General features: G+C 56.7%; 324 protein-coding genes, 3 tRNA genes, 1 pseudogene and 2 riboswitches. Of the genes and pseudogenes, 158 read left to right on the plus strand and 170 right to left on the minus strand.

Going from position 1 to position 358,506, the window contains the following annotated elements:
* Nucleotides 1-295: 295 nt before the first annotated feature.
* Entirely contained in the window at nt 296-817 is a 522-nt protein-coding gene (locus tag ABLQ08_RS05775) for an invasion associated locus B family protein (RefSeq protein WP_352940522.1), read from the plus strand.
* A 59-nt stretch (nt 818-876) separates the two neighbouring features.
* On the opposite strand, the gene ABLQ08_RS05780 is transcribed toward ABLQ08_RS05775, so the two are convergent.
* The 3 genes from ABLQ08_RS05780 to tldD all read right to left on the minus strand — a co-directional run bounded on the left by ABLQ08_RS05780 (nt 877) and on the right by tldD (nt 5,001).
* Nucleotides 877-2,673, minus strand: coding sequence for a monovalent cation:proton antiporter-2 (CPA2) family protein (locus ABLQ08_RS05780; RefSeq protein WP_352940165.1), 1,797 nt, complete (start codon nt 2,671-2,673; stop codon nt 877-879).
* Between the two features lie 265 nt (nt 2,674-2,938).
* On the minus strand, nt 2,939-3,553 hold the full coding sequence (locus tag ABLQ08_RS05785) for an HAD family hydrolase (protein ID WP_352940166.1): 615 nt from the start codon (nt 3,551-3,553) through the stop codon (nt 2,939-2,941).
* A gap of 23 nt (nt 3,554-3,576) precedes the next feature.
* Nucleotides 3,577-5,001 (minus strand): metalloprotease TldD, encoded by a 1,425-nt coding sequence (gene tldD / locus ABLQ08_RS05790; protein ID WP_352940167.1) that lies wholly within the window; start codon nt 4,999-5,001, stop codon nt 3,577-3,579.
* A gap of 504 nt (nt 5,002-5,505) precedes the next feature.
* Between tldD and ABLQ08_RS05795 the strand changes: the two genes are divergently transcribed.
* A complete protein-coding gene (locus ABLQ08_RS05795) occupies nt 5,506-5,733 on the plus strand; it encodes a hypothetical protein (RefSeq protein ID WP_352940168.1) in 228 nt (75 codons plus the stop codon).
* A 102-nt stretch (nt 5,734-5,835) separates the two neighbouring features.
* Entirely contained in the window at nt 5,836-6,048 is a 213-nt protein-coding gene (locus ABLQ08_RS05800) for a DUF2093 domain-containing protein (protein ID WP_352940169.1), read from the plus strand.
* 31 nt (nt 6,049-6,079) lie between these two features.
* Here the strand turns inward: ABLQ08_RS05800 and lpxK are convergent, their stop codons facing one another.
* From lpxK to ABLQ08_RS05830, 6 genes are read right to left on the minus strand one after another with little or no spacing between them, the layout of a single operon-like run.
* Nucleotides 6,080-7,102: a tetraacyldisaccharide 4'-kinase gene (lpxK, locus tag ABLQ08_RS05805; protein WP_352940170.1), complete on the minus strand. Its 1,023-nt coding sequence runs from the start codon at nt 7,100-7,102 to the stop codon at nt 6,080-6,082.
* Complete coding sequence (locus ABLQ08_RS05810) at nt 7,086-8,405, minus strand: 3-deoxy-D-manno-octulosonic acid transferase (RefSeq protein ID WP_352940171.1); 1,320 nt, start codon at nt 8,403-8,405, stop codon at nt 7,086-7,088. The genes lpxK and ABLQ08_RS05810 overlap by 17 nt, the downstream gene beginning before the upstream one ends.
* Entirely contained in the window at nt 8,398-9,096 is a 699-nt protein-coding gene (locus ABLQ08_RS05815) for a lysophospholipid acyltransferase family protein (protein ID WP_352940172.1), read from the minus strand. Before ABLQ08_RS05815 ends, ABLQ08_RS05810 begins: the two co-directional genes overlap by 8 nt.
* Before the next feature lie 29 nt (nt 9,097-9,125).
* Nucleotides 9,126-9,365, minus strand: a complete 240-nt coding sequence (locus tag ABLQ08_RS05820; protein ID WP_352940173.1) for a DUF4170 domain-containing protein — start codon at nt 9,363-9,365, stop codon at nt 9,126-9,128.
* 37 nt (nt 9,366-9,402) lie between these two features.
* Nucleotides 9,403-10,215 carry a 3'(2'),5'-bisphosphate nucleotidase CysQ gene (locus ABLQ08_RS05825; protein WP_352940174.1) on the minus strand — a complete coding sequence of 271 codons (813 nt, stop codon included), beginning with the start codon at nt 10,213-10,215 and terminating at the stop codon, nt 9,403-9,405.
* Nucleotides 10,202-11,545, minus strand: a complete 1,344-nt coding sequence (locus ABLQ08_RS05830) for a TldD/PmbA family protein (RefSeq protein WP_352940175.1) — start codon at nt 11,543-11,545, stop codon at nt 10,202-10,204. The genes ABLQ08_RS05825 and ABLQ08_RS05830 overlap by 14 nt, the downstream gene beginning before the upstream one ends.
* Before the next feature lie 294 nt (nt 11,546-11,839).
* Here ABLQ08_RS05830 and ABLQ08_RS05835 point away from each other — a divergent pair, with 294 nt between their 5' ends.
* Complete coding sequence (locus ABLQ08_RS05835; protein ID WP_352940176.1) at nt 11,840-12,430, plus strand: DUF6101 family protein; 591 nt, start codon at nt 11,840-11,842, stop codon at nt 12,428-12,430.
* Between the two features lie 122 nt (nt 12,431-12,552).
* A complete protein-coding gene (locus tag ABLQ08_RS05840; protein WP_352940177.1) occupies nt 12,553-13,734 on the plus strand; it encodes a GGDEF domain-containing protein in 1,182 nt (393 codons plus the stop codon).
* 30 nt (nt 13,735-13,764) lie between these two features.
* Here ABLQ08_RS05840 and ubiA read toward each other — a convergent pair whose 3' ends face one another.
* The gene (gene ubiA / locus ABLQ08_RS05845; RefSeq protein WP_352940178.1) at nt 13,765-14,706 is read right to left on the minus strand and encodes a 4-hydroxybenzoate octaprenyltransferase; all 942 of its coding nucleotides are present in this window, start codon (nt 14,704-14,706) and stop codon (nt 13,765-13,767) included.
* A gap of 134 nt (nt 14,707-14,840) precedes the next feature.
* On the opposite strand from ubiA, the gene ABLQ08_RS05850 reads away from it, so the two are divergent.
* The 7 genes from ABLQ08_RS05850 to ABLQ08_RS05880 all read left to right on the plus strand — a co-directional run bounded on the left by ABLQ08_RS05850 (nt 14,841) and on the right by ABLQ08_RS05880 (nt 24,033).
* Entirely contained in the window at nt 14,841-15,611 is a 771-nt protein-coding gene (locus ABLQ08_RS05850) for a PEBP family protein (RefSeq protein WP_352940179.1), read from the plus strand.
* Between the two features lie 200 nt (nt 15,612-15,811).
* A complete protein-coding gene (gene purD / locus ABLQ08_RS05855) occupies nt 15,812-17,089 on the plus strand; it encodes a phosphoribosylamine--glycine ligase (RefSeq protein WP_352940180.1) in 1,278 nt (425 codons plus the stop codon).
* An 82-nt stretch (nt 17,090-17,171) separates the two neighbouring features.
* A complete protein-coding gene (locus tag ABLQ08_RS05860) occupies nt 17,172-18,077 on the plus strand; it encodes an alpha/beta fold hydrolase (RefSeq protein WP_352940181.1) in 906 nt (301 codons plus the stop codon).
* Nucleotides 18,078-18,403: 326 nt separating this feature from the next.
* A complete protein-coding gene (locus ABLQ08_RS05865; protein WP_352940182.1) occupies nt 18,404-21,535 on the plus strand; it encodes a sensor domain-containing protein in 3,132 nt (1,043 codons plus the stop codon).
* Nucleotides 21,536-21,656: 121 nt separating this feature from the next.
* Complete coding sequence (locus tag ABLQ08_RS05870; RefSeq protein ID WP_352940183.1) at nt 21,657-22,511, plus strand: patatin-like phospholipase family protein; 855 nt, start codon at nt 21,657-21,659, stop codon at nt 22,509-22,511.
* Nucleotides 22,512-22,626: 115 nt separating this feature from the next.
* Entirely contained in the window at nt 22,627-22,968 is a 342-nt protein-coding gene (locus ABLQ08_RS05875) for a hypothetical protein (protein WP_352940184.1), read from the plus strand.
* A 207-nt stretch (nt 22,969-23,175) separates the two neighbouring features.
* Nucleotides 23,176-24,033 (plus strand): MBL fold metallo-hydrolase, encoded by an 858-nt coding sequence (locus ABLQ08_RS05880; RefSeq protein WP_352940185.1) that lies wholly within the window; start codon nt 23,176-23,178, stop codon nt 24,031-24,033.
* A gap of 11 nt (nt 24,034-24,044) precedes the next feature.
* Here the strand turns inward: ABLQ08_RS05880 and rsmD are convergent, their stop codons facing one another.
* Together rsmD and ABLQ08_RS05890 are read right to left on the minus strand one after the other, a co-directional pair.
* Nucleotides 24,045-24,608: a 16S rRNA (guanine(966)-N(2))-methyltransferase RsmD gene (rsmD, locus tag ABLQ08_RS05885; protein WP_352940186.1), complete on the minus strand. Its 564-nt coding sequence runs from the start codon at nt 24,606-24,608 to the stop codon at nt 24,045-24,047.
* Nucleotides 24,605-25,960 carry a pseudouridine synthase gene (locus ABLQ08_RS05890; RefSeq protein ID WP_417714891.1) on the minus strand — a complete coding sequence of 452 codons (1,356 nt, stop codon included), beginning with the start codon at nt 25,958-25,960 and terminating at the stop codon, nt 24,605-24,607. The genes rsmD and ABLQ08_RS05890 overlap by 4 nt, the downstream gene beginning before the upstream one ends.
* Before the next feature lie 191 nt (nt 25,961-26,151).
* On the opposite strand from ABLQ08_RS05890, the gene ABLQ08_RS05895 reads away from it, so the two are divergent.
* Together ABLQ08_RS05895 and ABLQ08_RS05900 are read left to right on the plus strand one after the other, a co-directional pair.
* On the plus strand, nt 26,152-26,604 hold the full coding sequence (locus ABLQ08_RS05895; protein ID WP_352940187.1) for a nucleoside deaminase: 453 nt from the start codon (nt 26,152-26,154) through the stop codon (nt 26,602-26,604).
* A 191-nt stretch (nt 26,605-26,795) separates the two neighbouring features.
* Entirely contained in the window at nt 26,796-27,983 is a 1,188-nt protein-coding gene (locus ABLQ08_RS05900) for a porin (protein WP_352940188.1), read from the plus strand.
* Between the two features lie 88 nt (nt 27,984-28,071).
* Here ABLQ08_RS05900 and ABLQ08_RS05905 read toward each other — a convergent pair whose 3' ends face one another.
* Both ABLQ08_RS05905 and mutL read right to left on the minus strand, forming a co-directional pair.
* Nucleotides 28,072-28,959, minus strand: a complete 888-nt coding sequence (locus tag ABLQ08_RS05905) for an alpha/beta hydrolase (protein ID WP_352940189.1) — start codon at nt 28,957-28,959, stop codon at nt 28,072-28,074.
* A 68-nt stretch (nt 28,960-29,027) separates the two neighbouring features.
* Complete coding sequence (mutL, locus tag ABLQ08_RS05910) at nt 29,028-30,920, minus strand: DNA mismatch repair endonuclease MutL (RefSeq protein WP_352940190.1); 1,893 nt, start codon at nt 30,918-30,920, stop codon at nt 29,028-29,030.
* Nucleotides 30,921-31,033: 113 nt separating this feature from the next.
* Between mutL and ABLQ08_RS05915 the strand changes: the two genes are divergently transcribed.
* Nucleotides 31,034-31,909 carry a TIGR01459 family HAD-type hydrolase gene (locus ABLQ08_RS05915; protein ID WP_352940191.1) on the plus strand — a complete coding sequence of 292 codons (876 nt, stop codon included), beginning with the start codon at nt 31,034-31,036 and terminating at the stop codon, nt 31,907-31,909.
* Nucleotides 31,910-31,968: 59 nt separating this feature from the next.
* On the opposite strand, the gene ABLQ08_RS05920 is transcribed toward ABLQ08_RS05915, so the two are convergent.
* Both ABLQ08_RS05920 and ABLQ08_RS05925 read right to left on the minus strand, forming a co-directional pair.
* Nucleotides 31,969-32,643: a protein phosphatase CheZ gene (locus tag ABLQ08_RS05920; protein WP_352940192.1), complete on the minus strand. Its 675-nt coding sequence runs from the start codon at nt 32,641-32,643 to the stop codon at nt 31,969-31,971.
* Nucleotides 32,644-32,829: 186 nt separating this feature from the next.
* A complete protein-coding gene (locus tag ABLQ08_RS05925; protein ID WP_297587525.1) occupies nt 32,830-33,213 on the minus strand; it encodes a response regulator in 384 nt (127 codons plus the stop codon).
* A 249-nt stretch (nt 33,214-33,462) separates the two neighbouring features.
* Between ABLQ08_RS05925 and ABLQ08_RS05930 the strand changes: the two genes are divergently transcribed.
* The 3 genes from ABLQ08_RS05930 to ABLQ08_RS05940 all read left to right on the plus strand — a co-directional run bounded on the left by ABLQ08_RS05930 (nt 33,463) and on the right by ABLQ08_RS05940 (nt 36,015).
* Complete coding sequence (locus tag ABLQ08_RS05930; protein WP_352940193.1) at nt 33,463-33,909, plus strand: MaoC family dehydratase; 447 nt, start codon at nt 33,463-33,465, stop codon at nt 33,907-33,909.
* A gap of 166 nt (nt 33,910-34,075) precedes the next feature.
* Nucleotides 34,076-35,074, plus strand: coding sequence for a bifunctional riboflavin kinase/FAD synthetase (locus ABLQ08_RS05935; RefSeq protein ID WP_352940194.1), 999 nt, complete (start codon nt 34,076-34,078; stop codon nt 35,072-35,074).
* Entirely contained in the window at nt 35,071-36,015 is a 945-nt protein-coding gene (locus ABLQ08_RS05940; RefSeq protein ID WP_352940195.1) for a DMT family transporter, read from the plus strand. Before ABLQ08_RS05935 ends, ABLQ08_RS05940 begins: the two co-directional genes overlap by 4 nt.
* Here the strand turns inward: ABLQ08_RS05940 and ABLQ08_RS05945 are convergent.
* The 3 genes from ABLQ08_RS05945 to ABLQ08_RS05955 all read right to left on the minus strand — a co-directional run bounded on the left by ABLQ08_RS05945 (nt 35,988) and on the right by ABLQ08_RS05955 (nt 38,411).
* Nucleotides 35,988-36,206: a hypothetical protein gene (locus tag ABLQ08_RS05945; RefSeq protein WP_352940196.1), complete on the minus strand. Its 219-nt coding sequence runs from the start codon at nt 36,204-36,206 to the stop codon at nt 35,988-35,990. The genes ABLQ08_RS05940 and ABLQ08_RS05945 overlap by 28 nt on opposite strands.
* On the minus strand, nt 36,203-36,784 hold the full coding sequence (locus ABLQ08_RS05950) for a glycosyltransferase family 87 protein (RefSeq protein ID WP_352940197.1): 582 nt from the start codon (nt 36,782-36,784) through the stop codon (nt 36,203-36,205). The genes ABLQ08_RS05945 and ABLQ08_RS05950 overlap by 4 nt, the downstream gene beginning before the upstream one ends.
* Nucleotides 36,785-37,205: 421 nt before the next feature.
* On the minus strand, nt 37,206-38,411 hold the full coding sequence (locus ABLQ08_RS05955) for a glycosyltransferase family 87 protein (RefSeq protein ID WP_352940198.1): 1,206 nt from the start codon (nt 38,409-38,411) through the stop codon (nt 37,206-37,208).
* Between the two features lie 335 nt (nt 38,412-38,746).
* Between ABLQ08_RS05955 and ileS the strand changes: the two genes are divergently transcribed.
* The 5 genes from ileS (at nt 38,747) to ABLQ08_RS05980 (ending at nt 45,964) form a co-directional block, all read left to right on the plus strand.
* Nucleotides 38,747-41,707: an isoleucine--tRNA ligase gene (gene ileS, locus ABLQ08_RS05960; protein WP_352940199.1), complete on the plus strand. Its 2,961-nt coding sequence runs from the start codon at nt 38,747-38,749 to the stop codon at nt 41,705-41,707.
* 21 nt (nt 41,708-41,728) lie between these two features.
* Nucleotides 41,729-42,265, plus strand: a complete 537-nt coding sequence (lspA, locus tag ABLQ08_RS05965) for a signal peptidase II (protein WP_352940200.1) — start codon at nt 41,729-41,731, stop codon at nt 42,263-42,265.
* A 75-nt stretch (nt 42,266-42,340) separates the two neighbouring features.
* Nucleotides 42,341-43,042, plus strand: coding sequence for a hypothetical protein (locus tag ABLQ08_RS05970; protein WP_352940201.1), 702 nt, complete (start codon nt 42,341-42,343; stop codon nt 43,040-43,042).
* 270 nt (nt 43,043-43,312) lie between these two features.
* Nucleotides 43,313-44,635, plus strand: a complete 1,323-nt coding sequence (locus tag ABLQ08_RS05975) for a M16 family metallopeptidase (RefSeq protein ID WP_417714899.1) — start codon at nt 43,313-43,315, stop codon at nt 44,633-44,635.
* A gap of 3 nt (nt 44,636-44,638) precedes the next feature.
* A complete protein-coding gene (locus ABLQ08_RS05980; RefSeq protein ID WP_352940203.1) occupies nt 44,639-45,964 on the plus strand; it encodes a M16 family metallopeptidase in 1,326 nt (441 codons plus the stop codon).
* 211 nt (nt 45,965-46,175) lie between these two features.
* On the opposite strand, the gene ABLQ08_RS05985 is transcribed toward ABLQ08_RS05980, so the two are convergent.
* Nucleotides 46,176-47,732 (minus strand): EAL domain-containing protein, encoded by a 1,557-nt coding sequence (locus tag ABLQ08_RS05985; RefSeq protein WP_352940204.1) that lies wholly within the window; start codon nt 47,730-47,732, stop codon nt 46,176-46,178.
* Between the two features lie 360 nt (nt 47,733-48,092).
* Between ABLQ08_RS05985 and ABLQ08_RS05990 the strand changes: the two genes are divergently transcribed.
* The 3 genes from ABLQ08_RS05990 (at nt 48,093) to ABLQ08_RS06000 (ending at nt 51,253) form a co-directional block, all read left to right on the plus strand.
* Nucleotides 48,093-48,929: a hypothetical protein gene (locus ABLQ08_RS05990; RefSeq protein ID WP_352940205.1), complete on the plus strand. Its 837-nt coding sequence runs from the start codon at nt 48,093-48,095 to the stop codon at nt 48,927-48,929.
* 148 nt (nt 48,930-49,077) lie between these two features.
* The gene (locus ABLQ08_RS05995) at nt 49,078-50,568 is read left to right on the plus strand and encodes a sigma-54-dependent transcriptional regulator (RefSeq protein ID WP_352940206.1); all 1,491 of its coding nucleotides are present in this window, start codon (nt 49,078-49,080) and stop codon (nt 50,566-50,568) included.
* 109 nt (nt 50,569-50,677) lie between these two features.
* Nucleotides 50,678-51,253, plus strand: a complete 576-nt coding sequence (locus tag ABLQ08_RS06000; RefSeq protein ID WP_352940207.1) for a hypothetical protein — start codon at nt 50,678-50,680, stop codon at nt 51,251-51,253.
* Between the two features lie 117 nt (nt 51,254-51,370).
* Here ABLQ08_RS06000 and ABLQ08_RS06005 read toward each other — a convergent pair whose 3' ends face one another.
* On the minus strand, nt 51,371-51,970 hold the full coding sequence (locus ABLQ08_RS06005; RefSeq protein WP_352940208.1) for an HD domain-containing protein: 600 nt from the start codon (nt 51,968-51,970) through the stop codon (nt 51,371-51,373).
* Between the two features lie 94 nt (nt 51,971-52,064).
* Here ABLQ08_RS06005 and ABLQ08_RS06010 point away from each other — a divergent pair, with 94 nt between their 5' ends.
* From ABLQ08_RS06010 to ABLQ08_RS06035, 6 genes are all read left to right on the plus strand, one after another.
* Nucleotides 52,065-52,913 carry a LysR family transcriptional regulator gene (locus ABLQ08_RS06010; RefSeq protein WP_352940209.1) on the plus strand — a complete coding sequence of 283 codons (849 nt, stop codon included), beginning with the start codon at nt 52,065-52,067 and terminating at the stop codon, nt 52,911-52,913.
* A gap of 242 nt (nt 52,914-53,155) precedes the next feature.
* Nucleotides 53,156-53,443 carry a co-chaperone GroES gene (groES, locus tag ABLQ08_RS06015; RefSeq protein WP_094074079.1) on the plus strand — a complete coding sequence of 96 codons (288 nt, stop codon included), beginning with the start codon at nt 53,156-53,158 and terminating at the stop codon, nt 53,441-53,443.
* Between the two features lie 54 nt (nt 53,444-53,497).
* A complete protein-coding gene (gene groL / locus ABLQ08_RS06020) occupies nt 53,498-55,141 on the plus strand; it encodes a chaperonin GroEL (RefSeq protein WP_352940210.1) in 1,644 nt (547 codons plus the stop codon).
* Between the two features lie 251 nt (nt 55,142-55,392).
* A riboswitch (TPP riboswitch) is annotated at nt 55,393-55,500 on the plus strand.
* 32 nt (nt 55,501-55,532) lie between these two features.
* A complete protein-coding gene (gene thiB / locus ABLQ08_RS06025; protein ID WP_352940211.1) occupies nt 55,533-56,513 on the plus strand; it encodes a thiamine ABC transporter substrate binding subunit in 981 nt (326 codons plus the stop codon).
* Nucleotides 56,489-58,036, plus strand: a complete 1,548-nt coding sequence (locus tag ABLQ08_RS06030) for a thiamine/thiamine pyrophosphate ABC transporter permease ThiP (RefSeq protein WP_352940212.1) — start codon at nt 56,489-56,491, stop codon at nt 58,034-58,036. Before thiB ends, ABLQ08_RS06030 begins: the two co-directional genes overlap by 25 nt.
* On the plus strand, nt 58,023-58,715 hold the full coding sequence (locus tag ABLQ08_RS06035) for an ATP-binding cassette domain-containing protein (RefSeq protein ID WP_352940213.1): 693 nt from the start codon (nt 58,023-58,025) through the stop codon (nt 58,713-58,715). Before ABLQ08_RS06030 ends, ABLQ08_RS06035 begins: the two co-directional genes overlap by 14 nt.
* Before the next feature lie 69 nt (nt 58,716-58,784).
* Here the strand turns inward: ABLQ08_RS06035 and ABLQ08_RS06040 are convergent, their stop codons facing one another.
* On the minus strand, nt 58,785-59,240 hold the full coding sequence (locus ABLQ08_RS06040) for a DUF3995 domain-containing protein (protein ID WP_352940214.1): 456 nt from the start codon (nt 59,238-59,240) through the stop codon (nt 58,785-58,787).
* A gap of 82 nt (nt 59,241-59,322) precedes the next feature.
* On the opposite strand from ABLQ08_RS06040, the gene ABLQ08_RS06045 reads away from it, so the two are divergent.
* Nucleotides 59,323-59,904 carry a TetR/AcrR family transcriptional regulator gene (locus ABLQ08_RS06045; RefSeq protein WP_352940215.1) on the plus strand — a complete coding sequence of 194 codons (582 nt, stop codon included), beginning with the start codon at nt 59,323-59,325 and terminating at the stop codon, nt 59,902-59,904.
* A gap of 68 nt (nt 59,905-59,972) precedes the next feature.
* On the opposite strand, the gene ABLQ08_RS06050 is transcribed toward ABLQ08_RS06045, so the two are convergent.
* Nucleotides 59,973-60,677 carry a glutathione S-transferase N-terminal domain-containing protein gene (locus tag ABLQ08_RS06050; protein ID WP_352940216.1) on the minus strand — a complete coding sequence of 235 codons (705 nt, stop codon included), beginning with the start codon at nt 60,675-60,677 and terminating at the stop codon, nt 59,973-59,975.
* A gap of 197 nt (nt 60,678-60,874) precedes the next feature.
* Between ABLQ08_RS06050 and ABLQ08_RS06055 the strand changes: the two genes are divergently transcribed.
* Together ABLQ08_RS06055 and ABLQ08_RS06060 are read left to right on the plus strand one after the other, a co-directional pair.
* Nucleotides 60,875-61,087, plus strand: coding sequence for a SlyX family protein (locus ABLQ08_RS06055; protein ID WP_352940217.1), 213 nt, complete (start codon nt 60,875-60,877; stop codon nt 61,085-61,087).
* Nucleotides 61,088-61,259: 172 nt separating this feature from the next.
* Nucleotides 61,260-61,384, plus strand: a riboswitch (SAM-I-IV-variant riboswitch).
* Nucleotides 61,385-61,425: 41 nt separating this feature from the next.
* Nucleotides 61,426-61,734, plus strand: coding sequence for a hypothetical protein (locus tag ABLQ08_RS06060; protein WP_352940218.1), 309 nt, complete (start codon nt 61,426-61,428; stop codon nt 61,732-61,734).
* A gap of 4 nt (nt 61,735-61,738) precedes the next feature.
* Here the strand turns inward: ABLQ08_RS06060 and yciA are convergent, their stop codons facing one another.
* The 3 genes from yciA to ABLQ08_RS06075 all read right to left on the minus strand — a co-directional run bounded on the left by yciA (nt 61,739) and on the right by ABLQ08_RS06075 (nt 63,023).
* Nucleotides 61,739-62,125, minus strand: a complete 387-nt coding sequence (gene yciA / locus ABLQ08_RS06065) for an acyl-CoA thioester hydrolase YciA (RefSeq protein WP_352940219.1) — start codon at nt 62,123-62,125, stop codon at nt 61,739-61,741.
* 182 nt (nt 62,126-62,307) lie between these two features.
* Nucleotides 62,308-62,529, minus strand: coding sequence for a hypothetical protein (locus ABLQ08_RS06070; protein ID WP_352940220.1), 222 nt, complete (start codon nt 62,527-62,529; stop codon nt 62,308-62,310).
* A complete protein-coding gene (locus ABLQ08_RS06075) occupies nt 62,523-63,023 on the minus strand; it encodes a group III truncated hemoglobin (RefSeq protein WP_352940221.1) in 501 nt (166 codons plus the stop codon). The genes ABLQ08_RS06070 and ABLQ08_RS06075 overlap by 7 nt, the downstream gene beginning before the upstream one ends.
* A 97-nt stretch (nt 63,024-63,120) precedes the next feature.
* On the opposite strand from ABLQ08_RS06075, the gene ABLQ08_RS06080 reads away from it, so the two are divergent.
* Nucleotides 63,121-63,552: an RrF2 family transcriptional regulator gene (locus ABLQ08_RS06080; RefSeq protein WP_352940222.1), complete on the plus strand. Its 432-nt coding sequence runs from the start codon at nt 63,121-63,123 to the stop codon at nt 63,550-63,552.
* Here the strand turns inward: ABLQ08_RS06080 and ABLQ08_RS06085 are convergent.
* The 4 genes from ABLQ08_RS06085 to ABLQ08_RS06100 form a co-directional block, all read right to left on the minus strand.
* A complete protein-coding gene (locus ABLQ08_RS06085; protein ID WP_352940223.1) occupies nt 63,549-64,238 on the minus strand; it encodes a Crp/Fnr family transcriptional regulator in 690 nt (229 codons plus the stop codon). The two genes, ABLQ08_RS06080 and ABLQ08_RS06085, sit on opposite strands and share 4 nt — an antisense overlap.
* A gap of 232 nt (nt 64,239-64,470) precedes the next feature.
* Complete coding sequence (locus tag ABLQ08_RS06090; protein ID WP_352940224.1) at nt 64,471-65,268, minus strand: ChbG/HpnK family deacetylase; 798 nt, start codon at nt 65,266-65,268, stop codon at nt 64,471-64,473.
* 106 nt (nt 65,269-65,374) lie between these two features.
* On the minus strand, nt 65,375-66,874 hold the full coding sequence (locus ABLQ08_RS06095) for an ArnT family glycosyltransferase (protein ID WP_352940225.1): 1,500 nt from the start codon (nt 66,872-66,874) through the stop codon (nt 65,375-65,377).
* A 10-nt stretch (nt 66,875-66,884) separates the two neighbouring features.
* Nucleotides 66,885-67,997, minus strand: a complete 1,113-nt coding sequence (locus ABLQ08_RS06100; protein WP_352940523.1) for a glycosyltransferase family 2 protein — start codon at nt 67,995-67,997, stop codon at nt 66,885-66,887.
* 456 nt (nt 67,998-68,453) lie between these two features.
* Here ABLQ08_RS06100 and hisS point away from each other — a divergent pair, with 456 nt between their 5' ends.
* From hisS to hisG, 3 genes are read left to right on the plus strand one after another with little or no spacing between them, the layout of a single operon-like run.
* Nucleotides 68,454-69,920: a histidine--tRNA ligase gene (hisS, locus tag ABLQ08_RS06105; protein ID WP_352940226.1), complete on the plus strand. Its 1,467-nt coding sequence runs from the start codon at nt 68,454-68,456 to the stop codon at nt 69,918-69,920.
* 3 nt (nt 69,921-69,923) lie between these two features.
* The gene (locus ABLQ08_RS06110; RefSeq protein ID WP_352940227.1) at nt 69,924-71,084 is read left to right on the plus strand and encodes an ATP phosphoribosyltransferase regulatory subunit; all 1,161 of its coding nucleotides are present in this window, start codon (nt 69,924-69,926) and stop codon (nt 71,082-71,084) included.
* Nucleotides 71,081-72,049, plus strand: a complete 969-nt coding sequence (gene hisG, locus ABLQ08_RS06115) for an ATP phosphoribosyltransferase (protein WP_352940228.1) — start codon at nt 71,081-71,083, stop codon at nt 72,047-72,049. The genes ABLQ08_RS06110 and hisG overlap by 4 nt, the downstream gene beginning before the upstream one ends.
* 12 nt (nt 72,050-72,061) lie before the next feature.
* Here hisG and ABLQ08_RS06120 read toward each other — a convergent pair whose 3' ends face one another.
* A complete protein-coding gene (locus ABLQ08_RS06120) occupies nt 72,062-72,364 on the minus strand; it encodes an AzlD domain-containing protein (protein WP_352940229.1) in 303 nt (100 codons plus the stop codon).
* The gene (locus tag ABLQ08_RS06125; RefSeq protein WP_352940230.1) at nt 72,354-73,037 is read right to left on the minus strand and encodes an AzlC family ABC transporter permease; all 684 of its coding nucleotides are present in this window, start codon (nt 73,035-73,037) and stop codon (nt 72,354-72,356) included. The genes ABLQ08_RS06120 and ABLQ08_RS06125 overlap by 11 nt, the downstream gene beginning before the upstream one ends.
* Before the next feature lie 87 nt (nt 73,038-73,124).
* Here ABLQ08_RS06125 and ABLQ08_RS06130 point away from each other — a divergent pair, with 87 nt between their 5' ends.
* Nucleotides 73,125-73,664, plus strand: a complete 540-nt coding sequence (locus ABLQ08_RS06130; RefSeq protein ID WP_352940231.1) for a CGNR zinc finger domain-containing protein — start codon at nt 73,125-73,127, stop codon at nt 73,662-73,664.
* A 16-nt stretch (nt 73,665-73,680) separates the two neighbouring features.
* On the opposite strand, the gene ABLQ08_RS06135 is transcribed toward ABLQ08_RS06130, so the two are convergent.
* Nucleotides 73,681-74,361, minus strand: coding sequence for a DNA-3-methyladenine glycosylase I (locus ABLQ08_RS06135; RefSeq protein ID WP_352940232.1), 681 nt, complete (start codon nt 74,359-74,361; stop codon nt 73,681-73,683).
* A gap of 307 nt (nt 74,362-74,668) precedes the next feature.
* Nucleotides 74,669-75,376: a protein phosphatase CheZ gene (locus tag ABLQ08_RS06140; RefSeq protein ID WP_352940233.1), complete on the minus strand. Its 708-nt coding sequence runs from the start codon at nt 75,374-75,376 to the stop codon at nt 74,669-74,671.
* A 297-nt stretch (nt 75,377-75,673) separates the two neighbouring features.
* Between ABLQ08_RS06140 and ABLQ08_RS06145 the strand changes: the two genes are divergently transcribed.
* The 3 genes from ABLQ08_RS06145 to clcA all read left to right on the plus strand — a co-directional run bounded on the left by ABLQ08_RS06145 (nt 75,674) and on the right by clcA (nt 78,912).
* Entirely contained in the window at nt 75,674-76,387 is a 714-nt protein-coding gene (locus ABLQ08_RS06145; protein WP_352940234.1) for a DUF2927 domain-containing protein, read from the plus strand.
* A 250-nt stretch (nt 76,388-76,637) separates the two neighbouring features.
* The gene (locus tag ABLQ08_RS06150; protein ID WP_417714892.1) at nt 76,638-77,384 is read left to right on the plus strand and encodes a L,D-transpeptidase; all 747 of its coding nucleotides are present in this window, start codon (nt 76,638-76,640) and stop codon (nt 77,382-77,384) included.
* A gap of 172 nt (nt 77,385-77,556) precedes the next feature.
* Nucleotides 77,557-78,912 carry a H(+)/Cl(-) exchange transporter ClcA gene (gene clcA, locus ABLQ08_RS06155; protein WP_352940235.1) on the plus strand — a complete coding sequence of 452 codons (1,356 nt, stop codon included), beginning with the start codon at nt 77,557-77,559 and terminating at the stop codon, nt 78,910-78,912.
* A 57-nt stretch (nt 78,913-78,969) separates the two neighbouring features.
* On the opposite strand, the gene glcF is transcribed toward clcA, so the two are convergent.
* The 4 genes from glcF to ABLQ08_RS06175 form a co-directional block, all read right to left on the minus strand.
* Nucleotides 78,970-80,307, minus strand: coding sequence for a glycolate oxidase subunit GlcF (gene glcF, locus ABLQ08_RS06160; protein WP_352940236.1), 1,338 nt, complete (start codon nt 80,305-80,307; stop codon nt 78,970-78,972).
* Nucleotides 80,308-80,667: 360 nt separating this feature from the next.
* On the minus strand, nt 80,668-81,027 hold the full coding sequence (locus ABLQ08_RS06165) for a DUF4870 family protein (RefSeq protein WP_352940237.1): 360 nt from the start codon (nt 81,025-81,027) through the stop codon (nt 80,668-80,670).
* Between the two features lie 47 nt (nt 81,028-81,074).
* Nucleotides 81,075-82,265: a glycolate oxidase subunit GlcE gene (gene glcE / locus ABLQ08_RS06170; protein ID WP_352940238.1), complete on the minus strand. Its 1,191-nt coding sequence runs from the start codon at nt 82,263-82,265 to the stop codon at nt 81,075-81,077.
* 12 nt (nt 82,266-82,277) lie between these two features.
* Nucleotides 82,278-83,774 carry an FAD-linked oxidase C-terminal domain-containing protein gene (locus tag ABLQ08_RS06175; RefSeq protein ID WP_352940239.1) on the minus strand — a complete coding sequence of 499 codons (1,497 nt, stop codon included), beginning with the start codon at nt 83,772-83,774 and terminating at the stop codon, nt 82,278-82,280.
* 149 nt (nt 83,775-83,923) lie between these two features.
* Between ABLQ08_RS06175 and ABLQ08_RS06180 the strand changes: the two genes are divergently transcribed.
* A complete protein-coding gene (locus ABLQ08_RS06180; RefSeq protein ID WP_352940240.1) occupies nt 83,924-84,868 on the plus strand; it encodes a LysR family transcriptional regulator in 945 nt (314 codons plus the stop codon).
* 140 nt (nt 84,869-85,008) lie between these two features.
* The gene (locus tag ABLQ08_RS06185) at nt 85,009-85,404 is read left to right on the plus strand and encodes a cytochrome c family protein (RefSeq protein ID WP_352940241.1); all 396 of its coding nucleotides are present in this window, start codon (nt 85,009-85,011) and stop codon (nt 85,402-85,404) included.
* Nucleotides 85,405-85,456: 52 nt separating this feature from the next.
* Here ABLQ08_RS06185 and ABLQ08_RS06190 read toward each other — a convergent pair whose 3' ends face one another.
* Nucleotides 85,457-86,755, minus strand: coding sequence for a DUF3422 family protein (locus ABLQ08_RS06190; protein ID WP_352940242.1), 1,299 nt, complete (start codon nt 86,753-86,755; stop codon nt 85,457-85,459).
* A gap of 194 nt (nt 86,756-86,949) precedes the next feature.
* Between ABLQ08_RS06190 and ABLQ08_RS06195 the strand changes: the two genes are divergently transcribed.
* Nucleotides 86,950-87,726: a FadR/GntR family transcriptional regulator gene (locus tag ABLQ08_RS06195; protein WP_352940243.1), complete on the plus strand. Its 777-nt coding sequence runs from the start codon at nt 86,950-86,952 to the stop codon at nt 87,724-87,726.
* 20 nt (nt 87,727-87,746) lie between these two features.
* Complete coding sequence (locus tag ABLQ08_RS06200) at nt 87,747-88,883, plus strand: alpha-hydroxy acid oxidase (protein ID WP_352940244.1); 1,137 nt, start codon at nt 87,747-87,749, stop codon at nt 88,881-88,883.
* Nucleotides 88,884-88,893: 10 nt separating this feature from the next.
* Here ABLQ08_RS06200 and ABLQ08_RS06205 read toward each other — a convergent pair whose 3' ends face one another.
* The gene (locus tag ABLQ08_RS06205; RefSeq protein WP_352940245.1) at nt 88,894-89,742 is read right to left on the minus strand and encodes a helix-turn-helix transcriptional regulator; all 849 of its coding nucleotides are present in this window, start codon (nt 89,740-89,742) and stop codon (nt 88,894-88,896) included.
* 127 nt (nt 89,743-89,869) lie between these two features.
* Between ABLQ08_RS06205 and ABLQ08_RS06210 the strand changes: the two genes are divergently transcribed.
* Complete coding sequence (locus tag ABLQ08_RS06210) at nt 89,870-90,847, plus strand: threonine dehydratase (RefSeq protein WP_417714900.1); 978 nt, start codon at nt 89,870-89,872, stop codon at nt 90,845-90,847.
* A 43-nt stretch (nt 90,848-90,890) separates the two neighbouring features.
* Here the strand turns inward: ABLQ08_RS06210 and ABLQ08_RS06215 are convergent, their stop codons facing one another.
* Nucleotides 90,891-91,589, minus strand: coding sequence for a type 1 glutamine amidotransferase (locus ABLQ08_RS06215; RefSeq protein ID WP_352940247.1), 699 nt, complete (start codon nt 91,587-91,589; stop codon nt 90,891-90,893).
* A gap of 170 nt (nt 91,590-91,759) precedes the next feature.
* On the opposite strand from ABLQ08_RS06215, the gene ABLQ08_RS06220 reads away from it, so the two are divergent.
* A complete protein-coding gene (locus ABLQ08_RS06220) occupies nt 91,760-92,677 on the plus strand; it encodes a DMT family transporter (protein ID WP_352940248.1) in 918 nt (305 codons plus the stop codon).
* Between the two features lie 44 nt (nt 92,678-92,721).
* On the opposite strand, the gene ABLQ08_RS06225 is transcribed toward ABLQ08_RS06220, so the two are convergent.
* Entirely contained in the window at nt 92,722-93,612 is an 891-nt protein-coding gene (locus ABLQ08_RS06225; protein WP_352940249.1) for a LysR substrate-binding domain-containing protein, read from the minus strand.
* A 168-nt stretch (nt 93,613-93,780) separates the two neighbouring features.
* Nucleotides 93,781-94,656: a LysR substrate-binding domain-containing protein gene (locus ABLQ08_RS06230; RefSeq protein WP_352940250.1), complete on the minus strand. Its 876-nt coding sequence runs from the start codon at nt 94,654-94,656 to the stop codon at nt 93,781-93,783.
* A 265-nt stretch (nt 94,657-94,921) separates the two neighbouring features.
* On the opposite strand from ABLQ08_RS06230, the gene ABLQ08_RS06235 reads away from it, so the two are divergent.
* Nucleotides 94,922-95,242, plus strand: a complete 321-nt coding sequence (locus tag ABLQ08_RS06235) for a DUF1127 domain-containing protein (RefSeq protein ID WP_352940251.1) — start codon at nt 94,922-94,924, stop codon at nt 95,240-95,242.
* Nucleotides 95,243-95,339: 97 nt separating this feature from the next.
* On the opposite strand, the gene ABLQ08_RS06240 is transcribed toward ABLQ08_RS06235, so the two are convergent.
* Nucleotides 95,340-95,729 carry a MerR family transcriptional regulator gene (locus tag ABLQ08_RS06240; protein ID WP_352940252.1) on the minus strand — a complete coding sequence of 130 codons (390 nt, stop codon included), beginning with the start codon at nt 95,727-95,729 and terminating at the stop codon, nt 95,340-95,342.
* Nucleotides 95,730-95,866: 137 nt separating this feature from the next.
* On the opposite strand from ABLQ08_RS06240, the gene ABLQ08_RS06245 reads away from it, so the two are divergent.
* The gene (locus tag ABLQ08_RS06245) at nt 95,867-96,190 is read left to right on the plus strand and encodes a hypothetical protein (protein ID WP_352940253.1); all 324 of its coding nucleotides are present in this window, start codon (nt 95,867-95,869) and stop codon (nt 96,188-96,190) included.
* A 2-nt stretch (nt 96,191-96,192) separates the two neighbouring features.
* Nucleotides 96,193-96,411, plus strand: coding sequence for a GDCCVxC domain-containing (seleno)protein (locus ABLQ08_RS06250; RefSeq protein ID WP_352940254.1), 219 nt, complete (start codon nt 96,193-96,195; stop codon nt 96,409-96,411).
* 38 nt (nt 96,412-96,449) lie between these two features.
* Here the strand turns inward: ABLQ08_RS06250 and ABLQ08_RS06255 are convergent, their stop codons facing one another.
* From ABLQ08_RS06255 to ABLQ08_RS06270, 4 genes are all read right to left on the minus strand, one after another.
* On the minus strand, nt 96,450-97,217 hold the full coding sequence (locus ABLQ08_RS06255; protein ID WP_352940255.1) for a DUF937 domain-containing protein: 768 nt from the start codon (nt 97,215-97,217) through the stop codon (nt 96,450-96,452).
* 166 nt (nt 97,218-97,383) lie between these two features.
* Nucleotides 97,384-98,757, minus strand: coding sequence for a glutamate--cysteine ligase (locus ABLQ08_RS06260; protein WP_352940256.1), 1,374 nt, complete (start codon nt 98,755-98,757; stop codon nt 97,384-97,386).
* Between the two features lie 157 nt (nt 98,758-98,914).
* Nucleotides 98,915-100,666: an adenylate/guanylate cyclase domain-containing protein gene (locus tag ABLQ08_RS06265; protein WP_352940257.1), complete on the minus strand. Its 1,752-nt coding sequence runs from the start codon at nt 100,664-100,666 to the stop codon at nt 98,915-98,917.
* A 3-nt stretch (nt 100,667-100,669) separates the two neighbouring features.
* The gene (locus ABLQ08_RS06270; protein ID WP_352940258.1) at nt 100,670-101,428 is read right to left on the minus strand and encodes a 16S rRNA (uracil(1498)-N(3))-methyltransferase; all 759 of its coding nucleotides are present in this window, start codon (nt 101,426-101,428) and stop codon (nt 100,670-100,672) included.
* Nucleotides 101,429-101,649: 221 nt separating this feature from the next.
* On the opposite strand from ABLQ08_RS06270, the gene ABLQ08_RS06275 reads away from it, so the two are divergent.
* The 3 genes from ABLQ08_RS06275 to ABLQ08_RS06285 all read left to right on the plus strand — a co-directional run bounded on the left by ABLQ08_RS06275 (nt 101,650) and on the right by ABLQ08_RS06285 (nt 105,672).
* Nucleotides 101,650-103,353 carry a SulP family inorganic anion transporter gene (locus tag ABLQ08_RS06275; protein ID WP_352940259.1) on the plus strand — a complete coding sequence of 568 codons (1,704 nt, stop codon included), beginning with the start codon at nt 101,650-101,652 and terminating at the stop codon, nt 103,351-103,353.
* 49 nt (nt 103,354-103,402) lie between these two features.
* A complete protein-coding gene (gene xseA / locus ABLQ08_RS06280; RefSeq protein WP_352940260.1) occupies nt 103,403-104,974 on the plus strand; it encodes an exodeoxyribonuclease VII large subunit in 1,572 nt (523 codons plus the stop codon).
* A gap of 110 nt (nt 104,975-105,084) precedes the next feature.
* The gene (locus ABLQ08_RS06285) at nt 105,085-105,672 is read left to right on the plus strand and encodes a DUF805 domain-containing protein (RefSeq protein ID WP_352940261.1); all 588 of its coding nucleotides are present in this window, start codon (nt 105,085-105,087) and stop codon (nt 105,670-105,672) included.
* Between the two features lie 98 nt (nt 105,673-105,770).
* Here the strand turns inward: ABLQ08_RS06285 and ABLQ08_RS06290 are convergent, their stop codons facing one another.
* The 5 genes from ABLQ08_RS06290 to ABLQ08_RS06310 form a co-directional block, all read right to left on the minus strand.
* A complete protein-coding gene (locus ABLQ08_RS06290; RefSeq protein ID WP_352940262.1) occupies nt 105,771-107,141 on the minus strand; it encodes a TRAP transporter large permease in 1,371 nt (456 codons plus the stop codon).
* Nucleotides 107,138-107,782, minus strand: a complete 645-nt coding sequence (locus ABLQ08_RS06295; protein ID WP_352940263.1) for a TRAP transporter small permease subunit — start codon at nt 107,780-107,782, stop codon at nt 107,138-107,140. The genes ABLQ08_RS06290 and ABLQ08_RS06295 overlap by 4 nt, the downstream gene beginning before the upstream one ends.
* Before the next feature lie 86 nt (nt 107,783-107,868).
* Nucleotides 107,869-108,885 (minus strand): C4-dicarboxylate TRAP transporter substrate-binding protein, encoded by a 1,017-nt coding sequence (locus ABLQ08_RS06300; protein ID WP_352940264.1) that lies wholly within the window; start codon nt 108,883-108,885, stop codon nt 107,869-107,871.
* 235 nt (nt 108,886-109,120) lie between these two features.
* Nucleotides 109,121-110,518, minus strand: a complete 1,398-nt coding sequence (locus ABLQ08_RS06305) for a sigma-54-dependent transcriptional regulator (RefSeq protein WP_352940265.1) — start codon at nt 110,516-110,518, stop codon at nt 109,121-109,123.
* Nucleotides 110,515-112,368: a sensor histidine kinase gene (locus tag ABLQ08_RS06310; protein ID WP_352940266.1), complete on the minus strand. Its 1,854-nt coding sequence runs from the start codon at nt 112,366-112,368 to the stop codon at nt 110,515-110,517. Before ABLQ08_RS06310 ends, ABLQ08_RS06305 begins: the two co-directional genes overlap by 4 nt.
* A 294-nt stretch (nt 112,369-112,662) precedes the next feature.
* Between ABLQ08_RS06310 and ABLQ08_RS06315 the strand changes: the two genes are divergently transcribed.
* The 3 genes from ABLQ08_RS06315 (at nt 112,663) to ABLQ08_RS06325 (ending at nt 117,960) form a co-directional block, all read left to right on the plus strand.
* Nucleotides 112,663-113,496 carry a universal stress protein gene (locus ABLQ08_RS06315; protein ID WP_352940267.1) on the plus strand — a complete coding sequence of 278 codons (834 nt, stop codon included), beginning with the start codon at nt 112,663-112,665 and terminating at the stop codon, nt 113,494-113,496.
* A 114-nt stretch (nt 113,497-113,610) separates the two neighbouring features.
* Nucleotides 113,611-116,346 carry a bifunctional acetate--CoA ligase family protein/GNAT family N-acetyltransferase gene (locus ABLQ08_RS06320; RefSeq protein ID WP_352940268.1) on the plus strand — a complete coding sequence of 912 codons (2,736 nt, stop codon included), beginning with the start codon at nt 113,611-113,613 and terminating at the stop codon, nt 116,344-116,346.
* A gap of 84 nt (nt 116,347-116,430) precedes the next feature.
* The gene (locus ABLQ08_RS06325) at nt 116,431-117,960 is read left to right on the plus strand and encodes an MFS transporter (RefSeq protein WP_352940269.1); all 1,530 of its coding nucleotides are present in this window, start codon (nt 116,431-116,433) and stop codon (nt 117,958-117,960) included.
* A gap of 38 nt (nt 117,961-117,998) precedes the next feature.
* On the opposite strand, the gene ABLQ08_RS06330 is transcribed toward ABLQ08_RS06325, so the two are convergent.
* Both ABLQ08_RS06330 and ABLQ08_RS06335 read right to left on the minus strand, forming a co-directional pair.
* Entirely contained in the window at nt 117,999-119,666 is a 1,668-nt protein-coding gene (locus ABLQ08_RS06330; RefSeq protein ID WP_352940270.1) for a thiamine pyrophosphate-binding protein, read from the minus strand.
* 250 nt (nt 119,667-119,916) lie between these two features.
* Nucleotides 119,917-120,297: a hypothetical protein gene (locus ABLQ08_RS06335; protein WP_352940271.1), complete on the minus strand. Its 381-nt coding sequence runs from the start codon at nt 120,295-120,297 to the stop codon at nt 119,917-119,919.
* Between the two features lie 127 nt (nt 120,298-120,424).
* On the opposite strand from ABLQ08_RS06335, the gene ABLQ08_RS06340 reads away from it, so the two are divergent.
* Nucleotides 120,425-121,975 (plus strand): AAA family ATPase, encoded by a 1,551-nt coding sequence (locus ABLQ08_RS06340; RefSeq protein ID WP_352940272.1) that lies wholly within the window; start codon nt 120,425-120,427, stop codon nt 121,973-121,975.
* Here the strand turns inward: ABLQ08_RS06340 and ABLQ08_RS06345 are convergent.
* The 3 genes from ABLQ08_RS06345 to ABLQ08_RS06355 form a co-directional block, all read right to left on the minus strand.
* Nucleotides 121,972-122,292, minus strand: a complete 321-nt coding sequence (locus tag ABLQ08_RS06345) for an AzlD family protein (protein WP_352940273.1) — start codon at nt 122,290-122,292, stop codon at nt 121,972-121,974. The two genes, ABLQ08_RS06340 and ABLQ08_RS06345, sit on opposite strands and share 4 nt — an antisense overlap.
* Entirely contained in the window at nt 122,285-122,971 is a 687-nt protein-coding gene (locus ABLQ08_RS06350; RefSeq protein ID WP_352940274.1) for an AzlC family ABC transporter permease, read from the minus strand. The genes ABLQ08_RS06345 and ABLQ08_RS06350 overlap by 8 nt, the downstream gene beginning before the upstream one ends.
* 128 nt (nt 122,972-123,099) lie before the next feature.
* On the minus strand, nt 123,100-123,936 hold the full coding sequence (locus ABLQ08_RS06355; protein ID WP_352940275.1) for a sulfite exporter TauE/SafE family protein: 837 nt from the start codon (nt 123,934-123,936) through the stop codon (nt 123,100-123,102).
* A gap of 256 nt (nt 123,937-124,192) precedes the next feature.
* On the opposite strand from ABLQ08_RS06355, the gene ABLQ08_RS06360 reads away from it, so the two are divergent.
* On the plus strand, nt 124,193-124,759 hold the full coding sequence (locus ABLQ08_RS06360; protein WP_352940276.1) for a DUF3291 domain-containing protein: 567 nt from the start codon (nt 124,193-124,195) through the stop codon (nt 124,757-124,759).
* 17 nt (nt 124,760-124,776) lie between these two features.
* Here ABLQ08_RS06360 and ABLQ08_RS06365 read toward each other — a convergent pair whose 3' ends face one another.
* The 4 genes from ABLQ08_RS06365 to ABLQ08_RS06380 all read right to left on the minus strand — a co-directional run bounded on the left by ABLQ08_RS06365 (nt 124,777) and on the right by ABLQ08_RS06380 (nt 126,989).
* Nucleotides 124,777-125,262, minus strand: coding sequence for a hypothetical protein (locus ABLQ08_RS06365; RefSeq protein ID WP_352940277.1), 486 nt, complete (start codon nt 125,260-125,262; stop codon nt 124,777-124,779).
* A 153-nt stretch (nt 125,263-125,415) separates the two neighbouring features.
* A tRNA-His gene (locus ABLQ08_RS06370) sits at nt 125,416-125,492 on the minus strand.
* Between the two features lie 192 nt (nt 125,493-125,684).
* Nucleotides 125,685-126,200, minus strand: coding sequence for a phasin (locus tag ABLQ08_RS06375; protein WP_352940278.1), 516 nt, complete (start codon nt 126,198-126,200; stop codon nt 125,685-125,687).
* A 402-nt stretch (nt 126,201-126,602) separates the two neighbouring features.
* Complete coding sequence (locus ABLQ08_RS06380; RefSeq protein ID WP_352940279.1) at nt 126,603-126,989, minus strand: phasin; 387 nt, start codon at nt 126,987-126,989, stop codon at nt 126,603-126,605.
* Nucleotides 126,990-127,408: 419 nt separating this feature from the next.
* Here ABLQ08_RS06380 and ABLQ08_RS06385 point away from each other — a divergent pair, with 419 nt between their 5' ends.
* The 4 genes from ABLQ08_RS06385 to ftsH all read left to right on the plus strand — a co-directional run bounded on the left by ABLQ08_RS06385 (nt 127,409) and on the right by ftsH (nt 137,024).
* On the plus strand, nt 127,409-131,860 hold the full coding sequence (locus tag ABLQ08_RS06385; RefSeq protein WP_352940280.1) for an ATP-binding protein: 4,452 nt from the start codon (nt 127,409-127,411) through the stop codon (nt 131,858-131,860).
* A 411-nt stretch (nt 131,861-132,271) separates the two neighbouring features.
* On the plus strand, nt 132,272-133,315 hold the full coding sequence (locus ABLQ08_RS06390) for a Fe(3+) ABC transporter substrate-binding protein (protein WP_352940281.1): 1,044 nt from the start codon (nt 132,272-132,274) through the stop codon (nt 133,313-133,315).
* A gap of 113 nt (nt 133,316-133,428) precedes the next feature.
* On the plus strand, nt 133,429-135,117 hold the full coding sequence (locus ABLQ08_RS06395) for an ABC transporter permease (protein ID WP_352940282.1): 1,689 nt from the start codon (nt 133,429-133,431) through the stop codon (nt 135,115-135,117).
* An 80-nt stretch (nt 135,118-135,197) separates the two neighbouring features.
* Nucleotides 135,198-137,024 (plus strand): ATP-dependent zinc metalloprotease FtsH, encoded by a 1,827-nt coding sequence (ftsH, locus tag ABLQ08_RS06400; protein WP_352940283.1) that lies wholly within the window; start codon nt 135,198-135,200, stop codon nt 137,022-137,024.
* Nucleotides 137,025-137,054: 30 nt separating this feature from the next.
* On the opposite strand, the gene ABLQ08_RS06405 is transcribed toward ftsH, so the two are convergent.
* The 3 genes from ABLQ08_RS06405 to ABLQ08_RS06415 form a co-directional block, all read right to left on the minus strand.
* Nucleotides 137,055-139,268, minus strand: a complete 2,214-nt coding sequence (locus tag ABLQ08_RS06405) for a putative bifunctional diguanylate cyclase/phosphodiesterase (RefSeq protein ID WP_352940284.1) — start codon at nt 139,266-139,268, stop codon at nt 137,055-137,057.
* A gap of 396 nt (nt 139,269-139,664) precedes the next feature.
* Nucleotides 139,665-140,291: a CoA transferase subunit B gene (locus ABLQ08_RS06410; protein ID WP_352940285.1), complete on the minus strand. Its 627-nt coding sequence runs from the start codon at nt 140,289-140,291 to the stop codon at nt 139,665-139,667.
* Nucleotides 140,292-140,303: 12 nt separating this feature from the next.
* Nucleotides 140,304-140,999: a CoA transferase subunit A gene (locus ABLQ08_RS06415; RefSeq protein ID WP_352940286.1), complete on the minus strand. Its 696-nt coding sequence runs from the start codon at nt 140,997-140,999 to the stop codon at nt 140,304-140,306.
* 304 nt (nt 141,000-141,303) lie between these two features.
* Between ABLQ08_RS06415 and ABLQ08_RS06420 the strand changes: the two genes are divergently transcribed.
* Nucleotides 141,304-141,549: a DUF6460 domain-containing protein gene (locus tag ABLQ08_RS06420; protein WP_352940287.1), complete on the plus strand. Its 246-nt coding sequence runs from the start codon at nt 141,304-141,306 to the stop codon at nt 141,547-141,549.
* Between the two features lie 8 nt (nt 141,550-141,557).
* Here ABLQ08_RS06420 and ABLQ08_RS06425 read toward each other — a convergent pair whose 3' ends face one another.
* From ABLQ08_RS06425 to ABLQ08_RS06445, 5 genes are all read right to left on the minus strand, one after another.
* A complete protein-coding gene (locus ABLQ08_RS06425; RefSeq protein ID WP_352940288.1) occupies nt 141,558-142,382 on the minus strand; it encodes an ABC transporter permease in 825 nt (274 codons plus the stop codon).
* Nucleotides 142,379-143,305, minus strand: a complete 927-nt coding sequence (locus ABLQ08_RS06430; protein WP_352940289.1) for an ABC transporter permease subunit — start codon at nt 143,303-143,305, stop codon at nt 142,379-142,381. The genes ABLQ08_RS06425 and ABLQ08_RS06430 overlap by 4 nt, the downstream gene beginning before the upstream one ends.
* A gap of 5 nt (nt 143,306-143,310) precedes the next feature.
* Nucleotides 143,311-144,468 (minus strand): ABC transporter ATP-binding protein, encoded by a 1,158-nt coding sequence (locus tag ABLQ08_RS06435; protein WP_352940290.1) that lies wholly within the window; start codon nt 144,466-144,468, stop codon nt 143,311-143,313.
* 78 nt (nt 144,469-144,546) lie between these two features.
* On the minus strand, nt 144,547-145,641 hold the full coding sequence (locus ABLQ08_RS06440; protein ID WP_352940291.1) for a polyamine ABC transporter substrate-binding protein: 1,095 nt from the start codon (nt 145,639-145,641) through the stop codon (nt 144,547-144,549).
* 153 nt (nt 145,642-145,794) lie between these two features.
* Nucleotides 145,795-147,183: a glutamine synthetase family protein gene (locus ABLQ08_RS06445; protein ID WP_352940292.1), complete on the minus strand. Its 1,389-nt coding sequence runs from the start codon at nt 147,181-147,183 to the stop codon at nt 145,795-145,797.
* A gap of 154 nt (nt 147,184-147,337) precedes the next feature.
* On the opposite strand from ABLQ08_RS06445, the gene ABLQ08_RS06450 reads away from it, so the two are divergent.
* From ABLQ08_RS06450 to ABLQ08_RS06495, 10 genes are all read left to right on the plus strand, one after another.
* Nucleotides 147,338-148,045 (plus strand): GntR family transcriptional regulator, encoded by a 708-nt coding sequence (locus ABLQ08_RS06450; RefSeq protein ID WP_352940293.1) that lies wholly within the window; start codon nt 147,338-147,340, stop codon nt 148,043-148,045.
* Nucleotides 148,046-148,212: 167 nt separating this feature from the next.
* Nucleotides 148,213-149,619 carry a glutamine synthetase family protein gene (locus ABLQ08_RS06455; RefSeq protein ID WP_352940294.1) on the plus strand — a complete coding sequence of 469 codons (1,407 nt, stop codon included), beginning with the start codon at nt 148,213-148,215 and terminating at the stop codon, nt 149,617-149,619.
* A 27-nt stretch (nt 149,620-149,646) separates the two neighbouring features.
* Entirely contained in the window at nt 149,647-151,041 is a 1,395-nt protein-coding gene (locus ABLQ08_RS06460; RefSeq protein WP_352940295.1) for an aspartate aminotransferase family protein, read from the plus strand.
* Between the two features lie 284 nt (nt 151,042-151,325).
* Entirely contained in the window at nt 151,326-151,718 is a 393-nt protein-coding gene (locus ABLQ08_RS06465; protein ID WP_352940296.1) for a YciI family protein, read from the plus strand.
* Nucleotides 151,687-152,961 carry an RNA polymerase sigma factor gene (locus tag ABLQ08_RS06470; RefSeq protein WP_352940297.1) on the plus strand — a complete coding sequence of 425 codons (1,275 nt, stop codon included), beginning with the start codon at nt 151,687-151,689 and terminating at the stop codon, nt 152,959-152,961. Before ABLQ08_RS06465 ends, ABLQ08_RS06470 begins: the two co-directional genes overlap by 32 nt.
* A 122-nt stretch (nt 152,962-153,083) precedes the next feature.
* Nucleotides 153,084-153,284 carry a hypothetical protein gene (locus ABLQ08_RS06475; RefSeq protein WP_352940298.1) on the plus strand — a complete coding sequence of 67 codons (201 nt, stop codon included), beginning with the start codon at nt 153,084-153,086 and terminating at the stop codon, nt 153,282-153,284.
* Nucleotides 153,285-153,464: 180 nt separating this feature from the next.
* Nucleotides 153,465-153,848: a VOC family protein gene (locus tag ABLQ08_RS06480; RefSeq protein ID WP_352940299.1), complete on the plus strand. Its 384-nt coding sequence runs from the start codon at nt 153,465-153,467 to the stop codon at nt 153,846-153,848.
* A gap of 57 nt (nt 153,849-153,905) precedes the next feature.
* Nucleotides 153,906-154,313: an MAPEG family protein gene (locus ABLQ08_RS06485; RefSeq protein WP_352940300.1), complete on the plus strand. Its 408-nt coding sequence runs from the start codon at nt 153,906-153,908 to the stop codon at nt 154,311-154,313.
* 410 nt (nt 154,314-154,723) lie between these two features.
* On the plus strand, nt 154,724-155,185 hold the full coding sequence (locus ABLQ08_RS06490) for a (2Fe-2S)-binding protein (RefSeq protein WP_352940301.1): 462 nt from the start codon (nt 154,724-154,726) through the stop codon (nt 155,183-155,185).
* 3 nt (nt 155,186-155,188) lie between these two features.
* The gene (locus ABLQ08_RS06495; RefSeq protein ID WP_352940302.1) at nt 155,189-157,429 is read left to right on the plus strand and encodes a xanthine dehydrogenase family protein molybdopterin-binding subunit; all 2,241 of its coding nucleotides are present in this window, start codon (nt 155,189-155,191) and stop codon (nt 157,427-157,429) included.
* 135 nt (nt 157,430-157,564) lie between these two features.
* Here the strand turns inward: ABLQ08_RS06495 and ABLQ08_RS06500 are convergent, their stop codons facing one another.
* The 5 genes from ABLQ08_RS06500 to cysG form a co-directional block, all read right to left on the minus strand.
* Nucleotides 157,565-158,098 carry a DUF934 domain-containing protein gene (locus tag ABLQ08_RS06500; RefSeq protein ID WP_352940303.1) on the minus strand — a complete coding sequence of 178 codons (534 nt, stop codon included), beginning with the start codon at nt 158,096-158,098 and terminating at the stop codon, nt 157,565-157,567.
* A gap of 33 nt (nt 158,099-158,131) precedes the next feature.
* On the minus strand, nt 158,132-158,893 hold the full coding sequence (locus ABLQ08_RS06505; RefSeq protein WP_352940304.1) for a phosphoadenylyl-sulfate reductase: 762 nt from the start codon (nt 158,891-158,893) through the stop codon (nt 158,132-158,134).
* Nucleotides 158,880-160,538: a nitrite/sulfite reductase gene (locus ABLQ08_RS06510; RefSeq protein ID WP_352940305.1), complete on the minus strand. Its 1,659-nt coding sequence runs from the start codon at nt 160,536-160,538 to the stop codon at nt 158,880-158,882. The genes ABLQ08_RS06505 and ABLQ08_RS06510 overlap by 14 nt, the downstream gene beginning before the upstream one ends.
* A gap of 73 nt (nt 160,539-160,611) precedes the next feature.
* Nucleotides 160,612-160,911 (minus strand): DUF2849 domain-containing protein, encoded by a 300-nt coding sequence (locus ABLQ08_RS06515; protein ID WP_352940306.1) that lies wholly within the window; start codon nt 160,909-160,911, stop codon nt 160,612-160,614.
* A gap of 21 nt (nt 160,912-160,932) precedes the next feature.
* On the minus strand, nt 160,933-162,396 hold the full coding sequence (cysG, locus tag ABLQ08_RS06520) for a siroheme synthase CysG (RefSeq protein ID WP_352940307.1): 1,464 nt from the start codon (nt 162,394-162,396) through the stop codon (nt 160,933-160,935).
* Nucleotides 162,397-162,674: 278 nt separating this feature from the next.
* Between cysG and ABLQ08_RS06525 the strand changes: the two genes are divergently transcribed.
* Nucleotides 162,675-163,175 (plus strand): invasion associated locus B family protein, encoded by a 501-nt coding sequence (locus ABLQ08_RS06525; protein WP_352940308.1) that lies wholly within the window; start codon nt 162,675-162,677, stop codon nt 163,173-163,175.
* Nucleotides 163,176-163,303: 128 nt separating this feature from the next.
* Nucleotides 163,304-164,395, plus strand: a complete 1,092-nt coding sequence (locus tag ABLQ08_RS06530) for a hypothetical protein (protein ID WP_352940309.1) — start codon at nt 163,304-163,306, stop codon at nt 164,393-164,395.
* Between the two features lie 447 nt (nt 164,396-164,842).
* On the opposite strand, the gene ABLQ08_RS06535 is transcribed toward ABLQ08_RS06530, so the two are convergent.
* On the minus strand, nt 164,843-166,009 hold the full coding sequence (locus ABLQ08_RS06535; protein WP_352940310.1) for an acetyl-CoA acetyltransferase: 1,167 nt from the start codon (nt 166,007-166,009) through the stop codon (nt 164,843-164,845).
* Nucleotides 166,010-166,565: 556 nt separating this feature from the next.
* Here ABLQ08_RS06535 and ABLQ08_RS06540 point away from each other — a divergent pair.
* Nucleotides 166,566-168,236: an alpha-glucosidase gene (locus ABLQ08_RS06540; protein WP_352940311.1), complete on the plus strand. Its 1,671-nt coding sequence runs from the start codon at nt 166,566-166,568 to the stop codon at nt 168,234-168,236.
* 84 nt (nt 168,237-168,320) lie between these two features.
* A complete protein-coding gene (locus ABLQ08_RS06545; RefSeq protein ID WP_352940312.1) occupies nt 168,321-169,109 on the plus strand; it encodes a glycosyltransferase family 2 protein in 789 nt (262 codons plus the stop codon).
* On the opposite strand, the gene ABLQ08_RS06550 is transcribed toward ABLQ08_RS06545, so the two are convergent.
* Nucleotides 169,106-170,308 (minus strand): HD domain-containing phosphohydrolase, encoded by a 1,203-nt coding sequence (locus tag ABLQ08_RS06550; RefSeq protein ID WP_352940313.1) that lies wholly within the window; start codon nt 170,306-170,308, stop codon nt 169,106-169,108. The genes ABLQ08_RS06545 and ABLQ08_RS06550 overlap by 4 nt on opposite strands.
* Nucleotides 170,309-170,496: 188 nt before the next feature.
* Between ABLQ08_RS06550 and ABLQ08_RS06555 the strand changes: the two genes are divergently transcribed.
* Together ABLQ08_RS06555 and ABLQ08_RS06560 are read left to right on the plus strand one after the other, a co-directional pair.
* On the plus strand, nt 170,497-171,720 hold the full coding sequence (locus tag ABLQ08_RS06555; protein WP_352940314.1) for a TIGR03862 family flavoprotein: 1,224 nt from the start codon (nt 170,497-170,499) through the stop codon (nt 171,718-171,720).
* Complete coding sequence (locus ABLQ08_RS06560; protein ID WP_352940315.1) at nt 171,717-172,178, plus strand: YaiI/YqxD family protein; 462 nt, start codon at nt 171,717-171,719, stop codon at nt 172,176-172,178. Before ABLQ08_RS06555 ends, ABLQ08_RS06560 begins: the two co-directional genes overlap by 4 nt.
* Before the next feature lie 175 nt (nt 172,179-172,353).
* Here ABLQ08_RS06560 and ABLQ08_RS06565 read toward each other — a convergent pair whose 3' ends face one another.
* On the minus strand, nt 172,354-172,701 hold the full coding sequence (locus ABLQ08_RS06565; RefSeq protein ID WP_352940316.1) for a BA14K family protein: 348 nt from the start codon (nt 172,699-172,701) through the stop codon (nt 172,354-172,356).
* 559 nt (nt 172,702-173,260) lie between these two features.
* Here ABLQ08_RS06565 and ABLQ08_RS06570 point away from each other — a divergent pair.
* Nucleotides 173,261-173,473, plus strand: coding sequence for a cold-shock protein (locus tag ABLQ08_RS06570; RefSeq protein ID WP_141188395.1), 213 nt, complete (start codon nt 173,261-173,263; stop codon nt 173,471-173,473).
* Nucleotides 173,474-173,594: 121 nt separating this feature from the next.
* On the opposite strand, the gene choV is transcribed toward ABLQ08_RS06570, so the two are convergent.
* The 3 genes from choV to ABLQ08_RS06585 all read right to left on the minus strand — a co-directional run bounded on the left by choV (nt 173,595) and on the right by ABLQ08_RS06585 (nt 176,502).
* Nucleotides 173,595-174,638 carry a choline ABC transporter ATP-binding protein gene (gene choV, locus ABLQ08_RS06575; RefSeq protein WP_352940317.1) on the minus strand — a complete coding sequence of 348 codons (1,044 nt, stop codon included), beginning with the start codon at nt 174,636-174,638 and terminating at the stop codon, nt 173,595-173,597.
* Nucleotides 174,635-175,477: a choline ABC transporter permease subunit gene (gene choW / locus ABLQ08_RS06580; protein WP_352940318.1), complete on the minus strand. Its 843-nt coding sequence runs from the start codon at nt 175,475-175,477 to the stop codon at nt 174,635-174,637. The genes choV and choW overlap by 4 nt, the downstream gene beginning before the upstream one ends.
* Nucleotides 175,478-175,557: 80 nt before the next feature.
* The gene (locus ABLQ08_RS06585; protein ID WP_352940319.1) at nt 175,558-176,502 is read right to left on the minus strand and encodes a choline ABC transporter substrate-binding protein; all 945 of its coding nucleotides are present in this window, start codon (nt 176,500-176,502) and stop codon (nt 175,558-175,560) included.
* A gap of 198 nt (nt 176,503-176,700) precedes the next feature.
* On the opposite strand from ABLQ08_RS06585, the gene betI reads away from it, so the two are divergent.
* The 4 genes from betI to ABLQ08_RS06605 all read left to right on the plus strand — a co-directional run bounded on the left by betI (nt 176,701) and on the right by ABLQ08_RS06605 (nt 181,917).
* A complete protein-coding gene (gene betI / locus ABLQ08_RS06590) occupies nt 176,701-177,303 on the plus strand; it encodes a transcriptional regulator BetI (protein WP_352940320.1) in 603 nt (200 codons plus the stop codon).
* Between the two features lie 18 nt (nt 177,304-177,321).
* Complete coding sequence (gene betA, locus ABLQ08_RS06595; RefSeq protein ID WP_352940321.1) at nt 177,322-178,980, plus strand: choline dehydrogenase; 1,659 nt, start codon at nt 177,322-177,324, stop codon at nt 178,978-178,980.
* Between the two features lie 47 nt (nt 178,981-179,027).
* Nucleotides 179,028-180,491, plus strand: a complete 1,464-nt coding sequence (gene betB, locus ABLQ08_RS06600) for a betaine-aldehyde dehydrogenase (RefSeq protein WP_352940322.1) — start codon at nt 179,028-179,030, stop codon at nt 180,489-180,491.
* 142 nt (nt 180,492-180,633) lie between these two features.
* Entirely contained in the window at nt 180,634-181,917 is a 1,284-nt protein-coding gene (locus ABLQ08_RS06605) for an adenylate/guanylate cyclase domain-containing protein (protein WP_352940323.1), read from the plus strand.
* Nucleotides 181,918-182,006: 89 nt separating this feature from the next.
* Here the strand turns inward: ABLQ08_RS06605 and hemP are convergent, their stop codons facing one another.
* The 4 genes from hemP to ABLQ08_RS06625 all read right to left on the minus strand — a co-directional run bounded on the left by hemP (nt 182,007) and on the right by ABLQ08_RS06625 (nt 185,593).
* Nucleotides 182,007-182,219 (minus strand): hemin uptake protein HemP, encoded by a 213-nt coding sequence (gene hemP / locus ABLQ08_RS06610; RefSeq protein WP_352940324.1) that lies wholly within the window; start codon nt 182,217-182,219, stop codon nt 182,007-182,009.
* Nucleotides 182,220-182,597: 378 nt separating this feature from the next.
* Nucleotides 182,598-183,062, minus strand: coding sequence for an iron-responsive transcriptional regulator RirA (rirA, locus tag ABLQ08_RS06615; RefSeq protein ID WP_352940325.1), 465 nt, complete (start codon nt 183,060-183,062; stop codon nt 182,598-182,600).
* A gap of 170 nt (nt 183,063-183,232) precedes the next feature.
* Nucleotides 183,233-184,291, minus strand: coding sequence for a LacI family DNA-binding transcriptional regulator (locus ABLQ08_RS06620; RefSeq protein WP_352940326.1), 1,059 nt, complete (start codon nt 184,289-184,291; stop codon nt 183,233-183,235).
* Between the two features lie 123 nt (nt 184,292-184,414).
* Nucleotides 184,415-185,593: an NAD(P)/FAD-dependent oxidoreductase gene (locus tag ABLQ08_RS06625; protein ID WP_352940327.1), complete on the minus strand. Its 1,179-nt coding sequence runs from the start codon at nt 185,591-185,593 to the stop codon at nt 184,415-184,417.
* Between the two features lie 150 nt (nt 185,594-185,743).
* On the opposite strand from ABLQ08_RS06625, the gene ABLQ08_RS06630 reads away from it, so the two are divergent.
* Nucleotides 185,744-186,406 carry a non-canonical purine NTP pyrophosphatase gene (locus tag ABLQ08_RS06630; protein WP_352940328.1) on the plus strand — a complete coding sequence of 221 codons (663 nt, stop codon included), beginning with the start codon at nt 185,744-185,746 and terminating at the stop codon, nt 186,404-186,406.
* Between the two features lie 315 nt (nt 186,407-186,721).
* Here the strand turns inward: ABLQ08_RS06630 and ABLQ08_RS06635 are convergent, their stop codons facing one another.
* The 6 genes from ABLQ08_RS06635 to kynB form a co-directional block, all read right to left on the minus strand.
* Entirely contained in the window at nt 186,722-187,927 is a 1,206-nt protein-coding gene (locus ABLQ08_RS06635) for an ABC transporter substrate-binding protein (protein ID WP_352940329.1), read from the minus strand.
* 96 nt (nt 187,928-188,023) lie between these two features.
* Nucleotides 188,024-188,986 (minus strand): branched-chain amino acid ABC transporter permease, encoded by a 963-nt coding sequence (locus tag ABLQ08_RS06640; RefSeq protein WP_352940330.1) that lies wholly within the window; start codon nt 188,984-188,986, stop codon nt 188,024-188,026.
* Between the two features lie 12 nt (nt 188,987-188,998).
* Complete coding sequence (locus ABLQ08_RS06645) at nt 188,999-189,871, minus strand: branched-chain amino acid ABC transporter permease (protein ID WP_352940331.1); 873 nt, start codon at nt 189,869-189,871, stop codon at nt 188,999-189,001.
* A gap of 5 nt (nt 189,872-189,876) precedes the next feature.
* Nucleotides 189,877-190,584, minus strand: coding sequence for an ABC transporter ATP-binding protein (locus ABLQ08_RS06650; protein WP_352940332.1), 708 nt, complete (start codon nt 190,582-190,584; stop codon nt 189,877-189,879).
* The gene (locus ABLQ08_RS06655) at nt 190,581-191,351 is read right to left on the minus strand and encodes an ABC transporter ATP-binding protein (protein ID WP_352940333.1); all 771 of its coding nucleotides are present in this window, start codon (nt 191,349-191,351) and stop codon (nt 190,581-190,583) included. Before ABLQ08_RS06655 ends, ABLQ08_RS06650 begins: the two co-directional genes overlap by 4 nt.
* 74 nt (nt 191,352-191,425) lie before the next feature.
* Nucleotides 191,426-192,052, minus strand: a complete 627-nt coding sequence (gene kynB, locus ABLQ08_RS06660; protein WP_352940334.1) for an arylformamidase — start codon at nt 192,050-192,052, stop codon at nt 191,426-191,428.
* Nucleotides 192,053-192,397: 345 nt separating this feature from the next.
* Here kynB and ABLQ08_RS06665 point away from each other — a divergent pair, with 345 nt between their 5' ends.
* The gene (locus ABLQ08_RS06665) at nt 192,398-194,452 is read left to right on the plus strand and encodes a putative bifunctional diguanylate cyclase/phosphodiesterase (protein ID WP_352940335.1); all 2,055 of its coding nucleotides are present in this window, start codon (nt 192,398-192,400) and stop codon (nt 194,450-194,452) included.
* On the opposite strand, the gene kynU is transcribed toward ABLQ08_RS06665, so the two are convergent.
* On the minus strand, nt 194,445-195,665 hold the full coding sequence (gene kynU, locus ABLQ08_RS06670) for a kynureninase (protein WP_352940336.1): 1,221 nt from the start codon (nt 195,663-195,665) through the stop codon (nt 194,445-194,447). The genes ABLQ08_RS06665 and kynU overlap by 8 nt on opposite strands.
* Nucleotides 195,666-195,918: 253 nt before the next feature.
* Between kynU and ABLQ08_RS06675 the strand changes: the two genes are divergently transcribed.
* The 4 genes from ABLQ08_RS06675 to ABLQ08_RS06690 all read left to right on the plus strand — a co-directional run bounded on the left by ABLQ08_RS06675 (nt 195,919) and on the right by ABLQ08_RS06690 (nt 201,520).
* Nucleotides 195,919-197,313, plus strand: a complete 1,395-nt coding sequence (locus ABLQ08_RS06675) for an L-serine ammonia-lyase (RefSeq protein WP_352940337.1) — start codon at nt 195,919-195,921, stop codon at nt 197,311-197,313.
* Nucleotides 197,314-197,429: 116 nt separating this feature from the next.
* On the plus strand, nt 197,430-199,139 hold the full coding sequence (aspT, locus tag ABLQ08_RS06680) for an aspartate-alanine antiporter (protein WP_352940338.1): 1,710 nt from the start codon (nt 197,430-197,432) through the stop codon (nt 199,137-199,139).
* A gap of 18 nt (nt 199,140-199,157) precedes the next feature.
* Entirely contained in the window at nt 199,158-200,753 is a 1,596-nt protein-coding gene (locus ABLQ08_RS06685) for a bifunctional aspartate transaminase/aspartate 4-decarboxylase (protein WP_352940339.1), read from the plus strand.
* Nucleotides 200,754-201,103: 350 nt separating this feature from the next.
* A complete protein-coding gene (locus tag ABLQ08_RS06690; RefSeq protein WP_352940340.1) occupies nt 201,104-201,520 on the plus strand; it encodes an MAPEG family protein in 417 nt (138 codons plus the stop codon).
* On the opposite strand, the gene ABLQ08_RS06695 is transcribed toward ABLQ08_RS06690, so the two are convergent.
* The 7 genes from ABLQ08_RS06695 to ABLQ08_RS06725 form a co-directional block, all read right to left on the minus strand.
* The gene (locus ABLQ08_RS06695; RefSeq protein WP_352940341.1) at nt 201,521-202,138 is read right to left on the minus strand and encodes a GntR family transcriptional regulator; all 618 of its coding nucleotides are present in this window, start codon (nt 202,136-202,138) and stop codon (nt 201,521-201,523) included.
* Between the two features lie 104 nt (nt 202,139-202,242).
* A complete protein-coding gene (locus ABLQ08_RS06700) occupies nt 202,243-203,250 on the minus strand; it encodes a YncE family protein (RefSeq protein ID WP_352940342.1) in 1,008 nt (335 codons plus the stop codon).
* 299 nt (nt 203,251-203,549) lie between these two features.
* Nucleotides 203,550-204,635, minus strand: a complete 1,086-nt coding sequence (locus ABLQ08_RS06705; protein ID WP_352940343.1) for an anhydro-N-acetylmuramic acid kinase — start codon at nt 204,633-204,635, stop codon at nt 203,550-203,552.
* Entirely contained in the window at nt 204,632-205,984 is a 1,353-nt protein-coding gene (locus ABLQ08_RS06710; RefSeq protein WP_352940344.1) for an aspartate aminotransferase family protein, read from the minus strand. Before ABLQ08_RS06710 ends, ABLQ08_RS06705 begins: the two co-directional genes overlap by 4 nt.
* Before the next feature lie 460 nt (nt 205,985-206,444).
* On the minus strand, nt 206,445-206,951 hold the full coding sequence (locus tag ABLQ08_RS06715; RefSeq protein ID WP_352940345.1) for a hypothetical protein: 507 nt from the start codon (nt 206,949-206,951) through the stop codon (nt 206,445-206,447).
* A 72-nt stretch (nt 206,952-207,023) separates the two neighbouring features.
* Nucleotides 207,024-208,757 carry an amidohydrolase gene (locus tag ABLQ08_RS06720; RefSeq protein ID WP_352940346.1) on the minus strand — a complete coding sequence of 578 codons (1,734 nt, stop codon included), beginning with the start codon at nt 208,755-208,757 and terminating at the stop codon, nt 207,024-207,026.
* A 306-nt stretch (nt 208,758-209,063) separates the two neighbouring features.
* Entirely contained in the window at nt 209,064-210,035 is a 972-nt protein-coding gene (locus tag ABLQ08_RS06725; RefSeq protein ID WP_352940347.1) for a LysR family transcriptional regulator, read from the minus strand.
* 131 nt (nt 210,036-210,166) lie between these two features.
* Between ABLQ08_RS06725 and ABLQ08_RS06730 the strand changes: the two genes are divergently transcribed.
* From ABLQ08_RS06730 to ABLQ08_RS06745, 4 genes are all read left to right on the plus strand, one after another.
* Entirely contained in the window at nt 210,167-211,177 is a 1,011-nt protein-coding gene (locus tag ABLQ08_RS06730) for a TAXI family TRAP transporter solute-binding subunit (protein ID WP_352940348.1), read from the plus strand.
* An 83-nt stretch (nt 211,178-211,260) separates the two neighbouring features.
* The gene (locus ABLQ08_RS06735) at nt 211,261-213,474 is read left to right on the plus strand and encodes a TRAP transporter permease (RefSeq protein ID WP_352940349.1); all 2,214 of its coding nucleotides are present in this window, start codon (nt 211,261-211,263) and stop codon (nt 213,472-213,474) included.
* Nucleotides 213,475-213,478: 4 nt separating this feature from the next.
* Nucleotides 213,479-214,729, plus strand: a complete 1,251-nt coding sequence (locus ABLQ08_RS06740; protein ID WP_352940350.1) for an NAD(P)/FAD-dependent oxidoreductase — start codon at nt 213,479-213,481, stop codon at nt 214,727-214,729.
* 18 nt (nt 214,730-214,747) lie between these two features.
* Nucleotides 214,748-215,467, plus strand: coding sequence for an aspartate/glutamate racemase family protein (locus tag ABLQ08_RS06745; protein ID WP_352940351.1), 720 nt, complete (start codon nt 214,748-214,750; stop codon nt 215,465-215,467).
* Nucleotides 215,468-215,492: 25 nt separating this feature from the next.
* Here the strand turns inward: ABLQ08_RS06745 and ABLQ08_RS06750 are convergent, their stop codons facing one another.
* The gene (locus ABLQ08_RS06750) at nt 215,493-218,159 is read right to left on the minus strand and encodes an AsmA-like C-terminal region-containing protein (RefSeq protein ID WP_352940352.1); all 2,667 of its coding nucleotides are present in this window, start codon (nt 218,157-218,159) and stop codon (nt 215,493-215,495) included.
* A gap of 467 nt (nt 218,160-218,626) precedes the next feature.
* Here ABLQ08_RS06750 and ABLQ08_RS06755 point away from each other — a divergent pair, with 467 nt between their 5' ends.
* Complete coding sequence (locus tag ABLQ08_RS06755) at nt 218,627-218,836, plus strand: cold-shock protein (protein WP_352940353.1); 210 nt, start codon at nt 218,627-218,629, stop codon at nt 218,834-218,836.
* Between the two features lie 174 nt (nt 218,837-219,010).
* A complete protein-coding gene (locus ABLQ08_RS06760) occupies nt 219,011-220,036 on the plus strand; it encodes a fatty acid desaturase (RefSeq protein ID WP_352940354.1) in 1,026 nt (341 codons plus the stop codon).
* Nucleotides 220,037-220,096: 60 nt separating this feature from the next.
* Here ABLQ08_RS06760 and ABLQ08_RS06765 read toward each other — a convergent pair whose 3' ends face one another.
* Nucleotides 220,097-221,611, minus strand: coding sequence for an alpha/beta fold hydrolase (locus ABLQ08_RS06765; protein WP_352940355.1), 1,515 nt, complete (start codon nt 221,609-221,611; stop codon nt 220,097-220,099).
* A gap of 20 nt (nt 221,612-221,631) precedes the next feature.
* Complete coding sequence (locus ABLQ08_RS06770; RefSeq protein ID WP_352940356.1) at nt 221,632-222,135, minus strand: hypothetical protein; 504 nt, start codon at nt 222,133-222,135, stop codon at nt 221,632-221,634.
* Nucleotides 222,136-222,366: 231 nt separating this feature from the next.
* On the opposite strand from ABLQ08_RS06770, the gene ABLQ08_RS06775 reads away from it, so the two are divergent.
* Complete coding sequence (locus tag ABLQ08_RS06775; RefSeq protein ID WP_352940357.1) at nt 222,367-222,639, plus strand: hypothetical protein; 273 nt, start codon at nt 222,367-222,369, stop codon at nt 222,637-222,639.
* Nucleotides 222,640-222,867: 228 nt separating this feature from the next.
* Here the strand turns inward: ABLQ08_RS06775 and ABLQ08_RS06780 are convergent, their stop codons facing one another.
* A complete protein-coding gene (locus ABLQ08_RS06780) occupies nt 222,868-223,812 on the minus strand; it encodes an alpha/beta fold hydrolase (RefSeq protein WP_352940358.1) in 945 nt (314 codons plus the stop codon).
* 187 nt (nt 223,813-223,999) lie between these two features.
* Between ABLQ08_RS06780 and ABLQ08_RS06785 the strand changes: the two genes are divergently transcribed.
* The gene (locus tag ABLQ08_RS06785; RefSeq protein ID WP_352940359.1) at nt 224,000-224,719 is read left to right on the plus strand and encodes a helix-turn-helix transcriptional regulator; all 720 of its coding nucleotides are present in this window, start codon (nt 224,000-224,002) and stop codon (nt 224,717-224,719) included.
* A 225-nt stretch (nt 224,720-224,944) separates the two neighbouring features.
* Here ABLQ08_RS06785 and ABLQ08_RS06790 read toward each other — a convergent pair.
* The 4 genes from ABLQ08_RS06790 to ABLQ08_RS06805 all read right to left on the minus strand — a co-directional run bounded on the left by ABLQ08_RS06790 (nt 224,945) and on the right by ABLQ08_RS06805 (nt 229,091).
* Nucleotides 224,945-225,021: transfer RNA gene (locus ABLQ08_RS06790), tRNA-Arg, on the minus strand.
* A gap of 233 nt (nt 225,022-225,254) precedes the next feature.
* The gene (locus ABLQ08_RS06795; protein WP_352940360.1) at nt 225,255-226,724 is read right to left on the minus strand and encodes a sensor histidine kinase; all 1,470 of its coding nucleotides are present in this window, start codon (nt 226,722-226,724) and stop codon (nt 225,255-225,257) included.
* Between the two features lie 54 nt (nt 226,725-226,778).
* Nucleotides 226,779-228,209 carry a dihydrolipoyl dehydrogenase family protein gene (locus tag ABLQ08_RS06800; RefSeq protein WP_352940361.1) on the minus strand — a complete coding sequence of 477 codons (1,431 nt, stop codon included), beginning with the start codon at nt 228,207-228,209 and terminating at the stop codon, nt 226,779-226,781.
* Between the two features lie 57 nt (nt 228,210-228,266).
* Entirely contained in the window at nt 228,267-229,091 is an 825-nt protein-coding gene (locus ABLQ08_RS06805) for a TVP38/TMEM64 family protein (RefSeq protein WP_352940362.1), read from the minus strand.
* A 322-nt stretch (nt 229,092-229,413) separates the two neighbouring features.
* On the opposite strand from ABLQ08_RS06805, the gene rpmH reads away from it, so the two are divergent.
* The 8 genes from rpmH to ABLQ08_RS06845 all read left to right on the plus strand — a co-directional run bounded on the left by rpmH (nt 229,414) and on the right by ABLQ08_RS06845 (nt 236,101).
* Nucleotides 229,414-229,548, plus strand: coding sequence for a 50S ribosomal protein L34 (gene rpmH / locus ABLQ08_RS06810; RefSeq protein WP_006934271.1), 135 nt, complete (start codon nt 229,414-229,416; stop codon nt 229,546-229,548).
* Nucleotides 229,549-229,607: 59 nt separating this feature from the next.
* Nucleotides 229,608-230,009, plus strand: a complete 402-nt coding sequence (rnpA, locus tag ABLQ08_RS06815; RefSeq protein ID WP_352940363.1) for a ribonuclease P protein component — start codon at nt 229,608-229,610, stop codon at nt 230,007-230,009.
* A 9-nt stretch (nt 230,010-230,018) separates the two neighbouring features.
* Nucleotides 230,019-231,848, plus strand: a complete 1,830-nt coding sequence (gene yidC, locus ABLQ08_RS06820) for a membrane protein insertase YidC (RefSeq protein WP_417714901.1) — start codon at nt 230,019-230,021, stop codon at nt 231,846-231,848.
* A gap of 237 nt (nt 231,849-232,085) precedes the next feature.
* A complete protein-coding gene (locus ABLQ08_RS06825; RefSeq protein ID WP_352940365.1) occupies nt 232,086-232,766 on the plus strand; it encodes a CatB-related O-acetyltransferase in 681 nt (226 codons plus the stop codon).
* A gap of 10 nt (nt 232,767-232,776) precedes the next feature.
* On the plus strand, nt 232,777-233,424 hold the full coding sequence (gene yihA / locus ABLQ08_RS06830; RefSeq protein ID WP_352940366.1) for a ribosome biogenesis GTP-binding protein YihA/YsxC: 648 nt from the start codon (nt 232,777-232,779) through the stop codon (nt 233,422-233,424).
* Between the two features lie 96 nt (nt 233,425-233,520).
* Nucleotides 233,521-234,408, plus strand: a complete 888-nt coding sequence (argB, locus tag ABLQ08_RS06835) for an acetylglutamate kinase (protein ID WP_352940367.1) — start codon at nt 233,521-233,523, stop codon at nt 234,406-234,408.
* Nucleotides 234,405-235,148 (plus strand): pyrimidine 5'-nucleotidase, encoded by a 744-nt coding sequence (locus ABLQ08_RS06840; protein WP_352940368.1) that lies wholly within the window; start codon nt 234,405-234,407, stop codon nt 235,146-235,148. Before argB ends, ABLQ08_RS06840 begins: the two co-directional genes overlap by 4 nt.
* 74 nt (nt 235,149-235,222) lie before the next feature.
* Nucleotides 235,223-236,101, plus strand: coding sequence for a LysR substrate-binding domain-containing protein (locus ABLQ08_RS06845; protein WP_352940369.1), 879 nt, complete (start codon nt 235,223-235,225; stop codon nt 236,099-236,101).
* 102 nt (nt 236,102-236,203) lie between these two features.
* Here the strand turns inward: ABLQ08_RS06845 and ABLQ08_RS06850 are convergent, their stop codons facing one another.
* The gene (locus ABLQ08_RS06850) at nt 236,204-236,605 is read right to left on the minus strand and encodes a nuclear transport factor 2 family protein (RefSeq protein WP_352940370.1); all 402 of its coding nucleotides are present in this window, start codon (nt 236,603-236,605) and stop codon (nt 236,204-236,206) included.
* 356 nt (nt 236,606-236,961) lie between these two features.
* On the opposite strand from ABLQ08_RS06850, the gene ABLQ08_RS06855 reads away from it, so the two are divergent.
* Nucleotides 236,962-237,351, plus strand: a complete 390-nt coding sequence (locus ABLQ08_RS06855; protein WP_352940371.1) for a DUF1348 family protein — start codon at nt 236,962-236,964, stop codon at nt 237,349-237,351.
* 134 nt (nt 237,352-237,485) lie between these two features.
* The gene (locus tag ABLQ08_RS06860; protein ID WP_352940372.1) at nt 237,486-238,394 is read left to right on the plus strand and encodes a PhzF family isomerase; all 909 of its coding nucleotides are present in this window, start codon (nt 237,486-237,488) and stop codon (nt 238,392-238,394) included.
* A 17-nt stretch (nt 238,395-238,411) separates the two neighbouring features.
* Here ABLQ08_RS06860 and ABLQ08_RS06865 read toward each other — a convergent pair whose 3' ends face one another.
* The gene (locus ABLQ08_RS06865; RefSeq protein ID WP_352940373.1) at nt 238,412-238,882 is read right to left on the minus strand and encodes a DM13 domain-containing protein; all 471 of its coding nucleotides are present in this window, start codon (nt 238,880-238,882) and stop codon (nt 238,412-238,414) included.
* Between the two features lie 186 nt (nt 238,883-239,068).
* On the minus strand, nt 239,069-239,974 hold the full coding sequence (locus ABLQ08_RS06870; protein WP_352940374.1) for an EamA family transporter: 906 nt from the start codon (nt 239,972-239,974) through the stop codon (nt 239,069-239,071).
* Between the two features lie 263 nt (nt 239,975-240,237).
* Here ABLQ08_RS06870 and dapD point away from each other — a divergent pair, with 263 nt between their 5' ends.
* Nucleotides 240,238-241,089 (plus strand): 2,3,4,5-tetrahydropyridine-2,6-dicarboxylate N-succinyltransferase, encoded by an 852-nt coding sequence (gene dapD / locus ABLQ08_RS06875; RefSeq protein WP_352940375.1) that lies wholly within the window; start codon nt 240,238-240,240, stop codon nt 241,087-241,089.
* 51 nt (nt 241,090-241,140) lie between these two features.
* Here dapD and ABLQ08_RS06880 read toward each other — a convergent pair whose 3' ends face one another.
* From ABLQ08_RS06880 to ABLQ08_RS06890, 3 genes are all read right to left on the minus strand, one after another.
* Entirely contained in the window at nt 241,141-241,692 is a 552-nt protein-coding gene (locus ABLQ08_RS06880; protein WP_352940376.1) for a hypothetical protein, read from the minus strand.
* A 74-nt stretch (nt 241,693-241,766) separates the two neighbouring features.
* Nucleotides 241,767-242,933, minus strand: a complete 1,167-nt coding sequence (gene dapE / locus ABLQ08_RS06885; RefSeq protein ID WP_352940377.1) for a succinyl-diaminopimelate desuccinylase — start codon at nt 242,931-242,933, stop codon at nt 241,767-241,769.
* Nucleotides 242,934-242,984: 51 nt separating this feature from the next.
* Nucleotides 242,985-243,410 carry a DUF805 domain-containing protein gene (locus ABLQ08_RS06890; protein ID WP_352940378.1) on the minus strand — a complete coding sequence of 142 codons (426 nt, stop codon included), beginning with the start codon at nt 243,408-243,410 and terminating at the stop codon, nt 242,985-242,987.
* Nucleotides 243,411-243,636: 226 nt separating this feature from the next.
* Between ABLQ08_RS06890 and ABLQ08_RS06895 the strand changes: the two genes are divergently transcribed.
* From ABLQ08_RS06895 to ABLQ08_RS06905, 3 genes are all read left to right on the plus strand, one after another.
* Nucleotides 243,637-245,889 carry a mechanosensitive ion channel family protein gene (locus ABLQ08_RS06895; protein WP_352940379.1) on the plus strand — a complete coding sequence of 751 codons (2,253 nt, stop codon included), beginning with the start codon at nt 243,637-243,639 and terminating at the stop codon, nt 245,887-245,889.
* 299 nt (nt 245,890-246,188) lie between these two features.
* Entirely contained in the window at nt 246,189-247,019 is an 831-nt protein-coding gene (locus tag ABLQ08_RS06900; protein ID WP_352940380.1) for a DUF2189 domain-containing protein, read from the plus strand.
* A gap of 303 nt (nt 247,020-247,322) precedes the next feature.
* On the plus strand, nt 247,323-247,883 hold the full coding sequence (locus ABLQ08_RS06905; RefSeq protein ID WP_352940381.1) for a TetR/AcrR family transcriptional regulator: 561 nt from the start codon (nt 247,323-247,325) through the stop codon (nt 247,881-247,883).
* 161 nt (nt 247,884-248,044) lie between these two features.
* On the opposite strand, the gene ABLQ08_RS06910 is transcribed toward ABLQ08_RS06905, so the two are convergent.
* The 6 genes from ABLQ08_RS06910 to def all read right to left on the minus strand — a co-directional run bounded on the left by ABLQ08_RS06910 (nt 248,045) and on the right by def (nt 253,821).
* A complete protein-coding gene (locus ABLQ08_RS06910) occupies nt 248,045-249,181 on the minus strand; it encodes a porin (protein ID WP_352940382.1) in 1,137 nt (378 codons plus the stop codon).
* A 1,038-nt stretch (nt 249,182-250,219) separates the two neighbouring features.
* Entirely contained in the window at nt 250,220-251,041 is an 822-nt protein-coding gene (gene truA / locus ABLQ08_RS06915; RefSeq protein WP_352940383.1) for a tRNA pseudouridine(38-40) synthase TruA, read from the minus strand.
* A gap of 1 nt (nt 251,042) precedes the next feature.
* Nucleotides 251,043-251,582 carry a GNAT family N-acetyltransferase gene (locus ABLQ08_RS06920; RefSeq protein WP_352940384.1) on the minus strand — a complete coding sequence of 180 codons (540 nt, stop codon included), beginning with the start codon at nt 251,580-251,582 and terminating at the stop codon, nt 251,043-251,045.
* A 20-nt stretch (nt 251,583-251,602) separates the two neighbouring features.
* Nucleotides 251,603-252,541, minus strand: a complete 939-nt coding sequence (gene fmt, locus ABLQ08_RS06925; RefSeq protein ID WP_352940385.1) for a methionyl-tRNA formyltransferase — start codon at nt 252,539-252,541, stop codon at nt 251,603-251,605.
* 103 nt (nt 252,542-252,644) lie between these two features.
* Nucleotides 252,645-253,277 carry a MarC family protein gene (locus ABLQ08_RS06930; RefSeq protein WP_352940386.1) on the minus strand — a complete coding sequence of 211 codons (633 nt, stop codon included), beginning with the start codon at nt 253,275-253,277 and terminating at the stop codon, nt 252,645-252,647.
* A 28-nt stretch (nt 253,278-253,305) separates the two neighbouring features.
* The gene (def, locus tag ABLQ08_RS06935) at nt 253,306-253,821 is read right to left on the minus strand and encodes a peptide deformylase (protein WP_352940387.1); all 516 of its coding nucleotides are present in this window, start codon (nt 253,819-253,821) and stop codon (nt 253,306-253,308) included.
* A gap of 125 nt (nt 253,822-253,946) precedes the next feature.
* Here def and ABLQ08_RS06940 point away from each other — a divergent pair, with 125 nt between their 5' ends.
* Nucleotides 253,947-255,134 carry a DNA recombination protein RmuC gene (locus ABLQ08_RS06940; protein ID WP_352940388.1) on the plus strand — a complete coding sequence of 396 codons (1,188 nt, stop codon included), beginning with the start codon at nt 253,947-253,949 and terminating at the stop codon, nt 255,132-255,134.
* Here the strand turns inward: ABLQ08_RS06940 and ABLQ08_RS06945 are convergent.
* The 3 genes from ABLQ08_RS06945 to ABLQ08_RS06955 are packed head-to-tail and all read right to left on the minus strand — an operon-like array spanning nt 255,131 to nt 257,842.
* Nucleotides 255,131-256,009: a C40 family peptidase gene (locus ABLQ08_RS06945; RefSeq protein ID WP_352940389.1), complete on the minus strand. Its 879-nt coding sequence runs from the start codon at nt 256,007-256,009 to the stop codon at nt 255,131-255,133. The two genes, ABLQ08_RS06940 and ABLQ08_RS06945, sit on opposite strands and share 4 nt — an antisense overlap.
* A 30-nt stretch (nt 256,010-256,039) precedes the next feature.
* Nucleotides 256,040-256,390 (minus strand): MarR family transcriptional regulator, encoded by a 351-nt coding sequence (locus tag ABLQ08_RS06950; protein ID WP_352940390.1) that lies wholly within the window; start codon nt 256,388-256,390, stop codon nt 256,040-256,042.
* 60 nt (nt 256,391-256,450) lie between these two features.
* Nucleotides 256,451-257,842 carry a leucyl aminopeptidase family protein gene (locus ABLQ08_RS06955; protein WP_352940391.1) on the minus strand — a complete coding sequence of 464 codons (1,392 nt, stop codon included), beginning with the start codon at nt 257,840-257,842 and terminating at the stop codon, nt 256,451-256,453.
* 184 nt (nt 257,843-258,026) lie between these two features.
* On the opposite strand from ABLQ08_RS06955, the gene ABLQ08_RS06960 reads away from it, so the two are divergent.
* Nucleotides 258,027-258,803, plus strand: coding sequence for a tetratricopeptide repeat protein (locus tag ABLQ08_RS06960; protein WP_352940392.1), 777 nt, complete (start codon nt 258,027-258,029; stop codon nt 258,801-258,803).
* A gap of 115 nt (nt 258,804-258,918) precedes the next feature.
* On the opposite strand, the gene ABLQ08_RS06965 is transcribed toward ABLQ08_RS06960, so the two are convergent.
* The 9 genes from ABLQ08_RS06965 to ABLQ08_RS07005 all read right to left on the minus strand — a co-directional run bounded on the left by ABLQ08_RS06965 (nt 258,919) and on the right by ABLQ08_RS07005 (nt 267,823).
* On the minus strand, nt 258,919-259,899 hold the full coding sequence (locus ABLQ08_RS06965; protein WP_352940393.1) for a type II secretion system F family protein: 981 nt from the start codon (nt 259,897-259,899) through the stop codon (nt 258,919-258,921).
* Nucleotides 259,900-259,910: 11 nt separating this feature from the next.
* Nucleotides 259,911-260,930 carry a type II secretion system F family protein gene (locus ABLQ08_RS06970; protein WP_352940394.1) on the minus strand — a complete coding sequence of 340 codons (1,020 nt, stop codon included), beginning with the start codon at nt 260,928-260,930 and terminating at the stop codon, nt 259,911-259,913.
* Nucleotides 260,931-260,950: 20 nt separating this feature from the next.
* Nucleotides 260,951-262,441 carry a CpaF family protein gene (locus ABLQ08_RS06975; protein WP_352940395.1) on the minus strand — a complete coding sequence of 497 codons (1,491 nt, stop codon included), beginning with the start codon at nt 262,439-262,441 and terminating at the stop codon, nt 260,951-260,953.
* Nucleotides 262,442-262,471: 30 nt separating this feature from the next.
* Nucleotides 262,472-263,776, minus strand: a complete 1,305-nt coding sequence (locus tag ABLQ08_RS06980; protein ID WP_352940396.1) for an AAA family ATPase — start codon at nt 263,774-263,776, stop codon at nt 262,472-262,474.
* 8 nt (nt 263,777-263,784) lie between these two features.
* Nucleotides 263,785-264,501, minus strand: coding sequence for a CpaD family pilus assembly protein (locus ABLQ08_RS06985; RefSeq protein ID WP_352940397.1), 717 nt, complete (start codon nt 264,499-264,501; stop codon nt 263,785-263,787).
* A gap of 10 nt (nt 264,502-264,511) precedes the next feature.
* Nucleotides 264,512-265,963, minus strand: coding sequence for a type II and III secretion system protein family protein (locus ABLQ08_RS06990; RefSeq protein ID WP_352940398.1), 1,452 nt, complete (start codon nt 265,961-265,963; stop codon nt 264,512-264,514).
* The gene (gene cpaB, locus ABLQ08_RS06995; RefSeq protein ID WP_352940399.1) at nt 265,960-266,727 is read right to left on the minus strand and encodes a Flp pilus assembly protein CpaB; all 768 of its coding nucleotides are present in this window, start codon (nt 266,725-266,727) and stop codon (nt 265,960-265,962) included. Before cpaB ends, ABLQ08_RS06990 begins: the two co-directional genes overlap by 4 nt.
* Before the next feature lie 255 nt (nt 266,728-266,982).
* Nucleotides 266,983-267,489 carry an A24 family peptidase gene (locus ABLQ08_RS07000; protein WP_352940400.1) on the minus strand — a complete coding sequence of 169 codons (507 nt, stop codon included), beginning with the start codon at nt 267,487-267,489 and terminating at the stop codon, nt 266,983-266,985.
* Nucleotides 267,490-267,640: 151 nt separating this feature from the next.
* Nucleotides 267,641-267,823, minus strand: coding sequence for a Flp family type IVb pilin (locus ABLQ08_RS07005; protein ID WP_352940401.1), 183 nt, complete (start codon nt 267,821-267,823; stop codon nt 267,641-267,643).
* 486 nt (nt 267,824-268,309) lie between these two features.
* Between ABLQ08_RS07005 and ABLQ08_RS07010 the strand changes: the two genes are divergently transcribed.
* The 5 genes from ABLQ08_RS07010 (at nt 268,310) to ABLQ08_RS07030 (ending at nt 272,696) form a co-directional block, all read left to right on the plus strand.
* Nucleotides 268,310-268,777: a pilus assembly protein N-terminal domain-containing protein gene (locus ABLQ08_RS07010; protein ID WP_352940402.1), complete on the plus strand. Its 468-nt coding sequence runs from the start codon at nt 268,310-268,312 to the stop codon at nt 268,775-268,777.
* A gap of 27 nt (nt 268,778-268,804) precedes the next feature.
* Complete coding sequence (locus tag ABLQ08_RS07015) at nt 268,805-269,362, plus strand: TadE/TadG family type IV pilus assembly protein (protein ID WP_352940403.1); 558 nt, start codon at nt 268,805-268,807, stop codon at nt 269,360-269,362.
* 16 nt (nt 269,363-269,378) lie between these two features.
* Nucleotides 269,379-269,981: a TadE/TadG family type IV pilus assembly protein gene (locus ABLQ08_RS07020; protein ID WP_352940404.1), complete on the plus strand. Its 603-nt coding sequence runs from the start codon at nt 269,379-269,381 to the stop codon at nt 269,979-269,981.
* Between the two features lie 121 nt (nt 269,982-270,102).
* Complete coding sequence (locus ABLQ08_RS07025; protein WP_352940405.1) at nt 270,103-271,515, plus strand: bifunctional enoyl-CoA hydratase/phosphate acetyltransferase; 1,413 nt, start codon at nt 270,103-270,105, stop codon at nt 271,513-271,515.
* A 2-nt stretch (nt 271,516-271,517) separates the two neighbouring features.
* Nucleotides 271,518-272,696 carry an acetate/propionate family kinase gene (locus tag ABLQ08_RS07030; protein ID WP_352940406.1) on the plus strand — a complete coding sequence of 393 codons (1,179 nt, stop codon included), beginning with the start codon at nt 271,518-271,520 and terminating at the stop codon, nt 272,694-272,696.
* Nucleotides 272,697-272,710: 14 nt separating this feature from the next.
* Here the strand turns inward: ABLQ08_RS07030 and ABLQ08_RS07035 are convergent, their stop codons facing one another.
* The gene (locus ABLQ08_RS07035; RefSeq protein WP_352940407.1) at nt 272,711-273,655 is read right to left on the minus strand and encodes a PhnD/SsuA/transferrin family substrate-binding protein; all 945 of its coding nucleotides are present in this window, start codon (nt 273,653-273,655) and stop codon (nt 272,711-272,713) included.
* 83 nt (nt 273,656-273,738) lie between these two features.
* Between ABLQ08_RS07035 and ABLQ08_RS07040 the strand changes: the two genes are divergently transcribed.
* Complete coding sequence (locus ABLQ08_RS07040) at nt 273,739-274,359, plus strand: HAD family hydrolase (protein WP_352940408.1); 621 nt, start codon at nt 273,739-273,741, stop codon at nt 274,357-274,359.
* On the opposite strand, the gene ABLQ08_RS07045 is transcribed toward ABLQ08_RS07040, so the two are convergent.
* From ABLQ08_RS07045 to ABLQ08_RS07135, 19 genes are all read right to left on the minus strand, one after another.
* Entirely contained in the window at nt 274,356-275,384 is a 1,029-nt protein-coding gene (locus ABLQ08_RS07045; RefSeq protein ID WP_352940409.1) for a histone deacetylase family protein, read from the minus strand. The two genes, ABLQ08_RS07040 and ABLQ08_RS07045, sit on opposite strands and share 4 nt — an antisense overlap.
* Nucleotides 275,385-275,435: 51 nt before the next feature.
* Complete coding sequence (locus tag ABLQ08_RS07050; protein WP_352940410.1) at nt 275,436-276,434, minus strand: aldose epimerase family protein; 999 nt, start codon at nt 276,432-276,434, stop codon at nt 275,436-275,438.
* 96 nt (nt 276,435-276,530) lie between these two features.
* Nucleotides 276,531-278,030, minus strand: coding sequence for a phosphomannomutase/phosphoglucomutase (locus tag ABLQ08_RS07055; protein ID WP_352940411.1), 1,500 nt, complete (start codon nt 278,028-278,030; stop codon nt 276,531-276,533).
* A 68-nt stretch (nt 278,031-278,098) separates the two neighbouring features.
* Nucleotides 278,099-278,506, minus strand: a complete 408-nt coding sequence (locus ABLQ08_RS07060; protein ID WP_352940412.1) for a retropepsin-like aspartic protease family protein — start codon at nt 278,504-278,506, stop codon at nt 278,099-278,101.
* Nucleotides 278,507-278,685: 179 nt separating this feature from the next.
* Entirely contained in the window at nt 278,686-279,585 is a 900-nt protein-coding gene (locus tag ABLQ08_RS07065; protein WP_352940413.1) for a ribokinase, read from the minus strand.
* A 102-nt stretch (nt 279,586-279,687) separates the two neighbouring features.
* A complete protein-coding gene (gene upp, locus ABLQ08_RS07070; protein WP_352940414.1) occupies nt 279,688-280,317 on the minus strand; it encodes a uracil phosphoribosyltransferase in 630 nt (209 codons plus the stop codon).
* A gap of 68 nt (nt 280,318-280,385) precedes the next feature.
* The gene (locus ABLQ08_RS07075) at nt 280,386-281,627 is read right to left on the minus strand and encodes a DUF1688 family protein (protein WP_352940415.1); all 1,242 of its coding nucleotides are present in this window, start codon (nt 281,625-281,627) and stop codon (nt 280,386-280,388) included.
* Nucleotides 281,628-281,639: 12 nt separating this feature from the next.
* Nucleotides 281,640-282,647: an adenosine deaminase gene (locus tag ABLQ08_RS07080; protein ID WP_352940416.1), complete on the minus strand. Its 1,008-nt coding sequence runs from the start codon at nt 282,645-282,647 to the stop codon at nt 281,640-281,642.
* A gap of 151 nt (nt 282,648-282,798) precedes the next feature.
* Entirely contained in the window at nt 282,799-284,019 is a 1,221-nt protein-coding gene (locus tag ABLQ08_RS07085; RefSeq protein ID WP_352940417.1) for a phosphopentomutase, read from the minus strand.
* Nucleotides 284,020-284,107: 88 nt separating this feature from the next.
* Nucleotides 284,108-285,424 carry a thymidine phosphorylase gene (gene deoA / locus ABLQ08_RS07090; RefSeq protein ID WP_352940418.1) on the minus strand — a complete coding sequence of 439 codons (1,317 nt, stop codon included), beginning with the start codon at nt 285,422-285,424 and terminating at the stop codon, nt 284,108-284,110.
* A gap of 2 nt (nt 285,425-285,426) precedes the next feature.
* On the minus strand, nt 285,427-286,203 hold the full coding sequence (gene deoC, locus ABLQ08_RS07095; RefSeq protein WP_352940419.1) for a deoxyribose-phosphate aldolase: 777 nt from the start codon (nt 286,201-286,203) through the stop codon (nt 285,427-285,429).
* Nucleotides 286,200-287,009, minus strand: a complete 810-nt coding sequence (locus ABLQ08_RS07100) for a purine-nucleoside phosphorylase (RefSeq protein ID WP_352940420.1) — start codon at nt 287,007-287,009, stop codon at nt 286,200-286,202. Before ABLQ08_RS07100 ends, deoC begins: the two co-directional genes overlap by 4 nt.
* Nucleotides 287,010-287,015: 6 nt before the next feature.
* Nucleotides 287,016-287,414, minus strand: coding sequence for a cytidine deaminase (locus ABLQ08_RS07105; protein WP_352940421.1), 399 nt, complete (start codon nt 287,412-287,414; stop codon nt 287,016-287,018).
* On the minus strand, nt 287,411-288,379 hold the full coding sequence (locus ABLQ08_RS07110; protein WP_352940422.1) for an ABC transporter permease: 969 nt from the start codon (nt 288,377-288,379) through the stop codon (nt 287,411-287,413). Before ABLQ08_RS07110 ends, ABLQ08_RS07105 begins: the two co-directional genes overlap by 4 nt.
* A 2-nt stretch (nt 288,380-288,381) precedes the next feature.
* Nucleotides 288,382-289,488, minus strand: a complete 1,107-nt coding sequence (locus tag ABLQ08_RS07115; RefSeq protein ID WP_352940423.1) for an ABC transporter permease — start codon at nt 289,486-289,488, stop codon at nt 288,382-288,384.
* On the minus strand, nt 289,485-291,038 hold the full coding sequence (locus tag ABLQ08_RS07120) for an ABC transporter ATP-binding protein (protein WP_352940424.1): 1,554 nt from the start codon (nt 291,036-291,038) through the stop codon (nt 289,485-289,487). Before ABLQ08_RS07120 ends, ABLQ08_RS07115 begins: the two co-directional genes overlap by 4 nt.
* 69 nt (nt 291,039-291,107) lie before the next feature.
* Nucleotides 291,108-292,103: a BMP family lipoprotein gene (locus tag ABLQ08_RS07125; protein WP_352940425.1), complete on the minus strand. Its 996-nt coding sequence runs from the start codon at nt 292,101-292,103 to the stop codon at nt 291,108-291,110.
* Between the two features lie 85 nt (nt 292,104-292,188).
* Entirely contained in the window at nt 292,189-293,190 is a 1,002-nt protein-coding gene (locus tag ABLQ08_RS07130; RefSeq protein ID WP_352940426.1) for a BMP family lipoprotein, read from the minus strand.
* Nucleotides 293,191-293,258: 68 nt separating this feature from the next.
* Nucleotides 293,259-294,242, minus strand: coding sequence for a sugar-binding transcriptional regulator (locus tag ABLQ08_RS07135; protein ID WP_352940427.1), 984 nt, complete (start codon nt 294,240-294,242; stop codon nt 293,259-293,261).
* Nucleotides 294,243-294,798: 556 nt separating this feature from the next.
* Here ABLQ08_RS07135 and ABLQ08_RS07140 point away from each other — a divergent pair.
* The 8 genes from ABLQ08_RS07140 (at nt 294,799) to ABLQ08_RS07175 (ending at nt 304,825) form a co-directional block, all read left to right on the plus strand.
* Nucleotides 294,799-295,650: a DUF1194 domain-containing protein gene (locus ABLQ08_RS07140; RefSeq protein ID WP_352940428.1), complete on the plus strand. Its 852-nt coding sequence runs from the start codon at nt 294,799-294,801 to the stop codon at nt 295,648-295,650.
* Between the two features lie 190 nt (nt 295,651-295,840).
* On the plus strand, nt 295,841-296,272 hold the full coding sequence (locus tag ABLQ08_RS07145; protein ID WP_352940429.1) for a methylglyoxal synthase: 432 nt from the start codon (nt 295,841-295,843) through the stop codon (nt 296,270-296,272).
* Nucleotides 296,269-297,309, plus strand: coding sequence for a glucokinase (glk, locus tag ABLQ08_RS07150; protein WP_352940430.1), 1,041 nt, complete (start codon nt 296,269-296,271; stop codon nt 297,307-297,309). The genes ABLQ08_RS07145 and glk overlap by 4 nt, the downstream gene beginning before the upstream one ends.
* An 11-nt stretch (nt 297,310-297,320) precedes the next feature.
* Nucleotides 297,321-299,792: an ATP-dependent helicase HrpB gene (gene hrpB, locus ABLQ08_RS07155; RefSeq protein WP_352940431.1), complete on the plus strand. Its 2,472-nt coding sequence runs from the start codon at nt 297,321-297,323 to the stop codon at nt 299,790-299,792.
* Between the two features lie 102 nt (nt 299,793-299,894).
* Entirely contained in the window at nt 299,895-300,779 is an 885-nt protein-coding gene (locus ABLQ08_RS07160) for a hypothetical protein (RefSeq protein WP_352940432.1), read from the plus strand.
* Between the two features lie 402 nt (nt 300,780-301,181).
* Nucleotides 301,182-302,417: an ABC transporter substrate-binding protein gene (locus tag ABLQ08_RS07165; RefSeq protein ID WP_352940433.1), complete on the plus strand. Its 1,236-nt coding sequence runs from the start codon at nt 301,182-301,184 to the stop codon at nt 302,415-302,417.
* Nucleotides 302,418-302,432: 15 nt separating this feature from the next.
* A complete protein-coding gene (locus tag ABLQ08_RS07170; RefSeq protein ID WP_352940525.1) occupies nt 302,433-304,124 on the plus strand; it encodes an ABC transporter permease in 1,692 nt (563 codons plus the stop codon).
* An 8-nt stretch (nt 304,125-304,132) separates the two neighbouring features.
* Nucleotides 304,133-304,825, plus strand: coding sequence for an ATP-binding cassette domain-containing protein (locus tag ABLQ08_RS07175; RefSeq protein ID WP_352940434.1), 693 nt, complete (start codon nt 304,133-304,135; stop codon nt 304,823-304,825).
* 27 nt (nt 304,826-304,852) lie between these two features.
* On the opposite strand, the gene bfr is transcribed toward ABLQ08_RS07175, so the two are convergent.
* A complete protein-coding gene (bfr, locus tag ABLQ08_RS07180) occupies nt 304,853-305,338 on the minus strand; it encodes a bacterioferritin (protein WP_352940435.1) in 486 nt (161 codons plus the stop codon).
* Nucleotides 305,339-305,352: 14 nt separating this feature from the next.
* Nucleotides 305,353-305,595: a (2Fe-2S)-binding protein gene (locus ABLQ08_RS07185; RefSeq protein WP_352940436.1), complete on the minus strand. Its 243-nt coding sequence runs from the start codon at nt 305,593-305,595 to the stop codon at nt 305,353-305,355.
* A 155-nt stretch (nt 305,596-305,750) separates the two neighbouring features.
* Here ABLQ08_RS07185 and ABLQ08_RS07190 point away from each other — a divergent pair, with 155 nt between their 5' ends.
* The 3 genes from ABLQ08_RS07190 to ABLQ08_RS07200 all read left to right on the plus strand — a co-directional run bounded on the left by ABLQ08_RS07190 (nt 305,751) and on the right by ABLQ08_RS07200 (nt 310,237).
* A complete protein-coding gene (locus ABLQ08_RS07190; protein ID WP_352940437.1) occupies nt 305,751-306,509 on the plus strand; it encodes an SDR family NAD(P)-dependent oxidoreductase in 759 nt (252 codons plus the stop codon).
* 196 nt (nt 306,510-306,705) lie between these two features.
* Nucleotides 306,706-309,141, plus strand: coding sequence for a methyl-accepting chemotaxis protein (locus ABLQ08_RS07195; RefSeq protein ID WP_352940438.1), 2,436 nt, complete (start codon nt 306,706-306,708; stop codon nt 309,139-309,141).
* A gap of 142 nt (nt 309,142-309,283) precedes the next feature.
* Nucleotides 309,284-310,237 (plus strand): class I SAM-dependent methyltransferase, encoded by a 954-nt coding sequence (locus tag ABLQ08_RS07200; protein ID WP_352940439.1) that lies wholly within the window; start codon nt 309,284-309,286, stop codon nt 310,235-310,237.
* A 22-nt stretch (nt 310,238-310,259) separates the two neighbouring features.
* Here the strand turns inward: ABLQ08_RS07200 and ABLQ08_RS07205 are convergent, their stop codons facing one another.
* Nucleotides 310,260-313,433 (minus strand): efflux RND transporter permease subunit, encoded by a 3,174-nt coding sequence (locus ABLQ08_RS07205; protein ID WP_352940440.1) that lies wholly within the window; start codon nt 313,431-313,433, stop codon nt 310,260-310,262.
* Between the two features lie 3 nt (nt 313,434-313,436).
* Nucleotides 313,437-314,636 carry an efflux RND transporter periplasmic adaptor subunit gene (locus tag ABLQ08_RS07210; RefSeq protein ID WP_352940441.1) on the minus strand — a complete coding sequence of 400 codons (1,200 nt, stop codon included), beginning with the start codon at nt 314,634-314,636 and terminating at the stop codon, nt 313,437-313,439.
* A 156-nt stretch (nt 314,637-314,792) separates the two neighbouring features.
* Between ABLQ08_RS07210 and ABLQ08_RS07215 the strand changes: the two genes are divergently transcribed.
* The 3 genes from ABLQ08_RS07215 to ABLQ08_RS07225 all read left to right on the plus strand — a co-directional run bounded on the left by ABLQ08_RS07215 (nt 314,793) and on the right by ABLQ08_RS07225 (nt 317,230).
* The gene (locus ABLQ08_RS07215) at nt 314,793-315,407 is read left to right on the plus strand and encodes a TetR/AcrR family transcriptional regulator (RefSeq protein ID WP_352940442.1); all 615 of its coding nucleotides are present in this window, start codon (nt 314,793-314,795) and stop codon (nt 315,405-315,407) included.
* Between the two features lie 109 nt (nt 315,408-315,516).
* On the plus strand, nt 315,517-316,356 hold the full coding sequence (locus ABLQ08_RS07220) for a TrmH family RNA methyltransferase (RefSeq protein ID WP_352940443.1): 840 nt from the start codon (nt 315,517-315,519) through the stop codon (nt 316,354-316,356).
* 4 nt (nt 316,357-316,360) lie between these two features.
* On the plus strand, nt 316,361-317,230 hold the full coding sequence (locus tag ABLQ08_RS07225; RefSeq protein ID WP_352940444.1) for an SDR family oxidoreductase: 870 nt from the start codon (nt 316,361-316,363) through the stop codon (nt 317,228-317,230).
* Nucleotides 317,231-317,300: 70 nt separating this feature from the next.
* Here ABLQ08_RS07225 and ABLQ08_RS07230 read toward each other — a convergent pair whose 3' ends face one another.
* On the minus strand, nt 317,301-318,209 hold the full coding sequence (locus ABLQ08_RS07230) for a LysR family transcriptional regulator (protein WP_352940445.1): 909 nt from the start codon (nt 318,207-318,209) through the stop codon (nt 317,301-317,303).
* 122 nt (nt 318,210-318,331) lie between these two features.
* On the opposite strand from ABLQ08_RS07230, the gene ABLQ08_RS07235 reads away from it, so the two are divergent.
* The gene (locus tag ABLQ08_RS07235; RefSeq protein WP_352940446.1) at nt 318,332-319,252 is read left to right on the plus strand and encodes a tyrosine-protein phosphatase; all 921 of its coding nucleotides are present in this window, start codon (nt 318,332-318,334) and stop codon (nt 319,250-319,252) included.
* A gap of 154 nt (nt 319,253-319,406) precedes the next feature.
* Here ABLQ08_RS07235 and ABLQ08_RS07240 read toward each other — a convergent pair whose 3' ends face one another.
* Nucleotides 319,407-319,874, minus strand: coding sequence for a PACE efflux transporter (locus tag ABLQ08_RS07240; protein ID WP_352940447.1), 468 nt, complete (start codon nt 319,872-319,874; stop codon nt 319,407-319,409).
* A 295-nt stretch (nt 319,875-320,169) separates the two neighbouring features.
* Between ABLQ08_RS07240 and ABLQ08_RS07245 the strand changes: the two genes are divergently transcribed.
* The 9 genes from ABLQ08_RS07245 to ABLQ08_RS07285 all read left to right on the plus strand — a co-directional run bounded on the left by ABLQ08_RS07245 (nt 320,170) and on the right by ABLQ08_RS07285 (nt 330,258).
* Complete coding sequence (locus tag ABLQ08_RS07245; protein WP_352940448.1) at nt 320,170-321,360, plus strand: helix-turn-helix transcriptional regulator; 1,191 nt, start codon at nt 320,170-320,172, stop codon at nt 321,358-321,360.
* Nucleotides 321,361-321,535: 175 nt separating this feature from the next.
* Nucleotides 321,536-323,341: an adenylate/guanylate cyclase domain-containing protein gene (locus tag ABLQ08_RS07250; RefSeq protein ID WP_352940449.1), complete on the plus strand. Its 1,806-nt coding sequence runs from the start codon at nt 321,536-321,538 to the stop codon at nt 323,339-323,341.
* Nucleotides 323,342-323,506: 165 nt separating this feature from the next.
* Nucleotides 323,507-323,965 carry a YtoQ family protein gene (locus ABLQ08_RS07255; RefSeq protein ID WP_352940450.1) on the plus strand — a complete coding sequence of 153 codons (459 nt, stop codon included), beginning with the start codon at nt 323,507-323,509 and terminating at the stop codon, nt 323,963-323,965.
* Between the two features lie 287 nt (nt 323,966-324,252).
* A complete protein-coding gene (locus ABLQ08_RS07260; protein WP_352940451.1) occupies nt 324,253-324,453 on the plus strand; it encodes a cold-shock protein in 201 nt (66 codons plus the stop codon).
* 64 nt (nt 324,454-324,517) lie between these two features.
* Nucleotides 324,518-325,831: a tetratricopeptide repeat protein gene (locus ABLQ08_RS07265; RefSeq protein WP_352940452.1), complete on the plus strand. Its 1,314-nt coding sequence runs from the start codon at nt 324,518-324,520 to the stop codon at nt 325,829-325,831.
* 101 nt (nt 325,832-325,932) lie between these two features.
* Nucleotides 325,933-327,534, plus strand: coding sequence for a B12-binding domain-containing radical SAM protein (locus ABLQ08_RS07270; RefSeq protein ID WP_352940453.1), 1,602 nt, complete (start codon nt 325,933-325,935; stop codon nt 327,532-327,534).
* A gap of 64 nt (nt 327,535-327,598) precedes the next feature.
* The gene (locus ABLQ08_RS07275) at nt 327,599-328,864 is read left to right on the plus strand and encodes a TCR/Tet family MFS transporter (RefSeq protein WP_352940454.1); all 1,266 of its coding nucleotides are present in this window, start codon (nt 327,599-327,601) and stop codon (nt 328,862-328,864) included.
* Between the two features lie 4 nt (nt 328,865-328,868).
* Nucleotides 328,869-329,546 (plus strand): alpha/beta hydrolase, encoded by a 678-nt coding sequence (locus tag ABLQ08_RS07280; RefSeq protein ID WP_352940455.1) that lies wholly within the window; start codon nt 328,869-328,871, stop codon nt 329,544-329,546.
* A gap of 106 nt (nt 329,547-329,652) precedes the next feature.
* Nucleotides 329,653-330,258: a hypothetical protein gene (locus ABLQ08_RS07285; RefSeq protein WP_352940456.1), complete on the plus strand. Its 606-nt coding sequence runs from the start codon at nt 329,653-329,655 to the stop codon at nt 330,256-330,258.
* 72 nt (nt 330,259-330,330) lie between these two features.
* Here the strand turns inward: ABLQ08_RS07285 and ABLQ08_RS07290 are convergent, their stop codons facing one another.
* Nucleotides 330,331-331,374, minus strand: a complete 1,044-nt coding sequence (locus ABLQ08_RS07290; RefSeq protein ID WP_352940457.1) for a M42 family metallopeptidase — start codon at nt 331,372-331,374, stop codon at nt 330,331-330,333.
* A 313-nt stretch (nt 331,375-331,687) separates the two neighbouring features.
* Between ABLQ08_RS07290 and ABLQ08_RS07295 the strand changes: the two genes are divergently transcribed.
* Both ABLQ08_RS07295 and mepA read left to right on the plus strand, forming a co-directional pair.
* Nucleotides 331,688-332,773, plus strand: coding sequence for a patatin-like phospholipase family protein (locus ABLQ08_RS07295; RefSeq protein ID WP_352940458.1), 1,086 nt, complete (start codon nt 331,688-331,690; stop codon nt 332,771-332,773).
* 70 nt (nt 332,774-332,843) lie between these two features.
* On the plus strand, nt 332,844-333,944 hold the full coding sequence (gene mepA, locus ABLQ08_RS07300; protein ID WP_352940459.1) for a penicillin-insensitive murein endopeptidase: 1,101 nt from the start codon (nt 332,844-332,846) through the stop codon (nt 333,942-333,944).
* A gap of 22 nt (nt 333,945-333,966) precedes the next feature.
* Here mepA and ABLQ08_RS07305 read toward each other — a convergent pair whose 3' ends face one another.
* Nucleotides 333,967-334,482: a GNAT family N-acetyltransferase gene (locus ABLQ08_RS07305; RefSeq protein WP_352940460.1), complete on the minus strand. Its 516-nt coding sequence runs from the start codon at nt 334,480-334,482 to the stop codon at nt 333,967-333,969.
* Nucleotides 334,483-334,718: 236 nt separating this feature from the next.
* Between ABLQ08_RS07305 and lepA the strand changes: the two genes are divergently transcribed.
* The gene (gene lepA, locus ABLQ08_RS07310) at nt 334,719-336,524 is read left to right on the plus strand and encodes a translation elongation factor 4 (protein WP_352940461.1); all 1,806 of its coding nucleotides are present in this window, start codon (nt 334,719-334,721) and stop codon (nt 336,522-336,524) included.
* A gap of 304 nt (nt 336,525-336,828) precedes the next feature.
* On the opposite strand, the gene ABLQ08_RS07315 is transcribed toward lepA, so the two are convergent.
* Nucleotides 336,829-337,428 carry a short chain dehydrogenase gene (locus tag ABLQ08_RS07315; protein ID WP_352940462.1) on the minus strand — a complete coding sequence of 200 codons (600 nt, stop codon included), beginning with the start codon at nt 337,426-337,428 and terminating at the stop codon, nt 336,829-336,831.
* Complete coding sequence (locus ABLQ08_RS07320; RefSeq protein WP_352940463.1) at nt 337,425-337,787, minus strand: MerR family transcriptional regulator; 363 nt, start codon at nt 337,785-337,787, stop codon at nt 337,425-337,427. Before ABLQ08_RS07320 ends, ABLQ08_RS07315 begins: the two co-directional genes overlap by 4 nt.
* On the opposite strand from ABLQ08_RS07320, the gene ABLQ08_RS07325 reads away from it, so the two are divergent.
* Complete coding sequence (locus tag ABLQ08_RS07325) at nt 337,786-338,604, plus strand: DUF6058 family natural product biosynthesis protein (RefSeq protein WP_352940464.1); 819 nt, start codon at nt 337,786-337,788, stop codon at nt 338,602-338,604. The two genes, ABLQ08_RS07320 and ABLQ08_RS07325, sit on opposite strands and share 2 nt — an antisense overlap.
* 139 nt (nt 338,605-338,743) lie before the next feature.
* Here ABLQ08_RS07325 and ABLQ08_RS07330 read toward each other — a convergent pair whose 3' ends face one another.
* Nucleotides 338,744-338,881, minus strand: a complete 138-nt coding sequence (locus tag ABLQ08_RS07330) for a hypothetical protein (RefSeq protein ID WP_352940465.1) — start codon at nt 338,879-338,881, stop codon at nt 338,744-338,746.
* 134 nt (nt 338,882-339,015) lie between these two features.
* Here ABLQ08_RS07330 and ABLQ08_RS07335 point away from each other — a divergent pair, with 134 nt between their 5' ends.
* From ABLQ08_RS07335 to pheT, 4 genes are all read left to right on the plus strand, one after another.
* Complete coding sequence (locus ABLQ08_RS07335; RefSeq protein ID WP_352940466.1) at nt 339,016-339,933, plus strand: LysR substrate-binding domain-containing protein; 918 nt, start codon at nt 339,016-339,018, stop codon at nt 339,931-339,933.
* A gap of 596 nt (nt 339,934-340,529) precedes the next feature.
* Complete coding sequence (gene pheS / locus ABLQ08_RS07340; protein ID WP_352940467.1) at nt 340,530-341,612, plus strand: phenylalanine--tRNA ligase subunit alpha; 1,083 nt, start codon at nt 340,530-340,532, stop codon at nt 341,610-341,612.
* A gap of 30 nt (nt 341,613-341,642) precedes the next feature.
* Entirely contained in the window at nt 341,643-342,296 is a 654-nt protein-coding gene (locus ABLQ08_RS07345; RefSeq protein ID WP_352940468.1) for a phenylalanyl-tRNA synthetase subunit alpha, read from the plus strand.
* A gap of 63 nt (nt 342,297-342,359) precedes the next feature.
* Complete coding sequence (pheT, locus tag ABLQ08_RS07350; protein WP_352940469.1) at nt 342,360-344,777, plus strand: phenylalanine--tRNA ligase subunit beta; 2,418 nt, start codon at nt 342,360-342,362, stop codon at nt 344,775-344,777.
* A gap of 47 nt (nt 344,778-344,824) precedes the next feature.
* Here the strand turns inward: pheT and ABLQ08_RS07355 are convergent, their stop codons facing one another.
* Nucleotides 344,825-345,157, minus strand: coding sequence for a hypothetical protein (locus ABLQ08_RS07355; protein ID WP_352940470.1), 333 nt, complete (start codon nt 345,155-345,157; stop codon nt 344,825-344,827).
* Between the two features lie 618 nt (nt 345,158-345,775).
* Between ABLQ08_RS07355 and ABLQ08_RS07360 the strand changes: the two genes are divergently transcribed.
* The gene (locus tag ABLQ08_RS07360; RefSeq protein WP_352940471.1) at nt 345,776-346,426 is read left to right on the plus strand and encodes a nucleotidyltransferase family protein; all 651 of its coding nucleotides are present in this window, start codon (nt 345,776-345,778) and stop codon (nt 346,424-346,426) included.
* A gap of 135 nt (nt 346,427-346,561) precedes the next feature.
* Here ABLQ08_RS07360 and ABLQ08_RS07365 read toward each other — a convergent pair whose 3' ends face one another.
* A complete protein-coding gene (locus tag ABLQ08_RS07365) occupies nt 346,562-347,428 on the minus strand; it encodes an MBL fold metallo-hydrolase (protein ID WP_352940472.1) in 867 nt (288 codons plus the stop codon).
* A gap of 97 nt (nt 347,429-347,525) precedes the next feature.
* Between ABLQ08_RS07365 and ABLQ08_RS07370 the strand changes: the two genes are divergently transcribed.
* On the plus strand, nt 347,526-348,152 hold the full coding sequence (locus ABLQ08_RS07370) for a TetR/AcrR family transcriptional regulator (protein WP_352940473.1): 627 nt from the start codon (nt 347,526-347,528) through the stop codon (nt 348,150-348,152).
* An 89-nt stretch (nt 348,153-348,241) separates the two neighbouring features.
* Here ABLQ08_RS07370 and pabB read toward each other — a convergent pair whose 3' ends face one another.
* The 5 genes from pabB to ABLQ08_RS07395 all read right to left on the minus strand — a co-directional run bounded on the left by pabB (nt 348,242) and on the right by ABLQ08_RS07395 (nt 353,629).
* Nucleotides 348,242-350,098, minus strand: a complete 1,857-nt coding sequence (pabB, locus tag ABLQ08_RS07375; protein WP_352940474.1) for an aminodeoxychorismate synthase component I — start codon at nt 350,096-350,098, stop codon at nt 348,242-348,244.
* A gap of 189 nt (nt 350,099-350,287) precedes the next feature.
* Nucleotides 350,288-351,778 (minus strand): methyl-accepting chemotaxis protein, encoded by a 1,491-nt coding sequence (locus ABLQ08_RS07380; protein ID WP_352940475.1) that lies wholly within the window; start codon nt 351,776-351,778, stop codon nt 350,288-350,290.
* A complete protein-coding gene (locus ABLQ08_RS07385) occupies nt 351,775-352,098 on the minus strand; it encodes a hypothetical protein (protein WP_352940476.1) in 324 nt (107 codons plus the stop codon). Before ABLQ08_RS07385 ends, ABLQ08_RS07380 begins: the two co-directional genes overlap by 4 nt.
* A gap of 245 nt (nt 352,099-352,343) precedes the next feature.
* Complete coding sequence (gene msrA / locus ABLQ08_RS07390; protein ID WP_352940477.1) at nt 352,344-353,000, minus strand: peptide-methionine (S)-S-oxide reductase MsrA; 657 nt, start codon at nt 352,998-353,000, stop codon at nt 352,344-352,346.
* Nucleotides 353,001-353,182: 182 nt separating this feature from the next.
* On the minus strand, nt 353,183-353,629 hold the full coding sequence (locus tag ABLQ08_RS07395) for a hypothetical protein (RefSeq protein WP_352940478.1): 447 nt from the start codon (nt 353,627-353,629) through the stop codon (nt 353,183-353,185).
* 463 nt (nt 353,630-354,092) lie between these two features.
* On the opposite strand from ABLQ08_RS07395, the gene ABLQ08_RS07400 reads away from it, so the two are divergent.
* A tRNA-Ser gene (locus ABLQ08_RS07400) sits at nt 354,093-354,182 on the plus strand.
* A gap of 541 nt (nt 354,183-354,723) precedes the next feature.
* Here the strand turns inward: ABLQ08_RS07400 and ABLQ08_RS32655 are convergent.
* Nucleotides 354,724-354,935: pseudogene (locus tag ABLQ08_RS32655) on the minus strand (ferritin-like domain-containing protein); the annotation flags it as partial.
* Between the two features lie 1,306 nt (nt 354,936-356,241).
* Between ABLQ08_RS32655 and ABLQ08_RS07405 the strand changes: the two are divergent.
* The coding region (locus ABLQ08_RS07405) for a M10 family metallopeptidase C-terminal domain-containing protein (protein WP_352940479.1) at nt 356,242-358,506 on the plus strand (2,265 nt) is incomplete at its 3' end.

Consider the following 358,506-nt stretch of genomic DNA (forward strand, 5'->3'; position numbering starts at 1 on the left):
GCCAAGCTGCAACGGTATTTCCAACTTTTCACAGGCCCTGAACGGCATATTGAGCTTGATAGAAGTCAAAGACAGGCGGATTTTCGACAAAAAACCGGGCTAATCGACGGCGTTCACGTCTCGGCAGACTGGAATCACGCGCCGTCATGCGGCAATGTCTGGCCGGGACAACACCATGATTCGCACAGTGAGCCATAGTTTTTATACTGGACAGGCTGCTGCTGTGGGATCCGACAACGATTGACCGGAGGTTTTCTTGTCAACCCAATTGCCGAATGCCTCAACCGCCCGCCGGATGGGACGCTTCAAATTCTCCCTTGCCAGAATCGCCGCTCTTGCCGGCATCGCCTTTGGCACCCTTGTACAGGGCAACCTTCCGGCTCTGGCTCAAGGTGAAGTGCGCTCTACTCACGGTGACTGGCAGATGCGCTGTGACACGCCTCCGGGCGCCTCCGGCGAGCAATGCGCCCTGATCCAGAATGTTACGGCTTCGGACCGGGAAAATGTCGGCCTGTCGGTTATCATCCTGAAGACAGCCGACAAACAGGCTCGCATTCTCAGAGTCCTGGCCCCGCTCGGCGTTCTTCTTCCCTCCGGCCTCGGTCTTCGTGTCGACAATGCCGATATCGGCCGCGCGGGCTTCGTCCGCTGCCTGCCGAACGGATGCATTGCTGAAGTGATCCTGGAAGAAGACCTTCTGAGCAAATTGAAGGCAGGTGCACAGGCCACATTCATCATCTTCCAGACGCCTGAAGAAGGAATTGGCATTCCGATTTCGCTCAACGGCTTTTCCTCGGGCTTTGACTCACTGCCTTAAGAAAGCTGAAATGACAAAGAAAAAAGGCGCCGGAAACGGCGTCTTTCTTGTTGGTTGCCTTATTCGACCTGCGCATCCTTCTGATGACCTTCAGACTGTTTCTTGCGCTGAGCGACGTGCCGAACACGTTCCGTACCAGAAGCGGCACCTCCTGCCTCAAGCTGCGAGGCCAATCGCTCCTCATCACGATAACGGACATCCTCCTCGATCTGATCAATCCGATCGAGCGGCGTACCGAGTGCCTCAAGGGCCGCGCGTCCGAACACGACACTGGATTCAAAAGTTTCTCGGATCTGAAAATCGACCCCCCTCCTGGTCAGGTCGAGCACGTGAGCGCGATCAGTAGCCCGGCAGAAAATCAAGGTGTCCGGGAAACCGTCGCGGATGAGATCGATCGCCTTGGCCATAACCTTGTCGTTCTCGATGCACATGGCGACCAGCGCGGCCTTTCCCGCACCTGCAGCTGCCAGAACATCAGCTCGTGTCGCATCTCCGTAATAGACCTTGTAGCCTTGCTTTCGCGCATAGGCGATCCTGTCCGGACGGTTGTCGATAGCTGTGATTTCATGCCCTTCGGAGGTCAGAATCTGTGCCACGACCATCCCAAACCGGCCAAAACCAATGACCAGAACCGTCGGGTTCGCTTCCTCGAATGTCTCGATCGAGGGATTTTCAACGCCACGCTCTTTCATTCTGGTGGCAATTCTGTCCAACCCGAGACAGGCGAGCGGCGTGAGCAGCATCGTCAGGATGACAATCGCGTTGAGCAGGTTGGCCGTCTGGTAGTCGAGCAAGCTGTTGCTGACAGCTGCGGTGAACAGGACGAAGGCAAACTCCCCACCCTGAGGAAGGGTCACGGCAATGCGCAGTGCGTCTGAGTTCGAAGAGCCGGTGCCGCGCGAAAGCCCCCAAAGAAAGACACCTTTCACCCCCATCACCGTTGCGACGCCAATTGCCACGATCAACCAGTTGCCCATGACAAGGGACACGTCGAGCGACATGCCGACAGCTACAAAGAACAGGCCCATCAGGAGCGATCGGAACGGCTCGATATCGGCTTCCAGCGTGTGCCGGAAACTGGATTCTGCCAGCAGTACGCCTGCCAGGAACGCGCCGAGAGCCATGGAGAGACCGACTGAATGCATGATCCCTGCACTACCGAGTGCAACAAGCAGCGCCGCAGTCAGCATGACTTCGCGTGCCCGGCTTGCCGCCAGGAACAGGAATATCGGCGAGATCAAATATCGCCCGGTGAGAATAACGGCAGCAACAGCAGCCGAGACCAGCAGGATTTCGTTTGCGATTTCCCCAGCTGTTGACGGCCCCTCGCCGGGAGCAAGAATGGCCACCATCGCCAGAAGCGGGACGATCGCAATGTCCTGAAGAAGCAGGATGCCGAAGGCTCTTTGACCATAGGCGGAAGACAATTGTCCGCGTTCCTGCAGGATCTGCAGCGCGAATGCGGTCGACGACAAGGCAAGGCCAAATCCGGCGACCAGTGCCGTGGAGTTCCCAAGTCCAGCGAAACGGCCAATCGAGTAGAGACTGACCCCCGTGAATATGACCTGAGCGGTTCCGAGACCGAAGATGTCCCGTTTCATTCGCCAGAGCTTTTGCGGATCGAGTTCAAGTCCGATCACGAACAGCAGAAGAACAACCCCGAGTTCCGCAACATGCAGAACATCTTCTCCTGACCCCAGAAGCTGCAGGCCATGTGGTCCGATTGCCGCACCGGCAGCGAGATACCCGACCACCGAGCCGAGCCCCAGCCGTTTTGCGATCGGAACAGCCACAACGGTGGCTGCTAGAAACACAATCGATTCAGCAAAAAACGGAGGTGCGCCCTCTGCGGCCATTCTCTCTCCTCTGTTGCACAGCCATTCAACCGGCCCCACGCCCGGCAGGCTCATCATGAACTGATTCTATTTTACCAAACCTTACGAAGCTGGCGTGCGACACTTCCACCGCTACTGCAACTATTTAGGCCGATTTGCTGCAATTTTGCGCGATTGGGTCAAAGGACCACCGTACTATTGACGATAGCCTGGGATGTCTGGCGTCTTTGGCTGAAATTCCGGTCGGTCCGGTCACAAAAATCAACCAGGTCCAGAATGCGGGAAATCAAAGCAGGTCGTGTTTCTTCAAGTAGGATCTGAAGGTCTCGGTGTCGGTAAAAACGTGCCCGGAAAGCCCGGCTTCTTCGGCTCCTGCGACATTTTCCGCACGGTCGTCGATGAAGGCACTCGCCGAGGTCGGGTAACCGTACTTTTCGCAGATCAGCCGATAGATATCCGGGTCCGGCTTGCGCACCTTGAACTCAGCCGACACGTGCGCTTTCTCTCCGAAAATCTCGATCATTTCAGGAGCGCAAACAGGCAATGATGCCTTCAGCATCATGCCGTTGTTCGTCAGCATCGCGACATCCGCTTTCTGCTTGAGACGCCGGACAAGATCGAGAACGTCTGGCCTTGCCCGCATCATGCGGCGCCGGATATCGGCCCAGGTATCGAAATCAATAGGATAGCCAAGCAACCTTCCATATTGGGCGAGATATCCTTCCGCCGTATCGGGATTGCCTGCTTCAGCCTCGTTTTCATGAGGCCCGCCCCACACCGCTTCGTCAATTTCCGCAGCTGGTCGACCTGTCAGGTCTTGCAGCAGTTGAAGCCGGACCTGATGCTCATAATCATAGAGCACCTGATCCATGTCGAAGATAACGAACTTGATGTCCGGCATCGCCATCCCCCAGGGTAATCTGCCTAGACGGCAGTCCCTCCGACCGTCATTTCGTTGATGCGCATGGATGGCTGGCCGACGCCGACAGGAACGCCCTGCCCCTGCTTCCCACAGGTGCCCATGCCCGGGTCGAGCTTCATGTCATTACCGATCATGGTCACCCGGGTCAGCGCATCCGGGCCATTACCAATCAGCATGGCACCTTTTACCGGTGCACCGACCTTGCCGTTTTCGATCCGGTAAGCCTCGGTGCAGGAGAACACGAATTTGCCCGAGGTGATATCGACCTGTCCGCCACCGAAGGAAACGGCGTAGATACCGTCTTTCACTGAAGAGAGGATCTCTTCAGGATCTTTGTCACCGGCCATCATGACCGTGTTGGTCATACGCGGCATCGGAATATGCGCATAAGACTGGCGGCGACCGTTCCCGGTCGGCTCCATGCCCATGAGGCGCGCATTCTGCCGGTCCTGCATATAGCCGGTCAAAATCCCGTCCTCGATGAGGACTGTCCGGCTTGCCGGAGTGCCCTCGTCATCAACCGTCAGCGACCCGCGACGATCGGGAATGGTGCCATCGTCGACAATCGTGACACCCGGTGAAGCCACACGTTCGCCCATCAGCCCGGCAAATGCCGACGTCTTCTTGCGGTTGAAATCACCTTCCAGGCCATGACCTACTGCTTCATGGAGCAGAATGCCGGGCCAACCGGATCCGAGGACCACATCAAAAGCCCCGGCCGGTGCAGGTACTGCATCCAGATTGACAAGAGCCTGACGAAGGGCCTCGTCGACCCCGCCCTGCCAGTTTTCCGTGGTGATGAACCGTTCAAACCCTTCCCTGCCACCGCATCCGAACATGCCGCTTTCCTGGCGGTCGTCATTGCCTGCAACAACGGAAATGCTCAAGCGGACCATCGGACGGACGTCGCGGACAAGGTGACCGTCGGCACGCAGGATTTCGACAACCTGCCAGGATCCTGCAAGAGAGGCGGAAACCTGACGAACGCGCGGGTCCTTGGCCCTGGCATATGCGTCGATTTCCTGAAGAAGCTTCACCTTTTCCTCAAAGCTCGGACCACCCAGCGGATTGGCATCGGTATAAAGCGAAAGGTTGGTGCGGGACGGTGCGGCGGCATAGCTGCCCGAATAGCCTTTCTTGACTGCACTCACAGCCTCCGCGGCCCGTTTCAATGCGCCTTCGGAAATGTCGCCGGCATGCGCATATCCGGCTGCCTCACCCGCTACAGCCCGAAGTCCGAAACCCTGGGCCGTATCGTAGTTGGCGCCTTTCAAACGGCCATTGTCGAAGACAAGTCCTTCCGACTGGCGGTATTCGACAAACAGCTCTCCGTCGTCAGCCCCTGACAAAGCCTCTTGGGTGATCCGCTTGGCGGCCTCCAATCCGAGACCGGAGGATTCAATGAGATCGGTTGTGGAAAGGGTCATCTACTTGTCCTGCATGTGCCCCGATGGATAGAGGCTCGATTTTGCTGCCGGTGTCGGCGGCGATTTCGCTCAATATATCCTCAACATAGGCTTTTTGCCGGGTTTTTCACCTTAAAAGCTGGAAATTCCACTTGTGAAAAATTTAACCTGAATATATTACTCAACTTTAAGATATTCCTGTCTGTTGTCAGCAGGGCCTGACCAAGGGCCTGGCCAGCTTCTCTTCCCGAAATGATCGAACAATGCCGCGTTCAGCCGCGGCAAAGAAGGATTTGTGCGCATGTGCCAGTCACAGGATCCGGCTGCCGGTACCACCTTGTCATCCTTTCACGCAATGGCAGCCAGGCGCGGAGACGGTCTCCATCCTCTATTTCTGCAAGCCTTTGCAAAGTCGGGATCTGTGTCGGGTCCTCCGGCGCCCTCGGAACAGACCGACGACAATGTGGTCGTGGTGGATTTTCAAAATCCTGCTGAAAGCACCGGCCGAAAACGTGAACAATCAAGATGAAATCTGTCCTTGTTGCAATGCATCTGGTGGCCTGTCAGCCGGATCTGCTGATTTGTGAAGACGTGTCGGCATCCGCGAAACGTTGGGCGGATATCGAAACCTGCCGCCAGGATCGGGAAACCGAAATATATCGTGTAAAACAGGGACTTCCGGATTGGGCGGTCGTCATGTCGCGCTGTCGTTATCTCATAGGAAGGGACAGGCGCTCATCGCCGATGTTCTGAAAACTTCTCCGGCACCATCACGCAATGACTTGCCCGGCAGGCGCAATCTGCCGTAAAAGACAGTTTCGGAACAACAACGACAACTCATCAAATCCGGTGACCATGAACCGCTACGAAAATCCGCGAATTCCCAGCGAAGCCCGTGTCCGCTATCTGGACGGCGATTATCAGGTGGAAACGCCGGGTACTTTCGTGCGTTGTGCCGTTACCGGCACGGCGATACCTCTTGATGAGCTGAAATACTGGTCGGTCGAACGCCAGGAAGCCTATGTCGATGCCAAGGCTTCAATGAAACGCTATCTGGAAACCCGCTGAGATTCTCCGGAACCGCTTGGAACTTTCGGTTTCAGGTGGTGGATCTCAGCTTGCGTATCTTCTCCCTGATCAAGGCGACAAGGCGATCCTCATCGTCAATATCCATGCGCACGTCCAGGGTTGCCGTGCTGGACGTGATCCAGCGAAAAAGCTCGCCATCGGATGTGGACAGGCGAGCCATGTCCTTGGAAGTCGTTACCAGCTGTAGATCGGCGTTCTCAGCTTCAGTCAGCAGAGCCTGAACATCTTTTTCAGAGTACTGGTGGTGATCGGCAAATTCGCGCGTTTTCGCGATCTCGTATCCGAATTCCTTGAGAGAACTAAAGAATTTCTGTGGGCGACCTATTCCGGCAAATGCATACAGCTTACGTTCCTCCAGCTCTTCATTCGGCTGCGGACGCAAATGCGCATGCAGGACCGGGAGACCGCGCCGGCCCGCGAGATGAACAGCGTCTTCCGCCTCGTTGCCGTCGCCAACGAGCACGAGGCAATCCGTCTTGAGGATCTGTTGTTTGGCAGGTGCTCTCAACGGTCCTGCCGGAAAACACATTCCGTTGCCAAAACCGACAGCACAGTCAACCAGAACTATGCTCAGGTCCTTCTCAAGGGCAGGATTCTGAAAGCCGTCATCCATCAGAAGAACATCGATGTCATGCAGTTCCGCGAATTTCGCTCCAGCCGGCCGGTCAGCCGAAACAATCGTAGGTCCGTGGCGTGCCAGCAGCAGTGCTTCGTCGCCAACCTGGCGCGCTGTATGCATGTTGGAGACAACCAGCAACGGTCCCTTGCTTCGACCGCCATACCCCCTCAACAAGAAGCCGGGCTTGCGCCCCTCTTCCCGCAGGCGATGTGCCAGCTCGATGGCAAAGGGTGTCTTTCCCGTTCCGCCGACAACAAAATTGCCAATGCAGATTATCGGAAGCTTGCTGCTGCCTTTCGCGGCGGACAACATTCTGCGCCCGGAAATCTGGCCGTAAAGCCACCCGGCCGGTGACAACGCCATGGCCGTACCGGACAATCCTTTCTTCCACCAGAAGTCAGGAGCCTTGCTCATTGGGCGCCTCCGGCATCCGATCCCTGTCTTCGACTGTCAGATAAGGTTGTAACAACTGCAGAGTTTTTTCCAGTGCGCCTCGGTTTCCTTCCACCAGAGCCCTGGCTTTGGCCGATTGATCCGTTACGCGTTCAGGGTCTTCAAGCAGTCTGGCTATGGCCTTCGCAAGATCGTCAGGATCTTCAAGTCTGGTGGCGGCCCCACTGCTGAAGAAGTCCTTGTAAACCGCCCGGGCATTGGCGACTTTCGGCCCTGTAACCAATGCCGAACCCGACAAGGCTGCCTCAACGGGATTGTGGCCGCCAACATCGCTGAACGAGCCGGCCAGGAAGGTTACCGGCGCCAATCGGTAGTAAATCCCCATCTCGCCCAGCGTGTCGCCCAGATATACGTCGGTCCCGGCCTGAATGTCGTCACCGGCTGCGCGGGAGGCCACATGCAATCCCCGCTGTTCGACAAGCTCCCTGATTTCCCCGGCGCGCGCCGGATGCCTTGGAACCAGAACCAGAAGCAGCCCCGGGAATTCTCTTCTCAGGATTTCATGGGCCCTGAGCGCTATTTCTTCTTCCCCAGGATGAGTAAGTGCTGCCAACCAGACCGGGTGGCTGCCAATCTGGCTCTTCACGGCAGACAAGGCGATCTCGTCGGCAACCGGCTTCTCCGCGTCGAACTTCAGATTGCCGGGCGTTTCCACATTCCGGCATCCAAGTTGTCGGAAACGGGCCGCATCTGCTTCACTTTGCGCAAGAACCAGGTCCAGGCAGTTGAAAAGATAACGGGACACATTTGCCAGCCGGGACCAATTCCGGTGAGACCCATCCGACAATCGTCCGTTCAGAAGCACGAACGGAATCTTGCGGCTGCGAATATCATCGAACAGGCAGGGCCAGATTTCCGATTCCACGACCATTGCCAGATCCGGTTTCCAGTGGTCGAGGAACCGGCCAAGAGGTCCTGGAGCGTCATAGGGAACGAACTGGTGGGTCGCTCCTTCCGGCAGACGACTGGCGGCAAGTTCAGCTGAAGTCACCGTTACCGTTGTCAAAAGGATTTTGTTACCGTCGCGGGCCAACGCATCGACGACGGGAAGGATCGACATGGTTTCGCCGACGCTTGCTGCGTGGATCCAGACCAGATGTCCTGAGGGACGCGCCAATGCCGAATGACCGAAGCGTTCGCCCCTTCGCGAGGCGATTTCCTTGCCTTTCCGGCTTCGTGACCAGAACAGTATGTTGAAAACCGGCGTGAGGGCCCGGGCAAGCCCCCTGTAAATACTGATCAGAAATGGCCGCCGGTCAGCCATCCGCCCTGCCGACCAATTCATAGGCCCGCTTCGTTGCGGTGTTCAGACCATCTTCAACCTGCTGCCGGTAAGCCTCCAGAGCTTCTTCTTCCGTTTCTTCCGGTACCCAGATCAGGTCACCGACAGCAATGCTGCCACGGCCGAAGGGCAGGTTCACGCTGGCCTTGTCCCAGCTGTTGAGCTCGATGCTGCGACTGGTGGCAACGGCTACCGGGAGAATCGGACGGCCCGAGTGTTTGGCCAGCTGGACGATGCCGACGCCTGACTTTCGTGCCGGTCCCTTGGGAACATCCGCCGTCATCGCGACGCTCTCACCGTCTCTCAATGTCTTGAGTGCCTCGATGAAGCCCCGCATTCCCCCACGTTTCTTGATCTGGCGCGCATTTCTGCCACCGGACGCACGAATGAGTCCCAGGCCGAGTTTACGTGCCGCGATCGCATTGACCTCACCATCTGCCGATCGGGAAATCATGACTTTGGCAGGCCAGTGCTTCGGCTTGGCAAATGGAACCATGAAATGCTGGCCGTGCCACATGGCCACGATGACCGGCAAATCCCTTTCCCTCTCATCATGAACACCCGAAGGTTCCACCACGAAACGGTTGGTGAAATACACCAGTTTCAAATAGCCGGCGAGCACAGTGCCCACTGCGGATAAAACCCAGGGCTGGCGGCCAAGGCGTTTGATCATTTTTCTTGTAGCCTGAAAAGTTTCGTTGCCTAGGCGGCCGTTTCCGGGTCAAGCAGCCGATGCATGTGCACAATGAAATAACGCATATGCGCGTTGTCGACCGTTGCTTGCGCCTTGGCCTTCCAAGCCTTGTAGGCTTCCGCGTAGTTCGGATAAATGCCGACAATATCGAGTGCATCCAGATCCCGGAACGTCAATCCTTCCGGAGACTCCAGTTCGCCACCAAAAACAAGGTGGAGAAGCTGTTTCTGGGCGTCGGTTTCACTCATGAGTATCCTCACTCTCTATCGATACAAAGCCGGCCATTTACCTGATCAGGTCGTCAAGCACGGCGCGCGCAGGCCCGATCAATTGCACAGAGGCGGCGACCAGGGCCGGATGTCCAGTGCGGGCTCGATTGTAGATCAGGTTCCGGCCGGACAGATCAGTCAATTCGCCGCCCGCTTCCTGCACCAAAAGATCCGCGGCTGCAAGATCCCAATCGCTGGGCCCGCCCCGTGCCGTTCCCACGTCGATGCGCCCGGCCGCGACCATGGTCAGCCGATACGCCAGCGAACGAAGGATTTCCGTTCCCTCGAACCCGGCGGCGATGACATCCTTGTTTGCCACAATTGAATGCGGTCCCGTTAGAGTTGCCCCAACGACCCTCGCGTGAGACGAGACGGCAATTCGTTTCCCGTTGAGCCAGGCGCCACCACCGGACAAGGCAACAAACATTTCCTCCCGGCGGGGACAAAAAACCGCACCTGCAACGGGCCGGCCCTTTTCCACAACGGCGACCGAGACTGTCCACTCATCGCCCCCTGCCAGGAATGCGCGGGTCCCATCGATAGGATCAACGATAAAGACACGCCGGCACTTCAGGCGCGCACGGTCATCAGCTGTTTCTTCCGAAAGCCAGCCATAGCCCGGTCGAGCCGTTCGCAACTTGTCGGCAAGGAACCGGTCGACCGCCAGATCCGCTTCCGAGACAGGAGATCCCCTGCCCTTGAACCAGGTTTCCGGATCCCGGCCAAAATATTCAAGCGCAAGTGCTCCGGCTTCCCGCGCCGAGGCTTCCAGCAATTGCAGGTCCTGCTTCAGATCCTCACCTGGAGCGTCCTTCTCAACTTCCCGCAAGCGCCATTCCTTCGATCAGGACAGAGGGAGTTGCGGAAGAGTAGCGGTTGTCGAGATCACTTCCCGGTACAAGCCTCTTGAACATGTCGTTCAGGTTTCCGGCAATGGTGATTTCACTGACCGGTTCAACAATTTTTCCGTTTTCAAACCAGAAGCCCGCTGCACCCCGGGAGTAGTCGCCGGTGATGCCATTCACGCCATGACCGATCAGATCGGTCACAAGCAATCCGTTGCCTGCTTCCGCCATCATCTCTTCAAGGGACTTTTCGCCCGGCATCAGGGTAATGTTGGTTGCACCCGGTGTTGTGCCGCTGCCACTGCGATGCGCGCGCCCATTAGGAGTCAATCCCAACTCACGCGCGGAAGCACCATCCAGGAACCAGTGTTGCAGGACCCCGTCTTCAATCATGTTGAGAACATCAGCCTTTGTGCCTTCTCCGTCGAATGGACGGGTGGCCGCTCCGCGTCTCTTGAATGGGTCGTCAACGACCTGAATGCCGGGAGAGAATATCGCCTCGCCCATTCTGTCTTTCAGAAAACTGGTCTTGCGGGCGATCGATGCACCGTTGATGGCACCGGTCAGATGGCCAAGTATGCTGCGTGCCGCGCGAGATTCATAAATGACATTGGCGGTCCGGGTAGACAATTTCTGCGGATTGAGCCGGCGCACCGCGCGCTCGCCGGCCCGGCGGCCGATTGCCGACGGATCTTCGAGGTCTTCAAAATAGGTACGGCTGTCGAAGTCGTAATCCCGTTCCATCTGTGTGCCCTCGCCGGCAACCGCGGTCATGGACGTGCCATAACGCGAGGACAGGTAAGATCCCTGGAAGCCGTGGCTCGTTGCAAGAACAATTCCGGCAAGGCGCCAGGAGGCACCTGCACCGCCGGACTTGCTAACACCATCCACTGCCAGACCGGCCTCTTCAACCGCCAATGCCATGTCGGTCAGGCTTTCGGCAGTCATCTCTTTTGTGTCAAGAAGTTCCAATTCAGGCAATTTCTTGACGAGTAGCGCCTCGTCCGCCAGGCCCGCAAAGGGATCTTCCGGCGCGACCTTCGCCATGGCAACTGCGCGTTCGGCCAGGCCATCGGCATCATCAAGCTGGTTGGCGGATACCGCAGCCGTTCGCTTGCCGACAAAGACCCGAAGCGTCACGTCGTCTCCTTCGGCGCGCTCGGTCTCCTCGACCTTGCCTTCCCTGACATCCACGCCAAGAGAAACGCCAGTGACTGCAATGGCATCGCAGGCATCGGCACCGGCTTTTCGCGCTGCTTCAACGAGCCGGGCCGCGCGCGACTGCAATTCGCTTTGATCAATCAGTTCAGACATGTGTACCGCCTTGAAAGGTCTGTTGAGCAGTTGTTTACGCCCAGCGCCGGTCAGCTGCAACCGCCTGACTGGATTTGGTGACAGACAGTTTTAATGCAAGACCAGCGAAACCGGACGACAAGTGTCGTATCCCTCTTTTCGCCACACTCCTGAACAGTGCGTTACCCGCTTGCTTACACTCCAGTAACCCTCTTTAAAATCACAGTTTTTTAACTGTATCTCTTAAGTGGTTCACGACTTTTCTCCGCTACCTTGAAAGGCATCAAGAGACCAAAAGGTCCGACGGAGAGTCAATTGAGACGTCAAACAGAAATACAGGAGCAGATGGCAACCGGGACGGGCACCCATTCGATGCCTCACCCCGGTTGCCTGCCGGTCAATTTCGAGCAACGACTCGAGTCCAGACCCGGCACCCCTTCTCTTCCTGCAGATATTTTTCTCGACCGCGACAAGGCAGTGATCAAACGCCGGGTGGCAGGCGTGCCCGTCACCGTTGTCGTTCCGGCAAGTGGCTTTGACGGGGTCATGGTCAGGATCGTTCCGGGAGACGCTCCGGGTGAAATTGTTGCCGCACTTATCCTGAAACATCCGGACAGTGCGCTTTCGATCACGCTGGCGGAAACCGAAAAATCCGACGATCTTGCCGTGCTTTGGAGCCGGTGGGCGCAAACTCTCAACCTGCCCATGCTCGTGTGCGACCTTGGCGGCAAAGTCAAACCGATCGAAGCATTCAGCGCTGTTCCTGCGTCAAAGCCTGCGCCTCGCCGGAAACTGCGGCTTCTGACAGGCCGCCGCCCCAGGTTTTTGAACAAGCGCGTTTCGGGAATTCGTACTTGCGACCTGATTTGTCACGCAAACGAGCGCGAGATCATCGCCCGAACCTGATTTCTGCAGGATAATCAGGCGGGTTTACCCTCTAAACAGACTTTTAACCTAAATTTTCTTTCCTGAGCTCAAGTGTCCAGGCGGTCGAACTCCGCCCTTCTGCCGGGAAGGAACTCCAATACATGATCACCGTGGCTGCCTTGGCATGTGTCGGCGCCGTTGTGCTTCTGCTGGTCTGGCTGGCCATGTTCAGGCATTTCGAGACCAGCGCGACAGCGATGATGTCCTGGGTCCTGTGCTTTGGGCTTTGCGGAATCGGCATCCTGCTCATCGCCTTTCGCGGTATTGTTCCGCTCCCATTGAGCATTGCCGGAGGCAATGTGAGCCTTTTTCTGGGATTGGGCCTCTACGGATTTGCGCTCTCGCAAACGTTGTCGGGCCAGGCACGGCTGTTCCCTGTCTTCCTCGCCCCGGCCATCTGGCTTGCGTTGTGCTTTGTTCCGGTCGTTTACGGGCACTACAGCACCCGTGCGGCGTCAGCCAATCTGGTGGTTGCCGCCATCATCTTCCAGATCGCCTACGCAAGCGTGTACAGCAATCGGGATCGACTGTTCATTCCCTATTTCATCACGGCCATAGCGACACTTTACGGCGTCACTCATGTCGTCTTTTCGGTCATGATCTACAACGCCAACATCGACACGATCCAGGAGGCTCTGTCCCACAACGTCTTTGCCACCTTTTACTTTGTCAGTACGTTGATGTTCTGTATCGTCTTGATGCTTTCCTTCGGACTGATTTTCGAAGTTGAACTGCACCATTTCCGGCAAAGAGCCCTGACCGACGATCTGACGGGACTGCTGAGCCGCAAGGCCTTTTTCAAACAGGCAGCAGCCTCCCCGACCGACCAGAACGCCCTGGTGATGATCGATATCGATCACTTCAAGTCAATCAACGACACTCATGGGCACATCTTCGGTGACACGGTCCTTGCCGTTTTCGGCGACACGTGCCGGAAGGTCCTGCCAACACATGCGGTCGTCTCCCGATTGGGTGGTGAGGAGTTTGCGATCTACCTGGCCGACGCTCCGCCCAAACAGGCGGATGTGCTCCTGGACAGGATCCGCGACCGGTTCATCAGAGAAACCTCCAGCATGACGAAATCCGGCAATCCCGTCACGTTCAGCGCCGGTGTGTTCTCATATCGGGGTAATGAGATTCCAGTGGAGAGAGCTCTTCTTGCAGCAGATAAACTGCTCTACGCAGCCAAGCAGGATGGCCGTGACCGGATCCGGTCCTGCCACACCGGCACTATCGGTTCCGCCGGTCAGGCAGATGCGGGATCCGAATTTGCTCCTGCCTGATCTCGGAAGCCGGGCATACGTTGCAGCCCGCTAACCGGACACCAAAGCATCCAGAACAAATCCTGCAAAAAGGATCCAGCCGTAGGCAGTGTTGGACCGGAACAGCTTGAGACATTGGTCGCCGTCATCAATGTCCAGGACAATTACCTGCCAGCCCAGGTGAATGATGCCCAGAAAGATCCCCGCAAAGGCGGCCGGGCCGGCATCTGCCAACGTGGCCGAGATCGTGAACAGGATCGTGGCCGCGCTGTAGAGCAGGATGAGCGCCGGTTTCGTGCGATCGCCAAACAGGCGCGCGGTCGATTTGACCCCGACCAGCGCATCGTCTTCCTTGTCCTGATGCGCGTAGATCGTGTCGTAGCCGATGGTCCAGCAGATCCCGCCGACATAAAGAAGGATCGGCGACCAGGACAGCGAACCGAATTCGGCTGCCCACCCCATGAGAGCGCCCCAGGAAAAGGCAAATCCCAGAAACAGCTGCGGCCAGTTGGTGAAGCGCTTCATGAATGGGTAGATGGCAACCGGTACAAGTGAGACGATGCCCAGAACAATGGTAAAGGTGTTGAACTGCAGCAGAACCGCCAGGCCGACCAATGCCTGCAGCACCAGAAAGACTTTCGCCTGGAATTTCGTCACCTGACCAGCAGGAATGGGCCTGGAACGTGTCCGCTCAACCTTGGAGTCGATATCGACATCCACAAGATCGTTGTAAGTACATCCCGCCCCGCGCATTGCCACCGCGCCAATGAAGAACAGAACAAGGTGCCAGGGATTCGGCCAACTGTTACCTGCAGCGATGGCCGCCAAGGCTGCGGACCACCAACATGGCCATAACAAGAGCCACCAGCCGATGGGCCTTTCCCAGCGGGCCAATCGGGCATAGGGGCGCAAACTGGCCGGCAGCCGAGTGTCGACCCAATGCCGCTTGACCGCATCAGCAACCGGTCCTGTATCCTTGGTGGAAAAAAACATCTAACTGCCTGCCCGAACCTTGTCCAGGCGCTCCTGCGTCGCCTCTTTCGTGGTTGTTCTACCGACAATTAAGATGAATTTCATCCTGCAAATGGCCATAGTGCCGATGCCTCGGGCCAGGACAGGAGCAAATAGTGAGTTTCTCCCCAAAACACGTAACTGCAGTTCTTCTCGCAATTGCCATGGGATTTTCAGCCGCACCGGCAGCTTCCTTCGCCCAAAAACCGCCGCCTTCGCCAGACGGTAAAGCCCCGCCGCCGCCGCCCGGCGGCAAAGGCCCGGACCTGAATGAAAGCAAGATCGACTCAAAGGGCGCACACGCCGTTCTCGGTGAAGTCTGGGTCGACAACTGGTTCAAGCTTTACATCAACGGAAAGCCGTTGATTGAAGATAGCATCTCAATCAGAACGGAGCGTTCCTTCAATGCCGAACGATTTGAATTCAAAACAGACTACCCAATGACCATAGCCTTCGAGTTTCGTGATTTCATGCAGGATGAAACGGGACTCGAGTACATTGGAACACGGCGTCAACAGATGGGAGATGGCGGTGCGATCGCTCAGTTCAGGGACCTCACAAGCGGTGATCTTCTGACGGCCTCCGGCTCAGATTGGCGATGCATTACAGTGCAGACCGCCCCAGCAGACAATTCTTGCGAACGCGAACGAAATCCTGACGTTTCAATGGCCAATTGCTCGCAAACCAGGACAGAGGTTCCGGACGACTGGATGGCGCCATCCTTCGATGACAGCTCCTGGCCAAAGGCAAGCGTTCACAGCGCACGCGACGTCCGCCCCAAAGACGGATTTGACCGGATATCCTGGGACAAGTCCGCCAAACTGATCTGGGGACCGGATCTTCAGAAGGACAATATCGTTTATTGCCGCGCGGTGGTCAGCGGATAGCAAAGCCGCAAAAAAACTGGCAACGGACCTGAAATCTCTCATTTCGTCCGCTTTTCCAGCCGCAATACAGGCTCTGGCAGGCTTCCTTCGATTGCGACCAGGAGATCGCCGTGATAGACCGCGCGGCATCATGGCTTGCTTGCGGACATGGCCGGAAGCCGGCTGCATTGCGTCAACTTTCTTCAAGAGACTGGCAATTCATGAATCTCCTCCTAATCGGATCCGGTGGCCGCGAACACGCACTCGCCTGGGCTTTGGCGAAATCTCCGAATTTGAGCAAGCTCTATGCCGCACCCGGCAACGCGGGAATCGCAAAAGTTGCCGAACTCTGCGACCTGGATGTTGCGAATCATGAGGCCGTGATCGCGTTCTGCCGCTCCAACAACATTGATCTGGTGGTGGTCGGCCCGGAAGCTCCACTGGTTGCCGGTCTGGTTGATGACCTGAATGCGGCCGGAATCAAGGCTTTCGGCCCGACAAGAGCGGCCGCACAGCTGGAAGGCTCAAAGGCCTTTACCAAAGGTGTTTGCGATGAAGCCAACATTCCAACGGCAGGCTATGGCCGGTTCGACAACAAGGACGACGCACTCGGCTATGTTCGGGAGAAAGGCGCCCCGATCGTCGTCAAGGCCGACGGCTTGGCCGCAGGCAAGGGCGTTGTCGTTGCGTTGACGCAAGCAGAAGCCGAAGACGCCGTCACCGCCTGTTTCGAAGGATCTTTCGGTGAAGCGGGTGCCGAAGTCGTCATCGAAGAGTTTCTTGAAGGCGAAGAGGCCAGCTTCTTCGTGCTCTCCGATGGAAAGAATGCGCTTCCACTCGCGACCGCCCAGGATCACAAACGGGCATTCGACGGTGACGAAGGCCCCAATACCGGAGGCATGGGCGCCTACTCGCCTGCACCGGTCATGACCGACGCTCTGGTTGCCGACGTCATGAAGAGGATCATCGAACCGACGATCGAAACGCTCGCAAGGCGGGGCACTCCGTTCCAGGGTGTTCTTTATGCCGGTCTGATGATCACCAAAGACGGACCGAAACTGATTGAATACAACACACGCTTTGGCGACCCGGAGTGCCAGGTCCTCGTAATGCGTCTGGAGAGCGATCTTCTGGACCTTCTGCAGGCAAGCGTGAAAGGCACCCTGGATCAAGTGTCCGCTTCGTGGCGGCCGGAAGCAGCCCTTACTGTGGTCATGGCCGCAGATGGTTATCCTGGAAGCTATGAAAAGGGAAGCGAAATCAAAGGACTGGACCCACTTAGCTCTGAAGGACTGGAAGTTTTTCACGCCGGAACGAAGGGCGACAATGAACGGGTTCTGGCGAATGGTGGACGTGTTCTCAATGTCACCGCGCTTGGTGACAATGTCGGTGAAGCAAGAGCGGCCGCGTATGAGGCTGTTGCAAAAATCGATTGGCCGGAAGGTTTTTGCCGAAGCGACATCGGCTGGAGGGCAATCGCACGAGAGAGTGAAAGCTGATCCCTTCTTTCGGCCAATTGGGAACGCCCCTCCAATTTGCTAACCAGCTGTTCTGGGAACCTGAACTGTTCGGGAGGCGAGAATGAAAGAGGCTAAGCCGGATCTTTACCCGGGGTTTGACAGCTTGACGGTGGACACCGGGGACGTCCAGCTGTTCTGCCGAACAGGCGGAACCGGTCCCGCGCTTCTGTTGTTGCACGGCTATCCGCAATCCAACGAGATCTGGCATAAGATTGCTCCGAGGCTTGCAAATCATTTCACGCTGATAATTCCGGACCTGCCAGGATATGGCAGGTCTTCTGTTCCACCATTGAGTTCAGACCACCTGGCTTACTCAAAGAGAGCCATGGCGCGAAACATGGTCGAACTGATGCGGCAGCTGGGACACAACAGATTTTATGTTGCAGGTCATGATCGTGGTGGACGGGTCGGATATCGCATGGCATTCGACCATCCCGAAACAGTAAAACGGCTCGCGGTTCTGGATATCTTGCCGACCTCCGACTATTGGGACAGGTTGGACCGGACATTCGGCCTGAAGATTTATCACTGGTTGTTTCTTGCCCAGCCGGCCCCTTACCCCGAAATGCTCATCTCTGCTTCGCCGATCGATTTTCTGGAGCACACGCTGTCAAGCTGGACGGGCAACAAGAATCTGAACTGCTTTTCGGAGGGAGCCCTGGCCCATAACCGCGACTGGTTCTGCGACCGAGACCGGATTGCGGCAACGTGCGAGGACTATCGTGCCGGTGCGACCGTCGACTATGAGCATGACAAAGCCGATCGTGACGCCGGAAACAGGATCAAGGCTCCCGTGCTCGCCCTATGGGGCGACAAAGGCATTGCAAGCAGCGTGGACGACCCGCTGGCGATCTGGCGCAACTGGTGCTCTGACGTGAGCGGCAAGTCTCTGGAGTGTGGCCATTTTCTGCCTGAAGAAGCTCCAGATGACACGTGCAATGCGTTGCTGGATTTCTTTGCGTCCTGAAAAATCTACTTTTGAAGTATTCTTAATTTCAACCGATGCACCCGGTCCGAATTCTTGGAAATCATCAAGATCAGCTGTTCTTCCCCAGTCTGATCGGCCCTTAATCTTAATGCTCTTTAAGAAACCGATTCAACACAATTTAAGAAATTCAAGTTATTGAGAAAATTGGCAAAGAGCGGTTAGCAGTCGATTTCCACTTTCGAGTGTCAAAACATGGACAATCAACCCTTCTTGCCGGTCAGAAAGCAGCGTCGGCTGTCGGGGCATGGGTGCAAAGTGTGGGCAAGAAAAATCTAGGAGATAAAGGCGGTCTGAGGAGAGGCAAATTGCGCCTCACCAGTCTTGACGCTTTCCTGGACCGCGCCCTCAACCGCTGGCGTGCCGACGACACTCAGTTCGAAAAACCGCTTCGTATGGTTTTTCTGTCATTCCTGTGTCTGACAGTGTTTGTTCTTACCGTCCAGAACATTGTCTCCGAATACCGAAACCTGAACGAGCCGCAAAACCTGATTGCCGCTACTGCCGAGCGTTTGCTGATGCAGCAGAGTGCTCTCGGCTCCGAAACGCTCGACCAGGTCGCTGACAACATAAGCGAAAATGCAACGTTGCAGAGCGCCATACGACGGGGAGATCTTTCAAAAATCAGAAAGGTTGCCGACGGTGTATTTGCCAAGAAGTCCGGAGCCCTCGATATTTCCGAGTTCGCGATCTATTCCGCGAACCAGAACCTGCTCTACAGGGCGAAGGGCGCGACCGTCTCCAGCCTGTCCGATCCGGCCCATCAGGAAGATTTGCCTGCCAGTCTTTTCAGCAAGTCCAATGGCATTGAACTCGACGAGAATAACAAGGTCGTTCTCAGCGTCTTGCGGCCCTGGTTTGCGGAAGGGCAACTTCTCGGATATCTGAAACTTTCGATCGATATCGAGCGATCTCTTGCGCTGGCAAGTTCCGCGGTAAACGCCCAGATCGTCAAGATTTGCGAAATCACCGACACCGGCGCTCTGAATTCCGGAGCCAGCAGGTACAAGGTGATCGGCGAACTGGGACCCGCCGGCTTCAAGTTCGATGCGCTTAATGCAAAAACCGCGGGCATAGAGGAACTAAACCGGTTCTACCTGCAGAACGGCAAAGTCTTCATGATCCGGGACCTGCCGATCCTGGCCGGCAAGAGAGACCAGCAAATCAAGCTGGTTCTGGTCAAAGACATATCCGAAAATGTCTGGGCCTTTTTGCAAGGTACGTTGTTTTCGCTGATTGCCGGTTTTGGATTGGCGTCCCTGTCCTGGCTTGTCATCCGGCGCCTTCTGGCCAGACTTCAGTCCTCCGTCCAGCTGCAACGTGAGCGGTTGGAAGCGGAAGTAGTCGAATATACAAACAAGCTGGAGCACAACGCAGTTCAGCTGCTTGAAGCACAGCGCATTGCAAGCGTCGGCAGCTGGGAACGCGACATAGAGACGAACGAGGTGCACTGTACTGAAGAGTACTTCCGCATCATGAACATTTCGCCTGATCTTACTTCGGCGGAAATCATTGAGAAAGTTTACGAGCGGATACCTGCGCACGAACTTCAGGCGACCAAGATGATGGTTCGCAATGCCGTTGAGAGCTGCGGAGAGTTTGATTTCGAGCATTCCCTCATGCTGGACAAGGAGACGCTTAGGTTCTTGCACGTGCGCGGCTACGTGCTGCCCGGACCGGAAGGCAAAGCCCGGAAAGTCATCGGCACGATCCATGACATTACCGATCGCGTCAAGGCGGAGCAACAGAGCAAGCTGTTGGCCAATATCCTGGAATCGTCCCTAAACGAGATCTACATCCTGAACGCCGAAACCTTTCAGATCGAGTACGCAAACAAATGCGCACTCAAGAACCTCGGCTACGATATCGACGAGCTCAAGTCACAGCGCATCTGGGACATCAATCCTGTTTATGACCAGGACAAGGTACAGCGGAACGTCAAGCCGTTGCTGAGCGGCAAGAGGGACAGCCTCACGGTTGAAAGCCTTCATCGGCGCAAGGATGGCAGCGAATATCCAGTCGATCTGCAGGTCCAGCTGTTGAAAGATCACGATCGCAATCTCTTTGTCGCCATCGCCAATGATGTGTCGGAACGTGTGCAACGGGAGACGGAAACCCGCGAAGCCAAGGTACGAGCCGAACGTCTTGCCTATTTCGATCCGCTCACCAAGCTTTCCAATCGCGCTGGTTGTCAGCGGGATGCCAAGGAGCGCTTTGCACGTGCGGAAAAACCGGCATTCCTCGTTCATGTCGACATGGACAATTTCAAGCGGGTCAACGACACGCTCGGACACCTTGCGGGTGACCATTGCCTTGAAGAAACAGGCCGTAGGCTCCGGGAAGTGTCTCGTGGCCTCGGCACCCCTTATCGCTGGGGCGGCGATGAGTTTGTCATCATCGCGGACAGCAATCACTCCGACCCGAACGAGTTATGCGAGCGAGCGCGGCGGCTCATGCGCATGCCGATGGAGTTCAGCGGAAATCGCTTCTGGCCAACTGTGAGCATGGGTATTGCACTGTGCCCGGAGGACGCCGAAGACTTTGATACCTTGCTGGTGAATGCCGATCTGGCACTCTACCAATCCAAGGAAAACGGCAAGGACCGTCTGACGTTCTACAAGCCGGACATGAAGGCCGACAGCGAGACGGAAGCCCAGGTCGAGCGCGAGCTTAACCAGGCGATCAAGAACGATCAGTTCTTCCTTGTCTTCCAACCGCAGGTGAACCTTCGCTCACAGACGGTCACCGGCATCGAAGCGCTCATTCGATGGGATCACCCGGAAAAAGGCATCATCGCTCCCGGTGACTTCCTGCCGATCGTTGAAAAATCCAATCTCGCACCGCTCATCGGCGAACTCGTCATCGACAAATCGCTGGCTGCCGCCCGGAGTTGGCTGGATGCCGGCCTTGAATTCGGCCGCGTCTCGGTGAACATTTCACCTTCGCATCTTGCCTCCGGAATGCTGGTCGAGCATTTCAAGGCGGGTATGCAAAAATACGAAATAGACCCGGACAGAATTACTGCGGAAGTTCTGGAATCGGTGTTTCTGAACGACACTCCTGCCGGTCATCTGACCACACTCAGAGAGCTCTTCGAGCTTGGCGTTCATATCGAGCTGGACGACTTCGGCACCGGATATGCCTCCTTGACCCACGTTGCGGACCTTCCGATCAACGGGCTGAAAATCGACCGTTCCTTTACCAGGCAAATGCTCGACGATCCCAAGAAGGAAGCCGTGGTCAATCAACTCATTCATCTGGCTCGCTCGCTCAACATCGGCGTTGTGTGCGAAGGCGTCGAGACCGAAGCGCAATATGACCGCTTACGCATGATGGGTGACTTCTCCATTCAGGGGTATCTGATTTCGAAGCCGATGACATTTGAGCAGGCAACGGAATGGATGTCCGAGTCCGCCGATGATCTCTATTTTGTCATTTAGGCAGACCGGCTGAACTTCTTCCGACGGTAGAATGCCCCCTTCCGCGTCACCCTGACGCTTGGCAAAAGGCTATTCGCCCCCCATCTGCCAGAATGTGTATGTCAATCGGGATGCAACTCAGATGACTTCTGGTCCTACTTCATCGCCACGTATCGGATTGGCTCTCGGTGGTGGCGGCGCGCGGGGACTTGCGCATATTCCGGTTCTCGAAGCACTGGATGATCTCGGCTTGAGACCGACGAAAATCGCCGGAACTTCCATCGGCGCGATATTGGGAGCTGCCTACGCCAGTGGCCGCAGCGGCCAGGACATCCGTGAGATTGTTCTGGAAATCTTTGCCGACAACAACAGCGTTCTTTCAAGACTGTGGCAGCTCCGGCCGAAGCGATTTGCCGACATGTTCCGCTCAGGCCCTGTTCAATTCGATCCGCTGCGCGTTCTGGAAGTTTTCATTTCGGAATACCTGCCGGACAGGTTCGAGGATCTGGAAATCCCCTTGCGATTGCTGGCAACCGATTTTTATGGCTGCCAGGAGGTGGATTTCGAGTCCGGCCCGTTGCTTCCGGCCATTGCTGCTTCCATTGCCATCCCGGCACTTTTCCGTCCGGTCCGCCACGGCGATCGGTTCCTGATCGATGGTGGTGTCGTCAATCCACTTCCCTTTGACGGCCTTCGCGATTGTTGTGACATCGTCATCGCCGTCGATGTTGTCGGCGTTCCCGTACCGCGCAAGGAGCGGGAAGACATCAACATGCTGGATTCCCTGTTTGGTTCATCCCAGATCCTCATGCAGACGATTACAACCCAGAAGCTCAAAATCGATCAGCCGGACATTCTGGTCCGTCCTCCTCACGATACGATCCGGGTCCTTGATTTCATGAAGGCAGAACGGATCCTGGACCAGGCCGAGCCTTTGAGGGCATCGACCAAAGAACAGCTGGCTGCAGTTCTCGAGAAAACCAAGGAACTTACTTAATTTCAGCATGGGCACTTTTGACTATGCCGCCCTTGTTTATTTCACACTTTCTCGAACTTAATAATGCATTAATAAAATCGCTAAATACTTTTCCTTGATTTTAAGGAGAAGACCGATGGGGCTATCGGATCCAACAGACTCAGAAACCTGTCCTGTTTCGGATAATCATCTTGAACGGCTGTTGAGCGCCACCTGCAATGCCGTGTCAGACGTGAGCGGTCAGTTGAGCGAGAACCAGCGCGCGGCGCTGGCGGTTTATTGCTACAAGCGTTCCCACTTGCGCCGGCTCGGACTTTCCCTTGCCGCGCTTTGCACGCCACAAAGCCTGTCGATGGAAGCCGGTTATGCCGGTGAGCTGATACATGCCCAGGCCATGCGGGCCGGCAATTCGACCGACGGCACCTCGGACAATCTGACCAAAGGAGGCAAGGCCCCCGTCAGCCTTCACCTGGTTTAGACAATTCATCCCGGGGCTGGTTCTTCCTCCCACCCGCCCCCACCTCTGGCAACCGCCTTCGCAGATCCACTGCGCGAGCCGGTTGCCGTTTTCTTTGCTGAAACGATCCAGCGCTGCATTCACTTGCAGGAAACGCAGAAGCCGCTTGCCGTGGATGCTCATCCCCCTACACTTAACATCATGCGACGAGAACAGGGATCGGGCGCCATGGATCGAGATGTTTTGGCAATGCGACGTTTCTTCAAACCGATCCTTCGGATCGGACCTCTAGCGATTGCAGTCATTTGGGTCGCGATCCTGTCCGTTTTCGCTCCTCCGGCATTCGCCATCTGTCAGCTTGTCGCCGATGCTCCTCATAAGACGGCACCAGGTGCAGCGCGTGTCTGGCAAGCGTCCCTCGCAGCAGGTGAAGTCCAGATCCGTTATATCGGGCACTCGACGTTTGAACTCGAAACACCCAAGGGCGTGCGCATCGCAACTGATTACAACGACAGCGTCCGTCCGTTCCTGCCTCCGACGGTCGCAACCATGAACGGTGCACATAGCACGCACTTTTCAATGAACCCCGACCCGGAAATCGAGCATCTGCTGTATGGCTGGAACCCGCAAGGCGGCCCTATCGATCACGAACTGACAGTTGAAGACGTCCACATCCGAAACATTCAGACCAACATCCGTGGTTGGGATGGCGAGACCCGCAGATTGGGCAACTCCATTTTCATCTTCGAAGTGGGTGACCTGTGCATTGCCCATCTGGGGCACCTTCACCATCGGCTTACCCAGGAAGACCTGACCCGACTTGGCCAGATTGATGTCGTATTCGCAGCGATCGACAATTCAACGACCCTGCGCCTGGACAGTCTCATGGATGTCCTCGACAGCATCGGTCCGGCACTGGTTATTCCAATGCACTTTCACTTCTCCGGCGCCTTACAGGCTTTTCTGGGACGCGCGAGCGAAGCCGGATACGAGATCGTGCAGGCGGAAACACCGAAACTGGTGGTCAGCCGGTCCAGCCTGCCGCTCAAGAAGACTGCTTACATCATGATGCCTGGCGGCGCGTAGCTGCCGCCGGATTAACCGGCAGATCCGTATCTGAAGAAAACCACCTGACTATCGCCAGCATGACGCCGGTCGAGTTCCTCAAACCCGTCAGGCACTTCGATTTCAGAAGAGGCGCGTTCTTCCAGAATGCAGATTGCTCCGGGTTTCAGCCACTCGCCCGATGCAGCGGACGACAGCGCCTTTTCACCTAACCCCTTGCCATAGGGAGGATCGGCAAACACCAGATCGAATGCCTCAATCGTTCCTGACGCTCCAAGGCGGGTTGCATCCCTGCGAAAGATTTTCGCCGCGCCGTTCAAGCCGAGCGTTTCCATGTTACGCCTGATGACGCCACGAGCTTCCGCACCTTCTTCGATAAAAGTGCAGTGACGCGCCCCGCGACTGATCGCTTCAAAGCCCAGCGCACCTGTACCGGCGAACAGATCCAGCACCCGAAGGCCGTCCAGATCGACATCCAGACCATGCGCGAGAATGTTGAAAATCGTCTCGCGCAGCCGATCGCTTGTCGGCCGTGTTCCCTGCGACTTCGGAGTGGCCAAAGCCGCCCCCTTGAAGCGTCCGGCAACAATTCTCACGAACGATCACCGCCGCGAGGACCACGACCGCCCTTTGGCGGACCGTCACGACCTTTTCGGTCGCGCCCATTACGGTTTTCCTGCTGCTTGTCGTCCATCAGGCCGTCTTCGCCCCAGATCCGGCGTTTCCGCGGTGCAGGGGCTTCCTCGCTGTAGTCCTTGCGCAACCTGGGTTCGGAAGTCATCCGGAACTGGGAACGCGGCGAGACCTTTTCCCGTCTGGGACCTGCGTTCTTGCGCTTGCTCTTCTTCTCATCCGTGCGGTCGGACTTGGCCGCCTTGCGCCGGTCGGTTTCCGACTTTCCTTCCCGAGCCGTCAGCCACTTGCCCTGGCCGCCTTCCCGGTTGCCCGGCTTGCTACCGCGTTTCGAGGTGGAAGTTTTCTTTTCTTCCTCCTGCTTGGGCTGGTGGAAGATCGGGGCATCAAAATCCGCACCGGCCTCTTCCGCAAGGGCTTCGCCAAGCTGATCGCGCAGAACCCGGCCGCGGATTTCGCGAACGTCATTTTCCGGCAGATCCATGAGCTGGAACGGGCCATAGGAAACTCGGATCAGTCGGTTCACCGCCAGGCCCAGGTGCTCCAGGACACGCTTGACTTCACGGTTCTTGCCTTCACGCAGGCCAACCGTCATCCAAACGTTGCCACCCTGCTCCTTGTCGAGCGTTGCTTCGATCGCACCGTAAAGAACGCCTTCGATGGCGACACCTTCCTTCAGCCCGTCGAGATCTGCCTGGGTTACTTTACCAAAGGCACGTACCCGGTAACGGCGCAACCAGCCGGTGGAAGGCAGCTCAAGCACACGTGCCAGTCCGCCGTCATTGGTGAGCAGCAACAGGCCTTCGGTGTTGATGTCCAGCCGTCCGACCGTGAGAACGCGGGGCAATTCGTCCGGTAATCTATCGAAAACCGTCGGCCTTCCTTCCGGGTCCTTGTTGGTGGTCACCAGACCGCGCGGCTTGTGATAGAGCCACAGCCGCGTGCGTTCACGGGTCGGCAAAGGCTTGCCATCGACCAGAACCTTGTCGTTCGGCGTCACGGTGATCGCAGGCGTCGTCAACACCTTGCCGTTCAGTTCCACCCGACCGTTCTCCACCCATGTTTCGGCTTCCCGGCGGGAACACAGTCCGGCGCGCGCCATCACCTTGGCGATCCGCTCACCGCGATCGGCCGTATCGTCGGAAGCACGCGCAGCAGAAACTGAAGCAGCCTTCTGGACAGATTTCTCTGCAGTCTTCGGATCTGCCCTGCGGGCGCCCTTGGGTGCCGCGCGTCGTTTGTCCGTTGCGCGATTGTCGCCTCTCCGGTCTCTTGAGGGACCGGGGCGCTTGGAGGGTGTTTTTCGTGTCGTCATGAGCGCGTCATAGCAGAGCCTGACCGTTTCGGGAATCGCTTGTTGCCACCATTTTCTGCAAAGGCGCCCATTTGTGAATGCATAGCTGTCGATTAGCGTCTATTTTGCCCGCCGAAGAATGGACTGCATCGTTTGCGGTGACAACACGGATCAAACTTATCAACGTACTGAAATCAATGACCTTGCCACCTATGGATAAGACCCGGACATCGTTCATGGACCTCGCCCTCGAGGAAGCCGAAAAGGCTGCCGAGCGTGGCGAGGTTCCTGTGGGTGCTGTTCTGGTGAAAGAAGGCGAAGTGCTGGCGCGCGACGGCAACAGAACTCTGGAATTGAATGATCCAACCGCCCATGCGGAAATCCTGGTGGTGCGAACAGCTTGCGAAAAACTCGGTTCTCAACGTCTTCCGGACTGCGATCTTTACGTGACCCTGGAACCTTGCCCGATGTGCACCGCGGCCATTTCCTTCGCTCGCATCCGGCGGCTTTATTATGGGGCAGGCGATGAAAAAGGCGGTGCGGTGGACCACGGTGTCCGGTTCTTCGGTCAATCGACCTGTCATCACGCACCCGAAGTCTACTCCGGTTTCGGCGAGAGCCGCGCCGCGCAGATGCTGAAATCCTTTTTCCAGGCGAAGCGATAGACCTGTTCAGCCCGGAGAGAACAAGCTGTCCGAACAGGCCGCAGCATCCGGAAAAATACTGCGTGGCACAAACGCAACATAGGGCGCGAATTGCACCGCGCGAGCAATTTTAGATTGTTTTGGATATCCAAATTGGCGGCGAACACCTGCATATTGATCAAGGGGGTAATTGCGCATTTTCGGAGTATCAAATGACTCGTTTTGCTGTTCTCGGGGCACTTGCCGGTCTCGTCGTCGCCGCCAACCCGGCTCAGGCCGCTGACTTGCCGGTAGCGCCTGAGCCCGTCGATTACGTTCGCATCTGCGACGCCTATGGCGCGCGTTTCTATTACATTCCAGGCACAGAGACCTGCCTGCGCGTAGGTGGCCGGGTACGGACCGAATTCCGCGTTCGCAATTTCGGCGATGCGCCGAACGCCTGGGGCGACCGTGACACCGACGGCTACCAGTGGCGGGCCCGCGGATATCTTTACCTAGATGCACGCACAGCGACCGAATTCGGCACACTGCGCAGCTTCATCGAGATGTATGGCACTGCGACAAATGACGACAACACGTCATTCACCATGGACAAGGCCTACATCCAGTGGGGTGGATTGCTGGCAGGCCGTAACAGCTCGAACTTCGATTTCTTCACCGGCTACTCCTACAACGCCCAAATCGAGAGCTACAGCGACGCGACCCTCGAGCAGGCAGCGTACACATTTGCATTCGGCAACGGTTTCAATGCAACGATTGCCGTTGAAGACCGCTCGGGCCGTGAAACAAGCCTCGGTCTCAACAACGGGACACAGCCATATGGCGGCACCCGCATGCCGGACTTTGTCGCAGCGCTCGGTGTGAACCAGGGTTGGGGTGAAGCCCAGGTCATGGGCGCCATCCACCAGGTCTATCCGAATGCAACCTATAACGGCATCACCGGCGGTTCCGAGGACGAACTTGGCTGGGCAATCGGCGGCGGTGTCGAATTCCTTTTCGGCGGGCTTGCCAATGGTGGCAGTGTTGCCTTGCAGGCAGTCTACACGGACGGTGCAAGCGCCTACGGTTCCACCGGCTGGGACAGCCGCATCACCGATGCCGTGTGGAACGGAAGCAGCACCAAGACAACCAAGACCTGGAACGTCTTCGGTGGCATCAATCTCGGTCTTACCAGCACGATCGAAGCCAATATCGAAGGTGGCTATCACAATGTTGATGGCGGCACGAGCGCATACGACTTCACTCAGTGGGATGCGACCGGCAACATCGTTTGGGAACCTGTCTCCGGCTTCATCATGGGACCGGAACTGCAGTACCGGAGCGTCGATTTCAACAGCACCTCCGGTTTGAGCGACACGTCCGAGATCTACGGCACTTTCCGCCTCCAGCGCACATTCTGATTGAGGCGCACCTCAAAAACGAAAAGTCCCGGGTTATCCACTCCGGGGCTTTTTTGCTTCTGAAACGCCGTTGGCTCTATAGCGGAGGTCAGGACGCCGGACTATCCGCGCCTGTTTCATTCCATTTCTTCAGCACCGCCTGCCAAAGACCGTTCGTCCAGAGGTCACTGTGTCCTACCCCTTCAACGATCAGAAGTTCCTTGGGGTCTGGCGCGCGCTCGAACAGCCGGCGTCCATGTTCGACGGGGATGACCCGGTCGGCCGTGCCGTGAATGATCAAAACCGGTGCGTTCACATCACCAATGCGCTCACGGGTCGGCATCTGGTCTTTCATGAGCAAGTTGACCGGTAACCAGGGATACTGCTCAAAGGCCATATCGACCAGAGCAGTATATGGCGCTTCAAGCACCAGCAGATTCGCGTCGGGGCGCTGCGCTGCAACCGCGGTGGCAATACCGGTTCCCAGGCTTTCTCCGTGAACAATGACCGGCCCACCCACAGCCGTGACCTTGTCGAAATGCTCCAGTGCATCGGAAATTATCGCAGCTTCGGACGGGCTGCCTTCGCTGCCGGCATAGCCGCGGTGGCTTGGTGCATAGAGGCCGAAACCGCTGTCGAGGATCTGCTTGAATCTCTTCCAACGCGTTGAGACATTGCCCGAATTACCGTGAAAATAGAGCACTGTCGGTGCACCGGCTTGTGCCGGCTGTGCCGTCCAGACGGTTATGCTGGTGCCATCCGCCATCTTGACGGTTTCGACCGCGACGTTTTCCAGTCCTTTTTCCTCAGGCGCCGCCAACTCGCCGCTCGGGACGAAAACGAAGCCGCGCTGGTTGAGATACATGTAGGACGCGGCCAGGACATAGAAGACGGCGACCACCGCAACGAGACTGAAGAGGAACTTCCTTGTCCGGGGCCAGAACCCCTTGGAACCGTTTGCCGTGGTGCCCCTGTTTCCTGTTTCGGTCTCGGCCATTCCGCGCTCCCTACGTTCTTATCTGGCTCTTGTTACGAACAACATACCGCCGCCGATCAACCAATGGATCACTTGCGGCCAAACAGCTTTTCAATGTCCGACAGTTTCAGTTCCACCCAGGTGGGCCTGCCGTGATTGCACTGGCCTGAAAGCGGCGTTGCTTCCATGTCGCGGAGCAGCGCATCCATTTCTTCAGGTCGCATGCGCCGGCCAGCACGAACGGAGCCATGACATGCCATCGTGGCGGCAACATGATCGAGCTTTTCCTTGAGGCCGTCCGCCGTGTCCCATTCGGCCAGCTCATCCGCCAGGTTTCGAACCATGCCCTGAATGTCCATGTCCCCCAGGATTGCAGGCGTCTCCCTGACAGCAATTGCACCGGGACCAAAGGCCTCAAGGCTCAATCCAACCTTTTCAAGATCCTCTGCTCTGTCGGCCAGACGAGATGCGTCTTCCTCCGGCAGTTCCACGATTTCAGGGATCAGGAGAATTTGCCGGGAAACGTCCTTTTTGGCCAAAGCCTCCTTCAAACGCTCATAGACCAGGCGCTCGTGTGCAGCGTGTTGATCGACGATGACAACGCCATCGTCGGTCTGGGAAATGATGTAGGTCTCATGCACCTGAGCGCGGGCAGCTCCCAGCGGCAACTGCGTCTTTTCAGCTTCGACCGGTACGTCATTTGCCCTTGCATCCGCGGACGGCACCGCAAGGTTCGCAAGACCGGATTGGCCCTGAAATGCCGGTTGTGGCTGCTCGGAGAACCCCGCTGCGTGGGTGGGCGCAGGATCCAGCGGCCGAAACGCGTCCGCCTTCCACTGCGGTCCCGGATCCGGGTGCCGGTAGGCCGGTGCGCTCCCGGCCCCGTTCCCCGGACCGGCATAGCCACCTGATGAGGCACCTTGGAAACCGGTGCCCTGAGCCCGAATGGCATCCAGCGCTACCGCTGCATTGGACGTTGACGACCTGTGCCCTGCCTGTACCAGAGCATGCTTTATCGCCCCGACAAGAAGCCCGCGCACCAGTTGAGCATCCCTGAAACGAACATCGGCCTTGGCCGGGTGCACGTTCACATCTACCTGAGCAGGGTCGAGATCGATAAACAACACCACGACCGGATGCCGATCCCGGGCAAGTACATCAGCATAGGCGCCCCGCAGTCCGGAGAGAAGCAGCTTGTCCTTGACCGGACGACCATTCACAAAGAAGAACTGATGCTGCGCATTGCCGCGATGATGCGTCGGCAGCCCTGCAAACCCGGTCAATCCGACACCTTCTCGCTCCGCATCGATTTCCATTGCGTTGTCGACGAAATCCTGTCCCAGGATCTGCGCGATCCGCGCAAGATGCGGCTCACTGCCGCGCGCGGCCGGCCAGCTTTGCGCCTGACGGTCTGCGCCGGACAACGAAAGTCCGATTTGCGGATAGGCGAGCGCGATCCGTTTGACGATCTCGGTGATCGCTGACGCTTCCGCCCGATCTGATTTCAGAAACTTCAGGCGCGCGGGCGTGGCGAAGAACAGGTCCCTCACCTCCACCTGGGTTCCCCTGGTTCTGGCCGCCGGAACAATCGGCTGTTCCCTGCCGCCTTCGACAGCGATTGCCCAGGCGTGATCCTCTTCGGCGTGCCGCGTCTGGATCGCCAGCCGTGCAACGGATCCGATCGATGGCAGTGCCTCGCCGCGAAACCCAAGCGTACGAATGTCGAACAGATCGTCGTCGGAGATCTTCGACGTACAGTGACGGCGGATCGCAAGACGCAAGTCGTCCTGGCGCATACCCGCACCGTCGTCTGCAACACGCATCAAAGTCTTGCCGCCTGCGGCGGTGACGATTTCGATATTCGTCGCACCGGCATCGACGGCATTTTCGACCAGTTCCTTGATCACGCTGGCCGGTCTTTCGATAACCTCGCCGGCCGCGATCTGATTGATCACCTGTTCGCCAAGTTGCCTGACTTGCATGAAACTTCCTCTACTCGGTTTCCCACCGCGACCTCTTCCTATATGGTCCGCGCCGAGTTTGTCTCGATTCTTTCCAGAGCTTACCAGACCCTTTGTTATCCGAGTGACCCGACATGACCGTTTCTGCACCGCTTCTTGTTGATGGGCTGCACGCCCTGGCCCCCTCATACAAGGGCATTTTGTGTGATGTCTGGGGAGTGCTGCACAATGGCGTTGCCGCATTTGAAGATGCCCACAAGGCATTGAGAGCCTATCGTGAGGAATCAGGGGGCAAGGTTGTCCTGATCACCAATGCACCGCGTCCGGCGAAGCAGGTTGGTGAAATGCTCTCCGATATGGGCGTGCCGACGGAAGCTTACGACTACATCGTCACGTCCGGTGATGTGACACGCGAAGTTCTGGTCGCACAGGGCAGCAAGACAATCCTGCATATCGGCCCCAATCGGGACCAGCCGCTCTACTGGGATCTGGAAGCCACTTTCACGACAGACGACGAGATTTCCGAAGCGATCAGCTGTACCGGTCTGGTGGATGACGAGACCGAAACGCCTGACGACTACAGAGACCGTCTGCAGAAGCTTGCCGACCGCAAACTGCCGATGATCTGCGCCAATCCCGATATTGTTGTGGAGCGGGGAGACCGCCTCGTCTGGTGCGCAGGTGCTCTGGCCCGTCTCTACGAGGATCTCGGTGGCGAAGTGACAATCCTCGGCAAACCTCATTCACCGATTTACAAGGTCGCGATGAAACGGCTGGAAGGACTTGTTGGCGAGGAGATCACCAAGGAAGACGTTCTGGCGATCGGCGACGGTCTGCCCACCGATGTCCGCGGCGCCGTTGCTCAGGATATCGATGTCCTGTTCATCACCGCCGGAATTCATGCTTCCGACTTCGGTCCGAGCGATGCGCCAGAAGAACACCTCATTCGCCGTCGCCTGACAGAAGAAGGCCTGCGCGCCCGCGCCGCCCTGCCAAGGCTCTGGTGGTAACCCGGACAACAAAAAAGGCTGCCATCCGGCAGCCTTTTTTCTGACTTCCGTCAGGAATTTCAATCAAACAGCTTGTCGATATCCGCTTGAGCATCGCCAAGCAGAGCGTCGATATCGTCCTGAGAGACACCTTCACCCGTGTGTTGCGGTCCGTGCAGGATGAGTTCGCGCTTGCGCCGCTCTTCTTCGTTCTCTTCAAGCGCCGCATCGAGTTCCTCGGGAATACGCAGGTGCTCGATAAAGGATGAAACGCGCTCGTCGATGTAACGCAGCGTCGAAACGACTTTTGAAATGCGCTGCCCCGTGATGTCCTGAAACGTACAGGCTTCGAAGATTCCGATCATCTTGTTGCTGACCAGTTCCTGGTAGGCTTCAGTATCACTGGTGTCAGCCCCCATGATCTCTTCGGCCGCTTCCATGATCGTATTCGTGGCTTCTTCCGTTGCCTCGACAATCGCATCCAGCTCACGCCCGGCATCCGGGATCTTGTTGCCGGTCATGTCATTGGCGCGCAACTGGGAGATTTCCTCCTTCATGCGCGTGATTTCCTTGGCGATCGAAGTCAATTCTTCGGTCACCGCCGGCTGAACGGTTGACAGGAAATCATACATCGATCCGGACATGACCTCCGCCAGATGCATCACATCCGTCAGAGAAACTTCACCGTCGCGGTTTTTGTTTTCTTCCAGGAAATCGATAACGCGAGCAACGTTTTCCTGTTTCATATTGGCCATCAGGTCTAGCCTCTCCATACTGAAAGCACCTCCGATGTGCGGAACTGTTGAACAGACACCGCAATTACTTTCCGGATACACCCAGACTGACCCGGCCAGCCTGCATGGCAAAACCGTGCCGATCAAGAAAGTCCGCCTCGCGCCGGCGGAGAAGCGCTGGTCGCGTTCTCCGCCGAGTGCAAGAATTTAGTCGGAGAAGACTGCCTCAATCTTGCCTTTCAACGTCTGAGCGTTGAACGGCTTCACGATGTAGTTGTTCACGCCTGCTTTTTTGGCAGCGATGACGTTTTCGGTCTTGGATTCCGCCGTCACCATGATGAAAGGCGTTTTGCTGAGACCGGAATCGGCGCGAACCTGCTTGAGAAGTTCGTAACCGGTCATCGGCTCCATATTCCAGTCGGAAATTACCAGGCCGTAGCGGCGCTGTTTCATTTTTTCCAATGCTTCGGTGCCGTCCGCGGCGTCGTCGATGTCTTCGAAGCCAAGCTGTTTCAGCAAGTTCCGAATGATGCGAATCATCGTCTTGTAGTCATCGACCACGAGGACCGGCATCTGAAGATCAAGGGCCATAGTCTACTCCATACTGTCAATTTGCGTGGCCCCTGGCCGTGGGCCGGTGGATACGCGATATGACCTTGAAGGAGAGCGACACATTACGTGTCCTCACCTCCCCACACTCAAAGCAATTTACCCGCGCCCCCTGAAAAGACCGTTAATAGCAAGCACTTTTTTGTTCGCCCAAAGCACAATTGCCAGAAAACCTTGCGAGGCCTAGCGTCTCACAGAGTCTAAAAAAGATGACCCTAGGCGGAATTCGCAATGCTCGAACTGCAAAAACTGTGTTTTGAAGATCTGAAAACCGGAATGAGCGAAGAACTCGTGAAGCATGTCAGCTCTTCTGATGTGGTCGGGTTTGCGGAAGTTTCCGGTGACCGGAATCCGATTCATCTATCCGAACACTTTGCCGCCCGTACACCGTTCAAGACCCGGATTGCACACGGACTGTATACCGCCAGCCTGATCTCTGCCGTTCTGGGAACCCGTCTTCCCGGACCGGGGGCGATCTATCTTTCCCAGACGCTCAACTTCAAGGCGCCTGTGAAAATCGGCGATGATGTCAAGGTGATCGTCACCGTTGAAGAGCTCATGGAGCGCGGCAATCGAGCGAGACTTTCCTGTATCTGCAGTGTTGAAGACACGGTGGTGCTCGAGGGCGAAGCTCTGGTCAAGGTGCCGAGCCGGGACGAAGACAGATCCGGGCTCTAGCGGCGCCGGAACCGAACTTGGAATTATCCTTGAAAACCCGAACTTGACCTTTGTGGTTCTTGACGGCAGGTTCCACGCCAGCGGGCGAATTCTCCTTGACGCGAATTCGCCCTCTTGACGTCTTTCCCGAGCCGCACCGGCCGCCAGTTTCGCGAAGGTTTGTTATATGGGTCCGTCTCAACCCACCAAGTTTTCGGTCATCGAGAACCTGAGTTCTTTTCCGGAAGAGCTGAAGGGCGGCATTGTCGCAATCGGGAATTTCGACGGCGTGCATCGCGGCCACAGAGCCGTGCTGGATGCCGCACTGGGACTGGGGCACGGCACCCATCATCCAGTCTATGCGATGAGCTTCGAACCGCACCCGCGCACAGTATTTAATCCTTCCCGGCCGGTTTACCGGCTGACGCCTCCTGCACTGAAGGTCGAGATGCTGGAGGTTTGCGGACTGGACGGTGCGCTGATCCTTCCCTTCACCAAGGAATTTGCCGGCATAGAAGCCAATGCCTTTGTTCAGGACATTCTGATCGACACGCTCGGTATTTCACACGCGGTGACCGGATACGACTTTCATTTCGGCAGGGCTCGCCAGGGCACGCCGGATTATCTGCGCGCAGCGGGTGCCAACCACGGTTTTGGCGTGACCATCGTCCAGCGGGAAGAGGATGAGGGAGCCGAAGTCATTTCCTCAACCCGAATTCGCGACGGCCTTGCCAGTGGCGATATTCCGCACGCCAATTCCTTGCTTGGATATCGCTGGTTCTTCGATGCGGAAGTTCAGCACGGCGACAAACGCGGCCGCGATCTGGGCTATCCGACGGCGAACCTCAGTCTTGACGAAAACTGCCCGCTTCGTCACGGCATCTACGCCGTGAAGGTGAAAACCGGGGATGGCTGGCATGACGGTGTCGCCAGTTATGGCCGCCGCCCGACTTTCGACAACGGAGCAGCACAGTTCGAGGTTCATCTTTTCGATTTTTCCGGTGACCTTTACGGACAGACGCTCAGAGTACATCTGATCGCCTATCTTCGCGGTGAAGAAAAATTCAACTCCGTTGACGAGCTGGTTGCACAGATGGACAAGGACAGCGCGGAAGCAAAAGCAGCTCTCGCCTCCTTGCAGCCCCTGTCGGAAATCGATTTGAAACTCCTGGATCTAGCCGCGTGACCCGGACGACCGCATCAGCCTCCATCGAACAGAACCCGCTTCTGGCCATTCTGCTGATGACCCTGGCGATGCTGATCGTCCCGGTGATGGACATCATTGCAAAGTATCTTTCGGCGGAGCTGCCTGCGTTGGAGATAACTTTCGGCCGGTTTTTCTTCCAGTTTCTCATCTGCCTTGTCCTGGCATTGGCCAGCGGCAGGCTCACTCGGCTGAGGGGAAAGCAACCGCTCATCAACTACCTTCGCGGCATCCTTCTTGCACTGGCATCGCTCAGCTTCTTCACAGCCGTGAAGTACATGTCGGTGGCAACCGCAATCTCAATCTTCTTTGTCGAACCGATGATCCTGACCATTCTCGCCGCGCTTCTGCTGAAGGAGCAAGTTGGTATCCGGCGGGTCGGCGCGATTGTCGTCGGGCTCCTGGGTGCCATCATCATCTTGCGGCCCAACATTGCCGAAATCGGATGGGTCAGCCTGCTGCCGGTTTGCACCGCAGTGCTGTTTTCCTTTTACCTCGTCATCAACCGGCTTTACCCGGTTACAGACGATCTGCTGACAATACAGTTCAGCGCCGGTCTGTCCGCCTCGTTGCTGCTTGGCGGAGCACTGTTATTCGGTGCGTTTTTCCAAGTCCAAGATATGGAATTTGTCCGGCCAACCAGTTCCCAGACAGGCCTGCTCTTCATGATCGGCCTGATTTCGTTCGCTGCGCACGGATTGGTCGTTGCCGCGTTTCAGCGAGGAACGGCGAGCCTCCTGGCGCCACTGCAATATGTCGAAATCGTCAGCGCAACACTGTTCGGATATCTCGTCTTTTCGGATTTCCCGGACGGGCCGACCTGGATCGGTATTGCACTCATTATCGGCAGCGGACTCTACATTGCCCATCGGGAACGGAAGAAGAAATTCGACGATCAGATCGACACGGTTCCCGAAATCTGATCAACGCCGCTTGACGAGCGCTCCCTGCCGACATCACGCACAAGGCGACGCAGTCCGAGCCAAAGGACGGCCAACGGTAACAGCGGAGCGATGGGAATTCCCAACCAGATGGCAATCGGGCTGGTTGACGCCGACAAGATAATCACGGCCGCGAGCGCGATTTTCTCATAGGGCAGAAAGCCGTCTTTCAAGCCTTCCGGACCAGAAACGCAAACGGCACGACCAGAAACGTCAGGTCGTAAGACAACGCAAAAGGCGTGACCAGAAGAGTTGCACCGGCCAGTACGTGCGCTCGGACAGCCATGCCATCGGTCCGGCGCCAGGCAATCCAGACACAGACAAGCGCAACAAGACAGACGACAAGTCGAACACGGAGTGCCGGCGTATGACCAAGGCCCATCTGACGGAAGCTCGCGTAAATGGAGACCGTCTTGGCCCATTCGACACCGCCAAGCTCCATCACCATTGTGGCGACCGGCGCCTGCGGCCAGAACACCTGCCAAACGCCGACGCCGAGCATGCCCGCGCTCAAACCTGCAAAAGCCAGCGTGGTGACGGAAGCGCTCAGGAATGTCTTCCAATTGAGACTTGCGATCAGGGCAATCGGCACCAGAACACCCAATTGCGGTTTGATCGTCAGAATCCCAAGCGCGATCCCCGCCCAGATCAACCGATTTCGTTCCACACCAACCAGAAACAACGCATAAAGCGCAGCTGTCAGGGCAGCGTTCCGACCGTGAAAAGCGTTGTTGGCACAAGAACAAGACACGCAGCCGCAGCCAGCTCCCCGTGATCAAGCGACAGAACACACACAGCAATCCGGTGGTCAGGCCGACAAATGCCGCGCAAGCCATCTTGTAAGGCAGCAGGGCAAAGATGCCTTGAATGAGCTGAAAAGTGGGCGGGAAAAAGAAGCCGAAAACCGCATCTGAGCCTGACAACTTGTGCTGAATGGCCGAGAATTCACTTGGAATACAGGCAAGCTCCGGACTGCACGGCGCGCGACCAAAGTCCTTGGTTCGAGCTCATGTCGACTTCGTCTTGAAGCCGGTCTTGCTGAGTTTCTATCATCCGGAGTTGCGATCCTGCACCGTTTTGCCGCCTTTAGCGCAGAATGCCTCAAGATTATCCATGTTCGGTTACCTTGAACCTATCCTGATCCGACCGAGGTCTTCAGCCGACACTTTAGATTACGCGGCAGGAAGCGCAGCTGGATGAGGCCGGGTATCTTCCTGACGGCTCAGCACGAGCCCGACCCAGAAGAAGATTGCAGGAGCAATCCATCCAATCGGAATGGACGTCACCTCGCCAAAGTATCGCGAGCAAATCGAAACCAGAAGCGCCACCGCAGTGAGCGTCCACATCCAGGAAGCTGTTTGCCTGCCACCCGTCAGGCGAATGGCGAAGGAAAGCGCGACAGCGAGAGCTGCAAGATCGTAGGAGAGAACGAAGGGCGTCACCAGATAACCTCCGGCAACAAGCACGATCGCCTTGGCTTCCACCGGTGCCTTGCCGTGCCAGACCCTGCACACGACGATCAACACCCCAAGACCAACCAGCCCCTGAACAAGGTATGCTGCAGCAATTGGCAGACCAACGAGGCGTGCTGCTGAGAAGACCGACACCATTTTGTAAAACTCTACCTGCCCCTTGCTCATCACCTCGCGGGCAAACGTTGTCTGATCAAGAAATGCACTCCAGGTATCGGTTCCGAACGCAATCCAGCTTATGAGCGCAAAGAGCACCGTGGTCGCGGCGGCAGAGAGAAAGGTTCGATAGTACCCGCCTGCAAGCAGCGCAAAGGGAATGAGAACACCCATTTGAGGTTTGATGGTCAGGAGACCGATAAAGACACCTGCAAGTATCATTCGCTGTTGAGCAATGGCCGCTAGACCGCCACCGAGCAATGCGGCGCACAAGAGTGCGCTCTGACCATGAAACAGAGAATTGAAAGTGGCAGGTAGCGCCGCAATCACCAGAAATCCGTGCCAGTTGCCCGTGATGCGTGAGCAGGCAAACCCTGACATCGAGAGGCTAACCACTTGGAACACCACGAAGGCCAACATCGCGCTCATGGCGCCGAGGGGCAGGATCAGGAAAAGAAAAGTTGGCGGATAGAAAAACGCGAAGAACTGCCCTTCGCCCAGATAGGCTTCCTGAATATTTGAAAACCGGTCTATGAGGTAAGGAATTTCGGGTACACCTGACAAGGCCTCGCGTGCAGCCACCCAGAAACTCAGGAAATCACTTCGGATGATGTTGTCTGCGGTCGTAACCTGGCCGGATACGCCATAGAGATAGACCAGAATGATGAGATAGGTTGCGATTGCCATCCAGGCTGCCGGCAGAAGTCGGTCCCGGTTCGCCCAGCGCCCGTCTCGCAATACCTCAATCATGACTGGCTCCATGTCCTGTTCAGACAGGATATCTAACCGTGAGGCTTTAAAATTCTCCTACAGCCAGTATCTGAGGGTGTGGGGCTCAATATGCCCCTTTATTCGTTTCCCAAGTACTGCTATGTCCCTTGCCATGCAAAATCAGGTACTCATATTCATCGGCGCGGTGATGATCGCAATTTCGCGAATTACTAGCCCGGCCTTCGGCTGACGCGAACGACGCGGCGCCAGGGACCGGGATCTTCCTGTTTGAAATTGCCACCTGGCGACAGGCTGGCAGACACCCTGAAATATGAAAGCGGGCACGCCGCCCGAACGACCGGATCGACTTTACGATGACCGAGACATCTAAACGCGACTATTCCGAAACGCTCAACCTGCCGCAGACCGAGTTTCCCATGCGCGCCGGGCTCCCGAAGAAGGAGCCGGAAATCCTGGCCCGATGGGAGAAACTCGGGATCTACGAGAAACTGCGCGAACAGGGGAAGGATCGCAGAAAATTCGTGCTGCATGACGGCCCTCCCTACGCCAACGGCAACATCCATATCGGCCACGCCCTGAACAAAACGCTCAAGGACATCGTCACCCGCTCCATGCAGATGATGGGCTTTGAAAGCAACTATGTGCCGGGTTGGGACTGTCACGGCCTGCCGATCGAGTGGAAGATCGAGGAGCAGTATCGCGCCAAGGGCAAGAACAAGGACGAGGTTCCGATCAATGAGTTCCGCAAGGAATGCCGTGACTTTGCCGAGCACTGGATCGACGTTCAACGCAAGGAATTCAAGCGTCTCGGCATCGAAGGCGACTGGGACAATCCATACCTGACCATGCGCTTCGAAAGCGAAGCGGTCATCGCCCAGGAATTGATGAAATTCGCCATGTCCGGCCAGCTTTATCGCGGTTCCAAGCCGGTCATGTGGTCGGTTGTCGAAAAGACTGCCCTGGCAGAGGCTGAGATCGAATATCAGGACCACAAGTCCGACATGATCTGGGTAAAGTTCCCGGTCGTGACTGCTGGCGGCAGCGATCATGAGGCCGTTGAGCAATTGCTCGATGCATCCGTTGTTATCTGGACGACCACCCCTTGGACAATCCCCGGAAACCGCGCTGTTTGCTTCTCGTCCCGGATCGAATACAGCCTCTATGAGGTCACCCAGGAAGGCCTGCCGGACGACAACTGGGTGCAGCAGGGCGACATGCTCATCCTTGCAGATGCTCTTTCAGGCGACGTTTTCAAGAATGCCCGTATCACCGAGTTCAAGCGTGTGCGTGCCGTCTCTTCCGACGAGCTGGCAACGCTGACCCTTGCACACCCGCTCGCGGATCTCGACCTCGGCGGCTACGAATTCGATGTGCCGCTGCTTGATGGCGACCATGTGACCGATGACGCCGGTACCGGTTTCGTCCACACCGCACCCGGTCACGGTGCTGACGACTTTGAGATCTGGACGGAAAGACGCGCCGAGCTGGAAGAGCGTGGCATCAACACCGCGATTCCATTCACCGTCGCCGATGATGGCTTCTACACCAAAGACGCGCCCGGCTTTGAAGGCAGTGAAGTCATCACGCACAAGGGTGAAAAGGGCAAGGCCAACAAAGCTGTCATCGAGAAGTTGAAGGAAAGCGGCAATCTGATCGGGCTCGGTCGCCTGACCCATTCCTATCCGCATTCCTGGCGCTCGAAGAAACCGGTGATCTTCCGCAACACGCCGCAATGGTTCGTCTACATGGACAAAACCCTGGACGGCGAAGGCGACACGCTGCGCACCCGCGCGCTCAATGCCATCGACGAAACCCGTTTCGTGCCGGGCAGTGGTCAGAACCGGTTGCGTTCGATGATCGAAAACCGTCCGGACTGGGTTCTGTCCCGTCAGCGTGCCTGGGGCGTTCCGATCACTGTGTTCATCAACAAGGAGACTGCGGAAATCCTCAAGGATGAAGCCGTCAACCAGCGGATCTACGACGCGTTCGTCGCCGAAGGCGCCGATGCCTGGTATGCGGAAGGTGCGAAGGAACGTTTCCTCGGCGACGACCATTCATCCGAAGACTGGGACATGGTCACGGACATTCTGGATGTCTGGTTCGATTCCGGATCGACCCATGCTTTCGTCATGGAAAAGCGGGACGACCTGAATCCGAAACGCAACGGCAACGGCGGCGACGACTACGTGCTCTATCTTGAAGGTTCGGACCAGCACCGCGGCTGGTTCCACTCTTCCCTTCTTGAAAGCTGCGGTACGCGTGGCCGGGCCCCCTATGACGCGGTTCTGACCCATGGCTTCACCATGGCCGAAGACGGACGGAAAATGTCCAAATCGCTTGGCAACCAAGTGTTCCCTCAGGACATCATCAAGCAGTACGGCGCCGACATCCTGCGTCTGTGGGTCGCGTCCACCGACTATTGGGAAGACCAGCGTCTTGGTCAGGAAATCATCAAGACCAATGTGGACAGCTATCGCAAGCTGCGCAATACGCTGCGCTGGATGCTTGGTTCGCTTGCCCATGCATCCGGTGAAGAAGTTGCAGTGGCCGACATGCCGGAGCTGGAGCGCCTGATGCTGCATCGTTTGGCCGAGCTCGATGTCATGGTTCGTGAAGCCTATTGGGAATTCGACTACAAGAAGATCTTCCATCAGCTCTTCACCTTCATGACCGTGGAGCTGTCCGCGTTCTATTTCGACATTCGCAAGGATGCTCTTTACTGCGACGCGGCTTCGTCAAACCGACGCAAGGCGTCTCTGTTTGTCATCGACAAGCTGTTCAACTGCCTTGTCAGCTGGATGGCACCGATGCTGCCCTTCACCATGGATGAGACTTGGGTAGCCCGTTACGGCGAAGAAACCTCGGTTCACCTGCAGCAGTTCCCGGATGTGCCGGCAGACTGGAAGGACGATGCGCTTGCGGCCAAATGGGCCAAGATCAAGACCGTCCGCCGCGTCATCACCGGAGCTCTTGAAATCGAACGCCGGGAAAAACGGATCGGGTCTTCGCTGGAAGCTCACCCGGTCGTGCATGTCACCGATCCTGAGCTGATGTCGGCACTGGACGGACAGGACATGGCCGATATCGCGATCACCAGCCAGCTGACACTTTCGGCAGAAGCTGCCCCTGAAGGTGCCTTCACGCTGGACGACACCAAAGGTGTCGCCGTGGTTCCGGCTCTTGCTGAAGGACAGAAATGTGCCCGCTCCTGGAAGATCCTGCCTGAGGTCGGCACGGATGCAGAATATCCGGACGTGACCCTTCGCGATGCCGCGGCTCTGCGCGAGTGGGATGCTACCCACATTGCTGCGTAGTCTCGAAATCGGTTCACGATCATGAGCAATCAGAGCAGTTCCGCTGAACCGCAATCAAAACGGCCCCTCCTCTGGGGCCGTTTCAGTCCTCTCGTTCTTTTGATCGTCCTTATCGGCGTTGCCCTCGACCAGGGGACCAAGATCTGGCTCGTTCATAGCTTCGACCTTGCCAATAACGGTCCGGTTTCCGTTCTTCCGGTCCTGGATCTGGTTCTGGTCTGGAATAGGGGCATTTCCTACGGACTGTTTCAGCAGAACAGCGACGTTGGACGCTGGTTGCTGGCAGGTCTGACGATTGCCGTCACCATCGGCGTCTGGATCTGGTCCGCAAGGTGCCAGTCCAGACTTGTGGCGCTGTCTCTCGCCCTTGTCATCGGCGGAGCAGTCGGCAATGGCATCGACCGCGTGTTTCTCGGAGCGGTCGTGGACTTCGTCTATTTTCACGCCGGAAACTTCTCTTGGTACGTCTTCAACCTTGCAGATGTGTGGATCGTTGCGGGAGTCGCCGGTCTCCTGTATGACAGTTTCCGAAATGGTCCTAATTCAGCCGCAAAATAGCGGTTTAAGGCTGGGCTGACGGATTGCGGGTGGCGATTCGCCTGCATTTTCAGATAAGAAATTGAGGAGTCTGCTGTGGTGCGGACGATTGTTGGCTGGGTAAAGAATTCTGCGGTACTGGCTCTCGTTGCCGGTCTCGCTGCCTGTCAGGCCGCTGACGGAACAAGCCAGGCACCGGATGTTGCTCTGGTTGATTCTGTGATGAAGGGCCTTGGCGCGGTTGATCCCAACGAAAAGCCGATCGACTACAAGCCTCGTGCACCTCTGGCCATGCCATCGGAGCCCGAGAAACTTCCCGAGCCTGAAACAAATCTTGCTGGCGCCAATTCCGAGAACTGGCCGCAACAGCAGGAAAATCCACAATACAGAGAGTTGAAGGCGCTCTATGCCGGGTCCGGCCGCATGCAAAGCGAGCCGCTGACACCCGAACAGATGCGCGGATTCAAGATTACCGGCGTGACCGATGCTCGCGACCCGCTTGCAGAGCGCAGGGACAACGAGATCACCGAAGGGGCTACACTGACCCGAGCCGAACAGCAGGCTGAATGGGAGCGGCTGCAAAAACTGAAAGCACAGCAAGCCGGGCTTGACGAGAACGGCCTTGCAAGCCGCCGTTATCTGACCGAACCGCCCTCTGGCTACAGCACACCTTCGCCGGATGCACCGATGCCGGATACGATTTCGAAGGCGAAGCGTACGCCGACCAACCACGACGTTTATGATTCTAAGCCACTCGACCCAAGGTGTCTCGAAGGTCAGTCAGCGTATTGTAACTAGTGAACCGGCGGCTTGGCCGTCCATGACAAAAAAGTAATGAGACCTTCGGGCCCGGCTTCCTATATGGAAGATTAGGTCCGGAGGTCTTTTGCGTTTCAAGACCAGAAGCGGGAGTTGCACGTGAACCCACCCAAGAAACTGTGTCATCCATTTGCCCCATTCAAATTCAGGCGTGCCGCCGGTTTATGGCTTCTGCCTGTTCTTCTTCTCAGTACAACCTCCCTGCTGCCTCCAGACCGGGCAAGTGCGGAGGCCGTTGCCGCAAGCGACATGGTGATCGCGCCCAATCTTGAGAGTTTTACGCTCGGAAACGGACTACAGGTCGTTGTTATTCCGGACCGTCGGGCACCGGTGGTCACTCACATGATCTGGTACAAGGTCGGCTCGGCAGACGAACCGGAAGGCCAGTCCGGCGTTGCCCACTTTCTTGAGCACCTGATGTTCAAGGGCACAAGCACCTACCCGGACGGCGCTTTTTCCAAAATGGTCGCTGAGCGCGGCGGACAGGAAAACGCTTTCACAAGCGCCGACTACACGGCGTATTTTCAGCGTGTCGCCAAGGAACATCTTCCATTGATGATGAAACTTGAGGCCGACCGAATGGAAAACCTGGTCCTCACCGACGAGATCGTGGCCCCGGAACGGGACGTTGTGCTCGAGGAAAGGCGCATGCGCGTTGATAGTGAGCCCGGCTCCAGGCTGCGTGAGGCTCTGAATGCCATCACCTTTGTCAATCACCCCTACGGTTCGCCGGTCATAGGCTGGCAGAGCGAGATCGAGGCGCTCAACAAGGATTCGGCAATTGCGTTCTACGACCGCTTCTATACTCCCAACAATGCGGTCGTTGTCATTGCCGGTGACGTCGATGTAGAGGCCGTGCGCAAACTTGCTGCCGAAACCTATGGCAAGATCGCAAGACGGGCGGAGCCCGGTGAACGCATCAGACCGGCCGAACCACCGCTGGCAGGGGAGCGCCGCATCGCCGTTTCCGACCCGCGTGTGCGCCAGGAAACGGTTTCAAAGACCTGGATTGTCCCAAGCCAATCGACAGGCGCGGGCCGCACACCTGAAGCTCTGGACGTGCTGGCCTATATTCTTGGCGAAGGGCCATCGAGCCGTCTGCACAAGTCTCTCGTTCTGGATCGCGAAGCAGCAATCAGCGCAGGTGCATATTATCAGGGAGGCGCGCTGGATAATGGCAGGTTCGGGCTCTATGCCGCCCCCCGCCCCGGTTACACGCTGGAGGACATGGAGCGGTTGATCACCATTGAACTCAGGAAGTTGCTTGATGCCGGCGTCAGCCAGGAGGAAGTGGACCGCGCCCAGAACAGCATGATTGCAAGCGCGATCTATGCTCAGGACAGTCAATCCGGTCTGGCCCGCCTTTTTGGCGGAGCGCTGACGACTGGGCAGTCGATAGAAAATGTTCAGAGCTGGCCTGCGCAAGTTAATGCCGTGACGCCTGAAGACGTGCTCGAAGTTGCCCGCTCCTATCTGACCGGGTTTCCCGTGACGGGTGAACTGCGGATCGAAGTACCATCCGATCCGGCCGCAACCCTGACAGAAACCTCCGAGCTCAAGGACAAGTCCTGACCCATGGCGCAAAAAACCATTTTCAGGGAGTTTCTTCCCGTTATCCTCCTCGCGTTTGTCGCTTTTCTCGGCTTCGCCCGTCTGGCTCAGGCAGTGGAGATTCAAAAGGTTGTCAGCCCCGGCGGCATCGAGGCATGGCTCGTGGAAGACCATACGGTGCCGATCATTGCCATGAATTTTTCCTTTGAAGGCGGATCCGCACAGGACCCGGCAGGAAAAGAAGGCGTGACCCGTCTGCTGGCGGCAACTCTTGATGAAGGAGCAGGAGACCTGAAATCAGAGGATTTTCAGGCACGACTGGAGGAGCTTGCAGTGGGCATCGGCTTCAGCACGGGAAAGGACCGGTTCTACGGCAGCATGCGCACCCTCACCTCGACACTGCCACAGGCAGGTGACCTTCTGGCAATTGCCGTAAACGAACCACGCTTTGACGAGACGCCGGTCGAGCGCATGAAAACGCAACTGTCGACGCAGGCAAGGCGCAATCAAAGCAGTCCTGATGCCATTGCCGGGAGATCCCTGGCAAACGCGATGTTCGGTTCTCATCCCTATGCCCGCCCCACGATCGGGACAGAGCAAACCTTGAACGGGCTGGGTGCCAGCGATCTTCGCTCGCAATATGAGAAGATTGTCACCAGGTCGGATCTGACCATTGGTGTCGTTGGCGCAATCGATGCCGAGACACTCAAACCGCTGCTGGACAAGGTGTTCGCGACACTTCCGGAAGAAGGCGCCCTTGTTGCGGTTTCCGACCTTGCTCCGGAGTTCGGCGAGGATATTCACCAGGAACTTGCGGTGCCGCAGACGACCATTCTCCTTGGCCTTCCCGGCATCACGCGGGATGATCCAGATTACCAGGCTGCCTACGTGATGAACCACATTTTGGGCGGAGGCAGCTTCACATCATGGATGTACGAGGAAGTACGTGAAAAGCGTGGTCTTTCCTATGGCGCCAGTACTTCGCTTTCTCCGTACCAGCACACCGGTCTGCTGATCGGTTCTGCCTCTACAAAGGCCGACAGGGCTGGCGAAACCATCAAGGTCATGCTGGACCAGTTTGAACGCATGGCAACGGAAGGTCCGTCTGCAGACGAGCTCAAGTCAGCCAAGCAGTTCATCACAGGTTCCTATCCACTGCGCTTCGACAGTTCCGGCAAGATCGCCCGTCAGCTGGTTGCCTTGCAGAACGCCGATCTCGGCATCGATTATTTCGATCGCCGGAACAGTGAAATAGAAGCTGTTACCCTTGAAGATGTGCAGCGTGTCGCCAAGAGACTGCTGGCAGAGAAAGTGCCGACAATTGTCACGGTCGGCCCGAAGCAAGGCTGAGCAGCAAACACACCAAATGATTGAAGAAGGCGATGGGAGAGATCCATCGCCTTTTTTGTTCCAGGCTGCTATCTGCCGCAGACAAGACACAAAGGCCTTCTTCGACCGTCAGCTCCGAGAGGTATTTCAGGTCTGCCCTCAGAAAAGACCTGACCAATTGAACTGAAGGTAGGTGTTTGAGTTCAGGGGAGACGCCCCACTGGAAACGGCGTCAGCCAGCCGCTGTTCTTCGGGGGCCCGGTGCCGGAGCTCCTTGCAGGACCTCCGCCCTTACAGGCCGTGGCGGTGAGAACAGGTTGCCCTGCGCCAGCTTGACGTCATAGTCGAGCAGTTCCAGAACCTGGGACTCGGTCTCGACATGATCGGTAATCAGCTCCATGCCATAGCGATGCAGAAGATCACCAAAATCAGACGGATGAATATGGCCATGATTGGCCTCTCTGCGTCCGATCAGGTAGTCCGCGTGTAGCTTGCCATACTTGAACCCGCGTCCGGCCAGGGAATTGAAGTCCATCTTCATGTCGGAGATTCGGTCGATCGAGAAGCGGAAGCCAACGTCATAAAGGGCGCTCAGACTTTCCAGTTCCATCGCCCCCATCTCGGCGACATCACTCTGCGAGAACTCAAAGACAAGAACATCCGCGAAATTCTGGTTTGCTTTCACGAACTCGAGGAAGCCCGGGAAGAAAGTTTCATCCACCAGTGACAGCGAAGAAATGTTGCAGAACAGAACAGCATTGCGATTGCGCGACGTCAGGCGCCGGATGACCTGGATCGAACGGAACAGAAGCAGGTTGTCGATCCTGGCAATCTGGCCGGACTGGACCGCTTCAGCAAGGAAAGCTGCGGCCTCTACGGCATTGCCGTTTGCGTCCCGCAGCCGGGTAAAGGCTTCGTAGTACTTCACCTGTCGCTGGGGCAGCGTCACGATCGGCTGAAGGTGAAGTTCAACCCGGTTGGCGTTAAGCGCGGACGTGATCAATTCCCGCATCGCCATGTTCGGCTGCGGTCTTTCCGGTTGCAGGACCGGTCTTTCGTCATGCGGAAAACCTGCCGCCATCGGACGCTCAGGCCTGACTTCCGGCGCAGAAGGCTGACGGACTTCAGGTGCGAAAGAAGCCTCGCCCGGATGCTGGTGTGTGTTCACACCGTATCGATTGTCCCAGGCGTCACCTTGTTGACCCGCTCCGGCTGCACCGGGATGCGCAGCCGCAGGAGGTGCGGCGGCATTTTGATATCCATGGGCCTGGTGACCCGGTGCCTGTGCCGCCGGAGACTGGGAGGCTCCGAAATTCTGCGTTGCAGGACGGGGCGGTTGGCTGTCCGCAGCATAGCCGGGCAACTGAGGTTGCGCCTGAGGTTGTGGTGGCAAACCTTGCATTTGCGGCGGCGGTGCAAGCGCCTGCTGATCCTCGACGCGCGTCTCCAAATCGGACATCGCTTCGGCCATCTGTTTCACCAGGGTTCCCAGAACCTCGACTTCAGCGAACAGGGGATCGATTTCTGCCCGGGTCCGGCGAGGCATGGTGTGTTCCATCCCGGTCAGCCGAACTTCCAGATTGCCGACATCCTCATCGAGATCGGCCATCCGATCTTCCAACCGGTCGACGGCTTCACTGACAGCCCCGCGATCGCGAGCTCGGCCAATCAGCAGATGGATGAGAATCATGGTGCACATCAGTGCGAGGGACAGGGAAACAGCCTCACCGAAAGGGCGGCCGAACTGAAAGATGAGCACGGTCGCGGACGACAGCGCTATCACGGCCATGCATATTGCTACAAAAACGGTCCCTGTACGGCCCATGGTCTCTGAATGTTCCGACCCGAATCAAAAGTTATCGGTTAATCATGCCTTAAGAAACAGCAGCCTCCGAATCCACAACCGGCCTTCAGGCGATGAATCCGCCACTTGTCCCCGGTTATGCGTCCTTCGTCGCATTATTTCTCTCGTCTGGACCCGTTCGGATCTCACATCGGGGAACGAAAGACAATTTCGCAATTCGATACTCCACAGCCTTGCCGTCCCGTTCCTTTTTCGGCTTTGCATACATCCATGACTTCGCTAAACTTCCCATAGGGAAATTTGTCGTGGCGCATTTGTTCAGGTTACCTCTGAGAGGGGACTGGTATGTATGTTGCCGAACGCTCATCCCGAAGACCTTTGCCTCACAGCGCAAAGACTCAAAAGCCGGATACTCAAGCCACTTCCTGGAATTCACAGCATGATGTCGACGAACCGGAAACGAATTCCCGTTCGCAGTTGAACCAGGCACTTGATCTTCCTGTTTCTCCGGATCTGATCAAGTCTGCTTTGAAGAACGCACTGGCCAGCTCCGAGTTTCAATCGGCCCCTCAGTTGCGTTCTTTTCTTGGCTTCGTTGTCCATGCGACGTTGAGCAATAGCCAGGAGAAGATAAAAGGCTACACGATTGCGGTGGAGGCACTTGGCCGCTCGGAAGATTTCAATCCGGTTACAGATCCGATCGTGAGAGTTGAGGCCGCTCGGTTAAGACGGCGCCTCGACACATACTACGCCGGGTCAGGTGCAGGTGATCCGGTGCGTATTGCAATCCCCAAAGGGAGCTATGCACCACAGTTCAGTCGGCAGAACACTGCTCTTGCACGTGGGACATCAGCTCCTGATAACAGGAACGCGAAGTTCGAACTCGATCCGGAAAATTTGCTGCAGGAAAATGTCCCTTCGCTACCCTTGCCCATGTTTGCACCGGGAAGAGACGAAGTGCCGTTTTTGAGCGGCCTTTCGTCTGATCTCCCGGAGTTTGACCAATTCAAGACCTCCTCCCCCAACGCTTTTGCCGCATCCGCGAAAGCGGACCGGGCTGGCACACTTTTCAGCCGAGTGACTGACATGCAACGCCTGCCTCAACTTCACTTGCCCTTGCCTTTCGTAATCATTTTAGCCTTGGGTTGTTTTGTGGTTGGATATCTTGCCGGGATACTATGAAAATGCTGCCCTCTCCTCGAACCAACTCTTTCAAAACTGCAATTTGCGTCATCTGACAACGGTTTGTTTACCCTGTTCGGGAATTATCAATTCGAAGAATCTTTCGATTTTCGAATGATCCGGCTCGAGCGATGGGAGTTACCCAGCAATGGGGAGTAACGAGGGCAACGCATTGCCTGTAATTGTACGTGTTCTGGACGCATCTGCTTCCGAGGCTGCCCGTACATCCGCTGTCTGCGCCAAATTGTCGGCATCTTGTTCAGACCCGATCCTGTACACGGATTCCAGTTCCTGCCTGCAGGACCTGGCAGACAAATCCACTGACATTCTCATCATCGATCTGGAAACAATTGGCGGCGACGAGGCCCTGGAAGCCTACGCCGTTCGGTGTCCAAAATCCGTTATTATTGCTGTTTCGGCAAAAGGATCGGTATCGCGTGCGGTCAGCGCTATGCGCTCGGGCGCACATGATTTCCTCACGAAACCGTTCTCCCTTGATGCACTGGCCTCCAAGATCTCTTTCCAGCTGCAGCAACGCCGTCCGGTATCCGCGCCAGCAGCTTCTACGGTAAGCGAAACGCCAAAAAGCGAGCCAATTGCGGAAAAGACGCTCTTGCAAGCCGCGGCAACATCGCCTTCAAGAGAAGCGGCCGGCTTGAGCCGTCTCGTCGGCATCTCTTCGCAGATGCGCGAGATTCACGATCAGATCACCCGCATGGCGCCATCACAGGCCCCGGTGTTCATTACAGGCGAGTCAGGCACCGGCAAGGAACTGTGCGCGAATGCTGTTCACGATCTCTCCGAACGGCAACCGAACAAGTTCATCACGCTCAATTGCGCCGCCATACCGCGCGATCTCATTGAAAGTGAGATTTTCGGATACGTCAGAGGCGCATTCACCGGGGCCGCCGACAACAGGGCAGGAGCGGCCGAGCAAGCCGATGGTGGAACCCTGTTTCTGGACGAGATAGGCGAAATGGACCTGATGCTGCAAAGCAAACTTCTCAGGTTCCTGCAGACCGGTACCTTTCAGCGCCTGGGCGACACACAGACACGCAAAGTGGATGCCCGCATCATCTGTGCCACCAACAGAAATCCGCTGAACGAAATTTCCGCGGGCCGTTTCCGGGAAGACCTTTACTATCGCCTTCACGTCCTGCCGATACATCTTCATCCCTTGCGGGAACGGCGTGACGACATTCTGCCGCTCGCACAGACGTTTCTCGATCGCTACACACGCGAAGAGCGCCGTGGTTTCAAGGGCTTTGACGCAGATGCGGAAGCCCGGATCGTTTCCTATTCCTGGCCCGGCAACGTCCGCCAACTGGAAAACACGATCCGCCAGATTGTTGTCATGAATGACGGGGCTGCCGTTACCTACGACATGCTCCCCATGGTCATCCGGGATCAAAGCGCTCGCCCAAATGCCGTGATCGACCTGTCGCGTGAACGTTCCCGCATGGCGCCTCCAAGCCGGCCGTTCGGCGCAATCGAACCCTTGTGGGCTCAGGAACGGCGCATCATTGAAGATGCCCTGGACGCATTTGACGGAAACATCGCCATGGCGGCCGCGGCGCTGGAAATCAGCCCGTCGACAATCTACCGGAAACGCCAATCCTGGACGGCACGCAGCCTTTAACCGGCTACCGTTTACCGCATTGCACACATTTTCTTGTCTATTGCGAAAAGTCGGTCTATATCGGCGAAATCGCTAAAAAACGACAAGATTAAAGGGCGTGCGGGGAAAAATGACATTGCTGACCGAAAGACATGCACCTCGGCGGATAGCATCCGCCGTTCTCATAATCATGGGGACGTTTGCGGGGACGCTTTCATCGCATGCCCAATCCGCGACAAATTCGGCTCCTTCCGAAGCTTTTGCGCAGGCGCAGGCCGCCTTTAACGAGGCATGGGAGGCTTCCGGCCTGGCATTTTCGATAGCGACTTTCACCGAAAACGGCGGCGCTGCCTACGGACAATATACGCCCCGCACCAGTTCTGTCTTCTCAAATGGCGAAGCACTTTCGATCTATGCCGAGCCTGTGGGTTACGGTTATCGCGAGAATAATGCCGATTACGCCTTCGAACTCACGGCAAGTTACAGACTGCTCAACAAGTCCGGTCAAGTACTGGCCGAGCAAGACAACTTTGCTGTCTTTGCCGGCAATGGCCGCTCCAAGCAACGAGAGCTCGCAGCGGCGCTGACCTTTCAGTTCAGCGGATTGCCGGCAGGTGAATATCAGCTTGAAACCAGCTTCACCGACGAAGTGAAGGAAACCAAAGCCGACTTTACCCTGCCCTTCGAGATTTCCGAAGCAAATTAGAAACTGCCTTCAGGACCAAGGCAGGACGCTGCCCCCTTTGACGGAAATGCAGTTACTGAACACGAAGTTCAAGCCCGCTTGTGCGGGCTTTTTGCGTTTTCAGGCCTCCACACGCCTTCAGGCGGTGGCGGTTTCTTCAGCGGTTTCCAGAAGTTCCAGGTGCCCATCCGTCCTGGACAGCACCCTGCGAAGCATCGGCTCGAAGAACTCCAGCGGCTTTGTAGGATAATCGGGATCAAAAGCCTTCTGGTCGTATTCGTGACAGAAGTACCTGCAGTCTTCCCAGTAGGGACTGTCCCGGTATTTCTCCCGAGCATGACGGTCGCCGCCAAGAAAGTGATTGTAATAATACCCCTGGAAAACACAGTGGTGTGTCAGGATCCAGTGGCACTTCTCACTGACATACGGTTTCATCATCGCAGCAGCCAGTTCGCCGTGATTGTAGGGGGACAGGATATCTCCGACATCGTGCACAAGAGCCGCCACGACGATCTCTTCCTCGGCGCCATCTTCATAGGCACGGGTCGCTGCCTGAAGGCTGTGTTGGTAGCGGTTTACCGGATAAGGCGTCCAGTCTTCATCCAGCGATCGGATTGCTTCCAGAATGCGATCGGGTAGCGCCGCATTGTAAGCGTCTTCGTAATCCATGACCGCGAGGAAATCTTCCTTGCTCGCGTTTTCGAAGCTGGTCCAAGTCGGTTGATGCTTGTTGTCCATTGCGTCCTCCCTGTGAAAGGCGGGAACATACTTGTCACCAACTGGAATGAAAAATGAATTGATTGCATCGGTGTGATGTGAAAAACCTTTCGGCATGCAAATTGAAGCAATTGAAGCCTTTCTTGCCGTCCTTGAGACCGGCGGCTTTCACGCGGCGGCCCGCAGGCTTGGTGTCACCCAGACAACAGTCAGCGCCCGGGTTCGCTCGCTGGAAGATGCCGTCGGCAAGCGAGTGTTCGAACGCGGCGGCGGCGGGACGGTTCTTTCGGAGTTCGGCCAGGAGTTCCGTCCATTCGCCGAGGAAATGATTTCACTCTGGCAAATCGCCTCTACGGAACTTGCCAACCGGGTGTCAAACCGGATCTCGCTGAGGATCGGCGCGCAACTCAGCATCTGGGATCCGCTTCTTGTCGACCTTACGATCCATCTGGAGAAAACATACGGCAAGCTGGTTTTCGCGCTGAATTTCGATCACATCACGGATGTGAGCGAAGCGGTCGCAAGCCACATGCTGGACGTTGCCCTCACCCATGAGAAGCCTACAGAGCCGAAGGTTTCCTTTCTGGAACTTCCTCCAGAGAAGCTGGTCTGCGTCGAGGTGCAGGCTACCGAGGCATTCCCGGGCGATCCGCTCTTCATCAATCTGGATCTCGGGAGACAATATCAGCATCATGTCGAAGCCGTTACCGACCCGTCTTTCAAGCAAAATCTTTTCCTGGGCAATTGCCTTATGGGCCTTCGCTACTTGTTGAAACGCGGCGGACGCGGTCTCTTCCCGTATTTCCTTCTGGAAGAATACCTGGCCAGCGGTCAATTGCGACTGATCGGGAAAGACATCTATCCGCTTCCATGCTATCTGGTCCACCGGTCGGATTCCCCATCCGCGGATCAGCTGTCTGAGGTAGAATCCTGCCTTGCTGCCCTGAGAGCGAAAACGGGTTAATTTCGCCCTAACATCGCCGTATTTACCAAGCTAGAGACGACAAGCGTTCGCAGACATTAAATTCTCCTCATAAAGCATTGACAACCAGAGCACGGCTACATAAATCGATGGCGCTGTTAGCACTCGCCTTGAGGGAGTGCTAAGAAGCTGCGGGAGGGATCTCTCCCGTGCAAGTCAACCCATTTATCATGTCTCGCGCGCTGCCAATTGCGTGGGGCGCGCTCATGAGAGGAAACAGTCTTATGGCATTTCGTCCACTGCACGACCGTGTCGTAGTTCGCCGCGTCGACTCTGAAGAGAAGACCGCCGGTGGCATCATCATTCCGGACACCGCTAAGGAAAAGCCGCAGGAAGGCGAGATCATCGCTGTCGGCACCGGCGCTCGCAAAGACAACGGCGAGATCGTAGCTCTCGACGTCAAAGCAGGCGACCGCGTCCTGTTCGGCAAGTGGTCCGGCACCGAAGTCAAAATCGACGGTGAAGACCTCCTGATCATGAAGGAATCCGACATCATGGGCGTGATCGCTTAAATCAGCGAACCGCTTCTGATCTCAACATCATTCCAATTTAAGTGAGACGACTACATGTCTGCTAAAGAAGTAAAATTCTCCTCCGACGCCCGTGAGCGCATGCTCAAAGGCGTGGACACCCTCGCAAACGCTGTCAAGGTAACCCTCGGCCCGAAAGGCCGTAACGTTGTTCTCGACAAGGCCTTCGGCGCACCGCGCATCACCAAGGACGGTGTTTCCGTTGCCAAGGAAATCGAACTGGAAGACAAGTTCGAAAACATGGGCGCCCAGATGGTGCGCGAAGTGGCTTCCAAGACCAACGACATCGCTGGCGACGGCACCACCACTGCTACCGTTCTGGCTCAGGCTATCGTCAAGGAAGGCGCAAAAGCTGTTGCTGCCGGCATGAACCCGATGGACCTGAAGCGCGGCGTTGATCTTGCTGCTGCTGAAGCTGTGAAGTCTCTGGAAGCTGCTTCCAAGACCATCACCACTTCTGAAGAAGTTGCTCAGGTCGGCACCATTTCCGCTAACGGCGACGAGCAGGTCGGCAAAGACATTGCCGAAGCCATGCAGAAAGTCGGCAACGAAGGCGTGATCACCGTCGAAGAAGCCAAGTCTCTGGAAACCGAGCTGGAAGTCGTTGAAGGCATGCAGTTCGACCGCGGCTACCTGTCTCCGTACTTCGTCACCAACGCTGACAAGATGCTTGCTGACCTGGAAAAGCCGTTCATCCTGCTGCACGAGAAGAAACTCTCCAACCTGCAGGCTATGCTGCCGATCCTGGAATCTGTCGTTCAGTCTTCCCGTCCGCTGCTCATCATCGCTGAAGATGTTGAAGGCGAAGCACTGGCAACTCTCGTTGTCAACAAGCTGCGCGGCGGCCTGAAAATCGCTGCTGTCAAGGCTCCGGGCTTCGGCGATCGCCGTAAGGCAATGCTCGAAGACATCGCTATCCTGACCGGCGGCACTGTGATCTCTGAAGATCTCGGCATCAAGCTGGAAAACGTGACCCTCGACATGCTCGGCACCGCTGAGAAGGTGTCCATCACCAAGGAAACCACCACCATTGTTGACGGTGCCGGTTCCAAGGAAGACATCGACGGCCGCGTTGGTCAGATCAAGGCTCAGATCGAAGAAACCACTTCCGATTACGACCGCGAGAAGCTCCAGGAGCGCCTGGCCAAGCTCGCTGGCGGTGTTGCAGTTATCCGCGTTGGCGGTGCGACCGAAATCGAAGTGAAAGAGAAAAAAGACCGCGTTGACGATGCTCTGAACGCAACCCGTGCTGCCGTTGAAGAAGGCATCGTACCGGGTGGCGGCACCGCTCTGCTGCGTGCGAAGAAAGCTGTCTCCGCTCTGTCTTCCGACAACTCCGACATCGAAGCCGGCATCAAGATCGTTCTGCGCGCTCTGGAAGCTCCGATCCGTCAGATCGTCGAAAACGCTGGCGTCGAAGGCTCCATCGTTGTTGGCAAGATCCAGGAAAACGACGACGACACCTTCGGCTTCAACGCTCAGACCGAAGACTTCGTCAACATGATCGAAGCCGGCATCATCGACCCGACCAAAGTTGTTCGTACTGCTCTGCAGGACGCAGCTTCCGTCGCTGGTCTGCTGATCACCACCGAAGCCATGGTTGCTGAGCTGCCGAAGAAAGAAGCAGCACCGGCAATGCCGGGTGGCGACATGGGCGGTATGGGCGGCATGGGCTTCTAAGAAGTCCAAAGCTCAAAGCTTTACGGAAAGGGCGGTCTTCGGACCGCCCTTTTTGCGTTTGCAGCCACCCGTCACTTCAGTCTGTGCCGAATTGCGGCACCAGGGGTGGCATGGGCTTTCAATGAGGATTGATCGAATGCACCTGCGTTCGCCCGAGAAACCTTCATCGGATGCACTGGTGTAAGGCCATCACAATCTTTATCCAGCTAACCGTAATCCTGTTGTGCTCAGACGCATTTCCAGATAATCACGGCCTTACCTCGGGGTGCGTGAGGAATTCGCGCTGAGATGCCGTTCTGGCAAACCCGTTGAACCTGAACCGGCTAGAACCGGCGGAGGGAAAGGTAGCGGTTTCATCCATCCTTGCCCTCTCGCCGCAATGGAGGATGACATGAAACATCTGCTCTTTGCTGCGGGACTATTGTGCGCAACATCGGCGATTGCCGCCGACAAACCCCAGCTGACCGTCTACACTTATGACAGCTTCGTTTCCGACTGGGGCCCCGGCCCGCAGGTGAAGGAAGCTTTCGAAGCCGTCTGCAATTGCGAGCTGAACCTCGTCGGCATCGAAGATGGCGCAGCTCTTCTGTCGCGCATCCGGCTGGAGGGGGAGAATTCCGACGCGGATATCGTGCTTGGTCTGGACACCAACCTGATTGCCGCTGCAAAGGAAACCGGCCTCTTCGCGCCCCATTCCGTACGCACCGAATATGCGCTGCCGATTGAGTGGAACGACGAAACCTTCGTGCCTTACGACTGGGGTTACTTCGCTTTCGTGCACAACAAGGACGCCGAGGCACCCGGCAACTTCCGCGAACTGGCAGAGAGCGATACCAAGATCCTCATTCAGGATCCACGCTCGTCGACACCGGGACTGGGCCTTCTGCTGTGGGTCAAGGCAGTTTATGGCGACGAAGCTTCGGCAATCTGGGAAGGTCTTTCGGACAATATCGTCACTGTCACCAAGGGCTGGTCGGAAGCATATGGACTGTTTCTCGAAGGGGAAGCGGACATGGTGCTCAGCTACACCACCTCACCGGCCTATCACCTGATTGCCGAAGACGACGCCAGCAAGGCTGCTGCCGCCTTTGACGAAGGTCACTACATGCAGGTCGAAGTTGCTGCGAAAATGGCGGGCACGGATCAGCCGGAACTGGCCGATCAGTTTCTGGAGTTCATGACTTCCGACGTGTTCCAATCCATCATTCCGACCACGAACTGGATGTATCCTGCAATTACTCCGGAGGGCGGACTGCCAAAAGGCTTCGAAACCCTGCACACTCCGGAAAAATCCCTACTCTTGGGCGCTGATGAAGCCGCCAAAGTGCGGGAAGAAGCGTTGGCGGAATGGCTGGGCGCACTCAGCCAGTAAATCCGTTCCCGGGGATCGCGTCGGCGGCTGTCGTCGCCGCGCTGATTCTGGGCACGCTGGCCGCAATTGCGCTGCGCGCTGAAGCCGGGCAAGGATTTGGTCCGGCTGACTGGGCAGCGCTGCGCTTTACGCTTACGCAGGCGGTGCTTTCCGCCCTGATCAGCGCCGGATTGGCAATCCCGGTTGCCCGTGCGCTGGCAAGGCGGCGGTTTCCGGGCCGAAGCGTGTTGATCGCCCTTCTCGGGGCTCCCTTCATCCTTCCCGTCATCGTGGCCATAATCGGCCTCCTCCAGGTCTTCGGACGCGCGGGGTGGATTTCCGACGCGTTTGGCCTCTTCGGCCTGCCACCTATCCGCATTTACGGATTGCATGGCGTTGTCCTTGCGCATGTCTTTTTTAATCTGCCTTTGGCCACTCGCCTGATTCTGCAAGGCTGGCAGGAGGTTCCTTCGGAACGATTTCGTCTCGCGGCCCAGTTGGGTTGTGACGAGCGTTCAATGTTCCGGCTGATCGAGTTGCCGATGCTGGCGCGGATCCTTCCCGGCGTTCTGGCTGTGATTTTTGCCATTTGCCTGACGAGCTTTGCAGTTGCGCTAACCCTGGGCGGCGGCCCCCGTGCCACGACGATCGAACTGGCGATCTATCAGGCCTTCACGTATGACTTCGACCTCAGCCGGGCAGCGATGCTGTCGGCGCTGCAGCTGGTCCTGACAACGGCAGCAGCATACGCCGCACTCAAACTCTCGCGGGGGGACGGCTTTGGTGCCGGACTTGACCGGGCCATTCGCCGCTGGGATGGCGGGAAGCCGATTGTCGACACGATTTGGATCGCGATTGCCTCAGTCTTTCTTCTTCTGCCGCTGATGTCGGTGGTGATCTCTGGCCTTGTCGGCCTTGCCTCGTTACCGGTGGTCGTGGTTCAGGCAGCAATGACCTCGCTGGCGGTAGCAGCCCTGAGCACTTTTGTCCTGTTGTTGATGGCACTTCCCATGGCGGCGACCATCGCTACCGGGCGATACGGCTTCGTGGACGTCAGCGGTATCCTCGGGCTTGCCGCCTCGCCGTTGGTCATCGGCACTGGTTTGTTCATTGTGCTTCGGCCTCTGGTCGATCCGACCTCACTTGCTCTGCCCGTCACTGCGCTGGTGAATGCGGTGATGGCGCTGCCTTTCGCCCTTCGTATCCTTGTCCCGGCTGCCCGCGATGTCGTCCAGCGGCATGGCCGGTTGGCTCTTTCTCTCAACATGGAAGGCAGAGTGTTCTTTTCCCGAATACTGATCCCCCGCATGCGCCCCCAGATCGGTTTTGCCGCCGGGTTGGCTGCTGCTCTTTCAATGGGCGATCTCGGCGTCATAACCTTTTTTGCAAATGCCGAGACTGCAACTTTGCCGCTGCAGATTTACCGACTGATGGGGGCTTACCAGATGCAGGCGGCTGCCGGCGGTGCATTGCTGCTTCTCGTGTTATCAATGACGGTTTTCTGGCTCCTGGATCGCGGAGGACGTTGGCATGCTGAAGCTTGACGAATGCAGTATTGCCAATGGCGGTTTCACCCTGAATGCCGACTTTGTGATTGAGGCCGGGAGCCGTGTCGCGATCATTGGCCCTTCGGGAGCAGGCAAATCGACACTGCTGGAAACGATTGCCGGTTTCCGTGACCTCACTCGCGGCCAAGTCCTTTGGAAACAGATAGATCTCACATCCCTTTCCCCGGGCAAGCGTCCGATTGCCATGCTCTTTCAGGATGGGAATCTTTTCCCTCATCTGACAGCAGAACAGAATGTCGCGCTTGGACTACGGCCCAACGGAAAACTGTCCAAGGACGAGCGGAACCAGGTGCAGGCCGCCCTGGCACGCGTCGGTCTGCACGGCATGGCGACACGCAAACCTTCGGAGCTTTCCGGCGGGCAGCAAAGCCGTGCGGCTCTTGCCCGCGTTCTGGTGCAGAAGCGGGAACTGTTATTGCTGGACGAGCCCTTTGCCGCCCTGGGTCCTGCCCTGAAGACTGAAATGCTGGATCTGGTTTCAGACCTTGCACTCGAAACCGGCACGACGCTCTTGATGGTTAGTCATGCTCCCGAAGATGCGCGCCGGATTGCGGATCAGACGGTGCTGGTCGCCGAGGGCATCGCGCACGCGCCTGTGCCGACTTCCGAGCTGTTCGAAAGTCCACCTCCGGCCTTGCGCGAATACCTGGGTTGAAATTCGTTTTACGGTCAGAACGTGATGACGCGAATTTGCGAACCGTCTCACAGAAACAAGTCGGCTCCCTCAGGAAAACACCAGGAACATGAAACCTGCCCCCAAAACCAGGCACAGTGGCGCGTAATATCGCCTGTCCAGCGTTCTGAAAGGCTCTTCGGCCTGCATGTGGGCGAAATATGGCGTATAGCTCAAAATTCCTCTTCCCAAAAAGATCAACCCAATACCGGCTAGCGACAAACTCAACATTGTCGGAAGCAGTCCGGACGGCAAAACTGTCGCGACCGGATAGGTCAGAATACCTGCAGACAGAAGCGGCAAGATTGCAGCAATCGCAATAAGTCCAGCGACCACAACGGTTAAAGTCCTGCCGGGCATTTGCCTCATGCCCTTTGCCCCGACCACCATACGCACAAGGGTTGCTTCGTCCCGCGCCGGCCAAAGTCCTCCAAAGCCCCAATAGAGATGCAAAGCCGAAATCCCGGCCAAAACAAGAAAGAGAACACTTGCAACTGACGTGACCACTTGAACCTCCGATCAAAACCATACGGCACCGTATGTTGACTTGCTTGCGCCTGTCAATACGCCACCGTATGGTCGCAAAATCATGCAGGAACAAAAGACACGCTTGACGTCACAAGACTGGATCCAGGCAGCATTCAGAGCCCTATGCGCGGGCGGCCCTCAAGCGATCAAAGCCGAGGCGATTGCCCGTGAGCTGAAAGTCAGCAAGGGGTCGTTCTACTGGCATTTCAAGGATGTACCCGCCCTGAAACTTCAGATGCTTGAGCACTGGCAGCGCAAGGCAACCGAAGCGATCATTCAACTGGTCGACAATTCCGGCGAAAACTCAGCCGGAAGACTTTACCTTCTGGTGGAAGTGGCAACGAATACCGACACGTATGCCTATGGCGGTGTGAACGTAGAGGCTGCAATCCGGGACTGGGGCCGATACGATGAGCACGCCTTTGAAGCCGTCAAGACGGTCGACGAAAAGAGATTGAACTATGTGACGGAGCTCTTTTCAAACTGCGGCATTCCCGAACCGCAATGCCGAAGCTTTTCAAGGCTGCTTTACGGCAGCCTGATCGGCCTGGAAGCGCTGAGTGGGCGCACAAAAGCAGACCGCCAACACGATCTCCTCCAACTCTTGGACTTGCTGCTTGGCGGCAATAAAGTGGCCAGATAGCACTGTGCTTTCTTTAATTGCCGTGAGAAAAGCGACGATCCGCCGCCTTTCCCTCAAAAACCCTTGCGCTAGACCCGCGCCGGAATGTTGATTGCTTTCTCGCTGGCCGGCCGGTTCACGCAGGTGTCCACCCAGCGAACGACATTCCTGAAATTCTGGTATCCGACAACTTCGGCCGCCTCGTAGAAGCCGTTGATGTTTCGCGCCCAGGGCCAGCAGGTGATGTCGGCGATCGAGTATTCGTTGCCAACGATAAACCCCTGCCCTTCCAGCTGCCTGTCCAGAACACCAAGCAGACGGATGACTTCGTCGCGGTAACGCTCGAACGGGCGGCGATCCTCATACTCCTTGCCGGCAAATTTATGGAAGAAACCCAGCTGGCCCGTCATCGGCCCCAAACCACCCATCTGCCACATGACCCATTGGATAGCCTCGTACTTGGCGGCCGGATTTTCCGGCAGCAACTTGCCGGACTTTTCGGCAAGGTAAAGCAGAATGGCGCCGGACTCCCACAGGGTCAGAGGTTTCCCATCAGGCCCGTTCGGGTCGATAATCGCCGGAATCTTGTTGTTCGGGTTGAGTGAAAGAAACTCGGGAGAATGCTGATCACTACTGCCGAAATCCACGAGGTGGGGCTCATAGGGAAGACCGGTTTCCTCCAGCATGGCCGACACCTTGATGCCGTTCGGTGTCGGCAGGGAATAAAGCTGGATCCGGTCCGGATATTGGGCCGGCCATTTGCGGGTAATCTGGAAATCGGACAAGGCGGTCATGAATTTCTCTCGTTGAAGTGATTTTCCCCGGATACGAATATCGGGTTTCCGGGTTTCATATAAGGCATTTGCCACTGATTTGAACCATCGGCAAGATACGATGAATGGATTTGTTCTTTTGTGATAATCCGCCTATACGTGCGCTTCACCGTTCCGGGTGTGAACCGCATTATCAAACTACAAGAGGGAAGCCGGAAATGGCCAATGAACATGAGGCCCGGATTGAAAAGCTCGAAATCGACCTGGCTCATGCAGCCCATACGATCGATGAACTCAGCGGTGTCGTCGTTGAACAGGGAAAACAGATTGACCGGCTGACGCGAGCACTCAATAACATGACGGATCAGGTGGAAGAACTGATGGAAAACGTTCTGCCGGGTCACCAGATCGAAAAACCGCCGCACTACTGACGCGCTATTTTCGGTCTGCAATTGAGGAGCAGCCAGCGGCGGTTCCGCCGAAACGGCAGCGGCCTGAAGGGAACCGCCCTGCCAGCTGTCTGCCGACAAAGGAATTTCCATCATGAACAGATCTGTCGCATACAGACAGACTTGCCAAGGTCGGAAGGACATGGCATAAGCCAGCCATCATCAAGAGAAGGGCTGGCGCCCTCGCCAACCTGCCAGACCGGGCAAGGTGGTTTCCGCAACAGGGATGCGGTCGGTTTGATCCTCGTTAGAGGCTAATCGGCAACGAAGCGGTTGATTTTCATGCGCCAGTCCTCCTCGGGCAACCGATGGAGGATTTTTTGTCTAAACAGCCATTTGCCGGAATTGCGGCCGATCTGATCGAAGACCATCTGGCGGCGGAAGTCGAAATTGCCGGATCGGAGATCTGGCAGCAAGCTGCCGAGGATTGTGTCCTGGCGCGGATCAAATGTCTGCGCCTCATCGGCGGTCTGCCGCGTCACAAGTCCCCCCTTCACCCGGATGAACGCATCGAGCGCCTGAAAGCGCTGCTTCACCTGTGGGCCAAGGGCTGCACCTGTGCCGTGGACGAAGACCTCTTTGCGGATATCCTCAACCGGCACAGGCCTCAACCGGCATTTTCCAGCTGAACGGTCAGTCCTTCTTGGGGACCTGACGTGGTTTGCCGTCGTCGTCGACCGCGACCATGGTGAAAATCGCCTCGGTCACTTTTTCGCGTTCGCCATACCGATGGCGCAACGCCCAGGCTTCAAGCTTGATTTCCATGGAAGAATTGCCGACACGAACAACGTCGCTGTAGACGCAGAGCACGTCACCCACCTGAACGGGCCGGATGAACTTCATCTTGTCGACCGCAATAGTCACGACGCGTCCTTCGGCTCGCTGTCCTGCCTTGATGCCGCCCGCCAGGTCCATCTGGGACAGAACCCATCCCCCGAAGATATCGCCATTGGCATTGGTGTCGGCAGGCATTGCCATCGTGCGCAATGTCAGTTCACCGCTCGGTTCGTCGTCGCTCACGCCTCAACTCCCTCAATTTCAGTTGAGACCAGAGTAACGTGAGTGGACAAGAGCACAAGGGTAGCTGTTCAGACGATGAGCATCAGGATCAGCATGATCCACAGGGGGAGCGGTGCGGCAATCCAGATCAGCAGAATCGGCAACCCGCGCGGCAACAATTTCGACATCGACATTTTCCATTCCTAACTGAATGACGGCAATTCGGCGACCGTCAGGACCACCAGAGCGAGCATGCCGGTGACGAAGGCAAGTTTCGCACTGCCGATAAGCGTGCGCCCGGCAACATCAAGCTTCGGCAACGGCATTTTGCGCGAGTCCAGATACATGGACATCAACATGATCGAAAACACGGTGAACCAGACAGCCACGAGTGCCTCTGCTACAAGCACTACTCCGACTAACATGATCCGCTCCAGTGCGTTTCGCGGGAGGACAGTTCCGGGGGCGGCTCCGCACCGGCAATTCCGAATGTCGCAAGCCAGAGGCTTTGCGCGATGCGTTCGGCAACCGCAATGATCTCGTCGGCAAGTTCGGGAACGAACAGCTCGCGGACAACCGGACGAAAGACGCTCAACCATTCGGCATAATCGGAGCTTACCAGCTCCTTCTGCTTCAGATGGGCCGGCACCGGCTTGCCCTTGTAGGCGCCGTTTTTCAGCAACACGGCCTGCCAGAAGGTTTCCATTTTCGGCAGATGTTCCTGCCACTTGCCTTCAAGACGGCGTTCGAAAATTTCTCCAAGCCGCGGATGCTGACGGACACAGCCGTAGAACGTGTGCACCAGCACGTGGATCGATTGTTCGTCGACGTTTTCATACCGCTGCAGACGATCACCGGCTTCGGGCACGACACGCCTTTGCAGTTTGTATCGGTTCGAAGCGGAATTACGGGCTTCCATCGCCGCCTCCAAAACATTCATTTAAGATGCATCTTTTAAATGACACAGACACGCGCTAAAATCAACATCTAATATGAATGTTTTATAGGACCCTGCTATGCGCCTCAGTCAGGCCAGCGATTTTGCGTTGAGAATTCTGATGGCCACGGCTCAATCGGACGCACCGCAAACCGTCGACAAATTGAGCGAGCAACTCGGGCTGGCCAAGTCCCATGTGATGAAGATCGTCGCACATTTGGCCAGAGGCGGTTATCTGGAAACGACGCGCGGACGCGGCGGCGGCATACGTCTGGCCAGATCACCGGACAGCATCCGCCTGGGTGAAGTCGTCAAACTGATAGAACCCGATCTCGGCGTGGTTGCCTGCCTGAAACCCCAGCCGGCAATATGCGCGTTTCTGCCCCGTTGCGCCCTGAAAGGCGCGATGGCCCGGGCCGCAGAAGCCTTTCTCGACAGCCTAAACTCGGAAACGCTGGCGTCGATCCTAGCAGGAACCCAGGTGGCTTCCCTGCTCGAAGAAGCGGACTAAAGCGTCGATGCCTGTTCCAGGAAGTCGATCTGTTCAAGACAATAGTAGCCGGAAATCCGGCTGATCGTGCCGGAGCGCTTCCAGTCATTGAGCACTCGGCTGACGTTTTCGCGGGCGGCACCTGCCATGTTGGCAATATCAGCCTGGCTGAGTTTGTAATGAATCAGAACACGACCATCATCAAGCGGCTTGCCGAAGGTCTCGGAAAGCTGGAGCAGAGTTTGCGCCACACGGCCAGGGAGCGGCAGGAAAGAACGCGCGGCAAGGACGTCGTTTGCATGCCGCAACCGCTTTCCGACGATAGACAGCATATGACGATAGACAGCAGGATGTTCGTCGGCAAAACGTTCAAATGCAGCCTTGTCGATAAAAGCAAGGTGGGCTTCTTTCAACGCGCTGACCGTGGCAGATCGTGGCCGCCCATCGAGCAAGGCGAGTTCTCCGACCAGATCGCCAGGTCCCAGCACCGCCAGTAGCTGTTCATCACCTTCCACCGACAGAAGCGACACTTTCAAAGACCCTTCCAGAACCGCATAACAGCCGTTTCCGGGATCGCCATTTTCAAAGAGGATTGTACCGGCAGCAATTTTCATAGACCTGGCAAGGCGGGACAAACCCACCGCCAATTCCGATTCAAGCCCTTCAAGAGAAAAGCTGTTCTTCAAAAAGTCTCTAATTTCCGTCACGCCTGACCCCTGCCTGTACTTATGCCGACACCAATTTTTTTTGCCCAAGCGCAATCCTGTGATTTCCATCACGTGCAATCAAGCAAAATATCCCTATATCAAAGGACATGGAAGCGGGGTCGCCCCTCCCCCCTTCTTGACCTCCACGAAAAACGGCTCTGTTCCCCGCAGGGCCGTTTTTTCGTTGTACCGGCATTCAATGCACAAAACCGCAGGCTGCCGGTCATCAAATCTAGTTCAAAAAAACATCCTTTTTGTCCAACGTCCGGAAAAACCGGTCGCTCGACAGAACTTCATACTGGCATTCGCGAATGGCAATTTTCTTGCGCGGCTCATTCCGCCGCAGCCGGTCGTCAGCCTGGCCCGGGATCGCTGCTACGAAGCTCCGGTCGCTCATGCCGTCAAAGTGATTGTGCAACAGCCGGTGCAGTTCTTCAGCGTCGCTTATCTCCGGCAGAGGCTCTGCCTTGGGGAGCATTTGCAGTTGATACGACTTCGCCAGTCTTGCAAGTCGTAGCGTCTTGAGACCGGAGCGGATCGGCGACACGACCAGTGGCGGATTGTCGAAATCCGAGCTTTGCACCGCCTTGAAGACGAGACGGGCCAGCGAGGAGCGTTCAAGCAAACCTTCCCGCACAGCAATGAAATCCGGCTGGCGCTTCATCAGCACGCTGTATCTCGCCAATTGAGCCTGCGCTTCCTCGAACAACAGTTCGTCGGGCAACAGCCGAAAGAAGGCCCGTCTTTGGAGCTTTTCCCTCGTCATCATGCGATCGCCGTAGACTTCCTGCATACGGGCGCTGACGGGAGATACGCGGTCGCCACTGAAAGCCAGCGTCACGCCGAAGAGCACCTGATCGCCGACCTTTTCTGACAATTCCTGAAGCGGTCGGAACTCTCTTGGCCACAATTCCGTTGCCACCAGCGCTCCCAGCGCGCTCAAACGGCCACGTTCGGCCAGGTCCCGCAAAGCGCGATCGACCCCGAAAGCGAGACCATAATCAAGAGCTCCAAGTGTAATGCGCTTCATGAATTTCCGCGGGCGGACCAGATGCTGAAAGTACTTTCTCTTCCCTGCGGCATTCGCAGAGACTTTGCAAGTATGTTGTTCGCGTTTGCTGAAGGATCCTGCCAGTTCACCTGACTTCCATCGGCTCGAATACCGGCCCGATTGGACCTTCGATCCGATAGACGACGAGATCCTCCAGCCGAACACCGTCCACCTTGCGCTCCAGCTCTCCAAGCTCTTTAACGCTCGAGAAGGATTTCTTGAGATCGCCTTCCTTGTTGCGGCGCTTTTCCGTGACGTAGAGACCCGGCTTGCCGAACAGGTTCATGTCCGGTTCCGGCGCCATGATATAGCGAATTCGTTCGGTAAGCTGGACGACCGGCACCGTATCTTTCAGGAGGTAATCGATCTGGCCATTCAACCCGTAACTGGTCGTCGCAACATAAGCTGCGCCTTCTTTCGTCACGAACGCCCGAACCGCCTCACCAATCTCTGGCCAGCCCCGCAGCTGGAAAGTCGGGTCCTTGCGGGCAAACTGACCAGTTACCGGCGACACGGCATGGATTTGCACCACCACCGCGATCAGGACGCCGAGACCAACGCCTCCGGCAGCGAGTCGTTTCCAGAAGGCCTGATCAGCACGTAGTCCGGCCACAAAGACTGCAGCGGCGATCGCGAATGCCGGAAACAGCGGGGCGGGCCAATTGGCCTGAACCCGCGAATGCAGGGAATGATAAAGAAGGTAAAGTATGAAAGGCAACGCAGTCAGGATCAGCAAGGATGCAGCGTTTTCCCTCTTGCGGAAGGCTCCGAACAACGTCACAGCACCAAGACCTGCGAGGATTGCAATCAGCGGGTTGAGAAGGCCGATCAGGGCCCCAAGGAACTCGAAGATGTACTTTGCCGTGTAACCACCGCTTCCGGCCCTGCCGAACTGCTTGTAAAAGCTCACCCACTCGTGAGCATGGTTCCAGTAAAGGACCGGCAAAAAGCAGATGACCGCAATCGCTCCTCCGGCCCAGAGCTGCCAGGTTGTCCACCATCGGCGTGAACCGGGCACCCAGAGGAGCCAGAGTACAATCCCCGCCCCCAGGAAGAGCACCGAGTATTTCGCGAGCAGGCCGCACCCCGCCATCAGGCCGACCATCAGCCACCAGTTGGCGTTCCGTGAACGGGAGAGTTCGGCAAGCGCCCACAGGCTGAGCCCCCAGAAAAATACGGAAGGGGCGTCAGGTGTTGCCAGTATGCCGCCGATCCCGACCAGCAGACTGGAGTTGAAAAAAAGCACCGCCCAACCGGCGACCCGTTCGTCAAACAATATGGAAGCGGTTCGCCAGAGGGCGAGCGTACCGATCAGACCGGTCAATATCACCAGAAAGCGGACCGCAAAAACGGTATCGCCAAAAATCGCCTGCCCCGCCGCGATCCACCAGCCGATCATCGGCGGATGGTCATAATAGCTCAACGCCGGAAACAGGCCCCATATCCGGTAGTAGGCTTCATCCTCGACAAAATGCGCGTTGGCGGCGGCATATATCTTCAGGATCGTCAGCAATCCGACGATCACCATCAGCCCTGCCGGACGCAAGAAGAACGGCAAGGCTGGTGCCTGTGTTCCGGGGTTCACGGTTCAGCCTTTATGACTTCCGCCAGGTCAATGCGGAGCTTGCGGCATAGTTCCACACTGCACCCATGATCGCACCGGCGGTACCTGCGAACCACCAATAGGCCGGATCCGCATACATCAGGTTTGCTACGCCGACATTTGCCAGAACCCCGACGGAACACACCGCATAGAATGTCAGAAGTCCGACAAGCGCCTGGGTACCGCGCAACCTCCGATCCCTGTAGGTCAGCTGGTTGTTGAGGAAGAAGTTCGACGTCATGGCGACGAACGAGGCCCCGGTCTGCGCAATGTTGAACTCAATGTCGCCCAACAGGAAAATTCGCAAGGCCGCCAGATGCACCACAAGGCCGCTGGCCCCGACGAGACCGAACATCAGGAAACGGACGGACACGACGTCGCCGAAATACTTGGCCAGAAGCAGGCCGAAGTAATCGAGCGTTACGAGCGTATCCAGCTTGCTTTCGCCGTGCTGGCGCTCGCGAAACGTGAAGGGAAGTTCCTTGATCTTCAAAGAACCGTTGGCACTTGAAACCAGGTCAAGAAGGATCTTGAAGCCCTGGGGCGAGAGCTTCGGAGCCAACGCTTCCGCTTTTTCCCGCCGGACCATGAAAAACCCGCTCATCGGGTCCTTCAAGGTCACATTCAGAAGTTTTTGCGCAAGACCATTCGCGATATTGGATCCCCAGGCACGAATGGAAGACAGCCCTTCGCCAACAGTGCCACCATCTACCTTGCGGCTTGCGACCACGAGATCGGTGTCGTCGGACTTCAGCTCGGCCAGCATTTTCGGCAACAGTGTTTCGTCATGCTGAAGGTCGGCATCCATCACTGCAACGTAAGGTGCGGATGATGCCAGGATGCCTTCGATGCAGGCACCTGACAGACCACGGCGCCCGATGCGGCGAATAACCCGGATGCGCGGGTCGCGCTGAGCGATCTCGCGCGCAACTTCCGTGGTGCCATCAGGAGAATTGTCGTCGACGACGATCGCTTCCCAGTCGATGCCCCGCAATGCTTCGTCCAGCAGGCCGACCAGGATCGGGATGTTGGATGCTTCGTTGAAGCTCGGCAGGATCACGCTAAGTTCAGCAGATTTCCTTGCCGCAACCTGCGGCGCGGACATGACTTCCGCTCCGGCATTGCTGTCCGCCACACCCACTGCACTACTCATCTTCAACCTTCATTCGCCTGGCTTTACCCGGCATTTCTCTGCAAGGCAGGCCCCAATCCCTTTAGAAACCGCGCGGAACATAGCTTGCCAGAGGTTAAATACAAGAAAAGACCCACGAGATTTTCGCCAATCAATCGCAGGTTTCGCATTTATGGCTGCGCCGTTCGCACCGCCAAGTCTCCGCCTGTCCGCAGCTCCTTTTAACGTCAACTGTGATGCAAACAAGGCATTCGTCCGGCTTTCTTCTGATTGTCCGGCCATAACGGTGCCAAACAGGACCTTCTCACCCGCTTGTGAACCTTGCCCTCAAGACCTGTTTCGTCTAGGACAACCGCAACAATCTAAGCGCCGGTTGCCGGTCTGTCGCGACTGCAACTGGTGGAGAACTCGCCAGGATCCAAGGACCTCATGGCCAAAAAACCGAACAAACTGAAGGCCCGGCTGCCGCGGGGCTTTGTCGACCGTTCTGCCGAAGACATCCGTGCAACAGACGAGATGATCGGCAAGATCCGTGCGGTCTATGAACAATACGGCTTCGATCCGATCGAAACGCCCGCGTTCGAATACACCGATTGCCTGGGCAAGTTCCTGCCCGACACGGATCGGCCGAATGCCGGTGTCTTTTCCGTGCAGGACGATGACGAACAGTGGATGAGCCTGCGCTACGACCTGACGGCACCGCTCGCACGTCATGTTTCGGAGAACATCAACGAGATCCAGCTCCCCTACCGCACCTATCGCGCGGGCTGGGTTTTCCGGAACGAAAAGCCGGGGCCCGGCCGGTTCCGCCAGTTCATGCAATTTGACGCCGACACAGTCGGGGCGCCGGGCGTTCAGGCCGATGCTGAAATGTGCATGATGATGGCCGACACCATGGAAGCCCTTGGCATTCCGCGCGGCCAATATGTCATTCGCGTCAACAACCGCAAGGTTCTGGACGGTGTTCTGGAATCCGTCGGACTGGGCGGCGAAGAACATGGTGAGCGTCGCCTGACAGTTCTGCGCGCAATGGACAAGCTCGACAAGTTCGGCATTGAAGGCGTGCGCCTCCTGCTCGGCGAAGGCCGGAAGGACGAAAGCGGCGACTTCACAAAAGGTGCAGAGCTGGACGAGACCGCGATCGACAGCATTATCGCTTTTGTCTCTGGCACAGGCTCCCTGGAAAATGACGGCATCACCGAATTGAACACGATGGCGGCCATTTTTGAATCCTGCGGTTACGGCGATGACCGGATCAAGATTGATCCGTCCGTCGTTCGCGGCCTGGAATACTACACGGGCCCTGTCTACGAAGCAGAACTCCTGTTCGACGTCACCAATGAAAAGGGTGAAGTGGTCCAGTTCGGCTCCGTTGGCGGCGGCGGCCGTTACGACGGCCTGGTCAAACGCTTCACCGGGCGCGACGTTCCGGCAACCGGTTTTTCCATCGGCGTTTCGCGTCTGATGACTGCGCTGAAGAACCTTGGCAAGCTGAGCACTTCCGACGTGGTTGCACCGGTTCTCGTTACGGTGATGGATGGCGATGTTGCCGCGCTCGGCCGCTACCAGAAAATGGTCCAGGACCTGCGCTCGGCCGGGATCCGCGCCGAGATGTACCAGGGCAACTGGAAGAAGTTCGGCAATCAGCTGAAATATGCCGACCGGCGCGGATGCCCGGTGGCCATTATTCAGGGTTCCGATGAGCGCGAAGCCGGAGAGCTGCAGATCAAGGACCTGATCGAAGGCAAGCGTCTTTCGGAAGAGATCACCGACAATATTACCTGGCGCGAAAGCCGCCCGGCGCAGGTCACGGTAAAAGAAGCTGACCTGATCGAAACCGTACGTGGCATTCTTGACGGTCAAGCCGACGACCGCAGGCGCCAGAACGAGGGCTGAAACATGATATCGGCGGTAGAAACACCCGGACTGGACCCGGCAAAGATCGATGCGGTACTGGACCTGTTCAAGTCGGCGGGCCATAGCCACGTCAATCCGCCGATCCTGCAACCGGCCGACGTGTTTCTTGATCTGACCGGAGAAGATATTCGCCGCCGCCTGTTCCTGACCAGCGGCACCGATGGCGTGGATCTTTGCCTTCGCCCGGACTTCACCATCCCCGTCTGCCGTCATCACCTGGCGTTCCAGAAGGCAACTCTGCCGGCGGCCTATTGTTACAACGGGCCGGTGTTCCGGCAGCGTCCGGACGGTCTTGGCGAAATTCCGCAACTCGGTGCCGAAAGCCTTGGGCGCAGTGACATCGCCGAAGCGGATGCGGACGTTCTTGCCCTTTCCGTCAATGCGCTCGAAACGTTCGGCGTTTCCTCCAACACCATCCGCATTGGTGACGAGACCCTGTTTGCGGCGGTGTTGACCGGGCTTGATCTGCCCAGTGTCTGGCGTCGGCGCCTGCGTGACCTCTTCGGAGAGACCGACAAGCTTTCAGCTGCGATCGGTAGAATGGCCGGGGGCTCGTCTTCTGACGATGAAAGCCGGGACGTCCGCCTGGGTTTCCTCTCTGCGCTCGAAGGTGCCGACCCGACTGCGGCACATGCAGTTGTCGAAGATCTTCTTTCCATTGCGGGCATTGCCGCGGTTGGCGGGCGGACACCAAGCGAAATCGCCGACCGGTTTTTGGAACAGGCTGCGCTCGCAAGCGGTGCACACGGGCACGACAAGGCTGCCGAAACACTGACCGCCTATCTCTCGCTGAAAGCAGACGGTGCGAATGCGACGGACGCGTTGAACAGCTTTGCCCGGAAATACCGGCTCGATCTTGAAGCGCCCATCGCAGCTTTCGAACAGCGGCTGGCAGCCATCGAGAACAAGGGTATCGACCGGACCAGATTGACGTTCGCAGCAGAGTTCGGACGCCGTCTGGATTACTATTCCGGGTTCGTCTTTGAAATTCATGCAGCTTCGGACGCGGTCGAAGGACCGCTGGTCGGGGGTGGCCGCTACGACAAGCTGCTCACCCTTCTGGGTGCGGCGCAGAAAGTGCCGTCCATCGGATTTTCCATGTGGCTGGACAGGATTGCCGCGAGTATCGAGGCCAACTCATGAGCAAACTCATTATCGCCATTCCTTCCAAGGGCCGCCTTCAGGAAAACACCCATGCCTTTTTCGGGCGGGCTGGTCTGAAGGTTCTCCAACCCGGTGGCGCCCGCAACTATCGCGGTGCGATCAAGGGATTGCACAATGCGGAGATCGCGTTCCTTTCGGCATCGGAGATTGCGCGCGCTCTTTCCGAGGGCTCCGTTCACTTCGGAATCACCGGACTCGACCTGGTGCACGAAAACATCACCGATCCGGAGAATGTGGTCCACATCGTCACTCCGCTTGGATTTGGACCGGCAGATGTAATTGTTGCCGTCCCCAAAGCATGGATCGACGTCGAAACCATGGCCGACCTGAGCGATGTCGCTTCGGATTTCCGCAACCGCCATGGCCGCAGGCTCCGCGTCGCGACCAAATACGTCAATCTGACCCGTGCCTTTTTCGCCAGGCACGGGATTGCCGACTACCGGATCGTGGAGAGTGCCGGAGCAACCGAGGGTGCGCCCGCCGCAGGGTCCGCGGAGCTCATTGTCGACATCACCACAACGGGTTCCACGTTGCATGCCAACAACCTGAAGATCCTGTCCGATGGTGTGATGCTGAAAAGCCAGGCCAATCTTGTCGCTTCACTCAATGCCGACTGGTCCGACACCAGCCTGGCCGCAGCCCGGGATATCCTTGACCGGGTCGCAGCAGAAGAAGCGGCCCGGGATGTCAAGCTGATCAAGGCAGTGGTCGATGACCGGACTCAGGCTTTGAGAGCGGTCAGCAGGGTTGGTGCGATGCAGCGCTTCTCGGAAGCCAACGACGATCATCGCGTCAATGTTCTGTGCCCGAAAGATGCGGTTGCCGATTGCGCCAAGCTGCTCATCGAAGAAGGCGCGGATACGGTAACGGTTGAGACGCTGGATTACGTCTTTTCCAGGGAAAATCCGCTGTTCGCACCGCTCAAGGAAAAGGTCGGCGGTTAGAAGGTCCCCGCTCTAAAGCAATCTTGAGATCAGGGCCGCGCATGCCATTCCCGCAAGCATGGCCCAGATCACGCTTCTCGTTACCAGCATCGCGGCAATCGCAGCGGCGACGGCCAGGGCAGTTCTCAGATCCGATTGCGCAAGCAAAGACGCAACAAGCGCAGCGATGACCGACGCCGACAGCCCCTCCAGAAACAGGTCGGTGCTGCGTGTGGTTCTGACGCGGGACATGAGGACTGCGCCCGCGATCCGCGTGGCAAAGGCCGCAGCTGCCATGATCAGAACCGCAATCAGAAACGTGCCGTTACTCAGCATGCAGCCACGCTGAAACAGCGCCTCCGGCGAGTGCGGCCAGAATGATGTTCCACCCCGTCGGCAGGACCGGCAACGTGAGAACCGCAATCCCCATGGCGACAAGGACCGGGACAAGCAATCTTGTCCTGGACTGCACCTGACCGGCGACCGTTGCTGCAAAAAAACAGATCATGACGACGCTGAACCCATATGCGTCCGTATCGCCAAGAATGTTGCCACCAAATGCTCCAACAGCCGTGCTGGCAACCCAGGTAACCCACAACATGACCCCACCGCCGAACAGCCTGCCAAGATCATCCTGTCCACCTTGGAGATCCGGCAATGCGTCGGCAAAGTTTGCGTCGCTCAACGTGGCCAGTACGAGGAAACGCTTGGATTTCGGCAGTCGATTGACCCATGTTGAGAGGGCTGCGCTCATGACGATGTGCCGGCTGCTCAAAGCCAGGACGACCAGGGCCAGGGAAACGAAAGCGACAGGTTCAGTCAAGAAATCCAGTGCCGCAAATTGAGCTGTTGCGGTAAAGACGAATGCGCTTGCAAGCGTGGCTTGTACCGGGTCCAGCCCCGCCTCAATCGCCGCGATCCCGAACGCGGTGCCAAAAGGAATGACAAACAGACTCACCGGGATCAACCGGCGCATGCCCAGCAATATTCCATGCAACGTCAGACGCATTCACCCGGAACTCCAAATACCTAACCCTTATTCAGGTTAGATATTCTTTAACTTGATTGTCAACCGCTACAACGGTTAGAAATTCACATGGCTTACGCAAATGGACATCCGGTCAGGTTGATCGGCGGACGACTGGCCCTTGATTTCGTCAACACGGCAGACTGGTCAAAAGACGGCAAGGTCATCCATGAAAAGATCGAGACGCCTGAGGACCTCAATATCTGGCTGGACACCCTGGAACTCGGCCCCGCGATGCTGCCGGAAGATGTGAATCATCTGCACCGTTTTCGAGCGGACATCCGGTCACTGTTGCAGGGCGGGCAAAACACGGCTGCGCTCGCGCCTGCCAGGCAAATTAACCCGGCAGGATTGGATCGGGGCCAGGCAGTCGTAACCGGGCAGCCGCTGGAAGCCCTGATCGCGATCTCCGCCATGTCGATCCTGATGGACAAGAGAGAACTGGAGCGCCTGAAAATGTGTCCGGCGCAAGACTGTGGTTGGCTGTTCATCGATGAAACCAGGAACAGCCGCCGCCGATGGTGCAGCATGGAGACTTGCGGCAACCGCGCCAAGGCAAACCGGCACTATGCCCGCCAGAAAACGACACAGAACGTAAAAAGTGGATAGCTGGCTGTGGCCTGCCTCAAAGAGGAACAGGCCGCGTGAATTCTGTCCGGGCCTGTTCGACAGGCTCGCGGCAGCAACAGCCCTCCAGATGATCGTTCACCATACCCATGGATTGCATGAAGGCATAGACCGTGGTCGGGCCGACAAAGCTCCATCCCCTTTTCTTCAGGTCCTTTGACAAAGCCGTGCTTTCCGCAGTCTTGCCAAGCGATCTGGCTGTTTCAAAGTCGAGTTTCTCAGGACGGTTATCAGGCAATGGTTCAAAGGACCAGAAGTAAGCCGCGAGCGATCCGTATTCGGCCTTCAACTCAAGCGCCCTCTTGGCATTGTTGATGGTCGACTCGATCTTCTTGCGGTGGCGCACGATTCCGCTGTCATTGAGACACCGCTCGACGTCCGCTTCGGTGAACCTGGCAACCTTCTGGAACTCAAAATTGGCAAAAGCAGCCCGGAAGCTCTCCCGTTTGCGAAGGATCGTCAGCCAGGAAAGACCCGACTGGAAACCTTCAAGACAGATTTTCTCAAACAGCCGCCTGTCCTCGTCAACCGGCCAGCCCCATTCGGTGTCGTGATATTTTTCATAATCTTCCAGACCACCGTGCCACCAGCAACGCTGCTTGCCGTCATCCCCTTCAAGCAACCCGGTTACCGGATCCCGTTCCCGCTTCACGCCTTGTTCCGATTGCTGTTCAGCCATACCCACACCAGATATTCACTATTTGTTCTCATGTTTATCGAGGAAGTATCAAAGGCACAAGTGCAATTTGCTGAAAGAACAAGAGCAACCGATTGAAACGCTTCCCGGCAAGACTTGGCAGGTATCGGAACGGGTCTCCATTCGGAATGTTGCAAAGACGGAAGGAGTGGGCTGCTTTCCCGAGCTCTACTGTGCCGTAACGCTGATGATCGGGTATCTCCTAGTGCAGGGTTGATGCTCCCCGCGTCACCCACATACAAAAAACCCGGCCTGTGGCCGGGTTCCTTTCGACTGAACACAAAGTGGTTCAGGCAAACAGGGCGTCGATGTCATCCTGTGTGGCAACATCAATGTCGCTTTCCAGCGCCGGGCCATTGAGGAGGGCCGCGTCGCCTTCCTTGTATTCGCGTTCTTCGACTTCGATTTCCTTGAAGGTTTCGATCCCGCCCCAGATGTCCATCATCTGGATGATGCGGTCTTCAACGAAACGCAGCGTCGAAACGACTTTAGTGATGCGCTGACCCGTCAGATCCTGGAAGTTACAGGCTTCGAAGATCTGAACGACCTTGTCCTGAATGTCGCCGGCCAATTCAGCATCCTGGTCCTTGAGCCGCGCGGACAGGGTGTTTGCCGTCTCGTCGATAAATTCGGCGGCCGACAGGATCGATTCGGTCGCCCCTTCCGTTCCATCAACAACCGCGTCGAGCTCGTTGGTGACGCGAGTCATCTCCTCGCCTTCGGCACCGGTCGTGTGATGAAGGGTCGCGATTTCCTTTTTGGTCTGGGCGATCGCCTCGTAGATCGCATCCAACTCGACCTTGAGCTTGGCAGCCTCTGACAGCTCCTTGCGAAACTCGGCCATGAATTTCTCGCTCATGGCTTCCGGGTCGATCGCGTTTTGCTGCTGATCCGAACCGTTGTTGATCAGCGACCTTAAACTTGAAATTTCTGCCAGGACTTCCTGGTGGCGGCGTTCTTCTGCAAAGGCGGGGTCGTCGTTTGCCCCATTACTCATACGTATCAAGCTTTCCGCTCGAAAAGATCGTTTCACCGCGGCCATGCTTACTCCCGTCCCTTGCCCCTGCAGGCGCATTTGAATCGCAATATGACCCTCTTATATCTTGGGAAGTTTAAAGAATTGTTTTTCTGCTGCCGGTTGGAAGTGACAAGAATTTTACTCTCGTGGTAACGGTTTGTTGGCTTCCTCCGGGAAATAGCTTGACTACGTTTCGCAAACAGGTTCGAGGGAACAAGGCGCAATGATCATTAAACCGATGTGGTTGCCAACGGTGTTTTGACCTATATGAATGCCATGCGTTTCATTCTGACTTTTGTTCTTTTTTCTCTTTTCGTGGTTGCGTCGCCAGCGCGTGCGGCAAGTCAGACTTTCTCGACCGAAGAGCTTCTGCAAGGTTTTGAAAGGACCGTGTTTGGTCTGGAATACCGAAGCTGGAGCTGGCGGCCTTACATGGTCAAGAAATTCACGCAACCGGTGGTCTTTTACGTTCACAATCTGTCCGCGCGTAACCGGAAGTCGATCGTTCACCGTTTCGTTCGCGAGATCGACAGGCGGGTCGGCGGATTGAAGGCCACTGTCACCAACGATCCTTCCGCGGCCAACTTCGAAGTCTATGTCGTCGACCGGGCGCAATATGTGCCGGTTGTGAAAAAGGACATCTACAAGAACAACCGGGCAAAGGTTCCAGGGCGTTGTCTTGTGCGCGTGGTTTCAGGACGGAAGGGAATCAAGCGCTCCTCAGCAGTGATCGTCTCCGACGAGGGCGAATTCCTGTTCAAACGCTGCCTCGTGGAGGAGATTCTTCAGGGTCTCGGTCCGATGAATGACGACGAGAGACTGACCCATTCCGTTTTTAACGATTCCTCCCGTCACAGCCGTTTTACGGTATTCGATCAGATCATTTTGAACATGCTCTACGATCCTCGGATCAAGCCCGGCATGTCGAAAAAGCAGATCGAACCTATTCTGCCGCTTGTCGCGCGTGATGCCCGCAGACGCGTTCGTTAACCAAGGAATCGCAGAAAGTTCAAGGATTCCAATTCAGGAAATTCAGGGAACCCGGCGCCTCTTCCCTTGCACAAGATTCCATTAAACCTGTTTTTCAAGAAAGAGCTAACCATAGGAAAGAATTACTAAAATTCTACGCTCTTGATTCACTTTTGGCAGAGCCTGCACACTTATCCTTCTTGGCAATCCGTTAAGCGGCAGTCCAGAACAGACTGCTGAACGTGGTCGATGACAAGTTAAGAGTGCTGCCATGTTCTTTAAAAGTAATATCCGACAGAATTTGTTGCTCCTCGCCGGTGCGATGATCATCGGGATCGCCATTCCGGGATCGCCGGCAACTGCAGGACAGGTTGCTCCGCCACCGCTGGTGCTCAGCCCGAACCTGACAGAGCCCTGGGTGTTGCAGTTGCAGCCAAGGGTCAACCGCAGAACCGCTGCGCCCGTACAGCGCCGTCAGGTACAACAGCCTCAGGCTCGGCGGGTTAACTGGTGGTCTCCGCGTCAGCAACCGGTGCGGCAACAGGCAAAGCCGCAGCGGCCGAGCCGGCAGGTTGCTCCGCAATTCCTGCCGACCGTTGTCGACTACAATGGCTCTCACAAGCCGGGCACCATCGTGATCGACACCAATGCCAGATATCTTTACCTGGTTCAAAAAGACGGTACAGCCCGCCGCTACGGTGTCGGCGTCGGCAAACCGGGCTTTGAATGGGCCGGATCACACAAGGTAACACGCAAGGCAGAATGGCCGGATTGGCGTCCACCCGCAGCAATGCGCAAACGCCGCCCCGACCTTCCCGCCTTCATGGCGGGTGGACCTGAAAATCCGCTCGGCGCACGCGCTCTTTACCTCGGCTCGACCCTTTACCGGATCCACGGCTCCAACCAGCCATGGACCATCGGACACGCGGTATCGTCCGGCTGCATCCGCATGCGCAACGAGGATGTGATGGACCTTTATGAGCGCGTCAAGGTCGGCACGACGGTCCATGTGATCTGATTTGCGACCAGGCACAGTGACATCGCAGTAGGACACCCGTAACGCGCGGCACAGCCGCGCGTTGTCTTTTGTCCGGCAACTCGCCCTTGCGCCGTTGACGGTTTCTCTGCAGTTTAGTTCCCGGATTGATCGAATCCCTCTGTTTTCGCTCTTGTTTCCAGGCCGGATTAACATGTCAGGACACTCCGACATCATCTCTCCAAAATCGGATGCAGCCTATTTTCTGAAGGCCGCGCTGGTGGGCGTTCTTGTCGGCAGCCTTGCCACCGGGTTTCATGCAGGCCTTGAATTCCTGTTCGCTCAATATGCGGCCCTCAGGAGCGCTGTCGGCACAGGTGTCCTGCCCTATTTGATTTCGATCGCGATTTCGTCGGTCTGCGTCGCTGCCGCGTTTCTCCTGGTTCAACGCGTGGCACCGGAAGCGGCCGGTAGCGGCATTCAGGAAATCGAAGGCGCGATGGAAGACAAGCGTCCGGTGCATTGGGCAAGCGTTCTGGTGGCGAAATTCTTCGGTGGCCTGCTTGCCCTCGGGTCCGGTCTCGTGCTCGGACGCGAAGGTCCAACCATCCACATGGGTGCAATGACCGCGGAAGCGCTTGCCAAATCGCACAAGGTTACCTCCGCAGATCACAAGGGCCTCCTTGCCGCAGGTGCAGCTGCCGGTCTGGCGGCGGCCTTCAACGCGCCGCTGGCCGCCATCCTGTTCATTGTTGAAGAAACACGGCGGCAGTTTCCATTCGGCTACCGCACCTATATGGCCGTCATCATCGCGTCGATACTGAGCGCTGCGATAACGGAACAACTCACCCACACGGGACCTCTGCTCGTCGTGGACGTCTCCTACATTCCGGTCTGGAGTTATCTTCTGCTTGGTTTCCTGGGCATAGTGCTCGGCGGTCTCGGTGTCTTCTTCAATTGGGCACTGATTGCCGTGATGGACCAGTTCCAGAAGATTCCCAAGGGCTTACGCTGGCTGCCGGCACTTGCAATCGGCGGCGCGACCGGTGTCCTGCTAAACGCATTTCCGGATGCTACCGGCGGCGGCGAAGATCTGGTGCATCACCTCATCGTCAGTGACTACGGTATTATTGCCCTGGTCATTCTGACGTTCCTGCGTTTCAGCGGTGTGCTGTTCTCCTATGCCTCCGGCGTGCCTGGCGGCATTTTCGCCCCGATGCTCTCCATTGCGACCTGTGCCGGACTGGCATTCGGCGTTGCCGCTGTCGAAACGCTGCCCGTTGAAACAGACTTCAGGGCAGCCTGTGCCGTCGCCGCCATGGGTGGTTTTTTCGCAGCTTCCGTGCGCGCGCCGCTTGTCGGTGTCGTGCTGGTGATGGAATTGACCGGTGCCTATGCTCTGATCATGCCCGTTCTGGTGACATGCACCACGGCCTCGCTGACGGCTCACCATCTGGGCGGACGGCCGATCTACGAAGAGCTCCTGGAACGCACCCTACGTCTGGCCGGTCAACCTCCCGACCGCGAACCCGACAAGACCCCGGTTCAACTTGGGACAAGGGAAACCTGACAAAGACATTGGAGCGACCGAAACCGGCGCTCCGATCGCCCCCCTGACTGATGACAGCTACTCGGCAGCTTCGATCGCCCCACTTTCATGCGACAGCGCTTCCGGCTGCGGACCGCCGTAGATCCAGTCCAGCAATTCGGCGGTGTGAACGATCGGGATACCGGTTCCAAGACCGATCTGCGTCATGCAGCCGATATTGCCAGTGGCAATAACATCGGGTTGTGTCTTTTCGATATTGGCGACCTTGCGGTCCCGCAGACGGCGGGCAATCTCCGGCTGGAGAATGTTGTAGGTGCCTGCAGACCCGCAGCAAAGGTGTCCCTCCGGCACATCCTTGACGTTGAACCCGGCAACCGTCAGGAGGTCCTTGGGCTGCCGCGTGATCTTCTGGCCATGTTGCATGGAGCACGCAGAGTGGTAGGCGACCGTCAGTTGTGGATCGCGAACAGGCTGTCCCAGTTCTATTTCCGTCAGGAACTCCGTGATGTCCTTTGCCAGAGCAGATACCCGCGCCGCCTTTTCTGCGTAAGCCGGATCGTCCTTCAACATGAAGCCGTAGTCCTTGATGGTGGTTCCGCAGCCGGACGCGGTGATGAGAACTGCATCGAGCCCCTCGCCGTCTGCTTCGCGCAGCCAGACATCGACATTGCGCCGCGCATTCTCAAGCGAGGCGTCTTCCTTGCCCATGTGATGGACCAGCGCACCGCAGCACACTTCTCCTTCGGGCAGCACGATCTCGTATCCCGCTCTTTGCAGAAGGCGAATTGTGGCGTCGTTGATGCCGGGATTGAGCACAGGCTGAGCGCATCCGCTCAAAAGGGCAACACGCCCTTTTCGTTTCGGCGCCTCTGCAGAAAACACACCCGGGCCTTCCAGTTGCCCTCTGGGCGCGGCTTTTGCCGGTGCGAGTTCCAGCATCGCACCGACTTTTGCAAGCGGGCCACCTATTGCCTTGAACGCCCCGGCGAACGGACGGCCGAAAAACGCCCCGATCAACGCCAAGCGAAACCTCTTGGGATAAGGAAGGACATGCGCGAGCAAAGACCTCATGAGCCGATCGCTCAACGGCCTCTTGTAGGTCTTTTCGATATGAATGCGGGCGTGATCGACCAGGTGCATGTAATGCACGCCCGACGGGCAGGTGGTCATGCAGGCAAGGCAGGACAGGCAACGATCGATATGCTTGACGATCTTCTCGTCCGCAGGACGGTCATTCTCCAGCATGTCCTTGATCAGGTAGATCCGTCCGCGCGGGCTGTCGAGTTCATCACCCAGGAGCGTGAATGTCGGACAGGTCGCCGTGCAGAAGCCGCAATGCACACATTTGCGCAAGATCTTTTCTGATTCGGCGACATGGCTGTCCTTCAGCTGCTCCGCAGTGAAATTGGTCTGCATTGTGCCTGGCGTCTCCTCACCTATCCGTCACCACGGATATCTCCCCAGATGGAAGCGGATCGTACGGGTTGGGGAAACCTCACACAAGGTGCGTTTCAGGCATAGGGGTTTTGCCAAAATGGACAATTTGGACAAATCGGCAGGTGTTTTCTCTCCCGTACCAGGCACGCTCACCCCACACAAACAAAAGAAAAACTCTTTGATCGGAAGCAGGGTGCGCGGGTTTCCGCTGCACAATGGTGGCAAGGCGTAAGCCGCAAGCGGAAGCTCAAGAGCACCACGATCCGGAAACTCAGAATGCCACGGGTCCACTCGCATCGTCACGCGAGTGCCCCCATGACGGCTTGAAGATCGAGCTTTTCAGAACGTCCAGGTCTGAGGATCGGGAATAGCTTCGTTTCGCGCAGCAAGCTGCAGTCCCTTGATGCAGCGAATGATTGCCCAGATTGCGGTCGCCAACAGTACGAAAATGCCGACGAAGACAAACATCAAAACCACGCCGATTACACTGAACAGAATGCCTATCCAGAAGGTCCGGATCTGGAAGGTGTAATGTGTGTCGACCCAGCTCACGCTTCTGCCCCTGTTCAGATAAGCGAAGATCACGCCGATCAGCGATGTGAAGCCGATTAGAAGACTGACGAGATAAAGAATGTAAACGAGGGTGGCGTTCTTGCCACCCGGTTCCAAATAACCTGCAACATCGGATTGCTGTTCCATTACCGCGCTCCCTGCGAAGAATGCGTATTGAACGTAATCCGGAAAGACTACACGCCGGAGATCATTCGTCCAGGGTTGAGCACGCCATGAGGGTCGAACTGTTCCTTCAATCGGCGTGACAAGGTTGCAAGCGGGGCCGGCTGCGGCTGGAAAACCTCCACATTGGACCGGACCGAGGCATCCGCCCGCACAAGGGTCGCATGACCGCCCCCGACATCGGTCAGAGCCGCTCTGATCTCGACATCGTGGATCCGGCCATCATCGCAGGAAAGCCAGACGAGGCCGCCGCTCCAATCGAAGAATGCTTTGAGATCAATCCGGTCCCTGAGCAATTTCACAAACCGAGGCCCTGCCGTTGGTGTGAGCGACACCCGCCAGACCGGAGTTTCCCCATTTGCAAAGGGTGACACATCCCGGATGGAACGCCACAGGGCCTGCGACTCGGCTTCCGCCAACCTTGCCGGTGAGGCGAATTCCTTCAAGAGGTTTTGCAGTGTCCTGAAACGGTAGTCTACGGATGTTTCGAACCCTTCCAGCCGCAAGATGGTCTTGCTGTCCTCGCCATTGATCCCGGAGGGCAGATGGGCGGCGGCCGATACTTCCGCCGAAGATCCCATGGCCGCGCACAAAGCCTTGACGCCGTCTTCCTCGCTCAAACCGGAAAGCTGGAACGTGGCTGAGGTTTCCGGTTTCGGATTGACCTTGAGCGTTACCGTCGCTGCGACTGCAAGCGTGCCGAACGACCCGCAGAGTGCCCGAGGCAGATCGTAACCGGTAACGTTCTTGACGACCTTGCCACCTGAATTGAAGATCTCTCCCCGGCCGGAAACGGCTTCCATTCCAAGCACATGGTCCCGTGCGGCACCTGCCTTTATTCGGCGCGGCCCGGACAGGTTCGACGCCAGCACACCGCCAACTGTTCCCTTCCCCGGTTCGCTTCCAAACAGAGGACCATAATCCATCGGTTCGAAGGAAAGCTCCTGGCCATTATCGTCAACAAGCTCTTCAACCTCGGCAACCGGAGTTCCGGCCTTGACCGTCAACACGAGCTCCGCCGGTTCATAAGTTTCAACACCGGTCAGGTTGGAGAGATCCAGAATATGTGCGGCCTGAACCGGTCGGCCGAGCCCCTGTTTCGACCCATGGCCACAGATTTCCAGCGGCTGATTCTCTGCAGCTGCCCATCTCACGGCCTCTTCCACCTCCCGCGTGTCCCGCGGTTTCAATGTCGTTTCCATGCAAAGAAGTCCTTAGAAGCGGGGGATATCGGGAAAGGGCAACTGGCCTTTATGCACATGCATCTTGCCCAACTCCGCACAGCGATGAAGAACGGGAAACACCTTGCCCGGATTGAGCAGGTGTTTTTCATCAAACGCACATTTGACACGCTGCTGTTGTTTCAGATCCTCTTCGGAGAACATGTCGGTCATCAGATCGCGCTTTTCGATCCCGACGCCATGTTCACCTGTCAGTACGCCGCCGACCTCAACACAAAGCCTCAGGATATCCGCCCCGAATGCCTCCGCTGCGTCCAGCTCTCCCGGCTTGTTGGCGTCATAAAGGATCAGCGGATGCAGGTTGCCGTCGCCGGCATGGAAGACATTGGCAACACCAAGACCATGCTTCTCGCCCAGCTCGCGCATACGGGCGAGAACCTTCGGCAATTCGCGGCGCGGGATGGTTCCGTCCATACAAAGGTAATCTGGAGATATCCGGCCGACAGCCGGAAAGGCGGCCTTGCGCCCTGCCCAGAATGTCATCCGCTCTTCTTCGCTCTGGGAAATGCGAACGTGGCTGGCCTGGTTGGCCTTTGCAATCTCTTCCACGCGGCCGATGAGAAAATCGACTTCGCCTTCAGGCCCGTCCAGTTCAACGATCAGCAGGGCTTCGACATCACGCGGATATCCGGCGTGAACAAAGTCTTCGGCCGCATGAATGGCAGGTTTGTCCATCATTTCCATGCCGCCGGGAATGATGCCCGCGGCAATGATGTCCGCGACACAGCGACCGCCATCTTCACTCGTCGGAAAACCGATCAGCAATGCGCGCGCCGTTTCTGGCTTTTGCAGGATTCGCACCGTCACTTCCGTGACCACGCCAAGCAATCCTTCCGAACCGGTCATCAGCGCCAGAAGGTCGTAACCTTCGCTGTCCAGATGTTTGCCACCAAGGCGAATGACCTCGCCGGTTATCAGTACCATCTGAAGTCCGAGGACGTTATTGGTCGTCAAGCCGTATTTCAGGCAATGTACTCCGCCTGAATTCTCCGCAATATTGCCGCCGATGGAGCATGCAATCTGAGATGAGGGATCGGGAGCATAGTAAAAGCCCTCGTGCTCGACCGCACGTGTGATGCCGAGATTTGTCACCCCCGGCTGGACAACAACGGCCCGGTTCGGAAAGTCGATATCCAGCACACGATTGAACTTCATCATCGACAGCAGGACACCATCCTCGAGCGGAAGCGCTCCGCCCGAAAGCGATGTTCCAGCGCCGCGCGGGACCACCTTCACGTCATTGTCATAACAATATTTCAATACCTTCGAGACCTGCTCGACTGTTTCCGGCAGGACCACGATCAGCGGCAATTGCCGATAGGCTGTCAGGGCGTCGGTCTCGTAGGCGCGCATCTCGCGCTCATCGTGAATGACCCCTTCTCCCGGCACGATTGCCTGAAGGGCGCTGACGATTTCCTTGCGTCTGGCAAGGACATCCTGGTCCGGGGCTGGCATCGCGATCGCGGTCAAAAGGGACCTCCTTCCTCTCTAGGTATGATCCATCTGACTTGCTCTGTCGTAGCAAGAGCTGGTAGATCATCGCTTTCCTGAATACTGGCAAGTATCGCGCCCCAGGAAAACGTTCGGAAAATAATAATTGTCTTTCTGAGAGATTGAAAATGAGCAATCTGACGGACATGGAAATCTTCGCCCGGGTGGTCAGCGCGGGCAGCATGTCAGCGGCCGGACGTGAAATGAACCTGTCTCCTGCCGTGGTCTCGAAGCGGATCAGGCGACTTGAGGAAAAACTGGGAACGCGGCTTTTGCAAAGAACGACCCGTCAGATCGCCATGACGGAAGCCGGACAGGGCTTCTACGAACGGGTGATCGCGATCCTGGCCTCTGTGGAAGAGGCGGAATCGTTCGTCTCGCGCGGGTCTGCCAAGGCACGTGGCAATCTCAGGGTTGCCGTTCCCACATCCTTCGGCCGTCTGCATATCGCTCCGCATCTCGGAAAGTTTCTGACCGAGAACCCGGATCTTTCAGTCAACCTCGATCTCTCCGACGACTTTGTCGATATTGTCGGCGACGGTTATGACCTGGCCATCCGGATCGCTGAACTCTCCGATTCCAGTCTTGTTGCCCGCCGGCTTGCGCCTGTACACCGGATCCTGTGCGCCAGCCCCGACTATCTGGAAAAACATGGTGTTCCGGAGAATATCGACGACCTGACCCACAATCACGTCACCATTGCCGCAACAAATCAGGATCCCTGGCGCCTCGCCGGTCCCGACGGCATCGAAACGGTGCGCACGCAGGCGCCGGTCAAAACCAACTCCAACGAAGTGGTTCGCGAGTGTCTTTTGGCAGGGGTCGGTATCGCACTTCGCTCTACCTGGGATGTCGGACCTGAATTGCGCGAGGGAAAACTTCAGATCCTGCTGCCGCAATACCGGGCATCCAAGGATGTCGGTCTTTACGCGGTTTATCCGAGCCGCCAGTTTCTTCCAGCGAAAGTACGTGTCTTCATTGACTTCCTTGCCGGTCTTTACGGCTCATCTCCCTATTGGGACACCGGACTGGAAGACTGGCTTCGACTGCCGAGCAACGCACGAGCAGGTTGAGAAGCCCAAGACCTCGCCCTTTGAGGGTGACGTTCGACTTTGCAACTCACACAGATGCGACCGCGCGTCACTTGCATCCGGAACGGACATCCTGTTCTCTAACGGCGGGTTTCAACGCACCCGAAATGAGGGAGACACATATGCAGCGATTGCTGACGATCGCCGGAACCGCGCTTCTGGCAATGACCCTGCAGGCGAGCGCCGAGGGCGACCCTGCCAAGGGCGAAAAAGTATTCAAGAAGTGTGCCGCCTGCCACGCTGTTGGTGAAAACGCCAAGAACAAGGTTGGCCCGCAGTTGAACGGTGTTGTCGACCGTCCCTGGGGTCAGGTGGAAGGCTACAAGTATTCCAAAGCCCTGATCGAACAAGGCGACGGACAGGTCTGGGATTTCGAAAACCTCGACGTTTACCTGACCAAGCCGAAGGATCTGATCAAGAAGGGTAAAATGGCATTTGCCGGACTGCGCAAGGAAGACGACCGCGTCAACGTGATCGCTTATCTGGCACAGTTCAACGAAGACGGCACGACCAAGTAAGCCGCACAGGCATCAAGAACACAAAGGCCGGGTTTCCCCCGGCCTTTTTTGTTCAATGTTCACCATGATTGTGGCGGATGCGCCGGACCGTCCACCAGATCAGAAGCACGACAAACGGCACGGCAATACCGGTCATGATGTTTGCGTCAGGCAGTGGCAGCCCCGTTTCCTTGGTGGCCTTTGCCAGATAGGAAATCAGTCCGACGACATAGTAGCTGACCGCGGCTACCGACAATCCTTCGACCGTCTGTTGCAACCTCAACTGCAGGCGAGCCCGCCGGTTCATGGACTGAAGCAGGCTGCGATTCTGCTGTTCCAGCTCCACGTCCACCCTGGTACGCAGCAAGGTGGTGGCGCGCGCCAGTTTGCGGGACAGCATTGCCTGCCTGTCCTCGATCGCCTGGCAGGTGCGCATGGCCGGCGACAGCCGGCGGGCCAGAAACGAGGCAATCGAAAGTTCACCGGGTGCGGCTTCTTCCCGCAGCGTTTCAAACCGGGCCTTGACGATCTGATGGTAGGCCCTGCTCGCACCAAAGCGGAACGTGCTGGCGGTCGCTCCGGCCTCCAACGCCGCAGCGAGCGCCGACAGCTTGTCCAGAAGCTCCTGATTGGCGCCAAGCGCCGAGGTATCCCTCATTTGCCCGGTCAATTCAGCCAGCTGAATCTCAAACCGTCTGATCTCCGGTTGCAACCTGGTTGCCTCGAACAGGCCGAGCATTGCGAGGGTTCGGTACGTCTCCACTTCCAGAAGCCGCTGCACCACCGCTCCGGATTGAACGTCGCTGAGGCGGTGATTGAACACGAGGAAACGCGTCAGGCCATCGCCATCCTGGCGAAAGTCGGTCGCCACCATGGCAGCCCCATCTTCCAGGCTGGAAACGGTCAGGCTGCTTGCGTCAAAGTGGCTCCGCCAGTCCTCGCCCAGCTCCGGCACCCGCAACTCCAGTCTGGCAGCCACCAGCAGGTCCCCCGGAGCGCGAAAAGCAGCGCCAAAAGGATGGGCAGCGGGAACCTTTCCGAAGATCTCCCTTGGATTGGCTGCGCCATCCCAGGTGTAGGTGGTGAACTCCGCATGCTGCTCCCAGCTCAAGGTTCCCCCGCCAAAAGAGAGCGTGTGATGCCTCGTTCCGGGCGCTGGCCCCTGCGTACCGCGTGAAATGCAGAACTCCGCAAGCCATTCCTGATCCTTTGCCGCTTCCTCCGAGTTGGTCAGAAACGCGTAATGAAGGATTGTTCGCGGACTGAGGATCGGCCGAAAGGGACGAGCATGAACCTCGCCCAAGACCCGTTCGCGCAATGGCGACGTTCGGAATGAGGGAAAAGACGATCCGTTTTCAGACCCCTGCGCCACGTTCTAAGTCCCGTCCTGATGAAATGCCCCAAGCCGACACCTTGCCCTTAAGGAAACCATTAGACAAAGGTCGAATTCACGATTGCGACGAAAGTTCGCAGGCGCGACAGTCACGCAACATTAAATTGGACAAAAAAATTGACCAATTTTGAATTTGGGACTATTTTGCCGCGCAAAGAGAGGAAACAAACAACGTGTTTCAACCCGTCGATCACCAGAAAACGGCCGATGCCGCGGTCGAGCAGATTGAAAACCTGATCCTGAAAGGCGTGCTGCAATCGGGAGACCGGTTGCCGTCGGAACGGGACCTGGCCGACCAGATGAAAGTGTCCCGGCCGGTTTTGAGGGACGCGCTCAAAACACTGGAGGAACGCGACCTGATCGAGGCGCGTCGCGGTGGCGGCACTTTTGTCTGCGACCTCATCGGTCCCATCTTTTCCGAAGCCGTGGTGCAGCTGATTGCCCGCCACCCTTCGGCGATCAGTGACTATTTCGAGTTCCGCCGTGGCATCGAGGGACAGGCTGCCTCGCAAGCGGCCGTAAGAGCGGCGCCTTCCGACATTGCCCGCCTGCTGGAGATTGTCGAACAGATGCAGGCCGCCCATGAGGTCGGTGATCTTCATACGGAAAGCCGGCTCGATGTGGCATTTCACCATGCGGTCGGGGAAGCGGCCCACAATGTGGTGATGCTGCACACGCTGCGATCCTGTTACAGGCTGCTGGAGAACGGTGTTTTTTACAATCGTGGCCGTCTTTACGACCATCCAACGGCGCGCACCGAGCTGCTGCAGCAGCACAGGGCGATTGCCGAAGCCATCCGCGAGGGCGACCCCGTCAGCGCGAAACGTTATTCCGAAGAGCACATCGATTACGTGCGCGCCACGCTGGCCGAAGCAGAGCAACTGGACCAACGCGAACAACTCGCCGGAATGCGACGCTCGAAACTCACCAAACACGCCCCTCGCTCGTGACGTCCCAGGAGGACCATTCAATGACTGTTGTGACCGATGTTGCCGACTTGCAGACCCTGGCAAAACGCCGGGTCCCGAAAATGTTCTATGATTACGCCGATACGGGGTCGTGGACACAGAGCACCTATCGGGAGAACGAAGCGGCTCTCCAACGCCAGAAGCTTCGTCAGCGGGTCGCCCGCAACATCGACAATCGTTCGCTCAAGACCACCATGGTCGGCCAGGACGTCACAATGCCTGTTGCGCTTGCTCCGGTCGGCCTGACAGGCATGCAGCACGCAGACGGCGAGATTCTGGCGGCACAGGCGGCGGAAGAGTTTGGCGTCCCGTTCACGCTTTCAACGATGAGCGTTTGCTCGATCGAGGATGTTGCCGAAAACACAAAGAACCCCTACTGGTTTCAGCTTTACGTCATGCGGGACCGTGGATTTTCGGAAAACCTGATGCAGCGTGCGCACACTGCAGGCTGCTCGGCTCTGGTGCTGACGCTCGACCTGCAAGTGCTCGGGCAGCGCCATCAGGACATCAAGAACGGCCTCAGCACGCCACCAAAACCCAAGCCGCACGTTCTGGTCGACCTTGCCTTCAAACCGCGCTGGTGCTGGAACATGCTGCAAACGAAACGCCGCGAATTCGGCAACATTCATGGCCACGTCTCCGGTGTCGAAGACATGTCTTCGCTTGCCGAATGGACCGCGAGCCAGTTCGACCCGACCCTGGACTGGTCCTCCGTCGAATGGGTCAAGAAACACTGGGACCGCAAGCTGATCCTCAAGGGGATCAACGATGTCGAGGACGCGAAGATCGCCGCGGAACTCGGAGCAGACGCGATTGTCGTGTCCAACCATGGCGGCCGGCAGCTTGACGGCGCCCTTGCTTCTTACGAAGTGCTGGGTGACATCGTCGATGCAGTCGGCGACAAGATCGAAGTTCACTTTGACGGGGGCATCCGCTCAGGTCAGGACGTCTTCAAAGCCGTCGCGATGGGAGCTCACAGCACCTATATCGGCCGTGCCTTCATCTACGGACTGGGCGCGATGGGCAAGCCCGGCGTTGCCAAGGTTCTGGACATCATGCGCAAGGAACTGGACGTGACAATGGGGCTGTGCGGCGAAACCGACATCACCAAGGTCGGTCGGCACAATCTGGTTCTTTAACTGACCGGTTTCAGCAAAGTCTATGACGGGCGATCCTTGCAGGACTGACACCAATTCTGGCCTTCATGATCACCGTCATATGACTTTGCGAAGAAAACCCCGAGCAGCAGGCAATCTCGGCAAGCGGCAGGTCCGTTTCTGCGATCAGCCGCCGCGCCTTTTTGATACGTCTGCTGAGCACGTAGTCGTAAGGTGTCTGTCCGCAAAATGCGGTGAAAGCCCGGCTGAGGAAACTTGCCGACAGACCGATTTCCTTTGCCAACCCGGCGACGGTCAGGTTGCCATCGAGGTTTTCATCGATTGCCTCTGTAACGCGACTGAAACGCGCCTGCGTCATCCATCTGGCAGCCTTTTCCCGACGTGGAGGCACCTGAAGAGCGGCTGAGCACAATCTGGATATCTCCATTTCAACGATCAACGCGTCCGGCATCGTCCCGCCAAGCATCCAACCGCGCAATTGGCGGGCTGCAGAAATCGCCCGCGGATTTTGCAGGTTGGTGACGTAGCTGTCGGTCGAAATGCTGACGGAAGGTCCGCTTACAAGAAGGTATTCACCACCCTTGGCGGAACTTGAGCGAACATCACAGCCGCAGGGCGTCAACGCCAGACTGTTCGGCAACCTGAAAAAAGCTTCGCCTCGGTCAGAGCCGATCGCATGGCTTCCGGTTTGCGCATCAAAAGCAAACCCGACGGTATCCTGAGTTGCTGTAAACCAGGCGTCATAAGCTGCGGCGGGCAGCAAGGTAACATCATGGCCGGCGACGGCGGTCGTCAGGCTCGCGGAAGCAGATTTCGAATGGCGGGCTTCAGGATTCATGACGATCAAGATGATCCAAGGCGCATCGCTGCTCAAGTTCAATTTGGTTCAGGATTTTGAAAGACAGTGCACATGTTTTCGTGGCAGCCTGACGTATCCTGATTGCACCGGATGCGGCCTGACTGGACCTCGACCCGAAGTGCACTCCACTTGATTTGAAGGACGCATGATGAAGTCGCTGTTCACGCTTGAAGAATTGGATGCCGTTTTACCGATTGTCAGGCAGATCGTTCCTGAAACCCCCAGCTATACCTGGCCGCTGCTTCAAGAACGCTTCGGATTAGAGGTCGTGGTGAAGCACGAGAACCACACACCGATTGGAGCCTTCAAGGCCCGGAGTTCAATCGTCTACATCCAAGAACACATTGAAGCGCACGGAAAACCGGAGGGCGTCGTTTCGGCAACGCGCGGCAATCACGGGCAATCCATGGCTCTGGCTGCACGCCTGCTCGGACTTCCAGCGAAAATCGTGGTGCCCGAGGGCAATGCGGAGGGCAAGAATCGGGCAATGCAGGCTTTCGGTGCCGATCTTGTCATCGATGGCCGGGACTTTGACGTGAGCAAGTTGACAGCTCAGAAAATCGCCGAAGAGAGCGGATTTCTGATGGTGCCGTCGTTTCACAAGAACATTGTCCTCGGGGTCGCCACTTATGCTCTGGAGTTTTTCCGTGCCCATCCGGACCTGGATGTGGTTTACGTTCCCGTCGGCATGGGATCGGGCGCCTGCGGACTGATCACCGTGCGAGATCTTCTCGGCCTCAAGACCGAGATCGTGCCGGTCGTGACTGAAAAGGCTCCAGCCTATCGGCTATCATTCGATGCCGGGAAGATCATCACGACGGAAACTGCCGGAACCTTCGCCGACGGCATGGCCTGCCGGGAACCCGTTCAAGAGGCCCTGGACATTCTGACAAGTGGAGCAAATCGGATTGCGACGGTTTCAGAATGTGAAGTCGCCGACGCGATACGGGTTCTCTATGCGGACACCCATAACCTGGCCGAAGGCGCCGGGGCGGCGGCACTGGCCGCCATGACGCAGGATGCAGCCAACCTCAAAGACAAGAAAGCCGGCGTCATCCTCACCGGCGGAAATCTAGACGAAAAGGCAATGCAAACTGTGCTTTCAGGAGAAACTCCGGTCCTCTGACCCAGCGCTTCCGACCCATCCAGCCGCGACACGGCTGCCGTCTTCAAAGCAGCGCGAGCCAGGCCCTGGCGAGCGCTGCCCCGATTTTATCCGCCCTTGATGCGTGACGGCTTGCTTCCGCCTCAAGACGCTGGTGCCAATCGGGAGTATGCGTTTGAATTTCATCCGCGAACAATTGCGACCAGTCGCCGACTTCGTTCCGGCCGGCTTCAAAGTGGAATTGTACGGCATAGGTCGCGCGGCCGAGACGGAAAGCCTGAACGGGTGTCATGTCGCTTTCAGCAAGATGGACCGCACCTTCCGGCAATGTGACCGTATCTGTGTGCCAATGGAACTGAGGGCCACCAGAGCCAATCGCTTTCAGGACGGCATCCGACATTCCGGCCTCAGTTGGCGTGACGTCCTTCCAGCCGAACTCGATCGGCCGATCCAGAATGTTGCTGCCGCCGAATGCCCTGGCGATGAGCTGGGACCCCAGGCAGATTCCCATGACTGGCCGGTCCGCTTCGTGAAATGCGCGGATCAGACTACAGACGGCAGGCAAATGCGGAAAGTTTTCATCGGCAACGGCACTTTGAGCCCCGCCCAGGACAATGATCCCCTTGAAAGGTTCGCAGGATTGCGGCACCTGCTCGCCCAGATGAGCTTTGACGGTGACCCATTCGTGCCCCTCCTCCCTCGCCGTCGTGGCGATGATACCGAGATCGGTGTTCGGGTAGTTTTCGACCACTAGAAAGGTCATCGTGTCTCCAGGAAATCAAAGAACAGATTCAGTCCCATGCCGGGCAAGGCGACCATAGGCATCTCTTTTCTTGATGAGAAGATCAAAAACAATCATTTGCGCTGAAGGATGGTCAACCGCACATTGAGACGAGCCTGATTGGCCGGACCTTTTCCTGATATGGACTTCTCATGAGCGTCGCCTCGCCTTCCCTCAGCCGTGAAACCAGCGGCTTCACTCCGACGGACTACGGTCTCTATGCAGTGACCGTCCTTGCCTGGGGAATCAGCTGGATTGCCATGAAGGGACAGGTTGCCAATGTAGCTCCCGAAGTTTCCGTTTTCTGGCGCTTTGTTCTGGCCGCATCGATCATGATGGTCTGGGCGAAATTCCGGGGGCACTCGCTTGCCTTCCCTATCCGTGATCACTTGCGGTTTGCCGGCCTTGGTGCGCTGCTGTTTTCGATAAATTTCACGCTGTTCTACTACGGCGCGGCCCATCTGCCATCCGGACTGCTGGCAGTGATCTTCTCAACCGCGTCCATATTCAACTTGTTCCTGAGCATGATCCTATTCGGTCAACGCCCCAACATGCTGGCACTCGCGGCCGGAATCCTCGGATTTGCAGGGATCGGATTGATGTTCTGGCCGAAACTTGCCGGGGCCGACCTGAGTTCGCAGGCGGCTTTCGGGCTCCTCATGTGCATCGGCGGAACACTGTCCTTCTGCTTCGGCAACATGCTGTCCGCAGACACGCAGCGGCGCGGGATCGGCGTCACCCCGGCAACCGCCTGGGGCATGGTTTACGGCATGGTGTTTCTGGGCCTGTTCTCTGCGCTCCGTGGCCAGAGTTTTGCCATTGAATGGTCGGTCTCTTATCTGGTCAGCCTGCTCTATCTGGCAGTCATAGCATCGGTGATCGCTTTTGTGTCCTACCTGACACTTCTGGGCCGAATAGGTTCGGCACGTGCAGGTTACGCGACTGTGCTTTTCCCAGTTGTCGCGCTGACTCTCTCGACGATCTTCGAAGGTTATCAATGGACACCGGTCGCAGCCGCGGGTCTTGCATGCGTCCTGGGCGGCAACCTGCTCATGTTGCGGGCGCGCTGAAACCAGTGTTCCTGCGCCTGCAATTCGCTTCAATTCATGCCGGCTTATTCTGCTGCAACCTGGCCGCTGCCATTACCCACATTGCCGATTGCTGCGATGAGGTGATTGCACAGGGTGTCGTGCATGGCTTCACGGGCCGTATCGGACCGTAGAAGCGCGATGTCGCAGAACGGCAGGGACGGAAAGCCGTCCTTTTCGTCCAGGATGCGCATGCCGTCGCGAATGGCACTTTCCGGGAAGACCGTGACTGCGAGACCGGCCTGTACCGCACCGACCAGCGCCGCCGCACTTGAGCTCGTATAAGACACCCGATAACGGCGCCCTGCCCTGTCCAGCGCATCCATCGACAGCCGACGCCAGCAACAGGTTGCCGGCCCCAGGGCCAGGCGGACAATGTCCTGCGTATGCGCGGAGTGCTGCGTGGAGGTAACCCAGTAAAGCGGCTCCCTGCGAATGATTTCACCGCGCAGGTCCAACGTGTCTCCGGAGGTGGTTATGGCAACGTCCAGGGCGCCTTCACGAATGGCTTCGGTCAGTTTGCGGCTGCCGGAGCATTCCACCTGTACTTCGATGGAAGGATTCAGGCGATTGAACGCGGCCAGTACCTGTGGCAGCAGACGGTCGGCGTAATCATCCGGCACACCGAGCTTCACATGTCCGACTTCCTTCTGACCGTTAAACGCAGACAAGGTTTCATCGTTCAAAAGGATCATCCGGCGGGCGAATTCGACCAGCCGCAGGCCATCCTCGGTCAATCGCGATTGACGGCCGTCCTTGATGAATATCTGCTGTCCGACGCGTTCTTCCAGCCGACGCATCTGCATCGACACCGCAGACTGCGTCTTGTGCACGGCCTCGCCGGCCTTGGTGAAACTTCCCAGCTCAGCGATCGCAAGGAAAGTTCTGAGTTGATCGATATCGAGTGCGTGATTCATGCGAGACCCTGTTCATGAGCCGCGTATCCGCTGGGCGATTTGAGATTCGAATTAATTCAAACAAAATACATCACAATCTCTTACATTTCAATGGGAAAGTTTCCTTTGAAACTTTATCGATCCGAAGGTAACCCGTTGAACAAAATCGAGAAAAGTGACGCCTACAATTTACTCGGCCGCCTGAGGCACCGACAGATTGTCGAGAGAGGACACGATGTGCTCGATCAGGGCATCGGTGACCCTGGAAGTGTTGTGCCAGGATCGCATGATGCCGATTTCGCATTCGGGAAGGCGTGGAAAGCCATCTGCCTCTGTAAGAACACGCATGCCCGATCGCAGTGCTGATTCCGGCATCACCGAGATTGCCAGCCCGGCAAGGACTGCTGCGCCGACGGCCGTTGAATTCCAGCTTGAATAGAGCAGCCTGTGCTCTCGCATCTGGTCGCTCAGCGCGTTGAGCGCAGCCTTTCGCCAGTCGCAGGTTGCCCGGCCCAGTGCAAGAGGAAGCGGCGATTCATTTTCCACGGCGTGACGGGCCGAGACAACCCAGAGAAGCGGCTCGCGCCGGACCACGTCAACGTTTTTCCGGCCCTTCTTCTGAACGTGCGTGATGATGGCCACGTCCAGCTCGCCTTCGGCTATCATCTCCGCAAGGTTCGGTGTCGGAGCACACACGACGCTCACTTCCGCCTTGGGATTCGACCTGGAAAAACGAGCCAGAATTTCCGGAAGAAACCGATCGGCGTAGTCGTCCGGCGTCCCGAGCCTGACAAGCCCGGCAAGTTCCGTGTCATCGAAGGCCGCCAGGGTCTCATCGTTCAACTGAACCAGACGGCGCGCGTAGTGCAGCAGTCGCTCGCCATGCTCCGTCAACCTTGACTGACGCCCCACACGGACGAAGAGCGGCTTGCCGATGCGTTCTTCCAATCGTCGCATCTGCATGGACACGGCAGACTGCGTCTTGTGCACGTTTTCGGCCGCCTTGGTGAAACTGCCGCTTTCGGCAATGGCAACAAAAGTTCGGAGCTGGTCCAGGTCGAGCATTCCCGCCTCACATATAAGCTTTGCTCATGGATACCATGGCATCCATTCAAACGCGAAATAATTCGTTTCGGACTGGCTCAACGTCACGAAAACGCGAGGCCGAAATCCGTTTCATCACAAGATACGATCATTCCTATCACAAACATTCGTTGGATTAATGTTTGAAGAAGGTCCATCTAGAGGATGTTCCACAACAAGGACTGCCAATACCGGCGCGGAACGAGCTGTCGAAAATTCCTTCGACCGCTAACAGGAGAATTTTGCCATGACCCACACTGCAACCACCCCTTTCTTCGCTCCCTTCGGGCAGATGGCTGCCCGTGCATGGCGTGTATTCAATAACCGCCGCCAGTACGCAGAGCTCAAATATTGGACCGACGAGCAATTGAAGGACATTGGCCTGACACGAGGCGATGTTCGACGAGCCTTGGCACAACCATTCTATGTTGACCCATCGTCTATTTTGAACGATGCGCCGGCTCTTCGTCAGACTTTGAATTACAGCGGAGCGAATGCGCCTTTGACACCCCCGAGCCTCAAGCTCGTTTCAACGGATCAGAAACAGAGCGGCCAACTGGCCGCCTGATGCCGCTGAACCTCCCTTAAGCAGCCCCTGTCGGCAAGCCTTGCTGACATTACCTGACCCGCCTCACGGCGGGTCTTTTTTTGCAGAGCTCCGAGCCTTATTGCGACCAGAGCTTTTCAAGCATCGGACAGTTCGTCGACCCCTCCTCACAATTGGAAACCAATTCCTCAAGAGCCGTTCGAAGGTTTTCCAGCTCGGCAATTTTTGAGCGTGTCTCCATCAATTGCGCTTGTCCGAAATCCTGCACTTCGCCGCAACTGACCTGCTCTCCCATCGAGATCACTAAAAGCCTGCTTGCGACATGCAGTGGGAAGCCGAGGTCCCTGCATCGTTTGACAAAGCGAAGATTTGCAATCTCGCTCGGGGAATAGACACGACGACCATTTCCACTGCGCCCCGGTTTCGGAACAATTCCTTTGCGCTCGTAGTAGCGAATGGTTTCGATGCCAACTCCGCTGCGCAGCGAAGCTTCTCCGATAGTGGCCATTGAGCACCCTCTTGATCCTGTAGCGACTACAGGAAGCATAGTGTCATACGCGCATTCGCCAAGACCTGGTCCGGCAGAATGGAGCCATTGACTTCTTGCGCCGTGTGATCAGGCGAAGAACATGAAAGGGAAGCGTCTTGAAAGGTTTGATTGGCGCCAGTTGGGCGGGCTCGATCACCGCAGTTGGTGTCGCAAGCTGCTGCATTCTTCCGGTCACCATGATGCTGCTGGGACTGGGCGGCAGCTGGCTTGCAATATTCGGAATAATAGCTGCGGCAAGTTACTATGTACTAGCAGTATCCGTGCTTCTCTTGCTCATTGCCTGGGTTTCGGCAGCGCGTCTTGGCTCTTTGGGGAAATTCAAATGGTGGCTTGGCTCGTCAACGATGTTGACCCTTGCCGCCTGGGCCATTGTTTCAAACGAAGCTCGCCTGAACGAGTTTCTGATCGGATTGATGTGAACATGACAGCGCAAAAACCAATTCTTGTCAGCGAACTGACATGCCCGAAGTGCGGGCATGTTTCGATTGAAACGATGCCGACAGATGCCTGCCAGTGGTTCCACGAATGTGCTTCCTGCAAAACGCTGTTGAAACCGCTACCTGGCGATTGCTGTGTTTTCTGCTCCTACGGCACCGTTCCCTGCCCACCGGTCCAACTCAATGAAAAGTGCTGCGGCTGACGCTGTTTGCTACCACAGCATTTCTTCACTCGATGAGGTTACTGATCCCGCAGGTCCTTGGACGCCTTTTCGAAGAAACTGTCGAATGCCTTGAACTGGCTGGATTGGAAATCCCTGCCTGCCGCCATCCAGCCCGAAACCATTTCATCAAGCTCGGACACATTGTCGGCCTCAGTGGTTGATTCGGCTGGAACGTTTTCTTCCTCAGGTTCGGGTTCCGGCTCTGGTTCTTCTTCGGTTGGCACGATGCTCGCAGGTTGCAGAAAGGCGTCCCAGAAGGATTGCATGGCATCTGTGTAGCCTTGCAGATAGTCGACCGGGGTTGGCTGCGGTTTCGGACGTCCTCGTGCGAACCCACGCATGTAGGCATCCAGAAGATTTCTGGCTTCCCCATGAACGAAAGGTCGCGCGATCTGCCCCATCGCAAGGGTCGCCGCAACCGGCATCATTTCCTGAATGGCGTCGCTCTGCAGTCCGGTCAGCGCTGAAATCTGAGAAGCCAATGCCTGTTGAACCACTTCGGGACCGAAAAACGGTGTCAGCGCAGCTTCCGTCGGGTTTTGCATCAACCCCGCATAGCCAGCAAAGGGGTTTTGCACGGCATCCGTAAAAGGTGAAGGCTGACCCAGAAACTCCGTAAAACCGGGAACGGCTCCGCCAAAGTACCGGAACCCGTTCAAGGCCGCCGGCATCAGCTGCTCCATCACCTTGCTGAGGTCTTCATTCGACCAGCCAAAGCGGTCACGGACATCTTCAGCCAGGGAAAAGACATCAAACGGGGGAGCGGTCTTGTCGCCACCAATCATCGCAATGCTCCGGTCGATCTGGCACAAGGTCCTGAGAAACAAGACCTGCCCAAGCCATGAACGTGTCAACCAGAGTGAACTGTTGCGGGCGTCAGGTCAATTCGTACGATCTCTAACCGACAGACCCCGCCCACAACAAGTTTTCAACCCTTCCAGGGAATGCGCGTTAGTAGGCGTATTCCCGGAACACCTGGGTGATGTCACCGTTCCAGGAGCCGTTGTAGCGCTGGAGAAGAATGTCTGCCGGACACATGCCGGACGCGAGCCCTTCTTCGATCGGCGCAAGGTGCACACGCTCATCAAGATCACCGTCGCTCAGCCGGTTGCGGCGCTTGAGACCTTCCTGTGCCAATGCGAGCACTTCCTTGGCTACATCGAGAACGGTTCCTGACCTGAACGTGGTCTGAAGCGCGGTTTTCGGCACGTCCCGGCGCAGTGCGGCACGTTCTTCCTCGGACCAGTCCTTGACCAGCTCCCAGGCCTGATCCAGAACGCCGCTGTCATAAAGCAGACCTACCCACAGGGCGGGCAAGGCACAAATGCGCCGCCACGGGCCGCCATCGGCACCGCGCATTTCAATATATTTCTTCAGACGGACATCCGGGAACAGCGTCGACAGATGATTGTTCCAGTCGCCAAGGCTCGGCGTTGCGTCCGGCACTCTGCCTTCCAGAGCCCCGTTCATGAACTGGCGGAAGGTTGTGTCCGTAACGTCGTAGTAGGTCGCACCACGCTTGACGAAATACATCGGCACATCGAGCGCCCAGTCGACATATCTCTCAAAACCGAACCCGTCTTCGAAGGCAAACGGCATGTCTCCTGTCCGGTCCGCATCGGTGTCGGTCCAGATCTGAGCGCGGAAGGATTTGAAGCCGTTGGGCTTGCCGTCGGTGAAGGGCGAGTTGGCGAAAATCGCTGTTGCAATCGGCTGAAGCGCAAGACCGACCCGCATTTTCCGGATCATGTCTGCCTCCGAGGCAAAATCCAGATTCACCTGAATGGTGGATGTGCGGTACATCATGTCGAGGCCGAGAGAACCGACCTTCGGCATGTAGTTGGTCATGATGTCATAGCGGGACTTGGGCATGCGCGGCATTTCCGCGCGCGTCCAGGTCGGCGCCATGCCGATGCCCAGAAAGCCGATGCCTAGCGGTTCGGCAACCTGACGAACGTGGGCCAGGTGCTGATTGGCTTCCCGGCAGGTCTGGTGAAGATTATCAAGCGGTGCACCGGAAAGCTCGAACTGGCCGCCCGGCTCGATTGAAATCGCGCCACCGCCATGATCGTCCGCCAATCCGATTATCTTGCCGGCATCTTCGATGCGCTCCCATCCGAGGAGCATTTCCATGCCGGTCAGGACCGCTTCGACCCCACCCTTTCCCTCATACGGGACAGGGGTGAACTCGTTCAGGCAAAAACCGAACTTTTCATGTTCGGTGCCAATCCGGAACTGGTCTTCCGGCTTACAGCCTGCTTCAAGCGTTGCGGCCAGATCCGCAACAGTTTCAATGGGTGTGGTATCGACCGTATCGCGGGCCATGAAACCGTCCTAAATTGCTGCGCGGCCCGTCAGTCGAAACGTCGAAACGTCCCACAAACCGCAGTGATCCGGCGCGTTTTACAAAACGCTTTTGAGTTTGCGTGATTTAGGAGTCTTGAAAGCAGAATGCAAGCAAGGAAAACGCTGAACGCACTGTTCACGCAATTCTGAAGACTGTTAACGCCTCTTCCCGCCCGCGCAGATGAACCGGACCGAGACTTGTGGCACTGAAACCCTTGGGTAATCGCGACATGGTCTCACCACTTGCAAGTGCAATCACCTTGGCCTCAGGATCTACCTGCTTGCCGTATTCCTGCAGACGAGCAGCGACGTTAACGGCGTCGCCGATCACCGTGTAGTTCATCCTGGCCGCCGAACCGATATCGCCAACCACAACCTTGCCGGTATGAACTCCGATCCTGACCCGCATATCGGCAATCGGTGAATTTTCGATCCGTCCGGCAAGCGTCCTGACCGCCTCGATTGCCATGGCGGCGTGGTCCGGCTGGTCGGACGGCGCGCCCCAGAAGGCCATGACACCGTCTCCCAGAAACTTGTCGATGGTGCCGTGGCATTCCACAATCGCCTGCGAGACGGTTTCGAAGTAGTCGTTCAGATATGAGGCCGTTTCCTCGGCTGACAAATGCGAGGCAAGATTGGTGAACCCGGCAAGATCGGCAAAGATGATCGTCATTTCGCGCAATTCGATGTTGCGAGAACGTGTCATGCCCTCTTCGATCAGGCGCGATACCAGCTGTCTGGGAACATATTTCGCAAAAGCATTAAGCGCACCTATGGAGCCGTTGAAGGCCTGATTGACATCATCAAGCTCCACCAGCCGCGACCGCGGCAACCGTTCCGCCGCTTCGAAATCAAGCTGCCGTAAGTCCGCTGCAGTGTGCGCCAGACGGGCAAGCGGCCTGCCAAGCATGCGACCGACGGTAAAGGAAAGGATGGCCCCCACTGCCAATGCAACGATTGCTGCGTAGAGAACGATCCGGGTCTGATCGAGCGCAGCACCAAACTGTTCGGCTCTATAAAGAGTGCCGACAATCCACCCCTTTGCCGGACCTGTCTCCACAGTCGTGAAAATGGCCGTATACATGCCGTCATTGCCGGGGAAAACCCGCCCGTCGATCTCACCCGCCATATCGTGTGCACGCTGCTGGTTCTGCCACAACAGGTGCAACGGGGATGCTGTCAGACCGGCCAGATCCGGCAAGGGCTTTTCAGGGCTGGCGTGGAAATCGCTTTCAGGAAGACCATCGATCACGATCGCCTGTTCCCGGCCGGAAAGAAGGAAGACCTGCTGACGTCCTTCCCATGTCATTGCTTCGGCAATCGAAACGAAGACGGATTGAGGGTAATAGCCGATCAGCGTCTGGCCATTGCCCAGATCCAGCTCGGCAGCCTTGACGGCGGTCGCGACCCCTTCTTCAAAACGAAACTCCGACCAGGAAACAGTCGGCAGTTCGTCAGCTGGCTCCTCGCTCATCACCATTCGGCCAAGCTCGAGTTCCACGCCTTCCGGAAGGAGCCTGTAGTACGGCTGCAGGTCGGCATCTGCGAATTGCTCATCCGCTTCCCTGGCATGAACGGCGATCGCCCGATAGAGCTGCTCCTGCTCGCTGAAGAACATGTTCAAGGCGGCCTCGTTGCCGTTCAGGACCGCCAAGGCCTGCTCATCCAGAAGCCGTCCCGCGATCCGGCGGTCCGCTGAAGCCATGTAGATGATGATGATGCCGCAAATAACGACGAGCAAAAGCGAAAAAACCAGTCCGAGGGCCACTCCCACCGGAACCCGAACCTTGCGCTTTTTCGAAACGTGTTCTGCCGCCGCCTTCTCACCAGTCACTTCCGGTTTTGCGCCTGCTGACCGGCTGTCTGGTGGAAGGATGTCCTGCGCCATAGTCTATTTCCAGTCGCCCACCGTTGCCTGAATAACGGTCAGTGCCGCAACAGCGGCGGTGTCGGCCCGAAGGATGCGGGGACCGAGCGGTATGATCGTAACAAAATCCAGACTGTGCAACTCGGCGCGCTCTTCTTCGGAAAAACCGCCTTCCGGCCCGATCAGAACCGCCAGAGGCTGTGGCCCGACATCCTTCATCTGCGCCAGCGTCAGCAGCGGATTGTGCGTGCCTTCCGATTCATCACAGAACAGCAAGCGGCGGCCGGATTGTGTCTCGGGCCACACCGCCAAAACATCCTTGAGAGATTGCGGCGACAGAACCTCCGGAACGGACAGCACGCCGCATTGCTCCGCAGCCTCTATGACATTGGCTTCCATGCGCTCCAGATTGACCCGGCTTGCCTGCGTGTGCTGTGTCATGACCGGCTTCAAACTGCCCACGCCCATCTCGACCGCCTTTTGAACCATGTAGTCGAGGCGGGCATGTTTGAGCGGAGCAAACATGTACATCAGATCGTTGCGTTCGGTCTGCTCGCGCGTGCGTTCCATCACAAGCAGAACGCATTCGCGGCGGCTGCTGCTGGAAATCTTGGCAAGCCATTCGCCATCGCTGCCGTTGAAAACCAGAACGTAGTCGCCGTCCTTCAGCCGCAACACATTCATCAGGTAATTGGCCTGGCTGCGATCAGCGTCGATTCGTGCCCCTTCGGCAAGGACATGCCTTAAAAACAGTCGCTGCATTTTGAACTCGTATTTTCCCATGCATCGAACGTAGGCGTTCGATTGTGAGGGTTTCAAGGCGGATCGGCGAAAGCGGCAAATGCTTCACATGTTTCGATATTCCAACTCCCTGGCCGCGCATGTTGTCTTTTGCCCCTCGATTGCTCACGATAGGCATCAACGCTTTCAGGTTGCATTCACTTTGAACGATTTACTCGGCAGAAATCTCATTCGCCGCCACCATCACCGCAACAGGGAAAAGAGTGACCGGATTGAAACTGAGCAACTGGTGCCTCGCCGGAATCCTGCCCGTCTCCAGCGGCAGGATCGTACCTGAAGTCCTGGCCGGACTGACACTTGCCGCAATCGCAATCCCGGAAGTGATGGGCTACACAAAGATTGCCGGAACACCGGTTATCACCGGGCTTTATACCTTGCTGCTGCCGATGGCGCTCTTTTCCCTGTTCGGATCGTCGCGGCATCTGGTGGTTGGGGCCGATTCAGCGACGGCGGCAATCCTCGCGACCAGCATTGCTGGAATGGCCGCCACCGGGTCGGCACATTATCTCGCCCTGGCGGGATTTCTCGCGCTAATGGTCGGCGTATTGCTGATTGCGGCAAGTGTTGCGCGGATCGGTTTCATGGCGGATTTTCTGTCCCGAACCGTGCTGACCGGGTTTCTGACAGGGGTCGGCATTCAGGTGGCGTTGCATTCGCTGTCAGGCATGACTGGGATTACACTGCCCCATGCCGACGGGCTGGAGAGCATTGCGCAACTGTTGCCGTTGCTTTCCTCCGCAAACCTCACCGCGACGATCATTGCCCTTGGGGTTCTGGTCATCATTTTCGGATTGAAATTCATTTCGAAGACGATCCCGGGAGCAATTGTCGCCCTGGCGCTGGCAACGATTGCGAGCAGATATCTGGATCTGAAATCCGGGCTCTCCGTTGTCGGAAGCGTACCTCACGGCCTACCCGATCTCTCGCTACCGAAGGTCGACTGGTCGCTCAGTCTCATCTGGCAGCTTGGTCCGACCGCGCTTGCCATGCTGATGGTCATCCTGGCGCAAAGCGCTGCAACAGCGCGTGCCTATGCAGCGAAATATGAAGAAAATCTCGATGAAAGCACCGATCTGCGTGCGCTCGGCCTGGCAAATCTCGGCGCCGGTCTGACCGGAACCTTTGTCGTCAACGGCAGCCCCACCAAGAGCCAGATGGTTGAGAGCGCCGGCGGCCGGTCGCAGCTTTCCATGCTTGTCACCTCGGCGGTTGTCCTGCTGGTTCTCCTGTTCTTTACCGGTTTGCTGGCCGACCTGCCGGAAGCTGCTCTGTCCGCACTGGTCTTCACCATCGGAGTTGACCTGATCGATCTGAAGGGCCTCAGACAGATCTACCGCACGAGGCGTCCGGAATTCTGGGTTTCCATGGCGACCATCATCGTGGTGGTTGCTGCTGGTGTCGGCCCGGGCATCGTGCTTGCGATCATGATGTCGCTCATCGTGCACACCAGGCACGGATATCGACCGGTCAATCTACTCCTGACCAGTGATGCGGCAGGTATCTGGCATGCCAGACCGCTGAAATCCCTGGCGTTTGCCGCATCCGGCGTCATGATTTACCGCTTCACCCACTCAATGTATTACGCCAATGCTGATCGGATGGCCGTGGAAATCAGGAAGTTGACGACGCAGCGAAACGAAGGTCTTCGATACTTCTGTGTCGACATATCCTGTGTTGATGACGTCGACTTCACCGCCCTTCAGACACTCAAGACCCTTCGGGAGGAACTTGCGGAAAAGAATGTCGAACTTCTGTTCGCGCATATGTTGGACGACCCGGGCGCACACAGCCGGCTGCAACTGGTGGAGGCTTTCGGAGAGAAAAAGGTTCTGGCAACTATCGAGGAAGTGCTCACTTACACACAAAGCTCTGTAGGCAAATCCGGTCAAGGCTCCGCCTCCTCTTGACGCCGAATCCCATTATGGCCAGTTTTCCCTAAGACAAAGGGAATCATCAGTGTCCGAATCCAGCTCCAACGTCGCCGAATTTTCCGTTTCCGAAATCTCGTTTTCCATCAAGCGCACCATGGAAGACGCCTTCGGATATGTCCGTGTGCGCGGAGAGCTGGGCCGGATTTCGAGACCAGGGTCCGGACACATCTATCTGGACCTGAAAGACGACCGTGCGGTGCTTTCCGGCGTTATCTGGCGCGGCGTGGCTTCCAAGCTGAAAATTCAGCCGGAGCAGGGTCTGGAAGTGATCGCCACAGGCAAGATCACCACCTTCCCCGGCCAGTCGAAGTACCAGATGGTCATCGACGCACTCGAACCTGCCGGCGCAGGCGCGCTGATGGCGCTCTTGGAAGAGCGCAAGAAGAAGCTCGCCGCCGAAGGTCTGTTTGCCGAAGAGCGCAAGAAACGCCTGCCCCCCATGCCCAAGGTGATCGGCGTGGTCACCTCGCCGACGGGTGCGGTCATCCGGGACATCCTGCACCGCATATCCGACCGGTTCCCGATCCATGTGCTGGTGTGGCCGGTTCGCGTCCAGGGGGAAACATCGGGTGCGGAAGTTGCCAACGGCATACGCGGCTTCAACGCCTTGCCGACGGATGGTTCTATCCCAAGACCGGATCTGCTGATCGTTGCCCGGGGCGGTGGAAGCATCGAAGATCTGTGGGGTTTCAACGAGGAAGCCGTTGTCCGCGCTGCCGCTGACAGCCAGATCCCGCTGATCTCGGCCGTCGGCCACGAGACTGACTGGACACTGATCGACCTTGCCGCCGATCTCAGGGCCCCTACCCCGACAGGCGCCGCCGAAATCGCCGTCCCGGTGAAGGCCGAGCTGATGGCGATGGTCGATGACCGGTCGCGGCGGCTGAACTCCGGCCTCGTGCGCTTTGTCACCGGGCGGCGGACGGAACTCCGGGCTGCCAGCGCCGCTTTGCCCGCTCCACGCGATCTTCTCGCCTTGCCGCGACAGCGGTTTGATACAGCCGCAAGCAGCCTGGAACGCGGACTGATCGTCAATACCAAACATCACCGCACATCCTTCCAGAACGCGTCCAGCCGTCTGTCTCCAATTCTGCTTTCGCGGCTCAGCTCGAAAGCCCGGCAGGATCTGATCGTTGTCAGCGATCGCCAGCAACGAGCGCTGCAGGTCGCTGTCAACCAGAAACGGCAGGCTTATGCTGCTCTTGCAGCACGCCTTACCCCTGCCCGGCTCAGCCAGCAGGCCGTGCTCGGCAAGGAACGGCTTACAGGACTGGCTGACCGGCTCGACCGGGCTTACCTGTCGCGCCTCACGCATGAAACGGCACGCCTGGATGGCTTGCAGAAACTTCTGAAATCACTTTCCTACAAGGATGTTCTGGCACGTGGATATGCGGTCGTGCGCGATGACAGCGGTCAACCGGTCCGCTCGGCAGCGTCCGTCGCCTCAGGCGCTGCACTTTCCATTGAGCTGGCAGACGGGACGGTGGATGCTGTTGCCATGAGCGACAGCGCGTCCTCCAAGCCGAAAAAATCGAAACCGAAGAAAAGCAGTGGCCCTGTCCCCTCCGCACCGGAAGATCAGGGCAATCTCTTTTAAAATTTGAATGGTTTTGTACGCCGTTTTTTGACCTACTTGCTTTCCGCAATCTTAAGACACCTGCCCTAGCGTCAAATTCAGTTTTGACGTTTGTGCGGGGCACTTGGACTATGCAGCAAAAGCAATTTGGCAAACGCGGTCTGGCGCAACGGACCGTGCCGCAGGTAAGGCAGCGGCAATCGGATTATGCACCGGGACCGGCAATGCCCGCTTATGCCGCCGCTGGTGGCGGTTCCGTCTCCTTCGGGCAAGAAGACGATTTCTCGATCGCCAAAGCGTTGGGTTTTGCCTTTGGTCTGTTTTTCAGCTTCAAGGGCCGGATTGGCCGTGCGCAGTACTGGACGATCGGTATTTTCCGCTTTGTCCTGACAATCGCCGTCCTCTTTTCGTTTGCAAACCAGCTTCCGAACGGGGCGATGGAACTCTCCGAAGCAGAACTCGGTATGGCGCTGTTCACGACCCAAAGCGGGCTGATCCATCTGGCTATTTTTGCTGTCCTAACGCTTTCATACTGGTCGCTTGAAGTCAGGCGGAGCCACGACCGGGGCAAGTCCGGGTTTTATCTCCTGATCATGTTCATCCCGATTGTCGGGTCTATCTACGCACTTTACATCTTCATCATGAACGGTTTCATCCCTGGTACGAACGGGCCGAACCAGTTCGATTCCGTGCAAAGTCAGGCGCATATTTTCGATTGATCTTACGGGGGAGCGTCCGCGCGATCAGCTTGAGGCAGAAAAAACGCCACTGGGGAAATCTTCCAGTGGCGTTTTTCTTGAGCGCTTGTCTGCTCGCGTTATCCCATCAGCGACGGCAGGATCGTGATGATCGACGGAAAGGCCAGAAGGCCGGCAATCGTCAGAACATCGGCGACAAAGAACGGGATACATCCTCGGAAGACTTCCTGAACCGGAATGTCGGGACGCACACCGGAGACCACGAAACAGTTCAAGCCTATGGGTGGTGTTATCAGACAGAGCTCCGCCATCTTGACCACCAGGATACCGAACCAGATCGCACAGGCTTCTCCGGACATGCCGAAGGCGCTGTCCGCAGCAGAAACGCTTTCACCGCCATTAAGTGCAATCACCGCCGGATTAACGACCGGCAAGGTCAGGATCAGCATGCCGATGGCATCCATGAACATGCCAAGCACCGCATAGGCCAGCAGGATGCAGATCATCACCACCCATGGCGAGAACTCCAGGCCCACGATGAAGTCCTTGAACGCATCGGGAAGCCCGGCGAAGCCCAGGAAGCGCACATAGACGAGAACGCCCCAGATCAACGTGAAGATCATGACGGTGAGCTTGGCGGTTTCATGCAGCGCCTGACCAAGCTGTTTGGTCTTCATACCCTTGGCAAATGCTACGACAAGAACCACGAAGGCTCCGAGAGAGCCCGCCTCGGTCGGGGTCGCCAATCCGAAGAAGAAAGAGCAGAAGATGATTGCCACGACGGCAATGATCGGCAACGTGCCTGGTACGCTCTCGATCCTTTCCATCCAGGAGTAGCCCTTGACCGGTGGCGCATCGCCCCGCCAGGCGGAAACGGCGACGATGATGCCGACATAGATCAGCGCGGAAAACACACCGGGCAGGAACCCTGCAATCAGCAACTTGCCAACGGATTGCTCCACCAGAATGGCGTAGATAACCAGAATGGCGGATGGCGGGATCAGCGAGGCCAGCGTGCCACCGGCAGCCACCACGGCGGATGAAAGACGCTTGGAGTATCCCGCGTTGAGCATTTCCGGAATTGCCACGCGGGCGAATACGGCAGCGGTCGCGACGGACGCCCCCGAAACAGCGGCAAATCCGGCGGTAGAGAAAACGGTTCCCACGGCCATTCCGCCCGGCAGCCAGCCGAGCCAACGCTTTGCCGCTTCGAAAAGCTGTTTGGTGAACCCCGCATAAAAGGCGAGAAAGCCGATCAGAATGAATGTCGGCAGAACCGACAAGGCATAGGTCACCGATTTCGAGTGCGGGATTGTTCCCGCCATCTTCAACGCGACGAAGAAACCGCGTTCAAAGCCCATTTTCATGGAAAAATGGATGATCAGGCCAACAAGGCCGGTAAAGGCTGCCGCGAAGGCGACCCGGACACCGAGAACAACAAGGACCAGCAAAACACCGGTCATGAGGAGGCCAACTTCGAACGGGGTCATTTGGTCTCTCCTTCTGCAACTTCTTCACCGAAAGCTTCTTCGATTTCGTGCTGGGCGACTTCCTCGACGTTTTCGATCACCGGCACCGCCACAGGTGCACGCGACGGATCGGCAACGAGGCGCGCGTAGCCATAGATTTGCATCAGAAGACGCAGGAAAAGCAGGCTGAAGGCCACCGGAACCATCAACTTGGATGGCCAGGTCGGCAGGCGGATATCCATGGTGCTGTCACCGATGTTCCAAGACCGGTCGAAGTGGAACCAGGACCCCCAGATCAGCAATGCGATTGTGAAGGCAATCAGAATGACCCCGATCATCTCGCAGATGTAAAGCGCCCGGCCATGGAGTTTTCCGAGAACGATCTCCATACGGATATGTCCACCGACGCGCTGGCAGTAAGCAATACCGGCGAAAGCGAAAATCGCCATGGCCTGTTCGGTGATGTCGATAAAACCTGGAATTGGGGTGTTGAAGAAGAGACGCCCGAAAACCTGGGCAACCGCCAGCAACATCAAGGCCAGAATGGAGAACGCAGCGAACATGTTGAAGGCGTTTTCGACATGGCCAAGCCAGCCGTCAAAGCGAATATAGGTGGCCGGACGTTCCGCGCCGGAACGTCCGCCAGTATCAGTTGTCATCATGAGTGTCAGCCCCGAGCAGGGCCTTCTGGCACAACGCATACGCTTCACGCGCCAGAAGGCATTGAGGTCAAGCCAGCTTTAAGGGCTTATTGCGCGATGGTCTTCTTGACCATGTCGAGCAGTTCCTGAGCCGGAAGGCCGTTGGCGGTCTGCTCTTCAATCCATGCATCGTGGATCGGGCCAGCTTTGTCGGCGAATGCAGACAGTTCCTCGTCGGTGAACTCAACCTGCTGGACGCCGCGGCTTTCCAGTTCAGGCCACCACTTGTCGTATACCTTCGCGTAGGTATCAAGATAATGGGCGAGTGCCGGATCGACGGACTCGTCAAGCGCTGCTTTGAAATCGTCCGGAAGTGCTGCGTAAGCGTCTGTGTTGACGACGATCGGGCAGTGAACCGTGCCCGGGTTCAGGTTCTTGGTCCACCAGTCGGCAACTTCCACTACCTTGAAGGCCAGATGCGCATGCGGAGCAAATCCGGCGGCCTGGACGGTTCCGGAATCAATTGCCTGATAGGTTTCAGACGCAGTAACGGATGTTGGCACGGCGCCAACAGCACTCATCAGTTTGCCGAGACCGCCCAGCGCACGCACACGCATACCGTCGAAGTCGGAAATCGACGCAGGAGCATCGCCCTTGCCGGCAAAATTGTACTGCGGCATCGGTGACGGCATCAGCAGTTTGGCGTTCCAGCGTCCCAAGTCCTTCTGAACGGCAGGGTGCTCATAAAGAGCCTTGGAGACCTTGACCTCGGTTTCCAGGTCATTGACGCCCAGGAACGGCAGCTCAAGAACAGTCAGAGTCGGGTTCTTGTCGGCATGATAGGAAGCGCAGAACTGCGCCATTTCGAACGCGCCGAAAGAAATACCGTCGAGGTTTTCGCGGGATTTGGAAAGCGCGCCACCATAATGCAGTTTGATTTCGAACTTGCCGTCGGTCTTCGCGGCCACTTCTTCGGCCAGCTTCTCGACATGTTCGGTGAACGCCCGGCGCTTACCCCAAAGCGAAACGTTCCAGGTTACGTCAGCAGCAAAAGTTTCGGTAGCAAATACAAGCGACAGCGCGGCCGCAGAAACCGCGGTTGCGGACTTGAGTGAAAAGAGCATGCAATCCTCCCAGATCATTTTAGCCCCATTCCCTGGCCACTCAGTCTGAACGCGTATCGCGGAACAGACCCGAGCCAAGTCGCGGGACCACAAGCATGACCCGTGCCAGATTGCGTTGACAACAGCTGAATGAGAGAAATTTGCGTTTCTCAATGCCGCATCCTGATGATGCTGCAGCGCATCTCGGCAAGATCTTGCCGATCCGGAAGTCGCATCGGCGGATTCTCGCCGACGGTCAGTCTTCCGACGGCTCCGGCGTTCCTGCCATCTCCCGGCTCAGTCCATGCCTGGTCATCTTTTCGTTCAAGGTACGCCGGGGAAGATTGAGTTCTCTCATCACTTCCGCGATATGCCCGCCATGCCGGCGCAACGCCCCTTCGATGAGACTGCGCTCGTAGGCGTCCATCAATTCCTTCAGGCCGCCGTCGACCGGCTTCGCACCGGCATTTCCGCGTCCGGTCACCAGCACTTCCAGAGGTTGTGGACTTACCCCTGCATTGAGAACGAAACGCTCGGCTGCATTGCGAAGTTCGCGCACGTTTCCAGGCCAGGAATAGGTCTGCAGGAAAGCTTCGTCCCGAGCAGTGGTTGCCGGACTGTCCATTCCGTACTGAACCGCAAACCGGTTCAGGAAAGTGTCGAACAGGAGCAGGCTGTCGCGCCCCCGTTCACGAAGTGGCGGCACCGTGAGTTCGATCGTGTTCAACCGAAACAACAGGTCCTCACGCAATCGTCCCGACCTGACGGCGTCCTTCGGGTCCATGTTTGCAGCACTGATCAGGCGGATATCGACATCGACAGGACGGGTTCCGCCGATCCGGTCGACTTTCCTTTCCTGCAACACCCGCAGAAGCTTTGGTTGCAGGCCGAGGGGCATGGACACGATTTCATCGAGAAACAGGACACCGCTATTTGCCGCCTCGATCCGGCCGACACGCTGCCGGTCCGCCCCGGTAAAGGCGCCTGCCTCGTGGCCGAATAGTTCTGCCTCGACCATCGTCTCAGGCAGCGCCGCCGCATTGATCGCGGCGAAAGGCCCATCCTTCCGGTGGCTGAAATCATGCAGGGCCTGTGCGATCACTTCTTTGCCGGTTCCCGTCTCACCGGTGATCAACACAGCTGCATCCGTTCCGGCAAAATGCAGGATCTGCTGCCGGAGCGTCTGCATGGCGGGGCTGTTACCGATCAGACGGCTCTCCAGTCCGGCGCCGTCCGAAATCTGTGATTTCAAGGCCCGGTTTTCCATAACCAGGGTTCGCTTGTCGCATGCACGACGGACAACTTCGGCAATGTGATCCGGGTCGAATGGTTTTTCAACGAAATCATAGGCCCCGGCGCGCATTGCCTCGACCGCCATCGGAACGTCGCCATGACCGGTGATCAAAATGACCGGCAGGTCGCGGTCCAACTCGCCAATGCGGCGCAACAGCGAAACGCCGTCCTCACCTTCCAGCATCACGTCAGACACGACACAACCGTCGAAGCCGGCAGAGAGTTTCGCCATGGCCTCGTCCGATGTCGCAACCTCTCGCGTGGCGAAACCGGCAAGTCGTATCCACTGCCGAAGAGCTGCCCGCATGGACGGATCGTCATCAACGATCAATACGGGGGTCTTGTCCAAAGGTTCGGTCATTCGGCAGCTTCGGGTTCCTGTCCGCGGTTCCGGTTGTGCTCGGAGGTTTCGCTGGCCAAGGCCGGCAGGAAAAGCTCGAACAAGGCTCCTTTAGGCGTGTTCGCCCTGACTGACAAGCTGCCGCCCAGGTCCTCGGCAAGGCGCATGGAGATTGCGAGCCCCAGTCCCATACCGCCGGAACTGGTCTTGGTGGAAAAGAAGGGATCGAAAATACGCTCGCGCAGATCATCAGGGATCCCGGGGCCGTTGTCTGATATTTCAAGCAGCGCCTGGTTCCCCGCGAGACCGGCCACCAGCAGCACTTCGCCTTCTTCTTCAGCGGCGGCTGCATCTGCGCCATTTCTAAGCAGATTAACCAGGATCTGCTCCACCCGAAGAGGCGCCGTTTCCACCTCGAGCGGCTGATCGGGAAGCAGCAGCTTCAGGCAAACACCGGTTTCCTCGAAACTTGGCCGAACGATTTTTTCCGCCGTGCGAATGCTCTCACGAAGATCGATGTTCTCAATCCGGCTTTCGCCAGGCCGCGCGAAACGCTTAAGTTCCTGGGTCAGGCTGGCCATGCGCATTTGAAGGGAATCTATCTCGTTGAGATTTTCCGACGCAGTCCGGGTGTCGCCTTTTTCCAGAAACTTGCGCGTTCCGGCAACGAACATCCTGAGCGCCGAGAGCGGTTGACTGAGCTCGTGCACGACAGCAGCCGACATTTCGCCGACTGCTGCCAACCTGTTGGACCGCGCCAGGCCCCTCTGGGCCTCCAGAAGCTCACTCTCCACCCGGCGGCGTTCCTGAATTTCTCCAACAAGACGCGTGTTCAGCTCCTTGAGGTCAGCCGATTCCTGACGCAGCTGGACCGAGGTCTTGCGCAATCTGCGGCCGCGCAGAACCAATACGATGACCAGGTAGATCAGGCAGAGCGTGATTGTCGCCGCCCAGATCGGCAGCACACTCTTGCGGGTCTCTTCGACAGGAACCAGAAAATGCAATGTCCAGCCGAGCAACCCGACATCAGCCGAGTTGTGACGGAACGATTTGCCGCCAATCGTGACCAGGTCCTTTGTGTGCAAGGACTGTTCGCCGACCGGTTGCAGAGTTTGTCCGCCATATTGCCGTGTGGCGCTGATTGTCTGCCGGATTTCCTCCGGCAGTTTCGCAAGCGTGCTGTAGCGCCACTCCGGATGGCTTGAAAGAAAAATCACGCCGTTCGCGTCAGACGCAAAGACGGTCTCCCCGCCTTCCGCCCAGGCCTCTTCCAGAGGCCGCATGTCGACCTTGACCACAGCCACGCCCAGAGGCTGCCCGGAGACCGGGGTTGGCCGGGCCAAAAACAGTCCGGGCTCCCCAAGCGTTGCTCCAATTGCAAAGAACTGGCCTTCCTGGCCATTGATGGCGGATTTGAAATAGGGGCGAAAGCCATAATTGCGGCCGACCAGAGACAAGGGGTCCTGCCAGTTGCTGGCCGCCAGTGTGGTACCTTCCGCGTTCATCACATAGAGAAGATCGGCTCCGGAATTTTCCGCCATTTCTTCAAGAAAACGGTTGGCGCTTTCCACCGGCTGACCGAGCCCGAGCGCCGAGGTGGCTCTCGGGTCCCTGGCGATCATGTAAGGCAGATACCGGTATTTTTGGTATTCGCCCAAAATGGTCTGTCGATAGAGCGTCAGGCGTTCGGCGGCCTTGCGGTCAGCACTGTCCTCGTCCAGATCCATGAACAGCTCGACCAGCACGAACGCCGCAACCACCATGAGCAGGGGCGGCAATGCAAGATAGAACCAGCGATTGGAGCGTTTTTCGGTCATCTCGATCCGTTTGGCGAGGCTCTGTTCACTTCGACCTCTTCTTCGTCGCGTCATGGACGTTCCCTGTTATTGCGTATTTTCCCGGCCATCGCCAGCAGTCGACTTTTGCGGGGATTTGAATTGATACGCGTCAAGGACGCCAGCAATGCGTGTTATGTAGAATTTTGACAAGGGCGGACTCTCGACATCCGGAGCCGATCCGGTTTTGAATGCTGAGACAAATTTGCCTGCGTTTGTAAAACGATAGAGCGGGATTCTCCGATCTGGCTGTTCAAGGTTGCGACTCAGATCGATTGGATGCTGCTCTAGACTGGTTCGATGCAATGTTGCCGCCCTTAGGAGGGATACATGCCTATTAAAGATATTCTGACCGTCCTTGATCTTGCCGGGGATCAGCCCGCAGCGAAATACGCACTGGAATTCGGCCGCAACTACGATGCGCATGTCACCGGACTGGCGGTATCTTTCGAACCTGTCGTCCCCGCCTTTGCGGCCGCGCCCATGCCGGTCGATTATCTTCAGGCTGCGCACGATCAGGCTGTTGCGGCTGCCAATGAAGCCAAGAAGGAGTTCGACGAGCTCGCCCGTCTTGCAGCCGTCAACAGCGAGAGCCGGCTTGCCGAGATCCTCACCGGTGGCCCGCTTGAAAATGTTCTTGTTCATTGCCGTCCGACCGACCTGGTCGTAATCGGCCAGTCCAATCCGGACCAGCCGGAGCCGATGCGCGAACTGCTGATCGAAACGATCCTGTTCGAAAGCGGCGCTCCGGTTCTGCTGGTACCTTATATCGGCAGCACCGCATTCCAGCCGCAGAACGTTCTTGTCGGCTGGGACGGCAGTTCCACCGCAACCCGCGCAATCCATGCAGCCCTTCCGGTTCTTGAAAGAGCCACCAACATCACCGTTCTGGTGGTAGAGAAGAAGTCGTCTCGCGAAAACGGCCAGCCGGGAGCCGAAGTCGCGAACTATCTCGCCCGCCACAACATGAACGTGACCATCGAAGTCATAACCAATCCGCAGACAGGTATCGGCGACACGGTGCTGAACTATGTCTCGGATAACGGCAACGATCTCGTGGTCATGGGTGGCTACGGCCATAGCCGCATGCGCGAGTTCCTGTTTGGCGGTGCAACCAAGGAAATTCTGGAAGCCATGACCGTTCCGGTCCTGATGGCACACTGAGGAATTCCGGCGTGAACACCACCCGCGGGCCGGACATCTGGTCCGCGGGTATTTTTGTCTTATGTGTCTGAGTGTCCCGGTGCTGTTTCCGGCTCCATGGAAAGGACCACCAAAGTGACCATTCGCAATCTCGAAGGTTTCTTTTCTCCCAAAACCATTGGCGTCATCGGACCGTGCCGTCACGCCGGCGTCCTGACCGGCAAGCTGATCGAGTGCCTTCAGGACATCGAAACCGGACACAGGGTGACCTTGATCGGGATTGCCGAAGACGTACCTTTCAAAGGCCAGAAGGTGTCCGGGCTGGACGAGCTGGACCAGATGCCGGACCTTGCGATCTATCTCGCCAAGGCGGAAGCGCTGCCTGAGACAATCGAAAAACTTGGAGCAGGCGGAACCCGCGCCGTCCTCATCCCCTCGCCTGGATATGAAGTCTGGCCCGAACCGCTTATGCAGACCTGCCGAGAGGCAGCCAGAAAAACCAATCTTCGCATGATCGGCCCCGGAAGCCTTGGACTTGCCGTTCCCTCCAGCAAGCTCAATGCGCTTTTGAGCGCTGAACCGCCCACCAAGGGCGACATTGCGTTCTTTTCCCGGTCGGGTGCAGTTCTCAACTCAACCCTTTCCTGGGCCAAGACGCACAATACCGGATTTTCCGCCGTCGTGTCTCTTGGCGCTCGGATCGATGTCGATCTCGGCGACCTGATCGATTATTTCGCGCAGGACTACCGAACCCGTTCGATCGTCCTGCACCTGGAAGGCATCGCCTTTCCCCGAAAGTTCATTTCAGCCGCAAGAGCGGCGGCGCGCAGCAAGCCCGTGATCGTGATCCGTTCAGGCAAGAGCCTGGATACCGGCGGAACCGGAAGAACCCATGCGGGACGTCTTGCAAAGACCGACCTTGTCTACGAGACGGTGTTTCGCCGAACCGGACTTTTGCGCGTCTACGATCTCGATGAAATGTTCGAAGCCCTGGAAACCCTGTCGCATATCCGGGTTCCACGCTGTAACCGGCTGGCGGTGATTGCCAATGGACGAAGCCTAGCCAGCCTGGCGGTGGATCGGCTGACGGACCTCCGCGGAGAGTTCGCTGACCTCAGTCCGCAGACACGCGCCGATCTTTCCGACCTCAGCCGTGATTTTCCCGACCTGGACGAAACACCCGCAGCAAACGGGTCTGTCATTTTGCGCGAGAGCGTCACTCCGGAAGAAATCACGACGGCCATAACCACCGTTTTGAAGGATACACAGGTCGATGGTGCACTTGTGCTGCAGGCTCCGAGCGCCTTCCAGCCGCAAAAGGTGATTGCCGATGCAGTCGTCAAGGCTGCCACGACCGACCGTAGGCGCACAGGACGCCGGAAGGCTCTGGTTGCCGGACTGATTGGCGGAGACGGTGTGATCAGGGGAGAATTGTCGGCGGCAAAGATCCCCAATTACGCCAGCCCGGCGGAAGCAGCCCGCAGCCTCATGCATCTGGCGCATGATGCCCAGGCGCGAGAGTTTCTGATGGCAGCTCCTCCCAGCCTGCCGACAACTTTTTCGCCGGATGTCAGCAGGGCCCGCTCCATCGTTGAAAAAGCCCTCGAAGAGGGGCGAAGCTGGTTGAGCCCGCATGACGTGTGCCAGGTTCTGGAAGCTTATGACCTTCCCATCATGGCCACCGAAATGGCGACGACCGCCGAGGAAGCAGCCAGCCTGGCGCGGCCATTCTTCGAAACAGCAAAGCACTGCGTTGCAAAGCTGGTTTCCCCCGACCTGCCCTTCAAGTCCCAGATCGACGGTGTCCGCCTGGGCCTTGAAAGTCCTGATGCGGTCAAGGCGGCCTCAGAAGAGCTGATCAGAAACACTCGACGAAATTACCCGGATGCCCGTATTGCCGGGATTTCCATTCATCCGATGCTTGAGGACCGTCACGGTCTTGAGCTTTACATGGGACTGGCGGAAACGACTGACTTCGGCCCGGTGCTGGTCTTCGGACACGGCGGAACATCCATTGAAGAAAGTGAAGACATTGCGCTGGAACTGCCGCCGCTCGACCTCAATCTCGCCGAAGCCCAGATAGACCGGACGCGGATCTCCCGCCTGCTGGAAGGTGGTCCCTCACGTCCCGCGCTCGACAAGGCCGCGATTGCCGAGGCTCTTGTGAAGCTGTCGCAGATCACCATCGACATTCCCGAGATCCAGGAACTGGACATCAATCCGATTGTCGCCTTGCCCTCCGGATTGATTGCTCTTGATGCCCGCATGACGCTTTGTCATCCGGAAAAGCGTCCTGGGCGAACCGGCGGCTCCCGACTTGCGATCACGCCTTACCCGCAAGAATGGGAACAGGAACTGACGTTGAAAAACGGGCGAAAGGTTTTCGTTCGCCCGGTCAGGCCTGAAGACGAAGATCTGTTCAAGGCGTTTTTCGAAGCGGTCACGCCGGAAGATCTACGCCTGCGCTTTTTCGCCCCGGTCCGTGACTTCAGTCACCGATTTCTCGCGCGCCTGACGCAGCTCGACTATGCAAGAGCCATTGCTTTTACCGCCGTGGACCCGGACGACGGCCGAATGGTCGGCGTTGTGCGATTGCATGCAGACCCGGATCACCAGACAGGTGAATATGCGGTCATGGTCCGCTCGGACCTGAAGGGGACCGGCCTCGGCTGGGCTTTGATGAAACTCATCATCCAATATGCCAAGGCTGATGGGATCGAAGTTATCAAGGGCGAGGTTTTGAAGGAAAACACGTCGATGATTTCGATGTGTCAGGCACTGGGTTTCTCGATTGGCACGTCCCCGGATGACCCCGGAATCGCACTGGTAACCCTTCCGGTTACCGGTCTTTCCGAAGATGAACTGGCGTAAGCCTCTCATTTGTAAACGATTTACCCGGTTGTATTTACCGTCTTTCCTACCGTAGGGTAACTCCGACGGCATCGGGAGGGGCGTATGGATGGCAAGGCGAAACGTGTTCTGGCGGCGGTTTCAGTGCCGGCGTTTGTCATTGGAACAGACTTTACCGGTGCCATGCTCCTGGTCACACCAATCGAGCGGGAATATTCCGTCGACATCACGACCACCCAATGGGTTCTGAATGCCTATGCCCTTGCCTTTTCCATGTGCCTTGTTTCCGGAGGGCGGCTTGGCGACATGTTCGGTCATCGCCAATACGTTCTTCTGGGTCTTGGCATATTCGGCGCCGCCTCCTTGGGGTGCGTCCTTTCTCCAAACGTAACCTTTCTGATTTTTGCCAGAGCCCTACAAGGTATCGGGTCGGCCTTCATATGGCCCTGTCTCCTGGCCCTGGCCGCAACCTGCGTGGACGAAGACGAACGCGGAGCCGCCGTCGGCATACTCCTGGGAGCCGTGGCGAGTGGAAATGCCATGGCGCCCTTCATAGCGGGAACGCTTGCCGAAATCGGCGATTGGCGCGCCTTCTTTGTGTTCAATGCGGTTTTCGCGTTCCTTTCGGCCGCGCTCATGTACCGACTTGTCGCGCGCGAAACCGAACATGCCACGGATGAAAAGGTGGATTTTGCCGGCATGGTAACGTTGGGAATCGCGGTGTTTTGCCTTTTGTTCGCAATGGATCTCGGCGCGGACTACGGATGGACCGGACTGGTCACAATCGCCCTGTTCAGCGTTGCGCTTGCCTGCTTTGCGCTGTTTCCATTTGTGGAAAGCAAGGTCAAGGACCCAATGGTTCCATTGCCGATGATGCGTAATCATCAGTTCGTCAGAACGCTCGCGCTCAATGGCCTGCCTGCCATCGTCCTGTTTCTGTGCATGCTTTATCTGCCGCAATACATGCAGAAAGTATTCGGCTGGTCCATCTTCTGGGGTTCCCTCGGCATGTTATCGCTCGGCGTACCGATATCCATCATGAACGTTGCAGTCGGCAACTACTACAATTCTGTCGGTCCCAGGAAACTCCTGGCGATTGGTCACGTCTTTCTGATTATCTGCTGCATCCTGATGCTGCTCATGAAGGAAAGCTGGGGCTACTGGGGGCTTGTTCCGGTGATGGTGACAGTGGCGGTCGGTGGCGGACTCGCCTTCGGACCTGCCGGAACTGCTGCCGTCAATGCTGTTGGACCGAAACGTGCAGGCCTCGCCGGTGGCCTTTCCTTCATGTTTCACCTGGGGCTCGGGGCCATTGGCATTGCCTGTGCAACCGCATTGATGTTTTCAGCGGCAATACGGCAGGTCGCCAGCACGCTTGCGTCCGCAAATCTCACGCTGTCTCAAAACGACATGCGGCTGCTTGCTGCAGGGACGCTGGAAGATCCGGCAATCAAATCCATTCTCGCCCGCTTCAGCGGGAAGGAAGCAGACGTCATTGCAGAAGCGGTTCGCCAGTCCTTTTCTTCCGGACTGCACTCCGCCTTCTGGTTCGGGCTGGCAATTGCAGTCTTCGGCCTCGTCCTTTCGCTCAGCATTGATGAAAGCAAACTGAGAAGCGATCAGGATGCAGGGTGACCGCTTCTTCTTGGTGCCCATCGAAACTATTTGTGCTTTTAACGCTGCGCTTCGGCCGCCGCGCGGATCTGGCTGAGGCTTGCTGCCGGGGTGATGGCTTCCGGGTCCAGTTTCAGGTGCAGAATTGCCGGCATTCCTGACGCACGCGCACGTTCGAATGCCGGGCCGAATTCCTCGGTCGTCTCAACGGTTTCACCATATGCGCCATAGCTTCGGGCGAGAGCCGCAAAATCCGGATTGACGAGTTTGGTTGCAGACGGTCGTCCTGGATAGGTACGCTCCTGGTGCATGCGGATCGTGCCGTACATCCCGTTGTCGATTGCAAGCACAATGATATTGGCACCGTCCTGACAGGCCGTGCCGAATTCCTGCATGGTCATCTGAAGGCAACCGTCACCGGCAAAACACACCACTTCGCGGTCCGGGAAGGTCAATTTCGCAGCAACAGCGGCGGGCAACCCATATCCCATCGAACCCGAGGTCGGAGCCGCCTGAGTTCCATAACGGCGGAAACGGTGGAAGCGGTGCAGCCAGGTCGCATAGTTGCCCGCGCCATTTGTACAGACAGCGTCTTCCGGCAGGTTGGCTTCCAGCCACTCCATGACACCGGCCATCTGCAAGGCGCCGGGAATTTCCGGACGGGCGCCAGACCAGTCCAGATACTCGCGATGCGCCTTTTCCGCTTCGCCAGCCCCCTTGATTTCATTCGACGGCTGCAGACCTTCCGCAGCCCGGCAAAATGCCGTCGGGCTGGAATGAATGGCCAGCGTCGGACGATAGACCCGGCCGAGTTCCTCGGCATCGGCATGCACATGAACGAGCTTTTGCGCCGGCGTTGGAATGTCCAGCAACGAATAGGACTGGCTCGGCATTTCGGACAACCGGCCGCCGACCAGAAGGATCAGGTCCGAAGACTTGATCCTGGCAAGCAGCTTGGGGTTCGCACCAATACCGACATCGCCAGCGTAGTTGGCATGCAGATTGTCGAACAGCATCTGGCGCCGGAACGAACAGGCGACCGGCAGGTCGAACCGCTCCGCAAAGCGGGTAAAAGCCGCGACAGCTTCTTCAGACCAGCGGCTACCGCCAAGGATTGCAATTGGCCGCTCGGCCGCCCATAGGCGTTTTTGCAGATCGGCCATTTGCGCGAGCCCCGGATGGGTTTCCACCTGTTGCCAGGACGGCGGCTGTAAAACAGCGGCCGTTTCCACCAGCATGTCTTCCGGCAGCGCCAGGACAACCGGGCCCGGTCGTCCGGACGTTGCCACGTGGTAAGCGCGGGAAATGAACTCCGGGACACGGTCTGCCTGATCGATTTCAGCGACCCATTTGGCGATGCCGCCAAACATCTGCCGGTAATCGACCTCCTGGAAAGCCTCCCTCTCGCGCATGCCACGCTCGATCTGGCCGATGAAGAGGATCATGGGCGTGGAGTCCTGGGCGGCAACATGGACGCCCGCTGAAGCGTTTGTCGCCCCCGGTCCGCGGGTCACCATGCAAATACCAGGTTTACCCGTCAGCTTGCCATGGGCATCTGCCATCATGGCCGCCCCGCCTTCCTGGCGGCAGACGGTCACCGGGATGGAAGCATCGTGCAAAGCGTCGAGGACCGCGAGATAACTTTCTCCAGGCACACAGAACACGCGTTCCGCGCCGTGACGCTCCAGCGCCTCCACCAACAATTCGCCGCCGGTTTTCTGGTCCATGTCCCGTTTCCTGATCTGAAATTCGCTCTGTTCATTCTATACCGTATGAAAGACCGGCTTGTCAGAACTCAAAACCAGATTAATTCGCAATGACTTCATTCCATTTTGGAAGAAACTTGCAATCTTACAAGCGTCGTACCTGTTTCACGCCATTGCGGAAGGTACATTCCGCAACAGATGAGCAGGGACGTAAAAGCAAAAGCGCGGAAAACCCGCGCTTTGTTGTCAGTGATGCAATTGGCAAACGATGTCAGATCGACTGAACAGTCACCACCTGGAAGGTATGCATTTCGCCGTCCTCATCCTTGATGGATACATATTCACCCGGATTGAAAGCATGAGCACCGAAGCGATAACCGGCTTCATCATCATCATCGCCGTCAATGTCGTAGTGAAAGGCCCAGGAGCCTCCCGGGCGGTGGATCAGGTGACCGACCTCGTCACCCTCGTTGCCCCAGAACCGGCGCACACGGCAGGTATCGCGGGTCTTCTTCCAGAGCTCCGCATCAATATGGCCCGTTTCATCCAAAGGCGCGGTGAACTCATATCCATGTTGCGCAGAACCTTGCGGGAATTCCTTGGTCCGGGCCAGGTTCAACCTGATCTTTTTCAATGCCGGATATTCGCTCATTGAGCCCTCCTTTGCTGACAAATCAGCTAATCTGTGCCACATCGCTGACACCTCTCATTGAGAAGGATCAAATCGGCACGTTCGCGGTTGCTGCAAACTCGAAATGACGTCAGTTACAGGACGACACATGACATACGCCCCAACACAAAGTGACGTTTTCGATTTCCTGAAGCAATTGCCTTCAGACGACCCGACCCGTCCCGCAGCGGACCGGATCAATACTCACGCCAACGTCATCTTTCTGATCGGAACAAAGGCCTTCAAAGTCAAACGGGCGGTCAGATATCCATTCCTGGATTATTCTACTTTGGCGCTTCGCAAGGAAGCTTGCAACGCCGAGATTACCTACAACAAGCCCAATGCGCCGCAGGTCTATCGACGGGCATTGCCGATCACGCTCGAAAGAGACGGACAGTTGGCACTTGCCGGAAACGGAGAGCCGATTGAGTGGGTCGTTGAAATGAACCGCTTCGAACATCGCAACGAGCTTGACGCCCTGGCGAGGAAGGGACCGTTTGAGGACAGTCTGTCCGAACAGCTTGCGGAGATGATGATTGCGGCCCATGACGAGGCTCCCATTCGAAGCGGTCAGGGGTTCTATGACGAGCTCGCAACCTATGTAGAACAGAATGACGCGGCATTTCGCGAACATCCGCAACTATTTCCCGCCGACAGCATCCGTCACTTGACGGAATCGTCCCGCTGCGTGCTGGCATCGCTTCAGCATCTCCTTGTGATGCGGGGAGATGACGGCCTAGTGCGGCGCTGTCACGGGGATGCCCATCTTGGCAACATCGTGATGATCGACGACAAACCGGTCCTGTTCGATGCCGTCGAGTTTTCGGACGCGATCGCCACCGGTGACGTGCTCTACGACCTGGCTTTTCTGTTGATGGATCTTTGGGAGCGCGGCCAGAAACGATCCGCCAATCGAGTTTTCAACCGCTATCTCGACCTGAGTCGCCTGGGCAGTCATGCCGAAGCTCTCGCCGCCCTTCCGTTTTTTCTGATGATGCGCGCAGCCATCCGTTCGAAGATCGCGGCAAGCGCCGCGCTTGCGCAAACCGATGAGACACAGCGACAGGCGTTACAAAAGCAGGCGCAAACCTATTTCGGTTTTGCGACGTCATTTTTGGAGCCGTCCAGGCCGCGCCTTTTTGCTATTGGCGGTCTTTCGGGAACCGGTAAAACAACCCTCGCCTATTCCCTGGCTCCTGACATCGGCCGAGCTCCGGGCGCCAGGGTTCTGCGCACCGATGTCATGCGCAAGCGGCTCCTGAGCATTCCGGAAACGAAAAAAGCACCGCCCGAGGCCTACACGCTCGAAGCGTCGACGAAGGTCTACCAGGAGATTGACAGTACCATTCAATGCGTTCTGGCCGCCGGGCATTCAGCGGTGTTTGATGCCGTGTTTGCCGCCGAAGGCGAGCGAACAAAAATTGCCGAGATCGCAAAGAGGGTAGAAGCGGATTTTTCCGGCCTGTGGCTGACAGCCCCCACCAACACCCTTAAGGCGCGCGTTGCAGAGCGTTCGGGCGATGCCTCGGATGCAACGGGCGGCGTTGTCGACCAGCAACTCGGCTATGATCTTGGCAAGTTGACATGGACGGAGATCGATGCCGGAGGCAGCAAGGAAGATACTGTTCACAGTGCCCGTGCTGTTCTGAGCTCCGGCTAGAGACCGGTCGCCCTGAGGCCTGCGGCAACGGCCGCCGCGCAAAAGACGGCGATGTATTCCTTTTTCAAGCGGATCTGAGCAGCCGCTGCCACGATCAGGCAAAGGCCGACAGCGAGCCCACCCTGAAGGATAATCGGCAGGATGGTGGAAACGATGATCGCACCGGGCAGAGCCTCCAGTCCACGGCGAACCCTTGGCGTGATCGGCACCTTGCCCATGACCCAGTATCCGCCTGCCCGTAGCGCATAGGTGACCGCGGTCATGCCGAGTACGACCAGAATGAACATCGTATCGGCGGAAAACGCCCCCTCAGTCATCAAGATAGGCCCCCGCCAGCGCTCCGGCGACCGCCCCGGTGAATATGCTCCAATAGCCACCGACGATGGCCCAGGTTACGGCGGCAACACCGCCCGCAACGAGCCAGCTGACTGTTTGACGCTTGCCTTTCCAAAGCGGCACCAGCAAAGCGGCGAAAAACGCCGGCAGAACCACATCAAGCCCGAAAGTTTTTGGATCGGATATCAGGCTGCCGGCAAAATACCCCGGAACGACCGAAAGCGACCAGATGGACCAGACGAATACTCCGCTGCCCAGATAGACGCCCCAGTCCCTGGTTCCCTTGTCGTATTCGGACAAGGTCAGAAGCCAGTTGAGATCGGTCAGAAAGAAAAGCGCCGGGTATGTCTGGTAGGATGGCACCTGACCCAGCCAGGGCCGCAGGCTTGCGCCGATCAGCAGCATGCGCATGTTGACCGCGCCGGTAACCCCGACCATGGCGATGAGTGTCCCCCAGCTAAGTGGGGCGCTGTAGATTTCCATGGCAACGAACTGGCTGGCACCGGCAAAGACCAGCGAGTTCATCAGCACCGTTTCCAGAAAAGTCAGCCCCTTTTGAGCGGCCACAGTGCCGAAAACCGCACCAAGCGCTATGATGCCCGGCAGCACAGGAACGCACATAAGGGCACCATGGGTGCAGCCCTTCAGGCTGAGGGTCACATTTTTTTCAAGCATTTCTGACCAAGAGTGTCGAGGCGCAAGGATCTGCGACCTGAAAGAGCGTCACTATCCCCGAAAACTGGTCCGAGAACCAATGAAACCTTTTGATTCACCTATCAAGAGCGCTGTTACCAGTACTGGATCGCCACGTCATAAATCATGCGAAGGCCGGTGAACCCGAGAAACAGCGCGAAGATGAGCTTGAGTTTCGAAGGATCGATGGAATGCGCGATCTTGGCCCCGAGCGGGGCGGAAAATGTGGAGGCGGGAATGATCAGGACAAAGCCGATCAGGTTGACGTAGCCGAGTGAAACCGGCGGACGGCCATCGACGTCAAAACCGAAATAGAGCGACAGCAATGTTCCCGGAACGGCAATGATCAGCCCGATCGCCGCTGCGGTGCCGACCGCCTTGCGGATCGGGTAGTTGAACAGGGTCAGCGTTGGCACGCCGAGTGTCCCGCCACCAATGCCCATCATCACCGAAATGCCGCCGATCAGAAAGCCGAGCAGCTCTTTGACCGGGCTGCCGGGCAATTTGTCTGCCAGATGCGATCCATCCTTGCGGAACATCATGTTTGCGGAAACCGCCAGGGCAACGACCCCGAAGACAAGCGTCAGCGCGCCCCCTGAGATGTTACCGGCCAGGGTAGCACCAGCGACAACGCCAAGCGCGATTGCCCACCACCAGCGCTTCAGTAGATCCATGTCGACACTGCCGCGCTTGTAATGCGCAAGCGTGGAGGAGGTGCCCGTTGCCAGGATTGTCGCCAGCGATGTGCCGACCGCAACATGCATCAGGACGTTCTGGTCGATCTTGAGTGCGGTGAACATGTAGTAGAGCACCGGCACGATCACGATACCTCCGCCCACTCCCAGAAGACCTGCGATAATCCCGGCCACGACACCAGTTGCCAGAAGGGAGAGAGCCAACAGGCCGAGGGAGAAAAGGCTGAGATCTTCCACGCTGAATTCCTTGTATTAAGAGTAGAACTCGAAGGCAGGCAGGAGATCCTAGGAGCGGCAACCCTTCGGATTTCCTCGCGCAGGCGGGCCAGATTCGGCTGCGGGAGCAAACAATCTGAAGAAGTCCGTACCTCAGCCCTGACAGTTTTTCCAGCCGGTTTCGCGTTCAAACTGTTTTAACGCTGCTGCAAACCCTTGAAGTCGCCCCAAATTGCGGACAGTGTGTCGGGACGCATCACCCGTCATGGGAGGAGAAATGTCCGGTCACTGGCTTGCGCTCTATACATTCGCCCAGTTCCGCACCCGAGCGGACGACCCGGCGAATGACGACTTCTTCTTCAACGAATCTGCCATTTGGGCGGCTATGGAACGCGCAGACGGATTTATCGCCCGTTCCGGCTATGACGGTGACCAGGGACCGGAAAGCTGGGGTGATCAGGTCTATCCCAAGTACTGGATGGACAATGGCGATGGCTGGGCGCCTTCCACGATTTCTCTTTGGCAGAACCTGGAATCCGCGCTTGCCGCGGTCTATCTCGGACCGCACGCAGAACTCCTGCGTCTGGGGCACCTGTTTGTGAAGGATGCGGAAGATTATCCGCCCTATGTGTTGTGGTGGGTACCGGCAGACCATCAACCGGACTGGTCCGAAGCTATCGAGCGGCATGAACTACTGGGTGACAATGGCCCGAGTTCTGATGCCTTCACCTTCAAGACCGCTTTTGACCCCGACGGGCGAACCACAACCGTTGATGCAAGGCAGTCGAGAGAGATTGCGGGACGTAACCGGCTGCGCTCGGATCTGCCGAAGCAGGTCCAGTAACCCCAGCTAACGGCGCATCAACTCCCGGAAGCGGGTTCGCGATCCTGCCGTCGGCAGCCCCGCAAGGCATAAAGACTATCCGTGACCATGGCTCCGGCCTCTTCAAAAGCGGTTGAGGTCACAGCGGGGCCAGCTGAACGTATGCTCTCCGCCACCTGTCTAAGATCGACCAGATTCCGGTTCAGTTCGGTCAGCTGTTGTTTCAACGCTCCGTCCTGTTGCAATTCAGGATTTGCAAGCCGCTCGGAAAGCACTTCGATCCGCTGGTCCAAAGCCACCAGACGTGTTTTGAACTCGGCCGGAGAAATCTGCATCTTCGAGAAGGTTGCTTCGGTGATCGAAGCCGCGATGCGGGCGCCTGCCGTATCGGCACGGTTGAGCACGACAACCACCAGGACACAAGCTGCGATGACAAGAATGGAGGTTGCGTTTATCAGTGCCACCAGGAACTGGCCCGGTAGCCGTTTCAATCTGGTGCCGATACCTGGAGAGTTGCTTGTCATTGGCATTTCCCTTCTTGATGGGCTGCATTCGATCTTGAAACCCAATCTATCGGAAGTGCAGTAACAAAGGGTTGCCGGTGCGCGGCAAACGCACGCAAGGCGATAAAGCGGGAACCTGGCCACTCGGTGGTTTTGAAACAATGATTTGTGAAGTGGTACAGACGGGTGGATTCGAACCACCGACCTTCGGAGCCACAATCCGACGCTCTAACCAACTGAGCTACGTCTGCTTAAGGTCTTCAAAGTGGCGCGGACCTTACTCGCCCCGACCGCCATTTGCAAGGGCGTCTTCTAACCCTGTTTTTTCCAACCGGCAAGCGTGAATTTCATGAAAAATTCTGGCCTGTTGAAAAGCAAATGCCCGAGGCGTTGCCCCGGGCATTATATCTGATTTTGCGCTTCAAAAACGCGTGTCAGCCGAATTAGTTGACTTTCAGGTCCTTGAAGGACTTTTCCACGGCTTCCTTGACCGGAGCGGAAACGTCGGTACCGAGTTTGGTAGCAAGTTCCTGCATTTCTTTGGTCTGGGCGCTCAGGGCGTCAAACTGCTGACGCGCGAAGCTGGACTGCAGCTCGATAGCTTCTGCAAGTGTCTTCACGGACATGATGTCCTTGATGAAGGAGAACGTTGCGTCGGCATTGGTTTTGGCAGCATCCACAGCCTTGTGGTTGAATTCCACAACGCCCTGACGGGAAGTTTCGAAAGTGTCTTCCATCAGATCGGTTGCGTCTTCAGCGGCGGTTTTCACCTTTGCGTATGCTTCGCGAGCATTTTCAATGCCTTTTTCCGTCGCTTCACGGAATGCAGCCGGGACTTCCATTTTCGGCAGTGCGAAAGCTTCGAAGTCCGGGAAGGTTACACCAGCCGGAGCAGCTTTTGCTTTGGTGGCGCGTGCTTTGGAAGCCGGTTTTGCGGCAGTCGTATTGCTGTCTGTCATGATCTCATCTCCTAGAGTTCGGATGCGATCATCGGTTCAAATTCATTCCGCCGGGACATTTGCCGGCGGACCCTGTCGTCATCCGCTGACCCTTACATAGTGCACTCTTTGTTGCATTGCAACATTTTTTTGCACTGCACAATAGAGCTGCCGTTGGGGATCGCTGACATTTCCGGTTCCATGCGGTCGTCGTCGTCTGCAGCAAACCGAAACAGAGACCGGCAAATTGCTGACCAATCCCGCTTTTCAGGGATATCTGCGACTGACTGGAACTTGTTCAGCGAGAAAAGACTACAATCTCATTGCGACCAAAAGATGAATAATGAAGGGACGCAATCACTAACAATGCCTGCAAAACATCAGCGCAGGGCGTTGCCGCCCTGCACGCTCTTGTAGGCTGGTTTACTTCTTCTGCGCTGCCTTGGCTGCGTCCTGGACGGCCTTGGTCGCCGAGTTCGAAAACTCGCGCGCCTGCTCACCCAGAGCTTCCATCTGACCACGCAGATAGTTCTGCTGAAGCTTCATCATATCTTCTACATTGTCGGCCTTGACGAGTTCCTGCGCGAACTTGAAGGCTGCGTTGACATGCTCTTCCGCATAGGTCAGCGCTTTCTTGTTGGCATCGGCAGCCCCGGCCTGAACCGCGTTCGCACTGTCCTCGACATTGGTGACTGCCTTGTGGGTCGCTCCCATGAAGTCGTCAAATGCCTTGCGCGCCTGGTCGACGCTCTTCTCGGCAAAATCGCGCATTTGCTCAGGGACTTCGAAACCGGTGTTGTCTTTGCTCATCTCAGCGCTCCTCAGGTCGCAGGCAGATTGCAGGTTGCATCGCCTCGGATGCTCCATGCCAAAAGTTCGTAACATGGAGATGGCTATCCGGCAAACTAATCGCTCCGGATCCCTGCCCTATCAATTTTCGACTTCCTGCATCAATCCAGCAAAGGAGAGTAAGGACAAACCCGCAGAGACAGGGCGTACACCAGCCAAGGTTTTTGCACTTCTTTGCACAGGTGATTAAATCTCTGAAAGCATAATTTTAGGAGTTCACCTGCCAAGATTAACCACGCCTTCACGTAAGTCCTTTAGCAACCTTGCTTTACGTGGACGACGTTGAAGTTTGCTAGTATTAACAAGAAGTTTACTACTGCAGACAAAACCGGCAGCCGCAGCCCGTCAACCGGTGTTGCAGACCAGTTTGGAGCACAGCCATGGACAATCAGACCCAATCATTCCTGGAACTGAGTGCCAAGAATGATCTGGTTCAGCTTGTTGCCGATACGAGAGCAGCCTGGCTCTGGTCGGCCGATGGCGCGCGCATACTGTGGGCCAACGCCGCCGGTGCGTCGTTTTTTTCCGCTCAATCGATCTCCGACCTTGCAGCTCTCGCTTCGCTTGAGCGCTCGCCTGCGCGACCTCACATTGCCCGAATTGCGACGTCCGGCGCGACCGACAAGTTCAGCATTGACCGCCTTCGCTTCTATCGCGGCCTCCGGGTGATGCTTCTCACCTGCCAGTGCAAAAAGATTGAACTGGACAATGGTCAGTCCGCAGCACTGATCGTTTGCAGCGACAAGGGGCTTGCGCTGACCAAGGATCCGCTCCAGGCCTTTGCACAGCTTTCAAGGAGCTCCAACACCTCGGTTTTCCTGATGTCGGACGGAACCGTGGAATACAAAACCGGCACACTTGACGGCACACCGGAAGACCTGGATCTGCCGGACAGCCAGAGAGCCCTGTTCGGTCCGTTGGATCTGGATGGCAGTTTCCACGAAGGCGTCATCCTGCAGATCCCGGCGGGTCCAAAACTTGTCGTGCTTGACGATGAAGCAATCGACGAGGATGCCATTGCCGAGACACCGCCTGTAGACACTTCAAATGGTCCGGACGGGAGCACAGACCTCGTCTCGGAAACGGCCGCCGTCAGGTCTTCCGATGCACATTTCCACAACGACGAGCTGCCCGAAGAGGTGAAGCCTGCTGCTGACGAAGGTCAGGATGACCTCCAGCCACAGGAAGACTACGCCACCACAGCGGAAGTGGCGCCTTTTAATGATCCTGAGGACAACTCAGAGCCTCTCCATTCAAAAGATGAAGATCTTGCCGAAAGGTCCGATATTGAATCGGATGCGGCAGAGATGGAATCTCATGAGGCAGAGCCGCTTGCTCCTGAATTGGAATCCGACGCAAAATCTTCCGACCCTGTGCCTGAGAACGTCGCGGAAGAAGAGTTGACCCCATCGCCTCACGAAGCGATCTCGGCGGGTGCGCAAACGTCAGAAACAGACATTGTGGTCGAAGACGAGGCCTCGGCGACAGCCTCGACCGATCTTCAGGACGCGCAGCCGGAAAGCGACGACGATAAACACGCCGAAGTTCAGCAAGCAGTGGCGGCCGAAGAGGCCGAGCCGGAAGCCTTTGTTTTTCAGCCGCGCCGTAGACCGATACGCTTTGCCTGGAAAATGGATGTCGACCGTCGGTTCACGTTTCTATCCGATGAGTTTTCCGAGGTTCTCGGTCCTGATGCGACAAATATTGTCGGTCTGACCTGGGAAGAGGTTTCGAAGATCTTCGACCTGGATCCGCGAGGCAGCATTTCACGGGCCCTGGACCGGCGTGACACCTGGAGCGGAAAAACCATCAACTGGCCGGTCAGCGGTGCGGCTTTGCGTGTGCCGGTTGACATGGCCGCCCTGCCCGCATTTGACCGCAACCGGAAATTCGAAGGATATCGCGGCTTTGGCGTCTGCCGGACGGCGGACGCCCTCCAGGACCCGGACAATCCGATCCTCGCATTTCTGGTAACTGCCGATGAGGATGGCGCGGACGATATCGGGGACGATACGACTGAGCAGCGCGAAACCGGTTATCTGATCCGGGAGGACATTGCTTCCCCCAAGACGGCGCCCCCTGTCGAAGACGCGGATCCGGCTGGCGCAGACGAGAACGAAGCCGCCGACGCCTCAGCTCAGAAACCTGCCGAAGACATCGCACCGGCTGCCTCTGCTTCCAATTCCGGCAGCGCGAAACTGGAAGATCTGAAACCCGCGCAACCGGATTCGTTTGCCGGCAAAACCTTCCTCGGGGCGAGTGCGGCGGCGTTGGTCGGTTCCCTGGCCAAATTCACCGGAAAGTCCGTCTCCCAAACCTCCCGGCAACCTTCCAAGGACGCATCGGGCGATGCTGATCTGACTGAAGACTTGAAGAGCGCGGCAGCCGCACTCGATGAAGGCCTGGAAGAGAAGGACGTTGAACCGGCTGGTTCTGAACAATCCAACGCCGATGCGGTTGAGCCTCTTCAGATAACTGAAGACGAAACCGACGGTCTTGAAGAAGCCGTTGCCGATGCACCACAGGAGGAAACTCCGCATACGGACACGCTCACCGAAGATGCCGCTCCTTCCGGTGAGGATGACGTGCCTGAGGAACAGGTCGCCGTCTCTCAGGAGGAAGAAACTTCTGAAGAGCCGACAGGCATATCCGGAACCGCAGAACTGAAACCCGCAGAAATCGAAGATGCGGTCAAGTCGCTGCAAAAATCCTATAATGCCTCTGCAAAACTGAATTCTCTCGACCTCTTCGATGGCGAAGAAACGGAAACACCGGCATCACAGGGAGAAACTCTTTCGCAAGAACAGCCGGAAACCGAAACTCCGACCTCGGCTGATAACCTGACCGAAGCAAATGAGGACGAAAGCGCTGTGGAAGCGTCTACGCCGACTTCCGGGCCCTCCTCCCTCGTCGACGAGGACGAGGAAACCGCCGTGTCCGGTACCGGGGACGTATCCGAAGCGGGAGAAGAGCCCGCTGAAGAGGATTTTGACGCGGACGAACGGGAGTTCTTCGAAGAGACCGCCGCCTTCGAACGCGAAGACCAGGAAGCTGAAACAAGCGACGATGCTGACAACGATCCCGAACCGATGAAAACCGGTGAGGTCATTCCACTCGCAACTGCCCGGCCGCGCGTCGTACCCGTTGACACTTCCGGACTTTCCCGGCCCGAGCGCCAGGCATTTCGCAAGATCGCAGAAGCCCTTGGTGCCCGCCTCGAAGGTGACCTGGAAGATTTCGAATCTCCGGACCCGGAAGAGGAGATTGCGGACCTTCCACCGGAAGTGCCTGAAGCCGGACCGATCGATCCGACACTGCTCGACAGGTTGCCGATCGGCATCGCGATCGTCCACGACCGGGAAGTGCTCTACGCCAACAAGGCGCTTTTGCGCATGCTTGGCTACAAGTCCATCGCGGCCCTGTCTCAGGCAGGAGGGCTTGAGGCGCTGTTCATCGACGATACCGAAGAATTGCCGGATGCCGTCGGCATGGATGACGAAGTCGATGAAACGATGAAGATGCGTCTGGCGGATGGCGGTGTTCTTTGCGTCGATGCCCACATGCATTCCGTTCCATGGAATGGAAGCCGCGGGTTGATGATCTCCATTACAGAGCGCCCGGCCAAGCCGTCTTCTGCTACGCCCGTGCAACCGGTTTCCTTTGACGTTCCTGCAGATGTTCCTGCGGTTTCCAATCTGGAACTGGAAAACGCGCGCAGCCAGATCGCCGAGATGGACACCATCCTGGAAACCGCAACGGACGGGGTCCTGGTTCTGGATCAGTACGGCTCGATCGTGAAGGTGAACGGCTCGGCCGAGGCGCTCTTCAGCGCAAGCCGCACGGACATGATCGGCGCACCCTTTACCGATTTTCTCGCACCCGAAAGCCACCGCGCGGCCGCCGATTATCTTGATGGCCTGTCGCGCAACGGTGTCGCAAGCATTTTGAATGACGGTCGTGAAGTGCTCGGCAAAGTCCCGACCGGCGGCCTCATCCCGTTGTTCATGACCATGGGCCGGATCACGAATGGCAAGGACGACGCGAAGTTCTGCGCGGTTCTGCGCGACATCACGCAATGGAAAACGGCGGAAGAAGAGCTGACGCAGGCCAAACGTCAGGCTGAAAACGCAAGTTCGCAGAAGTCCGATTTCCTGGCCAAGATCAGTCATGAGATCAGAACGCCGCTCAACGCGATCATCGGTTTTTCCGAAGTCATGATGGAAGAACGGTTCGGGCCGATCGGCAACGACCGCTACAAGGATTATCTGAAGGACATCCGCACCTCCGGCTCGCATATCATGAGCCTGATCAACGATCTGCTGGACCTGTCCAAGATCGAGGCAGGCAAGCTGGATTTGAACTTCTCGGCGGTCTCGACCAACGACGTCATCAACGAATGTGTCGCGCTGATGCAGCCGCAGGCCAATCGCGAACGGGTGATCATCCGCGCCAGCCTGCCGGAATCCGTTCCCGATGTGGTTGCCGACCCGCGTTCGCTTCGCCAGATCGTGCTCAACCTTCTGTCGAATGCGATCAAATACAACAGGTCCGGCGGACAGGTAATCCTGTCGACGGCCCTGGAAAGCAACGGCGAAGTCGCTCTGCGCGTGCGCGACACGGGAACCGGCATGACGGCCAAGCAACTCGCTGCGGCGCTCGAGCCGTTCCGCCAGTTGCATACGACCAGCCGTGGCGGCGGAACAGGTCTCGGACTGCCTCTCACCAAGGCTCTCGTCGAAGCCAACCGGGCAAGCTTCCACATCGATTCCACGCCCGATCAAGGCACGTTGGTGGAGATCATCTTCCCTACCCAGCGGGTTCTTTCCGAGTAACACCCGGCTCGCAATATCGATCCGTCTCCAGGGCGAATGCCCGACTGTGCAGTGAGTGAAGCAGGATGACAGGACAAGCGTGACCGAAAGGCTCAACACAGCCTTTCGCGCTCTGTCCGTGCACTGTTCCTTCACTGTAACGTTTCGTCGCACCTGTTAATAACGCTTTCGTGATCCTCACCGGGCGCGCTTGCGCTTCGTTCTTCGGCATAAAAGTCGAGGATTAAACTCCTGTTTTTTCTTCCCTTTTAACTCTAATAGTGGAGTTTAAGGCTCCAGTTAGTTTTGAATCATTCTAAACTATTGATTTTACTTACTTTATTGACTTCCGAGCTGCATAACGACATATTCCCGGCCAAGCGCTTCAGCCTCAACTGGAGCGAAAAACAAACAGATCTCTTGGAGAGTTCAATGCGTTCAACCCTTCGCGCCCTGACAGGTGCACTCGCAATGACCACCGCTGCGTTTGCCGCAGCACCGGCACTCGCCGACGGTGAAGTGAATATCTATTCCTACCGCCAGCCGTTCCTGATCCAGCCGCTGCTTGACGCGTTCACGGCAGAGACCGGCATCAAACCGAATGTGGTGTTTGCCTCCAAGGGTCTTGGCGAGCGTATTGCCGCTGAAGGCGAAAACTCTCCTGCAGACGTTCTGCTGACCGTTGACATCGGCCGTTTGGACGGTGCCAAGCAGCTCGGCATCACTCAGCCCGTAACATCCGACGTGGTGAACAAGAACATTCCGGAACAGTACCGCGATCCGGAAGGTCACTGGGTTGGCCTGACCAACCGCGCGCGCGTTATCTATGCTTCCAAGGATCGTGTCGATCAGGACAGCATCACCTACGAAGAGCTTGCCGATCCGAAATGGAAAGGCCGCATCTGCACACGCTCCGGTCAGCACGTTTACACCATCGGCCTGATCGCTTCCATGGTTGCTCATCACGGTGCGGAGCAAACCGAAGAATGGCTCGCAGGCGTACGTGACAACCTTGCCCGCAAGCCGTCCGGAAACGACCGCGCACAGGTCAAGGCGATTTTTGCCGGCGAATGCGACATTTCCATCGGCAACACCTATTACATGGGCAAGATGGAAACCAACGACAAAGAGCCGGAGCAGAAAGAATGGGCCAAGTCCGTCCGCATTCTGTTCCCGAATGCCGAAGACCGCGGCACCCATGTCAACCTGGCCGGTATCGTTCTGGCAAAGAACGCTCCGAACAAGGACAACGCCGTCAAGTTGATCGAGTTCCTGTCCTCTCCGAAGGCTCAGCAGATCTACGCTGAATCCAACTTCGAATATCCGGTTACTCCGGGTGTTGAAGCTTCCGAGCGTGTTCAGGCCTGGGGTGAACTGAAGCCTGACACACTTTCGCTGGACGACATTGCCAAGAACCGCAAGACCGCTAGCGAGCTCGCCGACAAGGTTGGCTTCGACGATGGTCCGGCTTCCTAAAAAGGCTTGGATTTGAGATAGAAAAGCGCCGTGTTTCACGGCGCTTTTTTTGCATTCTCAGGCATTTGCCTATAGAGCTTCCTGCGAACCATTACGAACAATAAAGATCAGCCTTGCTGCGCACTCCTACCCTCACTTTTGTTGATCGCTTCTGGCAGATTGCCGCGCTGGCTATCGCCGCGCTGGTGCTGCTTCCCGTCGCAGCAATCGTCTATATCTCTTTCACGCCGTCGGCTGACATCTGGGGACAACTGCTGAGCACTGTTCTGCCGCGGTCCCTGCAAACAACCCTGCTGTTGATGTTGGGCGTCGGCACGATCACGACGGTCGCCGGAGTGGGTACCGCCTGGCTGGTCACCATGTGTAATTTCCCCGGCCGGAAAATCATGGACTGGGCCTTGCTGATCCCTCTTGCAGTGCCGACCTATATCGTTGCGTTCGCATATATAGAGGTCCTTGACTACACCGGACCCGTCCAGAGCTTCATCCGGTCCATGTTCGGATTCACCACTTCCAGGGACTATTGGTTCCCGGAAATCCGCTCGCTCGGCGGCGCCGTCTTCGTCATGGGTATCGTACTTTACCCATATGTCTACCTGACCACCCGAGCCAGTTTTCTGATCCAGTCGTCCTCGGTACTTGACGTTTCACGTACCTTGGGCGCCTCGCCCTACGGCCTGTTCTTTCGCATCGCACTGCCGCTCGCCCGCCCGGCGATTGCCATCGGTGTTTCTCTGGCGCTCATGGAATGCCTCAATGACATCGGTGCGGTCACGTTTTTCGGCGTCAGAACCCTGACCTTTTCCGTCTATGACGTCTGGCTGAACCGTTCCAGCCTGGGCGGTGCGGCACAGCTTGCCCTTGCGATGCTGGCAATGGTCCTGTTGTTGCTCTGGCTTGAACGGCTGGGCCGCAGGAAGCAGCGTTTTGACGGCAGCAGCAGTTCAAAACACAGGGCACCGACACGTTTTGACCTCAAGGGCCCACAGTCCGTGTTGGCGTTGGCCCTTTGCCTGATCCCGGTTCTGCTGGGCTTCGTTCTCCCCGGCCTCATGCTTGTGGACCGGGCAAGCCGGCGGCTCGAAGGATTGTTGTCACCGGATTTCCTGTCAACGGTATGGAACAGTTTCAGTCTTGCTGCTGCGGCTTCCCTGATCACGGTTCTAATCTCTGTTGCCCTGGCCTATGCGCTACGTCTCAACTCGAAGGGTCCCTTGAAAGCTGCCGTCCGCCTGGCATCGATCGGATATGCCATTCCGGGCACCGTCCTGGCTATCGGCATCCTGATCCCGCTTGCCAATTTCGACAATTTCCTGGATGCGCAAATGCAATCCTGGTTCGGCATCAAGACAGGGCTTTTGTTCCTGGGCAGCGGAACAGCCCTGGTTTACGCCTATGTCGTGCGTTTTCTGGCGGTTTCCTACGGTCAGGTCGAGGGTGGGTTCGGCAAGATTTCACCGCATTTCGACATGGCAGCGCGCACCCTTGGTCGCGATACAGGCCAGACGTTGACGCAGGTCCACCTGCCGCTTCTTAAACCGGTTCTGCTGTCCGCGGCCCTCCTTTCGTTCGTCGATTGCATGAAGGAACTTCCGGCAACCATTTTGCTGCGGCCGTTCAATTTCGAAACCCTGGCAACCACCGTTTTTGAAGCTGCTTCCCGGGAGGCCTTCGAAGAAGCCGCTCTGCCTTCGCTCGCGATTGTCCTCGTCGGATTGATCCCGGTCATTTATCTTGCAAGGTCCAGTGCCTCTTCATTCCGCACCAAACAGTCGAAACGTAATTCGGTGTCTGCCGCATAGGCTCATCAACGCCTTGACAGTGCGACGTTAAATCGTCCCAATGACGGCATTGCCAAATCCATTGCCGGGACGATTTTTCCATGGACAAGAAACACCAGATAAATCTTTGGTACGCCTTCATCGCGATGATGCTGGTGCTCATGTTCCAGAGCTGGTGGGCGACATACAAGAATGTCGAACCAATCCCCTACAGCCAGTTCGAGCAGTACCTCAAGGACAAGAAAATCGAGTCCATCGAGGTCAAGGAAAACACCATCCAGGGCAAGTTCAAGGACCCCTTGAAGGATGGCAGGCAGTACTTCGTCACCACCCGTGTCGACATTCCGCTCGCCGAAGAGCTCAACAAGTATGATGTAAAATTCGAGGGTATCGTCCAAAGCACCTTCATCAAGGACATTCTGTCCTGGGTGCTGCCGGTGCTCCTGTTCTTTGGTCTTTGGATGTTCATCATCCGGCGCTTTGCGGAAAAGCAGGGTATCGGTGGAATGATGACAGTCGGCAAATCCAAGGCGAAGGTCTATGTCGAAACCGATGTCGACGTCCGCTTCAAGGACGTTGCCGGGGTCGATGAGGCGAAACGCGAACTGAAGGAAGTGGTCGACTTTCTCAAGGACCCGAAATCGTACGGCCGCCTCGGCGCACATGTTCCGAAAGGTATCCTTCTGGTCGGTCCTCCCGGAACAGGCAAGACACTTCTGGCACGGGCTGTAGCAGGCGAAGCCGAGGTTCCGTTCTTTTCCATTTCAGGTTCGGAATTCGTCGAAATGTTCGTCGGTGTCGGCGCAGCGCGCGTTCGCGATCTCTTCGAACAAGCCAGGAAATCAGCGCCCGCGATCATCTTCATCGACGAACTAGACGCGCTCGGCCGCGCCCGTTCCAGCGGTCCCATGGGGACCAATGACGAGAAGGAGCAGACACTCAACCAGCTTCTGACCGAGCTGGATGGCTTTGACCCTTCAAGCGGCATTATTCTTCTGGGTGCCACCAACCGACCGGAGATCCTGGACCCTGCCCTGCTGCGCGCAGGCCGTTTCGACCGTCAGGTGCTGGTCGACAAGCCGGACAAGCCCGGCCGGCTTGCGATCCTCGAAGTGCATGTCAAGAAGATCAAGCTCGACCCGTCAACCGATCTGGAGCAGGTCGCCCAGCTGACGGCTGGGTTCTCGGGCGCTGATCTGGCGACGCTGGTCAACGAAGCGGCACTGCTCGCGACCCGTCGAAATGCGGATGCAGTCACGCTGAAGGACTTCAACGAAGCGATCGAGCGCGTCATTGCAGGACTTGAGAAACGCAGCAGAATCCTGTCGGAAAAAGAACGCCGCACGGTGGCCTTTCACGAAATGGGCCATGCGCTCGTGGCGGCCAATCTGGAAGGATGCGACCCGGTTCACAAGATCTCGATCATTCCACGCGGTATCGGTGCGCTTGGCTATACCATGCAAAGGCCGACCGAAGACCGCTTCCTACTTTCCACCCAGGATCTTGAAAACAGGATGGCTGTTCTGATGGGTGGCCGTGCTGCCGAGGAAATCGTCTTTGAGGAGATTTCGACCGGAGCATCGGACGACCTGCAAAAGGTCACTGAAGTGGCCCGGGACATGGTGATGCGTTACGGCATGGATACTGAACTCGGCAACCGTGCCTATGCTACCCAGCGGCAAAACTTTCTTGGTCAACCGGCCGGGGACGTTGCCGAAGTTTCGCCGCAGACCCAAAGGGAAATCGACGAGTCGATCAAGACCCGTGTCGAAACCGCTCTTACGCGTGCCAAGGAGGTCCTGAACGCGCACCGGAGTGAACTCAACGAAGGCGCTGAGCTGCTGCTTTCGAAGGAAACGCTCACGGATCAGGACTTTCCGGCAATCAAACCCATTGCCGAACGCCGGGAAAGCACGGCAGCCGAGTAAAGGCAGCGCTGATAGCGTGCACTGGCTGTTTCAGGCGGCGGCGGTCGATTTGCGATTGTCGCCGTTTTCCTTGATACCCGGGTTTCCATCCGGACGCTGCAGAAAAGCCTTTGCCCAGGTATCGAAATGATCCGCCGGCATAGGCCTGGCGAACAGGAACCCTTGAGCAATCGTGCAGCCATGTTCTGCCAGAAATGCCTGTTGCTGCTCCGTCTCGACACCTTCTGCAACCACTTCGTAATTCAGGCTTTTGGCCATCGCCAGAATCGTCTGCACGATGGAGCGGCTGTGCTGGTCGGTCTCCAGACCACTGACGAAGCTTCTGTCGATCTTGAACGTGTTGAACGGCAACTGCTGCAGATGCGCCAGGCTGGAATAGCCGGTACCGAAATCGTCAATCGCGAATGTAATGCCCGCCTCAAGGAGCGGTTTGGCGGCTTCCGAGACCCGTTCCGGGTCCGCCATCGCCACCGTTTCTGTGACTTCCAGCTGAAGCAGATCCGCCGGAAAACCGGTCAGGTCGAGAACATCCAGAACACGGGATGTGAAGCCGGGTTTTTCCAATTGCCGGATCGATACGTTTACCGCCAGAGGAACCCGCTGACCATTGTCCAGCCAGGCTCGTCCCTGACGGCAGGCAAGCTCCAGAACCCGGTCCCCCAATTTGGTGATCAGGTCGCTTTCTTCCGCTACTTCAATGAAACATCCCGGTGTCAGCAGGCCGCGTTCGGGGTGCGCCCATCTGGCCAGAACCTCTGCTCCGACAACCTTCATCGACCTGCAGTCGATTTTCGGCTGGAAGTAGATTTCGATTTCGTTTCTCAGCAGCGCTTTCTTGAGCTCCGCTTCGAGGCGAATTCGTTCTCGCGAAAAGGAGTCGCGCTCGGTCTCGCTGTAGAAGCAGGCCCGGTTGCCACCGGTTCGCTTGGCTGCGTACATGGCAATGTCGGCGTTCTTCAGAATGGCCGTGTAGTCTTCGCCGTCGTCAGGATAGACAGAGACGCCGATACTGGCCCCGACCGTCATCGTCAGGCCGTTTATCTCCAGCGGCTGCTCAACGCATTGCACCAGCTTTTCGGCGAGCGTGTAAACGTTGGTCATCGGCTTTTCTGCCGGAACGACAATCGCAAACTCGTCACCACCGAGCCTTGCCACCCGTGCGGTGGTCTCAAACTGTCCAGAACCGGATTGCTGCTCCGGATCCGCTGCAATATTTCCAGCCGGGCGTTCCGTGCATTCTGCGTCATTCAGCAGCCGGTGCAGCCGTGCAGCGACCTCCTTCAGCAGAGCGTCGCCATGGTCATGACCATAGCTGTCATTGACCCGTTTGAAGCGGTCAAGGTCAACAAACAGGACGGCCATCCGATTGGGGTCACCGTCGGGAGTAAACATGTTTCCGGTGAAATGCTGGCGAAAGCACTCCCGGTTCGGCAACCGGGTGATGGGGTCCACAAAGGCAAGTTCATGGATTTTTGCCATGTTACCCCGGATTGTTCCAACCATATCCCTGTAGGCTCTCGCAAGGACACCAATTTCATCGCGTCTTGCGACCGGAAACGGTGCATCGAAGTTGCCCGCACTGACGGTATGGGCCGTCTGCGTCAATGCCTTGATCGGGCTGATGAAACTGTCAGCAATGTGGAAGGTCACGGGAACACAGAAAACCAGAAGCACCAGCGTGATGACGATGTTCCGCCCCCAGATGGACAGCAGCAATCCGCTGACCGGAGCATGTTCGACAGACACGAACGCAACGCCGAGAAGGCTGTTATCGGCCATGTCCCTAACCGGAACGGCAATCTCCACACGTTCGCGCGATTGCCTCAGCTGTTCTTCGCCGCTTTCCAGCACCGTTACGACCAGCGGATGCGTTTCCTGCTCATCGAAGTAGCTCGTGGTCGGGTCGCTGTCGATGGTTACCGATCTCTCCGGATCAAGAACCAGGGCAAGCTCGATGATGCCACTGGCGGCGATGCTCTCCAGCTCCTGTTCGAGAATGAGGTAGTGGTGATTGGCAAGGTGTGGCACCGACAGGCGGCTGACGGTTGCTCCGATTGCCTTGGCATCCGATACGATCCGCTGCTCTTCATCGCGCAGGTCGAGGTAACTCGCGACCATGATCATGACCACGGAAAGAGCCAGAAACAAACCTGCGACAAGCAGCATGAAGCGTGCGCGCAGGCTTGGAAGCCAGGACGACAGCACCTTGATAAGCTTTGAAACTGCCTTTGGCGTTTCAGCCACGATACCCCTCCACAGAATACTGCTGGACGGTACCTGATAAGTCTTGAAGGCCGGTTGATTGCTCTGGAACCCAAGCACAGGATGCCGTAAACGCTATCAACTTGCTTAGCTAGTAAAGTTATCGGCGCGGAGTTTTGACCCGCATCAGTTTGATTTCTGCATTTTAGCGGGCTTTTTGTCAGCTCGATTTGTTAACTTCCAGCTGCTTCCCCTCGTCAATTTTATCAAAGAGTTTCAATTCGGGACAATTCTGCCGTTAGGAAACTCGGTTCATTGACAGTTGGTGGCCCGCATTTGCTTCCGATCGCCCCCACGCAAAAGGGCACCTGCAGATACTGCGGGTGCCCTTGAGGTATTACTCTAATGTCGTCGTTGAAAGCCTAAGCCTTCGTGACCTCAGACGATGGTCGCGCCGGTCTTTTCCTTCACTTCGTCCAAGGTGACGTCCGGAGCAAGTTCAACGACTTTCAATCCACCTTCGACCACGTCGAAAACGCCGAAGTTTGTGATGATGCGGTCAACGCACTTCACACCGGTCAGCGGCAAAGAGCATTCCTTCAGAAGTTTCGGATCGCCTGCCTTGGAGGTGTGGTCCATGATCACAACGACCCGTTTCACACCGGCAACCAGGTCCATGGCGCCGCCCATGCCCTTGACCATCTTGCCCGGGATCATCCAGTTGGCAAGATCACCGGTTTCGGCGACTTCCATCGCTCCGAGGATCGACAGATCGATGTGACCGCCGCGGATCATGCCGAAGCTGTCTGCAGAGGAGAAATAGCTCGTCTGCGGCAATTCGGTGATGGTCTGCTTGCCGGCGTTGATCAGGTCGGCGTCAACTTCTTCATCGGTCGGAAACGGGCCCATTCCGAGCATGCCGTTTTCGGACTGAAGGGTTACGTGCACACCTTCCGGGATGTAGTTCGACACCAGCGTGGGGATGCCGATGCCCAGGTTCACGTAGAAACCGTCTTCAAGCTCTTGCGCAGCGCGCTGAGCCATATCATCACGTGTCCAAGCCATGATGTGTTCTCCTTAGGCTGCGCGCGTGGTGCGCTTTTCAATACGTTTTTCGTGGTCGCCAACGATGATGCGGTCGACGAAAATACCGGCTGTGTGGATGTTGTCGGCATCAAGCTCACCGACTTCGACCAGCTCTTCCACTTCCACCACGCAGATTTTGCCGGCAGTTGCCATCATCGGATTGAAGTTCCGGGCGGTCTTGCGGTAGATCAGATTGCCTTCCTTGTCCGCCTTCCAGGCTTTGACAAGCGAAACGTCGGCAACAAGGCCGGTTTCCATGATGTAGGTTTCGCCGTCGAAATCCTTGTGCTCCTTGCCTTCGGCAATCAGCGTGCCGACACCTGTCTTGGTGTAGAAGCCCGGGATACCGGCGCCACCGGCACGGATGCGCTCGGCGAGCGTGCCCTGCGGGTTGAACTCCAGCTCCAGCTCACCGTTCAGGTACTGCTTCTCAAACGTCGCGTTTTCACCAACGTAGGACGAGACCATTTTCTTGATCTGGCGTGTCTGCAACAGAAGACCCAGGCCAAAGTCATCTACACCGGCATTGTTCGAAATCGCGGTGATGTCTTTGGCGCCGGAATCCCGGAGCGCCACGATCAGGTTCTCCGGAATGCCGCACAGACCGAACCCGCCGGCCATGACAGTCATGCCGTCAAAGGTGAGCCCTTCCAGGGCGGCCTTTGCGTCCGGATATATTTTGTTCATGTTTCACTCCCAGTTAAGACCGCAAGATGCGTGTCGCGCACATTCGCCGCTTGTCCTGCCGCGGTCAAGACATCTTTGCCGCATTGCAGCGAAAAACATGAGCGGCTCGTCACTTAATCGATTTGGGTTGATTTTCCGACAGGGCTGAAACTTGCAAGTTGCCCCGTTTTCAGCCGGTTTTTGCAAGGTTGTTTATGGTTTGTAAATTCTTAAAGCAAAGAATTAAGGCTCCGTTGCAGGGCGTTGTGTGAATAGTCCCGGACGGCTTGTTTTCGAATGCCAGACCTGAAAGAACCAGAGCGCCGTGTTCCCGTACCTGTCGACACTCTTCAAGATCGCAGCGATATCCCTGCTCGTCGGGGCGGGCCTCTCATTCGTCAACGTGACCGCTGAAGATCTTCTGGCTTCCGTCGGCCTGAGCCCGCTCGAGCTGTGGATCTACATGCTGGAATTTCGCGACTGGGCAATCCCGAACATGGTGCTGGGGTCGTTCATCGTCGTGCCGGTCTGGCTGGTAATCTATCTGTTTCGTCCGCCTCGCGCGGGTTGAAGGCGCACTTACCCTTCCGCCCCGAACGCCGCCCTTTCCTCGCGTTCCCTTTGAACCTGCTGTCGCTTGGTCACAATTGAAGCTGCAATCACGGCAACGGTGACCACGGCCACAAGAATGGTGCAGACGGCGTTGATCTCGGGCGTCACGCCAAGGCGCACCTGGGAGTAGATTTTCATAGGCAACGTGGTCGCCCCCGGCCCTGTCGTGAAGCTGGCGATCACGAGATCGTCCAGAGACAGGGTGAAGGCCAGCATCCAGCCTGCAATGACACCGGGCAGAATGATCGGCAACGTGATCAGGAAAAACGTTTTAACCGGCGGGCAACCGAGGTCTTCCGCGGCCTCCTCCATGGACTTGTCGAAGCCGACCAGTCGCGACTGAACGACAACGGCGACGTAGCACATGGCAAAAGTCGTGTGCGCCAGCATCACTGTCCAAAAGCCGCGCGCCTGATCCATGGCCACAAAAAGCAGCAGCAGTGACAGGCCGAGGATGACCTCGGGCATAACCAGCGGCGCGAAGATCATTCCGGAGAACAGGGACCGGCCCATGAACCTTCCCGATCGCACCAGAACCAGAGCAGCCAGCGTGCCCAGAACCGTTGCGATGGTCGCGGAAGTGAAAGCGACCCTGACGGTCACCCAGGCCGCGTCAAGCAATTGCTGATTCTGCAAGAGCGAGGCGTACCACTTCGTCGAAAACCCACCCCAGACCGTCACCAGGCGGCTGGCGTTGAAGGAGTAGATCACCAGGAGGACGATGGGCAGGTACAGGAACGAAAAACCCAGGACCAGAGAGGTGATGTTGAACCAGGTCGGACCGCGCGTCATCCGTCTTTCTCCGACATTTTCTGCTGCTGGTTCTGGAAGAGCACAATCGGGATCACAAGGATCAACAGCAGGATGACCGCCACCGCCGACGAAACGGGCCAGTCGCGGTTGTTGAAGAATTCCACCCAGAGGGTCTTTCCGATCATCAACGTGTCAGACCCGCCGAGCAAATCAGGAATGACGAATTCACCGACAGCCGGAATGAAGACGAGGAAGCACCCGGCGATCACGCCCGGAAGCGACAAAGGCACGGTTATCTGCCAGAAGGCCTTCCAGGGTGGGCTGCCGAGGTCTTCAGCTGCTTCCAGCAAACTCCCGTCCAAGCGCTCCAGGCTTGCGTAGAGCGGCAGAACCAGGAACGGCAAGTAGGAATAAACAATGCCGATATAGACCGCGATATTGGTGTTGAGGATCACGAGCGGCTGATCGATGAGCCCCAGTGTCATCAGGAACTGATTCAACAACCCTTCATTTTTCAAAATGCCGATCCAGGCATAAACGCGGATCAGGAAACTGGTCCAGAACGGCAATATGACGAGCATCAGCAATGTCGGGCGCCAGGATTTGGGGCTGCGGGCCATGCCATAGGCAATCGGATACCCGATCAGCAATGTCAGCACCGTCGAGATGGCCGCGATCATGACGGATGAAACGTAGGACTTCCAGTAAAGCGCGTCTTCCGTCAGCCAGACGTAGTTCTCAAACGAGAGCTCCGAAAGATTTTCACGAAACGACTGCCACCCTTCGGCGAAATCGAAGGTCGGAATATAGGGCGGGATTGCAATCGCCACCTGCGACAGCGAAATCTTGAAGACGATCAGGAAGGGGGCGAGAAAGAAGATCAGCAGCCACAGATAAGGAGCCGCGATCAGCAACTTGCCCCCGAGGCTTCTTTTGGCTGGTGCAGCAGTCTGTTCGGCCATCGCATCTACCCCCTCAAGATGACGCCGGCGTCCCTGTCGAAGGACAGCACAACTTCATCATCCCAGGTGATGGGGTCTTCGACCATGCGCGAGACATTGGCGAAAGTCGCCCGGATCGTATCGTGGTCGTCTTCGCCGACTTTTGAGTGGATGATGGAGACATCGCCAAGATAGGCAATGTCCCAGACCAGCCCGTTGATCCGGTTGGCGGTGCCGTTCTCTCCCCGCCCTTGCGCGATGCGAACCTTCTCAGGCCGGATCGCGTACCAGACTGTGTCTCCAACACTGGCTTCCGTCGTCTGTTCGCTTTCGATCAGGAAGCCGTCGGTCACGGAAATCATTCGCGTGCCGTTATCGGACTTGTCGGCAATCTTCGCCTCTATAAGATTCACATCGCCGATGAAGTCCGCCACGAATTTCGAATTGGGTGTTTCGTAAATTTCCGCAGGCGTTGCGACCTGGACCAGCTGACCCTTGTCCATGACAGCAATGCGGTCGGCAACCGTCATCGCTTCTTCCTGGTCGTGGGTCACGATCAGGAAGGTCATCTTGAGCTCTTCCTGCAGGTTCATCAGCTCAAATTGCGTTTCCTCGCGCAGCTTGCGGTCGAGCGCGCCGAGCGGTTCGTCCAGCAGCAAAACTTTCGGGCGCTTGGCGAGCGAACGGGCCAAGGCCACGCGCTGACGCTGACCGCCTGAAAGCTGGTGCGGCTTGCGCTTGGCGAACTGCTCCAGTTTGGTCAGCCGAAGCATCTCCGCAACCCTGTCCTCGATTTCAGAGGCGGGCGTCTTGTCCTGCTTCAGGCCGAAAGCGATATTTTTCTCCACGCTCATGTGCGGAAACAGGGCGTAGGACTGGAACATCATGTTGGACGGGCGCCGGTAGGGCGGAATTCCCGCAAGGTCCTGACCGTCGAGAAAGATCTGGCCATAGGTTGGCGTTTCGAACCCGGCGAGCATGCGCATCAACGTGGTCTTGCCGCAGCCCGAGCCTCCGAGCAAGGCGAAGAATTCACGTTCGTAGATCTTCAGCGACAGGTCGTTGACCGCTACAAACTCACCAAACTTCTTGGTGACATTGCGGAATTCGATGAAGGGCGGATGATCCGGATTTTCCCAGGGAACAAATTCCCGGCGAACTGGTCCAATCGACTTTTTTGCCAAAACAATCTCCCACCCCTTAGAGACCTGTCATATGAAAACCGCCGGACCTGAAGAGCAGGACCGGCGGTTTCCGTCAGCTTATTGACCGCTTTTCACCGCTGTCCAGGCGCGGGTGACGACCCGGTTCACCTTCGGCGGGTAAGGAGTGGTGGTGTAGAGGTTCTTGACCGTGTCCTCGGTCGGGTAAATTGCCGGGTCACCAATGACGTCTTCGTTCAGCATTTCCTGAGACGCCTTGTTGCCGTTTGCGTAGTAGACGTAGTTGGAAGCTTTCGCCATCACGTCCGGACGCATGATGTAGTTCAGGAACTCGTGCGCTTCATCCTTGTGCTGCGCATCTGCCGGGATCGCCATCTGGTCGAACCACATCAACGCCCCTTCCTTCGGGATGCTGTATTCGACATTGACACCGTTGTCGGCTTCAGCTGCCCGGTCACGGGCCTGCAGGACGTCACCCGACCAGCCGACAGCAACACAGATATCTCCATTGGCGAGTGCATTGATGTATTCGGAGGAGTGGAACTTCTGAACATTCGGGCGGACCGACTTCAGCAGCTCTCCTGCCTTTTTCAGTTCTTCCGGATCCTTGCTGTCCGGATCCATGCCGAGATAGTTCAGAGCCGCCGGGAACATTTCGGTCGGTGCATCCAGCACGAAGACGCCGCATTCCTTCAGCTTTTCAAGGTTTTCAGGCTTGAACAACAGATCCCAGCTGTCGACCGGCGCATCGTCGCCGAGAGCCGCCTTGACCTTGTCGACATTGTAACCGATGCCGGTCGTCCCCCACATGTAGTTGATCGAATACTTGTTGCCCGGATCGTACTTTTCGACCCGCTCTTCGATGTCCTTCCACATGTTGGAAATGTTGGTCAGTTTGGACTTGTCGAGTTCGGAGAAAACACCGGCCTGAATCTGGCGCGCCAGAAAGCTGCCGGTTGGAACGACAACGTCGTAGCCCGTGCCGCCTGCAAGCAGCTTGGTTTCCAGTACCTCGTTGCTGTCAAAGACGTCGTAGACGACCTTGATCCCGGTTTCCTTGGTAAAGTCCTCAAGGATGGACTCATCGATATAATCGGACCAGTTGTAGACATTCACGGTCCGGTCCTGGGCGAATGCCGCACCGCTGATCAGGCCGAGAGCAGCCACTCCGGTCAACAATGTTTTCACAGTCATTCTCAACTTCCCCTTTATAGGTTTGACGGCGGCCAGTTGTCGGCCTTGTCCCTGATTGCAAACGGACATTTCCGTTTCATCAAACCTTGTGTGGTTCGAACTTTGGCGGTGGAGCCGGTTTTTGTCCAGCGCCGATTTTGAGCAGATGCCGCGTCACAAATATGTCTGTCGCTCAAGTGACGAGATCTCCCGCCCGAATTCGTTCAATTCCTCCCGTTTGATTTCTGTGAGCACTTTGTGCATTTCCGTTCCCACGGCCTGTTTCATCAGGCCGGAAGCCTCAAAGGCGTCGATCGCTTCATCCATCCATGGGGTGAGGCGCTTGTGTTTCTTTTCATAGGCGTTGCCGGTGACGGGCGCCGGAGGATCCTTTTTCTGAACCAGCCCCTCCATCATTCCGGCCAGGATCCCGGCCAGCACCAGATAGGGATTGGCATCGGCTCCGGCGATACGATGTTCCACGCGCGCCGCCTCAGGGCTGGAGGCCGGAACGCGCAGCGCGACGGAACGGTTGTCATATCCCCAACAGATGGAAGCCGGAGCGTAGGATCCGGGCTGCATTCGTCGGAAGCCGTTGAAGGTCGAGATAAACAACAGCAGCGCTTCGGGCATGGTTGACATCAGGCCGTTGATGGCGTGGCCGAGACGTTCGGGCCCCTTGTCCGGATCGGCAAAAAGATTGCCGTTTTCATCCTCCATGGAGACGTGCACATGCATGCCGTTGCCCGGCCATTCCACAAACGGCTTGGCCATGAATGACGCCTTCAACTCGTGCTTTCGCGCGACACCGGCAACCAGACGCCTCAGGAGCACCACGTCGTCGGCCGCCAGCAGCGGGTTACGGCGGTGATGCAGGTTCAGCTCGAACTGACCCGGCGCGGCTTCCGAGACCGCAGCGTCCGCCGGGATGCCCTGTGCCTCGCAGGCCTTGCGCAAGTCATCGACCACGGGGAGTAGCGCTTCCAGATCCGACAGGGCGTACATGTTCTGTCGCGCCGGCCCCAGATGGGTGGAAAACAGCGGCTTGGGCTGTTCCGTCCAGTCACCTTCGCTCTCTTCGAAAAGATAGAACTCCAGCTCGAAGGCACATGTCGCGGTAACACCGAACTCGTTCTTGAGACGCGCCACCATGTTTTCAAGAACATGACGCGGGTCAGCCAGGAACGGCTGCCCGTCGCGGTCATACATCGATAGCAGAACCTGCGCCGTCTTGCGATCCGTCCAGGGCACCAGCTTCAGCGTTTCGGGGATCGGCCAGCAAACGCCGTCCTTGTCACCGGTTTCAAGATGCATGCCGGTGGCCTCGACCTCCCTGCCCCAGACATCGAGGCCGAACAGGGAATAGGGAAAGGCGACACCTTGCTCAAACACCTTCGAAAGCGCTTTGCCCGGCAGCCACTTGCCGCGCAGGACACCGTTGGTATCCGGCAGCACGACTTCCAGGGTATCAAGATCGGGATGGGCGGCTAAAAAGGCATCAAAGTCGGACTTCCACCCGGGTTCCGCCGGATGTTCCAGGATCTGATGGGGAAGCTCGTTCATTTAACCCCTGCTTTCAGGCCGAGTGTCCGCGGTTCGCCTCTGCGACCGCGTCTCAGCTTTTGTTTGCTTCATTTCCAAAAATGTGATCACTTTCCTGAATGCCTGTCAAGACGGATCACGAAATTCGAGATCAGACACTGCGAGGAAACCTCTGTTGGCCGTACGGCGTTCCGCATTGAAATCCGGCCCTTCCAAGGCCACAACGCCTGCCCCTTCCACGTCACGCGGAGCAACCCGTGGACAGGTGGATACGGCGGTTCGATCCGGTCTCCTGACCGGGCGCTTCATTCCGGGAAAGGCCGTGACAATACGGGGACTTGCCGCTGAGCTGGGCGTCAGCCCGATGCCGGTGCGGGAGGTCCTGCAACGGCTTGCCGCGGAGAACGCCCTGGAGGTCAAACCGAACGGCCGCATTCAAATCCCCGACATGACCCGAGGACGGTTTGACGAGGTCCTGAAAGCAAGGCTTTTGCTTGAACCGGAGCTGGCCGAATTGGCGCTTTCCAGCCTAGATTCAAGTGATGTCAAAGCCCTGACGGCGATTGATGACGACATCGATCAACGTCTCGTCAACGGGGATGCGGAGGCCTATATGCGCCTCAATCACGCCTTTCACTTCTATATCTACCGGGCATCCGGATCCAAAGTGCTCTTGCCGCTGATCGACAGTCTGTGGCTGCAATTCGCGCCGTTCATGCGCACTGTTTACGGCCGGGTCGGCACTGCCAACCTGGTTGACCAGCACAAGGAGGCCATTCGCGCTGTCGAGCAGCAGGACGGCCCGGCGCTGCGGGCGGCAATCACGGCCGATATCACCGACGGCATGGGACTGCTGGGGAAGGAAATTCTGCTCAAGGCATGATCCGGTTGATCCTTTCGTCTTGCCATGTCATTTTGTGATCACAAATTTTGCATTTAGATCCGTTGCTTGCCCGATTACAATCCGAACCAGGCACGGCTACCGTTCAGCGATGGACGGCCGACTACGGAACCCGGCATCTCATCGGTGCCAAACACTTGGAGCTTCTCGTGACTTCTGCAACGTCAGCCGGCGACAAACAAACTCCGCTAGACAGCCTGCGCGGTGTTCCCGACGGCGACGCCGCGAAAGAATGGCTGAGCGCACGCAACATTCAGGATATCGAGTGCATTGTTCCGGACCTTGCCGGGGTTGCCCGAGGCAAAATGATGCCGACCGAGAAGTTCTTTTCCGGGCCAGTCATGACAATGCCCGCATCGATCTTCGCCCAGACGATTTCCGGAGACTATCCGGAAGACGACGAGCGTTTTCAGCACAATCCCACAGACGGCGATCTCTATTTCAGGGCCGACTACAGCACGCTCACCAGCGTTCCCTGGGAGAGCGATCCAACTGCCCAACTCATTCACGATGCCTATACAAGGCAGGGTGCACCGGTGGAAACCGCTCCGCGCAACGTTCTCAGACGTATCCTGAAGCTCTATGACGACAAGGGCTGGGAACCCGTTGTTGCTCCTGAAATCGAGTTTTACCTGGTCAAGCCCAATACCGACCCGGATTATCCACTCGAGCCGCCTACCGGACGGTCGGGCCGCCCCGAGGTCGGCCGTCAGTCTTATTCGATTTCAGCCCTCAACGAATTCGATGATCTGATCGACGACATTTACGAGCTGTCCGAAAATCAGGGGCTTGAGATCGACACCCTCATCCATGAGGAAGGCGCCGCGCAGATGGAGATCAATCTGCGTCACGGTCACCCTCTTGAGCTCGCCGACCAGGTGTTCCTGTTCAAGCGCACCATCCGCGAAGCGGCGCTGCGACATGGCATGTACGCGACATTCATGTCGAAGCCGATGTCGAACCAGCCGGGCTCCGCCATGCATATCCACCAGTCGGTGATCGACAAGGAAACAGGCAAGAACATCTTCTCCGGCGAAAACGGAGAGGAGACACCTGCGTTCCTGTCCTTCATTGCAGGACATCAGCAGTACTTGCCGAAGGTCACCTGCATTATGGCGCCGTTTGTAAATTCCTACAGGCGTTTTTCCAAAACCTCGACCTCGCCGGTCAATGTCTATTGGGGTTATGACAACCGCACTGTCGGACTTCGTGTTCCCTATTCCAGCCCGGAAGCCCGCCGTCTGGAAAACCGGATACCGGGCTCGGACGCGAACCCCTATCTTTCCATCGCCGCAAGTCTGGCCTGCGGTTACCTGGGCATCGTCAATGGCTTGAAGCCGGATGCACCCAAGGCGGATGACTGCACCGAGCTCGCCAAATCCCTGCCTCGCGGCCTGCCCGAGGCTGTCGCAAAATTCGAGAATTCCGACGAGATGGTTGAAGTCTTCGGCGAGAAATTCGTCGCCACGTACCGTGCCATCAAATACGAAGAATTCGAAACGTTCATGTCGGTGATCAGCCCCTGGGAGCGGGAATATCTCCTGCTCAATGTCTGATCCAACTTATTTCCTGGAGCGCATGCCATGACGGCCCATTCCAATATTTATCCAACAAAAGCCCTGCAGGAACTCGATGCCGCGCACCACTGGCATCCGTTTTCGGACATGAAGTCGCTGAAAGAGGAAGGCAGCCGGGTGATCACCAGCGCGGACGGTGTCTGGCTGAAGGATTCTGAAGGCAAACGGATCCTGGACGGAATGGCCGGCCTCTGGTGCGTCCAGGTGGGACATGGCCGCAGGGAGATTTCCGACGCCGTCTACAAGCAGATGAACGAGCTGGCCTATTACAACACGTTCTTCAAGACGACCCACCCGCCTGCAGTCGCACTTTCTGAAAAACTGGCCAAGCTTGCGCCCGACCATATCAACACTGTCTTCTATTGTTCCTCCGGTTCGGAAGCGAACGACACCGTCTTCCGTATGGTGCGCACCTACTGGGACAAGATGGGCAAACCGGACAAGAAGGTGATCATCGGTCGTTGGAACGGCTATCACGGCTCGACGCTTGCCGGAACCAGCCTCGGCGGCATGAAAGCCATGCATGCCCAGGGCGACCTGCCGGTGCAAGGGGTTCATCATATCGATCAGCCTTACTGGTTCGGTGAGGGCCATGACATGAGCCCGGAGGATTTCGGGATTGTTGCCGCCCGGAAACTGGAGCAGGCAATCGACGAGATCGGTGAAGACAAGGTTGCCGCCTTCATCGCCGAACCGATCCAGGGGGCCGGCGGCGTGATCATCCCACCGGACACTTATTGGCCGGAGGTTCGCCGCATTCTGGAAGAACGTGACATCCTGTTTGTTTCCGACGAAGTGATTTGCGGTTTCGGTCGGCTCGGCGAATGGTTCGGATCAACCTATTTCGGCATGAAGCCGGATCTGATGCCGATTGCCAAGGGCCTGACCTCTGGCTACCTGCCGATGGGCGGCGTTCTTGTTTCCGATCGGGTTGCCGAAGGTCTGATGAATGCCGGAGACGATTTCAATCATGGCTACACCTATTCCGGTCACCCCGTCTGCGCCGCTGCGGCGCTCGCCAACCTGGAGATCATTGAACGCGAAGGCCTGGTGGATCGGGTCAAAAACGACATCGGCCCTTATCTGAAGGATCGCTGGCTGAAACTGGGTGATCACCCGCTTGTCGGCGAAGCCCGCATGACCGGACTTGTGGGAGCGCTGGAACTCGTTCCAGACAAGACAGACCCGCACAAGCCTTTCCGTGATGTCGGGACCGTCGGCACGATCTGCCGTGACACATCCTTCGAAAATGGCATGGTCATGCGCGCCGTTCGCGACAGCATGATCATCTCTCCACCGCTGGTCCTCAGCCACGAGGAAGCCGATATTCTGGTGGAGACAGCGGAAAAGACACTGAACGAGACGTTCCAGATACTGAAGAAAGACGGCTGGCTGGGGTAACGCGGCTTATTCCAATCAGACCTGAAAAGCGTCGTTGTCATCCCGGCCGGAGCATCGAGGAAAGCCGGGATGACAAATAAGAAGCCATTCATTGATTTCATCATTTCGGTCAGGGCTAGACCGGACAGCGGTGAATCGCGGCCTGCACTGGCCGAGGACCTTTGATCCCGGGTTACCTTCCTATCGGGGGGCGACCCAATCCGTTTTCTTTGCGCCCCCTGTCGGTTAAGCTGCTTTCAAAACGTTCCTTGGTCACCATGCGATAGGAACCGGAGGATCTGAAGATGCTGTTTTCTGTTTTGATTTACGCCAGCGAGGATTTCATTGATGCACTCACGCCCGAAGAGCATCAGGAAATGATGAAAAAACATGGCGCCTTTCATGAAGATACCAAGACCAACAAGAACTTTGCTGCGGCAACAAAACTGATGTCGACCGGAACCGCCGTCACGATCAACAGGGACAGCGACGACTTCGTAGTCACCGACGGCCCCTTTGCCGAGACAAAGGAGCAGTTCATGGGCTTTTACCTGATTGATTGCCCCAATCTGGAAGAAGCAATAGAGAAAGTGAAAATCCTGCCGCTCGACCATGGACGCATCGAAATCCGGCCGGTTGAATATTTCGAAGGGGCAGATTTCAACAATGCAGAGCGCCTGGTTATCAACGCATCTTAGAGCGGCCCGTCCACGGGTTCTGGCAGCGCTCAATCGTGCCTTCGGTGATATCGACCTGGCTGAGGATGCGTTTCAGGAAGCCTCGCTCAAGGCATTGAAATCCTGGCAACGGGACGCGTTTCCAAAGGACCCGGCTGCCTGGCTGATTGTTGCCGGGCGCAATGCCGGTATCGATGCTCTTCGCAAGAAGAGCCGGGAAACGCTCTCAGCACCTGAGGACCTGGAACCGGCGTTTGATGGCACTCATCCGGAAGACGAACTGACCCGATCTCTTGATCAGTCCGTCTATCGCGACGACATCCTGCGGCTTTTGTTCACGTGCTGTCATCCGGTCCTGCGGCGCGAACAGCAGATTGCGCTCTCTTTGAAGATTGTTGCCGGCCTGTCGGTCGATGAAATTGCGCGTGCCTTTCTCGTGCAACCCAAAACCATGGAACAGCGCATTACCCGAGCCAAGAAAAGGTTGCAGGCGGCCAAACTTCCCTATGAGGAACCTGACGCGAAGGCCAGAGCAGAACGCTTTTCAGCTGTGGCCAATGCGATCTATCTGGTTTTCAACGAGGGATACTCCGCGTCGCAAGGCCCGGAACTCATCCGGGCAACTCTTTGCGAGGAAGCCATCCGGCTTGCCCGCCTTCTGGTGCGCCTTTATCCGGAAGAACCGGAGCTGCGCGGACTTCTGGCATTGTGCCTGATCCAGCATTCCAGACGGCACGCCAGACTGAACTCCGACGGCGAAGCGGTCACCCTGGAAGATCAGGACAGATCCACCTGGGACCGGAAGCTGATCGCGGAAGGCAATATTCTTCTGGAAGCCGCGCTACGGCGGGCCAATCCCGGTCCCTTTCAGATCGAAGCTGCCATCGCAGCAACGCACACGAGATCGACGCATTACGAAGAAACCGATTGGGTGGAGATCGACCGGCTCTATCGGGCGCTTGAAGTTATCCGGCCAACCCCGGTTGTTGCGCTCAATCGGATCGTGGTCCTGGCAAAACTGAGCGGGCCGCGTGAAGCACTTACCCGCCTCGAGCGGCTTGCTGCGCCGCTCGAACGTTATGCGAGTTACTACGCGGTAAAGGGCTCTTTCCTTGCTGAACTGGGAGAAACAGAAGAGGCGCGGCAAACCTTTGAGAAAGCACTCGACTATTCCGGAACCGACGCCGAACGCCGGCACATTCTGAAAATTCTGTCGAATCTGGACAAAGCAAATCTCCTGCCTCACCCAAAAAAGCGAGCATGATCCACTCATGTTCCGAATTTTGACGCTTTCGGTATCTGCCTAAATATGCTTCGCTCTGGTGCGGTATCGAACGCATGCAGCTTTTGCATGCAGCGACGACAGCTGGTTGAGTGGATATTGCTATGAATTTTCGAAGCACGATCGTTTCCGTCATCATGCTGGCAGCACTTCTGGGACTGGCCGTATTGATGTTCAATGTGCCGGTTGGTGTCGAACCCAAAACTTTCGGAGCCTGGGCGTTCGGCGCCATCCTGGTGTTCGGCGTCGTGAATTTGTTTCTTGTTCTTCTGGACAGCCGGCGAGATCAAAACGACAAAAAGTAACTTTTCCGGCTTTGGCGGTGGCCAAACGCAATCTTGAGCCTGCACGCCTAGGTCTGCCGGCACCGCCGCTTTCCAGCATATTCAAAAAATTTTCCTTCCCCTGTCGGATTTGCCGATCCCGTCACGTCCTCTGATCACCTGGGCCTTCCAGGCGATATTTCAGACATGAGGATGAAAGAGATGAGCAATCCGATGCAAACCCACGGTGCCTTCAGCTGGATGGAACTGCACAGCGGTGACGGGTCCAAGGCCGAGGAGTTTTACACCAGCCTGCTCGGCTGGAACACGGAAGAGATGGAAATGCCGGGCATGAGCTACACGGTGATTGCCAATGGCGAAGAAAAGATCGGCGGCTTTCCGCCAATGGCGGCAGAAACGCCGCGCTGGCTGCCCTACGTCACGGTCGATGATGTGGATGCCCGCATTGAAAAGGCAAAAGCGCTTGGAGCAACCATCGCCAGTGAACCTATGAGCATTCCGGGTGTTGGCCGCATGGCAACGCTCATTGATCCCGTTGGTGGCGTGATTGCGTTGATCACCTACGAGGCGCCTGAGGCTGAATAACTCTTTCCGGCAGGCCGGCTTTCGACCGGCCTCCGTCCCTTTCCCGGAGAAATTGATATGGAATATGTCTCCTCACTACCCGTAACTCTCGTTTTCATAGCGCTGTTTGCGCTGCTCCAGATCCCGATGACCATAGTTGTCGGTTTTCGCCGCGTTCAAACCGATACGCACTTCCTGGACGGCGGCGATCAGACCTTGTTGAAGCGCATGCGTGCGCATGGAAACTTCACCGAGACCGTGCCCATTTCCCTGCTCGCCATGGCGGCGGCAGAGATCGCAGGTGCACCTCACCTGCTGCTTTGGGCCGGAGGCTGCGCGCTGTTGCTTGGACGCCTGATGCACTACGGAACGCTTGTGAACTCCGGTTTTGGACATGGTCGATCAATCGGCATGATCTTCACAATGACACCGATGCTGATTTTTCCCGGATACATCCTTTTGACCCTTGCTGGCCTGAGATTGTGAACCGACGACACAACTTGATCCGGATGCATCGTTTCATCCGTTGATAGGTTTCTCACCTTCCCTACGCTGCTTCATGGCGCCAGCGTGGGGCTTTGCAAGACCTGAAGCCATTGCTTTCGCTGTTTCCCGTCCGTATCGCGACCCTGGGCGCAATCTTCGCGCATTCCCGGTTTCACCGACAGCTTGCAGCGTGCAAGACTTTCCGAACATGTGACCTCCGACCTGCCCCGTCATGTCCCGCGAGCGTTTTGGCGCGCTTTGCGAGTGCGATTACCTTGTTCTGCATTACCTATGAGCGAAACGGAAAGGCGGTCGCTTCCCAAGGACTTGGCACCAGGTAAGCCTGACATGTGCCGGGGCGCCGCTATCTATTGAATTGAGTAGCAAACGCCAGCAACAGGAACGCAAGCATGAAACTCAAGGTGGACGGTCAAATCCGGGAAGTGGATGTAGAACCGGACATGCCGCTTCTATGGGTTCTGAGGGATGAACTCGACATCAAGGGCGTTAAGTACGGCTGCGGTGTCGCGGCCTGCGGTGCCTGCACGGTGCACCTGGACGGCGTTGCCGTTCGTTCCTGTCAAACCCTTGCTGAGGATGTTGGTGAGGCCGAGGTGACAACCATTCACGGCCTTGGCACACCCGAAACGCTTCACACGGTGCAAAAGGCATGGATCGAACACCAGGTGGCCCAGTGCGGATACTGCCAGTCCGGACAGATCATGCAGGCGGCCAGCCTGCTTGCAGAAAACCCGAACCCGTCGGACGAGGAAATCGCCGAGGCCATGTCAGGCAACCTTTGCCGCTGCGGGACTTTCCCGCGTATCCGGGAAGCGATCAAATCCGCATCCCGGGCGATGAAGGGAGCATAGGTCATGGGCAAGGTGATGAAATATACGCGACGCGCCTTTCTGGTCGGTGCAGCCGCCGTCGCCGGTGGGGTCGCTTTCGGTTACTACCAGGTGCAGAAGCCCCATGCCAACCCGCTGCTTGACGACAAGGGCGATGGCGAAGCGGTGTTCAATCCCTGGGTCAAGATCGACACGGACGGCGTGACCCTGATCACGCCGCATTCCGATGTGGGTCAGGGCGCAACGTCCATGCAGGCCGCCCTGATCGCGGAGGAACTGGATGTCGACTTTGGTCAGTTCACGACCGACTTCGGCGCACCGAGCCCAGCCTACTACAATACCGCCCTTGCCGCCGAAGGTGCGCCGTTCATGTCGACGGACGAAAGTTTCACGGCGGAAACCATGAGAACCGTGATGGGCGGCGTCATCAAGCTGATGGGAATGCAGGTGACCGGTGGATCGAGTTCCGTTCCCGATTCAATCGACAAGCTTCGCAGGGCTGGTGCTGTCGCCCGGGAAACCCTGAAGCTGGCAGCCTCAAGGCAAACCGGGTTTCCCGTCGCCAGGCTGACAACAAAAAGCGCCGCAGTTGTTCTGCCGGACGGAACCGTATTGCCCTACACGAGCCTCGCGGCTGATGCAGCCAATCTGGAACCGGTCAACGACGTCGAGCTGCGCAGCCCATCGGAATGGCGTCTGATCGGCAAGGACATGAAGCGGCTGGACGTCGTCGCCAAATCCACCGGCACACAGGTCTACGGCATTGATCTGGAACTTCCGGATATGGTTCATGCAACGGTGATGCTGAACCCGCGTCAGGGTGGTGAGTTGAACGATTATGACGCAAGCAGTGCCGAACAGATGCGTGGCGTAAAGTCGATCCTTCCCGTTACCGGCGGTGTTGCGGTCGTCGCCGACAACACCTGGCGCGCAATTCAGGCTGCCCGTGCCATAGAATTCGACTGGGGACCTGCCCCCTACCCGCCCGAAATGGGCGGCCACTGGAAAATCCTTGGCGACAGCTTCACCGAGGAACGCCTTGACAGTGAATGGCGCAATGACGGCGAAGTGGAAGCCAATCTCGGCGCTGCACCGACGACGGCTGAGTATCGCGCCCCTTACGTGGCGCACGCGCCGCTCGAGCCGCTCAGTGCAATCGTCAGGGTTACCGATGACGATGCCGATGTCTGGGTCGCGACCCAGATGCCGCGCTTTGTGCAGAACAATGTTGCCCTGATCACCGGATTGGAGCCTGATCGGGTCAAGATCCACAACCAGTTCGCCGGCGGCAGTTTCGGTCACAGGCTCGAGGACGAACATGTCAAACGAGCCACCGAAATTGCGAAGACAATGAAAGGCGTGCCGGTCAAGTTGACCTATTCGCGCGAAGAAGACTTTGCCCACGACTTCCCGCGCCAGATTGCGATGGCCAGAATGAAAGGGGCTGTCGGGAACGGTAAAGTCGAGACCTACGACCTTGAAATCGCTTCTCCGTCGGCAGCTGAATCCCAGTTGTCACGTCAGCCGATCGATATGCCGCCTTCTGCCGACAAGCAGCTTGCGGCCGGTGCCTGGAACCTCCCCTATGCGATCCCCAATTTCCGCATGCGCGCCTATCGTGCTCAAGGCCTCGCGCCAACCAGTTCCTGGCGCTCGGTGGGAGCCTCCACCAACGGTTTCTTTGCCGATGGTTTCCTGGACGAGCTCATTCACGAGGCCGGAGCGGACCCGCTGGCAGAACGTATCCGCCTGGCAAACGACGATGTTGCCCGCAAGGTGCTTGAAGCTGTTGGAGAAATGTCGGGTTGGGGCAGCGAACTCGGGCCGGACCGGGGCCGCGGCGTCGCCTTTGTCTCGTCATTTGGCGTGCCCGTTGCCGAAGTCGTCGAAGTCACCAACACGGATAGCGGCATAAGGATCGACCGGGTTTTCGTCGCCGCCGATGTCGGACGCGTTGTCGATCCGGTCATGTTCGACAACATGGTCAAAGGTGGTGTTATCTGGGGTCTCGGCCATGCAATGAATTGCGAGATCACTTATTCCGACGGCATGGCAGAACAGGAGAACTTCTGGGACCACGAAGGCATGCGCTTCAACCAGTGTCCCGAAATCATCGTCAAAGGCCTGGAGAATTCAACCAAGATCCGCGGCATCGGCGAACCACCGGTGCCACCCGCTGCTCCAGCACTTGCCAATGCGATTTTCGCGGCAACCGGCACGCGCCTGCGCGAAATGCCGTTCAACAAGTTCATCGATTTTGCCTGAACGCAAGACCCGGCCACAGTCTCCTGTGGCCGGGTCTTGAAGAACAACGCCGGCGAGAGCCGCGGGGACGCTCTGCGCTTGTCTCGCCAACTGTTCAGCAGTGCCGCTTCCCTTTTGATGAAGCAGCGTGGCAAATCACTCGGCAGCGACCGCGATGTCGCGATGCGACCGGCGAGCCCAGGGACGGGTTCCGACCGGGATTTCATCCACGGTGCCGACCGGTTGCAGGTACTTTGTGACCTCCGGCCATTCGCCTGCCTTCAGTGCTTTCAGGACTTCCGGCTTGGAAATCTCAAAAGAAGAAACGCCGCAACGGCGGGCCAGTGGGACCTGGTCGAGAATGTATTTCCCGGCCGCACGGATGTCGCCTTCATAACCGATCTGCTCGCGCAGAACACGGGCAGCGGAAAAACCGCGACCGTCGGCAAAGCTCGGGAAGTCCACAGCAACGTAAGCCAGGCGGCTCAGGTAGGGCAGAAGCAGTTCGACGTTGTCTCCAGCTTCGACGAGAATTGCCGTCTGGCCATCCCGAGCCAGATATTCATCGGCGTTTTCCAGGAACAGGGTCTGCGGAACCAGGGCGTTGCCTTCCACTGCAACACCTGTTTCGGCATCAACGCGGGCCCAGTTTTCTTCGACGAACTCGCCGTCCTTGTAGATCGTTGTCATTCTTGCGTCCTCAATATCCGGTTCAGGCAGCGGTCAAATGCCGCTGCCGTCGATTTCCTTGCCATGGGTCGGCCAGTGAATGCCGCACTCGGTTTTTTCCTGTCCGCGCCAGCGGCCTGAACGCGGATCTTCACCCGGTGCCACCTTGTCCGTACACGGCATGCAGCCAATGGACGGGTAGCCTTGGGCGACGAGCGGGTGCGGCGGCAGATCGTGGGTCTTGGCATAGTCCAGGATCTCGGCAGCCGTCCAGTCCGCCAGCGGATTGACCTTTACCCGGCCCGCATCAAGTTCGAAATGTTCAAGGCTCGACCGTGATGCACTCTGGAAACGCTTGCGTCCGGAAATCCAGGCTTCAAAGCCTGAAAGCGCCCGCTCCAGCGGCACAACCTTGCGGATGTGGCAGCAGGCGTCGGTGTCGCTCATCCAGAGCATGCCGGCCGGATCCTGCTCGTCCAGATCTTCTTTCGTCGGCTTGAAGGTGCGTACATCGGTCAGACCGAGCTTTTCCACCAGCTCATCGCGGTAAAGCAGCGTCGCGGGGAACAGCTTTACCGTGTCGACGAATAATACCGGCGTCGACGGATCGATCTGAGCAACCATGTGCAACAGAACGGCCGAATCCGCACCAAAGCTCGAGACCATGGCTATGTCCCCGGCAAACTGATGCCGGATTGCGCCCATCAGAATTTCCTGCGCGGACTGATCCTCAAACTGTGCATTCAGGGCGGCAACTTCCGCCTGAAGACCTAGTTCCGGATCAACGCCCAGACTGAATGTCTCATGCAGCGCCATAAAGGGCCTCCTTGAAGGGCGCCTCCCCAACCCGGCGATATGCCTCCAGGAAGGTTTCCTCTTTGCCTGACCGCAGGCCAAGATAGGTATCGACCAGCGTTTCGATGGCATCGATCACCTGTTCGGAGGAGAAGCCTCGTCCGACGATCTCGCCAATGGATGCGTTTTCGTTGGCCGAGCCACCAAGCGTCACCTGATAGAATTCCTCGCCCTTTTTCTCCAGGCCGAGAATGCCGATGTGGCCGACATGGTGGTGGCCACAGGCGTTGATGCAGCCGGAGATCTTGATCTTCAGCTCACCGATTTCCGCCTGGCGTTCCGCAGTTCCGAAGCGTTCGGAAATGCGCTGAGCGACCGGAATGGAGCGGGCCGTTGCCAGCGCGCAATAGTCCATGCCCGGGCAGGCGATGATGTCGGTGATGAGACCGGCATTGCCTTCGGCAATTTCCGCCTCGACCAGCTTGTCGAAGAGAGCCGGCAGATCATCGAGCTTCACATGCGGCAGGATGACATTCTGCTCGTGGCTGATACGCAGCTCATCGTGGCCGTATTGCTCGGCGAGATCAGCAATCACATCCATCTGGTCGTCGGACGCGTCACCCGGAATGCCACCGATCGGCTTCATGGAAAGCGTCACGGAAGTGTATCCCGGTACCCGGTGCGGGTTGAGGTTATGCGCCAGGAACTGGGCAAAGGCAGCATCCTTGCCCCGGCGTGCCTCAACGGCTTCAGACGTTGCGGACCCGACTTCAAGTGGTGGTGGGGCGAAGTAGGCCTCGATGCGGCGAACCTCTTCGTCCGGCAGACGCAGAACACCGTAGCGGATCTTTTCGAATTCCGCCTCGATGTCCGCCTTCAGTTCTTCGAGGCCGGTTTCGTGCACAAGTATCTTGATGCGTGCCTTGTATTTGTTATCGCGGCGACCGTAGCGATTGTAGACGCGCAGGATTGCTTCGGAATAGGCCAGGAGGTCCTCTTCCGGCAGGAAGTCACGCACCTTGCGGCCGATCATCGGTGTGCGGCCAAGACCACCGCCGACAAAGACCTCAAAACCGATCTCACCGTTGTCACCACGGGTCAGCTGCAGTCCGATATCGTGGACCTGAACGGCGGCACGGTCGTTCGGAGCGCCGGTGATGGCGATCTTGAACTTGCGCGGCAGGAACGAGAATTCCGGATGCAACGAAGACCATTGACGCAGGATTTCCGCATAGGGGCGCGGATCTGCAATCTCGTCGGCAGCAGCGCCGGCGAAGTGGTCAGCCGTCACGTTTCTGATGCAGTTGCCGGAAGTCTGGATGGCGTGCATTTCAACTTCAGCCAGCTCTTCCAGGATCTTCGGCGTGTCTTCCAGCTTCGGCCAGTTGAACTGGATGTTCTGGCGCGTGGTGAAGTGGCCATAGCCCTTGTCATACGTGCGGGCGATATGAGCCAATTTGCGCATCTGACGGCCGTTCAACGTGCCATAAGGAATCGCGACACGCAGCATGTAAGCGTGAAGCTGCAGATAGAGACCGTTCATCAAACGCAGCGGCTTGAACTCGTCTTCACTGAGTTCACCGGCCAGACGGCGGCGGACCTGGTCCTTGAACTGCTCGGTGCGCTGATTGACAAAACTCGCGTCAAATTCGTCGTAACGGTACATTCTTCTCTCCTCGTAAGGCGCTGCCGTCGGTATCTTTTCAAGACCCGGGCGCTGCCCTTCGTTCCTGTCTCGCTTAGGCGGAAACCGCCTGGGCCTGCTTGCCGAAATTCGGATGAGTGGTCGGTCCGGCGGCGCGAATGCGCTCACGCAGGCGAACCGGGATGATGACGCCGTCCTCGACGGTCACGTCCATTTCGTAGACGCCAACGACTTCCTGGTTCCGTTCGGCATTCGCACCGATTTCCAGTCCCTCGGCAACGGCTTCCTTGCCTTCGAAGGTCCTGGCAAGCGTGACACGCTCGACCCAGGCATCGTTTTCTCCAAGCCAGACAACATCGCCGTTCAGCAGGCGGTTGGCGGTTATGACTTTCATCGCGTCTACTCTCTATCTACGTCAGGCGACTGCAGCCCGGGCCGCTTCAACCGGCGCCAGGGGCTCAGCATTGTTCAGGGCGGCATGGCCGACGGCCTCGCCGATCACGATCAGAACCGGACCATCGATCTCGGTGCGGTCCGACAGAACCGCGAGTTCGGAAATGGTTCCGGCGAATTGGCGTTCATCCGGGTGGGCAGCGTTCTCGATCACTGCAACCGGGGTTTCAGGCTTCAAACCGGCGCCGATCATGCGCGTGGCAACCGAGGCGGCAACGGAACGGCCCATGTAGACAGCGACAGTTGCGCCTTTCAGCGCCAGTCCTGCCCAATCCGGCAGGGTTTCGGACTTTGCGTTGTGTCCGGTCGCAAAAACCAGGTTGGAAGCAACTCCGCGAAGGGTGAGCGGGATCTGAGCCGAAGCTGCCGCGGCAAAGGCTGCTGTAACGCCGGGGACAATTTCAAAACCGATTCCACCTTCGCGGAGCGCTTCCATTTCCTCTGCGGCCCGGCCAAAAATCATCGGATCTCCGGCTTTCAGGCGCACAACCTTGAGGCCCTTACGGCCAAGATCCACCAGAAGCTTGCAAATTTCGGACTGCGGCACGGAATGCGCGCCCTTGCGCTTACCGACATGAATGCGTTCCGCATCCCTGCGACCCATGGCAACGACATCTGCCGGAACCAGGGCGTCATGCACGATGACGTCAGCTTCCTGCAACAGGCGCTGCGCACGAAGCGTCAAGAGATCTTCTGCACCAGGACCGGCACCAACCAGCCAGACGAACCCGGGCTCGTCGGCCATGCTGTTCAACAGGCGCTGTGCTTCCGAGCGTGCCTTGCCTGACTTGCCGGCATAAAGATTGGCGGCAACGGCTCCGGAAAAGAAACGAGCCCAGAAGTTCCGGCGAAGTGCACCATCAGTGATCATTCTGGTGGCAGCATCACGGAAATTCTCCGCAAGGCGGGCAAGTTCACCCGTCGCCCGCGGCAACATCGCTTCGATGCGGGCACGGATATGTCGGGAAAGAACCGGACCGACGCCGGTGGAAGTAATCGCGACAGCGATAGGCGCACGATTGACGAGCGCTCCCGTGTAAAAGTCACAGAGCTCCGGCTTGTCGACCGCATTTACCGGCACGCCGGCAGCTCGCGCCGCATCGACGACTTCCTTGTCGAGGTCCCAGTCTTCACGCGCTGAAAAGACAAGCGCGGCGTCCGTGAGGTGCTCGGAGCGGAAATTTTCGGAAACAAGCTCGGCTTCAAAAAGCTCAATAGCCGCCTGAAGATCCGGCTCGATTTCCCGGGAGACAACAATGATCCGCGCGTTGGTTTCACCAAGCAGCCGGACCTTAGCAGCAGCTTCCGCACCATGGCCGACAACCAGAACCCTCCGGCCGGCGACTTTCATGAATGCAGGAAACACGTCGAGCCGGGATTCCGGCTTTTTCAGTGTTTTTGCAATGTCGCCACGGCTTCCAGCCATCTGCAGGGTCTCCAATCCCAGTTTGATGGCCTTAATGTAATGGGCAGCCAGCCGCAGCGCCGGGCACCGGATTTCAAAGCTTGGCTCAGAAGCGGAATAGTTTTTTCCGTTATGCTGGTTTGACCAACTGGCGTTCCCGCGGACCGGGCTTCACATCGTGGTAGGAACTCCATATTCCTTAAACAATTCCGCCCTACCCTTGATTGTGCGTGACGAATGATGCTCAGCCCGATATCTGTGACACCGGACGCTCGACTCACAAAAAGAAATCAGAAGACATGCCCTCTTTGAAAAAAATTCTCGTTCTTGCAACCTTGATCAGTCTGCCGGTCGCCTCGCCTTCCGCAATCGCACAAGAAGCCAATCAAGCCGAGCTTTGGCAGACGCGCTGTGCCGGACAATCCAGATCAGCCGAAACACTGATCTGTGAAACGAGCCAGAGTGTTCGCGTGAAGGAAAGCGGACAGCTGCTTTTCAAGGTGGATATCATCTATCCTGCCAACAATGGCGCACCCGTCTTCCAGATGCAGGCACCGCTCGGTTTCTATCTACCGGGCAAAGTGAAGCTTGCCGTGGACGGTACGCCCATGAGCGAACTGGAAGTCGGCACCTGTGATCAGCGCGGCTGCTTTCTGACGGCTGAGGCGACGACCGGCATGATCGACGCCATGAAAGCCGGGGCGCAATTGCAGATCGACTTTGCACCGGCTGCGGGCCGACGCCAATCCATCAATGTTCCGCTGACAGGCTTCAGCCGCGCAATGGCCGCGATTCAATAAGCCAGTTCGACAGGCACAGATCTGCCAACGGCATGCCCCTCCTTGATGCCGCTACGTAATTCGCTTAGCCTTTCTAATCGAATGGCGAAGATGTGTGATTGCGTCCGCCATGGCATCAGGGGGGAGTGATGCGACTTCTTCATTATCTGACTGCGGCCCTGCTGTTCGCCGCAAGCTGTGCCGGACAGGCGAGCGCTACAGTTGTGGAAACCTTCCGGTTGGGCGGCTGGAGCGGCAGTGCGTTCACCGACGACCAGAGCGGCCTGTTCACCACCTGTGTTGCTTCTGCGAGCTATCGCAGCGGTATAACGCTTTATGTGCAGGTGGACACCCAATACAGCTGGGCTCTTGGCTTCTCATCGCCGGACTGGAACATGGAAGTGGGGGCAGACATTCCACTTCAATACCGGATTGATCGGGACGAATGGCAAAAGGGTGTTGCCAAGGCGACTTCCAAGGAACTCGCTCGAATGCAGATGCCTCAAGGTGGCTACATCATCACCCGCTTCCGCCGTGGCCAGGTCCTTTATGTTTTCGACGGCACCAACAATTACGAGTTTCGCCTGACAGGCACCTCCCGGCTGATGAAGCGCCTGGCCGACTGCGTTGACAAAAATGCCGCCCGCTATGGCGCAGCTCCCGGAATGGCCGACGCCGCTCAGGGTGAAACCACCAGCGGCCTTGGACAAACCAAACCAGCAGAAAACGAGCCGGCGACCGCTTCACCCGACGAAGCGCAGCTTGCCATCGAAGCGACCCAGGCTCTGTTCAACCTGATGGGTGGCGCGGGTATTTCAGGACTTAAGCTCACACCCGACGGTCAGCGGGAGGGAGACCTCAACGGGCTGCATGCGGTTGCCGCAAACAAGTCCCGCACTCTTGTTGCCCATATCTTTGCACCCGGCACCTACACCAGCGAAGGTGACCTGATGTCGATCATCATCGGCGATTCCCAGAAAGCCTGCGAAGAAGGTAGTTTCTCGTCCGGAACCAAGCGCATCGCAGAAGCCGGCAAGGAGCTTTACACCAGCTACGCCAATTGCGAGGCGGGCGATTATCAGCTGAAGGAGCGTGTGGCCTTCATCAAACGTAAGGCAGGCGGCATTTTCGTCTATGGCGTTGCCGATACGTATGTCGGCGAAGGCGGAGGCAACCCGGTTTCGCCACCGGATCTGACGGATGACGCGTTTTATTCAGCGGCAGCGGTGGCTGCTGATTGAGATTTGATCGTCGACGGACTGCCCTCCCCTCCATTCCGATGATCGAAATGAGACAGCTGTATCAACATCTTGTCATCCCTGCGAAGGCAGGGATCCAGTAATCGTTGAACTGCCGCCCTGTCAATTCACCGACCAAACGGTGTACTGGTTCCCGGCTCGCGCTGCGCTTGGCCGGGATGACAACCGGCGGCTGCCATCACAATGAACTGACGGCGGCTCATCCCCGAACCGATGCAGAATTACTCCGCCAGCTTGCCTCGCATTGTCATCCCTGCGAAAGCAGGGATCCAGTAACCTACTGAGTCAGCAATCATAAAATCTCTCGTTACACGGAGTACTGGATCGCGGTTTTGCCGCTGACGCATCAAACCGGGATGACAAAAAGTGACACACAAAAAAACCGGCGAAAACCGCCGGTCTTTCCTGTTCAGACAAGATAGGTTCAACTTACTTCATCGCCTGCATCACCGAGACGAAGTTGGCGACTGCCGCGCCGCCCATGTTGAAGATGCCGCCGATTTCGGCGTTCTTCACCTGGATGTCGCCCGCCGTGCCGGTGAGTTGCATCGCGGTCAGCACATGCATGGAAACGCCGGTGGCGCCGATCGGGTGCCCCTTGGCCTTCAGGCCACCGGACGGGTTGACCGGCAGCTTGCCATCCATCTCGGTCCAGCCTTCCAGCACGGCCCGGGCACCCTCGCCCTCCGGCGCAAGACCCATGGCCTCGTATTCAATCAGCTCTGCAATGGTGAAACAGTCGTGGGTTTCAACGAAGGACAGATCTTCCAGCGCCAGATTCGCGTCGCCCAATGCTTCCCCCCAGGCTCGTGAACAGCCTTCGAATTTCAGAATGTCGCGTCTGGACATCGGCAGGAAGTCCTGGACATGTGCCATGCCGCGGAAGGCCACGGCCTTCTTCATACCGAGCGCCGTTGCCGGATCGGTCAGTACGAGCGCAGCCGCGCCGTCGGAAACAAGCGAGCAGTCGGTGCGTTTCAGCGGACCGGCGACGAACGGGTTCTTTTCGCTTTCCGCGCGGCAGAATTCAAAGCCCAGATCCTTGCGCATCTGCGCATACGGGTTGTTGACACCGTTCTTGTGGTTCTTCGCCGCAATCTTGGCGAGCGCATCGGACTGATCGCCGAATTTCTGAAAGTAGGCGTCGGCAATCTTGCCGAAGACACCCGCGAAACCCGCCGGAATATCGCCTTCTTCCTTCAGATAGGAGGCTTTCAGGAGGTTCTTGCCGATTTCGGGACCAGGCGTGGTGGTCATCTGCTCAACCCCGACGACGAGGACGAAACGAGCATCACCGGAGGAAATCGCGCGCACGCCCTGATGGACGGCCGCCGAACCGGTCGCGCAGGCGTTTTCGACACGCGTTGCAGGTTTGAAACGCAGCGCGGGATCGGCCTGCAGCACGAGAGAGGCCGTGAAGTCCTGGGTCGAAAAACCTGCGTTGAAATGGCCGAGCAGGATCTCGTCGACATCTTCCGGAGCAATTCCGGCGTCGTGGATGGCGTCAACCGCCACCTTGACGATCATGCTCTCAACAGTTTCTTCCGCATGCTTGCCGAAGGGCATATGCGCCCATCCCACCATGGCTGCCGTCATGACACTTCCTCCAGGTTCTTTCTGTTAAGGTGGCGGTTGGAAGCTATGGATCCAAGCCTGCGCCAGAAATTGCAGGGTCCACCTTAGGGAAACTCAGCTGGGCCAGACAGTCCCAAGATCCATGCTGCTTTGCAAGAAGAAATTGACCTATACGTCATTATTTTTTATTTAGCTTTTATATTTCAGATGATTAATTGATTTTTTAAAAGTCAGATCAAGCATGGACTTTTGCATCGCACACAAAATTAGAACCTTCCGCCCACATAAAATCGCCCGTCAGGGATTCATTCACATCTCTGTCACTCGAGCAGGCTATTAAGGCCTCGTTCCGGACAAAATCCTTTTTTGGCAATTTTCATTTGCTCCACCGGCCCTGCTCTGCGGGGCCGGTTTTTGCTTTTGCTACCTGACCTTAACACGATATCGAAGCTGTTCCCGAAAAGGCTTCACACGACTTTTTACCCAAGGTCTCTTGACCAGGCGATCCGCGGCATATAGCCATTCAAAGCGCTTTGAATTACAAAATACCGCCTGAGAAGCGGAACGGAGACCGGCAATGTTCGAAGAAGCCGAAACGGGCCAGGAGGCCGACATGCCAGCAAACATCATCAAAGATCCGGACTGGTGGCGCGGTGCGGTGATCTACCAGATCTATCCGCGTTCGTTTAACGACACCAACGGTGACGGGATCGGCGACCTGAACGGCGTAACGGAACGCATGGACTACATCGCCTCGCTGGGCGTCGACGCAATCTGGCTGTCTCCGTTCTTCACCTCTCCCATGGATGATTTCGGCTATGACGTCTCGGACTACGAAGATGTCGATCCGATGTTCGGTACGCTTGCGGATTTTGACCGGATGACCTCGGCTGCGCACGCGCGCGGCCTGAAGGTAATGATCGACCTGGTGATTTCCCACACCTCCGATCAGCATCCCTGGTTCAAGGAGAGCCGGTCCTCGAAGGGCAATGCCAAGGCTGACTGGTATGTCTGGGCCGACGCCAAGCCGGACGGCACACCACCGACCAACTGGCTCTCCATATTCGGCGGACCGGCCTGGGAATGGGACAGCCGCCGCTGCCAGTATTACATGCACAACTTCCTGACCAGCCAGCCGGATCTGAACTTCCACAATGCTGAAGTGCAGAGCGCCGTTCTGTCCGCTGCCAGGTTCTGGCTGGATCGAGGTGTTGACGGTTTCCGGCTGGACACGGTGAATTTCTATTTCCACGACGCCGAACTCAGGGACAACCCGCCGCTCAGCGCCGACGAAATGCCATCAACGGTAGACCCGACAAATCCGTATGGCTTTCAGGACCACATCTATGACAAGACCCGGCCTGAAAACCTGGAGTTCCTGGAAAAATTCCGTGCGCTGCTCGACAAGTACCCGGGAGCAACCTCGGTGGGTGAGATCGGAGCGGACGGCCAGGCCGTTGAGCTGACGGCTTCCTACACGGAAGAGAACAAACGCATCCACATGGCCTACAGCTTCGACCTTCTGACACCCCAGCATTCGGCGCCCTATATCCGCCGGATCGTGGAGGAGATGAACGAAGGCATCGGTTCCGGCTGGGCCAGCTGGGCCCTGTCGAACCACGACGTCAACCGGGTGGGCAGCCGCTGGGGTGACGGCCTGGACCTTCAGAAATTTGCACCGCTTGAAACGGCTCTTTGCGCCTCATTGCGCGGAACGCCCTGCCTCTATCAGGGTGAGGAACTTGGCCTGACGCAGGCCGAAGTTCCCTTTGAGAAGCTGCAGGATCCTTATGGCATTCGCTTCTGGCCGGAATACAAGGGGCGCGATGGCTGCCGCACGCCGATGCCCTGGGTCAAGGACAATGCACACGCCGGTTTTTCGGAAGCCGATCCCTGGCTGCCGGTCGCGCCGGAGCATCGCGAACAAGCGGCCTTTGAACAGGACAAGAACCCGAACTCCATCTTGAACCGCAACAGGGCGTTTTACGCCTGGCGTCAAGATCATACCCCGATGAAAAAGGGTGACATGACGTTCCTCGAAAGTCCTGGCGAAACGCTTGTCTTCACCCGCAGCCACAAGGGCGAGACAGTGCTGTGCGCCTTCAACCTGGCGAACAACGAGGAGACGATCACTCTGTCCGGCCTTCAACTGGAAAACCTACATGCGCCGGGTTTCGCCGGGTCTGTTGACGGATCCACGATCACGCTTGGCGGCCTCGACGCAGTCTTCGCGCGGGTCGTATCCTGAACTCTTTGCTTCAAAACCTCTCCCGGCGCGGCTAAAAAGACGCGCCGGGTTCTTCCGGTCACATTGCAACGAGCCGGAATTTTCATGACAACGCGCCTGCCTCTTTCAGTCTTCATCATTGCGAAGGACGAAGCCGACCGGATTTCCCGTCCGATCAAAAGCGTAAGTGCATGGGTCGATGAGGTCATTGTCATCGACAGCGGCTCGAGCGACGACACGGTTGCCGTAGCCGAAAGTCTTGGCGCCAAGGTCGTTCACAACGACTGGCCCGGCTATGGCCCCCAAAAGCGGTTCGGTGAAGATCAGTGCCGCAACGACTGGCTGCTCAATCTGGATGCGGATGAAGAAGTCAGCCCTGAACTGGCGGCTGAAATCCAGGCGAAATTTGCTGACCGAAGCTACAGGCAAGCCGATGGCTGGCGCATCATGATCCGCGACATGTATGCCCACGAAAGTGCACCCGCTCCCTGGGCTTACGGCTATCACCAGATCCGCCTCTACGACCGTCGCAAGGGCCGTTTTTCTGACTCCATTGTTCATGACACGGTACGCCCGCAGGAAGGCGCTAGAATCGCCAACCTTTCCGGCATCATGGCGCATCGTTCGATCCGCTCGCTTGATTTCCAGGTCGGCAAGTACAACCGCTATTCCGGCATGCAGGTGGAAGAAATGCGTTCCCGCGGCCGGAAGCTGCCTCGCCTCCGCCTCCTGACGGAGTTTCCGGTGAGCTTCTTCAAGGCTTACTTTGTGCGCAAATATCGCAAGTACGGCTGGTGGGGTTTGATCCTGTCCATGAACTACGCCCATGCCCGGTTCTTGCGGGTGGCCAAGGCCTATGAGGCGGAGCTGCTGGACAAGAAAGAGAAGCCTTAAGCTTCCTCCTTCGCTTCGATCAAATCGTCCTCCATAACGGCATGCCGTTCCACCCGGATCGGCTGCCGCACACCTGTTGTATGGTTGAAATGCTCGAGACGCCGGATTGTGGTCAAAGTGAGTGTATGCCCGCGAGACAGGACAAGTTCGTGACTGTTTTCGGTCAGCACATCATCAATCAGATTGTCGCCGGGCTGCAACGAGCGAATATAACATTCATAGACCGACCCCTTCTTGTCTTCCGGAATGTCGTCCAGGAGAATGACCCGAGCCATAGCCAGAAGTCTTGGGTCGTATTTGCGCCTGTTGATTGCGAGCGCCTCGAACGCCGCAGCATCGGGCCCGCTTTCCGGGCTCGCATACCAGAGATCGGTCAGGAGTTTCAGAATGCGGGAGATCATCGGGATCTCTTCGCCGACCGGACCGTCCTTGGGAAATCCCGAGCCATCAAAGCCGCGAGCCGACAGATAGAGGTGCTCCGATACCTTTTCCAGTTGAGGAATATTCTGCAAGAGCTCCCGCGTCTGCGCCGGTGCCCTGTCGAGAACATCACGCTCCTGCTCCGTCAGGCTGCGGGCCGCGCGATAGCGGGCCAGGATCTGTTTGGGCAACAGCGCTTCGCCAAGCGGTGACAGCATGACCGCCATTTCCAGTTCCCAGGTCTTTTTCATCTCCAGCTGTCTTGCCAGCCGCAGCGCCTGCTTGCGAACCGTTCCGGTGCGCCGGAAAGCTTCCGGATGAAAGAGGCCCAGCATATCGATCAAGAGCTTGACCGAGCCGGCAAGCGTGCGCTCCAGCATTGCCCTGTCTTTTGCCAACTGCCGGTGATGAGCAAGCGCAGCTTCCAGCGCGGCGATCAATTGCTCCGGGTTGCAGGGTTTTTCCAGATACAGGAAGGCATGGCCTTCATTCAGCGTTTTCTTGATTGCCTCTGCCGACGTTTCCCTTGTCAGCATTACGCGTGCCGCTTGCGGCACGATCATTTCCGCAGTGCGCAGGAACGCCGTACCACCACGGCCGGGCAGATTGAAGCAGGAAAAGATGACGGCAACACCATGGTTCTGCTTCAGGAATTGAAGTGCTTCTTCCGAAGCGGAAAAACAGCCGATTTCGTATTGCTCGCCAAACAAGCGTTGAAAGCCGGTTTGAATGTTCTCATCAGGATCGACGACTACAATCAGGTCCGTGGTCTTGTCCATGCACGGCATCCTTTTCTTGCGCGGTCCAGCGGCAACAAGTGTCCATGAGCTGAACTTCGCAAAGATCCTCTCATGAGACGGATAACAAATACTTGCGGTCTTCAGACCGTTTTGCCTGGTTCGGCAAGAGCTGCAGATGCCTGAAATCAATAGTGGTCATCCGTTGCGTTGCTGCTCTATAAGGCGCCATGCTTGATGTCCTGATACTTGGTGCCGGTCCGGCCGGGTTGTTTGCAGCGGATCGACTGGCTGCACGCGGTTACTCTGTTGCGGTGGTCGATCAGATGCCGTCGCCGGCGCGCAAGTTTCTCATGGCCGGTCGAGGGGGCCTCAACCTCACCCATAGCGAAGACCTTTCAGCTTTTCTCTCCCGATACCGGGAGGCGGAAGACTTTCTGGCTCCCTTGGTCCGGGAATTTCCACCACAGGCCTTGAGAGACTGGTGTCACGACCTCGGTCAGGAAACTTTTGTCGGCTCCAGCGGCAGGATCTTCCCGACCGTCATGAAAGCGTCTCCGCTGCTCCGATCCCTGTTGCGCCGGCTGGAAAAGAACGGCGTGGAACTGCGCGCCCGCCAACGGTTCACCGGTTTTTCAAAGGATGGTCTGCCTGCTATCGAGCCGGAGAACGGCAGGCATTATACTCTTCCAGCAAAGACGATAATGCTTGCGATGGGCGGTGCCAGCTGGCCCAAGCTCGGTTCAGATGCCGGCTGGGTGCCTGCCCTTGAAGAGCACGGCATCGAGGTCAACAGGTTTCAGCCTTCCAATTGTGGTTTTCAGGTTGCCTGGAGTCCGTTCTTGCGGGATCGCTTTGCCGGGTCGCCGCTCAAACGCATCGCTCTGAAACTGGGTGAAAATATCGTACAGGGCGAGGCCCTGATTTCTGAAAAAGGCCTTGAAGGTGGCGCGGTCTACGCCCTGTCCGCCGAAATCCGCGAAACCATCAACACAACCGGAATTGCAGAGCTGCGCATCGATCTTCGCCCGTCGACCAGCGTCGAGGAGCTGACGCGTAAACTCTCCCGTCCACGCGGAAAACAGTCCTTTGCAACGTTTCTGAAAAAGACGCTCAAGCTTCATCCTGTGGAACAGGCTCTCGTGAGAGAAGCCGGACCGTTTCCCGAAGATCAGAGCACTCTTGCCAGGCTGATCAAATCTGTTCCGGTCACATGCACCGCTCCTTATCCGATCGACAGGGCGATATCGTCTGCAGGCGGAATTGCGCTTGATGAACTGAACGACGGTCTCATGCTCAAAAAACTGCCGGGGGTGTTTGCTGCTGGCGAGATGCTGGATTGGGAGGCTCCGACGGGTGGGTACCTTTTGCAGGCATGCTTTGCCATGGGGTACCGGGCAGCGAACGGCATCGTCGAATATCTGAAATCAACAAAAGAAGGTCAGGCGGAATGACCGTGCTTTACGTGGACGCGGACGCCTGTCCGGTCAAAAACGAAGCGGTTCGTGTCGGAGAACGCCACAACGTACCGATCAAATTTGTCTCCAACAGCTGGATGCGCCTGCCCGATGGTGACCTGATTGAGCGCGTCGTTGTGCCGGAAGGCCCTGACGAGGCAGACAATTGGATCGCCGAAAGAGCGCAGACGGGCGATGTAGTCATTACAGCAGACGTTCCCCTTGCAGCCCGATGCGTCAAGGCGGGTGCGCTGGTCATCGGCCCGACGGGCAAGCCCTTTCGCGAAGACGGTATCGGCATGCGCCTTGCCATGCGCGACCTGAACACACATCTGCGCGAAATCGGTGAAATCCGGGAAGGTGGACCAGCGTTTTCCAAGAACGATCGCTCGCGTTTTCTCAATCAGCTGGAAACAACCATGCGTGCGGCCAAGAGAATGGCGGGTGGAACCTGAGGCAATTCCATTTCGCCAAGAGGTCTCAAGGCAGGCTGAACTTCCGAAGAGCGATCCAACTGCTTTCGAGCATTCTCATTGCGAGGTTCAAACGAAGACGCCCTGCAAGGCGCGGGAGGCGGCGCCTTGCAGGGAGTAGCCGGAAACCCCTCTGGGGGGTGATTACGCCCCGGCGTTATTGACAGAAATGGTACTGACCGGAATAGGCCAGGAAATAACCCGTGTTCGGATTGAAAGAGCGATATCTGCTGCTGCAATACTGATACCAGGCCGGGGTCCATGGGGCCGGACGGTAGGTAACAACAGGAGCCGGGGCCGGCTGATAATAGACCGGAGGCGGCGGAGCAACGTAGCGCGGTTGCGACAGGGCGGACCCGAGAATTGCACCGGCAGCGAGACCACTTACAACGCCGACGCCAACCTGCCAGCCTTCTGCGGCGTTTGCCGATTGAGTCTGCGTTGTCAAAGCTGCACCTGCGACGAGAGCCAGCGCGACGGATGTATTTGCGAACTTCTTGTACATGACAGCGTTCCTTCGGTTTTGTGAGGCGCTTGGCTCGCCCCCAGCTCATGAAAGGACATTAGCGCTGCCGTTTCTTGAGCTCTGTGACCAGGGTCACAAGGGGGCGTATTTGCCGTTTATGCCTGTCCTCAGGTTTCAATCGGGCGTTCGAAAAGCAAGGCCGCGTGCCTCAGATCACCTCGGGTTTCCTCCCGAAACGCCGTATCTGAGGGTGAGTTTTCAAAACCTGGTTGGCCAAAGATTGAAGGGAAAACGGCCATTGTAAGATAATTCCATGTAACAAATTCGGAGGGGTTGCAGAAAAATGGAGATTGTTTGGCAATTCAGCTTCTGAATGATCTTTCACTTGCCGAGCGGGCCGGTGGAACCTACATTAACCGCCATCGGCACGCGTTGTGCCGTACGGGACATGACGTAGACCCGGTTAGACTGACTTCGGCGGCTGCTCCATTAAGCGCCGCTCTGAATACCCAAGCTTTCCGTTTCTTATTGAGCTCTCGTTTATTCGCGCCTGCCCCCTAATCGGGCAAGCGCAACCAACTAACGGAAAGGTTTCTCCATGCGCGAGAACGGCACCATCAAATTCTTCAATCACGATCGCGGCTTCGGTTTCATCACGCCGGAAAATGGCGGCAAGGACGTTTTTGTTCATGTCACCGCTTTCGAGCAGGCAGGCATCGGAACGCCGGTTGAAGGCGCAAAGATCTCTTTCGTTGCTGAAGACGACCGTCGTGGCCGTGGCAAGCAGGCCGCGCAGCTCGAGCTGCTCTAATCAAAGACGTATTTCCCGCACCAAAGCTGCTGAGGCTCGGTGCGACTAATGAAATTGAAACGGGGCCAATCGGCCCCGTTTTTTTGTTTCTGGAAAATTTCCTGCGGAAATATGCTTTCGGCTAGAGCATGCAATCCAGAAGTTCGTTCTCGCCAATCACCCCGACAATCGCACCGTCCTTTTGAACGACGACCGGGTCGGAACTGGTCTTTTTCAGTTTGGCGACATCGCGGATCGGCGTATTGATCTCGCAGGTCAATCCGCTTGCGAGAGAACCGGGAAGACTGCCGGGAGGAACCATGACGTCACGGGCGCGCAGGACATTCAGCGGGTTCATGTGACTGACGAAGTCCGCCACATAGTCGTCGGCCGGATTCTTGACGATTTCCTGCGGCGTGCCGAGCTGGATCACGCGTCCGCCTTCCATGATGGCGATGCGCGAACCGATCTTGGCCGCTTCATCAAGGTCATGGCTGACGAAGATGATAGTCCGGTTCAATTCCTTTTGCAGGTCGAGCAACTCGTCCTGCAGCTTGTCGCGGATCAGAGGATCGAGTGCGGAGAACGGTTCGTCCATCAACAGGATCGGTGCGTCCGTTGCAAACGCGCGCGCCAGACCGACACGCTGCTGCATACCGCCTGAAAGCTCGTGAACGAACTTTTCGCCCCAACCGCTAAGCCCGACCAGTTTCAATTGCTCCTCGACCTTCGAAGCCCTGTCCTTCGGAGACATGCCGGCAAGCTCAAGTCCGAACCCGACATTTTCGGCAACCGTGCGCCAGGGCAGCAGGCCGAATTGCTGAAACACCATGGCAATGCGATGGCGCCGCAACTCCCTGAGATCGTTTTCCGAACAGGTCTCCGGGTTTACATACTGGTTGCCGTCGTGAACCTGCACTTCCCCGCGGATGACCGGGTTCAGACCGTTCACCGCCCGCAGCAGCGTCGATTTGCCGGAGCCAGAAAGGCCCATAAGCACCAGAACCTCGCCTTCATGAATGTCGAAGGTCGCGCCTGCGACACCGAGGATCTGCCCGGTTGCCGCCTGGATCTCCTGCCGGGTCTTTCCGGCATCCATCATTGGCAACGCGGATTGCGGATCATTGCCGAAGACAATATCGACTTCCTTGAAGGAAACGACGGGTTGCTTGTCTGCGTCGCTCATCGCTTTCCTCCCTCTTCAGAACGGAAAAACCGATCAAGGACGATGGCTATGAGGACGATGCAGACGCCAACTTCGAAGCCCTGCGCGATATTCACTGTGTTCAAGGCTCGTAGAGTCGGAACTCCCAGCCCGTCGGCACCGACAAGGGCTGCAATCACGACCATCGACAGGGACAGCATGATCGTCTGTGTCAGTCCGGCCATGATCTGCGGCAATGCATAGGGAAGCTCGATTTTCCAAAGGAGCTGAGACTTGGTTGCCCCGAATGCCTTTCCGGCCTCCAGCAGAGCGACAGGTGTCGAGGACACTCCGAGCTGGGTAAGCCTGATCGGGGCCGGAATTGCAAAAATCACCGTTGCGATCAGGCCCGGAACCATACCAAGGCCGAACAGGATCAGCGCCGGGATCAGGTAGACGAATGTCGGGATCGTCTGCATGAGATCGAGAATCGGACGAAGACCGGCATAGAACCTGGGATGATGTGCTGCAAGAACGCCGACCGGGATGCCGACGGCCATGCAGACCACCGACGCGGCAATCACGAGAGCCAACGTCTCGGTGGTTTCTTCCCAATAGCCCTGATTTATGATCAGAAGCAACGCGAATGCTACAAAAGCGGCGAAGGCAACGGTTCTGTGAACCGCATAACCAATTGCCACAGCGATTGCGACTATGATCAGCGGATGCGGCGTCTGTAGAAGCCAGAGAATTCCGTCGATCATTGTTTCGAGGAATATCGAGATACCGTCAAACACCCAATAGGCGTTTTCGGTCAACCAATCGACAAAGCTACGCGCCCAAGGGCCGATCGGCAGTTTGTGTTCTGTCAGCCAGTCCAACCCGCTGCTCCGGTTTTCTTATTCTTGTAAAAAAGTTGACGCCGGGCGGGAGGTCCGCACCGGCGTCATGTCTTTCAGCATTAGAGGCCGAGAGCGCCTTTCACGGCAGAAAAGCTGTCGCCGCCGTCGAAGGTCTTAACCCCAACCAGCCAGTTTTCGAACGTGGCCGGATGCTCCTTCAACCAGGCAGCAGCTGCCTTATTCGGATCTTCGCCATCGATCAGGATTGCCCCCATGATCTCGTTTTCCATCGCGAGCGAGAACTCGAGGTTCTCAAGGAGCTTGCCGACATTCGGGCACTCGGTGGTGTAACCTGCACGAACGTTGGTATAGACCGTGGCACCGCCGTAATTCGGGCCGAAGATTTCGTCGCCGCCTTCAAGATAAGCCATCTTGAAGTTTGCATTCATCGGATGCGGTTCCCAGCCGAGGAACACGATGTCGTTTTCCCGCTTGTTGGCGCGAGCGACCTGAGCCAGCATGCCCTGTTCGGAAGATTCCACCACTTCAAAGCCTTCCAGACCATAAAGGTTCTGGTCGATCATGCCGATGATGAGGCGGTTGCCGTCATTGCCCGGCTCGATGCCGTAGATCTTGCCGTCGAGATCGTCGCGGAACTTGGTAATGTCCTGGAAGGACTTGAGGCCCTTGTCGTAAGTGTATTGCGGCACAGCAAGGGTATATTTCGCGCCTTCAAGGTTCGCGCGGACGGTCTCGACCGAACCGTCTTCCCGGTAAGCCTTGATGTCACCTTCCATGGTCGGCATCCAGTTGCCGAGGAAGATGTCGATATCCTTGTTCTTCAGCGAAGCATAGGTCACCGGAACGGAAAGGATCTTGACTTCCGGCTTGTACCCCAGCGCTTCCAGAACCACGGAAGTCGCAGCAGTTGTCGCCGTGATGTCCGTCCAGCCGACGTCAGAAAAACGAACGGTCTGGCAGCTTTCCGCTTCACTTGCGAGCGCCGTACCGGACAACATAAGGCCAAGCGCCAGACCTCCAGCGATTTTCGCTGCAATTTTCATAATTATACCTCCTATGGAAAGTCTATCTTATTGTTTGATGCAGGGAGCGATTGAATTCAGCCCAAGCAATACCGCTCTCTGTTCCCTCCGCCAACAGCCTGCCTAAAACCGATCCAAACATCCACGGTAAAAATTTGCAAGTTTTCATTGATTGATTGATCAATTAAAAATAATACGGAAGCAGTTCAGGAGATCGCCATGCCCAAAGTCGGAATGGAAGCGGAACGGCGGCGCAGCCTCATTCACGCGACAGTTGATGCAATTCACGAACGCGGATACAGCGACATTACGATGGCGCAGATCGCGAAGCGCGCCGGTGTGTCCGGCGGACTCGTGCATCACTATTTCGGCTCGAAAGATCAATTGCTTGCAGCAACCATGCGTCACCTCTTGACGGAGCTGGGCCGGGCCATCAGCGAAGGTTTGGCCAAGGCGGAGACGCCGCGCGAGCGCATTTCGGCAATCATTGCCGGCAACTTCTCCGTCGACCAGTTTCAGCCGGCAGTCATTGCGGCCTGGCTTGCGTTTTACGTTCAATCGCGGACCACGAACAGCAACGGTCGTCTGCTGAAAATTTATGCAGCAAGGCTTGCATCGAACCTGACATTCAACCTGCGCGCATTCATGCCGCGGGATGATGCACTCCGAATCGCGGAAGGCACGGCCTCCATGATCGACGGCGTTTGGATCCGGCAGGCCTTGAGCGACACGCATACGGACCGGCAGGCTGCCATCGCGATGGTCGAGGACTATGTCGAAACCCAAATTGCCGCCCACGCAGCAAAAACGAACAACAAATAATCCGCCTGGAGTGCATTCATGACCGACCAGTTCGACTTCATTATCGTGGGCGCAGGATCCGCTGGTTGCGCTCTGGCCTACAGGCTTTCCGAAGACCCGAAAAACCGGGTTCTGGTTCTGGAGTTCGGTGGCACCGATGTCGGGCCGCTGATCCAGATGCCTGCAGCCCTCTCCTATCCGATGAACATGCCCCTTTACGACTGGGGGTTCGAGAGTGAGCCGGAGCCCTATCTCGGTGGTCGGAAACTGGCCACGCCCCGTGGCAAGGTGATCGGCGGTTCGTCTTCCATCAACGGCATGGTCTACGTGCGCGGTCACGCCTGCGACTTCGATACCTGGGAAGAAATGGGAGCCAGCGGCTGGGGCTACCGGCATGTCCTGCCCTATTACAAGCGCCAGGAACACAGCCATGGTGGCCAAAACGGCTGGCGCGGCACAGATGGCCCTCTGCATGTACAGCGCGGCACCAAATGGAACCCGCTTTTCAACGCCTTCAAACACGCCGGTGAACAGGCGGGTTACGGCATAACCGCCGATTATAACGGTGAGCGCCAGGAAGGCTTTGGCGACATGGAGATGACGGTCCATAGAGGCCGCCGCTGGTCCGCCGCCAATGCCTATCTGAAGCCGGCGTTGAAGCGCGGCAACATCGAACTGATCAAGGGGGCCCTCGTCCGCAAGGTGCTGATCGAAAACAGTCGTGCGGTTGGTGTTGAGTTCGAGACCGGCGGCGAGATCCGGGAAGCCAGGGCAGCGCGGGAAGTCATCCTGTCTGCATCTTCAATCAACTCGCCGAAGATCCTGATGCAGTCCGGCATTGGCGCGGCGGATCACCTGAACGAGTTCGGCATCGAGGTCATTGCCGATCGTCCCGGTGTCGGCGCCAATCTGCAGGATCACCTGGAACTCTACCTGCAGCAGGCCTGCACCCAGCCAATCACCTTGTTCAAGCACTGGAACCTGGTTTCCAAGGCCGTCATTGGCGCCCAGTGGCTGTTCTTCAAGCAGGGCCTCGGAGCATCGAACCAGTTCGAAAGCTGTGCCTTTATCCGCTCCAGGGCCGGGGTCAAGTACCCGGACATCCAGTATCACTTCCTGCCGTTCGCCGTGCGCTATGATGGCAAGGCGGCGGCTGAAGGGCATGGTTTCCAGGCGCATGTCGGGCCGATGCGCTCCAAGTCCCGCGGCCATGTCAAACTGACTTCGAACGACCCGCATGCAAAGCCGTCGATCCTCTTCAACTACATGTCGCATGAAGAAGATTGGGAGGATTTCCGCACCTGTATCCGTTTGACCAGGGAGATCTTCGGACAGGAGGCGTTTTCCCCGTATCGAGGCAAGGAGATTCAACCGGGTGGTCACGTGCAAAGCGACGAAGACCTCAACGGCTTCATTCGTGAACATGTGGAGAGCGCCTACCATCCATGCGGCACCTGCCGGATGGGTGCCAAGGACGACCCGATGGCAGTGGTCGATCCGGAATGCCGGGTGATCGGCGTGGACGGCCTTCGTGTCGCCGACAGCTCGATCTTTCCGCAGATCACCAATGGCAATTTGAATGCTCCGTCGATTATGGTGGGTGAGAAAGCCTCCGACCATATCCTCGGAAGAGACCCGTTGCCGGCCTCCAATCAGGAACCATGGATCAATCCTGACTGGGAAAGCAGCCAGCGTTAAAAGAACACCGGACCAACCGGCCCAAGAGACTCGCAGGAGCCCTTCATATGCGCGCGCAACCGACAGCTTCGCACTTCATCGGCGGATCTTACCAGGAAAGCCAGAGCGGCACGCCGTTCGACTCCCTTTACCCGGCCACGGGTGAGGTCATCGCCCAGATTCACGCCGCCGACGATGCGACCATCGACGCTGCGGTCCAATCGGCCAAGGAAGGCCAGAAAATCTGGGCAGCCACTGCGCCGGTCGAACGCGGACGCGTATTGCGCAGAACGGCCGAGATCCTTCGCGAGAAGAACCACGAGCTGTCCGTTCTGGAAACACTGGACACGGGCAAACCGCTTCAGGAAACCCTGATTGCCGATGCGGCCTCCGGTGCGGACTGCCTTGAATATTTCGGCGGGCTGGCCGCCACGCTCACCGGCGAACATATCGAACTGGGCGGTTCCTTTGCCTATACCAAGCGTGAACCGCTCGGCATCTGCTTCGGTATCGGCGCCTGGAACTATCCGATCCAGATCGCTTGCTGGAAAGCCGCTCCGGCGCTCGTGTGCGGAAACGCAATGATCTTCAAGCCCTCAGAGGTAACTCCGTTGAGCGCGCTGAAACTTGCCGAGGCCCTGAAAGAAGCCGGACTTCCGGACGGCGTCTTCAATGTCATCCAGGGATTTGGCGACGTCGGCGCGAAGATGGTTGCCCATCCGGACATTGCCAAAATTTCCCTGACCGGTTCGGTACCGACAGGTGCCAAGGTCGCCGCACTTGCCGGTGAACACCTGAAAAAGACGACGCTTGAACTTGGCGGCAAGTCTCCGCTGATCGTCTTCGAAGACGCCGATATCGAGAATGCGGTTTCAGCAGCCATCAACGCCAACTTCTATTCCACCGGCCAGATCTGCTCGAACGGAACCCGAGTGTTCGTTCACAAGGACATCAAGGAACAGTTTGTCGCCCGTCTGGCGGAACGCACTTCAAATGCCGTGCTCGGCGACCCGCTTGACGAGGCGACCAACATAGGTCCGCTGGTTTCCAAGCAACAGCTGGACAAGGTTCTCTACTATATGCAGGTAGGCCAGGACGAAGGCGCACGCCTGGTGTGCGGCGGCGGCTCGGCAACGGTCGACAGCTTCCCCGATGGTTTCTTCGTCCAGCCGACTGTGTTCGCCGATGTTACCGACGACATGCGCATTGCGCGCGAGGAAATTTTCGGTCCGGTGCTGAGCGTTCTCGACTTCGATGATGAAGCCGACGTTGTTGCCCGCGCCAATGACACCGAATTCGGTCTTGCTGCCGGTGTCTTCACCAAGGACATTCAGCGCGCGCACCGCGTGATCGACCAGCTGCAGGCGGGCACGTGCTGGATCAACACATATAATCTGACACCGATCGAGATGCCCTTCGGCGGCTACAAGAAATCCGGTATCGGCCGTGAAAACGGACATGCGGCGATTGAGTATTACAGTCAGATCAAGAGCGTCTACGTGGAAATGGGTGGCGTCGAAGCCGCATTCTGATTTTCTTCACGCTTCATAACGGCAGGTTCCGGCCTTCTGGCCGGAGCCTGCCTTTTTCTTTGGTCATTCCAATCCAACGGATTGAACTTCAGCGTCTTTCGACCAGATTAGGGTTAGGGCCCACTTTTCATTTGGAGACCGCATGAACCGGCACGTGCTTGATCCTGCACCGCGCAGTTATGTCAACAACATCTACCTGCTTGCCAGGTCCAATCGGGGACCGGAATGTGCACCGGCGGAACAGAGCCTGGAAGACGTGCATGACTGGCTGCTGCATGACGCTACGCGTATCGACAATGTCATGCTGATGTTCGAGGAGTTCATGTGGCGCTGCAAGGCCGCAGACCTTGGCATCGATCGCTGCACGCTGCATGTCGGAACGCTGCACCCTCGGGTTGTCGGTTTTTCCTGGGTCTGGAACAGTCAGGACCAACTGTGCGACGAAATCGCGGCAGATGCCAACGCCCTCAACCAGGCCTCTTTCACCCGCAACCCGCTGTACAAGGTGATGAAGGAAGGCGAAACCATCAAAGCCGACCTGGAAAGCGAAGAGGGCAGGAATTCCGCACCGCTGATGGCAGAGCTCGCCGAGCAGGGGTACACGGCCTATGCCGCAATGCCGCTGAGCGCTTCCGGCGAGATGCGCAATGCCATGACCTTTGCCACGAAACGTCCGGGCGGTTTTCCAACCATGGACAAAAACCGGATCCGCTCCCTGATCGATCTGCTTGCATTGCATGTCGAACGTCACATCGTCCAGCGAATCGCACGAACCGTTGCCGATACCTATCTCGGTCCAATCGCCGGTCAGCGCGTTCTGGACGGCGAAATCAGACGCGGCGACGGCGAAGCCATCAAGGCGGTGGTGTTCATGTCGGACATGCGCGGTTTCACCCAGCTTGCTGACCGTTTGAGCGGTCCGGAAGTTACCGCCATCCTGAACGCCTATTTCGACCGCGTTTCCTCCGCCGTGTTGGAACATGGCGGAGATATCCTGAAATTCATGGGCGACGGTGTTCTTGCCGTCTTCGATCAACAGGCCCTTGGAGAAGCCGCCGCAGCCAATGCTGCCTTGAAGGCCTCCAGGGCCGCTCTTGCGGCGATCGACGACCTCAATGACGCACCACCTGATGGCTTGCCGGATCCAGCGTTCTGGCAACCGCTCAAGATCGGCATCGGCCTGCATCGCGGCGAGGTGTTTTTCGGAAATGTGGGCGGCGAGGAACGTCTGGACTTCACAGTTATCGGCCGGGCCGTGAACGAGACAAGCCGGGTGGAATCGCTCTGCAAGCCTCTTGGGCGTGAACTGCTTTTGACGGCACCTGTGCGAGAAGCCCTTTCGGGCGACTTGCAGACCAATCTCAATGCGATGGGCGATCACGCTTTACGCGGTGTCGGCAAACCCGTTGCCATCTTCGCGGCCTGAGCGCTGCTATCTTGGGAGTGTCTTCAAAGGGCGGGTTGGTCACCTGCCCTTTTTGCATTCAAGATCATACTCAAAAACGTCGATGCAATTTATTTTGTCAGAATCAGTTTGCCCTGTTTTGTGATCGACAGGCGGTAGGCCTCGTCATTGTGGATGATCTGAATCTGCCGCAGGCCTGAAAACAGTTCGCGAGAATCAAATTCGGTTTTCTGTTCCTTCGGCTTGCTGGCAAACGCCTGACGAACACGTCCAGCAGGTGCGAGGGAAAGGCGGCGCTTTTGGCTGTTGGCGGTGAGTGTCATACGCGCAATCGGTCCTTGGCCTTCAGTTTTGCGCTCCCGGGGAAAGGGCAAATGGGAGCGTCCAGTTAAGAACAATTAAAAGGTGAGTTTCTTACTCAACTTTATACTTGACACTCATACTCAAGTTTTTCTATCAAGGCAATGCCTGATCGAAACGGAACTGGAAATCGCGTCCTCTGGTTTTGGATTAGACAGGGCCTCCGGGAAACCGGAGGTAACAAATGCCAGGCAAGCCAACCGCCCTCTCCTCTCCCTCAGCGGCAAGCCAGCCCGGCCTTTAAGAAGACAAGTGCGCCCAACCGGATTTCAGAATCCAGGCAAAGAAAAAGGCGCCGACCAAATGGTGACGCCTTTCAAATTCTATCTAAAGTCCGGACTTTAAGCGTTCGCTGCGATCGGTGTCTCGGCTGCATCGATCTTCAACAGATCACGCATGCCGAACCGGTCCTCGGACAGGTCTGCAATCGACTTGGTGTCGAGCACGTCCATGAACGCTTCCAGAGCTTCATGCAAAATGCCGTTGAAGCCGCAGGACATGATCAGCGGACAATCCTTACGGCCGGAATCGAAACATTCGGCCAGAAGGAAACTTTCTTCAGCAGCCCGCACCACCTGACCGACAGAAATATCTTCCGCAGGCCGCGCGAGCATGACGCCACCGTTACGGCCACGAATGGTCTTGATCAGATCAGCGTCGACCAGAACCTTCATGATCTTGAACAGGTGCGTTTCGGACATTTCGAAGCTGGCAGCGATTTCCGCAACCTTGCTTGGTTTGTCCGGGTTCACCGCGCAATACATCAGCGCGCGAACCGCATAGTTTGTCTGTTGTGTCAAGCGCATGCCATAGATATGCGGTGCGCTGTCCCAAAGGTCAATCTAAAATTTGAATGTAGGACGCGACTTTTCGGCCCACCTGTCGATTTTCGACCCGTTCGGTACAAAACTTGATCTTGCCTCAAGTCAGCCATCGACTCGAAGCTGCTCCGGAGAAAGGCGGAACAATTCAATTGTTATTCAGCTCCGTCCGCATCGGTGGAAGGATCCGGCAGATTGTCCTTCAGAAAGACATCTATGCCAATTCGTTCCTGACCTTCTATTATCGGAACACCGTCGCAAAGAGCCTTGAGAACACGGATGGCACTGCGGACCTCATGACCCGGGTCCTGAGCGATCACCGCGTCCAGGACGTTCGCCTTGAGTGCCTCCCGTGTATAGGGCGTAAGTTCATGGCCGACAAAGACGATGTCGCCGGCCCGTTTGGAGCCGGTCAGCGCTGCAATCGTGCCCCTGTTTCCGGCGCCTATGTTGTAGAGCCCGGCCAGATCGGAATGGTCGTTCAGAAGTTTTTTCACCAGATCCGAATTGCGGGCGTTGTCATCCCTGCCTTCACGGACCTTCAGCAGCTCCAGATGCGGAAAATCCCGCTCGATCACCTCCCGGCAGCCGGCAAAGCGATCCGCGTGATCACGCAGTCCCAGCGAACCTGCGATGAGCCCGATCTTTGCCTCCTGCCTGGGCAGAAACCGGCCAAGCAAGCGACCAGCCGTACGACCTGCCGCGACATTGTCGATGCCGACGAAATGCTGACGTGTGGAAGATGGATGGTCGGAAACCAGCGTCACAACCGGAACGCCACGATCCTGCAACCGGTCTATCGCTGCCCGTACCTCCGGAAACGCAGGTGCGACGACCGCCACGCCGTCGCAAACCGAGCGATCCAGGATCGCCAGCGTTCCCGCCACCCTATGACCGTCGAACGCATCAATCGGCTCCACATGAACATGCATGCGATCGCCGCTCATGGTCTCGGCATGTGACATCGCCTCGCGGGTCAGGTCCTCCATGAAGGCATTCGGCCCGTTGGGAATGAGGAAGTGCAGTCTATAGACGCGTTTCTTGGCGAGACCGGCAGCAAACACATCCGGCTTGTAATTCAGGGTTTCGGCGGCCTTTTTCACCTTTTCGATGGTGACCTTGCGCACGCCCGGTCGTCCATTCATCACTCTATCGACTGTCGCCAGACTGACACCGGCTGCTTCAGCCACGTCATGGATCGTCACACGCCGCATGCGCTCCCCCGTCAAGGCCGGCTCTTGTCGCGGCCAGATCGGGAGCAGTATAGCGGTGAATGAGGTGCGGTCATCAAAAAATGTTGCAGCGCATAAAAATAACCCACCTAAGCGACGAACTGACTAGACGACCTGTCCTGCGGCATGCCCGGAAGACCAGGCCCACTGGAAGTTGAAACCGCCGAGATGGCCGGTCACATCCACAGCTTCACCGATGAAATAAAGACCCGGAACCTTGCTAGTCTCCAAGGTCTTGGATGACAGTTCCCTGGTGTCGACACCGCCAAGCGTCACTTCCGCTGTCCGGTAACCTTCCGTGCCGACCGGTGTCAATTGCCAGCGGTTGAGCTGTTCGGCTGCCCGGCGCAGCACCTTGTCCGATTGATCGGCCAGCCGCCCTTTCAGCTTGAAGGCTTGGGACAACGCTTCCACGAGCCGATTTGGCAGCAATTGACCAAGCGCCGTCTTCAGGTCCTGTTTCGGCGTTTCCTGCCGGGCTGAGCGCAGCGTTTCGAAGACATCAGCTTCAGGTACCAGATTGACCGAAATCGGCTTGCCTTCCTGCCAGTATGAGGAAATTTGCAGGATCGACGGCCCGGACAGACCGCGGTGGGTGAACAGCAATCCCTCCCGAAAGGTCGTTTTCTGAAAGGACACCTTGGCATCGACCGAAATACCGGAAAGCGAGCTGCATAATTCCTTGTTGGCATCCGAGAATGTCAGCGGCACAAGAGCGGCGCGCGGTGTGACAAGGCTCAGATCGAATTGCTTTGCCAGCTCATAGGCAAATCCGGTCGCCCCCATTTTCGGGATTGACGGTCCACCGGTTGCCACAACCAGTGATTTTGCCCGCAACGGTCCTTTCGACGTTGCCACTGAAAACCGATCGTCCGGTTTGCTGACGGCCATAACTTCCGTTTCGAGCTGCAATGTTCCACCCGCAGCTTCAAGTTCGGCAAGCAACATCTGAATGATGTCTTTGGCGCTTTCGTCACAAAAGAGCTGGCCGAGTGTTTTCTCATGCCAGGAAATGCGATGAGATTCCACGAGCTTCAGAAAGTCCTGCTGCGTGTAGCGCTTCAGCGCCGAAACGCAAAAGCGCGGGTTCTGCGACAGGAAGTTCGCCGGCGAGCAATGCAGATTGGTGAAATTGCAGCGCCCGCCGCCGGAAATGCGGATCTTGTCCGCAGGCCGTTTGGCATGGTCGATGACCAGCACCTTGCGGCCACGCTTTCCCGCTTCAATCGCACACATCAAACCGGCAGCCCCGCCGCCGAGTATCAGAACATCCAGATCACGCATGGGCGGGTTTATACAGGGATTCAGATTGCGAAACAGAGAAATTGTCCGCTGCGGACAATCTTTGCTACCAAATCACGACTGCCAACTTCCGGTAATTCTTTCACGGTATTCAAGTGTCAGAAGATAGAGCGTTTCCAGTCAGAGGTTCCAATGTCAGTTTCCGACGCCATTCCAAGTGATGTCTTTTCTGCAAAGTTGTCAATTGGCGCGTCTCTGGTCCTGGCTACGCACAATGCCAACAAGATAACGGCACTCAGGGAAGCACTACGAAATGTGCCTGTCGAAATCCTGACTGCGAAGGAGTTCGACTTGGAGAGCCCTGCAGAGACCGGATCAACAGTTCTTGAAAACGCCTTGATCAAGGCAAGAGTGGTCGCGCAGCAAAGCGGCCATCCGGCAATAAGCGATGATAGCGGTTTCTGCATTTCGGCTCTTGACGATCTACCTGGCGCTGCCGCTATCGATTGGGCGGGACCGAACGAAAACTACAATATTGCGATCGAGCGCATCGGCGAAATGCTCGCGGAAAGAAACATTGTGTCGAGCCCTGCCCGCTTTGTGACCTGCATCGCCCTCGCTCTTCCAGACGGCACCGCTATTGCAGAACAAGGCGCCACCGCCGGAAATCTCGTCTGGCCGCCACGTGGCGCCACAGAGGGATACCTTTCGGTTTTTGCTCTGTCAGGAGAAGCCGAGACGCTGGCAGTGAAAATGGCCGGGCAGAGCGCTGGTGAAACGCATCGAATTGCTGCCTACCGGCATAGACAACCCGCTACTCTTCGATTGATAGACCGAGTTCGATTCGAAGGTTAGGCTGGCTTCACCATCGAGATTTTGGTTGAGTTCTCGCCACGCTTTCCATCATTCCGGACAAGGGCAGCCATGCTGCGCGCCGATCCGGAATCCAGACATCGGCGTGGGCACAGCGAACTCTCTCTTTCATAGGAAGGCCGCCGCGCTTTCAGCGCGAACTACATCTGGATACCCGTTCGGACCGGGCACAGGTTCCGGATCGGCGTTCGGCTTACGCCTCACTGGTCCGGAACGACGAGGACGAGCGCCCAAAAAAACCGGCGGCTCTTTCGAACCGCCGGTTTCTTTGGAAATTTCTTCTTGAGAAGAAGAAACTTACTTCATTTCGGTGATGACTTCGAAGCCGTCGGAGCCGACTTCGAACAGGGCGTAGGTGCCCGGAACGTCGCCCTTGGCGTCGAAGTTATGCTCGCCTGCCGCACCCTTGTAGTCGATGGCGGTGCCAGCTGCGATCAGCTCTTTCGCCTTCTTCCACTCGCCCGGACGGATCGGCTCACCGTCACCGTTGGAGACTTCCATCATGGCAGCCGCAACGTCTTCTTTCTTGCCACCAGCCTTTTCAACTGCCAGAGCCAGCAGGAAGGCAGCGTCGTAGGAAGTGTTGGCGAAGATCGCATCCGGGTCACCGCCAACGCCCTTGAAGGCATCGTTGAACAGGGTGAGGGATTCGGATTTCGCACCAACCGGAGACGAAGCAACGAAGCCGCTGAGGTTTTCAGCGCCGAGTTCGTTGATCACTGCGTCGGACTTCATGCCGTCGCCGCCAACAAACTTCTCGAAGAAGCCGTTCTCCAGAGCCTGACGCAGGATGGTGAGGCCGGTGCCGTCGCCATAGTCGAAGATGACCAGCGTGTCGGCGCCGCCCTTGGCCAGCTCAGCCAGGTTCGAACGATAGGAAGCCTTGCCTTCTTCATGCGCTGCGAACTGGGTGATTTCACCACCGAGTTCGTCGACATACTCAGCCTTGAACGCATTCGCCAGACCGGTGCCGTAATCGTTGTTGAGGTAAGCGACCGCAACCTTGCCGTAGCCCTGGTCCTTCATGGTACGAGCCAGCGCGCGGCCCTGGTAGTCATCAGAGGGAACGGTGCGGAACACGGTACCCTTGTCTTCCAGGTTGGAGATTTCCGGGGACGTGCCGGACGGCGTGATCAGCGTGATGCCTGCCGGAATGGTCACAGAACCGGCAGCGGCCAGAACAGCGCCGGAGCAATGCGGGCCAACAACGCCGACAACACCTTCGATGTTCACAGCCTTGGTTGCCGCATCGGTACCGCCTTGCGGGTTACAGGCACTGTCGCCCACAACGCCGACCAGGTTCTCACCCGCGCCGATACCGCCTTGCTCGTTGACCTGCTGAACAGCCAGCTGAGCAGCGTCGATCATGGCAGGTGCCATTGCTGCGATCGGGCCGGAGACACCACCGAGCAGACCGATTTTGACGTCGGCATTGGCCGGAACGGATGCCAGTGCAGTCGCAGTCATCAAACCGGCAGCAAGCGCAAACAATTTGGTTTTCATCAAAGTACCTCCTCAATTATCCGGTCTTTGCCGGGTCTTTTGGATTTTCGGCTCCCACACTCATAGGTTAAGTGAGGGCCCCGGGGAACGGGCCTTTTAGTGGTCCGCACCGGATTTTGTCTGCCGCTGGTCTCCCCGAAGAGGTTCAGGGAGCAGTCCCTCGGGCCTGAACCGCAGAACAAGCTGCAACATCAGGCCGATAAGGAACAAGCGGATGTATTTTGCCTGAACCGCATATTCATGCGGAAGCCGGTCAGTTGCAATCTCTGAAACAGACCAAATGATCCAAACGACAGCAGCACCCAGTATCGCGCCACGGTTGTTACCCGATCCTCCCAGGATGAGCATGATCCAGACAAGGAACGTTGCCACCATCGGGTCGATAGCCTCAGGCGTGATCGAGCGATTGAAGTGGGCGAACAGCGCGCCGCTCAGGCCCATCAGGGCAGAGCCGAAGATGAACGCTTCAAGGCGACGGAACTCGACGTCCTTGCCCATCGCGTTTGCAGCGTTCTCGTTGTCGCGGATGGCCCGCATCATCCGGCCCCAGGGCGCATTGAACTGCCGCTCGACCAGAACGTAAGCGGCAATCAGTACCGCCAGCACGATGATCAGGTAGGCGATCTGCGATTCCATGTAGCCGAGTTCACCAGCCGGACGCGGAATACGAGAGATGCCGCGGGCCGCGTTGGTGAGTGCCGGTTCGGACTTGATCACCAGACGGATAATCTCGGCAATGCCGATGGATGCGATCGCCAGGTAGTCGGATCGGAACCGAAGACAGATCTTGCCGATGGGCCAGGCGACGAGAGCCGCCGCCAGCATTGCACCGATCCAGCCGATGACGAAATGAAGCTCGAAGCCGCCGATACGTCCTTCCACGGCCGGCGATGACAGGATCGCGGAGGTGTAGGCACCTACCGCGAAAAAGCCTGCAATACCTGCGTTGAAGAGACCGGCAAAGCCCCATTGAATGTTGAGCCCCAGCGCCAGCAGCGCATAAATGCCGATGAAGATCGCCATGAAGAGGGCGTAGTTGACGAGACCAAGGAATTCCATCTTGCTCTCCCCTTAAAGAACCTTGCCCTTGAGCAACCCTGTCGGTCGCACAAGCAGCATGAACAGCAGAATGGCAAAAGCCATGGCGGCCTTGTATTCGCTTGGGAGCACAAGGACCGAAAGTTCTTCGGCAACACCAACGATCAGACCACCGAGCACGGCACCTTCGACGCGACCGACACCGCCCAGGATCGCCGCGGCGAACATCGGCAACAGCATGTGCCAGCCCATCATGGACTTCAGCTCGGTATTGTAACCCAGGAAGAACCCGGAGGCCGCGCAAAGTCCGCCGGCAATAATCCAGGTCAGCATCACAACCTTCTTGTTGTCGATGCCGGACAGCAGAGCCAGATTCGGATTGTCGGACATGGCGCGCATGGCCTTGCCCCACTTGGACCTGGTGAGGAACAATTGCAGCCCGCCGACCAGAACGATCATGGCAAAGATCGTATAGAGTTCACGGTCACGGATCCGGATGCCGAAATAGTCTTCGGGCCGGACGATGCCGCGCGAATAGGTCTGCGTGTCCACGCCCCAGACCACCTGAACCACGGCACGAACCATCAGCGCGATACCAAGCGACGCCATGACGGTGACGATCTTGGGCCGCTCCCGCAAGTGGTTGTAGAAGACCTTGTCGATGCCGACCGCCACCGCCGCCGTTGCAAGGATTGCGATCGGCAGGGCTATCAGCGGTGAAAAGCCAAGACTGGTGACTACGGCCAGCGCGATAAAGGCTCCAAGCGTTGCCAGATCGCCATGGGCCAGATGAGCATAGCGCAGGATCGCAAAGATCAAGGTGATGCCGACGGCACCGAAAGCGTAGATGGAGCCGAGCACGATGCCCGGCACGACGTAGAAATTTATCAGATCGAGGAAGTCCATACCGATCAGCCCCCCAGAAACATTTCGGCGACTTCACGGTCGGCCAGCAATTCGGCCCCGGTGCCTTCATGACGATTTTTGCCGGCAGCAAGCACGTATCCCCTGTCGGCGAAGGCGAGCGCCTGCTTGGCATGCTGCTCCACCAGCAGGATGGCGACACCGGTATCGCGCACATCCCGGCAGATCTGGAAGATCTGTTCCATGTATTTCGGCGACAGGCCCGCTGTCGGCTCGTCCAGCAACAGCAGCTTGGGATCAAGCATCAGCGCACGCCCCATGGCAACCATCTGGCGCTGACCGCCCGAGAGGCTGCCCGCCATTGTCTTGCGCCGCTCCTTCAGATCGGGGAACAGGGTATAGATCCGGTCATAAGCGGCAGAAAGGTCACCTTTTTTCAGGAAACCGCCCATCTCCAGATTTTCGTGGATCGACATTTCACGGAAGATATTGTCGACCTGCGGCACGTAGCAGATGCCGCGTTGAACGATGCGGTTCGGGGCCCAGCCGGTAATGTCGTCACCATCGAACAGCATCTTGCCGCCGCGGATGGTCAAGAGACCGAAGACGGATTTCATGGCAGTGGACTTGCCGGCGCCGTTCGGGCCGACAATCACGACAATCTCGTCCTGATCCACATGCATGGAGACATCCTGAAGAATGTCCGCCTCGCCGTAACCGCCGGTGAGATTGTCCATGGACAGGAGTGCACTCATGCCGCATCTCCCGTGGTTTCACCGAGATAGGCTTCCAGCACTTGCGGATTGGAGCGGACCGTCTGGAAATCGCCTTCGATCAAAACTTTGCCTTCCGCCATGCAAACGACCGGATCGCAAAGCTTTTCAATCATTTCCATGTCGTGTTCGATCAGAATGAACGTATAGCCACGCTCCTTGTTCAGGATCTCGATCTTGGTTTCCAGCTTGCGCAACAACGTCCGGTTGACGCCCGCGGCCGGTTCATCAAGCAATACGAGCTTGGCATCGGTCATCATCGTCCGGCCAAGCTCCAGAAGCTTCTTCTGTCCACCGGAGAGGTTCCCGGCCCGTTCATGGGCCACGTGTGTCAGTTCCAAAAACTCGAGCGTCTCGTAAGCTTTTTTCTCAACGTCGCTTTCAGCGGACTTGACCTTGCCCCAGGCGAACCAGTTGGCAAGCAAGCTTTCACCGGGTTGAGACGGCGGTACCATCATCAGGTTTTCCAACGCCGTCAGCTTGTGAAATTCATGAGGGATCTGAAAAGTACGCACCAGGCCTTTGTGAAACAGCTGGTGACTGGCAAGACTGGTGACGTCTTCGCCCATAAATCGGATCTTGCCGCTGGTTGGATGTAAAGCCCCGGCAATCAGATTAAAAAGTGTGGTTTTTCCAGCCCCGTTGGGCCCAATCAGCCCGGTGATACTGTTTTCTTCGACGCGGAACGAGCAGCCATTTACTGCCCTGAACCCGCTAAAATCCATAACGAGCTGATCAAGCTCCAGCATTCAAGCTCCTTGCCGCTCCCCACAGCGGTCTTTCTTTTTTCCTTTGGCCGCAGCTTACCCGTTTGCCGAGATTGTCAGAGCGGACGCAAAATGGCCCGAACCGGCGCAGCATCTAGCCCTTCTAACTTCATTGGCAGCGCAATCAACTCATAATCACCCGGTTCCACCGCAGAAAGGGCAAGATTTTCCAGAATCCGGAGATCCCGGGAACGGGCGATCCCATGACTAGGTAGTTTTTCGGAGTTTTCACGATCCACAGACGGTACATCTACCCCCACCAATTTGACACCGCGATCCGCCAGAAGCGACATTGCCTCGGGTGACACTGCCCGGAAACCTTCAGGCCAGACAACGGGATCAATCTCCTCTTCAAGCCGAAGCAACACTCTCGGCGGACAGTTCTCCAGAAACCGCTCCAACTCCCTTGGTGAACATGCATCTTCCTGGCCGCGGGCATCAATCACCCGGGCCGGACCGACAAAGTCCGCGAGATCAAGCTGATCAATGGACGCCCCGTGTCTGTCATAATGCAGGGGAGCGTCGGCATGCGCGCCACAATGGCAGGACATCGAGAACTCACCGACATTGACAGGACAATCATCGGAAATCTCGCAAGTACTTGCTGCCTTGTAGGGTGCATCTCCCGGGTAAACGGCGATACCGGCACGCACCGGAGGTGTGATGTCGATAATCTTTGTCATGCCGCTTGCCCCCAAGAACACCGGAACGGAGAGGATTAGCAAATCACGGCACGGCTGCAAAAGCAAAGCAGAACAGCTCCCCGCCAGCCACACGGCACCTTATAAGTATTTTTTACAATAAACATTCGAACACTCCCCAATTTTCCGACCAATCAGGAAATAAATCAGTTCACCTTCAAGCTTCCTTTAATAGCTGTGTTGAAAATACCAAGTTCATGGATACAATTACAGCTATTGATCCGGCAAAACATCTGCGTAATCACGCCACCACACAACTAATTTCATTCATACCTCAATCACAAGACGATTTTGGAGAAGCAACTGTCAGATAATCCAAATATTTCAATGGCATTTGAAAGAGATGAAATTCCGCGTTCCATAAGCAATGCCAAAGGCGCAATCGATCTGAACCTTGTCATCTCCGTCTATGATCGACTGGATACGGCCGTCTGGATTTTCGACTTCGATCACAAGCGATTTCTATGGGCTAACAGGAAAACACTCGAAATTACCGACGCCTCTTCTCTGCAAGAGCTACAATCGCGTGACCTGTCCGCCGACATGTCGCCTTCAGTTGAAAAGCGGCTGCGCCAGTATCAGCAGGACTTTTGCAAACAAGACGTGAGTTTTTCGGAGATCTGGACGCTTTATCCGAAGGGCAAGCCGAAAGTGCTGCAGATCGTGATGAGCGGCATCCGCCTCACAGATGGCCGCATGGCGCTGTTATGCGAGGCGCGCGATCATCACGAACAGGAGCCCGAAACGCTTCGCAGCGCGGAGGCTCTCCTGCACACAGCGGTGATGATTTCCCTGTTTTCCAAGGACGGCAAACCGCTCTACCGGAACACGGCAGCACGCGCAGCCTGCGGTTCGCAGGAACTTCACTTTGCGAAACAGTTTTCCGACCCGAACGTAGGTCAAAAACTGCTCGATCGGGTGGAGCGTGAACGGACTTCAAGAACCGTTGCGCAGATGACAACAAATTCCGGTGCACGTTGGCATGAATTGACGATCAGCACCTGCCACGATGCGGTCACCGGGCAACCGGCCTATCTCGTCAGCGAAATCGACGTTACCGAGCTCCATGAAACAAAAGAGCGCGCGCAGTATCTGGCAAGCCACGACACCCTAACCGGGTTGTCGAACCGAACCTATCTCAAGGAGCGCCTTACCCAGATCATGAACACTGCCCTCGACCGAGGGCAATCGGCGACGCTCTATCTCGTAGATCTGGACGATTTCAAACTGGTCAACGACACCCTCGGGCATGCCGCTGGCGACATGCTGCTTCAGCTCGTTGCCGGCAAGCTCAAGGACCTGTCAAGTTCCGGCGACGTGGTTGCACGGTTGGGCGGTGATGAATTTCTGATCTGTCATCTCGAAAAGGAAGGCGCCGCCAGCCCGGATTGGTTCGGCCAGTCGCTCCTGCAGGCATTCACGAGCCCTCAGATCATCGATGGCAAATCGAAGTATGTCGGTCTCAGCATCGGTTATGCTCACTATCCGGATGACGGGGTCAGGATTGACCAGCTGATGCGGCACGCGGACCTGGCACTGTACCGGGCCAAGTCGAATACCAAGACCAAATGCGTTCGTTACCATGACCGGATGAAACAGCTGCGTGAGGAACACCTTGCCATCAGGAAAGACCTCGAGCAGGCCATCCGGGAATACGAATTCGTTCTCTATTACCAGCCTATCGCCTTTACCGGAAACGACAGGGTCGTGTCTGCCGAGGCACTCCTCAGATGGCAACACCCCGAACGAGGCCTCGTGCGCCCGGATCAGTTCGTCCCGATTGCCGAGGAAACGGGGCTGATAAACGACATCGGCTCCTGGGTCAGTCTGCAGGTCGCGCATATGCAAGCCCGCCTGCAACGGCAGAAGCTTGATGTCTCATTGTCGCTCAACGTTTCGCCGAGACAACTTTCCGACCCGCAGTTTGTGCCTCTCATGCAGTCACTGCCACAGGAAACCGGGTGTGACCCAAGCAGGATTTCCCTCGAGATCACGGAAACCGTCCTGCTGGGAGACATACCTAATGCCAAGGAAATCTTGTCGCTGTTGAAGGAAACCGGGTACCGGATCGTCATCGACGATTTCGGGACCGGCTATTCCAACCTTGCCTATCTGCACAACTATCCAATCGACGGCATCAAGATCGACCGGATGTTCATGGAAGATGTCACATCGGGTGGTGAAATCGTCCAACTGATCCTGTCTCTGGCCACAGCACTCGGCGCCGACGTGATTGCTGAAGGCGTTGAAACCATCGAGCAACGTTCGTGGCTCTCCCGGCACGGCTGTACCCAGTACCAGGGGTATCTCTATTCCAGACCGGTTTCCGAGGAGCGGTTCCTCTCGATGCTGAAAACGCAGGTGGAAATCGCCGCTATGTGACCTTTGCGCGGGTCTTGAACTCCGGACGGTTCCAACTTTCCGTATCAAGAATATCGGCAAGTATCGCAACCGCATCCACAATGTCCTGATGTGACAGGTAAAGCGGCGTAAAGCCGAAACGCATCACGTCGGGAGCGCGGAAATCGCCGATCACGCCACGTGCGATCAATGCCTGCATCGCCGCGTATCCTTGCTCAAACCGGAACGACACCTGGCTGCCACGCTGGTTCGGATCGCGGGGGCTTGCCAGTGTCAATTGCGGACATCTGGCTTCGACTTCCGAAATGAACAGCTCGCTCAGGGAAATCGACTTCCGGCGAATGTCGGCCATGTCGACGTCCTCAAAGACATCGAGCGCCGCGTGCAGGCTGGACAGGGCAAGGATTGCAGGAGTGCCGACCGTCATTCTGTTGACACCGTGAACCGGTCGGTAATCGAGGTCGAAGGCAAAAGGTGCTTCGTGTCCCATCCATCCGGTGAGCGGAGAAGTCACCTTGTCCTGATGTGCTTCGGCGACATAAAGAAAAGCTGGCGCACCCGGTCCACCATTCAGGTACTTGTAGCCGCAACCAACGGCAAAATCGGCATTTGCTCCGGCAAGATCCACCTCGATGGCACCGGCGGAATGAGCAAGATCCCAGATGGCAAGCGCGCCAGCCTCGTGCGCCTTGCGGGTCAACTCTTCCATGTTGTGAACGCGTCCGGTCCGGTAATCGACCTGGGTCAGCATCATTACCGCAACCTGGTCATCAATCGCATCTTCGACGTCTTCCGGAGCAACGATCTTCAACTCGTGCCCCCGTCCCAACAGCTCCTTGAGACCCGAGGCGACATAGAGATCAGTCGGGAAGTTACCGTTATCGGACAAAATGACCTTGCGCTCCGGACGCAGGGAAAGCGCTGCAGAGAGGACCTTGAAGACGTTGACAGAAGTGCTGTCGCAAGCGACGACCGTTCCACTAGGTGCACCGATCAACCGGCCAATCCGGTCTCCGGTCCGCCCCGGCAGGTCGATCCAGCTGTGCGTGTTCCATGCCCGGATAAGGCTGATCCCCCACTCCTGCGTGACAACTTCGGCGATGCGATCCGGCACATGCGCAGGCAAAACGCCAAGCGAGTTGCCATCCAGATAAATGATGCCCTCGGGTAATTGAAACGCGGCCTTCTTTTCGGCAAGGACATCATTCAGGTCGGACGGATGTTGCACGGTCATTGGAAACTCTTATGCCGGATAGGGAATTCTGAAAGGAGGCCGCACGCTATCAAAGGGCCCTGCGTCAAACAACCTCTTCCAGGTTGCCCTCTGCCTTTCCCGCGGAAGTTTTGAAAAGGTCCGCATCGATCCCTGCATGTCGCAAATGACACAAAATTGCTCGTTTGAGCACCGGAATGCGATACGCAAACCGGTAGCTTGATCAGCACGCGGCAATAGCGCCGGTACAGTTGAGACAAGCGGTCCAGATCAGATGTTCATCAGCGTCTTCGATATCTTCAAAATCGGCATCGGCCCTTCCAGCTCCCATACCGTCGGCCCCATGGTGGCCGTCCACAGGTATCTGGACCGGCTGCGCGGTCTTGCCGGAGCGGAAAAACAGGCAACGCGCCTGACGGTCACGCTGCATGGCTCGCTTGCCTTTACCGGCAAGGGCCATGCAACCGACAAGGCAGTCTGTCTGGGTCTGCTCGGCGCGAAACCGGATACACTCGACCCGGATCGTGTCGAGGCGATGCTCGACGGATTGCGGCAATCCGGAACACTCAAGATACCCGGCCTGCCCGAACTTCAGTTCGACCCGGAGATGGATGTCATTTTCGACTACGGGCCAGCTCTGCCGCTTCACGCCAATGGTATGACCTTCCATCTTCTGGACTCGGCAGGCGCTATCATCGACACATTCGTCTACTATTCGATCGGTGGCGGTTTCGTGGTCAGCGAAGCCGAGCTGCGCAAAACGACAAACGAGCCCGTCAACGAACTTGCGATCCAGCAGGTCCCCTACCCGTTCGCATCGGCAAAACAGATGCTGGAGATGGGTGAGGAGGCAGAGCTTTCCATCGCCGAAATGAAGCTTTGCAACGAATGTTGCGCCAAGCCTCAGGAAGAGGTTGAAGCAGGCATCGACACGCTTTGGTCCGCCATGGACTCCTGCATTAACCGCGGCATCTCGCAGACGGGCATTCTTCCAGGCGGCTTGAAGGTGAAACGGCGGGCGGCCGAAATCTACCAGAAACTGATCCGCGAAGGACGCAGCAATCCGCTATTCGAGCACACGGTTGTCGACTGGCTTGGCGTCTATGCCATGGCTGTGAATGAGGAAAATGCTGCCGGTGGGCGTGTTGTCACGGCTCCCACCAATGGGGCGGCAGGCGTCATCCCGGCCGTTACCCGATACTATCTTGACCACTGTCCCGGCGCGGATCAGACCGGCATCAGAACGTTTCTGCTCACTGCCGCAGCTGTCGGTGGCATCATCAAGGCCAATGCCTCCATCTCTGGCGCGGAAGTCGGCTGTCAGGGTGAAGTCGGCTCCGCTTCGGCGATGGCTGCCGCAGGTCTTTGCGCCGCGCTCGGCGGCACCAATGAACAGATCGAAAATGCCGCGGAAATCGCTCTGGAACATCACCTCGGCATGACCTGTGACCCGATCGCGGGACTGGTTCAGGTCCCTTGCATCGAGCGCAATGCGCTCGGTGCGGTCAAGGCGGTGACCGCTGCTTCTCTCGCCCTTCGTGGCGACGGCTCACATTTCGTGCCTCTGGACGGCTGCATTGAAACCATGCGGCAGACCGGCATGGACATGATGGAGCAATACAAGGAGACTTCGAAGGGCGGCCTCGCGGTGAACATTGTCGAATGCTAAAGGCCTGAGAAACCGTCTCTTTCGCCGTCAGAACTTGCCGCAACGTTAAATTAACGCAATAGTTGTCCCCGACCATTGACTGAACTGTCTCTTGCACGAAGTCTGGGAGGGCACGCATGGAATTTCTTCAATGGCTGGCGTCGCAATCGGCGCTGGTATTTCTCTTTGTTGCTGTTGCTTTAGGTTATTTTGCGGGCAAACTTAAAATCGGAAACTTTGTGCTCGGCGGCATCGCGGGAACGCTGATTGTCGGCGTCATTCTCGGTCAGGTAGGTGTCACCATCGACACCGCCGTCAAGGATGTCTTCTTCGCCCTGTTCATTTACGCGGTCGGTTATCAGGGCGGACCGCAATTCTTTCATGCGCTTTCCCTCAAATCCCTGAACCAGCTGCTGTCGGCAGGCGTCATGTGTGTTCTCGGACTGCTGACGGTTCTGGCATTTGCATGGGGTTTTGACCTCGACCGCGGCACGGCGGCCGGTCTGGCTGCCGGCGGTCTTACACAATCCGCAATCATCGGAACCGCTGGTGAAACCATCCAGAAGCTGAATGTTTCGAGCGATCTGAAGTCGGTGATGGAAACCAATATCGCCGTTGGTTACGCGGTCTGTTACATCTTCGGTTCCATCGGCCCTATCATCATGGTCACCTGGTTTTTCCCGACTGTGATGCGATGGGATATTCGCAAGGAAGCCATCAAGCTCGCTGAAAAGATGTCCGGAGGCACCGCCACTCTGGAGCCGGGCCAATTCAATGCGGCACAACGGATCGACACCCGTTTCTTCGAGTTGAAGGCGGACAGTGAGTGGATCGGTCAGGCAATCTCGAAACTGGACGCGGCCTTTGACAACCTTGCCGTTGAGGCCGTTCTGCGATCCGGTCAGGAAGTCGACGTCAACGGCAGTGACGCTCTCAAGGCCGGAGATGTTGTCGCGCTCACAGGACTGGTCAGTGCACTGGACGTCCAACCAACCTGTTGGGGCACCGAAACTCAGGCGCCGACAGGTTACCGGCTTGTCCTTGAAAACAGGGACATCGTTCTTACAAACCCCGATTATGCAGGCAACAAGCTGCAGGGCATTCACGATCACACGAAGTCGAATGCCTTGCGCGACGTCTTCGTCACGGGCGTCCGCCGTATGGGGCGTGACCTGCCGCTGTTACCGGATCTTGAAGTTCACAAGGGTGACGAATTGCAACTGACTGGTAGCTCGCGTGATCTGAACCAGGTTCAAAAGGCCATCGGTTATCCGATCAGCGCCGCAGCCGTGACGGACTTTATCTTCTTCGGCATCGGCATGACGCTCGGCCTGCTGCTGGGCCTTATCGAGTTCAAGATCGGCGGTGTTCCGGTTACGGTCGGAAGTGGCGGAGGCTGCCTGCTTTCCGGTCTGCTCTTCGGCTGGCTGCGCAGCACGCACCCCAGATATGCCGCGTTGCCGACGGGTGCGGTCAACTTCCTTCGCGATTTCGGCCTTGCCGTCTTTGTTGGTGTCGTCGGTATCAGCGCCGGCCCTCAGGTGCTCACCACCCTTCAGGAACAAGGTCTCAGCCTGTTCCTGTTCGGCATCGGCGTGACGCTCATTCCGCAGGTGATCGGGTTCTTCTTTTCCTTTTACGTCCTGCGCATCCGGAACCCGATCGAGGCCCTTGCCTGCGTGGCTGGCGGCAGGAGTGCAAATCCAGCTTTCGCCGCACTTCTGGGCAAGGCTGGCAACGCCACACCGGTCGTCACCTTCACGGTGACTTACGCGGTGGCAAACGTATTGCTTACTTTGTGGGGCCCGCTGATCGTCGGTCTCGTTTCAACCAATCCGGCACAATGATTTTTTAGGAGATCTCAAATGAGCAAGACTGATTATTCGGATTTTGAAGATCTGAGCCCGTTTGAATTGAAAGACAAACTCATTGAAATCGCGGCTTCCTCGGCTGATCGATTGATGCTCAATGCCGGGCGCGGCAACCCCAACTTCCTTGCGACCCAGCCCCGACGTGCGTTTCTGAGGCTCGGGGACTTTGCCGTTGAAGAGGCAGAGCGGTCCTATTCCTATCTCGACAGCGGTTTTGGCGGTTTGCCGGAAAAGGATGGCATGCTGCTCCGTTTCGAGGACTTTCTGCACCGTCACGAAGACCGGGAAGGCACGACATTTTTGAAAGCGACCCTTTCCTATGCCAAGAACCATCTGGGTGTTCACCGGCATGATCTCATTCACGAGATGGTTCAAGGGTTCCTGGGCTGCAACTATCCTGTCCCGCCCCGCATGCTGGTGAACTCGGAAAAGATCGTCTGGGCATATCTGCGTAAGGAAATGTTCGGCAACGAGCCGCCGAACGGACCTTTTTCCATCTTCGCCACAGAAGGTGGCACGGCAGCCATGACCTATATTTTCCAGACGCTGAAGTTCAACGGTCTGGTGAAGGAGGGTGACAAGGTTGCGCTCGGCACGCCAATCTTTTCCCCTTATCTGGAGATCCCACCACTGCCGGAGTACGACATGCCCGTTGTCGACATCCGCATGGAGGAAGGCGCCGACTGGCAATTCAGCGATGCGGAACTGGCCAAACTGGAAGACCCGACGATCAAGGTTTTCTGCATCGTCAATCCGAGCAACCCGCCCTCGGCAAAGCTATCCCCGGACGACCTGGAGCGGGTCGCGAAATTCATCAACGAAAAACGCCCGGATCTGTTTGTCGTCACCGACGATGTCTACGGAACATTTGCGGACGATTTCGTATCGCTGTTTGCCAAGTGTCCGCGTAACACGCTGTGTGTCTATTCCTTCTCCAAGTATTTCGGTGCGACAGGTTGGCGGCTTGGTGTCATTGCGCTGCATGAGGACAATGTCTTTGACGAAGCTCTGGCTGCCCTGCCTGAAAGTGCCAAGCTGGGTCTGGACAAACGCTATTCCTCGCTGACCACCACACCCCGCGATATCCGGTTTATCGACCGGCTGGTGGCAGACAGCCGTGCCGTCGCCCTCAACCATACAGCTGGCGCGTCAACACCGCAGCAGATCCAGATGATGCTGTTTGCGATGTCGGGCCTCCTCGACCATGACGACCGTTACAAGGATGCTGCCAAGGGACTGATCCGCAGACGGTTCAACACGCTTGAACTGAATATGGGCGTCAAACCGCACCGGGAGCCGAACGACGTCAACTACTATACGCTGATCAATCTTCAGCATCTGAGTGGTCGCCTCTACGGCGACGAATTTGCGGACTGGTTTGTCGCCAACAAGAAGGGCTACGACTTCCTGTTCCGGTTGGCGGAGGAGACCAGTGTCGTGCTCCTGCCTGGAAAAGGCTTCGAGGTGGTCGATGCGTCGGCGCGCGTATCCCTCGCCAATCTCACCGAAGCCGAATATGCAGAGATCGGCGCATTCGCCCGTCAGGTTATCTCCGAGTATCACGACGAGTATTCCGGGAAGCAGAAATGACGCCCTCCACAGAAGGGCAATGTCTGACCATGGCCAAATGAAAGAAAACACGCTGAACCGGTGACGTCGGTTTGGCGTATCCTGTGGCACTGGGCTTCAATCGTATCTGGCAGGGATCCAGGCAGAATACCGTGAGCGGACCACTCGTGGGCCCTAAGCCCAAAGTCGGCGCCGGGTGTGTCGGTTCGCGTACATGTGACGCACAGCTACCGGGACGGCAGACACGAGCGCTCTGCGATGTTTGCGCTAAGACGAAACGGGTATTCTTGTTCAACAATTCGGCCGCAAATGCCCTTTGAACTGACCGGAGGCGAGCGGCCACAACCCGAGACCAAAGTGGAGAGTCTCTCATGGGCGTCTTCGTCACCCCGCTGTTCGCAAGCCTGCTTGCACTTCTTTACATGGTCCTGACCGTGCGCGTCATCAAAGCACGGGGGACGGAACATATCGGCCTGGGCGACCAGGGCAATGAACGGCTGCTCCGCCGTATGCGCGCCCACAGCAACTGTGCCGAGTATGTGCCCTTCGCTCTGCTTCTGATTCTGATGCTGGAATTGATGGGCGCCGCCGGATGGCTGCTTTACGGCCTCGGCTTCACGCTTCTGATTGGCCGGGTTGGCCACGCCTACGGCTTCAGCCGCGAACCCGAAATCGGCAATCTGCGCGTTGCGGGAATGATCCTGACTTTCGGCGTGATTGGTGTGGCGGCGCTCGCCAATCTGCTCCTGGCCATGGACGGAGCAGTTGCCGGAACACCCGTCAACTGATCAGATCTGCTGCAGCCGGGTCTTGTGAGCGTGAGCAATGTGCAGGCGCGCCGAAGCCTCAGCCCTTTCGCAGTCTCCATCTGCAATTGCCTGAACAATCGCCGCGTGTTCCTCCACTGCTGTCTCCCGTCGTTCAGGCGTATCCAGTGTCGTGCCGGCCATCAGGATAAGCGACAGGCGCAAGTGATCGATCTGGTCGACGAGATAACGGTTGTGGGAGGCCAGGCAAAGCCGCCGGTGGAATTCACGGTTGGACCGGACCAGACTGTCCTTGTCTTCAATGCGCTTTCGGTCGGCTTCCACCAGATCCTGCAGGATCTCGACTTCCGGCTTCGAGGCATGTTTGGCGGCAAGACCCGCAGCGGTTCCTTCCAGCACTTCACGCATGAAGTAGACTTCGTTGATCTGGCCGTGATCGAGCGTCGGAACGACCATGCCGCGATTGGGCTCATGGACCGCCAGGCCTTGCGCTTCCAACCGCTTCAGGCCCTCGCGGATCGGCGTTCTTGAAACTCCGAATTCCTCCGCCAGGTCGGCCTCGCGCAGGCGGTCGCCGGGTTTCAACACCCGTTCTTCGATCAGGCCAATCAGCCGGTGGTAGATTTCAGATCCATTCATAGGATCTGGTTAGCGGGTAGAAAGGGTTCGTGCAAGGTCAACGACTTCCAGGCACTCACGCAAAAAAGAAATGCGGAGGACGGTAGCCCGTCCTCCGCCGTCGGTTAGCCGACAAGCTTCACATCGCTGAATGCAAGACCGTCAGCTCCCGGTCCGGCCTCAATGACGCGATTCACCGTCCAGGACGAGGTATCGATTTCGACAACAAGCCCACTGTTCTGGGCTCCGGCGAACAGGTAGTTGCCGTCAGGCGAAAACAGCAGAGATGCCGGTCCCTTGGCGCCGTGGGACGCCAGGTCGATCTCCTGGTGAGGTTCTCGGGTCTCACGATCATAGATAACGATACGGTCCCCTCTCAGGTCCGCGACGGCCACATATCTGGCATCCGGATGGAACTGCACCCGAATGGGCAGGAACCCGGCATCTATCTCGTCAACGCGTGTCATTGTTTGCGGATCGTAAACGATGATGTTCTGCGACTGGTTGTTGGCTACCCAGAGCTCTTTGCCGTCGGGGCTGATATCAACGCCCTCCGGACCTCGGTCGGTGTCGACATTGTGGGTGATTTGCATCGTCTGGACATCCACGACCGAAACCTTGTCCGAGCCGCGGCTGGTTACATAGGCAGTCTGTGCGTCCGGTGAGAGCGCCAGCAAATGAGACCCGATCAGGTTGGTGGCAACGTTACCGGCAACCTCACCTTTTTCGATATCGACCTTGATCACGTCCCGGGTTTCTTCCGTCGTGACGATCACTTCATTGCTGTCGCCCAGCCAGGCGATGCCATGCGGCGCCATGTAAGGAGAGATATCAATCGTCTGCATATGTTTGGCACTTGCGACATCGAACAGGTTGAGCTCCTGACCGATATAGCCTTCCTCCAGATATGACACGACAACCACCTGCGAACCGTCAGGTGACAGGACCATTTCGTGCGGTGAGCCACCGGTTTCGACCCGGTCTATTTCCTTGCCTGTGTCGAGATCGACGAAACTGACTGTCCCGGCAAACTTGTTGCCGACAATCAGTGTTGCCGCGTGGGCGGAAATCGCGGTTCCCGCAACAAGGCAAAGAGCAGATGTAGTGGAAACGAGGTACCTTTTGACGGACATGACTGTACTCCTCCAAGTCTTTTCAAAAAAGAAGCGAGTTCAACCTTGCCAAATCCACAAATAAAACCCTCTTCTTGCAAAGATAGATATCAATATTTACTCGTTTTATACACTTAACTCTTTTTAATATTTACTTTGAAATTTTATTTCATGGAAAATTTTGTTTGTTAAATAAAAATACTTCCCATTAATGCTTTGGTTTTGGAAATTTCAAATATTGTCAAAAATGCAGGCGAAAGAAAAAGCGGGCATTGCAGCCCGCTTTCCATGTCATCGTCGTAGCCTGTCAGCCGCCGTGATCAAATTCCTGGCTGATAAACCCTGCCACCTATCGTCGGCGCGCTCACCCCGGTTGTTTCCGGAAACGTCGTCGGCAATCCAGCCTTGAGGCGAGCTCCCAGAAAGGCCATGGCCTGGGCTTCCAAGGCATCACCGTCAATCTTGAAGTCGTCAGCCGATTGCACAGTTCCGGTCAGCCGATCTGCCAGGGCTTGCATCAGAACCGGGTTGAGCCGGCCACCACCGCAGACCAGCCACAGCTTCGGCATCCTCGGCAACAAGGCTTCCGCCTTCCCTATTGCCTCCGCCGTGAATGCCAGCAAGGTCGCCGCGCCGTCTTCCAGATTGAGACCTTCGGCAAAATCGCCGGAGAAACTGTAGCGGTCGAGGGATTTCGGGCCGACCTCCGACAGAAAGGGATGTTTCAGGGCTTCGGCCAATCGATCTTCATGCACCTTGCCCGCGGCTGAAATCGATCCGCCCTTGTCATAATCCCCCGCCCCGTGCCGGCGGATCCAATCGTCCAGCAGCGCATTGCCCGGCCCGATATCGAAGGCCAGAAGGTCGTCGCCCTCAATGTAGGTCAGGTTGGAAACGCCACCTATGTTCAAAAAGCAAAGTGGTTCCCGGCCCTCGCCCAAAAGCGTCTTCGCAAGCGCCTGGTGATAGACAGGCACAAGCGGTGCACCTTCTCCGCCCGCAGCCATATCCGCAAGTCGAACATCACCAACAACAGGCAGGTTCAGTTCATTCGCCAGAGCTTGCGGATCGCCTAGCTGGACAGTCTCACCGGATTTGGGGTCGTGCCAGACCGTCTGACCATGAAAGACCACCGCATCCGGCTGCAGATCATGTTTCTTTAGAAACGCACTGATCGCCGCCGCATGATCCGCCGTGACGTCGTTTGCAATCCCTGGCCACGTCTCGCGATGCTCGCCCTTTTTTCCTGCCGCCTCCAGAACACGCTGTTTTGTCAGCGGGCTGTACTGTGCTGTCTCTGCCGGACCGAACCGGGTAACGGTGCGGCCATCGGTGACGACCTCCGCCAGGTCGATACCATCAGCGGAGGTTCCGCTGATGGTGCCGACGATGGACCAGTCGGTCACAGACCGTCCGCCACCGCCTTGAGGCTGGCTTCGGCGATGTCGAACATCTCGTTGATCTGAGCTTCACTGATGATCAGCGGCGGGCAGAAGGCCAGAGCATCCAGCATGTTGCGTGAGATGAGACCGTTTTCCAGGAAAGCGGCATTGGTTTTCGCACCCAGCGCCCCCGGCTTTTCCGAAAATGCCTCATGCGCCAATTCCGCCGCTCCGATCAGGCCGATGCCCCGGGTCTCGATGACCAGGGGATTTTCCGCTAGTCCGGAAAGGCGCCGCTGGAAAGTTGGCGCAATTTCTTTCACGTGTCCGATCAGGTCGCGTTCCTCGATGATCTTCAGGTTCTCCAATGCGACGGCAGAGGCAACCGGGTGACCGCTTCCCGTGTAGCCGTGTCCCAGCACACCGATCCGATGGCTTTCATCGGCAATCGGCTGGTAGACATCGTCGTTGATCAACAACGCGGAGATCGGCTGGTAGGAGGAAGAAAGCGCCTTTGACAGCGTCATGATATCAGGCTGGAGATTGTAGGTCTCGGTACCGAACATGTTGCCTGTCCGGCCAAATCCGCAGATGACCTCATCCGCCACGAACAGGATGCCGTATTTCTTCAGGACCGGCTGGACCGCCTCCCAGTAACCTTCGGGCGGAACCACGACGCCACCTGCACCCATGACAGGCTCGGCAAAGAAAGCGGCAATGGTTTCCGGCCCTTCAGCCAGGATCATGTCCTCCAGGTCCTGAGCGCAACGTTTGGCAAAATCGGCCTCGCTCTCGCCGTCCTTCTTCATGGTGCGATAATGCGGACACGTTGTGTGAAGGATTTGCGGAAGCGGCAGGTCGAAGGACCGGTGATTGTTCGGCAAGCCGGTAAGACTTGCAGAGGCCAGGGTCACACCATGATATCCACGCACGCGCGAGATGATCTTCTTGCGTTCCGGCTGCCCCAAAGAGTTGGACCGATACCAGATCAACTTGATGGCCGTATCGTTGGCTTCTGAGCCGGAGTTGGTGAAATAGACCTTCGACATGGGCACGGGCGCCATCTCGATCAGCTTCTCCGCAAGCTCGATAGAGGGGCCGTGACTCTTGTAGGTGAAGGTATGATAGTAGGGCAGCTTTTCCAGCTGGCGGGTTGCTGCATCAACAAGCCGCTTCTCACCAAAGCCTACCGCAACGCTCCAAAGGCCGGCCATGCCCTCGATATAGCGTTTGCCGTTCACGTCCTCGACATAGATACCTTCGCCCTTGTCGATCACCAGGGCGCCGGTTTCTTCCTGTACACGCGCATCGGCATAGGAGTGAAGTTGAAAAGCGGTATCGCGGGCTTCAAGAGAATTCGGCAACTGCGCCATGAAACGCCTCATCAGAGATAAACACGTGAAAGGATGACGCCGGAGTGCGACTCATGAGCGTCCAACCGGCATCTCTCAAGCTAGACCCGGAACCGCGGAAGTACAATCGAGATTTGCGAAATTGAGCATTGACCGGAGCTCGATGAGTGTCGGCCATCGTCAACAAGGCGCACTGTTTTTCAGCGACTGAAGCGTGCATCCGGGTGAAGCCCTGCTCGAGCGGCACGTTGCGGGTCCGGTAGCAGTTGGCAAGGTATCGCTCTTCAAAGAGCCTTGCCTCCGGGATCCCGGTCAAGAACACCGGGGCAGAGCGGATATCGGTCGGCTCCTTCAGCTCAAACGGTCTTCGGGCCTTGCCGAAGTTTTGAGCTTGCGGCAAATCTCCATTTTCGAATTGGCACGCTGCGTTTCTGCCCCAAGAGCGTATGATCTGAGATTTTTCTGCCGTTTGCCTGACGCACTAGAGCAGTTCTGACAACTGCTTTCTGCCCTGTTGTGCCCATACAAGATCGGACGTGGTGAGATCCTCGAGGGACAAGCCATGCCGCCAGGCACCATTAAGCGCGTTGATCGTTGTAATGACATCAAACTGCCGGACTGAAGTCAGGACCGCCGCCGGCACAAATTCCGGTGACGCATACCGGCTGAACCGCAGCGCGGCGACCTCATCGGCAAGCAGGATGGTGAAGGTCTCTTCCTTGTCCAGCACCTTGTTCACGGCCGGTTGCATTTCTTCCGCCAGGGTCATGATCCAGGCCTTGGACCAGACATGGTAGGGCTGCCCGACTTCGGCATCATAAACGCGGGCCGTGACAAGACCTTCCGCCCGCGCTGCCAGCTCCGCCTCGTAAACGATCTTTGCCTCGGGAACCCTGGCGAACAGCATCGCCCATAACAGGGGATTGCCACAGGCCCAGACTGCCGAAGGCCCCAAAAGAAGAAAACAAACCATAAGGAGACTGCGCATTTCATATCTCCGGGTGTCCATCGAATTACAGCTTACGGCCGCTCCCCAGACCTCCTTGAAACAGCAATCAGATCATTGTCCGGTGCTGTCGTGGGTCACCCTGCCGCCCATCATCGTATAGAGCACGCCAACCTCGGAAATCTCGTTTGGCTCGATGTCGTAAAGGTTCTTTTCCAGAACCACGAGATCAGCCTTCTTGCCGACTTCCAGACTGCCGATTTCAGTGTCCATTCCCATGCCGTAGGCAGCGTCGATGGTGTGGGATCTGAGGGCCTGGTCCAAAGACATTCCAGCTTCCTTGCCCCCCAATGGCGGTACATCTTCACGTCCGCTCAGCTGCCGCGTCATGCCGGCTTCGATCGCAGCCAGCGGGCGATACTCGGAAACGTATCCGGAAACCGGCCAGTCCGACCCAAAGGAAAAGACACCTCCTCCGGCGATGACATCATTAACCGGATACATGCCCTGCACCCGTTCCGCCCCAAGTCGTTCGGTGGAAACTGTCTGCAGCAGCGGATCAAGGCTCATCCATGTTCCAGTGCTGTCGTAGATCACTCCGAGTTCGCCGAAACGCGCATAATCGTCGGGATGAATCAGAGTGCCATGCGTGATCTTGTGCCTGCGGTCACGCGGCGGATTGGCTGCAATCGCAGCCTCCACCGCATCGAGCAGCTTGCGGACCGCCAGATCACCGAAACAGTGACAGGTCACGTCGATCCCGGCTGCATCTGCCCTGATAACAGCGTCCTCTACGACATCGTAGGGAATGATCGGTTCCGCGACGATCTCAGGCTTGTCTGTGTACGGGTCGACGTAGAGCGCATTCCACTTGTCATCGCCGCCATCCATGTTGATCTTGAGATAGCGCCCCTTGACGAGCTCCGAATTGAATTTCTCGCGCAGTTCCCTTGTGCCCGGCAATGGATCCAGGTTGCCGTCGTTCCAGTAGTAGGAACCGATAAAGCGAATGGGCATGTCGCCTGTCGCTTCCAAATCGGCCATCATCTGAAAACCTTCGTCCTGTCCCATGCCTTGAATACCATGATCGTGGACCGTGGTGATGCCCGCCTTTGCAAACGTATCAAGCCATTCGCGCACGCCACCGGCCATGAACTCGGGCGTAATATCGATCAACGCCGACAGCACCTGAAGCTGTGCCGGCACCTCGACGATCCAGCCAGTCGGATTTCCATCTGCGTCCCGTTCGAAAAAGGAAAAACCGGGTGCCGTATCCGGCGTATCCTTGTCGATGCCCGCCAGTTCGAGGGCCTTGGAATTCACCCATGCCGCGTGACCGTCAATAGCCCAGAAATAAACCGGACGGTCACTTTCGATTTCGTCGAGCATTGCGGCTGTAGGGTTGCCGTCCGTCCAAGGATTGAAGCGGACACCGTATCCAAGAATGACGTCGTTCCTGTTGGCTTCGACCTCGTTCCTGATCCGTGCGAACAGCTCTTCCTTGTCATCGGTCTGGAGATCAACTCCCAGCATGATCAATCCACCGGCGGCTGCATGGATGTGCCCGTCGACAAAACCGGGCAGGACCATTCTTCCTTCAAGGTCGATTACCTCGGTTTGCGGGCCGATGACCGCCTTCACCTCTTCGGCGTCCCCGACAAAGACGATCTCGTCACCCGATACGCCAATCGCCTGGGCAATCGTCGCGTCGGCATCCATGGTGTGAATGGTGCCGTTGATCAGTGCGCGATCTGCCACGGGTTTCGAGTTGTCAGTCTGAGCCTGGGAAAACTGCGAAACGCTGACGGCGATTGCCGCAGCAAGTGCAATAGACTTGAAATGAAGCATTCCGGAAGCCTCCCGACCGTTTAATCGGTTGTCGCGCATCAAAAACTCACGCAGCGACCTCAATATCTTGCATCAAGAATGGCAGCCTTACATACCACTTAGGGCTTGTCAGCCTGGAAAACATTGAAAATGGCAGCGCATCTTTGCCGCGCTGCATGAAAGCGAAGTTTGTCCGGGATTGCTCCGAGCGGGAGAAACAAAGTGCTCCGCCGCATCAAGCCGGCTTCATCCATGCTGAAGCCGATCCATGCCGGCCAGTTCGTTATCGGCGCAATGCATGTGACCGGAGGTGGCTACGCATCGCGATTACTCGTCTGCCACACCGTTCGGCTGGTCGCTGCGATCCATTTCAATGTCCGGATGCGCGCCGATCCCCACCAGCATATCCATCACTTCATCCTGCCAACCGTCCTTGATCTTTCTGGCAAGACTGGAAAGGGGCCGGTAAAGGGGACTGAAAATTCCGTATCGATAGCGAAAGCCCTGTTTGATCGGCTTGAAGACGACTTCGCCACCGGTGACGTTCATTTCCTGCTCCGTCACGACAGTAAGAGGGTCAACGACCGACAGGCATCTTCCCGCCTTGATGAACTGCATCATCGGAAGGAAATACTGGCTGTCCAGAACCATGTTGGGTTCTGCCCCCACCTGCCGAAGTGCCTCAACGGTTGCCTTGTGCATGAAATGGGAACTTTGCAACGACCCGAGCGGCACATTGTCCAGGTCCCGGAAGCTGACTTCCGCGCTTTCGGCCAGCGGATGGCCGCTCGGCATGGCACAAAAGCAATCCGCACTGATCACGTCCTGCCGGAACGTCGGCACGCGCTCATCGACGACCAACAGATCGGCGAAACCAAAGTCGATCCCCTGGGTTGCCGCCAGTTCCCGAATTTGAGGAGACGTGCGCGATGACAGCGAGACGAGAATGTCCGGATTGTCGCCAAGCACCCGGCTGATGAAGCGCGGAAACAGAAAGGCGGAAGGCCCCGGCATCGCTGCGATGTTCAAATGCCCCCTCTGCCCCGCGGCCAGGCCTTTCATGGTACCGGTCACCGCCGAAAGCCGGTCGAGAATTTCCGAGGCTTCTTCAAGAAGATAGTAGGCCTCCGGCACTGGAACCAACTGACGGCCGCGGCGCTCGAAAAGCTTTAGCCCGAGATTTTCCTCCAGTGACCTGATCGCGGAACTCACCGCCGGCTGCGTCCGGCCGAGTTTCTGCGCTGCCTCCAGCAAAGAGGAGGAATTCATGACGGCGCGAAATGCTCTGATCTGCGACAAGTTCATTTCAATATATAAATCCAATTTTAGTTTTTAAAGCAATTTCAAATTTGCATTTATCAAAATACCGCTCATCCTAAGGAAAGAACAACAGGGCGAAACGCCCGGCTTCATTCCAAGAGGAGAACACGATGAGTTTCATGACCAAGATGAGTGCTGCGCTGGTGGCAGCAACGCTGACCGCGGGGACGGCCTACGCACAGGACCCGACCTTCTTCCGCATCGGAACAGGCGGCGCGGGCGGGACCTATTTCCCGATCGGCGGCACCATCGCCAACGGCATATCGGCCCCTCCCGGGTCGCGTCCATGCGAGGAAGGCGGCCAATGCGGCGTTCCGGGCCTGATTGCCATTGCACAATCAACGACCGCTTCCGTCTTCAACAATTCGGCCGTTCAGAACGGCGAACTCGAAGCAGGTCTGGCAGCGGCCGACGTCACCCGGTCCATGTATCTCGGTGAAGGAAAATTCGAGGGCAAACCGCACCCGAACCTTCGTATCGTCGCCAATCTCTATCCGGAAGACCTGCATCTCGTGATGCCCAAGGGAGCTTCCATCAACGACCTCGGCGATCTCGCCGACAAGCGCGTTGGTATCGCACAGGCAGGTTCGGGCACACAGGTCGCCGTCCTGCAGATGCTCAACGAATGGGGCGTAACGCGCGACAACATGGACGAGGCGGAGCTGAACAACAGCCAGTCGGCAGAGCGTCTCGCCGATGGTCAGATCGACGCCTATTTCTATGCCGCCGGCTGGCCGGTTTCCGCAATGGTTCAGCTTGCTTCGACCAAAGGCATGGAGCTGCACAGCTTCTCCGAAGAAGACCTGGCGAAGATCAATGAAGTCATCCCCGCCTATATTCCGTCGACCATTCCGGCCGGAGTTTATGACGGCGTTGACTACGAAGTCCGGACACCTGCGGTTTCGGCGTTGCTGATCGTCTCTTCGGAGTTGAGCGACGAGCTTGTCTACGGCATCACCAAGGCTCTTTGGAACGACAACACCCGCAAACTGCTCGACAACGGTCATGCCAAGGGCAAGCAGATCACAGCCGAAACCGCGCTGGACGGTGTCACCAATCTCGGTGTTCCGCTGCATCCCGGCGCCGAGCGTTTCTACAAGGAAGCCGGGCTTTTGAACTAACAGCCTTTCCCTCTACTGCGGGGCGGTTCCCATACCCGCCCCGCGCTTTTTTCAACGCATAATATCTCTGGGAGGGAGGTAATATGTCCGGTGACACGGCTGCTGCTGCGCGTGAACTGACCGCAGAAGAACTCGCGGAAATCGAAAAGAAATATGACGAAGGCGCAGCCACGCGGCAAGTTACGCCACGCGTTGGAAAGTTTCTCAGATACGTGGCCCTGGCGTTTGCCATGTATCATTACATCACCGCCGGTTTCGGCCTGCCACCCGACTACTGGCACATGGGCTGGCACCTTTCGGGCCTGTTCATCTTGATTTACGCACTCTTCCCGAGCTTCAAGACGAAGACCTCCTTTGACCTGAAGACCGGGGCGCTGCGCCTGGGCGGCGTGCCTTATTTCGACGTCCTGCTCATGATTTTAGGTGTTGCTGCTTCGCTCTATCTCGGCCTGGCGTGGCATGGAATTCCGTTCCTGGGCATTGAAGAACAGACCTTCCGGATGGGCAATCCGAACACCTATGACATGGTCTTTGGCTGTATCCTGATCGTGCTTGTTCTGGACATTGCCCGGCGGACGCTCGGCTGGGTGCTGCCGATGATCATCTGCGTCTTCATGGCCTATGCGCTGTTCGGACCGATGTTCCCGGGCATTCTTCAGCATCCGGGCGTGAAGTTCCGCACCTTCGTCTCATCCATGTACTTTCCACAGGAAGGCATTTTCGGCGTGACGCTGTGGGTGGTTTCCACCATCGTCTTCCATTTCGTCCTGTTCGGCGTCATTGCCCAGCGCACAGGCCTCGGGAAACTGTTCATCGACAACGCGACCATCCTGGCCGGGCAGTATACCGGCGGCCCCGCAAAGGTTTCGGTGGTGTCCTCGGCTTTCTTCGGTACGATTTCCGGCTCATCGGTCGCAAATACGGTTTCAACCGGCGCATTGACGATCCCCAACATGAAACGGCTCGGCTATCCGGGACATTTCGCCGGTGGCGTCGAAGCAGCAGCGTCCGCAGGCGGGCAGATCACCCCGCCGATCATGGGCGCGGCGGCATTCATCATGGCCGAGTTCCTGGAGGTGTCTTACACCACGATCGTCATTGCGGCGATTTTCCCTGCACTCCTGCATTATGTCGGTGTCTTTACCGTTGTGCACCTGATGGCGCGCAAACTCGACCTCAAGGGCCTGAGCAAAGACAAGCTTCCGCACCTGAAGACCGTCTGGCGCGAGGGGTGGGCGAATATCGTGCCCCTAGTCGGCCTGCTGGTGGTGCTCTTTTCAGGCTACACACCCTTCATGTCCGCTTTCTGCGGCATCTCGCTTGCCATCATCACCGGGATGTCGCGAGGCAAGGAGCCGATCACGCTGATCTATGCCGCGCTCTTTATCGCCTTCGTGGTCTGGAAATACATGGGTGGCGGATTTGATCTGACGATTTCCCTGATCCTGATTGTGAGCAGCGTCGTGGCGACCTTCAATCCGCAACAACGGGTCAGCCTTCAGGAGATGGGCGACACGTTCGAAACCGGTGTGAAATACGCGCTCGCCGTTGGGGCAGCCGCAGCGGCTGTCGGCATCGTTGTCGGGGTCATCAACACCACAGGCATCGGCTTCCGCATCGGCTTCATGGTGACCCAGGGCGCCAGCGCCCTCGGATCCGACCTTCACAGCCTGTTTGCGCTGGGCAACTGGGAACTGTTCTCTGTTGAAGATCTGACCCTTTTCATCAGTCTGGTCTTTATTGCCATCGCGTGCATTCTGATGGGTGCCGGCGTGCCGACAACGGCGCTCTACATCATGCTGGTCTCGGTGGCCCAGCCTGCCCTCGCCCAGCTCGGCATTCCTCCGATCGCGAGCCACATGTTCGTCCTTTACTATGGGGTGGTCGCCGAAATCACACCGCCGGTTTGTACGTCGGCCTATGCAGCTGCGGCGATTGCCAATTCCAATCCGTTCAGGACCGGAATTTCCGCTTTCACGCTCGGATTGGGCAAGGTGCTGGCGCCGATGGCCTTCGTCTATGCGCCGGTGCTTCTGTTCGTGTCATCGACCGGGTTCGACCTGCTTGAATTCAGCTATACCGCGGTGAGCTGTATTGCAGGCGTCATTGCTCTGTCGGCTGCTGTGGTCGGATACTGGCTTGCCCCTCTGGCCTGGTATTACCGCGTTCTCCTGGCAATCGCCGGGCTGGTGCTGATCGCGCCATCATTTCAAGCGGACATTGCTGCCCTGGTCATCGCGGCCCCCGCCCTTGTCAGCCAGATCTTTACCCGCCGCGAACAAGTACTTTCGGCCTGATATCATGGAAAACAGGATCACGATCTTGGGTGCAGGTGCCGTCGGCATCTGCACCGCCCTCTCCCTCGCCGAAAGAGGCGCCCGGGTGCGTCTGATCGACCGGGCGGATCCCGGCCAGGAAACGACATTCGGCAATGCCGGTGTCATCTCGCCATGGTCCTTCATCCCGCAGGCCCTGCCCGGCACCTGGAAGAAGATACCGGGTCTCCTGCTCGGCAAGTACCGTCCCTTGAGCGTGCGGCACAGCTACTGGCCGAAGATGGTGCCCTGGGGCCTTTCCTTCCTGCGAAACGGGGCCGATGGCAGGGTTCAGGAAATTGCCGATGCGATGGAACCGCTCTGCGCGCCCTCGATCGAACTCTACCGGCGGCACCTGGCGGGAACCGGAGCGGAAGACCTGATCCGGGACAGCCTCTATGTCCACGCCTTCCGCAATGTCGGCGAAGATGTCCTCAACGCGATCGACTATCGGATCCGCCGTGAAAAAGGTGCCCATTTGGAACTCGTCGGCGAACAGGAACTCAGGCGGCTGGAGCCGGCCCTCTCCAAAGAGTTCAAGGCAGCCGTGCTCATTCATGGTCAGGCACGCGCCCTTGCCCCCGGCCGGGTCGCCGAAGCGCTTGCTCAAAAGGCTGCCAGACTGGGTGTCGAGATTGTTCATGACCGCATCACGTCACTGAAGCGGGAAAACGGCTCATGGCAGATCCGGTGCGAGACGGCCAGCTACGGCGCCAGCAATGTCGTCGTCACCATGGGCGCATGGTCTGCCGAACTCCTGAAGCCGCTCGGAATCAGCGTTCCTCTGGCCGCCGAGCGGGGGTATCACATCGAAGTTCCTGATCCCGGCATTGCCCTCAACCACTCTATCATGGATGTGGACGCAAAATTCGTTGCCAGCAGCATGACCGACGGATTGCGCGTTGCCGGATATGCAGAATTCGCTGCTGTCGACGCTCCGGCCGACCCACGCAAAAAGGACCGAATTCTCGCACAGGCAAAAGCGGCCTTTCCGGACATGAACGAAAAGGATGCCAGCTTCTGGATGGGACGGCGGCCGTCTTTCCCCGACAGCCTGCCGATGATCGGAGAGTTTTCCGGACATGAAGGGCTCTATGCCGGTTTCGGTCACTCTCACTACGGTCTGATGATGGCGCCCAAGACCGGCGAACTGCTGGCAGACTTTTTGACGGGCCGGAAACCCAATCTCGACTGTTCACCTTATCGCACCGGCCGCTTTTCCGGCGGTCAGGTTTGAAAAAAGGAGCGCCGGAACATGGCCTCAACGAAGCGTCCCATCGGCCTGCTTTGTCTTGATACCCACTTCGCGAAACCTCCCGGGCATATCCGCAACGAGGAAAGTCTGCCTTTCTCCGTCCGCAAGGAGGTCGTCAAAGGCACCACGATTGCCGAACTTCTGGAGCGACCGAGTCTTGAATTCTTTGAACCGTTTCTGAAAGCTGCCCGAAACCTGGAACGGGAGGGATGCTGCGCGATCACCGGCAGCTGCGGTTTCATGGCGCTGTTTCAACGCGAATTGAGCAATGAGGTTTCGATCCCGGTTTTCGCATCCAGCCTGATCCAGATACCGCTCATGCACCAGCTCTCCGGACTGCGCGGAAAGGTCGGTGTCATCACCGCCCGAAAAGAGGCTTTGACGGAAGCACATTTTGCAGCCGTCGGGGCCGCAGCCACTCCGGTTGCTGTCGCAGGCATGGAGACACAGCCTGAATTCTCAGAGGTCATACTCCAGAGCAAGCGGGTCGAAATCGATGCCGATAAACTTGGTTCGGAACTCGTGGCGGTCGGCCGGACACTTTTGGAAGAACTTCCCGACGTGACTTCAATCGTCCTGGAATGTACCGATCTTCCCCCTTACGCCCATCTTCTTCAGTCCGCCCTCGGCTTGCCTGTTGCCGATCTGACCACGCTTGCGACCATGGTTCATTCCATCGTCGCCCGCGAACCGTATCAGGGAAACATCTGCTACACCTGAGTGCTCTGTCTCATTCAGGTCAGGATCATTTCGGTTTTGTGTTCTTGGGCAGAACGCAGGGACGCGCCTTTTCGTCAACTTCACCGGAACCCCTGAAAATGTGCCCGATAAGATTGAGTGGCAGGGAGACCACTTCGCCGACGGCCCGTCCCGGCCCGGCGTCCTTCACGATCAGGTCCGGCTTGGCGATCGTTCCCTTCAGCTCGAACGGTGAGACGATCTCGACAAGCTGCTTGCGTTTGGCATGCGGCATGAACGAAAGGTTCAGTGCGCCACTCTTGAAGTTGATGCTGCCTGCGCCGACGATTTGCACGTTGTTCGTTTCAACGATCAGGGATCGCGTGCTTGCTGCACCATTCTTGAAATGCAGAGGCAGAACCGCACAAACAAGCTTGGTGCCCTTTTCCTGATTGCCGGTGACAAGCCAGGTGAAGGCATTCATGCCGGTCAGATCGAGCAATCTGTTGGGCAGGGTTCCGCCCCAAAGAGACGTTGTCACGCTGCCCGACAATGACTTCAGAAAACTGGTCTCGGATTCGGCACTGCCGCTGACGTCAAAACTTGCATAGACGGTGCTGGAAATCGGAGCCTGAAGTCCCAGTTCGTTCATCAGACTCTTGAGACGAAACTTCTCCATCCGCCCATGCGCCGTTGCCCTTTTCGCAGCCGACGCATAATCGATCGAGAAATCTCCTTTGATTGTTCCGCCGATATAATCGAATTTCAGTTTCGACAGCTGCAGCTTGTCATCGTCATATCTGATGGTGCCTGACAGATTGCCGGCCGCCTTCTTGCCGGAAACGAATTTCTTGACATTGAGACCGACTTCCACCCGCAAGGCCGACTTGAATTCTTCAGTCAGTTCAATGTCGTCATCGTGTTCACCCACCCCAAGTTTGGCGAACTCCACAAGACCCTGGAGATCGCTCAGATCCATTTGCGCAGAGGAAATCGATCCGCCGAGCAACCACACCCCCGAAGCCTCTTCCGGCGCCAGCTTGATCGCAGCCTCTATTTGCGTGGCGCCTGTCGTCAGATTGCCGTCGAGCATGGCCCCTTCTGCGGAAAAACCGCTGGAGCCGGAAAAACTCAGGGCAGGCAGCGTGTCATCCGTTTCAACGCCAAGCGCCTTCAAGAAGGCGGCAGGATCCGGCAGGTGCAGGTCGGTCGAGAACTGAAGCTCATCGACGACGCGGAACTCGGGGATGGCCAATTCAAACTTCAGGTCAAAGAGATCGGTGTCTGCAGCGGCGCCCTTCAATGCATCCAGGCCGAAGGAACCGGACAGTTCGTTCAAGCTCACGGTCCCTTCGATGAAACCAAGTTCGGGAATGGAATTGGCCTCCCGATTGAGCAGTAGCGCGGCCGGGAAACGGTAAGTGCCGGAAAGGTTGACCCCGGCCAGGGCCATCAGGTCGTCAATTTGTCCGGTCATGAGCAGATAGGGCGCCTCTTCCGGACCGTCCTGCACAATCATGTCCTTCAGGCCGACCCTGTTGTCCGGATGCTTGACCACGCGCCCGACAGAAATCGGGCCGATCTCGTCAAAGTCGAGGAGGACGGCATCCGTCACGATCTGCGCCCGTTGAACTTCCAGCGCGTCGACCGGGCCGCGGATGTCTCCGGAAACCTCCTTCACATTGACGGCAAACGGATTGTCGGACGTCGGTTCAAGAGGCACCAGCGTTGCCTTGAAGTGCAGGTCGACGACGGCCGCTTTCGTTGAGTCCTCTATCTTGCCCCTGACAAGCAATTGGTCACCGTTGGCATCATCGATGGCGACCTTCAGATCATGAATATCCAATTGATCAATCGGACCTTCAAAATCCCAATCGAGTGTCGCCTTTCCTTCCTGCTCACTTGCCAGTCCCAGTGAACCAAGGAGCTCCGTGATGGATCCGGATGTCGCAGAGAGTTTGCCGTCCACAACCGCGACCGGGTCCGTTGTATCAATGGTCCCGGTATAGCGGCTTGTTAGACCTGGAAATTCGATGGACAGGTCGAACGGACCTCCGCCCTTGCTTCGGGCTTCTTCCGAGCTCGGCATCTTTCCGGTGGCGTAGAGAGGAGTTCCGTTGACTGTCGCATCGAATGTGATTTCCGTTACGAGCGCATCTTCGGCAGACAGGAGCTGAAACGCATTGATTTCGAGCGTTTCGTTCCAGCCATCCTTCTCATTGATGAAACGCAGCGTGACATTGGAAAGTTCCAGATTGTCCAGAACAGGGCTGTTCACGATCGTCGAGGGCAATTCGAACACCGACGATCGCGACATGTTCCCGTCCGGATTGTCGGGCCGGTACACAATTTCGGCACCGCTCATCTGGAAATTCGAGATACTGCCAACTTCGCCGAGCAACAGATTGTAATCGGCCCGGAACCGGATCTTTTCAAAGGCGCGTGCCTTGCCCGCATTTCCGGCCGAGGTGCGCTCGACAAAGGCATCTTCAATCTGAACACCCAGTCGCCGGCCGAGTACCAGCACGACGTCTCCATGAACATCCACCTGACGCCCGAGCACGGATGTCAGAATGCGGTCGGCGAGCGCTTTTCTCGCCGGAAGAAACATGTCGAAAGAAGCGATGGCATAAACGGTGCCTGCGGAAACGAGGATCAATATCGCAAGCACCAGTCCACAAATGCGCAACAGCCGCAGTCCATGTCCTTGCTGTTTTTGTGATGCCTGTTTCATGATGTCGGCATTCTGCCTCGGATAAAAAGCCGTTCCCTGAAACACAGTTTACGCGCTTTTCCAGAACTTTGGTGTCAAAGAGCAAATCTCAAAGTTCCATCAATCCCGGAGATACTAACGAGAACTGCAGGCATCGTTTGCTTTGCGAGGAAACGACGTATCGACAACTGTAAAAAACACTTAAAGAAATTTAACTTTTCTAAACCATCGGAGGTGAATAAATCACCTGTACAATCGTCTTTTCATTTTTTCTGATCCCTCCAAAATAAAAAATTGCCTAACTTGGAATTTTACCTTGTTTCAGACAATTTCATTCTCTATGTAGCGCCAATCGATATTGTTTGATGAACTTTGTGACTGCGCGCCACCGTGCCCAAAACGATCTTCCCTATCAACGTCGACCTAATCGTCTGCAACATATGGTTTGTTTCAGGCAAACATTCATGACCGATTGAAAGGAAATCGTTATGACCATTGGAACCGTAAAATTCTTCAACGCCACCAAAGGCTATGGCTTCATCCAGCCGGAAGATGGCTCTACCGACGTGTTTGTTCACATCTCCGCAGTTGAGCGTGCTGGTCTGCCGCCGCTCGTTGAAGGCCAGAAAATCGGCTTTGAAGTTGTTCAGGATCGCCGCTCCGGCAAGTCCGCTGCAGACAACCTGCAAGCCGTATAAGATTTCGTCTTGATGTCCCTGACCACGGATGAACTGGCAGGGACTTGAGACAAGAGAGAAGGTCGGGTCCCAGCCCGGCCTTTTTGCTTACAAGATCTCGAAGCAAAGCCTGAACTCCGGTCTCCGCGATCCAAGGCACCTCGATCGACAAAATCAACGAAGACTGGAATTCATGTGACGCAAGTTGCCGCTGCAGACCGCGATTTTGACAGCACCAAAGCCTGGCCTCAGCTTCTCGCCAAATACCGCCAACCACGTCCGGGACGTAGCATTCTGGAAATTGCGGTCACGACCCTTCCCTTTGCGGCACTGTGGGCGATTACGGCAGTGTCTGTTTTGAACGGTAACTGGTGGGGCCTTCTGCTCACCATCCCTGCTGCCGGTTTTCTCGTGCGCCTGTTCATTCTGCAGCACGATTGTGGTCACGGAACCTTGTTTGCCCATCGTGGTTTGAACGACTGGTTAGGTCGCCTGATCGGTATCTTCACGCTCACACCGTATGATTACTGGCGCAGGACCCATGCCGTCCATCATGCCTCCGCAGGCAACCTGGACCGGCGCGGTATCGGCGACGTGGAAACACTGACAGTTGAAGAGTACCGGGCACTCTCGCGGTGGCGCAAATTGCGTTATCGCCTCTATCGCAATCCGCTGATCTTGTTTGGACTTGGTCCCGCCTGGCTCTTTGTCTGTCAGTACAGACTGCCTATAGGGCTGATGCGCGCAGGTGCACTGCCCTGGGTGTCGACACTCGCCACAAATCTCGGCATCGTGGTTCCGATCGCAGTCATGATCTGGCTGGTCGGCTTGTCTACGTTTCTCATCGTGCAGGTCCCGATCACGCTTATGGCAGCCACGATCGGCGTCTGGCTCTTTTACGTTCAGCACCAGTTCGAAGACACGCATTGGTCAGGTAACGGCGAATGGAATTTTCAGCATGCGGCGCTGCATGGCAGCTCACATTACGATTTGCCTCGACCCTTGCGTTGGCTGACGGGCAATATCGGCATTCACCATGTCCATCACCTGGCTGCGAAAATTCCCTTCTATCGCCTGCCTGAAGTTCTGGAGGACTTTCCCGAACTCAAGGATGTGAGCCGTGTCACGCTGCTTGAGAGCTTGAAATGCGTGAAGCTTGTTCTTTGGGATGAAAGCACCATGCGATTGATTTCGTTTCGGGAAGAACGGGCGGCGCGATAGTCGTTACCGACAGGTTTCCCCGCTCGTGCGGAGACTGCCCTAAAAAGCGTACCGGTCTGCTCACGCCTCCGCTTGAAGTCTCATGCGATCAATGACCGGCGACTCATCGTCGTGCAGCAGGAACTGGCCATAATCCGGCACGCAGTCGAGACTGACATCCGGGTTTCCCTCCAGGAAATCAACGACCAGGCGAGCGCTGTTCAAGGGATCAGCATCCCCGTGAATGAACTCCGCATGCATGTTGAGTTCATCCAGACGTGACCACACGTCCCGCTGGCTCATTCGCCAATCGACCGAGATGGAAGAGAGCGACGCTTGGTAACTGTCGACAAAAAACCTCCGCCCAAGGGGGTCGGCGCATATCGCTTCCAGTATGGTGCTGTCCGTCTCACACTGCGCATAGGCCTTCCTAAGCGTGTTCAGCATATCCCGTTCCTTTCTCAGGAGACGCGAATAGAAGACGATCAGCAGATGGGTTCCGTGCTCACTTTCCCTCGACAGCTTCCTGATGTTCCTCATGAATTTGTTTACAGGGCTTTCGCCCTTGCTCATGAAATAACTCGAAGCGGCGAAGATGACACGATTGACGCTGGATGGGTGTTTGATCGCAAAATCCAGCGCGTAGGCGGTTCCCGTGCTATAGCCAAGCAAAGTGACCGATTTCTGGTTCAGAAAGTGCAACAGCGTTTCCAGCTGCAGCGCATGACGCTCGATCTGCTGATCGGCTGGAATGTACTCGACCTGATTGGTCAGAAAGCCATCCCGGAACGGCATGATCAACCGGATGTTTCTTTCCGCCACAGCTTCAAAGAACGCAGGTTTCAGGGGAGGAAGAACGTTGCCGTGAAACAGAATGACAGGTTCTCCAGTGGCCGCCCCGGCCTCTGCGAAGCGAATGGTCTGCCGCTCGCCTGCTGAAATCTGGAAATACCTGACCTGGTCCTTGAAATGCGTGGACAAGAAATTTCGCGCAAAATCCGTTTCGGATGCCGACCCCTGTGCTGCCGCTGCGACCCGTTCCAGAACTTCGTTGAAAATCCACAATGTCGTCAGCCGCACCAACTCGTTTTGCGAGTTGATATCCAGCTTGGCGCCAAGCGACTTGAGCTGGCTTCTTTTTGTTTCGTATGAGTGCCCGCTCAGACTTGCACTCTGACGAACCGACAATCCGCTCAACAGGGAATGCAGCAGTCTGATTTCGCTTGGTGTGTAGCCTTTCGAGGAACTTTTTTCGATCAATATCTGCTCGGTATCGTCAACCGTTAACGGAACGATCCAGCAATCGTCTCCAGTGCCATGAAATCGCGTGGCGACAACCAGCTCTTCACCCACGAGATAGAAGCGTGGCGCCTGAAGGTGAACTTCGGCAAGGTCCAGTTTCTCCAGAAGCCGTTCCTTGTAACCGGCATCCAGATTTGTCTGTGAAATGTTGCCAGAGCGGTTCAAGAGGGCATACCGAAATGACGGGTTCGCCAGAACGTCTTCTCCGTCAGGCACCCGATTTTGCACGATCGGTGCATGGTGCAAATCTGAAATGATGCGCGCAATTCGCTGATAAACTTCCGACAAAGACATTTTCTGCACCAATCAAATAATCAAAGCTTCAATCGTTCTTTTTTACGCGAAATCGGAACAGGACAGACATCCTCCTGCAGATTCCAAAGGCGGCGTCCCTTGGGCGATTTGAGTGCCCACCGGGTTGCGTTGAAAACAAAGACGTTCTTCCAGTCCTCGTTTTGCAGCATCATTGTTTTCAATGCCTCCTGTTGAATGGCCACCGACTGATCGAAATCGACCAACGGCCTGCCGCAGGCCTGCGTTTCGGCAAGCCAGTCATGCACAAGTGCGACCGGCGTGTAGAACCAGGGAGAAAACTTCGCGAACAGCCGGGAAAGTCGAGGCGTCGAACCTCCATCAAAGAACATCCTGCCCGGCCGAATAGTCAATCCTGTCGATGTTGTATAGGCGAACGCATCCGTGTCACTGGGGAAATACTCGAACCAATCGGGTTCGCACCATGTGAGGTTTATGTTTTCGCAATTTTGAAAACGACCGACCGGCGTGTCGTGGAATTTTGCCATATCAACCTGAACGCTCAAAACAATTTCGATAAAGGTATCTCGATACCACCTTTAAAAAAACATCAGAATATTTTGCGTTTTCACCCAATTGGGTGAATTCAGCCGGAAGATTCTGGAGACACTGACAAAGCTAGGTGAAGACAGGACGATTCGCGCCACTTCACCGTTGCCACATTGCTTCAAGTCGAAAGTGAAGAACCGTCCGTATCGCCCTGAACGGAGAATCGGTTCTTTGGGAGAAAAACCGGAATGGACAGAGCTTTTATTTTAGGTGCTACTTTTTCTCTTTCGTTCGGAACAACCGCAAAACCTCAATCCAATGGCTCCGGCAGCATTCAGGCATTGAAGATTTTGGGGGCCGAGGCCTTTAACTGTGCCGAGGCCATTCGTGCTGAAACAGCCTTTTTTGACAATCTCTCTCTGGGTCATCAGGAAGCGGAAGGAGACCCGCACGTTCTGACCTTCCTGTCCGACGCTGTAGCGAGCCGGGACATTCCGGCACCAAGTCAATCAAAACGGTGATACCTGGCAATCTGTCGCTGAAGCCGGTTCTTTTGCGTGCGAGCCGAATCGCCAAGAACCAAAGAGTTGGTTCAAAATCCAAACCGCCAACTTGCATGGAACAATGAGCAATGCCCGATGGTGTCGGCATCGGCCATTTTCACGTTTGATGTACAGGCCCCTGTCACAGGCGCTTTAACACGCCCTCCGACCAGGCCGGAGGGCGGTTCAGTTTGAAGCTTTCAGAAATTATGCTGCGCCCTGGTCTTCCAACCACTTCAGGATCGCATGGGTCGTCTCCTCAGGCATTTCCTGCTGAATCCAGTGGCCGCAATCGAGGCTGACCACGTCAACCTTGGGAACGAAGTCTGTCAGTTTTTCAGACTTCGGAATCAAATCGCGATCGCCGTAAATCATGAGCGCAGGCTTTTGGATGATCGGGTCTACATCTGCCAGGATGTGCCAGTTTCGATCGAGGTTCCTGTACCAGTTAATGCTGCTCATAAACCCGGAATTCTCAAACGCGGAGACAAAAACGGCCAGCTCGTCGTCACTCATCAAGGGTTCGCCAAGCGGTGCTTCTGCTCTGGCGAGATTGATCATCATCATGCCGGGCTCTGGCGATGCTGAAGGAACGTTCTTACGGAACATGTTGCGCAGGAACCGGGAAGTATTTTCGTCAAACACGGCATCCGCAACGCCCGGCTGCCGATTGAAGTGAACGAAATAATGGTCGCTCCCAAAAACATCTTCGAGGAACTCGATCCAGGGCTTTTCAGTGCGTGCCTGGTAAGGCAAGGCCAGGTTTATGACTTTGTTCACCCGATCAGGATGCAAGAGCGTCAGCCCCCAAACGACGTTTGCACCCCAGTCATGGCCAACGAAAATGGCATCTTCGTATCCGTAGTGATCGAGAAGCGCGACGAGGTCGCCCGACAACTGTTCAATGTCATAGTCAGTTGTTTCTGCCGGACGGGATGAGTGACCATAGCCCCGTTGATTTGGTACGATGACATGATAGCCCGCTTCGGCAAGCGCTGGCATCTGATAACGCCAGGAAAAGGCATGTTCTGGCCAACCATGACAAAGCACAATCGGGTTTCCTGCATTTTGCTGCCCCGCTTCGAAGACCTCGAGCTCCACACCATTGACTGAAACACGTGTTGGCTGCGGAAAGTCCGTTGGATTAAACATTGAATGTCCTTTTTTTCTGTCGCGGGATGACCTGGCGGCGCCTTCACTTGTTGAACGCCGCTCTTTTCAGCCACAGGAATTTGAGAATGCGCGCTGCAAGTTCGAAGTCTCCTTGCTGACGCGGACAGCCATTGCCTAAGATCTAATGGTGCCAAAACTTGGCACTATTGAATGGTAGCCATACGAAATGAATGCTCGCATACGACAAGACGCCATCGTGCGCTGCCTTCGCCGCAGCGGCACCTCGACAGTCGCTGACCTGGCAGAGGAGGTCGGCGCCTCCCGGCGTACTGTGTTACGTGACATTGGGGCGCTGCGTGATCAGGGATTTGTCATTCATTCCGAAACCGGGCGCGGGGGCGGTCTGCAGCTTGATCCGCAATCTGTTCAGACCACGGCGCGCCTCTCGGTCGCCGAGGTCTTTGCGCTTCTCATCAGCGTCACATCGATGCGTGCGGCCGGCCGCTTGCCCTTTGCAGATCTCGCTGATGCCGGGCTTGCCAAAATCGAAAAGGCCTTGCCATCAGACAAGATTCGCGATTTGCGCCGGTTTCTGGATTGCCTGTATGTCGGAGAGCTCTCTCCGCAGGTGGACATTTCTGACATGGGAACGATGGACCCGGCGTTGCTCCCCGCATTCGAAACGGCTTTTCTCCAACGGCTACGCCTGCGGTTTCAGTACCGGGACGCAAAAGGGGTCGAAACGAGCCGAAATGTGGAACCGCAGGCCATGCTGATCCTGCCACCGCTATGGTATTTGGTGGCCTGGGATCCAGTGCGAGACGATTTCAGACATTTTCGAATGGACCGGATCAGCGAACCGGAATGCGTTGATGGTACGGCATTTCGGCGACGCCTTGCGCCATTCGCCAATGACGTCCGCCCTGTTCGCCAGTCGCCCCGCTGACCCTCGTGCTTGGAGAAAAACTTGGCATGATGTTTCACAGACTCAGATTGTGTCAGGGACTCGATAGCAATCGTGCCTGCATCCACTAACCTGACGTTTGCTGCGGCACAGAACGCTGCAGTTCCGGTTCTGTCCGGCCTCGAGACGTGTTCGCGCCGCAACCCAACTGAGCCCAGTCAAGGCATAAGGGCCGAAGCCTTTAGACATTTTGCTTTTTTGGGGAAATGGCGCACCGGGGAGGATTCGAACCCCCGACCCCCAGATTCGTAGTCTGGTGCTCTATCCAGCTGAGCTACCGGTGCTTCTAGTTGCGAAGATCTGTCTTCTGGTTCAGGAACCGTTGAGGACCTATCTCGCTGGCTGCGGGGCGATGTTGTGTGCCCCGGACAGGGCGCTTACCTACTGCGGTCCGTCGGGGATTGCAAGGGACTTTTTGAACTTTTTTTCATGGAACTGACACACAGATCAAAAACCCGCAGAAAACCTAAGACCTTGGCTGTTGGCGACACCCACCCTGTGCAAAACTTTCATCTCGTCAGGGGCGATCAGGCACTTCCAGATGGAAGCATGTCCCCGGTTTGCTCTCGTCCAGCTCGATCTTGCCGCCATGCGCCTTCAACAGCTCGGCAACAATCGCAAGCCCGAGACCGATACCACCATTCTTGGACCCACTGTGGAACGCCTTGAACATGGCCTGCTTGATGTTTTCAGGGATGCCAGGCCCCGTATCCGAAACGGTTACATGGACACAGTTTTCCTCGCGCCGCGCCTCCAAAGTAATCCGCCTGATGAGTGTCTCGTCCTTTTCCGCTTCCAGCGCCTGCAGCGCGTTGCGTACGAGGTTCAAAATCACCCGGAAAATCTGCTCGGGATCCGCGTCGATTTCAATTTCCTCGGAGACCCTGTTGTCGAACCTGACCGTTCCATGATCCGCCAGGCCAAGAACGTCCGCGACGTCTTCCCCTACCCTGTGAAGGCACAACAAACGCCGCTGCGGCGCCTTTTCCTGTGCCTTGCCGTAGGACATCACCGCCTGGGTGTAACCAACCGCCCGATCGAGGGTTGCCAGGATCTTGGGGGCGATGCGGCTGACCGTCGGATCCGGTACGTGTTCCAGACGTTCCAGAAACAGTTGTGCGGAGGCCAACAGGTTACGCAGATCATGGTTGATCTTGGAGACCGCAAGACCGAGATCGGCCAGTCTCTGCTTCTGGTGCAGCGCCCGGGAAAGCGCCTCCTCCATGGCCGCAAGCCGGATTTCCGCGTCACCCAGTTCATCGCGCCGACCGGAGATGCTCATGATCCTGGAAGCATCTTCCGGATTTTCCGCAAAGCGCTCCATGGATTTGGTCAGTCTGCGCAAGGGACGGATGAACACCGCGCGCAGGGTGATATAGACGAGGCTGGCCGTAATCACGGATATGACGAGCGACAGGCCCAGGATTCGCGCCGAAAAGGCCAGCATGTCCTGCTGCAACAGGCTGACGGGCAAGACCACGTCCACCCGTTCCGTGTGCCCCATCTGACCCAGACCGACAATCCGCAGAACCCCGTCACCGCGATAGGTAAGCACCTGAAAGCTGCTCACAATCGACGACCAGGGGGTCACGTCCGCCATATCGACGACGAAATCCACTTCTCCCGGCACATTGCTCATCGCGATCAGGCTGCGTCTTGACCCTTGATCCAGGGATATCGCAACTGCACCGGTTGTCTTGAGCAACTCTTCCTGCAACCTGGGGGCAATGGTGCTGGTTTCTGCCAGAACGGAAGCCGCCACACCTGCCGTCGTCAGGCGATCCATCAGCCAGGTGTTCCGGTAGTTTGCAATGGATGGCACATAAATGAGGATTTCGGCCAGCATCACGAACACGACGGTGAGCAGAAGCAGCTTGGCCGACAGGCCGCCGTATCTGTAACGGCCATAGCTGTCCCTGGCCACGGACTGGCCATCTTCATCTTTCGAAGGGACAACGGCCCCTTGCGGAGCGCCCTCATGCTTCATGTCGTTTCGTCCCAGTCACACAGGCCGATTCCTTCGGCCAAACGCGGCAATCGATTATCCAAATTTACGCAATAAACCGATTACGCGGCGCACCCAAACGTTTTTGGGTGCTTCCGCATAGTAAGAAATTGCGGCCCGGCGCACCAGCTCCCCCAAAGTGGGATAAGGCGCGATGAAACCGGCAAGGTCTTTCATCTTCATCTTTTTCGACAATGCCAGCGAAAGAATGTTCAGAATCTCACCGGCCTGAACGCCGACAATATCGGCGCCAAGCAAACGCCCGCCAGGACCGGCAATCAGTTTCAACCTGCCCGTCGTTTCTCCTTCGGCCTGAGCCCGGTCATTGGCCGAATAGTCAGCGGTCAGAACCTTGACCTTGCCGCCATAAGCACTTCTGGCTTCCGTTTCGGTCATCCCGATATGGCCGAGTTCCGGAGAGGTGTAGGTCACCCACGGGACATAATGCTCATTCATCGATACCGGCATCCGAAACAGAATCGAACGGATCACCAATCCGGCCTGATAGCCGGCCACATGGGTAAACTGCAGCCCGCCCGCCACATCTCCGATGGCATAGATCTTCCGGTTGGTCGTCCTGAGCCCCTTGTCGACCTTGATTCCCTTCCGGTCGAATTCCACACCAGCTTCCTCCAGCCCAAGGCCTTCGACATTTGGCGCCCGGCCCGTTGCCACGAGCAGATGACTGGCTTCAACGTCAACTTTCCGGCCGTCCCCGGTTCTGGCGGATACGATTACTCCACCGTCCGTTTCCCGGACACCTTCAACTCCTGTTTCCTCCAGAATTTCGATCCCTTCGGCCGTCAGCGCGTCCAAGACGACAGACGCAAGCTCCGGGTCGTCCTTGGCAAGTGCCTTCTGCGCTTCGAATACGGTGACTTTCGCCCCAAGCCGTCGGTGAGCCTGGGCCATCTCAAGTCCGATCGGCCCGGCCCCGATGATCACGAGGTGGTCTGGGACTTCCCTCTGATCGAACAGGCTCTCGTTGGTGAGATAGGGAACCTTGTCCAGACCGGGTATTGGCGGCACGAAGGCGGTTGAGCCGGTTGCGACCACGAAACGGCGTGCCCGAACTTCGGTATCGCCGACTACCAGCCTGTCCGGGCCGGTGAATTTTGCGGCTTCGCGAAGAACCGTAACTCCCAGACCTTCGAAACGCTCTTGCGAATCATGCGGCTCAATCGCCGCAATGACCTGCCGCACATGATCGTTTGCCTTCGAAAAATCGATGCTCTGGCCGCTCGTGAAAACTCCGAAGCCGGAGCCTTTCTCATCATTGGCGGCCGCCTTGCCCGCAGCAAGCAGTGCTTTTGACGGAACACAGCCATAATTGAGACAATCACCGCCCATCAACCCTTTCTCGATCAGGACAACATCCACCCCGAACGCGGCCGCTGCGGCTGCCACGGAAAGTCCTCCGGAACCGGCACCGATCACACATATATCCGGGGTCAGCAGCTTTGCCATGAAGGGCTCCTTCAAGTGAGTCTGTTTGATATTAGAGATTTTTTTGTTGCGACCGGATCAGCGTGCGCGAACTTTTTTCAGAACGACCGGTATCAGGCTGGCAATGCCAAGGGCAAAAAATGCGACCAGCAGCTGGGGTGTCACCAGGGCGGCGACATCAACCTGGCAGGTTCCGGCGGCAGCGCATCCCGGATTGGCGGCTTCCTGGGCCTCGATCACGCTGTCCAGCCCGGAGCCGATGAAGGCAAATGCAAAGGTGCCAGGCACGATGCCGACAAACGTTGCCAAGGCGTAGGACGACAGAGGCATCTGGAAGATCGCCGGAGCGATGTTGACCAGCCAAAACGGAAAGACCGGTGTCAGCCTGAGAAACAGGAGATAGCTGAAAGCCTCGTTTCTGAACCCTTTTGCGAGCCGTGACAGAAACGGTCCGGCTCTCTTGGTGAGCACTTCACCGAATGAGGATCGCGCGACCAGGAAAACGGCGCAGGCGCCCAGAGTAGCGCCGAACACGGTTGCGAATCCTCCCAGGACCCAACCAAACAGAAATCCGCCTGCAATTGTGAGCAAGGACGCACCCGGGAAGGAAAGTGCAACGGACACGGTATAGATGACGAGGTAAGTCAGAACCGCAACAACGATGTTCTGATCGACGAACCCTGCCAGCTCCTGGCGGCGCATGATGAGGTTCGACAAAGTCAGCTGCTTGTGGACGCCGTGCGAAAAGGCCAGGACCATGAGCACGATCAGAACGATGAGAGGAAGCCACTTCCTGATTCTGCCGGAACCAGAATCTCTTGCAGGTGATTCAATAGCCGGATCCGTTTCCTTTGGCGCAGTCATGGTGTCGGCCTCTTCCCCCCGTATTTCCGATCCCGTCATTCTCAAAAATTCCGGTTGCCCCGGTCTTGTCATACTGTTCTTTTAGCCAGATGTACCTTAATCCCGGTAAAAAGAACCGTGCTTCACTGATAAGTGACGCCCCGGTCTCGCCCGTTCACCTGTGCGTGATCCACGCACAGGCAGAGAATCTTGGCTCACAACGTTGACTTGAAGCGGCATGACGCTTATAAGCGCGCTCGACCGGGACATGCATTCGGACCCAAGGCTGATATGAGCCGCGCTCTTCCAGCGCTTCGAGTGCTTCCTCCAAAGAATTTATAAATGAACAAGGGCCGCGCATTAAATCGCGCGGGGAAGAACAATGAAGCGTACGTATCAACCGAGCCGTCTTGTCCGCAAGCGCCGCCACGGCTTCCGCGCACGTATGGCCACCAAAAATGGCCGTCAGGTGCTTGCTCGTCGCCGTGCGAAGGGCCGCAAGAGCCTCAGCGCCTAATCGGCGACCAGCCCGCAGTGCGCCGGGTTGGCGGCGTCTGCCAACACCAATCCGCCGCTATGGACACTCTTAAAAAGCGCTCCGAATTCCTGGCGGTCGCCAAAGGCGGCCGATTGGGTCGGCGCGCTTTTGTCGTTCAGGGATTGGCACGCGAGTCCGAAGATGCACCGCGTGTGGGCTATACCGTCACCAAAAAAACCGGAAATTCGGTCATGCGCAGCCGTATCAAGCGACGGCTACGGGCAGCTGTGGCCGAACTGAGCGCTACCGATGTTCCGCAAAAAGCTGATTTCGTGCTTGTTGCACGCGACAGCGCTCTCACTCTTCCCTTTCAAAAGCTTGTTGCAGACCTTAAGTCTGGCCTGACGCAAGTGTTGGATCCGGAGACGCCGCGTGGCCGTGGCAAGCCGCGCCGGGTTAGCCGGCAAACTCAGATGACATCGCGCAGGAAACAGGGGTAACTCCAGTTGATTTCTGAAAACCGAAACACGATTCTGGCAATCGTTCTGTCCCTGGTGGTTCTGCTTGGCTGGCAGTACTTCGTGGCGGGTCCGCAGCTGGAGCGCCAGCAGGCTGCTCTCGAGGCACAACAGGAAGCGAACGCGGCTCTTCAGGCCACGACCGGCGGTGCCAATCCGGACGCTCCTCAGCCGACGGCAACGCCCGGCACAGACGCGACCGCACCGGCCCAGACGGCCGGTGGCCAGGTTACTTTCGCCAACCGCGAACAAGCTCTTGCCGCTTCGGACCGTGTCATCATCGATACACCACGCCTTGAAGGTTCGATTAACCTGCAAGGCGCCCGCCTCGATGACCTGCGTTTGAAGGACTACCATGAGACGGTCGACAAGAGCAGCCCGACCATCGTGCTGTTCTCACCGAAGGGTAGTCCGAACCCCTACTACTCCGATTACGGCTGGGTTGCCGATCCGGGCGCGAATGTCGCTCTCCCGGGTCCCGACACGCTCTGGTCCGTGGAAGGTGATGCCAATCTTTCTCCGACCACGCCCCTGACCCTGACCTGGGACAATGGCGGTGGCCTGACGTTCAAGCGGACCTATTCGGTTGACGAGAACTACATGTTCACTGTCGCCCAGTCCGTCGAAAACGCTTCTTCCGATGCCGTGACGCTTTACCCCTACGGCCTGATTGCACGCCAGGGCACGCCCGAAACGACCGGCTTCTTCATCCTTCATGAAGGTCTGCTCGGTGTCTTCGGCGAAGAAGGCCTGAAAGAAGTCGACTATTCCGATCTGGAAGAAGAAGGCACGATCCGCCCCGCCAAGGTAGACCAGGGCTGGCTTGGTATCACCGACAAGTACTGGGCTTCGACACTGATCCCGGTTCCCGGTCAGGAATTCCAGCCGAGCTTCAGCCACTCCACCGCGACCGGCAATTTCCAGACAGACTTTCTCGGCAACGGCGTAACTGTTGCAGCCGGTCAGACCGGTGAGACCAGCTCTTACCTGTTTGCGGGAGCCAAAGAGACCAACCTGATCGACTCCTATGAGGAAACTCTGGGCATCAAGCAGTTCGAACTGATGATCGACTGGGGCTGGTTCTACTTCCTCACCAAGCCGATGTTCTTCGTGATCGACTGGTTCTTCCACCTGATCGGCAACTTCGGTGTCGCGATCCTGGCAGTGACGGTTCTGGTCAAGCTGATCTTCTTCCCGCTTGCCAACAAGTCCTATGTCTCCATGAGCAAGATGAAGCTTGTGCAGCCGCAGATGACGGAAATCCGCGAGAAATACGCCGATGACCGCCAGAAGCAGCAGCAGGCGCTGATGGAGCTTTACAAGAAAGAAAAGATCAATCCGCTGGCCGGCTGTCTGCCGATCCTGATCCAGATTCCGGTGTTCTTCTCTCTCTACAAGGTTCTGTTTGTCACCATCGAAATGCGCCATGCGCCTTTCTTCGGGTGGATCCAGGATCTGTCTGCTCCGGATCCGACTACCATCTTCAACCTCTTCGGCCTGATCCCGTGGGATCCGCCGCAGATGCTGATGCTGGGTGTCTGGCCGCTGATCATGGGTATCACCATGTTCATCCAGATGAAGATGAACCCGGCTCCGCCCGATCCGACACAGCAGATGATCTTCACCTGGATGCCTGTGGTCTTCACCTTCATGCTTGCATCCTTCCCGGCAGGTCTCGTGATCTACTGGGCCTGGAACAACACCCTGTCCGTGACACAGCAATATGTGATCATGCGCCGCCAGGGTGCCAAGGTGGAGCTCTGGGACAACCTGTCCGGCATGTTCAAACGAAAGAAGCCGGCAGCCAACGACAAGAGCTGACAAGTCTGAAAAGACCTGATACACACAAAGGCCTCGCCACTCGGCGGGGCCTTTTCTTTTTTGACCTTTCTCGTGTGCTCGCCGCCGAAAAAGCCAATCCGCGATCTAAAGGAGTGTTCGGACCTATGACCCACTAAGGCAAGACCTATCCCGCAAGGCGAAGTCGCTTACCGGCAGGTCGACCGCGTTAGAAAACGCGCTTTTCTTCCCTTGTTTCTTGCTTTTACCGGAGGTCCCATGCACGGTCCGTCTCCCGATACTCTTCATCCATTCAATGGCGAACCGCACACGGTTTTCCTGAAAAACGTCATCAGCCGTCCGACAATCGAAGTCGGCGATTTCACGTATTACAACGACGAGAACCATGCTGCCGAATTCGAAAACCGGAATGTCCGCTACCATTTCGACTTTGTCGGCGATCGGCTCAAGATAGGAAAGTTCTGTGCCCTGGCGACGGGAACCACATTCATCATGAATGGTGCGAACCACGCCATGACCGGCTTTTCCACCTATCCGTTCAACATCTTTGCGGAGGAATGGCGGGCAGATTTCGACCCGGCCACAATCTTCGACCACCTGCGCGGGGACACGATCGTTGAGCACGATGTCTGGTTTGGCACTAACTCGACGGTCATGCCCGGCGTAACGATCTGCTCGGGTGCAATTGTCGGCGCCAACACCGTTGTTGCCTCCGATGTGCCTCCCTATGCGATTGTGGTCGGCAACCCCGGACAGGTTGTCAGATTGAGGTTTGACGAAACAAGGATCGACCGTCTGCTCGAGATCGCCTGGTGGCACTGGCCGATTGAAACAATCACCCAAAACCTGAGGGCCATTCGTGGCGCGGATTTGGATGCGCTCGAACTGGCTGCTGCACATCCGGAGACGAGGCTCGACGGCACGGCAAAGGCAGGCTAGAAGGCACTTCATGAGCGAAGAAAAGACATACCAAGACGAAGACCTGGAAGCCGGGCGGCTGATGTTCGCCCGCCAATGGGACTTTCTCACCAGCGTCACCGACATGGCCAACCTGCCGGACGCGGCCGGAACCGAGATTGCCTTCGCAGGGCGTTCGAATGTGGGCAAATCCAGCCTGATCAACGCCCTGACGGGCCGCAAGGGACTGGCGCGAACATCGTCGACACCCGGTCGAACCCAGATGCTGAACTTCTTTGTTGCGCCCGAAACGCCGCTGTCCATTGTCGACATGCCGGGATATGGCTATGCGCAGGCGCCCAAAGAGCTGGTTGATGCATGGACCAAACTGGTCTTCTCCTATCTGCGTGGCCGCCCGAACCTGCGCCGGGTAATCCTGCTGATCGACAGCCGGCACGGCATCAAGAAAAACGACCTGGAAGCAATGGACCTTCTCGACAAGGCGGCCGTCGTTTATCAAATTGTTCTGACAAAGTCCGACAAGATCAAACCGCCTCAACTTGAGCGGCTCATCGAGGAAACGCAGGGGCTTCTTGCCAAGCGCGTGGCAGCGCACCCGATTATCATCGCAACCTCCTCGGAGAAGAACCGGGGGATCGATGACCTGCGAGCCGAGCTGTGTTTGCTTGCGCATCAGTAATCCGTGACCTGCGACAGATTGTGAAGCCCTGGCAAAAACGTTATAGCAGTGATCTTTCGCCAATTGTCCTTTTGAACTGTTGAGTAAAACGCCTCGATGACCACGCCCGACACTTCCAGCCGTGCCCACATAATCGCTCAAGCCCTGCCCTATATGCAGCGCTACGACGACAAGACCGTCGTGGTGAAATACGGCGGCCATGCCATGGGAGATCCGGAACTGGGGCAGGCATTCGCACGGGACATCACGCTTTTGCGCCAATCCGGTGTCAATCCGGTGGTCGTTCACGGCGGAGGACCGCAGATCGGCAAGATGCTGCAGCGGCTCAACATCGTCAGTGAATTCAAGGGTGGATTGCGCGTCACCGACAAGGCCACCGTCGAGGTGGTTGAAATGGTTCTGGCCGGCGCGATCAACAAAGAGATCGTCCAGATGATCAACGCCGAAGGCGGCCGCGCGGTCGGGCTGTGCGGCAAGGACGGTAATCTTGTCACCGCCCGCAAGCTGAAGCGCACCGTCGTCGATCCGGACAGCAATATCGAAAGCGTTGTCGACCTGGGCTTCGTGGGCGAGCCTGCAACGGTCGACCCGACCGTTTTGCGGCTGGTTCTGAAAGAGGCCATCATTCCGGTGGTTGCGCCTGTCGCCCATGGCGAGGACGGTGAGACCTACAACATCAATGCTGACACCGCAGCAGGCGCAATTGCAGGTTCCCTGAACGCAAAACGCCTTCTGTTCCTTACCGATGTTCCAGGCGTGCTCGACAAGGACGGAAACCTCATCAAACAGCTGACCGTTGCAAAAGCACGCGAGCTGATCGCGGACGGAACGATTTCCGGTGGCATGATCCCCAAGGTCGAGACCTGCATCGAAGCACTGAATCGCGGGGTTGAAGGCGTTGTCATTCTGAACGGCAAGGTTTCGCATGCCGTTCTCCTGGAGCTCTTCACCGATGGTGGCGCGGGGACATTGATCCGCCCGTGACCGGAAAACGCCCCCTGCCCCACGAGGGCCCGCACATACATCGCCAGGATCTGAGAGTTTTCAAGGGTGTCGAAGCATGGGTCTTCGATCTTGACAACACGCTCTATCCCCATGAAGCCGATCTCTTCTCGCAAATCGACGAGCAAATTGCGCTTTACGTGCAAAAGATCCTGGACCTGAACCGTGCCGATGCGATGGCGCATCAAAAGACGCTTTATCACGAATACGGCACGACCCTGCGCGGATTGATGACCACGCACAATATCGATCCGGACGACTATCTCGCCTTCGTGCATGACATCGACTATTCCGGCCTGTCGCCCAATCCGAAGCTCGGTGCAGCGATCGAAGCGTTGCCGGGCAGAAAGTTCATCTTCACCAATGGCGACCGGCCACACGCGGAACGCACGGCAGCCGCGTTGGGGATCTCGGAGCACTTTGAAGACATTTTCGATATTGTCTCGGCCGACCTGGTCCCCAAGCCCAACCGGGAGGCCTACGACAAGTTTCTGCACCGGACAGGCATATCTCCGGCCCGCTCCGCCATGTTCGAGGACCTGCCGAAAAACCTGAAGGTTCCGCATCACCTTGGCATGCGCACCACGCTCATCATTCCCAAGGGCTCGCGTGACGTCTTTCAGGAGAGCTGGGATCTTGAGGGAGACCCCTACCCGCATGTGGACTTCGTCACCGAAGATCTCACAGGTTTTCTCAAGGCGGTGCTCGGCGCTATCGGTTGAAACCGTTCACGAAACTGGCGCTGAAAAGACAACTCCTCTAAATTGAGCAAAACTCAATAACGGAATTGTCTTCAATGGCGTCTCTTCGCGCTCTTCATGCCTTTTCGCTGCTGGCCCGACACGGGCGGGCAGCGCTCGCCGCCGAAAAGCTCGGGGTTTCTCCATCTGCCCTTTCCCACCTGATGCGCAAGCTGGAAAGTGAGCTAGGTGCAACCTTGGTCAATCGTGACGGTCGCGGCCTGACGCTGACAGAGGAAGGTCAACGGCTTGCGCTCAGCCTTGGTGATGCATTCGACCGGATCGAGGAAGCCGTCGACAGCTTCAAACGGCGTGGCCGTACCGAATTGCGCATCAGCACGGTCTCGACCTTCGCAACACGTTGGCTGATCCCACGGTTACCGGAATTCCAGGCAAGCCAACCCGATGTAGAGCTGCTTCTGTCCGCCTCCACGCGCATGGTCGATCTGGATCGTGAAAACTACGACTGTGCGATCCGGCTCGGTACCGGCAATTGGCCAAGTGTCGAAAGTCATCTGCTTTGGCAAGAGCATCTTGCGGTCGCCCTGGCGCCGACTCTCTTGAGCGACAAGGATCCTTCTGACCCCTCGGTGCTGAGCGGACTACGTCTCATTCACAGTGCTTCCAGGCGCAATGACTGGACCTTGTGGCTGGACAAATCCGGACTGGACCATCCCGACACAAATTCCGGCATGGTTCTTCAAAGCCGCGATCTTGCCATCCAGGCCGCCATTGCCGGTATGGGAGCAATCGTGATCGACCGTCGGTTCATCGCCCAGGAACTTGAGGCGGGGCATCTGATCTCCCCTGACCTGACCGTGATGGAGCTCGAAACCGGATACTGGTTCGTTCGCTCCCCTGCCCGCACGCTGACCCGCCCGGTGGCGGCCTTTCGCGACTGGCTGCAAACGACGGCGAAGGGGACAACTTCCTAGGGCGAGTTTCCGGGCAACAGCTCTCGTGAAGCTCCTCACATTTCCGGTTCGCTTCTCCCGGCGGTCCGGCCGGAAAAACAAGACTGCGCAGACCAATGGCCTCTAGTCATTCCAGAAACTGTCGCTATACGCAGGCAGGGCTTCGACCATATGCATGTGCGATATCTTGCCATCGTCCACTTCGACCAGATAGGCGGCGAAGTTATGGAGTTTTCTGCTCTTTCGCTCAGCCTTTATTTCAATCATCAGCAGGACCTGATCGTCTCGCACCGACAGGATTTGAGTAATTTTGACAAGTGGCTGGACGGTCTTGATGTCCATCTGGCGAACACTTGCTATGAAGGCGTCGCCCCCATGCACGAGCTTGGAGCCGCCATCGGCAGTGGTGATATGAAACAGGGCGTTGTCGGCAAGACACTCCGCCATCTTGTCATAGTCGTATTCAGCAAAGGCTCTGATGAAGCGTTTGACCACCGCTTCCGGGCTCACTTCTTGATGATCCATCTGTCCAACTCAACTCAATTATTTCGCAATCAAAAGACGTCGCACCAGGCAACCCGGCACCTAGTGTAACAACCTAGATCAATCCATCGAATTGCAAACATCTTGCTGTTCCCGAACTTCAGCCGCTTCAGACTTATCCATGTCTATTGAAGAAGGACATGAAAATTATCTGGGCCAAATCAGGTTTGCCACCGAAAGGCTGAACAAGTCCCGGCATCCGGATTGAGATCCTGCCGGCGCCATGATTGCGCGTCCATGAAACGGGATCAAATTGCTGAATTGGTTTGATCGCCCCAAATCATGTCCGTAGATTGTTAGTCGATACTTCTGAACTTTCATGCGCTGAGGATTTCAAGATGGCTCCGGATCTGGAAACAGCCAGGAACATTGTACGGCAACATTGCGAAGCCTGGACGGCGCGCCGCCCGGAAGCCGTGGCAAACCGGTACTCCGAAGTCACCAGCTTCGGCATGAATGGTGGAGATCCGATGACCACTCGAGCTGAAATCGCCGAAATGGCTGCCGGCTTTATGGCTGACTTTCCGGACCTTGTTCTGACCTGCGACACCGTTCTCGCTGCCGATCACCACATGATCTATGCGTGGACATTCGAAGGCCACCACAAGGCAACCGGCAACCCGGTTCGGTTTTCCGGCTGGGAAGAGTGGGATCTGGATGACGACCTGAAGGTCGCCAAATCACTCGGCTGGTATGATGTGGCAGACTATGAACGTCAGATCGCCTGACAGGCATTGATTTGCCTCTCTTGAATAGGTAGCACACCTGCAATGTGGCAATTCTTCCAACGGAACTGCCTCAGCCCGCGGCAACGCTGCACCTGCCTCGCACCTCACCTGCCCACCCTGGATGTTTTCCTGAAATGACAAAAATCCACATCATCGATGCATTTACGAAGACAGCCGGCACAGGCAACCGAGCTGGTGTGGTGCTTGAGGCGGACGGCTTGAGCGCATCCGAGATGCAGGCAATCGCCGCGTTTGCCGGGTATTCTGAAACAGCCTTTGTTCTCTCGCCTTCGAGCGATGATCACGACATTCACGTTCGGTATTTCACACCAGGCGCGGAAGTGCCCATCTGCGGTCATGCGACGATAGCCACGCATTTTCTTCGAGCCACGATGTCGGGCACAGACGCCTATCCGATCCGTGCGAAAACTGGCGCAGGCATTCTTCCTGTTTCCATTACTGGCGAAGGGAATGAATTGCTTGTCTCGATGAGGCAGGGGGCGGTCGACTTTGGGCCGGTATTCAACGAGATCGAACGTTGCCAGCTCGCTTCCGCCTTGAACATCGATCCATCGGAGTTTGCTGATGACCTGCCGATACAGATTGTTTCGACCGGGCATTCGAAGGTCATTGTACCGCTAAGGTCGCGACAGGTACTGGACGCCCTGGACCCGGATCCGGACAAGCTGATTGCCCTGAGCAAAGCCGTTGGCTGCAACGGATTTTTTCCGTTCGTGCTCGAAGGGACAAAGGAGCATCCAGAGACCCATGGCCGGATGTTCGCTCCTGCCATCGGTATCCTTGAAGACCCGGTAACAGGGAATGCGAATGGGCCTGCCGGCGCTTACCTGGTTCACTACGGGTTGGTCAACTGGCCACAGGACAGCATCACATATGCGGGTCATCAGGGGCACACCATGGGAAAAGCCGGCACCGTGCACGTAACCGTTGCTGCTGATGATTCTGGACTGCGCACAAGCGTAGCCGGGTATGCCGTCGTAGCCGGGACGCGTGAGTACCGACCTTCATGCCAAGGTACCTGACAGAAGCCGGTCTTTCGTCAACGGTACTTGGCTGCAGTGATGAATTCGCCAAACGTCTCGCACCAGACGAGAACGGTCGTGTATTTTTCGATGTCAACGTTTTCCGGCACATCAAGCAGGAAGCCATCGAAGGATTTGACGTCTCCGATCAAGGCCGAGTTTTCCTTCAGGGGCAGAAATTCGTCTTCATGCTCGACAAACTCGCTGACGAGATAGACCTTGTAATCCGGTCCCGGCGACAGTTTGCCCTGATGGACGATCTCTGCAGGTGAAATGCTGACCTTGCCTTCACCCCAGTGCAAAAAATCACTGCCCCGAAGCTCCCGTTCAAATTCTGCTGAGTAAAGTGCCTTTTGTGCCTGCTGTTGCAGCATAGCTGTGTCCGGAGACTCCGGTGCGGTCAGGATAGGCAGGAAATAGATACCCAATGCGAAACCGATCGCGAGCACCGCTCCATGAGAAAAAAGCAACACGACAAAACGGATCATAAGCACTCTCTCAATTAGGCGATCAAAGTCGATAGGCGACAAGTGCCTGACGTTGACAGATTTTGTATCAACGCTGCCTTAACAGGGCAACAAACAGGCTGTTTTCTGCTGGAGTGGAACGCAGGTATGCAATGCAAGCTGGAACTCGACATGGAGTTCCAGGCTCTTTCACCTTCCGCCGGAAAACTAACGCAGCAGAATGATCCCGAGCACGGCAGCAACGATCAGCACACAACCGACGATCTCTGACTTTACGATCACCTCCTTGAACACCAGCCAGGAAGCCAGGAAAGTGAATACCAGCTCGACTTGAGCCAGTGCCCGCACATAGGCGACATTCTGCAGCGTCATGGCTGTGAACCATCCTATCGAACCGGCAACGCCCGACGCCCCCACCCAGATCGCGCTTCGCCACTCTCTGAGGCTTGCAATCAGTTCCTTCGGTTCGCGTACCGCCATCCATCCGGACATCACAACCGTCTGGAACAGCGTTGCATAGACGAGCGCGCAGGCAGCCTGCATCGGAATTTCGGTTCCTTCCAGGGAAAGGGAGGCAATTCGATAGGCAACCGCGGACGCTCCGAAAAAGGCTGCGGAAGCCAGACCGATCAAGGCGGGACGTCCAATCAAGGATGAGCGGACTGCCGAAAACGTCAAAGGCGTTCGAGCCAGGGTGATAACGATGACGCCGGCGATCCCGACGACGATGCAGACCGCAGCTGCGAGTGAGACATGTTCTCCCAGGACCACAGATCCGAACAAGGCTGCCTGAATGGGTTCTGTCTTGGAGTAAGCGGTCCCGACCGCAAAATTGCGAAAGGAAAACAGATAGACCAGCAGAAAAGTTCCGAAAATCTGCGCCAACCCGCCCAATGCTCCGGAGATCAGTAAAGTGGCATTGAGATCGGGCACCGGATGGTCGAAACCCAGATGCAGGACGATTGCATAGAGGATCGCGAAGGGAACTCCGTAGCCAAAGCGGATGAAGGTCGCCCCGGTCGTTCCGAGTTTCCCCTTCAGGTGTTTCTGCATTGCCGTTCGCAAGTTCTGGCAGAAAGCGGCGAATACGGTAATGGGGATCCACAATTCCACGGGACAACTCTCAGAGATTCATTTGATTTTTCATCATCATATCACTCAAAAAAACTTATAACACAGTGGTTTGTTCATTTGATATTTTACTTTTACTCAACTGAAAGTGTTTGTCTTCTACATTTTTCAGCCGCCGCCGAGCACGTACTGAGTCGGACCGATGACGCTATCAGGACGCCTTGAGGCCTTACGGCGCTTGACAGTGGTTGGCCCTACGGCTTAGGTCCGCCATGATTTGTTAACCCCCGGAGACCTTCAACCAGATGACCCAAGATCTCGCCTCCCTGTCCACGATCATCGATGCAGCCTTCGAAGATCGCGACTCCATCGGAACAACGACGACCGGCGAAATCCGTGACGCAGTTGAAACCACGCTGAACCTGCTGGACCGCGGCGAGCTGCGGGTCGCAGAAAAGAAAGACGGTGACTGGACTGTCAACCAGTGGGCCAAGAAAGCTGTTCTCCTGTCATTCCGGCTGAACCCGATGGAAGTCATCAAGGGCGGCCCCGGTCAGGCTACCTGGTGGGACAAGGTTCCGTCCAAGTTCGACGGCTGGGGAGGCATGGATTTCGAAAAGGCCGGTTTCCGTGCCGTGCCGAACTGCACTGTTCGCCGGTCCGCCTTTATCGGCAAAGGCGTTGTCCTGATGCCATCTTTCGTCAACCTCGGTGCGTATGTTGATGAAGGCACCATGGTCGACACGTGGGCCACTGTCGGCTCCTGCGCGCAGATCGGCAAGAACGTGCACCTTTCAGGCGGCGTCGGCATCGGCGGTGTTCTGGAGCCGCTGCAGGCAGGTCCGGTCATCATTGAAGACAACTGCTTCATCGGTGCACGTTCGGAAGTTGTCGAGGGCTGCATCGTTCGCGAAGGATCGGTTCTGGGCATGGGTGTTTACATCGGTCAGTCGACCCGCATCGTGAACCGCATGACCGGTGAAATCTCCTATGGTGAAATCCCGCCCTATTCCGTCGTTGTCGCCGGCTCCATGCCGACCGCAAGCCTGATGGGCAACGGTGAAGCCGCGCCGAACCTCTACTGCGCTGTGATCGTGAAGACCGTTGACGAAAGGACCCGCTCCAAGACGGGCATCAACGAGTTGCTGCGCGATTGATCCTCCGTACACGCTCAAAATCGGAAACCCCGCCCGTTGAGGCGGGGTTTTTCATGCACCCCACATCATACTGACCAGCTGCGAAATAACCAGCGTCAGAAGAAAGTCGAGAACTACGACCCCAATAGCCAGGCTGATTGTCGCCTGCAATGCGATCCGGGCTATCAGGAAGCGATACCAGAGCACAGCGACCAGACAGGAAAATGAAAGCAGGACCGCAATCCCCGGTGAGATGATACCCAGCAGAAAAAGCAGATAGGTTATCAGATAGGGGATAGACGCCAGCACGCTGGTCCAGTTTCGCACCACGATAAAAGGCACATAACGGTGCGAAATGCCAATCGGCACGGCAAGCAGGGCAAGGATGAGCGGTAGCGCGACCCAATCAATTCCCAATCCGAAAAGCTGAGATGTCCAAAAGGCGCTGTCAGGAAACCCCTCCGGATGATAGAGGTTCTCCGAAAAGTAAAACTGCTTCTCAGCAAGACCGCTGACCAGAGCCACCGGTAACAATAAAAAAACAACCCCGAACGACCGCCAGAAGCCCTGAATGGACTGATCGAAAAACGACATGCCTTCCGGGCGGTTGCGCAGCAGCAGCATGGAACCATCCAGTGCCGCGCGGATTTCACTCATAGTGATCAAGTTCACGCCGCTCCCGTCATTTCAGGTCAACGCTACACGTCTTTTGAGAAATAGCTCAACAAGAATCGTTTATAGATTGCAGCCAGTTGATCAAGATCAGAAATTGCAACGCACTCATCCACCTTGTGCATGGTCTGCCCAACCAACCCGAACTCCACGACCGGGCAGTAGTTTTTGATAAAGCGTGCGTCGGACGTGCCGCCACCGGTGGAGAGTTCCGGCAGGCGCTCAGTCTCGGCCTGTACGGCACTGCCGAGGGCGGCGATCAGCGTTTCATCCCTGGTCAGGAAAGATTCGCTGGCATCACGCTTGAACTGAATATCGAGCTTCAAATCACCAACGTCCACGGACTCAAGCGTTTGAAGGATTTTCGCTCTCAGGCTTTCCAGCGTCCATTCGTCGTTGTAGCGGATATTGAAGCGGAACTCGGCATGCGCGGGAATGACATTGAATGCAGTGTTGCCAACGTCCACGGTCACGATTTCAAGATTTGAAGGTTGGAACCGCTCGTTGCCTTGATCGAGCTCCAGCGCATCGAGCGCAGCCATCAGGCGGACAAGACCGGGAATGGGGTTGTCGGCAAGATGCGGATAGGCAGCATGACCTTGAACACCCGACACGGTCACGATGCCGGACAGCGATCCGCGCCGACCGACCTTGATAGCATCGCCGAGTTTTTCAGGGTTCGTGGGTTCGCCGACAATGCAGGCATCAAATTCATGTCCCTGCGCCTTTGCCCATTCCAGCAGTTTCACCGTTCCGTTGACGGCCGGCCCCTCTTCGTCGCCAGTGATCAGGAACGAAATGGTGCCACCGAAATCCGGGCCTGTTTCACTGACAAACTCGAGCGCGGCGGCAGCAAACGCGGCAATGCCGCCTTTCATGTCCACTGCACCACGGCCGTAAAGAACTCCGTCTGAAATCGTTCCTTCGAAGGGACCATGGGTCCAGTCGCTTTCCGCCCCAACCGGAACAACATCCGTATGGCCTGCAAAAACGAAATGCGGGCTTCCGGAGCCGATTGAGGCAAACAGGTTCTCAACGTCGAGAGTGTCTTCATCCTGAAAGGTCACGCGGGACACCGCGAAGCCGGCCTCGCCCAGGATTTTTTCCAACGTGGACAGCGCCCCGCCCTCAGCCGGTGTGACCGAAGGACAACGGATCAGGTCTTGGGCGATGGACACTGCGGAAGAAGACATATCGGATCAGCTTTCGTCTGTATTTCTGGTTCAAACAAGTGCAGCGCAACTTCAGCTTTTGCGCCAATAGCTGTTAGGCAGAGGGCCGTGACGGTTGGGCTCTTCCTGGCTCGGCGCAAAGCCGACAAAAAACACCATGATCAGGTTCACGAACGGTACGAAGATGAGCAGCGCCCAGAACCCGCTATGCCCGATATCCTGAAGGCGCTTTATGACGAGTGCCAGCTCAAACCACTGCAATACGAAGAACAGGATCGGAAACAGCGGGTTGGACTCCATGAACGCCCCGGCTGTGACATCCTCCGGTGTCGGCAACTCTGGCACGGAGATGAACCAAAGCCGGATCGAAATTCCGATGATGACCCAGACGAAGGCAAAGCTCAGCCAATAAGGTTGACGGCCGAGGCGACCGATCGGGCTCAGCAGGGCCCAAACTGGCCCGGGTGAAATATTCGCACTCTGCGGAGGCGTATTCATTCAATCCTGCTCACTATGATTGTTCTGGCAAGGAGGTAGACGCATAAGCTGCCCGGATCAAGGTCCGTCTTGCCTTCTAATTGCATTGGGGGCCGGTCAGGCGAGCCTCCGCGCCGGCAAAGCTTCCAACCGCACCAAATTGCCGCGAGGTTATTTTGTTGGATTTTACGCGCCGAGCGTGTCTATTAAGGGTTATACGATTCAACACCGCCGAGGGGGCTCGTCTATGACCGGTGTCTGGAGAAAATCCTTTATCTCCTGTGTATTCACACTAATTCTCAGTTTCCTGGCCTTGTTGGCCGCACCCGCAATTGCTCAGGACACCACTTCCAACCTTCCCACCGCCTTGCAGCCAGAAGCGATGGAGAAACTGGTTTCAGATCTCGACCCGGAACAAGTTGAAGCTCTGACGGACCTGATGACGCTGCTGCAGCAAAGCGCCGCAGCGAGACAGGACGTGCAGCCCGTCGCGCAGGGACCTGGTTTCATCGACCAGGTAAGAACGGCACTTTCCGATTTCGGTTCGGCGAGCGTCGGACATTTTCTGAACCTGCCCGGTCTGTTCACGGGCATCTTCGCCAGTATCGCCGCCCTCTTTTCCGGCACGATTGCAGGTCCGATCCATATTCTGGCCGGCTCCATTGCCCTGATCCTGGCAGCTGGTTTTGCTGCGGAGTTCCTCGTGAACCGGTTCGCAACTTCGCGGCGCGAGACGATCAAGAACCGCACTCCTGAAAGCCTTTTTGAGACAGTTAAACTCGTGTCGACACGCGCTGGACTCGATCTCGGCGGACTGATCGTGTTCGCAATCGTTGCCCTCGTTGTCGGCCGGGTGGCTGTTTTTAACCCAGCCGCTCAAGAGCTCGCGCTTCAGGCCGTTTTCTGGATTGTGTTCATGCCACGCCTGGTTGCCGCGCTTCTGCGTTTTGCACTGGCGCCGCATCGTCGTGAACTCAGGCTTGTGACGGCGGATGACGCGACCGCCAAATCGCTCTACCGCAGTTTCACAACGCTGTTCACCATCGTCGGAATCGCTTTCTTCCTGCGCAACGTCATGCATGCCTCAGGAAACGATGTGGGGGGAACCTTCCGCTTCTTCATCGGCTTCGGAGTGAACGCATGGATCATCGCAGTGATCTGGAAAGCCCGTCACGGCCTGACCAGCATCATCCTCGGTGACGATACAGAACCGACAAGCGGTCTGGAGCGCATGGCGCATTTCTGGCCCTACTTCTCCATGGTGTTCATTGCCTTCAACTGGCTGCTGGTGCAGATCGCCACCAGCATGGGCGTCGAGGCACTGACAGCTGGTCGGTCGTTCGCTGTGATCATCCTCGTGGTGTTCGCACCGTTTCTCGACACGATGGTTCGCGGCATCGTTTCGCATATCGTTCCGCCGATGCAGGGCGAAGGACCGGTGGCGGAAGCTGCTCACATGCAGACCCGGCACAGCTATGTCCGGATAGCTCGGGTCACTTTGCTGGCATTTCTGGTTTTCCTGGTCGGGCGCATCTACGGCCTGAACCTGCTCGCTCTTGGTGCCAATGACGGGTCGGAAGTTGCGCGAAGCACAGTGATTTTCCTGTTGATCCTGGCTGCAGGTTATCTCGCCTGGGAAGTCACCAACCTTTGGGTTGCCCACCAGCTTGCAAAGGACTCACCTCCCACCGTCGAGCAGGATGACGACGCGGAGATGGGCGGGGCCGGCAAGTCCCGCATGGCGACCATTCTGCCGCTGGTTCGCATCGTCCTGCAGATCACGATCCTGACGCTGACCGGTCTCCTGGCGTTGAGCCAGCTCGGCGTCAACATCACTCCGCTTCTCGCCGGTGCCGGTGTTGTCGGTCTGGCCGTCGGTTTCGGCGCACAGACGCTGGTGCGCGATGTGGTCTCGGGTATTTTCTTCCTGATGGATGACGCCTTCCGCCTTGGCGAATTTATCGACACCGGCGGAACACAGGGAACCATCGAGAAAATCTCCATCCGCTCGCTGCAATTGCGCGGCACGCGCGGTGCCATACATATCGTGCCCTATGGTGAAATCCCGAAGCTCACCAACCTTTCCCGCGACTGGGTGATCATGAAGCTGAAGTTCACGGTACCTTTCGACACGGATGTCGAGAAAGTCCGCAAACTCTTCAAGCGTATCGGCCAGGAAATCATGGAAATGGAAGAGTTCCAGGAAGATATCCTGGCCCCGTTCAAGGGTCAGGGAGTTGCGGATGTCGATGACGTCGGCATCGTTGTGCGCGGTAAATTCACCACAAAGCCCGGCAAGCAATTCGGCGTGCGCAAGGAAATATACAAACGGGTTCAAAAGGCATTTGAGGAAAACGGCATTCAGTTTGCCCGGAAGGAAGTCCGGGTCCAACTTCCTGAGAATGCCAAGCTTGACGAGAACCAGAAAGAGGCACTCACTGCCGCTGCGGCCGCAGCAGTGGCGGCTGACGAAGCCAAACCTGCCGGAAGTACCGGATAGAACTTCCGCGTCTCGGGAGGCCGGATCGATCCGGCCTCCTGGTCCGCATTCATTCCTGCATGGGAAATGACACGAAGGGTCAAAGAATGGCGCAGCGAGATGTGCCGACTATTTCTGACGAAGCGCATTGAACTGGCGAGCCGATCGCCTGCATTCCAGTGCAATCCGCGGACCGTGGTATAATCCGGTTTCACGAGATGTAAGTCCTTCTGCGCATTGAGTAACAGGCGCGGTATTGGTTAAGGTTGTTTTTCTGCAAAAAGCAGATCTTCAATTGGCTTTTGGGAGGAAGCTGACGGATGAGCGACAACAATTCGACCTCAACGGATACGGGAACCCCTACAAACGGTGGTTTGCGGCCGATGCCGCAGGTCAACAAGATCAGCGTTAACGACGTCATCGACGCTTTGGCGGCGGGACTTTCAGATTTCCGGAAAGCGCCGGTCTACGGTCTTTGCATCGGTGCTTTGTTTGCAATCGGCGGCCTGTTTGTCATCTTGAGCGCGGCTGCGCTGAACATGAGCTATCTGTCCTACCCGGCCGCTGCCGGCTTCGTGCTCATCGGTCCATTTGCTGCTGTCGGCCTCTACGAGGTCAGCCGCCGCCTGGAAACCGGTACCTCTCTCTCCTGGTCGGAGATTTTCAAGACCATGTGGGCGCAAAAGGGACGGGAACTTTCCTGGATGGCGTTTGTCGTTCTTTTCATCCAGATCATGTGGATGTACCAGGTTCGCCTGCTGTTGGCCCTGTTTCTCGGCTTCCGCTCCTTTGCTTCGTTTGAGGAATTCCTGAACACCATCGTAACGACGCCGGAGGGGTTGATGTTCCTCGCCGTCGGACACGTGGTTGGAGCGGTCCTGTCCCTGATCCTGTTTTCACTGACTGTGGTTTCGTTCCCACTGCTTCTGGAAGACGACAGGGATTTCATTACGGCAATGATCACCAGCGTACGTGCCGTTGTGACTTCACCTGTTCCGATGATCGGCTGGGCCCTGGTCGTGACGGCGGTGCTGCTCGTCTCCATCGTACCGGCCTTTATCGGCCTGATCATCACACTGCCAATCCTCGGGCACACGACCTGGCACCTCTACCGCAAGTGCGTGTCGCTGCCGAAGGAGAACATCGGCTAGGTCAATTGACCTCCCGCACATAGCATCTGGTTTCACGGGGTGGCGGCAACATGGAATTGCCGCCAGTCAATCTGAAGCTGATTGGACTGTGCAATCACGCTTAGTATTTGGAACAGTGGACGAATCAGCAATTGTGACTGTTCAGGGCTGATGGCATTTGCTGAACCAGCAAGCCCCCATTTGGGAGCGTCAACAGCCGGAAATAGCCGTCGTCTCAAGTCCCGTCGCTTTGTGCAAATGGACTAACCCAGTGCTTTCGTCCAAAAAATTGACAGGCACACGCATAAACAATATCACGTAGGTATGAATGAACGTGATATCAAGATCGTAGAAACCGCACTTCAGCTTTTTTCTCATTATGGCGTCAAGAAGACCACAATGAGCGAGATAGCAACCGCTGCAGGCGTCGCGCGGCAATCACTCTATAATGCGTATGACGGCAAGGAAGAACTGATCTATGGAGCGCTGAAACATCTTGCACAAACGTCAGCACGCGCTGTCGCCGAAGAATGCTCCGGCCTGAACGAGATCGGAAAGCGATTGGACATTGCGTTCAAGTACCTGGCCCTGGAGCCATGCCAGGTGATCCTGCAAGTGCCTCATCGAGAGGAAATAATGCAGGTGATCGAAAGCTTCGATCTGGAAAAGAAAAACAGCATTATCAAAATCTACAATGACGCAATCAGTGATGTCCTGAAGCCGTTCGAAAGCAAATTGCGGCTGGAATCGATCACATACACCGACCTGTGCAATTTCGTCATTTTTTCGTTCGACCACATGAAAAAGAGTGTCGTCGATCTCGATCAGGTACGCAAAACCTATGCGACCTTGAGACAGCTTATCGAGAACAGCGTCGAAGCCTAGTCACAAGACAAATCCTACCCTCTTGCTGCCACCATCGTTTGGCTTCAGAATCTGAAGGCGTCTCCCGAATGGGGACGGCCCGGCAGATTGGAGCCTGCCGGGCCGCTGACTGACTAGAGGTCAAGGAGGTCATATGACCGCTGTCAGTGGTTCGCTGACAATTAGAACGTTCTCTGCATACGAACGCCGAAGAGCAGTTCGTCGGTGTCGCCTTGTGTGTCGACATCAACGTTTGCGTAACCGACGTCAGCACCAAGAACGAAACCGGAGACCGGCTCCCACTGAACGGAACCATCGATTGCGTAACGGGTTACGTCGTTAAGACCCGCTGCAGCATCGATATCGGCATAGGAACCATCAAGTGCAAGTCCGATTGTGGACGTTGCCTGGATGTAGGCACCAGCGGACAGGGAGTAACCGGTTGAGGTGTCGTCGCCGTTGTAGTCTGCAACACCGTCATAGGTGGTGATGTAGGCGAGTGCACCGTCGGCGTAGAAGCCCTGGAAGAAGACGTTCGAACCGGAGTTGGCGAATGGCAGGTTGATGACAGCACCACCGCCGATCGCCCAACCGAGGTTGTCTTCGCCCGAAGTCGCGTTGTTGTTTGCGGTATCCGGGTAGACCTGGTGCAGAGCACCCGACAGCTGTGCGGAACCCCAACCCTGGGAAACACCAAGAGCAACGACTGCGTCCGGAGCACGGGTTCCGCCGTAGTCGCCGTATTCACGGGAAGAACGGTCTTCCAGAGCGACCGTTGCGGAGAAGCCGTTGCCGAAAGCAGCGGTGTAAGCGATCTGGTTGGTGGTTACGTCGGACCAGTCACGATCAACAACACCGATGAATGCCTGACCGGTGAAGATGTCGAAGTTGGATGTCAGACGACCAGCGGTCAGACCGCCCCACTGAATGTAGGCGTTGTCCAGCGTGAAGGAAGAATTGTCGCCGTTCGTGGAAGAACCGTACATCGCGATGTAGGAGCGCAGGGTACCGAATTCGGTCGCGGTGCGAGCGTCAAGGTACAGGTAACCACGAGCCAGCCAGGAGTAACCGTCGGAGTCACGGTCGCCCCATGCGCTGCTGTCGTTGTCCAGAACGTTGTTGACAACAACCTGGGTACGAACACGGCCACCTACGCGCAGGCAGGTTTCGGTACCCGGGATGTAGTAGAAGCGTGCGCCGTATGCGTCACATACACGAACGTAGTCGACCGGCTCCGGAGCAACCGGAAGGTCGGCTGCCTGGGCGGTGGTGGCTGTAGCAACTGCTGCAGCGCCGAGCATCAAGCTCTTGAGTTTCATTGTTTTCTCCAAGTTTTAATCTGCACCAGCAACCAAGTGAACGAAACTTAATTTAGCAACTTACCGTTCTTGCTTAGTTTTTCCTCGAATCAATCGAGTTCAACTTAATTTACTTGCCTGCCTCGCCAATAGAAAACAATTCCGCTCCACACTTTCAAGCCCGGAAAGGCTCCCTTGAGAACATTGATTTTTTGAGTCATATTTTTGCAACAGATTGATATTAAAGGAATATTTTCTTTCACTATTTCAAACGGCATCGCTCCGGCACCAGTTTGATAGCCAGAGTTCACACGCCATGAATACTTAAAAATTTTTCAGCAATACTTCAAATCACGTACAACGAGCCGACGCTTGAATGCACCTGTTTGAGTGGTAGGACTGAATGTTGCGGCAACAATTAGACTCAAACGATTCATTTGTCAAATTGTATAAACGTACATTTGTCCAAATGTACACATGCAGAACCGCGAGGCCGCCTGTGTCGTCATTCGTCAGACAATTGTTGAAGTTTTTCGGTGAGGTCGAGTGCGCCTGATATGGGGAGCCAGCGCTAAAGTTCCACCACCCTTTGCGAGTTTTTTCAGGGACGTGTGCCGATCTTGAAATGGCCGCTCTCGCTGCGTCGACGTCTTTTCAACTGCGGAATGTTCACAGCCGAGAATTACCGGGCGCAACATGTACTGAGATTAAAACCCGCAGATTTCCTCGAAAATATCACCTGCAGATCGGCGCTTTTAAGAGGCTTTGAAACCAGATGATGTCATCTACATCAAGATATCCGGAGGCCTAATCGCTCGTTTCGACAACAAGAATTTCGGTTATTATGTCGCACTGCACATAGTGGACTGGCTTCGGACGTCCCCCCAATTGCACCCAGCAAACCAGCAGGCCAGCATCAGTCAAAATTCATCGACCTTCAAGATTGAGTTATCGACGCAATGGGATGGAAAATTTGGACCGCGAACCACCGTAGAATAGCTCAATCAACAGTTGGCAACGGTGAGTTTGCGCCTGCTGAAGCCAGTGCCCGATGAAGTACTATTCGTCATCTTCATCGGCGGTCACCATTGCAGCCTTGCGCGCCTGCCAGTCCGCCAGCGATTCAATATCGACCTGTGCCGGGCGATAGTCGACACGCGTCAGATACAGCCCATCGGCTGGAGCAACCGGGCCACAGGCCTTGCGATCTCGAGCGGCAAGTGCCTTGGAAACATCCCCTGGTCCCCATTTGCCTTCCCCGATCAATCTCAAGGTTCCAACCATCGAGCGAACCTGATTGTGCAGGAAAGATCGCGAAGAACATTCGGCAATAACGAACTCGCCCTCGCGGAAGACCGAAAAGTCCTCAAGCGTCTTTTCCGGGCTTTTCGCCTGGCAACGCGAGTGCCGGAAGGTGGTGAAGTCGTGATGGCCAACGAACTCCTGCGCGGCCTCATGCATGATATCGGCATTAAGCTCGTGTTTCACATGCCACGCCAAGCCACGCTGATGAGTGAGCGGGGGGACCCGGTTGTGAATTCTGTAACGGTAGGAACGACGGATCGCCGAAAAGCGGGCGTCGAAGCCTTCATGCATTTCTTCGCAATCCAGAACAACCACCGGATCCGGCTGACAATGAAAATTCATCGCCCCCATGATGGTTTTGGCCGGCCAGGCCTTTGAAAGATCAGCGTGGCAAACCTGCCCCGTCGCGTGGACACCGGTGTCTGTGCGTCCCGCTCCACCGATCGTAACCTCTTCACCGGAGAATGCCTTGATGGCACGTTCGATCACAGCCTGCACAGACGGGCCGTTTGCCTGACGCTGCCAGCCGCAGAACGGTCTGCCGTCATATTCCACCGTCAATTTGTATCGCGGCATATTACTCGAATTCTTGGAATGGGGTGGCAAACGCCACTTCAATCGGGAGGTCGCGAGAACCCGGCTCCGTCAGCGCAAGGGCCATGAATGCGTCTCCCGCATAAGGTCCTTGTACCTTGCGGGCTAGAACCGGATCGAAACCAAACCTCGGATAGTAGGACGGCGGTCCGAGGACCAAAACCAAATCCTCGCCGAGCTCTTTCAGTTTTTGCAAAGACGATCTGATCAAAACTGATCCAATGCCGCTCCGCTGCTTGTCCGGCCAAACGGAAACGGGAGCAAGACAAACGACCTGAAGCGCATGCCCAGGTCCGACTGCAGCAGGTGTCACCCGACTATAGGCGACATGACCGACAACCGATCCATCTTCGTCGACGGCAATCTGTTCCAGAACCAGGGCACCGCAATGGCGTAGCGTATGAACCAGGCGCGCTTCCATGTCCGAAGGGAACGCGGCACTGACAAGATCGCGAACAGCGGCTTCATCGTCAGGTGTCACATCTCGGACGACAAGGTTCTGGTTGGCGGCAGTATCGGTCATTTGCTTCTCCTGCAGTCAGCTTAGTCCAGAACACTGCCATCAGAAAGTGCAGCACCACGAAGGAAATCCGCACCGCTCATTGGCTTCTTGCCAGCCCTTTGAACCTGATCAAGACGAATTGCGCCAGATGCGCAAGCAACCACCGGCGCCTCGTCCGATTTCAATACGGTGCCCGGAGCCCCCTCGCCTTCGACAACAGCGCTGCGCAAAATTTTCACACGCTCCGATTTGCCGCCGAGCGTCATTTCACACCAGGCGCCCGGGAACGGAGACAGGCCCCGAATATGATTGTGTATGTCTGCTGCCGGGTTTGACCAGTCAATGCGGGTCTCTTGTTTGGACAGTTTGGCTGCGTAGGTGACCCCCTCCTCTGCCTGCGCCTGCTCTCCAAGAGCCCCACGAGAGAGAGCTGCGAGCGCGCGTACCATCAGGTCGCCGCCCAGTCCGGAGAGCCGGTCATGCAATTCGCCGGCGGTCATGTTCTTGCCGATGGCAACGGTTTCGGACATGCAGACAGGACCCGTATCGAGCCCCTCTTCCATGCGCATGACCTGAACCGCGGTTTCCTTGTCGCCTGCCATGATTGCCCGGTTGATCGGCGCGGCACCACGCCAACGCGGCAACATCGACGCATGCAGGTTCAAACAACCGAACTGCGGCGCGGCCAGCACTTCAGATGGCAGCAACAATCCGTAGGCCACAACCACGGCCACATCAGCCTGCAAAGCGGCAAATTCAGCCTGTTCTGTCTCGCCTTTCAGGCTTTTGGGCGTGAATACGGGAATACCGAACGATTCCGCCGCTTCGTGCACCGGCGACTTTTTCAGATCCATGCCCCGACCGGCCGGACGCGGCGGCTGGGAGTAACAAGCCACGACGTCGTGGCCCTGACCTACGATTTCCATGAGTGTCGGCACCGAAAATTCCGGGGTGCCCATAAATACTACGCGAAGAGACATGGGTTTCCTTGAGGCTTCTTGAGCGCTCCTGAAGGGCGACGAATGTTTCGCCCCTTATGCACGGAAGACCGGGCCCTCACAAGATAGGAAGAAACAGTATCGCTCAGGCCAATCCCGGCAACAGGACCTTCAGACTGTCCGTCATCATTTCCATGGCAATTGCTGCAAGGATCATGCCCATCAGTCGGCTCATGACGCTGTTTGCGGTTTCGCCGATGAACCGTGATAGAAAGGGCGCGGAAAAGAAGGTCACGATCAATAATCCGATCGCCGCGGAAACGCCGGCTACGTAGGCAATCTCCTGCGCTGTGCCATGTACCTGGCCGCGGAAGATGATCATGGTCGAGATCGAGCCAGGCCCGAGCAGGATAGGCACAGTCAGAGGATAGATCGCGGGATTGTCCTGCGACTTCATGTTCTCCTTTTCCTTGGCTGTGCCGTGATGCGCCGAGGCCTTCTGGCCTCTGATCAGATCCAACGAGATCAACAGGATCAGGAAACCGCCGGCGAGGCGGAAAGCGTCCAGACTGATGCCAAAGACTTTCAGAATGATGTCGCCGGAAAATCCGACAATGACTGCTCCGGTTGTCAGGCTGACAAGAAGCGTCATCGCCACTTTTCGCTCAAAGGCGGGTCCACGGTCGGCCGTCAGGGCCAGGAAGACCGGCAAATTGGCGATCGGACTCATGATTGCAAAGAGCGCAGCAAAAATTTTCAGGAACAAAGCCTGATCCATAACGTCTGCCCCCACTTTGCAAGGCCTGCTACTTGCCGGCCAGTTTTGCCTGCTTCGCGAATTTCTTTACGACCCTGTCGCGCTTCAGCTTCGACAGGTAATCAATGAACAATTTCCCGTTGAGATGGTCAAGCTCATGCTGAATGCAAGTTGCCAGCAATCCGTCCGCCTTGATCTCCTGCTCATTTCCTTCACGGTTCAAAAACTGAACCGTTACTTCCGCAGGCCGTTCCACATCCTCGAAATATTCCGGGATCGACAGGCACCCTTCCTGGTAGACGGACAATTCGTCACTTGACCAGACGATCTTCGGATTGATGAAGACCATCGGTTCCTTCGGCGCATCTTCCTTGGCAACGTCCAGAACGAAAATACGTTTCAGGATGCCGATCTGGCTGGCGGCCAGGCCGATGCCAGGAGCGTCATACATGGTTTCCAGCATGTCATCTGCCAGCGCACGCGTGTCAGCGTCGATGCTTTCGATCGGTGCACAGACCTGGCGCAGGACCGGATCGGGAATGGTGATAATCGGGCGTATTGTCATGCGCCTGACATAGGCAATCGTACGGCGCCGGTCAACGCGGAAATCGCAGGGATGGCCAAGGTTTTCAACGGGCGAGAAACGCCATGCAGATGTGCTGGCGTGCCGAATCGTTCTATGTTTGTTTCATGAATGAGATTCTGTTTGAGTTGAGTGGCCGTCCGGTGACGGTTCTGGAAACCGCGATTGCAGGTGGGTTGCTGCTGCTGGCGTTGATCGTCTGGCTGGTGCTCAAGACCATGCGTGAAATCCGGCTGCGTGCCGAAGCCGACACGGCGGCAACAGAACGCATCCACGAGCTTGAAAGCCATCTCTCGCAACTGCTCAAATCGCAGGGCGAGATGACGGGGCGCATGCAGACCATGGCGGAAGTATTCGGCTCACGTCAGTCCGACCTGATGCGCGCTGTCAACGAACGGTTGGACGGCATGGGGCACAAGCTCGGGCTTTCCATGGCGGATACCAGCAAACGAACCCAGGACGGACTGCGTCACCTGCATGAGAGATTGGCTGTCATCGACAGGGCGCAGAGGACCATTACCGATCTTTCCGGTCAGGTCGGCCAGCTCCAGGCGATCCTTGCCAACAAACAGACGCGTGGTGCTTTCGGGCAGGGACGGATGGAAGCGATCATTCAGGACCAGTTGGCGCCGAGCATCTATTCCTTCCAGGCCACCCTTTCCAACAACAGCCGTCCGGATTGCCTGATCCATATGCCCAACGGCGCACCGCCGCTTGCCATTGACGCAAAATTTCCGCTGGAGGCCTTTAACCTCTTGCGCAATGCGGAAACGGAGGAGCAGCTCAAATACGCTCAGGCGCAGTTCCGCAGGGATTTTACGAAACACATCCAGGACATTGGCGAGAAATACCTGCTGCCCGGAGAAACCCAGGACACCGCCTTCCTGTTCGTTCCGTCAGAAAGCGTCTTTGCCGAGCTTAACGAAAGTTTCGAAGACCTGGTGCAGAAGGCGCACAGGGCGCGGGTCGTAATCGTGTCCCCTTCCCTGCTCATGCTGTCGATCCAGGTGATCCAGTCGGTACTGCGCGATGCCAAGATGCGGGAACAGGCACACCTGATTCAGGCGGAAGTCGGTCATCTGATTGCCGATGTCGGCCGCCTCAACGATCGTGTGGGCAAGCTTCAATCGCACTTCGCCCAGGCGAACAAGGACATCGACCAGATCCTGATTTCATCGGACAAGATCGGCAAGCGGAGCCGCAAGATCGAAGACCTGGAGCTTGGAGAAGTTCAGGGTTCAGCGGAAGAGGTCTCAACGCCGGAACCCAAGCTGGCGCTTACCCCCAAGGGCTAGTCAGAGGAGGCAGCCAGCCGCCGGGCCTTGGTTATCGCTCCCCATTCGGTCGCCGCGATCCGCTCGATCGCCTGATCAAGCTGCTCGTAGGCAACGGTCATTGTGTAACCGTTGGCGTGCAGCAGCCTGTTCTTGCCGGCAATGATGCCGACATGACCTTTCCAGAACAGAAGATCGCCGCGTTGAAGACTTGCCGGGCCGTCATGCGGAATTTCTTCGCCTGCCTCGGCTTCCTGCATGTCGCTGTCACGTGGCAGATCAATACCTGCCGTTTGTGCAGCCAGCTGCACGAGGGCAGAACAATCGAGCCCGAGGCTGGACCGCCCTCCCCAGAGATACGGCGTTCCAATCAGCTCTTCGGCAACTGAAACCCAGTCCTTTTCCTGAGCGTCAACCGGAACCAGGTGCTTGGCAACCACCGCCGACCCGTCGCTCAAAAGGGCGTACTTTAGACCACGCGTCTCGACCTCACCGGTCACCGTGACTTTGGAACCGAGCGACAACAGTCCCAGCGGCGGAAGCTTCAAGTCCGGTCCCGGATAGCGGTAGGTCCGCAAGGCCCGGACCCGATGCGTAGATGCCACAACCGGTCCCAGACAGTCTGAGGAGAACCAGCCGACATATCCGTCGGTGTCGAGCTGCCCCCAGGCCCAACCTTCCGGCGTCTGTTCGTAAACGGTTACCCACTCGCCTCGCAGCGCTTCCGTATCAATCGAACGATCCGGGCGCGGTTCCGGCCGGATCGCGATCCTGTCAGTCGTGATCTGAAACACTTCACCCTCAACGAACCGGGCAGCCTCTATCCGGCCCTCATAGTCGAGAGCAGCAAGCTCGGGGCGAACCGGATGGCGGCGGCGGTCAATGGAATCATTCATCGTCAGGTACTATCCCGATATCATCAAGGTTCAGCGCGGCAACTCGCCCGCCTTTTCAACCACAAGATCTCCAAGCTGCTCCAGATAGAGCGCCCCTTCAACCGTGCGGGTGATGATCACGTTGCGCTTGTCGGCCTCATCGCGTTTGCGCGACAGCAATCTCATGCTGCCTAGCGTATCGAGCGCGCGCGTGATTGCCGGCTTGGTTACGTTCAGTTTTGCCGCCAGCCCCCGAACCGTATGGGGCGGAGGTTCGAGGTAGACGGTGAGAAGAATCGTCAGCTGGCGCGCTGACAGATCCTGTTCACTGTCGCGCACCAGCGCCAAATTCACCTCGTGCATCAGTTTCAGCGCCTGCGAGGCGCGCATTTCGACAGCCATGGATCAGCTGGTCCCTACCAATTTCCACGACTATCAAAACACACAAACGTTTCGGAGCCGTTATTTATTCGCGAAACGATCCGAGATCAGGTCGAACAGGCAACGGATGCCCTGTGCCTCCCCTCCCGAAGGTTTCCCCGGTTTTTCCGCTGGCGTCCAACCAAAGATGTCGAAATGCACCCAGCTTTGCGCGTTTTCGACAAAACGGGACAGGAACAGCGCCGCGGTCACCGAACCGGCAAAACCCGCTCCGGTCGTGTTGATATGGTTGATGTCCGCGATCTTGCTGTCGAGATACTTCATGTATGGCTGCCAGAGCGGCATGCGCCAAAGCGGGTCGGTGGCAGCTTCCGCCATCACCGCAATATCCTCGGCCAATTCCTCGTCATCCGTATAGAAGGGCGGCAGATCCGGCCCGAGTGCAACACGCGCAGCCCCGGTCAATGTGGCCATGTCGACCAGCAGCTCTGGGCTTTCTTCATCCGCTAGCGCAAGAGCATCTCCGAGCACGAGGCGCCCTTCGGCGTCGGTGTTGCCGATTTCGACGCTCAGGCCTTTCCGGCTCTGCAAAATGTCACCGGGACGGAACGAATTGCCTGAAACGGCATTTTCGACGCACGGAACAATGACCCTTAGGCGAACGGGCAGCTTGGCGGCCATGATCATCGAGGCCAGGCCAAGCACGTTTGCAGCGCCGCCCATGTCTTTTTTCATCAGGGCCATCGAAGAACCCGGCTTCAGATTGAGCCCACCCGTATCGAAAATCACGCCCTTGCCGACAAGTGTGACCTTCGGGGCATCTTCCTCACCCCACGTGTAGTCAGCAAGACGCGGTGCCCTTGAACTCGCCCGGCCGACCGCGTGCACCATCGGAAAGTTCTCGGTCAGCAGATCTTTGCCGACAACAACCCGGCCAGTGCCGCCATTCGCTGCAAACAGCTCCTCGATTGCCCTGGCCAGGTCTTCAGGACCCATGTCATTTGCCGGCGTATTGATCAGGTCGCGTGCAAGCTGAACGCCATCGAGAATGACACCGATGCGCCCCAGATCAACGTCATCTGACACCGCGAGCCTGCGCGATTTGCCAGACGGGGTGACATAGCGCTCGAACCGGTAGGCCGAAAGTGCAAATCCCAGAGCAGCCTGTTCCTGATCCGGAAAGTCATCCGCAAGGGAATAGTCTCCTGCCGGGAGGCTTTTTGCGAGGCCGCCGAGAGCGAACGGATGTGACAATCCGCTTTCTTCGACACCGAAGAGAACGGCAGCCCCCTCGCCGTTCAAGCCCGGCACAAGTTGATGGGTGGATGCTTTGCCTGTGAAGTCATGAACCTCACACCAGCTGGCGGCCGCCTCTCCCAGTCCGGCGAGCACCTCCGGCAAACCGGCTTGTGTGACTGCGATAATGGGAGTGGAAGCTGAAACATCACTTTTGCGGACAAGGCTCTCACGCACGGGAGGTACTCCGTTGAACTTGATCGAATGCTCAACAGGTAAGCCGCACAGCTCGCCAGCGCAATATGCCGGCATGGTCTTTTGGATTTCTCGCAATTCGCAACGCCGCTTAACCAACCATTAGGGTTAATTATCTATTTCTCTAAGGGAAACATAATAGCTGCGGACAACAAGGATGTTGACAATGCACGCGCCCAGAACCGGTTCCGTTAAACGCCGTACCCGTCTTGCTTCGACGCTGACGGCCATGACTGCACTTGTTCTTGTCACAGGCTGTGCTTCCAACAAGGCCACGGGCACCCACTCGCCTGCCTCCGGCGTCAACTACAGCGCACCAGGTTCCCACGAAGCGCGCGCTGCGGTATCCAAGTGGAGCAAGGCTTACGAAAAGGACCGCAAAAACCGTGCGGCCATCCTTGGATACGCAAACGCACTGAGCCAGAACGGCCAAATGCCGCAAGCGATGGCGGTGCTGCGATCCGGAGTTATCGCGCACCCGAAGGACAGGGTGATAGCTTCTGCATACGGCAAGGTTCTCGCGATGAACGGACGTTTCGACGCCGCTCTCAATGTTCTACAGGGCGCACAGAGACCTGATACGCCGGATTGGAAACTGATGTCCGCGCAAGCGGCGATTTACGATCAGACCGGAAATCACGAAAAAGCCAGAAGCCTCTACAAGCAAGCGCTCAAGATTGCTCCGGACGACCCGAGTCTTTTGAACAACCTTGGTCTCTCCTATCTGCTGTCCAACGAACTGCCGGATGCAGAATACACCTTGCGCCGCGCTGCCGTGTTACCAGGTGCCGACAGCCGTGTCCGTCAAAATCTGGCGCTCGTTCTTGGTATCCAGGGTAAATACGACGAAGCAATCCAGGTCGCACAGGCTGAACTTGATCCTCGACAGGCAGAAGCCAATATCGCCTACCTGCGTTCCATGATGGAAAAACGCAACAGCTGAAAAAAACTCTATTACGTTACTAAAAGAAGAAAGGCCCGCTTGAAAAAATCAAGCGGGCCTTTCTTTACTTTTCATTCAAATCCGATGCGCGGACAATTTACCCGAGTTCAATCGCCTAGAAAACGTCCATATCCATAACCTGCATGACCGCCGGGCTCATGATCACAAAGAAAAGCACGGGCAGGAAGAACAGGATCATCGGTACGGTCAGCTTGGGAGGCAGCGAGGCAGCTTTTTGTTCTGCCATCTGCATACGCTGCTCGCGGGTATCATCTGACATGGTCCGAAGTGCCGTTCCAACCGGTGTCCCGTAGCGTTCAGCCTGTATCAGGGCCATCATTACGTTTTTCACGCCATCAACGCCGGTTCGTTTCGACAGGTTTTCGTACGCACTACGCCGCTCGCTCAAATAGGAAAGTTCTGCAGTCGTCAGAGTCAGCTCTTCGGCCAGGTCGACCGATTGGACACCAACTTCTTCAGCAACTCTCTGAAATGCACCTTCGATCGACATACCGGACTCCACGCAGATCAGCATGAGATCGAGCGCATCCGGCCAAGCCCTTTGAATATTGAGCCTTCTTTTGTCGATTCTGTTCTTCAGATAAATGTTAGGCAAAAAAGTTCCAAGACCGCCAATGGCGAGACAAATACAAATCTTGGTCAGCGTCGGAAGCGTATCCGGCAGGACCAGAAACGCATAAAACAAGGAAACCGCAAGCAGGACGCCCGGCACCGCAATTCGGGCAACCAGAAAGTAATAAAGTGGGGCAGTACCGCGATAACCAGCCATTCGGAGCTTGTCTTGCGTTGTTTCATCCGCCAGTGCCTGCTTCAGATTGAGCCGATCTACCAGGCTCTTCATCTGTGCTTTTGGTTGGTTGCGAAGAGCTGCCTTTGAGGCATTTTGATTGGCTTGCAGGCGTGCCCTTTCCTGCGCTCTGATCTTCGCTCTCTCGATCGCGACACTTTTCATGCGAGACTTAAGCGTATCTCGGGAAACCAGCGGCATCACCAGCGAAAAAATCGTCCCGGTCACGGCTATCATCGCCAAAACTGCGGCTACGAACTGCCTTGATGCGATTGTTTCAATATCCATGTTGCCGCCTCCTAGAAATCGAAATTGATCATGGCGCGCATGACCATCACACCGCAAAACATCCAGAACAGACAGCCACCAATGATGAGGTTACCAGTCGTAGTGGTGAACAACATCATGATGTAGTCGGGCGCTATCAGAAACATGATGCCGCCGACAGCAGGCGGCATGCATGCGATGATGCCTGCGGAAGACTTCGCTTCCGCACTGAGCGCTTTGATCTTACCTTTCATGGCCTTTCGGCCACGGAGCACTTTCGACAAGTTCGAAAGCGCCTCTGCCAAGCCACCCCCGGCCTTTTGCTGAATGGCCACGACGATGGCGAAAAAGTTTGCCTCCGCCACAGGCACGCGGTCTGGAAGCCTTGCAACCGCATCCGCAAGAGAGATCCCCATCACTTGTGTTTCGGTGATCTTTCGAAACTCGGTTGCCACAGGCTCGCGAGCCTCTTTTGCAACCACCTTGATACAGTCACTAAGCGGGAGGCCGGCTTTAACGCCACGAACAATGATGTCCACGCCATTCGGAAGCTCTTCAAGAAACGCATTGAACCTGCGTTTCCGCTTGCTCGATACGTACCAGCGGGGAAACCCGAGCGCGCCCGCAAAACCCAGTCCGCCGGCGACCAGGACATTTCCGCTTGCCACATATCCAACAATTAGAAAAATGACGCATGAAATCGCGCTGAAGATGACAAAGTGCTTCATCTCCCAAGCCAGGCCTGCTTGCTCCATACGCACCTTGAGGGAGACTTTGTGCTGTTTGTCGTGTTTCGCCTTTTGCCGTTCTTCAAAATCTTTCAATTGATCCTGAATCGACCTCTTGCGACGGTCATTGTCACGCAGTTCTTTTCGTTGACCATCGCTTTGAGGTCGCGCGGCAACAGCCTGCATTCGCTTATCGCGCTGCTTCGTTCCCGACAATGCTGGTTGAAAAAGACTGAAAATAATGCCACCGACGGCAAGCATGACCAGCACTGCCACTGCAATCCCGGTAATTTCGGGCGTGAGAAATTGTTCAAACGCAGACATCTAAGCTCTCACTCCACCATCTATTCCGGCATCTCGGCGGCATCCAGTGCCTGAGCAAGACGAGCCTCTTCACCAAAGTATCTTGCCCGCTCCCAAAATCTCGGACGACCAATACCTGTCGACCGGTGACGGCCGATGATCCGGCCATTCGGGTCTTCACCAACAATGTCGTAAAGGAAGACATCCTGCGTAGTTATGATGTCTCCTTCCATGCCCATCACCTCCGTCACATGGGTGATACGGCGTGAACCGTCACGCAAACGGGCAGCCTGAACGACGACATCGATCGAGGACACGATCATCTCGCGCAGAGTTCGCGACGGCAGGGAAAATCCACCCATGGTGATCATAGATTCAAGCCTCGAAAGAGCTTCTCTGGGCGAGTTGGCGTGCAATGTACCCATGGAACCATCGTGACCTGTGTTCATGGCCTGAAGCAGATCAAACGCTTCCGGGCCACGCACCTCACCAACGATAATTCGTTCAGGACGCATACGCAGACAGTTCTTCACGAGATCACGCATCGTGATCTCGCCCTCACCTTCAAGGTTCGGCGGACGAGTTTCCAGCCGAACCACATGTGGCTGCTGCAATTGAAGCTCGGCGGAGTCTTCACAAGTGATGATGCGCTCGGTGTTTTCAATATAGGCGGTCAGGCAGTTCAGAAGCGTCGTCTTACCGGAGCCCGTACCACCAGAAATCAGAACGTTACAGCGAGAGCGACCGATGATCTGCAGAATAGTCGCCCCCTCGGGCGTGATCGAACCGAACTTAACAAGTTGGTCCAAGGTCAGTTTGTCGCGTTTGAATTTACGAATGGTCAGAGCCGGGCCATCGATTGCCAGTGGCGGCGCAATTACGTTGACACGGGAACCATCGGGCAAGCGGGCGTCACAGATCGGGCTAGCATCATCAACGCGCCTACCGACCTGACTCACGATCCGCTGACAGATATTCATCAACTGGGCATTGTCGCGAAAGGCAATGGGCGTCTGTTCAACTTTACCCTCGGTTTCGATGTAAACGGTATGGGCACCGTTCACCATGATGTCAGCAATGTCATCGCGAGCCAGAAGTGGCTCCAAAGGTCCATACCCCAAAACATCGTTACAGATATCTTCAAGCAGATCTTCCTGCTCGGAGATTGACATAACGACATTTTTCAACGCGATGATGTCATTGACGACATCTCGGATCTCGTCTCTTGCGTCTTCGGCATCCAGGCGCGCAAGTTGAGACAAATCAATCGCCTCAACCAAGGCGTTGAAGATTTCAGCCTTGGTTTCGTAGTATTCGCTGTCTTTCTTTCGCGATTGCGAGGTCGGCGCTGGCGGCTCAGGCGGAGGTGGAGGTGGAGGTGGAGCGGCTTTTGCCTGCGGCTCGACCGGGGCGCTATGAGACGCTGTCACATCAGACGCATCCGCTGAAGATGGAGTATCCTCCAGCCCAGGCACGCCCCCGGGCCGCGTTGACTGAATACCAGACGATGAACTGCCGCGTCTTCCAAACATAACGAATCTTTTGCTCCGTTACTGGGCCTCTCAGCCAGCCTTACGTTTCAGTTTCGACAACAGCCCGGCGAGAGCGGACCGAGGCGCAGCGCTGGGCTGAACTTTGCCCGATACAGCTTGAGCCAATTCGCCAAACACGCGCGTAACTGCATGTTTGCCGTCCATTTCTCCGATCATTTGCCCATTGTTGGCAGCAGTTCCGAAGAGTTGTGGGTCAAAGGGGATGGCTGACTGAACGGACAAACCCAGAGCGCCGGCAAATTCATCCGGCTTGATTTCGGGACGCTTCGGAACATTGACCCTGTTCATGACCAACACAGGTGGAGAATCGTTGGGCCGCAGCTGTTTTAGCGTATCGACCACGTTTTTGGCGTTTCGCAAATTGGCAAGATCTGGCTCCGCCACCAAAACGATTTCATCAACGTTCAAGAGAGTATGTTTGATCCATGAATTCCAAACATGTGGAACGTCCAGAACCACATGCGGCATACTGGCCTTCATTGTCTCCAGCAGCAACTCAAAGGATTTCTCGCCATGATCGTATGTCCGCTCAAGAGTTGCTGGAGCAGCCAACAGGCTAAGATGCTCACTGCATTTGGATAGAATCCTGTCCAGATAAGTTTCATCCAGTCGATCGGGCGAAGAAACAGCTTCGTAAACGCCTTGAAGCGGATCCTGATTGAAATCCAATCCTGCAGTGCCGAATGGCAAGTCAAGATCGGTAACGACCACTTCACTCTGAAACCCGCGGGACAAAGACCATGCACTGTTGTGGGCAATCGTCGAAGATCCACACCCGCCCTTTGCTCCGAAGAATGCAATAGTACGACCCAACGGCTCTGCTTCCGGATCGCCGTACAGATTGCCAATCGCCCCGATCAGCTGAAAAACGGTAACCGGCGTTATCAGATATTCACTGACGCCGCGTGCAATGAGATCCCGGTAAAGAGTGACGTCGTTCACGTCACCGATAACGATCACCTTGGTTCCCGCGTCGCAATACTCGGCCAAGTGATCGAGGTTCTGCAGAAAGTCCTCCTGCGCTCCCGAAATCTCCACGATGATCAGATTTGGCGTGGGGGCTTGCTGGAAGGTATCGATCGCCGACGGAATCCCACCCATGTCGAGCTTCAGATGGGCTTTTGTCATACGACGGTCTTCCATTGCAGCTTCGGCAATGCGCATCGTTGTTTCTGTCAGGCAGAAACCATGGACTGTTATGCGCGGGATATTGCCGATACGCAACGCGTCGTTGGTACCTGTCTGATTTTCGACAAACTCTGTCGCAGGATCAAGATAGCCGGACAGTTCTTTCAAATCTGGATTTGCGCTCATTCTATCACCTATTCCTCAGCAATTTGTGCGCCAACACCTTCGATGTAATCAGATGCTGTGATTTCTCCTGTCCGATAGTTCTCAATAACCACCGCACGGCGCTGCTGGTCAGCCGGGGTTGAGGCTCTTGGCGTCAACAGGTCGGAGGGATTGTCCACCATTGCAGCCAAATTGGCCTGCGTTGCGCAACCGAAGTTCTCGTAGTCCACATTTTCGCCGACACCGCCACCAATGTTTCGCGGCCAGCTTCCACAGGTCCCGGCTGTTGCCTTCATTCGGGCGTAAGAAAGTCGAATTGGAGCATCGGCGCCGGCATTTTGAACAGAGTAGGTTCGTGTCGTTATGCGCGAGCGGCCCAAACCTCCACGTTGCAACGCTTGACGAATTTCAGGTGTCACTGCGTGAACTGCTGCTTCATTCGCACTGCCGGACGGAACAAGAATTTCCACTGCACCATCGCCTTTTCGCCGTGATTCCACGGCAAATGCCGTAATCGTTCCTTCAATGGGTCCGACCAGGCTTCTTGTGCTTCTCCCAATAGGTAGATCCAGCGTTTCAGGTTCTTCAGTGACAACGATTGGATGCCTCAACCGGTAGTCATGCGATGCAAGCAGCTGACTCGGTGTTTGAGATTGGTTCTGACAGCCAAGAACCATCAGGCAACCCAGCGTCACGAATGTGATCCTGCAAGTGTCTGCGAACCGGACTTTATTCTTCAACTTCATCTGTCCGTCCTCACTTATAGATGAAACCAACTTGGCCGTGGTACGTGCCCTGGGCCACGGTTCCAGCCGGGTTGTAGATCTTGTTCAATCTATTCAGGAAAATCGTCTCGGCATCCGAAGGCGGCATCAGGTTCTTGTCGGGCCGCACAAGCTTTTTCTGCGACACAGCCTGGACAACATAAGGCGTCACAAAAACTGTTAGTTCCGTTTGCTGTCTAAGAAAATCCCGGCTCTTGAACAACGAACCTAGTATTGGGATCTGCATCAACCCAGGTATGCCTTCAATCGTCTGCTTGTAGGTTTCCTTAAGCAGCCCAGCCATCACAAGTGTCCCGCCGGATGGCAGCTCCACCGTTGACTCGGCCCGTCTAACCTTGAGCGCCGAGATGGTGATGTTTGAGAATGTCACAGCCCCTTCGCTACTAAGCTCACTGACTTCGGTTTTCACACGAAGGCTTATTCTTCCACCTGAGAGCACGACTGGGGTGAAATCGAGCCCGACACCGAACTTCTTGAACTCGACAGAGACTTCGTTGTCATCTTGAGAGATCGGAATCGGGAACTCGCCACCAGCCAGGAAACTGGCGTTTTCGCCTGAAATTGCTGTGAGTGTCGGTTCCGCGAGTGTACGGATCACGCCTTCCCGTTGAAGCGCCTGCACCTCGGCAGCAAGGCTTGTGGCACCGCTGCTGAAGCTCAATCCACCTCTAGCCTGATTAACAATTGAGGAGTTTACCGAGAAGCTGGGAGTGTTTGAGAAAAACGGCGTAAAATTACCCGTGCCGACACTACCGGAAAATTGAACTCCAAGCTGCTTGATTATTGAACGTTCGACTTCGGCAACAGTCACCTTCAGGTGAACCTGATCTTTTCCTTCAACGGAAATCAGATTGACCACCTCGGTGGCTGCATCTGCCCCCTGGAATTTCGCCGCGATGTCCGCGGCCTGTTGCGCTTCAATTGTACTTCTGGCGGTTCCACTCAGGATAACACTGCCGTTTACCGACTCAGCGGAGATATTTGAACCCGGGATCAGTTTCCGAATGATCCGTGTGATGTCTGAGGTATCTCTTTCCACCCGAAGATCGAAACTGGCCAATTCTCTTCCGCTTCTGCTGAAAAGCACGAGACGTGACTGTCCTGCGGTATTGCCTATGACAAAAATCCTGCGTGGTGTCCTCAGAACAGCGTCGGCTATCTCGGGGTTGGACACCAGAACGTCAGCAGCGTCCTCTGCAAGATTGACCACGACAGATCTGCCAACACCAACATTCAAGATGCGATTGCTTGCTCTTTCTCCGGCGGCAATGTGAACCTGACTGGGAAAATTGCCCTCAGCGTGAACCGAGGAAACCGATGCACCGATTGCAGTAGTTGCAAAGATGGCGGCGGCGGCAAGCAATTTGAGATAGTTCTTCATAGCGCCCCTCATCTCGGACGTTCTCGTTTCTGTCTGTGTCATTTCGCAGTTCCCTGAAGCGACACGCCATATTTCACGTATGTCACTCCCCGTCGGCGAATGATGTCCTCACCATCGTCATCAGCCGAGTCGAGCGCACTGCGAAGGGCCAGCGACAACGTTCCTACTTGCTGAGATTGAGCAACAATTTCGGATTGCGGCAAAGTGAGTTCGAGCGTTGCGGTCCTCTTCGGTGAGAGGTTCTTCTGGTCCTGTTCGCCAGCGGTGGTACTGTCGATTGCGAGAACCCTGATATTCTCCAGAATTGTCTCACTTACCGCGATGTCTTTCGCTTTACGTGTCAGGATGAGATCCACCTTGTCGCCTGGCAAAATGAACCCACCTGCAGTCGTCTCCGCCTCAACGCTCACCGCGATCGCGCGCTTTCCCTTCGGCAAAATGGCTGCCATGAACCCTTTGTCTGTGTTGATCAGGCGTTCCGGACGAATTGGTTCGCCAGCGAAAATTGGCGTTCGGGCAATCCGGCCAACATACTGCTCCGAAGCGGTCGGATCGTTGCTCTTGGAAACCGCTCCTGCCGGGACTGAATTGTCAGGCCAGTTTACCCATGAGAAATCTTCTGATGTGAGTTTTCCACCGAGCGGAATGTCCTTGGCTGCAACCAAAACCTGCGTTTTCTGAGTTTCGATGGGCGCTTCAACCTGCTGCGGCTCCTGCTCGCCACCACCGGACATCATAACCATGCGGAAAGCGAGAAAACCCGCAGCCACTGCGATAGCGAGTACAAATATCCGAGCGAGTTTCATGACCTAAATCCAATATTTCCAGACGCGCGAACGCTGTTCACACCTAGAATGAGGGGTAATTGGTCAAAACATGGTTAACCAGACATGGATGTTTTTGGTTAATATTGGTTAACTTTACTAAACAACTTACTAATCTTTGGATTTTTGCGTAAACAGCACGTCAAACTACGGCCTTCGACGCAAAGTCAAATCGCAGTTACGGGAATTTTTTAGCTCGAGGAAATTCGAATTGACGCTGAACGCAGCGAGCAGCAATCAGCCAACCAGCTTGAACCAGAAAGTTTCCGGATAAATTTGCAGGCCGGCGACGGCAATCGCAATTCCGTATGGAATGCCGGTACTCTTATCTTGCAGACGTGCGAACCACGACTGTCTCATGAGAGCGGCAGGAACGAAGTCAGACTGTTTCAGGTGCAACAATCCGAGCGTGAGGAACATTCCGTAGATGGTAACCCAGATAGCAAAAGTCATCAGTTCTGGTGTGAACCCGATCCATAATGCAATCGCACTAATAAATTTGACATCACCGCCGCCCATCCAACCGGCTGCGAAAAAAGCAAAACAAGGGACAAAAACGACCAAAAGTGCAAGTCCGTGATTGCCCCAGCTTTGCATTGGCAGCCCGACGAGCAGGGACAGGACAACAAAGCCCAGGGCCAGGAGAATCGAAACACGATTTTGAATAGTCATTGTGAGCAGATCTGATACTCCGCCAAAGGCGACGAGCATCGGAAATATCACCAGAACACCAGCTTCGATCATCTTTTTTCTCGGTTGATTTCGCCGCTCACACAATAAACAGAATGTGTTAACGCTCTATCGACACCCACAAAACAAAAGACGGGCAGAAACCTACCCGTCTTTCGTGCATCTAAGACACCACTAGGTGGAAGTCCTGATTTGCAAATTTCGATTAGGTAGCAACGCCAGCGCTTTTCAACTGATTTCCGATCCGGGTAAATACGCCGGAAATTTCACCACCGGTAGCAGCAACAGCGCCAACAATAACGATGGAAAGAAGACCTGCGATCAGACCGTATTCAATTGCGGTTGCGCCAGATTCATCTTTAACGAAACGAGAGATAAGATTTTTCATGTGTTTGCTCCAAGTACCACTGAATTGACAGCTTCAAGTTCGCCGGATCTTCTCTGGTCCGTTCGAACATGAACTCACCCTAGGACAGAGAACTTTCCAATCAGTTAAATTGATCAGCAAATGTTAGAAACGGATCGACAAAATCAACTATAGTTAATACTCGGTATAGATAATAAGTGATTAATTTCAATATTCAAACTTTAAATAATATCCAAATTTACTTTGTTTTTCTGTTTGAATTTCAAAAAATTGCGAGAACACATCAATTTTTACATAAAATAAATACAAATCATCCGGAAAAATCCATCAAAATGAATCTCTTACTCTTGGTGATATTTCTTCTCATCTTACAGCCAACGCATAGGCTCTTACTGCTAATCGATAAGTTGCTCTCTCTAGTCTTCAATCTCGCGGTCGTTAGCAGATCGTTCACCACGTTTGCGGCATGCTATCGCAATAGACGACTTATATGGAGTACCCATAAGCATGTTTAGAAACCTGGCAATATGGACTGGCGTGCTTGTAATAGCAGCTCAAGCAAGCCTTGCGACAGCGCAGGAAGGCCCTGTTCTGGTGACTGTCGACCGCGCAAAGGTATTTCGAATTGACGACGACGCCAGCGCAGTAATTGTTGGAAATCCGTTCATTGCTGATGTCGCCATGTTTGACCAAAACACCGTTGTGATCACCGGCAAAAGCTACGGCACGACCAATCTCGTTATTCTGGATGCCAACAACAAACCGATCGTAGATGAAGTGATCACCGTGCGCGCCTCTGAAAGCGATGTGGTGTCCGTCTACAGAAATGCCGCACGGGCTACGTTGTCTTGCAATCCAATCTGCGAACCGACGCTTCGGCTGGGAGACTCCGAAGGAGCCTTCAATTCTGCCGCAGGCCAAGCGACATCAAGAAACGACCTGGCGATCAAGGCCGCTGGCGGTGGCAATAATTAGGCCGCCGAGGCAACTGGAGAAACAACAATGCACTGGAAAAAACTGCGTGTTTTGTCCATTGCCAGGCGCAAAGGCAAAACATTCGCAAAAGACCAAAGCGGAGTTACCGCCGTTGAATTTGCCATAGTCGCTCTCCCGTTCCTTGCCATTTGTTTCAGCATTATGGAAGTCGGTTTCGCTCACTTTGCCAGTCGAATGCTTGATAATGCCGTTATTAATGCCTCCAGATTGGTCCGAACAGGCCAGGCAAAAGATGGAACAATTTCAAAAGCTCAATTCAAACAGCAGATTTGCGATTTCATGCCTCCGTTCATGTGCGACCTCGACCGTATCACGATGGAGGTCAAACCATATCCAAGTTTTCAGGCGGCAAAGGACTTAGATTCTCTCTATGATGACGAGGGGAACCTGAAGGACGACGACGAAACTGCCTATGACCCCGGCGACTCGAGTAACATTGTTGTTGTCAACGTCATCTACAAATGGCCGCTGATGACGTCGTTCTGGGGCTTCACCGCCGCCGATCACGGAACTGTTCGCCACCTTTCTTCAACAATGGTGTTTAGAAATGAACCATGGGGCTAATACAGCTGTCTCATCTATGAGATCGAAGGCTGTCTGCTCAAAGCGCATCAGACAGTTCAAAACAGATAGCTCCGGAGTTGCCGCGACGGAGTTTGCGCTCCTTCTTCCTTTTATATTTATGATTTTTATCGGTGTAATTGTCGTCACCGACCTCTTGAACCAGGATCGAAAGGTAAGCCGCATTGCCAGCTCAGTTACGGATTTGGTCGCTCAGGCCCAGTCGGTTTCTACCAGCGACCTCGACGCTGTCATGAACGTCGGAAATGCCATCCTGGCTCCCTACACAACCGACGATTTGGAAATCATTGTATCCAGCGTAACCTTTAACAAGGATGGAGCTGCAAGTGTTATCTGGAGCCGGAGCAACAAAACCGGCGCGGAATGGGATGTCGGCAAAACACCCCCTGTGACGCTACCAGACGCCATAATGCGTCCGAACACGTCAATTGTCATCGGACAAACCAATCTCAACTACACATCGGTCTTTGCCGACCTGTATTCAAATCTGGTGTACATGGTCAACAAGAACAAAGATGACCAAATCGGTGCCATCGAACTCAGCGACACCTACTATCTTCGCCCACGATTGACCGACACCGTTGAGTGCCCCAGCTGCTGAATTCCACAGCAATCGTACATAGTTACTCTCCCGTATTTGTTCCGTCGTATAATACGGATACTGTCCGCGCCGCGCGCTGCGCTGCAGTATGCGTGCTTACTGTGTGGGAAATACGAGACCGATGGCAACAAACAAGACCTACGACCAGATAGCAATTGGTGATTCAGCCGAGATCGTTCGCGAGTGCTCCTCCAATGATCTGTTGGTGTTTGCGCATGCCTCCGGCAATCACAACCCTATTCATCTTCCCGATACTGACTGGTCCGGTGACGGGGTGATCGACAAACCGGTTGCGCCTGCCATGTGGGTCGGCGGCCTGGCTTCGGCTGTGCTTGGTAACATTCTTCCAGGTCCCGGAACGGTCTATAAATCGCAATCTTTCCGCTTTCTCGGTGGTGCTGCGGTTGGCGACAAACTGAATGTCAAAGTAACCGCAACGGAGAAGAAGCCGGACAACATCGTCGTCTTCGATCTGACAGTTACCCGTGGAGACGGTGTTCGGCTCGTGGAAGGAGTGGCTGAGGTCGCCGCTCCAACACAGTCGATCGAATTCGACTCAAGCAACCTGCCCGCGGTACTTGTTCAGCGCCACCGGCATTTTAACCGAATGATTGAACTGGCCAAAACGCTCCCGGCACTTCCAACCGCGGTGGCTGCTCCGGATGATCCGAACTCTCTCGAAGGGGCGATCATGGCAGCTCGGGAAGGCCTTATTCGCCCGATCCTTATCGGTGCCGTGGATCGTATCGAAGAGGCGGCAAAAGAACTTGGCGAGGACCTGGGTCCATACGAACTGATCGACATCGAAGATGAAACCGAAGCCGCCGGCCGGGCAGTTCAAATGGTGCACGAAGGCAGGGTCCAGGCGGTCATGAAGGGCCATCTGCATACTGACCATCTTCTGCACCATGTCGTCAAACGGGACGGTGGTCTGAGAACGCGCCGACGGATCAGCCATGTCTTCGTCATGGACATTCCCGGACGCAAGACACCGGTGCTGATCTCCGACGCGGCAATCAACATCACACCTGACCTCAACACAAAGGTCGACATCACACAGAATGCGATCGATGCCGCACGGGCGCTCGGTCTTGAAACACCCCGCGTCGGTATCCTTTCAGCTATCGAAACCGTGAATCCGGCTATTCCCTCCAGCCTGGATGCGGCGGTCCTGTCGAAGATGGCCGAGCGCGGTCAGATTACCGGAGCAGTTGTCGACGGCCCGTTGGCAATGGATAACGCGATCGACGTCCAAGCCGCCCGCACAAAAGGGATCACATCCCTCGTTGCCGGCCATGCTGAAGTGCTTATCGTTCCCAACCTTGAATCCGGAAACATGCTGGCCAAGGAACTTACTTTCATCGCTCACGCCGAGGCTGCCGGTCTCGTCATTGGCGCAAAGGTTCCCGTCATGCTGACCAGCCGTGCGGACGATGGCCGGGCCCGGCTCGCGTCCTGTGCGCTGGCGCTTCTATACACTCACTGGCAGGCCAAGGGCGCGCCGGCAGGTATTCTCGACCGTGAGGCACATTGATCATGGCGCAGGTTATCCTGGTCCTGAACTCCGGCTCCTCCTCAATCAAGTTCACTCTTTTCTCCGACAAGAATGTTCAACTCAGTGGACAGATATCAGGTCTTGGCGCCACCCCTCGCCTGTCGCTGAAATCGGAAACAAGCAAAATCCGAATTGATCGTGAGCTCGCTTCCCACGAGGGAACGCATGCAGGCGCCCTAAAGGCCCTTTTGCCGGTTCTGGAGCAGGAGCTGGCGGGACGATCTGTCGATGCTGTCGGCCACAGAGTTGTTCACGGCGGAGTGGAACACGCCGCACCAGTCCTCCTTTCAGACGATGTCTTTGTGGCTCTCAAATCCTTGGAGCCGCTGGCTCCACTGCATCAACCCCATAACCTCGCGGGGATCGCTGCGTCCCGTGAAGCCTTTCCGGAGGCGAAGCAAATCGCCTGTTTTGATACGGCGTTTCACCGCAGGCACCCATGGGTCAACGACACTTTCGCGCTTCCACGGTCGCTGTATGACGAAGGTGTCCGGCGTTATGGATTTCATGGTCTTTCTTACGAATACATCTGCAGATATCTTCGCCAGACTTCGCCGGAAACGTATGCCGGTAGGGTAATTGTTGCCCATCTGGGCAATGGCGCTTCCATGTGCGCGATCCGGGACGGCCAAAGCATCGGATCGACAATGGGCTTCACGGCGCTTGACGGCCTGCCGATGGGCACCCGTTGCGGTCAACTGGACCCGGGCGTCGTGCTTTACCTGCTAACGACGAAAGGCATGTCCGCGGACGCGGTTTCTGATCTTCTCTACAAGAATTCAGGATTGAAAGGTCTCTCAGGCATCAGCCAGGACATGCGCACCCTGACGGAAAGCACTGATCCGAAAGCGGCTGAGGCGATCGACTATTTTGTTTTCCGCATCCGGCGCGAACTTGGTGCCATGGCTTCCGTGCTAGGGGGACTGGACACCGTGGTGTTCACCGGTGGAATAGGCGAGAACTCGGCACTTATTCGCGAAAAGGTTTGCGACGATCAGGAGTGGATCGGCCTTTCCATCGACAGCATGAAAAACGGTGCCGGAGAAGAGGACATCTCCGGCGCAAGCTCCAGTATCAGAGTGCTTGTCATTCCGACCAACGAGGAAGAGACGATCCGGCGTCATGCTGCCGACCTTTTGCGCGAAGCGTTCGCGACCTGACCGGCCTGCGACTGCTAGGGCCGGCTCGCCGCGCCCAGCAGAGTTGCGTTGTTCTTTTCATAGGTACGCAGCAGCGGCCGGTAGTCCGCATGAACGACAGGCTCGAAACCGCCCGGCAAATCCGGCTCAATCGCAAGATAGGCAGCCGGTTCCTCCCTCCGCAAATCCATCAGTCCGGCTCGTAGACGCCGTTTGAGGCTGTCCGGAAGGTCCTTGCGAAGGCTATGTGCGGAATAAGGAATGGGCGGTGAACGCCACACGATTTCAAGATCTTCGAAGCCACGCTCACCGGAAACGTAATAATCGTTGAGAGTACCGGCCGTGTATCCGTTCTTGGCTTCTCCGGACAAGGTCGACCAGCCCAGGGCCGCCTGAACCCTGCCGTCCAGAAGCGCCCGCAATCCTTCGATCGGATTTTGAACTTCCACCAGAGTGGCGAAGTGCGAACGGGCGTCAATGCCATCCGCGGCAAGGTTGGCCAACGGAACCCGATATCCCGTGATCGCATGTTTGTTGCCGACCGCGAGCCGGACGCCCTTCAGATCCGCTATCGACTTCTTCGTTTCGCCGCGTTTGCTCACCAGGATGGCATAGAAGCGAGCCGGAAAATCATCCGGCCCCGCCGTAACCAAAGGCTCCACGCAGGAACAGAGTTGATGTGTTGCGGCGTAGGCTGACGGCGACAAACGGACATAGTCGACCCGGCCCGACGCCAGAGCTTCGACTGCATCTCCCATTGTATCCAACAGAAACAGATCAACCGGTAGATCCGCTATCTCTTCAAGGGCAAACCTGAAGGGTTCAATGCGGTCTCGGGCATCTTCGTCTGCGGCAACGACAACTCCGAGGCGGAGCCTTTTCGGCATGTCCTCGATATCCTGAGCCTGGGCATTCAGTGAAACGCCGACAAAGATGGAAACCATCAGCAACATTGCTGCAAACAATCTTGCAATCGTCACAATACCAACATAACCTTTTGATGATATTCGCAAAATCAATTCTCGCCTACTGGCACTCACCCGTCAAAACACCGGATAAGCATATGACTAGTCCTATCACGACCGTGGTCTTCGATATAGGTAATGTTTTAATCGAATGGAATCCCGAACACCTTTATCGCAAGCTTATTTATGATGAGGAAGAACGGGCAGACTTTCTGCAGACCGTTTGTTCTCCGGAATGGAACCTGCAGCAGGATCTTGGCAGAACGTGGAACGAAGCGGTCAAGACCCTTTCAAAGGAATATCCGGAAAAAGCTGATCTGATCGCAGCCTATTCCGAGCAGTGGCATGAAATGGTGCCTGGGGAGGTTCCCGGCACGGCGGAAATCCTGAGAGAACTGAAGGATACCGGTTGCCCACTCTATGCGATCACGAACTTCTCGAATGAAAAATTCGCCGAATCCAGAGAGAGGTTTCCGTTTCTCAATGACAGCTTCCGCGACATCGTGGTTTCAGCGGAAGAAAACCTGATCAAGCCGGATCCGGAAATCTACCACGTACTTCTCGATCGCAATGGACTGGAGGCCGGCAACTGCTTTTTCATTGACGACTCGGAAAAAAACATCGAAGCAGCACGCAGCGTTGGAATGAACGCGCATCACTTCAAGGATGCCGGGCTTCTCAGAGCGGAACTTGTTCAACACGGTTTGCTGGACGACTAGCCCTCATACCCTTCCAGAACGTTGATGCAGTTGGTTCCAAGTGCATCAACGGCATAGCCTCCTTCCAGCAGGAAAATCGTCGGAACACCGACTTTTGCGAGGCGTTGACCAAGCCTGATAAAGTCTTCGCTCTTGAATTTGAAACCGGAAATCGGATCGCGTTCGAAGCAATCAAGCCCCAAAGACACAATCATCGCTTCCGGTTTGTATACCAGAAGCCAGCGACAGGCTTCTTCCAATGCCGGTGAATAACTCTCCCAGTCCGTGCCCAGCGGCAATGGCCAGTTCCGGGTAAATCCCGTACCTGCATGCTTGCCTGTCTCGTCAGCATATCCAAGAAAATAGGGGTACTCCTGCGCGGGATCCGCATGGATCGACAGGAACAGGATATCGGGGCGGTCATAGAACAAAGCTTGTGTGCCATTACCGTGATGGTAGTCGACATCCAGAATGGCAATGCGATTGAGACCGTAATCGCGCAAATACTGCGCGGCTATGGCAGCATTGTTGAAGAAGCAGTAGCCGCCGAAGAAATCGTAACCGGCGTGATGCCCCGGGGGGCGGCACAATGCAAAAGCGGATTGATCTCCATCCAGTATCATCCTGGCCGCTGTCAACGCCGTGTCGGCGGACGCCCGGGCGGCCCGGAACGTGAATTCTCCGACCGGTGTACCTGCGTCCATTGAATAGCGGCCGAGCAAACCGTCTATATGTTCAACCTGGACATCCTTGCGAAGGCTTCTGATAGGCCAGACAAATGGAAAGGCTTCCCTGGTTCGCCCAGCGGCCGTCCACTTGCCCCAAAACCCTTCCAGAAAAGAAACATAGTCAGGGGAATGGACGCGATGGAGCGGCCTGATCGGAAATTCATCGGGAGCAACAATTTCTCCCACGTTCCGATCCTTGACGGTCTTCAGCACGATTTCGGCGCGGCTTGGAATTTCGACTGCCGGTTTCAATTCTCCATCGGAGATTTCCTGCACCGGTGCATGAGAGAGCTGGCTGTCTGAAAAAACCGTCTTCACCAATACCCCCTTGCCGTTTCACCACGTCACATCGGGCTAATGTAACCCATTTTATGAAAAACGGAATTCGGTAACGTGACTATAGGTTTGTGAAGGTTTCAACAGAACTTGCGGAAAGTCGGCGTGGTGACATCCATCCGGCCAGCGTTGCGCCTCGAGGCAAAGTCCAGCGTGCGAAGCATATCTTCGGCCATTCAACCCCGGGACCGGAACCTCCAGATTTGTGGCGTCGTAAAGCTGCAGACCGGGCTCTGTGGTCCAGACTTCCATCCGCCGTTCCCCGTCACCGCTTTCAAGAGCTGCCGCAAATTCCGCAGTGGGGCGAGGTTCATCTGCCAGACAGAAATTGTGATCGTAGACGACACCCTCTTCACCTGATCTGCGACGGAGTGTACGACCATCCTGAAAGTCGAAGGGGGTCCAGGAGACCTTTCGAATTTCCCCTGTGGGAATCAAAACGTCATTGACGGGCAGATAGCTGTCGGCAGCAATCTCCAGAGTGTGATCCAAAATCGTATCGCTGCCATCCAGATTGAAATAGCTGTGCTGGGTGAGATTTACCGGTGTTGTCTTGTCGGTCGTGGCAGAAATCTTGACGCGCAGAGCTCCCGCACCCGTCAAGGTATAGCGCACCAGCGTCTCAACCCGACCCGGATATCCCATATCACCGTCGTCAGAGACCAGTTTAAGCAGAACGCTGGCCTTGTCGCTCTGTTCAATCTGCCAGACGCGCCGGGAAAATCCGCCGACACCACCGTGAAGGTGGTTGCCGCTGCCTTCATTCCGGTCCAACAGGCATTCTTCTCCGTCGATGGTCAGATTGCCGCCCGCGATCCTGTTGGCGCAGCGTCCGACGATAGCACCGAAATAGGGTGAGTGGTCCAGATAACTTTGCAGATCTTCAAAGCCAAGCACAACGGACTGGCCGTCCACCTTCAGATCCCGGATGATCGCACCAAGGGTGAGCACAGATGCTTCAAGCATCCCCTTTTTCAAGGTAATTTCCTGCACCACCGTCCCGTCAGGCAGAACTCCAAACTCAGTGATCATGCAAGTCTCCGCTTCGGCGCCCGGTGAGAGATTTACGGTGCCAGACCCATAAAAGGCGGCGGAACACTACCGCCTCCTGCAATAACAGCTCAAACCTTAGAGGGTCTGGTTGTACTCACCGACTTCCGGGTTTTCGCGCAGCACGCCGTCCACCGCTTTGAACATTTCATGAAGACGCTCTTCGGAGACCGGGCTTTCAACCACAACCACAAGCTCCGGCTTGTTGGAAGAGGCCCGTACGAGCCCCCAGGTTCCGTCTTCACTGACGACCCGCACACCGTTGACGGTGACAAGATCCGTGATCGGTTGTCCGGCAACCTTCTCACCTTTCTCCTTCATGTCCTTGAACCTGGAAACCACCCTGTCGACCACATCATACTTGATCTCATCGGCGCATTTGGGGGCCATGGTCGGAGACCCCCATGTCTTGGGAAGGTCCCTGCGCAGGTCGGCCATCGTCTTGTCCGGGTTGCGGTCCAGCATATCCAGGATGGCAATCGCGGAAACGAGACCGTCGTCATAGCCCCGGCCAATCGGCTTGTTGAAGAAGTAGTGTCCGGATTTCTCAAACCCGACAATGGCATTGAGATCCGTCACGCGGCGCTTGATGTAGGAATGACCGGTCTTGAAATAGTCGGTCTTGGCACCATTGGCCTTCAGAACCGGATCGGTGTTGAACAGGCCGGTCGACTTTACATCGACGACAAACTGGCTGTTGGGGTGTAGCGCCGAGATATCGCGCGCAAGCATCACTCCAACCTTGTCGGCGAAAATCTCTTCGCCCTCATTGTCCACCACACCGCAGCGATCCCCGTCGCCGTCAAAGCCAAGTCCGACTTCCGCCCCAACCTCCAGAACCTTGTCCCGAAGGGCATGAAGCATCTTCATGTCTTCCGGATTGGGATTGTAGCGTGGGAAGGTATGATCGAGTTCAGCGTCGAGCGGGATGACTTCCGCCCCCAAAGCCTCAAGTATTCTGGGTGCAAACGCACCGGCCGTCCCGTTGCCGCATGCGGCCACCACCTTGATCGGCCGCTTCAACTTTGGCCGTTCGGTGAGGTCCTTGAAATAGATCTCAGGAAAGCCGTCGACGAACCGATAACTGCCACCGCCTTTGAGGTCGAATGCTGCCTCCAGCACGATATCCTTCAAACGACCCATTTCGTCGGGGCCAAAGGTCAAGGGACGGTCGATGCCCATTTTGACACCCGTCCAGCCATTGTCGTTATGGGACGCGGTGATCATGGCCACCGCGGGAACATCAAGCGCGAACTGGGCAAAATAGGCCATCGGAGAGAGAGCCAGGCCAATGTCATGGACGTTGATACCGGCAGCCAGCAAGCCATTGACGACAGCCATCTTGATCGATGACGAGTAACCGCGAAAGTCATGCCCTACAACGATATCGGGGCGTACACCGCGTTCATGCATGAGCGTTCCAATGCCCATACCCAACGCCTGCATTCCCATCAGATTGATTTCTTTTTCGAACAACCAGCGCGCGTCATATTCGCGGAAACCTGTCGGTTTCACCATCGGCTGTGTTTCATACTCAAACGTATTGGGCGCCAGACTCGGGACGGGTTTCGAAAACATCAATGCCTCTCAATGGCGAAGGATTGTGCCTGAAGACCTGAGACGGATTCCAGGCGGTAGCAACGGAATCACTGAACCAGTACTAGGGTGCCGCTGGAGATGTCAAACCGTTTCAACTGATTGAGGACTGACATGCCGAGCAACGGACCGCTAAGGCTGCTGTCCTTCAGAACCATGGCGTCAATGTTCCGCAGACGAATGTTACCGACCCGGAAGCCGTTTATCACGGCCTTTGCCGCATAAGTGGTTCCGTTGGCGGTCCCGACCGCATACTTGAAATCGGAAGGAGACAGGGAAATCCCGATATCGTCAGCAATCGATTCAGGCAAGGCGGTCAAGGTCGCACCGGTGTCAACCAGCATATCGACCGCACGACCGTTCAGATATGCATCGGCCACGTAGTGACCTTGACGGTTCAGGGAAATGCGATGCGTTCTCTCGCCGGTGTCGTTACTCTCAACATTCGCGGAATCCATCCGGCTCGAGGAGTCCAAGCGACTTTCGATCAGCCCCGGAAGAAACGGGGTGACACCAATGCAAACCAGCATGATTACAACGAAACGCCACATAACCGATCTTTTCTCAGGGCCTTCAAGTTGAGAAAACGACAGGGAGCAGCTCTATCACGGTTTCCTTAGCAGGCTGTAAAACCCGCTTAGACAATTTGATCTGCCATACCGGCGATGTCCTTCTTGAAGGGTACGCTTGATTGGGCCCCGGTGACGGTGCAGGCCAAGGCACCTGCAGCGATACCTTCCTTGACCGCGCGTTCGAAATCCACTCCGCCATCCAAAGCTGCGGCCATGGCTCCGCAAAACGCGTCTCCGGCTCCCGTCGTGTCGACAGCCTGGATTTCGGGCGACTTGAATTTCAGGCGCCGCCCGCCCTGCCCGGCAACAACACCCTCCGCGCCAAGGGTTACCACCACTGACCTGGACGGTGTCGTCAGCTGGTCCACGAACACATTCGGTTCACCTGAAAGACTGAGATGACGGGCGATCTCGACGGCTTCTGTTTCATTGACCACAAGTGTGTCGACCTCGTCCAGACAGGAAAACAGACTGGCTTCCGGAACGGGAGCCGGGTTCCAGAAGACCGAAACTCCGGCTTGTCGTGCAATCTCCAGAGCTCGACTGAAGCTCTCAAAAGGCAGGTCTCCTTGAAGCATCAGTGTGTCGCCCGTGGTCAAACCGGATAGCAGCCATTCGGGATCGATTCGGGCATTGGCTCCATTGGCCTCGAGAATCTGGTTCTCGCCGGACGGATCGATTCCGATAAAGGCAAGCCCGGTTGTTCCCTCCAATGAGCGGACACCGGAAAGGTCAACGCCGTCTTTGCGTAAATTCTCCAAGGCCGGCGCCGCAAAGGCATCCTGCCCGACCGCGCCGGTCATCGCGACCTTTGCTCCGGCCCGTCTGGCCGCCAGAGCCTGGTTTCCCCCCTTGCCACCTGGAAAGGTCTGATGGTCGGGGCCAGCCACAGTCTCTCCGGCAGTGGGCAGCCGGGGCACGGCAACGACAAGATCCAGATTGATGGAACCAAAGACGGTAATCATGACACCTCCCAGTTTGTGACGAGGTTAGAGCGCGTCCCGGCAAGAGCCAACAAAAAAGCGCGGAGAAAACTCCGCGCTCCAATTTCTTGAATGTCCGGCTGCCTACTTGGTGCCGTACATCCGGTCGCCGGCATCTCCAAGACCTGGAACGATATAGCCTTTTTCGTTCAGCTTTTCGTCAATTGCGGCCGTGTAGATCGGCACATCCGGATGCATTTCGTTGAACTTCGCAACACCCTCCGGAGCCGCCAGAAGACACAGAAAACGAATGTTGTTGGCACCGCGTTCCTTAAGCTTCTGAACAGCCGCGATCGCAGAGTTGGCCGTCGCCAGCATCGGGTCGACAACAATCACCAGGCGTTCATTGAGATCTTCAGGAGCCTTGAAGTAGTACTCCACCGGCTGCAGTGTTTCCGGGTCGCGGTAAAGACCGACATGTGCGACACGTGCGGATGGAACGAGTTCCAGCATGCCTTCCAGAAGGCCGTTGCCGGCGCGCAGGACGGAGGCGAACACGAGCTTCTTGCCGGCAAGCACAGGTGCCTGCATTTCAGCAAGCGGCGTTTCAATCGTCTGACGGACGATCGGCAGATCGCGCGTGACTTCGTAACACAGCAGTGTCGAAATTTCGCGCAGGAGGCGCCGGAACCCCTGGGTGGACGTTCCCTTGTCGCGCATGATTGTCAGCTTGTGCTGGACCAGCGGGTGGCTGATGACATTGGCTCCGGACATAACTGCCTCTCTTTTGTATGGGCCCGTGCAATTCCGGACCGATCTCTTAATTCTTCTATGTTCGAGACCTATGCCCCGAACGGCAACCAAAAAACAGACCCCGGATTGAGATATTGCCCGAGTTTTTTGCAGTTTTCCTTATCTAGCTGCAAAATCCGGAGACCCGCGCGACTCGTCCCTCCCTCCAGAATGCATGTCAGCGGCAATTGTTCTGCCGGAACCTCCAGTTCCTCGCGCAACTTGTCAGCCAGTTTTTCTGTCAGAGCGCTGCCGACGGCCCGAAGCTCGATCATCCGGTCCAGGGCTTCATCCGGAGTGAGTTCTCGACCAGCGTCACGGACTTTCAAAACGCCAGCATCGGAAAACAAGGCAACATGAACATCATCGGCAGGCGCGGTAAGCGCTGCCAGCGCATCGACTTCCATACCGGCCCAGGCAAAAGGCTCGACCATGGAGTACACCATTTCCTGAGCAGACATATGGAACGGAATGATCCCGTCATAGCCCTCTGCGGAAATCGTTGAAAGACGAAAGCTGTCACCAAAGGTGATTTCTTCGGACTGCGCTCCACCCTCCCAAGCGGGAGCCAGAGCTTCCAGAAGATTGTCCAGAAGTTGCCCGGCGCTGACCGCGCTTTCGCTTTCCTTTGCCAGACGCGTTGCGAGCAGGCCAGGACGGGTTACTTCGTCTTCGGAAAACAGGTCCGGGCGCAACGCCAGTGCCTCGCCAAGACGTTTCAGATGCCGCTGCATTGCCTTCAGCAAGTCGACATCATCTTGCATGTTCCATTGGAGCCCGGACGCAAGTTCTTCCATATCCAGACGGATCAATGTCTCGGCATCGACCCTATAAGGGTCGGACAACTCACTGGAGAACGAGCCGGCAGCAAACATATGAAATGCCGCAAGTGCCGATGCCTGCTTGCCGCGTGTTTCGGTTGCGGTCATCGGGTCCCTGAAGACCCAGTTTTCGGGTGTTCGCGTTTTCATGAAACACGCCAGAACGGCAAGGTCGGCTGATGCAGCCAGCATTTCCTCAGCTGTCTGGAACTCCCGAGCACTGGCAAGAGCTCCCCAACGATCAATGCCGCCAACCTCGAAGTCGCGCCAGATGCCGTAAGGCGGGATATGGAAATCCGGATAAGTTTCCTTTGTCGCCTCCAGAACGGTCACGAGAATCTTTTGGAGACCGGAAAGATCGACCTCGACATACGAGAGCGCTCCCGAGACTGCTTGCTCCAGAAGCCCGTGAGCCTTGCGGCGCACTTCCTCAGGCTTGAACAATTCCAGTGGTGAATTTGCAGCGTTCATGGACATAATCCGTCAGTTACCCCCCGCTCCCTGCAGAGCACTTTCCAGCCGCACCAGCAGGCGGGTTCTGGTTGCCTCATCGCAAAAAGCGGCTTCGATTGCCGTACGCGTCACGGCGATCTGGTCCTCAGGGGACCAGCTGAAGGTTTCGGCAATCGAGGAGTATTCCTTACCGAGCGTAGTTCCAAAAAAGGGTGGATCATCGGAATTCAGTGTGACCTTGACCCCTTCACGCCGAAGCATGTTGATCGGGTGAAAGCGCAAGTGCGTGTAGACACCGAGCGAAACATTCGAACCCGGGCAGACCTCCAGTACGATGTCCTCATCGGCGAGGCGCTTCACCAGATCCTTGTCCTCAACTGCCCGGACACCGTGCCCAAGACGTTTGACGCGCAAGAATTCCAGCGCGGCCGTCACACTGTCAGGGCCTCCGAACTCACCGGCATGCGCAGTTGTTCCAAGTCCTGCCTCCGATGCCATCCGGAAAGCCTTGGCGAAGTTGGCCGGATGTCCGGATCGCTCGTCGCCAGCAAGACCAAACCCTGTAACCATGGGATGCGGATTTCCGATGACTTCCTTGACCACCTTCTCCACGGATGCCGAACCGAAGTGGCGTACGCCAATCGCAATCATCCGACCTTCAATGGCCGTATCATTCTTGGCCCTCTCGATGCCGGTGGCAAGGCCTTCGACATAGGAGCGGTAGGAAAGTCCCGCGGCCTGCGCATGATCCGGGGAAATGAAAATCTCCCCGTAGATCGCTCCTTCCGCTGCAAGCATGCGGAAATACGTTTCAGCAAGCAGCGCATAATCCGAAGGCGTCTTAAACACGGCGCTCGCAGTATCATAAGCCTTCAGAAAGGTGGTGAAGTCCGTCCAGAGGTACTTGCCGTTACCGTCCATCACCGATGAGACGTCATGATCATAATGGCCGGCTAGCCGCTGCACCAAAGACGGTGGCGCGGCACCTTCGATGTGACAATGCAGTTCAGCCTTCGGAACCGTAACAGGGGCGCTCATATCCGGCTTTTCCTCATTCCCGAGAACCCGGCAAATCAGGCCACCGGCCCGACTGCCTGTTCTCATCCGTATCTGATCCCTCTCATGAAGAAGGAACTGGAACTCGCGTTGACAATGCCTGAATCACCAGGCCGCAAAAACGGTTACCATTCTACAAGAAGCTGGTGCCGTTTGCTCCCTGTGCAATGCCAAGATGTTCAGCAATACTCTCGCCGATATCGGCATAGGTCTTGCGACCGCCGACACTCCGACCCGCAATACCGGGACCGGTCGCAATCACCGGCACATGCTCTCTCGTATGATCGGTGCCTTCCCAGGTCGGATCGCAGCCATGATCGGCGGTGAGGATCAACAGATCTCCCTCGCGCAACCTGGCGATCATCTCCGGAAGGCGGCGATCGAAATGCTCAAGGGCTGCAGCGTATCCGGCAACATCGCGCCGGTGGCCATAAAGAGAGTCGAAATCGATGAAGTTCGAAAAGACCAGATCACCATCTTCCGCGAGGTCCATTGCTTCCAGCGTCTTGTCGAAAAGCTGGTCGTTACCCGCCCCTTTGAGCACTTTCGCAACACCCTGATGTGCAAAGATGTCCGATATCTTGCCAACGCCGATCACAGTCCGGCCATCGGCCGTCAGACGGTCCAGCAGGGTCGGTTCGGGAGGCAGAACAGAATAATCGCGGCGGTTGGCCGTACGTTCGAAGGTTTCAGATGTTTCGCCAACGAAGGGACGGGCGATAACCCGGCCAATGTTGTAGGGGTCGGCGAACACACGCGTGATTTCGCAAAGCTCATAGAGCTTGTCGAGACCATAATGCTCCTCATGAGCGGCAATCTGAATGACGGAGTCCGCCGAGGTATAGAATATCGGCTTTCCGGTTCTGATGTGTTCTTCGCCAAGTTCGGCAATTATCACCGTCCCGGAAGCATGCTTGTCGCCAAGTATGCCATTCAGACCAGCCTTTTCGCTGATTTTTTCAATCAGTTCGGCCGGAAAAGTCGGAACCGTCTCCGGGAAGTAACCCCAGTCGAAACGAACCGGAACACCGGCAATTTCCCAGTGTCCCGATGGCGTATCCTTGCCGTTGGAAACCTCTGCGGCATAGCCCCAGAGTCCTTCCGGCTCGCCTGAATAATCAAGCCCGGGGACATCCTTGCCGGTGGAAAGGCGCCCCGCTGCTCCCAGTCCCAACCGATCCATGTTTGGCAGGCTTAGAGGCCCGCTGCGCAGACCTTCCCGGTCACCTTCCCCGTTCGCGCACCGTTGCGCGATATGGCCCAAGGTATCGGACCCGGCATCGCCAAAGGCATCCGCATCCGCTGCGCCGCCAATGCCAAAACTGTCCAGCACGCACAGGATTGCACGAGGCATGGGCATCTCCTCAAATTATCAATTGCCGGCACTGGAAGCCGGAGCGGCGCCGGAAAACCATTCCCCCGGCGCGAAACGCTTTCACCGGTTAAGGTGCGATGCGATCTACTACGCTGGGATGATCGACGACGTCGATGGCAGCGCCGACGGCATAGGCATTGCGCACTGCAACTGCCGCCGCTTCCGCGTCCTCTTCGGACTTGGCATGGACGATCGCCAGCGGCGCATCAGCGTCCACCGTGTTGCCGACACCGGCAAGATCCGTCAGACCAACCGACGGATCAATGATATCCGCAGCGGCCCGGCGGCCTCCGCCCAGAGCGACAACAGCCACACCGACCGCGCGGGCATCCACACCGGTAACAACACCATCGTGCTCCGGGTAGATCGGCGCAACCACCGGTGCTTTTGCCAGATAGAGTTCGGTCTTTTCCATGAAATCGGCAGGACCGCCAAGGGCATGGACCATCTGCGCAAATTTCTCTGCCGCCTTGCCGCTGTCGAAGGCTTCGCGCATCATATCCGCACCGGCATCCGCGGTAGCCGCGATGCCACCGGATGCCAGCAACTCACCACCCTGGGCAACGGTCACATCCCACAAGCGGTTGTCGACAGCCGTTCCTTTGAGGAAGTCCACCGCGTTCTGCATTTCAACGGCGTTACCGGCCGCTGAGGCGAGCGGTTCGTTCATGTCCGTCAAAAGCGCGGTTGTCTTCAGCCCCGCGCCGTTGGCAACCAGAACAAGGCTTTCAGCCAGCGCCCGGGCTTCTTCAAGCGAAGCCATGAAGGCACCGGTTCCCCATTTGACGTCCAGCACCAGTCCTTGCAGGCCGGCGGCCAACTTTTTGGACAGGATAGACGCCGTGATCAGGTCGATGCTTTCCACCGTCGCGGTTACGTCGCGAATGGCATAAAAGCGCTTGTCGGCCGGAGCGAGATTGCCGGTCTGACCGATGACGGCACAGCCAACTTCCTTGACAACCTTCTTGAACAAGGCGTTGTCAGGCTGAGTCTGATAGCCGGGAATACTGTCGAACTTGTCGAGCGTTCCTCCGGTGTGACCAAGTCCCCGTCCGGAGATCATCGGAACAGCCGCACCGCAGGCAGCCAGTGCCGGAGCCAGCATCAGGGAAACGTTGTCGCCGACGCCTCCGGTGGAATGCTTGTCAAGCACAGGTGCCTCAACGTCGGACCAGTCCAGAACATCCCCGCTATCACGCATGGCCAATGTCAGGGAGACGCGCTCGTCCACGGTCAAGCCTTTGAAGAAGACCGCCATGGCCAGAGCCGAGACCTGCCCTTCCGTCACGGAGCCGTCTGCAAGACCTTTGACAAAGAATGCGATTTCCTCCGCGTCGAGGACATCCCCGTCGCGTTTCTTTCGGATAAGTTCCTGCGGCAGCATTGTTAGTATCCTTGGTTGGCCGTCGGTTCTTTGCCTTCAATCGTGGCGATCAACGCGTCCAGCAGCCCGCTTGCACCAAAGCGGAACGTGGTTGCGGACACCCAATTGTGGCCCATGATCTTGTCCGCCAGCGCCAGATAGGACGCGGCGTCTTCAGTGGTCTTGATGCCACCTGCAGGCTTGAAACCGATGACACGTTCAGCGTCGTCCCGGCGCGCTTCCTCAATTGCGGTCAACATGATTTCCGCCGCCTCGAGGGTCGCATTCACGGCAACCTTGCCGGTTGAAGTCTTGATGAAGTCCGCGCCTGCCGCAATCGCCACATTGGATGCGGCATGAATGAGCAACGGATCCTTGATTTCACCGGTTTCCAGAATGACCTTCAGGATCGCCGGCTCAGGGATGACCGCCTTGACTCGAATGATCTGCTCTTCGGCAAATCCCTTCCGGCCCTCGGCGAAGGCCCTGTAGGGCATGACAAGGTCGATCTCGTCGGCGCCGTCGGCAATCGCCTGCCTGGTTTCGGCAAGAACAGCTTCAGTGTCTTCACCGCCTGCAGGAAAGTTCACGACGGTCGCGACCTTCACGCCAGTGCCGGTCAGCTCCTTCACGGCTTGCGCAACAAAGCGCGGCCAGACACAAACGGCTGCTACCGAGCCGTGATCGGTTACCGTTCGGTTCGTCAACCTGGTGATGTCTTCGGCCGTGCAATCGTCGTTCAGATTGGTCAGGTCGACCAGTCCAAGCGCACGCTTGGCTGTTTCAATCATATCGCTCATTGACCGATTTCCTTCACAAATGACCGCACAAGCTGCTTCATACGCTCCATGCCCTGCAGAGCGACCGCCTTGGTTTCGTCATGCGACAGGGCGTGTGTCTGCATGCCGGCGCCGTAGTTGGTGATGATGGACATTGCGGCAACGCGCATTCCCAGGAAACGGGCCATGATCACTTCAGGTACGGTGGACATGCCGACGGCGTCCGCACCCAGCAACTTGGCCATACGAATTTCCGCCGGCGTTTCGAAAGACGGGCCCGAGAACCACATGTAAACGCCCTCGGCAATCGGATCGCCGGTTTCCTCGGCCACTTTCTTCATCGCCGCCCGCAGGTCCGGATCATAGGCTGCGCTCATGTCGAGGAAGCGTTTTTCGTCTTCCTCACCAATCAGCGGGTTCTTGCCAGACCAGTTGATGTGATCAGACAGCAACATCGGTGAGCCGGGCGCAACTTCCTCACGCAAAGACCCTGCCGCATTCGTAGCCAGAAGGATCTCGCAACCGAGTTCCTTCAATGTCTCGACCGGCGTACGCATGACCGTGGGGTCTCCCCCCTCGTAATAGTGCGCTCGCCCGGACAGAATGACGACCGGAACGCCTGCCAGGGTTCCGGCGACCAGTTCGCTGGAATGCGACGTGACGGTGGACACCGGAAATTCGGTCAGGTGCGAATAGGGTATGCGGACAGCGTCCTCGACCTCTTCGGCCAGAGCACCGAGGCCCGAACCAAGGATCATTCCGATTTTGTAGGAGCCCTCACGGGCAGCGCGGACGATATCCGCGCATTCACGGCCAAAACCACTCATTGAGGGTCAGTCCTTCTTGTCTTCTAGTTCAAAGGCGGCGGGCAGCAGCTCATCCAGTGTGAAGCTGCGCTTGATGCCGTTCAAATCCGCGACATGAACAACCAGGTTATCCGTGCCGAATTCCGCAAACCGCTGGCGGCAAATGCCGCAAGGGGTGCAAAGGGCCGCGTCGCCAATCACCACGGCCTCTTCAATTTCGCGTTGGCCAGCGGCAATCATCGCGCTGACGGCTCCCCCTTCAGCGCAAACGCTGACCGGATAAGATGCATTTTCAACATTGCATCCGGTGAACACCGTCCCGTCAGGCGTGCGGAACGCCGCCCCGACGAGAAAGTTCGAATAGGGAGCATATGCCTTTTCGCGAACTGCCTTGGCAGCTTCAAAAAGCGCGTTCAGATCACTCATGAGCGCTCCTTCAGGTATGGAATGCCAGCCGCTTTCGGCGGAATGGCCTTGCCGATGAAACCAGCCAGCAGGATCACCGTCAGGACATATGGCAGAGCCTGGAAGACCTGGAGCGGCAGCTCGCCGATAACCGGGAATTCAACTCCCTGCATACGCGTGCCGGTCGCATCGAGGAAACCGAACAGAAGGCAGGCAAACATTGCACTCACCGGCCTCCATTTTGCGAAAATGAGTGCGGCAAGTGCCATGAAGCCCTGACCCGCTGTCATGTTGACGCCAAAGCCCGACCCGGCCGCGATTGACAGATAGGATCCGGCAAAACCGCACAGGATGCCACAGGCAATCACGGCGCGATACCGAAGCCACGTAACCGAGATACCGGCAGTGTCCACGGCAGCCGGGTTTTCACCAACAGCCCGCAACCTCAGACCGAAACGGCTTCTGAAGAGCACCCACCAGGTCAACGGGACGGCCAGGAATGCTGCATATACAAGCATATTGTGGCCGGAAAGCAGTTCGGCGTAAATCGGTCCAATGATGGGAACATCACGCACCTGTTCGGCGATCGGCCAGACAACGTCCCTGAAACGGCCACCTTCGGGCAGCGAAGGTGTTCGTCCACCCTGGCGGAACCACGTCTGCCCCAGCAAAGCCGTCAAGCCGGCGGCCAGGAAGTTGATGGCAACGCCGGAAACGATCTGATTGCCCCGGTTGGTGATCGATGCAAATCCGTGAAGAAGAGCCAACCCAACCGACACACCAATGCCGGCGAGCAAGCCAAGCCAGGCATTTGCGGTGAGGTACGCAACTGCCCCCGCACCAAACGCGGCTCCGAGCATCTTTCCTTCAAGGCCAATGTCGACGACACCGGAACGTTCCGAGTAAAGACCCGCCAGACAGGCCAGCAGCAACGGAGTGGACACGCGTACGGTGGCATCCAGGATCAGGATAATGGTTTCAAACATGATCACGCCTCCTTCGCAGCAAGATCCCGGGAGGGTGTGAACAGTCTGACGATCGTCGGACGGAACAGGTGTTCAAGAGCACCGGCGAACAGGATGACCAGACCCTGAATGACAATAATCATGTCCCTGGTGATGTTGGGCATCTCGAAGGACAGTTCTGCACCGCCCTGGTAGAGCATGCCGAACAGGATTGCCGCCAACACAATTCCGACCGGATGGGCACGACCCATAAGCGCCACCGCGATGCCGACGAAGCCGTAACCGGTGACAAAATCGATCAGCAGACGATGCTGTGAGCCCATGATCTCGTTGATGGCCATCATACCGGCCAGACCGCCGGAGATCAGCATGGTGATGACAATAATGCGAACTGGCGAGATACCGGCGTAAACCGCAGCAGTTGCATTGGCGCCGAATGAACGGATCTCGAAACCGAGCTTTGTCCGCCAGATCAGCAGCCAGACGAGAGCACAGGCCGCGAGCGCAACGAACAAAGACAGGTTCACCGGCGCGTATCCAAACCCGAGGGACGGAAACAGATCGTTGAGGAACGGCAAACGACCGCCGTCTTCAAACGTGCGCGTTTCCGGCTGCATCGAACCCGGCTTCTTCAGCAGGTTGTTGAGCAGGTAGACCATCAGCGAAAACGAGATGTAGTTGAACATGATGGTCGTGATAACGACATGGCTGCCGCGCTTGGCCTGCAGCCAGGCGGGGATGAAAGCCCATGCCGCTCCCATGACGGCAGAGCCGAGAATGGCAAAGGGCAGCGTCACGTACCAGGGAACGTATTGGTCAAGCGCCAGGCAAGCGAACGCCACACCAAGGCCACCGACATAAGCCTGCCCCTCACCACCGATGTTAAACAGTCCGGCGTGAAAGGCGACTGCCACGGCAAGACCAGTAAATATGAAGTTCGTGGCATAGAACAGCGTGAAGCCGAAACCCTCGACATAGCCGAGAGACCCCCAGACCAGGATCTTGACCGCTTCGAGAGGGTTCTCGCCAATCAGGATCACAACAAGTCCGGATACCAGAAAGGCAGCGGCAAGGTTCAGGAACGGGATCAAACCCAGGTCGACCCACCGTGGAAGCTGACCGGCACTCATTGGACGCCTCCTTCGACAGCGCTATGGTTGTTATCAACACCTGCCATGAGCAGGCCGAGGTCGCCCTCTTCCGCGTCGGCACCGCGTTCACCGACAATCTTGCCGTCGAACATCACCAGCACGCGGTCGGACAGAGCTCTGATTTCTTCAAGTTCCACCGACACCAGCAAAATACCTTTACCTGCGTCACGCAGCTCGACAATCCGCCGGTGAATGAACTCGATCGCGCCGATGTCGACGCCGCGCGTCGGCTGGCCGACCAGAAGGACTTCCGGATCACGTTCGATTTCACGGGCCAGAACAATTTTCTGCTGGTTGCCGCCCGAGAAGTTGGCGGTCTTCAGCATCGGGTTTGGCGGCCGGATATCGTATTTCTCGATCTCAGCGACAGCGTTTTTCCTGATCGCTCCCAGATCCATCAGAAGACCGTTGGAGTAGGCCGGATCGCGGTGATAACCGAGAATGGAGTTTTCGTACTCGGTGAAGCTGTTGATCAGCCCCATTCGATGGCGGTCCTCAGGCACATGACCCATGTTCTTGGCGCGCATGTCGGCCGCATCCAGGGTGCTGTTGCCCAGATCAATGGTCTCGCCATTGATCTTCAGCGTGCCCGTCGTTGCGCGACGAATGCCCGAAAGCGTCTCCAGAAGCTCCGACTGACCGTTGCCGGACACGCCTGCAACTCCGACGATTTCACCTGCGCGAACCGAGAAAGACACATCCTTGACGACCTGTACCCCCCGACTGTCGGTCACAGTCAGGTTTTCGACTTCCATGACCGGCGCTTTCGGCTCGGCGGGTTTCTTGTCGACGCGCAGAAGAACCGACCGACCGACCATGAGTTCGGCAAGCTCTTCCATCGAGGTGTTCCTGGTCTCGCGTGTCGCCACCATCTCGCCGCGGCGCATAACCGACACCGTGTCGGTCGCAGCCATGATCTCGCGCAACTTGTGAGTGATCAGCAGGACCGTCTTGCCCTGGTTTTTGAGAACTTCCAGGATCTTGAACAAATGATCCGCCTCGGCGGGCGTCAGCACGCCCGTGGGCTCATCAAGAATGAGAACCTCCGCGCTCCGATAGAGCGCCTTGAGGATTTCCACGCGCTGCTGCAGTCCAACCGGCAGATCCTGGATAAGAGCGTCCGGATCGACGCGCAGCTCGTATTCTTCTTCCAGGCGTTTCAATTCTGTGCGTGCGCGGGCGAGACCGCCGGCCAGCATCGCACTGTCCTCGGCGCCCAGCACCACATTCTCAAGGACTGAAAAATTGTCGACCAGCATGAAGTGCTGGTGAACCATGCCGATTCCCATGGCGATCGCGGCCTTGGAATCCGAAATGGTGACCTTTTCGCCATTGACGAGAATGTCACCCGTGTCGGCGTGGTAGAACCCGTAGAGAATGGACATCAGGGTTGATTTACCCGCACCATTTTCCCCGATGATCCCGTGAATGGATCCCTTTTTTACAACAAGGTCGATATCCTTGTTGGCGTGAACCGCACCGAAGCTTTTGTTGATCTTCCGCAGTTCAATTGCCGGCGTATCGCTCATGCCTTCCCCCAGGCCTGACGGTTTATCGTTGTCATTGTGATCTGCCTCGCGTCCCTAACGCGCGCTGCCTCAAAAGGGGCAGGCGCCTTCGGTGACGACATCGTGAACCTTGATGGTTCCGTCCGAAATTCCGCTGACGGCCGCATCCGCAGCCGCTTTCATCTCGTCGGTGATGAGATCTTTGTTGTTGTCATCCAGAACCCAGTCCATTCCGCCTTCCGCTACACCCAGAACCTGGATGCCCGGCTGGAACTTTCCCTCCTGAGCGGACTGGAAACTGTCATATACGGCGTTGTCGACCCGCTTGCGGATCGATGTCAGAACCTTGCCCGGATGCAGGCCGTTCTGGTTGCTGTCGGTGCCTATTCCCAGAACATTCGCATCGGCAGCCGCTTGAAGCACACCAAGACCGGTCCCTCCAGCAGCCTGGATGACGACATCGGCACCGCGCCTGATCTGACCTCTTGCGAGCTCACCGCCTCGAACCGGATTGGCAAATGCGGCCGGCGTGTCCCCGGTCATGTTGAAGAAAACCTGGATTTCCGGATTGACTGCAAGCGCCCCTTGCTTGTAGCCGCACAGGAACCGGTGAATGATCGGAATGTCCATTCCGCCGACGAAGCCGATTGTTCCGCTCTCGGAAGCCATAGCAGCCAGCAGTCCGCCGATATAAGCGCCTTCATGTTCCTTGAAGACGTAAGACCGAACATTCGGCTGATCGACCACCATGTCGACGATCGCAAAATCCGTTTCCGGAAAATCCGGTGCGACCTGATTGAGCGCGTTGGCCTGATTAAAGCCGATCGCGACAACCGGCGTGTTGCCCCTGCTGGCAAAGTTTCGCAAGGCCTGCAGGCTCTGAGCGTCGCGTTCCAGCTCGAATTCTCGCACGACCTCACCGGTTTCATTCTGAAACCGCTTCACGCCCGAATAGGCGCTTTCGTTGAAGGATCCATCGAACTTGCCGCCGACGGAATAGACGATGGCCGGGTCGGCCCATGCGGCCGTGGCTGAGAGCACCGCAGCGAAAACTGCGGAAAAAACGGTTGAATTGAGACGGAACATCCGGTCCCCCGCATTGGTTAAGCGGTAGAAAACTCTTGAGAAAGAACCTCCGCGCGAATGCACGCGGAGGTCATCAGCAACTGCCTTAGTTCGGGCAGGACTGGTCGGCCATGTAATCGTGTACGACGATTTCACCGGAGATGATCTGCTGAGTCGCCTGCTCGACGGCTGCCTTCATCTCGTCATTGATGAGCTCGGCGTTGTTGTCGTCGAGCGCCCAATCAACACCACCCTCTTTCAGGCCAAGAACTTCGAAGCCGGAAGACCAGCTGTCATTCTCGGCGTCTTCAAATGCCTGGTAAACGGCGATGTCGACGCGCTTGAGCATGGAGGTCAGAACGGAACCCGGATGCAGAGCGTTCTGGTTGCTGTCCACGCCAATGCCGAGCTTGCCGGCGTCAGCTGCAGCCTGCAGCACACCAATGCCGGTGCCGCCTGCTGCGTGATAGACAACATCAGCGCCACGGTCGAACTGAGACTTGGCCAACTCACCGCCCTTGACCGGATCGTTCCATGCAGCACCGGTGGTGCCGGTCATGTTTTCGAAGATTTCAGCGTCCGGATTGGCTGCAACAACACCCTGCTTGTAGCCACAGGCGAATTTGCTGATCAGCGGAATGTCCATACCACCGACGAAGCCGACCTTGCCGGTTTCGGAGGCCATGGCCGCCAGCATGCCGACGATGTAGGAACCTTCATGCTCCTTGAAGAGGATGGAGCGGACGTTCGGCAGATCGACGACCATGTCAACGATGGCGAACTGGGTGTCCGGGAATTCCTTGGCGACCTTTTCGACAGCGTTTGCCTGGGAGAAGCCGATGGCGACGATCGGATTCATGCCGCGCTTTGCGAAATTGCGCAGAGCCTGCTCGCGCTGGCTGTCGTTCTGGATTTCGAAGTCGCGGTACTCGATGTTGTAGTCCTGCTTGAACTTTTCAGCACCGGAATAGGCTGCTTCGTTGAACGACTTGTCGAAGCGGCCGCCCAGATCGTAGAGCACAGCCGGCTTGATATCAGCCGCGGCGGCACCTGCAACGGTAACAGCCAGTCCGGCAAGCGCTGTGCCGATGGTTAGAAACTTTTTCACGTGTATGTCCTCCGACATGCGGGGGCCTGCCTAGTTGCCGACCCGTTTCCCCTCGTGACCCAGCCGCTTCATGCGGACTGTGCCAGCTGCAATCCGGCCCGTGAACTCAAAGCCCTCGCAAGGGTCTCATCCGCCACAAGGTCGGTAATGACACCGGTGCGCAGTGCGGCAAGCGTGGCATCCACCTTGCTTTCCCCACCCACCAGCGCAATCACACGGCTCCCGCGCACTTCATCGAAGTGCAGCCCAACGGCGCAATCGCCGAGGGGATCAGGTGCCAATTCGCCTTCAATCGTCAAAAAACGGCCCATCAAGTCGCTGACAGCGCCGCCCGACATCAAATCTTCCTGTTCCTGCTTGGAAATCATGCCACGTTGAACAAGGTGGCCTTCATTCTCGACCGAACCGATACCGACGAGAAAGGCATCCGACTGCCGTGCGCGCGCCATGAGATCCTGCACGCTCCGTTGTGTCAGAAACATCGCCTTTTCATCTTGATTTTCCGCAAAGTACGGAACCGGCAGATAATATCCGACCCCCCCGGTCCGCTCCTGCATCTTCTGAATAATGTCGTACGGGTTTGCAGCCAGCGTGCGTGTGAGCGATCCGCAGATCGACATGATTTCCAGGTCAGAGCGGGCAATCTTGGGCAAAGCCTCGACAGAAGCAGTGAGAGTGCGTCCCATCCCCACGCCAAGTCGCTTGACGTTGGCACCTGTCAGCAAACCGGTCAGAAATTGAGACGCGGACACCGCAACCGCCCGTAGGGCGCTTTCATCGTCGCCACCACCGAGATCCGGCGCAATGATGCAATTCTTCAGCTTGAAATTGTCGGCAAGTTCTTCTTCCAGCTCGAGGCATTCCTTCGGCCGTCCATCGACCTGAAACTTGACGTATCCAGCCTTCTGCGCATGAGCGATCAGGCGATGCACTTTTGCCGGCGATACGCCGAGCTGAGCAGCAATTTCGCCTTGTGTGCGGCCACCCACGAAGGACAGCCAGGCCGCCCTGATGGCCATATACGATGTCCAGTCGTCGTCGCGCGTTTGCATCCGCGTCCGAAGCCTTCCCCTGAAGCTGGCCTGGCAACAATCCGCCCCAGCCAACCTTGACCTGCCCCTGTCGGAGCTATTGTAATTAGCGACGCGGCTTGAATGACGCGCCGAAAAATTCTTCACCGAGTGAGAATTTCTTCAGATCATGACCAGCCGAAGAGCTCGCGTCAACTAAAAAAAGATCCAAAACCCGGGCAATTCGCTGCATTTCACGGCATATATTCACTGATTCTACCCGTTTTGCGCGTCGGAACTTTTTGCCTGGCAGTGCCGCAAATGTGACCTAGAGAGGAAAAAGTTGCCTAGTAATTCGGAAAATTATGCCTATTTGTGGAATATACGCACTCCGTGCGCATTTGATTTTGCCAGATAAACAAAATTCCGCTACGTTTGGCATGTAGCTTGCTAAGTAATTCGACAAGCTGAACCAAGGCATTCGCAGATGCCTCGGTAACTTTTACAAGGAACAGGAAGATCAAGAGATAAACAAAACAAAATAAAAAATTGGGGAGACGTGGCACGACGGCCGAAAGGCTGACTCAAGGAGAAAACCATGCGTCTCGACACAACAAAATTCTGTGCACTGACAGCATTCAAGGCGCTGTCACTCATGTTTGCGGCAATTCTGCTCGCTGCGCCGTCGGCGGCGCGGGACTACCGCCCGGCCCTGCTTGCATCCACACAATACACTTATGATCCGGCCAACGAGGTGGACGTTGAACTCGTTCTGGCCGTCGACATCTCCCAATCCATGGACACTGAGGAACAGGAAGTCCAGCGCGCCGGATACGTGGCGGCGCTGACCTCCCGTGAGTTTCTGGAAGCCATTCAGGTTGGCCCGATTGGCCGCGTAGCCGTCACCTATATGGAATGGGGCGGTGTCGACGAGCACTTTATCGTCGCCGACTGGACCGTGATCCGGGATGCCTCAACCGCGGCTCATTTTGCATCGAAAATCGCCGAAGCCCCGCTGCGTCAGGTGCAGCGCACCTCAATCGCCTCCGCGCTGGAAAAGTCGGTGCATCTTGTCCAGAACAACCAGTATATGGGTCTGCGGCAGGTGATCGACATTTCCGGAGACGGACCGAACAACCAGGGTGGGTCGGTGACTGAAATGCGCGACCGCATGATTGCTTCCGGCGTGACGATCAACGGCCTTCCCCTGATGATGAAATCGAACAAGAACACCTGGCAGGCCATGTTGAACCTCGACCATTATTACGAGGACTGCGTCATTGGTGGCCCGGGCTCCTTTGCCATTCCCGTGCGGTCGAAAGAGGGTTTTGCCGATGCCATCCGCATGAAGCTGGTGATGGAGATCGCCGGACTGCAGATACCGGACCCCGAGCCTTACTATCACACGGTTTCAGCGCGCGACCCGATCCGCTGCAACCTCTTCGACTGATCGGGCCACGTCTTCACATACCCTCCTCCTTGCCGCGTTCGGAATCAGAGCGCGGCTTTTTCTTTTTCTTTTGCGTCATGCGAATCGATTTAAATCCTTCTGCCGCCATATTGCGCTTAACCTTTGCGCTCTTCGATCTTTGCCGCTAAACACGTCTCCGCTGCGTGTTGCTTTGCAAAGAGGACCCTCAATGCCTGCCACTCCAACTCTTGCGCTTGTTGCGCATGACGCCAAAAAAGATGCCATGGTGGAATTCGCCAAACGTCATCGGGAAAAGCTGGCGGCGTTCAAACTGGTGGCAACCGGAACCACCGGAGGCCGTATCCAGGAAGCCTGTCCTGAACTGGAGATCACGCGGCTGAAAAGCGGTCCCCTGGGCGGTGACCAGCAAATCGGAGCCATGATCGCTGAGAGCCATCTTCAAGGCCTGCTCTTTTTCGTGGACCCGTTGTCCCCGATGCCACACGATGTTGACGTCAAGGCTCTGATGCGACTGGCGCTGGTCTATGACATGCCCATGGCGCTCAACCCTTCAACGGCCGATATCCTGTTGCGTTCCGCGCGCCTTCAAGGTCTCAAGACAACGTCCAACACTCCCGAGGTCGGCACAACTGCATCATGAGTTTTTCCGAAAATTCAAAAAACTTTGCGTATCCCGTTCTTGTCGCCGATATCGGCGGCACCAACGCCCGTTTTGCTCTGGTCGATCATGCCGACGCACCGACCCGCATGTGCGGCAAGACCGCCACTGCTGACCACTCAGACATTTCTTCCGCGGTTCGCGAAGTCGTGTTTCCGGAGACCGATACCAAACCGCGCACGGCGATCATCGCGGTCGCCGGCCCCGTCACCGGAGACATCATCCCGTTGACCAATGCCGCCTGGATCATCGAACCGCTCAAGATGATCGCGGACCTCGGACTTGAGGAAGTAATCGTTCTGAACGATTTCGAAGCTCAGGCCCTGGCGCTACCCGGCTATCGCGGGGAGGATATCGAACAGGTGGGAACCGGTGCCGTTCGTTCGGAAAGTGCCAAATTTGTCCTCGGTCCCGGAACCGGCCTCGGTGCTGCCGCAATGATTTATGCCGCGGACACCTGGATACCGGTGCCCGGCGAAGGTGGCCATGTCGAGCTCGGCCCTGTGGCCGACGAAGACTTCGAGATCTGGCCGCATATCGAACGGTTCGGTGGGCGTCTCGGCGCCGAGCAGCTCTTGAGCGGCACCGGCCTGCCGCGCCTTGCGCAGGCAGTCACCTTGTGGACCAACTCCGAACGGCAGTTCGAGACGCCCGCAAGCATCACTCAGGCAGCAGAAGACAACGATCCGGTGGCCGTCAAGACACTGGAAGTCTTTGCAAGATGCCTCGGAAGGGTGGCGGGCGATTTTGCCCTGACCGTCCTGGCGCGCGGTGGTGTCTACCTGACCGGCGGCGTTACTCCGCGGATCACGAGGTTCCTGACTTCCGGCGGCTTCCGGGCTGCATTTGAGGCCAAGGCGCCGCACGAAGCGCTGATGAGCAAGATCCCGACTTTCATCGTCCGTCACCCGGATCCGGCTCTCGAGGGACTGGCGTCCTTCGCCCGTGCACCGGGCGCGTTTGCGGTCGACATGAAAGGTCGTCAATGGACAGGCCCCGCGAAAGCCGGTGACAACTGACGCACATTCAGATGGCTCTTGAACCCGCCTTCCGATCACCGCTGCCAATAGACGACGTTCTGCCGATCCTCCTGCAAACGCTTGAGAGGCAAAGCAATGCGGTGCTTGTTGCTGAACCGGGTGCCGGTAAGACCACGCGAGTTCCACTCGCCCTGCTGCAAGCAGACTGGCGGCGAGACGGCAAGATCCTGGTGCTTGAACCCCGCCGCCTTGCGGCGAGAGCCGCTGCCAGACGCATGGCGAGTGAACTCGGCGAACGGCCGGGCGAGACGGTCGGCTACCGGGTTCGGATGGAAACCAAGGTCAGCGCGAAGACCCGTATCGAAGTTATTACCGAAGGCGTGTTCACACGGCTTATTCTGGATGATCCGGAGCTCTCCGGCGTTGCCGCCATTCTCTTTGACGAGTTTCACGAACGCTCGCTGGACGGGGATCTCGGACTGGCCCTTGCACTCGATGTGCAATCTGCTCTCAGGGAAGATCTGCGTCTCGTTCCAATGTCTGCGACGCTGGACGCGGCCGGAATTTCCAGTCTTCTGGGAAAGGCACCGGTTATCGAGAGCAAAGGTCGCAGTTTTCCGGTCGAAACCCGCTACCTGGGCCGAAATGCCAAGGACCGGATCGAGCCGCAAATAGTACGTGCAGTCAGACAGGCACTGACCGAAGAGACCGGGTCGCTTCTGGTTTTTCTGCCCGGACAGGGAGAAATCAAGCGTACCGCTGATCTGCTTTCCGGAAAGATCCCCTCTGATTGCCAAATCGCCCCGCTTTACGGCGGGCTGGATGCCAAGGCGCAGGACGCGGCAATCCGCCCAGCACCGGACGGCAACCGCAAGATCGTTCTGGCCAGCGCGATCGCGCAGACCTCGCTGACGATTGAAGGTGTCCGCGTGGTGATCGACAGCGGACTGGCACGCGTTCCAAAGTACGAACCGCAAACAGGACTTACCCGGCTTGAGACCGTGCGCGTTTCCAGAGCGACGGCAGATCAGCGACGGGGGCGTGCCGGCCGGACAGAACCCGGAGTGTGTTACCGGCTCTGGGACGAGGCACAGACCGTAGCCTTGCCCCGCGCCGAAGCTCCGGAAATTCTGGAGGCGGATCTTAGCGGTCTGGTCCTTGACCTTTCAGCATGGGGCACGCTGGACCCGGCGTCCCTGGCCTTTGCAGATGCGCCACCGAAAGCCGCCTGGTCGGAGGCGAAAACCCTGCTGCAGGACCTTCACGCGCTCGATCATTCGGGCCACCTCACCCGGGAGGGCAAGGCACTCGCGAAACTGCCCTTACATCCGCGACTTGCCCATATGCTGATTGAGGGAAACGAGAGAGGCTTGGGCCATACCGCTGCGCTCGTCGCGCTTTTGTTGTCGGAACCGGGACTTGGTGGCCGTGATCCTGACCTTCGGCATCGCCTGAAAAACCTCCGTCAGGACAAGGGACAGCGCGCCAAGGATGGCCGGGCCCTGGCCTTGCGATGGCTGAAACAGGCAGGTGGAAGTGGCGTTGACTTCGATGTCGAAAGCGCAGGAATGCTGCTGGCGCTGGCCTATCCGGACCGTGTTGCGCAGGCGCGCGGTCAGACCGGCCGGTTTCGCCTTGCAAACGGCAGAGGCGCGGAACTGGAGCGCGAACACGCTCTAGCCAGTGAACCTTTTCTGACCGTTGCCGATATCCAGGGCAAGGCTGCCAGCGGCCGCATTCAACTTTGCGCTCCTATCTCGCGGGAGGAGATCGAAGATCTGTTTTCAGCGGATATCGTGGAGGAAGACGAGGTTCAGCTGACGAGTGACGGCGCTCTGAAGGCACGCAGGGTCACCCGTTACAAGGCAGTTGAACTGCAATCAGTGACAATCAAATCCGCAGATCCCGCCGCAATTGAAAAGGCTCTGGTTACAGAGATACGGCGCCGTGGTGTCTCCCGCCTGCCCTGGAGCAAGGACCAGGAGCGCTTGCGCAGACGTGTGACTTACGCTCGGCAAAATGGCGCAGCAGACTTTCCTGATCTGTCCAACCAGGCGCTGACGGAAGATCTGGAAAGCTGGTTGCAGCCGTTTCTGGCCGGGTGCAGCAACTTGAGCTCTGTCGATGCCGCAGTGCTTGGCAACGCTCTGTCGGTTCTGATCCCTTATGATGCGGCAGCACGGCTCGATGAGCTCGCGCCGTCCCATTTTACCGCCCCGACCGGCAGCAGGGTTCCAATCGACTATGGGGCTGCTGCCGGACCAACCCTGTCAATCAGGGTGCAGGAGCTGTTTGGCCTCAAGGAACATCCAAGCGTGTGCGGTGGCAATCTTCCGCTCATTCTGGAACTGCTCTCTCCCGCACAGCGCCCGATCCAGATCACAAAGGACCTCCCCGGTTTCTGGGCAGGATCATGGGCAGACGTGAAGGCGGACATGAAGGGCCGCTATCCCAAGCATCCCTGGCCGGATGACCCTACAGAGGCTGAGGCGACGAGACGGGCAAAGCCGCGGGGCAAGTGACGCGCTCAACGGCGCCGTGCTTCAGCTTTAAGTCAGGTTGAAAACCGGAACGTTTCGTGATTTGAGATAAACCCATGATTGAATTCCTGGAAAAGTCACTCTATGCGAATCGCCCTGCTATTTGCTTTCTTCCTTTGGACGACGCCTTTGGCGGCTAGCAAATCCGAACTCATTAGCAAAGAAGACGCAAATTTAATTGCGTCGGAAATGCTTACGAGGATTGAAGCTCTCCAGACAGACCTGATTGATATCCAAAATGCGCCGAAAAATAACATTCATCCCGAGGAAGTGGCGAAAATTCGCAATGTGATAGATGAAATTCAAGCACCTTTTCGGCGCGCTTTAGATCGTGACTTGCAACTAGGGGCGACAAAGACCGCAAACCAAAAAAACACTTCGCAGCTAACAATGGTCGGCAAATGCTTTCAGGCCACTTCAGCCCTCTCGAAATTTGCTGCAGTTATTGCAGATACTGAATTGCGGTTCCGGAACCCGCCCCTTCTCTCTAGAACTTATCTTGAATATTTGAGCGCGCAGGAGGACTGCAGATACCAACTTGGCATGGAGCCACCTTCTCACTTGAAGACTCCAGCGCAAGTCTATCAAGCATACCTGGAACTGATGGAACGCACTCTGCTTGAAATGATGGAACTAGATGATCCAGCTTTTCTAACGGAAGCAAAATCGGACTTCGGAAAATGGGTCGTGCTGCGGGAACGGCTACTTTGGCGTCTGTACGCAGAACAACAATGGGAACTGTACAAGCTCTACGCAATTACGTCCCGTTCTGGTCCTTACTCTGAAAAATTTGAAGATACTATTCTTTCGCTTTGGCCATGCCAAACGATGCATGGATCTTATGGTCAACTGGTCGATAAGTACGCCCTACACTTGGTTGTCGGATACAATCAGTTGCTGAACAAACGATCACTTCGCCGTTTAGCCGGAAAATTTGCTGAGTGCGAGGCGGCTTTGGCCAACCAATGAGCAAGCAGGCCGCAATCTGACCGCCGGGCATCAACCCACACGAATTTGATGAGTTTGTGCCCGTAATCAATTGGTCATTTGCGGAGCTATCAATCCTCGGACGCTACCACCCGGTTCGCATCGCCGCCGGCGACGATGACAATCTGACGAAAGACCGGGGCGCTGACCTAGAAGCCTGAAGCGCTTTTCAATCGGGCAGGATCGTTGCCCTTCCCGGCGTGCGCGACCCCCATACATATGCGGTTATGGTATCTTCAAGGACACGCACATCCTGCCGGTCCAGAATTTGGCCCTGCAAATCGCTCGGACGCTCTGTCAGAGAAAATCAAGTTCACAAAGCCTTGTCTTGACCGTGTCATGACCCATGCGCAAGGGAACGGGAAACACTCAAGAGGACACGTGATGACTCGATTTCTGGCTGCCGGTATTGGCCTTCTCGGAACTCTGCTGACCCCGTTCGTACTGCATGCGCAGGACACGACACCAAACCAGACCAGCGATTGGCAAAATGTTCTGGACGAGGCGAAAGGACAAACCGTCTACTTCCATGCCTGGGGCGGGGAACCAAGGATCAATGCCTATATCCAGTGGGCCGCTCGTGAGATCGAACGCGATTACGGGGTCCGCGTTGTTCATGTGAAGGTCAGCGATACGGCAAGCGTCGTATCGCAGGTTCTGGCAGAGAAGTCCGTAGGCAAGCAAACGGGCGGTGCTGTGGACCTAATCTGGATCAATGGCGAAAACTTCGCCTCGATGAAGGAAAACGGTCTGCTCGCTGCTCCCGGCTGGGCTGAAACGCTTCCCAACTGGCAATATGTCGACGTGGAGAACAAACCGACGGTCACTGTCGACTTCACGGTTCCGACCGACGGCCAGGAAAGCCCCTGGGGAATGGCGAAACTGGTGTTCATGCATGACAGCGCCCGCCTGGAAACCCCTCCGGCAAGTCTTGAAGAGCTGCTCGACTTCGCCAAGGGCAATCCGGGCCGGTTCGCTTACCCGCAGCCACCGAATTTTTACGGCACGACCTTTCTGAAACAGGTTCTGGCCACCACCGTTGAGAACGAGGAACTGCTCTCCAAGCCTGTCGACAAAGCGGTCTTCGACGATGCGGTTGCACCGTTATTTGCCTATCTGGATGACCTGCACCCTTACCTCTGGCGCAAAGGACAGGCTTTTCCGAAGAATGCCGCAGACATGCGACAGCTGCTTGCGGATGGCGAACTGGACATTGCCTTCTCGTTCAATCCGGGCGATGCCTCCGGTGCCATTGCAAATGGCGAACTGCCGGAAACGGTGCGCACCTTTGTTCTGGACGGCGGCACTATCGGCAACACCCATTTCGTTGCCATTCCGTTCAACAGCTCCAACCAGGCCGGTGCAAAAGTCTATGCAGACTTTCTTCTGTCTCCCATGGCCCAGACGCGTAAGCAGGAACCCGAAGTGTGGGGCGATCCGACCGTTCTGAATGTGGCTGCCCTGCCATCCAACGAGAAAGCGCTGTTTGAAGCACTGGATCTCGGACCGGCAACTCTTTTGCCGGAAGAGCTGGGGCCGGTTCTGCCTGAACCCCACCCGAGCTGGGTCAGCGCACTCGAGGAGGCCTGGACCGAACGATACGGTACCGGGAGCGAGTGAGGCAGATTGCCGAAGGTGACCGGCAGACCGGATATCCCGACAGTCCTGGTAACGACGCTGCTTGCGGGGCCGGTTCTGGCCGGTCTCGCCGGCTCGCTACTGCCTGCTTTCGGTTATCTGCCGGCACTGGGATACGACACGTTTTCTCAAGCACCATTTCGCCAGCTTTTTTCAACCCCGGGTCTTGGCAAGTCAGTTCTGCTCAGCTTCGGCACCGGTCTTGCGGCGTCCGTTTTTTCGCTCGCCATCGTCCTTGTGTTCACTGCCGGTTGGTTTGGTACCCGGATCTTTCGCCAGTTGACCCGATTTCTGTCACCACTTTTGTCGATCCCTCACGCTGCGGCGTCAATCGGTCTTGCCTTTCTGATTGCTCCCTCCGGTTTTCTGGCCCGCCTGTTTTCGCCCTGGGCCACCGGATGGACTCGTCCTCCGGATTTTCTTGTTCTGAATGACCCCTACGGTCTCGCAATGACCTTCGGTCTCGTCGCCAAGGAAGTCCCGTTCCTGTTTCTGATGACGCTTGCGGCGCTGAACAGGCCTCACATTCAGGACTACTTCAAAGCAGGAGCCAGCCTCGGCTATGGCCGGATGGCGAGTTTCTTCAAAGTCGTATTGCCGCAGATTTATCCCTTGATCCGCCTGCCGATGCTTGCGGTCATTGCCTATTCAACGTCTGTCGTTGACGTCGCACAGATCCTGGGTCCAACCACACCACCTCCTCTCGCCCCAAGGTTGGTGGCCTGGATGAACGATCCGGACCTTTCCAAGCGACTGATGGCATCCGCCGGGGCCATTCTGCAACTGTCCGTGAGTGCTGCCGCGCTCCTGTTTTATCTCGTTCTGGAGCGCCTGTGCGCCGTTGCCCTGAAGCTTCGATACGCGAGCGGACACAGGCACAATCGGGAGAAGCTCGCCCGGAAATCAGGGCTGGCCGTCATGGTGGCAATCATATCAGCCATGGTTCTGGCCATTGCCGTACTCGGTCTCTGGGCCGTTGCAAAGTCCTGGTGGTTTCCGGCCCCCCTGCCGCAGCGCTGGAGTCTCGGCCGAATGTCGGATGCCATTTCCATGGGAACACCGGCTCTCACCGCAACGCTCGCAGTTGCAATCTTGGCCGCTCTTATGGCAACAGCCCTCACATTATGGTTGCTCGAAGCACGCAGCTTCCGAAATGTGAGAACAGGCCGCCGGTTGAACTTCCTGATCTTCCTGCCGCTGCTGGTTCCACAGGTCAGTTTTCTGTTCGGTCTGCAGGTTCTGTTTCTGATCGCAGGCCTGAGCGGAACCTTCTTGTCGGTGCTCTTTGCTCACCTGATTTTCGTGTTTCCCTATGCATTTCTCGCGCTGAGTGATCCTTGGAAGCGACTCGACCCGCGATTTGCCAAGGCTGCTGCCTCGATCGGGGCTTCTCGCATGAAGATTTTCTGGAAAATTCAAGCCCCGCTGCTTCTACGCCCGATCCTTGTGACTTTCGCGGTGGCTGTCGCGGTTTCCGTCGGTCAGTATCTACCTACGCTGATGATCGGTGCCGGCAGGATCGTCACGGTGACAACAGAGAGTGTTGCTCTGGCCAGCGGAGGCAACCGGCAAGTCGCAGCGCTTTATGCATTGCTGCAACTGATAATCCCGTTTGTTGTTTTCACCCTGGCAGCAATCGTACCCTCACTCCTTTTCCGGAACCGTTCCGCCATGCGGTTAGAAAGGTAACGCCGAAGATGGCTTCTCCTCCTTCCCCTTCCGGCCTTGTGCTTGAGAATGTTGCGATCCGGCTGGAGGGCAAGCTGCTGCTTGAAATCGATTGCCACATCCAGCCGGGAACTGTCCTGACGATCATGGGCGAGAGCGGTAGCGGCAAATCGAGCCTGCTTGATTTCATAGCCGGATTTTTGCGACCCGTGTTCCACGCGGAAGGCCGGGTGTTTCTCAACGATCAGGACCTGACGCCAGTGCCCGCTCCAGACCGGCATATCGGTCTCATGTTCCAGGCACCGCTCCTGTTTCCGCATATGTCCGTGTTGCAGAACCTGCTGTTTGCTATACCCCACCACATCAAAGGCAGGTCGATCCGGCGCGATCTGGCCGAACAGGCACTTGAAGATGTCGGCCTGACCGGCTTCGGCGCGCGCGACCCGGCAACACTTTCAGGCGGACAGCAGACGCGTGTTGCTCTCATGCGGACGCTACTGGCAGAACCCAGAGCGCTGCTGCTCGATGAACCTTTCTCAAGTCTTGACCAAATTCGCCGTGCGGATGTCCGCGAGCTGGTGTTTCAGCTGGCCAGGAAAAAAAATCTGCCGGTGTTGCTGGTGACCCATGACGCGGAAGACGCGCGGGCGGCAGGTGGCATGGTTCATTGGCTTGACGAAAGCAAAAACGGAAACGGCTGCACCGGTTCGGTACAGCCGTAAGAATATTTGACTTCGGATGACCGGGAATTACTCAGCCTGATCTGCCGACTTGGCGTGAAGCAGCGAGTAGTTGTCGATTCCGATCCGCTCGATCAGGCCCAGTTGGGTTTCAAGGAAGTCGATGTGACTTTCCTCGTCGCTGAGCAGCTGCTCAAACAGTCCCATCGAGACATAGTCACCAAGTTCCCGGCAGACTTCACGAGCTTCATGATAGAGCGCCCGTGCAACATATTCCGCCGCAAGATCACCCTCCAGGCATTCCTTCACTGATTGCCCGATACGAAGCGGGTCCAGCGTCTGAAGGTTCGGCAGACCTTCGAGGAAAATGATGCGGTCCATCAGATCCTGGGCGTGCTGACGCTCTTCGTCGGCTTCTTCCAGCTCCTTGTCAGCCAGCTTGCCGAAACCCCAATCGGCCAAAAGGCGCGCGTGGACCCAGTACTGGTTGACCGCGGTCAGCTCGTGGCGCAGAGCCTTGTTCAAATACTCGATTACGCGCGGTTCACCTTTCATGGGCCTCTCCTCATCTACCTGCCTGCAGCACGCTTCAGGGGTGCAGGTTGCGCTTCGTTTTTCTTTCCTTCTTCAGAGCCTTTTTCGTGAATGATGTCAATGACTGATGGAAAACAACTTCCACATCTCGGCCGGCACCCCAGGTGTCGAAAGACAGCGCCGGGAGTGGGCACTTTCCCGTTGGGGTCTGCACGCATTTCTGCTGCTGCTTCACGAAGCTGCTCGTCAGAAAGAACATTACAGGAGCAAATGATCATAGATGGATCCGCACAGTGTCCATTCAGATTTCGGCCTCACTTGATAAGACCCGATCCTGTGGACATATTGGCATTGACGTTTTTCTGCGCAATAACGAAACTTCACTACAAGAGTCAACTTTTTCCGATTTCTCCAATGCTGAATAGGAACTGAAATGAGCGGCAAGAAAAGCTCTGGCACCCGCCCCACCCTTGTGCTGACCGGTGCCAGCCGCGGTATCGGGCATGCGACGGTGAAAAGGTTCTCTGCTGAAGGGTGGCGTGTGATCTCCTGTTCGCGTCAGGCGTTTTCGGATAAGTGCCCCTGGCCGAGGGGCCCGGAAGATCATATTCAGGTTGATCTTTCCGATCCGGAAAACCTCGGTTTTGCCGTGCAGGAAATCCGCAAGCGGCTGGAGGAACATGGTTCCCAGCTGAATGCATTGGTCAACAATGCCGGCATCAGCCCGAAGGGGCCGGATGGCGAGCGCCTTAACTCCCTCAACACTGCGATGCATGAGTGGCGTACGGTCTTTCAAGTCAATTTCTTTGCCCCGATTCTTCTCGGTCGTGGACTGTTCGAGGAACTGAAAGCTGCAAAGGGATCAGTGGTCAACGTGACTTCAATCGCTGGAATGCGGGTTCATCCGTTTGCCGGAACAGCTTATGCCACGTCCAAGGCGGCTCTTGCTTCGCTGACGCGGGAAATGGCTGCGGATTTCGGACCGCACGGCATTCGCGTCAATGCCATCGCCCCGGGGGAAATCGATACATCCATCCTGTCTCCAGGCACCGAAAAAATGATTGACGATATTCCGTTGCGGCGGCTCGGTCTTCCGGAAGAAGTTGCCGACACGATTTTCTATCTGTGCTCCAGCAAATCGTCTTATGTGACCGGTTCCGAAATTCACATCAACGGTGGTCAGCACGTGTAATTTTCGGCACCCCCAATCAGGAATTGATAATTCTGATGAAGATAATATGTCGCAGGCTTTATATTATTGAAAACCTTCACGAATAAACGTCGGCAGGTACAAATCCTAGATAATCGCAGTAATTTACCTAATCTTCATTGCCCCCCACAATACTAACCGCACGATAATGCTGTTCTTTCGGCTGTGCGGGGATCGAATGAAACGAATTCTGAAGGTATTGGTCGACCTGAAATTTGGCTTCAAGGTCGGCGGCGGGTTTCTCGCGGTATTGTTGCTTACGGCAGTGGTGGGCGGCGTCGGTTTCCTGGCGATCCAAAACCTCTCTTCAAGCTTCGTCGTGGCTGATCACGCAGCCCAGGTCGCCGGCCAGGTTCAAATTACTTCGTTGAAGCGCGAAGACTACCTGAACAATCCGAGCATCGAGTTGAGCGATGCCGTTCATCAGGAAATCGCCAAACTCGACGGTTCCCTGGAAGAACTGGCGCACGAAGTCGCAGGCGAAACCGAAGCAGAAGCACAGGTTGCCGGAGCCAAGGAAGCGGTTGCGGAATTTGCCGCAACCTTTGGCCAGGTCGTGGACCAGACCAAACAGCAGGCTGAACGCCTCGCGATTTTGCAGGCAAGCACCGCGGACCTGGAAGCCCTTGCCGCCACCATCACCGATGCAGTTGTCACGGAAGAAAAGCGCATCAGCGCCGAGGCTTTTTCCGCCAATGGCCGGCTGGATGATGCCAATCAGCTGCAGCGCGGCGTGTTCGAGCTGAAAGACGAGGTCGTTCAGATCCAGCTTCTGTATCTTGAAGGCAGTGGAAACATTGAGGGCGACGACCTTACCAAGTCACTCGAGATTGCCGACACGCTTGTCGGCGATACCAAACAGATGCGCTACAAGCAGATCGAAGGCATTCAGCGCAAGACTGTCAGCAAGCTGGCCGGTCAAGCCAGAAAGCTGAAAGGCGCACTCGAAAATCTCACCAAGGACCTGGGTTTCTCCGAAGCGTATGAAGCGCGTCTCGCCGTAGGAACCGCCATCGAAAACATGAATGTTCTCACATTGGACATTCTCGGTCAGGTTCTCCCCGTCGTATCCAAAGCCAAAACCGATGCTCTGACCGCGTCAACCAGATTGGCGACTGTCCGTGCGATTGCAGACAAGGCCACAACGCTGAACGAGCTCGCTCTCTCTGCCCGCTCCGAAACCCTTTATCTGTTCGGTTCTTTCGGCGCGACCGATCAGACTGCCGTGGAAGAGCAGATCGGAGCTCTCGCGGCGCTTGAGGAAGACATGGTCAAGTACGCCAATGTCTTGCCGTCGGCTGCAGAGGCAATCAATGCAATCCCTGTTTCGATCGTATCTCTGGACCGGTCCTTCAAGGAAATGCTGACCGCCAAGTCGGATCTGATGGCCAAGCGCCAACAGCTCGACAGCCTGACCAGAACAGTCAGCGCCGACATCACCGCAATCGCCGACACCCAATCGCAATCCGCCAATTCTGCAGCCGGTGCGGCCGAAGTCCAGATCGCCACGACGATCCTCCTGGCAATCCTCGGTGGTATTGGTCTTGCCTTTGTCCTGAACCTGGCAATCACCCGCCCGATCCACACCATCACCAACGTCATGAACCGACTGGCGAACGGCGACAACGACGTTGACATTCCCGGCATCGAACGCGGCGACGAGATTGGTGGCATGAGCCGCACGGTTCAGGTCTTCCGGGACAATGCGATCGAACGTGCTCAGTTGCAGGAACAAAATGCGCGCGAGGAAGCCGATCGTCAGGAACGTCAGCAACGCATCGACAACCTGATCAACGGATTCCGCGCCACTGCCGAAGATGCTCTCGGCTCGGTAGAGACCACGGCAGACGGCCTCGACAACACGGCCCAGGCCCTGACCGAAATCGCGCGGGACAGCGCTGGATACGCCACCGAAACGCAATCCTCTTCCAACGAGACCACCAACAACGTTCAAACCGTTGCAAGTGCCGCTGAAGAACTTGCCGCATCCATCGGCGAGATCTCCCGCCAGGTGGCGCAGACAACTGAAATCGTCGACCGTGCAACGACAGGCACCCGGGTCACCAATGAGAAAGTTGAAGGCCTGGCAGAGGCTGCGACCAAAATCGGCGAGGTGGTCACGCTCATTCAGGCGATTGCGGAACAGACCAATCTGCTGGCTCTGAACGCAACCATCGAGGCTGCCCGTGCCGGCGAGGCAGGCAAGGGATTTGCAGTTGTCGCCGCCGAAGTGAAGGAACTGGCAACGCAGACGTCCAAAGCGACCGAAGAGATCAGTTCCCAGATCACCGAGATCCAGAATGCAACGAAGGACTCCGTTGTGGCCATCGGCGAAATCGCGGAAACCATGAACGAGGTCAACAGCTACACCACCGCCATCGCCTCAGCAGTCGAGCAACAGGGTGCGGCGACCGCCGAAATCTCGCAGAATGTTCAGCGTGCTGCCGAAGGCACCGGTGCAGTGTCCTCTTCCATGAGCCAGCTGTCTCAGGCCGTCGACCAGACTTCGTCCTCCGCAGACATGGTTCTGTCGGCTTCCGGTGAGCTTACCGAAAAGACCGATCAGCTGAAGAACGAGGTCGAGCGCTTCCTCTCGGAAGTCGCCGCTGCATAAACCTCTCAATACGAAATCGAAAGGCGGGAGTGCCGGTCGCTCCCGCCTTTTTTGTTGTCCCGGTCCTCATGGAACCGTTGACCTTGCAGCAACAGACGACTAAGGCGGAACAATATCCAACTTCCTGAAACGAGAGACCGTCGTGGCGGAACAGACCAACGCCCCTTCCTTTGCCCAATCCGGCAAGTCCCCGAGCCAGCTCTGGCCAGTCATTCTGGAAACAAAGGGCTGGAAAGATTACCGACTTCTGGACATGGGCGAAGGGCAGAAACTCGAGCGCTATGGCCGCTTCACGATTGTCCGCCCGGAGCCACAGGCGATGGGGCAACGCCGCCTGAAGGAAAGTGCCTGGAACAGAGCAAATGCCGTCTTTTCAGGCGACACGGAAGAAGAAGGTCCGGGCCGGTGGAAGTTTTCCGGCAACGTGCCGGAAACCTGGCCGATGTCTTATGGACCGGTGCGCTACAACGGCCGGTTCATGTCGTTCCGCCATGTCGGTGTCTTTCCGGAACAGGCCGCACATTGGGACTGGGTCAATGGCAAGGTCCGTGCCGAACGCGAACGCGCGCCGGAAAAACCGCTGAAGATCCTGAACCTCTTTGGCTATACGGGTTTGGCTTCCCTGTTGCCCGCCGCCGAAGGTGCGCAGGTCACGCATGTGGACGCTTCGAAAAAGGCAATCGGCTACGCCCGTGAAAATCAGGCTCTTTCAGATCTGGAAGATCTGCCGATCCGATGGATCTGCGAAGACGCCTCCAAATTTGTTGCCCGCGAGGTTCGCCGGGGCAACACCTATGACGGCATCATTCTGGATCCACCCAAATATGGCCGTGGCCCCAAGGGCGAGGTCTGGGACCTTTACACCAGCTTGCCCGGCATGCTTGCCGACCTGCAGCAGTTGCTGTCAAAGGATGCTCTGTTCATGATCCTGACCGCTTACGCGATCCGCTCCAGTTTTGTCTCGATCCACGAGTTGATGGCTGAAACGCTGGACAGCCAGGGTGGGCTGCTTGAGTCAGGCGAACTGGTAATCCGTGAAGAGGACGGCAAACGCGCCCTTTCCACATCCCTCTTTTCCCGGTGGAGCAGCCGCTGACGGCTACCTACGCCTTGCCGGGTCACTCGGCAGCAAGCGCTGTCTGGTAGTTGTCATTCGACCAGCTGCCGGACTGTTCCGCTCCATCGCCACTTTCGTGTTGTTCGCCGGATCCGGCGACTGCCCGCCCTTTCCCGGCATAGACCAGGGCAAACATGGGCGGAGCGAAATAAAACGAAATCACCGTCGACAACAGAACACCGCCTGCAATGGACATTGCGAAGGGCGGCCAGAAGCCGCCACCTTCAACGATCAAAGGCAAAAAACCGCCAAAGGTCGTCAATGTCGTGGAAACGATGTGCCGACTGGAACTCATGACAACGTCGACCATGGCGCTCCGATCTCCATGCGCGGCACCCTCGTTCTGCTGCATGCCCGTCAAAATGATGATAGCCGCGTTGATCGACACGCCGATGGACCCGATCACACCGATGATCGCATTGATGCCAAAGGGGTACTGAAATACCGCCAGAGCAAGCAGGCTGAGGCCGGCCGACAGAACGGCGACCACGAAAGTTACCGCGGTCAGGCGGAACGAGTTGAATGTCAAAACAACAGCAGCAACAGAGAGCGGCACGATAAGGCCAAGAGACCCGATCAGATTGGCCAGAGTGTCGGAACGGGCATCGGAATCTCCACCGGTCTCGATCCGATACCCTTCCGGCAGAACAAAACCGGCAATCTGCATTTCGGCCTGAAGCTTCTTCAGGGCCTCTTCCGGCAAAACGCCGTATTGAACAAAAGCCTGAACCGTGTTGACCCGCTCACCGTTGCGCCGGTTCACCTGTCCCTTGGAAGGCTCCAGGCTGATGTTAGCAATTGCCGATAAAGGAACACCTTCGTAGCTTGCCGCGCCGAGGTTTCCCTGCGCAGGCAACACGGGCAGGTTTGCGATTTTCGCCAGGTCGGCACGCTGCGGATCACCAACGCGGACACGAACCGGAAGCTCTTCCGTGCCTTCGATCAGACTGCCACCGGTAGCTCCTTCCAGAGTTGCCTCAAGCTGCCGGGCCACGTCGGCAAGTCCCAGTCCAACCAGTCGGGCCTCGTCTTCGTTGACCGCGAATTTCAGCTTTGGTGCGCCCGCATCAAGCGTCGTGCGCACAATGGTGACTTCCTCGATGCCCGAGGCAAGCTGCCGCAGCGCGTCGCCTCGTTCGCGCAAAACATCCAGCGACGGTCCGACCAGCCTCAATTCGACCGGAGCATCGACCGGTGGCCCTTGAACCAGATCGCGGATAAGGATGCGGGCTTCGGGGAACTTGGCCGACAAGGCAGTTTGCAGCTGCGGCACAAGCTCAGAAGTCGCCTTCGATGACACGGTTTTGACGAGAGCCTGGGCAAAGCCAGGTGCTCGATCACGTGCGCCGACAATATTGTAGTAAAAGGCAGGCGCGCTCTTGCCGATCACCCAGGAAACCTGCTCGACACCGTCCAACTGCGCCAGATAGCTGTCTATTGCCCGTGCCGTCTGCGCGGTACTGGCTATCGCGGCTCCATCTGCAAGTTCCACTTCGATGTGAAACTGGTTCCGGTCGACACCGGGAAAGAACTGGGCCGTCAGGGTCGGCATGCTGAGAAATCCGATGACCGGCAGGACCAAGGACAAGGCAACCGAGCTCGCCGGGTTGCGCATTGCCAGCCGGAGCGAAAAACGGAACGGTACCGTCAGCAGGGAAGCTGGTCGAAAGCCGGGCTGGCGGCCCGTTTGCCTTTTCAACGGCAAGACCCAACCTGCAATCGCAGCGGTCAAGGTTACGGCGACAACAAACGACCACACCAGCATGATGATCACGGCGATTGCGATCGCGCCAACGAAATCGCCTGGCGCTCCGGGTAGCAATACCATGGGCATGAACGACAGGGCCGTGGTTACGGTCGACGCCAACAAGGGTGCAAAGAGACGGCGCACCGCCTTGCCGACTGCAGTTGCCCGCGTGTCGCCCTTCTGCAGGGCCTGACCTATCTCATCCGTCATCACGATACCGGCGTCCACCAGCAAACCGAGCGCGACGATCAACCCTGTCAAAGACATCTGATGCAACGGCAGGCCTATCACCTTCATGGTCGCAAACGACGCAAGTGTGACGATCGGCAGAACCATGGCCACGATCAACGCAGAACGAAAACCCATCGTCACCAGCAACACGATGACGACGAGAGACATGCCGATGGCAATGTTCAGTCCGACATTCGACAGGCGTTCGATCGTGTAACTGCTTTGATCAAACACCAACCGATGTTCGATCGAATGCGGCATGTCCGCTTCAAAATTCGCTATCCTGTTCCGTACTCTGGCCATCCAGGTGTCGACCTGAAGGCCATCGGCCACCTTTGCGGCAACCAGAATAGCCGGTCGGCCACCTGAAAGAGCGAGTTCTTCAGCAGGTTCACGCTTGCCCTTGTGGACTTTGGCGACGTCTCCGACGCGGGTAACGATACCGGAGCCGCTGATGGAAACTGGGACTTGCCTGATCCGGTCCAGCGCATCGATTTCGCCCTGGACCTCGATCAACAGCTCCCGGTTGGAAGCGCGAAGTCGCCCAGCGCGCACTTTGGCATCCGCGTTTTGGATGGCGGCTGAAACCTGATCCACGGACAACGACAGCGAGGTCAGGATGGCAGGATCGACCTGAACCAGAATTTCCTCTTCGATTTCACCGAAGATTTCGACCGACTTTGTGCCCGGAACATTCCGCAACGCATCCGACAATGCTTCCGCATAGCGCAGAAGGACCGCCTCGGATACGTCGTCATGTCGCGGAACAAGCGCACTGATGGCAGCAAAGGCCCCGGCTCCCTCGGTGCTGAATTCCGACTCCAGAACACCCTGCGGGAACTCCCGTGTAGCATCACCGATCTTGTCACGAATTTCCGACCAGGCTTGCTCGATCACCTCTTCAGTCAAGGTGTCGAGAAGCTCGATTTGAATGATCGAGATGGAAGATGCGGATGTGGATTCGATGACATCGATCTCTTCCACTTCCCGCAATTCTTCTTCGATCTTTTCGGTCACAAGCGCTTCGACCCGTCCGGGGTCGGCGCCGGGATAGACCGTCGTGACGGTAGCAAAGAGATTGGTGATGGTCGGATCTTCCTGGCGACCAATGCCGACAAGCGCAGAAAGACCTGCTGCAACGATGACGAGAAGCGTAAGGGCAACCAGCCGGGGCTGTCGAAAGAAAAGCGTTTCCATGACTTAAGCTCCGTTCTCAATCGGAGTGACGGACTGACCGGGGACAACGCGGTGCACCCCTTCGGTCACAATCCGGGTATCCCGCGTGATCGTCCCCCTGACAAAGGACCTGACCGCGCCGGCATGCAGCACCTCGACGGCTTCACGGGAAATGGTGAAAGTGTCTCCCCCTTCCTGGGCATCCTCCTCAACGACTGCGAGAACCGTCCAAAGACCTCCTGGTCCTTCCTTGAGTGCGGCCGTCGGCACCCAGAAACCTTCCGTTTCGATCCGCTCCGGCAAGGTCAATTCAGCCAGGCGGCCGAAACGCGCAGGTCCGCTGCCAAGATCAATTTCAAACAGCGTCTCGATGGTGCGCGTGCTTGTCTGGAGATCCGGACGCAAGCCGGACAGTCTTGCCGCATACGCTTCCCCGGAGACGCGAACTTCGAACTTGTCGTCTCGATCAAGCCGGTCAACGACTTCGGGCGCCAGACCTATGCGCACCGTTGGACTGGTCGCTTCAAGTATTTTGAGAAGCGGCATTCCGGGTGAAACAGTCGCGCCTTCATCCAGCAAACGTTCGCCGACGATGCCATCAAAGGGAGCGGTCAGGACCGACTTGTCGAGGTTGATATCGATAGCCTCGATGGTGGCATCGATCTGGGCAAGCGTTGCGTCCAGGCGGCTGACGGTCAGTCTCGCTTGATCCAGGATCTGTGCGCTGACATGTCCTCCGTCCTTGAGTTTCTGTTGACGTCCCAGGGTGAGGACCGCCAGCTCCCGGTCGCTTTCGGTGGCAAGACGGTTTGCGAGCTGTCTGCGTCGCTCGGCTTCAAGCGTTCGCCTGTCCAGTTCCGCGATGACGTCGCCTTTGCGGACAACATCGCCTTCGTCGACCGTGATCCTGTCGATTGTCCCGGAAAGTTCAAAACCCAAATCCGTTTGGCGACCGGGCTCCACACGGCCAACAAAGCTATGCGCAACATCATAGCCGGGGCTGTACTCAGGCCGGGTGACCGGAACCTGAACCAGGGGCGAGGCCTCAATTTTCGGCTTTTCCTCCGCCCGCATCTGGATGGTGGTGATGCCGATCAGGACTGCGGCTGCCGCAATCCCGACATTCAGGGAAAAGGTTGCCAGGCTGACGCCCCACCGCCCAAACCGCTTCATGGCACCGCGGCCGGTGAGCTGCTCTTCCTTGTCCGTGTGATCTTTCGACATGTGGTCGCCCTCACCTCTTTACCGGTGGCAGCCGTTTGATCGAGCCTAGGATCACTCAATGTAAACAGCTCTAACTATGTTACTGTTGTTAACATATGTTAGAAGAATTAACTTCTACAAGAGACTCACGCCAAAAAAAGTTCGGATCAGCGGCGAATGGCCACAACCAAAATCCAGAAAAAAAGCGGGTATCATCACGGTAATCTGCGCGGTCAGCTGGTCAACGCGGCCGGCCGGCTTATAGAGCAAAACGGCCCCGACGGCTTTTCCATGTCGGATGCCTGCCGCCTTGCGGGCGTCAGCACCGCCGCCCCTTACCGGCACTTTTCCTCCAAGCAGGATCTCCTGACCGAAGTTGCCAAGGACGGTCTGCAGCGGCTTGGCGAGGACATGGAACATCGGGCGTCTGAACACCCACGCGGTACGGTCGACTCCATCGCGGCCATCGGCCGGGCATATGTCGATTTCGCCATCCGCGAACCCCACACCTTCAGGCTGATGTTCAGCACGAAGGAACACACCGGCCGGATTGAAGAGCTCAAGGCTGTCGGGCGAAACTCGTACGGCGTATTGTTGCGAGAAGTCGCTCAGTATCTGGGTGAGCCGGACATCAACGAGACCGTGATGCGCTGCTCGTTTCCACTGTGGACACAGGTTCACGGCCTGTCGTTTCTGTCGATCGACGGAAAACTTGAAGTGACCGATTTTCCGGTCGACATCGACGACTCCATCATGATCGCCACGGAACGATTGCTTCCGGCCAAAGGCTGACCCACGGTGGTTTTCCAAAAAACTTGACCCCGCAATGGTCAGCGCCTAATCCAGCGCTACTCAAGAACCATCTCATGTCCAGCTCCTGAGCGAGCTTCCGGAGCAAAACATGTCCCATTCCGGCAAACCCCAGCGTATCGGCGCTGTGAAACAGATCACCAGCCACTCGAATCCGATCGTCAAGGAAATCAAGGGGCTGGTTGGCCAGCGCAAGCATCGTAACCAGTCCGGCCTGTTCGTTGCCGAAGGTCTGAAGCTGGCAACCGATGCCCTCGCCGCGGATTGGGGTGTCCGTTATCTGGCCCTCGGACCGGAAGCCCGGGACAATCCAGTTGCCCAGAAAGCTGCTGCGACCGCAAAGGCGCGCGGCGCACTGATCCTGGAGGTGTCCACCGCTGTCATGTCCGCAATGACCCGCAAGGACAATCCCCAGATGGTCGTTGGCGTCTATGAGCAGAATATACTGTCTGCCAAGGAAATCGATCCGACTGGTTCGACCTTGTGGGTGGCCCTCGACCGTGTCCGTGATCCGGGTAATCTAGGTACCATCATCCGGACCGTCGATGCCGTTGGCGGCGCGGGTGTCATGCTGGTCGGCGATTGCACCGACCCCTTTGCCGTGGAGGCCGTGCGTGCCACCATGGGATCTCTGTTTCACGTGCCTCTGGCGAAAGTGAGCAAGGAAGAGTTCAAGACGCTGGCCGGAAAATGGCCGGGCACGGTGGCTGCAACGCATCTCAAGGGATCGGTTGACTATCGGCAGCCGGACTACAAGGAACCTGCTCTATTGGTTATGGGCAACGAGCAGAAGGGACTTGAAGACGACATGGCGCAGGCCTGCTCGACCCTGATCCGCATTCCGCAGACCGGACAGGCGGACAGTCTTAATCTCGCGGTTGCCACGGGCGTTGCCCTTTACGAAATTCGCCGCAACTACCTGGAGCTTTGATCGGATGCGCTTGTTTATCTTCGGGGTTGGTTTTTCCTCTACGGCAATCGTCAAAGAAGTGCAGGGTCGCTTCGACTGGATCGGCGGGACGACGCGGTCAGTCGACAAACTGGAGAGTCTCAAGGAACTCGGGGTTGAAGCGTTCCTGTTCGATGGCCAGAACGAAGGCGAAGGCATTTCCGAAGCGCTGAAATCCGCAACGCATATCCTCATTTCGATCGGACCGAACGATACCGGAGACCCGGTCCTGAACCAGCACGCGCAAGATATCGCCGCGGCGAAGCCGGAGTGGATCGGATACCTGTCGACGGTCGGTGTCTACGGCAATCACGATGGTGCCTGGGTCGACGAAGACACGTTGTGCAAACCTGTATCAAAGCGCTCGGTGCAACGGGTCGCCGCGGAAGAGGCCTGGCAAAGTATTGCAGAAACGAACGGTTTTCCGCTTCACATTTTCCGTCTTTCCGGGATTTACGGACCCGGCCGCAATGCCTTTGAAAACTTCAGGAAAGGGACCGCCCGCCGTCTCGTCAAGCCGGGCCAGGTCTTCAACCGGATACATGTTGCGGACATTGCCGGCGCAGTCTCTGCGGCCATGTCACAGCCTTCCAACCGTATTTTCAACGTGACCGACGATGAACCGGCACCGCCTCAGGACGTCGTGGCATTTGCCGCCGACTTGCTGAACGTGACGCCACCGCCGGAAATTCCGTTCGAGACGGCAGACCTGACGCCGATGGCCCGCTCGTTCTACGGAGAAAACAAACGGGTCTCCAACAGACGGATGAAGGACGAGCTGGGCTATTCATTCCGTTATCCCAACTACCGTGTCGCGCTGACGGCCCTGCGTGAAGAGCTAAAGACCGGCGACTGAAGAAAGGCCGTTTTCCAGTCGCCTCCCAGCATTCCTCGCAGTCCCAGGAAATCCGGGCCTGTGAGGCTGGTTACCTTGCTCCAATCCGGTGGTCGCCGATCCAGGCGCGCTGGTCCCATCCGCACAGGGATTCAACCAGCCACACTCGTGCCGCTCCTTCCTTGCGCAGGTTGGATGTCAGAAGGTCGACACCGAACAGAATTGCATTTTGCGCAAAGTCATAGTTCAGAACCTTGAGATCGCCGGCCAGGACCCCTTCCTCGACATGTTCTACAGGAAGTTCAGCCCATCCAAGTCCCTGAAGAACGAAAGCCAGCTGGCGGTGCGTATCGCCAACGCTCCAGAAATTGGGGCCGAGCCGTCGACCTGGTTCTGGTTCAAGATCGTCGGGACAAATAATCTGCCGGTAACGTGCAAGGTCCGACCGTCCGACTTCTTTCAACTCCGCCAACGGATGGCTGGACAGACAGACGGGAACGCAGCGCTGAAATCCCAGCCCGCGGCGGGCATAGCTCTTGGGTACCACTGCAAACTCACGGCTAAGGCCCAGATCGGCCCGTCCGTCGATCAGATCCCATCGGACATCTGCTCCCGAACCACTGCGGATCTCCAGTTGAAGGCTTGAGAAGACCCGCGAGAACTCGGTCAGCAACGCATTCACCCGCTTCACCATGAGACCGTGCTGCACACTCAGCACCAGGTTTGGCTCGGCATCTTGCGTCAATGCCTCGGCATGAGATTGAAGACGTGCATGGCTGTCCAGCACCGATCTGGCGTGAACCAGCAGCGACTTGCCCTCCTCCGTCAGTTCCGGCCGATACCCTTCCCGGCTGAACAACCGCGTGTTCAGATCAATCTCCAGATTGGCGATGCATGTGCTGACCGCCGACTGTGCCTTTCCCAACTTGCGAGCTGCGGCAGAGAACGACCCTTCTTCGGCCGAAACGACGAACGCAGAGAGATTTTCCAGATCCGCCATCTCAACTCCATCTCTTTTTCAGATAAAGATCAAATATCACGACTTCCGTTTCGGATGTAGTTTACTGCACGAATTTTCTTCAAAACCTTCGGCGCATGCCCTGTAAACAACGGAGACCCCAAGTGGCGTTCCTGAAACATATCCGACGTATCTTTCTGCTTTCCTTGATGACGGTGCTGGCAGGGCTGGCTCAAGCTGCCGAGACACCTTGCAACAGCACACTTGATATCGATCTGCCGGAAGGCTGCGACAGCATCGAAATTGCCCGAAAATTCGACGGATTGGAAAACTTTCGCCAATTGACGACCCCGGACAACGGTATCCGCCCTGACTTTCTGTTCAGGTCGGATCAACTGGACGAATTATCGGCGGCCGATATTGCAGCATTAACCGAGCTCGGCATCGAAACGGTGGTCGACCTCCGCTCTCATGAAGAGCTGGAAGAACATCCCGACAAGCTTCTGCCGACGGTCTCTTTCATGGCCAATCTACCAATCGGCTCAGACCCGGCGGACGTTGAAAAGCTGATGCCGTTGGATGTTGCTGCGCAGATCCGACCGCTTTGGTTCGACGGACAGTTTGAAAAGATCGATGCATTGCTGAAGGAGCACAACGTCGATCTCGAACAGGCAAGAATCGATCGGTATCGCGACTTTGCCACGGATTTCGATGAGCAGGTATCCCGCTTCCTGCACCTTCTGACAGACGATGCCAACTTCCCGCTTGTGTTCCATTGCGCCGGTGGCAAGGACAGGACAGGGTATCTCGCGGCTGTCACCCTTATGACGCTTGGCTATTCGGAAGAAGATGTCCTGCGCGACTACCTGACGACCAATCTCTATACCTACGGGGAATTGTCCAAGCTCGTGTCTCACGGTCCGGTTTCCCTGCAACCTGCCTTTGGTGCCCACCCGGAACAGATCCTTGCTTCCCTGAATGTCCTCAAGGAACGCTATGGAAGCTTCGATCGCTATCTGGAAGACCGGCTTGGCATCAACAAGGAAGAGGTTTCGAAGATTAAAGCGAACCTGCTCGTCAAGTGAAACGCCGCCAGGATCAAGGCTGATCTCGATTCCTCTTACGGGTGTCTCACAACCTTCTATCCTTCTTCACAGTCAAAAAAAGACCCGCCGGAAGGCGGGTCAAGTTCTGTCGGCAGGGAAGCCGACAGTGCTGCGAAATGTTCGGTTTGCGAGATCAGATGCGGTGTGGGCTTGCGGTTTCAGTTCCAGCTTCGTTTCTGAGGCGAACCGGACGCAAACGGTCGTAAGCGACGTGAAAAAGGTAAGTATAGATCGTGTAAGTGAGTGTCAGGCCGACATTCACGCTCAACGCTGCTCCAAGAGAGTACCCTCCTACCCAGATCAACAGTGGGCATGTGAGCAGGATTGCGGATATCTCGTGCATGCTCGCGTGAAACATGCGTAACCCGTGTGGCCGTTGACACGCCAACCGTCCAGAAAAGTGCCTTTCAAGCAGATCAAACAGGGTGTTGAAAACGGGCGACCAGGTCACGATGACGATCGATAACAGTGTGATCAGGGCGATACTTGCTATCGCCGTCTTTCCTGAAACAGTCGCGTAGAGCGGTGAAACCAGCGCGATACCAACGACTTCAAACGTCACCGTCTGGATGATGCGCTCCCGTGTCGATCTAAGCGTCATGATGAATCCTGACAAATAAAATTCAGCTTCCCAGGCGGCACGCTCACCGGCAGAGGGCCGGTCCGAAAACTGGATGAATTGCAATACCTTGTGCGAGGGTCAGGATATGCGCGGCGATTTTCCAGCGCAGTTCCCAAATGGGAACTTGACGAAACCGCGAAGTTGATAGTTGCTGTTTTTAGTATTCAGGTGTGCCGTGGTATGCCAGTTCGGACGGAATGCTGCGTCCAATACCCGTATGACTTTTCAGACTTTTCATTCATTCAACTGACAACCGCTCAAGTGTTTGACAAAAATGGTTCACAATCTAAGCAGCGAAAAACTTCGCCAATTGCTGTCGTCAATCGACAAACTTTATGATGCGGCCTGCGCCCCGGAAAAATGGCCGGTTTTTCTTGCTGCTGCCTCGGACTTGTTCGAGTGCCAGGGGTGTCAGATCGGACATCACGACTTGAGCAATCACTCCCTCTCCTTCAGTCGGCTCCACGGGTATGAATGGGATGAGGACCACTACCGCCGCTATGACGAATTGATGCCGAGCGATCCCAGGGTTCCGCATTTTGCCGCCAATCCGTTTAAGGCGGTTCACTGTAGAATGCATGTAAGCGACGAGGAGCTGCACAACTCGCGCGTTTATCAGGAAGTCCTGTCACCTGGTTGCGTCGAATATTCACTTGGTGTGAACCTGATGGAAGGAAAGCGATCGCTCTCCTATTTCATCGCACTTCGCAACAAGTCTCAGCTGCCGTTCAACGAGCGAGATTGCGCCTTGCTCGATGAGCTGATCCCGCATCTGAACCGGGCTATCCTGTTGCAACGGGATGTCGGTACCATCGACTTTGAAAGGAACATTGCCGCCGACACTTTGGACAATCTGGCGATCGGCCTGATTATAGTCGACAGGTTCGCTCAGGTCAGATTTTCCAATGCCACCGGCCGGGATGTTCTGGACGCAAAGGACGGGTTGGCAGCGGCCGAAGGCCGGCTCCGCGCGCCCGGAGACCGAGAAGGTGTTTTGAAACGAGCAATCAACAAGGCCATTCATCAGGCTCAAATTGGCGGCAACACTTCAGGCGAAGCCGTTTCGATTCCCAGCCTGGAAAAAAGCGAGCCGATGTCGGTTTTCGTCTCGCCGCTTTATGGTCAGCATCTGAAATCCGGGTGGGTGCATTTGCGGGAACCGCTGGCGATCCTGATCGTCAGGGAGCTCGACAAAACCCATGCAACACGGCAGGAAGTGCTTGGCTGCATGTACGGTCTCACCCGAAGCCAGGCGCGCCTTGCCAATCTGATCGCCAGCGGCCTTTCCCTGCAGCAGGCTGCCGAGGAGGCCGGCATCACCGAAGCCAGCGCCCGTCAGTACCTGAAGGCCGTGTTCGACAAAATGGACGTCAGCAGGCAGAGCGAGTTGGTCACCAAGGCTCTCAGCCTGCCGGTGCCGATACGGGCGGTTCACCCGCAAAAGCCGCTCCATCCACTATCCTGAACGTCACGCAGGCGGACCCGGACACTTCGCCGACTTGTGCATGCGACAAGCCGGTAAATCGAAATTTACAACTTTCCCGTTACAGTGCCGGTAGCCGGGTCGACTGCCCGGACTGACACCTTAAGATACGTCATCGCCCATCAGGACCTGCTTGTCCGCTTCGTGGTACAAATTCATGCGCATCGCCTGGAAAATATTCGGCACTTCTCTCATCGTCTTTGCGGTCATGACCGCGGCCGCTGCTTTTTCTATCTACAAGATCTTTGAGATCAACAAGGAACTGCACCTGATCTCCAGCGTGTATTCCCCTCTCAGAAACGAAATTGCGCAAATCGAAGTTGTTGCTCTTCAAGAGGAACTGGAGCTGGAACGGGCGGAAAAACTGGAAGCGGAGTTGCGTGCCGACCGCCTGGAGGCCTTGAGCTACGGAAAGACGCAGGAAGAGATCGATGCCGCCGTCCGGCAGTCACCGGAATTGCAAAACCGGATCAAGCATCTGGAAGAACGGCTTGAAGCTGACCTGAAGATCTTCAAGGAACATGCACAAAAGGTCGATCAACTGCTGAAGTCGGCAGAAGAACGGGTAAAATCCGCGCAGACACAGTCAACTTCAATTCAGGACAAGCTGGAACTTGCCGCGCTTTTTCCAACTCTTGTCGGGATCGAGACCCAACACAGCAATTTTCACAATCACGCCCTCAACCTTGTTACCTCCGCGGATATCCCTCCTGCCACGCGCGAGAGACTTGAAGAGCAATTGGAAAGCGAAGAGCAGAAACTGACAGCCCGTCTGGACGAGTTGCGGCAGCATGTGAGCGCTTTCACGGACAAGTCCATTGAAACCGCTGCGCTTCACGAGCAGCAGGCCCTTTATGCAAGTGTTGCTGCAACCGCGGCTGGAGGCAGTCTTGCGCTGTTGCTCTCCTCACTTGTCATTGCCGGTATCCTTCGACCGATGCGAGCCCTGTCGCTCGGCGCGCAGAAGGTCGAACAAGGCGACTTCGAGATCGAACTGAAACCGCGGTCGAGTGACGAAATCGGTTCCCTCACCCGCAGTTTCAACACGATGGTCGATGGGTTGAGATCGACCCAGAAGATCAAGGACACTTTCGGGCAGTATCTCGACCCACGTGTAGTATCGGGCCTGATTGCAGATCAATCCGACGCCACTGCGGGCGAGAAGAAAGTGGTCTCGGCCTACTTCTCCGACCTTGCCGATTTCACCACGATTTCGGAACAGTTCACACCTGCGGGACTCGTGCGGGTTCTGAACCGGTACCTGGACCTGATGTCATCGGAAATCACAGAGCGCCACGGTGTCATCGACAAATACATCGGCGATGCGATCATGGCTTTCTGGGCACAACCGTTTTGCGAGGACGGAGACCAGGCAACGCTCGCTGTGGAAAGCGCTCTGTCAAACATCGAGCTGATGCGAAAGTTTCAGGACGAGCTGCCTGAGTTGACCGGCCTTCAGAAAAACCTGCCGCTCCTCAAGCAACGGATCGGCATTGCCACTGGCGAGGCGGTGATCGGGTCGATCGGCTCCGAAAAAACCAAGAACTACACCGTCATGGGCGACACGGTAAATCTGGGTGCCCGCCTCGAAGGTGCGAACAAGATCTACGGCACTCAGGTTCTGGTTTGCCAGAGAACGCGCGACACCGCCTCGGGCGTCGAATTCAGGGCCGTCGACAGGATCCAGGTGAAAGGCAAGACCGAAGCGACGAGTGTTTACTCTCCACTCGCACGGTCTGCAAACATGACCGAGGACCTGAGAATTCTGCAGGCAAGTTCAGAACATGCCCTTCACGCTTTCGCCGAAGCCCACTGGCAAGATGCCCGCAAAATGTTCGAAGAGATCATCGCGCTCTTCCCTGACGACCAGATAGCCCAGGTCTTCCTCAACCGCCTGCAACTGATCGAAAGCGAAGGCGTACCGGAAACCTGGGATGGCGTCTGGCATCTGAACACAAAGTAACCGGTTGCCATGGGGTTGCGCGGTGTCACCTTGGCGGTCGGCAGTCCGTCTGAGCCCTGCCCATTTCAGGCGAGGGTTGACGCAGGCACGTTCAAACCCCAGCTTTGAACCCAGACCGGCAATCCCTTTTGCCAATAAATTCAAGAAAATGAGTGGGTGGAAAAGATGAGCAACTGGCGCGTTTACCTGTCGGGTGAGATTCATACCGACTGGCGGGACCGGATCATGGAAGGCGTCAATGCGCTGAGCCTGCCGGTGGAGTTTTCGGCCCCGGTCACGGATCATGACGCAAGCGATGACTGCGGCGTTGCCATTCTCGGCAATGAGGAGCAGAAATTCTGGTACGACCACAAGGGCGCCAAGGTCAATGCGATCCGCACGCGGTCGCTGATCGAAAAAGCGGACATCGTGGTTGTCCGTTTCGGCGATAAATACAAGCAATGGAACGCTGCCTTCGATGCCGGATATGCCTCTGCACTGGGCAAATCCCTGATCGTGGTTCACGACCCTTCGCTGACCCATCCGCTCAAGGAAGTCGATGCAGCTGCCCTGGCCGTCGCCGAAACGTCCGAGCAGGTCGTTGAAATCCTGAAATACGTGATTTTGGGCCAGTTGGACCGGTAGCAATATTTCTGTCCGGCGCCGGGTATTCTTGAAATTAACAAATCACTAACCATATTTCGGCAAGCTATGGAAAAGCCTGACCTGATAGGTCAGGCGTCCGGTTTCCTTTCCCAACGGATCCGACGACTTGAACGCAGTCCCTTTTGACTGCTTCGCTGAACGTTCGGGCCAAACGGAAATCGGGAAGTACTTTAGTATTATCAAAAACATTGTCATCAAGACGTTGAAAAACCCGGCTATTGATGCCGCCGTTCCGCCTTGATGCGTAGAATTGGAAAGTAAGATCCATGCAACATGGAAATGTAAAATGGTTTGATCAGCGCCAGGGTATCGGCACGATCGAACCTTTCGACGGAGGGGATGTTCCCGTCCATATCTCGGCCGTGCGCCGGTCCGGTATCGACACTTTGAGAGAAGGTCAGCTCGTGGCCTATGATCTGGAGTGGCGCCGTGGACAGATGGTGGCTGAAGACCTGAAAGTCCTGTAAGGTCACCTGCAGGTCAATCCGAAAACAAGGGCGGTCCGACCGCCCTTTTTTGTTGGGGCAAGCCATGCAGATCGACACCAGGTTGCAGGAAGGAATAGACGCCCACCGCAATGGAAATCTGGCGGCTGCCCAGGACGCTTACCTGGAAGTTCTGAACGCCGATCCCAATCATGCCGACGGATTGCATTTTCTGGGGCTGCTCCATTTTGACGCCGGCCATCCTGAAAACGCGGTCGCCCTGATACGCAAATCGCTGGAACAGAACGTCCGCAATGCTTCGGCGTTCAACAACCTCGGCAACATCCTGAAACTTTCGGGAAAATCAAGCGAAGCTCTGGAGGCCTATGCCCGCGCCGTGGAACTCGAACCACGCCACAAGGAAGCCTGGAGCAACATCAACGTGCTCCTTCGCGCGGCAACACATAATGACGATCTGCTGCCGATACTGGCGGAAATCGTGCGGCTCGATCCTGACAATCCCGACGCCTGGCACAATTATGGTCTTTCTCTCGTGCTTGCCGGGCGAAAAGACGAAGCAGCAGACGCAGTTGAGCGGTGCCTTGAATTCGGATTGGACATCTGGTCCGATCCTGTTTGGCACGCAAGAGTGCTTTGCGCGCTTGGCCGGCAGAGCCGGGCCCTTGAATTTCTGGAACAGATCGTCGAGGCCGACCCGGACAATGAAATCGCCCGGTATCAGCTGGCCGCGGTACGCGGCGATGATCTTGATCATGCGCCCGAAAGCTATGTCAAAACCCATTTCGACAAATTCGCAGCAACGTTTGACGATGTCCTGGGAGGCCTCGGTTATCGGGCGCCTGAACTTGTTGCAGAAGAAGCAGTGGCGCTTGCGAACCAGGCATCAACGCCTTTCCAGGACGTGGTCGACCTGGGATGTGGCACTGGATTGTGCGGTCCGCTGATCCGGGATCATTGCGTCAAGCTGACCGGCATCGACCTGTCTCAAGGCATGCTGGAAAAGGCTGCCGCGTTGAAAGTCTATGATTTCCTGGTCGCAGGAGAAATCGTCGCCTTTCTGCAGTCCGATCTGCCGACGCAATTCGATCTGGCGGTTTGCGTCGACACGCTCTGCTATCTGGGCGACCTGCAACCCTTCATGACCGCGCTTGAAAAGGCGATGAAGCCCGGAGGGGTTCTGATTGCCAGCGTGGAGCATCTCGCCAACACCTCCTGGCCGGACTACCGCGTCGATTCAACCGGCCGCTACGCACATACACCTGCCTACTTGCGTCGATGCGCGCAGGCCGCATCACTCACTCTTGAAAAGGAAAAGGAAGTCGTGCTCCGCCATGAGCTCGGCGAGGAAGTTCACGGTCTGATTTTTCACGTCCGGAAACTTTCCCTCATCGAGACGTGACATCATGCCGGAGCGCGACCGCGGGATAGCGGTTGTTCCGCAGCTCAAACTTGTTAACGTGCCGTCGTCGATGAACGGTTGTATCGTCTGGAGGAAATTGAATGCCGGAATGCAATGTGTTGTTGGTTTATCCGCGGTTCAATTCCGGGTCCTTCTGGAACTACGGCGCAACCTGCGATCTCGTCGGCGCAAAGTATCCCGCTCCTCCCCTCGGTTTGATCACCGTGGCAGCCATGCTGCCGGAAACCTGGAACGTAAGGCTCATCGACCGCAACACGGGAACATTATCCGCGGAAGACCTTGATTGGGCGGACATGGTCATGACAGGCGGCATGCTGCCGCAGCAATCCGATTGCATTTCGGTGATCAAAAGAGCTCAGAAGAAAGACATTCCGGTTGTTGTCGGGGGTCCCGACGCCACATCTTCCCCTGAAGTTTACGAACTCGCGGATTTTCTCGTTCTCGGCGAAGCGGAAGGCATTCTGGAAGCGTTCATAGAGGCTTGGAACGAAGGCTCCCGCAAAGGCCGGTTCACCGCCGAAAAGTTCAAGGCCGATGTTACCTCGAGCCCGATCCCGCGTTTCGATCTGCTCAAGTTCGGCGACTATGTTCAGATTGGCGTTCAGTACTCTCGCGGATGTCCGTTCACATGCGAATTCTGCGATATCATCGAGCTTTACGGACGCGTTCCCCGAACCAAGACCAACGAACAGATCCTCGCCGAACTCGATCGCCTTTATGAACTGGGATATCGTGGCCATATCGATTTCGTCGACGACAATCTCATCGGCAACAAGCGGGCCGTGAAAGGCTTCCTCCCGGAGCTGGCGAAATGGCAAAAGGAACGCAGTTATCCGTTCGAAATGTCGACGGAAGCTTCGCTCAATCTTGCCGATGACGAAGCCCTTTTGAAGATGATGCAGGAAGCCGGTTTCTTCTCCGTCTTCATTGGCATCGAAAGTCCGGACCCGGACGTTCTCAACGCGACCCGCAAGAAACAGAACACACGCAGGAACATCGCAAAGAGCGTCCACAAGATCTACGACGCAGGCATCTTCGTTCTGGCCGGATTTATCGTTGGGTTCGATGAGGAAAGCGACAAGGTTGCCGAGGAAATCTCGGCCCTGATCGATGAAGCGGCTATTCCGGTTGCCATGACCGGGTTGCTTTACGCTTTGCCGAACACCCAGCTGACGCGACGCCTTGCCAAGGAAGGCCGTCTGCATGCTGATTTTGCCACCGACGACCCCGACACCGTTCACGGAGACCAGTGTACCGCCGGATTGAATTTCAAGACGGTCCGCCCGCGCGAACAGATCCTGGCCGATTTCAAGACCGTGATAGAACGTGTCTATGGACCGGAAGCCTATTTCGAAAGAGTTCGCAAAGTTGCCGAGATGCTCGACATGCGCGGTGCCAACGGATCAATCTGGGGCGCAGGTTTCTTTCACGACATCAAGCTGTTCGGCCGTCTTATCCTTGCCATGACCTTCAAGGAGACAACCTATCGCGGTCCGTTCTGGAGAACCCTGATCAAAACCGCCTTCACGAATTTCAGGGCGATCAAGCCGGTCATGATGATGCTGGCGCTTTATGTGCATCTCGGCCCGTTCTCACGGTTCGTCACCGCCCAGATCGAAAAGCAGATTACCGAAATCGAATTGGGTCATTGGGAACAACCCGCACTGGTCGCCGCCGAATAGTTGCTTTAAACAGGTTTTTTCGCCGCATCCCGGCCAACAGACATCAACTCGCCAGGAAGACATCTTGCCGTCCGGTACTTCAAAGCGCAGCGCGCTCGGTTTTATTCTGATCACGCTCATTATCAACTCGATGGGCATCGGCCTGATGATGCCGGTCATGCCTTCGCTCCTGACCGAACTGACGAGCCTTCCCGTGAGCGACGCGGCCCGTTGGGGCGGTGCGCTCAGCGTTGTCTATGCCCTGATGCAGTTTGGCTTCGGACCGACCCTTGGAAATCTTTCAGACAGGTTCGGCCGCAGGCCGGTGTTGCTGGTTTCCATGTTCGCCATGGCGGTGGATTACCTGGTCATGGCGTTGTCCTGGCATCTTGCGATCCTGTTCATCGGCCGAACCTTGTCGGGTGTTGCCGGAGCGACCTTCTCAGCGGCCTCCGCCTATATCGCCGACGTCTCTTCAAAGGAGGAACGGGCCAAGAATTTCGGGCTGGTGGGCGCCGGTTTCGGTGTCGGGTTCGTTCTGGGGCCGATGATCGGCGGATTTCTTGGCGAATATGGACCCCGCGCGCCATTCTATGCCGCTGCAGCGCTTTCATTCATCAATTTCCTGTTCGGCTATTTCATGCTTCCAGAAACGCTGAAACAGGAAAACAGGCGCGCTTTCGACTGGAAGCGGGCCAATCCACTCGGTGCCTTGAGGCAGATCGCCGCCTATCCGGCCGTGCGCACATTGTTGCTGGCTGTCTTCCTGTTCGACATCGCCCACTATGTCTATCCAGCCGTATGGAGCTATTATTCCGAAGAGGTTTTCGGCTGGACGCCGGGTGATATCGGCCTTTCGCTTGCCTTTGTCGGGGTCGGGTTTGCCTTCGTTCAAGGCTACCTGATCCGGGTTCTGGAACCGAAGCTCGGACCCGGACGAACACTTTTGCTGGGCTTGAGCGCAAATCTCCTGGCATTTGCCGGTCTTGCAGTCGCCGACACGGGTTGGATGGCCTATGCGATGGTGTCCTTTGCAGCTCTTGGCGCTCTTGCAACACCTGCCTTCTCCGGACTGATGTCCAATCGTATTCCGGATAACGCGCAAGGCGAGCTGCAAGGCCTCATTTCCAGTGCGGCAGGCCTGTCGATGGTGGTCAGCCCCTTCGTGATGACGCAGGTCTTTTCCCATTTTTCCGGTCCCGATGCCGCTGTTTCATTTCCGGGTGCGCCGTTCGCGCTTGCCGGCATTCTGATTCTGGCGTCGATGCTGATTGCCCTGCCTTTCCTGCGCCTGCAGGAGAATGTGCAACCGACAAGCGGGTCGTCGGACCAAAACTCTCCCGCCGAATAGTTGGATGACAATGTCCGCTTCCAAGATCCTCGATGGTCCCCGACGTGACCCGGCCTCCGGCCGCCCCGCCCGCCAGCTGGTCGTGATCCTTCATGGGTACGGTGCAGACGGCGCCGACCTGATCGACCTTGGCCGTGCGTGGCAGGGCCAATTGCCCGACGCAGCTTTCATTGCCCCTGATGCACCGGAGCATCTGCCATTCGAGGCCCTGGGCGGCCGGCAATGGTTTGCATTGGGCGAGCGTTCGCAAAACGAATACCGGATCGGTGCTGAAGCAGCTCAGCCCGTTCTGGACCGGTTTCTGGATGCGGAACTGAAGCGGCTGTCCCTTGACGAAAGCGCCCTCGCACTCGTTGGCTTCAGCCAGGGTGCGATGATGGCCTTTCAAAGCGGCCTGTGCCGCAAAACTTCGCCCGCGGCGATCATCGGGTATTCGGGTTTGCTTCCGGGAGCGGACAGGCTGGATACCGTAAATACAGACACTCCCGTCCTGATCGTTCACGGGGCGGAAGACGACGTTGTTCCCGTCTATCATGCCGGCGCCGCACAAGAAGCGCTTACCCGCGCCGGGGTCGACGCCAGTCTTCACGAACTTCCCGCGCTTGGGCACTCCATCGATGAACGCGGCATGGTGCTCGGCGGACGTTTCCTGGAAAAGGTCTTGGTGAAGCAGGCGCGATAGTTGATTCCGCTGCGTCAATAGTTAATCGCCCGTTAACCATATTGCGTGATCATGTCTCGACTTATGGCGGACCAGAAGGGTCCGGAATTGCCAGGATTCGAGCACCATGCAGATCTCCGTTGAAACCACCACTCAGAGTGCGAGCCTCTTTTCAGCTTCCTTTTCATCTGGCGGCTCGGACGGCCCGAAGGGCAATGCCTATGGTCACGAGATCGGACAACGCAACGGGCAAAACAAGGCACCTGCCGTCTCCGTGCTGGAAGCAGCCAGCAAGAAAGCGGAAGAAGATGCCGTTGTTATTGCGGCCCTTCAGCAGGCGGTGGAGAAAGGCAAATCCGGCGATGACGACGACAAGAAGAAAGACGGCAATCTTGCAACGGTAGAAGACTACCAGAAGGCAGCCGGCAAACTGAAAGCAGCGCTTGGAGAAGAAGACGGCGGACCATCCGCATCCGTTGCCTATGAAAGCGCCACGATCTCCACCACAACGATCGAGGCGGAGATCGGCGGTGAGACAATTTCCGCTCAGTTCGTCTCTTACGAGCGCGTTTCGTTCAACAATGAAACCGGCCTTTCTGTACGCTCTGCAAGCGCGTCAACGATCGAGGGAGAGTTCGACAACGGCTCGTTCAGCTTTCAGAACGCTTCCGTCAGCGAACTCTATGCCGGCAACAGCGAACAGGTCTCCAACCTGGCAGGGCTGATCGCTTAACAACATTCCAAAGAATTCAAAAAAGGGGAGCAGCTGCTCCCCTTTTTCACCTTCAGCGTTCAGCTACCTTAATCAGGCCTTTTTCAGGTAGGCGACCAGAATGTCGAGTGCGGCCTGAAGGTCGGTTTTGTGGATCATCTCGGTCACCGTATGAATGTACCGGGTCCCGACCACGACCCCGACGGCTTTCGCCCCTGCGGCAGCCTGTTGAGCGGCAGCACCGTCCTGCCCGCCGGCGGCGAGCATTGTACGCTGGAACGGGATCTTCTCTTTCTGGGCGAGGGCCTCGATTTCCTTCACAAGATCCCGGTCGGCAATGAAGCTGGAATCCTTGACATGCAGGCCGAAACCTTCCCCTTGAACGGTGGTGCGGTCCTGTTCCGGAACACCCGGCGTGTCGCAGGCAAGTGTCGTGTCGACGCCCAGGCCAATGTCCGGCTTGATGGCGAAGGATGCCGTGCGCGCGCCGCGCAGGCCGACTTCTTCCTGACAGGTGAAGGCGACATGAATTTCACATTCGTGCCTGGCCTTGCCCAGCCCCTTGATCGCTTCGATGCCGAGCCAGCAGGCGATGCGGTTGTCGAGCGCCTTGGAAACGATCTTGTCGCCGATCTCGATCAGCGGTTCGTCCATGGTGACCATGTCGCCGACGCTGATCAGTTCCTTGGCCTTTTCACCAAGCCCCAGGTCGATGACAAAGTCCTTCGGCTCCGGGATCTTCTTCCGCTCTTCTGGCGACGATATGTGAATGGGCTTGCCGCCCGGGTTCATCACGCCCTTGAAATCGCCGTTGTCGGTCGACACCAGAACGCGCCGCGAGAACAGGTTGCGGGCATCGAAACCGCCGACCGGCTGCACATGCAAAAATCCCTTGTCGGTAATGTGCGACACTAGAAAGCCGATCTCGTCCATATGACAAAGCAGCATCACCTTTTTCGGATCGCCGGATTTAGGCTTCTTGCGGCTGTCGCGCCGGCACAGGAGCGAACCCATCGCGTCAACTGTGACCTCGTCGAAAAGGTCCTTGATTTCCGCCTGAATCAGCTCGCGCACGCGGTGCTCATGACCGGGCACGCCCGGCATTTCGCAAAGGCGGCGTAGAAGTTCGATATTCATGGAACATCCTGTCGGGGTAATTAGAAAAACCGGGCGATCCTAAGCCGAAAGCGCCCGCGGGATAAAGAGCGAAGCCCTATATTGTGGGTTGCAATCGTGAGAAAGGCACCGAATTCGACAGATTTCCAACTATCGGATTAACCGCTTGCTCTCCAAATTCTCAAAAACGATCCTATCTTTTCGCTATTGCCATTGCAGTGTCGCATTTGAGAGCAAACAATTGCGGCTGGACAAAAAACTCACATAAGCGTTTGACGCCGCTGCGGCGAACAGGCGCTGCCCCTTCCATATTGACCACCCCCGGGGACGTATCATGGCCCAGACAAAACGTTTCATTCTTTCTATTGACGGCGGCGGAGTACGCGGCCTCATCCCCCTACGCATTCTGGAGACTCTCGAAAGCCGGCTGGTGCAGCGCGGCGTAAATGCGCAGATGCATGAAATATTCGATCTGATGGCGGGCACTTCCACAGGCGGCCTGATCGCTGCAGGCTTGAGCGCACCGCGCCCGGGCGGAACAGCCGGTGAAGCTGCTGCAACAATTGCCGAATTGCGCGCGTTCTATGAGCGCGACGCCCGTGAAATCTTCAAGAATTCCATCACCGCTCGTTTTGCCCGTGCCGTGACCAATCCACTCGGCCTGTTTGATGAGACCTATGACGCGCGTCCGCTTGAAAAGCTGTTGAAGGAGCGATTCGGCTGGACCTCCATGGCAAGCGGCCTGACCAAACTTGTTCTCACCGCCTATGACATTGAGCAGCGCAAGGCGGTGTTCATGACCAACGGCCTGGAGGAAAACGGCAGCCGCCCGGACGACTACTACTTCTGGCAGGCCGTTCGCGCTACAACGGCAGCGCCCTCCTATTTCGAACCGGCGCGGATCGAAAACCTCACCCGCAAGGAAGAGGAAGCCATGGTCGATGGCGGCGTCTTCATGAACGATCCGACCATGGCCGCCTATCTGGAAGCGCGCAAGCTGGGTTGGGATCAGGACGAAATCGTCATCATCTCGCTTGGCACCGGAAGAGCTCCCGAGCGCCCCTTCCCTTACCGGGAAGCCGTCGGCTGGGGCGCTCTGGGGTGGATGCAGCCATCGAAGGGCGTTCCCATCCTGTCGATCTTCTCGGACGGGCAATCGCAAACGGCGGCCTACCAGGCGAAACGCCTGTTCTCCGAGCTGCCGAATGTGACCTACCACCGGCTCGATGCGTCCCTGACCGCCGAGGGCGAGGATATGGACAATGCGCGGCCAGGCAACATCATTGCCCTCAATGGTGCCGCGGACCGGGTCATCCGGGACAACACCATTCTTCTGGATGAACTCGCAGACATGTTGAAAGCCCATCTGGAACCGGTAGAAGAGGATGCGGAAGCACCCGATTTGGTGCATGCTGCCTGATATGGCCGGTGGCTGAAGGCATCTTTTCTTCCGCCGCCCGACAAAGGCACACACGCACGAGGTTCCAGAAGTGGCCCAGCGTAGACAAACGGCGCGGGTTTCCGCGCCGACCTTCCGAAAGTTCTCCTTCACCGGCGTGGCAGGTGCGCTTGTCGCGCTGATGACCATTGCCCAGGTCGATGCTGCCAGCCCGGTGCCTGCGGCAAAACCAGGTGGTACGGTCACTCAAAGCGACAGTCCGGCCCCAAAGCGGATCGCCGGGACGCCGGTCCCGATCAAGAAGCGAGCAGTGCCGGACGGTTATGTCGCAAGCAAACCCAAGCTAGTGCTCTATTCGCAGTTGCCGGCCAAGGACTATTTCGGTGCAGCTGACGGCCCGGCTCCTCTGAAAGCCCGCGCCATCGGCTCCTATGCCAAGGGCTGCCTTGCGGGTGGCGCCTCCCTGCCGCCGGACGGACCGACGTGGCAGGCAATGCGGCTTTCGCGCAATCGCAACTGGGGACATCCGGTCCTGATTGACTACCTTCAGGATCTTGCAAGAGACGCTCCGAGCGTTGGCTGGAATGGGCTTCTGGTCGGAGACCTGGCACAGCCGCGCGGCGGACCGATGCTGACCGGTCACGCAAGCCACCAGATCGGCCTCGATGCCGATATCTGGCTGACGGAAATGCCGAACCGGCGTTTGACGGCTGAGGAACGCGAGGAGATTTCCGCGATCTCCATGCTCAAAGGACCGCTCGACGTCAAGGGAGCAGACCGCAGGGTTGATCCCGCGAAATGGTCAAATGACCACGCCCGTCTGATCCGGCGTGCCGCGTCGGACAAACGCGTTGCCAGGATTTTTGTCAATCCGACCATCAAGAAAGCACTTTGCGAGTTTGAAAAGAGCAAGAACCGGACCTGGCTGCGCAAGGTGCGCCCGTGGTGGGGGCATCATTACCACTTTCATGTCAGGCTGGCCTGCCCGCCCGGCAGCGGTGGTTGCAAGAACCAGAACCCTCCTCCTCCAGGGGACGGCTGCGGTCAGAACCTGACCTACTGGTTGTCCGATGAGCCCTGGGTGCCCAAAAAACCGAAGAAACCCGGCGAAAAACCGAAAGTCGTCAAGAAACGTCCAATGGCCCTGGCGGCGCTTCCCAAGGCCTGCCGAACCGTTTTGACAGCGAACTGAACGGTTTCAACGCCGACCCCGGTTACCGCTCCGGCGGTTCCATGGGACTGAGGACCTTCGTCAGGAAGACAAGATTCAGCCAACGGCCGAATTTCGTGCCGACCTGCGGCATGTGACCTGTTTTTTCAAATCCGAGCTTTTCGTGCAAGGCAATCGACGCCTTGTTGTCGCTATCGACCACGCCGACAAGCACGTGAATACCGTGCACGCCGGCAATTTCAAGGAGGCGCGCAAGGAGACCACGGCCAATGCCCTGTTTCTGCACTTCCGGATCAACGTAGATCGTATGCTCTGCAGTCAGCCGGTAACCTTCCTTAGGCCGAAAGGGACCGTAGCTGGCGAACCCCAGAACCTCGTCATCCGACCCGACTGCGACGATCACCGGCAATCCCTGGCTCTTGCGGGCTTCAAACCAGGTCAGCCTGTCGTCAAGCGTTTCTTCGCGTGTGGTCCAGGCAGCGGTCGTTTCCCGAACCGCCCGGTTATAAAGATCGAGGATCGCCGGAACATCGTGAGGTTCGGCATTTCGGATGTTCATGAAAAGCCCATTTGCAAGTGGTCAGGCCATTGCTAACACACTGTTGAAGTCGCTTCGATGTCCTTTTTACCTCCGTAAAAATTACAATTCGCATATCCAGACGGTGGAGTCTGATGCTTCGCTCCTGCCCCTTCTGCTCTTCAACTGCTGAAAGCTGCCTAAAAACCATCAGAATTCGGGCCCGGACACGCGCATTCCACTAGGCGAAATCGAATTGCGGTGGTAAACGGGCGGCCATGACGACGAAGACGCTTTCCAACATCCGCAATTTCTCCATCGTGGCCCATATCGATCACGGCAAGTCGACGCTGGCCGACCGCCTGATCCAGATGACCGGCACGATGACCGACCGCGAAATGACCGAGCAGGTTCTCGATAGCATGGATATCGAGCGCGAGCGTGGCATTACGATCAAGGCGCAGACTGTCCGGCTGATTTATGATGCCAAGGACGGTCAGCAATATACGCTGAACCTGATCGACACCCCGGGTCACGTGGATTTTGCCTATGAGGTTTCCCGCTCGCTGGCAGCTTGTGAAGGTTCGCTGCTTGTGGTCGATGCCTCCCAAGGCGTGGAAGCGCAGACGCTGGCCAACGTCTATCAGGCGATCGACAACGACCACGAGATCGTCACAGTCCTGAACAAGATCGACCTGCCGGCAGCCGAGCCGGACCGGATCAAGGAACAGATTGAGGACGTCATCGGTATTGATGCGTCCGATGCCTGCATGATCTCTGCCAAGACCGGCATGGGCGTTGACGACGTTCTGGAGGCCATTGTCCAGAAACTGCCGGCACCGGAGGGCGACCCGGACGACACGCTCAAGGCGATGCTGGTCGACAGCTGGTACGACACCTATCTCGGCGTGATGGTGCTGGTGCGCGTGATCAACGGCTCTTTGAAAAAGGGGCAGAAGATCAAGATGATGGGCACCGGGGCTTCGTATGACATCGACCGCGTTGGTGTCATGACCCCGAAATTCATTCAGGTGGACGAACTGCGCGCCGGGGAGATCGGCGTGATTACAGGGTCCATCAAGGAAGTAGCCGACACCCGCGTTGGTGATACCATCACCCTCGACAAGAAACCTTGCACGGAACCGCTGCCAGGCTTCAAACCGGCTCAACCGGTGGTTTTCTGCGGACTATTCCCGGTCGACGCCAATGATTTTGAAGACCTGCGCGCCGCAATGGGCAAGCTTCGGCTCAACGATGCCAGCTTCTCCTATGAAATGGAAACGTCTGCAGCGCTCGGTTTCGGTTTCCGCTGTGGCTTCCTTGGTCTGTTGCACCTTGAAATCATTCAGGAACGCCTCTACCGCGAATTCAATCTCGACCTGATCGCGACCGCACCCTCGGTGGTTTATCAAATGACCATGACCGATGGATCGGATGTGGAGCTGCACAATCCGGCCGACATGCCGGACGTTGTGAAGATTTCCGAAATCCGTGAACCGTGGATCCGGGCGACGATCATGACACCGGATGAGTATCTCGGTGGCATCTTGAAGCTTTGCCAGGAACGGCGCGGCATACAGGTGGACCTTTCCTATGTCGGGTCCCGGGCCATGGTCTCCTATGACCTGCCGCTCAACGAAGTGGTCTTCGACTTTTACGATCGCCTGAAGTCGATTTCCAAAGGCTATGCCTCCTTCGATTATCAGATTTCCGACTACCGGGCGGGTGATCTCGTCAAGATGTCGATCCTTGTCAACGAGGAACCGGTCGATGCGCTCTCAGTGCTCGTTCACCGCAGTCAGGCAGAGCGCCGCGGCCGTGCCATGTGTGAGAAACTGAAGGACCTGATCCCTCGGCACATGTTCAAGATCCCGATTCAGGCAGCACTTGGCGGCCGCGTGATCGCGCGCGAAACCATCGCTGCCCTGCGCAAGGACGTGACCGCCAAATGTTACGGTGGCGATGCCACCCGTAAGCGCAAGCTTCTTGAGAAGCAGAAGGCGGGCAAGAAGAAGATGCGTCAGTTCGGCAAGGTCGAAATCCCGCAGGAGGCCTTCATCCAGGCTCTGAAGATGGATGAGTGAGCAGCGGTCGGGCTAGGTCCGACCCAAAGGTCCAGTGGACCTTTGGGAGCTGCGAATGCACGCGAGGGTAAGGTGCGCAGCACCGTCGAGCGGGCTAAAGCGGTCACGCTACACGTGATCGATCGATCCAGTGGATCAATCGAAGGGGCGAACGCCTGTGAGAGTAAGACACGAAGTGCCGTCGAACAGGCAGACCAGTCGGGCTACCTCCGACCCAAAGGTCCAGCGGACCTTCACAAGTTGCGAACGCGCGCGAGAGTTAGGCCTGAAGGGCCGTCAAGCGAACTTCCCGCTGGTCGTCCGCTCAATCCACCGTCACCACCTGCCCGGTCCCTGCTCCTTCAACGCATTTTGCATAGGCAAGGCCGACTCGCCTTGAAGATACAGGGTCGTGACCGGGAAACATGACGCCGTAACGCTCGGCGGAAACCTGCAGCAAACCGGGACTTACCACGTTCACGCGCATTCCACGCGGCAGATCGATTGCGGCAGCAGCGACGAAGCCGGCAAGAGCGCCGTTACAGATTGCCGCCCCGCTTCCACGCAATACTGGATCCCGGTCGAGGATGCCGCTGGTGAGCGTGAAAGACCCGTTGTCGGCAACGACCTCCAGGCCCTGCAGGACGAGATTTACCTGTCCAAGGACCTTTCGCTCCAGGCCAAACAGGTATTTTTCGCGCGTCATGTCAGCAAGGCGCTCAAACCTGACATCCCCGACAGCGGAGACAACTGCGTCGACCTGACCGGCTTCTCGATAGAGCGCGATGATGCTCTCTTCGTTCGTCAGATCCACCCTGATGTCGCCAGAAGATCGACCCGCCGTGATAATCTCGTGACGCTCCTTGAGCTCGTCACAGACTGCGCAGCCGACGTTGCCAGCAGCACCAACCACAAGTATTTTCATTGTTTTCCGCCCTCGATATTCTCGTAAGCCGCTAGTTTGTAATCAAGAATTTCCGCGCATCTTTCGAGCTCCTGTTGCCGTGCCTTCAATCGCTCTGAGTGACGCAGCAACACGGACTTCCTTTCCGGGATCGTCCTGTTGCCCAAACGGTAGAGCTCCGCAAATCGGCACATTTCCTTCATCGGCATACCTGTCTTGCGCAACCAATAAAGCAATGTCAGCCACTCGACATTTTCGGGAGAAAAATTTCGAAGCCCGTCCGGTCCGCGATCAATGGCCGGAACAATGCCGGATTTCTCGTAGTACCGGATCGTATCGGCGCTCAAACCGCTTTTCATTGAAGCTTCTGATATCCGCATGTCGTTCGCTCACCTGTTGCCTGGTAAAGCCTACCCGTCTGGAGCCACTCCAAGTCAAGCGCCGAGTTTTCCGACTCTCGTCGCCACCAATACTTCGATCCATATCGAAGCACCACTGCACATGATGTTGCTAAAGAGCCCGAAGGAACGGGGACTCGATATGTTGTTGTCTTACTTGTTTGAAAATTTCCTGGAGGAAGAGCAATTCGCAACACTCTGTGAAATCAGCGTCGAAGATCTCCGCAGTTTCTATCACTTGAGGATCTTTCCGCTACCTTCCTACACTTACTCGGCAAGCGGTAAGCTGACGTCGTTCTTCGAGCCTTTTCAGGACAAGCAAACATACCGCTTTCAATTGAAAGGCCATCATCACTGGTACGACTGTGTCGCCAGGTACGGCCTCTTGGATGAAGCCTCGGCACGGGCCTACTTTGAAGCCCGGTATGAAGCAGCAGGGACTGCCTTTCTTGCAGGCCCTCTGGGAAAAAGGCTTTGCGAACGAGCGCCGGCCGTCATGTCCCAATTCGGCTCAGATCACCGTCTGGCGACCTGGGATCATTTTCTCAAGGGAACCTTTGGCGTCTGCACACGTGACGGACTGCCGGAGACGATTTTCCTGAAGCAGTCCTGTGTGCGATTTGTCGAAGCGCTGACTTCCGACCCGGAGTTTGGCAGTGCCCCGGACGATCAAGAGATACTGCGCAAACTGGTGGATCTGCTGGACAGCGTCGAATCCGACTTTGCTCCACATGAAGTCAAGCAATCGTCACGGCAAAGATGCATCATCGACGTTCGAAAGAAGTACCTGAGGATGTAAGCAGGTTCAAAACCAGAAACGGCGCCGGATCCGATCCAGGCGCCGTTTTCTGATTTGGTAGATTGTGCCAACCGGCCAGATCTTGCTGATGGGCCGATCGGGAGGTTCGGATGACCGGCCTTTCAGCCGGTCTTTGAACTTAGTGCCGATTGAACGGCAGGTCTGCAAGTTCACGCGGGCTCATGCGCTGAATTTCAGGGTGAGCCAGCAAGTCTCTGCGGTCATAGACAGCCGGGGACTTGGCGGTGAGCTGCTTACGGATGAACCATTTCATCATGATTTTCATTCTCCTTATTATTGTTTTTTTCATGGCCAAATTCCTTTTTGTGAATTTAGCTTGGCTCTACATATACGCATCCTTCGCCAATAAAAAAATCGACTTATTCTGGCTTTCGATTTAGAAATTCTAAAATGAAGAACCTGAATCGCATTCACCTGTCAGGCCTGAGAGCCGTGGAAGCCGTTGCCCGGCTTGGCTCGATCAAGCTCGCCGCCGAAGAGCTCGGCGTCACCGTTGGTGCCGTCAGCCAACAGGTCCAGAAAACCGAAGCGCAGCTTGGTGTGCAGCTCTTCGAACGGCAGAACCGCCTGCTCCTGCCGACAGCTCATATGCTGGCAATGCAGCCTCACCTGACGTCCGCGATGTCTTCGCTTTCAACGGCCATCGCCACCACCCAGCGTGGCCGCGAAGATTCCCTGACCATCTCGGTTGCACCCGTCTTTGCCGGGAAGTGGCTGGTCTGGCACCTCAAAAACTTCAACAAGGCCAATCCCGGCGTCAGGGTTCGCGTGGAGGCAACTGTGGATCTGGTCGACCCGGACACCAGCGATGTCGATCTGTGCATCCGTGTCGGCCATGGCCCCTATCCCGGGCTGAATGCGGAAAAGCTGCTCAACCAGCGGGTTTTCCCGGTGTGCAGCCCTGCTCTTGCCGAGCAGATCAAGGAACCAGCGGATATCGGAAAATTGCCGATCATTCATGATCCCGGCCAGATGTTTACCTGGAAGACATGGTTGGACCTCTTCGGTTTGGGCGAAAGCATTCTCAAGGATGGCCCGACCTTTTCCGACGGTTCCTTGTGCCTTGATGCGGCCATTGCCGGTCAGGGCGTTTTTCTTGCCTGGGAGACGCTGGCCGTTTACGCGGTCAAGTCCGGGCAGGTCGTCTCCCCCTTCCCTCAAAGACCAGCAACCGGCCTCGGCTACTGGCTGATCAGCGGCAGGAACGCACCACGGACAAAGGCAAAACAGGCATTTGGCGACTGGCTGAGGGACGAGCTGCAGACGTCCATCGGAAGACCGAAGGGGGCGGATGAGGTAGTGGAGTAGGTTTGATCATTCATCGTTTGAGAAGACAGATCCCTTCGAACAAGTGCAGCAAAGCTGCGCGCCGACCCGAAATCCGGACATGTTTCGCGCCACAGGCGCAGCCGGAATATTTTCGGATGGACCCCAAAAGAATGAGCTCGCTCCCCTCTCACTGAAGTCTGATTTCCGGAGCGCGCGACAGAGCTTAGCGCTGCGCTGTCCGGAAAGACGAATGGAAGTATCGAAACACGGTCTTCAGTTGACCACCAAATCGCATCACGATTTGTGTGTAGCCCATTTCCCCTTGCCTTCAGCCTGTCTTTCAGTAAATTACCGGCCATGACCTGCCGCACCGCACATTCCTGCCAAGCTGGCCGCGCCGCGATATCGTTGCAGCTGCGCGCTGAAAACGTGCGGCTTCCTGAACTGCAAGGTCCCGCCTGCGGGCGATTTATGCGCTAACGCGCTAGAATTCCGGCGCTTTTCTCTTCACCGGGGTCTCACGCAATAATGCGTTCGAGGCCGTGGCATTGTGCGCAATTATTCGCTAAAAGACCCCGACTTTCAGTTTCGACCTAAATCCGCGCGTTCTTGCGCGAACCGACTACCGAGTACGCATGTCCAATCTCGATACACTTGAATCCGATCTTCTGGCAGCCATTGAAGGCGCGGAAACCGAAGCCTCGCTTGAAGATGTCCGGGTCCATGCCCTTGGCAAGAAGGGCAAGATCTCCGAGCAGATGAAAACACTCGGCAAGATGACGCCGGAAGAGCGCCAGACAATGGGCCCTGCCCTCAACGGCTTGAAGTCCAAGATCACAGACGCCATCTCGGCGCGAAAATCCGTTCTGGCGGAAGCGGCTCTGGAAGCTCGCCTTGCCAGTGAAAAGGTTGATGTTTCCCTGCCGCTGCGCCCGTCACCTGTCGAAGCCGGACGTATTCACCCGGTCAGCCAGGTCATTGACGAGCTGACGGCCATCTTTGCGGACATGGGCTTTTCCATTGCCGAAGGTCCGGACATCGAAACCGATGAACTGAACTTCACCGCCCTGAACTTTCCGGAGGGCCATCCGGCGCGCGAGATGCATGACACGTTCTTCTTCAATGAGAAGGAAGACGGCGAACGTCTGCTCCTGCGCACGCACACCTCTCCGGTGCAGATCCGGACGATGCGGAACCAGGAACCGCCGATCCGCGTGATCATTCCGGGCCGGACCTATCGCTGTGACAGTGATCAGACGCACACGCCGATGTTCCACCAGGTGGAAGGACTTGTCATCGACAAGGAAAGCCATTTCGGTCACCTGAAGTGGGTTCTGCAGGAATTCTGCAAGTCGTTCTTCGAGGTTGACGACATCAAGATGCGTTTCCGTCCGAGCTTCTTCCCGTTCACCGAACCGTCCATGGAAGTTGACATCCAGTGCGACCGGTCCGGCAGCGAAGTCAAGATCGGTCAGGGTGAAGACTGGCTGGAAATTCTCGGCTGCGGCATGGTGCATCCCAATGTCATCCGTAATTGCGGCCTCGACCCGGATGTCTACCAGGGCTTTGCCTGGGGCATGGGGATCGACCGGATCGCGATGCTGAAATACGGCATGCCGGACCTTCGTGCATTCTTCGATGCCGATGTACGCTGGATCCAGCATTACGGCTTCCGCCCGCTCGATCTGCCGACGCTGTTCGGCGGATTGTCCAGTTAACCGCCAGGATCTGATGAGGGGCGACCATCCATGCCAACGCTGACCCGCTTTTTCCTTGCCATCGCACTTTGCCTGGCCACCCTGCTTCCTGCGGCGGCGCAGACTGCGGACCAGGACACCCGCGTTCCGACGCCGACTTCCTTTCTGGAAGCCTGTGCCGAGAAAATCGAAAGCCGTGGGCGCCTTCGCTTCTGCGACACTTATTTTCGCGAGAAGCTTGGCACCGAGGCCGACGCCCTTCTTTACCTGAGGGACCGGATCACCCGGCTGCGGGCAGGTCATGAAGCTAGCTCTGCTGAAAAGTACCAGAGCTTTCTGCAGGCGATCTATATCGTCGCGTTTCTGACCATTGCCTCGATTGTGCTGATTGCCAGTGACCGGCGCATTGGCGGCACCGCCAAATGGGCGGGACTGACCAGCACGGCAGCCCTTCTGGTGATGGTGGTGATCGTCGCCATGGGCTGGCTCGGCAAGTACCGGGCGGAATATGCCGCTCAGGTGGAGCTTGGCATCTTGCGCGACCGCATTGAAACGGAAGCCGCCCAGTCCATTGCGACCGGCCAGCAGATCACACCGGACATGGTGCGGCGCTGGACCGAGGATTTCTCGGAAATCGGACGCCGGTTTGCGGAAAGCTACGGCCAGGCGACCGTGCTGCCCGAAGTCGACCGGTTCGGCAACTGACGCGCCTTCCTTCAGAAATTTCGCGGCCACGACATGCCGCTCGACCGATAAAGAGTTAAAACCATGAAATTCACCCTTTCCTGGCTCAAGGAGCACCTGGAAACCGACGCCGGCCTGGAAGAGATCGTTGAACGTCTCACCATGATCGGCCTGGAAGTCGAGGAAGTGACCAACCGCGCCGACCGCCTCAAGACCTTCCGGATTGCCAAGGTGCTCCATGCCGAACAACACCCGAATGCGGACCGCTTGCGTGTCCTCAAGGTGGACGCGGGCGAAGGTGATCCGATCCAGATCGTTTGCGGCGCTCCGAATGCGCGCGCCGGTCTCGTCGGTGTTCTCGGCAAGCCTGGCGACTACATTCCGGGCCTCGATGTCACGCTGTCCGTCGGCAAGATCCGTGACGTGGAAAGCTTCGGCATGATGTGTTCCGAGCGCGAGCTTGAGCTCTCGGACGAACATGACGGCATCATCGATCTTCCAGATGACGCACCGGTCGGTGTCAACTACGCCGAATGGGCCGGTTTGGACGAGCCTGTTATCGAGATCGGCCTGACACCGAACCGTCCGGACTGCACCGGCGTCTACGGAATTGCCCGCGACCTGGCGGCTTCAGGTCTCGGCAAGCTGAAAGAGCGCTCTCACGAGCAGATCCGTGGCAGCTACCCATGCCCGGTCGATGTCACTCTTGATTTCGGCGACACCCAGCCGCTCTGCAAGGCGTTCGGCCTGCGTCTGGTGAAGGGCGTCAAGAACGGCCCTTCTCCGAAGTGGCTTCAGGATCGCCTGACCGCAATCGGATTGCGTCCGATCAACATTCTGGTGGACATCACCAACTACATCACCTTTGACCAGGGCCGTCCGCTTCACGTCTTCGATGCGGACAAGGTTCATGGCAACCTCGTCGTCCGGCGTGGCAAAACCGGTGAGAGCATCGATGGCCTCAACGGCAAGTCCTACGAGCTGGATGACAGCGTCTGCGTTATTTCCGACGACAACAGCGTTGAAAGCCTTGGTGGCATCCTGGGTGGCGAGCCTTCCGGCTGTACCGAGGAAACAGTCAATGTCCTGATCGAATCCGCTCTGTGGGACGAAGACGGCATTGCATCAACCGGTCGCAAGCTGGGTGTCCACACCGATGCCCGCTATCGTTTCGAACGCGGTGTCGACCCCGACTACATGATGCCGGGACTGGAGTATGCGACACGCATGGTTCTGGATCTGTGCGGCGGCGAAGCCTCCGATACGATCCAGGCGGGCAGCATCCCCGACAGCGCAAACATCATCGAATTCCCCTATTCGGAAATCAACCGCCTGTCCGGTGTCGATGTTCCACAGGCCGAAGCCAACCTGGTTCTGAAGTCCCTCGGCTTCTGGATCTCCGGTTCCGGAGACACGGTGAAGGTGGCTGCCCCTAGCTGGCGGCCGGACATTGAAGGCAAAGCTGATCTGGTTGAAGAAGTGGTGCGTATCATCGGCCTCGACCGGGTTCCCTTCACGCCGCTGCCGCCAACCGGCTCTGTCGGCCAGAAGGTTCTGACCACCGGCCAGATTCGCCGCAACAAGGCGCGTCGGGCCCTGGCTGCGCGCGGTTTCAACGAAGCCGTCACCTGGTCGTTCATCTCCAAGGAACAGGCAGACCTTTTCGGCGGCGGCAAGCCGGAACTGGCGCTCGCCAATCCGATTTCGCCGGAAATGTCCGACATGCGTCCGAGCCTGTTGCCGGGTCTTCTGGCCGCAGCCCAGCGCAACGCCGATCGTGGCTTCGGTGATGTGGCGCTGTTTGAGGTCGGACAGATCTTCCAGAACGATACGCCGGAAGGTCAGAAAATGGTTGCCGCAGGCGTTCGCCGTGGAACCGCCAAGCTGCAAGGTGGTGGACGTCACTGGTCGGGCGCCTCGGAAAACGTCGATGTCTTCGACGCAAAGGCAGATGCCGGTGCCGCACTGGCGGCCATTGGCGCGCCTGTCGAGAAGCTGCAGGTCTATACCGATGCGCCGGCAACCTTCCATCCCGGTCGTTCCGGCTGCCTGAAACTCGGACCGAAGAACACGCTCGCAGTCTTCGGCGAGATCCATCCGCGCACACTTGCGGCACTGGACATTGAAGGTCCGCTTGTCGCGTTCGAGATCTACCTGGATGCGCTACCACAGCCGAAGAGCAAGGGCGGCCGCTCAAAAGGTGCGTTGAACGCAAGTCACCTGATGCCCGTCCGGCGCGATTTCGCATTCCTGGTCTCCAAGGACGTGACCGCGGAAACGCTGCTGAAAGCGGCTCGTGGTGCTGAAAAGAACCTCGTTGCTGATGTCACGCTGTTCGACATTTACGAAGGGCAAGGCGTTCCGGAAGACCAGAAGTCGGTCGCAATCGACGTCCTTATCCAGCCTCGTCAGAAGACCCTGACGGACGAGGAGATCGACACGATTGCCAAGAAGATCATCGCCAATGTCGAAAAGGCAACCGGCGGTTCTTTGAGAGGCTGAGACCTGAACTGGAAAAAAGGCCGCGCGGAACCTTCCGCGCGGTTTTCTTATCGGATCCTGCGGTTCTGATAACAGCGATTGCCGACGGGACATTTCGGATTGTCTTTTGTGGGCGCGATTACCGGCCGGACCTGATTGGTCTGAGGCAGGCAGTACCGCGCATCAGAAATGAACTTTTCAAAGGTCGTCGGGCCGGTGTTCATAACCACTGTGCCACGCTGCTGGACAAGTGACTGTGCCTGTGCGCAGGTCAGTTGCCGTGTGTCCGGTCGCCCTGCCTGCGCCAAGACTGACTGCGTTGCCAGAGCCGAAATGACAACTGCCCCGGCCGTCCGACCAGCAATGCGGACAAGGTCAACCAAGAAGCGATTTTCAGCCATCGTTCAGGTTCCCGGTTCATCTGCCGGCCCTTCTCTGGAAGGCCGGCAACTTATGGGTCTAACCGACCCGCTCTAGTTAAAATAAAACGGCGAATACTCGATACAGCGCTCGACGTAGCATTTGTTGTTGTCTTTGGTCGGCACATAGTCCCGTCTCGTGACCTCCCCGCGTTGACAGAAGTTCCTGTTCGAAACATAGCGATCAAAGGTGTATTGCCCTGTACTCAGGACAACCGCGCCCTGCTGATTGATCATGGACTGAACCTGGGCGCACGTCATGGTGCGGGAATCCGGCCTGCGGGACTGTGCTTCAGATGTTTGAATGGTAGCTAAACTGAATAGTGAGACTGCAGATGCGATCAGAAACATTTTGCCGGTGTTAGCCGGCCTGAATTCAAGACATTTTCGCATTAGGATTTTCCGAGTAAGTTGACCTACTTATGGACATGGCACTGACAGATGCCCTGTCAAGCTACGCGTGAGTGCTTAGATAAGCCTGCATTTTATCCTTGTCCAAAGGACAGATAGTTGTGATGGGTCAAGTCTCAACCAATTTGGGTCGTTTTCATCAAGTCAGAATCGCGTAGGGTGTTCGCCCGCATTCGAAAGGTTCCATCCATGCTGACCGGTGACGCCACTCTACCCGCGTTCAACACCAAACTCGGCGACCCTTATGCGACCAGCGAGCAGGACCGTCTGGCGGTGCTTGAAGAAATCCTGCTGTCCGTGCCGCATATCGTGAAGATGCTCAAGGCCGTCCGTGACCTGCAATTGCCCGATGCATGGCTGGTTTCAGGCGGCATTTACCAGACCGTTTGGAACGTCTTGACCGGGCGACCGCATTTCCATGGCATCAAGGACTTCGACATCATCTATTTCGATGGGTCGGACATGTCCTACGAGGCAGAAGACACCGTCATCAAGAGGGTCAACTCCACCCTTCCCGACCTTGCCGAACTGCTGGAAGTGAGGAATCAGGCACGCGTACACCTGTGGTACGAGCAGCGCTTCGGACGGCATTACCGGCCTCTGGACTGCTCGATGGACGCACTGACCACTTATGCAGCTCGTACGCATGCGGTTGCGGCCAGATTGGATGATGCCGAAAAGCTTGTCCTTCACGCTCCGTTCGGCCTCGCCAACCTTTTCGGCATGCGGCTGGTGCCGAATTATTCCCAGATGAATCCGGAAACCTATGCGGAAAAAGCTGCACGTATGAAGGCACTTTGGCCGGAACTGACAGTGCTGCCCTGGGAAGGAAACAACTGACGTCCCTTCCGGGAGGCCATGCGTCGCTGCGATTTGCGGGCACGTAACGCCGTTCCTCATGGCCAACGCAATAATGTCAAACAGAATGAGCCTTGCCCAAGTTTTTCGAGCAAGGCTCCCGCATCATTATTGTAGTCATCCACCGTGCAATACAGACAGGGCCATCCGGCGAACGTAGGCAGGAAACGCGGTTTCGTAGTTTTCCCAATCAGAGTATTCCGGCATTTCGATTTCCCCGGAAATGGAAAACAGCAAATTCCAGGGTGCGGCCGGGTCACCGCTGGCAAATGCTTCCTGAAACTTCGCCTCCACCCTGGCCTGAAGTTCGTTGAAGAACTGCGCATTTTCCTGCAACGCCTCGACGCTGTTTCCCGCCGAGTGGCCGTTGATCGCATATGAAGGGTTCCAGTCGACCAGCGTATTCAGAATGATTCCGGTGCCAACGAAGTTCGTGTCCTCCTTGAACTCATGGGGCGAAAATTCCTGCGGCATGTACATGTCAACTGAGAACACAACATTGCTTTCGGCAACGCGCGCGACCGTCGTTGCAACGCCATCGCCAACGGCCAGATGTCTCAGTTCAACCGCCTGATTGCCAAGGTCGACCGTCAGTTCATCATCGAAGGTCGTGGTCACTTCGGGTGTCGGCATCAATGGCGACAGCTTCAGAATGTCAATTCCGTTTTCCTGCATGATGATCTCTGCCCCTTCGAACACTTCCGTTCCACCGACATGGTCGAAGTGTTCGTGGCTCAAGGCGACATGGGTCACCGGCTTGTCCGTGACTTTTTCAAGTTCCGCCTGAAGGATCTTTGCGCGTGGCGTGAAGGATGGATCGGTCACCAGCACACCGTCTTCGCCGACAACCACCATGCTGGAATATCCCATGGCAAAGAAGTGGAAAACACCGTCCGCAACTTCGGTCATCGTCGCATCCTGAGCGCTGGCAACGGAGCTCGTTGCAAGCACTGTAGTGGCAATCAACAAGGGTTTCAGTGACATTTCGCTTCTCCAAAACTAACGTTGTTCGCTTTAACTAACATTGTTAGTAATGAAGTCAATCAAAACGATCTCCGACGATCATCACGGATGAGTGAACATGGCAGGACGGCCGAGAAAAATTGCTGCGGAATATGCTGAATATTCAACGCGCGAAGCGATATTGATCGCTGCGGAAGAGCTGTGCGGTGAGCAAGGTCCCTCAGGGTTCAAGCTACGGGAAATCGCTCGCCGCGTCGGCATAGAGCCTGCATCGATCTACAATCACTTTCAGGGTCTCGGCGGGATTCTCTCGGCCTTGATTGAGGAGGCCCTTACGAGAGAAACAGCGCTTCTGGACTTTCCGGAAGACTTGCAGGGTGATGCCGCGATAAGAGAGTTGTGCCTTAGATCAACGCGCTTTTTTTCAGAGCGCAAAGGCATTGTACGGCTCACGCTGAATGATTTTGCCGAGGTTCACGACCTGGAACCAAACGCCTTTGACAAGAACGAGGCGCTGATCGTTCATATGCTTGATCTGGAATCAGAGGTCATACGCAGGCATCTGGATCTTACCGGCTTGTCGCGAAGGAAGCTGGGTGAAATTGCGGTCTCCCGGCGGTCCATGATCCTGTCGTTGCTCGCCCTGACCTGGCTCAACAAAAGAGAAACAGATGCCGCACGCGTTGCGGAAATATCCGACCTGGCATCCGCCTTCATGCTCGGATTGCCGTCTCAATTGAACTAGATACGCTTGCTGGCAAGCACACCCCACACGCCCAGCCTGCAAGCCATCAGTTAAACCAATTGGCCACCCCACCAACGGATCAACTGTTATCAGCCTGCCTGAAGCTTCACTTGCGCTGCAGGGTTTTCCAACTGGTCTTCCTCAGAAGCCTGAACGGCTGACATCAAGCGCCCGCGGACAAGACCACGCACGGAATTACCGACAAAAACTTCTTCTGATGTTTCCAGATCCTGCCGCGTCAGATCGGCTTCGAACGCGAGCCCACGCTCCAAGAGGCCAGCTCGCAATGTGCCTGGCAGAACGCCGTGTTTCAGCGCCGGCGTCAGCAGTCTGCCATCTTTCTTCAGGAACAGTGTCATGTAGCTGCCCTCGGTGAGGAACCCGTCTTCGTTCTCGAACAGAACTTCCTGACAACCCGTCTCCGCCTGATAGCGCATTCTGGTGTCGTCATAAAATGCCCTGTTCGTGGTCTTGTGATATAGGAAGCGGTCGTCGGACCGGGTGCGCTCACTGGCCAGAACCAGATTGAATACGGTGGACTGGTCGACCGGGGTCAGGTCGGTCGAGGTGATGGAGACATTGCCCTGCGCGTTCAAAAGCAACCGGACCCGCTGCGCGCCTGTGAAGCCGGCCGCTTTTTCCAGAAGGGCTGCGCGAACCTTGTCTTCATCAAAATCGAAACTGAAATAGGAGGCGGATTTCTGCAGGCGCTGCAAATGCCTGTCGAACAGCAGATAACCTTCTTCCGGATCATGGGCCATCGTCTCGATCAGATCGAATTCCGGCGTGTCCTCGGTCATGAATTTCAGCTTCAAGATGCACTCATCGTATTCCGGTGCCGCGCCGGAATCGAACACGACGCCCGATCCGGTACCGGCCTCACCTGCACCGTCAGTGCGCAGGACCAGGGTTCGGATAGCGACGTTCAACCTGAAATCACCCCCGGGCTGCAGATACCCGATCGACCCGGTGTAGACGCCACGAGGACCCGTCTCCAGGTCATGGGCGATCTGCATAGCGCTGAGCTTCGGGGCACCCGTGATCGAGCCACAGGGGAAAAGGCGCTCGATGACCGTCGCAAAGCCGACGCTTTCAGGAACTTCAGCCTCCACCGTCGAGGTCATCTGGTGCAGACTTTGGTAACGTTCCACCTCGCACAGTTTCGTGACCTTTACCGTCCCCGTTGCGGCGATGCGTGACAGGTCGTTGCGCATCAGGTCGACAATCATTGTGTTTTCAGAGCGCTGCTTGGGATCCCTGGCCAGATCGCGGGCTATCAGCGTGTCTTCGGAAGCATAACGCCCGCGCGGTGCAGTACCCTTCATGGGTTTCGTGCGCAGCCTCGTTCCCTGCCGTTCCAGAAACAGCTCCGGTGACAGGGACAAAACAGTTCTGTCCTCCATCCGGATGAAGGCAGCAAATTCGACCGGCTGCCGGCGTAACAGATCCAGGAACAGGTTTTCCGGCGAACCCTGATGGGCGAGCCGCGCCCGCATGGTCAGATTGACCTGATAGATATCGCCTTGCGCCAAATGCTGCCGGACTTGGCTGAAGGCATCAGCATAGGCGGCTCGGTCCATATCAAAATCGGGCTTGCGAACGGATGCCGCGCGGGTGCCACCTGCCTCTTCCAGCAGCGTACGTGCTTCTTCCAGTCCGATGGGGGTCGCCTGATCGTAAAGGCCGAACCACAGCAGGGGTTCGCCCGTTTCGACAAACCGCTTCTTCAGTTTTTCTTCAAAAGCGAAGCCGAGTTCGTAAGCGAGATAACCGGCTGCAAACCTGCCCTCAGCCTGCGCAGCCTCAAGCCGGGCCAGACAGCCCGGCACCTCATCCAGTGAGGTACAGGTCACAATCTCGCCGGGCGCTTCAAACAAGAGCGCTGAACGCTGCTTCAGGAGGTCCAGAAGCAGTATCGATCCGGGCTTTAACGCGCTATCAGACATCAGTCGTGCCGATTCCCAATGCAGGCTGCATTATCGACCATATTGTGCCCTGTTTCATATCGCTCAAGTGGCTCGTAAAGAGCGGCTCATGACATCCATGCGACATCAGGTCAAGTGTTCTGGTACTCAGACACGACAAAGACCGGCCGAAAACCGACCGGTCTTTCATTCTTGCGTTTCAGGTATGGATCAGGCAGCTGCCACATCGCGCAGGAAAGCGTCGATGGATCTGCGCATATCGCTCGCCTCTGCATCCAGAACTTCCGTCACACCGGCCATCGAGGAAGCCGACTGGCTTGTCCGCTCAACCGACTCCCGGACACCGCCGATATTGGCGGCAACCCGACCGGTGCCGTCCGCAGCTTCCGCAACATTTCTGGAAATTTCCTGCGTTGCAGCGCCTTGCTCATCAACCGCCGCGGCGATCGCAGCCGTGTAGCTGTTGACTTCATCCATCGTTGCGGCAATGGCACCGATCGATTCAACGGCGTCTTTCGTTTCCGCCTGGATCGCCGAGATCTGCGCACCGATTTCCTCGGTTGCCTTTGACGTCTGGTTGGCCAGCTCCTTCACTTCAGCTGCCACAACCGCAAAGCCCTTGCCGGCCTCACCTGCGCGAGCCGCCTCGATCGTTGCGTTCAAGGCCAGGAGGTTGGTTTGTTCGGCGATGGCCTGGATGAGCGTGACAACCTCGCCGATACGATTGGCAGCTTCAGCCAAACCGGCAACCTTCTGGTTGGAGGTCTGTGCGTTTTCAGTTGCCTGGACAACGATACCGGTCGTCTGCTCAACCTGGCGGGAGATTTCCGCGATCGAGGAAGACAGTTCCTCAGCCGCCGATGCTACCATCTGCACATTGGAAGATGCGGTTTCCGAGGCTTCGGACACGGAGCTGGCACGACCGGTCGTATCCTGGGCGACTGCACCGAGCTCTTCAGCGGAAGACCGCATTTCGTGAACCTTCACACCCACTCCGTCCAGCTTGGCGGAAATTTCGTGCTGGAACGATGCGATCCGCTGGCTGATGATCTCCTGCTTCTCACGCTCCTTATCGTCGTGTTGAGCGTTTTCCTCCTGCAGGTGAACCGCCTGAGTGCGTGCCTCTTCGGCTTCTTCCCGGGCACGATCGGAAGCGGCGAAGGCGTTTGCCAGGCTGTTTGTCATCCACCAGAGCGCGCCGACTTCAGCCACCACTATGACGGCATGGAAAACAACCCGGCCGAAATCTGCGCCGTTCGGGAAAACCGCCCAGGGCATGGCGAAGTTCAGAACAAGGTGATGTACGGCAACCACAGCCGCATAGGCCACCAGGGCGCGCCAGTCGACCCAGCTTGCGAGGATGGCCAGAACGGCAAAGAAATACATGTGGCCATCAAGCTGGAACGAATTCTGGCCGTCCGGCGTCGACAGGGACGCCACAAACAATGCCACCAGACCGGCAAGGGACATGGCTGTTGCCAATCGGGTCTCGACACCGGCACCAAATTTCACCCAGGCACCGGTTGCAGCGGCACCGAGCAGGAGCGCCGCGCCGAAAACCGTCACAACAGAGACGTTCCCGATCAACAAGGCCGTCCCCATTACCAGGAACACGTTGAACCAGGTGAAATAGATTACAATCCTGGAAAATCTTTCCCGGAAACTGTCCAGACCGGAAACCAAAGGTGCCGTCTCACTCATGTTGCCCTCTCCAAAGATACCCCGATCCAGCGCGCGCATGCGAATGCAACGGCGGATGAGGCAACAAACCCTGCCCCCGACTTATAGAGTCGGTCGATAAATTCCTGATCGGTGGCTTCCGTCAACGCCACCCATGCACCATCGCGTACGAAGATGATCCGACCCTCGGCATTGGCAACCACCTCAACGGCAGTCTTCCCCCAGGGTTTGGCAACAACCGCAACAAGCCCGTTGCTGCCCGGCACCAGAGCGCCCAGCAGCATTAGAATGCAACAACCCAGGAAATAGGTTGCCGCAAAGATTTTCGCGGATTTGCTCACTCACTCAGACCTCGACGCAGATGTGCGTGAGCCGAAGCTTTGCATTCCAAATTTAATAAAATCTGAAATGTTGAATTAAACCGGCCGATTGAGGAGCCTATTCTGAAGGGTTAACTCCGGTCGTGCGATTTCATTGCACGAATACCATCAAGACAACCCGTATAATTTACAAGGGACCTTCGACCGGCATCAAAAAAGCCGACGCATTGCAGCGCCGGCTCGAATTCAGACTGGTTTCACGCGGATTACCCCAACCCTGTGGGACAGGCGACACCTGTACCGCCAATGCCGCAATATCCTGAAGGGTTCTTGGCCAGGTACTGCTGGTGATAGTCTTCTGCAAAATAGAATGTATCTAGCTGGCGAATTTCTGTTGTGATCGAGGATGCCACACCGCTGCTCTTCAGCGCTTCCTGGTAAGCATCGCGCGAGTGCTCCGCCACCTGAAGTTCTTCCGGCGTCTTCACGTAAATTGCGGAGCGGTACTGCGTACCCGTGTCGTTTCCCTGGCGCATGCCCTGGGTTGGATCGTGATTTTCCCAAAAAACCTTCAACAAATCGCCGAAACCGATCACCGCAGGATCATAAACAACCAGAACCGCTTCTGTATGCCCGGTCCGACCGGTGCACGTCTCGTGATAGGTCGGATTGGGTGTATGGCCGCCCGCATATCCGACCGCGGTTACATGAACCCCGGGCAACTGCCAGAACAACCGTTCTGCTCCCCAGAAACATCCCATGCCGAAAAGAACCGTTTCCATTCCCGTCGGATAAGGGCCTTTCAAGGAATTGCCGTTCACGAAATGCGCATCGGCAGGTTCGATGGCCTCAGGGCGGCCAGGCAAAGCCTCTTCCTTGCCGGGCAGGGAAAATTTCTTCGTCAGCATGGTCATGAAAGACATTTTAGATCTCCGATACCGCTCCAGCCGGATCCCAAAAATACAAGGACCGCCTTCAGCACTCTTTCCGAAGGCGGCCCAACGATCCCGGGCTTGTGATGAATTATCGTGCTTTTACCAAATGTGGCGCAGTTGGCGTATGTTTCCAAGAGGCAGTCACAAGCCTGTGCGAGATTTTCAACGCTTCAGGCAAATTGAACCTGGTGACGCCGTCGCCTGGCCCCTAACCACAAAAGCAGCAGCCCGAGCGGCGCAAAAAACGCCCAAACTGGCCAGATGAGAATGGTCAGGACAACAGGGTCCCAGAGCAGCGGGTGAATATGACGTTCGATAGCCGGCTGCAAAATCGGGAACGTGTCCGGGAAGAATTCATAAAGAACCTGACCGAGAGGAGCGAGATGCACCTGAGATTGCGCAATAGAACTGCTGGCGTCAGAAATTCCGGCAATAATCGCGACGGCAAGGAACCCGTATCCCGAAATGCGGAATATAAACTTTAAAACACTGATCATCGTTTTGCTTTCAATCTTACTCGTCCCGAAGTCGGGAAATACTCGAAATGAGATTGCCGGAGATATCGGTTCTCCGGTCTTGCCTATAACTAAAATTAATAACCCAAAACTAATGAACAAGATTTGATATGCAACACATTCCTGTGAGATTTTGGTGACGATTCCGGAGCTTAACAGCGCTGAAATCGTTCCGATCACATCCGAATATAGGCATAAATCGCAATATGTTGACGGAGCACGGTCAATTTTGACAGCAAACGTGATTTCGCAATTCAGTCCCCTCGATATCAAGCGCTCGCTTGAGGCTCACACCCTGCACCACAACATCGACCATCCGTTTCATCGAATCGATTGCCGATCCGGTTCAAGATCGGGCCTTTATGCTGATCGATCGCCCTCACCTGTTTCACTCTTTTTCAGAGCGCTCCCAGCAATTTAACCCTGGAAATCACCATCTTCTCACCCTGGCAACGAGTTGAAAATCCACAGGCACAAGGCATATCAAAAAAAACTCATTCTAGTGCTTGCACTTGCCCTGTTCCTGAGTATATTGCGCCCCACTCAAGCGGGTGACGCTTGCAACGGACAGGTGGCCGAGTGGCTGAAGGCGCACGCCTGGAACGCGTGTATACGGGCAACCGTATCGAGGGTTCGAATCCCTCTCTGTCCGCCATTTTTCTCAAAAAATTTAGGCTGAGTACCTTTTGGGTCAATGATCATGTCACCAACTGGATCGACGCAATAGTTAATTTTGCGTGTCTATTTTGGGTTGTGACAGGAGTTGAATCTTGTTACCACGCAACTGGGAATGTGAACCCCGTTCACTACATCTCAGCCGGCGCTTAGTCGACTTTACCCCTCCCAACGCATAGGAATGGTATGGAGGCGATTGATCGCGAACACCTTTGTACCAACATGATCAGAGAGTATTAGCGGCAAACCAGCCACGATCGATCGACTAGCTAGGCGACCGGCAGTGCTGCGCTAATGAACGAACAATTGATTGTAGATTACAAGGCCCGAAGGGTCAGCCGGGTCAATTGCCACTGGCCTCACAATCATGCACGAAATTGACTGAGACATTGATGCCGAACAGCGGGTTCTGTAGCACCAAAGTCAACGCCTTGCGATTTTCCACTACCAGTTCCCTAACTTCTTCCGCCCAACGCAGCAAGCGCTCAAACCGGACGCGACTGGTGCAAGAGGTTTCGGTAAATGTCGGACTTGAGCACTTCCTTGACATTCTGGCCGATCCGCAAGGGCGCGAGCTTCTGCATGTTGGACAGACCCTCCCGAAAATTATCCGGTAGGTCAACTAATCAGCGTGATGCATCTCCTCGATGGATTTCTTCTCGCTCTTTTTTCGCCAGGTGTGAAAGCCCCAGTTGTTCAAGAGATGATAATACACCCAGAACTTGCTTATCACGCAAAGTTCGAGGAAGAGATCTTAGTTAAGGCGCTTGATGACTATCGCAATCCCTTTCATAACGACTCCCCACCAAGATGCCGCTGCGTAATTTACGACAGCTCTAAGATGAGATCCAGGTCGTTCGCTTGAAATCGAAATAGAATGGTGAACCTCAAGAGCAGCCCAACGCCTAAAACGAAAAACAGAAATTTTTGAAACTTCTTCTGGGGTGTTCCAAGGAAAAAGGACAAGAAACAGCGGCCAGCTTGCGTTGGTTACGCGAAAAAATCGGGCAATATATGGATAGTCTATTCCATTTAGGACCTAACGCTCCCAAGACAACATCATCATGCGGCATTGAGCGAGAAATAACGTTCGCCGATACGTCACATTGGTTACATTGCGCAAAGTACGGGCGAGCACACGCCCTGCTAAGTCCCGTTGGTGTTCATTCTCCGATGCCCGATGGCGAAAACTTGACTGAAAGTCATGCTCCGTTTTAAGCCAACCCGGCATGTTTTTGCGCGATGGGAATATGAGAGGTGGTCTTTCCAAGTCCTCACCACCATGCAATGCCTCCAACCGCTTCAAGATTCTCGAAGACAAAGGAATTCCATGGACGCACTTTGCTTTCATGCGCTAGGCCGAGAGTTTCCTGACGCGAATCTGAGAATCAGGTTGTGTCCATTCCATGTGTCGAATTCGCCTGAGCGCTGGGACACGGTAGGTCGGTTGGCGACACGCTCGCGTTTCCCCGGTTGTCTGGACAGATTCTGGCCAATGAAGACGCAGATCAAATTGATCTTTTGATATCCGGTACAGCTGTCGCCGCATCGTGTCACTCGGACGATCTTATCGTGGAAAGGACAATTCGACCTAGGCGGTGGCCCTGTGCCCCGGACCGAGAGTGCTTGTAAATCAACAGCATAGGACCCGGAGAGGTTCTGACAAGAACAACTCAAGTATTAAACCGTCGAAACCACCCGCTACTGAAGCTAATTACCAGAAGAATGCGCCAGCGCGCAGTGCAGGTATCAAAGCAGTTTTCGCTAAGTTAAGTAGAGCCAAAGAAAGATTTTCCTTGTGAATTTTACCGGTTTCAACTAGCGGTAATCGTGTCCGTGCAAGGCTAAATAGGTTAACAAATTATCAAGGGCGTGACGATTGCAGATTTTCGGGAAACCTTTTGGCGCTCTCGGTTCAAGCGCACAATCTCTCTCCTCCGAATGGTTTGTGTTCCACAATTGCTGAGTTAGTTCATATGGTCGGAAATTCTCCTGAAATACATTCTTTAACAAATTTCTCATTCCAGGCGATGGATGACATGGGCATGTCGAGCGCCGCCTATATTGAAACAGCGGATGCAGCAGACAATGTCGGCACCTCTTACACGATGTCCGTCGGAGATACGTTTTCGGGCGAGATTTCAGACTTGAACGATGTCGACTGGATCAGAATTGAATTAAGTTCCGACGAGACATATGCGATTTCTTTGACCGGTTCTCTTGAGCTGATCGACACCTGGCTGACGATTTTCGACGCCGATGGATCGCTCGTCGCTATGGATGACGATGCCGGAGAAGGCTACTATTCCTATTTGAACTTCGTGCCGACGGCATCAGGCACCTATTATGTTTCCGTCGCGTCTGATCAGGGTTTCGACACAGGATCGTATGATCTTTCGGTCGAAACACGGGATCCGTTGCCAGAGCCCCTCTTCACGGATACCGAAACCGACGATGCTCCTGACAACACCACCACCAATTACAATCTGTTGGTAGGAGACTCTTTTGCCGGAGTTATTGATGATACTGGTTCCAGTGAAGCGGATTGGGTCCGGATATCGCTGGAAGCCGGTGAAACCTATGCGTTTACTCTAGATAATACCAGTGCGTACCTGACACTTTCGAATTTCGGTGGAGTGTATCTGACAGAGGGCCAGAGTATATCTAGTACTGGGCTGGAAACACTCATCTACACGGCCTACTCGACGGGCGACTATTACCTGGGGGTATCGTCGCCAGCCCACAGCTCTTTCTCCGGCTCTTATGAGCTGACGACGCAGAAAATCATATTGGATGAAAACGGAGACGCCGCGGCAAGCACTGCCACGACGTCCGAGATGTCTGTCGGAGAAACGTTTACAGGCGTGAATTCAAACGGGTTTAATGCTGATTGGATTCGCATCTACCTTGAAGCCGACAATGAGTATGATTTTGACATCGTCAGCCATGCAACAGATAATCTGGCCCTCCGACTGCGCGACAGTGCGGGGACAATCCTTGCATCCGACCCACCGAACGGAACAAAATCATCTCTTGAGGCTTCTGTTTCGTATGTGGCTCCTGAATCAGGCTATTATTACCTGGATGTGGACAGCATAGTCTATGAAAACACCAGTTACTACGAACTGTCAGCCAGTCGTGTCGGCAACGCAAACGACAGGGTCGCGGATTATTTAAGTTCGGATTATTGGGGTGGGCAATTCGCGTTCGATGTCGCCCCCGGAGGCTTTCTGACAGTCGATATAACGGGATTGACGGCTGCGGGTCAGTATCTTGCCACGAACGCCCTGGAGGCATGGACCGCGGTAACCGGTATCAATTTCAGTTTCGTATCGAGCGGTGCTCAGATCACGTTCGACGACAATAATGCAGGCGCCTATGCCGAATTTTTCAACACCGGATCAACGATTACGTCAGCTGACATTAACATTTCGACAGGCTGGCTGGATACATACGGAACCTCACTCGGCAGCTATTCCTTTCAGACCTACATCCACGAAATCGGTCATGCGCTCGGTCTCGGACATGCCGGAAATTACGACGAAACTGCGACTTACGGCATCGATAATCTATTTGCGAATGATTCCTGGCAAGCGTCGGTCATGTCGTATTTCGATCAGACCGAGAATACAAATATCGATGCCAGCTTTGCCTACCTTCTGACCCCGATGATCGCCGACATTCTTGCGATCCAACAGCTTTACGGCACGCCAAACAATATCCATCTGGGTGACACGACATACGGTTTCAATTCGACGGCAAGTGGCTACCTCGACAGTTTCGTGAATGCGACAAACCCGATCGCCGGCACGATTGTCGACAACGGCGGCACCGACACGCTGGATTTCAGTGGGTTCTCGGCCGATCAGGTCATCGATCTTCGTGAGGAACAGGCCTCCAACATCGGCGGCCTTGTCGGCAATTTCTTCATCGCGAGGGGGACGGTGATGGAGAATGCGATTGGCGGCAGCGGTGCGGACCAGCTCATCGGCAACGACGCGAACAACATTCTTGAGGGTCGAGACAGCAGCGACACGCTTCAAGGCAATGGCGGTGACGACATTCTGATTGGCGGCACCGGCGACGACGCGCTGATTGGTGGTACCGGCAACGACACGCTGATTGGCGGTACCGGCAACGACACATTTGACGGCGGTGCCGATTCGGACACGGTGACTTATGAAAATGTCTCCGGTGCGGTGAAGGTTGATATTCGTTGGAACGGACGCAATGTCGGCAGCAGCGAAGGCAAAGACAGCTTCACGTCAATCGAGAACGTGACAGGGTCCGGCTTCAATGACTGG

The sequence above is a fragment of the Roseibium sp. SCP14 genome (assembly GCF_040329475.1).
Classification (GTDB): domain Bacteria; phylum Pseudomonadota; class Alphaproteobacteria; order Rhizobiales; family Stappiaceae; genus Roseibium.

Excerpts from the sequence above, each read along its gene's own strand:
- ABLQ08_RS05775 (WP_352940522.1), top strand. The coding sequence starts at position 296 with ATGGGACGCTTCAAATTCTCCCTTGCCAGAATCGCCGCTCTTGCCGGC.
- ABLQ08_RS05780 (WP_352940165.1), bottom strand. The coding sequence starts at position 2,673 with ATGGCCGCAGAGGGCGCACCTCCGTTTTTTGCTGAATCGATTGTGTTT.
- ABLQ08_RS05785 (WP_352940166.1), bottom strand. The coding sequence starts at position 3,553 with ATGCCGGACATCAAGTTCGTTATCTTCGACATGGATCAGGTGCTCTAT.
- tldD (WP_352940167.1), bottom strand. The coding sequence starts at position 5,001 with ATGACCCTTTCCACAACCGATCTCATTGAATCCTCCGGTCTCGGATTG.
- ABLQ08_RS05795 (WP_352940168.1), top strand. The coding sequence starts at position 5,506 with ATGAAATCTGTCCTTGTTGCAATGCATCTGGTGGCCTGTCAGCCGGAT.
- ABLQ08_RS05800 (WP_352940169.1), top strand. The coding sequence starts at position 5,836 with ATGAACCGCTACGAAAATCCGCGAATTCCCAGCGAAGCCCGTGTCCGC.
- lpxK (WP_352940170.1), bottom strand. The coding sequence starts at position 7,102 with ATGAGCAAGGCTCCTGACTTCTGGTGGAAGAAAGGATTGTCCGGTACG.
- ABLQ08_RS05810 (WP_352940171.1), bottom strand. The coding sequence starts at position 8,405 with ATGGCTGACCGGCGGCCATTTCTGATCAGTATTTACAGGGGGCTTGCC.
- ABLQ08_RS05815 (WP_352940172.1), bottom strand. The coding sequence starts at position 9,096 with ATGATCAAACGCCTTGGCCGCCAGCCCTGGGTTTTATCCGCAGTGGGC.
- ABLQ08_RS05820 (WP_352940173.1), bottom strand. The coding sequence starts at position 9,365 with ATGAGTGAAACCGACGCCCAGAAACAGCTTCTCCACCTTGTTTTTGGT.
- ABLQ08_RS05830 (WP_352940175.1), bottom strand. The coding sequence starts at position 11,545 with ATGTCTGAACTGATTGATCAAAGCGAATTGCAGTCGCGCGCGGCCCGG.
- ABLQ08_RS05840 (WP_352940177.1), top strand. The coding sequence starts at position 12,553 with ATGATCACCGTGGCTGCCTTGGCATGTGTCGGCGCCGTTGTGCTTCTG.
- ubiA (WP_352940178.1), bottom strand. The coding sequence starts at position 14,706 with ATGTTTTTTTCCACCAAGGATACAGGACCGGTTGCTGATGCGGTCAAG.
- purD (WP_352940180.1), top strand. The coding sequence starts at position 15,812 with ATGAATCTCCTCCTAATCGGATCCGGTGGCCGCGAACACGCACTCGCC.
- ABLQ08_RS05860 (WP_352940181.1), top strand. The coding sequence starts at position 17,172 with ATGAAAGAGGCTAAGCCGGATCTTTACCCGGGGTTTGACAGCTTGACG.
- ABLQ08_RS05870 (WP_352940183.1), top strand. The coding sequence starts at position 21,657 with ATGACTTCTGGTCCTACTTCATCGCCACGTATCGGATTGGCTCTCGGT.
- ABLQ08_RS05875 (WP_352940184.1), top strand. The coding sequence starts at position 22,627 with ATGGGGCTATCGGATCCAACAGACTCAGAAACCTGTCCTGTTTCGGAT.
- ABLQ08_RS05880 (WP_352940185.1), top strand. The coding sequence starts at position 23,176 with ATGGATCGAGATGTTTTGGCAATGCGACGTTTCTTCAAACCGATCCTT.
- ABLQ08_RS05890 (WP_417714891.1), bottom strand. The coding sequence starts at position 25,960 with ATGACGACACGAAAAACACCCTCCAAGCGCCCCGGTCCCTCAAGAGAC.
- ABLQ08_RS05895 (WP_352940187.1), top strand. The coding sequence starts at position 26,152 with ATGGATAAGACCCGGACATCGTTCATGGACCTCGCCCTCGAGGAAGCC.
- ABLQ08_RS05900 (WP_352940188.1), top strand. The coding sequence starts at position 26,796 with ATGACTCGTTTTGCTGTTCTCGGGGCACTTGCCGGTCTCGTCGTCGCC.
- ABLQ08_RS05905 (WP_352940189.1), bottom strand. The coding sequence starts at position 28,959 with ATGGCCGAGACCGAAACAGGAAACAGGGGCACCACGGCAAACGGTTCC.
- mutL (WP_352940190.1), bottom strand. The coding sequence starts at position 30,920 with ATGCAAGTCAGGCAACTTGGCGAACAGGTGATCAATCAGATCGCGGCC.
- ABLQ08_RS05915 (WP_352940191.1), top strand. The coding sequence starts at position 31,034 with ATGACCGTTTCTGCACCGCTTCTTGTTGATGGGCTGCACGCCCTGGCC.
- ABLQ08_RS05920 (WP_352940192.1), bottom strand. The coding sequence starts at position 32,643 with ATGGCCAATATGAAACAGGAAAACGTTGCTCGCGTTATCGATTTCCTG.
- ABLQ08_RS05925 (WP_297587525.1), bottom strand. The coding sequence starts at position 33,213 with ATGGCCCTTGATCTTCAGATGCCGGTCCTCGTGGTCGATGACTACAAG.
- ABLQ08_RS05930 (WP_352940193.1), top strand. The coding sequence starts at position 33,463 with ATGCTCGAACTGCAAAAACTGTGTTTTGAAGATCTGAAAACCGGAATG.
- ABLQ08_RS05935 (WP_352940194.1), top strand. The coding sequence starts at position 34,076 with ATGGGTCCGTCTCAACCCACCAAGTTTTCGGTCATCGAGAACCTGAGT.
- ABLQ08_RS05955 (WP_352940198.1), bottom strand. The coding sequence starts at position 38,411 with ATGATTGAGGTATTGCGAGACGGGCGCTGGGCGAACCGGGACCGACTT.
- ileS (WP_352940199.1), top strand. The coding sequence starts at position 38,747 with ATGACCGAGACATCTAAACGCGACTATTCCGAAACGCTCAACCTGCCG.
- lspA (WP_352940200.1), top strand. The coding sequence starts at position 41,729 with ATGAGCAATCAGAGCAGTTCCGCTGAACCGCAATCAAAACGGCCCCTC.
- ABLQ08_RS05975 (WP_417714899.1), top strand. The coding sequence starts at position 43,313 with ATGGTGATCGCGCCCAATCTTGAGAGTTTTACGCTCGGAAACGGACTA.
- ABLQ08_RS05980 (WP_352940203.1), top strand. The coding sequence starts at position 44,639 with ATGGCGCAAAAAACCATTTTCAGGGAGTTTCTTCCCGTTATCCTCCTC.
- ABLQ08_RS05985 (WP_352940204.1), bottom strand. The coding sequence starts at position 47,732 with ATGGCCGTGATAGCGCTGTCGTCCGCGACCGTGCTCATCTTTCAGTTC.
- ABLQ08_RS05990 (WP_352940205.1), top strand. The coding sequence starts at position 48,093 with ATGTATGTTGCCGAACGCTCATCCCGAAGACCTTTGCCTCACAGCGCA.
- ABLQ08_RS05995 (WP_352940206.1), top strand. The coding sequence starts at position 49,078 with ATGGGGAGTAACGAGGGCAACGCATTGCCTGTAATTGTACGTGTTCTG.
- ABLQ08_RS06000 (WP_352940207.1), top strand. The coding sequence starts at position 50,678 with ATGACATTGCTGACCGAAAGACATGCACCTCGGCGGATAGCATCCGCC.
- ABLQ08_RS06005 (WP_352940208.1), bottom strand. The coding sequence starts at position 51,970 with ATGGACAACAAGCATCAACCGACTTGGACCAGCTTCGAAAACGCGAGC.
- ABLQ08_RS06010 (WP_352940209.1), top strand. The coding sequence starts at position 52,065 with ATGCAAATTGAAGCAATTGAAGCCTTTCTTGCCGTCCTTGAGACCGGC.
- groES (WP_094074079.1), top strand. The coding sequence starts at position 53,156 with ATGGCATTTCGTCCACTGCACGACCGTGTCGTAGTTCGCCGCGTCGAC.
- groL (WP_352940210.1), top strand. The coding sequence starts at position 53,498 with ATGTCTGCTAAAGAAGTAAAATTCTCCTCCGACGCCCGTGAGCGCATG.
- thiB (WP_352940211.1), top strand. The coding sequence starts at position 55,533 with ATGAAACATCTGCTCTTTGCTGCGGGACTATTGTGCGCAACATCGGCG.
- ABLQ08_RS06030 (WP_352940212.1), top strand. The coding sequence starts at position 56,489 with ATGGCTGGGCGCACTCAGCCAGTAAATCCGTTCCCGGGGATCGCGTCG.
- ABLQ08_RS06035 (WP_352940213.1), top strand. The coding sequence starts at position 58,023 with ATGCTGAAGCTTGACGAATGCAGTATTGCCAATGGCGGTTTCACCCTG.
- ABLQ08_RS06045 (WP_352940215.1), top strand. The coding sequence starts at position 59,323 with ATGCAGGAACAAAAGACACGCTTGACGTCACAAGACTGGATCCAGGCA.
- ABLQ08_RS06050 (WP_352940216.1), bottom strand. The coding sequence starts at position 60,677 with ATGACCGCCTTGTCCGATTTCCAGATTACCCGCAAATGGCCGGCCCAA.
- ABLQ08_RS06055 (WP_352940217.1), top strand. The coding sequence starts at position 60,875 with ATGGCCAATGAACATGAGGCCCGGATTGAAAAGCTCGAAATCGACCTG.
- ABLQ08_RS06070 (WP_352940220.1), bottom strand. The coding sequence starts at position 62,529 with ATGTTAGTCGGAGTAGTGCTTGTAGCAGAGGCACTCGTGGCTGTCTGG.
- ABLQ08_RS06075 (WP_352940221.1), bottom strand. The coding sequence starts at position 63,023 with ATGGAAGCCCGTAATTCCGCTTCGAACCGATACAAACTGCAAAGGCGT.
- ABLQ08_RS06080 (WP_352940222.1), top strand. The coding sequence starts at position 63,121 with ATGCGCCTCAGTCAGGCCAGCGATTTTGCGTTGAGAATTCTGATGGCC.
- ABLQ08_RS06090 (WP_352940224.1), bottom strand. The coding sequence starts at position 65,268 with ATGAAGCGCATTACACTTGGAGCTCTTGATTATGGTCTCGCTTTCGGG.
- ABLQ08_RS06100 (WP_352940523.1), bottom strand. The coding sequence starts at position 67,997 with ATGTCCGCGCCGCAGGTTGCGGCAAGGAAATCTGCTGAACTTAGCGTG.
- hisS (WP_352940226.1), top strand. The coding sequence starts at position 68,454 with ATGGCCAAAAAACCGAACAAACTGAAGGCCCGGCTGCCGCGGGGCTTT.
- ABLQ08_RS06110 (WP_352940227.1), top strand. The coding sequence starts at position 69,924 with ATGATATCGGCGGTAGAAACACCCGGACTGGACCCGGCAAAGATCGAT.
- hisG (WP_352940228.1), top strand. The coding sequence starts at position 71,081 with ATGAGCAAACTCATTATCGCCATTCCTTCCAAGGGCCGCCTTCAGGAA.
- ABLQ08_RS06120 (WP_352940229.1), bottom strand. The coding sequence starts at position 72,364 with ATGCTGAGTAACGGCACGTTTCTGATTGCGGTTCTGATCATGGCAGCT.
- ABLQ08_RS06125 (WP_352940230.1), bottom strand. The coding sequence starts at position 73,037 with ATGCGTCTGACGTTGCATGGAATATTGCTGGGCATGCGCCGGTTGATC.
- ABLQ08_RS06130 (WP_352940231.1), top strand. The coding sequence starts at position 73,125 with ATGGCTTACGCAAATGGACATCCGGTCAGGTTGATCGGCGGACGACTG.
- ABLQ08_RS06135 (WP_352940232.1), bottom strand. The coding sequence starts at position 74,361 with ATGGCTGAACAGCAATCGGAACAAGGCGTGAAGCGGGAACGGGATCCG.
- ABLQ08_RS06140 (WP_352940233.1), bottom strand. The coding sequence starts at position 75,376 with ATGAGTAATGGGGCAAACGACGACCCCGCCTTTGCAGAAGAACGCCGC.
- ABLQ08_RS06145 (WP_352940234.1), top strand. The coding sequence starts at position 75,674 with ATGCGTTTCATTCTGACTTTTGTTCTTTTTTCTCTTTTCGTGGTTGCG.
- ABLQ08_RS06150 (WP_417714892.1), top strand. The coding sequence starts at position 76,638 with ATGTTCTTTAAAAGTAATATCCGACAGAATTTGTTGCTCCTCGCCGGT.
- clcA (WP_352940235.1), top strand. The coding sequence starts at position 77,557 with ATGTCAGGACACTCCGACATCATCTCTCCAAAATCGGATGCAGCCTAT.
- glcF (WP_352940236.1), bottom strand. The coding sequence starts at position 80,307 with ATGCAGACCAATTTCACTGCGGAGCAGCTGAAGGACAGCCATGTCGCC.
- ABLQ08_RS06165 (WP_352940237.1), bottom strand. The coding sequence starts at position 81,027 with ATGGAACAGCAATCCGATGTTGCAGGTTATTTGGAACCGGGTGGCAAG.
- glcE (WP_352940238.1), bottom strand. The coding sequence starts at position 82,265 with ATGGAAACGACATTGAAACCGCGGGACACGCGGGAGGTGGAAGAGGCC.
- ABLQ08_RS06180 (WP_352940240.1), top strand. The coding sequence starts at position 83,924 with ATGAGCAATCTGACGGACATGGAAATCTTCGCCCGGGTGGTCAGCGCG.
- ABLQ08_RS06185 (WP_352940241.1), top strand. The coding sequence starts at position 85,009 with ATGCAGCGATTGCTGACGATCGCCGGAACCGCGCTTCTGGCAATGACC.
- ABLQ08_RS06200 (WP_352940244.1), top strand. The coding sequence starts at position 87,747 with ATGACTGTTGTGACCGATGTTGCCGACTTGCAGACCCTGGCAAAACGC.
- ABLQ08_RS06210 (WP_417714900.1), top strand. The coding sequence starts at position 89,870 with ATGAAGTCGCTGTTCACGCTTGAAGAATTGGATGCCGTTTTACCGATT.
- ABLQ08_RS06215 (WP_352940247.1), bottom strand. The coding sequence starts at position 91,589 with ATGACCTTTCTAGTGGTCGAAAACTACCCGAACACCGATCTCGGTATC.
- ABLQ08_RS06220 (WP_352940248.1), top strand. The coding sequence starts at position 91,760 with ATGAGCGTCGCCTCGCCTTCCCTCAGCCGTGAAACCAGCGGCTTCACT.
- ABLQ08_RS06225 (WP_352940249.1), bottom strand. The coding sequence starts at position 93,612 with ATGAATCACGCACTCGATATCGATCAACTCAGAACTTTCCTTGCGATC.
- ABLQ08_RS06230 (WP_352940250.1), bottom strand. The coding sequence starts at position 94,656 with ATGCTCGACCTGGACCAGCTCCGAACTTTTGTTGCCATTGCCGAAAGC.
- ABLQ08_RS06235 (WP_352940251.1), top strand. The coding sequence starts at position 94,922 with ATGACCCACACTGCAACCACCCCTTTCTTCGCTCCCTTCGGGCAGATG.
- ABLQ08_RS06240 (WP_352940252.1), bottom strand. The coding sequence starts at position 95,729 with ATGGCCACTATCGGAGAAGCTTCGCTGCGCAGCGGAGTTGGCATCGAA.
- ABLQ08_RS06250 (WP_352940254.1), top strand. The coding sequence starts at position 96,193 with ATGACAGCGCAAAAACCAATTCTTGTCAGCGAACTGACATGCCCGAAG.
- ABLQ08_RS06255 (WP_352940255.1), bottom strand. The coding sequence starts at position 97,217 with ATGATTGGTGGCGACAAGACCGCTCCCCCGTTTGATGTCTTTTCCCTG.
- ABLQ08_RS06260 (WP_352940256.1), bottom strand. The coding sequence starts at position 98,757 with ATGGCCCGCGATACGGTCGATACCACACCCATTGAAACTGTTGCGGAT.
- ABLQ08_RS06265 (WP_352940257.1), bottom strand. The coding sequence starts at position 100,666 with ATGGCGCAGGACATCCTTCCACCAGACAGCCGGTCAGCAGGCGCAAAA.
- ABLQ08_RS06270 (WP_352940258.1), bottom strand. The coding sequence starts at position 101,428 with ATGGGAAAATACGAGTTCAAAATGCAGCGACTGTTTTTAAGGCATGTC.
- ABLQ08_RS06285 (WP_352940261.1), top strand. The coding sequence starts at position 105,085 with ATGCAGCAAAAGCAATTTGGCAAACGCGGTCTGGCGCAACGGACCGTG.
- ABLQ08_RS06290 (WP_352940262.1), bottom strand. The coding sequence starts at position 107,141 with ATGACCCCGTTCGAAGTTGGCCTCCTCATGACCGGTGTTTTGCTGGTC.
- ABLQ08_RS06295 (WP_352940263.1), bottom strand. The coding sequence starts at position 107,782 with ATGATGACAACTGATACTGGCGGACGTTCCGGCGCGGAACGTCCGGCC.
- ABLQ08_RS06300 (WP_352940264.1), bottom strand. The coding sequence starts at position 108,885 with ATGCTCTTTTCACTCAAGTCCGCAACCGCGGTTTCTGCGGCCGCGCTG.
- ABLQ08_RS06305 (WP_352940265.1), bottom strand. The coding sequence starts at position 110,518 with ATGACCGAACCTTTGGACAAGACCCCCGTATTGATCGTTGATGACGAT.
- ABLQ08_RS06310 (WP_352940266.1), bottom strand. The coding sequence starts at position 112,368 with ATGACGCGACGAAGAAGAGGTCGAAGTGAACAGAGCCTCGCCAAACGG.
- ABLQ08_RS06315 (WP_352940267.1), top strand. The coding sequence starts at position 112,663 with ATGCCTATTAAAGATATTCTGACCGTCCTTGATCTTGCCGGGGATCAG.
- ABLQ08_RS06325 (WP_352940269.1), top strand. The coding sequence starts at position 116,431 with ATGGATGGCAAGGCGAAACGTGTTCTGGCGGCGGTTTCAGTGCCGGCG.
- ABLQ08_RS06330 (WP_352940270.1), bottom strand. The coding sequence starts at position 119,666 with ATGGACCAGAAAACCGGCGGCGAATTGTTGGTGGAGGCGCTGGAGCGT.
- ABLQ08_RS06335 (WP_352940271.1), bottom strand. The coding sequence starts at position 120,297 with ATGAGCGAATATCCGGCATTGAAAAAGATCAGGTTGAACCTGGCCCGG.
- ABLQ08_RS06340 (WP_352940272.1), top strand. The coding sequence starts at position 120,425 with ATGACATACGCCCCAACACAAAGTGACGTTTTCGATTTCCTGAAGCAA.
- ABLQ08_RS06345 (WP_352940273.1), bottom strand. The coding sequence starts at position 122,292 with ATGACTGAGGGGGCGTTTTCCGCCGATACGATGTTCATTCTGGTCGTA.
- ABLQ08_RS06360 (WP_352940276.1), top strand. The coding sequence starts at position 124,193 with ATGTCCGGTCACTGGCTTGCGCTCTATACATTCGCCCAGTTCCGCACC.
- ABLQ08_RS06365 (WP_352940277.1), bottom strand. The coding sequence starts at position 125,262 with ATGACAAGCAACTCTCCAGGTATCGGCACCAGATTGAAACGGCTACCG.
- ABLQ08_RS06375 (WP_352940278.1), bottom strand. The coding sequence starts at position 126,200 with ATGACAGACAGCAATACGACTGCCGCAAAACCGGCTTCCAAAGCACGC.
- ABLQ08_RS06380 (WP_352940279.1), bottom strand. The coding sequence starts at position 126,989 with ATGAGCAAAGACAACACCGGTTTCGAAGTCCCTGAGCAAATGCGCGAT.
- ABLQ08_RS06385 (WP_352940280.1), top strand. The coding sequence starts at position 127,409 with ATGGACAATCAGACCCAATCATTCCTGGAACTGAGTGCCAAGAATGAT.
- ABLQ08_RS06390 (WP_352940281.1), top strand. The coding sequence starts at position 132,272 with ATGCGTTCAACCCTTCGCGCCCTGACAGGTGCACTCGCAATGACCACC.
- ftsH (WP_352940283.1), top strand. The coding sequence starts at position 135,198 with ATGGACAAGAAACACCAGATAAATCTTTGGTACGCCTTCATCGCGATG.
- ABLQ08_RS06410 (WP_352940285.1), bottom strand. The coding sequence starts at position 140,291 with ATGGCTTGGACACGTGATGATATGGCTCAGCGCGCTGCGCAAGAGCTT.
- ABLQ08_RS06415 (WP_352940286.1), bottom strand. The coding sequence starts at position 140,999 with ATGAACAAAATATATCCGGACGCAAAGGCCGCCCTGGAAGGGCTCACC.
- ABLQ08_RS06425 (WP_352940288.1), bottom strand. The coding sequence starts at position 142,382 with ATGACGCGCGGTCCGACCTGGTTCAACATCACCTCTCTGGTCCTGGGT.
- ABLQ08_RS06430 (WP_352940289.1), bottom strand. The coding sequence starts at position 143,305 with ATGGCCGAACAGACTGCTGCACCAGCCAAAAGAAGCCTCGGGGGCAAG.
- ABLQ08_RS06440 (WP_352940291.1), bottom strand. The coding sequence starts at position 145,641 with ATGACTGTGAAAACATTGTTGACCGGAGTGGCTGCTCTCGGCCTGATC.
- ABLQ08_RS06445 (WP_352940292.1), bottom strand. The coding sequence starts at position 147,183 with ATGAACGAGCTTCCCCATCAGATCCTGGAACATCCGGCGGAACCCGGG.
- ABLQ08_RS06460 (WP_352940295.1), top strand. The coding sequence starts at position 149,647 with ATGACGGCCCATTCCAATATTTATCCAACAAAAGCCCTGCAGGAACTC.
- ABLQ08_RS06465 (WP_352940296.1), top strand. The coding sequence starts at position 151,326 with ATGCTGTTTTCTGTTTTGATTTACGCCAGCGAGGATTTCATTGATGCA.
- ABLQ08_RS06470 (WP_352940297.1), top strand. The coding sequence starts at position 151,687 with ATGCAGAGCGCCTGGTTATCAACGCATCTTAGAGCGGCCCGTCCACGG.
- ABLQ08_RS06475 (WP_352940298.1), top strand. The coding sequence starts at position 153,084 with ATGAATTTTCGAAGCACGATCGTTTCCGTCATCATGCTGGCAGCACTT.
- ABLQ08_RS06480 (WP_352940299.1), top strand. The coding sequence starts at position 153,465 with ATGAGCAATCCGATGCAAACCCACGGTGCCTTCAGCTGGATGGAACTG.
- ABLQ08_RS06485 (WP_352940300.1), top strand. The coding sequence starts at position 153,906 with ATGGAATATGTCTCCTCACTACCCGTAACTCTCGTTTTCATAGCGCTG.
- ABLQ08_RS06490 (WP_352940301.1), top strand. The coding sequence starts at position 154,724 with ATGAAACTCAAGGTGGACGGTCAAATCCGGGAAGTGGATGTAGAACCG.
- ABLQ08_RS06495 (WP_352940302.1), top strand. The coding sequence starts at position 155,189 with ATGGGCAAGGTGATGAAATATACGCGACGCGCCTTTCTGGTCGGTGCA.
- ABLQ08_RS06500 (WP_352940303.1), bottom strand. The coding sequence starts at position 158,098 with ATGACAACGATCTACAAGGACGGCGAGTTCGTCGAAGAAAACTGGGCC.
- ABLQ08_RS06505 (WP_352940304.1), bottom strand. The coding sequence starts at position 158,893 with ATGGCGCTGCATGAGACATTCAGTCTGGGCGTTGATCCGGAACTAGGT.
- ABLQ08_RS06510 (WP_352940305.1), bottom strand. The coding sequence starts at position 160,538 with ATGTACCGTTACGACGAATTTGACGCGAGTTTTGTCAATCAGCGCACC.
- ABLQ08_RS06515 (WP_352940306.1), bottom strand. The coding sequence starts at position 160,911 with ATGAAAGTCATAACCGCCAACCGCCTGCTGAACGGCGATGTTGTCTGG.
- cysG (WP_352940307.1), bottom strand. The coding sequence starts at position 162,396 with ATGGCTGGAAGCCGTGGCGACATTGCAAAAACACTGAAAAAGCCGGAA.
- ABLQ08_RS06525 (WP_352940308.1), top strand. The coding sequence starts at position 162,675 with ATGCCCTCTTTGAAAAAAATTCTCGTTCTTGCAACCTTGATCAGTCTG.
- ABLQ08_RS06530 (WP_352940309.1), top strand. The coding sequence starts at position 163,304 with ATGCGACTTCTTCATTATCTGACTGCGGCCCTGCTGTTCGCCGCAAGC.
- ABLQ08_RS06535 (WP_352940310.1), bottom strand. The coding sequence starts at position 166,009 with ATGACGGCAGCCATGGTGGGATGGGCGCATATGCCCTTCGGCAAGCAT.
- ABLQ08_RS06540 (WP_352940311.1), top strand. The coding sequence starts at position 166,566 with ATGTTCGAAGAAGCCGAAACGGGCCAGGAGGCCGACATGCCAGCAAAC.
- ABLQ08_RS06545 (WP_352940312.1), top strand. The coding sequence starts at position 168,321 with ATGACAACGCGCCTGCCTCTTTCAGTCTTCATCATTGCGAAGGACGAA.
- ABLQ08_RS06550 (WP_352940313.1), bottom strand. The coding sequence starts at position 170,308 with ATGGACAAGACCACGGACCTGATTGTAGTCGTCGATCCTGATGAGAAC.
- ABLQ08_RS06555 (WP_352940314.1), top strand. The coding sequence starts at position 170,497 with ATGCTTGATGTCCTGATACTTGGTGCCGGTCCGGCCGGGTTGTTTGCA.
- ABLQ08_RS06560 (WP_352940315.1), top strand. The coding sequence starts at position 171,717 with ATGACCGTGCTTTACGTGGACGCGGACGCCTGTCCGGTCAAAAACGAA.
- ABLQ08_RS06565 (WP_352940316.1), bottom strand. The coding sequence starts at position 172,701 with ATGTACAAGAAGTTCGCAAATACATCCGTCGCGCTGGCTCTCGTCGCA.
- ABLQ08_RS06570 (WP_141188395.1), top strand. The coding sequence starts at position 173,261 with ATGCGCGAGAACGGCACCATCAAATTCTTCAATCACGATCGCGGCTTC.
- choV (WP_352940317.1), bottom strand. The coding sequence starts at position 174,638 with ATGAGCGACGCAGACAAGCAACCCGTCGTTTCCTTCAAGGAAGTCGAT.
- ABLQ08_RS06585 (WP_352940319.1), bottom strand. The coding sequence starts at position 176,502 with ATGAAAATTGCAGCGAAAATCGCTGGAGGTCTGGCGCTTGGCCTTATG.
- betI (WP_352940320.1), top strand. The coding sequence starts at position 176,701 with ATGCCCAAAGTCGGAATGGAAGCGGAACGGCGGCGCAGCCTCATTCAC.
- betA (WP_352940321.1), top strand. The coding sequence starts at position 177,322 with ATGACCGACCAGTTCGACTTCATTATCGTGGGCGCAGGATCCGCTGGT.
- betB (WP_352940322.1), top strand. The coding sequence starts at position 179,028 with ATGCGCGCGCAACCGACAGCTTCGCACTTCATCGGCGGATCTTACCAG.
- ABLQ08_RS06605 (WP_352940323.1), top strand. The coding sequence starts at position 180,634 with ATGAACCGGCACGTGCTTGATCCTGCACCGCGCAGTTATGTCAACAAC.
- hemP (WP_352940324.1), bottom strand. The coding sequence starts at position 182,219 with ATGACACTCACCGCCAACAGCCAAAAGCGCCGCCTTTCCCTCGCACCT.
- rirA (WP_352940325.1), bottom strand. The coding sequence starts at position 183,062 with ATGCGCTTGACACAACAGACAAACTATGCGGTTCGCGCGCTGATGTAT.
- ABLQ08_RS06620 (WP_352940326.1), bottom strand. The coding sequence starts at position 184,291 with ATGCGGCGTGTGACGATCCATGACGTGGCTGAAGCAGCCGGTGTCAGT.
- ABLQ08_RS06625 (WP_352940327.1), bottom strand. The coding sequence starts at position 185,593 with ATGCGTGATCTGGATGTTCTGATACTCGGCGGCGGGGCTGCCGGTTTG.
- ABLQ08_RS06630 (WP_352940328.1), top strand. The coding sequence starts at position 185,744 with ATGTCAGTTTCCGACGCCATTCCAAGTGATGTCTTTTCTGCAAAGTTG.
- ABLQ08_RS06635 (WP_352940329.1), bottom strand. The coding sequence starts at position 187,927 with ATGAAAACCAAATTGTTTGCGCTTGCTGCCGGTTTGATGACTGCGACT.
- ABLQ08_RS06640 (WP_352940330.1), bottom strand. The coding sequence starts at position 188,986 with ATGGAATTCCTTGGTCTCGTCAACTACGCCCTCTTCATGGCGATCTTC.
- ABLQ08_RS06645 (WP_352940331.1), bottom strand. The coding sequence starts at position 189,871 with ATGGACTTCCTCGATCTGATAAATTTCTACGTCGTGCCGGGCATCGTG.
- ABLQ08_RS06650 (WP_352940332.1), bottom strand. The coding sequence starts at position 190,584 with ATGAGTGCACTCCTGTCCATGGACAATCTCACCGGCGGTTACGGCGAG.
- ABLQ08_RS06655 (WP_352940333.1), bottom strand. The coding sequence starts at position 191,351 with ATGCTGGAGCTTGATCAGCTCGTTATGGATTTTAGCGGGTTCAGGGCA.
- kynB (WP_352940334.1), bottom strand. The coding sequence starts at position 192,052 with ATGACAAAGATTATCGACATCACACCTCCGGTGCGTGCCGGTATCGCC.
- ABLQ08_RS06665 (WP_352940335.1), top strand. The coding sequence starts at position 192,398 with ATGGCATTTGAAAGAGATGAAATTCCGCGTTCCATAAGCAATGCCAAA.
- kynU (WP_352940336.1), bottom strand. The coding sequence starts at position 195,665 with ATGACCGTGCAACATCCGTCCGACCTGAATGATGTCCTTGCCGAAAAG.
- ABLQ08_RS06675 (WP_352940337.1), top strand. The coding sequence starts at position 195,919 with ATGTTCATCAGCGTCTTCGATATCTTCAAAATCGGCATCGGCCCTTCC.
- aspT (WP_352940338.1), top strand. The coding sequence starts at position 197,430 with ATGGAATTTCTTCAATGGCTGGCGTCGCAATCGGCGCTGGTATTTCTC.
- ABLQ08_RS06685 (WP_352940339.1), top strand. The coding sequence starts at position 199,158 with ATGAGCAAGACTGATTATTCGGATTTTGAAGATCTGAGCCCGTTTGAA.
- ABLQ08_RS06690 (WP_352940340.1), top strand. The coding sequence starts at position 201,104 with ATGGGCGTCTTCGTCACCCCGCTGTTCGCAAGCCTGCTTGCACTTCTT.
- ABLQ08_RS06695 (WP_352940341.1), bottom strand. The coding sequence starts at position 202,138 with ATGAATGGATCTGAAATCTACCACCGGCTGATTGGCCTGATCGAAGAA.
- ABLQ08_RS06700 (WP_352940342.1), bottom strand. The coding sequence starts at position 203,250 with ATGTCCGTCAAAAGGTACCTCGTTTCCACTACATCTGCTCTTTGCCTT.
- ABLQ08_RS06710 (WP_352940344.1), bottom strand. The coding sequence starts at position 205,984 with ATGGCGCAGTTGCCGAATTCTCTTGAAGCCCGCGATACCGCTTTTCAA.
- ABLQ08_RS06715 (WP_352940345.1), bottom strand. The coding sequence starts at position 206,951 with ATGCGCAGTCTCCTTATGGTTTGTTTTCTTCTTTTGGGGCCTTCGGCA.
- ABLQ08_RS06720 (WP_352940346.1), bottom strand. The coding sequence starts at position 208,757 with ATGCTTCATTTCAAGTCTATTGCACTTGCTGCGGCAATCGCCGTCAGC.
- ABLQ08_RS06730 (WP_352940348.1), top strand. The coding sequence starts at position 210,167 with ATGAGTTTCATGACCAAGATGAGTGCTGCGCTGGTGGCAGCAACGCTG.
- ABLQ08_RS06735 (WP_352940349.1), top strand. The coding sequence starts at position 211,261 with ATGTCCGGTGACACGGCTGCTGCTGCGCGTGAACTGACCGCAGAAGAA.
- ABLQ08_RS06740 (WP_352940350.1), top strand. The coding sequence starts at position 213,479 with ATGGAAAACAGGATCACGATCTTGGGTGCAGGTGCCGTCGGCATCTGC.
- ABLQ08_RS06745 (WP_352940351.1), top strand. The coding sequence starts at position 214,748 with ATGGCCTCAACGAAGCGTCCCATCGGCCTGCTTTGTCTTGATACCCAC.
- ABLQ08_RS06750 (WP_352940352.1), bottom strand. The coding sequence starts at position 218,159 with ATGAAACAGGCATCACAAAAACAGCAAGGACATGGACTGCGGCTGTTG.
- ABLQ08_RS06755 (WP_352940353.1), top strand. The coding sequence starts at position 218,627 with ATGACCATTGGAACCGTAAAATTCTTCAACGCCACCAAAGGCTATGGC.
- ABLQ08_RS06765 (WP_352940355.1), bottom strand. The coding sequence starts at position 221,611 with ATGTCTTTGTCGGAAGTTTATCAGCGAATTGCGCGCATCATTTCAGAT.
- ABLQ08_RS06775 (WP_352940357.1), top strand. The coding sequence starts at position 222,367 with ATGGACAGAGCTTTTATTTTAGGTGCTACTTTTTCTCTTTCGTTCGGA.
- ABLQ08_RS06780 (WP_352940358.1), bottom strand. The coding sequence starts at position 223,812 with ATGTTTAATCCAACGGACTTTCCGCAGCCAACACGTGTTTCAGTCAAT.
- ABLQ08_RS06785 (WP_352940359.1), top strand. The coding sequence starts at position 224,000 with ATGAATGCTCGCATACGACAAGACGCCATCGTGCGCTGCCTTCGCCGC.
- ABLQ08_RS06795 (WP_352940360.1), bottom strand. The coding sequence starts at position 226,724 with ATGAAGCATGAGGGCGCTCCGCAAGGGGCCGTTGTCCCTTCGAAAGAT.
- ABLQ08_RS06800 (WP_352940361.1), bottom strand. The coding sequence starts at position 228,209 with ATGGCAAAGCTGCTGACCCCGGATATATGTGTGATCGGTGCCGGTTCC.
- ABLQ08_RS06805 (WP_352940362.1), bottom strand. The coding sequence starts at position 229,091 with ATGACGGGATCGGAAATACGGGGGGAAGAGGCCGACACCATGACTGCG.
- rpmH (WP_006934271.1), top strand. The coding sequence starts at position 229,414 with ATGAAGCGTACGTATCAACCGAGCCGTCTTGTCCGCAAGCGCCGCCAC.
- rnpA (WP_352940363.1), top strand. The coding sequence starts at position 229,608 with ATGGACACTCTTAAAAAGCGCTCCGAATTCCTGGCGGTCGCCAAAGGC.
- ABLQ08_RS06825 (WP_352940365.1), top strand. The coding sequence starts at position 232,086 with ATGCACGGTCCGTCTCCCGATACTCTTCATCCATTCAATGGCGAACCG.
- yihA (WP_352940366.1), top strand. The coding sequence starts at position 232,777 with ATGAGCGAAGAAAAGACATACCAAGACGAAGACCTGGAAGCCGGGCGG.
- argB (WP_352940367.1), top strand. The coding sequence starts at position 233,521 with ATGACCACGCCCGACACTTCCAGCCGTGCCCACATAATCGCTCAAGCC.
- ABLQ08_RS06845 (WP_352940369.1), top strand. The coding sequence starts at position 235,223 with ATGGCGTCTCTTCGCGCTCTTCATGCCTTTTCGCTGCTGGCCCGACAC.
- ABLQ08_RS06850 (WP_352940370.1), bottom strand. The coding sequence starts at position 236,605 with ATGGATCATCAAGAAGTGAGCCCGGAAGCGGTGGTCAAACGCTTCATC.
- ABLQ08_RS06855 (WP_352940371.1), top strand. The coding sequence starts at position 236,962 with ATGGCTCCGGATCTGGAAACAGCCAGGAACATTGTACGGCAACATTGC.
- ABLQ08_RS06860 (WP_352940372.1), top strand. The coding sequence starts at position 237,486 with ATGACAAAAATCCACATCATCGATGCATTTACGAAGACAGCCGGCACA.
- ABLQ08_RS06865 (WP_352940373.1), bottom strand. The coding sequence starts at position 238,882 with ATGATCCGTTTTGTCGTGTTGCTTTTTTCTCATGGAGCGGTGCTCGCG.
- dapD (WP_352940375.1), top strand. The coding sequence starts at position 240,238 with ATGACCCAAGATCTCGCCTCCCTGTCCACGATCATCGATGCAGCCTTC.
- ABLQ08_RS06880 (WP_352940376.1), bottom strand. The coding sequence starts at position 241,692 with ATGCTGCTGCTGCGCAACCGCCCGGAAGGCATGTCGTTTTTCGATCAG.
- dapE (WP_352940377.1), bottom strand. The coding sequence starts at position 242,933 with ATGTCTTCTTCCGCAGTGTCCATCGCCCAAGACCTGATCCGTTGTCCT.
- ABLQ08_RS06890 (WP_352940378.1), bottom strand. The coding sequence starts at position 243,410 with ATGAATACGCCTCCGCAGAGTGCGAATATTTCACCCGGGCCAGTTTGG.
- ABLQ08_RS06895 (WP_352940379.1), top strand. The coding sequence starts at position 243,637 with ATGACCGGTGTCTGGAGAAAATCCTTTATCTCCTGTGTATTCACACTA.
- ABLQ08_RS06900 (WP_352940380.1), top strand. The coding sequence starts at position 246,189 with ATGAGCGACAACAATTCGACCTCAACGGATACGGGAACCCCTACAAAC.
- ABLQ08_RS06905 (WP_352940381.1), top strand. The coding sequence starts at position 247,323 with ATGAATGAACGTGATATCAAGATCGTAGAAACCGCACTTCAGCTTTTT.
- ABLQ08_RS06910 (WP_352940382.1), bottom strand. The coding sequence starts at position 249,181 with ATGAAACTCAAGAGCTTGATGCTCGGCGCTGCAGCAGTTGCTACAGCC.
- truA (WP_352940383.1), bottom strand. The coding sequence starts at position 251,041 with ATGCCGCGATACAAATTGACGGTGGAATATGACGGCAGACCGTTCTGC.
- ABLQ08_RS06920 (WP_352940384.1), bottom strand. The coding sequence starts at position 251,582 with ATGACCGATACTGCCGCCAACCAGAACCTTGTCGTCCGAGATGTGACA.
- fmt (WP_352940385.1), bottom strand. The coding sequence starts at position 252,541 with ATGTCTCTTCGCGTAGTATTTATGGGCACCCCGGAATTTTCGGTGCCG.
- ABLQ08_RS06930 (WP_352940386.1), bottom strand. The coding sequence starts at position 253,277 with ATGGATCAGGCTTTGTTCCTGAAAATTTTTGCTGCGCTCTTTGCAATC.
- def (WP_352940387.1), bottom strand. The coding sequence starts at position 253,821 with ATGACAATACGCCCGATTATCACCATTCCCGATCCGGTCCTGCGCCAG.
- ABLQ08_RS06940 (WP_352940388.1), top strand. The coding sequence starts at position 253,947 with ATGAATGAGATTCTGTTTGAGTTGAGTGGCCGTCCGGTGACGGTTCTG.
- ABLQ08_RS06945 (WP_352940389.1), bottom strand. The coding sequence starts at position 256,009 with ATGAATGATTCCATTGACCGCCGCCGCCATCCGGTTCGCCCCGAGCTT.
- ABLQ08_RS06950 (WP_352940390.1), bottom strand. The coding sequence starts at position 256,390 with ATGGCTGTCGAAATGCGCGCCTCGCAGGCGCTGAAACTGATGCACGAG.
- ABLQ08_RS06960 (WP_352940392.1), top strand. The coding sequence starts at position 258,027 with ATGCACGCGCCCAGAACCGGTTCCGTTAAACGCCGTACCCGTCTTGCT.
- ABLQ08_RS06965 (WP_352940393.1), bottom strand. The coding sequence starts at position 259,899 with ATGGATATTGAAACAATCGCATCAAGGCAGTTCGTAGCCGCAGTTTTG.
- ABLQ08_RS06970 (WP_352940394.1), bottom strand. The coding sequence starts at position 260,930 with ATGTCTGCGTTTGAACAATTTCTCACGCCCGAAATTACCGGGATTGCA.
- ABLQ08_RS06975 (WP_352940395.1), bottom strand. The coding sequence starts at position 262,441 with ATGTTTGGAAGACGCGGCAGTTCATCGTCTGGTATTCAGTCAACGCGG.
- ABLQ08_RS06980 (WP_352940396.1), bottom strand. The coding sequence starts at position 263,776 with ATGAGCGCAAATCCAGATTTGAAAGAACTGTCCGGCTATCTTGATCCT.
- ABLQ08_RS06985 (WP_352940397.1), bottom strand. The coding sequence starts at position 264,501 with ATGAAGTTGAAGAATAAAGTCCGGTTCGCAGACACTTGCAGGATCACA.
- ABLQ08_RS06990 (WP_352940398.1), bottom strand. The coding sequence starts at position 265,963 with ATGACACAGACAGAAACGAGAACGTCCGAGATGAGGGGCGCTATGAAG.
- cpaB (WP_352940399.1), bottom strand. The coding sequence starts at position 266,727 with ATGAAACTCGCTCGGATATTTGTACTCGCTATCGCAGTGGCTGCGGGT.
- ABLQ08_RS07000 (WP_352940400.1), bottom strand. The coding sequence starts at position 267,489 with ATGATCGAAGCTGGTGTTCTGGTGATATTTCCGATGCTCGTCGCCTTT.
- ABLQ08_RS07005 (WP_352940401.1), bottom strand. The coding sequence starts at position 267,823 with ATGAAAAATCTTATCTCTCGTTTCGTTAAAGATGAATCTGGCGCAACC.
- ABLQ08_RS07010 (WP_352940402.1), top strand. The coding sequence starts at position 268,310 with ATGTTTAGAAACCTGGCAATATGGACTGGCGTGCTTGTAATAGCAGCT.
- ABLQ08_RS07015 (WP_352940403.1), top strand. The coding sequence starts at position 268,805 with ATGCACTGGAAAAAACTGCGTGTTTTGTCCATTGCCAGGCGCAAAGGC.
- ABLQ08_RS07020 (WP_352940404.1), top strand. The coding sequence starts at position 269,379 with ATGAGATCGAAGGCTGTCTGCTCAAAGCGCATCAGACAGTTCAAAACA.
- ABLQ08_RS07025 (WP_352940405.1), top strand. The coding sequence starts at position 270,103 with ATGGCAACAAACAAGACCTACGACCAGATAGCAATTGGTGATTCAGCC.
- ABLQ08_RS07030 (WP_352940406.1), top strand. The coding sequence starts at position 271,518 with ATGGCGCAGGTTATCCTGGTCCTGAACTCCGGCTCCTCCTCAATCAAG.
- ABLQ08_RS07040 (WP_352940408.1), top strand. The coding sequence starts at position 273,739 with ATGACTAGTCCTATCACGACCGTGGTCTTCGATATAGGTAATGTTTTA.
- ABLQ08_RS07050 (WP_352940410.1), bottom strand. The coding sequence starts at position 276,434 with ATGATCACTGAGTTTGGAGTTCTGCCTGACGGGACGGTGGTGCAGGAA.
- ABLQ08_RS07055 (WP_352940411.1), bottom strand. The coding sequence starts at position 278,030 with ATGTTTTCGAAACCCGTCCCGAGTCTGGCGCCCAATACGTTTGAGTAT.
- ABLQ08_RS07060 (WP_352940412.1), bottom strand. The coding sequence starts at position 278,506 with ATGGATTCCGCGAATGTTGAGAGTAACGACACCGGCGAGAGAACGCAT.
- ABLQ08_RS07065 (WP_352940413.1), bottom strand. The coding sequence starts at position 279,585 with ATGATTACCGTCTTTGGTTCCATCAATCTGGATCTTGTCGTTGCCGTG.
- upp (WP_352940414.1), bottom strand. The coding sequence starts at position 280,317 with ATGTCCGGAGCCAATGTCATCAGCCACCCGCTGGTCCAGCACAAGCTG.
- ABLQ08_RS07075 (WP_352940415.1), bottom strand. The coding sequence starts at position 281,627 with ATGAACGCTGCAAATTCACCACTGGAATTGTTCAAGCCTGAGGAAGTG.
- ABLQ08_RS07080 (WP_352940416.1), bottom strand. The coding sequence starts at position 282,647 with ATGAGCGCCCCTGTTACGGTTCCGAAGGCTGAACTGCATTGTCACATC.
- ABLQ08_RS07085 (WP_352940417.1), bottom strand. The coding sequence starts at position 284,019 with ATGCCTCGTGCAATCCTGTGCGTGCTGGACAGTTTTGGCATTGGCGGC.
- deoA (WP_352940418.1), bottom strand. The coding sequence starts at position 285,424 with ATGCTGCCGCAGGAACTTATCCGAAAGAAACGCGACGGGGATGTCCTC.
- deoC (WP_352940419.1), bottom strand. The coding sequence starts at position 286,203 with ATGAGCGATATGATTGAAACAGCCAAGCGTGCGCTTGGACTGGTCGAC.
- ABLQ08_RS07100 (WP_352940420.1), bottom strand. The coding sequence starts at position 287,009 with ATGAGTGGTTTTGGCCGTGAATGCGCGGATATCGTCCGCGCTGCCCGT.
- ABLQ08_RS07105 (WP_352940421.1), bottom strand. The coding sequence starts at position 287,414 with ATGAGTGATCTGAACGCGCTTTTTGAAGCTGCCAAGGCAGTTCGCGAA.
- ABLQ08_RS07110 (WP_352940422.1), bottom strand. The coding sequence starts at position 288,379 with ATGTTTGAAACCATTATCCTGATCCTGGATGCCACCGTACGCGTGTCC.
- ABLQ08_RS07115 (WP_352940423.1), bottom strand. The coding sequence starts at position 289,488 with ATGAGTGCCGGTCAGCTTCCACGGTGGGTCGACCTGGGTTTGATCCCG.
- ABLQ08_RS07120 (WP_352940424.1), bottom strand. The coding sequence starts at position 291,038 with ATGAGCGATACGCCGGCAATTGAACTGCGGAAGATCAACAAAAGCTTC.
- ABLQ08_RS07125 (WP_352940425.1), bottom strand. The coding sequence starts at position 292,103 with ATGTTCCGTCTCAATTCAACCGTTTTTTCCGCAGTTTTCGCTGCGGTG.
- ABLQ08_RS07135 (WP_352940427.1), bottom strand. The coding sequence starts at position 294,242 with ATGCAAACGCGCGACGACGACTGGACATCGTATATGGCCATCAGGGCG.
- ABLQ08_RS07140 (WP_352940428.1), top strand. The coding sequence starts at position 294,799 with ATGCGTCTCGACACAACAAAATTCTGTGCACTGACAGCATTCAAGGCG.
- ABLQ08_RS07145 (WP_352940429.1), top strand. The coding sequence starts at position 295,841 with ATGCCTGCCACTCCAACTCTTGCGCTTGTTGCGCATGACGCCAAAAAA.
- glk (WP_352940430.1), top strand. The coding sequence starts at position 296,269 with ATGAGTTTTTCCGAAAATTCAAAAAACTTTGCGTATCCCGTTCTTGTC.
- hrpB (WP_352940431.1), top strand. The coding sequence starts at position 297,321 with ATGGCTCTTGAACCCGCCTTCCGATCACCGCTGCCAATAGACGACGTT.
- ABLQ08_RS07160 (WP_352940432.1), top strand. The coding sequence starts at position 299,895 with ATGCGAATCGCCCTGCTATTTGCTTTCTTCCTTTGGACGACGCCTTTG.
- ABLQ08_RS07165 (WP_352940433.1), top strand. The coding sequence starts at position 301,182 with ATGACTCGATTTCTGGCTGCCGGTATTGGCCTTCTCGGAACTCTGCTG.
- ABLQ08_RS07175 (WP_352940434.1), top strand. The coding sequence starts at position 304,133 with ATGGCTTCTCCTCCTTCCCCTTCCGGCCTTGTGCTTGAGAATGTTGCG.
- bfr (WP_352940435.1), bottom strand. The coding sequence starts at position 305,338 with ATGAAAGGTGAACCGCGCGTAATCGAGTATTTGAACAAGGCTCTGCGC.
- ABLQ08_RS07185 (WP_352940436.1), bottom strand. The coding sequence starts at position 305,595 with ATGATCATTTGCTCCTGTAATGTTCTTTCTGACGAGCAGCTTCGTGAA.
- ABLQ08_RS07190 (WP_352940437.1), top strand. The coding sequence starts at position 305,751 with ATGAGCGGCAAGAAAAGCTCTGGCACCCGCCCCACCCTTGTGCTGACC.
- ABLQ08_RS07195 (WP_352940438.1), top strand. The coding sequence starts at position 306,706 with ATGAAACGAATTCTGAAGGTATTGGTCGACCTGAAATTTGGCTTCAAG.
- ABLQ08_RS07205 (WP_352940440.1), bottom strand. The coding sequence starts at position 313,433 with ATGGAAACGCTTTTCTTTCGACAGCCCCGGCTGGTTGCCCTTACGCTT.
- ABLQ08_RS07210 (WP_352940441.1), bottom strand. The coding sequence starts at position 314,636 with ATGTCGAAAGATCACACGGACAAGGAAGAGCAGCTCACCGGCCGCGGT.
- ABLQ08_RS07215 (WP_352940442.1), top strand. The coding sequence starts at position 314,793 with ATGGCCACAACCAAAATCCAGAAAAAAAGCGGGTATCATCACGGTAAT.
- ABLQ08_RS07220 (WP_352940443.1), top strand. The coding sequence starts at position 315,517 with ATGTCCCATTCCGGCAAACCCCAGCGTATCGGCGCTGTGAAACAGATC.
- ABLQ08_RS07225 (WP_352940444.1), top strand. The coding sequence starts at position 316,361 with ATGCGCTTGTTTATCTTCGGGGTTGGTTTTTCCTCTACGGCAATCGTC.
- ABLQ08_RS07230 (WP_352940445.1), bottom strand. The coding sequence starts at position 318,209 with ATGGCGGATCTGGAAAATCTCTCTGCGTTCGTCGTTTCGGCCGAAGAA.
- ABLQ08_RS07240 (WP_352940447.1), bottom strand. The coding sequence starts at position 319,874 with ATGACGCTTAGATCGACACGGGAGCGCATCATCCAGACGGTGACGTTT.
- ABLQ08_RS07245 (WP_352940448.1), top strand. The coding sequence starts at position 320,170 with ATGGTTCACAATCTAAGCAGCGAAAAACTTCGCCAATTGCTGTCGTCA.
- ABLQ08_RS07250 (WP_352940449.1), top strand. The coding sequence starts at position 321,536 with ATGCGCATCGCCTGGAAAATATTCGGCACTTCTCTCATCGTCTTTGCG.
- ABLQ08_RS07255 (WP_352940450.1), top strand. The coding sequence starts at position 323,507 with ATGAGCAACTGGCGCGTTTACCTGTCGGGTGAGATTCATACCGACTGG.
- ABLQ08_RS07260 (WP_352940451.1), top strand. The coding sequence starts at position 324,253 with ATGCAACATGGAAATGTAAAATGGTTTGATCAGCGCCAGGGTATCGGC.
- ABLQ08_RS07265 (WP_352940452.1), top strand. The coding sequence starts at position 324,518 with ATGCAGATCGACACCAGGTTGCAGGAAGGAATAGACGCCCACCGCAAT.
- ABLQ08_RS07270 (WP_352940453.1), top strand. The coding sequence starts at position 325,933 with ATGCCGGAATGCAATGTGTTGTTGGTTTATCCGCGGTTCAATTCCGGG.
- ABLQ08_RS07280 (WP_352940455.1), top strand. The coding sequence starts at position 328,869 with ATGACAATGTCCGCTTCCAAGATCCTCGATGGTCCCCGACGTGACCCG.
- ABLQ08_RS07285 (WP_352940456.1), top strand. The coding sequence starts at position 329,653 with ATGCAGATCTCCGTTGAAACCACCACTCAGAGTGCGAGCCTCTTTTCA.
- ABLQ08_RS07290 (WP_352940457.1), bottom strand. The coding sequence starts at position 331,374 with ATGAATATCGAACTTCTACGCCGCCTTTGCGAAATGCCGGGCGTGCCC.
- ABLQ08_RS07295 (WP_352940458.1), top strand. The coding sequence starts at position 331,688 with ATGGCCCAGACAAAACGTTTCATTCTTTCTATTGACGGCGGCGGAGTA.
- ABLQ08_RS07305 (WP_352940460.1), bottom strand. The coding sequence starts at position 334,482 with ATGAACATCCGAAATGCCGAACCTCACGATGTTCCGGCGATCCTCGAT.
- lepA (WP_352940461.1), top strand. The coding sequence starts at position 334,719 with ATGACGACGAAGACGCTTTCCAACATCCGCAATTTCTCCATCGTGGCC.
- ABLQ08_RS07315 (WP_352940462.1), bottom strand. The coding sequence starts at position 337,428 with ATGAAAATACTTGTGGTTGGTGCTGCTGGCAACGTCGGCTGCGCAGTC.
- ABLQ08_RS07325 (WP_352940464.1), top strand. The coding sequence starts at position 337,786 with ATGTCGTTCGCTCACCTGTTGCCTGGTAAAGCCTACCCGTCTGGAGCC.
- ABLQ08_RS07320 (WP_352940463.1), bottom strand. The coding sequence starts at position 337,787 with ATGCGGATATCAGAAGCTTCAATGAAAAGCGGTTTGAGCGCCGATACG.
- ABLQ08_RS07330 (WP_352940465.1), bottom strand. The coding sequence starts at position 338,881 with ATGATGAAATGGTTCATCCGTAAGCAGCTCACCGCCAAGTCCCCGGCT.
- ABLQ08_RS07335 (WP_352940466.1), top strand. The coding sequence starts at position 339,016 with ATGAAGAACCTGAATCGCATTCACCTGTCAGGCCTGAGAGCCGTGGAA.
- pheS (WP_352940467.1), top strand. The coding sequence starts at position 340,530 with ATGTCCAATCTCGATACACTTGAATCCGATCTTCTGGCAGCCATTGAA.
- ABLQ08_RS07345 (WP_352940468.1), top strand. The coding sequence starts at position 341,643 with ATGCCAACGCTGACCCGCTTTTTCCTTGCCATCGCACTTTGCCTGGCC.
- pheT (WP_352940469.1), top strand. The coding sequence starts at position 342,360 with ATGAAATTCACCCTTTCCTGGCTCAAGGAGCACCTGGAAACCGACGCC.
- ABLQ08_RS07355 (WP_352940470.1), bottom strand. The coding sequence starts at position 345,157 with ATGGCTGAAAATCGCTTCTTGGTTGACCTTGTCCGCATTGCTGGTCGG.
- ABLQ08_RS07360 (WP_352940471.1), top strand. The coding sequence starts at position 345,776 with ATGCTGACCGGTGACGCCACTCTACCCGCGTTCAACACCAAACTCGGC.
- ABLQ08_RS07365 (WP_352940472.1), bottom strand. The coding sequence starts at position 347,428 with ATGTCACTGAAACCCTTGTTGATTGCCACTACAGTGCTTGCAACGAGC.
- ABLQ08_RS07370 (WP_352940473.1), top strand. The coding sequence starts at position 347,526 with ATGGCAGGACGGCCGAGAAAAATTGCTGCGGAATATGCTGAATATTCA.
- pabB (WP_352940474.1), bottom strand. The coding sequence starts at position 350,098 with ATGTCTGATAGCGCGTTAAAGCCCGGATCGATACTGCTTCTGGACCTC.
- ABLQ08_RS07380 (WP_352940475.1), bottom strand. The coding sequence starts at position 351,778 with ATGAGTGAGACGGCACCTTTGGTTTCCGGTCTGGACAGTTTCCGGGAA.
- msrA (WP_352940477.1), bottom strand. The coding sequence starts at position 353,000 with ATGTCTTTCATGACCATGCTGACGAAGAAATTTTCCCTGCCCGGCAAG.